The 458,762-nt window shown below is 61.7% G+C and carries 414 protein-coding genes and 1 pseudogene (2 of these 415 cut by a window edge); 215 read left to right on the top strand and 200 right to left on the bottom strand.

Annotated features, from left to right (window positions below; genetic code table 11):
* Positions 1–116, bottom strand: the 5' end (the start) of a protein-coding gene (locus R8871_RS11135; protein ID WP_175050485.1) for a GNAT family N-acetyltransferase. Its footprint begins 391 nt before the window's first position; 116 of the gene's 507 nt are visible here — the first part of the coding sequence; it begins with the start codon at positions 114–116; the stop codon falls past the left edge of the window.
* 292 nt (positions 117–408) lie between these two features.
* Between R8871_RS11135 and R8871_RS11130 the strand changes: the two genes are divergently transcribed.
* Positions 409–1,023: a nucleotidyltransferase domain-containing protein gene (locus tag R8871_RS11130; protein ID WP_175050484.1), complete on the top strand. Its 615-nt coding sequence runs from the start codon at positions 409–411 to the stop codon at positions 1,021–1,023.
* 88 nt (positions 1,024–1,111) lie between these two features.
* On the opposite strand, the gene glmS is transcribed toward R8871_RS11130, so the two are convergent.
* Positions 1,112–2,941: a glutamine--fructose-6-phosphate transaminase (isomerizing) gene (gene glmS, locus R8871_RS11125; RefSeq protein WP_175050483.1), complete on the bottom strand. Its 1,830-nt coding sequence runs from the start codon at positions 2,939–2,941 to the stop codon at positions 1,112–1,114.
* Between the two features lie 157 nt (positions 2,942–3,098).
* Here glmS and R8871_RS11120 point away from each other — a divergent pair, with 157 nt between their 5' ends.
* A complete protein-coding gene (locus R8871_RS11120; protein ID WP_175050482.1) occupies positions 3,099–3,590 on the top strand; it encodes an Lrp/AsnC family transcriptional regulator in 492 nt (163 codons plus the stop codon).
* Positions 3,591–3,672: 82 nt separating this feature from the next.
* On the opposite strand, the gene R8871_RS11115 is transcribed toward R8871_RS11120, so the two are convergent.
* Positions 3,673–4,131, bottom strand: coding sequence for a hypothetical protein (locus R8871_RS11115; RefSeq protein WP_175050481.1), 459 nt, complete (start codon positions 4,129–4,131; stop codon positions 3,673–3,675).
* A 264-nt stretch (positions 4,132–4,395) separates the two neighbouring features.
* Positions 4,396–5,964, bottom strand: coding sequence for a tetratricopeptide repeat protein (locus R8871_RS11110; protein WP_175050480.1), 1,569 nt, complete (start codon positions 5,962–5,964; stop codon positions 4,396–4,398).
* 236 nt (positions 5,965–6,200) lie between these two features.
* On the opposite strand from R8871_RS11110, the gene R8871_RS11105 reads away from it, so the two are divergent.
* Entirely contained in the window at positions 6,201–6,482 is a 282-nt protein-coding gene (locus R8871_RS11105; protein ID WP_175050479.1) for a hypothetical protein, read from the top strand.
* Positions 6,483–6,557: 75 nt separating this feature from the next.
* On the opposite strand, the gene R8871_RS11100 is transcribed toward R8871_RS11105, so the two are convergent.
* Positions 6,558–6,722 (bottom strand): carboxymuconolactone decarboxylase family protein, encoded by a 165-nt coding sequence (locus tag R8871_RS11100; protein WP_175050478.1) that lies wholly within the window; start codon positions 6,720–6,722, stop codon positions 6,558–6,560.
* Between the two features lie 210 nt (positions 6,723–6,932).
* Here R8871_RS11100 and R8871_RS11095 point away from each other — a divergent pair, with 210 nt between their 5' ends.
* Positions 6,933–7,829 (top strand): LysR family transcriptional regulator, encoded by an 897-nt coding sequence (locus R8871_RS11095; protein ID WP_175050477.1) that lies wholly within the window; start codon positions 6,933–6,935, stop codon positions 7,827–7,829.
* A gap of 185 nt (positions 7,830–8,014) precedes the next feature.
* Positions 8,015–9,028 carry an aldo/keto reductase gene (locus R8871_RS11090; protein ID WP_175050719.1) on the top strand — a complete coding sequence of 338 codons (1,014 nt, stop codon included), beginning with the start codon at positions 8,015–8,017 and terminating at the stop codon, positions 9,026–9,028.
* A 59-nt stretch (positions 9,029–9,087) separates the two neighbouring features.
* Here the strand turns inward: R8871_RS11090 and R8871_RS11085 are convergent, their stop codons facing one another.
* Positions 9,088–10,395 (bottom strand): MFS transporter, encoded by a 1,308-nt coding sequence (locus R8871_RS11085; RefSeq protein ID WP_217468896.1) that lies wholly within the window; start codon positions 10,393–10,395, stop codon positions 9,088–9,090.
* Positions 10,396–10,689: 294 nt separating this feature from the next.
* On the opposite strand from R8871_RS11085, the gene R8871_RS11080 reads away from it, so the two are divergent.
* Complete coding sequence (locus tag R8871_RS11080) at positions 10,690–12,867, top strand: carbohydrate-binding protein (RefSeq protein ID WP_246287525.1); 2,178 nt, start codon at positions 10,690–10,692, stop codon at positions 12,865–12,867.
* Positions 12,868–12,971: 104 nt separating this feature from the next.
* Here R8871_RS11080 and gcvA read toward each other — a convergent pair whose 3' ends face one another.
* A complete protein-coding gene (gene gcvA, locus R8871_RS11075) occupies positions 12,972–13,880 on the bottom strand; it encodes a transcriptional regulator GcvA (RefSeq protein ID WP_175050476.1) in 909 nt (302 codons plus the stop codon).
* A 99-nt stretch (positions 13,881–13,979) separates the two neighbouring features.
* Here gcvA and R8871_RS11070 point away from each other — a divergent pair, with 99 nt between their 5' ends.
* Both R8871_RS11070 and R8871_RS11065 read left to right on the top strand, forming a co-directional pair.
* A complete protein-coding gene (locus R8871_RS11070) occupies positions 13,980–14,822 on the top strand; it encodes an EamA family transporter (protein WP_175050475.1) in 843 nt (280 codons plus the stop codon).
* Positions 14,823–15,023: 201 nt separating this feature from the next.
* On the top strand, positions 15,024–15,785 hold the full coding sequence (locus R8871_RS11065) for an SDR family oxidoreductase (protein ID WP_175050474.1): 762 nt from the start codon (positions 15,024–15,026) through the stop codon (positions 15,783–15,785).
* A 76-nt stretch (positions 15,786–15,861) separates the two neighbouring features.
* Here R8871_RS11065 and R8871_RS11060 read toward each other — a convergent pair whose 3' ends face one another.
* Entirely contained in the window at positions 15,862–16,173 is a 312-nt protein-coding gene (locus R8871_RS11060) for a hypothetical protein (RefSeq protein WP_175050473.1), read from the bottom strand.
* Positions 16,174–16,588: 415 nt separating this feature from the next.
* On the opposite strand from R8871_RS11060, the gene R8871_RS11055 reads away from it, so the two are divergent.
* Complete coding sequence (locus R8871_RS11055; RefSeq protein ID WP_175050472.1) at positions 16,589–17,701, top strand: hybrid sensor histidine kinase/response regulator; 1,113 nt, start codon at positions 16,589–16,591, stop codon at positions 17,699–17,701.
* Between the two features lie 35 nt (positions 17,702–17,736).
* Here the strand turns inward: R8871_RS11055 and R8871_RS11050 are convergent, their stop codons facing one another.
* Positions 17,737–20,286, bottom strand: coding sequence for an ATP-binding response regulator (locus tag R8871_RS11050; RefSeq protein WP_175050716.1), 2,550 nt, complete (start codon positions 20,284–20,286; stop codon positions 17,737–17,739).
* A gap of 17 nt (positions 20,287–20,303) precedes the next feature.
* Positions 20,304–21,530: a hypothetical protein gene (locus R8871_RS11045; protein WP_175050471.1), complete on the bottom strand. Its 1,227-nt coding sequence runs from the start codon at positions 21,528–21,530 to the stop codon at positions 20,304–20,306.
* 388 nt (positions 21,531–21,918) lie between these two features.
* Between R8871_RS11045 and R8871_RS11040 the strand changes: the two genes are divergently transcribed.
* Together R8871_RS11040 and R8871_RS11035 are read left to right on the top strand one after the other, a co-directional pair.
* On the top strand, positions 21,919–22,860 hold the full coding sequence (locus tag R8871_RS11040; RefSeq protein ID WP_175050470.1) for a substrate-binding domain-containing protein: 942 nt from the start codon (positions 21,919–21,921) through the stop codon (positions 22,858–22,860).
* 85 nt (positions 22,861–22,945) lie between these two features.
* Entirely contained in the window at positions 22,946–24,175 is a 1,230-nt protein-coding gene (locus R8871_RS11035; RefSeq protein WP_175050469.1) for a glycosyltransferase, read from the top strand.
* A gap of 48 nt (positions 24,176–24,223) precedes the next feature.
* On the opposite strand, the gene R8871_RS11030 is transcribed toward R8871_RS11035, so the two are convergent.
* A complete protein-coding gene (locus tag R8871_RS11030) occupies positions 24,224–24,625 on the bottom strand; it encodes a hypothetical protein (protein ID WP_175050468.1) in 402 nt (133 codons plus the stop codon).
* 427 nt (positions 24,626–25,052) lie between these two features.
* On the opposite strand from R8871_RS11030, the gene R8871_RS11025 reads away from it, so the two are divergent.
* Positions 25,053–25,835 carry an alpha/beta hydrolase gene (locus R8871_RS11025; RefSeq protein WP_175050467.1) on the top strand — a complete coding sequence of 261 codons (783 nt, stop codon included), beginning with the start codon at positions 25,053–25,055 and terminating at the stop codon, positions 25,833–25,835.
* A 145-nt stretch (positions 25,836–25,980) separates the two neighbouring features.
* Complete coding sequence (locus R8871_RS11020) at positions 25,981–26,646, top strand: c-type cytochrome (RefSeq protein WP_175050466.1); 666 nt, start codon at positions 25,981–25,983, stop codon at positions 26,644–26,646.
* 583 nt (positions 26,647–27,229) lie between these two features.
* On the opposite strand, the gene R8871_RS11015 is transcribed toward R8871_RS11020, so the two are convergent.
* Positions 27,230–27,688: an NUDIX domain-containing protein gene (locus R8871_RS11015; protein WP_175050465.1), complete on the bottom strand. Its 459-nt coding sequence runs from the start codon at positions 27,686–27,688 to the stop codon at positions 27,230–27,232.
* 312 nt (positions 27,689–28,000) lie between these two features.
* Between R8871_RS11015 and R8871_RS11010 the strand changes: the two genes are divergently transcribed.
* Positions 28,001–28,459, top strand: a complete 459-nt coding sequence (locus R8871_RS11010) for a cupin domain-containing protein (protein WP_175050464.1) — start codon at positions 28,001–28,003, stop codon at positions 28,457–28,459.
* A gap of 57 nt (positions 28,460–28,516) precedes the next feature.
* Here R8871_RS11010 and R8871_RS11005 read toward each other — a convergent pair whose 3' ends face one another.
* Positions 28,517–29,350, bottom strand: a complete 834-nt coding sequence (locus tag R8871_RS11005; RefSeq protein WP_175050463.1) for an oxidoreductase — start codon at positions 29,348–29,350, stop codon at positions 28,517–28,519.
* A 94-nt stretch (positions 29,351–29,444) separates the two neighbouring features.
* Here R8871_RS11005 and R8871_RS11000 point away from each other — a divergent pair, with 94 nt between their 5' ends.
* Positions 29,445–30,416 carry an AraC family transcriptional regulator gene (locus tag R8871_RS11000; protein ID WP_175050462.1) on the top strand — a complete coding sequence of 324 codons (972 nt, stop codon included), beginning with the start codon at positions 29,445–29,447 and terminating at the stop codon, positions 30,414–30,416.
* A gap of 111 nt (positions 30,417–30,527) precedes the next feature.
* Here the strand turns inward: R8871_RS11000 and R8871_RS10995 are convergent, their stop codons facing one another.
* Complete coding sequence (locus R8871_RS10995) at positions 30,528–31,469, bottom strand: aromatic alcohol reductase (protein WP_175050461.1); 942 nt, start codon at positions 31,467–31,469, stop codon at positions 30,528–30,530.
* A gap of 296 nt (positions 31,470–31,765) precedes the next feature.
* Between R8871_RS10995 and R8871_RS10990 the strand changes: the two genes are divergently transcribed.
* Positions 31,766–32,668 carry a LysR family transcriptional regulator gene (locus R8871_RS10990; RefSeq protein ID WP_175050460.1) on the top strand — a complete coding sequence of 301 codons (903 nt, stop codon included), beginning with the start codon at positions 31,766–31,768 and terminating at the stop codon, positions 32,666–32,668.
* Positions 32,669–32,694: 26 nt separating this feature from the next.
* Here the strand turns inward: R8871_RS10990 and R8871_RS10985 are convergent, their stop codons facing one another.
* The 3 genes from R8871_RS10985 to R8871_RS10975 form a co-directional block, all read right to left on the bottom strand.
* Complete coding sequence (locus tag R8871_RS10985) at positions 32,695–33,099, bottom strand: ASCH domain-containing protein (protein ID WP_246287524.1); 405 nt, start codon at positions 33,097–33,099, stop codon at positions 32,695–32,697.
* A 115-nt stretch (positions 33,100–33,214) separates the two neighbouring features.
* A complete protein-coding gene (locus R8871_RS10980; protein ID WP_246287523.1) occupies positions 33,215–33,763 on the bottom strand; it encodes a GNAT family N-acetyltransferase in 549 nt (182 codons plus the stop codon).
* 106 nt (positions 33,764–33,869) lie between these two features.
* Positions 33,870–34,139 carry a hypothetical protein gene (locus R8871_RS10975; protein ID WP_175050459.1) on the bottom strand — a complete coding sequence of 90 codons (270 nt, stop codon included), beginning with the start codon at positions 34,137–34,139 and terminating at the stop codon, positions 33,870–33,872.
* A gap of 312 nt (positions 34,140–34,451) precedes the next feature.
* On the opposite strand from R8871_RS10975, the gene R8871_RS10970 reads away from it, so the two are divergent.
* The gene (locus R8871_RS10970) at positions 34,452–34,748 is read left to right on the top strand and encodes a hypothetical protein (RefSeq protein ID WP_175050458.1); all 297 of its coding nucleotides are present in this window, start codon (positions 34,452–34,454) and stop codon (positions 34,746–34,748) included.
* A 126-nt stretch (positions 34,749–34,874) separates the two neighbouring features.
* Positions 34,875–35,372, top strand: coding sequence for a hypothetical protein (locus R8871_RS10965; protein ID WP_175050457.1), 498 nt, complete (start codon positions 34,875–34,877; stop codon positions 35,370–35,372).
* Here the strand turns inward: R8871_RS10965 and R8871_RS10960 are convergent.
* The gene (locus R8871_RS10960) at positions 35,369–35,650 is read right to left on the bottom strand and encodes a hypothetical protein (protein WP_246287522.1); all 282 of its coding nucleotides are present in this window, start codon (positions 35,648–35,650) and stop codon (positions 35,369–35,371) included. The genes R8871_RS10965 and R8871_RS10960 overlap by 4 nt on opposite strands.
* 303 nt (positions 35,651–35,953) lie before the next feature.
* Between R8871_RS10960 and R8871_RS10955 the strand changes: the two genes are divergently transcribed.
* Positions 35,954–36,523: a cysteine hydrolase family protein gene (locus R8871_RS10955; RefSeq protein ID WP_175050456.1), complete on the top strand. Its 570-nt coding sequence runs from the start codon at positions 35,954–35,956 to the stop codon at positions 36,521–36,523.
* Positions 36,524–36,595: 72 nt separating this feature from the next.
* Here R8871_RS10955 and R8871_RS10950 read toward each other — a convergent pair whose 3' ends face one another.
* Positions 36,596–37,519 carry a LysR family transcriptional regulator gene (locus tag R8871_RS10950; RefSeq protein WP_175050455.1) on the bottom strand — a complete coding sequence of 308 codons (924 nt, stop codon included), beginning with the start codon at positions 37,517–37,519 and terminating at the stop codon, positions 36,596–36,598.
* 105 nt (positions 37,520–37,624) lie between these two features.
* Here R8871_RS10950 and R8871_RS10945 point away from each other — a divergent pair, with 105 nt between their 5' ends.
* Positions 37,625–38,290 (top strand): RraA family protein, encoded by a 666-nt coding sequence (locus R8871_RS10945; RefSeq protein WP_175050454.1) that lies wholly within the window; start codon positions 37,625–37,627, stop codon positions 38,288–38,290.
* Between the two features lie 132 nt (positions 38,291–38,422).
* Complete coding sequence (locus tag R8871_RS10940) at positions 38,423–39,241, top strand: alpha/beta fold hydrolase (RefSeq protein ID WP_175050712.1); 819 nt, start codon at positions 38,423–38,425, stop codon at positions 39,239–39,241.
* A gap of 12 nt (positions 39,242–39,253) precedes the next feature.
* Here R8871_RS10940 and R8871_RS10935 read toward each other — a convergent pair whose 3' ends face one another.
* Positions 39,254–39,907 carry a GntR family transcriptional regulator gene (locus R8871_RS10935; RefSeq protein WP_175050453.1) on the bottom strand — a complete coding sequence of 218 codons (654 nt, stop codon included), beginning with the start codon at positions 39,905–39,907 and terminating at the stop codon, positions 39,254–39,256.
* 32 nt (positions 39,908–39,939) lie between these two features.
* Here R8871_RS10935 and R8871_RS10930 point away from each other — a divergent pair, with 32 nt between their 5' ends.
* Positions 39,940–41,097, top strand: coding sequence for a pyridoxal phosphate-dependent aminotransferase (locus tag R8871_RS10930; protein ID WP_175050452.1), 1,158 nt, complete (start codon positions 39,940–39,942; stop codon positions 41,095–41,097).
* 686 nt (positions 41,098–41,783) lie between these two features.
* Entirely contained in the window at positions 41,784–43,823 is a 2,040-nt protein-coding gene (locus tag R8871_RS10925) for an arabinofuranosidase catalytic domain-containing protein (RefSeq protein WP_175050451.1), read from the top strand.
* A 164-nt stretch (positions 43,824–43,987) separates the two neighbouring features.
* On the opposite strand, the gene R8871_RS10920 is transcribed toward R8871_RS10925, so the two are convergent.
* The 5 genes from R8871_RS10920 to R8871_RS10900 form a co-directional block, all read right to left on the bottom strand.
* On the bottom strand, positions 43,988–44,545 hold the full coding sequence (locus tag R8871_RS10920) for a sugar O-acetyltransferase (RefSeq protein ID WP_175050450.1): 558 nt from the start codon (positions 44,543–44,545) through the stop codon (positions 43,988–43,990).
* A gap of 110 nt (positions 44,546–44,655) precedes the next feature.
* Positions 44,656–44,976: a pyrimidine/purine nucleoside phosphorylase gene (gene ppnP / locus R8871_RS10915; RefSeq protein WP_115778047.1), complete on the bottom strand. Its 321-nt coding sequence runs from the start codon at positions 44,974–44,976 to the stop codon at positions 44,656–44,658.
* A gap of 191 nt (positions 44,977–45,167) precedes the next feature.
* A complete protein-coding gene (locus tag R8871_RS10910; RefSeq protein ID WP_175050449.1) occupies positions 45,168–45,872 on the bottom strand; it encodes a hypothetical protein in 705 nt (234 codons plus the stop codon).
* Positions 45,873–46,185: 313 nt separating this feature from the next.
* Complete coding sequence (locus R8871_RS38700) at positions 46,186–47,643, bottom strand: hypothetical protein (protein ID WP_175050448.1); 1,458 nt, start codon at positions 47,641–47,643, stop codon at positions 46,186–46,188.
* Positions 47,644–48,191: 548 nt separating this feature from the next.
* Positions 48,192–49,046, bottom strand: coding sequence for a helix-turn-helix transcriptional regulator (locus tag R8871_RS10900; RefSeq protein WP_175050447.1), 855 nt, complete (start codon positions 49,044–49,046; stop codon positions 48,192–48,194).
* A gap of 223 nt (positions 49,047–49,269) precedes the next feature.
* Between R8871_RS10900 and R8871_RS10895 the strand changes: the two genes are divergently transcribed.
* The 7 genes from R8871_RS10895 to R8871_RS10865 all read left to right on the top strand — a co-directional run bounded on the left by R8871_RS10895 (position 49,270) and on the right by R8871_RS10865 (position 57,698).
* Positions 49,270–50,025 (top strand): SDR family NAD(P)-dependent oxidoreductase, encoded by a 756-nt coding sequence (locus R8871_RS10895; protein WP_175050446.1) that lies wholly within the window; start codon positions 49,270–49,272, stop codon positions 50,023–50,025.
* 198 nt (positions 50,026–50,223) lie between these two features.
* The gene (locus R8871_RS10890) at positions 50,224–51,387 is read left to right on the top strand and encodes an HPP family protein (RefSeq protein ID WP_175050445.1); all 1,164 of its coding nucleotides are present in this window, start codon (positions 50,224–50,226) and stop codon (positions 51,385–51,387) included.
* A gap of 98 nt (positions 51,388–51,485) precedes the next feature.
* Positions 51,486–51,899, top strand: a complete 414-nt coding sequence (locus R8871_RS10885) for a MarR family winged helix-turn-helix transcriptional regulator (protein ID WP_175050444.1) — start codon at positions 51,486–51,488, stop codon at positions 51,897–51,899.
* Positions 51,900–51,905: 6 nt separating this feature from the next.
* Positions 51,906–53,696 (top strand): chloride channel protein, encoded by a 1,791-nt coding sequence (locus R8871_RS10880; protein ID WP_175050443.1) that lies wholly within the window; start codon positions 51,906–51,908, stop codon positions 53,694–53,696.
* A gap of 387 nt (positions 53,697–54,083) precedes the next feature.
* Entirely contained in the window at positions 54,084–54,956 is an 873-nt protein-coding gene (locus tag R8871_RS10875; RefSeq protein WP_175050442.1) for a M24 family metallopeptidase, read from the top strand.
* Between the two features lie 11 nt (positions 54,957–54,967).
* Positions 54,968–56,767, top strand: coding sequence for an SDR family oxidoreductase (locus R8871_RS10870; protein ID WP_175050441.1), 1,800 nt, complete (start codon positions 54,968–54,970; stop codon positions 56,765–56,767).
* Positions 56,768–56,795: 28 nt separating this feature from the next.
* On the top strand, positions 56,796–57,698 hold the full coding sequence (locus R8871_RS10865) for a metal-dependent hydrolase (protein ID WP_175050440.1): 903 nt from the start codon (positions 56,796–56,798) through the stop codon (positions 57,696–57,698).
* 25 nt (positions 57,699–57,723) lie between these two features.
* Here R8871_RS10865 and R8871_RS10860 read toward each other — a convergent pair whose 3' ends face one another.
* Entirely contained in the window at positions 57,724–58,617 is an 894-nt protein-coding gene (locus tag R8871_RS10860) for an AraC family transcriptional regulator (protein ID WP_175050439.1), read from the bottom strand.
* A 158-nt stretch (positions 58,618–58,775) separates the two neighbouring features.
* Between R8871_RS10860 and R8871_RS10855 the strand changes: the two genes are divergently transcribed.
* The 3 genes from R8871_RS10855 to R8871_RS10845 are packed head-to-tail and all read left to right on the top strand — an operon-like array spanning position 58,776 to position 60,961.
* Entirely contained in the window at positions 58,776–59,555 is a 780-nt protein-coding gene (locus tag R8871_RS10855) for an SDR family NAD(P)-dependent oxidoreductase (RefSeq protein WP_175050438.1), read from the top strand.
* A 49-nt stretch (positions 59,556–59,604) separates the two neighbouring features.
* Positions 59,605–60,045, top strand: coding sequence for a GNAT family N-acetyltransferase (locus tag R8871_RS10850; RefSeq protein WP_175050437.1), 441 nt, complete (start codon positions 59,605–59,607; stop codon positions 60,043–60,045).
* A gap of 55 nt (positions 60,046–60,100) precedes the next feature.
* Positions 60,101–60,961 (top strand): class I SAM-dependent methyltransferase, encoded by an 861-nt coding sequence (locus R8871_RS10845; RefSeq protein ID WP_175050436.1) that lies wholly within the window; start codon positions 60,101–60,103, stop codon positions 60,959–60,961.
* A gap of 17 nt (positions 60,962–60,978) precedes the next feature.
* Here the strand turns inward: R8871_RS10845 and R8871_RS10840 are convergent, their stop codons facing one another.
* From R8871_RS10840 to R8871_RS10825, 4 genes are all read right to left on the bottom strand, one after another.
* The gene (locus tag R8871_RS10840; protein WP_175050435.1) at positions 60,979–62,325 is read right to left on the bottom strand and encodes a glutamine synthetase family protein; all 1,347 of its coding nucleotides are present in this window, start codon (positions 62,323–62,325) and stop codon (positions 60,979–60,981) included.
* Positions 62,326–62,546: 221 nt separating this feature from the next.
* On the bottom strand, positions 62,547–63,104 hold the full coding sequence (locus tag R8871_RS10835; protein ID WP_175050434.1) for a helix-turn-helix domain-containing protein: 558 nt from the start codon (positions 63,102–63,104) through the stop codon (positions 62,547–62,549).
* Between the two features lie 15 nt (positions 63,105–63,119).
* Positions 63,120–64,409 (bottom strand): NAD(P)/FAD-dependent oxidoreductase, encoded by a 1,290-nt coding sequence (locus R8871_RS10830; RefSeq protein WP_175050433.1) that lies wholly within the window; start codon positions 64,407–64,409, stop codon positions 63,120–63,122.
* A 160-nt stretch (positions 64,410–64,569) separates the two neighbouring features.
* Entirely contained in the window at positions 64,570–65,481 is a 912-nt protein-coding gene (locus R8871_RS10825; protein ID WP_175050432.1) for a sterol desaturase family protein, read from the bottom strand.
* A 132-nt stretch (positions 65,482–65,613) separates the two neighbouring features.
* Between R8871_RS10825 and R8871_RS10820 the strand changes: the two genes are divergently transcribed.
* From R8871_RS10820 to R8871_RS10780, 9 genes are all read left to right on the top strand, one after another.
* Positions 65,614–66,123: a DUF1993 domain-containing protein gene (locus tag R8871_RS10820; protein ID WP_175050431.1), complete on the top strand. Its 510-nt coding sequence runs from the start codon at positions 65,614–65,616 to the stop codon at positions 66,121–66,123.
* 263 nt (positions 66,124–66,386) lie between these two features.
* A complete protein-coding gene (gene ampC, locus R8871_RS10815; RefSeq protein WP_175050430.1) occupies positions 66,387–67,556 on the top strand; it encodes a class C beta-lactamase in 1,170 nt (389 codons plus the stop codon).
* A 48-nt stretch (positions 67,557–67,604) separates the two neighbouring features.
* Complete coding sequence (locus R8871_RS10810; protein ID WP_175050429.1) at positions 67,605–68,087, top strand: cupin domain-containing protein; 483 nt, start codon at positions 67,605–67,607, stop codon at positions 68,085–68,087.
* 142 nt (positions 68,088–68,229) lie between these two features.
* The gene (locus tag R8871_RS10805; RefSeq protein ID WP_175050428.1) at positions 68,230–68,871 is read left to right on the top strand and encodes a DsbA family oxidoreductase; all 642 of its coding nucleotides are present in this window, start codon (positions 68,230–68,232) and stop codon (positions 68,869–68,871) included.
* Positions 68,872–69,067: 196 nt separating this feature from the next.
* On the top strand, positions 69,068–70,033 hold the full coding sequence (locus R8871_RS10800; RefSeq protein ID WP_175050711.1) for a LysR family transcriptional regulator: 966 nt from the start codon (positions 69,068–69,070) through the stop codon (positions 70,031–70,033).
* A gap of 266 nt (positions 70,034–70,299) precedes the next feature.
* Positions 70,300–71,811, top strand: a complete 1,512-nt coding sequence (locus tag R8871_RS10795) for a sugar ABC transporter ATP-binding protein (RefSeq protein ID WP_175050427.1) — start codon at positions 70,300–70,302, stop codon at positions 71,809–71,811.
* 24 nt (positions 71,812–71,835) lie between these two features.
* On the top strand, positions 71,836–72,861 hold the full coding sequence (locus R8871_RS10790; protein ID WP_175050426.1) for an ABC transporter permease: 1,026 nt from the start codon (positions 71,836–71,838) through the stop codon (positions 72,859–72,861).
* A gap of 123 nt (positions 72,862–72,984) precedes the next feature.
* Positions 72,985–73,926: an ABC transporter substrate-binding protein gene (locus tag R8871_RS10785; protein WP_175050425.1), complete on the top strand. Its 942-nt coding sequence runs from the start codon at positions 72,985–72,987 to the stop codon at positions 73,924–73,926.
* A 171-nt stretch (positions 73,927–74,097) separates the two neighbouring features.
* Positions 74,098–75,396, top strand: coding sequence for an L-fuconate dehydratase (locus R8871_RS10780; protein ID WP_175050424.1), 1,299 nt, complete (start codon positions 74,098–74,100; stop codon positions 75,394–75,396).
* A 42-nt stretch (positions 75,397–75,438) separates the two neighbouring features.
* On the opposite strand, the gene R8871_RS10775 is transcribed toward R8871_RS10780, so the two are convergent.
* Positions 75,439–76,353, bottom strand: a complete 915-nt coding sequence (locus R8871_RS10775) for a LysR family transcriptional regulator (RefSeq protein ID WP_175050423.1) — start codon at positions 76,351–76,353, stop codon at positions 75,439–75,441.
* Between the two features lie 160 nt (positions 76,354–76,513).
* Here R8871_RS10775 and R8871_RS10770 point away from each other — a divergent pair, with 160 nt between their 5' ends.
* The 3 genes from R8871_RS10770 to R8871_RS10760 all read left to right on the top strand — a co-directional run bounded on the left by R8871_RS10770 (position 76,514) and on the right by R8871_RS10760 (position 78,894).
* Positions 76,514–76,867, top strand: a complete 354-nt coding sequence (locus R8871_RS10770; protein WP_175050422.1) for a DUF4148 domain-containing protein — start codon at positions 76,514–76,516, stop codon at positions 76,865–76,867.
* 42 nt (positions 76,868–76,909) lie between these two features.
* Positions 76,910–77,776, top strand: coding sequence for an NmrA family NAD(P)-binding protein (locus R8871_RS10765; RefSeq protein ID WP_175050421.1), 867 nt, complete (start codon positions 76,910–76,912; stop codon positions 77,774–77,776).
* Positions 77,777–77,871: 95 nt separating this feature from the next.
* Positions 77,872–78,894, top strand: a complete 1,023-nt coding sequence (locus R8871_RS10760) for an aldo/keto reductase (RefSeq protein WP_175050420.1) — start codon at positions 77,872–77,874, stop codon at positions 78,892–78,894.
* A 24-nt stretch (positions 78,895–78,918) separates the two neighbouring features.
* On the opposite strand, the gene R8871_RS10755 is transcribed toward R8871_RS10760, so the two are convergent.
* Positions 78,919–79,878, bottom strand: coding sequence for an AraC family transcriptional regulator (locus R8871_RS10755; protein WP_175050419.1), 960 nt, complete (start codon positions 79,876–79,878; stop codon positions 78,919–78,921).
* A 268-nt stretch (positions 79,879–80,146) separates the two neighbouring features.
* Here R8871_RS10755 and R8871_RS10750 point away from each other — a divergent pair, with 268 nt between their 5' ends.
* The 10 genes from R8871_RS10750 (at position 80,147) to R8871_RS10705 (ending at position 91,165) form a co-directional block, all read left to right on the top strand.
* Entirely contained in the window at positions 80,147–80,686 is a 540-nt protein-coding gene (locus tag R8871_RS10750) for a carboxymuconolactone decarboxylase family protein (protein WP_175050710.1), read from the top strand.
* 78 nt (positions 80,687–80,764) lie between these two features.
* Entirely contained in the window at positions 80,765–82,165 is a 1,401-nt protein-coding gene (locus R8871_RS10745; RefSeq protein ID WP_175050418.1) for an FAD-dependent oxidoreductase, read from the top strand.
* A gap of 219 nt (positions 82,166–82,384) precedes the next feature.
* Positions 82,385–83,281: a nitrilase family protein gene (locus R8871_RS10740; RefSeq protein ID WP_175050417.1), complete on the top strand. Its 897-nt coding sequence runs from the start codon at positions 82,385–82,387 to the stop codon at positions 83,279–83,281.
* Between the two features lie 65 nt (positions 83,282–83,346).
* The gene (locus R8871_RS10735) at positions 83,347–84,513 is read left to right on the top strand and encodes a substrate-binding protein (RefSeq protein WP_175050416.1); all 1,167 of its coding nucleotides are present in this window, start codon (positions 83,347–83,349) and stop codon (positions 84,511–84,513) included.
* 97 nt (positions 84,514–84,610) lie between these two features.
* Positions 84,611–85,444 carry a branched-chain amino acid ABC transporter permease gene (locus R8871_RS10730; RefSeq protein ID WP_175050415.1) on the top strand — a complete coding sequence of 278 codons (834 nt, stop codon included), beginning with the start codon at positions 84,611–84,613 and terminating at the stop codon, positions 85,442–85,444.
* Entirely contained in the window at positions 85,437–87,299 is a 1,863-nt protein-coding gene (locus R8871_RS10725) for an ABC transporter permease subunit (RefSeq protein ID WP_175050414.1), read from the top strand. Before R8871_RS10730 ends, R8871_RS10725 begins: the two co-directional genes overlap by 8 nt.
* Positions 87,296–88,003, top strand: a complete 708-nt coding sequence (locus R8871_RS10720) for a branched-chain amino acid ABC transporter ATP-binding protein (protein WP_175050413.1) — start codon at positions 87,296–87,298, stop codon at positions 88,001–88,003. Before R8871_RS10725 ends, R8871_RS10720 begins: the two co-directional genes overlap by 4 nt.
* A gap of 35 nt (positions 88,004–88,038) precedes the next feature.
* Positions 88,039–89,340 (top strand): amidase, encoded by a 1,302-nt coding sequence (locus R8871_RS10715; protein WP_175050412.1) that lies wholly within the window; start codon positions 88,039–88,041, stop codon positions 89,338–89,340.
* 32 nt (positions 89,341–89,372) lie between these two features.
* Positions 89,373–90,548, top strand: coding sequence for a transporter substrate-binding domain-containing protein (locus tag R8871_RS10710; protein ID WP_175050411.1), 1,176 nt, complete (start codon positions 89,373–89,375; stop codon positions 90,546–90,548).
* Positions 90,545–91,165 (top strand): ANTAR domain-containing response regulator, encoded by a 621-nt coding sequence (locus R8871_RS10705; RefSeq protein ID WP_175050410.1) that lies wholly within the window; start codon positions 90,545–90,547, stop codon positions 91,163–91,165. The genes R8871_RS10710 and R8871_RS10705 overlap by 4 nt, the downstream gene beginning before the upstream one ends.
* Positions 91,166–91,254: 89 nt before the next feature.
* Here the strand turns inward: R8871_RS10705 and R8871_RS10700 are convergent, their stop codons facing one another.
* From R8871_RS10700 to R8871_RS10685, 4 genes are all read right to left on the bottom strand, one after another.
* On the bottom strand, positions 91,255–91,701 hold the full coding sequence (locus R8871_RS10700; protein ID WP_175050409.1) for an SRPBCC family protein: 447 nt from the start codon (positions 91,699–91,701) through the stop codon (positions 91,255–91,257).
* Positions 91,702–91,827: 126 nt separating this feature from the next.
* The gene (locus tag R8871_RS10695) at positions 91,828–93,231 is read right to left on the bottom strand and encodes a GGDEF domain-containing protein (protein WP_175050408.1); all 1,404 of its coding nucleotides are present in this window, start codon (positions 93,229–93,231) and stop codon (positions 91,828–91,830) included.
* A 270-nt stretch (positions 93,232–93,501) separates the two neighbouring features.
* Positions 93,502–94,146 carry a helix-turn-helix transcriptional regulator gene (locus tag R8871_RS10690; protein ID WP_054038287.1) on the bottom strand — a complete coding sequence of 215 codons (645 nt, stop codon included), beginning with the start codon at positions 94,144–94,146 and terminating at the stop codon, positions 93,502–93,504.
* A 144-nt stretch (positions 94,147–94,290) separates the two neighbouring features.
* Positions 94,291–95,262 carry an ornithine cyclodeaminase family protein gene (locus R8871_RS10685; protein WP_175050407.1) on the bottom strand — a complete coding sequence of 324 codons (972 nt, stop codon included), beginning with the start codon at positions 95,260–95,262 and terminating at the stop codon, positions 94,291–94,293.
* A gap of 240 nt (positions 95,263–95,502) precedes the next feature.
* Between R8871_RS10685 and R8871_RS10680 the strand changes: the two genes are divergently transcribed.
* From R8871_RS10680 to R8871_RS10670, 3 genes are all read left to right on the top strand, one after another.
* Positions 95,503–96,291, top strand: a complete 789-nt coding sequence (locus tag R8871_RS10680) for an ABC transporter substrate-binding protein (protein ID WP_175050406.1) — start codon at positions 95,503–95,505, stop codon at positions 96,289–96,291.
* A gap of 64 nt (positions 96,292–96,355) precedes the next feature.
* The gene (locus R8871_RS10675; protein ID WP_175050405.1) at positions 96,356–97,597 is read left to right on the top strand and encodes an NAD(P)/FAD-dependent oxidoreductase; all 1,242 of its coding nucleotides are present in this window, start codon (positions 96,356–96,358) and stop codon (positions 97,595–97,597) included.
* A gap of 93 nt (positions 97,598–97,690) precedes the next feature.
* Positions 97,691–98,818, top strand: coding sequence for an aminotransferase (locus tag R8871_RS10670; RefSeq protein ID WP_175050404.1), 1,128 nt, complete (start codon positions 97,691–97,693; stop codon positions 98,816–98,818).
* A gap of 52 nt (positions 98,819–98,870) precedes the next feature.
* Here R8871_RS10670 and R8871_RS10665 read toward each other — a convergent pair whose 3' ends face one another.
* Positions 98,871–99,788, bottom strand: a complete 918-nt coding sequence (locus tag R8871_RS10665) for a LysR family transcriptional regulator (protein WP_175050403.1) — start codon at positions 99,786–99,788, stop codon at positions 98,871–98,873.
* 78 nt (positions 99,789–99,866) lie between these two features.
* Here R8871_RS10665 and R8871_RS10660 point away from each other — a divergent pair, with 78 nt between their 5' ends.
* The 6 genes from R8871_RS10660 to R8871_RS10635 are packed head-to-tail and all read left to right on the top strand — an operon-like array spanning position 99,867 to position 104,860.
* Positions 99,867–100,598, top strand: a complete 732-nt coding sequence (locus tag R8871_RS10660) for an RraA family protein (RefSeq protein WP_246287521.1) — start codon at positions 99,867–99,869, stop codon at positions 100,596–100,598.
* 1 nt (position 100,599) lies between these two features.
* On the top strand, positions 100,600–101,814 hold the full coding sequence (locus R8871_RS10655; RefSeq protein ID WP_175050402.1) for an aminotransferase class I/II-fold pyridoxal phosphate-dependent enzyme: 1,215 nt from the start codon (positions 100,600–100,602) through the stop codon (positions 101,812–101,814).
* A 24-nt stretch (positions 101,815–101,838) separates the two neighbouring features.
* Positions 101,839–102,654, top strand: coding sequence for an ABC transporter substrate-binding protein (locus R8871_RS10650; RefSeq protein ID WP_175050401.1), 816 nt, complete (start codon positions 101,839–101,841; stop codon positions 102,652–102,654).
* Positions 102,655–102,693: 39 nt separating this feature from the next.
* The gene (locus tag R8871_RS10645) at positions 102,694–103,398 is read left to right on the top strand and encodes an amino acid ABC transporter permease (protein WP_175050400.1); all 705 of its coding nucleotides are present in this window, start codon (positions 102,694–102,696) and stop codon (positions 103,396–103,398) included.
* The gene (locus R8871_RS10640; RefSeq protein WP_175050399.1) at positions 103,395–104,135 is read left to right on the top strand and encodes an amino acid ABC transporter permease; all 741 of its coding nucleotides are present in this window, start codon (positions 103,395–103,397) and stop codon (positions 104,133–104,135) included. Before R8871_RS10645 ends, R8871_RS10640 begins: the two co-directional genes overlap by 4 nt.
* On the top strand, positions 104,132–104,860 hold the full coding sequence (locus R8871_RS10635; RefSeq protein WP_175050398.1) for an amino acid ABC transporter ATP-binding protein: 729 nt from the start codon (positions 104,132–104,134) through the stop codon (positions 104,858–104,860). Before R8871_RS10640 ends, R8871_RS10635 begins: the two co-directional genes overlap by 4 nt.
* A gap of 27 nt (positions 104,861–104,887) precedes the next feature.
* Here the strand turns inward: R8871_RS10635 and R8871_RS10630 are convergent, their stop codons facing one another.
* The 5 genes from R8871_RS10630 to R8871_RS10610 form a co-directional block, all read right to left on the bottom strand.
* Positions 104,888–105,847 carry an alpha/beta fold hydrolase gene (locus R8871_RS10630; protein ID WP_246287520.1) on the bottom strand — a complete coding sequence of 320 codons (960 nt, stop codon included), beginning with the start codon at positions 105,845–105,847 and terminating at the stop codon, positions 104,888–104,890.
* A 45-nt stretch (positions 105,848–105,892) separates the two neighbouring features.
* Positions 105,893–107,194, bottom strand: coding sequence for a UDP-N-acetylglucosamine 1-carboxyvinyltransferase (locus R8871_RS10625; protein WP_175050397.1), 1,302 nt, complete (start codon positions 107,192–107,194; stop codon positions 105,893–105,895).
* A 163-nt stretch (positions 107,195–107,357) separates the two neighbouring features.
* Positions 107,358–108,359, bottom strand: coding sequence for an NADP-dependent oxidoreductase (locus R8871_RS10620; RefSeq protein WP_175050396.1), 1,002 nt, complete (start codon positions 108,357–108,359; stop codon positions 107,358–107,360).
* 94 nt (positions 108,360–108,453) lie between these two features.
* Positions 108,454–109,263 (bottom strand): oxidoreductase, encoded by an 810-nt coding sequence (locus R8871_RS10615; RefSeq protein WP_175050395.1) that lies wholly within the window; start codon positions 109,261–109,263, stop codon positions 108,454–108,456.
* A 116-nt stretch (positions 109,264–109,379) separates the two neighbouring features.
* The gene (locus R8871_RS10610) at positions 109,380–109,988 is read right to left on the bottom strand and encodes a TetR/AcrR family transcriptional regulator (RefSeq protein WP_175050394.1); all 609 of its coding nucleotides are present in this window, start codon (positions 109,986–109,988) and stop codon (positions 109,380–109,382) included.
* A gap of 436 nt (positions 109,989–110,424) precedes the next feature.
* Between R8871_RS10610 and R8871_RS10605 the strand changes: the two genes are divergently transcribed.
* Together R8871_RS10605 and R8871_RS10600 are read left to right on the top strand one after the other, a co-directional pair.
* The gene (locus R8871_RS10605; protein ID WP_175050393.1) at positions 110,425–111,981 is read left to right on the top strand and encodes a methyl-accepting chemotaxis protein; all 1,557 of its coding nucleotides are present in this window, start codon (positions 110,425–110,427) and stop codon (positions 111,979–111,981) included.
* A 143-nt stretch (positions 111,982–112,124) separates the two neighbouring features.
* Complete coding sequence (locus R8871_RS10600) at positions 112,125–113,222, top strand: lactonase family protein (RefSeq protein ID WP_175050392.1); 1,098 nt, start codon at positions 112,125–112,127, stop codon at positions 113,220–113,222.
* Between the two features lie 728 nt (positions 113,223–113,950).
* Here R8871_RS10600 and R8871_RS10595 read toward each other — a convergent pair.
* On the bottom strand, positions 113,951–115,252 hold the full coding sequence (locus tag R8871_RS10595) for an aspartate aminotransferase family protein (RefSeq protein ID WP_175050391.1): 1,302 nt from the start codon (positions 115,250–115,252) through the stop codon (positions 113,951–113,953).
* A gap of 78 nt (positions 115,253–115,330) precedes the next feature.
* Here R8871_RS10595 and R8871_RS10590 point away from each other — a divergent pair, with 78 nt between their 5' ends.
* Together R8871_RS10590 and R8871_RS10585 are read left to right on the top strand one after the other, a co-directional pair.
* Positions 115,331–116,215 (top strand): LysR family transcriptional regulator, encoded by an 885-nt coding sequence (locus tag R8871_RS10590; RefSeq protein ID WP_175050707.1) that lies wholly within the window; start codon positions 115,331–115,333, stop codon positions 116,213–116,215.
* Between the two features lie 124 nt (positions 116,216–116,339).
* Positions 116,340–116,813 (top strand): VOC family protein, encoded by a 474-nt coding sequence (locus R8871_RS10585; protein WP_175050390.1) that lies wholly within the window; start codon positions 116,340–116,342, stop codon positions 116,811–116,813.
* A gap of 103 nt (positions 116,814–116,916) precedes the next feature.
* On the opposite strand, the gene R8871_RS10580 is transcribed toward R8871_RS10585, so the two are convergent.
* The 4 genes from R8871_RS10580 to R8871_RS10565 all read right to left on the bottom strand — a co-directional run bounded on the left by R8871_RS10580 (position 116,917) and on the right by R8871_RS10565 (position 121,152).
* Positions 116,917–117,324, bottom strand: a complete 408-nt coding sequence (locus R8871_RS10580) for a PPC domain-containing DNA-binding protein (protein WP_175050389.1) — start codon at positions 117,322–117,324, stop codon at positions 116,917–116,919.
* Positions 117,325–117,420: 96 nt separating this feature from the next.
* Positions 117,421–118,539, bottom strand: coding sequence for a hypothetical protein (locus R8871_RS10575; RefSeq protein ID WP_175050388.1), 1,119 nt, complete (start codon positions 118,537–118,539; stop codon positions 117,421–117,423).
* Positions 118,536–120,773, bottom strand: a complete 2,238-nt coding sequence (locus R8871_RS10570) for an FAD-binding protein (RefSeq protein WP_175050387.1) — start codon at positions 120,771–120,773, stop codon at positions 118,536–118,538. Before R8871_RS10570 ends, R8871_RS10575 begins: the two co-directional genes overlap by 4 nt.
* A gap of 7 nt (positions 120,774–120,780) precedes the next feature.
* A complete protein-coding gene (locus tag R8871_RS10565; RefSeq protein WP_175050386.1) occupies positions 120,781–121,152 on the bottom strand; it encodes a DUF805 domain-containing protein in 372 nt (123 codons plus the stop codon).
* A gap of 208 nt (positions 121,153–121,360) precedes the next feature.
* Here R8871_RS10565 and R8871_RS10560 point away from each other — a divergent pair, with 208 nt between their 5' ends.
* Complete coding sequence (locus R8871_RS10560; protein ID WP_175050385.1) at positions 121,361–122,362, top strand: alpha/beta fold hydrolase; 1,002 nt, start codon at positions 121,361–121,363, stop codon at positions 122,360–122,362.
* Positions 122,363–122,449: 87 nt separating this feature from the next.
* Entirely contained in the window at positions 122,450–122,938 is a 489-nt protein-coding gene (locus R8871_RS10555) for an SRPBCC family protein (protein ID WP_175050384.1), read from the top strand.
* A 22-nt stretch (positions 122,939–122,960) separates the two neighbouring features.
* Here the strand turns inward: R8871_RS10555 and R8871_RS10550 are convergent, their stop codons facing one another.
* Together R8871_RS10550 and R8871_RS10545 are read right to left on the bottom strand one after the other, a co-directional pair.
* The gene (locus R8871_RS10550; RefSeq protein ID WP_175050383.1) at positions 122,961–123,632 is read right to left on the bottom strand and encodes an isochorismatase family cysteine hydrolase; all 672 of its coding nucleotides are present in this window, start codon (positions 123,630–123,632) and stop codon (positions 122,961–122,963) included.
* Positions 123,633–123,757: 125 nt separating this feature from the next.
* Positions 123,758–125,089, bottom strand: coding sequence for an aminotransferase-like domain-containing protein (locus R8871_RS10545; protein ID WP_175050382.1), 1,332 nt, complete (start codon positions 125,087–125,089; stop codon positions 123,758–123,760).
* Positions 125,090–125,179: 90 nt separating this feature from the next.
* On the opposite strand from R8871_RS10545, the gene R8871_RS10540 reads away from it, so the two are divergent.
* Entirely contained in the window at positions 125,180–125,776 is a 597-nt protein-coding gene (locus R8871_RS10540; RefSeq protein ID WP_175050381.1) for a DJ-1/PfpI family protein, read from the top strand.
* A gap of 62 nt (positions 125,777–125,838) precedes the next feature.
* Here the strand turns inward: R8871_RS10540 and R8871_RS10535 are convergent, their stop codons facing one another.
* Positions 125,839–126,564 (bottom strand): hypothetical protein, encoded by a 726-nt coding sequence (locus R8871_RS10535; RefSeq protein ID WP_175050380.1) that lies wholly within the window; start codon positions 126,562–126,564, stop codon positions 125,839–125,841.
* 314 nt (positions 126,565–126,878) lie between these two features.
* Positions 126,879–127,208, bottom strand: coding sequence for a DUF4148 domain-containing protein (locus tag R8871_RS10530; RefSeq protein WP_175050379.1), 330 nt, complete (start codon positions 127,206–127,208; stop codon positions 126,879–126,881).
* A 589-nt stretch (positions 127,209–127,797) separates the two neighbouring features.
* Between R8871_RS10530 and pstS the strand changes: the two genes are divergently transcribed.
* Positions 127,798–128,835 carry a phosphate ABC transporter substrate-binding protein PstS gene (gene pstS / locus R8871_RS10525; protein ID WP_246287518.1) on the top strand — a complete coding sequence of 346 codons (1,038 nt, stop codon included), beginning with the start codon at positions 127,798–127,800 and terminating at the stop codon, positions 128,833–128,835.
* Between the two features lie 56 nt (positions 128,836–128,891).
* Here the strand turns inward: pstS and R8871_RS10520 are convergent, their stop codons facing one another.
* From R8871_RS10520 to R8871_RS10500, 5 genes are all read right to left on the bottom strand, one after another.
* Positions 128,892–130,094 (bottom strand): porin, encoded by a 1,203-nt coding sequence (locus R8871_RS10520; RefSeq protein WP_175050377.1) that lies wholly within the window; start codon positions 130,092–130,094, stop codon positions 128,892–128,894.
* 875 nt (positions 130,095–130,969) lie between these two features.
* Complete coding sequence (locus R8871_RS10515) at positions 130,970–131,737, bottom strand: FecR family protein (protein WP_175050376.1); 768 nt, start codon at positions 131,735–131,737, stop codon at positions 130,970–130,972.
* A gap of 10 nt (positions 131,738–131,747) precedes the next feature.
* Positions 131,748–135,221, bottom strand: coding sequence for a beta strand repeat-containing protein (locus R8871_RS10510; protein ID WP_175050375.1), 3,474 nt, complete (start codon positions 135,219–135,221; stop codon positions 131,748–131,750).
* 1 nt (position 135,222) lies between these two features.
* Positions 135,223–136,854 (bottom strand): ShlB/FhaC/HecB family hemolysin secretion/activation protein, encoded by a 1,632-nt coding sequence (locus tag R8871_RS10505; protein WP_246287517.1) that lies wholly within the window; start codon positions 136,852–136,854, stop codon positions 135,223–135,225.
* 285 nt (positions 136,855–137,139) lie between these two features.
* Positions 137,140–138,171 (bottom strand): NAD(P)H-quinone oxidoreductase, encoded by a 1,032-nt coding sequence (locus R8871_RS10500; RefSeq protein WP_175050374.1) that lies wholly within the window; start codon positions 138,169–138,171, stop codon positions 137,140–137,142.
* Positions 138,172–138,322: 151 nt separating this feature from the next.
* Between R8871_RS10500 and R8871_RS10495 the strand changes: the two genes are divergently transcribed.
* Complete coding sequence (locus R8871_RS10495) at positions 138,323–139,210, top strand: LysR family transcriptional regulator (RefSeq protein WP_175050373.1); 888 nt, start codon at positions 138,323–138,325, stop codon at positions 139,208–139,210.
* Positions 139,211–139,224: 14 nt separating this feature from the next.
* On the opposite strand, the gene R8871_RS10490 is transcribed toward R8871_RS10495, so the two are convergent.
* The 7 genes from R8871_RS10490 to R8871_RS10460 all read right to left on the bottom strand — a co-directional run bounded on the left by R8871_RS10490 (position 139,225) and on the right by R8871_RS10460 (position 145,666).
* Positions 139,225–139,686, bottom strand: coding sequence for a MarR family winged helix-turn-helix transcriptional regulator (locus tag R8871_RS10490; RefSeq protein WP_175050372.1), 462 nt, complete (start codon positions 139,684–139,686; stop codon positions 139,225–139,227).
* Between the two features lie 248 nt (positions 139,687–139,934).
* A complete protein-coding gene (locus R8871_RS10485) occupies positions 139,935–140,207 on the bottom strand; it encodes a hypothetical protein (protein WP_175050371.1) in 273 nt (90 codons plus the stop codon).
* 70 nt (positions 140,208–140,277) lie between these two features.
* Positions 140,278–140,724: an Ohr family peroxiredoxin gene (locus tag R8871_RS10480; RefSeq protein WP_175050370.1), complete on the bottom strand. Its 447-nt coding sequence runs from the start codon at positions 140,722–140,724 to the stop codon at positions 140,278–140,280.
* Positions 140,725–140,949: 225 nt separating this feature from the next.
* Entirely contained in the window at positions 140,950–142,713 is a 1,764-nt protein-coding gene (locus tag R8871_RS10475; protein WP_246287549.1) for a sensor histidine kinase, read from the bottom strand.
* A gap of 53 nt (positions 142,714–142,766) precedes the next feature.
* Positions 142,767–143,876, bottom strand: a complete 1,110-nt coding sequence (locus tag R8871_RS10470) for an ABC transporter substrate-binding protein (RefSeq protein WP_175050369.1) — start codon at positions 143,874–143,876, stop codon at positions 142,767–142,769.
* A gap of 281 nt (positions 143,877–144,157) precedes the next feature.
* The gene (locus R8871_RS10465; RefSeq protein ID WP_175050368.1) at positions 144,158–144,424 is read right to left on the bottom strand and encodes a hypothetical protein; all 267 of its coding nucleotides are present in this window, start codon (positions 144,422–144,424) and stop codon (positions 144,158–144,160) included.
* Between the two features lie 255 nt (positions 144,425–144,679).
* Complete coding sequence (locus R8871_RS10460; RefSeq protein ID WP_175050367.1) at positions 144,680–145,666, bottom strand: helix-turn-helix domain-containing protein; 987 nt, start codon at positions 145,664–145,666, stop codon at positions 144,680–144,682.
* Positions 145,667–145,760: 94 nt separating this feature from the next.
* On the opposite strand from R8871_RS10460, the gene R8871_RS10455 reads away from it, so the two are divergent.
* From R8871_RS10455 to R8871_RS10440, 4 genes are all read left to right on the top strand, one after another.
* Positions 145,761–147,005 carry a DUF1479 domain-containing protein gene (locus tag R8871_RS10455; RefSeq protein WP_175050366.1) on the top strand — a complete coding sequence of 415 codons (1,245 nt, stop codon included), beginning with the start codon at positions 145,761–145,763 and terminating at the stop codon, positions 147,003–147,005.
* Between the two features lie 102 nt (positions 147,006–147,107).
* Positions 147,108–148,355: an ABC transporter substrate-binding protein gene (locus tag R8871_RS10450; protein WP_175050365.1), complete on the top strand. Its 1,248-nt coding sequence runs from the start codon at positions 147,108–147,110 to the stop codon at positions 148,353–148,355.
* A 65-nt stretch (positions 148,356–148,420) separates the two neighbouring features.
* Positions 148,421–149,449 (top strand): aldo/keto reductase, encoded by a 1,029-nt coding sequence (locus R8871_RS10445; protein ID WP_175050364.1) that lies wholly within the window; start codon positions 148,421–148,423, stop codon positions 149,447–149,449.
* Positions 149,450–149,490: 41 nt separating this feature from the next.
* Entirely contained in the window at positions 149,491–149,922 is a 432-nt protein-coding gene (locus tag R8871_RS10440; protein WP_175050363.1) for an SRPBCC family protein, read from the top strand.
* 17 nt (positions 149,923–149,939) lie between these two features.
* On the opposite strand, the gene R8871_RS10435 is transcribed toward R8871_RS10440, so the two are convergent.
* Positions 149,940–150,098: an SDR family oxidoreductase gene (locus R8871_RS10435; protein ID WP_246287516.1), complete on the bottom strand. Its 159-nt coding sequence runs from the start codon at positions 150,096–150,098 to the stop codon at positions 149,940–149,942.
* A gap of 25 nt (positions 150,099–150,123) precedes the next feature.
* Between R8871_RS10435 and R8871_RS10430 the strand changes: the two genes are divergently transcribed.
* A complete protein-coding gene (locus R8871_RS10430; protein WP_246287515.1) occupies positions 150,124–150,777 on the top strand; it encodes a GNAT family N-acetyltransferase in 654 nt (217 codons plus the stop codon).
* A 376-nt stretch (positions 150,778–151,153) separates the two neighbouring features.
* Here R8871_RS10430 and R8871_RS10425 read toward each other — a convergent pair whose 3' ends face one another.
* Both R8871_RS10425 and R8871_RS10420 read right to left on the bottom strand, forming a co-directional pair.
* Entirely contained in the window at positions 151,154–151,438 is a 285-nt protein-coding gene (locus tag R8871_RS10425) for a cupin domain-containing protein (protein ID WP_175050362.1), read from the bottom strand.
* Between the two features lie 263 nt (positions 151,439–151,701).
* Positions 151,702–152,919 (bottom strand): FAD-dependent monooxygenase, encoded by a 1,218-nt coding sequence (locus R8871_RS10420; RefSeq protein ID WP_175050361.1) that lies wholly within the window; start codon positions 152,917–152,919, stop codon positions 151,702–151,704.
* Between the two features lie 172 nt (positions 152,920–153,091).
* Here R8871_RS10420 and R8871_RS10415 point away from each other — a divergent pair, with 172 nt between their 5' ends.
* Complete coding sequence (locus R8871_RS10415; RefSeq protein WP_175050360.1) at positions 153,092–154,036, top strand: LysR family transcriptional regulator; 945 nt, start codon at positions 153,092–153,094, stop codon at positions 154,034–154,036.
* Positions 154,037–154,066: 30 nt separating this feature from the next.
* Here the strand turns inward: R8871_RS10415 and R8871_RS10410 are convergent, their stop codons facing one another.
* Positions 154,067–154,684, bottom strand: coding sequence for a glutathione S-transferase family protein (locus R8871_RS10410; protein ID WP_246287514.1), 618 nt, complete (start codon positions 154,682–154,684; stop codon positions 154,067–154,069).
* Positions 154,685–154,723: 39 nt separating this feature from the next.
* Positions 154,724–155,491, bottom strand: a complete 768-nt coding sequence (locus R8871_RS10405) for an SDR family NAD(P)-dependent oxidoreductase (RefSeq protein ID WP_175050359.1) — start codon at positions 155,489–155,491, stop codon at positions 154,724–154,726.
* Positions 155,492–155,698: 207 nt separating this feature from the next.
* Between R8871_RS10405 and R8871_RS10400 the strand changes: the two genes are divergently transcribed.
* Positions 155,699–156,631 (top strand): LysR family transcriptional regulator, encoded by a 933-nt coding sequence (locus R8871_RS10400; RefSeq protein ID WP_175050358.1) that lies wholly within the window; start codon positions 155,699–155,701, stop codon positions 156,629–156,631.
* A 35-nt stretch (positions 156,632–156,666) separates the two neighbouring features.
* Here R8871_RS10400 and R8871_RS10395 read toward each other — a convergent pair whose 3' ends face one another.
* Complete coding sequence (locus R8871_RS10395) at positions 156,667–157,623, bottom strand: LysR family transcriptional regulator (RefSeq protein ID WP_175050357.1); 957 nt, start codon at positions 157,621–157,623, stop codon at positions 156,667–156,669.
* Between the two features lie 131 nt (positions 157,624–157,754).
* Between R8871_RS10395 and R8871_RS10390 the strand changes: the two genes are divergently transcribed.
* Positions 157,755–158,603: a class I SAM-dependent methyltransferase gene (locus R8871_RS10390; protein ID WP_175050356.1), complete on the top strand. Its 849-nt coding sequence runs from the start codon at positions 157,755–157,757 to the stop codon at positions 158,601–158,603.
* An 11-nt stretch (positions 158,604–158,614) separates the two neighbouring features.
* Positions 158,615–159,136: a hypothetical protein gene (locus tag R8871_RS10385; protein ID WP_175050355.1), complete on the top strand. Its 522-nt coding sequence runs from the start codon at positions 158,615–158,617 to the stop codon at positions 159,134–159,136.
* 46 nt (positions 159,137–159,182) lie between these two features.
* Here R8871_RS10385 and R8871_RS10380 read toward each other — a convergent pair whose 3' ends face one another.
* Entirely contained in the window at positions 159,183–159,956 is a 774-nt protein-coding gene (locus R8871_RS10380) for an SDR family oxidoreductase (protein ID WP_175050354.1), read from the bottom strand.
* Positions 159,957–160,095: 139 nt separating this feature from the next.
* Here R8871_RS10380 and R8871_RS10375 point away from each other — a divergent pair, with 139 nt between their 5' ends.
* Positions 160,096–161,016 (top strand): LysR family transcriptional regulator, encoded by a 921-nt coding sequence (locus tag R8871_RS10375; RefSeq protein ID WP_175050353.1) that lies wholly within the window; start codon positions 160,096–160,098, stop codon positions 161,014–161,016.
* 232 nt (positions 161,017–161,248) lie between these two features.
* Positions 161,249–161,812 (top strand): DinB family protein, encoded by a 564-nt coding sequence (locus R8871_RS10370; RefSeq protein ID WP_175050352.1) that lies wholly within the window; start codon positions 161,249–161,251, stop codon positions 161,810–161,812.
* An 18-nt stretch (positions 161,813–161,830) separates the two neighbouring features.
* Here R8871_RS10370 and R8871_RS10365 read toward each other — a convergent pair whose 3' ends face one another.
* On the bottom strand, positions 161,831–163,042 hold the full coding sequence (locus R8871_RS10365; protein WP_175050351.1) for an ROK family transcriptional regulator: 1,212 nt from the start codon (positions 163,040–163,042) through the stop codon (positions 161,831–161,833).
* 204 nt (positions 163,043–163,246) lie between these two features.
* On the opposite strand from R8871_RS10365, the gene R8871_RS10360 reads away from it, so the two are divergent.
* Both R8871_RS10360 and R8871_RS10355 read left to right on the top strand, forming a co-directional pair.
* Positions 163,247–164,719, top strand: a complete 1,473-nt coding sequence (locus R8871_RS10360; RefSeq protein WP_175050350.1) for an APC family permease — start codon at positions 163,247–163,249, stop codon at positions 164,717–164,719.
* On the top strand, positions 164,709–165,710 hold the full coding sequence (locus tag R8871_RS10355; RefSeq protein ID WP_175050349.1) for an ROK family protein: 1,002 nt from the start codon (positions 164,709–164,711) through the stop codon (positions 165,708–165,710). Before R8871_RS10360 ends, R8871_RS10355 begins: the two co-directional genes overlap by 11 nt.
* A gap of 51 nt (positions 165,711–165,761) precedes the next feature.
* On the opposite strand, the gene R8871_RS10350 is transcribed toward R8871_RS10355, so the two are convergent.
* A complete protein-coding gene (locus tag R8871_RS10350) occupies positions 165,762–166,916 on the bottom strand; it encodes an FAD-dependent oxidoreductase (protein ID WP_175050348.1) in 1,155 nt (384 codons plus the stop codon).
* Positions 166,917–167,062: 146 nt separating this feature from the next.
* Here R8871_RS10350 and R8871_RS10345 point away from each other — a divergent pair, with 146 nt between their 5' ends.
* Positions 167,063–167,431 (top strand): MarR family winged helix-turn-helix transcriptional regulator, encoded by a 369-nt coding sequence (locus R8871_RS10345; protein WP_246287513.1) that lies wholly within the window; start codon positions 167,063–167,065, stop codon positions 167,429–167,431.
* A 51-nt stretch (positions 167,432–167,482) separates the two neighbouring features.
* Here the strand turns inward: R8871_RS10345 and R8871_RS10340 are convergent, their stop codons facing one another.
* From R8871_RS10340 to R8871_RS10330, 3 genes are all read right to left on the bottom strand, one after another.
* Positions 167,483–168,757 (bottom strand): MFS transporter, encoded by a 1,275-nt coding sequence (locus R8871_RS10340; RefSeq protein ID WP_407673133.1) that lies wholly within the window; start codon positions 168,755–168,757, stop codon positions 167,483–167,485.
* A 196-nt stretch (positions 168,758–168,953) separates the two neighbouring features.
* Positions 168,954–169,880, bottom strand: coding sequence for a LysR family transcriptional regulator (locus tag R8871_RS10335; protein ID WP_175050346.1), 927 nt, complete (start codon positions 169,878–169,880; stop codon positions 168,954–168,956).
* A gap of 13 nt (positions 169,881–169,893) precedes the next feature.
* On the bottom strand, positions 169,894–170,868 hold the full coding sequence (locus tag R8871_RS10330) for a LysR family transcriptional regulator (RefSeq protein ID WP_175050345.1): 975 nt from the start codon (positions 170,866–170,868) through the stop codon (positions 169,894–169,896).
* Positions 170,869–171,048: 180 nt separating this feature from the next.
* Between R8871_RS10330 and R8871_RS10325 the strand changes: the two genes are divergently transcribed.
* Together R8871_RS10325 and R8871_RS10320 are read left to right on the top strand one after the other, a co-directional pair.
* Positions 171,049–171,252 carry a tautomerase family protein gene (locus R8871_RS10325; RefSeq protein WP_175050344.1) on the top strand — a complete coding sequence of 68 codons (204 nt, stop codon included), beginning with the start codon at positions 171,049–171,051 and terminating at the stop codon, positions 171,250–171,252.
* A 29-nt stretch (positions 171,253–171,281) separates the two neighbouring features.
* Positions 171,282–172,355: an NAD(P)H-dependent flavin oxidoreductase gene (locus R8871_RS10320; RefSeq protein WP_175050343.1), complete on the top strand. Its 1,074-nt coding sequence runs from the start codon at positions 171,282–171,284 to the stop codon at positions 172,353–172,355.
* A gap of 41 nt (positions 172,356–172,396) precedes the next feature.
* Here R8871_RS10320 and R8871_RS10315 read toward each other — a convergent pair whose 3' ends face one another.
* The 4 genes from R8871_RS10315 to R8871_RS10300 are packed head-to-tail and all read right to left on the bottom strand — an operon-like array spanning position 172,397 to position 177,410.
* Positions 172,397–173,986 (bottom strand): TolC family protein, encoded by a 1,590-nt coding sequence (locus R8871_RS10315; RefSeq protein ID WP_175050342.1) that lies wholly within the window; start codon positions 173,984–173,986, stop codon positions 172,397–172,399.
* Positions 173,973–176,063: an FUSC family protein gene (locus tag R8871_RS10310; protein WP_175050341.1), complete on the bottom strand. Its 2,091-nt coding sequence runs from the start codon at positions 176,061–176,063 to the stop codon at positions 173,973–173,975. Before R8871_RS10310 ends, R8871_RS10315 begins: the two co-directional genes overlap by 14 nt.
* A complete protein-coding gene (gene mdtN, locus R8871_RS10305; RefSeq protein WP_175050340.1) occupies positions 176,044–177,093 on the bottom strand; it encodes a multidrug transporter subunit MdtN in 1,050 nt (349 codons plus the stop codon). The genes R8871_RS10310 and mdtN overlap by 20 nt, the downstream gene beginning before the upstream one ends.
* Entirely contained in the window at positions 177,090–177,410 is a 321-nt protein-coding gene (locus tag R8871_RS10300; RefSeq protein WP_175050339.1) for a hypothetical protein, read from the bottom strand. Before R8871_RS10300 ends, mdtN begins: the two co-directional genes overlap by 4 nt.
* A gap of 378 nt (positions 177,411–177,788) precedes the next feature.
* Here R8871_RS10300 and R8871_RS10295 point away from each other — a divergent pair, with 378 nt between their 5' ends.
* Entirely contained in the window at positions 177,789–178,655 is an 867-nt protein-coding gene (locus tag R8871_RS10295; protein ID WP_322789512.1) for a hypothetical protein, read from the top strand.
* Between the two features lie 48 nt (positions 178,656–178,703).
* Here the strand turns inward: R8871_RS10295 and R8871_RS10290 are convergent, their stop codons facing one another.
* The 6 genes from R8871_RS10290 to R8871_RS10265 form a co-directional block, all read right to left on the bottom strand.
* Entirely contained in the window at positions 178,704–179,723 is a 1,020-nt protein-coding gene (locus tag R8871_RS10290; protein WP_175050337.1) for a DMT family transporter, read from the bottom strand.
* A gap of 32 nt (positions 179,724–179,755) precedes the next feature.
* Positions 179,756–180,385, bottom strand: coding sequence for a TetR/AcrR family transcriptional regulator (locus R8871_RS10285; protein WP_175050336.1), 630 nt, complete (start codon positions 180,383–180,385; stop codon positions 179,756–179,758).
* 160 nt (positions 180,386–180,545) lie between these two features.
* The gene (locus tag R8871_RS10280; protein ID WP_175050335.1) at positions 180,546–183,140 is read right to left on the bottom strand and encodes a fused MFS/spermidine synthase; all 2,595 of its coding nucleotides are present in this window, start codon (positions 183,138–183,140) and stop codon (positions 180,546–180,548) included.
* 155 nt (positions 183,141–183,295) lie between these two features.
* Positions 183,296–184,972 carry an arylsulfatase gene (locus R8871_RS10275; RefSeq protein ID WP_407673144.1) on the bottom strand — a complete coding sequence of 559 codons (1,677 nt, stop codon included), beginning with the start codon at positions 184,970–184,972 and terminating at the stop codon, positions 183,296–183,298.
* A 117-nt stretch (positions 184,973–185,089) separates the two neighbouring features.
* On the bottom strand, positions 185,090–186,181 hold the full coding sequence (locus R8871_RS10270) for an HAD family hydrolase (protein ID WP_175050333.1): 1,092 nt from the start codon (positions 186,179–186,181) through the stop codon (positions 185,090–185,092).
* An 86-nt stretch (positions 186,182–186,267) separates the two neighbouring features.
* The gene (locus R8871_RS10265; protein ID WP_407673143.1) at positions 186,268–187,389 is read right to left on the bottom strand and encodes a formylglycine-generating enzyme family protein; all 1,122 of its coding nucleotides are present in this window, start codon (positions 187,387–187,389) and stop codon (positions 186,268–186,270) included.
* A 413-nt stretch (positions 187,390–187,802) separates the two neighbouring features.
* Here R8871_RS10265 and R8871_RS10260 point away from each other — a divergent pair, with 413 nt between their 5' ends.
* Genes R8871_RS10260 through R8871_RS10235 form a run of 6 tightly spaced genes read left to right on the top strand, consistent with a single transcriptional unit; the run spans position 187,803 to position 194,277 of the window.
* Positions 187,803–188,762 carry an AAA family ATPase gene (locus tag R8871_RS10260; protein ID WP_175050332.1) on the top strand — a complete coding sequence of 320 codons (960 nt, stop codon included), beginning with the start codon at positions 187,803–187,805 and terminating at the stop codon, positions 188,760–188,762.
* A gap of 55 nt (positions 188,763–188,817) precedes the next feature.
* Positions 188,818–189,789, top strand: a complete 972-nt coding sequence (locus R8871_RS10255) for a DUF58 domain-containing protein (protein ID WP_175050331.1) — start codon at positions 188,818–188,820, stop codon at positions 189,787–189,789.
* Complete coding sequence (locus R8871_RS10250; protein WP_175050330.1) at positions 189,786–190,325, top strand: DUF4381 domain-containing protein; 540 nt, start codon at positions 189,786–189,788, stop codon at positions 190,323–190,325. The genes R8871_RS10255 and R8871_RS10250 overlap by 4 nt, the downstream gene beginning before the upstream one ends.
* Positions 190,312–191,349 (top strand): vWA domain-containing protein, encoded by a 1,038-nt coding sequence (locus R8871_RS10245; RefSeq protein WP_175050329.1) that lies wholly within the window; start codon positions 190,312–190,314, stop codon positions 191,347–191,349. The genes R8871_RS10250 and R8871_RS10245 overlap by 14 nt, the downstream gene beginning before the upstream one ends.
* Positions 191,339–192,931, top strand: coding sequence for a VWA domain-containing protein (locus R8871_RS10240; RefSeq protein WP_175050328.1), 1,593 nt, complete (start codon positions 191,339–191,341; stop codon positions 192,929–192,931). Before R8871_RS10245 ends, R8871_RS10240 begins: the two co-directional genes overlap by 11 nt.
* Entirely contained in the window at positions 192,928–194,277 is a 1,350-nt protein-coding gene (locus tag R8871_RS10235; protein WP_175050327.1) for a BatD family protein, read from the top strand. Before R8871_RS10240 ends, R8871_RS10235 begins: the two co-directional genes overlap by 4 nt.
* A 21-nt stretch (positions 194,278–194,298) precedes the next feature.
* Here the strand turns inward: R8871_RS10235 and R8871_RS10230 are convergent, their stop codons facing one another.
* A complete protein-coding gene (locus R8871_RS10230) occupies positions 194,299–194,907 on the bottom strand; it encodes a LysE family translocator (RefSeq protein ID WP_175050326.1) in 609 nt (202 codons plus the stop codon).
* 133 nt (positions 194,908–195,040) lie between these two features.
* On the opposite strand from R8871_RS10230, the gene R8871_RS10225 reads away from it, so the two are divergent.
* A complete protein-coding gene (locus R8871_RS10225) occupies positions 195,041–195,943 on the top strand; it encodes a transcriptional regulator GcvA (RefSeq protein ID WP_175050325.1) in 903 nt (300 codons plus the stop codon).
* 41 nt (positions 195,944–195,984) lie between these two features.
* Here the strand turns inward: R8871_RS10225 and R8871_RS10220 are convergent, their stop codons facing one another.
* Positions 195,985–196,194 (bottom strand): hypothetical protein, encoded by a 210-nt coding sequence (locus tag R8871_RS10220; RefSeq protein WP_175050324.1) that lies wholly within the window; start codon positions 196,192–196,194, stop codon positions 195,985–195,987.
* Between the two features lie 148 nt (positions 196,195–196,342).
* On the opposite strand from R8871_RS10220, the gene R8871_RS10215 reads away from it, so the two are divergent.
* Positions 196,343–198,172, top strand: coding sequence for an ABC transporter transmembrane domain-containing protein (locus R8871_RS10215; RefSeq protein WP_175050323.1), 1,830 nt, complete (start codon positions 196,343–196,345; stop codon positions 198,170–198,172).
* Between the two features lie 49 nt (positions 198,173–198,221).
* Here the strand turns inward: R8871_RS10215 and R8871_RS10210 are convergent, their stop codons facing one another.
* From R8871_RS10210 to R8871_RS10185, 6 genes are all read right to left on the bottom strand, one after another.
* Positions 198,222–199,307 carry a LacI family DNA-binding transcriptional regulator gene (locus R8871_RS10210; RefSeq protein WP_175050322.1) on the bottom strand — a complete coding sequence of 362 codons (1,086 nt, stop codon included), beginning with the start codon at positions 199,305–199,307 and terminating at the stop codon, positions 198,222–198,224.
* A 137-nt stretch (positions 199,308–199,444) separates the two neighbouring features.
* On the bottom strand, positions 199,445–200,404 hold the full coding sequence (locus R8871_RS10205) for a dihydrodipicolinate synthase family protein (RefSeq protein WP_175050321.1): 960 nt from the start codon (positions 200,402–200,404) through the stop codon (positions 199,445–199,447).
* A gap of 49 nt (positions 200,405–200,453) precedes the next feature.
* Positions 200,454–201,773: an MFS transporter gene (locus tag R8871_RS10200; protein ID WP_175050320.1), complete on the bottom strand. Its 1,320-nt coding sequence runs from the start codon at positions 201,771–201,773 to the stop codon at positions 200,454–200,456.
* A gap of 369 nt (positions 201,774–202,142) precedes the next feature.
* Positions 202,143–203,162 carry a MerR family transcriptional regulator gene (locus tag R8871_RS10195; RefSeq protein WP_175050319.1) on the bottom strand — a complete coding sequence of 340 codons (1,020 nt, stop codon included), beginning with the start codon at positions 203,160–203,162 and terminating at the stop codon, positions 202,143–202,145.
* Positions 203,163–203,264: 102 nt separating this feature from the next.
* Entirely contained in the window at positions 203,265–203,663 is a 399-nt protein-coding gene (gene copM, locus R8871_RS10190) for a CopM family metallochaperone (protein WP_175050318.1), read from the bottom strand.
* 98 nt (positions 203,664–203,761) lie between these two features.
* A complete protein-coding gene (locus tag R8871_RS10185; protein ID WP_175050317.1) occupies positions 203,762–203,959 on the bottom strand; it encodes a heavy-metal-associated domain-containing protein in 198 nt (65 codons plus the stop codon).
* A gap of 73 nt (positions 203,960–204,032) precedes the next feature.
* Between R8871_RS10185 and R8871_RS10180 the strand changes: the two genes are divergently transcribed.
* From R8871_RS10180 to R8871_RS10125, 12 genes are all read left to right on the top strand, one after another.
* Entirely contained in the window at positions 204,033–204,566 is a 534-nt protein-coding gene (locus R8871_RS10180; RefSeq protein ID WP_246287511.1) for a hypothetical protein, read from the top strand.
* 93 nt (positions 204,567–204,659) lie between these two features.
* The gene (locus tag R8871_RS10175) at positions 204,660–204,980 is read left to right on the top strand and encodes a hypothetical protein (protein ID WP_175050316.1); all 321 of its coding nucleotides are present in this window, start codon (positions 204,660–204,662) and stop codon (positions 204,978–204,980) included.
* Positions 204,977–206,410: a TolC family protein gene (locus R8871_RS10170; protein ID WP_175050315.1), complete on the top strand. Its 1,434-nt coding sequence runs from the start codon at positions 204,977–204,979 to the stop codon at positions 206,408–206,410. Before R8871_RS10175 ends, R8871_RS10170 begins: the two co-directional genes overlap by 4 nt.
* Before the next feature lies 1 nt (position 206,411).
* Positions 206,412–207,707, top strand: a complete 1,296-nt coding sequence (locus tag R8871_RS10165; protein WP_175050314.1) for a copper oxidase — start codon at positions 206,412–206,414, stop codon at positions 207,705–207,707.
* 180 nt (positions 207,708–207,887) lie between these two features.
* Positions 207,888–208,898, top strand: a complete 1,011-nt coding sequence (locus R8871_RS10160; protein ID WP_175050313.1) for an O-fucosyltransferase family protein — start codon at positions 207,888–207,890, stop codon at positions 208,896–208,898.
* Positions 208,899–209,234: 336 nt separating this feature from the next.
* A complete protein-coding gene (kdpF, locus tag R8871_RS10155; protein WP_028193906.1) occupies positions 209,235–209,330 on the top strand; it encodes a K(+)-transporting ATPase subunit F in 96 nt (31 codons plus the stop codon).
* Positions 209,327–211,135 (top strand): potassium-transporting ATPase subunit KdpA, encoded by a 1,809-nt coding sequence (gene kdpA, locus R8871_RS10150; protein ID WP_175050312.1) that lies wholly within the window; start codon positions 209,327–209,329, stop codon positions 211,133–211,135. The genes kdpF and kdpA overlap by 4 nt, the downstream gene beginning before the upstream one ends.
* Positions 211,136–211,220: 85 nt before the next feature.
* Positions 211,221–213,284: a potassium-transporting ATPase subunit KdpB gene (gene kdpB / locus R8871_RS10145; protein WP_175050698.1), complete on the top strand. Its 2,064-nt coding sequence runs from the start codon at positions 211,221–211,223 to the stop codon at positions 213,282–213,284.
* 18 nt (positions 213,285–213,302) lie between these two features.
* Positions 213,303–213,884 carry a potassium-transporting ATPase subunit KdpC gene (gene kdpC, locus R8871_RS10140; protein WP_175050311.1) on the top strand — a complete coding sequence of 194 codons (582 nt, stop codon included), beginning with the start codon at positions 213,303–213,305 and terminating at the stop codon, positions 213,882–213,884.
* An 8-nt stretch (positions 213,885–213,892) separates the two neighbouring features.
* Positions 213,893–214,591 (top strand): response regulator, encoded by a 699-nt coding sequence (locus R8871_RS10135; RefSeq protein ID WP_175050310.1) that lies wholly within the window; start codon positions 213,893–213,895, stop codon positions 214,589–214,591.
* Between the two features lie 228 nt (positions 214,592–214,819).
* Positions 214,820–215,131 (top strand): hypothetical protein, encoded by a 312-nt coding sequence (locus R8871_RS10130; protein ID WP_246287510.1) that lies wholly within the window; start codon positions 214,820–214,822, stop codon positions 215,129–215,131.
* A 129-nt stretch (positions 215,132–215,260) separates the two neighbouring features.
* Positions 215,261–215,677, top strand: a complete 417-nt coding sequence (locus R8871_RS10125; RefSeq protein WP_175050308.1) for a universal stress protein — start codon at positions 215,261–215,263, stop codon at positions 215,675–215,677.
* Position 215,678: 1 nt separating this feature from the next.
* Here the strand turns inward: R8871_RS10125 and R8871_RS10120 are convergent, their stop codons facing one another.
* Both R8871_RS10120 and R8871_RS10115 read right to left on the bottom strand, forming a co-directional pair.
* The gene (locus tag R8871_RS10120) at positions 215,679–217,652 is read right to left on the bottom strand and encodes an APC family permease (protein WP_175050307.1); all 1,974 of its coding nucleotides are present in this window, start codon (positions 217,650–217,652) and stop codon (positions 215,679–215,681) included.
* A 231-nt stretch (positions 217,653–217,883) separates the two neighbouring features.
* Positions 217,884–219,485 (bottom strand): hypothetical protein, encoded by a 1,602-nt coding sequence (locus R8871_RS10115; RefSeq protein WP_246287548.1) that lies wholly within the window; start codon positions 219,483–219,485, stop codon positions 217,884–217,886.
* A gap of 79 nt (positions 219,486–219,564) precedes the next feature.
* On the opposite strand from R8871_RS10115, the gene R8871_RS38925 reads away from it, so the two are divergent.
* The 5 genes from R8871_RS38925 (at position 219,565) to R8871_RS10090 (ending at position 226,056) form a co-directional block, all read left to right on the top strand.
* A complete protein-coding gene (locus tag R8871_RS38925) occupies positions 219,565–220,323 on the top strand; it encodes a hypothetical protein (RefSeq protein WP_175050042.1) in 759 nt (252 codons plus the stop codon).
* Positions 220,324–220,969: 646 nt separating this feature from the next.
* Positions 220,970–221,515 (top strand): fimbrial protein, encoded by a 546-nt coding sequence (locus tag R8871_RS10105; protein ID WP_169485047.1) that lies wholly within the window; start codon positions 220,970–220,972, stop codon positions 221,513–221,515.
* A gap of 106 nt (positions 221,516–221,621) precedes the next feature.
* Positions 221,622–222,380 carry a fimbrial biogenesis chaperone gene (locus tag R8871_RS10100; RefSeq protein ID WP_246287509.1) on the top strand — a complete coding sequence of 253 codons (759 nt, stop codon included), beginning with the start codon at positions 221,622–221,624 and terminating at the stop codon, positions 222,378–222,380.
* A gap of 2 nt (positions 222,381–222,382) precedes the next feature.
* Positions 222,383–225,019: a fimbria/pilus outer membrane usher protein gene (locus R8871_RS10095; RefSeq protein WP_175050305.1), complete on the top strand. Its 2,637-nt coding sequence runs from the start codon at positions 222,383–222,385 to the stop codon at positions 225,017–225,019.
* Positions 225,016–226,056, top strand: coding sequence for a fimbrial protein (locus R8871_RS10090; RefSeq protein WP_175050304.1), 1,041 nt, complete (start codon positions 225,016–225,018; stop codon positions 226,054–226,056). The genes R8871_RS10095 and R8871_RS10090 overlap by 4 nt, the downstream gene beginning before the upstream one ends.
* Before the next feature lie 48 nt (positions 226,057–226,104).
* Here R8871_RS10090 and R8871_RS10085 read toward each other — a convergent pair whose 3' ends face one another.
* Positions 226,105–226,728, bottom strand: coding sequence for an ATP-binding cassette domain-containing protein (locus R8871_RS10085; protein WP_175050303.1), 624 nt, complete (start codon positions 226,726–226,728; stop codon positions 226,105–226,107).
* A gap of 261 nt (positions 226,729–226,989) precedes the next feature.
* Here R8871_RS10085 and R8871_RS10080 point away from each other — a divergent pair, with 261 nt between their 5' ends.
* Positions 226,990–228,300, top strand: a complete 1,311-nt coding sequence (locus R8871_RS10080; RefSeq protein ID WP_175050302.1) for an MFS transporter — start codon at positions 226,990–226,992, stop codon at positions 228,298–228,300.
* Here R8871_RS10080 and R8871_RS10075 read toward each other — a convergent pair.
* Entirely contained in the window at positions 228,297–229,352 is a 1,056-nt protein-coding gene (locus R8871_RS10075; protein WP_175050301.1) for an AraC family transcriptional regulator, read from the bottom strand. The genes R8871_RS10080 and R8871_RS10075 overlap by 4 nt on opposite strands.
* A 291-nt stretch (positions 229,353–229,643) precedes the next feature.
* Here R8871_RS10075 and R8871_RS10070 point away from each other — a divergent pair, with 291 nt between their 5' ends.
* The 3 genes from R8871_RS10070 to R8871_RS10060 all read left to right on the top strand — a co-directional run bounded on the left by R8871_RS10070 (position 229,644) and on the right by R8871_RS10060 (position 233,492).
* Positions 229,644–229,928 carry a hypothetical protein gene (locus R8871_RS10070; protein ID WP_175050300.1) on the top strand — a complete coding sequence of 95 codons (285 nt, stop codon included), beginning with the start codon at positions 229,644–229,646 and terminating at the stop codon, positions 229,926–229,928.
* A gap of 572 nt (positions 229,929–230,500) precedes the next feature.
* Positions 230,501–232,405, top strand: coding sequence for an AAA family ATPase (locus R8871_RS10065; RefSeq protein ID WP_175050299.1), 1,905 nt, complete (start codon positions 230,501–230,503; stop codon positions 232,403–232,405).
* Positions 232,406–232,940: 535 nt separating this feature from the next.
* Positions 232,941–233,492 carry a hypothetical protein gene (locus R8871_RS10060; RefSeq protein ID WP_175050298.1) on the top strand — a complete coding sequence of 184 codons (552 nt, stop codon included), beginning with the start codon at positions 232,941–232,943 and terminating at the stop codon, positions 233,490–233,492.
* Between the two features lie 307 nt (positions 233,493–233,799).
* Here the strand turns inward: R8871_RS10060 and R8871_RS10055 are convergent, their stop codons facing one another.
* Positions 233,800–234,594 (bottom strand): sulfite exporter TauE/SafE family protein, encoded by a 795-nt coding sequence (locus R8871_RS10055; protein ID WP_175050297.1) that lies wholly within the window; start codon positions 234,592–234,594, stop codon positions 233,800–233,802.
* A gap of 191 nt (positions 234,595–234,785) precedes the next feature.
* Positions 234,786–235,970 (bottom strand): acyltransferase family protein, encoded by a 1,185-nt coding sequence (locus R8871_RS10050; RefSeq protein ID WP_175050296.1) that lies wholly within the window; start codon positions 235,968–235,970, stop codon positions 234,786–234,788.
* Here R8871_RS10050 and R8871_RS10045 point away from each other — a divergent pair.
* The 6 genes from R8871_RS10045 to R8871_RS10020 all read left to right on the top strand — a co-directional run bounded on the left by R8871_RS10045 (position 235,918) and on the right by R8871_RS10020 (position 241,917).
* On the top strand, positions 235,918–236,091 hold the full coding sequence (locus R8871_RS10045; RefSeq protein ID WP_175050041.1) for a hypothetical protein: 174 nt from the start codon (positions 235,918–235,920) through the stop codon (positions 236,089–236,091). The two genes, R8871_RS10050 and R8871_RS10045, sit on opposite strands and share 53 nt — an antisense overlap.
* 467 nt (positions 236,092–236,558) lie before the next feature.
* Positions 236,559–237,665 (top strand): OpgC domain-containing protein, encoded by a 1,107-nt coding sequence (locus R8871_RS10040; RefSeq protein WP_175050295.1) that lies wholly within the window; start codon positions 236,559–236,561, stop codon positions 237,663–237,665.
* Positions 237,662–239,344 (top strand): tannase/feruloyl esterase family alpha/beta hydrolase, encoded by a 1,683-nt coding sequence (locus tag R8871_RS10035; protein WP_175050294.1) that lies wholly within the window; start codon positions 237,662–237,664, stop codon positions 239,342–239,344. The genes R8871_RS10040 and R8871_RS10035 overlap by 4 nt, the downstream gene beginning before the upstream one ends.
* 191 nt (positions 239,345–239,535) lie before the next feature.
* Positions 239,536–240,462, top strand: a complete 927-nt coding sequence (locus R8871_RS10030; protein WP_175050293.1) for an ABC transporter ATP-binding protein — start codon at positions 239,536–239,538, stop codon at positions 240,460–240,462.
* Positions 240,459–241,220 (top strand): ABC transporter permease, encoded by a 762-nt coding sequence (locus R8871_RS10025; protein WP_093633049.1) that lies wholly within the window; start codon positions 240,459–240,461, stop codon positions 241,218–241,220. Before R8871_RS10030 ends, R8871_RS10025 begins: the two co-directional genes overlap by 4 nt.
* A 406-nt stretch (positions 241,221–241,626) precedes the next feature.
* Complete coding sequence (locus R8871_RS10020; RefSeq protein ID WP_143131643.1) at positions 241,627–241,917, top strand: hypothetical protein; 291 nt, start codon at positions 241,627–241,629, stop codon at positions 241,915–241,917.
* Between the two features lie 95 nt (positions 241,918–242,012).
* Here the strand turns inward: R8871_RS10020 and R8871_RS10015 are convergent, their stop codons facing one another.
* The 4 genes and pseudogenes from R8871_RS10015 to R8871_RS10000 all read right to left on the bottom strand — a co-directional run bounded on the left by R8871_RS10015 (position 242,013) and on the right by R8871_RS10000 (position 245,954).
* Positions 242,013–242,879 (bottom strand): SDR family NAD(P)-dependent oxidoreductase, encoded by an 867-nt coding sequence (locus R8871_RS10015; RefSeq protein WP_175050292.1) that lies wholly within the window; start codon positions 242,877–242,879, stop codon positions 242,013–242,015.
* A gap of 145 nt (positions 242,880–243,024) precedes the next feature.
* Positions 243,025–244,122: pseudogene (gene ribBA / locus R8871_RS10010) on the bottom strand (bifunctional 3,4-dihydroxy-2-butanone-4-phosphate synthase/GTP cyclohydrolase II); the annotation flags it as partial.
* Between the two features lie 63 nt (positions 244,123–244,185).
* The gene (locus tag R8871_RS10005) at positions 244,186–244,989 is read right to left on the bottom strand and encodes an enoyl-CoA hydratase/isomerase family protein (protein ID WP_175050290.1); all 804 of its coding nucleotides are present in this window, start codon (positions 244,987–244,989) and stop codon (positions 244,186–244,188) included.
* Between the two features lie 20 nt (positions 244,990–245,009).
* Positions 245,010–245,954 carry an alpha/beta hydrolase gene (locus R8871_RS10000; protein ID WP_175050289.1) on the bottom strand — a complete coding sequence of 315 codons (945 nt, stop codon included), beginning with the start codon at positions 245,952–245,954 and terminating at the stop codon, positions 245,010–245,012.
* A 287-nt stretch (positions 245,955–246,241) separates the two neighbouring features.
* On the opposite strand from R8871_RS10000, the gene R8871_RS09995 reads away from it, so the two are divergent.
* Positions 246,242–247,423, top strand: a complete 1,182-nt coding sequence (locus R8871_RS09995; RefSeq protein WP_175050288.1) for a helix-turn-helix transcriptional regulator — start codon at positions 246,242–246,244, stop codon at positions 247,421–247,423.
* A 108-nt stretch (positions 247,424–247,531) separates the two neighbouring features.
* Here R8871_RS09995 and R8871_RS09990 read toward each other — a convergent pair whose 3' ends face one another.
* Positions 247,532–247,882 carry a VOC family protein gene (locus R8871_RS09990; protein WP_175050287.1) on the bottom strand — a complete coding sequence of 117 codons (351 nt, stop codon included), beginning with the start codon at positions 247,880–247,882 and terminating at the stop codon, positions 247,532–247,534.
* Positions 247,883–248,188: 306 nt separating this feature from the next.
* On the opposite strand from R8871_RS09990, the gene R8871_RS09985 reads away from it, so the two are divergent.
* The 26 genes from R8871_RS09985 to R8871_RS09860 all read left to right on the top strand — a co-directional run bounded on the left by R8871_RS09985 (position 248,189) and on the right by R8871_RS09860 (position 278,100).
* A complete protein-coding gene (locus tag R8871_RS09985) occupies positions 248,189–249,343 on the top strand; it encodes an LLM class flavin-dependent oxidoreductase (RefSeq protein ID WP_169485085.1) in 1,155 nt (384 codons plus the stop codon).
* Between the two features lie 133 nt (positions 249,344–249,476).
* Positions 249,477–250,670 (top strand): acyl-CoA dehydrogenase family protein, encoded by a 1,194-nt coding sequence (locus R8871_RS09980; RefSeq protein ID WP_175050286.1) that lies wholly within the window; start codon positions 249,477–249,479, stop codon positions 250,668–250,670.
* 11 nt (positions 250,671–250,681) lie between these two features.
* The gene (locus R8871_RS09975) at positions 250,682–252,457 is read left to right on the top strand and encodes an FAD-dependent oxidoreductase (RefSeq protein ID WP_175050285.1); all 1,776 of its coding nucleotides are present in this window, start codon (positions 250,682–250,684) and stop codon (positions 252,455–252,457) included.
* Complete coding sequence (locus tag R8871_RS09970; protein ID WP_175050284.1) at positions 252,454–252,972, top strand: flavin reductase family protein; 519 nt, start codon at positions 252,454–252,456, stop codon at positions 252,970–252,972. Before R8871_RS09975 ends, R8871_RS09970 begins: the two co-directional genes overlap by 4 nt.
* A 16-nt stretch (positions 252,973–252,988) precedes the next feature.
* Positions 252,989–254,686: an FAD-binding protein gene (locus tag R8871_RS09965; protein ID WP_175050283.1), complete on the top strand. Its 1,698-nt coding sequence runs from the start codon at positions 252,989–252,991 to the stop codon at positions 254,684–254,686.
* A 21-nt stretch (positions 254,687–254,707) separates the two neighbouring features.
* Positions 254,708–255,472 (top strand): glucose 1-dehydrogenase, encoded by a 765-nt coding sequence (locus tag R8871_RS09960; protein ID WP_175050282.1) that lies wholly within the window; start codon positions 254,708–254,710, stop codon positions 255,470–255,472.
* 11 nt (positions 255,473–255,483) lie between these two features.
* Positions 255,484–256,608, top strand: a complete 1,125-nt coding sequence (locus R8871_RS09955; protein WP_175050281.1) for a ferredoxin--NADP reductase — start codon at positions 255,484–255,486, stop codon at positions 256,606–256,608.
* A 67-nt stretch (positions 256,609–256,675) separates the two neighbouring features.
* Positions 256,676–258,304, top strand: a complete 1,629-nt coding sequence (locus R8871_RS09950; RefSeq protein WP_175050280.1) for a FadD3 family acyl-CoA ligase — start codon at positions 256,676–256,678, stop codon at positions 258,302–258,304.
* Positions 258,305–258,380: 76 nt separating this feature from the next.
* The gene (locus R8871_RS09945) at positions 258,381–259,277 is read left to right on the top strand and encodes a VOC family protein (RefSeq protein ID WP_175050279.1); all 897 of its coding nucleotides are present in this window, start codon (positions 258,381–258,383) and stop codon (positions 259,275–259,277) included.
* 53 nt (positions 259,278–259,330) lie between these two features.
* Entirely contained in the window at positions 259,331–260,215 is an 885-nt protein-coding gene (locus R8871_RS09940) for a CoA transferase subunit A (RefSeq protein ID WP_175050278.1), read from the top strand.
* 10 nt (positions 260,216–260,225) lie between these two features.
* A complete protein-coding gene (locus R8871_RS09935) occupies positions 260,226–261,023 on the top strand; it encodes a CoA-transferase subunit beta (protein WP_175050277.1) in 798 nt (265 codons plus the stop codon).
* A gap of 8 nt (positions 261,024–261,031) precedes the next feature.
* On the top strand, positions 261,032–261,925 hold the full coding sequence (locus R8871_RS09930; RefSeq protein WP_175050276.1) for an enoyl-CoA hydratase: 894 nt from the start codon (positions 261,032–261,034) through the stop codon (positions 261,923–261,925).
* Positions 261,922–263,004, top strand: coding sequence for an NAD(P)H-dependent flavin oxidoreductase (locus R8871_RS09925; protein ID WP_175050275.1), 1,083 nt, complete (start codon positions 261,922–261,924; stop codon positions 263,002–263,004). The genes R8871_RS09930 and R8871_RS09925 overlap by 4 nt, the downstream gene beginning before the upstream one ends.
* Positions 263,005–263,094: 90 nt before the next feature.
* Positions 263,095–263,904: an enoyl-CoA hydratase family protein gene (locus tag R8871_RS09920; protein WP_175050274.1), complete on the top strand. Its 810-nt coding sequence runs from the start codon at positions 263,095–263,097 to the stop codon at positions 263,902–263,904.
* Positions 263,901–265,082, top strand: coding sequence for an acyl-CoA dehydrogenase family protein (locus tag R8871_RS09915; protein WP_175050273.1), 1,182 nt, complete (start codon positions 263,901–263,903; stop codon positions 265,080–265,082). Before R8871_RS09920 ends, R8871_RS09915 begins: the two co-directional genes overlap by 4 nt.
* Before the next feature lie 72 nt (positions 265,083–265,154).
* Complete coding sequence (locus R8871_RS09910; RefSeq protein WP_175050272.1) at positions 265,155–266,219, top strand: acyl-CoA dehydrogenase; 1,065 nt, start codon at positions 265,155–265,157, stop codon at positions 266,217–266,219.
* A complete protein-coding gene (locus tag R8871_RS09905; protein WP_175050271.1) occupies positions 266,216–267,367 on the top strand; it encodes an acetyl-CoA C-acetyltransferase in 1,152 nt (383 codons plus the stop codon). Before R8871_RS09910 ends, R8871_RS09905 begins: the two co-directional genes overlap by 4 nt.
* A 27-nt stretch (positions 267,368–267,394) precedes the next feature.
* Entirely contained in the window at positions 267,395–268,270 is an 876-nt protein-coding gene (locus R8871_RS09900) for an SDR family oxidoreductase (RefSeq protein ID WP_175050270.1), read from the top strand.
* Between the two features lie 4 nt (positions 268,271–268,274).
* On the top strand, positions 268,275–269,534 hold the full coding sequence (locus R8871_RS09895; protein ID WP_175050269.1) for an acyl-CoA dehydrogenase family protein: 1,260 nt from the start codon (positions 268,275–268,277) through the stop codon (positions 269,532–269,534).
* Positions 269,534–270,730 (top strand): acyl-CoA dehydrogenase family protein, encoded by a 1,197-nt coding sequence (locus tag R8871_RS09890; RefSeq protein WP_175050268.1) that lies wholly within the window; start codon positions 269,534–269,536, stop codon positions 270,728–270,730. The genes R8871_RS09895 and R8871_RS09890 overlap by 1 nt, the downstream gene beginning before the upstream one ends.
* Positions 270,727–271,530, top strand: coding sequence for an SDR family oxidoreductase (locus tag R8871_RS09885; RefSeq protein ID WP_175050267.1), 804 nt, complete (start codon positions 270,727–270,729; stop codon positions 271,528–271,530). Before R8871_RS09890 ends, R8871_RS09885 begins: the two co-directional genes overlap by 4 nt.
* A 20-nt stretch (positions 271,531–271,550) precedes the next feature.
* Positions 271,551–272,036, top strand: a complete 486-nt coding sequence (locus R8871_RS09880; RefSeq protein WP_175050696.1) for a MaoC family dehydratase — start codon at positions 271,551–271,553, stop codon at positions 272,034–272,036.
* A gap of 50 nt (positions 272,037–272,086) precedes the next feature.
* Entirely contained in the window at positions 272,087–273,292 is a 1,206-nt protein-coding gene (locus tag R8871_RS09875) for an acetyl-CoA C-acyltransferase (RefSeq protein ID WP_175050266.1), read from the top strand.
* A gap of 72 nt (positions 273,293–273,364) precedes the next feature.
* The gene (locus tag R8871_RS09870) at positions 273,365–274,375 is read left to right on the top strand and encodes a YCF48-related protein (RefSeq protein ID WP_175050265.1); all 1,011 of its coding nucleotides are present in this window, start codon (positions 273,365–273,367) and stop codon (positions 274,373–274,375) included.
* A 97-nt stretch (positions 274,376–274,472) separates the two neighbouring features.
* Positions 274,473–276,905 (top strand): efflux RND transporter permease subunit, encoded by a 2,433-nt coding sequence (locus R8871_RS09865; protein ID WP_175050264.1) that lies wholly within the window; start codon positions 274,473–274,475, stop codon positions 276,903–276,905.
* A gap of 118 nt (positions 276,906–277,023) precedes the next feature.
* Positions 277,024–278,100: a Rieske 2Fe-2S domain-containing protein gene (locus R8871_RS09860; RefSeq protein WP_175050263.1), complete on the top strand. Its 1,077-nt coding sequence runs from the start codon at positions 277,024–277,026 to the stop codon at positions 278,098–278,100.
* Positions 278,101–278,232: 132 nt separating this feature from the next.
* Here R8871_RS09860 and R8871_RS09855 read toward each other — a convergent pair whose 3' ends face one another.
* From R8871_RS09855 to R8871_RS09825, 7 genes are all read right to left on the bottom strand, one after another.
* Entirely contained in the window at positions 278,233–279,105 is an 873-nt protein-coding gene (locus tag R8871_RS09855) for a tyrosine-protein phosphatase (protein WP_246287508.1), read from the bottom strand.
* 964 nt (positions 279,106–280,069) lie between these two features.
* Complete coding sequence (gene dmpG, locus R8871_RS09850) at positions 280,070–281,101, bottom strand: 4-hydroxy-2-oxovalerate aldolase (protein ID WP_175050262.1); 1,032 nt, start codon at positions 281,099–281,101, stop codon at positions 280,070–280,072.
* A gap of 10 nt (positions 281,102–281,111) precedes the next feature.
* Positions 281,112–282,011 (bottom strand): acetaldehyde dehydrogenase (acetylating), encoded by a 900-nt coding sequence (locus R8871_RS09845; protein ID WP_093633015.1) that lies wholly within the window; start codon positions 282,009–282,011, stop codon positions 281,112–281,114.
* A 34-nt stretch (positions 282,012–282,045) separates the two neighbouring features.
* A complete protein-coding gene (gene dmpE, locus R8871_RS09840) occupies positions 282,046–282,828 on the bottom strand; it encodes a 2-oxopent-4-enoate hydratase (protein WP_175050261.1) in 783 nt (260 codons plus the stop codon).
* Positions 282,829–282,912: 84 nt separating this feature from the next.
* On the bottom strand, positions 282,913–284,304 hold the full coding sequence (locus R8871_RS09835; RefSeq protein ID WP_175050260.1) for a DUF1329 domain-containing protein: 1,392 nt from the start codon (positions 284,302–284,304) through the stop codon (positions 282,913–282,915).
* A 100-nt stretch (positions 284,305–284,404) separates the two neighbouring features.
* Positions 284,405–285,994, bottom strand: coding sequence for a DUF1302 domain-containing protein (locus R8871_RS09830; protein WP_175050259.1), 1,590 nt, complete (start codon positions 285,992–285,994; stop codon positions 284,405–284,407).
* Positions 285,995–286,123: 129 nt separating this feature from the next.
* Positions 286,124–286,936: an SDR family oxidoreductase gene (locus tag R8871_RS09825; RefSeq protein WP_175050258.1), complete on the bottom strand. Its 813-nt coding sequence runs from the start codon at positions 286,934–286,936 to the stop codon at positions 286,124–286,126.
* 174 nt (positions 286,937–287,110) lie between these two features.
* On the opposite strand from R8871_RS09825, the gene R8871_RS09820 reads away from it, so the two are divergent.
* From R8871_RS09820 to R8871_RS09805, 4 genes are all read left to right on the top strand, one after another.
* Positions 287,111–288,004, top strand: coding sequence for an alpha/beta fold hydrolase (locus tag R8871_RS09820; protein ID WP_175050257.1), 894 nt, complete (start codon positions 287,111–287,113; stop codon positions 288,002–288,004).
* 104 nt (positions 288,005–288,108) lie between these two features.
* The gene (locus R8871_RS09815) at positions 288,109–288,894 is read left to right on the top strand and encodes an SDR family NAD(P)-dependent oxidoreductase (protein ID WP_175050256.1); all 786 of its coding nucleotides are present in this window, start codon (positions 288,109–288,111) and stop codon (positions 288,892–288,894) included.
* 8 nt (positions 288,895–288,902) lie between these two features.
* Positions 288,903–289,295 carry a nuclear transport factor 2 family protein gene (locus R8871_RS09810; RefSeq protein ID WP_175050255.1) on the top strand — a complete coding sequence of 131 codons (393 nt, stop codon included), beginning with the start codon at positions 288,903–288,905 and terminating at the stop codon, positions 289,293–289,295.
* A gap of 17 nt (positions 289,296–289,312) precedes the next feature.
* Complete coding sequence (locus tag R8871_RS09805) at positions 289,313–289,834, top strand: acyltransferase (RefSeq protein ID WP_175050254.1); 522 nt, start codon at positions 289,313–289,315, stop codon at positions 289,832–289,834.
* A gap of 154 nt (positions 289,835–289,988) precedes the next feature.
* Here the strand turns inward: R8871_RS09805 and R8871_RS09800 are convergent, their stop codons facing one another.
* Positions 289,989–290,990, bottom strand: coding sequence for a helix-turn-helix transcriptional regulator (locus tag R8871_RS09800; RefSeq protein WP_175050253.1), 1,002 nt, complete (start codon positions 290,988–290,990; stop codon positions 289,989–289,991).
* A 184-nt stretch (positions 290,991–291,174) separates the two neighbouring features.
* Between R8871_RS09800 and R8871_RS09795 the strand changes: the two genes are divergently transcribed.
* Both R8871_RS09795 and R8871_RS09790 read left to right on the top strand, forming a co-directional pair.
* A complete protein-coding gene (locus R8871_RS09795; RefSeq protein ID WP_175050252.1) occupies positions 291,175–292,086 on the top strand; it encodes a helix-turn-helix domain-containing protein in 912 nt (303 codons plus the stop codon).
* A gap of 608 nt (positions 292,087–292,694) precedes the next feature.
* Complete coding sequence (locus R8871_RS09790) at positions 292,695–293,120, top strand: DUF3830 family protein (protein WP_054042606.1); 426 nt, start codon at positions 292,695–292,697, stop codon at positions 293,118–293,120.
* A 140-nt stretch (positions 293,121–293,260) separates the two neighbouring features.
* Here R8871_RS09790 and R8871_RS09785 read toward each other — a convergent pair whose 3' ends face one another.
* From R8871_RS09785 to shiA, 3 genes are all read right to left on the bottom strand, one after another.
* A complete protein-coding gene (locus tag R8871_RS09785) occupies positions 293,261–293,389 on the bottom strand; it encodes an MFS transporter small subunit (RefSeq protein WP_175050251.1) in 129 nt (42 codons plus the stop codon).
* 10 nt (positions 293,390–293,399) lie between these two features.
* Entirely contained in the window at positions 293,400–294,803 is a 1,404-nt protein-coding gene (locus tag R8871_RS09780; protein WP_175050250.1) for an L-lactate MFS transporter, read from the bottom strand.
* 453 nt (positions 294,804–295,256) lie between these two features.
* Positions 295,257–296,585, bottom strand: a complete 1,329-nt coding sequence (gene shiA / locus R8871_RS09775; RefSeq protein ID WP_175050249.1) for a shikimate transporter — start codon at positions 296,583–296,585, stop codon at positions 295,257–295,259.
* Positions 296,586–296,953: 368 nt separating this feature from the next.
* Between shiA and R8871_RS09770 the strand changes: the two genes are divergently transcribed.
* The 5 genes from R8871_RS09770 (at position 296,954) to R8871_RS09750 (ending at position 301,014) form a co-directional block, all read left to right on the top strand.
* On the top strand, positions 296,954–297,178 hold the full coding sequence (locus R8871_RS09770) for a hypothetical protein (protein WP_175050248.1): 225 nt from the start codon (positions 296,954–296,956) through the stop codon (positions 297,176–297,178).
* Positions 297,156–297,875 (top strand): GntR family transcriptional regulator, encoded by a 720-nt coding sequence (locus R8871_RS09765; protein ID WP_175050247.1) that lies wholly within the window; start codon positions 297,156–297,158, stop codon positions 297,873–297,875. The genes R8871_RS09770 and R8871_RS09765 overlap by 23 nt, the downstream gene beginning before the upstream one ends.
* A gap of 446 nt (positions 297,876–298,321) precedes the next feature.
* Positions 298,322–299,569, top strand: coding sequence for a formyl-CoA transferase (gene frc / locus R8871_RS09760; RefSeq protein ID WP_175050246.1), 1,248 nt, complete (start codon positions 298,322–298,324; stop codon positions 299,567–299,569).
* 18 nt (positions 299,570–299,587) lie between these two features.
* Positions 299,588–300,373 (top strand): fumarylacetoacetate hydrolase family protein, encoded by a 786-nt coding sequence (locus R8871_RS09755; RefSeq protein ID WP_175050245.1) that lies wholly within the window; start codon positions 299,588–299,590, stop codon positions 300,371–300,373.
* Entirely contained in the window at positions 300,370–301,014 is a 645-nt protein-coding gene (locus tag R8871_RS09750; protein ID WP_175050244.1) for an NAD(P)(+) transhydrogenase (Re/Si-specific) subunit beta, read from the top strand. Before R8871_RS09755 ends, R8871_RS09750 begins: the two co-directional genes overlap by 4 nt.
* 59 nt (positions 301,015–301,073) lie before the next feature.
* On the opposite strand, the gene R8871_RS09745 is transcribed toward R8871_RS09750, so the two are convergent.
* Both R8871_RS09745 and R8871_RS09740 read right to left on the bottom strand, forming a co-directional pair.
* Entirely contained in the window at positions 301,074–301,379 is a 306-nt protein-coding gene (locus tag R8871_RS09745) for an HAD family hydrolase (RefSeq protein WP_175050243.1), read from the bottom strand.
* Between the two features lie 108 nt (positions 301,380–301,487).
* Positions 301,488–302,435 carry a LysR family transcriptional regulator gene (locus R8871_RS09740; protein ID WP_175050694.1) on the bottom strand — a complete coding sequence of 316 codons (948 nt, stop codon included), beginning with the start codon at positions 302,433–302,435 and terminating at the stop codon, positions 301,488–301,490.
* Between the two features lie 373 nt (positions 302,436–302,808).
* Between R8871_RS09740 and oxlT the strand changes: the two genes are divergently transcribed.
* Genes oxlT through R8871_RS09725 form a run of 3 tightly spaced genes read left to right on the top strand, consistent with a single transcriptional unit; the run spans position 302,809 to position 306,601 of the window.
* Positions 302,809–304,149 (top strand): oxalate/formate MFS antiporter, encoded by a 1,341-nt coding sequence (oxlT, locus tag R8871_RS09735; RefSeq protein ID WP_175050242.1) that lies wholly within the window; start codon positions 302,809–302,811, stop codon positions 304,147–304,149.
* 30 nt (positions 304,150–304,179) lie between these two features.
* Positions 304,180–305,160 carry a LysR family transcriptional regulator gene (locus tag R8871_RS09730; protein WP_175050241.1) on the top strand — a complete coding sequence of 327 codons (981 nt, stop codon included), beginning with the start codon at positions 304,180–304,182 and terminating at the stop codon, positions 305,158–305,160.
* On the top strand, positions 305,150–306,601 hold the full coding sequence (locus tag R8871_RS09725) for an aldehyde dehydrogenase family protein (RefSeq protein WP_175050693.1): 1,452 nt from the start codon (positions 305,150–305,152) through the stop codon (positions 306,599–306,601). The genes R8871_RS09730 and R8871_RS09725 overlap by 11 nt, the downstream gene beginning before the upstream one ends.
* Before the next feature lie 94 nt (positions 306,602–306,695).
* On the opposite strand, the gene R8871_RS09720 is transcribed toward R8871_RS09725, so the two are convergent.
* The 4 genes from R8871_RS09720 to R8871_RS09705 all read right to left on the bottom strand — a co-directional run bounded on the left by R8871_RS09720 (position 306,696) and on the right by R8871_RS09705 (position 310,090).
* Positions 306,696–307,673 (bottom strand): 2-dehydropantoate 2-reductase, encoded by a 978-nt coding sequence (locus R8871_RS09720; protein WP_054042627.1) that lies wholly within the window; start codon positions 307,671–307,673, stop codon positions 306,696–306,698.
* A 266-nt stretch (positions 307,674–307,939) separates the two neighbouring features.
* Positions 307,940–308,560 carry a LysE family translocator gene (locus tag R8871_RS09715; RefSeq protein ID WP_175050240.1) on the bottom strand — a complete coding sequence of 207 codons (621 nt, stop codon included), beginning with the start codon at positions 308,558–308,560 and terminating at the stop codon, positions 307,940–307,942.
* A gap of 162 nt (positions 308,561–308,722) precedes the next feature.
* Positions 308,723–309,262 (bottom strand): hypothetical protein, encoded by a 540-nt coding sequence (locus tag R8871_RS09710; RefSeq protein ID WP_175050239.1) that lies wholly within the window; start codon positions 309,260–309,262, stop codon positions 308,723–308,725.
* 243 nt (positions 309,263–309,505) lie between these two features.
* Positions 309,506–310,090, bottom strand: a complete 585-nt coding sequence (locus R8871_RS09705) for an IMPACT family protein (RefSeq protein WP_175050238.1) — start codon at positions 310,088–310,090, stop codon at positions 309,506–309,508.
* Between the two features lie 164 nt (positions 310,091–310,254).
* Between R8871_RS09705 and R8871_RS09700 the strand changes: the two genes are divergently transcribed.
* Positions 310,255–310,881: a LysE family translocator gene (locus tag R8871_RS09700; protein ID WP_175050237.1), complete on the top strand. Its 627-nt coding sequence runs from the start codon at positions 310,255–310,257 to the stop codon at positions 310,879–310,881.
* Positions 310,882–310,952: 71 nt separating this feature from the next.
* Here the strand turns inward: R8871_RS09700 and R8871_RS09695 are convergent, their stop codons facing one another.
* The 3 genes from R8871_RS09695 to R8871_RS09685 all read right to left on the bottom strand — a co-directional run bounded on the left by R8871_RS09695 (position 310,953) and on the right by R8871_RS09685 (position 312,344).
* Complete coding sequence (locus R8871_RS09695; protein ID WP_175050236.1) at positions 310,953–311,321, bottom strand: hypothetical protein; 369 nt, start codon at positions 311,319–311,321, stop codon at positions 310,953–310,955.
* A 115-nt stretch (positions 311,322–311,436) separates the two neighbouring features.
* Positions 311,437–311,586: a hypothetical protein gene (locus R8871_RS09690; RefSeq protein ID WP_172737764.1), complete on the bottom strand. Its 150-nt coding sequence runs from the start codon at positions 311,584–311,586 to the stop codon at positions 311,437–311,439.
* Between the two features lie 71 nt (positions 311,587–311,657).
* Positions 311,658–312,344, bottom strand: coding sequence for a TetR/AcrR family transcriptional regulator (locus R8871_RS09685; protein ID WP_175050235.1), 687 nt, complete (start codon positions 312,342–312,344; stop codon positions 311,658–311,660).
* Positions 312,345–312,409: 65 nt separating this feature from the next.
* Here R8871_RS09685 and R8871_RS09680 point away from each other — a divergent pair, with 65 nt between their 5' ends.
* Positions 312,410–313,048 (top strand): glutathione binding-like protein, encoded by a 639-nt coding sequence (locus R8871_RS09680; protein ID WP_175050234.1) that lies wholly within the window; start codon positions 312,410–312,412, stop codon positions 313,046–313,048.
* A gap of 22 nt (positions 313,049–313,070) precedes the next feature.
* Here the strand turns inward: R8871_RS09680 and R8871_RS09675 are convergent, their stop codons facing one another.
* The gene (locus R8871_RS09675; protein ID WP_093632986.1) at positions 313,071–313,328 is read right to left on the bottom strand and encodes a DUF2866 domain-containing protein; all 258 of its coding nucleotides are present in this window, start codon (positions 313,326–313,328) and stop codon (positions 313,071–313,073) included.
* 311 nt (positions 313,329–313,639) lie between these two features.
* Here R8871_RS09675 and R8871_RS09670 point away from each other — a divergent pair, with 311 nt between their 5' ends.
* Positions 313,640–314,755, top strand: coding sequence for a GGDEF domain-containing protein (locus R8871_RS09670; RefSeq protein ID WP_175050233.1), 1,116 nt, complete (start codon positions 313,640–313,642; stop codon positions 314,753–314,755).
* A 53-nt stretch (positions 314,756–314,808) separates the two neighbouring features.
* On the opposite strand, the gene R8871_RS09665 is transcribed toward R8871_RS09670, so the two are convergent.
* The 3 genes from R8871_RS09665 to R8871_RS09655 form a co-directional block, all read right to left on the bottom strand.
* Complete coding sequence (locus R8871_RS09665) at positions 314,809–316,557, bottom strand: peptidoglycan D,D-transpeptidase FtsI family protein (RefSeq protein ID WP_175050232.1); 1,749 nt, start codon at positions 316,555–316,557, stop codon at positions 314,809–314,811.
* A 120-nt stretch (positions 316,558–316,677) separates the two neighbouring features.
* Positions 316,678–317,301 (bottom strand): trimeric intracellular cation channel family protein, encoded by a 624-nt coding sequence (locus R8871_RS09660; protein ID WP_175050231.1) that lies wholly within the window; start codon positions 317,299–317,301, stop codon positions 316,678–316,680.
* 351 nt (positions 317,302–317,652) lie between these two features.
* On the bottom strand, positions 317,653–319,197 hold the full coding sequence (locus R8871_RS09655) for a methyl-accepting chemotaxis protein (protein WP_175050230.1): 1,545 nt from the start codon (positions 319,195–319,197) through the stop codon (positions 317,653–317,655).
* 1,402 nt (positions 319,198–320,599) lie between these two features.
* On the opposite strand from R8871_RS09655, the gene aepX reads away from it, so the two are divergent.
* The 3 genes from aepX to R8871_RS09640 are packed head-to-tail and all read left to right on the top strand — an operon-like array spanning position 320,600 to position 324,561.
* Positions 320,600–322,318 carry a phosphoenolpyruvate mutase gene (gene aepX / locus R8871_RS09650; protein WP_175050229.1) on the top strand — a complete coding sequence of 573 codons (1,719 nt, stop codon included), beginning with the start codon at positions 320,600–320,602 and terminating at the stop codon, positions 322,316–322,318.
* A complete protein-coding gene (gene aepY, locus R8871_RS09645; protein WP_175050228.1) occupies positions 322,315–323,481 on the top strand; it encodes a phosphonopyruvate decarboxylase in 1,167 nt (388 codons plus the stop codon). The genes aepX and aepY overlap by 4 nt, the downstream gene beginning before the upstream one ends.
* A gap of 12 nt (positions 323,482–323,493) precedes the next feature.
* Positions 323,494–324,561: a 2-aminoethylphosphonate aminotransferase gene (locus tag R8871_RS09640; RefSeq protein WP_175050227.1), complete on the top strand. Its 1,068-nt coding sequence runs from the start codon at positions 323,494–323,496 to the stop codon at positions 324,559–324,561.
* A gap of 62 nt (positions 324,562–324,623) precedes the next feature.
* Here R8871_RS09640 and R8871_RS09635 read toward each other — a convergent pair whose 3' ends face one another.
* The 4 genes from R8871_RS09635 to R8871_RS09620 form a co-directional block, all read right to left on the bottom strand.
* Complete coding sequence (locus tag R8871_RS09635) at positions 324,624–324,848, bottom strand: hypothetical protein (RefSeq protein WP_054038882.1); 225 nt, start codon at positions 324,846–324,848, stop codon at positions 324,624–324,626.
* 47 nt (positions 324,849–324,895) lie between these two features.
* Positions 324,896–325,600, bottom strand: coding sequence for a PIG-L family deacetylase (locus tag R8871_RS09630; protein ID WP_175050226.1), 705 nt, complete (start codon positions 325,598–325,600; stop codon positions 324,896–324,898).
* A gap of 185 nt (positions 325,601–325,785) precedes the next feature.
* Positions 325,786–327,309, bottom strand: coding sequence for a UdgX family uracil-DNA binding protein (locus R8871_RS09625; RefSeq protein WP_175050225.1), 1,524 nt, complete (start codon positions 327,307–327,309; stop codon positions 325,786–325,788).
* 174 nt (positions 327,310–327,483) lie between these two features.
* Complete coding sequence (locus tag R8871_RS09620; RefSeq protein WP_175050224.1) at positions 327,484–328,188, bottom strand: SDR family NAD(P)-dependent oxidoreductase; 705 nt, start codon at positions 328,186–328,188, stop codon at positions 327,484–327,486.
* A 172-nt stretch (positions 328,189–328,360) separates the two neighbouring features.
* Here R8871_RS09620 and R8871_RS09615 point away from each other — a divergent pair, with 172 nt between their 5' ends.
* Positions 328,361–329,278 (top strand): LysR family transcriptional regulator, encoded by a 918-nt coding sequence (locus R8871_RS09615; protein ID WP_175050223.1) that lies wholly within the window; start codon positions 328,361–328,363, stop codon positions 329,276–329,278.
* Here R8871_RS09615 and R8871_RS09610 read toward each other — a convergent pair.
* From R8871_RS09610 to R8871_RS09575, 8 genes are all read right to left on the bottom strand, one after another.
* Positions 329,275–329,862, bottom strand: coding sequence for a nucleotidyltransferase family protein (locus R8871_RS09610; protein ID WP_175050222.1), 588 nt, complete (start codon positions 329,860–329,862; stop codon positions 329,275–329,277). The two genes, R8871_RS09615 and R8871_RS09610, sit on opposite strands and share 4 nt — an antisense overlap.
* A gap of 77 nt (positions 329,863–329,939) precedes the next feature.
* Complete coding sequence (locus R8871_RS09605; RefSeq protein WP_175050221.1) at positions 329,940–332,162, bottom strand: xanthine dehydrogenase family protein molybdopterin-binding subunit; 2,223 nt, start codon at positions 332,160–332,162, stop codon at positions 329,940–329,942.
* Complete coding sequence (locus R8871_RS09600; protein WP_175050220.1) at positions 332,159–333,160, bottom strand: FAD binding domain-containing protein; 1,002 nt, start codon at positions 333,158–333,160, stop codon at positions 332,159–332,161. Before R8871_RS09600 ends, R8871_RS09605 begins: the two co-directional genes overlap by 4 nt.
* 13 nt (positions 333,161–333,173) lie before the next feature.
* The gene (locus tag R8871_RS09595; RefSeq protein WP_175050219.1) at positions 333,174–333,923 is read right to left on the bottom strand and encodes a (2Fe-2S)-binding protein; all 750 of its coding nucleotides are present in this window, start codon (positions 333,921–333,923) and stop codon (positions 333,174–333,176) included.
* A gap of 363 nt (positions 333,924–334,286) precedes the next feature.
* Positions 334,287–334,970, bottom strand: a complete 684-nt coding sequence (locus R8871_RS09590) for a Fe2+-dependent dioxygenase (RefSeq protein WP_175050218.1) — start codon at positions 334,968–334,970, stop codon at positions 334,287–334,289.
* A complete protein-coding gene (locus R8871_RS09585) occupies positions 334,967–335,728 on the bottom strand; it encodes a tetratricopeptide repeat protein (RefSeq protein WP_175050217.1) in 762 nt (253 codons plus the stop codon). Before R8871_RS09585 ends, R8871_RS09590 begins: the two co-directional genes overlap by 4 nt.
* A 7-nt stretch (positions 335,729–335,735) precedes the next feature.
* Complete coding sequence (locus R8871_RS09580; protein WP_175050216.1) at positions 335,736–337,985, bottom strand: TonB-dependent receptor; 2,250 nt, start codon at positions 337,983–337,985, stop codon at positions 335,736–335,738.
* Positions 337,986–338,321: 336 nt separating this feature from the next.
* The gene (locus R8871_RS09575; RefSeq protein ID WP_175050215.1) at positions 338,322–339,233 is read right to left on the bottom strand and encodes a LysR family transcriptional regulator; all 912 of its coding nucleotides are present in this window, start codon (positions 339,231–339,233) and stop codon (positions 338,322–338,324) included.
* 90 nt (positions 339,234–339,323) lie between these two features.
* On the opposite strand from R8871_RS09575, the gene R8871_RS09570 reads away from it, so the two are divergent.
* Positions 339,324–340,412: a zinc-binding dehydrogenase gene (locus tag R8871_RS09570; protein WP_175050214.1), complete on the top strand. Its 1,089-nt coding sequence runs from the start codon at positions 339,324–339,326 to the stop codon at positions 340,410–340,412.
* A gap of 146 nt (positions 340,413–340,558) precedes the next feature.
* Here the strand turns inward: R8871_RS09570 and R8871_RS09565 are convergent, their stop codons facing one another.
* From R8871_RS09565 to R8871_RS09520, 10 genes are all read right to left on the bottom strand, one after another.
* Positions 340,559–340,852 carry a hypothetical protein gene (locus R8871_RS09565; RefSeq protein ID WP_175050213.1) on the bottom strand — a complete coding sequence of 98 codons (294 nt, stop codon included), beginning with the start codon at positions 340,850–340,852 and terminating at the stop codon, positions 340,559–340,561.
* Positions 340,853–340,911: 59 nt separating this feature from the next.
* Positions 340,912–341,529: a hypothetical protein gene (locus R8871_RS09560; RefSeq protein ID WP_175050212.1), complete on the bottom strand. Its 618-nt coding sequence runs from the start codon at positions 341,527–341,529 to the stop codon at positions 340,912–340,914.
* 87 nt (positions 341,530–341,616) lie between these two features.
* Complete coding sequence (locus R8871_RS09555; protein WP_175050211.1) at positions 341,617–342,234, bottom strand: hypothetical protein; 618 nt, start codon at positions 342,232–342,234, stop codon at positions 341,617–341,619.
* Between the two features lie 142 nt (positions 342,235–342,376).
* A complete protein-coding gene (locus tag R8871_RS09550; protein ID WP_175050210.1) occupies positions 342,377–343,009 on the bottom strand; it encodes a hypothetical protein in 633 nt (210 codons plus the stop codon).
* Positions 343,006–343,548, bottom strand: coding sequence for a hypothetical protein (locus R8871_RS09545; protein ID WP_175050209.1), 543 nt, complete (start codon positions 343,546–343,548; stop codon positions 343,006–343,008). Before R8871_RS09545 ends, R8871_RS09550 begins: the two co-directional genes overlap by 4 nt.
* A 68-nt stretch (positions 343,549–343,616) precedes the next feature.
* Positions 343,617–344,735 carry an extracellular catalytic domain type 2 short-chain-length polyhydroxyalkanoate depolymerase gene (locus R8871_RS09540; RefSeq protein ID WP_175050208.1) on the bottom strand — a complete coding sequence of 373 codons (1,119 nt, stop codon included), beginning with the start codon at positions 344,733–344,735 and terminating at the stop codon, positions 343,617–343,619.
* Positions 344,736–344,919: 184 nt separating this feature from the next.
* Positions 344,920–345,426, bottom strand: a complete 507-nt coding sequence (locus R8871_RS09535; protein WP_175050207.1) for a hypothetical protein — start codon at positions 345,424–345,426, stop codon at positions 344,920–344,922.
* A gap of 31 nt (positions 345,427–345,457) precedes the next feature.
* Positions 345,458–345,904, bottom strand: coding sequence for a lysozyme (locus tag R8871_RS09530; RefSeq protein ID WP_175050206.1), 447 nt, complete (start codon positions 345,902–345,904; stop codon positions 345,458–345,460).
* A complete protein-coding gene (locus tag R8871_RS09525) occupies positions 345,897–346,712 on the bottom strand; it encodes a DUF2589 domain-containing protein (RefSeq protein ID WP_246287507.1) in 816 nt (271 codons plus the stop codon). Before R8871_RS09525 ends, R8871_RS09530 begins: the two co-directional genes overlap by 8 nt.
* Positions 346,713–346,743: 31 nt before the next feature.
* Positions 346,744–347,436: a DUF2589 domain-containing protein gene (locus R8871_RS09520; RefSeq protein ID WP_322789511.1), complete on the bottom strand. Its 693-nt coding sequence runs from the start codon at positions 347,434–347,436 to the stop codon at positions 346,744–346,746.
* 274 nt (positions 347,437–347,710) lie between these two features.
* On the opposite strand from R8871_RS09520, the gene R8871_RS09515 reads away from it, so the two are divergent.
* The gene (locus R8871_RS09515) at positions 347,711–348,388 is read left to right on the top strand and encodes a helix-turn-helix transcriptional regulator (RefSeq protein ID WP_175050205.1); all 678 of its coding nucleotides are present in this window, start codon (positions 347,711–347,713) and stop codon (positions 348,386–348,388) included.
* Between the two features lie 64 nt (positions 348,389–348,452).
* On the opposite strand, the gene R8871_RS09510 is transcribed toward R8871_RS09515, so the two are convergent.
* From R8871_RS09510 to R8871_RS09495, 4 genes are all read right to left on the bottom strand, one after another.
* On the bottom strand, positions 348,453–349,256 hold the full coding sequence (locus R8871_RS09510) for a bestrophin-like domain (protein ID WP_175050204.1): 804 nt from the start codon (positions 349,254–349,256) through the stop codon (positions 348,453–348,455).
* Between the two features lie 4 nt (positions 349,257–349,260).
* Positions 349,261–350,319 carry a hypothetical protein gene (locus tag R8871_RS09505; protein WP_246287505.1) on the bottom strand — a complete coding sequence of 353 codons (1,059 nt, stop codon included), beginning with the start codon at positions 350,317–350,319 and terminating at the stop codon, positions 349,261–349,263.
* 392 nt (positions 350,320–350,711) lie between these two features.
* Positions 350,712–352,175 carry an amino acid permease gene (locus R8871_RS09500; RefSeq protein ID WP_175050203.1) on the bottom strand — a complete coding sequence of 488 codons (1,464 nt, stop codon included), beginning with the start codon at positions 352,173–352,175 and terminating at the stop codon, positions 350,712–350,714.
* 240 nt (positions 352,176–352,415) lie between these two features.
* Positions 352,416–353,708 carry an aspartate carbamoyltransferase gene (locus R8871_RS09495; protein WP_175050202.1) on the bottom strand — a complete coding sequence of 431 codons (1,293 nt, stop codon included), beginning with the start codon at positions 353,706–353,708 and terminating at the stop codon, positions 352,416–352,418.
* 408 nt (positions 353,709–354,116) lie between these two features.
* Here R8871_RS09495 and dapA point away from each other — a divergent pair, with 408 nt between their 5' ends.
* Positions 354,117–355,052 (top strand): 4-hydroxy-tetrahydrodipicolinate synthase, encoded by a 936-nt coding sequence (gene dapA, locus R8871_RS09490; RefSeq protein WP_175050201.1) that lies wholly within the window; start codon positions 354,117–354,119, stop codon positions 355,050–355,052.
* A gap of 83 nt (positions 355,053–355,135) precedes the next feature.
* On the opposite strand, the gene R8871_RS09485 is transcribed toward dapA, so the two are convergent.
* The 3 genes from R8871_RS09485 to R8871_RS09475 form a co-directional block, all read right to left on the bottom strand.
* Positions 355,136–355,942 (bottom strand): hypothetical protein, encoded by an 807-nt coding sequence (locus R8871_RS09485; RefSeq protein WP_175050200.1) that lies wholly within the window; start codon positions 355,940–355,942, stop codon positions 355,136–355,138.
* A gap of 122 nt (positions 355,943–356,064) precedes the next feature.
* Complete coding sequence (locus R8871_RS09480; protein WP_175050199.1) at positions 356,065–358,134, bottom strand: putative bifunctional diguanylate cyclase/phosphodiesterase; 2,070 nt, start codon at positions 358,132–358,134, stop codon at positions 356,065–356,067.
* A 100-nt stretch (positions 358,135–358,234) separates the two neighbouring features.
* Positions 358,235–358,666: a rhodanese-like domain-containing protein gene (locus R8871_RS09475; RefSeq protein WP_175050198.1), complete on the bottom strand. Its 432-nt coding sequence runs from the start codon at positions 358,664–358,666 to the stop codon at positions 358,235–358,237.
* Positions 358,667–358,788: 122 nt separating this feature from the next.
* On the opposite strand from R8871_RS09475, the gene ftrA reads away from it, so the two are divergent.
* The 10 genes from ftrA to R8871_RS09425 all read left to right on the top strand — a co-directional run bounded on the left by ftrA (position 358,789) and on the right by R8871_RS09425 (position 370,551).
* A complete protein-coding gene (ftrA, locus tag R8871_RS09470; RefSeq protein WP_175050197.1) occupies positions 358,789–359,766 on the top strand; it encodes a transcriptional regulator FtrA in 978 nt (325 codons plus the stop codon).
* Between the two features lie 383 nt (positions 359,767–360,149).
* Positions 360,150–361,100, top strand: a complete 951-nt coding sequence (locus R8871_RS09465) for a hypothetical protein (RefSeq protein ID WP_175050196.1) — start codon at positions 360,150–360,152, stop codon at positions 361,098–361,100.
* Positions 361,101–361,253: 153 nt separating this feature from the next.
* Positions 361,254–362,021: a bestrophin-like domain gene (locus tag R8871_RS09460; protein ID WP_175050195.1), complete on the top strand. Its 768-nt coding sequence runs from the start codon at positions 361,254–361,256 to the stop codon at positions 362,019–362,021.
* 42 nt (positions 362,022–362,063) lie between these two features.
* Positions 362,064–363,284: a DUF2252 domain-containing protein gene (locus R8871_RS09455; RefSeq protein WP_175050194.1), complete on the top strand. Its 1,221-nt coding sequence runs from the start codon at positions 362,064–362,066 to the stop codon at positions 363,282–363,284.
* A gap of 303 nt (positions 363,285–363,587) precedes the next feature.
* On the top strand, positions 363,588–365,003 hold the full coding sequence (locus R8871_RS09450) for a GH1 family beta-glucosidase (protein ID WP_175050193.1): 1,416 nt from the start codon (positions 363,588–363,590) through the stop codon (positions 365,001–365,003).
* 117 nt (positions 365,004–365,120) lie between these two features.
* Positions 365,121–366,362 carry an ABC transporter substrate-binding protein gene (locus tag R8871_RS09445; RefSeq protein WP_175050192.1) on the top strand — a complete coding sequence of 414 codons (1,242 nt, stop codon included), beginning with the start codon at positions 365,121–365,123 and terminating at the stop codon, positions 366,360–366,362.
* Positions 366,363–366,371: 9 nt separating this feature from the next.
* The gene (locus tag R8871_RS09440; protein ID WP_175050191.1) at positions 366,372–367,313 is read left to right on the top strand and encodes a carbohydrate ABC transporter permease; all 942 of its coding nucleotides are present in this window, start codon (positions 366,372–366,374) and stop codon (positions 367,311–367,313) included.
* On the top strand, positions 367,313–368,224 hold the full coding sequence (locus R8871_RS09435) for a carbohydrate ABC transporter permease (RefSeq protein ID WP_175050190.1): 912 nt from the start codon (positions 367,313–367,315) through the stop codon (positions 368,222–368,224). Before R8871_RS09440 ends, R8871_RS09435 begins: the two co-directional genes overlap by 1 nt.
* Before the next feature lie 11 nt (positions 368,225–368,235).
* Positions 368,236–369,447 carry an ABC transporter ATP-binding protein gene (locus tag R8871_RS09430; RefSeq protein ID WP_175050189.1) on the top strand — a complete coding sequence of 404 codons (1,212 nt, stop codon included), beginning with the start codon at positions 368,236–368,238 and terminating at the stop codon, positions 369,445–369,447.
* A 48-nt stretch (positions 369,448–369,495) separates the two neighbouring features.
* A complete protein-coding gene (locus tag R8871_RS09425) occupies positions 369,496–370,551 on the top strand; it encodes a LacI family DNA-binding transcriptional regulator (RefSeq protein ID WP_175050188.1) in 1,056 nt (351 codons plus the stop codon).
* A gap of 77 nt (positions 370,552–370,628) precedes the next feature.
* Here R8871_RS09425 and R8871_RS09420 read toward each other — a convergent pair whose 3' ends face one another.
* Positions 370,629–371,486 carry a PA4780 family RIO1-like protein kinase gene (locus tag R8871_RS09420; protein WP_175050187.1) on the bottom strand — a complete coding sequence of 286 codons (858 nt, stop codon included), beginning with the start codon at positions 371,484–371,486 and terminating at the stop codon, positions 370,629–370,631.
* A 166-nt stretch (positions 371,487–371,652) separates the two neighbouring features.
* Here R8871_RS09420 and R8871_RS09415 point away from each other — a divergent pair, with 166 nt between their 5' ends.
* A complete protein-coding gene (locus R8871_RS09415) occupies positions 371,653–371,835 on the top strand; it encodes a hypothetical protein (RefSeq protein WP_246287504.1) in 183 nt (60 codons plus the stop codon).
* Positions 371,836–371,845: 10 nt separating this feature from the next.
* On the opposite strand, the gene R8871_RS09410 is transcribed toward R8871_RS09415, so the two are convergent.
* A complete protein-coding gene (locus tag R8871_RS09410) occupies positions 371,846–372,211 on the bottom strand; it encodes an antibiotic biosynthesis monooxygenase family protein (protein ID WP_175050186.1) in 366 nt (121 codons plus the stop codon).
* A 476-nt stretch (positions 372,212–372,687) separates the two neighbouring features.
* Here R8871_RS09410 and R8871_RS09405 point away from each other — a divergent pair, with 476 nt between their 5' ends.
* A complete protein-coding gene (locus tag R8871_RS09405; protein WP_175050185.1) occupies positions 372,688–374,400 on the top strand; it encodes a SulP family inorganic anion transporter in 1,713 nt (570 codons plus the stop codon).
* Between the two features lie 49 nt (positions 374,401–374,449).
* On the opposite strand, the gene R8871_RS09400 is transcribed toward R8871_RS09405, so the two are convergent.
* The 3 genes from R8871_RS09400 to R8871_RS09390 form a co-directional block, all read right to left on the bottom strand.
* Entirely contained in the window at positions 374,450–374,809 is a 360-nt protein-coding gene (locus R8871_RS09400) for a hypothetical protein (RefSeq protein WP_175050184.1), read from the bottom strand.
* A gap of 69 nt (positions 374,810–374,878) precedes the next feature.
* A complete protein-coding gene (locus tag R8871_RS09395) occupies positions 374,879–375,517 on the bottom strand; it encodes a LysE family translocator (RefSeq protein ID WP_175050183.1) in 639 nt (212 codons plus the stop codon).
* A gap of 212 nt (positions 375,518–375,729) precedes the next feature.
* Positions 375,730–376,605, bottom strand: coding sequence for a LysR family transcriptional regulator (locus tag R8871_RS09390; protein WP_175050690.1), 876 nt, complete (start codon positions 376,603–376,605; stop codon positions 375,730–375,732).
* 155 nt (positions 376,606–376,760) lie between these two features.
* Here R8871_RS09390 and R8871_RS09385 point away from each other — a divergent pair, with 155 nt between their 5' ends.
* On the top strand, positions 376,761–377,195 hold the full coding sequence (locus tag R8871_RS09385) for a VOC family protein (protein WP_175050182.1): 435 nt from the start codon (positions 376,761–376,763) through the stop codon (positions 377,193–377,195).
* 98 nt (positions 377,196–377,293) lie between these two features.
* Here R8871_RS09385 and R8871_RS09380 read toward each other — a convergent pair whose 3' ends face one another.
* The 3 genes from R8871_RS09380 to R8871_RS09370 all read right to left on the bottom strand — a co-directional run bounded on the left by R8871_RS09380 (position 377,294) and on the right by R8871_RS09370 (position 380,691).
* Positions 377,294–378,601 (bottom strand): MFS transporter, encoded by a 1,308-nt coding sequence (locus R8871_RS09380; protein WP_246287503.1) that lies wholly within the window; start codon positions 378,599–378,601, stop codon positions 377,294–377,296.
* A gap of 94 nt (positions 378,602–378,695) precedes the next feature.
* Positions 378,696–379,649: a dihydrodipicolinate synthase family protein gene (locus R8871_RS09375; protein WP_175050688.1), complete on the bottom strand. Its 954-nt coding sequence runs from the start codon at positions 379,647–379,649 to the stop codon at positions 378,696–378,698.
* Between the two features lie 148 nt (positions 379,650–379,797).
* Positions 379,798–380,691, bottom strand: a complete 894-nt coding sequence (locus R8871_RS09370; RefSeq protein WP_175050181.1) for a LysR family transcriptional regulator — start codon at positions 380,689–380,691, stop codon at positions 379,798–379,800.
* Positions 380,692–380,818: 127 nt separating this feature from the next.
* On the opposite strand from R8871_RS09370, the gene R8871_RS09365 reads away from it, so the two are divergent.
* From R8871_RS09365 to R8871_RS09340, 6 genes are all read left to right on the top strand, one after another.
* Entirely contained in the window at positions 380,819–381,958 is a 1,140-nt protein-coding gene (locus tag R8871_RS09365) for a mandelate racemase/muconate lactonizing enzyme family protein (protein WP_175050180.1), read from the top strand.
* 319 nt (positions 381,959–382,277) lie between these two features.
* A complete protein-coding gene (locus tag R8871_RS09360; protein WP_175050179.1) occupies positions 382,278–385,502 on the top strand; it encodes an efflux RND transporter permease subunit in 3,225 nt (1,074 codons plus the stop codon).
* A gap of 41 nt (positions 385,503–385,543) precedes the next feature.
* Positions 385,544–386,767 carry an efflux RND transporter periplasmic adaptor subunit gene (locus tag R8871_RS09355; protein WP_175050178.1) on the top strand — a complete coding sequence of 408 codons (1,224 nt, stop codon included), beginning with the start codon at positions 385,544–385,546 and terminating at the stop codon, positions 386,765–386,767.
* A gap of 29 nt (positions 386,768–386,796) precedes the next feature.
* Positions 386,797–388,284 (top strand): efflux transporter outer membrane subunit, encoded by a 1,488-nt coding sequence (locus R8871_RS09350; protein WP_175050687.1) that lies wholly within the window; start codon positions 386,797–386,799, stop codon positions 388,282–388,284.
* Positions 388,285–388,363: 79 nt separating this feature from the next.
* Entirely contained in the window at positions 388,364–389,050 is a 687-nt protein-coding gene (locus R8871_RS09345; RefSeq protein ID WP_091802526.1) for a heavy metal response regulator transcription factor, read from the top strand.
* Positions 389,047–390,471 carry a heavy metal sensor histidine kinase gene (locus R8871_RS09340; protein WP_175050177.1) on the top strand — a complete coding sequence of 475 codons (1,425 nt, stop codon included), beginning with the start codon at positions 389,047–389,049 and terminating at the stop codon, positions 390,469–390,471. Before R8871_RS09345 ends, R8871_RS09340 begins: the two co-directional genes overlap by 4 nt.
* Here the strand turns inward: R8871_RS09340 and dinB are convergent.
* The 4 genes from dinB to R8871_RS09320 form a co-directional block, all read right to left on the bottom strand.
* Entirely contained in the window at positions 390,468–391,634 is a 1,167-nt protein-coding gene (gene dinB, locus R8871_RS09335; protein WP_175050176.1) for a DNA polymerase IV, read from the bottom strand. The genes R8871_RS09340 and dinB overlap by 4 nt on opposite strands.
* Before the next feature lie 183 nt (positions 391,635–391,817).
* The gene (locus R8871_RS09330) at positions 391,818–392,963 is read right to left on the bottom strand and encodes a substrate-binding domain-containing protein (RefSeq protein WP_175050175.1); all 1,146 of its coding nucleotides are present in this window, start codon (positions 392,961–392,963) and stop codon (positions 391,818–391,820) included.
* A gap of 129 nt (positions 392,964–393,092) precedes the next feature.
* Positions 393,093–394,094 carry an ABC transporter permease gene (locus R8871_RS09325; protein ID WP_175050174.1) on the bottom strand — a complete coding sequence of 334 codons (1,002 nt, stop codon included), beginning with the start codon at positions 394,092–394,094 and terminating at the stop codon, positions 393,093–393,095.
* On the bottom strand, positions 394,091–395,698 hold the full coding sequence (locus R8871_RS09320) for a sugar ABC transporter ATP-binding protein (protein ID WP_175050173.1): 1,608 nt from the start codon (positions 395,696–395,698) through the stop codon (positions 394,091–394,093). The genes R8871_RS09325 and R8871_RS09320 overlap by 4 nt, the downstream gene beginning before the upstream one ends.
* 250 nt (positions 395,699–395,948) lie before the next feature.
* Here R8871_RS09320 and deoC point away from each other — a divergent pair, with 250 nt between their 5' ends.
* The 7 genes from deoC (at position 395,949) to R8871_RS09285 (ending at position 405,469) form a co-directional block, all read left to right on the top strand.
* Positions 395,949–396,959 carry a deoxyribose-phosphate aldolase gene (gene deoC, locus R8871_RS09315; protein WP_175050172.1) on the top strand — a complete coding sequence of 337 codons (1,011 nt, stop codon included), beginning with the start codon at positions 395,949–395,951 and terminating at the stop codon, positions 396,957–396,959.
* A 16-nt stretch (positions 396,960–396,975) separates the two neighbouring features.
* Positions 396,976–399,369, top strand: a complete 2,394-nt coding sequence (locus tag R8871_RS09310; RefSeq protein ID WP_175050171.1) for an aldehyde dehydrogenase family protein — start codon at positions 396,976–396,978, stop codon at positions 399,367–399,369.
* Between the two features lie 162 nt (positions 399,370–399,531).
* Entirely contained in the window at positions 399,532–400,497 is a 966-nt protein-coding gene (rbsK, locus tag R8871_RS09305) for a ribokinase (protein ID WP_175050170.1), read from the top strand.
* Positions 400,498–400,531: 34 nt separating this feature from the next.
* On the top strand, positions 400,532–401,599 hold the full coding sequence (locus R8871_RS09300) for an ABC transporter permease (protein ID WP_175050169.1): 1,068 nt from the start codon (positions 400,532–400,534) through the stop codon (positions 401,597–401,599).
* 137 nt (positions 401,600–401,736) lie between these two features.
* Entirely contained in the window at positions 401,737–402,741 is a 1,005-nt protein-coding gene (locus R8871_RS09295; protein WP_093632922.1) for an autoinducer 2 ABC transporter substrate-binding protein, read from the top strand.
* A gap of 93 nt (positions 402,742–402,834) precedes the next feature.
* Complete coding sequence (locus R8871_RS09290) at positions 402,835–404,391, top strand: sugar ABC transporter ATP-binding protein (protein ID WP_175050686.1); 1,557 nt, start codon at positions 402,835–402,837, stop codon at positions 404,389–404,391.
* Positions 404,392–404,407: 16 nt separating this feature from the next.
* The gene (locus tag R8871_RS09285) at positions 404,408–405,469 is read left to right on the top strand and encodes an ABC transporter permease (protein ID WP_175050168.1); all 1,062 of its coding nucleotides are present in this window, start codon (positions 404,408–404,410) and stop codon (positions 405,467–405,469) included.
* Positions 405,470–405,497: 28 nt separating this feature from the next.
* Here R8871_RS09285 and R8871_RS09280 read toward each other — a convergent pair whose 3' ends face one another.
* The 5 genes from R8871_RS09280 to R8871_RS09260 all read right to left on the bottom strand — a co-directional run bounded on the left by R8871_RS09280 (position 405,498) and on the right by R8871_RS09260 (position 409,303).
* On the bottom strand, positions 405,498–406,223 hold the full coding sequence (locus R8871_RS09280) for a DeoR/GlpR family DNA-binding transcription regulator (protein WP_093632919.1): 726 nt from the start codon (positions 406,221–406,223) through the stop codon (positions 405,498–405,500).
* Positions 406,224–406,442: 219 nt separating this feature from the next.
* The gene (locus R8871_RS09275) at positions 406,443–407,054 is read right to left on the bottom strand and encodes a hypothetical protein (RefSeq protein WP_246287547.1); all 612 of its coding nucleotides are present in this window, start codon (positions 407,052–407,054) and stop codon (positions 406,443–406,445) included.
* Positions 407,055–407,452: 398 nt separating this feature from the next.
* Positions 407,453–408,031: a YceI family protein gene (locus R8871_RS09270; protein ID WP_175050166.1), complete on the bottom strand. Its 579-nt coding sequence runs from the start codon at positions 408,029–408,031 to the stop codon at positions 407,453–407,455.
* 48 nt (positions 408,032–408,079) lie between these two features.
* A complete protein-coding gene (locus R8871_RS09265; RefSeq protein ID WP_175050165.1) occupies positions 408,080–408,643 on the bottom strand; it encodes a YceI family protein in 564 nt (187 codons plus the stop codon).
* A gap of 105 nt (positions 408,644–408,748) precedes the next feature.
* Complete coding sequence (locus tag R8871_RS09260) at positions 408,749–409,303, bottom strand: cytochrome b (RefSeq protein WP_175050164.1); 555 nt, start codon at positions 409,301–409,303, stop codon at positions 408,749–408,751.
* Between the two features lie 225 nt (positions 409,304–409,528).
* Here R8871_RS09260 and R8871_RS09255 point away from each other — a divergent pair, with 225 nt between their 5' ends.
* Both R8871_RS09255 and R8871_RS09250 read left to right on the top strand, forming a co-directional pair.
* The gene (locus R8871_RS09255; RefSeq protein ID WP_175050163.1) at positions 409,529–410,545 is read left to right on the top strand and encodes a sensor domain-containing diguanylate cyclase; all 1,017 of its coding nucleotides are present in this window, start codon (positions 409,529–409,531) and stop codon (positions 410,543–410,545) included.
* A 126-nt stretch (positions 410,546–410,671) separates the two neighbouring features.
* Positions 410,672–411,922 (top strand): arsenic transporter, encoded by a 1,251-nt coding sequence (locus R8871_RS09250; protein ID WP_175050162.1) that lies wholly within the window; start codon positions 410,672–410,674, stop codon positions 411,920–411,922.
* 41 nt (positions 411,923–411,963) lie between these two features.
* On the opposite strand, the gene R8871_RS09245 is transcribed toward R8871_RS09250, so the two are convergent.
* From R8871_RS09245 to R8871_RS09235, 3 genes are all read right to left on the bottom strand, one after another.
* Positions 411,964–412,209: a hypothetical protein gene (locus R8871_RS09245; RefSeq protein WP_175050161.1), complete on the bottom strand. Its 246-nt coding sequence runs from the start codon at positions 412,207–412,209 to the stop codon at positions 411,964–411,966.
* Between the two features lie 548 nt (positions 412,210–412,757).
* Positions 412,758–413,096 (bottom strand): hypothetical protein, encoded by a 339-nt coding sequence (locus tag R8871_RS09240; protein ID WP_175050160.1) that lies wholly within the window; start codon positions 413,094–413,096, stop codon positions 412,758–412,760.
* Complete coding sequence (locus tag R8871_RS09235; protein WP_175050159.1) at positions 413,093–413,518, bottom strand: hypothetical protein; 426 nt, start codon at positions 413,516–413,518, stop codon at positions 413,093–413,095. The genes R8871_RS09240 and R8871_RS09235 overlap by 4 nt, the downstream gene beginning before the upstream one ends.
* A 25-nt stretch (positions 413,519–413,543) precedes the next feature.
* Between R8871_RS09235 and R8871_RS09230 the strand changes: the two genes are divergently transcribed.
* From R8871_RS09230 to R8871_RS09205, 6 genes are all read left to right on the top strand, one after another.
* Positions 413,544–413,837 (top strand): EF-hand domain-containing protein, encoded by a 294-nt coding sequence (locus R8871_RS09230; protein WP_097393818.1) that lies wholly within the window; start codon positions 413,544–413,546, stop codon positions 413,835–413,837.
* A gap of 74 nt (positions 413,838–413,911) precedes the next feature.
* Positions 413,912–415,456, top strand: coding sequence for an efflux transporter outer membrane subunit (locus R8871_RS09225; protein ID WP_246287502.1), 1,545 nt, complete (start codon positions 413,912–413,914; stop codon positions 415,454–415,456).
* Positions 415,457–415,460: 4 nt separating this feature from the next.
* Positions 415,461–416,627, top strand: a complete 1,167-nt coding sequence (locus tag R8871_RS09220; RefSeq protein WP_175050157.1) for an efflux RND transporter periplasmic adaptor subunit — start codon at positions 415,461–415,463, stop codon at positions 416,625–416,627.
* Positions 416,624–419,755 carry an efflux RND transporter permease subunit gene (locus R8871_RS09215; protein ID WP_175050156.1) on the top strand — a complete coding sequence of 1,044 codons (3,132 nt, stop codon included), beginning with the start codon at positions 416,624–416,626 and terminating at the stop codon, positions 419,753–419,755. Before R8871_RS09220 ends, R8871_RS09215 begins: the two co-directional genes overlap by 4 nt.
* Positions 419,756–419,771: 16 nt before the next feature.
* A complete protein-coding gene (locus tag R8871_RS09210; protein ID WP_093632907.1) occupies positions 419,772–420,485 on the top strand; it encodes a response regulator in 714 nt (237 codons plus the stop codon).
* Positions 420,482–421,873, top strand: a complete 1,392-nt coding sequence (locus R8871_RS09205; RefSeq protein WP_175050155.1) for an ATP-binding protein — start codon at positions 420,482–420,484, stop codon at positions 421,871–421,873. Before R8871_RS09210 ends, R8871_RS09205 begins: the two co-directional genes overlap by 4 nt.
* Here the strand turns inward: R8871_RS09205 and R8871_RS09200 are convergent.
* Positions 421,818–422,084, bottom strand: a complete 267-nt coding sequence (locus R8871_RS09200; RefSeq protein WP_093633237.1) for a hypothetical protein — start codon at positions 422,082–422,084, stop codon at positions 421,818–421,820. The two genes, R8871_RS09205 and R8871_RS09200, sit on opposite strands and share 56 nt — an antisense overlap.
* Positions 422,085–422,305: 221 nt before the next feature.
* Positions 422,306–423,331, bottom strand: coding sequence for an SGNH/GDSL hydrolase family protein (locus tag R8871_RS09195; protein ID WP_175050685.1), 1,026 nt, complete (start codon positions 423,329–423,331; stop codon positions 422,306–422,308).
* 240 nt (positions 423,332–423,571) lie between these two features.
* On the opposite strand from R8871_RS09195, the gene R8871_RS09190 reads away from it, so the two are divergent.
* The gene (locus R8871_RS09190) at positions 423,572–424,243 is read left to right on the top strand and encodes a glutathione S-transferase family protein (RefSeq protein WP_175050154.1); all 672 of its coding nucleotides are present in this window, start codon (positions 423,572–423,574) and stop codon (positions 424,241–424,243) included.
* Between the two features lie 80 nt (positions 424,244–424,323).
* On the opposite strand, the gene R8871_RS09185 is transcribed toward R8871_RS09190, so the two are convergent.
* Both R8871_RS09185 and R8871_RS09180 read right to left on the bottom strand, forming a co-directional pair.
* Complete coding sequence (locus R8871_RS09185; protein WP_175050153.1) at positions 424,324–425,244, bottom strand: DUF72 domain-containing protein; 921 nt, start codon at positions 425,242–425,244, stop codon at positions 424,324–424,326.
* A gap of 36 nt (positions 425,245–425,280) precedes the next feature.
* Positions 425,281–427,935 carry a response regulator gene (locus tag R8871_RS09180; RefSeq protein ID WP_175050152.1) on the bottom strand — a complete coding sequence of 885 codons (2,655 nt, stop codon included), beginning with the start codon at positions 427,933–427,935 and terminating at the stop codon, positions 425,281–425,283.
* A gap of 456 nt (positions 427,936–428,391) precedes the next feature.
* Here R8871_RS09180 and R8871_RS09175 point away from each other — a divergent pair, with 456 nt between their 5' ends.
* The gene (locus tag R8871_RS09175) at positions 428,392–429,624 is read left to right on the top strand and encodes a DUF2252 domain-containing protein (protein WP_175050151.1); all 1,233 of its coding nucleotides are present in this window, start codon (positions 428,392–428,394) and stop codon (positions 429,622–429,624) included.
* Positions 429,625–430,293: 669 nt separating this feature from the next.
* On the opposite strand, the gene R8871_RS09170 is transcribed toward R8871_RS09175, so the two are convergent.
* The 7 genes from R8871_RS09170 to bcsD form a co-directional block, all read right to left on the bottom strand.
* Positions 430,294–435,057 (bottom strand): cellulose synthase subunit BcsC-related outer membrane protein, encoded by a 4,764-nt coding sequence (locus R8871_RS09170; RefSeq protein ID WP_175050150.1) that lies wholly within the window; start codon positions 435,055–435,057, stop codon positions 430,294–430,296.
* Positions 435,048–436,268, bottom strand: a complete 1,221-nt coding sequence (gene bcsZ / locus R8871_RS09165; RefSeq protein WP_175050149.1) for a cellulose synthase complex periplasmic endoglucanase BcsZ — start codon at positions 436,266–436,268, stop codon at positions 435,048–435,050. The genes R8871_RS09170 and bcsZ overlap by 10 nt, the downstream gene beginning before the upstream one ends.
* A gap of 10 nt (positions 436,269–436,278) precedes the next feature.
* Entirely contained in the window at positions 436,279–438,840 is a 2,562-nt protein-coding gene (bcsB, locus tag R8871_RS09160; protein WP_175050148.1) for a cellulose biosynthesis cyclic di-GMP-binding regulatory protein BcsB, read from the bottom strand.
* Positions 438,841–438,843: 3 nt separating this feature from the next.
* A complete protein-coding gene (gene bcsA, locus R8871_RS09155; RefSeq protein ID WP_175050147.1) occupies positions 438,844–441,048 on the bottom strand; it encodes a UDP-forming cellulose synthase catalytic subunit in 2,205 nt (734 codons plus the stop codon).
* Entirely contained in the window at positions 441,045–441,833 is a 789-nt protein-coding gene (gene bcsQ / locus R8871_RS09150) for a cellulose biosynthesis protein BcsQ (protein ID WP_175050146.1), read from the bottom strand. The genes bcsA and bcsQ overlap by 4 nt, the downstream gene beginning before the upstream one ends.
* Positions 441,830–442,849 (bottom strand): cellulose biosynthesis protein BcsP, encoded by a 1,020-nt coding sequence (gene bcsP / locus R8871_RS09145; RefSeq protein WP_175050145.1) that lies wholly within the window; start codon positions 442,847–442,849, stop codon positions 441,830–441,832. The genes bcsQ and bcsP overlap by 4 nt, the downstream gene beginning before the upstream one ends.
* A gap of 137 nt (positions 442,850–442,986) precedes the next feature.
* A complete protein-coding gene (bcsD, locus tag R8871_RS09140; protein WP_175050144.1) occupies positions 442,987–443,442 on the bottom strand; it encodes a cellulose biosynthesis protein BcsD in 456 nt (151 codons plus the stop codon).
* A 592-nt stretch (positions 443,443–444,034) separates the two neighbouring features.
* Between bcsD and R8871_RS09135 the strand changes: the two genes are divergently transcribed.
* Entirely contained in the window at positions 444,035–445,180 is a 1,146-nt protein-coding gene (locus R8871_RS09135; protein ID WP_175050143.1) for a GGDEF domain-containing protein, read from the top strand.
* A 110-nt stretch (positions 445,181–445,290) separates the two neighbouring features.
* Positions 445,291–447,624 (top strand): bifunctional diguanylate cyclase/phosphodiesterase, encoded by a 2,334-nt coding sequence (locus R8871_RS09130; RefSeq protein ID WP_175050142.1) that lies wholly within the window; start codon positions 445,291–445,293, stop codon positions 447,622–447,624.
* A 333-nt stretch (positions 447,625–447,957) separates the two neighbouring features.
* On the opposite strand, the gene hpaI is transcribed toward R8871_RS09130, so the two are convergent.
* The 7 genes from hpaI to R8871_RS09095 form a co-directional block, all read right to left on the bottom strand.
* Positions 447,958–448,761 carry a 4-hydroxy-2-oxoheptanedioate aldolase gene (gene hpaI / locus R8871_RS09125; RefSeq protein ID WP_175050141.1) on the bottom strand — a complete coding sequence of 268 codons (804 nt, stop codon included), beginning with the start codon at positions 448,759–448,761 and terminating at the stop codon, positions 447,958–447,960.
* A gap of 20 nt (positions 448,762–448,781) precedes the next feature.
* Positions 448,782–449,585 carry a 2-oxo-hept-4-ene-1,7-dioate hydratase gene (hpaH, locus tag R8871_RS09120; protein ID WP_175050140.1) on the bottom strand — a complete coding sequence of 268 codons (804 nt, stop codon included), beginning with the start codon at positions 449,583–449,585 and terminating at the stop codon, positions 448,782–448,784.
* Between the two features lie 87 nt (positions 449,586–449,672).
* On the bottom strand, positions 449,673–450,071 hold the full coding sequence (locus tag R8871_RS09115) for a 5-carboxymethyl-2-hydroxymuconate Delta-isomerase (RefSeq protein ID WP_175050139.1): 399 nt from the start codon (positions 450,069–450,071) through the stop codon (positions 449,673–449,675).
* Positions 450,072–450,092: 21 nt separating this feature from the next.
* Positions 450,093–450,956, bottom strand: coding sequence for a 3,4-dihydroxyphenylacetate 2,3-dioxygenase (gene hpaD / locus R8871_RS09110; protein WP_175050138.1), 864 nt, complete (start codon positions 450,954–450,956; stop codon positions 450,093–450,095).
* Positions 450,957–451,017: 61 nt separating this feature from the next.
* Positions 451,018–452,475, bottom strand: coding sequence for a 5-carboxymethyl-2-hydroxymuconate semialdehyde dehydrogenase (gene hpaE / locus R8871_RS09105; protein ID WP_175050137.1), 1,458 nt, complete (start codon positions 452,473–452,475; stop codon positions 451,018–451,020).
* 96 nt (positions 452,476–452,571) lie between these two features.
* Positions 452,572–453,330 (bottom strand): fumarylacetoacetate hydrolase family protein, encoded by a 759-nt coding sequence (locus tag R8871_RS09100; RefSeq protein WP_175050136.1) that lies wholly within the window; start codon positions 453,328–453,330, stop codon positions 452,572–452,574.
* Complete coding sequence (locus R8871_RS09095; RefSeq protein ID WP_175050135.1) at positions 453,327–454,100, bottom strand: fumarylacetoacetate hydrolase family protein; 774 nt, start codon at positions 454,098–454,100, stop codon at positions 453,327–453,329. Before R8871_RS09095 ends, R8871_RS09100 begins: the two co-directional genes overlap by 4 nt.
* 177 nt (positions 454,101–454,277) lie before the next feature.
* On the opposite strand from R8871_RS09095, the gene hpaR reads away from it, so the two are divergent.
* Positions 454,278–454,685 (top strand): homoprotocatechuate degradation operon regulator HpaR, encoded by a 408-nt coding sequence (hpaR, locus tag R8871_RS09090; RefSeq protein WP_175050134.1) that lies wholly within the window; start codon positions 454,278–454,280, stop codon positions 454,683–454,685.
* Positions 454,686–454,694: 9 nt separating this feature from the next.
* On the opposite strand, the gene R8871_RS09085 is transcribed toward hpaR, so the two are convergent.
* From R8871_RS09085 to R8871_RS09065, 5 genes are all read right to left on the bottom strand, one after another.
* On the bottom strand, positions 454,695–455,135 hold the full coding sequence (locus R8871_RS09085; RefSeq protein WP_175050133.1) for a DUF4279 domain-containing protein: 441 nt from the start codon (positions 455,133–455,135) through the stop codon (positions 454,695–454,697).
* On the bottom strand, positions 455,125–455,925 hold the full coding sequence (locus R8871_RS09080; RefSeq protein ID WP_175050132.1) for a hypothetical protein: 801 nt from the start codon (positions 455,923–455,925) through the stop codon (positions 455,125–455,127). Before R8871_RS09080 ends, R8871_RS09085 begins: the two co-directional genes overlap by 11 nt.
* 127 nt (positions 455,926–456,052) lie before the next feature.
* Positions 456,053–457,189 (bottom strand): DSD1 family PLP-dependent enzyme, encoded by a 1,137-nt coding sequence (locus tag R8871_RS09075; protein WP_175050131.1) that lies wholly within the window; start codon positions 457,187–457,189, stop codon positions 456,053–456,055.
* 4 nt (positions 457,190–457,193) lie between these two features.
* The gene (locus tag R8871_RS09070; protein WP_175050130.1) at positions 457,194–457,871 is read right to left on the bottom strand and encodes an HAD family hydrolase; all 678 of its coding nucleotides are present in this window, start codon (positions 457,869–457,871) and stop codon (positions 457,194–457,196) included.
* A 130-nt stretch (positions 457,872–458,001) separates the two neighbouring features.
* Positions 458,002–458,762, bottom strand: the 3' portion of a protein-coding gene (locus tag R8871_RS09065) for a LysR family transcriptional regulator (RefSeq protein ID WP_175050129.1). It continues 145 nt past the right edge of the window; 761 of the gene's 906 nt are visible here — the last part of the coding sequence; its start codon lies beyond the right edge, outside the window; the stop codon is at positions 458,002–458,004.

Genomic DNA, 458,762 nt, shown 5'->3' with positions numbered 1-458,762 from the left:
TCCTTGCCCCACGCATAATCGCCGTGAGCCACCTTCTTCGCATGCGCATCGTTCCTGATCTGTGTAAGAACCGGCACGTCCTCTGCCGTTGCCCGGCGGATGCTTTTCGAAGTCATCGCTTGCGTCTCCGTTGAGCCGTCTTGATGGCGGAAGAACGAAGATTAGCAACGTGCCCTTACGTTATGCCAACCAATCCTTGGATTGTGGGCATTCCGAGGATGGGTATTTGAAAGGCTTGCCTCTGGTCGGTCGCTGCCTCATGCAAACGGCATGCAACGCCCGAGTCTGGCAACGTAGCGATAGGCAGCACGTGCCTCTAACCGGCCCTGGCGGTTCGCCGAAAGCGGCCGTTCGAACGAATTGTTGTCCTATCCTGTAGGCATCCCACAATCCATCCGTGACCGCCCAATGCGCTTCGAAGACTTTCTCAAAAGGTGGAGCGATGACCCTTCCACAACATTCCAGATCACGCTTCTCATGCGAATCGCGGCCGCGGTCCGAGATTCCCCAGATTGCATCGGCGCGGTGGTCGTCGGTTCATTTGCAAAAGGGACCGCAGATCGCCTCTCTGATATCGACCTCGTTGCCTTTTGCTCTGGAGGGGCTGCGCGTTCACTGTTCCAAACGATACAGCAGCAGATCGCCCCAGCGAACGTATTCATCACGTTTGATGGCGCGCATGATCCGGACAGTCCATTCCAAAAACTTATCTTCAACGACTTAACTTCTATCGAGTTTCACGTCATCTCGCCCGATACCGAGCTCATCCTTGAGCAGCCCTTTGTCGAGATAGTCAATCGGGATCGCTGTCTTGAGTCGAGGACGTCGTCGAGGCCCGCGTCGACTGAGCAAGACCCGATTGTCTTTCGCTATGGTGACCGGTTCCTGGCATGGGAACTCTTCAGTTGCTTGAAGTGGCTATGGCGCGGGGACTTTCAAAAAGCAAAGCGCTATCTGGTCAAGCTAGGAAGAGCTATTGAGGCGTCGGAAGAACGCGATGGAACAGCCCATCACCCTGGTTGATCCGAAACAATCTTCTTTGGGCCTCCCAAAAGGGCGCCCAAAGCTATTACCGACTAAACCGAGACCGCGCTCAACGCTGCCGTGTCGATTACTCAACAGTCACGGACTTCGCGAGATTTCGCGGCTTATCGATATCCGTGCCGCGCGCGAGCGCCGTGTGAAAGGCGAGCAGTTGCATTGGGATCGTATGCAGAATGGGTGAGAGCAAGCCATAGTATTCGGTAAGCCGGATCACCTCGATATCCGGACTCGGCGAAAGCCCGCAATCGATATCGGCGAAAACGAAAAGCTTGCCGCTGCGCGCATTCACTTCATGCATGTTCGATTTCAGCTTTTCGAGCAGGCGATCGTTCGGCGCGACGGCGACCACAGGCATCTGGTCGCTGATCAGCGCCAGCGGCCCATGCTTCAATTCGCCCGCCGCGTATCCTTCAGCGTGAATGTATGAGATCTCTTTCATCTTCAACGCGCCTTCGAGTGCGATCGGATAATGCATGCCGCGCCCGAGAAAGAGGATGTTTTCCTTGCGAGTGAGAATCTCAGACCACGCCATGATGTGCGGTTCGAGCGCGAGCACTTTGCTCATCGCGTCAGGCAGATGACGCAGCGCACGCAGATGGGTTCTTTGGTCGTCCTCGGACAGACGGCCGCGCACTTGCGCCAACGTCAGCGCCAGCATGAAGAGCGCGACGAGTTGCGTCGTGAATGCCTTGGTCGATGCAACGCCAATCTCGATGCCTGCGCGCGTGATGAAATTCAATGCACATTCGCGGACCAGCGCACTGGTCGGCACATTACAGATTGCGAGCGTCTTCAGCATGCCACGCTGTTTGGCGACGTGAATGGCGCCGAGTACATCCGCTGTTTCGCCGCTTTGCGATACCGCCACCACTAGCATGTTCGGATTGACGACGCTTTCGCGGTATCGGTACTCACTTGCAATCTCGACGTTGACGGGCAATTGCGCGAGGCTCTCGATCCAGTATTTGGCCGTCAGCGCCGCATGAAAACTGCCGCCGCACGCGAGCAATACGACCGCGTCGACCGAATTCAGCACGCGCCAGGCGTTGTCGCCGAAGAGTTCCGGCATGATTGACGACACGTCCTGCAAGGTGTCCGCGACCGCGCGTGGCTGCTCGAAAATCTCCTTCTGCATGTAGTAGCGGTACAGGCCGAGGTCGGCTGCGCCGCTGTGCGCGGCGACTGTGTGAACGGAACGTTCGATGCGTCGCCCGGCCGCGTCCACGATCCAGTGGCGATGAAGCTGGATGTCCACGACGTCGCCGTTTTCGAGGTACGCGATCTTGTCCGTCACCCCCGACAGCGCAATCGCGTCAGACGCGAGGAAGTTCTCGCCTTCACCGATGCCGATCACGAGCGGCATGCCGTCGCGCGCACCCACCAGCCGATGCGGCTCGTCACGGCAAATCACCGCAATGGCGTAGCTGCCGCGCAGCCGTGCGACTGTTTCACGTACCGCGTCGAACAGATCGCCGTCGTACAGATAGTCGATCAGATGCGCGATGACTTCGCTATCGGTCTGGCTCGAAAATACATAACCGTGATCCTGAAGCGTCGCGCGCAACTCCTCATAGTTCTCGATGATCCCGTTGTGCGAGAGCGCGATTCGCGGTGACTCGGCATTGGGCGAGAAGTGCGGATGTGCGTTGGTCGTGACGGACTTGCCATGCGTTGCCCACCGCGTGTGTGCAATGCCGGTGTAGCCGGACAAGCCGCGGTCGGATATCTCCTGCTGCAGGGTGGCGACACGATCTACGCTGCGTGCGCGCACGAGCTTACGGTCCTGATAGAGCGCCACGCCGCACGAGTCGTAGCCGCGATATTCGAGTCGCTTCAGACCGTTGACTAGATCAGGCAGGATGTTCCGTTGGGCGACAGCCCCGACAATTCCACACATCACTTTTCTCCGCAAAGGGTTCGTTGGGAACCGATGCAGTGATGGTAAGGGTGGTCATATGAAAGTAAATTTCATAATTCAACGATAAATAGAATTTTGAATCGATCATGAAGTATGGTGAAATTTAATTTCACTCATTATTCGCTGCGAGGTCCGCGTGCCCGGCATCACACTCGATGAGCTTGATCTGCGCATTCTTGGAATTTTGCAAACAGATTGCGCGCTGTCGAATATCGAACTCGCAGAGCGCGCGCATACGTCTGCGCCGACGTGTCTGCGTCGCGTGAACCGGCTTCGGGACAGCGGAGTGATCAAGCGTGAGATTGCGATCCTCGATCACTCGAAGCTCGGCCCGACGCTGACCGCGATCATCGAGGTGAGTCTCGACCGGCAAACGGCGGAAGACCATCAGCGTTTCGAGTCGTATATCTGTGCGGAACCGGCCGTCACGCAGTGTTATCGCGTGTCGCCAGGGCCGGACTTCATCGTGGTCGCAGATGTCACGGACATGGCCGCTTACGATGAACTCGCGCGCCGTCTGTTCACGAGTTCATCGAACATCCGCAACGTCCGTACTTTTTTCTCGACGCATTGCGCCAAGTTCGAGGCGAATGCGCCCGTACGCACGCGCGGAGTCGGTTCAGAGTGAAGTCGCGTTAGACGCGACGTCCTCTGTCAACTATCTGAGAGCCGTGATCGAAGGGCGGATTCTGGCCGGACAGCGTCCGGTCTCAGTGCACCGGTTCGATCTTGAAGTCATCGACCGCTACACCGAGGTTGATGCCTTCACCACTGCCGCTCAACGCCATCGACGTAGTGCCTTTGGTCAGCACCTGCGCAGTACCGCTCTTCCCCGCGCCGGCCGAAGCGCCTGCCTGCGCGTAACTGCCGAACACATCCTTGATGCTGTAGACATGGGTGATTTCGCCGCGGCCACTGACGTGGAACTTGCCGGCGGTCAGACCGCCGCCGTGCACGCTGATTTTGACAGCGGCCTTTTGCCCATTGCTGCAGCTTACTTTGCCGCGTCCTTCGGCATGCTGATAAATCGCCGACCATCCGGACATGCTGTAGGTCAGATGGCATTTCACCGACGCGTCGGCTGCCTGAGCCGAGGTGGCGGTCAAGGCCGTCAGGGCAACCGCACACAGCAACGTGGTGGCTGTCGATACAAGGGTGTGCTTGCTCATAGAAGTCTCCTGGCACCTGAACATAGGTTCTCCAGTGTAACCGTCATTTGCAGTGGGTCGGTTGATCGCCGCTAAAATGTCCATACGGCTGTGCGGGAGAACGCCGGTTCATGGCCAAGCCGGTCCCGTGCCGAATTTCCGTGAACGACCCGCAATCGTCGCTCAAAGCGGGCGAGCGGCGCGACGGAGCAGGTGCGCCCGAATTTGCGGTTAGAACCTGCAGCGAACAGTGGATGGGCTGCCCGCTGTCGGGCGGGTCGCCGTTCAGGCGTCCCGCAATGCGTCGATCTCCGCGCGAAGCGCGGCAACGACGCCAGTCCAATCGTCTCGCGTCGTTTGTCGAAACAACCGCGCCTTTGCGTACCACGGACTATCGCTTCGGTCGAGTTGCCATCTCCAGTCCGGCATGAACGGCAAAGCAATCCATACGGGCTTTCCAAGCGCCCCAGCCAGATGCGCCACCGCTGTGTCGACGCTGACGACGAGGTCGAGGCGGGCGATCAGCGCAGCAGTCTCAGCGAATGTGGTGAGCCGCCCGGAAACATCGCGCAGCACCCCGCGCTGTTCAAGTTGCGCGAGGCACGCGCGGTCACTGTCGCGTACATCCGGTTGCAATGCGAAGAAATCCACGTCGGCATCGAACACCGGCTTCAGTTGCTCAAGCGAAATGGACCGATTGTGATCATTCAGATGCGTACGGCTTCCCGACCACACGATCCCGATGCTCGGCCGTCTAGCGGAGCCTGTAAAAAGATCGTCCCATTGAGGGGCAAGCGCATCGTCTGCCTGCACATATGGACCGGATAGCGCGATATCAGGTGCACGAACCTTGAGCGCAAACGGCAGACTCAGGGTTGGAATGTGATAGTCGAAATGCGGCACTTGCGCTGTCTCACCGATGACTTCGGCCGCACCCCGATAATTTTGGAGGAGCGGCAACAGGGCATCCTGAACACGCAACACCACGTGAGCGCCAGCTGCACTGAGCCGATCCACAAAGCGCACGAATTGCAGCGTGTCGCCGAACCCCTGCTCATGATGAACGAGCACTGTCCTGCCATCTATCGGTTGGGTGCCAGTCCAGAGGGTGTTCTGCGGAAAACCGTGGCTGCAGGTGCCATCGCGCCAACGCCATTCGTATTCGCGCCAGCCGTGTTCGAATTCGCCGAGCAGCAAATTCGTCTGAGCTCGATTGGTGCGTGCGCCCGCGTCGTTCGGATCGATCGAAAGCGCCTTCTTGAATTGAAGCAACGCCTCATCAAAGCGCCGAAGATCTCGTAACGCGACCCCGAGATTGACGTATGCGCGTACGAAACGCGGCTTGAGCGTGATCGCCTGCCGGTAGGCATCCAGTTCGTCTTCATAGCGCGCCATCGAACCGAGCAGCGTTCCACGGTTGTAATGCGCTTCGGCCGATAGTGGCTGGATCTTGCACAGATGCACCAACGCCTCGAGTGCCCGCTGCAATTCGCCAAGCTGTATCAGCGACATAGCGACACCGTACAACGAGGCGGGATGGTTCGGAAACTGGGTCAGGCAGCGCTCGAACAGCGCTATCGCAGCATCGTGACGCTGCGCCAACTGACACACCTGCGCGGCGAAGTTCAGTTGATCCAAAGACATTGACACGTGCGCCGATGCCTGCACCAGGTACTCCGCTGCGCGTGCATGATCGCCCTGGTTGGCGGTGACATAGCCGAGACCTGCAAGAGCTTCGCCGTGGTCAGGGACGCTCGCCAGAATGCCGCGCAGCAGATCTGCGGCATCGTCGAGCCGACCGGCCTGGAGGTTCTCCTGCGCGGCGGCGAGAGCGTGTTCAATATCGTGATTCATGGCGCTGAAGGCTGGAGCGAAGTGCGATCTGTCGCGGGATCTGGAACCACTCATTGTACGGGATCGTGTATAGCGAGTTTCCAGAGCGAGCAGACCAATTGCTGTCGACAGTGGGGGAGCGGTGAAGGAAGGGGAAAGAGCTGAGCGTTGAGGTTTTCGCCGCGACTGCGAACTTACGCTTCGTTACCGCGGTAGGAATAAAGTGTCCTGCGCTGTGTTTCGAGTATGTGCAGGCCATGAAAGTCATGGAGCGTAAGGCAGCGAAATCGATGGAAACACCTGTCCGCAGCAGTAATCGCTATCCTCTGGGTCATCTCCACCGGAAGACTCAAAGTGCGTTCGATTCCCTTCTTTATCATTTTGGCCGTGTTGTGGTTTGTGCTCATCAAAGTCCCGCCGCACGACGAGTAACTCCGCCAAGCGCTTTGACAGATTTTCTGGTCCAGCAAAAAATCAAGCATCATTTCCTGCACGGCATCGATCATCTGGACGCCGTTCGGCGTCTTGCAGCCTGCTGATTGCGCCGTCTTCAGAAACGGCACCATCCAGTTTTTCAGGCATCGGATTTCCCGCTCGCGGCGCCGGGGAGCGAATTAACCGAGGCGCTGCTCAAGCACGTCCTTAACGACTGGAAGCGCCGTAAAAACGCTAGGCCAGCCCGCATAGAACGCCAGTTGCGTCATGACTTCTGACGCCTCTGCCCTGGACAGTCCGGTACCGAGCGCAAACGACATCATCGCGACAGCGAATATCCTCATCGGCAGTGTCCTCGATAGCGCCTGATCGCATTGAAATGAGTCGATCTACATTGTGTTGTTCAACGACGCCTAAGCGCACGCTGCTCCGACATCCGATTGCAACTAGAGCGGCAGAATGAGCAGGCGGTGCGCTCTACCTGAAATCTAACGCGCCCACTCATGCTCGACTAGGCGCTAGAATCGGCAAACATCTATGAAATGAGTTCATCAATGCGTCGCGAAAGCTACAACGACCTGCTTGCACTGATCGCCGTCGCGCGCGAGCGCAGCTTCACGCGCGCCGCCGCGCAACTCGGCGTATCGCAATCAGCCTTGAGCCATACCATCCGCGCGCTGGAAACCCGGCTCGGAATGCGACTCCTGACCCGAACCACGCGCAGCGTCGCGCCAACGGAGGCTGGCGAACGCCTCATTCGGACCATCACGCCCCGCTTTGAGGAGATCGATTCCGAACTGGCGGCCGTGACGGAGTTTCGGGACAAACCTGCGGGCACAATCCGCATCACCGCGACCGATTACGCGACCGAGACGGTTCTGTGGCCCAGGTTATCGCCGGTTCTGCATCAATATCCCGACCTCAAGGTGGAGATCATCACCGACTACGGCCTCTCAGATATCGTGGCAGACCGGTACGACATCGGCGTTCGCCACGGCGATCAGGTAGCGAGAGACATGATCGCGGTCCGTCTCGCGCCCGAAATGCGCATGGCAATTGTCGGGACGCCGGAGTACCTGAAGACGCGTGCGTTGCCAAGGAAGCCCCAGGATCTGACCGCGCACAACTGCATCAATCTTCGTTTGCCGACGTTGGGTGGCTTTTATCCATGGGAGTTAAAGAAGGGCAGTCGCGAGGTGCAAGTTCGCGTCGACGGGCAACTCGCTTTCAACGGGACCTACCCGATGCTGGCTGCCGCGTTGTCGGGATACGGCCTGGCTTACATTCCGGCTGACCTTGCCCAGCCTCATGTCAAAGCGGGCAGCCTCGTGAAGGTATTGGAAGAATGGTGCCCCGCCTTTCCGGGGCTGCACGCCTGCTATGCGACGCGACGTGAGTTCTCGCGGGCGATGACCGTGGTGATCGATGCAATCCGTTATCGCAAGGAATAGTCCCGGAACTGGAGTGAGATTCATGAATTCAGTTCATGAGGGTTTGCCGTTTTACTGGCTTTATCACTAGATACCTTCAACTTATCATCCTCCATACAGACGGCGATCAAAGCGCCTGCTGATGCGCCTTTTCCGGCGTGCATGTTCTGGTAACCGCAGGCGCAGCCTGCATGGAGATGATGAGAGTGGACTATCGATATCTGGGGCGCAGCGCCCTCAAGGTTTCGCCCCTGTGCCTGGGTGCAATGATGTTCGGCGGCGAAACGGACGAAGCTACCTCGCGCCGGATTATCGACAAGGTTTTCGATCAGGGCGTCAATTTCCTCGACACTGCCGATGTGTACCACGCTGGCCGATCTGAAGAAATCGTCGGACGGGCAATTGCGGATCGACGGGATGACTGGGTCGTGGCAACCAAGTTCGGCTATCCGGCTTCAGTTTCCGCTCGCCCAAACGAACAGGGCCAGTCGCGCAAATGGATCTACCAGACCGTCGACGCCAGCCTGAAGCGCCTTGGCACCGACTACATCGATATTCTCTACTTCCACCGGTCGCTTGTTGACGCGCCGCTCGAGGAAGGGCTTCGTGCCATCGGCGACCTCATTCGCCAGGGTAAGGTGCGTTACTTCGGCCTGTCCAACTTCCGCGCCTGGCGTATTGCGGAAATCGTGCGCCTTGCCGATCAGTTGGGCATCGATCGCCCCGTTGCGATCGAACCGGTCTACAACATGGTCGACCGTACCGCCGAGGTCGAGCTGATGCCCGCGGCTGGACACTACGGCATTGGCGTCGTGCCCTACAGCCCGCTCGCCAGAGGTGTATTGACCGGCAAATATGCACCCAACGGTGCGCCTCCTGCCGACTCCCGTGTTGCGCGCGGCGACAAGCGCATCCAGCAGACCGAGTGGCGTCCGGAATCTCTCGCCATCGCAGAGAAGGTCGCGGCATACGCCGCTGAGCGCGGTACCACCTCGATAGCGTTCGCCATTGCGTGGGTGCTCAGGAACAAGCTTGTGAGTTCCGCTATCGCCGGGCCGCGCACGGAAGCGCATTGGGACAGCTACATGGACGCGTTGACACTGCAACTGGGGCCGGACGACGAAACGTTTGTCGACAGTCTGGTGCCTGCGGGGCACGCATCGACGGCTGGCTATACGGACCCGAACTATCCGGTCGAAGGCCGTCGCGTGACCGGTTGATCCGCCGCCGAATGACTGCCTTAACGGAATGATGAAGCGCTCGAAAGGTCTGCTCGAGATCAATGCAACCGGAACCTTTCAGTGCGTGCCATCAATGCCAGTCCAATAACGGCCAGACCCGCGAACAGCGCAGGCAACAGGAAGACATTAGGAAGGCCCAGGAAGGCCACTCCGAAACCGCCCGCAATGCCTCCTAACGCCGAAGCGAGCGCCGTTGAACTCATGAAGATTGCCGACGCCGTCGCTACCGCGTTGGGAAGCAGGCGTTGAGCGACGATGATGCCCAGAACCATAAATATGCCCCACACGCCGCCCATGAGGATCTGTCCGGCGAACATGCCCGCCGCGGACGACCAGAGCGCAAAACAAAGATTGGCAAACACTCCCATGGCGGCCGCGATACACATCAACCACACGTTGCCAAGCTTGCGCCCCAGACCGATGCTGAAGGGCATGATGAGCAACTCGATGAATGGCTGTATCCCAATGACTGCACCCCGTACGGCCGGACTCAGCTTTAAATGTTCTTCCATGTAGATCAGCAGGAATCCGTATTTCACGGGTTCCCCTGCGTAGACCAGGACGAAGAGTCCCGTGAACGTCAGCAGTGGAAGCATGGCACGTAGGCTCGAGTGACGCGCGGGCTCACTCGCCGACTCCGGCTTGATCTTGACAGTTGGGTTCAGCGTTCCGAGCGGCGCGATCTGTAAAAGCATGCAGATGGCGGTCATCCAAAGCATTGGGCGCAAGCCATAGGCAGCCGCCACCCACGCTCCCAGCACAGGCCCGACGATCCATCCGCCGGTCAGCGCCATACGGATGATGGCAACGACACTTTCATTTGCATCGCCGGGCTTGTGGCTGAGTTCATCGTGCACCGCCGCAAAAATTTGCGAGGCGGTAGCACCGGAAACGGCCAGCAAAGCAATGGCGATGACGAAGGGCATCCAGACCGAAGTGGAGAGGGCGAGCCCGGCCCAGCCCACAAAGCCCGCCACAGCGCACATGCGAAAAAGACCGAGGCGGTTCCCGGTGTAATCAGAGTAGCGGCCTACGAAGTACCCCGCGACAGGCGCTGCAAGGCTGGTCAAGTAATAGAATCCCGCCAACGGCAGCGAGGCGCCGAGTTCCTTTGCGAGGAACAGAACGATCTGAGGCGCAGCCGCCGACGCGCCGAGACCCGACAGAAACATCGCAATCGTTGCGCCGAGAAAAAGCCGCGAGCCTGCAACTTGTCGCAATGCAGATTGACTATCGGTTCGCTCAGACATCGTGACAGATTGACTACCGCGTTGGTCAGCCATTGTGAAACGCCCCTGGTTATGTTCCTGAATCTGTTCGGCAGCGACGATCCGTGCGGCGCGCATGCTGGAGATTATCGCGACCGCTTCTCGATTGCTATGGTCAGGTCGAACTCGTTACTTTTTCTGCACTGCAGAAACAACGCGGTTTAGGCTTGAAATTACAAACGCTTGAGCAGTCCGCATTCTCATTTATAACGCTCATCCGATTTTATCTTTTACGCATAAATTTCTGTATCCCTAAACATTCCCACGTGCTGGGATGACAAAAAAATTTTTGGAGTTCTCGAGCAGACCTGAATATAGTCACTCCCAAAACAGCCCTGCCGCAAGAGTCAAGCGTTCAACCAGGAGACAGACATGAACCTGCTCGTGTACAGACGTTGTGTCATTTCGCTGTTAACCGCATTAACCGTGAGTGTGTCGATGGGTTTGTCGGGTTGTGGCGGCGATGCGTCGGACGGTGGTGGCGCCGCCGTCTCGCTGAAGAGTCAACAGGCCGCAGCGGTCTCTGCCGCGCAAAGCGAATCCGCGGCGCAGCAAAGTCGCCGCCTCTCGCGTCAAATCGCCGTGGTGCCGCCGCCAATGGGATGGTCGTCATGGAACAGCCTTGCGGAGAACGTGAATTACAACACGATCAAGGCCGAAGCCGATGGCCTTTCCGCACTGAATGCGCAGATAAAATCCGGCGCGCAGTACGAGTATGTGAACACCGATGAAGGCTGGTGGACTTCAGGGACGCGGGACGCCAACGGCAACTTCGTCGTCGACAACACTCAATGGCCGGGCGGCATGCAGGCCATCGCGCAGTATATCCACAGCAAGGGACTGAAAGCGGGCATCTACATCGACGCCGGTCCGCAGGGTTGTGGCACGCGAACCAACGGCACGCATTTCGTCGGTAGCGATTTCGCGCATTACGATCACGACTTCCTGCAATTCGCGCAGTGGGGCTTCGATTTCGTGAAGGTCGACTTCTGCGGGGGCAGCGCAGCCGGCTATGATCCGCAGCAAGCCTATACGGCCATCGCCGATGCGATCGACAAGGCGTACGTGCAGACCGGTCACCGCGTGACGCTCAGCATCTGCGATTGGGGAACCATCGCCAGTAACAGCACCTACCCCGACTTCAACGAGGGACCGTGGGCGTGGGCCGCCGGGGTTGGCAGGATGTGGAGAACGACAGGCGACATCTATGGGCCGAACAGCGGCGCGCCGAATTTCGGCAGCGTGACCGGCAACTTTCTTGGCAACTACCACCCTGAGGGCCAGCACACCGGCTTCTACAACGACCCCGACATGATGGTGGTCGGCATGGGCATGACGGCGGTTCACGATCAGGCGCACATGAGCCTGTGGGCGATCGCCGGCGCACCGCTGATTCTCGGTAACGACCTGTCGAAGCCGTTGACTGCGGATGCCACGCAGTTGATGACCAACACCGGCGTCATCGCGGTCGACCAGGATCCGCTTGGCACACAAGGTGTAAAGGTCGCACAGTCCGGTGCACAGCAGGTGTGGGCGAAGCTTCTCGCCGGCCAGGGACAGCGTGCTGTCGTGCTCTTCAACAACGGCACGACGGACGCGCCGATGACGGTCACGTGGCAGCAACTCGGCCTGGTGCCGAACGCGCGTGCGAGCGTAGGTGATCTGTGGGCCGGCAAGCAACTCGGCTCGTTTGTCACCTCGTATACGGCCCCCACGGTGCCGGCGGGCGGCGCCGTGATGCTCCTGGTAAGCGGACAGGACGTCGCCGCGGCGACCTACCAGCCGACCTCGCTTGGCGGTGGTGCATCGTATACGCACTGCTCGGACTGCGACGGCGGCAGGATTGTTCGGGGGCTTGGCACTGTAACCTTTGGCAACATCGCATCGACCGGCACCGGCGGCTACGTTGCGATTGCCTATGCGAACCGCTCTCGCGAAACGCTGACCGCGCAACTTTCGACAAATGGCGGCCAGGCGACCACCGTGGCATTTCCGCCGACCGGTGGTGGAGGGCGCATTGGCACGGTCACGGTCTACGTGCCGCTGCAAGCCGGCGGGGCGAACTCGCTGACGTTATCGAGCGCGGACAGCACCGCGCCTGCTCCCGAGATCGGCACAGTCACTGTCGTCGCCGGTCCGGTGACGCTACCGCCGTTCAAGGCCGCCTATGAGGCAGAAGCGTCGACCAGCGTACTCGCCGGTGGCGCGCGTATTTCGACATGCAGCGGTTGTTCGGGCGGCTCGGACGTCGGCTACATTGGCAACGGCGGGACGTTGACGATCAACGATATTAGTGTCCCCGCGGATGGCACCTACACCGTGTTGGTGGGTTATGCGAACGGCGACTCGGCGCCTCGCTCCGCGGACATCAGCTTTAACGGAGCAACGCCTGTCACTGTGTCGTTTCCGCCGAGCGGTGGGTGGAGCACCGTCTCGACTCTCGCTGTAACGGGCACATTCAAGTCAGGCAACGCGAACGCGCTGATCTTCTCGAACCCTTCGGGTTGGGCACCAGACATCGATGGAGTTGGCGCGCCGACAGCGCAGTAGCTTCAGTTGAAGGACCTGCGCCGCCGTTTCTGGCGGCGGCGCAGACGACGTTAAACCCCGTTCGCACGTGCTCCTCGCTCCGATAGCGCTCAGTGGGCCCACTTCTACGGGGCCGTCTCCGTGCGAGAACGCATCCCCTCGTGCTCGAGCCATGAGCGGAACAGCACGATCACGTCATCTGCGGACCTCCCATCCGGCACGTAAGTGCAATAGCTCCGCGAGGGTAGGCGAGGGCTGGCGAACGGCGCGACAAGCCGGCCAGCAGCAAGGTCGTTTGATACCAGCGCAGTCGGTCCCATCGCAATGCCTATGCCGTCGATGGCAGCCTGCAACGTCAGATAGAAGTGATCGAAGGTGAGGGTAGCGGCCGGCCGGAGTGCGGAAATCTGTGCTTTCGCCAGCCAGTCCGGCCAGAGTCGCGGCAGGCTCGATGTGTGCAGCAAGGTATGCTGGCGCAGATCGTCCGGCGTTCGAAGCGGCAGTCGCTGCAAGAGTGCCGGGCTACAGACCGGGAGTCGCTCCTCGGACAGGAAAAGCCGCATGGTGTAGCCATAAAACGTGTCCGGACCACCCCGGATGACGACGTCGTAGGTCTCCTTCAGACTCTCCACTGACTCGTTCGAAGTCTCCACCTTGACGTCCACGTCGGGATGCCCGGCGCGAAATTTCGCCAGTCTCGGCACCAGCCAGCGCAACGTGAAGGTCGCAGGCGCGTTCACGGACAGTGTTCGCGAGACCGTTTCGAGCAAACCATACCGGGCGGTTGCCTGCGAGAGCTGCTCGAACAAAGGACCGACTTCCGCCAGGTAGGCCACAGCCGCCGGAGTCAGCACCACGCGCCGATTGTGTCGTTCGAATAACGATGCGCCGAGCCACTCCTCGAGCAGCCGCACGTGCTGGCTCACCGCACCGTGAGTGACGTGCAATTCCGCAGCGGCTTCCTTGAAGCTGCCGAGCCGGCCTGCGGCCTCGAAGGCACGCAATGCGTTGAGAGGAGGCAACGTCCGCTTCATTTGGGATAGTTTATCTAACGCGAATGACCAATTTATCTGGTTTGATGGCTGGCCACAAGATAGATATTCTTCGTAATACCTTCTCTTTCCCGAACTCGAATGCTCAGTTATACCGGCGGCTTTGTTCTCCTCGCCGCTCTGCTTCACGCGAGCTGGAACGCGATGCTGCACGGCAACGGCGACCGGTTCCTGTCCATGACATGGATGAGCATCGCCATTGCGGCGGTCTCTACGGTCGTGATTCTGTTCACACCGTTGCCATCCGACGCGGCCTGGCCGTACATCGTCGCATCGGGGCTCGTGCATATCGTCTACAACGTGACGCTCGTGCGGTCGTACCGCCGCAACGATCTGGCGCAGGCGTATCCGATTGCGCGCGGCTCGTCGCCGCTGCTTGTCACGCTCGGCGCGGCGCTCTTCGCGCATGAGGCGATTGGCCCGTTGCACGTGCTCGGGATCGTGATGATATCGGGCGGTATCGTCGCAATTGCGCTGGAGGGGCGGCACGTGTCGCGTAAGGGTTTGCTGGCCGCGCTGACGACCGGTGTGACGATCGCCGTCTATACCGTGATCGACGGCATCGGCGTGCGCTTATCCGGTGGCCAGGCGCTCGCCTACACCGCATGGATGTTCCTGTTCTATTGGCTGATGCCTGTGCTATTCGTCGTGACACGTGGGCTCGCGGCGCTGTGGACGCCGGTAACGGCGGCGCCAATGGCAATAGGCTCATCGCTCGCCGGCGGCCTCGTTTCGATCGCGGCGTACAGCATCGTGATATGGGCGCTGCAGTCGGGCGCGATGGGAACGGTATCGGCTTTGCGCGAGACCAGCGTGGTGTTTGCGGTGCTGATCGGGCGTGGGTTTCTGCGGGAAACGGTCAGTGGAAAACGCTGGCTCGCGTGCGTGATCGTCGCGGGTGGGGCGGTTTGCTTGGGGCTTTGACATTGCACGGGGGAAGACAGGCAGACTCAACGCGCCTCACGGGACGCCTTGAGAACCGCGTTGTGCCGAATGCCGGTCACAATCTTCCGCAGGAGGCACTTGAAGTGTTCGCCGCTGCGGTTCTTGATATCAACGCCCGGGCCGATTGATGCCGAACGTTTGCACGCTTGGTACCGGCACCATCACGTGGAGGATCACTAAATGAATGTTGTTCAGCAGGCGCCGCTAATCCTGATAACGGGTGGAGGTCGTGGCGTAGGCGCGGCGACTGCACGGCTTGCCGCCGCACAAGGTTACGATGTAGCCATCAGCTTCGTCTCCAACGAGTCTGCCGCGCTTGCGGTGGCGGCTGATGTGGAAGCTCTCGGGCGCCGGGCTTTAGCTATGCACGCAGATAGCGCAGACCCAGAGCAGGTCGCTCAGCTATTCGCCGCGATCGACCGTAAGTTCGGCCGGATCGATGTGCTGGTGAACAACGCCGCGATCATTGCGCAGCAGTCCCGCCTGGAAGATCTCGAATTCGAGCGGATGCAGCGTATCTTCGCGGTCAACTCGATAGGCCCTATCCTCTGTGCGCAGCAGGCGGCAAAGCGGATGTCGTATCGTCACAGCGGGCGGGGCGGCGCCGTGATCAACATCTCATCGGCATCGGCCAGGCTCGGCAGTCCAAACGAATATGTGGACTACGCTGCGTCGAAGGGTGCGCTTGAGACATTCACTATCGGCTTCGCCAAGGAAGTCGCGCGGGATGGGATACGCGTCAACTGCATTCGCCCTGGGCACATCTACACGGAGATGCATGCTAGCGGCGGAGAGCCGGGACGGGTGGATCGCGTCAAAGATTCGATCCCCATGGGAAGAGGCGGTCAACCGGAAGAAGTTGCGCGGGCGATCCTATGGCTGGCAAGCGCCGAGGCTTCCTTTATCACCGGCACGTTCCTCGATGTTACTGGCGGCAAGTGAGCAACGGGGAGCAGCGAAGGGCGTTTTCCGAGCCGCTTGCGATGCTCCCCGTATGAGGCGTCCTCTTTAACGACTGTTATTGCCCGGCGGCCGGCGACACTACGCTCGGGGTTGCCAGCGTGTTGTGACTCCCGGGAAGATTGGTGAGGGACGTCGAGCTATTGCTCGTGCTATTTTGCACGCCCGGGTTCGGCGACCCGGCGCTCGTGCCGCTGTCCGAATTGGTGGCGCCAGGCGTGCCGTAGCCGCTCGTTGCATTGGCCGGCGACACGGCGGCCGGTGACACTACGCTTGGGGTCGCCAGCGTGTTGTTGCTCTGTGCATAAGCGCCGCCTGACAGCGTGAGTGCGGCGCCGGCCGCGATTAATGTGCTGGTTGCCTTGTTCATGACTCGTGTCTCCTTGATTGGATTGGAATTTCGATGCGAATGGGATCGAACTGATAGCAGCTAATACCAATTTTAGGAAAGCGGTCGCTAATAATTAAGCGCATTGTCCGCAAGGATGAATTTCGATTTTTGGGGTTACCCCTAATGGGTCCTGGTCCCCAATTTGAGTTTGAATCGGAAAATTCCACCACCGTCGACCCGATCGGCGATATTTGCCGATCGGGCCAGTTCAGTTCTGTCATATGCCTTACGTGTCATGCTCAATTCGAAAAATCGCTTACGATAGTCACCGGCCGCTACTGCGGTAGCTGACCACCGCGCCAAGCTAGCCACTGGCTTTACCCTTTCAGGGTGGATCTACGCTTTTATTCCCCGCGAACTACGCCATGTTCAAATTCGACTTGCTGGGAACGCGATGAGTGACACTATGCAGCCGCCTTTTTCCGTTCTCTTCGTCGACGACGACGAGATGTCACGCAATCACTTCGCACGCGCGATCCATAAAGAATATTGTGTGCACGTCGCTCAAGGTGTAGATGAGGCGATGGCTATGCTGAGTGAATACGGGGCGGAGATCGCCGTACTGGTGACCGATTTCCGCATGCCGGGGCGACACGGAGATGATCTGCTGCGCCAGGTCGCGCAGGAGTATCCGCAAATCGTGCGGATACTTGTGACCGCCTATGCAGATAAAGACATGCTGTTGCAGACGGTCAATACCGGTGACGTATTCCGTATCCTCGAAAAACCGCTTCGGGTCGAAACGGTGCGCGAGGTGCTGCAACTGGCAACCGCGCGCTACACCGAGCGGGAAACGCGCCAACAGCGTCTTTTGGCGATGGATGAGACGCTTGCTTTCCTTGCTCACGAACTGAATACGCCATTAGCAACGATCTCGCTTTTTGCGCGCACCGTCGAGAGCGACGTTGCTGAGCAATACGATCCAGAGCGTCAACTGGCGATCGGGCAGGCGGCAACGTCCATGCTTAATAATGCGCAGTATTGCCTGACGCTGATCTCGTCCTTCTGGGCGGCGGTGCACAAAAACGGAGGCCAGCAGTCCGCATCGGGCACTGGAACCCAGGAGGTCCGGGCGACGCGATTGATCGCGACCTTGCTCGATACCTATCCGTTTGCCGGGTCGCAGCGTGACTGGGTACAGGTCGACGTGCAAGGGGATTTTATCGTGCACGCCATGCCCAATTGCGTGGCGCTCGTCATCTCTTCGCTGTTATCCAACGCGTTGCGTGCGCTCGACGGTACACCCGCGCCTTCGTTGCGCCTCGAAGTAGTGGACACTCCGGAACCTGAGATCCGTATTCGCGACAACGGTCCGGGGATTGCACCGGAGATAAAAGCGCGTCTGTTGCTGGACCCCGTCACGACTTACGCAGGATCCGGCGGGCATGGCATGGGCATGATTTTTTGCAACCGCATCATGAAATCCTTTGGTGGGTGCCTCCGGATCGAATCCACGCTGGGTGCGGGCACTACCGTGACGATGGGGTTTCCCTGTTTGAGAAGTTGAATGCTCATCACTGACATCGGGTAGCCGCCTGACGGCTACCCGTCGCTCAAGACATCCCGATGATCGCGGCGCGCTTTGGCCGAGTCGAAATACATTTCCAGCGCGGTAGCTGAACGGTCACCCAACACGCAAATCCGTGCAAGCCAGTCGGCCTCCGAAGGCCATTCGCCCTCTACCATTCGCGGGTAAATCTGCCTCGCGAATTGGTGCAGCGCCTTTGCTCCGATATTGCCGCTGACGCCAAGCAGAAGGTGTAAGGCTCCATGCGCCGATTGAACGTCACGAGCCGTCACACAGGTAGTAAGTTGCGCCGTAAGCACGCGAATCTGTTCAATGCCCATGAGGAACGACTGATCCAGCAAATCAAGCGCCATAAGCTCTTCGAGGTGTTTCTTGTCGAGCAGATCGCCTTCCATGACTGTCGCGGGCTTGCCGGTTACGCTTGCCAATGCTTGAGATAAATCTGCCTTCGCCGGCGCATGCAAGGTTCGTTGCTGGGCAAATTGCCGTGCAAGAGAGGCATACAGGGAGCCGACCTGCACGGGCTTTATCATGACCTCGTTCATCCCTGCAGCGAGACAGGCCTGTACGGCTTCCATATCGGATTGGCTGGTCAAGGCAATGATCGGTACCTGGGCATACGCATCGGTACGGGCCCGTATCAAGGCGGTGGTTTCAACGCCGCCCATTCCCGGCATGTTCAGGTCCATTACGATGGCATCGATAGTGTCGTCTTCCTGCAGCCTCGCCAGCACAGCCAGGCCATGTTCGGCCTCGACGACGTTCGCGCCGCATCGCTCCAGGTAACTTTTGGCAACCAGCCCGCTGTAGGTGTCGTCGTCCGCCACCAGGATCGTTTTGCCGGCGAACCCATCGAAACTCTGTTTCGAATGATGCTGCTTGCCGTTTTCGAAGATCGTCTGCAAGGTGCCAACCAGTTCCACCACGCCGCACGATTTGCTGATGAGCCCGTCCATGCCCGCTTGCCGTGCGAGGACGCGCGCCACATTGCTTGGCTCTGCCGTATAAGCGACTATCAGGACATTCCAGTTAGGTTCCTGACGGCCGGCGCGGATTTTCTCGGTGGTGGTATAGCCGTCCAGAACTGGCATGTTGATGTCCATCAGTACCAGGTCCCACGGCGTTGCCTGTCGAAGCATGCTCAGCGCGGTCTCGCCGTCTGCGGTTTCGCTCACGTCCGCACCTACCTTCGACAACGCACGACGGGTTCTCGCCCGCTGACCGGCATCGTCGTCTACGACAAGAATGTTTTTCCCCCTAAAAAACGGCGTGGCGTGGTCTAGAATCTTCTGCTCATGGCTCGCGACTTCGCTTTCAGAGACCACAGGAAATTGCAGCGTGAACTGTGTAAATTTCCCGACTTCCGACCGGCAGCCGATGGTGCCGCCGAAGGCGTGCATCGCGCGCTGGCAGTAGGCGAGCCCGAGCCCGGTACCCGCCGAATTGCCCGCAGTGCGGAAAGGCTCGAACAGATGCGGCAGGATTTCAGGCGCAATACCGGGGCCTGTGTCATGCACGATCACCGTTTGCCGCTCGACCGTGAGTGTGAGCGTCGCCTGAGGATGCGCGGCAATGTGATGGAGCGCATTCTTGATCAGATTGAACAGTGTGAACAGATAAACGGTCTCGTCGACCTTGAAGGTGAAATCCTCCAGCACCACGAGTCTGACTTTGCTGCGCTCCTTCTGATCGCTGAAACCGTATTCGTCCAGCGCCTTGCGTGTGGTACTCGCCGCGCTCAGATAGGTCAGGTAGTCGGAGCGGATAGGTTTTGCGCTGACTTCGTCCAGTGTCATCGCGATGATGCGCAGGCCTCGCTCAATCGACAGTTGTCCGTGGGCGAGATGACGATAGAGCAACGCTGCCCCATCCTGCGACAACGCTGGCGACGCAGGGGATCCGGTCCTCGCAGGCAGCGCATCTTCCACGCGATCCAGAACGTGCTTCAGCTGGCTGAGGGGATTACGCATTTCATGGGCGATCGAGCCCGCGAGGGCCTGCAATGCCCGGTTTCTTTCGACAAAGATGCGTCCTTTGCTGATCGCATAACTGAAAGCCATGCTACACAAGACAACGACGGGCAGTACGGCAAGGTCCGACTGGTTGGCCGCACTTAGAACGATCGGAGCCGGTGAGCTGACCACCGCAGCCAGCGAGCCGGAAAGAATGCCTATGCCGATGCAGGCCATCAGCAAAAGCGGGTTGTCGATACACAGCGCCATGATGAAAAGCATCATGACCTCAGTCATCATCCACATGGTGGAGAATGAATTTCTGATCGCGAGGAATGTACAAACAAATGGCAATACGTAGATCAGGCAGCAATGCCAGTAGATCAGCAGGTAGTTGTTAAAGCGCCGGGGCCAACGCGCCTGAAAGATCAAGGGAATGCAGATGACAGCCGCACTTAACCGGAGGAAGAGGTTGTCGTACGGCTGCGGCAGGACATAGGTCCAGACGACGTAGTAAATGGGGTGGCACAGGAGGCCAAGTATGCCTCCCCATCGAATTGCAAGCCGGCTTCGTTCCAGCAAGTCCCGCATGCTCTCGCGCGGCATCACCATCTGGCCTCCAATGACGTTCACGACCCTATCAGCTCATGTTTGCCACGACGCTGGGTACTCTGGACGATCGTCGAACCGTCTTTGCCGTGAAAAGGTCCGACCGAAAACCCGTACTTCTTCAGAAGACCGTGAGTATATGAAACGGACCACACAGGAGGGCTGCCGATGATGAAATCGGAAGCGATGCCTTCCTGCCAGGCTGCGTAGCCCTCGGCGAAACAGGTATAGCAATCGCGGGTGGTCGGCAGTCTGAACGGAAACACGGTGTTCAGTCCGGCAGGGCCACGTGCGAAACACTCAATATATAGCGTGTGGGCTCGCGACGCGAGTTCAGCCTCGACGCTCGCCGCCCGGGGATGAGAATCGTCGATCCAGAACTGCGCCCGTTTGAGGTCGGAAGACGTGAGGTAGGGAACGCTGGTACTGCTGACGAGGATTGCGCCATCGAACTGCGGCAGCGGCGTGTCCGGACTGAATGTGTGCACCGAAATCCGGGTTCGTCCCAGCAGATCGGTTGCTAGCAGTTCTTTGGCTTGCTCCTTGAGCAGGTTCACCTTGTCCGGTAAATCGATCAGAACAAGCTCTTTCGGTGCATCTTTGTAAAGCAGGTATTTAGCCACCGTGACGCCGAGCCTCCCAGCGGCGCCGAATAGAGCGAGCTTCGTCTTGCCGAATTCGAGATCAAGTTCATTGCAGCAGTGGACGGCCCAGTCTTTCAGCATCGCTGCCGTCGCGGCATGACCCGTAGTGATGTGGGGCGGCTTCGTATGCCGGGGGAGTGCGCCGTAGTTGCAGGCATAAGGCGTGGAAGCGCCCATTGCCACCATGCTCAATCCCGCCTGCCTTGCCAGTTCCAGAGCCGGAAAAAATTGCGTCTCCCGAAATCGCTTGATACCGCGCGGGCTCCCAAGCCATAACTCGAGGGGCACCGGACACGCAATATTGGCCCCTATGACCTGAGATCCCGAATAGATAGGCGATGCGATAAACGGCTTTGCGTTCCAAAGCTCTTCTTCGAATGAGATATTTCTGCGTTTTACATTGTGAAATGAAAATGAAAGCGTATCCCAGTCCGTCGCGTGAAACAGAAACCCAATGCCACCTTGGCTCACCGACAGGTTGTCCCGGATCTCTTCTGGGCGAATGGTGTGTTTGAGCGTCAAAGGCGCACTATTGGGGTGCAGACTCGAGTTGGCGTGCTGATCGAAATCGATCGTAATTTTCTGTTGAAGAGACGTTCTCATTTGGGTTCCCTTAGGTTGAACGCACGCTGGAAAGTCAGCGCAGCATCGTCAGTCAGGATTGACTGCCGACATTCAACTCTAGAGAAATCCGGCGCGGTGTGTCCGTCTGTTCGGTCGCATCGCAAAAGTTGCACGATTAACCAGAAACAGCGAATGGAGGCTGCTACGAGGCCAGCGTCGGTTGTATTCAAGGCAACGAGCTCGCACGGCGGTGTCTACGCAGATATCCAAAATGCATTGACACAGCCGTCTGGTGCAATTAATTTCCCAATGCCTGGGACAAGTCGGCCGGGTAATTCCACGATGGCACAGGCCAGATCAGTTGCGTCCCTTTGGGGTCGCGCTGCGCACGCAGCAAAACCCATATTCGGTAGTACGGCAACACTCAATGCGTAGAACGCTTTCACTTCTTCTATTGATTACTGTATTGGCGGGGGCGGCGCAGGCGGCGCCTGCCACCCAGATCGGTGTGGTGCTCGCTGGCTCGGCTCTGGATTTCTGGGTGACGATGAGCAAGGGCATGCACCGTGCCGCTGACGATCTCCATGTCGAACTGGTAATGCGCAGTCCTTTCGACGGCATGTCACTCGGCCCGCAACCCAATATCCAGTTGAGAATGATCGACTACCTGGTGAAGAGCGGCGTAGCGGGTATCGTGTTGGCGCCCGAGTCATTGCAAGGTGTCGCGACGCCGGTTTCGATGGCAGTTCCTACGGTACTCGTCGACCGCAGCAGCACGGATTACAACGCGATTTCCACGGTAAGCACCGACAATTTCGCGGCAGGCAGAACGGCGGCTCTGAGTCTGGTACCCGTTTTGCACAAGGGCGCCAGAATTGCAGTGCTGAGACTCGCGCCGAATATCAGTTCGACGACCGCGCGCGAAGAGGGGTTTTTAGCCGTCGCACGTGAAATGGAGTGGCGTGTGGTCATCGCCCCCTATGTCGGGTATCAGTTTCGCGAAACTGAAGCACAGGTGCGCAAGGCCCTATCAGGTGACGTAGGACGTCTCGACGCCGTCTTCGCTCCGAACGAGACGGCGGCGTATGGGGCCTTGCACGTCGTCGAAGAGATGCCGGTCAGTATTCGTCCTCGTCTGGTCGTGTTCGATTGGCGCCCGGAATTTATATATGCGCTTGAACACGGCGTGATATACGCTGACGTTGTACAGGATTCCTACCGTATGGGTTATCAGGCAATCGAAACGCTGGTCGCTGCTTTGCGAGGCCATCCACCGGGTCCAAAGATATTTGTCGACGTGGTGACGGTGACACGCGCAAACATGAATGACCCGGCGATACGTGCCGTGATAGACAATTACAAGCGATAGCGGCGCGGGAAGACAAAAAAGGCTGATGCCTCGCCTTAGTGCCTTTGTCTCCTAAGGCATCCCCCAAACCCAGGAAAAAGATCTCATGAAGTTCATCGTCGCCACGTATGGCACTGAGGGCGATGCGCGCCCTTTCGCTGCGCTCTGTCGTGGCTTGATGGATGCCGGACACGAGGCGCGTCTGCTCGCCGATGCGGCTACGCTCGGCAGCGCCCATGCGCTCGGCGTGCCGGCCGCGGCGTTAGCCGGCGATATTCGCGGCACGCTCAGCCCGGACCACGCCCTGGCGGGTGCAGTCGCCAAAGGCGGTGGTTTCAACGACACCGCACGCGCGCTTGCCAAGATCGCCAACGAGAATGCCGAATCCTGGATGCGGACCATCATCGAGGAAGGGGAAGGCTGCGATGCGATCCTGGTAGCGGGGTTGGCCGCGTTTGCCGGCCTTTCCGCGGCCGAGTATCTGGGCGCCAAGGGCATCGGCGCTGGCATGATCCCGATTACGCCGACCGCTGCATTCCCGTCGCCGTTTCTACCGCCCAGGTGGGTGCCGCGCCCGCTCAATCGGGCGAGCCACAGTTTCGTGAACGCCATGCTGTGGAAAGCTTTCCGCGACAAGACCAATGCGGCCCGTGCGATCTTCGAACTGCCGCCGCGCAAGACGGTATGGACGGATCACCCGATGCTTTACGGGATCTCGCCCAACCTGTTGCCCACACCTGCCGACTGGCCGGCCAACGCACGCCTCTGTGGACAGTGGCTGACGTCAAGCCCCGCCTGGACGCCGCCGCCGGCGCTGGCGAACTTCCTCGCTGCAGGAGACGCCCCAATTTATATCGGTTTCGGGAGCATGACCGGCTTCGACAACGCGCGGCTGCTGGATGCCCTGATTGATGCGATGGCCGGCCGACGCGCACTGTTCTATCCGGGCTGGAGCGGCATCGATCCGAAGGTCCTTCCGGACAACTTCCTCGTCATCGACGATACGCCGCACGACTGGCTGTTCCCGCGAACAGCCGCGGTTATCCATCACGGCGGCTCCGGTACGTCGCACTCTGCTGCGCGCGCGGGCGTGCCCTCCATCGTGACGCCGTTCGCCGGCGACCAGTTCTTCTGGGCCGCACAGTTGCGTTTGGCCGGTGTTGCGCAGGCCGCCGTGGATGGGCGAGCGCCTAAGGCCAAGGCATTCGCCAGCGCCCTCGACTTCGCCGCCGACGCCCTGGTGCGAAACCGCGCCCGAGTGCTGGGCGAGACAATGCGCACGGAAAACGGCGTGGTAGATGCAGTGACAACCCTTGAGCGCATCGTGTTGAGTTGACGGAACTACTTCGTCGGCGCTAGTACTTCCAGAAAGTCAACGGATAGGTCATCCGAAAACCCGAGCCCATGCGGCCCGAAGGCGTCGCGCGCGGTCTTCGAAGAGATAGGACGCAGCCAGCGTCAATAGACCTGAGATAACACCCGTCACGATGTGCTCGACGTAGGGGATGCGGTAGTGACCTGTGTGCGAGTAGGCATCGCCTAACATCGTCAGGAGTCCGACGATCAACGCATTGCCGTATCGATGCGAGTAGAGTTTCGCCGCGGGCGTGAAGGTCAAAAATACGGCAAGGAGTCCAGTGAGTAGACCCGTATGGAATGCAATCGTCCAGTGAGGCAGGCTCATGATATTGCCCCAGCTCCCCGGCATGCAGGTCATGCACGCGCTGGTCGGCTGCCAGAAACGCTGGATGAACAGCCTGATGCGGCGCTTCCACTCGGTTGACATGATGTATTTCCGATCAATGCCGCTGTCACGGCCGACGTCGCCATAGGTACGGTTGGACCAATTGTCAGGCCTTTCGACCAGCTTGCCATCCTCGTCATCGATACGTTAACTCTGCGCACCGTCGAGGCCGCGCAATAACGTAGGCATGCCGGGATACTACACCGCGATTGGACGGCCGCCGCATCAGCCGCTCGTGCTTTTTAAATGCCATGACTGCTTGCAGATGTCGACCCATAAAAAAAATTTGCAGCGAATGGAATGTTTGCTCCGGGACTGTGTTTGCACCTTCATACACCAGAATCCAGCGACCGCTTGCAGTCGTAAGCATCGACCGGATGATTGGCTGGGTATGGTCCGTCTTTCGACTCGTCATTGCGGCTGAGCGAAATTCGTGAATCTCATCCTTCACATGTCTCGGAGAAGTCTCATGAAGTTGAATTCGTTTGTCCTCGCCGGTTTCGCCTGCGCCACGCTGCTGAGCGCAACGACGTCATTCGCACAGGACAGCGCCGCCGTTCCGTCCGCGCCGATCAAGAATGTCGTGCTGGTTCACGGGTTGTTTGCAGACGGTTCAAGCTGGGGGAAGGTGATTCCGCTGCTGCAGGCTAAGGGCCTGCACGTGACGGCGGTGCAAAATCCGACGACCTCGCTCGACGCGGACGTGGATGCGGTCAAGCGCGCACTTGCGCAACAGGATGGCCCGACGCTGCTAGTCGCGCACTCGTACGGCGGGATGGTGATCAGTCAGGCTGGCGATGACCCGAAGGTCGCCGGTCTCGTGTACATTGCCGCGCGTGCGCCGGATGCCGGCGAGGACTATCCGGCACTGACGAAGAAATTTCCAGCCGCACCCGCATCGGCGGGGCTTCAGTGGTCGGCTGACGGCTACGGCAAGCTCTCCGAGCAGGCGTTTGTGAAAGACTTCGCCGGTGACCTGCCGACGGCTGAAGCAGAAACGTACTACGCGGTTCAGCAGCCGATTGGCAAGGCGATCACGATGGCGAAGACGACCGTCGCTGCGTGGCACGACAAGCCGACCTGGTATGCGGTGTCGACTGAAGATCGGACCATCAACCCCGATCTGGAGCGCTTCATGGCAAACCGGATGCACGCGCATACGATCGAGCTTAAGTCGAGCCACGTGTCGCTGCTGTCGCATCCGACTGAAGTGGCAAATCTGATCCTCGAAGCGACCGGCGAGCAGAAGTAAGGCGACACTTGCAGACAGGCCGGTCATCGCCCTGGATAACAGATCCGTAATCCGCTTGACGCTCGCCGGTCAGAATCATCCCGGCAGAATCGTCCCATCGCGTCGTTCACGGGACGCTTGTTCAACGGATAGCGGGAAAATTACGATGATCGGTCCACGTTCTGTCAACATGTTGCGCGCCGGCTTGCGTCCGCTTTCGGTTGCGGCGCTCGTCGGTTTCGCAAGTACCTGTCATGCACAATCCGCAGCGAATGTGCAGGACACTGCTGATGGGGCGGAATCTCCGTTCATCGCGACCTGTGTCGCGTGCCACGGCGCATTGGGCGCCGGCACTGTAACCGGTGGGCCGCGGCTCGCTGGCAAAGATCCGGATTATCTCGCACACGCATTGTCAATGTTCAAGGCGGGTACGCGCAGAAGCGCTGTCATGCAGACAGTTGCACTCACTCTTTCCGATAGCGAGATACGCGAGCTCGCAACTTTTTTCTCGAAGCAAGACCCGCCGCTTGCCGAAGGTGCGCCACCGCAACAAAGCCTGGTGTTGGCCGGAAAGCAGCTCGCCGAGACGGGTACGGGATCCGACATTCCCGCCTGTTTCAGCTGCCACGCGGCCGGCGGCAAAGGCAACGGCGCGCGCTTTCCGAGCATTGCAGGCGAACCGGCGGCATTTGTCGTTGCCCGGCTACACGAATTTCAGGCGCGCGCGAAGGGGAAAACGCCGGCGCCGGGAACGATGACAGCCGTCGCGGCCACGCTGAACGACGCACAGATCGAAGCGGTTGCGGCTTATCTTTCGGTGACCGGACCTTGACGACCGGCAACGCCTGATCTGCGCGTCAACACTGTGTTGATTGGCGTTCCAACTCCACGTCTAACAGTGTTTGCGACGCTTTCCCCTACCGCAACCCATTCGCTTTGTGGCGAGTACATATGCAATTTGCCGTGTGGCGTAACGTCGCCGTGGTATCAGGCTTGGTCGTGATGCTTGCCGGCTGCACAGTGAGTAGCGACGGCTCAAATTTGAGTGCAGCGCAGAATCCGCAGCTACCTGAATCCTATCCCTGCCAAAGCTTGCACGTTAAGCCGATGACCTGTCCACCCGGATAGCAAGGCGCCGACTGCGTTGGCTACCTCGTCGGTGGTGACGCGTGCGGATGGGGGCAGGGGAGGCCGTTTCGGCCTGTCGCCGATCCTGACTGCAACGGCTTCCATTCCCGCCTGAGAAGCCCGTACACGCAGGAATCCGATACTTCGCCACCCACGATGCAGGCGCAATAGCAGGCGAGGGGTATGCAGTGTCGGGCTTGGCAAAGACATGAGCGTAAGAGTGTGTTGGTCAAACACGGTGTGCGCAGAGTTTTCGAGCCGAGACGTCCCGAAAGGAGCAGTGCCAACTAACTGCAGAAATCTTTGCGGAGATACGCAGTGACCGCCCCTGTCAGCGCGATGCTTTGCAATTCCTCTGGCGATGCCAGATGCGTGGCGACAATCTCACGATTATCAAGCCGCAACTCGGGTATGCAATCGAGGTGCAGTTCAAAGAAATGCACGCGGTCTCGTCGCCCGTCCCAGGTGCCATAGACACTGCCTGCGGGGAGTAGTGTGTATGACGGCAGACCGATCTCCTCTTCCATCTCGCGCTGCGCCGCGGCATCAGGCGTTTCACCGGGATGGACACTGCCGCCGGGAAAATTCCACTCGGCCCGGTACGATGACTTCACAAGCAGCAACGCCTGCCCGACGTAAATTGCGACTAGCGCGCCCTCATGGCGAGGTCGCCGAATATGCCACCAGGCGCGAGCGAGCGGGAATCCGAGGCGAAGCGCCATGCGCCAGACAGAGTCGATAAGCATAGCCGGTCGCGCCCGTTACCGGAGGCAGTAGAAGTCTATGAATGTGGCATTGTCGCCAACTTCTGCCCGACGGTCCAGCGACTGCAAGGTCGCTGCCGCAGATCACCCCGTCACACGAGGGGAATGTAGATGTCAGTTTGCCGCTGGTCCTGCGGCGTTTCCGAAAAGACGCTCAGGTAATGAGTTCTTGCTCAATCTTCGGACTACGGGGATTCGCAACGATGCCTGCCTGTCACGGGTGATAGACTTTTCTACGCACCTCGGTGCGTAGCTAACCGAACAACGACATCACAATCAATTCGGAGCCATCGCATGATCAATGAACGACATACGGTCACCCGTGCCAGCCCCTTGTCCGCAGACGGATTGTGGATACCCGAAGGTCCGGGTAAGTGGTCGCGGCCGCTGCGCTTCCTGAAAGATGGTCGCGGCTGGGTGGAACTGATGCGTCTGGATCCAGGTACCAAGCTTGGCCTGCACCGTCATACCGGCGAAGTGCACGCTTTCAACCTTGAAGGGCAGCGTCGCCTCTGTACCGGCGAAATTGTCGAACCCGGCGACTACGTGCATGAGTCTACCGGCAACGTCGACTGGTGGGAGGCGGTCGGTGACAAAGCACTGGTCGTGATGGTGGTGGTGATGGGCACTGTCGAGTATCTCGGCCACAATGGCGAGGTCAAACTCCGCATCACAGCCGCCGATCGCCTGGACGACTATCAGCGCTACTGCAGCGAGGCGGGCATCGAGCCTCAGGATCTGCTCGAGCGCTGAGCGCGGCGCCTCAGCGTGCAGTTGCAGGCGCTCACGTCCTCCCAGCGCCTGCTGTCTTCAGCCATCAGTTGAGACCGTGACCGACTCCCAGTCACGGATCTCATTTCCCAGCGCGGACAACTTGTCCCTCACGAGTCCGAGTGCATCGCTACCGAGCAGAAGATGCGCGGGAGGGTGGTCCGCGGCGATTGCTGCGAGCATCGCGTGTGCCGCCTTTTGGGGATCTCCCAATTGCTTACCGCTCTTCTCCTCACGCGCTTTCCGGATGGGTTCGAAGATCGGGTCGTAATCCGCAATCGAACGGGGCGTTCGCATCATCGAGCGACCCGCCCAGTCGGTGCGGAACGAGCCTGGCGCGACGGCTGTTACGGCGATGCCGAAAGACTTGACCTCTTTGCCAAGCGCCTCGGAGATGCCCTCCAGCGCGAATTTGCTCCCGCAGTAGTAGGTGATTCCGGGCATGGTGATATGGCCGCCCATCGACGTGATATTCAGAATGTGGCCACGTCTGCGCTCGCGCATGAAGGGCAGCACGGCTTTCATCATGGCGACAGCGCCAAACACATTCACATCGAACTGTCGGCGCATCTCGGACAAAGGCGATTCTTCCATGACGCCTTCGTGCCCGTAGCCGGCGTTGTTGACCAGAACATCCACGGGTCCGACGGCCGCCTCAATTTCCGCCACGATGCCGTCGATGGCATCGAAATCGGTCACGTCAAGCACCCGTCCAAAAGCAGCGTTCGCGGACAGCGACTCGAAATCACCCTTTGCCTGCGCGCTTCTCACCGTACCGACGACTTTGTGTCCCGCCGCTAACGCCTCTTCTGCGAGTGCACGGCCGAAGCCGCTGCTGACGCCCGTGATGAGCAGAATTTTGCTGGATGCCATTGAAGCTTCTCCCAAATGGTGTCTGGAGAATGCATACTAGTCTGAGTGGCGAGGCTGGCTAAGCCATATTCCGCTATTTTTCTTGCCTAAAGCTATGAGTACGAAGCGGACTTCCACGCACAATCCGGATCTTTCCTCTGGAACTCAGAAACGCATGATTGCATTGCTCCGCGCGTTGGCGCCGGAGGAGGGCTACAACCTCACGGCGCTGCCGAGCGTCCGGATCTTGCGTTCAAACCGGCCTCTGTCACGCACGCCGGTTCTCTACGACCCCGGCATCGTGATCGTTTGTCAGGGCCGCAAGCGAGGTCATTTCGGCGACCAGCTCTATCTGTACGACGAGCGTCACTACCTGGCCGTGTCCGTGCCGGTTCCGTTCAGCATGGAAACCGAAGCAACTCCAGAGCGCCCGCTGCTCGCGCTGTACCTTCACCTCGATTTCACATTGGCCGCTGAACTGGCCGTGCAGATCGATCGTGAAGGCGCAACGGAATACGTGCAGGCGCCTCAAAGCATGATGTCGACGCCGATGGATGACGCGATGCAGGCGTCAGTGTTGCGCTTCCTCGAGGCGATGCATCGGCCGCTCGAAGCCACTGTATTGGGTCCCGGCCTGCTGCGCGAAATTTATTTCCGTGTGCTCACCGGAAAGCAGGGAAGCTCGATGCGCGAGGCGTTGGCGATGAAAGGGCAGTTCGGCCGGATAGGCAGATCGCTACGCCTCATCCATGCCGGCTACGCGCAGCCGCTGGACGTGACGCAGTTGGCAGCGGAAGCGGGAATGAGCCTGCCGAGTTTCCACAGCCATTTCAAGGCAGTCACACACGTTTCGCCGATGCAGTACGTGAAGTCAACGCGTTTGCATCAGGCTCGTCTGTTGATGGTCCGTGAGGATTTGACTGCGGAGGCCGCGAGCCATGCAGTGGGTTACACGAGTGCGTCCCAGTTCAGCAGAGAGTTCAAGCGGCTGTTTGGCTTGACGCCAGCGGCGGAGACGAAGCGTATGCGCGAGAGCTTCGCTATTCCGGCAGCGTTCGACGATGCGATGTATGTTTCGTCGCACTGAGGCACTGAACATACGTCGCTGACCTCTAGGTACTTGGGCAACTGGACTCGGTGCTCGTCAACATCGAAGGTATCACCAGCCTGCTCCGTGTGTTCGCGTAAGGTCAGCGCGTCAAGCGGTCTGAGCAGCCCTGCTTGTCACGGAGTTGTTTCGCATCCACTCCTCGAGCCCGCAGACCGCAATGCCCTTTTGCGCGTTGAACGTGCTTTGCTGATCCCACGCTACACCACGCCCTTCAGCAAAGACGACGCGGTACTTCCGGAGCGCATCATGAGGTTCCTGGGCGAGTTCCCGCTTCAGTTCATCCACGCTCCAGACCGTGCGAAGAACATGTGTGCCCATCAATCTGTCGACCGTGTCCGCCAGTTGCTGATAGGTCAAGGTGTCGCCCGCGACATGCACCACCTGGTTGGCAATTCTCGGCGTTGAGAACACGATCTCCGTCGTCAAGGCGCCGATGTCTTCGGCCGTCGTCACCGTCACCGCGTTGTCCCAGCTGCCTAACGCATTCACCGTGTTCCGGGCCAGATCCACAACGCCGAAAGATGGTTCGAACAAGAAGCTCGTAAACATGCCCGTCGAGACGATTACCCATTCGGTCCGCTCTTGAGAGCGGAGAAGATCGCGCACATCGAGTTGTTCGTCGAATAGGTCCTGCGCGCTTCCTCTTCCGATCACCTCATAGTCGACGCCGAATTGCCACGGAAAATACCGTTTGACCCCTGCATTCAGTGCCGCTCGTGCAATCTTGAGTTGTACACCAGGGCCGCCGACAAACCCCGTGCAGGAAATGACGGTGTCGAATCGTCGGAAAATGGCCGCAAGCGCAGCCCCCGATTGGTTCGCCAGGTCTCCTTGAACGAGTTCTACGCCCTGCGAGCGCAACTCTGCCACGTCATTCTGTTTGGCTGGGTCCGTGGAATTGATAGTTGACGGACGCAGCAGCACCGCCACAGATAGAGCCGCGGGAGCGGTACGACGGACAAGGTTGCGCAGCATGGCCATGCCGAGTTCACCTGCGCCGAGAACGAGAATGCGGTTGTCATGCAACATATGCGTTACCTCTTTAGAGAAGCAGAACTTGATAGAAGCGAGGTTCGCGGCCGGACTGCGAGCACATGAATTGCGTTGACCATGGAGCCGGGCCGTCGAATGCTTTGCAGTGTAGGGGCGGGGAGGCGCAGCATTGTTCGGCGTGCCGGAATACAGAAAGCATCCGGAACGAATCAGCCGGCTTTAGCCGGCTGAACAGACCTCATTCAGCTGGAACGGCGGGTGAACAACGTAAGATAGTTATTTCTCGAGCTTCCGGCAGTGGACTGCAGGCGACCGGACCACGGCGACCATCTATGGACAAACTTCAGGCAATGACGACGTTCGTACGCGTCGTCGAGGCACAAAGCTTCAGCAAGGCGGCGGAAACGCTGTCGATGCCTCGATCGTCGGTCACAACAGTGATCAAGAATCTGGAGACCCATCTCGGCACCCCGTTGCTCAGGCGAAGTACGCGAACGCTCAGTCTGACCGATGCAGGCGCACGTTACTTCGCATCGTGTCAGGCCATTCTGTCCGACATCGCCGAGGCGGAGATAGGACTCTCGCTCGACGCAACGACCCCGCGCGGACGCGTGCGGGCCGACATGCCAGGCTTGATCGGACGTGCGATTGTCTTGCCGAGGCTGCGCGAATTCGAGAAGCGCTTTCCGGATATCGAACTGGTGCTTGGTCTTAGCGATCGGCCCGCCGACCTGATCTACGATGGCATCGATTGTGTTATCCGCACCGGGGAATTGACGGACTCGACGCTGGTAGCGCGCCGGCTTGGACAGTTAAGCTGGTTGACATGTGCGTCGCCGGGTTATCTGAAGGAGCATGGTGAGCCCGATTCCGTGAGCGCACTCGGCGCTCATCCCGTAGTCAACTACATATCGAATGCGACCGGCCGCCCGCTTGACTGGCGCTTCAACGTTGACGGTGAAAATCTCACGATCTCATTGCAAAGCCGTTTTGCCGTCAACGAAACGGAAGCCTATTTGCAATGCGGCCTCGAAGGTCTGGGACTTATCCAGATATCAAGATTCGCGGCATTTCCCTACCTTCAAACCGGCCGCCTGAAGGAGGTTCTTGCTGACGCGCGATGCTCGCCGGTGCCGATTTCCATCGTCTATCCGCTCGGCCGGAACGCCACTGCCGCGATCAAGGCGTTTGTCGACTGGATCGTCGAGATATCGGCGTCTGCTGCATTCCAATGAGGCGATATGGTTGACGACCTGTAGCGTCAGCGGGCGAAGTCGCGCGCGATGACCTCGACCAATTCAAAATGCAGCGTTACCAACTCGAAGTGGTCATGCAGATCGAGGTGCGGCATGCAACGAATATGGCACTCCCGGAATTCCTCTGCGCTGGAAAATGTTTCGCCTCGCCAGACCTCTTCCGGGATGTTCCCGAACTCGATCGTATGCACTTCGGTTGCCCTGATGATGCAGCGAAGCCGCTGCTTCAAATCGTAAACCTCAATGATGTCCCCCGGTGCATAGCCACCGTCGCCGTATTCGCCGTAGGATTTGTAATAGTCCGCGACCGTGTCTGCGGTGACGGTTTTGCGACCATCCATGACAGCGCGCGGAAGACTATCGTCGTTTTCGTCAGCGCCCCAAAAGGTCAGTCTCTTCCTTCTGTTCATTCTGCATTCCTTGCGAGTTGCTGAACGGTTGGGTGCGCTTCCCAAAAACCGCCGCTCGGGTGCAGTAATGCGCGCGTCTTGCTAAGGTCAAGCATACGGTGCTAATACCCACAGGTTACTCGGGGAGGGACGTCGCTTTGGCAGTGGCGCGTTGAACCGCTGGCTTCGTGGCCAGTTCACGTATCGTAATGAAGAACTCGAAGGCTTTGTCGTTCTCACGCTTCACTTGAAATCCAAGCTTGCGATGGAAAGCGATAGATAATCGGTTGGTCTTGTAGACATGACTTCTTAGCTCACCGATTCCTTGTTCGCTCGCCAACGTCGCCATCTTTGCGAGCAGCTCAGTTATAACGGCATACGTTCGATACAAAGGATGCGTGCCAAATGCGCCAACGAACCAGCAAGCTCCTGAATGCGGTCGAAGCATTGCATAGGCAACGAGTTTGCCTTCCCGTCGCACTGAGCATACCTGACTGACTTCCAGGGATTTTCGCAACTGTGCTCGGTGCTCTTCAACATTGAAGGTATCGCCAGCCTGCTCTGTGTGTTCGCGTAAGGTCAGCGCGTCAAGCGCGAGGAGTTCGTCGATAGACGGCAACATGACAGGGACCAGGGCGATGTAGAGACAATTCGCAAGAGTACTTCGAATAAAAATTGTCGCCAATTCATTTTGCCTTTCTGGTCGGCGGTTCCTGGTCAAACGCTTACAGGTTCTGGTCGACCCTAAACGGTCCCTCAGCTTTCTCGACAGGAGACGTTCGACGGCAGAGTTATGTGAGTCGTATGTCGGCGCCTGCGTAGCCGGAGCCACGGCATTCCTGTTCCAATACGTCGTTTGCGCATCCTAGCCAGTCCGGAAATACGGCTGCGTCCATCGGCACTCCCTTCCCATTTGGGAGGTCCCACAGCGCAAGGTTGCCGAGAAGCGCACCTAATGCATCCGGTTTATCAAGCCGCAACCACTCTCGTTGAAGAAACTCGAACATGATCAAGTAGGCTTGACGCAAGGTGACTGTGGACTCCATTGAAGAAACATCCATTACATTTCCTCGACTCTGATAAAAAACACGAGTCTATCTCGACAGAGCGGTTGTGGCCGAACGGAGACGGATGGAAATCGTCTCAGTCGACCCGGAAGGAGCCTTTGCGCACCTTGAGAGTGGATGTTCGCTGGACGCTCTCATGACCTCGGTCGGTTTAGAATCGGACTTCATGTAGCTAGGCGGATTCAATGGTCTGGTTCGCCGCTTTCATCGGCATTTCTACAGTCGGGATAAAGGAATGCATGTTAGCTGCCGATATCTGAACCAACGGCGATACGGACCAACCTACAACAACAAAAGGAAAGGCCGATGACAACAGGTCTAAGAAAAATGGGTTTCAGCCTTTACGCATTGCAGGCCGTAGGAGCCCTCGGCGTCCTGATCTCGCTTGCTAACCATAGAACAGCGGGGATATTGATTTTTGGCCTGCTGACCGGCCTTAGTGGCATGTTCATTAATCGCATCGTGCGTCAGAATCCTGGCGTGCTTCAACGGTCTAGAATTGCCACCACGATTCATGTGATGTTTTTGTGGTGCGTTGCAGGATGCATAGCTTTTCTTTTGATCGGGGCACCCTTGCACCAACTCCTGAATCTACGTCATTGATCGCGCTGAGCTATCAACAACCCGTTTTCCAATGATATTCGCGACCGACCGCAGCTGGCCGAACCTTTAGGTCGCTTCACTACTAGCGTGAGACGACATGTTGAACAGCAGAAAAAGCTGGTTGGAATGTTGATCCTTATGTACGTGGCTTCGCTTCCCTTCGATGGGTTTTGCTATCACGGCAACAATTGCGAAGCCGGTTGGGGAATTCTTCTATTCGGTTTTCTAGGTTTGGTTGTCGGCGGACAGATAAGTTGGCTGGCGAATCTGTTGATCATCCCAGCGTGGCTGTTGTTGCTTTTGCACAGCAAGGCAAGCGATGGCGTCGCTTTTATGTTCGGCCTTGGAGCTATCGTTGTCGGCAACTCATTCCTTTTTCAGGGCGTGAGCACGTCCGAAGCGGGAGGGCCCTTGCAGCAGATTACGTCCCTTGGCGCTGGGTATTGGGTTTGGATGGGCAGCATTACGCTGTCAGTGGTAATGGCTGCTCACGGTGTTCTCACGGGTTCCTCATTCCACGGATGTCGAGAGTCGCTTGTCAGCGATTCAGATTTCGATGTCGAACGGCCGAAGTTAGCCGCACTGGCACATCCTTCGATCCGTGTTTTCAACCCCAGACATTAGCGATAGTTAACAAAGTTGATGATGTCATTGAGGAACCACGGAAGAATCAATTGCGTATCAGGATCGGTGACACCAACGCTGAGCCTCGGTCGCTTTGACGCGGAGCCACCAGGCGTCGCACCGTTGGTAGAGTGCAGAATGTAGGTATCCGCGTCGGACGGACCTTGCCCGGCGGTCTGATTATTCGCGGGCGACCATGTTGAGGCGCAGCCGGTAGTGAGCGCGACATAGGCCAGACAAAATAATGTCTTCCAGAAGCGCTTTGAAAGAAGGCTCATGTTGTATGGAAATGCATGAAGGTCTGACGGGCGGTCGCCGAAGATTCAAGTGAATTTCTTATTCGTTAGCTCGGCGACAATTATGCCAGTCGCGGCCGTCGAGTGACGTATTGGCCTCACTCGAGCTACGTGCCAGCGCGGGGCGCACCGCTTGATTGCCGTCAATTGTTAAGCGTCCATCGAACGTCCCATGCTCGCCGTACCAAGCCGATCAGACAACGCGAGTCCAGGCTCGCGGCAGACTTGCGGTAAAGTCCTGAATCGAATCGCTTCGCCATAACATTCGCTCACGCAGAACCAAAAATGACTGCCTTGCTACGTCCGGCCGGTGCGCTCCTTTTGCTGGTGGATCTTCAGAAAGCAATAGATCACCCAAGCTGGGGGCGCAGAAACAACCCGCTTGCGGAAATTCAAATTGCACGTTTGCTTGACCACTGGCGCAGTCACGGCTGGCCGGTATGGCACATTCGGCACGACTCTACCGAACCTGGCTCGCACTATCGACCGGGCCAAAGCGGCCATGACTTCAAACCTGAGGCCGCTCCTGTCGCCGGCGAGCCTGTGATCCCGAAACGGACCAACAACGCCTTCATTGGTACGGATCTGGAAGCGCAACTCCGCGCGCAAGGTCATGACACGCTAGTGGTCGTCGGCGTCATCACCAATAATTCTGTCGAAGCGACGGTTCGCATGGCCGGCAACCTGGGCTTCACAACCTATCTCCTATCCGACTGCTGTTTCACGTTTGATCGTAGGGACTGGAACGGAAACATGAGAAGCGCGGAAGACGTGCACGCGATGTCGCTTGCCAATCTCGACCCGGAATACTGTACCGTCACGACTGCTGAGACATTGCTGGACACGGACAAGTAAGCCGTGTCATTTCAGACGGTGCGCCAGAGATCCATGCAGCTTCATGCCACGCCTGCCGTACGATCAAATGGCTCAGCGCAACACCTTACGCATCTTCGGCCCACCTCCAGTACTACCTAACACGGCAACCACAGCATCTATAAGCGGATTATCCCGACCAGTACTCCAGGCAACAGCGGTAGTCACCACACTTACGTTTTCCTTCAGTGGGCGAAACACAACATTCTCAGGAGCCAGCTTCTTCAGCGAAGCCGGCACGAGGGCAATGCCTTGCCCGCAGCCCACGAAAGCAACCTGCGAAGCCACCGAACGGACCTCATGCAGTATTCGCGGAGAGAACCCGTTGGACCGGCAAGACGCCACCAGACTATCGAAGTACACCGGGCTTACCTGCCGCGAGAACATGACGAAATCCTGATCTGCGAGCGACGCCAGCCTGATGCGTGAGGTTCCAGCCAACGCATTGTCGCGATGCATCGCCACCGCCAGTCGATCCTGGGCTAGTGGCAATGACTGAATGGTCCCGCCAAGCTCGCCCTCCAGTCTGGCGAAAGCCAGGTCAATGTCACCGGCCTCGAGCGCTGGAACTGCCTCGACGCTGTCGATTTCTTTGACCGATATCGTGAGTTGCGGGTACTCGGACTTTAGCCGCTCGACCAGCGGCGGCAGAACATCCAGCATTGCCGACGAAATCGCCCCAATTGTCAGCACGCCACTTCGTCCGGCGACCGCCTCGCGCACCGAGAGCTCAAGTCGCTCAAGCTGCTCCGCGAACTTACGCACCGCAGGCAGGATCGCAGCGCCAATCGGCGTAAGTTGCGTTCCACGCCGGGAGCGCTCGAACAGCTTCACCTTCAACGCCTGTTCGAGTGCCTGGATTTGCTCGGTCAGCGGCGGCTGCGACATATCCAGGCGCCGTGCCGCACGCCCGAAGTGCTGTTCCTCGGCAACGGCAAGGAAAAGCCATAAATGACGGATAAGCCGGAAGTTGATCATGATTGACTGATAGGTTTACCGTATCGAAAGCTTCCGGGATTCGGAATTTACATATCGAACTGTAGGCGTGAAAGTAGGGCATCGCAACCATCTCGCGACGCTCCCATGACCTCGATCTCACTGCTCGATCGCTTTGCCGCGCTCGACACCAACACGGTATCGGACGCACTGGACTTCTTTGATATTCCCGGCGCTACGTTTGGCCTGCGCCCCCTTTGGGATTGTCCGAATATCGTCGGACGCGCCAGCACCATTCAACTCGGACCGAAGGTGGACGCGGGACCAACCGTCCACCTGATTTCTCCGGTCATCGCCAAGATCCAGTCAGGTGACCGGATTCTGGTTATCGCCGGCGGCATCGATGGGATTTCGTGTTGGGGCGACATTCTCGCCAATGCTGCCCAATTCAGGCGCATTCGCGGTTCGGTAATCGATGGCATGAGCCGCGATATCGACGGCAGCGAATCGATCGGATATCCGGTCTTTGGGCGTGGCGTCACCATGATCAGCGCCCGCAATCGGGTCGCTCAGGTTTCCTCGGGCGAGCCCGTGCGCGTCGCCGGAGTACTCGTCCATGAAGACGATTACGTCATCGCGGATCGTTGCGGCACGGTATTCGTGCCGGCTGCGCGCATCGAAGAAGTCGTCGAACTGGGTGAACGCATCGCGCGGCGCCAGGACGGCATGGTGCAGGCGGTGCGTGCCGGGCGATCGGTCGCTGATGTCATGCACGACAAGGAATTCGACGCCATCAAGGAAGGGTGCAGGTAGTGAATCGCGAAGATCAGGAACGCCCGAACGTTCACCTCACCAAGGTCCGCGTATGTGCTCGATGACGACGCACTGATCGAGGCGTGCCGTGCGATCACAAGCTTTTGCCAATCACACTTAGTCAGGAAAACCATGCCGTCGCCGGATGAGCTTGCAAGAGAGACGCTGACGCTGAGCGTACAAGGTGTTGACCTCCAGATCGCCGCAATGCGCAGAGCGGGCGAATTGGCGCCGATCTTGTACCTGCACGGCTTCGGTTCGACCAAAGAGGATTTCGCCGATATCGTTCGCCATCCTGCGTTCGCTGGACGTGCGGTCGTGGCATACGACGCACCCGGCTGCGGCGCAACACTCTGCGGCGATCTTTCGAAGATTTCGATCCCATTCCTGGTAGCGACTGCGAAGGCCGTGCTTGAGCACTTCGGCATCCACAGGTTCCATCTCGTCGGGCACTCAATGGGCGGCCTCACCGCGCTCTTGCTGGCCCATGAAGAACCTCAGCGCGTGCTGAGCTTCGTCGATATCGAAGGTAACGTGGCACCCGAGGACTGTTTCCTGAGTCGGCAGGTGATCGATTATCCGGCGGAGAACGCGCAAGCATTCTTCGACGATTTCATTGAACGGGCCTGGCATTCGCCGTTTTATTCTTGTCCGCTCTATGCAGCGAGCTTGCGTCACAGGGTGCGCGCCGAGGTGGTGCCAGCCATCTTCAGATCCATGGTCGAACTGTCCGACCATGGTGACCTGATGACGAAATTCCTTTCGCTGCCGTTCCCGCGGATGTTCATGTATGGCGAGCAGAACGGGTCTCTGTCGTATCTGCCCTATCTGCGAGCTCACGGAATAGAGTTGGCGGAAATATCCCATAGCGGGCACTTCCCGATGTACTCGAATCCGGTCGACATGTGGGAGCGCCTGAGGCGGTTCCTGGCGGCAGCTTCGGCCGGTTGATTACCGGCTTCGTCATTGCCGCGCTTCGCGCAGCGCATCCTGCATCACGACACCCGCCGCCTCGATTTGCGCTTTCGTCAGGCGCTTGGCGGTGCGCCGATCTCGCGCGAGCACTGCATCGAGGATCGCATGATGCTCCGCGAGCGAGATGCCCTGGTAGCGCTCCAACTGCCAGACAAGCCGCAGATAGCGGTCAGTCTTGCGCCAGATTGCTTCCAGCGTCTCCAGCAGATGCCGCTTGTCGCTCGGACGATAGATTGCTCGATGAAATGCCCAGTTGTCGATCGACCAGTGCTCGACCTCGTGCGCATTCTCGTCGTGCACGAGGATTGCGCGGACTGCTGTCTCGTCGCTCGCGCCGAACGCATCGATAGCGGAGTCGAGCGCGAGCAGTTCGAGCGCGATCCGCATTTCCGTCAACTCGGCTGCTTCGTGCCGCGTCATCGCGGAAACGAATGCGCCCCGGTTCGGCACGATCGTAACGAACCCGCTCGCCTGCAACTGCACGAACGCCTCCCGCACCGGAATGTGGCTGGTGCCGAATTCCTTCGCAATCAGATCCTGGCGCAACTGCGTCCCCGGCACCAAGATGCCGTTCGCAATGCGTTCGCGCAGGAGATCGGCGAGCGAAGTCGAGGAGGGCTTGCTATCTGAAGATTTTTTCACTTTAATATATTAAAACGATAGCGGAGGCCCGTGTGACAGTATCTCGGTTAAGAAATATTCCTGGCATTGGAGTCGACCGGATCGGCGACGCCGCGGATTCTCTGCGCGACGCGGACATTCTAAGGCTTGAAAATCTCGATACCGACCTGCGGCCTCCGGCGCAGGCGCTGGCCCGCACGCACGAGGCCGTCGACGACGACGCGGCAAACAGCTACCTGCCTTTCACAGGCCAGCGTGCGTTGCGTGAAGCGGCTGCCGAGCGGGTCGGCCGCGCCGCAGGCGTCGCATACGACGCCGCGAGTGAATGCATCGTGTCGGCCGGCGGTCTGGCGGGGATTTTCAACGTGCTGCTGTCGATTCTTGAGCCGGGCGACGAGGTCGTGCTGACGGATCCGACCTACGCCGGGCTGATCAACCGGGTGCATCTGGCCGCAGGCGTGCCGAAGTTCGCGCGGCTGCAGCCAGGTGCCGACGGCTGGCGGCTCGATCTCGACAGTCTTGCCGCCGCGATCGGGCCGCGAACGAAAGCGCTGCTGATCATGTCGCCTTCGATGCCGGGCGGCTACGTCGCATCGCGGGACGAATGGCTTGCGATTGCGGAACATTGCACACGCCATGGCATCTGGCTGGTCTATGACGCGGCGATGGAGCGCATCCTGTTCGACGGGCGCGAGGTCATTCATCCAGCCGGTTTACCGGGCATGCGCGAACGCACGATCACCATCGGCGCGGTGTCGAAGGAGTATCGGATGATCGGATGGCGTGTCGGCTGGATCGTTGGACCCGCATCGATCATGAACGACGTACGTCTGGTGAGTTTGTCGAACGTGGTGTGTCAGGTTGGAATCGCGATGCCTGGCGCCACTGCTGCACTCACAGCCACCGACGACGGCGTGGCTGCTGCTGTCGCGGAATGGGAGCGCCGTCGCGACTTCTTGATGGGCGAGCTTGCTGACCTGCCGGTTATTTGTCCGCATGGTGGCTGGTCGATGCTCATCGATACCCGTGAGCTGGGTCTGGAGCCCCCCGAGGCGTCGAAGCTGCTGCTCGAACGCGGCAAGATCGCGGCCACGCCGATGACGAACTGGGGACCCGGCGCGGACCGCTATCTGCGTTTCGTTTTCTCCAACGAATCCGTTTCGCGCTTGCATGATATTCGCGAGCGCATGCGCCGATCATGGCAGGTATGACTCCCGAGAAGTGGCTACATAAACGGCGCTGACCGCAAAAACGAACTCTTTCCGTGTGTCGTACGGCCAGGTCGGCCTCCACATGTCCGCCAGGCCTGCTTCACTTGCCACGCGTACTCAATCGTCTTGAGGAACGAACGCTCGACTAGCAGCTCGCCGATTTATTACAAATTGTATTAGCGATAATATTGGCGAAATTCAATCAGTCGCACACCACTTTCCCCACTATATGGACGTCACTGTTCGATCCCTCAATCTACGCATACGGGATTGTACTGAGGCGATAAATCGATATTATTGACTAATATTATTACTTAACGCGGCGACCCTACCGTCTCGCGTCGTCAGATGCTGTCCCGCTGGGCAGCCGATCGATACAGCGATAGTGGAGACGAGCATGGCGAGCCGCTGTTTACCGCAATGGATGGTGGCGATGCTGATCGCCGACCGCGTGTACTAGCCACCCGCGCACGCCGTCCTCTTCGTGGTCTACCAGACAATCAACTTCTTTCCCACGCACCGTAAGGCTGGGACGGCGCGTTGCATCGCTCGGCAGCACATTTCCTGACTGCCGACAATAAGTGGCAGTTCTGAACCCGCCTGATCCGTGATGATTTTTTATAGATCATTTTGCATAACTAAGTTGAATGAGTCCAATCAGAACCTTGGTTTCATAGGAGGAGGTCATGATGTCCAGAGGAACCGGATTATTTGCTGTCCTGTTAGCGATGACTGTCGGGCTTGCCGCATGTAACGGAGATAGTAGCGGCACGTCCGCATCTCAAGCGGCAGGGGTGTCGAACTCAAGTACGTCGCCGACGGCTGACACAGCCCAGTCAAATGACAGTACAGCAACGGAACAAGCGACCGCGAGCCCGTTACCTTGTGACGCCGCAGCAACCGCCAACACACCATGTTCCGCGGCTCATAGCGTGACACGCTTGCTGACGAAGAATTACAGGGGGCCGTTATTTCAGATTCAACGTGCGTCCGATAGTGCAACGCAGGACATCTACCCCTATACGTCGGGTAGCTTGCCGAACGGCGCCGACCGCACGCTGATCGGCTCGGCCAACGTCAAGAGCGCAAATGCGTTCTGCAACAATACAAGTTGTTCCGTCAAGTACATCTACGATCAGATTGACCTGGTTGCGCCTCTCAAGGGAGGAGCATTCGGCAACGTGCCGGCCACTCTCACGCTCAACGCGGACGGAACAGAGTCACTGATCCTGCCGAATAGCGGTTCAGGGAATCAAAAGACGACGACTGTTCCGGTCCTCAACGGCTTTGCGACAATCACGCTTCCAGGAACCAGTGGAGCACTGACCGTTCAGTTGCTCCAGCCCCCTACGGCGCTGACCACCCAGTCGCCGACCCTTCAATTGTCGATCGGAAACGATTTGCCGGCGCTTCCCGGTACGCCGGCCAAATTAGGCTTCGTGCCGTTGCAAGGCGTCCAGATTCCAGCTCTCGGTACTTTGGCGGGACAAGCGTATCGCAACAGGTTCGGCACCGTGAACCAGTCGATTGGTGATAGCGATATCGCCGAATATATGGTGGCAGGAGCGCACTATAGCCAGTCGTCCACGTGCTGCGGGACCTATGGAAACATGGAAAGCAGTGCTAACCCGGGCACCTATGCGCATGGAGAAGTAGAAGGCGAAATGTTCGCGTTGGCGTTTTCAAATGGTAACGCAGCCGTGTTTGGTTATTGTGACGGTGACTCGAACCAGGCACCCAACGTAAAAGACCCTGTGTGCAACGCACTCGATATTAACTGGCCGGGCGTCGACGCGGAGGCAGGCGTTTATCTCTATGGTCCGCAGCAGCCTCCAAAGGAAAAGTTCGTCACTGTGCTCTCCAAGTACTCACCGGTGACCGCGTCGAATATCTTCGTGGTCAAAGGCGGCTCTGCCTCGCAAAGCGTACTTACAGCACTCTATGACCAGGCGCCGCCAGAAGCCTTGAACTTTGGTAACGACGCGGGGCATGCATTTAATGGGCAATGGCAGGGTGGTCTTTCGCTTGGCGAAGGCGGCGACGGTAGCGCTGCTCCCATTCAGTTCTTCGAAGGAGCGGTGATCACCAAGGCGACATCGGATACGACCGACAACGCGATCCAGGCGAGCATTGCAAGGTTTTACGGACCGCCTGCAGACAAGGCCGTGGCGGCCTGCTATGCAAACAATCTGATTAACTCGCCGCTGAATCTCGCTACACCGGATGCATGGTCGCAACAAAATGGAGGCACCGCTGTGCCTGCAACCGATGTCTCCGGAATCAACAAAGGGGCTGCAATGGTTACCAGCACGAACGGCTCGTCAGTTTCGAATGTCCGCGAAATCATCAGGGTTCAGGGTGGCCAATCGTATAGCTTCACTGACTATGTTCTCTCCACTACCAACGCAACGGTTTTCCCTGGCGGATCAATCCAGACCGATGACCCGAACGGCACCGAATTCGGCTGGGTCCTCAATACGAATACGGGCGCTGTAGTGCGAGGAACATGGGGCGCCGGACAGGCAACCTCGCTGAGCGCAGTGAAATCGGGTAACTGGTGGAAAGTGACGATGACCCTTACCGCTCCCGCGGGATCGAACAATGCATCAGTCTTTATCGATCCGCCTACGTCTAACGCTGCTGGAGCTCGTTCGCAGCAAGCGCCGTACTTGAGCGCAACACACTATTGCCCAAGCCTCGCAATCTTGGCTAACGCGGGAACCTAGGCGTGAACCGTGTGGTGGTTTCCGCAGACAGTCGCTCTTAAGGGAAGGGTGTCACGGAAAACACAAAGCGAAAGTCAGCAAGTGCTCACCAGAAATCGGTGCGCAACCGGTTCGGATGGTGCCGGAACATCATCCGAACCGGAATCGTTCTTGCGGACGCTCGCTTAGTCCGCGATTGAACGAATGACCCTCGCCGGATTTCCGCCGACAAGCGTATTCGGGGGTACGTCCCGGGTGACCACCGACCCTGCCGCGACAACCGAGTTCTCGCCCACTGTCACGCCACCGATGATCGTCGCGCCAGCGGCGATCCAGACGTTTCTCTCAATCACGATGGGTTTTGCAATGACGAAGGCACGCCGCTGAGCGGGGTCAATGGGGTGGCCAGACGTGATGATGCTCACGTTCGGCCCGATCATCACATCGTCGGCAATGTCGAGCCCGCCAAGGTCGTAGAAAGTGCAATTCTGATTGACGAAGACGTTGCGCCCGACGCTGATATCGACCCCGCCGGTTGTGTAGAACGGCGGTATCAACAGAAAGCTGTCGTCCACCTTCTTGCCGATCAGATCGCTGAACAAGGCCCGGATTTCGTCCGCATCGTTGAACGTCAGCCGGTTGAGCGTGGCTGTGATCGCCATCGCGCGCTTGACGTTTTCGGACATGGCCGCTGATTCAGGCGTTCTCCGGGGAATTATCCTGGTGCGATCGTCGTTCGACATTTGTTGTTCTCCTCCGGTTGCGATCGAGCGTTCGGCGCATGAGCGCGGAGTGCGCGGGCGTTGAAGGATGGGCGAGGGTGCCGGGGGAATGACCCGGCACCCGTCCGTCTTTACAGATAGCTGCAGATGTAGTCGAGCGTTTCGATCACATCGATATCGAAGCGGCTCTTGCCGGGCACCGAGAACGACTCGCCCGCGCCATACGTCTTCCACTCGTCGCTGCCTTCGAGGCGGATGCGGCATTGTCCGGCCTGCACTTCCATGAGTTCCGGCGCGTCGGTGCCGAAGTTGAGCGCGCCGGGCAAGATCACGCCGAGCGTTTTGCGCGTGCCGTCGGCGAAGAGAACGGTGTGCGAAACACACTTGCCGTCGAAGTAGACGTTGGCGCGTTTGATAACGGAAACCTGATCGAATTGCGTTGTGGCCGTCATGGCGGTCTTCCTTTGGGTCATCGTGAATGGATGCATTCGCGCCGCGTAGCGGCGGCGGGCGGTGCGCGATCTGCGCGGGTCGCCGGCGCGGGCCTTCGTCGGACGCAAGCCCGCAATCATACAGGTGGCCGGTGGCGCGAGCCGCTAACCCATGTGCCTGTCAGGGCAACGCCGCGGTGTGATCCTGATGACTAGTCGGCCCGGGACCAACGACCCGAGTCCGGACACACAATCACCTGTTCGCCGTTCAGTTGGACTTGCTCTGTGTCCAGTTGCGACGACGTCGAAGGGGCAACGTCGAAGGTCAACTTCAGTGCGTGCGCCACATGGGCATTTTCGATGGGAAGCTCCCAGGTCAGGAATATCTGGATCCAATCCTGGTCCGGCGTGAAGTCGGCCGCATCAAAACCACTGCTGTTGCGCTGGATGACGCCATGAGGCTGGCCAGTATCGAATATCACAACCGTTCCCCGTGTCAGCGGAATGCGGCGGCCCAAAGCGGGAAAATGCAGGTCCAGGCCTCGGTCCTCGCTCATGAAGAGATTGCAGAAGGCCGCGTCGCCATATTGCGCGCCGTCATGGTGATACCGCGCGCCGCGGCAGGCCATGAGGGCTACGTCACTGGCGGCAAGCACCTCAGGCAGTCCAAGCGTACTCGTCCAATCGGCTACAGCCTGCACGCAGCGCGTGTAATCCGGCCAGCGCGCCCGCGCTCGCGGCAAAGGCATTGGCTCGACGTCCCCGGCTTCCAGGACCAGATGCGACGATATCTCTCGTTCCCAATCCGCAAGCAGACGTGCAGGGGGCATAGGGACGTCGACTGTGCCTGATAGCACGATGTCGCTCACGCTTCGGCTGCGGATGGCGTCGTCACTCCAGTAATAGGAGGTCAGCATGTCGCGCATTCGATTCAGTTGAGGGGGGATTCATGCGGGCATTGTAGCGATTCCACGGGATCGCTTCGGCGCGTGCCGGTTACGTGCCACGGCGTTCGCGAAGAATTGCGGGGTCGACTGTGCCCGACTTCGTGGAGATCGTCTGGCGTAGCCAGCCGTCGGCGGACGCGGCGTGTGACGTATCGGGCGGATTGGTATGCGTGTGCCGGGCCTGACGTTGTGAGGCTGTGATGACTGTCAGGTCCGGCCGTTCTCTCTGTTGTACCCACGAGGCCGCGCTGGAGGTGCCCCCCGGGGCACCTCGCATTGCGGATTAATGCTTGGGTGTGGACGGCGTGCTGCCGCCGAGTCCACCTGTGAGTCCGCCGAGCAGGTTCGTCAACGGGGCGAGCGGAGACGAGCCGCCGCTTGCGCCGCCGAGTACACCGGTCAATGTGCCGACCAGGTTGGTCAGTGGTGCAACCGGATTGGACGCGGTGTTCGTCGACGATCCGTGCGAGGTGCCGCCGCCCAGGCCTCCGGTTAGTCCGCCGAGCAAGGTGGTAACCGGTGCGAGAGGGTTGCTGCCTTGCGAGGTGCCGCCGCCTAGACCTCCCGTCAGTCCGCCGAGCAGGGTGGTCACTGGCGCGAGGGGGCTGCTGCTGCCTTGCGAGCCGCCGTTCACCGAGGCCACCGACAGTCCGCCGAGCAACGCGGTCACAGGTGCCAGCAGGCCACCGGTGCTATGTCCGCTCGATCCGCCGGTGACGCCGTGTGAACCACCGGTTGTGCCGTTGGCCACGCCGTTGCCATTGCCGCTACCGCTGTTGTTGCCCACGGTGATCGGCACGATAGGCACGCTGATCGCGCCGACGCTGACGACCAGGTTCACGATCGGATCAAGCAGGCCGCCGGTGGTCTGGCTGCCGCTGCTGGAGCCAACGCCGGTGTTGGAGCCGCCGGAGCCGCTGGTGCCGCCGTGACCACCGTTGCCGGAACCGCCGCCGTATCCGCCACCCGAGCCGCCGTGGCCACCGTCTCCAGAGCCGCCGCCGTTGCCACCGCCTGAGCCACCCGAGCCGCCTGAGCCGCCTGAGCCACCTGAACCGCCCGAGCCGCCGGAACCACCTGAGCCGCCGCCGTACCCGCCGCCGCCGTGGCCACCGTCTCCAGAGCCGCCACCGTTCCCACCACCCGAACCACCCGAACCGCCGGAGCCGCCCGAACCTCCCGAACCTCCAGAGCCACCCGAACCTCCGGAACCTCCGGAACCTCCGGAACCTCCGGAACCGCCGCCGTACCCACCGCCGCCATGGCCACCGTCTCCAGAGCCACCGCCGTTCCCACCACCCGAACCGCCGGAGCCGCCGGAACCACCAGAACCTCCGGACCCGCCCGAACCTCCAGAGCCACCCGAACCTCCGGAACCGCCGCCGTACCCACCGCCGCCGTGGCCACCGTCTCCAGAGCCACCGCCGTTCCCACCACCGGAGCCACCCGAACCACCCGAGCCGCCGCCATAACCGCCGTCTCCGAAGCCGCCGCCCCATGCCGAGCCGCCGGCCCAAACCGAGCCACTACCCGCACCACTGCCGGCCCATGCACCGGATGTGGTACCGCCTCCTGTCCACGCGAATCCCGATCCTGGTTGCCCGGTTGTCGTCCATCCGCTGCCTTGCGTAAACGAGGGCGGCGGTGTGGTCGTGACGTCTCCGGCCTGACAAGAAGTGGCTAGCGACCACCATAGGAGTGCGCTCGCCGATGCAACAAGAGTGTGTTTGAAGGGAGCCATGATTAGTCCTTTCGCGATGAAATCGCGTCCTGATTGGAAGGTGTAATCAGTGCCCCCGGAAAACCGCTGATCGGTCTTGCAGAAACGTTTGCTTTTCTAGCCCGAGATCGCGTTTGTGCGCGTCGCCTTCGTTTAATTCTGGAGTCGGCGCGGTAGCGCCATGCTCGGATGTGGCTTGCTCGGGCAATCGGTCGCTGCAAGTTTCGAGCCAATGCGCCGGTTACGGAGCGCGGCACGTTCCGCGCGCGGGCAGTGCTGAAATTGAGCGGCGTACAGCGATGAGGGTCTTTGCTGCAAGGGGGGATTGGGTGAGATGGAGAACGCAGTGACGGCATCGCGTGGCGCGTGTTACGTCCCGGGTGTTACGTGTTCCCGTCACGTCGAACGTAACCTCGCCGTTACACGTCGTGCTGCGCAATTAGTTCAGACAAAAGGCGGTGTTGTCATTATATGGAGTCCGATCTATTGAGGCGCGTGTTGGAAACGCGCGTTTAGATCCGTGCCGGCCCAATGGCTTCCAACGCTCGCGCTTCGAGGGCGCATCGGGCTCACTTTACTGCGAGTGCCTGCGCGTCCTCGATCAGGGATCTGATCCGCTCCTGATCGACCGGTGTCGCCGGGTTGTAGACGATCATCTGAAGATCTGGCCGCCCGTCGACTGCGAAGGATGAGTATTCCAGCGAGATCGGCCCCAGCACGGGGTGGCGCAGGCGCTTGACCCCCTCGCCGTGGGTCTGCACTTCATTGTCCCGCCACATGGCGGCGAACTCGGGACTTGAGCGGCAAAGTTCGTCGACGAGCGGCGCCACCTCGGCGTCGGCGCCTGCGCGTGCGGCGTCGATCCGGAAGGCACCCACTACGAAGCGGGCCACGCTTGTCCAATCGAACTGCGCGGCACGGACGCGGGGATCGCAGAAGATCATGCGCAGGACGTTGCGTTGTTCGGGTGGCAGGGAGCCGTAGTCGGTGAGCACGGTTGCGGCGGCGCGGTTCCACGCAACCACATCCCACGTCGCAGTCCTGACGATTGCCGGACTGTAGGGCAGGGCATCGAGCAGGCGCTGCAGTCGCGGCGTGATCGCGTCACCGCCGCGATAACGGACTTCGGGCGGATGGCCGAGTCCGAGCAGGAACACGTGTTCGCGCTCGACTTCGGTCAGCATCAGCGCCTTCGCAATGCGGTCCAGCACGTCTGCTGATGGATTGCCGCCGCGCCCCTGCTCGAGCCATGTGTACCAGGCCGCGCTGATATTGGCCCGCTGCGCCACCTCTTCGCGGCGTAGTCCGGCCGTGCGCCGCCGGCCGCCGGAAATACCGAAGGACGCGGGATCGAGCTTGGTCCGCCGGTTCTTCAGATAGTTGCCGAGCCGGTTGCTGCTTTCGTCGTCGTTCACTTGGGCCATGCTTAACCTGTCAAGACGTATACCCGGATAGTGCCACCAACTTAACAGGATGATTTTGCCTCTTACATCGTTCCCAATCAATCGGATTCGGGAAGTTTCAGGCCAGCATCGCGCACGGGAAGGGCGTGCCGGCGTACGTGGGTAACGGCCTAGACTGCCTCAGAGAATCGGGGCAACACCGGCTGATACCATGACGCCCACCCTGTTCACGCGAGAGAACGACATGAGACTGAAAGACCGCGTTGCCCTGATTACGGGGGCGCAGCGAGGCATTGGATATGCAATTGCGGCAAGGTTCGTGGCCGAAGGAGCGAAGGTAGTGCTCGCCGACGTAACGGATGCGACCGCCGAGGCAGACGCGCTCTGCGCCTCGGGCGGCGAAGCCTGCTACGTTCGTGCGGATGTGTCGCTGGAATCCGACGTGAGCGAAATGGTCCGCCTCGCTGAAGCGCGATTTGGACACGTGGACATTCTGGTCAACAACGCGGGCATCGAATTCGCGAAAACCGTTCTCGACACGAGCGTTGCGGAATGGGACCAGTTGATGGCCGTTAACCTGAAAGGCGTTTTCCTGTGTTCGAAAGCCATCATCCCGGCGATGCAAAAACGCGGTCGTGGCGTGATCATTAACATTGCATCCGAACTGGGGCTCGTGGGCGAAGCCAATGTGGCCGCTTACTGTGCCTCGAAGGGCGGGGTGGTGATGTTGACAAAGGCGATGGCGATCGACCACGGCCGTCAAGGCATTCGGGTGAACTGCCTTTGTCCCGGGCCCGTCACGACGCAATTGCTGGAGGACGTATTTTCCAGCAGCCCCGATCCGGCCGGTCTGCGGCGCTCATTCGAAGCCGCGACGGTGCTGGGGCGAATTGGTTCTCCTGACGAAGTGGCCGGCGCCGCCGTCTTTCTGGCGAGCGACGACTCGGCCTATATGTCAGGCGCAAATCTGGTCATCGACGGGGGATGGACCGCGCGGTAAATCCGGATCGAGTAGATCGGAGCGGGGCGCGGCATTCGCGTGACCAGGCCGCTGCTATCGGCGCATGGCGGCCCAGAACGGATTTTTATATCACAACAAGATATAATGCTGGCGAGACGCACTTTCATTTCGTGGGGATTTGCACCTTAAGGTGCGGTCCGGTCCCACGTGAAACCCTCCAACTTTCCCATCTAAACCTTGTCCCGCTACGCCCTCATCCGCTGGCTTTCCAGCTTCGCTCCCCATCCCATTGCCGTCCGGTGGCCGGAACGGCTGAGATCGTGTCTCGGCGCATTGCTTGGGATTGCGTTCACCGGCGGGACAATGCACGTCCTTCTCGGGCCGGCAGCGAACATTCCATTCCTCGTGGCGCCAATGGGCGCTTCGGCTGTGCTGCTGTTCGCGGTTCCCGCCAGTCCGCTTGCGCAACCGTGGTCCATCATCGGCGGCAATATCGTCTCCGCGACGGTCGGCGTTGCCTGTGCAAGCTGGATCTCCGATCCGGTGGGCGCTGCCGCATTGGCCGTTTCGCTGGCGATCTGTGCGATGTTCGCGCTGCGGTGTGTTCACCCTCCGTCGGGCGCGGTGGCTTTGACAGCGGTCCTTGGTGGTCCGGCCGTGCATGCGCTGGGCTACCGCTTTGTGGCCGAACCTGTTGCGATCCAGTCCGTCATGCTGCTGTGCGCGGCTATCGTCTACCACGCTGCTACCGGACATCGATACCCGCACGTCGCGCAGAGTGCGAGCAAAGGCGCGGCCGCATCGTCTGCGGCGGCGAACGAAGGTTTCACGCGTGCGGACCTCGAGGCGGTGCTGAACCGGCGCGGGGAATTGCTCGATATCGATACGGACGATCTGGAATCCCTGCTGCGCGACGTTCAGTTGCAGGCCTACGCTCGCACGTTCAATGAACTGACGTGCGCTGACATCATGTCGCGTTCGCTGGTAGCCGTGTCGGCAAACACGAGGGCGTCGGCCGCATGGAGTCTGCTGAAACAGCGCCATATCAAAGCGCTCCCGGTTACTGACGAGAGACAGCACGTGATCGGTATCGTGACCCGCGCCGACCTTGTCGACAAACGGGCGTTCAGCAAAGGGGCCGGTTTGTCGTCCCCCATGCAACGCTGGTTCCGGCGCAGCATCACGCCGGCGCCGCTTGTCGGTGCACTGATGAACGTCGACGTTCGCACGGTCGATGCGACCACTCCGATTGTCGAACTGGTGCCGGTGTTCGCGAACTACGGGCACCACCACATCCCGGTTCTGGACTCGAATCAGCGGCTTGCCGGGATGATCACGCAGGCCGACCTCATCGCGGGACTGTATCGTCAGGCTTACGCGAAGCAGCGAAGCGTGGCATAGACGCGGCATAGCGCTATCAAAGCCACCTAGGCTCAATACGAACATAAATATCACGACGTGATATTATTTCGCTTTACCTATTTCTGCACGGTACTCCGATGAAAACACTCACGCGCGGCTTGACCAAGGCGAACTTCGAGCAACTGTCCGAGTTTCGCTACCAGATGCGGCGCTTCGAGCGTTTTTCTGAGCAGGCCGCCCAGGGCGAAGGCATTACGCCATTGCAGTATCTGCTGCTTCTGCATATCAAGGGCTATCCGGAGCGCGACTGGGCAACCGTCGGCGAGCTTGCGGAACGGCTTCAGGCGCAGCATCACGGTGTGGTCGCGCTCGTGTCCCGCTGTGAGGCGCTAGACCTGGTCCGCAGAAAGATCAGTGAGACGGACCGCCGCCAGGTCGAGGTTCATTTGCTGAAAGCGGGCGAGCAGGTGCTGGCCCGTCTCGCCGAAATGCACCGTGCCGAACTGAAGTCGCTCAAAGGCACGTTCAATGTCCCCCAGATCGATGTTTGAGTCACCATGAGTCTCGATACCCATAAACGTGATTTTTCCACCAACGCGCGGCTTCCCGGCATTTCCGCGCTCGCTGCGGGAATCGGCGCGCTCAGCACGCTTGCCGCATTTGTGCTGCTGAGCCTGATCCATCTGTTCACCAATCTGTTTTTCTTTCAGCAATTTTCGTTTGCAGACCGCTCACCGGCCCTGAATACGTTGGGGATCTGGGTGGTGATCATCCCGGTGATCGGCGGCCTTATCGTCGGTTTCATGGCCCGCTACGGTTCGGAAAAGATTCGTGGACATGGCATTCCCGAAGCGATCGAAGCCATTCTGTTCGGCAAGAGCCGCATGTCGCCGAAAGTGGCGATTCTCAAACCGCTGTCTTCCGGCATTGTGATCGGCAGTGGCGGGCCGTTCGGCGCGGAAGGCCCGATCATCATGACGGGCGGCGCGCTCGGGTCGCTTATCGCGCAGTGCGTGAAGGTCACGTCCGCGGAACGCAAGACGTTGCTGGTTGCCGGCGCAGCGGCGGGCATGACAGCGGTTTTCGGCACGCCGGTGGCGGCCGTGCTGCTGGCGGTCGAATTGCTGCTGTTCGAATGGCGTCCGCGCAGTTTTCTGCCGGTTGCCCTTGCGTGCGCGGTTGCGGGCTTTGCACGCGCGGCATTCTTCGGCACGGGGCCGCTGTTTCCGCTTGAGACTGCGCCTCCCGGCGCGCTGTCGCTGGTGTCCTGCGTCATTGCAGGCCTGCTGTCCGGCGCGCTCGCGTCGGGCTTGTCGGCCGCGTTGTACAAGACCGAAGACCTGTTCGGCAAGCTGCCCATCCATTGGATGTGGTGGCCCGCGCTCGGCGGCCTCGTCGTCGGCATCGGCGGCTTTCTTGAGCCTCGCGCGCTGGGTGTCGGCTACGACGTGATTGGCGACCTGTTGCACCAGCACATTGCCATCCAGATCGCACTGGCGATTCTGATCGTGAAAGCGATCATCTGGGTCGTGGCGTTGGGCTCGGGCACTTCAGGCGGCGTGCTGGCACCGTTGCTCATGCTGGGCGCAGGGCTCGGCGTCGTGCTCGGTCACGTATTGCCGGGCGGCGAACCTGCCCTGTGGCCGCTCGTCTGCATGGCGGCTACGCTTGGCGCTACCTTGGGCGCGCCGTTGACCGCAATCGTGTTCGCCTTCGGCCTCACGCACGACAGCAACGCATTGCTGCCGCTGCTCGCCGCGACGCTGGTCGCACACGGGTTTGCAACGGTCGTCATGAAGCGCTCCATCATGACCGAGAAAATTGCCCGGCGTGGCTATCACATCTACCGGGAATACGGCGTCGATCCGCTCGAGCGCCACCATGTCGACGAGGTGATGTCGCGTACGGTCGAGACAATCGATGGCGATATATCCGTGGGCGAAGCGCTAGCAACGTTCTTCGGCGCGACGCAGACGCATCGGGCTTATCCGGTCGTGCGTGAGGGCGTGCTGGCAGGCGTCGTCGATCGCGCGCTACTGGAAAAAATTCGCGATGACGAGACAATCGATGCGTTCGAGTCGCGCCTCGCTGACGTGTTGCGCCACCGTTCCCCCGCATTTGCATTGCCGAGCGAAACCTGTCGGCTCGTCGCAACGCGGCTTGCAGTGCACGGTCTCGAACGCTTGCCCGTAGTCACGGACTCCGAAACATTGCAACTGGTCGGCATTGTGTCGCGCAGCGATCTGGTCAAGCCGTCTCTTGCCCACTTCGACGAAGAGCATAAGAAAGAGCGCTTCCGGCGCTTGCCAATCCATACCGGCAAGCGGAATTTCCCGCCGGTTCCTTAAGTCATCAGCTAGTCAGCGGCCAGTCAGTAGCCGCTCAACAGCCGGAACATATACGCGGTTTGCCGAAGAACTAGCAACGCTCCGGCACGTAAGTCACCGCATCCCCGCGCCATACGGCTGATGCCGGAGTCGGTGCCTGAGTTCAGGCATCGGCTAACCGGACGGCTTCCACGCCCCCGCATCCCCAGCCCGCCAGCCCCAACCCCAGCCCCAGCCCCAGCCCCAGCCCCAGCCCCAGCCCCAGCCCCAGCCCCCAGGGAAAACAACCAGTGGACGAGCGCCCCGGGTGGTGTACGATCCAATCGTTACATCAAACAATGTAACAATAAAAACTGTCATAATGACGGGCGTCCGCATCCCCGTCGACAGCACATTCGGGAGGCATGTATGGGTGACAAGTCCATTCCACAGGTCGACGTGGAAGAACTGGCGCAGTTCCGCGAAGTCCAGCAACTGGCCTATCGCTGTGTCGAGAGCGTCGGCGAAATGCTCCAACCGGGCATGACGGAGAAGGACGCCGCCCGGCTGTTGACCGAATGGCTACAGGACCACGGCGTGCACGACTGGCTGCACAAACCCTTCGCGTGGTTTGGCGACCGTACCGCCTTTGAAGGTTTTTCCGGGCTGTCGCACATGGCCGGTTTTAACCTCGCATTCTTTCCGAGTTCGCGCCGGCTGGAAGAAAACATGCCGGTCATTCTCGACGTGGCGCCGGTGCTGAACGGAGTAATCGCCGATGTCGGCTACGCCACCTGCGTCGGCACGAATCCCACGCTCGAACAGCTGAAAGACGATCTGGCCGAGCACCGCGAGTTGATCGTCACCATGGTGAAGCAACGGCACACGCTTGCCGACGTGGCGCGCGCGGTCGACCTGTTGTGCAGAAAACAGGGCGTCGAGCCGCGCCACAAGGCCTATCCGTTCAAGGTGCTCGCGCATCGTGTCGCGAAACTGAACCAGTCGGCCAAGCCGCGTTTCGTTGCGCGTTTCGGCCTGAACGCCACGCGCAACCTGGTCCTCGACCAGGTTAGCGCGGGCAGGAAGGAGGGCTGGTCGCCGTTATGGTCGATCGATCGCCGCTCCGATCATGCGCCGACGCCCGGCCTCTGGGCCGTCGAGCCGCATCTCGGCTTTCAGGGTGTGGGCGCCAAATTTGAAGAGTTGCTGGTCATCACCGATGACGACGCCTACTGGCTCGACGACGACCTCCCGCACGTGCGCCGCTGGGCGCAGCGCGGGCGGGTGTTGGTCGCGGCATGACGGAGGCGTGCATGCAACTTCTAACCGAACCGGTATCGCCCACGCTGTACGAAGCGCCAGCCGCCACACGCCGCACCGAATTCACGGTGAGCTCGGGCGACGTGACGCTTGCCGCCAGGGCATGGGGCGACCCCGCCCGGCCTACGGTGGTGTTAGTGCATGGCTACCCCGACAACAGCGAAGTCTGGGACGCCGTGGCCGGATTGCTGGCCCACGATTTCCACGTGATTGCTTACGATGTTCGCGGCGCGGGGCAATCCACTGCGCCTAAAGGGACGGCTGCTTACCGTCTGGGGAAACTCACCGACGACTTCATCGCAGTCATCGATGCCGTTAGCCCCAATCGCGCCGTCCATCTGGTGGCGCACGACTGGGGTTCGATCCAGGGCTGGGAGTTCGTCACCGAAGAGCGTTTGCGCGGGCGCATTGCGTCGTACACGTCGTGTTCGGGTCCTTGCCTCGACCATGTCGCTTACTGGATCCGTGCGCGTTTGCTGCGTCCCACGCCGCGTTCGATCGGCAAGCTATTGGGTCAACTGGTGCGCTCCTGGTATGTGCTGCTTTTCCATTTGCCGGTGCTGCCAGGCGTGACCTGGCGCGTATGGCTCGGCCGCGCGTGGCCACGCGTATTGCGTCGTGTGGAAAAGACGCAGATCGCGCCGCGCCCGACGCAAACGCAGGACGGCGTGCGTGGCGTATCGCTGTATCGCGCCAACTTCATCCGCTGCCTGTTCACGCCGCGCAAGCGCTACGCACACGCGCCGGTCCAGGTGATCGTGCCGACGCAGGACAAATACGTCAGCCCGGCCTTGTCCGAGGATCTTTCGCGATGGGTGCCGCAGTACTGGCGCCGTGAGCTGACCGCGCGGCACTGGCTGCCGGTCACGCACCCTGAACAGATGGCGCGGATGGTGCGTGAGCTCGTTGATCACACTGAAGGCGGCGCCGAACCGGACACGTTGCAACGCGCCCGTATGGATGCCGCACGTAGACCGCTCAGCGGCAAGCTCGCGGTCGTGACTGGCGCAGGCAGCGGTATCGGGCGATGCATTGCACTGGAATTCGCGAAGCAGGGCGCCGCAGTGGTCGCGGTCGATATCGACACGGCAAGCGCGGAACGCACGGCTACCCTGGCCAGGTTGTCAGGCTGCCAGGCATATGCGCGCAAGGCCGACGTCGGCAGCGCCGAACAGATGGAAGGGCTAGCGGACTGGGTTGGAACGGATCTCGGCGGAGCCGACATCGTGGTCAACAACGCCGGCATTGGCATGGCAGGCGGCGTGCTCGACACCTCGACACAAGACTGGGAACGCATTCTTCACGTCAACCTGTGGGGCGTGATTCACGGTTCACGCCTGTTCGCCCGGCAGATGGTAAAGCGCGGCAATGGCGGTCACATCATCAACACGGCGTCGGCCGCTGCCTTCGCTCCTTCGCGCGATCTGCCGGCCTATGCGACCACCAAGGCTGCCGTATTGATGCTTAGCGAGTGCATGCGCGGAGAACTCGCCGCTCACGGTATCGGCGTCAGCGCAATCTGCCCGGGGTTTGCCGAGACTGGAATCATGGCCTCAACCCAGTACGTCGGCGCCAGCGCTCAGGAGCAGGACCGTATGCGCCAGAAAGCCACCAGGCTTTACCAGATGCGCGGCCTGCAACCCGAGACGGTCGCGAAAGCCGCACTGCGCGCGGTATTGCGCAACAAGCCTGTGGTGGCCATCGGCATTGAGGCGCATTCAATGCGTTTCATCTCGCGCTACATGCCCGGACTAAGCCGCGTGATCGCTCGCATCGGCATGGTGCCGCGCTGATCTCACTCACTGGATGCCGGAGACCGTCATGACCCAAGAGCACACTCAATACAAGATCAGGGCACGCCATGTGAAATTCGACTGGAGTCGAACGCCGATCCAGTGGATTCCCGGTGACCCGTCGAGCACGCACATCATCAATGTGCTGAACCTGCTGTTCCCCGCCGGAGAATTGTGGTTCTGCCGCGTCTACAACAAGGCGTTGCCGCTGATCACCGATCCGGCGCTGCGCGACGACGCAGAGGGGTTTCTCAGGCAGGAAGCGGTGCATTCGCGCTCGCACGGCGGTGTGCTCACGCACTACTACAAGGCTCACGGCATCGACACGCAGCCTTTCACAAAGAAACTCGACTGGTTGTTTGGCAAGCTACTCGGCGAGCAACCGCTTGGATTGAAGATCGGCAAAACGCGCTTCTGGCTGCGTCAACAGTTGGGTGTTATCGCCGCGCTGGAACACTTTTTTGGTTATCTCGGCAATTGGGTGCTCAATGCCAACGGACTCGATGCCGCTCATGCCGACCCAACCATGCTCGACCTGCTGCGCTGGCACGGTGCGGAAGAAGTGGAGCATCGCACCGTAGCCTTCGACATCTTCCGGCATATGGGCGGCACTTACTTCGAACGCTGCTTCCATATGCTGTCGACGGTGATTCTTCTGCTGTACTTTCTCACGCACGGCGCGCGCTTCATGCACCGGCGCGATCCCGACGCCGGTACGTACCGCGGTTTTATCCTCGCCTGGCGCGCCGGGGCGCGGCGCGGTTGCCTGCCGTCGTTCTGGAAAATGATCGCCGCAGCGCTACGCTATTTCAATCCACGCTATACACCGCATCACGAAGGCTCGACCGAGCAGGCGCTTGCCTATCTCGCCACGTCGCCCGCTGCGCAGGCCGCGGCGCATGGCGGCAACTGGGTGCGCGATGCGAATTGATACGGCGGCATGAAGCACCAGGGCACTAGGGCGTTGCCGTTTTCAAAGCCTCTATGTCACGCCGAGGTGGCGCTCCAAACATGCGCGAATATTCGCGGCTGAATTGCGATGCGCTTTCGTAGCCCACCTGATAGGCCGCCGCTTCGGCATTGGCAATGCCTGCCACCATCAGGTTGCGTGCTTCAAGCAGGCGAAGCTGCTTCTGGTATTGCAACGGCGTCATCGATGTCAGCGCCTTGAACTGCCTGTGGAATGCCGACGGACTCATTTGTGCCACGGCGGCCAGATCCTCGATGCGTACGGTCTCGGTGAATTGGCCTCTTAACGCATGGATGGCAGTCACGACTTTATGCACATGGCTGGTGGCCAGCACGACGCGGGCGACCTCGTTGCCGTGACGCCCCGTGAGCAACCAGTAGCAGATTTCCCGCTTGATCATCGGCGCGAGAATGGGAATCGCGTGAGGCGTGTCGAGGAGGCGCACCATGCGCAGCATGCAGTCAGCGAGCGGGCCGTCGATCTCTGTCACAAATACGCCGTGCCCGAGCTCGTCTTCCGGCGCAGGCGGCGTATCGAGGCATGCCATGACATCGCGCATGATGGCAAGGTCGAACTCCATCGCAATAGCGAGGTATGGCTCTGTTGGACTGGCTTTCACAATCCTGCTGAACGCCGGCATCTCGACGTTGACGATCAGGGCTTGTCCTGCCCTGTAGTCGTACCGCCTGTCACCGAATGTAGTCCACTTGGCGCCTTGAACGACGACACAGAGGGCCGGCTTCATGATCAGATGAGAGGGATGTTTTTCATGATCCGAGCGGATGATGATCAAGCCCTCGATGGCGGTCATGAACGGGCCCTCACTCCCGGCTTGATTGTCGGTGTAGCGTTTGACACCTTCGACCAAGGCATTTGACATATGAAACTCCTTCGCACCAGCATTTGCTCATGTTACTGCCTCGCGTGCCGAGCTGCAGAGCTCGGGCAGGATTAGGCAAGAAGAAGGACAGTTAGGGCATTCAGCCTCGCTACGGGCCGGAATAAGCTGCGTCTACACCTCTAACGTGGAGCGCAAAAATGACAGCGGGACAATCGGCAGACGCCATTTCGAAGATCGCCATCGTGACAGGCGGGAGTCGCGGCTTGGGGCGCAATACGGTCGTGAGCCTCGCGAAGCGCGGCGTCAGTTCAATATTCACCTATCGCGCCAATCAGGCAGAAGCCGACAAGGTTGTCGGCCTGGTGGCAGAGGAGGGGCAAAGAGCCATTGCACTGCCACTCGATACCGGAAAAGTGAGCACATTCGACTCGTTCGTGGAGCAGGTTCGGGCGTCGCTTGCGCAGTTGGGCGCCGAGCGTTTCGACTATCTCGTCAACAACGCCGGCACGTCGAATCACACGCCGTTTGAAAAGACCACCGAGGAAGAGCTGGACAGTCTTTACCATGTCCATTTCAAGGGCGTGTTTTTCCTGACGCAAAAGCTGCTGCCGTTGATCAAGGACGGTGGCCGGATCGTAAATATCTCCTCGGGGCTGACCCGTTTCACCTTTCCAGGCAGTGGGTCCTATGCATCCATGAAAGGCGCGGTCGAGGTTCTGACGCGTTATCTCGCGAAGGAACTCGGTCCGCGTCGAATCGCTGTCAATACTGTCGCGCCAGGCGCCGTCGCCACGGACTTCAGCGGCGGCATGGTGCGCGACAATCCCGAGATCAACAAGCTCGTGGCGGACGGGACGGCACTCGGCCGTGCGGGCTTGCCCGACGACATCGGTCCGATGATCGCGTCGCTGCTGTCCGAGGACAATCGCTGGGTCAATGGCCAGCGCATCGAAGTCTCGGGCGGCATGTCTCTCTAGTCTAGCTGTGCCAGAATCGGCATTCTCCCAACGAGGACAGAATGCCGCTATGACCGACAATCACAACAACAGTCTGGATATCCGGAGGCTTTCCCCAACAGAATGGGCACAGGCCTTTCCGGTGATCACGCAATTGCGGGCGCTTGATCAGGACGAATTTCTCAGGAGAGCCAGATTGCAATCGCATTCTGGCTATGAGCTTGTCGGCGCGTTTCAGAACGGCAAGCTTGTTGGCGTGATGGGGATGAGGCCGGTCCACACGTTGGCGCGCGGGGCGCACTTGCACATCGACGATCTCGTCGTCGATGAGGCGACACGAGGCAGCGGTGCGGGTCGCGCCTTGACGGACTATGCGGAAGCTGATGCGCGTGCTCGCGCTATGACTGCGGTGTTTCTGGACGCCCGGCCGGATGCCGTTTCCTTCTATGAGCGACAGAATTACGTGGTCCATCCTGCACCGTCGATGAAGAAAGCTCTCTTGCCCTCGTAAGCATGAAACGGGTTACAGTCAGCAATATTCTTCGCCCACAGGAGGATCGAAAGTCATGACCGACAAGCAAGATGCAGCGCCAGACAGTACAGCAGCGCGAGTCGCTTTGTGGCGCGCGCTTCATGTCCAGTCCGACCCGCCGCCGCATGTGCTGGAAGACGAAATCGGCCTTAAGCTGCTGGCCCCGGATGCGGACTGGCACAGCCGCGGGGACATGGATCCTCAATTCACGCGACCGTTTCGCGCTTCGATCGTGGCGCGTGCCCGCTTCATTGAAGACCTGGTCGTGGAGCAGGCCGGGCGCGGGCTCGATCAGTACGTCATCCTCGGTGCCGGCCTTGACAGCTTCGCCCAGCGGCGCCCGGAGATCGCATCCCATCTCAAGGTGTTCGAGGTCGACCAGCCTGGGCCCCAGGCATGGAAGCGTCAGCGTCTGATCGAACTCGGCTTCGGCGTTCCGGACTGGCTGCGTTTCGTGCCGGTCGATTTCGAAGCGGGAGGAAGCTGGCGAGACGGGCTCGTGACCGCGGGCTTCGATGACAGCAAGCCGGCGATCGTGGTCTCCACAGGCGTCAGCATGTATCTCACCAAGGATGCGAACGCGGCCACGCTACGCGAAGTCGCGTCCCTCGCCCCGGGATCGGCGCTCGCCATGACGTTCCTGCTCCCACTTGAGATGGCGGACCCTGAGGTGCGGCCCGGGCTCGAGATGGCGGAGAAGGGCGCACGAGCAAGCGGCACGCCGTTCATCAGCTTCTTCACGCCGCCGGAGATTCTGGCGCTGGCTCACGAAGCGGGCTTCGGAGAAGCACGGCATGTCTCGGCGGCCGATCTTACCGAGCGCTACTTCATGGGCAGGACCGATGGCCTGCGGCCGCCGAAGAATGCTGAGGAGCTGCTGGTAGCCAATACCTGACTGCTCGCACAACGGGTTCAGAGGAACCAGCGGTATTCCCGCGCATTCACCTCGTTCATGAAGTCCAGATGGTCCTGGCGTTTGTTCTCGCAGTAGACCATCACGAATTCTTCGCCCATGCCTTTGCCGACGACCGGATGGTCCTGCATCGCGGCGACGGCCGTGAGCATGTCTTGCGGAAAGTCGACACCGCTTTGGCGGTCTTCGTTGAGCGGGGCGATGGGTTCGCGGCCCGCATCCAACCCGTGTTCCATGCCGGTGAGAATGGCGGCCAGCACCAGGTAAGGGTTCGCATCGGCGCCCGCCAGACGGTGTTCGATGCGCAGGTTGCGGTCATCCGATTCCGGAATGCGAATGCAGGCGTCGCGGTCTTCGAAACCCCAGCTCGCGCGGCTGGCTGCATTCGTCTTCCAGCCATAGCGGCGAAACGCGTTGTGGTTGGCGGCGAAGACAGGCATGCAATGCGGCAGCAAGGCGAGGCATCCGGCCACTGCATGGCGCAGCGGCCGCTGGCCGTCAGCGGCCAGCAGGTTGTTGCCCGCTTCGTCGTAGAGACTCACATGCACGTGCATGCCACTGCCCGGCGCGTGCAGGTATGGCTTGCTCATGAAGCTCGCGCGGTAGCCGTGTTTCATCGCCACGCCGCGCGTACTGCGGCAGAACAGGGCAGACCAGTCGGCGGCGCGCAGACTGTCGCCGCTGTGGCCAAAGTTGATCTCGAACTGGCCGGGTCCGAGCTCGGCGGTGATCACGGTAGCGTCCACGCCCTGCTCGCGTGTGGCGTCGACCATCTCGTTGAGCACACTGGAGAAGCGCGACAATCGCTCGATGTGCATGTTGGACTGGTCGTCCGGATCGTCGCAGAACGGGTCGCGCGGGAATTGCGGAATCCCGTCCGCCAGTCTGGCGTCGAACAGATAAAACTCCAGTTCGAAGGCGACAACCGGGCGGATGCCGCGCCGCTCGAAGCGTTTCAGCACGCGCGCCAATACCTCGCGCGGCTCGAACTCGATGGGCGCCTCGGTGCCGTCCGAGCTGATCAGCATCTGTCCCAATGGCTGGTTTTCCCATCGCACGGGCTTGAGGGTGCCTTCGATCAGGCGGCGCTGCGCATCCGGATCGCCGTCGTTGAAGCAATAGTCGCCGATCGGGAACACGCCACCCTGCGCACCGAGCAAAATGCAGTTCTGCGGCAGTTTGAGGAGGCTGCCGGCGGCGACTTTCTCGAGCATGTCCACGGGGTAGCGCTTCCCATAGAAGTGCCCGGGGATATCCAGGCAAATGAGGTCGACGTAACGCACCTCGGGATACGCCGCGCGGAAAGCGCGTACTTCGCTGAGCAGGTCGGCGCTGGGGGAAGTCATGTTGTTGTCCTTCTCACGCAAATTGACGCGATGATTGAGCTTCAGTTAAAAGCTGTGGTGGAAAACGTGGGCAAGTCGACGACATAACAGAACTGAGCAGAACTGAGCGGAACTGAGCGGAACTGAGCGGAACTGAGCGCGGTAGTCACAACGCTCTCCGTTAGTCATCCGAATTGACATTCAGCGCAGCATTCATTGCTGCGTCATGTAGTACCTCAATGCTAGGTGAACACCCAAAGTACCCGCGTGGGTTCATCGGAGAGATTGGCGTAGCGGAACCGCGCGTGCGCCGGCACCTGGAAGCCGTCGTTAGGGCCGAGCGTCGCCGGGTGCTCTTCGTCGTCCAGCCAGATGGTCAACTCGCCTTCGAGAACGAAGCCACCTTGCTCGTCGCTGTCATTCAATGGTTTGTCGCCGCTGCTGGCGCCCGGCGCCAGGTGGCTCTCCAGCATCGAAAACCCCGCTGACATGTTCGGCGACACGAGCACGTCGGTCACACCTTCCGCGTAATACAGCGTGCGGCGTTCGTCCGGTCGGGTCACCCAAGGCAGTGCACGCGGCTTGCTCAGGCTATAAAAATAGGTGGTGGGTACGCCCAGAGCCTCGCCGATGGCGGTCAGATCGCCCACGGTCGGACGCGAGAGGCCGCGCTCGATCTGGGAAAGGAAACCGACCGAGCGGCCGATTTTTTCCGCCAGCGCGCCCAACGTCACCTTCTTATGCTTGCGCAGGTCCCGAATCAGTATCGCGAGACCTTCAATTTCTTCCTGCTTGTTCATCTTCTGCCCCTTCGCTCAGACTCTGTCGCGCAGACGATACCAGGTCTTGCCAATGACCTCCAGCGGCGCGGCCAGTAGTGCACCGCCGGGAAAAGGCGGATTGTCGATGGCCTGATAGAGGTCGAGCAGTTCGTCGTCGCCGAGGATGGCGTCGGCGACCGCCCGGCCGGCGGCGAGCGTGGGCAGCACGCCATGCCCCGAATAGCCTTGCAACCAGTAGCGCTCACCTTGTCGACCGATATCCGGCGTGCGTTTCATGCTGATGTCGATATGCCCGCCCCACGCAAACTCCAGTTCCACTCCGCGCAGTTGCGGGAAAGCGCGCTCCAGGTAAGGCCGGGTCGCCGCCGCAATATCCTTTGGAATACCGCCCGCGTACGTGCAGCCGCCGCCGAATAGCAGGCGGTTTTCAGGACTTAAGCGGAAGTAGTCGGGAACGAACTGGTTGTCGATCACGCAACTGTTGCGTGGCAGTAGCGAACGGGCCACTTCCGGCTCCAGCGGCGACGTGGCCACCTGATAGGTGCCAACGGGCAGCATGCGCCTGGAGAGTTTGCGGTCGAGACGGTCGATATAAGCGTTGCAGGCGAGTACCAGCACATCCGCACGCACCTCGCCTTTATCGGTGCGCGCGACGTAACCGTCCTGCGTCTCGCGGTAGTCCAACACCTGACTTTGCTCGAAGATGCGTCCACCGGCCTGTTCGATCGCCGCCGCGAGGCCTTGGGCCAGTTTCAGCGGATTCAGATGGCCTGCCTCGGGATCGTAGAGCGCTGCCTGATAGCGTTCGCTTGCAATCCATTGAGGCATTTCCACGCGAGGGATGAAGCGCATCTTGTCGTAGCCCCACTTTTCCTCCGCTTCCCGTTGGGCCTGCTCGAGGAGCGCGGTGCGGCGCGGCAGCACCGCTGCCCACAGACTTCCCGCACGGTAGTCCACATCGAAGCCATGCCGTGCCGGCAGCTCACGTATCTCCGCGGCGGCCCAGCGCATGCTGTCCCACAGTTGACGGGCACGCTCCAGACCTAACGCTGCCTCCAGCGGAGGCATGTCGCAGGACCAGCCGAGCAGGGCCTGGCCGCCGTTGCGCCCGGACGCTGCCCAGGCCACCCGGCTGGCTTCGAGCACCGTGACACGCTTGCCCGCGAGGGCCAGACGCAGGGCGGTGTGCAAGCCACTGAAACCCGCGCCGACGATCAGCACTTCCGTGTCGAGGCGCTCTTCCAGTGCCGGCCGCAGGGGGATCGGGGCAGGATAGGTGCGGGCGTAGTAGCTCGCGACGTGCTCGGCAGACTGGTCGAACATGTTGGCTCTCGTGAAAAATATCGCGGTAAATTTCATGAAAAAATACCATTCATTTTTCACGAGCGCAAGCGCGCGTCAAAATGCCGACGTTCTTTTCATCGATCAAGGGGAGGAGAGACGCGCATCGGGCATCAGGCCGAGTTCGGCCAACGCGAGACAGCTATTGCTGTTCCGCCCCGAAGGTATGCGGATCCGCACGGCGTCTTAGATCTTCGGTTGTTTCCCCGGCGTTATCAGGCCGCCAACCCGGTGGCCTGGCGATATAGCCCCATGCCTCGCCGATGGAGCGCGCGGCCAGCAGGTCGCGCCATAGCGCGCGCCAGTGGTCGAACTCGATGGTCAGCAGGTTGTAGGTCGTCATGGGCCGGACCAGACCGTAGCGACACGGTATGTCGCGCCGTTCGGCGATGTAGGTCCCAAACAGCCGATCGAACACGATCAGCACGCCGCCGTAGTTTCCATCGAGGTATTCGATGTTGGACGCGTGATGCACGCGATGGGCTGATGGCGTGTTCAGAATCCATTCCAGCGGTCCGAGGCGCGGAATCCAGGTTGCGTGCAGCCAGAACTGGTAGAGCAGGTTGAGCGAAAGCAGCACCATCACAACCTGGGGTGGCATGCCGACCAGCGGTGCGATCATGAAGAACAGCAACGAACCCGTAAGACGGCCGGTCCAGCCGAAACGGTAGGCGGCGGACAGGTTGAGTTGATTCGGTGAATGGTGAATCGCGTGGGTGCACCAGAACCAGCGCGTGCGGTGGGCCGCCCGGTGGTACCAGTAGTAGCAGAACTCCTGACCGATGAAACACGCCAGCCAGGCGCTCCAATGGTTCATCGGTAGTGTCCAGAGCCTGTGCCGCCAGAACCAGTTCATGGCGTCGCTCCAGAACGCGAGCGGCAGCAGCCAGCGCAACGGATACTCACGAACCAGATAGTCGACCACCGAGACACCGGCCGCCCGCCAGTCGTAGCCGCGCCAGCCGTGGCGCACAGAAAGCACTAGCGCCTCGACCAGTGAAGATGCGAGGACGAGGACGATAGCGAATTTGAGTATCGTAAGCAACGCAGCCATGACCGGACCATCCCTGTCGTGATGCCAGCTTGCGTGATTCTACGCGGCTTGGTGGTAACCTTCCCCCGCCTGTTCAACCGGCCGGCGCGGCATCTTCCGCGCCGGCATCCAACATCGACCGAAAGAGTAATCATGACCAGTTCCATCTACAGCGCATCCGTCCCCGTCTTCAAGCAAATGCTGACTGCATTGTCCGAGGTGCTGAAGAAAGCCGAAGCGCATGCCACCGAAAAGAACATCGAACCGAACGCGCTGCTGCAGGCGCGCCTGTTCCCGGACATGTTTCCCCTGGTGCGCCAGGTGCAGATCGCCGCGGATTTCACCAAAGGCGTCAGTTCGCGCCTGGCCGGCGTAGAAGTGCCGTCGTGGCCCGACACTGAAGTGACGTTTGCCGACCTGCAAGCACTGATCGCCAAAGCGTTGGCTCACCTCGGCACGCTCGATGCCGCCCAGTTCGAGGGCAGCGAGAACAAGGAAATCGTCCTGCGCCCGGGTACGCCGAAAGAGAAGAAGCTGGTTGGCAGCACCTATTTGCAGAACTACGGCCTGCCCCAGTTTTTCTTCCACGTCACGACGGCCTACGCGATTCTGCGCCACAACGGCGTTGAAATCGGCAAGCGCGATTACATGGGATCGTACTGATCTTTGGAGCAGGGGCAGGGCGGTCGTTTCATGTGCACTTGCTGTCCGGCCCGCATGCCCTTGTCCTTTGGCCAGGTTCCATGCGTAGACGGTGAATGACGGGTAAGCCGTGGAGGGATGTCGCTTGCCGCGCGAAAGATTTTCTTTCGCTGCGGACAAGATATCGTCGATAGTCGATGAGTCTGTGGGCACGCATACTCCTTCCCCGGCAGACCTGTTTCAACACCCGTCACCCACCTACGCAAACCCGATCGATCAGGGACATGAATCTGAGAACCGTAAGCCTCATCGCAGCAACCTTCTTTGCGTGTGCTTTCACCGCCGTTGGCCACGCGGCCGACGATCAGCAAAACAGAATCAGACATACGGTGGACGCCGCCATACAACCGGTCATGGCAAACGATGGCATCCCCGGCATGGCGGTTGGCATCATCGACGGTGACCGGCATTACGTATTCAACTATGGTCTGGCGTCGACGAAAACCAGAACGCCGGTTACCCCCGACACCCTGTTCGAACTGGGTTCTGTCAGCAAGACGTTGACGGCGACGCTTGCCTCCTATGCGCAGGTAAGCGGTTATCTGTCCCTGTCGGATGAGACGAGCAAGTACCTCCCGTCTTTGCGCAATAGCGAGTTCGGCAAGGTCAGCCTTCTCAATCTGGGCACGCACACACCCGGCGGGCTCCCATTGCAGGTGCCGGACAGCATTCGCAACAACGATCAGTTGATGCAGTATTTCAGGCAGTGGCAGCCCGCCTATGCGCCTGGAACGTATCGGACGTATGCCAATCCCGGCATCGGCGCGCTCGGCCTGATTACGGCGAAGAGCATGGGGCAGGATTTCAGCGCGCTGATGGAAAATCGTCTGCTGCCCGCGCTCGATATGAAGCGCAGCTACATCAACGTTCCCGCGGGGAAGTTGAGCGACTACGCTCAGGGCTACACAAAAGACGGTGCGCCGATCAGAGTGGCGCCTGGTGTGCTGTCCGCTGAAGCCTACGGTATCAAGACCACGGCTGCCGACATGGTTCGCTTCGTGCAAGCGAACATGAATCTGATCCAGCTGGACCCAAAGCTCCAGCGCGCGATTACGGACACGCATACCGGATACTTCAAGGCCGGAGGAATGACCCAGGACCTGATATGGGAACAATATCCGTATCCTGCCAGATTGCAGACGCTTCTCGATGGAAACTCGTCGGCGATGATTTTCAACGCAACGCCGGTCACTGAAATCGTGCCGCCGCGGCCGCCTCGTGAAGACGTCTGGATCAACAAAACCGGCTCGACCAACGGCTTCGGCGCGTACGTTGCATTCATTCCGCAGAAACGGCTGGGGATCGTCATCCTTGCGAACAAGAACTTCCCCATTGATGAACGGGTGAGCGCCGCATACCGGATTCTCACGTCGCTGGCCAACGACGAACAATGAGTGTGCAAGGCGCTATCATCGCCCGTAGTCCCCAAAGGAGAACACCCGATGAGCCGACCCGATTTCATCAAGCACTGGACTGAGCTGGAAGAACCGGATGCGCATTCCTATCGCGGCGACACCGAAAAAATGGCGCTCGACGCGCCGCTTTCCGCCGCGCTCGGCATCACGCGCATTGGCATTCATCACGTGAGGCTTTTACCCGGCCGGCGCACGTCATACCCGCACGCCGAAAGTACCGAGCAGGAGTTTGTGTACGTGCTCGAAGGCAAGCCCGATGTCTGGATCGACGGTGTGCTTCATCCGATTGCTGAAGGCGATTCCGTCGCGTTTCCGTCAGGCACGGGCATCTGCCACACCTTCATCAACAATACGAAAGACGAAGTCAGGTTAATGGTAATCGGTGAGCGTCCGCGCGACGACAACCGCATTCGCTATCCGCTGAACGAAGCGCACGAACGAACCCGCGCGGATCGCTGGGTGGACTGGCCCGCGAGGCCGCTCGGGGACCACAACGGAATGCCGGACTGAGCGTTACGCCGCGGATGAGCGCTGCGGCGACCATCCGGAGCGCGGTCCTGCAGAAATCAGCGATTCAGGCTAGGCTACCCTGTGGGCCGTTTTGTGTCGCAGCGAAGCGGCCGCGCCTCAGGTTATTTCAGTCAGGAAAGCAATGAAACAACAGCTAACAATCGATTTTGTCTCCGATATCGCATGCCCGTGGTGTGCCATCGGCCTGTCGTCACTCGAGCTTGCACTGTCGCGCTTGAGCGATACGGTCGACGCTCAAGTCACCGTGCATCCCTTCGAGCTGAATCCGGAGATGGGGCCGGACGGCGAGGCCATTGTCGATTATCTCGGCAAGAAATACGGACGCACCCCGGAGCAGATTGCGGAGACCCAGGCCATGATCCGCGAGCGCGGGGCGAGCGTTGGCTTCGACTTCGGCCCGCGTACGCACGTCTATAACACCTTCGATGCGCACCGCCTGCTGCATTGGGCCGGTATCGAAGGCAAGCAGTTGCCGCTCAAACTGGCGCTGTTGCGGGCCTATCATGCCGAGGGCAAGGACCCGAGCAATCACGAAGTCCTGGTTGAAGCGGCCCAGTCCGTGGGGCTCGACGCAGCACAAGCGGCGGAGGTACTGCGCAGCGGAATCTATGCAGACGACGTTCGTGCGGAAGAACGGGAATACCAGGCGAAGGGCATCCAGTCCGTGCCGGCGATCATCTTCAACGGTCGCTATCTGGTGAGCGGCGGACAACCCGTGGAAACCTTCGAGCAAGTCATCCAGCAGATTCTCGCCGAAGCGTAGGACGGCAAATCGGCGAATCGGTAAATCGCGCCGGCGACCCGTTGCGTGCAACGGGTCGTAACCGGGTTCATTGCCGCACGCCGAATCCCGCCACACTTGTCACTCACACCGTTCGATGCAAGGCATTAGTGTGCTCTACAAGGACGAGGCTGGTGATGTGTTCCATAGCGCCTCGACATCCATAGGAGAGACGCTCGTGATGGATCGCATCATGGCGATGCAGACCTTCGTACGCATCGTCGACGCCAACAGCTTTACCCGCGCCGCGCAGTCGCTCGGGATTCCGCGTGCAAGCGCGACAACACTCGTGCAGAACCTCGAAGCCATGCTCGGCATCCAGTTGCTCGTGCGCACCACGCGCCGGCTCAGTCTGACTGCCGAGGGGGCCGCGTATTACGAGCGTTGCGTGCAGATTCTCGCCGACATCGACGACATCGAGGCGAGCCTGAGGCATCCCGATGACCGGCCGCGCGGGCGGTTACGCGTCGAGATGCCGGCGGTCGTCGCGAACGCGATCGTGTTTCCGGCTCTCGACGATTTTCACGCGCGCTACGAGCACATCCTGCTCACCTTCGGTGTCAGCAATCGCCAGGTCGAACGGGTCGGCGAAGCGATCGATTGCTGCGTTCTGACTGGAAAGTTGCCGGACGCGAGCCTCGCCGCTCGCCGACTGGGCGCACTCGAGCGCGTGACCTGTGCGAGCCCGCTTTATCTCGCCCGGTGCGGCACGCCGCAACGGTTCGATGAGCTAAGCGGTCATGCCGCGGTGAACCACATGTGCGCGCAAACAGGGCGTGCGGCGGATTTCGATTTTCAGGTCGAAGGCGACACGGTCAGCGTGCCGCTTGGGGGCTTCGTGCAGGTGAGCGACGAGCATGCATATCTCGAATGCGGGCTGCGCGGACTTGGACTGATCCAGCCGCCGCGGGCGCTCGCCCAGCCTTATCTCGACTCCGGGCGGCTGCGTGAAGTGCTGCCGCATCACCGGCCCGCGGCGCTGCCGGTATCGGTCGCGTATCTGCGTCATCGCCGCGCTCCGCCTCGCGTGCTCGCCTTCGTCAACTGGCTCGCGGAACTGTTCGAAACGGCGCGGCATGTAAGCCATGAACAGCCGTCTGTAGAGCGGAGCCTGCGTGGCGTGGCGACCGCCGAACCGGCCTGAAACGAGCGGCAAACCAAATAGTGGGAAGTGGCCGCGAGATACTTATGCGCACGACACTAGGGAATGCCTACGCTTGAGCCGCTGCCATTCAGCGTCGTAAAATCGTGGCACATCAGTTTGGGTGGCCCAGCAATGTGTCTGGCTTCTCGTTACGATTTCAGTCGCGATACCCGGCAACGCCCGGCGCAGCGGCTTCCCGCGCTTGCTCGACCCGCTCCCCGAATTGAGGCCGGCGGCGGTCGCGGAATTGCCGTCCAATCCGCGTCATGACCCCACTCATTTCCGTTAAAAAGCTCAACAAGCGCTTTCCCGGCGTGCGGGCGCTTCACGAAGTCCAGTTCGAACTCATGGCGGGTGAAGTCCACGCGCTAATGGGCGAGAACGGCGCCGGCAAGTCGACGCTGATGAAAATCCTCGCTGGCGTCTACACCCGGGATACGGGCGACATCCTCTATGACGGTCAGCCGGTCGAGTTCTCGAGCCCGCGCGAGGCGCAGGCTCTCGGCATCGGCATCATTCATCAGGAACTCCAGCTGATGAATCACCTGAGCGTCGCCCAGAATATGTTCATCGGCCGCGAGCCGCGTGGGCGCCTCGGTCTGTTCCTCGACGAAGACAAGCTCAATGCGCAGGCGCGTGAGATTCTTGCCCGCATGCATGTGAATATCGACCCGCGCGCGGTGGTCAGCACGCTCACCGTCGCGAAGCAGCAGATGGTCGAAATCGCCAAGGCCTTGTCCTTCGACTCGCGCGTGCTGATCATGGACGAGCCGACTTCGGCGCTCAACGACGCCGAGATCGCCGAGCTATTTCGCATCATTCGCGAGTTGAAGAGCCGGGGTGTGGGCATCGTTTATATTTCCCACAAGATGGACGAACTGAAGCAGATTGCCGACCGCGTCACCGTGTTGCGTGACGGGGAATATGTGGCCACCGTCACCGCGAAAGACACCAGCGTCGACGCGATCATCGGCATGATGGTCGGGCGCACCTTGACCGACGTCGCGCCTTCTGTGAACGTGACAGGTACAGGCGAGGTCGCGCTCGAAGTCAACAATCTGAACGCCGGCCCGCTTGTCAGAGACGTCAGCTTCACATTACGTAAAGGCGAGATATTGGGCTTTGCCGGCTTGATGGGCGCCGGGCGCACCGAGGTCGCCCGCGCGGTGTTCGGCGCCGACCCGATCGAATCGGGTGAAATCATTGTGAAAGGCGTGAAAGCGACGATCAGGAATCCGAGCGATGCGGTGGCGCGTGGCATCGGCTATCTCTCGGAAGACAGGAAGCGCTTCGGTCTTGCGACCGGCATGAACGTCGAGTCGAACATTGTCATGTCCAACTTGCGCAAATTCCTGTCGCTCAACTTTTTCTTGCGCCGCACCGAGATCCGCCGGACAGCCACCCATTTCATCAATCTGCTCGCCATTCGTACGCCCTCCGCGACGCAGGAAGTGCGGCTTCTCTCAGGCGGCAACCAGCAGAAAATCGTCGTTGCGAAATGGCTCGAGCGGGACTGCGACGTGCTTTTTTTCGACGAACCGACGCGCGGCATCGACGTCGGCGCCAAGAGCGAAATTTACAAACTCCTGCGCTCGCTCGCGGGAGAAGGCAAGGCGATCGTAATGATCTCGTCGGAACTGCCGGAAATCTTGCGCATGAGCGACCGCATCGTCGTGATGTGCGAGGGCCGCATTACCGGCGAACTTTCAGCCACGGAGGCGACGCAGGAGCGCATCATGCAACTGGCGACGCAACGCGAAACCTTAAAAGCGGCGTGAGCCCCAAGAGGAGAGATCCAGTTTATGACACAGCCATCGGATACTTCGACGCTCGCTAGCGAGGGACGGTTGTCCGGCCTTAGAGCCCGCGTCTTCACGCCGACTGCTCTGCAAAAGCTGCTCGCCTTCGGGAGCCTGATCCTGTTGCTGGTCTTTTTCAGCTTCGCGTCCCCTGCGTTCATGCAGATGGACAACATGCTGGGGATTCTGCAGGCGACGGCCGTCAACGGCGTGCTGGCGATTGCCTGCACGTTCGTCATCATCACCGGCGGCATCGATTTGTCCGTCGGCACTTTGATGACCTTCACGGCGGTCATCTGTGGCGTGTTTCTGACCTATTGGCATTTGCCGATGTGGACCGGCGTCCTGGCTGCGATCGGGACGGGCGCGATCTGCGGGACCATTTCGGGCACGCTCACGGCGAAGATGAAAATACCGCCGTTCATCGCCACCCTGGGCATGATGCTGCTGCTGAAAGGCCTTTCGCTCGTCGTCTCGGCCGACAAGCCGATCTATTTCACCGACACTGAAAACTTCTACATGATTTCCCAGGATTCACTGATCGGCTCTTTCCTGCCGAGCCTGCCGGTTCCGAATGCGGTCCTGATCCTGTTTTTCCTTGCGGTGGTGAGTTCGGTCACGCTCAATCGCACGGCGCTCGGCCGCTACACCTTTGCGCTCGGCAGCAACGAAGAAGCGGTGCGCCTTTCCGGCGTGAATGTCGACCGGTGGAAGATCGCGATTTACGGTCTCGCCGGGGCCATTTGCGGCATCGCCGGGCTGCTGATTGCCTCGCGCCTGAATTCGGCCCAGCCGGCGCTAGGCCAAGGTTACGAACTCGAAGCGATCGCCGCCGTGGTCATCGGCGGGACCTCGCTTAGCGGCGGCGCGGGCACGATTCTGGGCACGATCATCGGCGCGTTCATCATGAGCGTGCTGACCAACGGCCTGCGCATCATGTCCGTTGCACAGGAATGGCAGATCGTGGTGACCGGCCTCATCATCATTCTCGCGGTTTATGCCGATATTTTGCGGCGCAAGAAAAGCTGACGAAGGTGGACGCTACGCGAATCAGAATCAAGAAGCAGGATCAAAAAACCGGATCAAGAAAAGGGAGCGCCCAAGGCTCCCCGCACGGCTGAAGGTTGATGGCCAACTTAGGAGGAGAACCCCATGTTGAAAAGAAGACTAGTCGGTGTCGTGGTCGGCGTTGGCGCGCTCATTGGCGGGGCGAGTGTGACGTACGCGCAGGATACCTACATCCCGCTCATCTCGAAGGGCTTCCAGCACCAGTTCTGGCAGGCGGTCAAAGCCGGCGCGGAACAGTCGGCCAAGGAGCACAACGTCAGGATCACCTTCGAGGGTCCGGAAACCGAGGCCATGGTCGACAAGCAGATCGACATGCTCTCGGCGGCACTCGCCAAGAAGCCCCAGGCGCTCGGCATCGCCGCGCTCGATAGCAAGGCGGCCATTCCGCTGCTGAAGCGGGCGCAGGCCGCCAAAATACCCGTGATCGCCTTCGACTCGGGCGTCGACAGCGACATTCCGTTGACCACGTGCGCGACCGACAATGTTGCCGCGGCCGCCCTCGCCGCCGACAAGATGGCCGAGGCGATCGGCAATGCCGGGGAGGTCGGTCTGGTGGTGCATGACCAGACCAGCCGCACCGGCATCGATCGTCGCGATGGTTTCCTGAATGAGATGAAAGCGAAGCACCCGAACATCAAGATTGTCTCAGTCCAGTATGGCGGCGGCGACCACCTGAAGTCGGCGGAAATCGCCAAGACGATGCTCCAGGCCAACCCCAATCTCAAGGGCATTTTTGGGGCGAATGAAGGCTCGGCGGAAGGTGCTGCGATCGGCGTCAAGGAGTCGGGCAAGAAGGTCGTCCTGATTGGCTACGACTCGGGCAAGGAGCAGAAGGACGACATCAATTCGGGCTTGATGGCCGGCGCCATTACGCAGAACCCGGTCGGCATCGGCAAATGCGTCGTCGACTCTGCAGTGAAGGCGTTGAAGGGCGAGAAACTGCCGAAGAAGGTCGACACGGGCTTCTACTGGTACGACAAGAGCAATATGAGCGATCCGAAGATCGCTGCTGTGCTCTACGATTGACCGGCGCTGCCTGAGGCGAAGAGAGAGGAGGGGGCGCGGCGCTCCCTTTTCTTTTCCCGCCTTGCCTCGCGTCCGCGTGGAACGAAGGTGGCTGCAAAGAGGCGAGGCGTGCACGCACGGCCTCTTTGCTTAGAAGCAGAACACGATAGCTGTCGCAGAGGAGGGGTTCAGATGCCCACGATCACCAGGCTGTCCGTCCGGGACATTCGGTTCCCGACCTCGCGTTCACTCGACGGCTCCGATGCGATGAACGCCGCACCGGATTACTCCGCCACCTATGTGACGCTCGAAACCGATTCGCCGACCGGGCTCACAGGCCATGGCCTCACCTTCACCATCGGCCGCGGCAACGAGATCTGCGTGAGCGCGGTGAAGGCGCTTGCCCCGCTGGTGGTCGGCACAAAGCTCGAGGATATCGCCGCGAACATGGGCGCCTTCTGGCGCACGCTGACGTCGGACAGCCAGTTGCGCTGGATCGGTCCGGACAAGGGCGCGATTCATCTGGCGACGGCGGCTGTCGTGAACGCGGCCTGGGACCTGTGGGCCAAAGCGGAAGGCAAGCCGGTGTGGAAGCTTCTCGTCGACATGAGCCCCGAAGAGCTCGTGCGGTGTCTCGACTTCCGCTATGTGACCGATGCGATCACGCCGCAGGAAGCCATCGCCATGCTGCACCGTCATGCAAAGACAAGAGGCGAGCGCGAAAAGGACATGCTGGCGCATGGCTATCCGGCCTACACGACGTCGGCCGGCTGGCTCGGCTACGACGACGACAAGATTCGCCGGCTCGCACGTGAAGGCGTCGCGCAGGGCTGGACGCACTTCAAGCAGAAGGTGGGTGGAAATATCGAAGAAGATATGCGCCGGGCCCGCATTCTGCGCGAAGAAATCGGCGAAAACCTGAAGCTGATGATGGACGCGAATCAGGTGTGGGACGTCGACGAAGCGGTCGCGAACATGCGGCGCCTGGCGGAATTCGACCCCTGGTGGATCGAGGAACCCACGAGTCCCGACGACATTCTCGGCCACGCGGCTATCCGCCAGCGGATTCGGCCCATTGGTGTCGCGACCGGTGAGCACTGTCATAACCGCGTGATGTTCAAGCAGTTGCTGCAGGCGCAGGCCATCGATTTCTGTCAGGTCGATAGCTGCCGCCTGGGCGGTCTGAACGAGGTGATCATCGTCCTGTTGATGGCGGCGAAATTCGGTGTGCCCGTGTGTCCGCATGCGGGCGGGGTCGGTCTGTGCGAGTACGTCCAGCACATTTCACTGTTCGACTATATCTGCGTGTCGGCGTCGCTGGATAACCGGGTGCTCGAATACGTGGATCATCTGCATGAGCATTTTGTCGATCCCGTCGTAATTCGAAACGGCCGTTATATGCCGCCGCAACGCGCCGGCTACAGCATCGAAATGCTTGCGGCCTCGCTCGATGAATATGACTTTCCTGAGGGGCCGGCCTGGCGGGCCTGAAACGGCACACCCGGGGCTCTCTGCTGCCGCTGGCGCCGCTGGCTAACCCGTACTCGTCAAAGCGACGATGAAGTCGAGAAACACCCTTGTCTTGGCCGGCGTATGGTGCCGCGATGGATGGTAAGCGTAGATTGGAAAGCGCTCATCCGGCCAGTCCGGGAACAGGTTGACGAGCCGCCCCTCCCGAATCAGCGGTTCCGCTCCGATCAGAAGCATCTGCGCGATGCCGGAGCCGGCCAGACACGCGTTGAGGAGAGCGCTCGGATCGTTCACCGTAAGCCGTCCATTCGTTTCGACAATCAGCTTTTTGCGCTTGCGATGAAACTCCCACGGATATGGCTTTCCGGTTTCCGGGTTCCGGAATTCGAGGCACCGGTGCGCCCCGCGACCCAGATCTTGAGGCTCCGCCGGCCGTCCCCGGCGAGCGAGGTACGAGGGTGCTGCGACGGTGACAACAGCGGTGTCCAGAAGCTTTCGCGCAATCAGACTGGATGAGCGGGGTTCGCCAAATCGCAAGGCCAGATCGAAGCCGTCCACGATGAGGTCGCCAAGCTGATCTCTCGCAATGAACTCGAGTTCAAGTTCAGGATGCGCCTCCATGAATTCGTCGAGCTTCGGGCCCAGAAGGACTCGCAAAAAAGCCGGATCAAGATTGATTCGCAGCTTTCCGCGTACCGTCGCGGTGCCGCCTGATGCGGCGGCCGCCGCTTCTTCCATTCCCCTTAAGTGCGGCATGACCTGCTCGTAGAACCGTTTGCCCTCTTCCGTGAGGGAAACGGCGCGGGTCGTCCGATTGAAGAGCCGTATTTTCAGCCGCTTTTCGAGCCGGGCGATTGCCCGGCTAACTCCGGGTGGTGACATACCCATCACTTCGGATGCGGCTGCGAACGTCCCCGCATCGACCACAGCCGCAAATACGCTGATACCGCTAGAGAGATTTTCGCTGGACGATCTCATTGGCGCCCTCCGCACAGTGCTTCAAAAACCGCACTATGGCTCATTAGTGACTGCCTGTCACTTCACAAGTGTCATTCGTGTCATTTAGTTTCTCATCGCGTTTACCCACAATGCATCCCAACGGTCCGTTTCGACCGCAACGATCCAAAGGAGCATTGCCATGAATACCCGTTATTTCGCCGCCGCTGTCGCCACCGCTATTGCCGCCGCCATCGCCTTCCCTGTCGCTGGCTACGCTCAGGAATCCAGCTCGACCGTCACGCGTGCGCAGGTGCGCGCGGAACTCATCCAACTGGAAGGCGTGGGCTACCAGCCCGGCCGCGCCAACGATCCGCATTACCCCACCGACATTCAGGCAGCCGAAGCCGCGGTGGCTGCGCAGAAGGGCGCCGAGTCGAACGTCGCCAGCGGCATGGGCGGTGTGCGCAGCGGTTCGTCCGATTCGGGCAATCGCGTGACTGCCGGAGCGGCCCTCGCGAATGCGCCGTTCAACTCGCTTTATGCGCATCGTTGATTGGCGCGTGGGACCCCTCTATTTACGCAAGGAGAAGCTGCAATGTATGCAATCACAGGGATAACAGGAAAGGTCGGCGGCGCGGTGGCGCGCACGTTGCTCGCAGCCGGTCAGCCGGTACGCGCGGTGGTACGCGATGCCGCTCGGGCACGTTCGTGGGCCGAGCGCGGGTGTGAAGTGGTGACCGCCGACATGGACGACGAGACAGCGCTTACCGCCGCTTTCGCGGGCGCGCAAGGCGTCTTCATCCTGCCGCCTTCCGATTTCGATCCATCGCCGGGCTTTCCAGAAGCACGTGCTGTCATTGACGCTGTGCGTGGGGCGCTTCAGTCCGCAGCGCCTGGCAAGGTGGTCTGCCTGTCGACGATCGGCGCGCAAGCCACCGAAATCAATCTGCTCACGCAACGTACGCTGATGGAGCAGGCGCTTCAGGATTTGCCGATGCCGGTGACATTCCTGCGTCCTGGCTGGTTCATGGAGAACGCGGCGTGGGACGTGGCGCCTGCCCGCGACACAGGGGTGATCCCCAGCTTTCTGAAGCCGCTCCACAAGGCGGTGCCAATGGTCGCGACCGCGGACGTGGGGCGAGTCGCCGCGCAACTGCTGCAACAAACCTGGAGCGGCGTGCGTGTCGTCGAACTGGAGGGGCCGCAACGTGTGAGCCCGAACGATCTGGCCGCGGCATTTGCCCAGGTGCTTGGTCGTTCGGTTTGTGCGGAGGTGGTGCTGCGCGAAACCTGGGGCGAGCTGTTCCGCTCCCAGGGTACGACGGACCCGCTGCCGCGCATGCGCATGCTCGACGGTTTCAATGAAGGCTTCATCGCGTTCGAAAGCGATGAAGCGGACATCGTCAAGGGTGAGGTGGAACTGGAAACCGTTCTGCGAGGCCTCGTCTCGCAGGCGGCCTAACGACGCGGACATACCCGGCGACGCGTGCAGGACGCCGCGTCGCCGGGTGCTTTCCGCTCATCGTTCAGCAAGAGATTCAAATCAAGGGATTCGCTATGGAATACAGCACACTCGGCAGGTCAGGCCTGCGCATTTCCCGTCTTTGTCTTGGCGCCATGACCTTTGGTGCCGGTACCGGAATCTGGGGCGAAATTGCCGGCCTCGACCGCGCCCAGGCCGCTCGGCTCGTCACGCTGGCCGTCGAGCGCGGCATCAATCTGATCGATACAGCTGACGCCTATTCGCAAGGGCACTCTGAAACGGTCGTCGGTCAGGTATTGGCTGACCTCGGACTCGACGAATCGCGCATGCTGGTCGCGACCAAGGTTCGGCTGCGCACAGGAGCCGGCCATAACGACGTCGGACTCGGCCGCTCGCACATCATGCGGTCGGTGGAAACGAGTCTTCGGCGTATCGGCCGGGACCATATCGACCTCTTTCAGTTGCACGACCGTGACGCACTCGTGCCGCTCGACGAAACGCTTCGCGCGCTGGATGATCTTGTTACGCAGGGAAAGGTGAGGCACATCGGCGTGTGCAATTTCAGCGCGGGCGATCTGGAGCGTGCGCAGGGAGTTACCAACTGTACGCACGGGGCCCGCATCGTCAGCAATCAGGTTCACTATGCGCTGACGAGCCGCGACGTCGAGTATGAGATCGCGCCCGTGGCAAAGGCGAATGATGTTGCGCTTCTGGTGTGGAGTCCGCTCGCGGGCGGCTACCTGAGCGGTAAGTACACGCAGGGAAGCAGCGGCGAAACCGGGCGTCGAACCACGCTCAATTTTCCGCCGATCGATCCCGCGAAGGCGGATCCTGTCGTGCATGTATTGCGCGATATCGCTTCGGAATTGAACGCGTCGCCGGCTCAGGTGGCGTTGGCGTGGATTCTGGCGCGCCGCGAAGTCTGTTCCGTCATCGTAGGCGCGCGCACGACCGACCAGCTAAGCGCTAACCTCGACGCTGAGCACATTGCGTTGAACGCAGCGCAGACCGAACGTCTGAATCAGGTTTCGCAGCCGCATCTGCCTTATCCGTACTGGATGCAGCAGTTCCACGACAAGGATCGAGTGGTGGCCTGATTGTTTGAGCGGCGACTCTGCGCGTCACGCCTCGAGATTTCCACCGGACGAGCGCCAACGCGCCGGTGAAACGCCGATATGACGCTTGAAAACGCGTTGAAACGCGGCATTCGATTGATAGCCCACCGCCTCGCCGATTTCAGCGATCGGCGAGGCGGTATGCAACAGCATTCGGCCCGCGATGGTCATTCGAACCTCGGTCAGCACGTCGGAGGCCGAGCGACCGATGGCTTCCTGAAACTGACGGATGAATGTCGCCCGGGACATATTGCAGAGCGCCGATAACTGATCCAGCGTCCAGGGCTCACCTGGCGTCTCGAACATTGCGGATATCGCAGGTTGCAAACGAGGCCGCCTCGAGAGCGCGAGCAAACCATGCGGCGGCTGGGTGCCTTCAGTGGCGAAACGCAACGTCAGTGCGAACAACGCCGCCGACAGGTGATTGACGAACATCTCGCTGCCAGGGCCGGGATCGTTGGCCTCCTCATGCATCAGTTCGATCAGTTGCCGCAGGCGGGCGCGGACAATCGACCGAGCTGAACCTTCGACGTCGCCGCCTGGTTCGGGCAATGCGCTATGCACGACGAGGCGGCCCGGCAGGTGGTCGCGCAACAGCCTGTCTGGAACTGCGCCGAGCAGAAACCGTCCGCATAGGAAGTCAGCTTTTTCGCCTTTCCCATCGTTCTCAAAGACGATCAGCGACGCCTTTCGACTTTTTGTTTCGGGCCCCGCAATCTTCCCGCTGCCGTCGTGAATAAGATGTGCGTTGCCCGCTGGAAACAGAATGATGTCGCCAGCTGTCAGCCGTTCGGGCGGCCCGTTAACGTCCTCGAGAACGGCATGACCGGACAGCAGCACGTGGTACGGAATTTCTCGTACGCCGGAGACAGCCTGATCGATTTTCCACGGCGCGCCGAAAAGACAGCGCAGCTCCAGCCGCCCCGTTACAGGTATCAGTGAAAGCAGTCGACTTAGCAGATCCATGTGAAGCGGGTGAGCATGTTTTCGCGTTGTTCGGGAATCGGTATCAAGCCATGCAACGTGGCGCATCGACGCAAACAATGACGCCGGATTCTGCCTGGTTCATGCGCGGCCTGCGGTGGTGGTATCGGCAAGCGCTGCCCGCCCGACCCGCCGCGCTAAGCAAATGATGTGATACTTTTGAGCATAATAATGACAATATTTAGTATCGTAAAGATCATTCCCGGCACCTAAAGTGGAGGCTCCTAACCACCACTGAAGGAGTTGCATGATGAGCCGCATCACTGTCCCCGCCATTGCTACCGCCACGGGCGCCACCGCTGACGTCTACGCCCAGGTCAAGAAAATTGCCGGTGGCACCGTGCCTAACCTCTTCGCCGCTGCCGGTCACGTGGCTCCGGCGACGCTCGCCGCCGCGCTGAATGCGGAAGGCGTGCTGGCAGCCGGAAGCCTGAGCAAACAGGATCTGGAAACCATCAAGCTGCTGGTCAGCGAACTGAGCGGCTGTGACTACTGCGTCGCTGCGCACTTCATGCTGGGCAAGATGACAGGTCTTTCGACCGAAGCCCTCAAGCAGATTCGCGCGGGGCAGCCGACCGGCGACGCAAGGCGCGATGCGCTTGCGCACTTCGTGCTGAATTTACAGAAGACGAGCGGCACGATCAGCGAGAGCGAATTCGCCGCCATTCGCGCGGCCGGCTATACCGAAACGCAACTCGCAGAGATTTCGTTGGCCGTTGCCATGACGATCTTCACCAATACGTTTAACCGTATCAACGACACCGACGTCGATTTCCCGGCGATCAAGTAACGCAAACATCGCGGAGCGTGCCGCCACACGATAGCGACGCGCTCACCCCGCTCACCCATTAGCTGATTGGAGCATGTTATGTCTCATGTTGAACATTTCGATACGGTGATCCTTGGCAGCGGCCAGGGCGGCAAACTTCTGGCATGGCACCTCGGACGATCAGGCCAGCGCGTGGCCGTCGTGGAGCGGCAGTGGGTAGGGGGCTCGTGCCCGGCCGTCGCCTGCCTCCCCAGCAAGAATGAAATCTGGAGTGCACGTGTTGCGCATGTGACGCGACACGCTGCGGACTTCGGTGCGGTCACGGGGCCGGTCACCGCCGATATGGCAAAGGTTCGCGAGCGCAAGCGCGATATGGTCGAGCGCGAGGTGACGGCGCACCTTAACGCCTATGCCGCGAGCGGCGCCGAGCTGATCATGGGCAGCGGCAGGTTTGTCGGACCCAGGACGATCGAAGTCGAGCTCAACGACGGCGGCAAGCGCGTGCTTAGCGGTGACCAGGTTGTGGTCAATGTCGGAACACATGCCGCCATTCCCGATGTCCCGGGACTGCGCGCCGCTGAGCCGTTGACTCACATTGGTTCTCTGGAACTGGATTACGTACCGGCACATCTGGTGGTATTGGGTGGTGGGTACGTCGGCATCGAAATGGCGCAGGCCTATCGCCGCTTCGGCAGCCGCGTGACCATTGTCGAACACGGCGAACGACTGATGAGGCGTGAAGACAATGATGTCGCCGAAGAGATGCTTGGCATTCTGCGCGGAGAGGACATCGAAGTTATCCTGAACGCCGGGATAGTGAAGGTGGAAGGCCGGTCTGGATCGAGTGTGCGGGTTGTTGTGCGCACAGATTCTGGCGAAAAGGTGATCGAAGGCAGCGACCTGCTTGTCGCGACGGGGCGCGTTCCGAATACGGCCGGTATCGGTCTGGAAACTGCGGGTATTGAGTTGAATGAGCGGGGCTATATACGCGTGAACGAGCGGCTGCAAACGGTCACGCCTGGCGTCTGGGCGATAGGCGAAGCAGCGGGCAGTCCGCAGTTCACCCACGTGTCGGTCGACGACTTCAGGATCGTGCGGGACAACATGGCCGGCGGAAATCGCAGGACGACTGAGCGGTTGATTCCGTACACAATGTTCACCGAACCGCCGTTAGCTCATGTCGGGCTGAGCGAGCGCGAAGCGCAGCATAAGGGCATCGCGGTTCGTGTCGCGAAGCTGCCCATGGCCAATGTGCTGCGAACCCTTGCAACCGACGAGACACAGGGATTCATGAAGGTACTCGTCGGTGCAAATGACGATCGAATCCTGGGTTTCACGATGATTGGCGCGGAAGCGGGCGAAGTGATGGCCGCGATGCAGACCGCGATATTGGGAGGGCTGTCGTATCAACAGCTTCGCGATGCGGTGATTTCACACCTGACTTATGCCGAAGGGCTTGGGCCGTTGTTGTCAAATGTGCCGGCTCGGGCCGAGGGATGAGGTTTTGAACTGACTATAGGCACGCCTCCAAAGGAATTACCCTGGACGCAGTCAAACCGCTTGACATCCTGAATTTGGCTTCTTAAATTCGCTTCGACTGAGCCGTCATTGTTTCTGGCGGCTCCACGGCAACGATGCCGTGCTACATATGAAAGGCTATGCAGCCCCCGAACTTGCGTCCAACGCTGGTTCGGGGGCTTTTTGCTTTTGGGAGAAGAAATGATGACGTTGCAGTACAACCCCGCGGAACGCGGTGTCGCAGACCTGGTGGTCGCATGCGTTCAGATGGAACCTCATGTCGGCAGTAAGCACGACAACGTGGCGCAATGCATCCGCCACATCGAAGCGGCGGCGCATCGCGGCGCTTCGCTGGTGGTGTTGCCGGAGCTGGCCAATAGTGGCTACGTGTTCAACGATCGCGACGAGGCGTTCGCGCTGGCCGAACCGCTGCCGGAAGGGGAAACCGCGCAATTGCTTGCTGAAACGACGCAGCGCCTTGGCATTCATGTCGTGATGGGTATCGCCGAACGGGCGGGCAAGCAACTCTACAACTCAGCGATCCTGACCGGCCCGGCAGGTCACATCGGCGTCTATCGCAAGCTGCATCTCTGGAATAACGAACATCGCTTCTTCGAACCGGGCGATCGTGGCGTTCCGGTGTTCGACACGCCGCTGGGACGAATCGCCATCGCAATCTGCTACGACGGCTGGTTTCCCGAAACATACCGGCTAGCCGCGACGCAAGGTGCTGACATCGTTTGCGTGCCGACCAACTGGGTGCCGATGCCGGCGCAGCCCGAAGATCGCCCCGCCATGGCCACGACGCTCACCATGGCGGCCGCGCATAGCAACGGCGTGGTGATCGCATGTGCAAACCGCATCGGCATGGAGCGTGGTCAACCGTTCGTCGGGCAGAGCCTGATTGTGGGCGGCAACGGATGGCCGGTCGCGGGCCCGGCCAGTGTCGATCGCGAAGAAATCCTGTACGCCGCAATCGATCTGACGCGCACCCGTTCGGAACGCACGCTGAACGCCTTCAATCACGTGCTGAGCGATCGGCGCGCGGACGTGTACGACCCGATGCTGGGCACCGGCTGGCCGACCTCACGCACATGAGGCATCCAATGGCACGCCCGTATGAAACACAAGAATTTCATTCGACCACTGTGAGGAAAAAATCCATGACTCCGTTCAATAGACAAATCCTTGGGGCCGCCGCGGCGCTCGTCGCGGCCTGCACCTGCATGAGTGCGCTTGCAGCCGATCCGATCAGGATCGGCGTCGCGGTGGGGCTGTCCGGCGCCAATAGCGTGGTCGCGCCGGCCGTCGTGCAATCGTCGCAACTTGCTGTCGATGAAATCAACGCGGCAGGTGGGATCATGGGCCGCCAGGTGCAGCTCGACATTACCGACGACGCATCCGGTGCAGTCGGCGCGCAGAAAGCGTACGACACACTCGTGTTCCAGAAGAACGTCGACGCGATCATTTCCATGGAAACGAGCGCTGCGCGTAACGCGGCATTGCCGATCGTAGCGCGCGGCAGGAAGCCGTTCGTGTACACGTCGTTTTATGAGGGCCGTTCGTGCAGCCCGTGGATGTACGTCAACGGCTGGGTGCCCGAGCAGCAGGTCGCGCCGGTGGTCGATTACTTCGCGAAGAGCAAGGGCGCCAAGACCTTCTATCTGGTCGGCAACGACTACGTTTTTGGCCGCGGTATGCTTGGATTCACCAGAAAGTACATCGAGGAGCACGGCGGCAAGGTAGTCGGCGAAGAGTACCTGCCGATCGACGGTACCGACTGGACGCCGATTCTTTCCAAGATCCGCGCGGCTCATCCTGATGCGTTGATCAGCGCGACGGCCGGCGGCGCGCCAAACGTGTCGCTTGCCAAACAGTTGAAGGGTTCCGGCATGACGCTGCCTTATGGCAACCTGGCGATCGACGAAGGCACGGCGAAGAGCATGGGTGACGTCGCCACGGGCATGTATATGTCGGGCTCCTACCTGACGGGCATCGATACGCAGGGCAACAAGAAGTTTCTCGCGGCCATGGACAAGAAATTCGGCAAGGATCTGAAGACGCCGAACGAGTTGTCCGAGCCGCAGTACGAAGCCTTCTTCCTGTACAAGGCCGCGGTCGAAAAAGCGGGTTCAACCGACGCCGACAAGGTGATCAAGGCGCTGGGCCAGGTGTCGTTCGACGGACCGCGCGGACCGGTGGCCATGAACAGGAGTCGCCACACGCCTCTCGCCATGCGCCTGGGCCAGATACAGGCAGACGGTTCGATCAGGATCTTGCAGACGTTCCCGAACGTGGATCCGGGTGCGCAGTGCCCGAATATCAAGTAGACGCAACTGGAAATACAGCATCCGCCTGATGCGCATTCGCAGGCGACCCACAGGCGACCCACAGGCGACCCACAGGCGGATGCGACTGGAGAAGACAATGGTTCTGGCACTCGATATTTTCACAACCGCGGCGGTGCTGTTCATCGTGACCGCAGGGTTAATGGTGATTTTCGGCGTGATGAAAATCGTCAATTTCGCCCACGGTGCGCTACTGACAATAGGCGCATACGCGAGCTTCGTCGTGACGCAACTCAAGCTGAGTCCATGGCTCGGACTGCCGCTCGCGGTCGTGGTGGGCACCGTCGTGGGCATGCTCGTCGAGCAGGTGATCGTGCGCCCGCTCTACAAGCGTCCACTCGACGCGATCCTTGCCACCTGGGGGCTCGGAATCGTGATTGGACAGCTCATTGTGATGACCTTCGGCCGCGAGGCGCAGTTCGTGGAGACGCCGCTCAAAGGAGCCGTCACCATCGGTGGGACCGATTACTCGGCCTATCGTTTGCTGCTGATCCCGATTGCACTCGGTCTGTGCGTCCTCATGAGCGCGCTGCTCACGGGAACGCGCTTCGGCATCAAGACGCGCGCGGTGATCATGAATGAGGACCTGGCGCGAGGGCTCGGCATTCATTCCGGCCGCATCCGTTTCATCACCTTCAGTCTGGGCGCCGCGCTCGGTTCGCTCGCCGGCACGCTCATCACGCCGCTGTCGAGCGTCGACCCCGACATGGGACTGCCGTGGCTGGTGAGCGCGTTCATGCTGGTCATGGTGTCAGGACACTCGATGCTCAGTCTGCTGGTGACGTGCCTCGTATTCGGCGCTTGCCAGGTGCTGGTCAGCACGTTCGTGAGTCCGGTGCTGGGCGGATTGACTATCGCGGTGCTGGCGGCGCTCACGCTGCGCATTCGTCCGAAGGGGTTCTCTCATGGCTAAAGTCGACGCTTCGCCACATCGAGCTGGTGATCAAGCTATGCAAGGCGATGAGCGGGCAAGCACCGAGAGAACGATTCACGGACGCGGACTGCTCGTGGCCGGTGGCCTGGCTGTCGTGCTGCTGGCAGCGGGTCCGCTCGTGTTCGGCTCGTATCTGCTCAACGTCCTCATTCAGGCCTTTTTCTTCTCAATCGTAGCCGTGACCGTGGATATCCTGTGGGGGTACACCGGATATCTCACGTTCGGGCAGTCGGCGTTCTTCGGTCTGGGCGCCTATGCCGCGGGTCTTGTCTTTACGCACGGCGGTTTTTCCGCGGGTTACGTGGTGCTCGCCGTGGTAGTGGCTATCGCGGTGACCGCGGCCGTGGCCGCATTGCTCGGCTGGCTGTCGTTCTATCGCGGCGCGTCGCCGTTTTTCGCGACGGTGATGTCGCTCGTATTGCCGATCGTTCTCAGTCAGTTGCTGCTCTCCGGCGGCGCGTGGACCGGCTCGAGTTCGGGACTCACCGGCTATGAGACCTTCGATCTTTCGCTGCAGGCCTGGTACTGGCTCGCCGGCGTGGCTCTATTGGCTGTTGCATCGATCGCGTGGCTATTCGTGCGTAGCGACGGCGGCCGGGTGCTGGCTGCGATTCGCGACAACGAATCACGTTGCGCGTACCTCGGCATCAATACCTCGCTCGTCAAGATCGTCTTGCTGGTTGCAACCGCGGCCATTGCCGGCCTCGCCGGATTCGGCTACGGATCGTTCAGCGGCGTGGTCGCGCCAGAGCTGGCTGGGTTTGTCCTCGGCACCCAACTGATCATCTGGGTTGCGCTCGGCGGTCGGGGAACGTTGTGGGGGCCGGTGATCGGCGCGCTTCTGATCAATGTCGGGACCGCCTATCTCAGCGGCAGCATGCCATTCGCGTGGCAACTGATTCTGGGCGCCGCGTTCGTGGCCGTGATCGTGCTGTTGCCTCAAGGTTTGGTGCCGCTGTTGCTCAAGCCACTACGCCATCTGGCGGGTCACGGCGCCGAACCGGAGCTGGTGGAGCGAAACGTCGGCGCAGCTCGTGAACGGGAGCTGTCAGTGCCGGCGTTGCAGATGAACGGCGTCGCCAAACATTACGGCAGTCTGAAAGTGCTGCAAGGCATCGATCTGAATGCCGATGGTGGTGAACTGGTTGGCCTCATCGGACCGAACGGCGCGGGCAAAACGACGCTTATGCGCTGCATGAGCGACGGCGCCGAACGTTCTGCCGGCACGGTCGCGCTATGTGGCAACGATGTCCGTAAATTGCCGCCGGATCGCTGCGTGCATTTCGGCTTGGGACGCAAGTTCCAGAACGCAAATATCTTCGAGACGCTTACCGTTGCGGAGTGCCTGAGAATCGCCGGCACCATCATCGAGCGGCCATCGCTCCTGCGGCGCTCCACGACGCTTGCGCTGCCGCCCTATGCGCTGGAGGTACTGCGTACCACGCATCTCGATCAGAGGCTGGGCGTCGTGGCGAAGGATCTTTCGCATGGCCAACAGCAGGCGTTGGAACTGGCGATGGTGCTCGCACTGGAGCCGCGTATCGTACTGCTCGACGAGCCCACGGCAGGCTTGACCAAAACGGAGCGCACGCAAATTGGCGACGTGCTCGCCGCGTTGGCTCACCAGTATCGGCTTTGTTGTCTGCTGGTGGAGCACGACCTCGACTTCGTGGCCGGAATTGCTACACGTATCGTGGTCCTGCATCAGGGGCGCATCGTGATGCAAGGCAACTTCGACGAAGTCGTCAACTCTGAGCTGGTCAGAACGATTTATGCCGGGACTGCGCAAAGCGCCGCGGCAGGCGAAAACGTCGGACAACGGGAGGCGTCATGAGCCAGATTGCGCTGGAGTTGCAGGACGTGACGAGCGGATACAAGGCTTCGGTCGTGCTGCGCAAGCTGTCGATCACCGTTGCCGACGGCGAGGCCGTCGCGCTGCTCGGCAAGAACGGCATGGGCAAGACGACGGTGCTCAAGACAATCATGGGCTATCTGCCGAAAAAGGCGGGCGCCATCCGTGCACGCGGGCAAGACATCACGCGCATGGCGCCTCACCAGATTGCACGAGAAGGTATTGCTTACGCTCCGCAGGAACATGCCTTGTTTCAGGACCTCACCATTCGCGACAATCTGCGTCTTGGACTCGAGAAGGCGTCGGCGTTCGACGAACGCTTTGCCGCGATCGAGCCCGTGTTCCCGGTGTTCGCAAGTCGCCTGAAGCAGTTGGCCGGCACGCTTTCCGGCGGCGAACAGAAGATGCTGCTGGTGGCGCGCGCGCTCATGATGCGCCCATCGCTCATTTTGCTCGACGAGATTACGGAGGGGTTGCAACCGTCCGTGATCGACCGGCTTGCCGACGCGCTGCTATGGGAGCGCAGCCAGCACGGCACGACGCTGCTGCTGGTAGAGCAGAATGTTCCGTTCGCGCTGAAGGTTGCCGATCGCTACGCGGTACTCAAACAAGGTGAGATCCTCGAGCATGGCAACGCGAAAGATGAAGCAGCGGTAGGATCGATCTTCGAACACCTGCGCGTGTAAGCAACATTCAGGACGACCATGACGAAAGGCGGCATATGACGAACGCAAACTCCTTCTATCGACCCCGCTCAGGACTGGACCTGCTCGAGAAAACCGCCGACGACCCGCGCGAGCGCGAACGCGCCGTTCTCGAGTCGTTCGCGCGCATCGAGGAAGTCGAGCCCGAGGTGAGGGCGATGACGGCCGTCGCGCAACGGGAAGCGGCATTGACCTCGGCCGCTGGTGCAACGGGTCCGTTGGCCGGCATACCGATCGCGGTGAAAGATATCTTCGACACGAGCGACCTGGTCACCGGCTACGGCTCGCCAATTTACGCAGGTTATCAGCCGAAATCCGATGCCGCGATTGTCACGTTACTGCGGCGTAACGGCGGCATTGTCATCGGCAAGACCGTCACCAGCGAATTCGCCTATATGACGCCGCCAGTGACGCGCAATCCGTGCGATCTGACGCGTACCCCGGGTGGATCTTCGTCCGGGTCGGCCGCCGCAGTGGCAGCCGGCATCGTGCCTTTCGCGATCGGCACGCAGACCGGCGGCTCAACCATCCGGCCCGCTTCGTTCTGCGGCATCGCTGGCTACAAGCCCACACTCGGCATGCTGCCGACCGTCGGCATGAAGTGCTTCTCGTGGTCGTTCGATACGGTCGGCCTGTTCGGCGCCGGTGTGCGTGACGTGGCGTTCTTCGCTCAGGCCCTGTCGGGCAGGTCACTTGCACTGGGCGGCGTGACGGCCGGCCCGGTGTTCGGCGTGCCGGACAGCTACCCATGGACCGCGCCGTCGGCGAATGCAAGCGACGCGCTCGACACGGCGGTGCGCGCCATCGAGCAGGCGGGAGGGCGCGTGCGGCGTGTGCGTTTCGCGCCGTGGATGGCCGAGCTGGTTGCCGCGCACGATACGATCCAGAGCTATGAGGCGTATCAGTCGTTGGGCTTCGAGTACGATCATCATCGTGTGGATCTATCGCCGATGCTCGCTGGTTTTCTTGATCGTGCAGCGAGAGTCGATACGGCAACTTATATCAAGGCATGTGTGCTCGCGGAACAGGCGAAGGCGAGGCTTGCCGAACTATTCGACGGCATCACCGGCTTGCTGACGCCGAGCGCGCCTGACGAAGCGCCCGAAGGCCACGCGTCCACGGGCGACCCCGCGTTCAATCGCAATTGGACCCTGCTCGGTTGCCCGTGCGTGAACGTGCCGGGATTGAGGGGCGCACGCGGCGCTCCGATCGGCGTGCAGGTGATCTGCCGCCCTTGGGACGATGCCCGATGCCTCGACACCGCCGCATTTGCCGAGCAGGCGATCGCGGCAGCAGTGAGACGTTTTCCCGCGACCTGAGCAACGAGGAAGCGATGCAAGGAGGAGACGAAATGGAGGCGAGCTCGCGACAGTCGGCCAATCCGGCGCCCGCGGACGATGGTTGGCGCATCGGCGTGTTGTACTCGCGCACGGGCGTGACTTCGGCGACCGGATCGGAGCATTTTTTCGGCACCGTGCTCGCGATTGAGGAAGTCAACGCGGCCGGCGGCGTGGGCGGACGCCTGCTCGACCCGGTTGTTTACGATCCGAAGAGCGATCCGGACGAATATCGCCGGCTCGCCACGCGGATGCTGCAGGAAGACGACGTGACCGTGATTTTCGGCTGTTCGACTTCGTCGAGCCGAAAGGCGGTTTTGCCGGTGATCGAGCGCACCAACGCATTGCTCTGGTACTGCTCGATCTACGAAGGATTCGAGTATTCGCCGAACGTGATCTACACCGGCGGGGTACCGAACCAGAACAGCATGCAACTGGCTGCTTATCTGCTGCGCAATCACGGCCGCCGTTTTTTTCTGGTTGGCGCCGACTACATCTATCCGCGAGAATCGAATCGGATCATGCGCGACATGGTCGAGCAGCATGGCGGCGAAATCGTGGAGGAACTCTATCTGCCGAGCGATGCGGATCCAGCGGCGCTGGAAGAGGTGGTACGTCAGATCAAGGACATCGAGCCTGACGTCGTGTTCTCCACGCTGATCGGGCGAGGCGCGCGCGACTTTTATCGGTTGTATCGCGAGCACGGTATCGACCCGGCACAGATTCCGATCGCAAGCTTGACAATGACGGAGGGCGAAACGCGGATGATCGGCTCCGAACTGTGTGGCAGCCACATCGTCTCGGCGAGTTACGTCAACACGCTGAACCTTGCGAGTAACCAGCGCTTTCTGAAATCATGGCATGCACGATTCGGAGATCAACCGGCCAGCATGTGGTCGGAGATGGCGTATAACCAGGTGCATCTGTTTGCGCTGGCGCTGGCCCGTTGCGGAAGTCTCGATACGGCCAGGCTGGTGGAGGCGGTACACGAAGTCGAATTCGATTCGCCGGAGGGAGTGCTGAAAATCGATCCGGAGAACAATCACGCGATCCTGACGCCACGCATTGCCGTGTGCAGGCCGGACGGTTCGTTCGATATCGTCTGGGAGGGGCGAGGTCCGGTCAAACCCGATCCCTATCTGACGACGTACGGATTCGCGGAATTCTGGCTCGACGGAGAATCGGCATGAGCACGGGGGCCCGTCGTCTGTTCGACGATCTACGCACGCTGCGCGTCCTCGTGATTCATCCGCCGGGTGAGGACCGTATTGTTCTGGAAGAGCAGTTGCGCCGGATCGGCTGTCCGGTGCGCGTGCTCTGGCCGTTTCCGTCGCAATTGCCCGCCGATGTCGATGCGATTTTCTTTCTCGTCGGCCCCGAAACCCGCAGCGCGGGCAACTGGTGCGCAGCCGATACCGAAGCCACGTTGATCGCGTTATCCGACTACGAAAATCCAACGGCGCTGAAAATGCTGGTGGATACACAGGCGCATGGCGTCATCACCAAGCCCTACCGGTCTACCGGCATTCTGAGCACGCTGGTGCTCGCGCGCGCGTCCTCAGGCTATCAGCAGCGCTTGCATAGCAAGGTCGCCAAGCTTGAGGAGGCGATCAAGGCGCGACGCCACATCGAGAAGGCCATCCGCATCCTTATGGAGGCGCACCAGCTCAGCGAGAGTAACGCATACGAGCACATTCGCTCGAGAGCGACGAGTCTCCGGGTCACGGTGAGCGAGATCGCCACGTTGGTGATCGATGCCCATGAGGCGATGGAAAAGCTCGGCCTTGGCAAGGTACCAAAGCCTTGAGCCTTACCACTCGCTAGACGTCCGGCGGTAAGCACGAAGAGGACGCACTGACCGGTAGCGCGTACGCCGTTGCGCCGATGCCGGTTTCGTCAGTCAGGGATGACCGGTTCGACCAACTTTGCCAACTGGACCAGCGACTCCTGCCAGCCGAGGTAGCACATCTCCACTGGAATGACCTCGGGCACACCCTCCTGCACGATCGTGAGCTCGGTTCCGCAGGACACCGCCCGCAAGGAAATCGTGACGTCCATCTGGCCGGGCAGGTTGGGGTCGTCGAATCGGTCCGTGTAGCGGATCTTCTCGAACGGCACCAGTTCGACGTACTCGCCGCCGAACGAGTGGCCATTGCCGGTGCCGAAGTTACGGAAGGACATTTTGTGAGTGCCACCCACGCGTGCATCCATGTGGTGGACCTGACAGGTGAACCCGTAGGGAGGAAGCCATTTCGCGATCGCATCGGGTTCGAGGAAGGCTCGATAGATACGTTCGGGCTTAGCGTTCAGGACGCGATGGAGACGGATTGTTCCGGTAGTCATGGTGTGCGGGCCTTTCACTGGAGAAGTTGAACATACTCCTACGACGATCCGGCGACACCGGTATCGACATAGGCTGAGACCAGGAAAAACCCGTAGGTGGCAAAGAGCGTCACCTGTTAAACGCCTCTATCCCGCCACCACACGGTTACGGCCATCGTGCTTGGCCCGGTACAGGCGTTCATCGGCAACGCGTAAAAGGGTGTCGATCGTGTCGCCGTCTCGGCCGAACTCGGAGACGCCAACGCTGACAGTAACGGCGACGGCTCGCCCGGTTCCGGTATAGAACTCCTCGGTAGCCACAGCGCCCCGAACGCGCTCCGCGATCGAACGTGCCACCTCCAGCGCAGCTCTAGGCAGCAGCACCATGAACTCTTCGCCACCCACTCGCGCCACGCCGTCATAGGGCCGAATGGCATCGAGGCATTTCTGCACGAATCGCTGCAACACCTCGTCACCTACCTGATGGCCGTAGTTGTCGTTGATCAGTTTGAAGTGGTCGAGATCCAGCGCCAGCAGCGAGAACGGCGCACCATCGCGCCTCGCTCGTGCGATTTCCGCCTCCACTTGCTGGATAAATTCGCGCCGGTTCGCGGCACCGGTCAGCGGATCGGTCGCGGCGAGGTGCTCGAGCTTGTGATTGGTGCGTTGGAGTTCCTGCAGCGCGCTTTCCGTGCGTGCCATTGCTTCGGCGAGGCGAGCCATCAGTTCTTCCTGGCTGTAGATCGTCGAAAACGAACGCGTTGTACGAAACGCTTGCACGACGCCATAGCTCAGCAGGAAAAAGCCGGCGGCGAAGATCGCGTGTGCCAGCCACCACATATGATTCCACGGCTTGCCGAGAATGAACGCGAGCGACGCCAGCGCGAAGAAGGTGATTGAGATGCCATAGATCACCATCAGTGGCGAGCGAATGCGACGCAGCATCAGCACCGTGACGTTCAGCGTCGAGAAGACAAGCGCTCCGCCTTCCATGGTTAGCCGCACGGCGAGGTCGCCCGCAATGGGCGAGTTCGCAATGATTCCGACAACCACGTCGATCACGACGAACACAGCGATCCACATGAGCCACGGGCGCGGATTCGAGCGCTGCTTGAGCGGTTCCGGTGCGCGGTGGTACGAGAGAAGTCCAATCAGCAGAAGCACCGACATCACCAGACGCGATGCGGGTCCATACAGCAGGAATAGCCAGATATTGTGATGCGCCATGCCGGTGAACGCGCCGTGCAGCGCATAGACCAGCACGAAGCCCAGGAAACCCAAAGTCAACCACCGCAACAGCGGTTCACCCGACGACAGAAAACAACGCCAGGTCACATAGGTGACAAACAGCCCCTCGAGCGTTGCAGCAGCGATCGCGATTTCATGGAACCCGTGGTTTTCGAACTTCAGGCTTGGGTCTTGAAAGAAAGCCAGATAGGCAATCAGGTAGGCGGGAAGGAGCGCAAAACCAATGACCAGCAAACTCGAGTAGATCTTGGTCACGATCCCGATGAGGCGAGGCGGCTCTTCGATTGAAATTGTCGTGCTCATGTGCCCGTCTCCGACAATATTGCGGTGGTTTTTCGCATCGCCGAGCGATTGACGCGTGGATCAGCCGACTCGGACACGGCAGCATGCGGTTATGCCTGGCCAAACATATCGCGCACCGGACTACCTTCAGGCAATTGAAAGTATAGCGGACTGTAATTTGCCTCGGTGGTATATCGGTCGTGCAACTCGCTCCTGATATATCGTGCGGTTGCCTTCTGAAAATATCAGAGGCCGTAGTCGGCGGTCGCCAGCCGTTGAATCCGGTTCAGCCTAGGCTGCGGCTCCGCGTAAATCCCTTATATGCTGATAGACGGTCGCACGGCCCATGCCCAGAACGTTGGCAACATAATTAGCCGCGCTCTTTCCTTTGAAGGCGCCTTCCTCCCACAATGCCTCGACAAGTTCGCGACGGTGTTCCCGGGTCAGGGAGTTGAGTGCCAGCTGGCGTTCCTGAAGCCATGCGTGGAGAAACGTGTTGATGCGTTCCTGCCAGTCGTCCTTGAACAGCTCCTCAGGCTGCTTCACCAGACCCGCGCCCGACACCACGCGGTCGATGACATGTTTCATGTCCTCAAAGACGGCGATGTTGTAATTCACGCACATCACGCCGACAGCCGCGCCTGCGTCGTCAAAGAGCACCGTGCTGACACAGCGCATTCGTCTGCCGTCCCAATTGATCTTTTCGTACGGACCGATCGTGCCTGACTGCGCTGAATGATCAATCTCTTCCAGCGCCGATTCATCGCCCAGCTCACGCTTTGACAGGTTGTTTGCAATGTACGCGATCGTCTGGCTATGCAGGTCATGAATAACGATTTCGACGTACGGAAAGAAGAGCAGCGCAATACCGTCGGCGACACGGCCGTAGCGATCCAGCAAAAGCCGGCGCGCGGGTGTGGTCTTAGTCTTTCGCATAGGGAAGCATGAGATTTTTCGGTTTAGCCGGGTCTGCCGGCGTGTGCGTTAATGTGCAACGCATATTCGTGCGATGCACTATTTTGCCACGGGCAATATTCGCCCCTGTTTGCGGCAACCCACGCACTGCCGCATCGATCCTGTTCAATCGATCGGTTGCCCGGTTGCGTGCCTGAACAACGCGTAGGCGATCGCTACATCTTCCAGTCCGAGTCCGATTGAGCGGAAGAAGACGTGTCGCCGCCCGGAGGGTTTCCTTGCGCTGCCGGATACGAGTTCGGGCAAATCGCCCAGAACGCTTTCCGGCGACCAGTCATGCAGTTGCGCCGCCAATTTCATTTCACCCGCGCTGGCCGGCGTGGTTCGCCGGTAGTCGCAATAGACGTCCATGTCCTGAATCCACGCCGGTGGAATTTCATGCGCATTGGCGATATTCGTGCTGATCGACGTGATGAGTGCCGGCTTGGTCAGCAGGTTGTCCGACAGTACAGGCGTGCCTGAGGATGTGCACAACGCGACCACGTCGGCATCGCGCACACACTCATCGAGCTGGGTGCAAATCCGCACGCGTTCATGAAGGGCGCCGACCTCCGCGCGCTTTGCCTCGTTTCTCGCAAGCTCGGGTGAAAACACATTGATCGAGTCCCACGCTCGTAGTGGCGCGAGCTGGCGCAAATGCGCCTGCCCCACGGCGCCCGCGCCGACGATGGCGAGCCGGCGCGCGTCGGGCGACGCAAGGTGTTCCACCGCAAGTGCCGTTGCGCCGGCGGTGCGCTCGATGGTGAGCAGACCCGCATCGCACCACATCAAAGGCTGCCCCGTTTCCATCGACATCAACGCGGTCCATGCCGTAATGACCGGTTTCGCATCGGTCACGATGTACGGCGACATCTTTGCTCCGAATACCTTGGCGTCCGCCATGACCCCGAGGTACGTAATGAAATCGCCAACCCCTTGTGGAAACGGAGTGAAGGTCTGGGGCGGCTGCACCGCGGAATCGTTCGCGAGCGAGAGAAACATGCGGGTCAACGCGCCGCGCACGTCGAGGTGGGGCAGTGCTTTACGTACTGCGTCCTGCTGGACGATCAACGGGAATACTGTGTCTGTGCTGCTCATGGGCCTGCTCTCCACATCGTTGCCGGCTAGCGGCGTCAGCCCGATTCTAAAGTCAAAAAGTCCAGTCTGGACTTTTATTTTGAAAATCGCTTGCAATTGTTAGTGTCCAGAATAGACTGTTGTTCCAGAACGAGTGTGAGAACCGGCCTTTCTGGCACCTCACGCGTCTTCTCGAGGTCGCGCTGCCCGTTACCGCCCCGTACCCTAATTTTGTGAACCCCAATTTCATAGGGAACCATCATGCGTCTGAAGCTTTCACTCTCACTTTTCGTCGCTGCTGCTTTAATCGGTTCGGTTGGCACTGTCAGCGCCGAGACTCAAAGCACCTTGCGCTTCGGCATCGAGGCTGCGTATCCGCCGTTCGAAAGCAAGTCGCCGACGGGGCAATTGCAGGGCTTCGACGTCGACGTCGGCAACGCGGTCTGCGCGAAGATGGGCGTGAAATGCGAGTGGGTGGAGAATTCGTTCGACGGATTGATTCCCGCATTGCAGGCGCGCAAATTCGACGTCATCAATTCCGCAATGAACATTACGGACAAGCGCAAACAGTCCATCGATTTCACACCGCCGATCTACGTGGTGCCGATCGTGATGGTGGCGAAGCGCGGTTCGCCCTTGTTGCCCGATGCGAAGAGCCTGCAGGGCAAACGCGTCGGTGTGCTGCAGGGATCGTCGCAGGAAGATTTTCTTAAGCGCCACTGGGCGAATGCCGGCGTATCGATCGTGTCGTACCAGGATCAGGATCAGGTGTACGCCGATCTCGTTGCCGGCCGTCTGGATGCCGCCGTCCAGGAAGCGCAGACTGTTGAGGATGGTTTCCTGAACAAGCCGTCAGGCCACGACTATGCGATTGTCGGCCAGCCGCTCAGCGATCCGGCAACGCTCGGCGAAGGCACGGGCTTCGGCATGCGCAAGGGTGACAAGGCCCTGGCCGGAAAGATCGACGCCGCGCTCGCCGCGCTAAAGAAAGACGGCACGCTCAGCAACCTGTCGCAGAAGTATTTCAAGCGCGACATCATCGCGAAGTAACCGGTTCATGACCCGGTGCGAGCCGAATCGCATCGGGATCCGAAATGAACATTCGAGCGAGTTTATGGATTTCGATGTGATCGTGCTGGGAGCCGGGATCGTCGGCGTGTCGTCTGCGCTGCATCTGCAGGACCGCGGCCGCCGCGTGGGGCTCGTCGATCGACGCGGCCCCGGCGAAGAGACCAGTTTCGGCAATGCCGGGCTGATCGAAAGCTCGTCGGTGGTTCCCTACGGTTTTCCGCGCGATCTCGGTACGTTGCTGCGCTATATGCGTAACCAGTCGACCGATCTTTACTGGGACTACAAGGCGCTGCCGTCTTTTGCGACGTGGCTCGCGCGATTCTGGTGGGAGTCGTCTCCCGAGCGGCTTGAAGCGGCCGCGCGCGACATGTTGCCGTTGATCCGGCGAAGCGTCGCCGAGCACGACGTGCTGATCGAGCGTGCCGGCCTCCAAAGCCTCGCACACGACGGCGGCTGGATCGAGGCATTTCGCACGCGCTCGGAATATGAGCGGCAGGGATCGGCTGCCGAAGTCACGGCGAGGACATACGGACTGCGCGTGGCGCCGTGCGACGCCGATGCATTGGTGGCCCGCGAACCCGGTATCGCACCGGGTTTTTGCGGTGCATTGCATTGGCAGGACCCGAAGAGCATCTCCAGTCCGGGTGCGTTGACAAAGGGCTATGCGCGACTGTTCGAGGAGGGCGGCGGCGTGCTGCTCACCGGCGAGGCGGCCACGGTGCGTCAGGAAGCCGATGCATGGACTGTGCAGACATCGCAAGGCACGATCAGTGCCAAAGAGGTCGTCGTCGCGCTCGGGCCTTGGTCCGACAAAGTCTTTGAGCCGCTCGGATATCGGATACCGCTGCGGGCAAAGCGCGGCTATCACATGCACTATGAGGCCACGAAATCGATGCTCTCGATACCGCTGGTCGACACGGAAAAAGGGTATGTGGTTGCGCCCATGCAAGGCCGCCTGCGGCTGACTACCGGCGTGGAAATCGCCCGATGCGATGCACCACCGACGGGCGTTCAGCTGGATCGCGCGGAAGCCGTTGCCCGGCCGATATTCGGTCTGGGGCGCCGTCTCGACGACGCGCCATGGCTCGGGTTGCGGCCGTGTACGCCGGACATGCGGCCTGTCATCGGGCGCGCGCCTCGCCATCAAGGGCTGTGGTTCTCGTTCGGGCATAACCACCATGGATTGACGCTCGGTCCGGTGACGGGCCGCTTGCTCGCGGAAATGATGACGGGCGGCGAGCCTTTCACCGACCCCCATCCGTTCCGTCCCGAGCGATTCCGATAGATGGCCGTGGCGGACTCGCTTCATCGATAAATCACTGCGTAATGAACCATTGCATAACGAACCGTTGCGTAACGAATTGCGAAGGAGAGTGAAATGAAGATCAAGGACTTCGGCGTCGAGCGCTGGATGGATCTCTACGAGACCCAATGCACTTACAACCTGGCCGAAACCTGTGTCGAGTCGCTGACCGTGGACGAGTTGCTCACGCTCGCCGGCAAGCAGAACAGCATTCTCGACGAGCTACGGCCGCTCAAACTCACGTACGGCGCTATCGAGGGATCGATGCGGCTCCGTGAAGCGATATCGTCGATGTACGCGCGCCAGTCGCCCGCCAACGTGATCGTCACGCACGGCGCGATCGGGGGTAATGCGTTGGTGTATCAGACCCTGGTCGAACCCGGCGACACGGTGATTTCGGTGCTGCCCACATATCAGCAGCACTATTCGATTCCCGAGAGCTATGGTGCGGACGTGCGGATTCTGAAGCTGCGCGAGGAAAACGGTTTCCTTCCGGATCTTGCCGAACTTCGCAGTCTCGTCAACGACAAAACCCGACTCATCGCAATCAACAATCCGAACAACCCGACCGGCTCGCTGATGGATGAAGCGTTTCTGACCGAGATCGGAGACATCGCGCGTTCGTGTGGCGCGTATGTGCTTTGTGACGAGGTCTATCGCGGCACAGATCAGCATGGCACGGGTTATACGGCTTCGATTGCGGACGTGTATGAGCGTGGCATCAGTACGGGCAGCATGTCCAAGACGTACTCGCTTGCCGGCTTGCGGCTTGGTTGGATCGCCGGGCCGAAGGACCTGATTCACGCGGTTGCGATTCATCGCGACTACAACACGATCAGCGTCGGCATGATCGACGATCACTTCGCTTCAATCGCACTCGAGAACCGTGCGGCGATTCTCGCGCGCAACCACGACATCGTGCGGACCAATCTGGCGATTCTGGACGCATGGGTTGCGAAGGAACCGGCCATTTCGTATATCAAGCCGAAGTCGGGAACGACCGCACTCCTGAAGTTCGATCTGCCGATTTCGTCCTTGCAATTTTGCACGGAGCTCATCGAGCAAACCGGTGTGATGTTCACGCCGGGCAGTGCGCTCGATATGGAGGGTTACGTACGCATCGGGTATGCGAACAACCGGAACGTACTTGAGACGGGGCTGGCGAAGGTTTCGGAATTCCTCGCCAGGTTAGGATCCAGGTAAATCCACGTAGTCAACCACCCCGATGTGGCGCCCGGTCCCGGGCGCCGCTCGATTAGCCATTTGCATTCGCATCCAGCCGCTTCTGGAACTTGCATGAAATTTTGATTAGCCGGGCGATTTCGCGTGCGACTGCGTCACTGCGGTCTTCTCGAAGAACGGCGTAGTAGTCGATCGACGGCGTTGCAGGGCGCGTCCTGATAATTTTCAATTGCCCGTCGGCAATCTCTTTCTGAAAATAGTCGACCGGTAGCGCGCTAATGCCGAGTCCGGCCGCGGTCAGTTGCCCCAACACGGGCAGGCTATTGGTACGAATCGCCTGCTTTGTCGAAACGCCGTTCGCGCGTAACCAGTCTTCATAAATTCTCATCACCGATGAGGTTGGCGATTGCATCAGCAATGTGTGGTTCACGAGTTCGCTTGCTTTCCAGACCCGATTGGACGGAACAAGCAGGGGGCTCGCCATCCACATGTTTCTGATTGTCCCAACCTGGGTCGCGTTGTAGCGCTTATGCCAGTTACCGTCCCCCGGGACCACGACCAGATCCAGTACGTTGTCGTCCAGCCGGTCCAGCAATGTTCGCCCCGAATCGACATCGGGTTCAAGTGTCAGGCGAGGGAAGCGGCTTCTGGCAAGTGAAATGAACTGGGGCAACCACGTCAGCGCGGAGAGCTCGGTGACGCCGAGCTGAAACCGTCCCGCAAACTCGTCCTCGCTTTCAGCCTCAGCAGCGATCTGCGACATCACGTCGAGCGCTTGCGCTGCAAGCCCAAGCAGTGCGCGACCCTTGCTCGTCGGCGCAGGGCGCTTCTGATTACGCTCGAATAGCGTCACCGATAACGCGCTTTCCAGTTCAGCGACGCGCTTGGATACGGCGGATTGTGTCGTGTGCAAATGCGCCGATGCCGCACTGAAGCTGCCGAGCTTCGACGTCCAGTAGAAGGCTTCGAGTTGTTTGAACGTCGGGTTCATGATCGATTATCCAGGAAAAATATTCGTACTCAGAGACGAAAATTTATCGCTTTTTAGCATTTTTGTCATGTCCTAGACTTGCCTGCAAGCGTCGAACATCTTCATGCGGAAACGGATGTCATTTTTTGGAGGCAGGCAATGGATAGGCCAGGATACCGAATTCTGGAGCGCACGGAAGGGCTGAGCGCGGTGCGCAGGAAGCAGTTCGAGAACGTGCCGCTTGCAGCGCTGAGCGACTGTATGGGCCGCTCGTTTGGTACGACAAATCTGCGACCGCTCCACGGCACGCGCGCGCTGCTTGGCAATGCCGTCACCGTAAAAACCCGGCCGGGAGACAATCTCCTGATTCACAAAGCGTTCGACTGTGTGCGGCCCGGCGATGTGCTTGTCATCGACGGCGGTGGTGCGCTCCAGAACGCGTTGGTTGGCGAATTGATGATGCTGATGGCGATCGAGTGTGGAATGGCAGGCTTTGTCGTGGACGGCGCGATTCGTGATGTATCGGCCTTTCGTGAAGCGGATTTCCCCTGCTATGCACGGGGCGTTACGCATCGAGGTCCCTACAAGGACGGTCCCGGAGAGATCAATACGGCGATTTCGATCGACGGTATGGCAGTGTTTCCCGGTGACCTGATCGTTGGCGATGCTGATGGGCTGCTTGCAATCCGCCCTGACGACGCCGAACAGGTGTTGGCGGCCGCAACCAGTCATCTGAAGAAGGAGGCCGATTTCAGAATCGCGATCCGCTCGCATTCTCAGGACCGGGACTGGATCGCGACAGCGCTTCAACGGCTGGAGGGGAATCGCTAACATGGCTGTCAACACCGTTCCCCTTTCCGCGCGGCTTGCCAGAATCAAACCGTCTCCCAGTTCGGCGGCGCGGGCGCGAGTCACCGAACTGGTTCGGCAAGGTCGCACCATTCTTGATCTGACGATCGGCGAACCGGATCTCGACACGCCCGAATTCGTCAAGGACGCTGCGATCGCGGCAATGGCGCGGGGCGAAACCAAATATACCGGTTCGTACGGCACGCTCGAACTTCGGCAAGCGGTCGCCGAAAAATTTCGACGCGAGAACGGTCTCGTTTTCGACGCGTCGCAGATTTTCATCGGTGCTGGCGCCAAACAGGTGTTGCATAACGCCTTTGCGGCGACGTTGAACACCGGCGACGAGGTCATTATTCCAGCGCCTTACTGGGTTTCGTATCCCGACATGGTGTTGCTAAGCGGAGGCACGCCCGTTGTCTTGTCGACGCGCGTGGAGGCCGGCTACAAAATGCAGGCGGCTCAACTCGAACGCGCCATCACGCCCCGCACACGCTGGGTGGTACTGAATTCGCCGAACAATCCGACGGGTGCGTCCTACACAAGAGGCGAGCTGCGCGAGCTTGCCGACGTGATCCTCGCGCACGACCACGTCTGGTTGCTGACGGACGACATTTACGAACATTTTCATTACTCTGACGGCAAAGCGCTAACGCTCCTCGAGGTGGCGCCCGAACTCGCCGAACGGACGCTCGTCGTGAACGGCGTATCGAAAGCGTATGCGATGACAGGTTGGAGAGTCGGCTACGGCGCTGGACCGAAAGCGTTGATCGAGCAACTCGCGACGTTGCAGTCGCAAACCACTTCGTGTGTTTCGTCGATTAGCCAGGCTGCCGCCGCTGCCGCATTGACGGGGCCGCAGGCGTTTGTAGCCGACTGCGTGGCGACTTTCAAACAACGACGCGACCGGGCGATGGCCATCCTGAACACCGTCGATCTGCTGGAATGCGTGTCTCCTGCCGGCGCGTTTTATATCTTTCCTTCATGTGAACGCGTAATTGGCAGGGCAACGCCATCGGGCAGGCGCATCGGGAACGACGTCGATTTTTCTTCCTATCTGCTCGAGCATGCGGGCGTGGCGGTTCTCGATGGCTCAGCCTATGGGGTGTCGCCGTCGATCCGGCTATCGTTTGCGACCCGTATCGATATCGTCGAGGAAGCGTGCTTGCGCATCAAGGAAGCATGCGAGTCACTTGTCTGAACCACTCAACGGAGCACTACACCCATGTCCAGAATCCTCGGCCTGTTTCTGGCCAGCGTCTGTTTATCGTCAGCCGTCTCTGCTCATGCGGATGAACTCAGCGACGTCAGGCAGCGCGGCACGCTCATTTGCGCAACGCTTGGCACGGCGCCCCCTTTCAGCTTCCAGGATGCAAAAAGCCGTGAGACGGTGGGGTACGACGTCGACATGTGCCACGCGCTTGCCGACGCATTGAAGGTCAAACTGGAATTGAAGCTGGTGTCGGTCGACGCTCGCATTCCCGAGTTGCTGCAGGGACGGGTCGACGTTGTGGCCGCGAACCTCGGCTATACGAAGCAACGTGCTCAGCAGATCGATTTCAGCTACGGCTATTTTGCCGGGCCATCGAAGTTGCTGGTCAGAAAGGATTCTGGACTGACCACGCTGGATCAGCTGGCCGGCAAGCGAATTGCGATCGTCAAAGGGTCGTCTGCCGAACAGGCCATCAAGCGCCTGATTCCATCCGCAAACATCGTCAGCTATCCCGATCCGACGAGTGGTTTCCTCGCCGTGTTGCAAGGTAAGACCGATGCACTGTGTGCTTCGGAACTTGCCGTGCTCAAGATGCAGCGGCAGGGAGCGGCTTCGACGCCGCTATCGATCATCGATAAACCTGTGTTCGTCGAGTCATGGGGCATCGGCTTGCGCAAGGGCGAGCCGGCGTTTGAGAAAGCGGTGAACGACGCGCTCGCGGGCATGGAAACGTCCGGCCGCGCTAACGCAATCTTCCAGACCTGGCTGGGTGCCAATAGCGAATACAAGGTCCAGCGGAACTTCCGTTTCGAACCGATACGCGATTGATTGCGGGCAGAGAACCCGGTCGGACAGGGGAGGAGACATATGAATTATCGCTTCGACTTCGGCGTGGTGCTGCACGGCGAATATCTGCAATGGCTGCTTGGTGGGATCGGCGTTACGCTCGAGCTGTTCGTCATGGCGTGGGCGCTGAGTTTTATCCTCGGCGTAGTTCTCGCGGTGGTGCGCCTCGGTCAGTCACGAGCCGCAGCGTGGCTGATCGGCGCCTACGTCGAATATCACCGCAACGTTCCGTTGCTGGTCCAGTTGCTGTTCTGGTATTTCGCGGCGCCCAGCCTGTTCCCGGCGTTCGTGCGTAACTATCTGACAACGCATGGAAGCGAATTTCCGCTTGCGCTCGTCGCGCTGGTGCTGTGTGCAGCCGCTTACGTGTCGGAAGACCTGCGCAGCGGATTTCGAGCCATTCCGCGAGGACAGATCGAGGCCAGCCGGGCATTGGGGCTGACCTACCTTCAGGCTGCGCGGCTCGTCATCGTGCCGCAGGCGTTACGGATATCCTTGCCTTCGCTTGTCAATCAGGCGCTCCTGCTCTTCAAGAACACCAGTCTTGCGATGGCAGTCGGCGTCGCGGAACTGACCTACCAGGCAAAAGAGGTCGATAGCAATTCGTTCAGAACGTTCGAAGCATTCGCTGTCGCGACCGCGGTCTATCTGCTGTTCTCGTTCGCCATCATGTTCGCGGGATCAGTGATTTCGACGCGCTTCACGTCATGGGAGGTGCGGCGATGATCGACATTCTGATCGACCACTGGCAGACGTTTCTGGTGGGCCCGTATCCGCAGGGTCCCTTGGGTGGCGTGGCACTGACCATCGTGGTGGCGCTGGTCTGCATCGCGGCCTCCTTGCCCCTGGCACTCGTACTCGCACTTTGCCGCACGAGCCGCTACCGGGTGTTGCGCTGGCCGGCATTCGCCATTATCCAGGTGGTGCGTGGACTGCCTTTGCTGATGTTTATTTTCTGGGCGTATTTTCTGCTGCCCGCTTTGACACATTTGACCGTGTCGGCGCTCGTCACGCTGATCTGTGCGTTGGTGATCTATCAGTCGGCTTACCTTGCTGAAGTCATCCGGTCCGGCATTGAAGCGATACCACGCGGGCAGAGCGAAGCGGCGCGATCGCTGGGGCTCGGTTATTTCGGAACGATGCGCCATATCATCGTGCCGCAGGCGCTCTACAACGTATTGCCGAGCATGCTCAGCGAGTTCATCTCGACGATCAAGGAGACATCGCTCGGTTACGTGATTGGCGTGCAGGAACTGACGTTCGCCGCGACCCAGGTGAACAGCCTGCTTCTCGTCAAGCCCGTACAAGTCTATGTGCTGCTGGCAGCCATTTATTTCGTCGTGTGTTTTTTCCTGACGCGAACCGCGCGCTGGCTGGAACATCGTGTGATCAACCGCCGCACAGGGATATCTGTGCCAAAAACGCGACGCGGTTTTGTGAAAGTAGCGAGAGTGCAAAAATGATCGAGCTTAGCGATGTCCACAAGTGGTTTGGAACCCATCATGTGCTGACGGGTGTAACTGAGAAGGTCGCTCGAGGTGAAGTCGTCGTGATCTGCGGTCCGTCCGGTTCTGGAAAGTCGACTCTCATTCGAACCGTCAACGGCCTGGATACGATCGACAAGGGTGCGATCACATTGAACGGCAAATCGGTTCATCAGCGCGGCACGAATCTGAATGCGTTACGCACCCAGGTGGGATTCGTGTTTCAGCAATTCAATCTCTTTCCACATATGAGTGCGCTCGACAATCTCGTCCTTGCGCCGCTGCATCTGTCGAAGATGAGGCGCAAGGAGGCCGAAGCGAAAGGGGTCGAACTGCTGAACAAGGTCGGCCTGGGCCACAAGCTTCATGCTTATCCGGCTACCTTGTCGGGCGGTCAGCAGCAACGGGTAGCCATTGCTCGTGCTTTGATGATGGACCCGGCTGTCATGCTCTTCGATGAGCCGACGAGCGCGCTCGATCCGGAAATGGTCGGCGAGGTGCTGCAAGTCATGAAGACGCTGGCGAAAGGCGGCATGACGATGCTTTGCGTCACCCATGAAATGAACTTCGCGCGAGAGGTGGCCGACCGCGTCGTGTTTATGGATGAGGGGCAGATACTCGAACGGGCCGCCCCTGAAGTATTCTTCAGACAGCCTGTGCACCCAAGAGCCAGCCGGTTCCTGCAAGACATCGTGGCGCATTGATCTTTGTCTGGCGAGGCAGCACGCTGCCTACAGTCCCTTCAGGAACGCAACCAGCAACTCACTGACCTCTGCCGAACGCTCGCGCTGAATCCAGTGACCCGCACCATCGAGAATATGGCATCCGCGCAGTCCGGGCAGTACGCGCGCCAGATTCGCGATTCGGGCTTGCGCGCCCGGAAACTTCAGGACGTCGTCTTCCGCGCCGGCCACAAATAGCGATGGCTGCCGGATCACGCAGCCTCTCCACGCGCTCATGAGTTCCGACGAGCGCCGAATGCTGCGGTACCAGTTCAGGCCGCCTCTGAAGCCTGTGCGCGCGAATTCGCCCGCCACGTAAGCGATTTCTTCGCTGCTCAGCCAGTCTGGCAGCGTCTCGGGGTCCACTGTGTTGTCGAGAAAACCTGTGCCGGGAGCGAGTATGCCTGCCACCACGTGGTCGGGCCCATCGCCCGACATGCTGAAGGTGACGCGCCGAATGGTGGCTTCGGGATCAGCTTCGAACTCGCGCTCAGCAACGCCGGGTGTCTGGAAATACTGCATATAGAACGTTTGCACACCTTGCCGCGCGAGCGCACTGAGCAGGTCCTCCCGCGCAGGCGGATGGAACGGCACGCTCATGCCGGCGACGGCACGGAACAGATCGGGCCGCAGCATCGCCGCGTTCCAGGCCACCGGCGCGCCCCAGTCGTGGCCGACGATCACCGCCTCGCTCTCGCCGAGAACATTGACGAGTTCGACCATGTCGCCGACGAGATGCAGCATCGTGTACGACTCCGCTTCCGGCGGCGCATCGGTGCCGCCATAGCCACGCATGTCGGGCGCGACGGCGCGGAACCCGGCGGCCGACAGCGCCGCCAGCTGGTGCCGCCAGGCGTACCAGGACTCCGGAAATCCATGACATAGCAGCACCAGCGGGCCGCTGCCCTGGCTGGCCACACGCATGCGCAGTGCACCTACCTGCAGTGTCTCGAGGCGATGTTCGTGCAAGGTTTGCTCCGTGATGCTCAGGTTGTCGTGAATCGCCTTAAACGATCACTCGCTGCTGGTCCATTCCACGCGCGCGCCCACCGAGCGCAGGTTTTCGACAAAGTTGGGGTGCGCACGGCGAATCGGTAGCGCGTTGGTGATTTCCGAGCGCCCCTCGATACTTGCTGCGACCATGAGCAGTGCGATTGCCACGCGGATGATGTACGGACTCTCAACCTTCGCGGGACTTAACTGAAGTCCGCCGAAAGTGATCAAACGATGAGGGTCCGACAGGAACACGTGCGCGCCGAACTTGGAGAGTTCAACGGACCAGCCCATGGCGCCGTCATAGACCTTGTTCCAGAACATCGCGCTGCCTTCCGCCTTCACGCCAAGGGCGATGAAAATGGGGAGCAGATCGACGGGCAGATACGGCCAGGGCGCCGCTTCCACCTTGGTGAGAATATTCTGGGTGAAAGGGCGGCGCACCCGCAATGGGCCTTCCCGAACGGCGTGCGACCAGCCATCGCGATGCTCCACCTGCACGCCGAACTTCGCGAAAGTTCGGTCGATCAGCGGGAACTGATCGGGCGCGCTGTTTTTGACCTTGATGTCGCCGCCGGTGATTGCGCCAAGCGCGAGAAAGGTCGCGATTTCGTGGAAATCCTCGCTGAACCGGAACTCGCCGCCGCCGAGTTTATGGCCGCCTTCCACGCTCAGACGCGAGGTGCCGATGCCGTCGATCGGGACACCCAGCATGGCCAGAAAACGGCAAAACTCCTGCACATGCGGTTCCGATGCTGCATTGACCAAGGTCGACGTACCATTGGCCGACGCCGCGCACAGCACGAAATTCTCAGTGGTAGTGACTGACGCGTAGTCCAGCCAATGATGATTTGCCGCCATTTGAGTGCTCGCGCGCACGATCAGCGAGTCGGTGGTGCGCTCGATGCTCGCGCCGAAGCGCTCGAACACCTCGACGTGCGGATCGATCTCGCGTACGCCCAGCGTGCAGCCCTTCACGTCGTTTTCCAGACGTGCAACGCCGAAACGCGCCAGCAGCGGCGGCACCAGCATGATCGAAGAGCGCATCTCCTCGGGCAGCCTGTGCGCGACCGGATCGAAGGACGTAGCGTGGTGATGCAAATCGAGAATGCCGGTGGCAAAGTCCATCGACACGTTGCTGCCGAGCGTGCGGAAGATCTCGAGGATCTTCTTGACGTCGGTAATCTCGGGTACGCCGATGAGCCGCAGTGGCTGGTCGGTCAGCAGCGTGGCGCAAAGAATGGGCAGGACAGCGTTCTTGTTGGCGGATGGCACGATCTCGCCGCGTAACGGGAGGCCGCCATGTACGATCAGGTTCGACATGTTCGGGAGAGAGGCTGGTGGATTAAGAAGCGAGGCCACTATCATGCCATTGGATGGCGTGCGGAGTATGTTTCGGGATTCCGGCGCCGTTTTTTTCTTGTCGCTGCTTAAAGCAAACTATCCAGCATCTCCCGGCGAATGGCTCGCGACCGGTCCGGGCCGTCTATTGGATCTTGACGACAACCTTACCCTTTACACGCCCGGTTTCGACGTAAGCCAAGGCTTCATTGGTTGCCGCAAACGGGAAGATTCGATCGATCACCGGCCGTATGGACCCTGCATCGATCAGCGCAGCGATCCGGCTCAGTTGGTCTCCGCTGGCGCGCATGAACACAAATGAATAGCTGACTTCATGACGTTTTGCAGTTTTCCGGATGCGATAGCTCAAAAGCCGCATCACCGTTTTCAGGAACCATGAAGCGCCCATCTCTTTGGCAAAGTCGGGATCAGGCGGCCCCGCGATCCCGATGAGTTTGCCACCCGGTTTGAGCACGCGCAGTGACTTCTTGAACGTATCGCCACCCTGCGTGTCGAGCACGAGATCGTATCCTTTGAGGATGTCGGCAAAGTCGTCTTTTTTGTAATCGATGACGATATCTGCACCGAGTTGCTTTACCAGTTCGGCATTGCGCGCGCTCGTTGTCGTCGCGACGGTCGCGCCCACATGTTTCGCCAGTTGAATGGCGAATGTGCCGACGCCGCCCGAGCCGGCATGGATCAGCACTTTCTGCCCTTTCTTGAGTTGTCCTTTTTCGATTAGTGCCTGCCACGCGGTCAAGCCGACTAGCGGAATCGAGGCGGCTTCTTCCATAGCGAGTGATTTGGGTTTCAACGCCACGCCGTCTTCTTTGACGGCAATAAATTCTGCGAAAGTGCCAATGCGATCTTTGTGCGGTCGGGCATAGACCTCATCTCCTGGCTTGAATTGCCGAACGCGCGATCCAACACGGACGACTACCCCGGCCAGGTCGTTACCCAGGATCAGCGGCAAACGATAGGGCAGAATGAGCTTGAACTCGCCGTCCCTGATTTTGGCATCGAGCGGATTCACGCCCGCGGCGTGGATCTGGATTAATACGTCGTCCTCACGCGGCTCCGGGACCGGCATTTCGCCGGCTCGCAAGTCTTGCTTGCGCTCGTATCGATCGACAACAAAAGCTTTCATCGTGTTTCCTTGTACGTTTCTCGTTGAGTCAGGGTGCTTCGCGGGCAGTAGCGGGGATGGAACGCTGTAGATCGATCGCAACGCAGTCATGCCGTCAAGTTTGAAGCCGCAGGTCCTTGCGGATACCGGCATCCACAAGCCCGGCGGGCGCAAACCTGCGCAGCAATCGCAGACGGGCGGCGAGTCCACCGGCTGTATAGCGAAGTTTCGGGCGAGCCGCGATGGCGGCCTGCAGTACGGTCTCGGCCACGACCTCCGGACCGTCAGCGCTCTCGACAACCTCTTTCACTCGCCTCGCGATGGCGGTGCGTATCTCGAGGTAGTCGTCGAGGGGAACGTCCGGCTCCATGAAGTTCGCGTCGAAAGGCGTCTTGATGTAGGCGGGCTCAATGACGGAGACCCGGATGCCCATCGTGCGCAACTCATGATCGAGCGATTCCGAATAGCCCGCGACCGCGTGCTTGGTGGCGGAATACAGCGCCATATAGGGCATGGGCAAGAAACCCAGCACCGAGCCGATGTTGATGATGCGGCCGCTGCCTTCTTGCCGCATATGGGGCAACACGGCACGCGTCATGCGGACGATCCCGAAGAAGTTCGTATCGAAGATCGCACGGGCCTGGCCAATCGAACTCTCTTCCGCAGCAGCAGGCGCCACGCCGAAACCAGCGTTGTTCACCAGCAGGTCGATGCGGCCGTGCAGGCGTAGTACTTCCTTGACGACGGCTTCGACGGATTCATCGCTAGTCACGTCCAGTGGCAGCATCCCGAACGTCCGCTGGCCAGCCTGTGCGCTGCGCCGGCTGGTGCCGTAGACCTTGTACCCAGCCTTCGCGAGCCGTTCGGCCGTGGCTTCGCCAATTCCTGACGAGGCGCCCGTCACGAGCGCTATCCCAGTTTCCATGATGTTCTTCCGATAGTGATGGGTGTCTTTGATGGTTTGCTTGCGTGTTCATTTTTCTAGAATATGATGTTCATCATATTCTAGATCCAACAAAAACCGGCCCCGAGCCGGTGGATTTATACGTCAGTGGGCGCGAGTTTTTTCAATGCGGCTTCAAGAAAACCTTCCGACAGCTTCGGGTCGTCAACGGCGCGCGCCAGCACCATGGCGCCAACCATGGTGGCCGCCGTGACAAGCGCCTGCTCATGCGCGCCCGGTTGACCCCAATCGGGCAACTGGCGCGCAATGACATCAATCATCTCCTTGATGCGGCGGGTGGCTGCGCGCCGCACGACCGCCGCCTGGCGCGGCATCTCGGAACCGAGGGCGGAGACCGGGCAGCCATTCTCTACGTCTTCGCAATGCTCCTTTGACAGATAGGCGCGCACCATCGACGGCAACGCATCCTCTGGCGGGACGGAGGCGGCGATATGTTCCGACAGGGCGACGGCTTCAGCGCCGGCGCGGTCAGCCGCTTCGGCAAGCAGCACCTCGCGAGATGGGAAGTGGGCATAGAAGCCACCATGAGTAAGGCCGGCCTCCTTCATGATGTCGGCCACGCCTGTCCCGTCGTACCCGCTGCGCCGGATCGCACGCGCGGCGACTTCGACGATGCGCTCGTGCGTGATTTCTTTGCGGCTGGCAGTCTTGCGATTGATTGATGGCGTTTTCATGATGACCATCATATAACATTTCGACATCGTTTGCTGTGCGAGACCATGTCGATGACGGTCAAGGTTCGTCAGACTGCGCTGGGCAGTGCAGTTAGCCTCGGAGGAGGGCTGGCAGTAAAGGTAATGAGTGCGTGGGCGCGTTGCTTCGTCTGCGATATCGGTAGTTGTGAGAAGCCTCATAGATATACGACGTCTTATAAATAAGGTCTCACCCACTATCGAGCTGAAAGAATTTGAAATTTAACGATTTGGCTAATTTTTGGTAAATACGTATCGAATGATTTCGACAAAGGGTCAATTCGTCTTGTATGATGACGTATCTCGGAATGGATCTCCACGACGCCACGCGGCGCAGCGGTCTGTAAGGCAATCTTGCGAGATCGACGGCTCAGGTTCTGCGTTGTTTATGTCGTAAACAAACGAACAATGGTTAACTGGATCGGTAGGCATGCGTAATCTCACAATAAGACACAGTCTCCTTGCCGTTCTCGTGCTTTTCGCGAGCATGATCCTGATCGGCGGCATCGTGGGGGTGCTGGCACTTGGCCGTTCTAACGACAACGCTCGGCGTCTGCACGATATCGCGAGCCAGGAAGTGCTGGTCAACGATGCCTATAAAGACTCCACACGCACCCGCGCCGCGCTGACGCGTGCGTATTCCGCATTGAAAGAGCGCAATGACGAAGCGACCCGCGACTCGGCGCTCAAAAGTGCCGCCACGACGCTGGAGCGCGCGGACCGCGAAACCAGGATGTTTCGTGATGCCGATAAATTTGCGGGCCAGGACGACGAGCTGAAGCAAAAGCTTTTCGATTCTTCCAATACGTTGGCCACGATTCTGCATACTGCTTTCGACGCCTTGCAGCGGGGCGATACGAATGCATACGTATCGATCAACGACAAAGACATCACGCTGGCCGGCGTCGCTTATTCGGCCAATGTCGAGAAGTTCCAGAAGCTCGCTGAAGCACTCGCCCAGGATTCCGCTGCGCAAGGCGATCGCGAATACACGTGGGTTGTCACGATGGTCGCGGCGGGGGTGGCACTGGCCCTTGCATTGATCGTCGCCGCCCATTTCGCATTGCGCAAGATCGTGGTCCGTCCGCTGCAGATTGCATCAGAGTTGCTCAACCGTATTGCAGGAAGCGACCTGACCGTATCCATTCCGGAAGGCGGAAGGAGCGAGTTGGGGCAGCTGTTCACGGCGATGTCGCAGATGCAGACGGGCCTGGCCAAGACTGTTTCAAATGTGCGCGTGAACTGTGAAGCCATTCACGGTGGTGCGCGTGAGATCGCTGCCGGCAACCTCGATTTGTCGAGTAGAACCGAGCAGCAGTCTGCGTCGCTTGAAGAAACGGCGGCCAGCATGGAAGAGCTGACCTCGACCGTTAAACAGAACGCCGACCATGCCCGCCAGGCAAGCAAGCTTGCCGCCAACGCGGCGGACGTCGCACAGCGAGGCGGCAACGTCGTGCAACAGGCGGTGCAGACAATGACGGCAATCACGGCCAGTTCGAACAAGATTGCCGAGATCACGGGGATGATCAACAGCATCGCTTTTCAAACCAATATCCTGGCCTTGAATGCAGCGGTCGAATCCGCGCGAGCAGGGGAGCAGGGCCGCGGCTTTGCCGTTGTCGCCGGTGAGGTGCGCACGCTCGCGCAGCGCAGCGCTGCCGCAGCACAGGAGATCAAAACGCTCATCGCCGCATCGGTCAACGATATCCGTGACGGCAATGAACTCGTTGTTCAGGCCGGGCAGACCATGGGTGAGATTGTGGGCGCGGTGCAAGGCGTCGCCACCATCATGGCTGAGATTACCTCGGCGACAGTTGAGCAGAGCTCCGGCATCGAGCAGGTCGGGCAGGCCGTCAGCCAGATGGATCGGGTGACGCAGCAAAACGCCGCGCTAGTCGAGGAGGCCGCCGCCGCCGCGAGCGCACTTGAGCAGCAGGCGCAAGCGATGACGGATGCTGTTTCCGCGTTCCGCCTCAATCGGGCTTGACCCGCATCCCTATCCAGTAAAAGCATCGGTCGCGCACGTGCCGGGGCGGCAATGCGCTGCGACCGGCCGTCGAGATTCTTTCGAAAAAACCGGGGCGGCCGATGCTGGATGTTCATATTCAACCATTTCAACGGAGTGTCACGATGAGCGTTAGGGCCACCCTGGTCGCAGCAGTTCTGTTTGCGGGTGCTTTGGGATCGGGCGTATCGCAGGCTGCTACGTATGCCTACGTATCCAATGCGGACAGCCAGGACATCTCTGTCTTCAGCCTCGACAAATCGAGCGGCTCACTCGCCGCAATCGAGACCGTACCTGTTGGGGGCACGGTCATGCCGATGGCGCTTTCGCCCGACCATCTCCGGCTTTATGCCGCGTTGCGTTCCAAGCCGTATAGCGTGGTGAGCTTCGCGGTCAATCCGCTCGACGGCCGGCTGATTGAACTTGGCAGGGCGCCGCTTGCGGAGAGCATGGCCTATGTATCGACGGATGCGACCGGCCGTTACCTCTTTTCCGCGTCGTATGGCGGCAATCTTCTGGCGGTGAACCGGATTGCCGAAAATGGCGTGGCGGGCGATGTTCAGCAAACCGTCAAAACCGGCCCAATGGCTCACGCCATTCGCAATGCGCCCGACAATCGTTATGTCTTCGCATCGGTGCTCGGCTCGGACGCGTGGTTGCGTCTGAAATTCGATGCTTCGAACGGTCAGTTGACCGAAGATGCCGCGCCCGCGCATTCGTTGCCTGCGAAGTCGGGGCCGCGTCACTTTGTATTCTCGCCGGATCATCGCTTTGTCTATCTGATCGATGAACTCGATGGCAAATTGCATGTGCTCGCTTTCGATAGCACGCGTGACAAAGTCAAACCCGTTCAGACTGTTTCCATCCTGCCGCCCAATTTCTCCGGCGACAAGCCGTGGGGCGCGGATGTGCACGTCACGCCAGACGGGCGTTTCCTGTACGCCTCAGAACGCACGTCCAACACGTTGGCTGTCTATCGGGTGAGCGCGAAATCGGGTGAACTGACACGCATCGGCACGTACCAGACAGAAAAGCAGCCACGCGGATTCAATATCGATCCGTCGGGCAAGTATCTGCTTGCAGTCGGTCAGCTGTCGTCAAACATGAGCGCTTACCGCATCGACCGTGACTCCGGCGCGCTGACTTTGATCGGTCAGTACCCCGTAGGTAAGGGCGCGAACTGGATCGAGATCGTTGAGTTCGAGGGATCAAACGGCAACTGAGAGCCGGGTCGCGCGTGAGTAGATCAGGTTAAGCGCTTTGCGGATGACGTTCCGCGCGACAGCGCAGCACTGTCGCGCGGAACGTCAACACGTTAGTCAATCCCGCGATCGCTTGCCGAAGAGCGCAGATGTGGCTCTCCCGCTAGCCTGCGCCCTGCGGGTCGCCAGCCGCCACAAGCGGCCCACAGTCGCAAGAATGCCGGGGAAGGGTGGCCCTGTCGTGGTCGGTGGGGCATCCTCTGAAATCATCGAAATGGCCGGCCGGCCGAAGTGGCCTTCCTGCATCGGAAGATTCAAGTACTCGTATGGGTACAACATCCGGGCGAAGCGAATGCGTGCATCGCATCCGCTATCGTGCCATTCGACAGGAGCTTCCCAACGCATTGTCGACATAGGGCGACGGGTTGGGTAGATCGCAGTACTTGCCACGCGGTCTTTGCTGCAATCGTCGGTTGCACGCAAGCCCGATGGGGCCAACTTTGGGCTTCTTTCGTCCATGGTCATCTCCGCTGGTGATGCCGATCACGGAGACGCCACAAACAAAAAAGGCCTCATCCGTACTTTCGGCGAGGCCTTTGAGCTGCGTTCCTGCTTATCTAACGCGCGTTGGCCTCCGATGGCATGCCCGAACGGACTGCCATGTGGCTTTGAAACGCGAAGGAGAAGAGGTTTAGCGTCAGCATGGCGTCAAGTTTCTTTGCAATTGGAGCGCGTGTCAACACCAGTGACTACAGCGAGCGCTCAATCGCCTTCCCAAGCAGATCCAGACCCAGGTCGATCTCACTCTCGAGCACAGTCAACGGAGGCGCAATCCGGAAGACACCGCCCATACCTGGCAACTGCACGATATTCATGCTGAGCCCCAGGTTCATGCACTCACGTGTGATCTTCGCGCCGAGCCCATCGGCCGGTTCCTTCGTACGGCGGTCCTTGACGATCTCCATCCCCAGAAGCAGCCCGCGTCCACGAATATCGCCGATACACTCGAAGCGTTCCATCAGATCGAGCAGGCCGCGCTTGAGTCGCTCGCCCATCAGGTTCGCACGCGCAACCAGCCCCTCGCGCTCGACCACATCCAGCACCCGCAAACCGACGGCGGCCGGAAGCGGATCTGACACGTGGGTCGTATAGAACAGGTAACCCAACTCGTGAGCCCGCTCCTCGATCTGTGCCGAGGTGACAACGGCCGCGAGCGGCAGACCTGCGCCCAGCGTCTTCGACAAAGTGAGAATGTCGGGCGTGACGCCGTCGCGCTGGCAGGCGAACATCGTGCCCGTACGCCCGACGCCCGTTTGCGCTTCATCGAGGATCAGCAGCATGCCGCGCTCCTCGCATTTGCGCTTCAGTGCGGCCATATAGCCGACCGGCAGTTCGATGATGCCGCCGGAGCTGAGGATCGGTTCCGCGATGAAGGCGGCGAGATTGCCACTGGACTGACGATCGATGAGATCGAAGGCGTAGTCCAGCTCCGCCAGATAATCGTATTCCCCGTTGCGCTCGAAACGCGGCCGATACGGGAATGGGGCGGGGATCGCGTAGGAGCCGACGGCTGCCGGACCGACACCCTTGCGACCGGCGCTATAAGTTGCGGACGCCGCGTTCCCCGTCATGCCGTGCCAGGACTGCGCGAATCCGACGATTTCATACTTGCCGGTGACGAGCTTCGCCATGCGGATGGCGGCCTCGTTCGACTCTGCACCCGTGCTGAGTAACAGCGCCCGGTCGAGCCCGTCCGGCGTGATCTCGGCCAACCGGGTCGCCAGATCGACGACCGGCCGCGACAGCATCCCGCTGAAAAGATGGTCGAGCTTGCCGGCGTATTCGTTGATGACCGACACGATTTCCGGATGGCTGTGCCCAAGCACCGCGCTCATCTGCCCCGAAGTGAAATCCAGAATCGCGCGGCCATCTGCGTCATAGACGAAACTGCCCTGGGCGCGCTCGATGATCATCGGCTCGAAGGTGCCGCCGTAGCGGATGAGGTGCTGCCTGGCGTTGCGCCAGAAATTTGCATCGTTGTTCAGGGACACCTTGTTTCTCCTGGGCGGGTGGCGAGAATAACTTGCAGTCTAGATGGCTCTCTGCTTTCATAGAATCGAATAGTTCTTATCGAAGATAGAAGCGGGGCTTATACCTTGAGTCTTTCCCTGGAAATTGATCTGCTGCGTTCGTTCACCGTCATTGCCGAAGTCCGGGCGCTCAGTCGCGCGGCCAACCGGATCGGCCGAACCCAGTCTGCGCTGAGTCAGCAGATGAAGCGCCTCGAAGAAATCGTCGATCAGCCGCTGTTCCAGCGCACGGGTCGAGGGGTGGTGCTGACCAATCCCGGCGAACGCCTGTTGATCCACGCCCAACGCATCCTGCGCCTGCACGACGAGGCGATGGCCGATCTGTCCGGCAAAGGGCTGTCGGGGACGATCCGCTTCGGCTGCCCGGACGACTACGCCGCCGTTTTCCTGCCGCATTTGCTGCGCCAGTTCTCGAGCCAGCACCCACACGCCCTGGTGGAAGTCATGTGCGCCCCGACCCCACGATTACTCGAACAACTGGAGATGCATGCGCTGGACCTTGCGATGATCTCGCTGCCGGACGACGCGGCGAATGACGACATCATTCGTCGCGAACCGCTGGTCTGGGTGGGTTATCCGGGACTGGATTCCGCGCACTTCGACCCCTTGCCGCTGGCGGTTTCCGATCCTGACACGCTCGACCACGTGGCAGCCTGCGAAGCGCTGCAACGCGCGGGCAGGGCTTACCGCATCGCCTATGCAAGCAGCAGTCTTGCCGGTCTGACGGCCCTGGTCCGCTCGGGGCAGGCCGTTGCCGTTATCACACAAACGGCCGTTCCCGCGGATCTCTGCATACTCACTGGGGATGCGGCGCTTCCGTCCCTGCCCACCGTTGGCATTACGCTGAAATTCGAGCGGGAGCGCCCCCCCCATCTGATCGCGGTATTCGCAGAGCACATCAGGCTGACGCTGCCGTTGCTCTGATCGCAGCGGGTAAAAAGTGAAATTCTTCTTCGCGACGTGTCGATTTTGATAGCCTTCCTTCGTCGTCTCAATGGCAGCATGCGGCTTACCTCCGCATTCAGCCACCACTGACAGGAGATTTGCCATGACGATTCAAAAGATCACGCCATTTCTTTGGTATTCGGATCAGGCGGAGGAGGCCGCAGCTTTCTATGCGAGTATCTTTCCGGACTCGCGCGTCAAACGGGTTACACCGGTACCGGCCGCCGGGTCCACGAAGATGGTCGAGTTTGTTCTTTTTGGGCAGCCCTTCATTGCCATGACCTCTGGTGGGGGCGACCCGTTCAACCACGCGATATCCCTTATGGTCGACTGTGCCGATCAGGCAGAAGTTGACCGCTACTGGAATGCTTTTCTTGACGGCGGCGGTTCGCCTGAAGCGTGCGGGTGGTTGAAAGACCGCTTCGGTGTCTCGTGGCAGATCGTTCCAACCGATCTCATCAGGATGATGGCTGACCCCGATCCGGCAAAGGCGGGGCGTGTCGCTCAGGCCATGATGAAAATGGTGAAGTTCGACGTCGCCACGCTGAAAGCCGCTTACGCGGGGACGGCGGATTAACAAAAGGTCCCTTGCATTGTGTGCGCCATGGAGCGTCGGTCAGGCTTGCCCGCTTCAAGCCGACGCTCATCGCATCAACGCTGTTTGCACGTATAAGTCGAACCTACTGCGTGGGTGGTTCGCTTCGAATGACCAGTTCCATGAACCCTGAACCTGAGTCGTGCTCCCGGGAGAAGCGATGTTCGGGAAGAAGCGCCAGCAATATCTCCGCTGTCGTGCGGACCATGCAACCGCGTGCCACATGACCACCGAACACCTGGCCGCGCGGGTCTGCAACCGACATGTGCAGATGCGCTCCATCAGGGGATAGGGAACCGGCGAGCGTCAGGATTTCCAGATCGTGGCGCAGTTCAGTCGGATCATCATTCCCGGCAAATCGCAATTGGGCAACGCTGAGGCTCCCAATGCCCTGGATCACGAAGGCTGCCTGCAACCCGACTTGACGCAGCACATCTTCGAGGGCGACGCGCAGATCGTCGCCGGGAGAGAGGCGTAGAGGATGGGCTTGCATCGTGAGGCTCCAGGTCGGGGGCTTGGCGATAGCTTAAGGCGGATCGAGCGCGGCCGGGAGAATGCGGCTAGCAGACGTTGCACACCCTCTGCCAATTCAATAGTCGTACACGTGCTCCGTCACCAGACCGTTTTTTCCGGCTGCCGCCAGAAAATCGGACAGGTCGCGAACCGGCATCAGCAACGCGACGCGTCGTGTATGGGCCGGCATTGCTAGCGGTTGTTCAAACAATATGCGGCCGCTGCCGGCGGGTAACGGGGAGTCGTCTTTCGCCCACACCGTGACCAGAATGACCGACGTGTTGCCGGCGATGTCGGTGAGATGAATGCCCTGTTGCGCAAGCGCTGTTGCCGCGAGCCTGAAGTCGAAATAGCGCGGCAACGCCAGTAACGCCCGACCGTCTGGCAGACGGGCAAGCACGCTGACGTGAGCCGGCGCCGACCACCCCTCGGGCAGGCGGTCGACGACCACATCGGTCGTCATGAGTGCCGGTGTGTAGGTGGCCCGCGTCGCCTTCTCGATCAGTTTTCCATACACAGCCTTGATCGCGTATTCGGTGGTCAGCGCGTAGCGGCGTTCCCATTTGCGGACGAGACCGGGTCCCCACATCGGGACATCGCGCCAGAGATGGCGAAGGCGGGCGCCGAAGTCGAACAGGTACCAGGGCTCCTGGCGGATGAAGTCCACGTACTCCTGAGCCGCCTGGGCGGCGTAGCGGTCCTCGTCGGTCAGCTTTTTCCCGCCGAGCAGCCAACTCGCGCGACCCACGGTATTTTCGTAGAGGGAGCGCAGCGCATACTCCACGGTCGTACTCGACGCGATCACCCAGATCATCACGTGGTAACCGGGATTGAGCGGATAGTTGTCGTGCATCTGCTCACGCGTGACGGTCGCGTAACTCGACCAGAGCTGGCCGATCTGATCCAGAAACGGAAAATCGTGCGACGGTTCGTGTTGCACGATTCGTGCGTACTCCGCCGGGCTGTGCACGAGATACCACTCCGGAAAAGTCAGCAGCGTCTGCTCAGTGCCGCGGCGATCCGCCACCGGCACAGGGCTTTGATATGAGGCTCCTGGTGTCTCAGGCGCCGCAGAGGACGTTGCAGCATGCGCAACCGGCATCGCAAATGTGAGCGCGAATGTGAGCGCGACGCCGATGGCGATCGTGGCGGTAATGGCAATCGTAAGAAGCGCTTTGCGCAACGGCCGCATCATGCCGCCTCTCCATGGCGCACGAACGCCATCAGGACGTTGTCCGACGGATCGCCTTGCTGGGTCAGGCGCATGCCGGTATGGCGAAAACCTGCCGCTTCGACGCGCGCGATCCAGTCGTCGACGCTAGCGAAATGACGCAACTCCGACCGGTTGGTTTCCCACGTTTCGCCGAGGCCCGCGTTGAAAACCGTATGGGCAAGTGAAACGAATGCATCCATTGTCGGTGTCGTGACGTCGTGATCGCGGACCACAAAATAGCCGCCGGGGCGGACGATTCGCGCGATCGAATCAAGAAACGGCGCGAGCTTCGCCGGCGCCATATGATGCAAGCCGACAAAGCAACTCACCAGGTCCGCACTGGCGGCAGGCAGCGCGATGGGCGCGTAGTCGTTCAACGGCTGGAACTCGCCTATCGAGCCGATCTGTCCACGCTCGACAATATCGACCGGGCTCATTCCCGGCCGCACGTCATGAACCAGCGTCACCTTGCCTTTGAGCCGCAGATACTTCTTCATGGCCCGAACATAGCGTCCTGTTGTGCCAATCTCGACATAATCCTGCAACGGTGAATCGCCCAGCAGCATGGCGGCTTGCCGGCCCATTTCAGCCTTCTGCATCGACAGGGACGGCAGCGCATGCGTGAGCATCGCGAGGCGCGGCGTGATCGGTTTGAGGCCCGCCTGGATCGCGCGATAGATACGTTCGTCGCCCGTGTGTTCGGCTGTTGAAGTTTTGATCAGCGTATGCAGACGGTCTTCGGGCAACACGTTGAAAATGTTCTGCAGGAATGCATAGAAACGATCGGCTTCGCGCTCGTTACGATAGATCGTGGCGAACAGGGTGCCGTTGCTGTTGCTGTCCTCTTGTGACGCCGTCACTTCAGGCGTCACTTCGAGCTCGCTTCGCTCGGGCGCATAGTAGCGATCCCACAGCGCGCCACGCAGGCGGTATTGCGGATCGAGCTCCCGCTTGAGTGCAAACATCTCGCGCGCTCGCGGATAGGCGCGATGGAACTGCTCGCGCGTTGCGTGCAGCTGGTAGGGCAAATAGTAAGTGCCGCCCACGGCGAGCACGGCGTCGATCAGTTCGCGCGTCCATACCGCAACGCGCTCTTTGGCATTCTCGCGAGTGCGCTGCTTGTAGTAGAGCACGAAGGCAAACGTCTCGCCGCGTGCCCACGCCATGACGGTGCGGTTGTCGGCGAGCGCATGGCGGATCGAGATGTTGACCGCGTTCACCCGATGCCGCGAGAGAATCATCGATAACGCCTCGGCAAATCGTGTGACGGCGTCTACGGGCACGAAGTACTCCTGCAGCACGTACGTGCGCTGGCGCCGCCCGACTGGTTCGAGTTCCGCGACGTCGTAACCGGCTTCGTAATTGCGCCAGTGCACCTTCTTGCCAAAATGCAGCAGCGGGTCGTACAGATACTCGCGACGAAACTTGCCGAGCGGCGTCTCAGTGATTGCCCAGAGAAAGTATTTCGCAGCAAGAAAGCCGCGACTGAGCGGCTGCAATCGCGTCGACGTGGCCGGCTCGTCGGTGACCGTCCAGCTGATCGCCCGGCCGCGCGTGTAGCGCGGCGGATAGAGGTCGAAATTGTGGAAGATCACGTCTTGATGGCTGCGCACGGTTGTATCGAACCATGCCTTGTAGTCGGCAGTGCGCATCTTGCGGTCGCTGCGCTTGACCCGCGTATTGGGCACAAGGTCGAGCTCCGCTTCCGTGATGATGCCTACGCCGCCATATCCGCCGATCGCCGCGTTGAACAACATGGTGTTCCCGGTGGGGCTGGCGTTGACTACTTCGCCGTTGGCGAGCACGAGCGTAATCGCCCGTACCGAGAGCACAACCGGCCCCAATCCCATGTAGCGTCCGTGGGCGTTCACCGACAACGCGCCGCCCACCGTGAAGTTCGCGTAGGTCTGCATGATCTTGACCGACAGACCGTGCGGGTCGATGAACCGTTGAATATCGCACCAACGGATACCGGCCTGCACGCGAATCACCGACGTGTGCGGTTCGAACCGCAGCACACGGTTCATCTTGCGCATATCCAGATGCAGGGTGCCCGGACTCGCGGTGTGTCCGCCCATGCTGAAGTGGCCGCCGCCTACCGACACCGGCAGATTGGTCTGGGTGAGGGCCTCGACGACTTCCTGCGTGGAGGTGGGCGTGGCGATTGAAAATACGGGAATCCGGTTCAGCTGAGTGACGTCGTTGACCGTTGCCATGTCTCTATCACTCCCCGATGTTGACTTTGAGGTAATCCGCGCGGGTTGCCGGATCGGGGCCAAAGCGGTTCTCGTGATCGACGCCGCGGCGCAGCACGTGGATCAACACCCAGATTGGCCCGAACACTGGAATGACGGCGGTCAGCAACGACCATCCGCACCGTCCGGTGTCATGCAGGCGCTGGGTGGAGAGCGCAACCGCGCTCCAGAGAAAGACGATCGCGAACACGGCCGCACCGATCTCGCCAAACCAGGACCCGGCAAGACTGCCGAAGGCGGCGCATACGAATGCGGCAATGATGATCCGGGTCAGCCATTCGCTGCGGGTAATACGGCCGCGGCTCAAAAAGAAAGCGGGGGTGAGGGTGGTTAATAGCATTTTTATTTTTGCCTATTCCCGGAAGTCAATTGGTGATTCCTGAAGCCGTCAAAACGTTTCAATCTTCGGTGCGCAAGTTTAAGCGGACTTGATATTATCGGTCGATCTCAATCTTGAGAAATTTGGCTGAGCATAACTGTACATAATCATCGGCCAGAATAAGTGTGCCGCCGAACCCATCAAGCATAAAAAGAATACATAAAACGCCATGAAACTTTATAAAGTCGCGCTCGCACTGGTCGTAGTGCCGATCATCGCGCTGGTCGCCGTATTAGGCGGCGCGGATCTGATCGCCCATAGCCGCGAGCGGGATATCGCGCGGAGCGCGGCGCCGGCCGGATCGCGCTTCGTGCGTGCGGCGGACGTGGACATGCTGATACAGGAGCGCGGCCCCGCCAGCGGACAGCAGATCGTTTTCATTTCAGGCGTGGGCGCCTGGAGTTCGACATGGCTGCCGACCATGGATTATCTCGCTCAAGCCGGCTATCACTGCATCGCGGTGGATCTGCCGCCGTTTGGGTACACCAGCCGGCCTGTGGACAATACGTACGACACAGGCCACCAGGCCCTGCGCATTCTCGGGATGCTCGACACGCTGAAGCTTTCGCGGGTGATTCTCGTTGGCCATTCGTTCGGCGGGCGAGCCACGGTCGAAGCATTGATGGCCGAACCCAGCCGATTCAAAGCGGCGGTACTGGTGGACGTTGCGCTCTCAATCGATCCGCCGCCGGCCGAACGCGGCTTGCTCGGCAGCCTGATTGAGGTGCCGGCCGTGGCGCGGCCCGTGATCGCTGCGACAGCGACCAATCCATGGCTCACCGGATGGTTTCTGCGGAAATTCACCTCGCGTCATGATGCGTTGACGGCTGACCGGATTGCCGTCTATCAGCGACCGCTTTCCGTGGTTGGAACAACGCAGGCGTATGGCTATTGGCTGGATGCATTCGTCAATGATCCAGGGCTCAGTAGGAGCAGTCGCTCGTCGGACTATGCGTCGCTGAGCATGCCAGTCGAGATGATCTGGGGGAGGACCGATGGCGTAACGCCCCTTAGCGACGGATTGCGCCTGGCGCGACTGTTGCCCGACGCACGCATGAACGTGTTACCGGGAATTGGGCATATACCTCATGTGGAGGACAATGCGGCGTTCAATCATGCGATTGAGGGCTTCCTGGTCCACCTGCAGGGCGTGCAGGCCAAAACTGAATGATCGGGCGTCGGCTCTCGTGCACTGACGGGTTGCCTCCGGCTGTCCCGTGGTTAAAATCCCCACAAGAATTCCAGCAACGGAGGCAGCTTGCGGACCGCCGAATACCGCTTTTCCACCATTTGGCGCATCGATGCGCCAGTGCAGGAAGTTTGGGCGGCAATCCAGGATTCGGCGCGCTGGCCCGAGTGGTGGGATAACGTTGAGCGCGTGGACCAGCTGGAGGCGGGTTCCGATCAGGGCGTGGGCGTCGTGCAACGCTATACGTGGAAAGGCTGGTTGCCCTATCGCCTCGTGTTCGATATGCGGGTGACGCGCGTCGACCCGTTGGTCGCGCTGGAGGGGGAGGCCAGTGGCGACGTCGAAGGCGCCGGCCGGTGGAGTTTTTCAACCGACGGACGCAACCTTACCGTGGTGCGCTATGACTGGTGCGTGCGTACGACCCGCGCATGGATGAATGCATTGGCGCCGCTATTGCGACCGGTTTTCCAGTGGAATCACGATGCAGTGATGCGCGAAGGCGGCGCGGCGCTGGCGCGTCGGCTGGACGCGCGGCTGCTTGGCATCGAGCACGGATGAGGCCAGCGCGGGCACCGAACGTCTAGGCAAGCAGCCGCAAGGCATCCGCAAGCGATAGCACCGTGGTGCGCGAATCGAATGCGGTGGAGAACAGATGTTCGTGTACCACCTGGTCCGGGTCGTAACAGCAATCTTTGACCGTGTACAGGCGGAAGTCCACGTCGCTCGCATACGCGACCGACGACAGCACGACCCCGGTCGATGCAATGCCGACCATGATCAGCGAATCGACACCTTGTGCGAAAAGTCGTGCCTGCAGATCGGTGCCGAAGAACACACTGGCGCGATGCGCGATGATGACCGGTTCACTGGCCTGGTGGGCTAACTCAGGCGAGGGCCGGTCGTCGATGAAGAGGCCGAGTTGCTTGATTCCTTGCCCATTCTTGTTCAATGGGCTGACTTCCGGATAACCCGGACTGAAGCGAAGATTGGCGAAATAGACGCTGACGCCTTTGGCCCGCGCTGCATCGCATAGCTTGCGCGTATTGGCGAGCAAGGCCGGCGCGACCGATGGAAAGAGTCCGAGAATGTCGGTCTGATAATGCATGACGACAAGCGCGGTTTGCGCCGGCACGATTGCCGGAATCTGCGAACTGGTCAGCTCTACTGACGCACTGCTGATTCCGTCATCTATGCTGCCGCGGGGATTCGAGCTGGTTGCCATTGCGCTATCCAATGCATTTTCCGGATTCATGATTGACGCCGCCTATTAGCCGTTCTCAATGCTAGTGCCTCCATTTACAGTCTCCTTTATATCGTTCATTAGGCTCATTGACCAGTGACTCCTGTCTGCGCGGATTGCGCCGCCGCATCCGTGGATCAGTAGGTCTGGTCGGCCACAACGCGAGCCACCGTCTCCAGTGACTGCTTTAACGTGGACAGACTGACGGAGCCGAGCGCCAGCCGGATGGCATGAGGCACATGCGCTGATGTCGCGAACGGGTGGGCTGTCGACACGGAAATATGTTCGCGCATCAACGCCATCGCGATCGCGTCGGCCCGAACCTCCTGGGGCAGAGGAAGCCAGGTGAAGTACGAAGCGGGATGGCTGATCCGCTTCAGCCCGCGCAGGACTTCAGCAGCAACGCTCTGGCGCAGCGTGGCATCCCTGCGTTTGTCGGCTTCAAGCCTGGCCACGGTGCCGTCCTCGATCCAGCCGCAGGCGATAGCCGTCATGGTCGCCGGGGTGTTCCAGGTGGTTGCCCGGATGGCCCGCTCGAGCCTCGGAACCCATTCGCGCGGGGCACCGACGAAGCCGACGCGCAGCCCGGTCGCGACACTCTTCGACAAGCTCGACACATAGACCGTTGTCTCCGGAGCAAGTGCTGCCAAAGGCGGTGGGGCGCCTTCCGCCAGGAACGCGTAGGCCGCGTCCTCGATGAGCATCAGTCCATGATGCCTCGCGATGGCGACCAGCTCCCGGCGTCGCTTCGCGCTCATCACCCAGCCGAGCGGGTTATGGAGCGTCGGCATCGCGTACACGGCGCGTACTCGCCGTCGCTTGCATAGGGCAGCCAACGCATCCAGATCCGGGCCGTTCCCAGCCGCAGGAATGGGGGCGAGCTCCAGCCGGTTGACCTCGGCGGCGAGCTTGAATCCCGGGTACGTCAAGGCATCTACGGCCACCACGTCGCCGGGCTCGAGCAGGGCCATGGCGATTGTTGTCAGCCCGTGCTGCGCGCCGCTCACGAGCAAGACGGTTTCAGCCGATACCGTCAGTCCCCGGCTGGCCAGGTGGCGCGCCACGGTCGCCCGTTCGTGCTCGCGCCCGCCGTGCGGCTGGTATCGAAGCAGCGCTTCCAGGTCGCCTGCGGCGGCGAGCTGGCGCAGCGCCGCGCGCAGAAGGTCCCCCTGATCCGGCAACGAGGGATTGTTGAAACTCAGATCCACCGTGTCAGCGCTCCAGGCTTGCAGATCGACGCCTTGACCACGAGGGAGCGCTTCCTTGACGAACGTGCCGCGACCCGTTTCTCCGCTCACCAGGCCCATCGCCTGCAGCTCGGCGTAGACGCGCGTGGCCGTGACCAGCGCCAGTCCTTCGCGAGCCGCGAGATCGCGGTGCGTTGGCAGCCGCGTGCCGGGACGCAGCCGTCCCGCACGGATATCGGCTGCGAGACGGTCGACCAGTTGCTTGTAACGGGGCTGAGGCATGCCTGAGCGTATCCATGACAATTATTTGAATGTATTGATTATCGGTTCTACGATGGCGCAATACAACGTCTCCACGCGTACGAGGCCCCCATGCACATCGCTATCCTGACCTTTGAAGGTTTCAACGAACTCGACTCGCTGATCGCGCTCGGTATTCTCAACCGGGTCAAGCGGCCGGGCTGGCGCGTTTCGATCGCCAGTCCGACGGACAAGGTGCGTTCGATGAACGGCGTGGTGATCGAGGCGCAAGCGTCGCTGAAGGATGCGTGCGACGCGGACGCTGTGCTGGTGGGGAGTGGGCGGCTGACCCGGGACGTGGTCGCTGATGCCGCGTTGATGTCGCAAATGAAGTTCGACCCGACGCGCCAGTTGCTGGGCGCGCAATGCTCGGGAACGCTGATACTTGCCAGGCTGGGCCTGCTGGACGACGTTCCGGCCTGCACGGACCTGACCACCAGACCTTGGGTCGAGGAGGCGGGCGTGGCTGTGCTCAATCAGCCGTTCGTGGCGAAGGGAAACGTCGCGACTGCGGGCGGCTGCCTGGCGTCGCAGTATCTGGCCGCCTGGTTCATCGCGCGTCTGGAAGGTGTCGAGGCTGCACGTAGCGCGATTCACTATGTGGCGCCAGTGGGGGAGAAGGAGGTCTATGTGACGCGCGCGATGGAGAACATTTCGCCGTTCCTCTAAGGCGTTTGTCCTTCCTGATGGCGTCATCAGGAAGGACAAAGACCGCCCGTACTTTCGTTACCTTAAGCCGTAGTCGACACCAGGCTCCCAACCGTTTGCATGTGCGAATGTCCCTTGAGGTTATCCGCGAGCGTCTGCACAAACGACTGCAACGAGGTCCCCGAGTTGCTGTCGCCGAGTGAGCTCAACAAGGACTGAAAATCCGTCTGCAGGGTCGACGCCTGCGAAGAAGACGAAGAAGAATTGCTGCTTGCATCCGAGGTGTCGGATGTTGCACTCGAACTCGTTGTACTGCCGGACCCGAGTTCCTGGGCGAGCGCATTCAGCGCGCCTCCAATATCTCCATAGGAAGAACTCGCGATCGAGTTCGTCGAGCTGCTCGAGCTAGCTGACGTGGAGCTATTGCCGTTGCCCGCTTGCTGAAGCGATCCTAGTGCCTGGAACAACGCACCGAGAAAGGCCTGCAGCGCGCCGGAAATGGTGTTCGTCGACGACGAATCGCTCGTGGAGGAGGTGGAAGACGCTGCGGTGGTGGACGAGCTCGAAGAAGCCGTCGTGCTCGACGTACCCGACGTAGCCGTGGTCGACGACGTGCTGCCAATCCCAAGCGCCGACAATGCCGTCTCGAGTGCCGACAATAGCGGATTCGAGTCCGTTGAACTGGTCGACGAAGACGAGGAGGACGACGCCGACGCCGCTTCGTGGTGGCCGCCTCTCGAGTGGCGAGCGGAGCCGATCGAAAGCAGGTCCGTACTGGTTGGTGAACCACTTACACTTTGTATGCTCATGATGCTAGATCTCCTTACGAGTTGAACATTTAGGGTAAGTGATGAGAACATTTCCAAATGCCTGGTAAGGGGTGGATTTACCCGCCATCTCGGCCGCCGGTAAGGTGCGGAAAGTTTTCGTTTGGAAATTGTCGTCTTTTCAACGTGCTACTTCGTTGACGTCAATTCGAAAATATGCAGGCAGCGTTCGCGGTGACGATTTCGTTGGGCTATCTGGCTCTCGCGCAATCGGAGGCTTCGCGCCGAGGCGGGCATTCGTGCGCATCGGAAGTAATCCGTAACAAATGCCCGAAACATCAGCGACCGTCTACACCTTACGGCGTGGGCTTTGCCTGCCCGCTCTGGCCTGCGTTCATCATCACGTCCCGTTCCGCCCGGTGTTTGGCGGCAACCTTCTCCTGCGCAGCCTGTATATCGGCGGGGTATGAACCATCGTCCCCCTGGGATGGGTTGTAACCCGCTGCTTCCAGTTCTTCGAGTTCATGCATAACTTCCGCACGTGTGACTTGATGGGGGGCGGGCTGCGGCATGGTTTGCGCAAAGACGCTCGCTGAACTTGCCATCAGCACGGCTCCTGCCATCACGAAGCTGAGTAATGGTGACAATGGTGAACCAATACGCCGATTTAACGAATCCGATTTCATGTTGGTACTCCTTGTGCCTTGCAGGCGAAAGAATGACGGACGTTCACTGAGCGGTGTTGTCCGCGGCAGATGCGTTCCGCTGCGCCAGATGCTCGCGCTTCGTGCGTGCTCACCTTGCAAGACCGCACGCGTGTACCAGTTATTCCCTCATTCGCCTGAAAGCAGTAGAGAGCAGCAGAACGCATCTCGTTGCCGCAGCCGGGTTCATCGCCATCTCGCCGGGTCGGGAATGACCCATTAGTGAGCACTGCGACTGACTCGTGTGCGGTGGGTGAAGCCAATCGACGACGGTCAGTGACCAGCAAGAACCGGCCGTTCAACCGCGCTTTTGGGGAGGCACATCCGGAGGTCGGTTGCGTTCAGCTAGCGGATATCGCCCGATCATTCTGTTCGTTGGACCACGTATCAACACGAAGCAATACTTTCATCTGTCCTGCAACTGGGACTATGCTCATTAGTTTCTGAGCCCCCGATGTGCAAGCGGGACAACGCAAGAATGTCCATAGGCGCAATCTCCTCCCGGGACATTTCCCGTCGCGTGGCTAGCCCCGCTCAGGGATGTCGGATAACAATTCAAAGTGAGATAGTCGTGAGACCTTTTCTACTGTTGATTGGCGCTCTGGCCGGCGGGTTTTGCGTCGTCGCGGCTCAAGCCACTGACATTACTGGCGCCGGCAGCACCTTTGCGGCTCCCCTTTACGCCAGGTGGGCTACCGATTACCAGAAGTCCGGCGGAGGCGAGGTGCACTATCGCAGCGTCGGCTCATCAGATGGCCTCAAGCAGATCCTTGCAAAGGAAGTCGACTTCGCGGGGTCGGACGCGCCGCTTACCGACGGTGAGTTGATGAAGGACGGGTTGCTGCAGTTCCCGACTGCCATCGGGGGTGTGGTGCCCGTCGTCAACCTTCCCGGCATCAAGGCGGGTGAGTTGACACTGTCAGGTCCGTTGCTCGGCGACATATTCCTCGGCAAGATCCAATACTGGGACGACCCGGCGATTGTTCAGTTGAATCCGAAGATCAAAATGCCCGACACGCCCATTGCCGTAGTCCGTCGCCAGGATGGTTCCGGCACAACCCTCATCTGGACGCACTATCTTGCGCAGATGAGTCCCGAGTGGAAGCAGAAGGTCGGTGAGGGTGCCAGCGTGCACTGGCCGCGTGGATTAGGGGGGAAAGGTAATGAAGGCGTGGCCACTTACGTCGGATATCTTCCGGGCGCCATAGGCTATGTCGCGTGGGACTTCACGAAGCAGAACCACATGACGTACGTGGCCATTAAAAATGCGTCGAGCGCCGTTGTCGAGCCCAGCGTACGGACCTTCAAAGCGGCGGCCGCAGGCGTTGACTGGACCCGATCGCTCGGCCAGTTCCTGACCAATCAGCCGGGCAATGATGCGTGGCCCATTATTGGTGCCACCTATGTGTTGTTGCATGTGACGCAGGATCAGCCAGATCACGGCGAGGAAACGCGGAAGTTCTTCGACTGGGCGCTTAGGAGTGGGGGGAGGGCGGCGGAAGATCTGGACTACATTTCGCTGCCGGACTCGGTCGCGACGGCAATCCGCTCGCGATGGCGCACAGGAGTGGGCGCTGTTCCGTCACCCAGGCCTCTCGCCGGGCAATGATTCGACAGCACGCGTGAGACGGGCTGCCGGCCGCTCGAAAGCGGCCGGTTTCCTGATTAGAACCGATGCGTCATGCCGAAGATGCCGGCGAGTTGGTGGTTGTTGCCCGAGTAAGCGCTGCCGTTAAGATCGGCAACGGCTCGCTTGCCCGTCGAATCAATACCCGAAGCAGTCTCGTAGAAGCCAATTGCGTAGAGCGAAGTACGCTTTGACAGCGAGTAGGTCGCGCCCAGGTTGAACTGGCTATATTTCGCGCTGCCCAGGTTGTCCGCACCACTGTTGTGCGTATAGATATACGCGCCACCGAGTTGCAGCGCCGGGGTTACCTGATACTTCAGGTTGATTTCGCCGGAGTTGAAAGTCGCCGTGCCGCCCGTGTACTTCGGGCCGGAAATCTGACCGACCGCATTGACGGAACCCAGGTTCTGGAATTGCGTGTTCGAGTACAACAGGCCGATGATTGCCGGACCCAGTGTGTACGAGCCGCCCGCCACGATGATCTGTTGCGAAGCTGCTGACGCGTAGCCGCCGTAAATCTTGTTATTCATATTGTCGTTCGCGCCTGTGGCGGAAGACGACGGCGTCGACGAATTTCCCTGATTGCCGAACGTCGCGTAGTACGGATTCTTGACGAACGTATAACCGGCACCAAGGTTAAGCGGACCGTTCGTATACGAGACTGCCGCGTCCACGACCGAGTTCTGCGAGAAATTGCCTGCCTGGCCGCCCAGACTGTACAGCACGCCTACCTGCAAGCCTCTGTAGTTCGGGCTCATGTACTTGATCGAATTCTGGACACGATTCGAGGTATCCACGTTATCGACGTCGCTCGCGCGTGTGCCGTAGCCGAGTCCGGAAGCGGCCCAATCGGCGCCAGACGCGAACGAGGAGGTCAAATCATTGCTTGCCGAGTATTGGCGACCGGCCGTTACCGTACCCCAGGTCTTGCTGCTCAATCCGACGAAAGCCTTACGGCCGAACAGGAGGCCACCCTGGCTAAGCGTACCCGTGCCTGAGGTGAAGCCGCTTTCAAGGGTGAAGATCGCCGACAGACCGCCGCCCAGATCTTCCGTGCCCTTCATGCCCCAGCGCGACGATGTCGCTTGCGAGAACGCGTACTGGTGCAAACCTTTGACGTTGTTGTTGATCAGGAAACCCGTGTCGACGATGCCGTACAGGGTCACGCTGCTTTGTGCGTACGCCGCGCTACCGAGCGCGCTAAGCGTGAGGAAAGCCACCGAGGTCTTTATCAGTTTCATCTGTTTTTCACTTTGTTGATGTAAGGATCTATCGCTCACATGGTGAGCGTGATCCCATTGATTTCGGTTGCCCGGTGCAAGTATCGTAAGTAATGCTATTTAATGTGCTTGCACCGGCTAACCCACTACGAGCAGGAACTAACTAATGTTGTTCTTGCTGTTCCCCTGCGCCTCAAGGCGCCGACGTTTTCCGCCGGATATGCTGTCCCTGCCAAATTCAAAGTTCGGCAAAAATAGCTTATGCAGAATGGTTTGGGGAAGGAAATTTTTGCCGTGTCTCACGTCCACAACAGGACGCAACGGGGATCAATATTTCGTCATGCCATTGCGCAATAGCGTCACAAAAGGTCGGTACGAGCACGCGTCCGCAGCTGTCAAAAAAACGACACGAGGTTTGCGATTTCGGCAGGCGGGGGTTGCAAATAGTGATGACGCACACTGAGTTGCACCTAAACGGTGCTTTGGCGTGCCGGCCTCAAACTGAACGCTATGGATGCAGTTGGATTCGGGTTGTGTGCCGAAACGGCCCGTATCGAGCTTCCGTTTTTCTAGCGCGATGATTTCCGATGACGATCAGATATAAATCGTTATCCGAAATAAATGCTATTAATTGGCTCGGTATATGCTGCAGGGTATCAACTAAAACGGAAGCTTCTATCTTTGTTACTGCTTCTCCGGCATGGGCAATGAGTGACGACTCGTAATTAGCCACTGAGTCCCATCCCAGTGATATTCGCTGTCGAACATCTGACGGCTCAGCCCGGTTGCGACGGCCGGGCGTGCGCTGACAGTTCCGCGAAAATTGCTGAGTTCATTGAGCCTGTTGGCCCCGCCCGGGTCCGCGCAACGACCCGGAGCCAGGATGCTGACGACACTTACTGCACCACGCAATCCACGGTACCGCTCGTTGCACGGGAACTCTGATTCGCCGGCGCATTCTTGCTGATCGACAGCGGCATCGTGACCGGCACGCCCTGCGTCGGCGGTACCACTACCGGCGGAGTGTTCAGGTTGGCCACATAGCCGAACTGACCGGTCTGGTATATCTGTTGGCCGGCCGGATTGCTGAGCACTATGGCGCCTTGCGACACGTCGACATACAGACCGTTCTGCGGCTTGTTCCCGTTTGGCGTCGGTACGCTGCCGCAATCGTTCTGGCAGAACACGGCGCCGAAGTTGGTGCCACGTACAGCGATAGCGCCCATCGGCGTCTCGAAGCTGACGGCGTCATGGTTACGCTTTCCGATCAGGCCGGTTACCGAACGCAGGCCGCCATTGACGAGGCGGATAGCGACATTGTCCTTCTCCGGATGATCAACGTCGTACACGTAGCTTTTGACGACGACCTGTGAAGACGGGCGCACGACCATCTCGCCGTCATCGACAAACTTCACGCGGGTGTACGTGTTCGCCTCGGTGACCAACGTGTCACCTTGCAATATCGATGACTTGACCGCCAGCGCCGCAACGCTGCCGTCGGCATGTTTCACCGTCAGCACGCCGGACAAGTGCGTCACCGTGCCGACAGCCTGCGCGTAGGCGCAGGTGCCGCAGGCCGACATGACGAGTAGAAACAGGAACTGCCGTGTGAGCCGGAACATCGCACGGCCGCGCCGATGGGTTGTGTTGATGACTCGTTTCATGGTCGGGATATCAGCTGCAATATAGTTTTGCCGTGGCGGATTTGGCGCCGCTTTTGTCGGTGCTTTGGCTCGAATTGGTCGACGTGTCGGTGCCGCCGAACGTGCCCGCCTCACCGCCAACTGTCATGGGTTCCGCGGACGTTGAACTGCTCGTGCTGGTTGACGGTGTGGCAATCGTGACGGTCGTGGTGACGGCCGGTGCCGTCGTCACAGCCTGAACAACGGCATTCGATACTGATGTCGCCGATTGCGCGACCGCAGCCGCCGCCGTTTGCGAAGAATCAGGCGTAGCCGGAGTCGTGGAGGTCGTAGATGTCACGGGCGTCACAGGTGGCACGACCGGCGTCACAACCGGCGGCACCACCGGCACTGGCACAACGGTACCGCCGGCGTCGGAAATGCTGACGCCGGCCGCATACATTACGGCACCATTGGCGGCCGTGAGTGTGACCACTCCGGGTGCCGATGTTGCGACGTTCGCATTGACCGATATGCTGTTGCCGGCGAACGCGTTGATGTTCCCCCCAGCGGACGCAAGCGCGCCGTTGAGCGTGAGATTGTCGGTCGGAGCACCGGTGTTGGCGACCGACAGGTTGATGCCGCCCGTCGCATTGACACCGCCCGCGCCGATGATCATCGCGCCGGTGTTGGCGACGCTGACGTTGCCACCGGCGTTGTTGATGCGGCTGACATTCACCGCGCTGGTATCGGTAGTGTCGAGTTGATTGACGATCGCGATATCGCCGGTGGTCGCGTTGCTGGCGGAAACGCCGGCGATCTGATTGCCGGCCATCGTCAGGGTCGTGCCATTGGCTGACGCCGTCTTCAGCTGTTGCGTGACGTGCAGTGGCGAGAACTGCTGGGATATCGCCCCGTTTGCCGCGCTCAGCGTCAGGTTGCGCGCGGTGATATCGCCCACCGTCAGGTCACCTGTGCTCTGTGTCACGGACATATCGCCGCTGGTCGAGATCGAGCCGCCGTTTTGCGAAAAGCTGTCGCTGACATTGAGCTGGGAACCGCTGCCGCTGCCGACCATGCTTCCCCCGTCGGTCAATGACAGCGCAGCCAGGTTGGCGGTGCCGGTATAACCCAGCACGCCGCCGCCGAGAGCGACGCTGCCACTGCCGCTGATGTTGGTCACGTTAAGCGTGCCGCCCGACATGTACAGGCTGGAGCCAGTGTTGAACGTGATGCTGTTGACCGTATCGACACCGTCGTAATAACCATGCGCCAGGCGTCCGCCCGCAGCCACGATGACGTTGTCGATGGCCGTCGGGAAGTAGTGGGTAGACCAGAAAGACGGGTTGCCCCACAGACTCTCGGCGGTGCCCGTATAAGTGATGTTCTCCGATCCCGCCATGACTAGCAACACGTCAGGCCCCGAGCTGTTGTAGACCGCCTTGACCATCTGCAGGGCGCCGCCGTTATTGATTACGTTGCCGAGGACATGACGGAATAAACCGAGAGGGGTACTGCTGACAGGGCCTGAAAGTGCGGCAAAGGTCGTCCCTAACGTCGGGACATAAGCGCCCAGCAGATTTGTTTGTAGCGTCCCACCCAGCGAGAGGGACGGCGCGGAATAGGTCAGCGTGTCGTAGCTGCTGGCGGAGGCGATGTCGATCAGCAGCGTGCCGGTGGAACCCTGGCTATAGCCGCCGTTGATCGACAGCGAACCTATCACGCCATCGCCGCCAGGAGAGATCGTGCCGTTGTTGAGCAGGACGCCCGTGCCGGACGACCCTACCGAAATCGTGCCGGTACCGGAGAGATAGCCTCCGGTGTCGTTGGTGAACGTGCCGAAACTCAACGCGCTGTTGCTCAACGTGAGGTTACCGGTATTGGTGAGTCCTTCGCCGCCAAGTGAACTGCCTGATGTCATCGACAGGTTGCCCTGGTTGCTGACATTGCTAACCGATCCCGTCACGTTGGCAAACGTGGCCGTTCCGGTGTTGACGAACGAAGCGGCGTGCACGGTGGCATTGGTCAGCGACAACGTACCGCTGCTGGTCAGACTGCCGTTGCCGGACCCGCCCAGCCCGTCACTGACGGTCAGCGCCCCGCCGTTGAGGCCGAGCGTGGCGTTGCTCACGGTCACCGCGTGGGTGCCGCTTTCAATGCCGTTGACGTTGGTGTTGAGATTCAGCGCGAGCGTGCTCGCGGTGCTGGTGATATCGGCGTTGATGTTGATGTTGCCGTCGGCGTTCAGGGTCAGGGATGCCGCTGAGCCGCCGGTTTTGTTGATGGCGGCGCTGACGGTGATGTCGCCGCCGGTGGTTCCGCCGTCGGCGCCGGTGGCGAGGGCGACATTGGTGCCGCTGTTGAGCGCGCTCGACACCGTGCTGGCGCTGATGGTGGAGCCCGAACCCGTCGAGGTGATCACGTTCTCCGAGTTCGACGCATTACTGGTGCTCCCCGTCACCACTTCGAGGGAATACGGATCGATGTACCACTCGCCGCCCGCGCCGACGGTCGGCAGCTTCACCACATCGAGCGACTGCTTGCCCGATGTCTCGACATAGCCGCCTCGTCCTGCATGGCCGGTCGCCGAGATATCGCCGTCGAGATACGCAAGCTTGTCCGAGTACAACGCGATATTGCCGCCCTGGGCCGCACCGTCGGCCGTAATGCTGGAGCTTGCCGTCGTGGTCAGATTTTGCGAGGCACGCAGGAAGATGCGGCCGCCCTGATTCACCACGCTGCTGGCGTTGATGGCGCCGCTGTTGTTGATGAGACCGGCCGCCACGCCGATGCTGCCCGCTTCCGCTGCGATGTTGCCGAGGTTGGTCACGTTGCCGGCGGTGCCGGTCACGTTGACCGTCACACCCGGTGTGCCGGTGTCGACAAGCTGCACGGTCTGCCCGGCTGCCAGCAGCACTTCGCCGTTCGGGTTCGTGATGACGCCGCTGTTCTTCACGTCGGCGCCGATCAGGTAGACACTGCCGCCGCTGGCCGTCTTGATGACGCCCTGATTCTCGACACGGCCCGCCACGTCGCCGGTATTGAAAGTCAGCCGTCCCGCCAGAAAATTGCTGTCGCTGATGTTGAGCGTGCTGGCAATGAACCGCGACACGTCGACCACGCCGGACGGCCCGACCAGAATGCCGTTCTGATTGATCAGCGCGACCGCGCCGTTGGACTTGAGCAGGCCGTAGATCTGGGAAGGATCCGAACCGGTCACGCGCGCGAGGAATGACGATGCTGCCCCGGGCTGATTGATGTTGACTACCGCATTGGCGCCGATGCTGAACGTACCGAAGCTCGCAATCGCCGAACCGCTGCTCTGGTTAATGTTGAGCGCATTGCCATTTTGCGTGATCGTGGCGGCGCCGTACGTCACCTTGCCGCCAGTCGGCAGGGCGTTTGCCGCGGGCGCTGCCGCCATGGATGGCATATTCCACGTCAGGAGCATGGCCGCGACGGCCATCGCCGACATGCGCAATGGCGAGAAGGCCATCCGCACATTCGATTGATTTCGATTTGTCATATCAAAAGCCCAGGCTTGCGCTGACGTCGGCGTGGAAGTCGCCGCGCTTCTCGGTGAGTGAATTGCCGGCCGCGTCGACTCGCGCAACGTCGAACCGGACATTGACGTTACGGCCGAAGACGTAGCGCGCGCCGACACCCACGCTCGATACGTTCAGGTTCGCCGGAATGCCGCTGCTGCCGACATGGCTGTTGTTGCCATAGCCCCAGTCAAAGAAGGCCAGAAGGCGCAGGTTGCCCTTGCTGACGAGCGGGGGCGTGTAGATCTCGGCGTTGGCGAACACGCCGCTGTCGGCAGTTACCGCGCGCTCGGTGAAACCGCGCACAGCGTAAATGCCAACCAGGCCGAACTGCTCCGACGACACCAAGGGGTTCCTCGTGGCTTGCATCGAACTTGCAACACGCCACTGCCAGTCGTTGGCAAAGCTCCTGATGATCGACGCGTCGCCGCGCAGGATCATGAAACCGTCGACGGTATCGCGGCTGCCGGGCGTCAGGTACGAATACCGATCGGTGCGTCCGTCCGTGTTGGTGTATTGCGAGCCGGTCGCCACGTTGCGCGAGAGGCCGATGTCGTAATCGATGCTTTGTCCGACGCCAAGCGTCTGGCTGCTATACGTCAGGCTGAAAGGCATCGTGGTGTACGGCACGCAGGACGCGACGGGCGGGGTCGGTCCCGCCGTGCTCAACTGCACGCCGTTGACGTTGCAGGTTGAATCGATTTTCTTGTAGTCGAAACCGAATATCAGCTTGCTGGTGGTCTCGCCGCGGCGGGCGAAGAAGTGATTCCAGCGGAAGCCGTAGATGTCGCCCTTGCCGGTTAATCCGAGCAGACCGCCCAGTGTCGGCGATGAGCTTGGCGTGTTGATGCTCGACTTGCCGTAGAAGAAATCAAGGTTGTCGCCGAGGCTGTACAGCGGAATCCGATAGCCGACAGAGTAGACGTTGACTCTTACGCCGCTCGGGCTGTCCGGGGATGTCGTGTACGCCAGCGTGCCGACCTGATCGAGACCGAACAGGTTGGCGTCCTGAATGGCGACACCGGTGCGCCAGCGGCCGGTGGAGGCCGCGCCGGTGTTGTCGATCGTTGCGAAGATGTGCAGCGGATTGTCGTCCACCACTTTGACTTCCGCGTCGACCGTGCCGGGTTCGCTGCCGTTCTCAAGCGTTACGCCGACCTGCTTGGCCGGGTTGTCGTTGCTCAGTTGCACCGACTCGGAGATTGCGCGCAGGTTCGGCGACTGGCCGCTCTGCAGTTGCGGCAGACCGGCAAGGATGTTCTTTTCGCTGAAGTGCTGGTTGCCGGTGACAGTGATCTTGCCAATCCGGTTTTCGGTCACCTGGAGCCTGACGACGCCGCTGGTCAGTTCCTGCTCGGGCACATTGACCTGCACCGCGGTGTAACCCGCCTTGCGGTAGGCATTTTCGAGCGCTTCGAGCGCGTGCTGAATGTCGCCGTAGACGCGGTGCGGCCCGCTCATCGGCTGCAGCAGGCGTTGCACTTCGTCGGCAGGCAAGAGGCTGTTCCCCTCCACCTCGAAACGCGTGATGGTGAAACCGTCGTCGGCAAACGCACTTGCGGCCGCAGCTATTAATGCCATCCCCGAGAGGCATTGCATCAGACGTCGCTTCATTACTTTTTATGTCCGTCTTTTCTCCGGACGATAGCCGGATGCCAGTCGTTTCATGGCAACCATCGTCTCGAGTTGTTATAGGGGTCTCCCTTTGCCGGCGCGTACGCTACGTGCCAACCTTGCTACGCGTTGCAACTGCAATTTCGTAACGCCCATTCAACCTTGTTAACGGCGATGTGAAGCGTTACTTGATGGCGATTGGTCCAAAAAACTGCGTCTGGCTCAGACGATGGCGCCAGTGATGGATATGGCGAGAGGCTTGCCGCCGTGGCGGCAAGCCAGCCTTCAGCCAATAAGATCGGCACCTGTAGTCAGGACGATTTTTCCAAAGTGGGTGCCGGAGTCGATCAGCTCGTGAGCACCGCGAGCGTCGGCCAGCGCGAAGGTCTTGTAGACAACCGGTTTGATCTTGCCGCTCTCGAAGTGCGGCCAGACATGTTGCTCGAGTTCATTGACGATAGCCGCCTTGTCCGCGGAGGTGCGTGAGCGCAATGTCGAGCCCATATGCGTCAGACGCTTCGTCAGCATCGGCACGAGATTCAGATCCTTCGCCGGCCCCTTGATCACGCCCACCTGGAGGATCCGTCCGTCCATGGCTGCGGCCTCATAGTTTCTCGCCACGTAGTCGCCGGCAATGATGTCGAGGATCACGTCGACGCCTTTTTCCTCGGTAAACCGCCTGGTTTCGGCGACGAAATCGTCCTCGCGGTATTCGATCGCGAGGTCTGCGCCGAGCGCCAGGCTGGCCTCCCGATGTGCCTGCGAGCCCACGGTCGTGATGATTTTCGCTGCACCGAATGCCTTCGCCAGCATGGTCGCCGTGGTGCCGATACCGGAGGCGCCGCCATGGATCAACACCGATTCGCCGGCAACCAGCTTGCCGCGCTGGAACAGGTTCAGCCATACCGTCATGAACGTTTCGGGCATGGCGCCCGCTTCCACCAAGGTCAGGCCTTTGGGGATATGCATCGTGTTGCAGGCGTGCGCGACGGCATATTCCGCGTAGCCACCGCCGGGAATCAATGCGCACACCAGGTCACCGATCTGGAATTGGGACACGTCGGCGCCGACGGCAACTACTTGACCTGCCACTTCCAGCCCGGGAATGTCCGAAGCGCCGGGGGGCGGATCATACAGCCCTTTGCGCTGGAAAACGTCCGGGCCGTTCACAGCAGCCGCGTGGATGCGAATCAGAACCTGATCGGCGTGAGGCACCGGCACCGGGCGCGTAGCCGGCACCAGGACTTCAGGACCGCCGGGCTGTTTGATTTCAATCGCCGTCATGGTCGACGGTACGCGATAAGTTGAAGCAGACATGGATACCACTCCTTCGTTTGATGAGGCTCGTTTGATCCGGTCGGATCACTTGGCGAGGAACTCTTGCACTCAGTATAGGCATCGACATTGATGAATAAACGCAGCATTATTCATGTGGTGAGATGCAAATTTGCATCAGGAGGGTGGCACGATGAACTGGGACGATGCGCGAGTGTTTCTCGCGGTGGAGCGCGAAAAAACGCTTCGTGGAGCGGCGCGGACGCTCAATCTCGATCAGGCGACAGTCGGCAGGCGGATTGCGGCGCTGGAGCACGCCCTGCGGGCAACGCTTTTTCTGCGCACCTCGGAGGGTTATGCGTTGACTGCGGCAGGGGAGGCCGCGCTGAAATCGGCGGAGAAAATGGAACAGTCCGCGCACGAACTCGTCAGACGAACTCAGGGCACGGATACACGGCTTGCGGGAGACGTAAGAGTCACCAGTACAGACTCGATCGCGCTCGATTTTCTGCTGCCCGCTATCGAACGCCTGCACGCTGCGCATCCCGAAGTGCGCGTCCTGCTGGACACGTCGACGCGCATGCTGAATCTGGCCAGGCGTGAAGCGGATATCGCGGTCCGGTCAGTCAGGCCGGACAATCCCGATCTTGTCGCGCGGCGCCTGGCGCGCTGGCCCATGGCGCTCTTTGCATCGAATGCTTATCTCGAGCGGCACGGCAAGCCCGTTCCTGGCTCCGCATTCGAGGGCCACGATCTTGTCGTCTATCAGGGAAGCTGGACCGCTAGTCGATCACTCACGCTCTCGGGCGAGCCGGTACACGCGGGGCGCATCGTATCGACTTTCAATTCCAGCCTCATGCTGCGTACCGCGGTGAAGGCCGGTATTGGCATCGGTGAGCTGCCGATCCATCTGGCTGAGCGCGACGGCCTCGTGCAGTTATGGCCGGAACCTACGCGTGGGGCAGTGTATGAAACCTGGCTCGTCACGCATCAGGACCTTCGGCATACCGCGCGCATCGCAGCCATGATTGAGGGCATTGTTTCGGCGTTCGAGGAGCTCACGGTCCACACAACAAACTAGTCACGCGTGAGCGCTCATTCGCCGTCTTCGACTGACTTGATAAGATTGTTCCGCAACGTCACGATTGCCTTCTGCATCTTCGCGAACTCGTCGGGCGCGAGGCCCGTTGCCTCGACGAGGTCCATTTTCAGGGCTTTTTCGCGCAAGCGTCGTCCACTTTTCGTCAGACTGACACGCACCTGACGCTCGTCTTCGGGATCGCGCAATCTTTCCAGATAACCCATCACCTCAAGCTTCTTCAGGATCGGCGTAAGCGTGTTGGATTCGAGAAACAGCTTCTCGCCCAGTCCGCCGACGGTCTGATGGTCCGTCTCCCACAGCGCAATGATCGTGATGTATTGCGTGTAAGTGAGCCCGAGTTCCTCGAGTATCGGCTTGTACGCCTTGCCGAACGCCAGGTTCGCGGAGTAGATCGCAAAGCACAGATAGTCGGAGAGCATTCGATTCGCGGGTGCCGGTTGATCGGTGGATTTCATCTGTATCCTCTTTGACTGGAGCCTGATGTTTCACAAGACGTACGAAACGGACATGTATCGCATGCGATTATATCGCAATGTAGTGAAAGTCAGGCCGCTGCCGTGTCGCGTGCAACCGGTTGTCAATTTCAGCGGGCCCGGCTCTTTCGCACCGTAGTGGTCTTGCGGCGCAGCCCTCCTTGCCGCTGTGGCCGCCGCGCAGGAGCAACAACGATGCGCGACAGCACAGCAGCGAGAAGACACGCGATCTAGCGATGCGCGTACAGGCTATCGCGTGGCATCGCCGCGACACGGCTGCCCGCCTGGGAGAGTCCTGCGACTACGCCGCCATAGGCCTCTTGCGAGCCCGTGACGTCGTCGTGTTCGGCAGCGACGGTGCGCGCGCTCTGACCGCTTTGTGACGCCGGTGCGCCAACCGAGGGCTTGTAGAACGGAGCCGGTCCATAGCCGCTGGCGAACGCGGGTGCGGTGGCGAATGCCGAAACGGCGACGAGCAGTGCAACGATGAGCTTGGTCTTCATGATGGAAATTCCCTAAAAATATGTTCAGTGAAAGGCACGTGCGTGAGCGAGATGCACGTGCCCTGGTGGATTACGCCGTGACGACATTCAGGCCGACCTCGATGTTGCCGTGCACAGCCTTCGAGTAGGGGCAGATCTGATGGGCCAGGTGCGCGACCGCCTCGACGACTTCCTTGTCCAGACCCGGCGCGCGAATGGTGAACTCGGCGCCGAGGAACCACGCGGCGCCGGTTTGCCCAATGTTTACCTGGATGTCGACGGAGTAGTCGGACGGCAGCGTGACCTTCTTCAGCGAGGCCGCAATCTGGAGTGCGCTGGTGTAACAGGACGACCACGCGCCCGCGAACAACTGCTCGGCTCTCGGGTGCGGCTCGGTGGCGATGAACTCGATGTCTTCAACGCCAGGCGCTGTCAGCCTGAGGTCGAGGACGCCGAACTCACCGCGCTGGAGATTGGGGTCGCGATTGACAGTGGCGTGGCTGTTGCCTGAGGCAATGACTTGGTCGATCTTGGTCATGATGGGTTCCTTTGCGAATAACGGTGTCAAGGGGTGTCAAGATGCTTTAAATCGTATGCGATGTAATCGCATGCGTCGCATGATGAGGGAGAAGTTTTGGGATGTCAATCGCAAAAGATTAAATCGCATGCGATTTATTTGGGGGTTGAATGAAGATCCTGCGATCGCAGCCGGGGAGGGCCCGGCTATCCGTGGCATTTCACCCCACAGGCTTGCTGGCCCGGATTACGTGACAATCACGGCGTCATCGCGAACGAAAAGCCGCACGACAGAACCGGAATCGGGCGTGCTCTCGATGAGCAGCTTCGCATCGATCAGCCTGGCGCGCTCGGCCATGCCCTGAAGTCCGTACGAGTAGCCGGCCCGTGCGGTAACCATGTCGAAGCCCCGGCCGTCATCGCCGATCGTCAATTCGACACCCGCTTCGGTGTTGGCCAGGGTCACGTCGACGCGCGACGCGTCGGCATGACGGGCCACGTTAGTCAGCGACTCCTGCACGATACGGAATAGCGCTGTCGCGCGGAAATCCGAGAAGGTCGGTTCCGACCCTGTAACATTGACGTGACAAGGAATGTGCGTATGGCGGGTGAAATCCTCCGCGAGCCATTCCAGCGCGGAGGCGAGGCCGAAATTCAGGGCGACCGGCCGAAGGTGGCTGGCCACATTGCGCACGATCTGGATGGTTTGCTCAACCAGATCGCGCATCTGCTCGGCTTTTTGCATGGCGGCGGAAGTTGGTGTCAGCTGCATCCTCAACAACGACAGGTCCATTTTCAACGCGGTCAGCAACTGGCCGAGTTCGTCGTGAACCTCCATTGCGATGTGCTTCCTTTCCTCCTCGCGAATGGCTTCCAGATGCGCGGACAATTGCTGCAGTTCTTCGCGCGACGCCAGCAGTTCCAGCTCGGTTCGTTTCCGTACCACCACTTCCAGTTCGAGCTGGTCGCGATGGCGCCGCAGGCTTTCCACGGCATGCTTGCGAGCCGTCATGTCGGTCAGGAGGCCTTCAAGTCCCCTCAGGCTGCCGTCGTCATCTGTCGCGCCACGTGCATTCAGCTGAACCCAGATCGGCGTGCCGTCGAGACGCTGTAACTGCAGTTCGAGTCCCACGATCTCACCCTGCTTGCGCAGAATTTCGAACAGGGTTGCAATCTGCTCCGGCGAGAACGGCTGTTTGTGGGCGGCGTTCGCTGCGGCCTCGATAAGGTCGTGCACGTCACGATAGCCGAGCAGTTGTGCCATTGCCGGATTGGCTTCATCCAGTTGCCCGTTCCGATCGAGCAGGAAGATACCCTCGAGGGCATTCTCAACGATGCTGCGGTATTTCCGTTCACTGGCGCGCAGACTCACCGTCGATTCCTGAAGGCGGTCGGCCATGACATTGACGCGCAACGCGAGCCGGCCCAACTCATCGCCCGATTCAACCGTGCAGCGCGCACGAAGGTCGCCGCTCGCGATGCGGTCGACCATTTCCTCAAGACGGTTGATCGGGCTGCGCACCATGCGCTTGAGCAACAGGAAGGTCGCGGCGTAGAGCACGGCCACGACGGCCGCGATCATGGCGAGGATGGCCCGGCGGGCGTCGCTGATCGCCTGTTCCGCCACCGCCTTCGTGAGGACGACACGAACCTCGCCGATCTTTTCCCTCGGCGCATCGCCCGGTGGGGTGTATTCGATTGCCCTGACACGCACCACGCTGTCGGCAGGTTTCGGCTGAACGGCTTTCCCGGCGGTGGACACGATACCGTAGCCCACTGCCGTGACGGTGAATTGGGCCACTTCGGGATTTGGCGCGAGCGCGGCAAGCTGGCCGTTGATCGCGGCAAGATCAATGTTCCACAGCGGTTGCGCGAGCGATTGGCTGAACAGGTCAGCAATCCGGGTGGCGCGCTCCTCCAGCGCAGTGAGTCGGCGTTGCCGTTCGTGTGCGACCAGCGCGTACGCCGACGTGCCGGCCACGATCGCGACAAGTATGACGAGCGCCAGCATCAGCTTGGTGTGCAAACTGGGCGAGCGGAGCGTGAGCCGTGGGGACAGACGCATCATGAAACCCTGGACGCAGTGTCCAGAAGATAGTGGAGATTGAAGTCGTAGGGGCCCGGACGCGGGGATCGGGTTTTCGAGTACTGGCCAAAGTCGAGTACCGCTCCGCTCCGGAAAACAAGGTCGGCGTAACTGGCGGCGTTCTCGCGATGGATCACGGTCAGAAAGTCGAGCTTCTGGCGCAGACCTCCGTTCGCGGCAAAGTCGTTGCCCTGATTGTGATCGTGCAACAGAACCATCGCCCAGGCGCCGAGGAAGTAGTCGCCTGCCATCATGGCGGCCAGCCCGCCGTCAGCCACCCTGGCCAGTGCCTCCTGCAACGCGCCCATACCCCCCACCAGAACGCGCGCATTGCGCGCTTTGACGGCGTTCAGTGCGCCGAGCGCCATCGCGTCGTTGGCGGCCCAGATCACATTGGCATCCGGATACCGGGCAAGAAGCACGCGTGCCTTTTGATCGCTGTCGGCATAGCTCCAGTCGCTGAAGACCAGTTGGCAGGTGTGCGTGTTCGAAGCGTGAAACAGGAAGTCTGCAACACCGGCAGCACGCTCCAGCGAGACCGGCGTGCTCGGGTCTCCCGTGATGCCGATCACCTGCGCCCCGTGCTGGCCCAGTTGTTGATACAGAAATTGCATCAGCCGGTACCCGGCGCGCTCGGCGTTTGCCGTCACCGTGCCGATCCAGTTAGGGATCAGTTCCCGTTCATTGCCTACTGCGTGACGCTGCTCAGGCGTCAGGTCGTTGTGGATGAGCAGCACCTTCGCCGGTGAGCGCGCCAGTGTCTTGAGCATCTGCTGTGCGGCCATCTTTTCGTTGACGATGATGACGTAGTCCGGCGCGTCGGTGCGTCGCGCAACTTCTTCTGCCTGGCGTTGCATCAGCAGATGGTCACGTTCCGCGTACAGCACCTCAAGTTGCATATCGAAGGTCTGCGCCGCCATCGCCATGAATCGGGAGACCAGTTGCCAATGCTGTCCCGTACCGCGTTGCACAGCCTCGCCCGGATTCAGGAACACCACACGCGGGGCGCGCTTCGCGGCAAAAACGCGGCCGGACACGCCGGTCAGGCCGGCATACGCGCAGGTGAGCAACGCTTGCCTACGATTCATAAGACGATTCACTTGATTGCCGCCGGGACGCGCGGTTGCGCGCCGTGCAAGGATCGCGGTTAGGCGATGGACACGGCAACGCACATTCTACGTGCCAGGCCGGCGTTGGCAATATTCGTCCTGGATAGACTGGCTTTCGTGATATTGCTTCGAACGGCAGAATTGCGGCTTGAATCGGCTGCTCCCGTTTCGGACAGCAACCTGCGGCGACCCTTTGTTCGTGCAAAAAAAAACGGGCCGTGAGGCCCGTAATAGCAGTTTAGTTGTTTGCGATGCAGTTATTAGCACTCGCCCTTTTTAGCGTGTCCCGGAGGGCAGTGGTCATGGTCACCATGGTGGTGGTGGTGATGTTCCTCCCATTCCTGGCGTTCCCAGTAGCGATGACCGTCGTAATATCGGTCCCCATGCCAGCCAATGACAACCGGCGCCTGGGCGACGACTACGGGGGCAGGCGTACCGATATTGACGTCTACGTTGACAGCATTGGCCACGCCGGATAGGCCGATTCCCAGGCTCGCGACCAAGGTTGCCAGTAGAGGATATTTCATGCCGTACTCCCAAATAGAATTCTATAAATGCACCTGGCTTGTCGCCGCAGTGACAATGCACGGCAGGTAATTCGCCGATCCCTCCCTAAACGGGAAATGCTGCGATGTCGTTGACGGGGTTTTCCCAGACAGTGGGTGATTTGATAAAACTTAACACTAGGTTCGGTGCAAGGTAGCGTTTGCGATGTTGCTCGCCGAACGTCACCGAACGTCATCGAAGGGCGCAAACGGGGCGCAGATTGCTATCTGCCGGGATCAGGCGCGGTACTGGCCAGCCATCTCTTCGTCGTTTCGCCCACCGGTTGATTTCCGTTTCCTTTGCAGCGACGGAGACCGTTCGGTCAAGCGAGCCTCCACATCCTTATCCGGAGAACCCGCAGCCGCGAACTGCCGTCGATATTCAGCCGGCGTCGCCTGCTTTGCGGCCCTGAACTGCCGATTGAAATTGGCGACGTTCGCGAAGCCCGAACGAGCAGCGATGACGGCAACCGGCAGGGACGTGTCAACCAGCATCCGGCACGCGTGGCCAATACGAACCCGGGTGATATACCGGCCGACGCTCTCACCGATATGCTGAACAAAGTAACGCGTGAGCGTGCGTTCCGACAGGCTGGCGGCCGCGCAGAGCTCCGACAGTCGCAACGGCTCGGCAAAGCGCGCGTCAATCATCGAAAGGACCCGGTTGATCCGTTCGGGCTCGTGGCCGGATGGACCGGTGGACGCTTCGTTGAAAGCGCTCGGCGAGGCGAGTGGCTGGCCTGGCGCGTCGGCGAGCGTGCACATAATGTCGAGAGCGGCACCAAGGCGCTCGCGCGCGACGCTCGATAGCAATTGTTCCAGGCGCTCACGCATCCATTTGCCGGCGGGTGGCTCGAAGGCCAGACCACACGCGGCCCTGCGTAACAGCTTGCGCAGCGGTTCATATTCGGGGCAACAGTCCGCCATACGCCGCGCCCAATCGCCGTCGAACCAGATGACGATGGCGACTTGTGGCGAGGATGGATCGATCGAACGATTCGACGCCCAGGTGTGCGGAAGGTCCGGCGGCACGAGGACCAGATCCTCAGCCTCGTATTCGTTGACAGAGTCGCCGATGTAGCGCTTGCCATGACTGTTCATCGTCAGCGTTAACTCGTATTCCGGATGGTGATGCCACTCGAACGGAATACGCGGGAGCCGCCGATGGTAAACCCGCACCGAACAGTCCCCACCGAAGTCGACATGCTCATAGGCTGGTTTCATGGCCGAATACGCAAAAAGATTGCCTGAATAGTATCACCAAGGCCTGCATGCGCGTCATATCCTCGGGGCGTATCACATCCCTACGGAGACAGTCATGGCGTTGAAAATCGACGATTTGCCGAGCGCAATCCGGCAAGCGAAAAAGGAGTTGCGCGCGGCGTTGCCGAACTACCGGCAGGTCTTTGCCGAAGTCGAAGAAGCGATCAGCACCGAGGCGAAGCGGATTGCTACGCAGCGGGATCGTGGAGAAGACGTCATCCCCGAGATTCAGTTTTCCGACATCGCCGAACAACGCGTCACCGCGGACCAGATCGCGCTCGTCAAAGCGCGCGGCGCATGCGTGATCCGCAATGTATTTCCCCGTGCGCTGGTGCAGAGTTGGGACGAGGATATTGCCAGCTATGTCGAGCGCAATAACCTCGACAAGCACCTGGAAAACCGCGCCGAAGATAAATACTTTGGCCAGCTGGCGTCCAGCAAACCGCAAATCTATGGGGTGTACTGGTCGAAGCCACAAGTGCTGGCCCGTCAGTCAGCATCACTAACCGAGGCACGTGTATTCCTGAACCGGCTGTGGCGCAATGAAAGCGGCGGCCAGGTGCACTTCGATCCGGAGCGCGTGCCTGTTTATGCGGATCGTCTGCGTCGCCGGCCGCCGGGTTCAGCGTCGCTTGGATTGTCGGCGCATTGCGACGGCGGGTCGGTCGAGCGCTGGATCGAAAGCAATTTCCGGAAGGTGTATCGCCACGTGTTTGCCGGCAACTGGCGCGACTACGACGCGTTCGATGCGGCTTTCCGGCCTGACGTGCAGGAGATCGCGTCACCGGCCGTATGTTCGATGTTCCGCACGTTCCAGGGCTGGACTGCCTTGACGCCGCAAGGCCCGGGCGACGGCACGCTGCAACTCGTGCCCATCGCCAATTCGATGGTGTACATCCTGCTGCGCGCGCTTCAGGACGATGTCGCAGAAGACGACCTGTGCGGCGCCATGCCTGGACGGGCGCTGTCGATCAAGCCGGAATTTCATGCGCCATTGTTTGAGGCGTTGTCGTCGATTCCCAAAATGGAAGCCGGCGACACCGTGTTCTGGCACAGCGATGTGATCCATGCGGTCGAAGACGAGCACAAGGGCGCGGGTTACAGCAACGTGATGTACATCGCTTCGGCGCCCGCGTGCGCAAAAAACGACGCTTATCTAAAACGCCAGTTGCCGAGCTTCCTCAAGGGTGAAAGCCCGCCCGATTTTCCTGCTGACCATTTCGAAGTTGATTTCAGCGGACGCGCCACGGCTGACGACCTGACATCGCTCGGCAAGGCGCAACTTGGGTTTGACCTTTAGATCGGCAAAGACCTTTAACACGCATGAAAGCGGGCACGCACAGCGTTCGACTGAGCTTCGAACGCACAGCCCGACCAAATAACGAAAACTTCGGAGACTGCAATGAAACGATCACTCACGTCGCTTGCGGCGGGCATTACGCTGCTCATGGCTGGAACGCATGCTGGTTTGGCCGCCGAACAGCTTTCGGTATTGCACTGGTGGACCTCCGGCGGCGAATCGAAAGCGATCCGGGTGCTGAAGGACGATATGACCAAACAGGGCTATGAGTGGAAAGATTTCGCCATAGCGGGAGGAGCGGGTGCGGCGGCCATGACGGCGCTGAAGACGCAGGTTATATCGGGCAACGCGCCATCGGCCGCGCAGATCAAGGGGCCGCTGATTCAGGACTGGGCCGATCAGGACATGTTGGTCAATGTCGATCAGTCCGCTACCGATTGGAAAGCGCATTCGCCTTCGCAGATAGATAGCTCCATGAAGGCGGGCGGTCACTATGTGGCTGCACCCTTCTCGGTACACCGAATCAATTGGTTGTGGATCAACAAGGTCGACCTTGAAAAAGTTGGAGGCGCGGCGCCCACTACGTGGCCGGAATTCTTTGCGCTCGCCGAAAAATTTCGTGCAGCGGGCATCACGCCTGTCGCGCATGGTGGCCAGCCCTGGCAAGACATGACCATATGGGAGACGGTCGTGCTTTCCCAAGGTGCGGATTTCTACCGGAAAGTCCTCGTTGATCTTGACCAGAAAACGCTGACTTCGCCGCAGATGGTGCAGGTGTTCGAGATCGTCCAGAAGATTCGAGGTTACTTCGATAAGGGCTACCACGGCCGTGACTGGAATCTCGCGACGGCAATGGTCATTTCCGGCTCGGGCGGCATGCAGTTCATGGGCGACTGGGCGAAGGGCGAATTCGCCAATGCGAACAAGAAACCCGACGCCGACTATATTTGCGCGGCCGCACCTGGTACGTCGAACGCCTACACGTACACCGTGGATTCGTTCGCGTTCTTTCAGCAGAACGGTAAGAAGCAGGCGTCGCCCGGGCAGCTTGCGCTTGCAAAGACAATCATGTCCGTCGATTTCCAGCAGCAGTTCAGTCTCTACAAGGGTTCAATTCCCGTTCGGCTGGACGTTTCCATGGACAAGTTCGATAGCTGCGCCAGGAAATCATTCGCAGACGAGCAGGCCACGATTAAATCCGGTGCGTTCCTGCCTTCGTTGGCCTTCGGCAACCTTCAGTCGCCGGTTACCGCCGGCGCGATTACCGACGTCGTAACGAATTTCATGAACTCGAACGAGGACCCGAAAGAGGGCGTGCGCAAGCTTGCCGCTGCCGCGAAGATCAAGTAGACGGGCGTGGTGTGCCAGCCGGTCTGGAAAGAATGACTTCACTCCCATCGACAAAGGAGATAAATATGGATCCGGTAGCAAAGCGTAAATGGCCGCGTTCAGGGCTCGAGACAAGCGTGATGGGTTTCGGCGCCGCGCCCATCGGCAACATCTTCAGGCCGATCAGTGAAGAGGATTCGGCTGCCTTGATCAAGGCAGCGTGGGACGCGGGCGTGCGCTACTTCGACACCGCGCCGATGTACGGGCACGGGTTGAGCGAAGCACGCTGTGGCCAGGGGCTGCGCTGGTATCCGCGTGACCAGTTTGTGCTGTCCACCAAGGTTGGGCGCCTCCTGAAGCCGCGCAAACGCGCCGAGATCAACTTTGAGCCGTGGGTCGACGGGTTGCCTTTTGAACCCGTTTTCGATTACAGCTATGACGGCACAATGCGTTCGATCGAAGACAGTCTGCAGCGTCTGGCGTTGGAACACATCGATATTGCGCTGATTCACGACATCGACGTGTTTACGCACGGCGAGCGTCAGCCTGAGATGTTCGAGGCGGCGATGGCGGGTGCGTCGAAAGCCCTACTGAAACTTCGTGACGAAGGGGTCGTGAAAGCGGTGGGACTCGGTGTCAACGAATGGCAGGTCGCACACGAAGCCATTCGCCGGCAGGATTTCGATTGCCTGTTGCTGGCTGGCCGCTACACCTTGCTCGAGCAGGACGCGCTGGACGGTTTCCTGCCGCTGTGCGAAGAGCAGCAGGTGTCGGTCATTCTCGGTGGCGGCTACAACAGCGGCATTCTCGCGACGGGTGCGGTGCCCGGCGCGAAGTACAACTATTCGCTCGCGCCGGAGCCAATTTTTGAGCGCGTGCGCAAGATCGAGCAGGTATGCCAGGAATACTCGGTGCCGCTCAAAGCGGCGGCGCTGCAATTCGTGCTCGCCCATCCCGCGATCCCGACCAACATACCCGGCGTGCGCACGGTTGCACAGCTGGAAGATAACCTGCAAACCTTCCGGGCTGAAATTCCACCGGCTTTCTGGGCCGAATTGAAGCGCCGGGAGCTGATCCGGCAGGATGCGCCGACGTCTTCTGTTGATATCCTTTAGCAAGCTCGCATACTATCTGTGCTCTTGCTAGAGGATCTCACATGACCGACAGTACGCACGCCACCGCCTCCTATAGCCAGGAAACCACCGCATCGGCAGGAGTGATCTGGGAACTCTTCGAGGCCGTTTCCAGTTGGAAGAATTGGAATACGGGCGTCCACGCCTGTTCCATTGATGGTCCTTTCGCTGTGGGCTCATGGCTAACCATGACGCTTCCTGATCAGGAGATCATCAAGTCGCAACTCGTCGAAGTCGATGCGCGGCACCTGTTCACAGACGAAACGATGCTTGGCGACATTGTGGTTCGCGTGGTGCATGAAATCGAACCTCTACCTGATCGGGGCAATCGCATCACCTACAAGATCAACGTAGTCGGAGAAAACGCGCACGACATTTGCGCTGGCGTTTCTTCCGATTTCCCTGAAGTCTTGTCGGCGCTGGTCGCACAGGCGGAAAGTCGGACAACGAAATAGAACAGGTCGCCAGACGGTTATAGCGCCATACCGCCGTCGATGGTGAGGCTGGAACCGGTCATGTAGCCTGACTCCTTGCGAACGAGGTAGGCGACCAGACCGGCAATCTCATCCGGATCGCCAGCGCGCTTAAGCGGAATGAGCGGCTTGATCGCCTCGATTTGATCGGCCGTCATGTCCGTTACAGTTGGCCCGGGTTGAATGTTGTTGACTGTGATGCGGTCGAGATTGTTCGCGCCTAATCAGCCAAAAACGTGGGGGTATAAGCAAAAGCGAATCGGCGATGTGAGGGTCCGGCTGTCGATGCGTTGCGGCTTCCTGGTCAAAGCCGGTGCTTTGCCTCATGAAAGAGCTAACATATTCACGAGCGCGCTTTCAGTCGAATACTTGCGAAACATGACAATGCATCCCGATCCTCGCCCTGCCGTTCTTACCGACCTCCAGGCTATCGAGGAAATCGTTCGACAGGCCTACTCGCCTTATATCTCCCGTATCGGGCGGCCGCCGGGACCGATGCTTGATGACTATGAAGTCCTGACCGGCGAGGGCAGGGTCTATGTTGTCGAGCTGGAAGGCGCCATACGGGGCATTGTTGTGCTCATCCCGGAGCAGGACGCGATGCTGCTGGACAACGTAGCCGTAGCACCTTCCGCCAAGGGAACGGGACTAGGCCGCAGCCTGCTGGAATTCGCTGAACGTTCAGCCAGAGCGGCCGGCTATCGCGTCATCAGGCTCTACACGCACGAGAGCATGACGGAAAATATCGCGCTTTACTCTCGTATCGGCTATACGGAGACGCATCGGGCCGAGGAGAAAGGTTTAAAGCGGGTATTCATGGTTAAGCAGCTGGCCTGATCATTGGCGAAGTGTGTGGAATCAACCAGGGAAAAAGGACGAATGATGCTCAAATTCCTCAAGCGCCTGTTCAGCAACAACAAGCAGAATCGGAGGGGACCATCGCAGACTCCCTACTTACCGACGGTGGATCTTTCGTCGCCGCCTAACACGCACGTATCCGATCATTGCCGCACAGACTCGTCGGCGCACGGTGGCCACCACTCGTCATCTCATTCGTTCGACTGCCCGTCCGACGGCGGGGGGCACAGCGGTTAGAGCGGTGAGGTCGGGGATAAATGGTTTAAAGCGGGCGCTCGTGGTTAAGCGCCTGCCCTGACATCATGGCGACAGTCATCCTGTTTCACTCAGTCCGTGCCTTTCATCAGGCGCTGCCTCAGCGAATCTCCACCTCGATAAATACCACCTCGTGGTCGGTCGCGTTGATGACGTTGTGTTCCACTCCCTTCAATCCCGCGTAACTCTGCCCGGCGCGCAGTTGCGATTCCCGGTTGCCTTGTGCTGTCTCGAGGAGAAGTTGACCGTCCGTTTGCGGTACCACGACATAGTCATGTCCATGAACATGCCAGCCAGTTTCGGCACCGGGCGCAAATCGCCACTCGGTGACGATCACGCGTTCATTCAATACCTGCTGCGTTGGAACTGCCTGCGGACGACCCATGAGAGTTTTCTCAGCGAAGTGGACGACGAAGTTCGTCGGATAGCCGTCACGCCGCATCGATAGACGCACTATCGCCCGTTAATGGCGACTCCACCGTGCGTCAACGTGCTGCGGGGCTCAATACATCGATAGACCATTCTGAAGCTGAAGCTTTTCGTTTGACATGTACAGTGCCTCTGCGCTTACCAACACAGTTGCATTCGCCTATGCGCTACAGGAGGGGCGGCTCCTCCGGGCGCTATCAACCGTAAAGCAGGGCTTGCTCAAAGCCAGGTGCCGCCCTGCCGTTCGCTCGGCTCTTCCGTGAGCGCATCGAAATCGTGAATCCAGCCCAGGTGATTCAGCATGCTGTCGCGCGCGCCGAGGCGGGCGTTGCGGGCCTGCGCGGCTGGCCCGTCGGGCAAATGCAGCACGTCCGCCGTGGTGATCGACGCGTACTGCACCTTGCGTGTGCGGCCCCGGCGCAGGCGCTCGTAGGCTTCCTGCGCCTCGCGCCAATTGCCAGGACCCGCTGCCGCCAATTGAGCGGCCAGCACCACGGCATCTTCAATCGACTGATTGGCGCCCTGGCCGTGATGCGGCACAAGCGCATGCGCGGCATCGCCGATCAGCGTCACGCGGCCTTTGCTCCAGCGGCCGAGCGGGGGACGGTGGAACAATCCCCAGCGCTGACTGATGGGCACAGCCGTAATCATCTGCACGACGGCCGGATGCCAGTCCTTGAACAGGCGTAGTTGTTCGCCCTCGCTGGCGGGCATGACCCAGTCGCGTAACGGCCACGGAGATGGATGACGCTCGACCAGCAGGAAATTCTGGTCACCTTTGTCGCCGATGGGATAGTGCAGCAGATGGCCGCCGGGTCCAACCCAGAACTGGATGGTCTCGGGATCGGGCAAGAGGTCCATGCGTTCCGCCGGCACCACGCCGCGAAAGCCCGAGCAACCCGAGTACAGGGCGTCGTCATAGCCAAGCATCCAGCGCCGCGTGATCGAGCGCGCCCCGTCGGCGCCGATCACGAGGTCGGCGTCGATGCGCTGACCGTTATCAAACGCCAGACTCACGCGATCCGCGTGCTGTACGAGATCGACCAGCCGATGGCTGAGCTTGATGCGCTCAAGTCCGACGGCTCTGGACAGCACCGCCTGCAGATCGGCGCGATGAATACCCCAATACGAGCCGCCGAACAGCTCGCGAGAGCTGGGCGTGCCGCGATGATGGCCGATGACCGCACCGCTGCGTCCGTCGCGATAGACGAGACCCGGCACCTCCGCGCACAGCTTCTCGAAGTCCGGACGCAGTCCCATGCGCTCGTAGAAGCGCGTCGCGTTAGCCGAGAGCGCGACGGCCGCGCCCACTTCGCGCAGCTCGTCGGTTTGCTCGTAGAGTTGCGCATCGATTCCGTGCTCGCGCAGCGCGAGCGCCAGCGTAAGACCGCCGACGCCGGCGCCGACGATCGCAATTTTTAGATCCGTCTGCTTCATGACTGTGTCTCCGATATCCAGATTTATGAGTGCGGCCGCCATGACATTTCCGGACGCCATGGCAAATGCGCGTGCCGTGTCAGTATTTTCAGCACTAGACCTTCATTCCTCAATAAGATGAAATGAATCTGCTTCATCACTGGATTGAATGAGACCCGGATATGCGTGAGTTATGGAACTGAGCGAAATCGACCTCAATCTGCTGTTGCTCTTCCAGCGGCTGATGCAGGAACGGCGCGTGGCGACCGTCGCCGAGCAGATGAACATGAGCCAGCCCGGCGTCAGCAACGCGCTCGCCAAGCTGCGTCGCCGGCTTGGCGACCCCTTGTTCGTGCGCGGGCCGGGCGGCGTGGTGCCCACGCCATTCGCGCTGCGTCTGGCGGAACCGGTCTCACAGGCGCTCGCCACACTGCACGGCGCGCTCAATCCAGTGACGGGTTTCGATCCGCTGCGCGCGATGCGCACCATGACGATCGGCATGACCGATATCGGCGAAGTGGTGTTTTTGCCCGCGCTGCTCGAACGGCTGTCGCGCGTCGCGCCGGGCGTCGCACTCAATACCGTGCGCGATACAAGTGTCAATCTGAGCAATGAGATGGCCGACGGCCGCGTCGATCTGGCGATCGGCTTGCTGCCGCAGCTCAAAGGTGGTTTCTATCAGCGCCGCCTGTTCGATCAGCGCTATGTGTGCCTCTTCAGGCGCGGCCATCCGCTCGAGGACGCGCCGCTCACGCTCGCTGCGTGGCGCGAGGCTGAGCATCTTGTCGTCGTGGCGGCCGGCACTGGCCACGGGCAGGTGGACGAATGGCTGAAACGGCGCGGCGTACGGCGCCAGGTGCGGCTGACGGTGCCGCACTTCATGAGCGTGGGCTACATCCTGCAACGCACCGATCTGATCGCTACGGTGCCGGAGCGCCTGGCCCTTCAACTGGCAACCCCTTTTTCGCTCAGCCTGCGCGCGTTGCCCATGACGCTGCCCGCCGCGCCGATCCATCTGCTCTGGCACACACGAGTCCAGCACGACGAGGGCAATCGCTGGCTGCGCGAGGTCGTGATCGATCTGTTTGCGGACACGACAACGCCTGTCCGAAAAGCAGGAGGGCAGCAAAGGAAATAACACGCGCGGCTGGGGCCGCGCGAGCAGTCCCTATCCCTTGAAAGGCAGCGTGCTGGAGAACGCGTCTATTTCCATCGCGCGCGCGGCCAATCGGGCAAGCTTGGGAAATGCAGCCGGATGCACGACGTCCGGCATAAAAGCCAATGATGCGGATTGCCAGGTAATCACGACCATCACATCGGCTTGAGACAGTGCGTCGCCCACCAGCCAGCCATTACCGGCCCTCGACTCGAGCATCTGAAATCCCGCCAGTGCCTGCTCGCGCAGCGATGCGACGATCGTGGCGATCTGATGCTCGGGCGGACGGATCGACTCGTCATACATGTCGCTGAGCTTTCCGTAGATTGCGGATGCGATGCCGATGAACTGCAAAGCGTCGCGTCGATTCAAGCCTGAGGGCGCGAGCAAGGCGCGTTCTGCTCCAACTTCTTCATGCAGATAGTCGATGATGGCTGCGCTGTCGTAGAGAATCGTGCCGTCGTCGAGTGCGAGCGCCGGTACCTTCACCATCGGGCTGTACGGACGGATAAGATCCTGCTGCTCATAGGCGTGATAGGGCAGATGCTCGAACGGTATGCCGAGCAGCTTTAGCGTGATGCCGACCCGGCGGGTATAGCCGGAAAACCATGGACCGATAAGTTTCATCATTGACTCTTTGAAATTGACAGTGTTGAGGTTCGCGATCGGTTAGAACGCTTCTTTGAAGGGGCGCAGATCGAGCTCGTGCGTCCACGCAGAACGGTGCTGCCGGTGAAGCGACCAGAATGCATCGGCGATAGCGTCGATATCGAGCAGTCCGTCGAGGCCCTTCCGTTCCACATGCTCAGTGAAGCGCGTATGCACCCGTTCTCCGTCGATGCCACCGTCGATCACGACATGGGCGACGTGCAGGCCGAGCGGGCCGAATTCGCGCGCCATGCTTTGAGCAAGCATGCGCAAGCCGGCCTTGCTCGACGCGAAGTGGGCAAAGTTTGGCAAGCCTCGCAGCGCGCCCGTCGCCCCGCTGAAAAGAATCGATCCCCGGCCGAGGGGCACAAAGCGCCGTGCGGCTTCGCGACCCACGAGAAAGCCGCCAAAACAGTTGAGCCGCCAGAACGATTCGAAGACGTCCGCTTCCATCGTTCGCAGATCCAGAGGCTGGTTGTTGCCCGCGTTGTAGGCAATGAGGTCGGCACTTCCGCCATGTTCGTCTGCCTGCATCGCGACGTCGAACAGGCGGATCACGTCCGCTTCGTTCGTCACGTCCATGACGACCGTGCTCGCCGAGCCACCTGCCTCGACAATGCTCTCGCGTACCCGTTCGATCTTCGCTTCGGTGCGCCCCGCGATGACGACATGACGACCCTCTGCAGCGAATCGGCGCGACAGGCCCGCACCGAGACCTTGCTCCGGTCCGACTCCGATAACCACCGCTTTCGGGCGGTCCGACGCATGCGTTTCTTTAACGATAGACATGGATATTTCCCTGTTCAGAATGAACTTCGGCGCGGCTGCGAAAGGAGGGTGATTGACCTGGTCCTTTCGAGGCGCCATTGAAGTTCGTGTGGCGATGGGTGAACGATACCGAGAACGCGCAGGTGGATAAATCGCTGCTACGATTCCACATTGTTTCTGCAGTGAAACAATCAGGCAGACTCGGACGGGACAGCGAGGAGTCAGACCGTGGACAAGTTTCACGCCATGCAGGCGTTCATTCGGGTGGTCGAGAGCGGCACCTTCACCAAGGCCGCGCAGGTGCTCGACTTACCGAAGACGGCCGTCAGCCGTCTGATCGCGTCGCTCGAAGTCGAACTGGGCACAAAGCTGCTTAACCGCACGACACGCAAGGTCTCGACGACAGCGGATGGCGCCGCGTACTACGAACGCGCGCTACAGTTGATGAGCGATCTCGCGGAGCTCGAGGGCACGATGTCGCGCGCGAAGACCAACCCGCGAGGACGCTTGCGCGTCGATCTGCCGGTGCCGCTAGGTCTGTCGGTGATACTTCCCGCGTTACCGGCGTTCGTCGAGCGGTATCCGGACATCGAAATCGAGTTCGGGATCAGCGATCGTCCGGTCGACCTCATTGCAGAGAACGTCGACTGCGTCGTGCGGGCGGGGGAAATCTTCGATCAATCGCTTGTTGCGCGGCAGATCGGCGCCGTCAGGCAAATCCTGTGTGCGACACCCGCGTACTGGGACAAGCACGGACGGCCTTCGCATCCTTCGGACCTCGAGCATGGTCACGTCGTTATCCGAACCATCGCCTCGCGAACCAATCGCCCCTTTCCGATCGTGGTGACGAAAGATCGTGAACGCGTGGAAATACACAATCGGCACGGGCTGACGGCCAACGACATCATGGCGTGTCTGACCATTGCGCTGGCGGGTCTCGGCGTCGTCCATGCATTGACGTTCTCCGCCACCACACACCTTGAAAGCGGCGCACTTGAAGCAGTTCTGAGCGACTGGGTGTCGGATCCCGTTCCCGTTTTTGTTGCCTATCAGCCCAATCGGCACCTGAGCGCGAAGGCTCGCGTGTTCATCGATTGGCTTACCGAACTGTTTGCGAACAACGAATCGACGGCCAAGGGCAAGCGCGTCGCAAAGACGTAATGGATGTCACGCGTTGAAGAGATGCGTCGCCGTCGCTACGTCGACTCTGGAAGGCCTGGAGCTGATATCACTTTGCTTTGGTCTGCCGCGCGGCTCTTCACATGATCAATGAAGGCGCGCAGCTTCGGCGTCATCTGCCGGCGGCCTGGATAGTAGAGAAACACGCCCGGTATCACCGGCGCGAACGGCCCCAGCACGTGCACCAGTTTTCCCGCTCGTAACCCTTCAGCCGCCATCGGTTCAGGTAGCTGGGCAAGACCCATACCTTCGACTGCCGCGCCCAGCATGGTGGAAAAATCGTTGGCGATGAAGGGGCCGGAGACGGCGATCTCGATCGCGTGGCCCTTGTCGTTGAAGGACCATAGCGCGATTGCGCCGCTGGATCGCCGCCACCGCAAGCATGCGTGTTGGCGCAGATCGTCCGTGTGCATGGGGCGGCTGCGCGCTGCGAAATACGCAGGGCTGCCCACGACGACGAGATGAAACGGTGGCGTCAAGGGTATGGCGACCATGTCGGCGTCGACGAACTGACCGAGCCGGATGCCGGCGTCGAACCCTTCCGCGGCAAGATCGATCAGCTCCTTGCTGGTGGCGATCTCCACTTCGACCTCGGGATAGGCCTGGCAGAAGGATGCAATGAGTGGTTCCAGCAGGATCGGCACCACCGCGCGCGGCACCGAAAGACGCAACAACCCGGTGGGCCGTTGACCAAGTCCGCGCGCAACCTCACTTGCGGCGACAAGCTCGTCGAAAGCGGGCTTTGCGTGCGAAAGAAACCGTTCGCCAGCGTCGGTCAGACCGACGCTGCGCGTGGTGCGGATGAAGAGCGCTGCGCCAATGCGCGCCTCAAGTACACGCACCGTCTGGCTGACGGCGGACGGTGTCACTCCGAGTTCCGCGGCTGCCCGGCGAAAACTGCGATGCTGGGCAACGCTCAGGAACACTTCCACGCCGTCGAGCGCGCCTTGTCTGACTGTGAAGTTCTGCTTCATAGCCCGTCAACATTGTGATGAATAGTCGCTCGCGAGAGGCCATGGTACACCTACGCCTGCAGATGAGGGCTCATGCGGATGTCGACTCGCAAGCCCTCAACAATTCGCTTAGACCGTGGAGGAACTCCGCAATGACTGATGCACTTGATGGCGTGCGAGATCACTATCGCGCGACCGGCCTGACCGAGCGGCTCAAGGTGGCGCTCACCGCCTTTGGGCCGGAAGATCAGCAGCTCACACCGCAGCAACTGGGCGCCCTCGACCAGTTTCACACACGTGGGCTTGCTGCCACCACCGAGCTTGCCAGATTGGCCGGGATTACCGCCGGCATGTCGGTGCTGGACGTCGGTTCGGGCATTGGCGGGCCGGCCCGTTTTCTGGCTGCAACCTATGGCTGCCGGGTGACGGGCATCGACCTCAGCGAACCGTTCGTGGATGCCGCGCGCTATCTCACCGGGCGCACAGGGCAGAGCGAACTGGTTTCGTTCCATACCGCAAGCGCGCTGGAACTTCCCTTTGAAGGCAGCGGTTTCGACGCCGTATTGCTGCAGCACGTGGCGATGAACATCGCCGAGCGCGCCCGTCTTTATCGTGAGATCGAACGCGTGCTGAAGCCAGGCGGAAGGTTTGCGACGTTCGACGTCGTCGCAAACGGCAGCGAACCGTACTACCCCGTTCCCTGGGCGCGAACGCCGGCAACAAGCTTTCTCCTCACAGCCGACGCAACGCGCGAAGCGATCGAGCAAGCAGGCTTCCGCACGCTGGCATGGCAAGACGACACCGAGGCCGCCAGGGCCTGGATCACCCAATCGCGTGCGTCAGGCCCGCCGCCTTCGCCAAACCTCGGCGTGGTGATGGGGCCGGACTTCGCAGAGCTTTTCGCCAACCTGGCGCGAAATCTCCTTGAAGGCCGCCTCGGCATTCTCACCGCAGTGTTCGAGACCGCATCCACGTCCTTCAACGCGCCCGACAACACCTGACTGGAGGCAACATGTCACCGGAACTTATCTTCCAAACGCAGCTTGTTCTGGGCTATGTCGCCTGGCTGCTTTGCTTTCGCGTATACATCTGGCCCAGGCTCAAGTCGATGGATTCGTTCGACGCGCAACGCGCCATCGCCACCTTGCACAGCTTCCGTTTCTTCGGGCTGGTTTTCATTCTGCCGGGCGTCGTCAGTCCCGATCTGCCTGCCGGCTTCGCCGCGTTCGCCGCATACGGCGACTTCGCAACGGGCGTTCTGGCGATGCTGGCGCTACTCGCAGCAGGAAGACGACCGATCTTCTGGTTGTTCGTCGTGGCCTTCAATCTTGTGGGAACGACCGACCTCATCGTCGACTACGTCCACGCTATCCAGGCCGATCTTCCTGCGCGTGCGGGAGAATTTGGCACTACGTACGCGATTCCGATCATCTACGTGCCTCTGCTGATGATCACGCACGTAGCCGCCTTCTATCTGCTGCTGCGCGCCCGGCCTAAGGCGGCGCTGAGCTATTGGTCGTTCCGTAAGTCATGAATTTGGTCGCTTACCTGGCCGCTTGCATGGCCGCTTATTTAGTCGCTCATTTGGTCGTATAGCCGCCGTTGATCAGAATGGTTTGCCCCGTAATCCACCACCCATCGCTGACCAGATGTCGGATGAAGGGCACCACATCCCCTGGATCGGTCAAGCCAGTGGTGGAGAACGGCGAAAGTGCGGCGGCGGTCTTGTGATAAGCCACCGCGTCCGCGCCTTCGGCCGGATAGAAGAACGGTGTGTCCATGGGGCCGGGGCCGATGGCTGTCACCGAGATGCCGCGTGCGCCAAATTCCTTGGCCGCCGCACGCGTGAAATGCTCGACCGGTGCCTTGGTGCCCGCATAAGCAGCGTAAAACGGCGTGAATGCACCAAGCAGCGATGTGACGAGCGTAACGATCTTGCCGTTGTCATTGACGTGCTTGCCGGCTTCCTTGAGGAAGAAGAACGCGGACTTTGAATTGACCGCCGTCATTTCATCGTACTCAGCCTCGGTGATGTCCACGAACGGCTTCTTCAACACCTTGCCTACCGTATTGATTGCGATATCGGGGCGGCCGACGGCGGCGACAACATCCGAGAACAGCTTCTCGATCGCGCCGGCTGAGGTCAGATCGGCCTGGAAAGCGACCGCCCTGGCGCCTGCCGCCTCGATCGCGGCAAGCGTCTCATCTGCCGCGGCCTTCGAGCTCGCGCTGTTGTAGTGGATCGCCACTGCCTTGGCGCCCTGTGCGGCGAGATCCCGCGCAATCAGTCCACCGAGATTTTTCGCGCCGCCCGCAATCACGACGGTTTTACCTTTGATGCTGTGGTTTGCCATGGTCCATCCCCAGTACCGAAGCCGCCGGATGCAGCCTCTCATCCTGCTGGATGATATATTCCAGGAAAATCATTTAAACCTGCTGTTTCTGACATCACTGGTCAGAAAAGTCGAACAGTGGAAAACTGGAAAAGGGACCGTGGACCGTATTGATCTGTTTCGGGTGTTCGCGCGCGTTGTCGAATGTGCGAATTTCACGCGCGCGGCGGACACGCTCGGCTTGCCTCGCTCGTCGGTGTCCGCGGCGATTCAGGAACTGGAAGGGCGGATCGGTGCCCGGCTGCTGCATCGGACAACGCGTAAGGTGGCGCCGACTCAGGACGGCGCCGCGCTCTATGAGCGCTGCCTGCGGCTGATCGCCGATGTCGAGGAGACCGAGAATCTGTTCCGTCACACATCGGTAGGACCGAGCGGCGTGCTGCGCGTCGACGTGCCGGGCCGCATCGGCCGTCTGATCATCGCACCCGCGCTGCCGGAATTCCTGGTTGTGTTTCCGAAAATCGATATCGAGCTCGGCCTGACCGATCGCGCGATCGACCTTGTCGAAGAGCGCGTCGATTGCGCGCTTCGTGTAGGCAAGCTGCACGATTCCGGCGCGATCGCGCGGCCTATCGGCAATCTGCCGTTGATCAATGTTGCGAGCCCGCTCTATTTGTCCCAGCGCGGCATGCCTCGCACGCCCGGCGATCTGGCGAGCCACCAGGTGGTCCACTATGCGTCGCCGTCGAGCGGCCGTATTGCGCCCTGGGAGTGGGTCGACGGCGAAACCGTGAGGACGTCGACAACGCAAGGCCGCGTGAGCGTCAACAGCGCCGAGGCGTATATCGCGTGCTGTCTTGCGGGACTCGGTTTGATCCAGATTCCTGCGTACGACGTGCAGCAGCATCTGCGCGCCGGCGAACTGATCGAGGTGATGCCCGAGTATCGGGCTGCGCCGATGCCGATGACCTTGCTCTATCCGCACCGGCAGCATTTATCGCGCAGAGTTCAGGTGTTCGCCGACTGGCTCGAGACATTGTTGAAAGGGCAACTCGTTGTCGATTCGCACGGAAGAAAATGAAGCGGCCGGCGCCTCGATAAACTTTTCAGCGACGCCTTGATAAAAGCCCTCAAGAAACGCAAATGTGAGTTTCCGCCGCAACTATTGCGTCTTCTGTGACACAGGAACGTGCCCGGCGTGACGTCCTCCTTATCGCGGCTTCAGCGTCGGAAATGCGAGTAGACACATAGGGTCCCCCCGGAAATAATGAAAAACCGGAATCGCACACTATTCGGATCAGGAGATTGACCCCATGAGTGCAACTGAACTACTGCTCAAGATGTTCCGCTATCAGGCGTGGGCCAATGTCGAATTACTGGACGCAATGAATGGATTGAGCGCTGAGCATCACACGGCCGAACGCCATCTTGCTACCCGGCTTATGAATCATTGTCTGGTAGTGAACAGGATCTTCGCAGCGCATCTCATTGGCGAACGTCATCACTTCGCGTCGGACAATACACCTGACACGCCAACGCTTACGGAACTGCGCGCCGGTCTCACTGCTGTGGATCACTGGTACCTTGATTATGTAGGGGCGGCCACACCGGCCATGCTGTCCGAATCGGTTCCCTTCGCGTTCACCGATGGCGACAACGGATATATGACGCGCGAAGAGATGCTGACCCACGTCGTGACCCATGGCGGTTATCACCGTGGCGAGGTAGGGCGGATTCTGGTTCAGGTTTCCAACGGATCAGAGCAGGGCATTAAATTGCCTTGGGACACCTACGCCGTGCATCTGCACACAACTGAGCCCTCACGCCGGCTTCGTGGCCAGGCGCTCTTGCCAGAGGCAGTTCACACCGGGCAATAACCGGCGAATACCGCCGTGCTACGAAGTCGCATACCCAAGGCGCTCAAAAGCCCTCAGGCGTCCCCGTTCGACGCCTAAAACAATTGCCCCGAGCAACACAGCATCCGTTCCTGTCGCCGAGACCGCGAACTCGGGCACGGGAATAGGCAGCCAGTCAGCAAGATGAGCCCGGATCGTCGGTAGAAGCAGGGCACCGCTTCGCCCAATGCCGCCGCCGAGCACCACCAGCTTCGGATCGAGGATCGGAATAATCGATGCAAGTCCCCAAGAAAGCTGTCGCGCTTCTTCCGCGACGCAGTCGAGTGCGCGCTGATCGCCTGCGTGGGCCGCCACGAACACGGCTTCCGCATTGGCCACGTCAAGGCCACGCCGCTGTGCGTGCGCAACGATTCCCTTCGCCGCGGCGGACACCTCGAACATGGGCCGATAGATTCCATCGGACTTCGAACCCACCACTGGGGCCGCGGGCAGCACCGCAATCTCACCGGCAAAACCATGAGCGCCGCGATGCAGCCTTCCATCGGCGATGATCCCCAGGCCGATACCCGTGCCAACCGACATAAACACAAAGTTGTCGACGCCACGCCCAAGGCCATGCTGCTGTTCGCCTAGCGTGGCCAGATTAATATCGTTTTCAACCATCAGTTCGGCATCGAGCGCGTCCCGTAGTGACGGGATCAACCCCGCACGCTCCAGATCCGGCAGGTTCGGCGCGAGACGGAGCCGGTCGCTTTCCGTATCCAGCACGCCTGGGGAGCCGAATACGGTTGCCAGAACCTCGCTGCGTGAGATGTGCTGTTCTTCGCGCATTGTGTCGACGAGATCGACGATTCGCGCCACCAGCCGTTCCACGCGGGCAGGGGTGCGCTTTTCGAGTCGCGCCACCACCGTTCCGGTCAGATCGGCAACCGCGCCGCGTATCCATTCGGCGCCGACGTCGATTGCGACCACGAAGCCCGCTCGCGCTCGCGGCGCGTAAAGACGCGGGGAGCGTCCTGCGCTGCCTCCGCGCACACCTGTCTGTTCGACGATGCCCAGGCGCTCGAGATTGCCGAGCGCGGCCGAGACCGTCACCTTGGACAGTCCGGTGCTCTCCGCAAGTTGCGGACTCGACGCAGGCGCCAGCGACAACAGATGCTGGTAGATGGCCCATTCGTTGCCCTGGCGGACGAACGCGGGACCACGGGTGACGGTGACTGTCGGCCGGCTGTTCTTTCTGTGCGCGTGCATGGGGCGTCTGGTTTCAGGATGGCCGATCCTATCAACGACTGTCCGGCTGGGCAAGCAACCGGCCGCCAATTCGGACCGAAAACGGGCCGAAAACTTTTTTGACCGGATTGCATTAGTAAAGAAAGTTTCCTATCATTCGCAAAAAAATGGATAAACCCCGAAGCATCCGGCTATCAACGCGGCGAGCGCCGCAAGGAGACACACATGAGCGATTCCGCCTGGCAGGAGCCGTCCTCTAACGCGCTGGCTGGCGCGGCCGAGCGGCCGGCGACCGAGGCACCGCATTTCCACCGTTCGGTCGGCCTGTTTTCGGCAACCGCGGTGAACATGATTCAGATCTGCGGGGTGGGTCCGTTCCTGACCATCCCGGCAATCGTGGCCGTGATGAATGGGCCGCTTGCCGTCATCGGCTGGATCTTTGGCGCGGTGCTGGCCATGGCGGACGGCCTCGTCTGGGCGGAACTCGGTGCGGCGATGCCCGGTGCAGGCGGCACATACCTCTACGTGCGCGAAGCCTTCCAGTACCGCACCGGCAAGCTGATGCCCTTTCTGTTCGTCTGGACTGCGATGCTGTCCATTCCGCTCATCATGAGCACGGGCATCATCGGTTTCGTTCAGTACCTGGGCTTTTTTCTACCGAATCTTTCGGGGTGGCAGACGCACGCGATCGGCGTCGGCGTGACCGCACTCGTCGTTCTCGCGCTTTATCGGCGCATCGAATCGATCCGTGCGTTGAGTACGGTGCTGTGGATCATCATGATGCTGGCGGTCGGGCTGACCATTGCCGCCGCTTATTCGAACTTCCACCTGAGCCTCGCCACGACGCTGCCGCCAGAAGCGAGCGATATCAGCAAGTTCTTCACGGGCCTCGGTGCGGGGCTGATCATCGCCATCTACGACTACGCCGGCTACAACACCACGGCATACATGGGTGACGAACTGAAGAATCCGGGACGCGTCATGCCTCGCTCGATCATCGTGTCGATCATCGCCATGATGTTTCTTTACCTCGCGTTGAATATCGGCGTGATCGGCACAGTGCCCTGGCAGGAGGTGGCCAAGTCGACCTCGGTCGCGTCGCTCGTCGTGTCGCGCAACTGGGGGCATACAGCGGCGGCGTTCGTCACCGTCCTGATTCTGATCGCGGCGTTTGCGTCGGTCTTTGCCGGACTGCTCGGCGGATCACGCGTGCCTTTTTATGCGGCCCGCGACGGTGTGTTTCTGGCCGCATTCGGCAAGCTGCATCCGAAGCACAATTTCCCCCACGTTGCGCTGCTTGTGATGGGTGTGGTCACGGCGGCCGGCACGTTTTTCGATCTGACTGCCGTGATCAATATGCTGGTGGCCGTCGCGGTGCTGCTGCAGTCGGTGGCGCAGATCGCGGCATTGACCGTGTTGCGTCGCCGTCAGCCGGAATTGCATCGCCCGTATCGCCAGTGGCTCTATCCGGTGCCGAGTCTCGTCGCGCTGGTTGGCTGGCTCTATGTTTTCTACGCGACCGACCGTCAGTCGCAATTGATGTCGACGGGTTGGCTCGTCCTTGGGCTGATCGCGTTCCTGATCTGGGCGCGTGTCGCGCGGCAATGGCCGTTTGGCCCCAAGCCTATCCGTGAGGTGTTTCTCGAACGCCAGATGGATAGCACTGCAACAGCAAATATCGAAGCGCATGCACGTTAAAGACACAGATGAAATCCAGCGCGCCGGTGCTGGTACGAATGGGTTCCTGCTGGCCATCGACATCGGCGGCACCAAGATCGCCATGGCGACCACGACGCCAGCGGGGCAGCGCCTTCACGAAGCCGAAATTCCGACTTTGGCGGAGCAGGGGGCTGAGATCGTCATGCGGCGCATGTTCGACGCGGCGAGGGCTTTGATGGCGAAGACGCTTGCCGGCATGGAGCGGCGGTTGCTGGCGGTGGCCGCGGTCACACCCGGCATCATCGAACCCGATGGCATCCGGCTAGCGCCGAACAATCCCGGTTGGGACCGGCTCGCGCTCTACGATGTGTTGCGCGCAGGCTTCGACGCCGAGTGCGTCGCCGTCGAAACCGACGTCAAAGCCGCGGCGCTGGCAGAAGCGCGCTGTGGCGCATTGGCCGGCGTCGATTGCGGCTTGTATCTGAACCTGGGAACCGGCCTGGCGGCGGCCGCGGTGATCGATGGAAGGGTGCTGCGTGGTGCGAACGGCGCCGCCGGTGAGATCGGCTATCAATTGCGGGGTGTTCCGGACGAAGCCCTGTTCGCGGATGGCGGCGCGTCGCTGGAAAACTTCGTGTCGGGTCGCGCGATCGGCGACCGCGTGAGCGCGTTGCTGGGACGAACCGTCAGTACGCACGAAGCTTTCGCGTTGCGTGATTCAGTGCCTCAGGTGGCGGTGCTGATCAAGGACGCGTTCGAAGGTCTCGCCAGGCACGTCGCGAATCTGACGCTGATGCTGGATCCGTCGAGGATCGTGATCGGCGGAGGCATGGCGCGTATTCCAGGCATTACTGATGGAATTCGTTCGCTGTTGGCGCGAGCCGTGCCCTATCCGCCGGAAGTGGCAATTGCAGCGTTCGGTCATGGTGCCGCATTACAGGGCGCGATTGTGGCGGCGAGCGACGCGTGGGCATTGCGCCGGTCGCCACCTGGACATTCGCCGTTGCGGGAAGTCGTGCCCGCTCTGTAGCCGTCAATACGCCGGAGCGGTGGCCAACGTCGCCCCAGCCCGGCGTCTTCTTCAACCCGCGGATTCGAGATGTGCCGCTGAATGCGATCGATACATCTCCAGCGTCAGCGCTTCGCCGTCGTGCGACAGTTGCGTAGCCGCAGCGTCCGCCGCGCCTTGAGCAGATTCGACCGTCCGCGCAAACATCTGCGTTTCGAACTCGATCACCGCCTCTGCCCAGTTTTCGCGTTCGATAAGCAGCCGAGCCAGTTCAGCGGCGTCCAGCATCGCATTGTTTACGCCGTCGCCGCCGAACGGCGACATGACGTGCGCGGCATCGCCGAGCAACGTCAACCCGGCACGGTTGGTCCAGCAATGACCGACCGGGAGTGCATAAATCGGTCGCACCGCGAAATGTTCGTTGCTGGCAGCGAATAGCCTGACGATATCTTCAGCAAAACCATCGAACTCCCGGTTGAGGGCTTCACGCATTGTGTCGGGCCTACTCAAGTCGAAGTGCTTGCCAATCCAGTCGGTTGGGACGCGGAAGATGGCGTAGCCGCGGATATGCGCATGACCGTTGCGTTGAGCAATGATTGCCTTGCCGTCGGCTTCAACGGACATTTTGCCGCGACCGACCAACGTCGACAGGGCAGGGTGGAGGCGGTCGACGTCGTCTATCCCGAACTCGATAAAGGTTAGACCGCTATATTGCGGCTTGTAAGGAGAAAGGATCGGTCTGATCCGTGACCATGTGCCATCCGCGCCCACAACCAGATCGAAGGGGCCTTCCACACCGTGGTCGAAGCTCAGATGCCAGGTGCCGTCACCCTGATCGAGCACTTCTCGCACCGTACAGCCCCAGCGCACGCTATCGTCCGGCAACGCCGAGATCAGGGTGGCACGGAGTGCCGTACGGTCGACTTCCGGGCGATCACCGCCTTCGCCGCTCTCCTCGAACAGCACCTTGCCGGTCTTGTTTAACAGGCGAGTGCCCTGGTCTTCGTAACGCGCAATCGCTTCAAATTCCGGCAACAGTCCTGCCCGTTCGAGCGCCAGAAGCCCTGATTCCTCGTGAAGATCGAGCGTGCCGCCTTGCGGACGCTCATGCGGATCGGCGTCACGCTCGAAAACCGTGCTTTGAAAACCGGCGACATGGAGAATGCGGGCGAGCGTCAGACCGGCGGGGCCACCGCCGACTATCGCGATACGAGGAATTTTGGTCACTGGGTACGATCTGACATATATAATAGGTACCTATATATAAACATAGGCTCCTATCTAAAGTCAACATGACCGGGAAAAGCTTGAACAATCCGCTAAAACTCATCGGCCGCGCCAATCGCGCATTTGCGCGGGTCGTCGAGGGACCGTTGCGCGAGCTCGGCTTTGCGATGAGCCAGGTGCCGGTGCTGGTGACGCTGAAGAAAGCAGGCGCGCTGTCTCAGGCCGAATTGGCCCGTCTCGTTGAGGTCGAGCAGTCCAGCATGGCGCAGTTGCTCAACCGCATGGAACGCGATGGGTTGGTCGAGCGTGTTGCCGATCCGGCTGACCGGCGCAGCCGCTTGATTTCTTTGACGGACACCGCCGCCCGGCAACTACCTTCGGGAAAATCCGTCATGGAAGCGGTGAGTCGTCAGGCGCTGGCCGGCTTCAGCGCCGAAGAGAAGCAGCAACTGGCTTCGTTGTTGCTGCGGGTGAATGAAAACCTGGACGCTGCGTTGCCCAGGGCTGATGGCTAGACATCAGCGGTTACATGGCTCGCTCGTTGAGGTGGTGCGAGTCAGTTGCCGTCACGCGTGCATCGGCCGATTCCGCACGGCTTGACCGAGCACAGCACAGGCAATCAACAGCGAACCCGTGACAAAGAACACAGCGTGCAGACCGAGATGGACGCCGATCACGCCACCGATCAGCGGCCCGACAACCTGGCCGGCGAATTGCGCCGACTGCAGATACCCGAGCATCGTTCCCGACTGACTTTCAGTGGCCGTGTGCCGGACCAGTTTCGCGATCGACGGCAGCAGACCGGCCAGCGTCATGCCCATCAACCCGCGCAGGGCCGCCAGTTGCCACCAGTGCGTGACGAATGCTTGCGGCACCATCACGAGCCCGGTCAATACGAGGCAACCGATGATCACGTTCCAGCTGCCGATCCGATCCGCCAGCGCGCCAAGCCGCGCCGCGGTCAGCATGCTGCCGAACGCCGAACATGCCATCACGATGCCGGCGGTGCGGGCCAGATGGTCGGTCGGCACATTGAGGTGCGAGATATAGACGGTGATGATCGGCTCGATCGACATGTTGGCGAGCAGCACCATCATCGCGGTGAGCAGCAGCGTGATCATCACCGTGCGGTTGGCCAGCTTCGGCGCCGTGGCGTGGGTCGAGGCGCGCGCTTTGGTGTCGGAGTCCGGGTGAAAATCTTCGCGCACGAACAGGATCGTCAGCAGTGCGGCCACGGCGATCATCGCGCCGCCGGCAAAGAACGTGCTGCGAATGCTGATCAACGAGGGCAGCACGCCACCCACCAGCGGACCCACGAGACTGCCGGCCAGCGACCCGGTCGACAGGATGCCGAGTGCCCACCCCGCACGTTCACGCGGCGCCTGGGTGCCGATCATCACAATCGACGCCGACGCATAGCCACCGATCAAACCGGCCAGCAGCCGCAATATCACCAGTTCGGTCACGTTGTGCGCCATGCCGATCAGGGACATCACAATCGCCATGCCGACCGCGGCCCTCACGAGCATCGGCTTGCGTCCGTAACGATCGGCAAGACGTCCCCAGAGCGGCGCCGTGACGGCCGTACCGAGAAAGGTCGCGCCGAACGCCACGCCTGACCACTGCACGATCGCGGCCTGCGAAGTCACGCCGAGTTGCTGCACGTAAAGCGGCAGAAACGGCAGCAGCATGCTCAAACTGACGAGGGTGGTAAACGAGCCGAACACGCAAATGAACAGGTTGCGACGCCAGTAGAGTGTGTTTCGCGCCGCGTAGCTGGTGGCGTTGTTCGTCAACCCCATCCCGACCTGACCGGCCGCGGCGTTAGCTGGCTGATTCATAACGCCCCCCGTGATCCGGCGCGCAATCGCGCACCGGCGATGAGCACCACGTTCTGTCCCGAGTCCATTGTCTGCTCCATGCGTTTGGCGTTGCAGCCAGGTTTGGCCGCAGCTGTTACCCATGGCGAACAGTTTACGAACAAACGCGCGGCGAGAGAATCGCCGCCGCGCGGCAGTTATTCTTCCGCGCGGCGGTTTAATCGGCGTCGGTGATCGCTTTGAGCGCGCTGAAATGGGCGCGTAGACGGGGTAGCGCGAAGTCGACGAAAGCCCGGACTTTCGGCACCGCTAGACGGCCTTGCGGCGTAAGCAGATGAACGGGGAGCGGCGCCTGCTCGTAGCCGGTCAGGACGATCTTCAACGAAGCGTCGCGGACCTGTTCGGCCACGTGATACGAAAATAGCCGCGTGACGCCGTGCCCGTCGACGGCGGAGGCCACCGCGCCCTGCACGCTGTTGACGATCAACCGTGGCGTGAAGTGCACCGTTTGCGGCGCAGCGGAATTGTTCGACGACGGAAAGCTCCACGAATCGACGCCGAAATGCGTCATCGAAATAATCCGGTGCTGGGCGAGATCGCCAGGTTCCTTGAGGCGCGGATGGTTGGCGAGATAGCGCGGCGCGGCAACCACCACGCGGCGTACTTCGCCGACCGGCATCGCGATCAGCGTCGAATCGGCCAGGTGGGCAATGCGCAGCGCGACGTCGATTCCTTCGTCGATCAGATTGGCGGGGCGGTCGAGCAGGTAGAGGCGCGCGGTGACTTCCGGATACTGGTCCACAAACTCGTCGAGCAGCGGACGCAGGAAGTCCTGACCGGCGGCCACGGGCGCGGTCAGCGTCAGCGTGCCGCGCGGCGCCGCGCGTTCGCCGGCAATCATCAGATCGGCTTCTTCGAGGTCGGTCAGGATTCGCCGGCACGAGGCGGCGTAACGCTCGCCGGCTTCGCTCAGCTTGATCGTGCGCGTGGTGCGATGCAGTAGCGCCATGCCGACATGCGCCTCGAGAAACGCAATGGCCCGGCTCACGGCGGCGGGCGAGCGGCCGAGGCGCCGGCCTGCTGCGGCAAGGCTGCCCTCGTCGAGGGCGCAAACGAATACCTTCATCGCGTCGATTCGATCCATCGCCGGTCAGCCTTCAGGGAAGGGACGAAGTGGCGTCGTCGCGCCGCGCGGAACCGAGCGTCTCGACAAGAAAATCGACGAAGCTCCGCACCCGCAATGACACATGGCGCTTGTGGGGATAGAGCAGCACGAACGGCCGCGAGGCGCCGCCGAACGCCGGCAACATTTCCACCAGACCGCCAGTTGCGAGGTCCCGCTCAACCACGAAACGATACGTCTGGAACAGTCCCGCGCCGCTGCGCGCCAGGGTTACGCCGCCGAGCACGTCGCCCGCGCTCGAATAACCGCCCTCGGTGAAATACTCCTGCACCTGCTCGCCGCTTTTGAAGAGCCACGGAATCTTGCGGCCACTGCTCGGCAGGTCGAACTGGATGCAATCGTGGTGCGTGAGATCGTCGATCGATCTGGGCATTCCGGCGCGTGACAGATACGCGGGACTGGCCACCACGACCAGTTCCGCGTCTTCGAGCTTGCGGGCAATCAGATTCGATTCGCCCGGTGCGCTGCCGCGAATCGCCAGATCGAAGCCTTCCTCAGCGAAGTCGATGTTGCGATTGCTGATGTGCACGTCGACCCGGACCTGTGGATGTTGTTCGCGGAAGGCCGGCAGGATGGGCAGTACGCGATAGTGCGCGTAGGGCGTCGGCATGCTGATGCGCAACACGCCGGCGGCGGCAGATTGTTGGCCGGTCGCTTCGCGCTCGGCGTCGAGGAGTTGTCCGAGCGCTTCGCGGCAACGCTCGTAGTACGTCCTGCCCGCATCGGTCAGCCGGATACGGCGCGTGGTTCTGACGAAGAGCCGCACCTCCAGGCGCTCCTCGAGCCGCGACACCGAGCGGCTCACCGCCGCAGGCGTGACGCCGGCTGCGGTGGCGGCGTCCGTAAAGCTCTCCAGTTCCGCCGCGAGACAGAACAATTCGATGCTGCCGAGCATCAAGTCGTCGAATTGACGCTTACTGGTTCGTTCGACAATCCGCGGGCTATTCATTACCTGGCGTATCAAATGAATTTAACATGAGCGTATTTATCGACGCGAGTGGCATAAGTATAGTGAGTTACGTGGGAGCCGGACAGAGCGCGGAACGCTCAGGCGCTTGTGGATGGTGGAACGGCGGCCGGCCGCCGGTAGTACCCCCGTCGAACCCGGGGCAACTGAAAGGAGGGCATCATGCCGTACATCAAGATTGAGGTGACGCGCGAAGGCGTCACGCGCGAGCAGAAAGCCGAGTTGATCAAGGGCGCCACCGATCTCATGGTGCGCGTGTTGCACAAGGACCCTGCAGCCACCTTTGTCGTGATCGAGGAAGTCGATACGGACAATTGGGGCTGGGGCGGCGAATCGATCACAAACATACGCGCACGGCAACGCTGAGCGCATCGAGATTTCAAGGGGCTGAGGACATGAAGGACTCTCCGAATCTGCTCGCCCGGTTGGGCGTTGCCTTGCCGATCATTCAGGCACCGATGGCGGGCGTGGGCACGCCGGCGCTAGTGGCGGCGGTATCGAATGCGGGCGCGCTGGGCTCGCTCGGTGTCGGTGCGATGAACGCGCAGAGCGCGCGTGCGGCGATCCACGAAATTCGTGCGCTGAGCAGCAAGCCGTTTAACGTCAATGTGTTTACCCACGCGGCAGCCGTTGCCGATCCCGTTCGGGAGGCGCGTTGGCTCGAGTATCTGGCGCCGCACTTCGCACGTTTCGGTGCGAAACCGCCGGCGGCGCTGCGCGAGATCTACACGAGTTTTGTCGAAGACGACGCGATGTTCGAGATGTTGCTCGACGAGCGTCCGGCAATGGTCAGCTTTCACTTCGGCTTGCCGTCGGCCGCGAAAATCGCGGCGTTGCGCGAAGCCGGGATCATGCTGGTGGCGAGTGCCACTAACCTCGATGAAGCCGCTCAGATCCAGGCGGCCGGGCTGGACGGCATCGTCGCGCAGGGTGCCGAGGCCGGCGGCCATCGGGGTAATTTCGACCCCTCGGCACCGGACGAATTGCTCGGAACGATGGCGCTCGTGCGGTTGATTGTGCGCGAGATTTCGCTCCCGGTGATTGCGGCCGGCGGCATCATGGACGGCGCGGGCATTGCGGCTGCGTTGGCGTTGGGCGCCCAGGCGGCGCAACTCGGCACTGCCTTCGTGGCGTCGCCCGAATCGGCTGCGGATGCTGCGTATCGCGCCGCACTGCTGAGTCCCGAGAGCCGCACGACGTTCATTAGCGCGATTTCCGGCAGGGCGGCGCGCGGCATCGAGAACCGGTTCAGTGAGTTGGGCGATGACCCGGCGCGCCCCGCGTTGCCTGACTATCCGATTGTTTATGACGCCGGCAAGGCTTTGAATGCGGCCGCGAAAGCGCAGGGAAGCGCTGAGTATGCGGCGCAATGGGCCGGACAGGCCGTGCGGCTTTCGCGGGCGATGCCGGCGGCGGAACTGGTTGAGACGCTAGTTCGCGAGACGCGTGAAGCGCAAATGAATGGGTGACGCCGCGGGTTCAATCCGTACACACATCCACAACAATGCGCTCACCAACTGTCCCGCATCGGAATCGAGTCAATCGAGCCAGTCGCCAGCGCAAGCGCCGCCGCTGCGGATAACGAACTGCTGTAACTATCGGCGTCCGCGTTCTTCGCTGCCAGCAACTGATTCTGCGCAAGCAATGCGTCGGTGACCGAGCCGACGCCGTGCCGGTACGCGTCGAACGCGGCGTCATACGTCGTTTGCGCGGCGGCCAGCAACTCTTTGGACGCGGCCTGTGCGGCAAGACTCGTCTGCAGCGTATTCTGCGCAGCCACGATCTGCCGAACCGCTTCTTCGCGGCTTCGAGTAAGACGGGTCGAGGCGCTGTCGGCATCGTTGCGCGCTTGCGCGAGCACGGCCGATCTCAAGCCGCCGTCGTACAGCGGAATCGTCACGCCCACGATCACGCTGCCGCCGTAACGACCGCCGCTCAGATTCACTGTCGGCAGTTGCTGGCCGATGGCCGGCACCGCCGAAATCGACGAACTGCCGGTGTTGTACGCGCCGTTCGCCGAGAGAAATACCTTCGGCATGAAGTCCGACTCGGCCGCCTTCACTTTCGCCAGATTGACCCGCTCGGCGGCATAGGCGCTCAATACATCCGGGCGTCGAGCGATGGCGGACGACACGATCCGGTCGATCGAGTCGTTCGTGATCGCGGGCAGCGTGTGCGCCGGCATCTCGGCGATCCTGGGCTTCGACAACGGAGAAATCCCCATCGCGGCGATCAGCGAGAGATAGCTGTTGCTCTCGCCACCTTGCGCCTGGACCAGCGCGAGCCTTGCCTGAGCGCGATTCTGATTGGCCTGCGCGACTTCGATGACGGTGCCGACGCCATGTTTGTAGCGCGACTGTGCGGCAGCGAGGATCGCGTCGGCGTTGTCGAGACCTTGTTGTGTCGTGACGATGCGGGCGCGCGCGGCCTGATATGCGTAGAACGCGACGCTGACGTCGAAGATCACCTGTTGGTGAACGGCGGTGAAGGCGATGTTCGCCATCACCGAGGCCTGCGACGCGGCCTCGACGCGCGCGGCGCGTCCGCCGAAATCGAACAGCAGCCATTGCAGCGCGACCACCGAAGTCATGCCGTGTCCCGTTACGCTCGATGAGGAATCGCCGAGCACGGACGTATCCGAATTATGAAAACCGGCGTATTGCCCCATCGCCGCGACCGACAGCTGCGGAAGATACGCGCTCTTCGCGATGCCGGCCGCGAGTGCTACGTTGCGGGCGTCGTTCCAGGCGATGCGCGTGAGCGGATTCGCTGACTCTGCCAGGTCGATCAGTTCGGGTAGGTCGTATGCGTGTGCCTGCTCGAGTGCGGGTGGAGGTGGCACGGCGGCGAGGGCGGGATTGGCGGGTAACTGGTAGCTGTGCGCGGCGGTAGTCGAGGGCGCCGGGTTAGCCGATGCAGTGGAAGCAACCGAAGCCGACGCAGAAGCCGGCCCAGGCACGATGGCGCCCGTCGCGTCCGTCTGCGGTTGCCACGGACGGTCGGGACTCTCCGGCGCCATGTCCAGCGATGACGTGGCGCATCCGGTCAAACCCGCTGCGGCCAGGATCGCCAGTGCAAATGAAGGGTTAAGCCGGCGCATGGGTCGCGAGTCCCTTCGCTGCATCGTCCGACGCAGCGTGTTCGAGTTGAGTGAGGCGTGCATCGCCGAGGCGTAGCAAAACGGTGCGAGTGTCGTCGTGGGCTGCGGCTTCCGGTAAAGCCGCATTCCGGGCGACGGGTAACGGCGTGACCTTGGCGCCGGTTTCAGCCGACGGCATCGGAAGCTCGTCCATGGCCCGCTTGATCCAGCCTTCAATCGCGGCATCGCCCGGTCGGCGTTCGGCGAGCAGGAACATCGGCCCTTCCAGCGCGTCGAGCTTCGCCAGCGCGCTGCGGCGCTCAGCGATCCACTGCGCTTCGGGGCGAACCCACGACGGCTCGTAATGCATCAGCGCGATGTCCTGTTCCAGCGCGCCGCACTTAGCCATAGCGCTCGCGGCCTGCGCCCGGCGCGTGACGGCATCCGGCAGCGCCGTCAGTCGTTCCCATTGCTGCCGCAGCGCGGCGAGCCCTATGTCGATGCGCGCGGCCACACTGACCGGCCACACGCGCGTGAAAACCAGATAGACGACCACGTTGCCGATCAGAATCCCGATCGTGCGATCCCGCGCAAGCGTCAGATCGTAGCCAGGCGCCGCGCCCTGCAACACGCACATGAAGAACACCAGGGCGATCTGGAAGCCGGCATACGCCATCCGTGGCGAACCGAAAGCGATCCACGCCGAGAGCCATGCACCGACCAGCACGAGTGTCATCAACCCGGCGACGGACGTCAGCACGGGCGTGACGAACACGATCGCCGCGATGCCCAGAAGCGCGCCGACGAGACATCCTGCGATCCGCAGCGTCATCTTCTCGACGGTCTCGGCGGTCGTGCCGAGCGACACCATGTAGACGGTGATGAAGCAGGTGTGGATGCCGGGCCAATTGATCTGCGAATAGAGCAGATAGCAGAACATCGCCGCCACGGTGGTTTTCAGCGCGTAGCGGACGTGTTCGGGATTGGTGAAGGCGTCCGGCAGGAAGAACCCGCCGCCCTTCGCGGCGGGTGGCGGCGTGGGTTCGGCTTTGACTTGAGCCTGAGGGTGCGCTTCGGTTCGCGCGGCGGCTTCGACTTTGCCCGCGCCTGCGACATCAGCTTGCGCCTCCACTACGGCGAAGCGCGTGATCGCATCGTGCAGATCCTCGACGACAAGCCGCGCGAGCGGCGTCAGTTCGTTCACGCTGGGCAGCTTGAGTTCGATATCGACTGGATAGCCCCCTGCTTCAAGTATCCGCGCCATGTTCTCCAGCGTCTCAGCAATAGGCGCGGCGAACGATGCCGGCAGCCGTCCCGACGCTTCGCGCGCCGCAAGATCGGCCGCGACCAGAATCCTCAGCGTCGACGACACGGCCTGCCGCAGCGGCCCGACATCGTCACGCACCGACGACCCGTCGACGACCGAGAGCTTGAGCCACGTGCCGATTTCCGCGTCGCCCTCGCGCAGGCATGCGCTGAGTTCGTCGGCACTCGCCTCGGGTTCGACCAGGCTCTGCGCCGCGAGTCGCAGACGCTTCGCGAGCGCGCGGCCGGCCAGCTTTCGCGGCGACGGCGCGATCAACAGGCTGACGCCGATCGAGATGCCGACCGGAATCGCGACCATCAACCAGACGTAGAGCAGGGCGCGCGTCGCCACTTCGCCGAACGGTACGCTGCCGAGTTCGTCGAGCGCAAAGCCGACGATCATCGCGAGGATTGCGCCCACCGGCCGCAGTTTGCTCGCCGAGGTCACGAACAGCAGGCCGAACGATAGCCCCGTGATGCACGCAACCCGCCACATGGGATCGTCGAGCGCGAACATGGCCACCACCGTGACCAATCCGATCATTACTGTGACCAGCACCAGCAGCGCTGAGCTAAGCATCACGCTCAGCACCCGGTCGGGCCGGTTCAGAAAGAACACGACATAGGCGGAGATCGCGGCTTCCGGCGTGCCGTACGCGCTCGTCACGAACGCCGTCAGCGCGCAGATCAGCGCGATGCGGCTCGCCATCGCCGCGCGCCCGGGATAGGGCGCAAGCAGCTTCAGGATGTCCGCGGGGCCCGGTCGGGCAAGATCACCGGCAGGCTGCGCCATGCCGGACCTCGACTATCGCGCTCGCACCGATCCGCACCAGCCGGGCGGCCGGCTCGTCGAGCCGCACACGCACGGGGAAACGCTGGGCGACCCGCACCCAGTTGACGGACTGTTGCACGATCGGCAAGGTGCGCGGCAGATTGATACGGTCGGAATCGGTCACGCCCGCGCCGATGCCGACCACCTTGCCGTGAATCGCCTGGCTGCGGTCGATCATCGAATAGACGGTCGCACAATCGCCTGGCTCGATCCGCGCGAGCGCGCCTTCCCGGAAGTTGGCGACGGCGAACCATTCGTCCGCGTGGACGAGCGTGAAGATCGACTGATGCGGCGCGATCGTCTCGCCCGCCAGCACCGATAGCCCCGTGACGAAGCCATTCTGCGGCGCGCGCACGACGGTGTCCTCGAGACCGCGCTGCGCAAGCGCGAGGGCGGCCTCGCGCGCATGCACCGAGGCGATGGCGCCCGCTTCGTCGCCGATCGTCTGCGCGGTGGCCAGCTTCTGCTCCTGCGCCTGCTTGAGCGACAACGCCGCGTCATGTTGGGCGACCTGCGCCTGATCCAGTTGCTGAACCGGGACATAGCCCTTCGCCACGAGCGGCGTGAGCCGCTCCACGGTGCGCGTTGCCAGTTCGTAGTTGTGAGCCGCTTTGCCGGTCTGATCGCCGGCGATCACCGCCGTGGCGCGCTCGCCGACAATCGACCTGCGTCGCGTGTCGAGCGACGCGCGGGCCAGTTCGAGGTCGGCCTGGGCTTGCGCGACCGCAAGCCGGTAAGGCACAGGATCGATCTCGAAGAGCACGTCGCCCTTTGCGACCCGCTGGTTCTCTTCCACCGGTAGTCTGATGATACGGCCGCCGACCGGCGACGCGACGTGCACGACGTCGGCATCGATCGTCGCGTCGTCCGTCGACGGAAACCGGGTGGTCCGGTCATAACCGTACCAGGCCGCCGCGAGGCCGAGTACGACGATTACGCCCGCGATCACACGGCCCTTGATGGAGGCTTGGCGCTTGCCGGCGATTTTCATAAGAGCTGTCCTGTTCCCGAAAGCCAGCAGAGCACGCCGACCGTCAAACCGATCGCGAGGCAAACGGAAAGCTGAAGCGGAACGACCTGCGCCCACCCCGTGGACACGAAGATCCGATGAGCGACGAGCGCGCCGACGAGTCCGACCACCGCGCTCAACAGCCAGAGCGGGAAGTAGGCGCCGAAGATCTCATACGACGGCGCGCCGCGCAGCGTGCACCCTTGCAAGGACAGGCTCAGCACAGCGACGGCCGGAAGATGCCGCGTGCGGAGCACGATCAGGTCGCGGGCGCTTCTTTTATTTGGCTTGAAGGGCATTGCGGCGTCACGAGGTGAGTGAACCCATGTTGGAAGCAACGAAGTCACCGGCACTTTACCAGCGCCGCAGTTTCGTTTCGATGTTTTCTGCTATCGCACATGTCCATCTATTCCAGCTCGTCGATATCGATACGGGCATCTGGATTTGAAGAAGAGTATGCCATGCGATGCGCATATTCGGCATCGTATCTGTTTCTCTTATTCGCCAAAAATGCCGTCTGTCAAGCCCAGCAAAGGAAGGACGATTCTTCAGTAAACGTTAAAGACTTTTCTTTAACTGCCGTTTACAGGCTTGCGCGATTTTGCGCAGGGTATATCGAGATCCAATCAATCACTTTGCGGTATTGAGAGTCCGCAGCCAGAACTAATAAAATGAAAATGAAAACAAAATCAACGCTAGTTGTTTCAATGTTGGGTTCACTTGCACTCGCTGCGTGTGGCGGGGGCGGAGGCGGCGGCAGCAGCACGCCGACCGCGCAGTCGGCCAGCACACCGGCAGCCGCAAGCGCACCCGCGCCTGCTTCGGCACCGGCCTTGACGGGTGAGGCGCTGCCGAGCCTGACGGCTCCGCAGGCCGGCTCGACGGCTGCCACAGGCAACGGTTCCGAAGGCATCTGGACGCAAACCGGCACGACCAACATGACGGCCTTCGTGGACCCGGCCAGCAACCTCTCTTACATCAACGGCCTGTTCACTGTCGTCACGTCGACGTTCTTCGGGACGATCGTCCCCGCTGCGCCGAACTGGACCTTGACCACCGGCTTCGAGACTACTTTGGGCGGCATTCGCTACACGGCAACATCGGGAAGCGGGACCTTCACCGCGAACCAGGTCTTGAATGGCAGCTACGTGGCCAACGGCAACACGGTGAACCTGACGCTGAAGTACGACCCGGCGAATGCGCTCGCGGTCACCCAGTCGAGCGTCACAGGTACGTGGGTGCAAAATTCGACGGCGCTGACGGTCGACGATGCGGGCGGCCTCACCGGTTCGATTCTCGGCTGCGGTGTCACGGGCACACTGGCGTTGACCACGCCGGGCTCGAGCAAGAATCTTTACACGATGACCTTGAGCGGCACGACGAGCACCTGCACGTTGCGTTCCGGCGTGACCTATTCCGGTAATGCAGCAATCACGTTCCTGCCTGTTTCCGGCAGCACGACGTTGTACAAGCGGACGGTCGTCTATCTGATCAAGGCAGCCGATAACTCGGTGATCGGCTACGGTCAACTGACGAAGCAGTAAGGCGGTTGAGGGCCGCGGCGCGCGCTGGCGCGTCGCGGCCCTCGCGCACTAGCCTTGCAATGCAGGTTTGCGGGCCTGGCGCCGCAAATAGATGTTGTTGAAGATCAGCGCCGCGCCAGTCATGCACGCGCCTGCGATTTGCCAATGTCCCGGAACCACGCCGGTCAACGAAGACACCACGAAGGTCGTGACGGGCAACACGTCCATGAACAGAACGCCGTTGAGCGGGGTGAGAATCTTGTTACCCATGTTCCAGAACAGGATCGCGATGAAACCGGCGATCGGACCCATATAGAGAAGGTGCGGGACGATTGCGTGCAATGCCGTTGCCGACGGCACGGGTACAACGTGAAGCGCGAACAGCACTACGTTGAGGCCGATGATCGTGGTGAGTCCCAGCCAGGTGGTCATCGTCGTGTATTTGAGTGCGGACCAGCGCTTGAAGTGGGACGCACTAAAGGTATATATCACCCAGCACAGCGCGCCGAGGACGATCAGGGCGTTCGCGGAATAGTGTTGCGGTTCGCGCAGAACGGCAGTGACATCCCCTTTTGTCACCACAAGCGAGACGCCGGCGAATGACATCAGAATAAACAGAAACGAATAGAACGGCGGGCGGTGTTTGCGCACGATCGAGTTCACGAGCAGGCCCATCATGGGCTGCGTTGCCATCATGATCGATGCAGTCAGTGCGCCCTCGCGCCCCGCCAGTTGTTGCCCGAGAAAGACGAACGATCCGAATCCGCAAAAGCCGACCGACCCGAGCAGCCACGCGAGGGCGAACGATTCACCATTCGCCTTCAGCGCTCCCTTTCCTTCCTTTATCAGCAACAGGGCAAGAAACGCCGCGCCGGCAATCAGGTACCTGAGCGACGTAAACGTGAACGGATCGACATACACAAGGGCGCTCGTCATCACTGGAAACATGACGCCCATCAAGACCGTTGCCATCACGCAAAACGCAACGCCCTTCCAGTAGCCACTGCGGATCGACTGCGCAACCAGACCGGCAGACGGATTGCCCCGATCAGACACTGGCGTGACAGGAAATTCGATGGGTTTATTCATGAACGATCATTCCAGAAATAGGAAAATTTTTTTTAGACCAGCGCTCGCATCGTCATGTCGACGATCGACACCAGTTCGTTCCTGCTCACATTCACTTTCCCCAGCACGCGCAAGCCCTGAACCATGCAGAGCAGAAAGTTGCCGACAGATTGCTCGTCGAGCTCGGCGTTGAATTCCCCCGCTTGTTGGCCGCGAACCACCGCGGCTACCAGATGGGAGGCAATACGTCTCAAGGTGGTCTCGATGTGAGGGCGTAAAGCCTCGTCAGCCGGCAACATTTCGATGGCTGCGTTTGTGATGAGGCATCCGTGGCGCCCCGACAGCTTGCTGGCGACCTGCGTGTAATGAAGCAACGCCTCACGAAGTGCTTCGCGCGGCGGCAGATCGACGGCGAGCCGCTCTTTCAGGCGAGCAATGGCGCCTTCTGCGTAACGGTCGAAGGCGGCGACCAGAAGCCCGTGTTTATCGCCGAAAGTACTGTAGAGGCTGGCACGGAAAAGGCCCGTTGACTGGCATAAGGATTCAATCGACGTTGCATGGTAGCCCTGCTCCCAGAAGACTTTGCCGGCAATGCCGGTTACTTCGTCAAGATCGAATTCACGCGGCCGCCCGCGCTCGGACGGCGGGGCGGAAGGGCTGGCGGCAGGAGGGTATCGTCTCATGGTGAAACCATATTAAGACTGACCGTTCTTAAATTCAAGTGTATTCGACAATGTCGTTAAGAGGGGCTTCTCAGGGTGGGACTGTCTTGACTGCGACTCTAACGACTGGAACAGCGCCGCTGTATGCGCGACTGGCCCGGGTGCGGTCTGCAACGCCTGACTATCTATCGCCTCCAATGAGCCATCGGTAGTAAGCATTGTCCGGGTCCGCGTGGACAGCGTTGCTGATGTCCTGCGCCCACGCATCCCGATCGCCTTTATAGGCATCCAGCCCTGCTGAATAGAAGCTCTGCAATGCACCGCGCGACTGCTCCATTGCTGCGCGGAACGTATCGTCGGCGCCCTGCAGCGGCGGTGCGGTGTGAAGCGCAAGCAGGTGCGCCAGCGTCGTCGGAAATGCATCCTGGCGAACCCACGTGGCGTACTCGATGCGCGGTTGGTCGTCCGTGACCGGCTGGGCGTCCGCGGCGTAGTACTCGAGGCCGGCGCGGTCGGTGATCCAGGTGGCGAGCAGCGCCGCCGACGATGCTATGCCAACTTCGCGCAGCGCCGCAGCGACCTGCGGTTGCGCAAAGCGCGCCTCGATCCGCGGCACGTCCAGTTCGAGCGGCTGCATTGAACCCACCAGCATCATCTCGTGCAATTCGGTGGTCCACAGCGCGGCGTGCGGAAACACCTGGATGAAGCTCTGGATCAGCGAGCGCGTGTCCTCTTCATTCTGCGTCGGCAACGGCAGCCATTGCGCGACGATGCCGCCTTGCTGCAGGCGCGAAGCCGCCAGGCGATAGAAATCCGAAGAGTACAGATTGACCACACCCTCGGCCGACGGCGGCGGCGGTTCGAGTGTGATCAGGTCATAGCGTTCGGCATTGCGCAGCAGTTCGCGCCGCCCGTCGCGCATCCGGATGTCCATGCGGGCATCGGTGCTCATGCCGAAGTTGCCCTTGAATTGCGGCGCTGCGCGCACGACTGCCGGCAACAATTCGGCGACCGCGCGGTGTTCAAGCCCAGACCAGGTCAGCAACGCGCCACCGGTAATGCCGGTGCCGAGCCCGATCACCAGCGCCGTACGCGGCGTCTCGCGATGGATGATCAAAGGCAACAACGCTTGCAGGCGCATATATCGCAGCGACGCCATCGTGTCGCCGGAGTTGGAGACGCCCTGGATATAGAGCCGCCGGAATTGCCGCTGGCCAGCGTTCTGTTCGACGACCGCCACCGTGCCGCCCGCACTCTCTTCGTAGAAGGCCAGATTGCCGCCGCGTGATTCGGCGAGCAGTGTGGCGAGGCGGTCCGACGGTGTCGCGATCACGGTGACGAGCGTCAGCACGGCGAGGACGGGCACACTCCAGCGCGCGAACGGTCGCACGTCCGAGCCGCGCAGCACGGCGACCAGACTCACTGCGCCCGCGAGAACAGCAAGCGCCGCGAGTGTGTGAATGAGGCCCAACTGCGGCACGAGCACGAAACCGGTCAACAGGGTGCCGGCGATCCCACCGGCGGTATTGAGCGCCACCACGGCGCCGACGTCGCGCCCCGTGTGCGGGTTGTCCACGTTCAGGCGCAAGGCGAATGGGAACGCCGCGCCCAACAGCAGGGTAGGAACGAAGACGACGCACACGGCCGCCACCGCGAAGCCCACGCACATGGCCGTCAACAGACTGCCCGTGGCGCCGAGTGCGGCTTCTCGCGCGAGACTTTGCCAGTGCAGCAGCCCGTTGCCAAGTACGGCGATCTCGAGCAACGCAACCAGTCCGGCCGACACGATCAGCACGGCAAACACGCCCCACGGATCGCGCGCCCGATCGACGTAGCGCGACGCTAGCGCGCTACCGAGCGTGAGGCCCAGCAGATAGGTGGCCAGCACCACGGCGAAGGCGAAACTACGGGTGCTGATAAATTGCACGATCACCTGCGACCACACCACCTCGTAACCGAGCGCGACGCCGCCGGCCAGCGCGTAAAGCACGAGCGCAAGGCGGCCTTTTGAGCCCGGAGCGACGGCCGACGAGGACAACCCGACAACCGCCACCAAAGCGTGTTGTGCACGTCCCACCAGCGCGGCAACAAGCGCTGCAACAGCATTCAGCGCAGCAGCGGCAAACGCACAACCCTGCACGCCGAGCGATGGAATCAGGACAAAACTCGCGGCCAGCGTGCCGGCAATCGCACCGGCCGTATTGGCCGCATAGAGACGGGCGCCGGAGCGGCCCATCTGGGCGGCGTTGGGGAACAGCGCGCGCATCAGCACCGGCAGCGTGCCGCCCATTAGAACGGCAGGCAAGCCGACCAGCACAAAGGGCAACGCCCAGGCAAGCGGTCCGATCCGATCCTGCAGCGAAGCGAAGGGCGCCGCGGCACGCGGCAGCATCCACGTGCTGCCTAGTGCCAGCACCAGCACACCGGCTTCGAGCAGCGCATACAGACGCAAGGGCCGCGCGAGCCGGTCCGCGAGTCTGCCGAAGACCCAGCCGCCCACTGCAAGACCCGCAAAAAAAGCACTGACACCAGTCGTGACGGCTTGCACCTCCACGCCGACCACCAGCGCGAGCTGCTTGATCCACAGGACCTGGTAAATCAGCGATGCCGCGCCGGAGATAAACAGAAGCAACACCGGCCACGCGATCGGCAAGCTCGGGTTGGCGGTTTCTTTCTGGGGCGCGTGCAAGGGTGCATCGTCGCGACGCTGTGCGCGTTCATGTGCGCGGCGCTCACGGCGTGAGCTTTTGGCACGATTGGCCAGCGTTTGGGTCATGGAATGAGTCGCGTTGGAATGGTGTGAACCGAACCGAACCGAACCGAACTGAATTGAAGCGAATAGGCGTGCTCCGGATCGGCTCGACGCGGTTTGAGCTAAACCGGAAAATTGTGCCCACCGGATAAAGCCGGCGGGCACAACCGCACTACGTCTTACTCGAGGCCACGCTTCTTGAAAGAGTCGTCGATCTTCCTGTCGACCTGCCTGCGCACGCCGTCCACGCTGAAGCTCGCGGGCCGCTGGCTCGGCGGATAGGCGACGAAGGTCTCCAGGAACGCCGACGCTTTCAGTGTCGCGATGCCGGTCAGATAAGCATTCTTCGTCACCCAGTCGTTGTACTGATCCGAGGTGATGTCAGCCCGTTCATAGGGATCCATGCGCAGGTTGAATATCTTCGGCAGACGCAGGCAGATGAGCGGGTCCTGCCAGATATTCAGGTTGCCCTTCGCGCGCTGTTCGCAGAAGACCGCTTTCCAGGCATTGCCGTCCTGGTCCCAGCGCATGGCGACCAATTGTCCATCGTCGTCGAAATAATAGAACTCCGTACGAGGGTCCTTGGTCGTCTGTCCGGTCAGGAACGGCAACTGGTTGTATCCGTCGAGGTGATTCTTGAAGCTCGCGCCGCCCGCCTTGGGCGACCATCCCTTCATGAGCCGGTCCTTGACGCCACCGTCGCCTGCTGCGGCGAGCAGCGTTGGGAACCAGTCGAGGCCCGAGAACATCTCGTTGGACGTTTCGCCTGGCTTGATATGGCCCGGCCATCGCACCATCGCCGGGACCCGGAACGCGCCTTCCCAGTTGGAGTCCTTCTCGCTGCGGAACGGGGTGGTTGCCGCGTCCGGCCACGAGAACTGATTCGGTCCATTGTCGGTCGTGTAGACGACGATGGTGTTTTTGGAAATATTCAGGTCGTCCAGCAGCTTGAGCAGTTTGCCGACGTCCTGATCGTGCTCCCACATGCCGTCGGCGTATTCGTTGCCGGGCATGCCGCTCTTGCCTCTGAACTCGGGCCGCACGTGCGTGAAGACGTGCATGCGCGTGTAGTTCATCCAGACGAAGAAGGGCGTGCCGTTCTTGACCTGCTTGCGGATGAACTCTTCCGCATGAGCGCCGGTTTCGTCGTCGATGGTCTCCATGCGTTTAACCGTGAGCGGACCGGTGTCCTGAACCTTGCCGTCCGATGTGCTGTGAATCACACCGCGCGGCGAAAAGTTCTTCACGTAGGGGTCGTTCTTGTCTTTTGGCCAGTACGGACGCTCGGGTTCTTCCTCGGCGTTCAGGTGATACAGGTTGCCGTAGAACTCGTCGAAACCGTGATTGGTCGGCAGGTACTCGTTCTTGTCGCCAAGGTGGTTCTTGCCGAACTGACCGGTGGCGTAGCCGAGCGGCTTGAGCGCCTGGGCGATCGTCATGTCGGTCTTTTGCAGGCCGACCGGTGCGCCTGGCGCGCCGACCTTGGACAGGCCCGTACGCAGCGGCGACTGTCCGGTGATGAAAGATGAACGCCCAGCCGTGCAACTGTTCTCGGCGTAGTAGTCCGTGAAGATCATGCCCTCGTTAGCAATCCGATCGATGTTCGGCGTCTTGTAACCGACCACACCGCGCGAGTAGGCGCTGATATTCGTCTGCCCGACGTCATCGCCGAAAATCACGAGGATGTTCGGTTTGGACGAGTTCTTGGCGGCAGGTTGTGGCGCGCTGGTCGGCGCCGGTTTGGCCGGCGCCTGAGTCTGTGCAGGCGCGTTGATGGATGGAAGAATCAATGCACTGAACGCGGCGAGGGCGATCACTGTCGCCCCGGCCGCGTAGCGCCCCTTTCGCTGGAACATTCTCATCGTATTGCTCCAATGGAGTTGCCTTGCGGTTCACCCGCCACGCGTTCCCTGCGCGCGGGTTGCCTCGTAGCGGCCGCGACCTGCACGCGGCTCGCGCTCTCACGCGTGCATCTACTGCTTTGGTGCGGGATAGATGGTTTGCCAGTCGTCCTTCATGCTGACCACGGTCCAGCCGTCGGCGATCGCTTCGTCCCAGGCCTTGTCGAGCTTGCCGATCTTCGAGGCGCGGTCGTATGCGAATTCGCGTACGGCATCGTCGTGATGCACCAGCAAGGCGAGATGCGGACCGCTGCCGGATGCGGTGTACTGCAGCATCTGCAGATCGCCGTCCGAATTGCCGAACGCGAGAATGGGTTTGCGGCCGATGTTTCGATAGATGCCGACAGGTTTGCCTGGACCGTCGTCGACGAAATCTAGTTTCGGCTGGCGCACCAGCACAGGCTGGCCGTCACGCATCTGGTATTGCACCACCTGGCTCGAGCCGATCACCTGCTCGGGCGGAATGCCGTACGCCTTTTCGGCCCACGGTCGCATGAATTCGATCGTGCCGCCCGACACGATGAAGGTCTTGAAGCCGTTGTTGCGCAGATAGGCGAGCAGCTCCAGTTGAGGCTGATAGACGAGTTCGGTGTAAGGGCGATTGAATTTCGGATGCCGGGCGCTGGCCAGCCAGTCGCGGATGGTCCTGTCGTAGTCGTCCACGGTCATGCCGCTATTGGCGACGGCGACAAGTTGCAGCAGCTGTTTCTCGTGACTCGCTAACGCGCCATAGTCTTTGGCGACCAACGCTTTGAAGGCAGGATTGTTCTTCCACTCCGGATGCTTCGGTGCCGCTGCTTTCACCTGGTCGAGCATGAAGGCGAACTGGAAGTACAGCGGCTGCTCGCTCCATAGCGTGCCGTCGTTATCGAACACGGCAATGCGCTGGGCGGGCGGTACGTAGTTCGGTGAACCTTCGCGGGTGACATCGGCGACGAATTTCTGGATCGTCTGTTTTGCTGGTCCGTCGCGCCATGAGGGCAGTGCGGCCGCAGAGTCGACTGCCGTCGGCGTTGCTGCGGTCGTGCCGCCGGGCGTCGTGCAACCGGCGGTGCATAGCGCGACACCGAGCGCGAACAGGGCGACGCAGAACGCCGATCTGAACGAAGGGCGGATCGAGCCCACGGTACGTTCCGACCACTTCGATTGACCAATCGACTGCATCCGCCCTCCATTCCGATTGCACACTTCCATGACCCGCGAGCGACAGCGCGCGGGAGAAACGGGTACAGCTCGAAAAGTTGCGCGCTCTAGCTTCCGTCTACGCTTGCAGCGCGGGCCGACGCTTGACGTGCCAGTGGTTGCTTCCAGGTGTCTTCGTCCATGACGAGGCGAAAGCCGAGATGCGACATGCTGTTGTAGGGATCGGTGCCGCGCCGCGCGCTGGGACGGTAACTCAGGCAGTAGGCTTCATTGCAGAGGAACGAACCGCCGCGCGTCACCCGCTTGGGTGCGTCGATGGGAACGCCCTGATCGGCCGGATCCCAGGAGTCGCGCGGGCCGATAGGGTTGTCGATCGTGCTGGTGCTCACCGCTTCACGCCGGAACTGGTCGGCGCGATACCAGTCGGCCACCCACTGCCAGGCGTTGCCGGTCATGTCCGAGAGTCCGTAGCCGTTCGCCGGAAAGGTGCCGACCGGACTCGTGCCGAGTGCGCCACCCGCCTTCGGGCTGACCACAGGGAACGCCTGCGGCTCCTGGCCTTGCCAGACGTTGGCCATCTGCTTGCCATCCGGCGCGAATTGATTGCCCCAGGCGTAAGTGGCCTGTTCGAGCCCGCCACGCGCGGCGAACTCCCATTCGGCCTCGGTGGGCAAGCGTTTTCCGGCCCATTTCGCATAGGCCTGCGCGTCTTCGTAGGAAACCTGAACAACCGGGTGATCGTCTTTACCAATGACGTTGCTGTCCGGCCCGGTGGGGTGGCGCCAGTTCGCGCCGGGCACGTAGCGCCACCACTGCGAATAGTCTTCCAGCGGCACGGGGTGATTGGTGCCGACGAACACCATCGCGCCGGCCACCATCGCGCTATCAGGCGGACGTGGCGTGTCAGGCGGCAACTGTACCTTCAGCGTGTCCCAGTCGGGTTTCTTCTCGGCGGTGGTGACGTAGCCGGTGGCTTCGACGAACTTGCGGAATTCCGCGTTGGTGACGTGATGACGGTCCATCCAGAAACCATGCACCCGCACCTTGTGGGCGGGACGCTCGTTGGGCTGCGCCTGCTTCGAGTCGCTGCCCATCAGGAATGGTCCGCCGGGAACCCATGCCATGCCGAGCGGGCCGTGCGTTCCGTCGCCGTAGACAACTTGAGGATGAGCTTGAGTGCGCGAAGCGAAGGCCCAACTCACTGCCGCACCGACACATGCAGGAAGCATGACGAGAAGTACGCCCCACAAGAGCAGCTTGCGATAGCGTGCGGTGGGTGCTGAGATTGCGGAAGGCGTGCCTGTAGAGCGGGCAGCCGTTACCGTGCCACGTTTTGCTGAACTCATCATTCCTTCTCTCACGCAGGTGAACCTGCTGGCCCTTTAGCAAACCTGGTCAGCTCTCTTTTGCACTTATGCGAAGCTTAGCGATACGGAATAACGATTTACGCCGGTAACGAATACGCCGGATACAACTTTGCGAAACGTAAGACGGAGGCTAGCAACTTTTCAAACACATTTCACGCATTTTTTTGCGTAGGTGCGAAACTTTGACGGAATTACGCTTGTGCATTAACGTGTCTGGCGGCGAGCGTCGGCATGCAAGTTGTTCCACTATCCAATGATTGGGGAAATCGAGAGCTATGCGCGAAACGATCCTGCGCTTCGAATCGAGTGTCAACGAAGCGATAGTGGGCCAGCAAGCGGTTGTCCGGCAGGTATTGATTGCGCTACTCGCAGACGGTCACGTCCTGCTCGAAAGTCTGCCCGGCCTCGCAAAAACTCGCACCGTCAAAGCCATTGCCACGCGTCTTGCGGCGACCATGAGCCGCATTCAGTTCACACCCGATCTGTTGCCGTCCGACATCACCGGCGCCGAAACGCTGCTGCAAAGCGGCACGGAACGCATGCTCAGTTTTCAGCCCGGGCCTATCTTCGGCAATCTGATTCTTGCGGATGAAATTAACCGCGCGCCTGCGAAGGTTCAATCCGCATTATTGGAAGCCATGGAAGAGCGGCAGATTTCCGTTTCAGGTAAAACGCATCAAATGCCGGACCTGTTTCTTGTCATGGCAACACAAAATCCGATTGAGCAGGAAGGCACCTATCCATTGCCTGAAGCGCAAATGGACCGGTTTCTTCTTAAAGTCCTAATTAGTTATCCGTCGCCACAAAGCGAAGTCGACATGTTGCGATTGCTGCGGCGCGAGAACAACGCGGCGGACAAGCCGCCGAGTGTTCTCGGCCAGGATGTCATTTTCGCGGTGCGTGAAGAAATCAGCAGAATCGCGGTGGCGCCGGCGATGGACGACTACATTGTTTCGCTCGTCAATGCGACTCGGCATGGTGAGGCGCTCGACGCCGACCTCGGCAAATGGATCGAAATCGGCGCAAGCCCGCGCGGTTCGATCGGCCTCGACCGGGCGAGCCGCGTGCAGGCCTGGCTGCAGGACCGCAAGTTCGTCACGCCCGACGACGTGCGCGCGGTCGTTCATCCGGTGCTGCGGCATCGGCTGATCCTCTCTTATGACGCCAATGCCGAGAGCATCAGCGCCGACGCCGTGATCGACAGGCTGATCGAAAAGGTTGCGGTGCCGGCCTGACACCTGGCGCAATATAAGTATCGTCGCATCGACGCGGGGGATCGCCGTGGTCTTGATGTCCGAATCTGCAAGCGCTGCGAGTTCAGCAGATGGCCGCGTCTACATCGACGCAGCGCATCTGGCGAAGCTCGAGTTTCATGCCCGCGGGCTGAGCTTTGTCGCGCCCGCGCCGGTATCGAGCGTGCTGTCAGGCAGTCACGCGTCGCGATTGCGCGGGCGTGGGCTCAATTTCGAAGAAATCCGTGCCTACCTGCCGGGCGACGACATCCGTCATATCGACTGGAAGGTCTCGCTGCGTCTCGGCAAGCCTCAGGTTCGCGCTTATACGGAAGAGCGGGACCGGCCGCTGCTTGTCGTAGTCGATCAACGCATGAGCATGTTTTTTGGGTCGCGCCGCGCGTTCAAGTCGGTGGTGGCCGCCGAAGTGGCAGCACTTGCTGTATGGATGGGCTTCACCGCCGGCGACCGGGTCGGCGGCGTGCTGTTCAACGACAGCCAGGTGGTGCGGGTCAAGCCGCTGCGCAGCCGTAGCCGGATCAAGATGCTGTTCGGCGCGCTCGCTACGATGAACCGCGCACTGCACGCCGGGAGCGAAGCGCGCACTCATTACGGACAACTGGACACTGCGCTTGAAGGCGTACTCAAGCTGGCCGGTCACGACTACCTCATTTGCATCGTCAGCGATTTTGCGGGGGCGAGCGAGCGCACGCGCAAGCTGCTGCGGCAACTGGCCGCGCACAACGACGTCGTCGCGGCGATGATCTTCGATCCCTTGTGGCAGAGCATGCCGGAACATCGTGCGCTGGTGGTCAGCGAAGGCCGTTTGCAGGTCGAATTGCGAATCGAGCAGGAGCGGGTGAGAGCGCCGTTGTCGACCCTGTTCAGCGGGCGCACCGCGGAAGTAGCCGAACTGTTGCGCTCGAGCGGTGTGCCGTTGATGGCGCTATCGACCGCGGAGCCGACGGTCGACCAGGTGCGGCGTCTGTTCGGCGAGCGTGCGCGGCCCGCTACCGGGAGCGGCATATGAGTGCGCCGGCCGCTTCGGCGCTGGTCGCGCCCGACACGTCCGGGCAACTTCAGCCCTTGCAGGAACTACCGCTGCCCCAGACGGTGTCGTACGTGCCGCAAACCATCGGCTGGGTATTCATCGGGCTTTTACTGCTGGCGCTGCTGGCGGTGGCGGGCTGGCTGGTCTGGCGGCGGCGAGAGAAGCAGCGCTACCGGCGTGTGGCATTGGCTGAACTGGCGAGCATTGAAGCGAGCCTCGCCGCGACACAAATGGATTCCGCACAACGTGCGAGCGCACTGGCTGCGATCCCGCGTCTCATCAAGCGGACTTCGCTGGCGGTTGCGCCACGCGAGCAGGTTGCCGCGCTCACCGGCGACGCATGGCTTGCGTTCCTGCAACGTACGCGCGGTCGCTTCGACGCGAGAAGCGAGGCGCTATTGGCGCTCGCGAGTTACGCGCCACCCGACCAGGTTGCCGCTATTTCCAGCGACGAAGCCGCGATGCTCATCAGCCACACCCGCGACTGGATCGAACGCCATCATGTGGAAATTTGATTTCCCGTGGATGTTCGCGCTGCTGCCTCTGCCGCTCTTCGTGTGGTGGCTGGTGCCGGCCTATCGCACGACGGCCTCCGCGGTGCGTGTGCCGTTCTTTCACGAAATGGCACACGCGGCAGGAGAAAAACCGGCGCCGGGCGGCGTGCGGTTGCGGCGCAACTGGTTGCAGCGTCTCCTGATGCCGCTCCTCTGGGTCCTACTCGTGATCGCCGCGGCCAAGCCGGTCTATGTCGAAGCGCCCATCGTGCGCGAAGAACCAGCTCGCGATCTGATGCTCGCGATCGATCTTTCCGGTTCGATGGCCACGCGCGACTTCGTCAATGCCGCCGGTGAGCGCATGGATCGTTTCAGCGCGGTGAAACGGGTGGTGAGCGACTTCATCGCCAAACGAAAGGGCGACCGCATAGGCCTCGTCGTTTTCGGTGACGCCGCCTATCCGCAGGCGCCGCTCACGCTCGATCACGAGGCCGTGCAGGTGCTGCTCGATCAGATGCAGATCGGTATGGCAGGGCCGCGCACAGCTATCGGCGATGCGATCGGACTCACCGTCAAACTGATGACGAACTCGCAGGCCCAGGAGAAAGTGCTGATCCTGCTGACCGACGGCAACGACACCAGCAGCGCGATACCACCCGAGCGCGCGGCGGAGATCGCGCGGAGCCACAAGCTGGTAGTGCACACCATCGGTATCGGCGATCCGGATACGACCGGCGAAGACAAGGTCGATCTCGATGCGCTCGCGCGCATTTCGAGCATCACGGGCGGCCGGTCGTTTCGCGCGCTCGGCCGGCAGCAGGACCTTGCCGATGTTTATGCCACGCTGGACAAACTCACGCCCGAGAAAGTAAAGCGCGAAATCTATCGTCCGCAGCGCGACTTTTACTGGGTGCCGGCCGCTGCGGCGGTTGCGATTTTCGCGCTCTACCATGTGCTTGCGTTGCTGATCGCGGTGCTGCGTGCGCCACGTCGCGAGGCGCTGCCTGCGCGGGCGAAAACCGTGGAGGCGGGTCATGGAAATTGATCTGACCGCCTTCCATTTTCTGCGGCCGTTGTGGTTGCTGCTGCTGATTCCCGCCGTGCTCCTGCCGCTTTGCTGGTTTCGCCGCAACAACGTGCGCGCGCGCTGGCGCAATGTCATCGATCCTGCGCTGCTGGAACATCTGATTGTCGGCGATACGAAGCGCCGCGTGATTCAGCCGGTGCACACGCTGGGGCTGCTGCTCGGCATCGGCGCGCTTGCTGCCGCGGGGCCGACCTGGCAGCAGGAGCGCCCGCCGTTCAATCAGGATAAGGCGCCGCTCGTCGTCGTACTGGAGCTCGCGCATTCGATGGACGCTACCGACGTGGCGCCCACTCGGCTCGAGCGCGCCAAACAGAAGGTGCTCGATATTGCACGAGCGCGTAAGGGGGCGCGTACCGGACTGGTCGTGTTCGCGTCGAGCGGCCATCTCGTCGTGCCGCCCACCGAGGACCCCGCCATGCTCGAACTGTATGTGCCGGCGCTCTCTTCCTCGCTGATGCCGCGCGACGGCAAGAACGCCACCGCCGGTCTCGACGCCGCCGAGCGTTTGCTCGCGAACGAGCCCGCCGCGGGCACGATCGTCTTTATGAGCGACGGCTTCGATACGAATCAGGCGGACGCGTTCGTGCAAAAGGCCAAGGCGATCCGTCATCAACTGCTGTGGCTCGCGGTCGGCACGGAGAACGGTGGGCCGATCCGCGGTGCTGACGGCATGATCGCGATGGACCCGGAAGGGCATCCGCTGATGGGTACCTTCGACGCCGGCGCGATTCGCAAGGTGGCGGACGAAGCGGGCATTCCGTTAGCCAGCATGCGTGTGGACGACGATGACGTGGCGTGGGTCCAGCATCGCGCGCAGGCCTACCTCGCGCAAGCGGAGGAATCGAAGATCGTGCCGCGTTGGAAAGAGTCGGGTTACTGGCTCGTCATTCCCGTGCTGTTGCTTGCGCTATGGGGCTTCCGGCGCGGTTGGAGCGTCAAGTGGCTGCCTGTGGTGCTGATCTCACTCGCTTTCAGCGCCGTGCCGCGCCATGCTCAAGCGGCCGAATGGCGCTGGGTCGATCTGTTCGCCACGCACGATCAGCAGGGCCGTTGGGATTTCGAGCGCGGCGATTACAAAGCGGCCGCGCAACGCTTCGATGATCCGATGTGGAAGGGGCGCGCCCAATATCTCGCGGGCGACTATGCCGGCGCGCTCGAAAGCTTTTCGCGTCTGAAGACGGCGCAAGCGTATTTCTACATGGGCAATACGCTTGCGCATCTGGATGACTTCGCTGCCGCCATCAAGGCATATGACAACGCGCTCAAGGTTCAGCCCGCACTGCGCGAGGCAGCGGCCAATCGGGCCTTCCTGCAGCGCTTGCTCGCAAAAGACCAGCAGGATGAAATGGATCCGGAGGAGGATCCACCCGACCAGGTGCAGGCCGACAAGAAGAAAGGGCGGGGCACGTCGACCATTATCGAAGGCGCACCGCGTCCGAGCGAAGAGGTCTGGATGCGCAATCTGAATACCTCGCCCGCGGTTTTTCTGCAGCAGCGGTTTCTGCAGGAAACCGAAGTAAAGGGAGCGAACGCGCCATGACAGCGGTTTTCCTGCGGCTTCTACTGGTTATCGCGTGGCTCGGCGCGGCTTGCGCTTCAGCGCCGGCCTTTGCCGACGCCGCGCCGCGGACTATGGTTCGCGCGCATCTCGAACCTGCCGGCCCGGTGGTTGCGGGCAGCGAGATCAAGCTCGTCGTCGATCTGTTGACGACCACGTGGTTTACGGAAGCGCCGAACTGGCCGCTCTTCACCGTGCCCGATGCGATCGTCAGCCTGCCTGACGAGCAGGCGGACAATCTCTCGGAAGACATCGACGGTGTGCGCTGGTTCGGTGTGAGCCGCGCTTACCGTATCGCGCCGCAAGCGGGTAAGACATTCGACATCGCGCCGTTTGCCATTACCGTATATCCGGGCGGCACGACTACGCCCGTGCAGGTCATGACGCCCGCACTCAAACTCGTCGCGACGCTGCCGCCTGGCGCGGAAGGCATGAGCACCTTTTTTCCAACCACGCGGCTCATGGCCACGCAAACCATCGAGCCGTCGAAGGAACACATCAGAGTGGGCGACTCCGTGACGCGCACGATTACGCAAAGTGCCGCCGGCACGGAGTCGATGTTGATTCCGCCGGTGAATCTGAGTGACGTCGACGGATTGAAGCGCTACGCCAAACCGCCCGCGACCCGCAACATCGTGCAGGACCGGGTGGGGCTCGTGGCGGGCGAGCGAACCGACAGCGTGACCTACACAGCCGATCACAACGGCCGCTTCACACTGCCGCCGGTGACCATCGAATGGTGGAACACGAAGACGCAAAAGAAAGAGACGATCGCGTTGCCGGGTATGACGTTTTCGGCTTCTACCGCGCGGGAAAAGCCCCTGTTCGAGATTCCGGTCGAAGCGATGAGCAACGGCTTCCCGCACAGAATCATCGTGATTCACAGCAGGCAGGTGATTGTCGCCTGTGCCGTTCTGCTGGCGATCATGCTGGCATTCTGGGCGCGCGAGCGTGTGACCACGTTCTTGAGGCGAGCGTGGCAACGTGCAATCGATGCACGCAAGCGATACCTCGAAGGCGAGGCCGTTGCGTGGCGCAGGCTGAGTGATGTTGCGCGTCAGGGTGATTGGCGGCGGATTATTCCGGCGTTGTATCGCTGGATGGACCGAACGCACGAATTCGGACATCCGGCGCGGCTGGAAAGCGCAGTTCGCGCGGACGATACGGGCGTTACGGACCTGATCGATGCTATCGGCGCGCACTATGCCGGCGGCGTTGCGCCCGAGCTTCACTGGAAGGACGCCGAAACAGCACTACAACGGGCCGAGAAAAAGACAAGGTTGCAGCACCAGGAAACGCAGCCTCTTCCACCGCTCAATAAATTCTAGTTAACAAGCCACCGGTCGATTTCAGGCGAAGGCGACGTAAGCTGCCACGAGGATCATGCAGATACCGAACACGCGTCCCTGAATTCGCAACGCACGTGCGGATCGAAACCGGCGAAGAATCAACTGGCCGCCATAGATCCATGGAAAGTGGCAGACCATGCACACGACGAGAAACGCCGCCGCGAACTGAAAGACTTGTGCCGGTAGCGGTTTTGCCGAGTCGAGAAACTGCGAAAACATCACCAGAATCATCGAGTGAATCTTGGGGTTGAGGATCACGGATAGAAATCCGTCTCCGGTACGCAGGCGGGCATGATCCTGCCCGCTGCTGTTTGCGGATATAGCCGACGAACGAAAAAATCCCCAGGCAAGATAGAGCAGATAGACGGTGCCGCCCCACTTGAACACCATCTGGATTTCAGGGTGGCCGTGCAGTACTTTGCCGAGACCCATTCCATAGGCGAGGCACAACACCAGATTGGCGATCTCGAAGCCGGCCCAGAATGGAATCGAGCCGGCCACGCCGTAGCGGCCGCCGGCGGTCGCGAGGACCGTGTTGCCCGGACCGGGGCTGACGACCATCGGTACGGTGTAGCCAAGAAACAGGATCCAGATGTTCCATGCAATCATCGATTAGCCTCATGTCGGCAAGGAGCCGGAACATTACGTTTGCCCGTGGAGTGTGTGATTAGAAGCGACTTCCTCCTGCGTCACAAACGGGTTATCTTCATGCTCTCGATAAACCACGGTAATCGACCAGTCCATGCGACGCCTGCCTCCGCTAGGTGCGCTGCGTGCCTTTGAGGCCGCGGCGCAGCATCTGAGCTTTACCCGCGCTGCTGCCGAATTGTGTGTGACGCAGGCGGCCATCAGTCATCAGATTCGCCAGCTTGAAGACTGGTTGGGCTTTCGTCTGTTCGAGCGTCGCGGGCACGCACTGAAGCTCACAGCAAAGGGCGAAGCCTATCTCCCGGAACTGGCCGGTGCGCTCGATCGCATTGCGGCGGCAACGCTGCGTCTGATGGAACCCGATGCGCGACCGTTGTGCATCACGGTTCTGCCTTCGTTCGCTTCGCGATGGCTGGTGCCGCGTCTTGAAACGTTTCGCGCCTTGCATCCGGACATCGACGTGCGCCTCGATAGTTCTGCCGATGTCTGGACGTTCACAACGGAGCGCTTCGATGTTGGCATTCGCTCAGGGCTCGGGAAATGGACCGGTGTGAAAGCTGACCTGATCGCTCGTGAAACACTGAGTCCGGTCTGTAGTCCGAGGCTCGCCGATGGGCAGCCTGCCATTCGTGTCCCGGCTGACTTGCGCCATGTCCGCCTGTTGCACGACACACCGCGAGAAGCGTGGCGGCACTGGTGCAACGAGGCCGGGATAAGCGGACTCGACATGGATACGGGGCCATCGTTTAACGACGCCAGCCACGCATTGCAGGCTGCGGTGGATGGGCAGGGGGTTGCGTTGGGCCGGCTCATGCTCGCCGCGGACGATCTGCGCAGTGGCCGATTGGTACAGCCTTTCGACGTGGTGCTGCCCAACGACTACAGCTATTGGCTTGTCTATCCGCCCGCCGCGCTGGACCGCCCCAACGTCGTGGCTTTCAGGACCTGGTTGCTGTCTGAGGCGAAGCAGAGCGTGGGGCCGGTTTCCATCGTCTAGGGCATCGCCGCGCATCGGGTTTGCGCGGTCATTCTCGCCGCCTAGCGACGCCCGCTGCGGCCCCACACGTAACGCACCCAACGTTGCCACCTGCTGCGTTGCGGAGCGATAGCGTTGCGCGACGCCAGCTCTTCGCGGTCGCGCTCGAGGCTCTTTTGCACCTGATCGTGGATCTGGCGCAGCGTCAAACCACCTGGGCCTTTCAGTTTGTCGGGATCGGAGTCGGAGTCAGAGTCAGAGTCGTTTTTCATGGGAATAGCCTGGTCCGGATGAGTCGGCTTGATCTTGATACAGATGCACAGTCGCGGCAAGCGCGCAGAGGAGGCTTATACGTGAGCCGCCTTCGAATCCGCAGGACTGGCACAATCGGGGTGACCTTCGATTCATCAGGGAAACTTCATGTCAGACGCTGTTCCGTCTTCGCCGCCTGCATCAGCTTCACGACGTATTGGCCCTCTGTTTGCCCTGTTGCCCTTCCTGCGCCCCTATGCAGGCCGCTGGGCGCTCGCGTTCCTCGCGCTGGTGACCTCGGCCGGCGCCACGCTGGTGTTGCCGGTGGCTTTCAAATACCTGATCGATCGTGGCTTCGCGGGGGGCGATCGGGCGCACATCGATCGCTATTTCTTTGCGTTGTTTCTCGTTTCGCTGGTACTGGCCGCCGCCACGGCGCTACGCTTCTACCTCGTGTCGTGGCTGGGCGAGCGGGTCACGGCCGACTTGCGGCGGGCGGTCTACGACCACGTGCTGGGCATGAGCCCGCAGTTCTTCGAGACCACGCAAACCGGCGAAGTGCTGTCACGACTCACCGCCGACACCACCCTGATCCAGGCGGTGGTGGGCACCAGCCTGTCGCTGGGCTTGCGCAACTTCTTCCTGTTGACCGGTGGCGTCGCGATGCTGGCGGTGACGAGCCCGGTGCTCTCTGGGTACATCATCGCGACGCTGGTTGTGGTGGTTGCGCCTATCGTGATCTTCGGGCGGCGCGTGCGGCGTCTTTCGCGCGCGAGCCAGGACAAGATCGCGAACACGAGCGCGTTGGCGGGTGAAGTGCTCAATGCCATGCCGACTGTGCAGTCGTATACGCAGGAACCCTTCGAGGTGCGGCGCTTTGCCGGCGCGGTGGAAGCAGCCTTTGATACGGCGCTCACGCGCATTCGCGCGCGTGCCTGGTTGACCGCCGTGGTGATCGTGCTGGTGTTCAGCGCCATCGTGTTCGTGCTGTGGCTCGGCGCGCAGGCGGTGCTGGCCGGGCGGATGACGGCGGGCCAGTTGTCGCAGTTCATTCTCTACGCGGTGTTCACGGCCGGCGCAGTGGGCGCAGTTGCTGAAGTGTGGGGCGATCTGCAGCGCGCGGCCGGCGCCACCGAACGGTTGCTGCAACTGCTGGCGGCGCGCTCGCCGGTGGTGCAGGCCGAGACCACGGTCGCGCTGCCTGCGCGAGGCGAGGGCATCCGATTCGACAACGTCAGTTTCTCGTATCCGTCGCGCCCCGGCATTGCAGCGCTTTCCGCGCTCTCGCTCGATGTCCGTCCGGGCGAACATGTCGCCCTGGTCGGACCGTCCGGTGCGGGCAAGACCACGCTGTTCCAGCTGCTGCTGCGTTTTTACGATCCGCAGTCCGGCAGCATTCTGATCAACGGCGTCCCGACGCGCGATGTGCCGCTCGTCGAGTTGCGCAAGGAAATCGGCGTGGTGCTGCAGGAGTCGGTGATCTTTTCTGGCAGCGTACTCGACAACATTCGCTACGGCGCACCGGATGCCACACTCGCGCAAGTGCAACGTGCGGCCGAGATGGCCGCTGCGGCCGGTTTTATCGACGAACTGCCGCAAGGCTACGACACCTTTCTCGGCGAGCGTGGCGTGCGGCTGTCTGGCGGGCAGCGCCAGCGCATTGCGATCGCTCGCGCGATTCTGAAGAATCCGCCCATTCTGCTGCTGGACGAAGCGACCAGCGCGCTCGATGCCGCCAGCGAACGGCTCGTGCAGAAGGCGTTGGACAATGCCGCGCAGAACCGCACCACACTGGTTATCGCGCACCGTCTTGCGACCGTGCAACAGGCCGATCGCATTGTCGTGCTGGAACAAGGCCGCATCGTCGCACAGGGCCGTCACGCAGAGCTTCTTCTGAGTTCGCCGCTCTATGCGCAGCTCGCCGCTCTGCAGTTCGGCGAGCAGTCGGGGCATGCGGTGCAGCGAGGCGCGGTGAGCGATCCGATTGATTCGGTGTGACAAACCGGCCCTACGTAACGCCGTTCATGCCGAGAAAAGCGCCGCGCAGCTATCGCGCGCTCGGCCCGGTCGATTGCCTGAGCTGGAATAGAGCGTGCACTTCGTGTCCGTGCTGCGGGCGCTTGCCGTCGAGCACGTCGAGCAGATACTGCGCGGTAAGACGCCCGATCTCGTACGTGTCGACTCGCATCGTCGTCAGCGCGGGGCGGAGCTCTTTCGCGATCTCAAGATCGTCGAAGCCGGTCACGGATAGTTCGCCGGGAATCGCGATACCCAGTTCCTCCGCCTCACGCAGGACGCCAAGCGCGATGTGATCGTTGCCGCAGATGATCGCGCTCGGGCGCTCGCATGGCGCTTGCCAGATCGAGCGCAGGCAGCGTCGCCCGAATTCGATCGATGATTTGCCTTCGAGCATGTGCTCAGGCCGCACCGCGAGGCCGTGGCGTTCGAGTGTCGAGCGGATACCCGCCACGCGCGCCTGCACGCGATCGTTGTCGCGGGTCGGCTGGATGCAGACCGCGAACGAGCGATGCCCGAGGCCGATCAGATGTTCGGTGATCTCGGTGTAGGCCGCGTGATTGTCGAAGCCGACGCAGATATGTGGGCTGTCCTTGCGGTATGCATACGTGACCGCATAGGGCACGCGATAACTCCGCAACGCCTCGAATAGTTCGGGGGGATGAGCCTCGCCCACCACGGCCATCGCCTCGACACCGCGTGCGAGCATGGCGCGCACCTGCACGAGCGCCTGCGCTGGATCGTAGTTCGAGCAACCGAGCACGAGTGTGATGCCGCGTGCCGCGAACGCAGCCTGCATGGCGCTCACCTGCGAAGCGAACACCTGGTCATCCAGCGTTGGAATGATGATGCCGGCAATGTGACTGCGCGTGGACGCAAGCGCGCGGCCCGCTGCGTTGGGAAACCAGTTGAGCGTGCGCGCGGCGTGTTCGACACGCTCGCGCACGTTCGCCGAGACCTTGTCCGGCTCGTTGTAGACCCGCGATACGGTCGCTGTCGATACACCGGCGAGCTTGGCGACATCGGACAGCACGGTACGGCCCGTGTTGCGGCGGGCACGGTTCGTCGGAGTTCGGACGGTGGCCGGGGACTCGGGGGAGTCGGCGGAATCAGGCATTGGATCAGAAAGCGAAGAGTGAATCGGAGAGCGCCCGACATCTTACCGCTGCCTGCACGCGCGAAGCGCGGGCGCACATGACGGTGGTTGCTCGCGTTCCGGTCACTGGGTGTCTCTGACGGCTGATATCCGCGAACCTAGCCGCGTTGACCGAGCGCGGCAATGCGCGAGCGGAAATGCTCGGTGCCGGCGACGATCTTGTCGAGCACCGCGTCGAGCGCCCAGAAACGTTCGCGCACGTCATAGTCGATCGCACGGCAGCGGATCGAATCGAACGTGCCGATGCGCTGGTGATAGATCTTCGCAAGCGCGGGGTAACCGAGCGCTTCGGATACGGCAGCGAGCACGAGAAACGTCGCGAGTTCCTCCGCGAGAGCCGGGTCCTGTGCCGCGTCATTGCGCAGCCAGTTGTACAGATCCGGGTGGAAGTTCGTGAATACGCCGTTGAAGCCTGCGGAGCCAGCCTTCATGGCGTCCCACGCAATGGCCGCGTTGGCGTTCAGGATTTTCAGCGGCGAGCCCTGGGCGAGCGCGACGCGCCGCTTGACGGTCGCGAGATCGCAACTCACGTCCTTCAGCATGATGAAGCGGCCGGTATCGATGCAGAGCTTCAATTCATCGTCGGATAGCAGCCGGCGGTAGGGCGCCGGGCATTCGTACAAACCGAGCGGCATGTCCGACGGAAGTCGCGTGAGGAGCCGCTTGAGATTCGCCGCGAAGGCCTCCGTTCCCTGACGATTCGGATCGAGCCGGTTCGTCACGAGCACGATGCCTTGCGCGCCCGTGGCCGCGGCGACGTTCAGCTCCTCGGCCTGCGCATCGGCGTCGTCGCTGATGTGGCCGGAGACCACGACGGGAATGCGGCCGGCAACCTTCTCGACCACGAAGCGTCCCAGCGCGCCGCGCTCGGCGAGCGTCAGAAACTGCATTTCACTCGACTGGGCGACGGCGAACAGCGCGTCGGACCCGTGTGCGATGTACCACTCGATCAGACGTTCGAGTCCGGCGTAGTCGATGGCGCCGGAATCGTCGAACGGCGTCAGCATCACGGGGACGATGCCTTCGACTGACGTCTTGGCGGGCTTGGCGGTGGTCATGGTGTTGATCTCCGGGGAAGGATTCGATGAGTTGACGCAACGGCCGCCTTCAGGCGGGCGCTCGCAGGGTTTCAGTGGAGACGGGCCGGTCGTCGATCGGTTTGCGTACCAGCAGGAGGTAGCTCATGGCGCCGGCAAACGCGATGCCGGCGGCCGTGAGCAATGCAGGGACGAACGACCAGGTCTGCGCGATGTAGCCGGTCAGGATAGGGGCGAGAGCGCCGCCGAGAAAGCCGCCGAAGTTCTGGATCGCGCCGAGCGAGCCGACGCGGTTCGGCGGCGCGGCAGCGGTGGCCAGCGCCCATGAGCTGGCGGAGGCGGCATTCGCCAGAAAGATCACTACCGAAATGCACACGATCGCGATTGTGTTGCTCTCGACGAGCGCCGCCGGAATGGTGAACGCGACCATGCCGAGCATCGCGATCACCACCGCATTGCGGCGGCTGGTGACCGGATTCGTGCTGCCGCTCGTGATGAGATCGGAGAACCAGCCGGCCGTGAGCGAACCCAGAAAGCCGCAGAAGAACGGTATCGACGCAGCAATGCCCGTATGCATCAGGCTCATGTGCCGCTCCATCGTCAGATAGCCAGGCAGCCACGTGAGGTACACCCAGTTCAGGTAGACCGAGCCGAAGAAGCCGATCAGCATGCCCCACGTGGTTCCGTGAGAAAACAGCGAACGCCAGTCGGCGAACGTGACCGCGGGGGCCGGCTTGCGGTCCGCTTCGTCGCCTTCGAGATAGCGCCGCTCTGCTTCGCTCATCGTGGCTTTGACGGGATCGCGATATACGGCGAGCCACACGACAGCGACGACCAGACCCAGCACGCCCGTCACGATGAAGGCCCAGCGCCAGTGGAACTGAACCACGATGATCGACAGGCAAAGCGGCGCGAGCGCCGTGCCGAGCGGGGACGCCGAATTGAAGATACCGGTCGGCTTGCCACGCGCGCGCAACGGAAACCAGTTGCTGACAACGCGCGCTGCCGACGGAAACTGCGGCGCCTCGCCAATGCCAAGCACGATTCGCGCAAGGACGAACCAGCCGAAAGTCGAGACGAATCCGCCGGCGGCCTGCGCAATTGACCAGACGATCAGGCCGATGCCGAGCAGCTTGCGCGGTCCGATCCGGTCGACGAGACCGCCCACCGGCAGCTGGAACAACGCGTAGCTCCAGGAAAACGCGGACAGCAGCAGGCCCATCTGGCCGAGCGAGAGCCCCATGTCGTGACGGATCAGCGGATTGGCAACTGCGAGCGTTCCACGGTCCAGATAGTTGACGATGCCGCTCACCATCAGCAGCGTGAGCGCCACGATCTGGGCGCGGCGGATTTTCGGTGGGGCCTGCTCGAGGTTCGGGGTGGCGCTCATGCTGGTTGTCTCCGGTTCATGTGTTTGTCTGTTGCGGGGGCGCGCTGATGCGGTGTCAGGTCGCCGGGAGATCGGGGTTCTCCAATTGCAGTTCATCGCGCTATGTTAGCGCTTACATGCTGGCATGCTGATCGTGTCCCAGGCAGTCATTTCCGCCAGTTAAAGCCGTACATTTAAAATGATAGCGCTTACATTTTGAGCCACATTCCGGCGAAGTGGCAAGTGTCAGAGTGGGTTTGGCGGGTAAACACCAGTCATTTGCGGTCGGATCCCGGTGTTCGGCGCGACGCGGGCGCCACCACGAAGCTGCCGTTGGTGACTTCGTGGTGGCCGCTGACGGCGCGTCACCAACCGCGCCGCATTGCTGCGCTACTGCAGTTGCGCGATCTCCAGCGCGTCGCGCAGGTAAGCGAGCATCGCCCGGTCGATGCCTGTGCCCGCCAGCAGCGCGGGCTCGTTCTCGTAGGCGGACTGGAGTTTCCGGTGGGTTTCCGGATCCGTGCCGACATATGCGTTGAACAGATTCATCCAGCGCTGCGCGAGCTTTTGAACCGACGGGTCGTCGACGGTTTGGTGGTTGTCCATGGCGCGGCGGATTTCCGCGACGAGTCCCGGCCATTCAGACACGTAGCGCTCGTCGCCGTCATGCATGCGCTGCAGTTCCTGCGGCGACAGATATTTCGCGTAGAGCGCCAGCTTCGAGTGCCGGACGGCGCGTGTCATGTAGGCGAGCATGTCCGTCGTGATGCCGCTTTTCACCTGCAGCGCCGGCTCATTGCGATGCATCGTGTCGAGCTTCGAGAGCAGACGCGGATCGCCCCCGGTGTAATCGGCCACCATCGACATCCAGCGGTTCGCCAATGCCTGGGCCTCCTTGCATTCGACGGAAACGCCGCGATCCATCAGCGCGTGCACTGCCTGAATCAATGCCGGCCAGTTGGCCGCCCCCGCGAGCTTGTTCGAACGAAGCTGGTCCTGTTCATCCTGCGTAAGATATTTATCCTGCATGGTCATCATCTCCAACGTGGTTAGCCAGTCGGCAAGATCGGGCTCTTCTCCCGTCATCAACTGGCCACGCAAACGATGAAGCCTGTCGCGCAGGTCCGTTGCACGATCGATCTGTCGAGTCAGCGCTGCGATCTGCTGCTCGATGACCGTCGAGAGGGAGGCGTCCGGTCTTGCCAGCAAGGCCCCGATGTCGGCCAGCGACAGATCCAGCTGCCGCATCGCCTGGATCTGATGCAGCCTGGCGATGTCGTCGCGGTTGTAGAGCCGGTAGCCCGCATCGGAGCGGGCAGAAGGCGTGAGCAACCCGATCGCGTCGTAGTGATGAAGCGTGCGCACCGTCATGCCGGATCGCCTGGCTAGTTCACCTACTTTCAGCAGCATCGAAATCGCTCCTTTCTTCATGCCTGCATGGAGACTAGAACCTGACGTTGCGTGAGGGTCAAGCGCGGTTTTAAAGCGTTGAAACGATGATGTTGCCTGTTGTCACTTCACGCCGTGCTTCGCTTGCCAGCGTTGCATGAACGCGATCTCATCGTGTTGCGCCTTGATGATGTTTCGGGCGAGGCGCTTCAAGTCGGGATCTTTGCCGTACTTGAGTTCCACCTGCGCCATTTCGACCGCGCCTTGATGATGCGGAATCATGTGGGCGACGAAGTCCTTGTCGGCATCGCCCGTGTAGGCAGGTGCATCCATGGCCTGCATCATTTTCTCGTCGGCGTCCTTGAACGCCTGCGTCGATGCGCTCGACCCGGCCTCCGCTGAGCTGGACATGTCCATTCCGGGCATCGACGCCGCCTGCTGGGCGTAGACGGGCGCCGCGGCGACAGCGAACGCAACGCCGCTGAAAAGGCAGAGGGCACGGAATGCGCGAAGGTTTTTCATATGGGTTGTTCCGTTGGGAGAAAGTGATATCAGGCAACCATGATGCCTGCGAACAGGGTGCTCAGCTTAATCGATAGACATGGGTTGATGCGATCCGTCTAGCGCTTGAGCGAAGGATGAAACCCCGCCGCTTCGATTACCTCGATGACGCGTTCCGGCGGCAAGGTCGATGCGACCTTCACGATTTTAACGGCGACATCGACGTCGAGCTTTGCCTCCGGGTCGAGGCCAGTCACTGCGCGAGTAATGGCGTTGGCGCATCCGCCGCATGACATGTCTGGGATCTGGAATTCCATTTCTTGCCTCCAATGAGAAATCAGAACTGGAGCTTGGACCTTCCCACGGCGGGAAGGTCAAGCATATACGTCCATGTTATTTATTCTGCCGCCAGCCGTAGCGCTATCGACGCAAAAAGCCGCCATAGACAGCGGCGATTACAGCCTTACGTTCTTCTTAAACAGCGTGCTAGACTCCGTACCCATGTCTTACTGGCGCAAACTCTTCCTCGTCGTGCTGCTCGCGCTGAGCCTTCCGGTTCAGTCGTTCGCGGCCGTCACCATGAAATGCGAGTTCTCGCATGGTGGTGGAGAAGGGACGTCCATGCTCCATGAGAATGCTGGCGAGGCAACTCATCAACATGATCATGCTGCGATGATGGCCGATAGCGCCAATGACATCGCCGGTGCACATTCGCAGAACCACAGTCACGCTGGCGGCGCGCATCATGCGCATGCCTGCTCGACCTGTGCGTCGTGCTGTTTCGGCGGCGGCTTGCCGGCCGCTCCGGTTGCGGCGATATCCGCCGACGCAGTCCATTTCGCTGTGCCGCTTGCTCCCTCTGTTCGTGTCGCGTCATTTCTGACTGACGGCATCGAACGACCTCCTCGACTCTCTCTCGTCTAGTTCCTTCGCGGCGTGATGCTGCGATGTTCAATTTCGCCTTGATGGCCGCACGTTGCACGTCGGCCGTCCGGGTGGCATACGACGAGAAAATCAATGCGAACGTTTATTGCAGCGCTGCTCGGCGCGACGGCAGTATTGCCGGCGCTCGTGCACGCCATATCACCACCTCCCGATCCGGCGGATGCCGCGGCATCGGTTCCGGCGGTCAATGTGCCGTCCGCCTTCGCGGACTATCGGCCATACCGGGAACAGAAGGCGCCCACATGGCAAGCGCTTAATCGCGCGGTAGCGAGCCCATCGGGCAAGCCTCAGATGGACCACGGTCAAATGCATTCGGGCGATGCCGATGAGGGTGCCGATGCCAACGCCAACCACATTGGCCACGGTGCCCATCAAGAGGGGCCGGCAGAATGAAGCGGCCTCTCTTTCCCACTGGCCGAATCATTGCCGCCACTACCGCATTGGCGTTACTCGCCGGCTGCACGACCTTTTCGAAGGACGGCGGCTTCGACACTGTGTCCACCACAGCATCGCAGCGGCTCGGCAAAGACGCGGTACTAGTCAAGACGGACGAAGATCGAAACGCAGTCGCCAAACGCACACAGGAACTGCTATCCCGACCATTTGGCATGGACGACGCGATCCAGATCGCGCTGTTGAATAACCGCGGATTGCAGGCCTCGTATAGCGAACTCGGCATCGCCGAGGCAGACCTCGTGCAGGCGGGACGGCTGCCGAATCCCGGTTTCACATTCAGCCGCACGCACGGCGGCAACGACCTGAGCATCAGCCGCACGTTCACGCTCGGCGTGTTGAACCTGCTGACGATGCCGTTGGCGACACGCATCGAGAGTCGCCGTTTCGAGCAGACCCGGTTGCTCGCAGCGGACGCCATGCTCAAGGTTGCCGCCGATGCTCGACGTGCCTATATCGGTGCCGTCGCCGCGAAGCAGTCCGCCGCCTACGCGGAGCAGGTGAAGGACTCGGCAGAGGCCGGCGCCGAACTCGCATTGCGCATGCAGCAAGCCGGCAACTTCAGCAAGCTCGACTATGCACGTGAGCAGGCCTTCTACGCGGAAGCTGTGGCGCAAGTGGCGAAGGCTCGACAGCAGTCGGTCGCCGCTCGAGAAAAGCTCACTCGCACAATGGGCCTATGGGGTTCGCAAGCGCAGTACGACCTTCCCGAGCGTCTACCTGACCTGCCTGCAACGAGGCCCGAATTGCAGGATCTCGAACACTTCGCGATGCAGAACCGCCTGGACATCCAGGCAGCAAAACTGCAAACGCAGAGCGTTGCAAGCTCACTGGGCCTGAGCCGGGCAACGCGATTCATCAATGCGCTGGATGTCGGCTATCAGAACGACTTCACGACCTCCGACGGCCGCGAACAGGGCTACGAGATCAGCGTCGAGATTCCAGTCTTCGACTGGGGCACCTCGAAAGTGGCGCGCGCCGAAGCGATCTATCTGCAGTCGGCGAACCGCGTCGCCGAGACCGCGATCAACGCGCGCTCGGAGGTTCGAGAATCGTATTCGGCTTATGTGACCGACTACGACGTTGCTAAGCACTATCGCGACGAGGTCGTGCCGATCCGTAAAACGATTTCAGACGAACTGCTGCTTCGCTATAACGGCATGCTCGCGAGCGTGTTCGAACTGCTTGCCGATTCGCGTGACCAGATCGGCGCGGTGAACAGCTATATCGACGCGCTCAAGGACTACTGGCTCGCGGAGACCGACCTGCAACAGGCACTCGGCGGCCGACTGCCGCCGAGTGCCATGGCCGCAGCGCCATTCGCATCCATGACGCCGCAAGCGTCATCCACAGATTCTGAAGGTCAATGACATGGTCTCTCGTCGAAATTTTCTGGGTGGCTCTGGGGCCGCGTTGTTGGGCGCAGCACTCGTCAGCAAGGCCGGCGCCGCGTCATTGCCTGAGGCACCTACGATGGCCAAGGCCGCGATGCAGACACCGATCGCGCCACCAAATGGCCGGCCGTACTCGCCCGTTGCCACGTTGAACGGCTGGTCGCTGCCGTGGCGTATGAAGAACGGCTGGAAGGAGTTTCATCTGATTGCCGAGCCGGTAGTGCGCGAACTGGCGCCGGGCATGAGCGCGAACCTGTGGGGCTATAACGGCCAGGCGCCAGGACCGACCATCGAGGCCGTTGAAGGTGACAAGGTGCGCATCTTCGTGACCAACAAGCTGCCGGAGCACACCACGGTTCACTGGCACGGCATGCTTCTGCCGTGCGGCATGGATGGCGTCGGCGGTCTCACGCAGCCGCACATTCCGCCGGGCAAGACCTTTGTCTACGAGTTTCAGCTGGAGAAACACGGCACCTTCATGTATCACCCGCATGCCGACGAGATGGTGCAGATGGCAATGGGCATGATGGGCACATTCATTGTTCATCCGAAAGACCCGGGCATCATGCAGGTGGATCGTGATTTCGTATTCATCATGTCCGCATACGACATCGACCCGGGCAGTTTCACGCCGCGCGTCAACGAGATGACCGACTTCAACATGTGGACGTGGAATGCGCGCGTCTTTCCGGGCATCGATTCCTTGCCAGTACGCGCCGGCGATCGTGTGCGCATCCGCGTCGGCAATCTGACGATGACCAATCATCCGATCCATCTGCACGGCTATCACTTCGAAGTAGTGGGCACGGATGGTGGATGGATTCCGCCTTCCGCCCGCTGGCCCGAGGTGACGGCAGACGTTGCCGTCGGCCAGATGCGCGCGATCGAGTTCACGGCGAACCGTCCGGGCGACTGGGCGTTTCATTGCCACAAGTCCCATCACACGATGAACGCGATGGGCCATCAGGTACCGAACCTGATCGGCGTGCCGCAGAAAGACCTGGCGCAACGCATCAACAAGCTGGTGCCCGACTACATGGCGATGGGCAGCACGGGTGGCTCGATGGGCGGGATGGAAATGCCGCTGCCCGACAACACGCTGCCGATGATGACGGGCACGGGGCCGTTCGGCGCGCTGGAGATGGGCGGCATGTTCACCGTTGTGAAAGTGCGGGAAGGATTGGGGCGCAACGACTATCGCGATCCGGGGTGGTTCAGGCATCCCAAGGGGACCGTGGCCTATGAGTACACCGGCGAGATGCCGGAGGACTGAGCCCGCAGCACCGCGCGCTATCCAGGGAAAACCTTACCGATCCTTTGTACGCTAGCTCACCAAGATGGGCCAAACTTTACGTGGTCATGCTTTTGAAATGTTATGCTCAACCGTCCCTTCCTTCGCAGCAAACAGGTCCGTGCCATTTTTAAAAAATACCTAATTAATTAGGAGTAAGGCATGTTGAGAAAGGTAGTCGATCGGGCGAAACAGATCCGACGTAGCGAGGGATTCAAGCATAGCGTGGCCATGCCGCGCCGGATTTCCCTTCATGCGACACAGCGTTTGAACAGGGGCATTTTTTCCATCGAGATTCAGGAGAACTCCGGGTTCTTCTCCGTGATGCAGATGGTCCTGTTTATTCTGATGTATTGCGACGAGAAATGTCTCACCCCGTGCATTAGCGCACGCGGTGGGCTGTATGGTGATGCCGAAGGGAAGCTGGACTGGTTCTCGGCCTTCTTCGAGTCCGCGCACACCACCTCCGGAGCCGCGATCACTCATAAGATCAGAACGTCGACAGTGCGTGACCTGGTTCAACTGGGCTTTCGTCAGCGTTATGAAGCGCGGCTTCGACTCCGGAGTGCAAGCGAGCTCTTCTTCGCGCACTATCGTCCGGCCGCGCATATCTGCGAGGAAGTCGACGCGATCTGCCAGACGCTCGGGCTCGGCACGTCGACCCTTGGCGCGCATTTCAGAGGGACCGACAAGGCGCAGGAAGCCGTCCCGGTTTCATGGGGAAGCTTTTGCCGGCAGGTGGAGGCTACGCTCGCGGGAAACCCGCACTTGACCAATATTTTTGTCTCGAGCGACGAACAGGCGTTTATCGATTATTTTGTCGCCTGGCCATTCAGCAAGCCGGTCAGAGTCGCACCCGCAAAACATCTCGCCTGCGGCAGCACGCCTGTTCACTTCAGCGGCTATCCGGGAATCGAAATCGGCCGCGAGGCGCTGGTGTCCTGCCTGCTTCTGGCCAATTGCGGGTTCCTCGTGAAGACGCCGTCCTATCTGTCCGCATGGTCGAAGATATTCAATCCCTCCCTTCCGGTGAAACTCGTCTCGCCGCCGCGTCCGGACGCGTTCTGGTTTCCCGATAGCCAGCTCTGGATCGAACAGGCTGCGCGCGAAGCAGCTCAAGCCGCTCAGGTGGCGCAAGCGGTTCAAGCGAGTAAGGCGGCCAAGGCGGCTTGAGCCCTTTGAGTCGCTTGGGCCGTTTAGGCTGCTCAAGCGCCAGCCGTTTTTCAAACAGCAGTACGAAAGTCTGCAAGCCCGAAAGTCTCCCAGCAAGACCATACCGCCGCGTTAGCCCGGCGGTCTCCCGCACCACGTCCATCGTTTTTACGAAACCGCGCGAACTATTAACGCTGCGTTTACGCGGATTTTCCTAAATTTCACGGTGCAGGAGTCCCCTGTGGGAGACCGGACCATGGATCTGCTTTACCTCATCGCCATCATTGCATTCAGCGGCCTCGTCGCGGGCTTCGTCATTGGCTGCGACAAGCTTCGCCGTGCGCCCGGAGGCCGTCCATGACTACCTGGATGACCTGGCTCGCAGCGGCCTCGACGCTGATTCTGTTCGCTTACCTCGTGTATGCGTTGCTACGCGCGGAGGCTCTCGAATGAACTTCAACAACCTGTTTCAGCCCGGCCTGTTCATCGTCGTGCTGATCGCGCTCGCCATTCCGCTCGGCCGTTACATGACCGGCGTGGTGGACGGTTCTTCGGTCGTCGTGCGCCGGATAGCGCGTCCGATCGAAACCGCGCTCTACAAGCTCGCCGGGGTTGACCCCAGCGCCGAAATGTCATGGAAGCACTATGCGCTGGCCGTACTGGCGTTCAACGCGCTCGGCGTGTTCGCGGTGTACGGATTTCTGCGTTTGCAGCAATGGCTGCCCGCGAACCCGCAAGGCTTCGGCCCGATGACGCCTGACGCCGCCTTCAACACGGCAATCAGCTTCGTGACCAACACCAACTGGCAGGACTACACGCCGGAAACGACCGTCAGCTATCTGACGCAGATGGCCGCGCTCACGGTGCAGAACTTCCTTTCGGCCGCCACCGGCATCGCTGTCGTGATCGCGCTGATTCGCGGTTTCGCACGCCACACGGCCGCGACGATCGGCAATTTCTGGGTCGATCTCACGCGTATCACGCTGTATATCCTCGCGCCGCTCGCGACGGTCATCGCGCTCGTCCTGATCAGTCAAGGGGTGCTTCAGAACTTCAAGTCATACGAAGACGTGCCGACGCTGCAGGTGACGACGTATCAGACGCCGAAGACCGATGCCCAGGGCAATCCCGTCAAGGACGCCAAGGGCAACCCGGTGATGGTGGACAACAAGGCCGACAAGCAGACCATCTCCATGGGGCCGGTCGCCTCGCAGGAAGCAATCAAGATGCTCGGCACCAACGGCGGCGGTTTCTTCAACGCCAATTCCGCGCATCCGTATGAGAACCCGACACCGTTCGCCAACTTCGTTCAGATGATAGCGATGCTCGTTATCCCTGCTGCGTTGTGCCTGGTGTTTGGCCGGATGGTGGGCGACAAACGCCAGGGCTATGCGGTGCTCGCCGCGATGACGATCGCGTTCGCGGTTGCCTGTTGGGGAGAGATTTCGTCTGAGCAGAGCGGCAACCCGCTGTATGCGTCGCTGCATGTCGATCAAACGGCGTCGAGCGCGCAAACGGGCGGCAACATGGAAGGCAAGGAAACCCGCTTCGGCATCGCGCAGTCCGGCATCTTTACCGTGGCGACCACCGCCGCGTCTTGTGGCGCGGTTCTCAACACGCACGATTCGTTGACCCCGATGGGCGGCTTCGTTCCGCTCCTGCTGATCGAACTCGGCGAGGTGATCTTCGGCGGCGTGGGCTCGGGTCTATACGGCATGCTCGTGTTCGCCTTGCTCGCGGTGTTCGTGGCCGGCCTGATGATCGGGCGAACGCCGGAATACATCGGCAAGAAGATCGAGTCGTACGAGATGAAGATGGTGTCGATCGCCGTGCTGCTCACGCCGCTGCTCGTGCTGGTCGGTGCGTCGATCGGCGTGTTGACGGCAGCCGGCGTGGCGGGTGTCTCCAATCCAGGGCCGCACGGATTCTCCGAGATTCTCTATGCCTACAGCTCGGCCGCTAACAATAACGGCAGCGCTTTCGCGGGCCTCTCGGTCAATACGCCGTTCTACAACAGCACGCTCGCCATCGCCATGTGGTTCGGCCGCTTCGGGTCGATCGTGCCGGTGCTGGCGATCGCCGGATCGCTGGCCGCAAAGAAACGCATCTCCGCGACCGCCGGCACACTGCCGACGCACGGCCCATTGTTCGTCGTGCTGCTGCTCGGCACGGTGGTGCTGGTCGGCGCGCTGACGTACGTGCCTGCGCTGGCGCTCGGCCCCGTCGTCGAACATCTGATCATGGTCGCGGGACATTGACTGAGAGGACAGCATGACTAACGGACTCCAACCGCCGGTTCATCAGCCGGGCAACATCGGTCAGGCGCGCAACGCCGCGCGCTCGATGTTCGACCCGTCGATTGCCCGGCCGGCGCTCGTCGATTCGTTCAGGAAGCTCGCACCACGCCATCAGCTGCGCAACCCGGTGATGTTCTGCGTATACATCGGCAGCATTCTGACCACTATTCTGTGGGGCGCCGCGCTTGCCGGCCAGGCCGAGGCGCCCGCGGGTTTCATTCTGGCGATCGCGCTCTGGCTGTGGTTTACCGTGCTGTTCGCCAACTTTGCGGAGGCGCTCGCTGAAGGGCGCTCGAAAGCGCAAGCGGCTTCGCTGCGTGGCGCGAAGCGCGACGTGATGGCGAAGAAGCTGCAGGAGGCGCACCCCAAGTCGCCGATTCGTATCACGACGGCCACCGATCTGCGCAAGGGCGACGTCGTGCTGGTGGAAACCGGCGACGTGATTCCGGCGGATGGCGAAGTAATTGAAGGCGTCGCGTCGGTCGACGAATCGGCGATCACGGGCGAATCCGCGCCGGTGATCCGCGAGTCGGGCGGCGATTTTTCGTCGGTGACGGGCGGCACGCGTGTGCTGTCGGACTGGATCGTCGTGCGGGTCAGTGTGAATCCGGGCGAGGCTTTCCTCGACCGGATGATCGCGATGGTGGAAGGGGCGAAGCGTCAGAAGACGCCGAATGAGATCGCCCTGACGATCCTGCTGGTCGCGCTGACGCTCGTACTGCTGTTCGCAACCGCGACGCTGCTGCCGTTCTCGATGTTCTCCGTCGAAGCCGCGAAAGCGGGACATGTCGTCACGATTACCGCGCTGGTCGCGCTGCTGGTGTGCCTGATTCCGACCACCATCGGCGGTCTGCTTTCGGCGATCGGCGTAGCGGGCATGAGCCGGATGATGCAGGCGAACGTGATCGCCACCTCGGGCCGTGCTGTTGAAGCCGCAGGCGACGTTGACGTATTGCTGCTCGACAAGACCGGCACGATCACGCTCGGCAATCGTCAGGCTTCGGCTTTCACGCCGGCGCCGGGCGTCACGGAGGAACAGCTCGCCGACGCGGCGCAGTTGTCTTCACTCGCGGATGAAACACCGGAAGGGCGCAGCATCGTCGTGCTGGCGAAGCAGCGCTTCAATATCCGCGAGCGCGACATGCACGCGTTGCAGGCGACCTTTCTTGCTTTTAGCGCACAGTCGCGCATGAGCGGTGTCGATCTGCCCGACCGCGAGATTCGCAAGGGCGCATCCGATGCGATCAAACACTATGTCGAGGCGCACGGTGGTCGTTTCCCCGCCGAGTTGACGGCAGCGGTGACGGACATCGCGCGGCGCGGCAGCACGCCGCTGGTCGTCGCGCAGCAGGTGCGCGGCGAGAGCGGGGCGCGCTGTATGGGTGTGATCGAGTTGAAGGACATCGTCAAGGGCGGCATCAAGGAACGCTTCGCAGAGCTGCGCAAGATGGGCATCAAGACCATCATGGTGACGGGCGATAACCGCCTGACGGCAGCAGCGATCGCTGCAGAAGCCGGTGTGGACGATTTCCTCGCCGAGGTGACGCCTGAGGCCAAGCTCGCCACGATCCGTTCGCACCAGGCCGAAGGCCGTCTGGTGGCGATGACCGGCGACGGCACCAACGACGCCCCGGCGCTCGCACAGGCCGACGTCGCGGTGGCGATGAACACCGGTACGCAGGCCGCGAAAGAAGCCGGCAACATGGTCGACCTCGATTCGAATCCGACCAAGCTGATCGAGATTGTCGAAATCGGCAAGCAGATGCTGATGACGCGCGGCTCGCTCACCACGTTTTCGATTGCGAACGACGTCGCCAAATACTTCGCGATCATCCCGGCGGCGTTCGCGACGACGTATCCGCAATTGCGTGTGCTCGACGTGATGCATCTGAGTTCGCCGTCGTCGGCCATTCTCTCGGCGGTGATTTTCAATGCGCTGATTATCGTTGCGCTGATTCCGCTGGCACTCAAGGGCGTGAAGTACCGGCCGCTCGGCGCGGCCTCGCTGCTGCGCCGCAATCTGCTGATCTACGGGCTGGGCGGCATTTTGCTGCCGTTCCCGTTCATCAAGCTGATCGACATGGTGCTGAACGTGTTCGGCTGGGTCTGACCCAATAGAGTGAACATCATGAAAACGCTGATTCGCCCGGTACTTGTTCTGTTCATCCTGATGACGGTGATTACCGGGGTGATCTATCCGATCGTTGTAACCGCAATCGGTCATGCTGCCTTTGCGGCTCAGGCGAACGGCAGCATGCTCGAGAAGGATGGCAAAGTGGCCGGCTCCGCGCTGATCGGCCAGCAGTTCGACGCGCCGTACTATTTCTGGGGACGCCTGTCGGCCACCTCACCGCAGCCCTACAACGCACAGAATTCGGGTGGTTCGAACCTTGGCCCGACCAATCCCGCGCTCGCTGACGAAATCAAGGGCCGTCTCGATGCGTTGAAGGCGGCAGGTAACGACATGTCGCAACCGGTGCCGGTGGATCTCGTGACGTCGTCGGGCAGCGGCCTCGACCCGGAGATCAGTCCGGCCGCTGCCGCCTATCAGGTGGCGCGCGTGGCGCAGGCTCGCGGCCTGCCTGTCGATCAGGTGACCAATCTTGTCACGCGTAATACGTCAGGGCGGCAGTTCGGCATTTTCGGCGAGGCACGCGTGAACGTGCTGAAGCTCAACCTGGCTTTGGACGATCTCAAGCCGATGCATTGAGCCCACGGATGAGCGATCCCACCGTAACAGTCGTTGTGATCGACGCGGACAAAGCTATCCGCCGCTTCATTCATACAAACCTCGAAGCGGCCGGCATGAGCGTGTTCGACGCGCAGACCGGTGCGCAAGGCCTCGCGCAGGCAGCGACGCGGCTGGCGGATCTCGTCATTATCGATCTGAGTTTGCCGGACATGGACGGCATCGAGGTGATCCGCGAGTTACGCGGCTGGTCCGCGATGCCGGTGATCGTTCTGTCGGCGCGAAGCCGCGAAGAAGACAAGGTTGCCGCGCTGGATGCCGGCGCCGACGATTACCTCACCAAGCCATTCGGTCTACCCGAACTTGGCGCGCGGATCAGAGCGCATTTACGCAGGCAGGTCGGCGGCGACAGGGTCGGTGTGCCCCAGATTCAGTTCGGCCTCGTCACAATCGATCTCGGCGAACGCAGGGTTGTGCGCGGCAGCCGGATCGTCCATCTAAGCCCTACCGAATATCGCCTGCTCTCCGCGCTGGTGCGCCATCCTGGGCGCGTATTGACGCACGAGCAACTGCTCGGCGAGGTATGGGGTCCTTTGCAGACCGACAACCACCACTATCTGCGCATCTACATGGGGCATCTGCGCCACAAGCTCGAGCGCGATCCGGCACATCCTGAACACATCGTCACCGAGGCCGGTGTGGGTTACCGGCTGGTCGGCGTGCGGTGATTTTCACAGGATTTTTATATCGCCGGCGGCAATCGATTCCCGGCCTTTACGGCCTGCTCCGTATAGTTCGAGTCTGGCGTTTCGCCGCAAGGACAATCTGGGTTTTGCTGGAGGGTGTATGGCGTTCAAACAAACAAAGGGCAACGTGACCGTGGAGGCCTGCGTGTTTTCCGCACCGGGTTTTGACCTGCCATGACGCCCTCAAGACCAGCGATGATATTCAGGGGGATGTGCAAGGTCGTCGCCATCGCCTTCGTCACCAATCAGGTTCTCACGACTATTTTTACGTACGTTGCGCAGCAACTCGACGCCTCACTGCCTCATGAAACGATCTGGCTGTTCAGCTGCGTGACATGCGGGCTGCTTACACTGTGGCTGCAATCCGATGCGCGGCGCGCGTTCGGCTTCGCGCGCGAGAAAGGTTTCGTGAAGACGGCCGGCGACAGGAAGCAGGAATTGCAAATCGCCGAGGATTGTCCGAAGCGGTGGCTGGTGATTTTGCATATCGAGTTGAATCCGGCTGCGATACAGGCATCGTGAGGATGCTTTTTTGTCGCCGTGTAATTTGCGTGCCTGCCTGTGCGTGCTGCAAAAACAGCAGTTTTTTTACACGACGTTAATGCCGCTTTCGCTAAGCTCAAAGTACAAAGTACCCGCCAGGAGTTCTCGATGATACGAATGCTGATCCCTGTTCTCGACCACGGCGGCGCGATAGAAGCCGCGCGCTATGCGGCGTTCATGTTTCTTGAGCGCGGCGTAACCGAAGTCGAATTGCTGGAAGTACTCGAGCCTGTTGATCAGGGGCGCGCTGCAGCCTTCCATACGCGAAGCTCACTGGTGCGGATGGAAAAACATGCGATGCTCAAAGCGCTGATCGATGCCCGCACGATTCTCGAAGAAGCGGGCGTGCCATATCACTGGAAGCGGGTATTCGGCCATCGCACGAAAGCGATTGCCGACTACGCGGCAACGACCCAGCCCGACGTCATGGTGATCGACGCGAGCCACATGGGCTTCTTTAGAAGACTGGCCATGTTCGCGTCGCTGTCAAGGCGCACGGTTACGCCGGTAACGATGGTTCACTGAGTCATCCCACGTTCATCGGCAGCAGCACCATCTGTTTGCCGTGCTGGTGCAGACGTGTCTGGATTTCCAGCGGTGTGTGATTGTGAAGCCACCGCGTCAGGATATTCACCCGTTTGAAAATCAGTTTGCTGGCGAAGCATACGCTGTTCGGGAATTCCTCCATGGCGGTCCCCGTCAGTTGGACGAATTCTTCCACAGGATCGGTGCCGAAAGCGATCCTATATTCAGCGGCCATTCCGTGCCGGCGGCACTGCGCCACATAGTATTCGAGCGCTGCCGAAATCGTTTTCCGCAACTGCTCAAGGTGCTCCGCGCCTTCGTAGCTTTGCGCGTCTACTTCACCCACCGCGAGAAATATCACATTCCTGAAGTGGTCGGGGAACAACCGGTTCACCCATAGCAACGCATGCATGCTGGCGCCGCGGTGTTTGCCGACAAGCAGAATAGCGGTCGGCAGGGAGGGATCCGGTTTGAGCGCCGCCGCCGCTTCGCTGACCTCGGGTGGAGCGCCGGTAAAGAGGGCATCTTCCTTCGCAATCAGGGCGCGGGTTTCGCTGTAGTGCCGTTTGATGGCGAAGCACAGGGCCACCACGGCGCCGGTCACCAGTACCGTCAGCCAGCCGCCCGCTGTGAACTTTTCGATCAGCGTGATCACCAGCACGGTGCTGGTGACTGATAGCCCCAATGCGGATAGCGCGAAGTGCGTGAGCCAGTTTTCGCCTTCATGGCGATGGCCCCACCAGTAAATGCACAGGCCCAGCAACGAGAGGCTGAAAGTCAGGAACACGTTGATGCTGTACAGCACCACCAGAATCGAGACGTCGCCGTGTGTCCAGATGAGCATCGCGAGGCTCGCGAGCCCCATCACCACGATGCCGTTCTGCCTGACCAGCCGCGCTGAGAGATCACGGAAGTGGCGCGGCACCCACGAATCCGACGCCATGTTCGACAACACAGCCGGCCCGTCCAGGAAGCCGGTTTGTGCGCCGACCAGCAGCAGGCCTGCTTCGAAGGCTAGCACCGCCGCAAGCAGCGCATGCCGCGCGAACGCCGAGCCTAGCCCGAGATGATCGATGACGCTGCCGAATACCACCGCGTTGAGCGTTTGACCTTCCACCGCCTGGGCGTGCCACAACATGTACAGCAGAATGATGCCGCCGGCCGTGAATGCGAGCGACGTAGACATGTAGAACATCGTCGTCCTGCCGTTCGGCACGCGCGGTTCGGCCAGCATGTTGACGTTGTTCGACACGGCTTCGAGACCCGTATACGTGCCGCCGCCTAACGAGAATGCTCGCATGAGCAAGGCCAGCACCACGAGGGGGCCGACAGCGTGCGACATGCCGCGCGCCTCGCTGATCGCGCCCGGCACGACGGCGGCGAGATGATCGCCGTGCACCGCGATGCCGTACACGATTAGGCCGAGATGCAGTACCACGAAACCGAGAAAGATCGGCAGCAGCACCATGATCGATTCGCGCATGCCGCGAAAGTTGAGGCCCGTCATCAAGACGATGAGGATGAGTTCGGTGGCGAGCTTGAACGCCTGCGCACTCACCGGCAGCAAGCTGAAGAAGGCATCGACGCCGCTTGCGAGCGAGGTTGCGACGGTCAGAACGTAGTCGACCAGCAGCGCGGCGCCTGACACCAGCCCCGGATGCGGGCCCAGCAATGCCGTCGCAACGCGATAACCGCCGCCACCGGTGGGAAACAGCTGGATGACCTGGTTGTATCCGAGCGCGATGATGAAGACCGTCGCTGCGGTAGCCAGTGCGAGAAACAAGGCAAGCGACGTGTGCTGGCCGAGCGCGAGGAAGGCTTCCTCCGGCCCGTAGCATGACGACGACAAGCCGTCGGCACCGAGACCGACCCAGGCCAGCAGCGGCGTGACGGCGATCGCGTGACGGGTTCGGGGATCGAGCGGATCCAGCGGCTTGCCGACGATCAGGCGCCAGAAGTTAGCGAAGACGGCCATGTCCCCTCCAGGCCCGGTCAGGCGTGCCGGTATGACTGCTGTTGTCTATGGTTCGACGCCCGAATGGTTCGGGCGTAAGGAGAATGACAAGTAGCGAGCGCTGCCGCGATCATCGGCAATCGACAACGAGAATGTAGGGCAGTTTCGCGTGGTGCGCCAGTGAACTATACCCGGGGGCGGATGTAGTCAGGATATCGAAAGGAACATGGGTGTGACTTTATCCCGGCGTAATTATTGTCCTGTATAGCCTACGGGTGCCGTGTACTTGCCCTGGATCGCATTGGCGTTCGCCAGCACCACATAAATCGGCGACTCGGTCAGCGTGAGATTCGCGACGCCGTTCGTGTAGCTCACCGAGCTTACATTGCCCATCATGTCGATGACGCTTACGTTGCCGCTCGTGCCGGTCGAGTTCACGGTCAACGCATAGGTGGTGCTATAGGTCGAACTGTAGGTGCCCGATGACGTCGGCCAGTTCGAATTGTTGTGCGTCCACAGCGCCGCGATTACCGCTCCCGAGTTCAGTTGCTGGAATGCGTAGCCATACACCATCGAGGGAAGCCCGTTGAGATGCCCGAGCGTTTGCGTGCCGTCCAGTACGCGTGTCAGTGCGGCAAACGCGAGCGCTTCTGGTTTGGGACTCAGATTCGTCGCGCCGTATTGCCCCTGCGAATCAGCGAGATCGAAGAACGTGCCGATGCCTACGTCGGCAGGATAGTCCGGGCCGTAGAAGAAGTAGGTGACCTGCGCACCTTCGCCGAGAATGATCAGATGCGCGCGCAATGCGACCGCGGCTTGCCCATACAGCTGGTTGGCCGGCGGGTAACTCGGCCCATAAGCGGCGCCGGAGTCGTAGGTGATGCCGAGCTCGGTCATCCACAAGCGCATGTTCGGCTTGACCATCTGCATCTGCGAACGCAGCGACCTCATCTGCTGATCGAGCGCGTTCGCGACATTCGAGGGATTCGGGTCGGTATCGTATTGTTCCGGCGGATGCCCCGCGAACGTGCCTGCGTTGTAGTAGCCGTGCGTCGTCACACCGTCGATGTAATTGCCAAGCCCTAGCGATGCGTAGGTGGCGAGATATCCCTGCGTACATTGCGTCGAGCAGTTGGCGGGGAAGACGTTGGTCGTGCCCATCACAACCGCGTTCGGATCAGTCGAATGCAAGCCTTTATAGACGGCTGCATACATTGCGACGAAATTGGCGGTCGAATCGACCCATTGGGGCTCCCACGTCACCTGGTAATAGTTGTATTGCTGATTGGGGAAGTACTGCTGACGGATCGCAGCGCTGTCGGTGCCCACGCGCGCCATGTAGTTCTGGTAGTAGGTTTCGTTTGATGGTGCGTTGGTGTCGTCCTGAAACGCGCCGGTCGGACTCGCCCACGCGGGAATGCCATCCAGCCTGATGAGCCGCATGATCTTGCCGTTCGTGTAGAACGAATCGAGATCCGAGAGGGAAGGCGTCCACGTATTCGCCGCATTGGGTTCCATAGCGGACAGCTCACGGTCGTCGATTGTTTGGGATATGCCGAGTGCTGCGAGCATCGAGCCATTGTCGTTGAAGCCCTGCATACCGAAGCGGTGCTGCTCCTGATGCGCGTAGCTGACTGCCGGTATCGTGCTGGACAGATTCGGCAAAATGCCGAACGTGGCGATGCCGGTTGGCCGCGTGCCGAGCTGCGGCAGCGTGCCGCCCGAGTGCGACAGCGTCGCCGTAATCGCGAAGTAACCCGCCGCGCTGCTCTGGCACGACAGCGTGCTGGTCCGCGTCCCGCTCGCAACGGCAAACGAACCGCTGCCCTTGATGTTGCCCAGCTGATCCTGCATCGACCAGACGACGGTGTCCGCTGATGTCGCAGCAGTGACGAACGACACCTGGAAGCTGCTGCCTTGATTGAAGAGGCGTGTGCCGTCGCTGCTTGGCGTGTCGGTGACGATCAGACCATTGGCGGTACCTCCGGCTGCTGATGTCGGAGCTGCGCAGGCGATGGCGGATGCTGGTGTTGGTGTTGGTGTTGGTGTTGGTGTTGGTGTTGGTGTTGGTGTTGGTGTTGGAGTCGGCGTAGGCGTGGGCGTGGGCGTGGGCGTCGGCGTCGGCGTTGGTGTAGGCGTGGGCGTGGGCGTCGGCGTTGGAGTCGGCGTAGGCGTAGGCGTAGGCGTAGGCGTAGGCGTAGGCGTAGGCGTAGGTGTTGGTGTCGGAGTCGGAGTCGGAGTCGGAGTCGGCGTTGGCGTTGGCGTTGGCGTAGGTGTAGGTGTAGGTGTAGGCGTCGGCGCCGGTGAAGGCGTCTTCGGAATCCAGCAGAACTTCGAAACTCCGTACGCCGGGTCGGTACCAAAAGCCGTATTGCTGCAAGTCACGCCATTGGTGAAAACTTTGCTCACGTTGTTGGCAGTCGTGCTCGCGCCATACAGCACGGTCATCTTGCCGCTGAACGAACAGCGCGCGTTTTCAACAGCGCATTGCGTCCACGCACCAGAGGGACTCGGAGTCGGCGCAGGGGTGGGTGTTGGAGTCGGGGTAGGAGTCGGCGTGGGCGTGGGCGTGGGCGCCGAAGTGCTTTTATACCAGCAACTCTTCCCATACCCGAACGCAGGATCCGTACTCGACACCGCTCCCGTCGAGCACTGCACGCCACCCGTAAACGGGCCATTGATATCGTATTGAAGCGTAGGCGACGTGGTGCCGTAGACGACGTTCGCCGTGCCGGTGAACGAACAGAATTGACCCTCGGCCGCACAGTACGTGTACGTGGTTCCGCTGATCGTCAACGAACTCTGCGCATGGGCAGCGCCAACCAACATCCCGCCGACCGGCGCAAGCATCAACAGCGCACGTTTCATTTCGGACTCCGCGAATAGATGTCGTCGGAGATGCCCGCGCGTCAATTGAATGCGTCGAGGCAGTCCGAGGCGTGATCACTGCTGGGGAGCGAAGACAAGGGCTTAAGTTAAGGCGATTTGACACTCCGGTAACGGACAACAGAAAGCTCTTTCCAGCAAAATCGACTTACACCCGCGTTTTAAACGTAGATTTTTCTCGATTAAGCGCTATTCGTATGAATAAAGCCGGTAGGGTAGGCGCGTTTTTCGAAAGCAAAAACAGCCACGCAAGTAGCTCTTACTTCCAGAAAACGTTCGTTTTGACACTGCTTCAAACTTCCCCCGTCCCGCTTGACACTGCTTGACTGTCCCGTTTTGGCATCGTCCCGATAATTGGCCCCGGCGCGGTCGGTTTGAGCGCAACGCCATCGCTGAACCCGCCACACACACGGTCTTTCAATACGACGCATTACTTATCAATGGGGATAACCATGAAATTCACGCGCTCAGGCGTTCTCGCTACGGCCATCGCTGCAGCAGCCGCCATGCCGGCCGTTTCGCAGGCAGCCGACGGCACCATCACATTCACCGGCCAGATCACCAGCCAGACCTGCACGATCAGCGGTAACGGCGGCGGCAAGAACTTCACCGTCACGCTGCCGACCGTCTCGACCTCGGCGCTCGCCACTGCCGGCACGACCGCGGGCCGCACGCCGTTCAACATCGCACTGTCGAACTGCACGCCGAATTCGGGCAACGTGTCGACGTATTTCGAACCGGGTGCCACGGTCGATACGACCACGGGTCAACTGATCAACGCCACCGGCACGGCGACCAATGTCGAAATTGGTCTGCTCAACGGCGACAGCAGTGTGATCACGCTGGGTGCGGCGCAGGCCTCGCAGAACTCGAAGGCTGTTGCGCTGGCAAGCGGTGCGGCCACGCTCAAGTACTTTGCGCAATACGTGGCAACCAATGGCGCGTCGACGGCAGGTACCGTCAATACGACCGTCATGTACTCGATCGTCTATCAGTAACACACGACGCTACGGGGCGGTGGCTGGCGCCCGAGAGAGGCGCCGGCTGTCGAGGAGATCAGAGCGAACCACGAGTTCGCCACGCAATCAGGATAACGAAATGGTAATGCGAAAAAAATTATCAAAGGCGATGACGGTTTTCGCATTGTCATGGTTGGTGAGCATCGCGCATGCGGGTGTCGTAATCAGCGGCACGCGCGTGATCTATCAGGCAAAAGAGCGTGAAGTAACCGTCAAGCTCAGCAACGAAGGTGACGCACCTGCGCTGGTTCAGGTGTGGCTCGATACGGGTAATCCGAACGCGATGCCGGACGAATCCAAGGTGCCGTTCACCTTGTCGCCGCCGCTTTTCCGGCTCGATCCGAAGAAAGGACAAAGCCTGCGTCTGATCTACACGCAGGAACCGTTGCCGCAAGACAAGGAATCCCTGTTCTGGCTCAACGTGCTTGAAGTGCCGCCGCGCGCGGCCGCGAGCACCACAGCGGACGATCCGAATTCGCTGCAGCTCGCGTTCCGTTCGCGCATCAAGCTGTTTTTCCGTCCGGCGGGGCTGGCGGGCAATGCGGACGAAGCGGCCGCGAAAGTCAGCTGGAAATTCGTGCGCAAGGACAATGGCGCTTACGCACTCGAGGCGACCAATCCGACGCCCTATCACGTGACGTTCAGCAAGATCGTCGCGAGTGAAAGCACGACGAGTTGGACCAGCGACAAGGGCGGCATGGTCGACCCGGGCGCGAGCGCGGACTTCGACATTGGCAACGTTGCGCCGCTCGCCGACGTGCCGGCGCAAGTCGACTACACATTCATTAACGACTACGGCGCCGGTGTCACCGGTAAAACGCTGCGCGACGGGGCCCGCAAGTAATCATGCGCACCCGGGAATATTCTTCGCGGCCGCGAGCCGGAAGCTGGTTCGCGCTCAGGCGCAGCCATGCCGTGATGCTCGGCGCGCTGGCCGCCTGGGGGGCGACGCCCGCGTTCGCCGACTCCACGATGCTTGCGGACGTGCAGTTCAACAGCGAGTTTCTGATGAAGCCGAAAGGCCAAAGCGTCGACGTGTCGCGTTTCGAGCGCGGCAATCCGGTGCAGCCCGGCGAGTACACCATCGATCTCTACGTGAACGGAAACTGGGTCGGCCACGACACGCTGCGTTTCGTGGCGCGGGAAGGCGCGGGGAACGCTGTGCCGTGTTTCAGCAAGGCGCTGATCGAGCGCCTCGGTCTGGACTTTTCGGCGCTGTCGGACAAGGGCCGCGGCGAACTCGCGAAAGCCCAGGCGGGCGAGTGCGCGAACCTCGCAGATCTCGTTGACGGTGCGTCGCAATCCTTCGATCTGTCCGATTTGCGGCTCGATCTGAGCATCCCGCAGGCGGCGCTGTTGCGCAATCCGCAAGGCTATGTGAGCCCCGAGTTCTGGGACGAAGGCGTGAGCTCGGCCACCTTGGGCTACAACCTGAATTCGTTTCGCGTGACGGGTTCGGGCTCCGCGGGGTCGTCAAATACGCAGACCTATCTCGGCCTGAATAGCGGCGTCAATGTAGGCAGTTGGCACTTCCGCCAGAATTCCGCGCTGACGTGGCAGTCGAACGGACCGCGCACCTATCAGAACATCGCGACCTACGTGCAGCACGATCTGCCGTCGATCCGCAGCCAGTTGACGCTCGGCGATGCCTTTACCGACGGCGCCGTGTTCGACAGCATCGGTATTCGCGGCGTCGAACTCGCGAGCGACGACCGCATGTTGCCGGACTCGCTGCGCGGTTATGCACCGCTGATTCGCGGTGTGGCGATGACCAATGCGCGCGTGAGCGTCACGCAGAACGGCAACAAGCTCTACGAGACGACGGTCGCACCGGGCGCATTCGAGATCAACGATCTGTACGCCACCGGCTACGGCGGAAACCTGCTCGTCACGGTCACGGAAGCCGACGGCAGTCAGCATAGTTTCTCCGTGCCCTATGCGTCGGTCGCGCAGTTGCTGCGTCCGGGCATCACGCGTTTCAATGTCGCCGCGGGCCAGCTTCGCGATGCGCAGGTCAATCAGCACGACAACCTGCTTCAGGGGACGGTGCAGCACGGTTTCAATAACGTCATCACCGGCTACGCGGGGACGATCGTTGCGGACGGCTACCTCGCCGGGCTGCTCGGCGCGGCGGTCAACACGCCGTTGGGTGCGGTCGCGTTGGATGTAACCGAGGCGCGCGCCAACATTCGCGGCGTGACCAACACCACTGGCCAGAGCGTGCGAATCAGCTACAGCAAGCTGGTGCCGGCCACCAACACGAACTTCACCGTCGCCGCTTATCGCTATTCGTCGAGTGGCTTCTGGGCATTGCGTGACGCCATGCTCGCGCGCAGCGCGGTTGCCGCGGGGCAGGACCCGACCTCGGTGGATCGCCAGCGCAACCAGGTTCAACTGACGATGAATCAGAGCTTCGGCAACGGCTGGGGCAATGCCTATGTGGTCGGCTCGACGCTCGACTACTGGAATCGCAGCGGTACCACCACGCAATTCCAGGTCGGTTACAACAACGTGCTGCGCGCGCTCGGCACCAACTTCAGCTACAACGTGTCGCTGTCGAGGCAGCGCGACGGCCTGACCGGGCAGATGAACAACCAGATCTTCGCGAGCGTCTCGATTCCGCTCGGTACGGGTCAGCACGCACCGACCCTGTCGACGAGCTTCACGCACAACAGTCAGAGCGGCTCGTCCGAGCAGGCGATGCTGAACGGCTCGGCCGGTGTGGACAACGAATTCACCTATGGCGTGACAGCGAACCATGCGCCGGGCTCGAGCGCAGGCGGCGTGAACGGCCAGTACCGCAGTCCGTACGCGACGCTGGCGGCGAGCGCAAGCGGCGGCTCCGGCTACTCGCAAGTGTCGGCCGGCGTGACCGGCGCGATCGTCGCGCATCCGGGCGGCGTGACCTTCGCGAACGATCTGGGCGACACGATCGGTGTGGTCGAGGCAAAAGACGCGAAGGGCGCACGCATCACCAATTCGTCCGGCGTGCGCATCGACAACTTCGGCTATGCGGTGATTCCGTATCTGACGCCGTATAGCCTGAACACGGTCGAAATCGATCCGAAGGGAATCCCGCTCGACGTCGAATTCAAGTCGACCAGCCAGCAGGTGGCGCCGCGTGCCAACTCGGTGGTGATGATCCACTTCGGCACGGTGACGGGCAGGGCGGCGGTGATCTCGGCTCGCTTGCCGAACGGCGCACCGCTGCCATTCGGCGCGACGGTGTACGACGCGAAGGGGCAGGGTGTCGGCGCGATCGGCCAGAACAGCCGGATCTTCGTGCGCGGCGTGGCCGATGAGGGCGCGCTTACGGTGAAGTGGGGCGATGCCGCCGATGAACAGTGTGCCTTCGGCTATCACTTGCCGCCGAAGGGCGAAGACCGCGGTGCGTATGCGCATATCGATGCTGTGTGCGGCGCGGCGGGCGGCGTGGCGAATCAGGCAGCGGCGGGCTCGTCCGCTGGAGGAAATGCGCAATGAAGATGTCTCTCTCGTACGGTGCCTTGCGTCGATGCTTCGGCGTCCTGATGCTAGTCGCTGCGGGTTGTGCTGGCCTGATCGCCAGCATGCCCGCTCACGCAGCGTTGCAATGCACGATTAGCGGCTCGGCGGCGATCAGCTTCGGTACGCTCACCGTACCGCGCGACACGCCGGTCGGCACGGCAATCGGGCCGGTGCAGTCGTCGACCGTTTCTGTCAACTGCCCGTCGAATCCGGGTACGGTGCCGCCGTACAACAACGGTTGGTATATCCAGTACTACCCGCAACTGACGAGCAGTCCGGTGGCGGGCGTGTGGAACACCGGCATTGCGGGCATCGGCATCAAGGTCGTGGACGTGACCTACGGCAATACGACTTTGTCGTCACTGGCAGTCGGCAAGTGGGGCGATTTCGGCGCACCGATTACGAACACGACGGCGTTCCAGGGCAGCTTCACGTTCACCTATCAACTGGTCAAGACGGCCGCACAGGTCACGACGGGTGGCGCGGTGAACATCCCGCAGCTATTCACGCTGGTCAGCCACAATATTCCGTTGAATGTAACGTCACCGGCTCTCGTGACGATCTCGGTCAACAACACATCGATCGTAGCGACCACGTGTACCGTGACGACGCCGTCAGTCAGCGTCACGCTGCCTACCGTCAATGCCAGCGCATTGAGCCCCGTCGGCACGACAGTCGGCAACACGAACCTCAGCATCGGACTATCGTGTCAGGCCGGCGCGAATGTTTATGTGACGCTGACCGACGCGACCACGCCCGGCAATACGACCAGCAATCTGACGCTGGCGAGCGGGTCGACCGCGACGGGTGTCGCGTTACGCGTGCTCAATAGCGGTGGAACGGCAGTCAGCTACGGGCCGGATTCGGCGGTGGCGGGCAATCCGAACCAATGGCTGGTCGGTGCATCGGCGAGCACGACCCGCATTCCGTTGACCGCGCAGTACATCTCCACCGGCACGGTAGGGCCGGGTACGGTGAAGGGGCTCGCCACCTTCACGATGAGCTATCAGTGAGGCTTGAAGGTAGGGTGCGTCGACTCGCCAACAACGTGCGGCGTGTTTCTAGCCGCGCCTACCCAGGTCTGCAAAACCGACGGTTCTCGCTTCGCATGCGTGCGTAAAAGCGGTGTCATAACTCGAGAAAAAAACCGTGCGGGTTTCGGCCAGCGTTTTAAACAGATCGACCAACACCCCGCGCGCCGATGCGTCGAGTCCGCCGACCGGTTCGTCTGCGATCACAACTTTAGTCTCGCCGAGTACGGCCCCGGTCAGGAAGAATTTCTTGCGCGTGCCAAACGACATCTGCTCGAAGCGCTTGTCGAGATGCGGTTCGAGTCCGAAGCGCTGGGCCAGGTTGAGCGTGTAGCTGTCGACCGCTGCCTTTCTCTCCAACGCCACACGCGCCAGATACTCACGACCGGTCTGCTCTGGATACGTCATGCAGTCTTCGGGCACGTACGTGAGCACGGATGTCGCCTCGCGCGGCGCGGTGCGCAGCGAATGGCCGCCGAGCCACACCTCGCCGGCGTCGGGCTCGATCGTGCCGGCGAGGATGCCCAGCAACGTCGACTTGCCGCTGCCGGATTCATCGTTGAGCGCCACGCATCCTGCAGCCGTGTCGTAATGCAGCCCCTGAAAGATGATGCGTTCGCTATAGCGTTTGCTGAGGTTCTCGAATCGAAGCATGACGTGCGGAGTGGTCAGCCGAAGAATGTGCCGGACGGCGGCAGCGAGGATTCTTCGGGAAGTTAGCGGTTTGCAAGTGTAGCAGCGTGGTCAGATGCATTCCTCCGCATCAAACAATGACACCACCCGCTGGTGAGGTAAGCGAGGCGGCATCCGCGTGTGCAGTGTAAAGTTGCGTCTTTTTGCGCCGTTAAAAAAGGCTTTACCGCCATTCTGTCCATCTCCTGAATACCTCGACGGTTCCCCCGTCGACCGCAATCCATGCAAACTGCTGCCCGCAAAGCGGCCCAACCGTCCCGCGCCGAACTCAGGCGTATCGTCACGGCAATTGTTATCGGCAACGGCTTCGTGGCGTACGACTTCACCGTCTACAGCTTTTCCGCCGTCATCATCGGTAATCTGTTCTTTCCGTCGAGCAATCCCGCGTCGTCGCTATTGCTCTCGCTCGCCACCTTCGGCGCGGGATTTGTGATGCGCCCGCTCGGCGCGATCATGATCGGCTACATTGCCGACAGCCGTGGCCGCAAAGCCGGCCTGACGGTATCGCTCACGCTGATGACCCTTGGCACGTGGCTGATCGCGTGCCTGCCGGGCTATGCGTCGATCGGCCCGGCCGCGACGGTGTTGATGGTGCTCGCGCGCCTGATGCAGGGGCTCGCCGCCGGCGGCGAGATCGGGCCGGCGTCGGCTTCGCTGATGGAGTCGGTCGCCTACCGGCACCGCTGTTTCATGGTGAGCTGGCGCGGCGCGAGCCAGGGCGCGGCCGCTTTTGCCGCCGCGCTGGTCGGGGCGTGCACGACGGCGCTGCTGTCGCCTGCCGCCATGCATGACTGGGGATGGCGCATTCCGTTCGTGCTGGGCGGGCTGATCGGACCGGTCGGCTGGTACCTGCGTCGCCGCATGCCGGTGGCCGCGCCGCTGCCGCGTACGCGGCTCAGTCTGAGGCACATGTTCACGGAGTACCCGCGTCCCTTCGTCTGCGGCCTCCTGATGATGGCGGCGCCTTCGGTAGGCATCTACCTCACCGTTTTCTATATGCCGGCCTACCTGGTTCGTACGCTGCATCGGCCAGCGGCAATCAGTCTCCTGACCGCCTGCCTGTCGGGCCTCGTGATCCTGGTGGTAACGCCGCTCGTGGCGCGCGCGGCCGACCGTTTCGTGAGCCGCAAGACGTTGCAGTACGCAGCACTCGTGGCGTCGCTGGCGGCCGCGTGGCCGGCATTCTGGGCGCTGACCCACGGCGTCGGCGACGTTGCCGCGCTCGTCATCATCACGGGGTACGTCGCGCTTGCGGTCAATAATGCCGGCCCGAGTTCCGTGCTGATGATGGAAGCGTTTTCGGTGCATCGGCGCGCGGCGGGAGTTGCGATGATTTACAGCTTCGGCGTCGTCCTGTTCGGTGGATTTTCGCCGTTCCTCGTGACGTGGCTGATCAACCGCACGGGCGATCCGATGGTTCCAGCGTGGTATCTGATGGCCGCGACCCTGCTTACGCTTGCGGCATTAAAGGCCTTTCCCGAGGCAGAGGCGCCGGATGCCAGCCTTGCCGGTGCCTCGCAGCCGCCGGCCTAAATGCTCCCCCAGCGCTCCCTCGCGCCGCGGTGCTGCAGGTCCACGGCGCGCGCCCGCATGTCTTGCGGGCTCATATCGAAGGCCCGGCGAAACGCGCGTGTGAAATCGGACGCGCTCTGAAAGCCGAGTCCATACGCGATTTCCGTCACCTGAAGATGCGGGAAACGAACCAGTTCGTCCGCCGCTTCCCGCAAGCGGCGATTGCGGATGTAGGCGCCGAGTCCGCCGTCGTGCTCGAACCAGCGATAGATGGTGGCGCGTTTCAGCTGTAACGCCTGAACCACGCTGGTGGGTGTGAGGTCGCCCTGGTGAAGATTGGCATCGACGTAGCGGCGCACCTGTCCCATCAGAGCGGCCTGCATTGCCGCCCGGCTCGCGCCGGTCAGTCGCGCCTCCTTGCGGAAAGCGGCTATCAGCAGTTGGGCGCCGGCATGTAAGGCCTCCGCCGCACTGACTGGGTCGAGCCTGGGGATTTCCCGGGCGACTGCCGTCAGGTGGTCCAGCACGAGACGGGTCAACGGCGCACCCTGCTGGACGACCCGGCCGTGAATCGCTGTGGCGTCGCGCAGTTCCTCGTCCACGATAGAAGCGGGTACGAACAGGCTCAGTAGCCGGCATTCGGGCCGCTCGGCCCGAAATGGCTGATTCAGATCGAACGCGACGATACCCTGCACCGATCCTGGCGCGCTGCGTTTCTTGCGCATGCCCGTTACGTGGCCGACCTCGCCTTCCACGAACAGTTGAAAGGCGTAATCGCGCCGCGAGTCTGTGGACACCCGTGCGACCGATCGTTCCAGCAGCACCGCGTCCGTGCTGCAGTCCGTAAACACCATACCGCCGACCGCATAAAGATCGATCTCACCGCGAAATCCCCGGGCGACCTGCTTCTTCGACGGTGGCACGTCGACCACATGCCCCACGCGCTGGCGCCAGGCCAGAAATTGTTCGTCGGCTGTGAGCGCGTGCGTGCTGAAGCTGCTCGTTGAAATGGCGGAGCGCGATTCGGCCGCTGCGGCGGCAGCCAGGTGAGGCGGTAAGGTGCGCTGGTTCATGGATCGGTTGCTGCAAACAAGGCGTGTGATTCTGGCGAGTGGCGGTGGTAACCAGATATTTAACACACCGTCGTCGAATATTGAGACGGATGGTAAAGCCTAACAAAAAACCTGCGGTATCGTCGGATGATTAGATGCAGATCGGTTTCATCGACGGGCCACCAATGCGTTTATAACAGGCTCCGCGCTGGAAAACGCAACTGCGCGCAGAAAGCGCGCCGATTGGTATTTTCGGCGCAATGGGTGCGAGGCCCAGGCTTTGCCGGCGGCCAATTTACGGGGAATCGAAAGATGAGCGGCACGAACAGGCAACCGATCGCCCAGCGCGGCGGGCTGCGTCCGGCCAGTCTGGTGGATAGCCAGTTGGAGCATCTTGAGAACATGGTCCAGTACGTGACGCGTGGTGACGCGGTTAGCGTGCTGGTTCCGCTAGATCACGAGTACTGGGAAAAGCGCATTCGCGAGCTGGAAGAAACTCACGAGTTGCTTGCCAGCCAGCGCAAACGTGTCATCAAGCTTCTCGACCGGCTCGGGAGTGAAGCGCAGATGAAGCTGAGGCGGCGAACCGCTGCCTGAGTTCGGGTTTGCTAAAGGGAAAGGTTGCGAGGATCGGGGTAGTTGCAGGAGAGAAGATCGGTGCCACAAGGTACCGGCGATAAAAAAGAAGGACCTGAGAGTGCAGTAATGATACGGACGGGCCCACAGAGGTTCGCCGGTCAGTTGTGAAACCGCTGGGCGCCTTGCCCATCGGACGTTTGGGGGTGTTGCAACACACACTTCCAGACTTGGCTGAGCAACCGGCTGGGGATCGCCACGAAAGTGTCGTCCTCGCCGGGGCTCGCTCGGCTCCTCCCTGCGTCAAACCCAACACCTGTTCGTATAGCCGCCAGCGCGTTTGGAGGCGTGCCTCTAATATTGCGTGCTTACCGCAATATTGACCGTTTTTAATAGGGCACGGTTACTTTCAGGTATGCAGAATACACAGTGAATATAGCGCTGATAAACTGTGCGCCGGAACAATAGGTCATCGCTTTCAACGCGCCGATCGCTCCCCTAAATCCGACGATATAAATCGCCGGACTACCCACCGCTATCACCTGTATTTAGCCAGTACCAGGGCTCCTTTGGCCCGTTTTTGGAAGTGACTCATGAAGCCGGGAAAGAACTCGCTTGGGAACAGACGCGCACGCAAGATCGCCATTGGGGTCAGTGCGGTATTAATCGCGGTATTGCTCGCACTGGGCAGCTGGTTTTATCAGCAGCGCGAAGCGCAGACAATTCCGGCGCTTACCGGCATCGCGAATCAGATGCGTCACGATCCCTCGGCGTGGACACATGACGAGAAAGACGCGTCGCAAATGCTGCGTGATATTCACGACGCCAACGTAGCCGCGATCGGCGTGAGCCCCAACGCGATTCTCGTGTCGAAGCGCGACGGTGCGAAATACTTCGTCACCGACCATAACTCGACGTTTTCGCACGCACTGCTGCTTGGTGAACCCAAAGCTGATCAGGCCGCGTCCTATCAACTTGTCTGGCTGCCCGACGCCGACATTCGCACCGGTGCATCGCGCTGGGTGCCAGTATTTAATCAGGTGCGCGACGCGATCAGCTTGCTGCTGCCGCTGTTGCTGATCGGCGGCATGGTGTGGTTCATGCGCCGCGAAATGAGAGGCGGCGCTTCGCTTCTCAGCAAGGCGCCTACCCTGAGTTTCGACGACGTGATCGGCGCGGGTGAAGCGAAGGCGGCGCTCGCGGACATCCGCGGCTATCTGTCCGATCCGAAGCAGTTCACGTCGATGGGCGTGCGCGCACCGTGCGGCATTCTGATGGTCGGCGGCCCTGGCGTCGGCAAGACGCGGCTTGCCCAGGCGCTCGCCGGCGAATGCGGCGCGAACTTCATTTCGATCACCGGCAGCTACTTCAGTGCGAAGTACTACGGTGTCGGCATACAGAAGGTCAAACATCTGTTCGAACTCGCGCGCAAGAATGCCCCCACGGTCATCTTCATCGACGAAGCCGACGGCCTGGCCAAGCGCACGGATACCGGCGGCGGTCCTGTCGAAGCCGAGAGCAATCGCATCATCAACCAGTTGCTGGCCGAAATGGATGGCTTCGCTTCGAATGAAGGCGTCATCATCGTCGCGGCCACGAACCATCCCGACAATCTGGACGAGGCATTGCGCCGGCCAGGCCGTTTCGATCGAACGGTACAGGTTCGTTTGCCCGACCGCGAAGACCGCGCGAAAATTTTCCGCTTCTATGCGGAGAAGCTGAAGTCGAAGGCCGCCGATATCGACTACGACCAACTCGCTCGCCTGACCACCGGCCTGTCTCCGGCCACGGTCGCGATGGTTGTGAATCAGGCGGGACTGGTTGCGCGCAAAGCCGGCGAGACGGAAATCGCCGCGAAGCATTTCATGGAAGCGATCAAGATTGCGCGCATCGGCGACGTGAGCGGCGCCGAGCGGGCATTGAGCGAAGACGAACGCACACGTATCGCGGTGCACGAAGCGGGGCACGGTCTCGTTGCCGCGCTGCTCGGAACCGGTGTGCTGGAAGAAGTCACGATCTTGCCGCGTGGCGGCGCGTTGGGTGTCGCGCTCATCACCAAGGCGCAAGACAAGCACCTGTACCGCGAAACCGAGATCCGCAACGAGATTCAGGTCCTGCTCGGCGGCCGCAATGCCGAAATTCTCACGTTCTCCGAAGCGTCGAGCGGCGCTGCGTCGGATCTTCAGGAAGCGTCGCGCATCAGTCTCGACATGGTGTCGAAGTTCGGCTTCAACCGCGATGGCGATCTGTTCAGCCTCGCGGCGCTGCCGTCGCAGTACGCGGGACTGCAGATGAAGAGCGCCATCGAGCACGCCAACGTGCTGCTCAAGGAATTGAACGAGCTGTGCTATGGGCTGCTGCATGCCTACGAGCCCGTGCTGCGTGCCATTGCCGACGAACTGCTCGAGCGGGAGACGGTGCCGGGAGAAGCGGTTTACCGGCTGATCAAGGAGCACAAGAGCGCACTGAAGATCGTTCACGAGCCTGCTGCCGCTTGATCCGTTCGGCGCAGAGTCGATGAGTTGACGCCGATACGTGCGGCTGTGTACCTCTGGGTCCGCACGTATTGCGTGAGCCGGGAGCAACCACGCCGTCGTTATAATCCGCCGCGCTTTTGTCCGATTTTTCCGGATGCGCGGCCTATACTGAATTTCGCGGTGCAATCTTAATGCGCCGCCGACTCACGAAGTCAGCCAATGCGCGGATTTCCGTGCGATTCCTCCGCACGCATCCGCCGGCACCGGGCGATCAATCACTTGCCCGGTGAAGCAATTCACCCATCATTATCTTCCGCTCTCGGCTCCCCGGCACCGCACGCTTGCGCTGCTCGAATCGCCGACGATACCGCGCTGTATTTCCGCTGGACGTAATCCTGCAGATGGATTTCGTCCTTTTATCGCAGGCTCCGCGAATAGCGTCGGCCGTGTAGGGGTGTGCCTGTTCAACCGGTTTGAATGGCTCGCTCAATTCAGTTAGGTAGCCGAAGTACATGAATTGAATTGAACGTCTGATTTGCTTACGAAGGAGATGAACATGAATAGCAAACGTATAAGCGTGCTGTCGGCCACCGCCATGGCGCTTCTGGCGCTCAGTGGTGCGGCAACGGCTGCCGGGAAGTGCTCGCTCGGGACGCTGAACGGCGCGTATGGGTTCAGCGCACAAGGCCACCTGATTGGATTGCTGGATTCGTCGGGCGGAGTCCATCCGTTTGTCACGCAACAACTGCTTAACGATGTTGCCCTCGTGACCTTCGACGGGGCCGGCAACTTTACGCGGATCGATACCGGTACCGTCGGCGGCGCGCCAAAGGGTGGCCAGACCAATTTTGTCGGCAATCAAACCGGCGTCTACACGATCAAATCCGACTGCACCGGTACGATGACCATCCAGTATGACAGCGGGGTGGTACTTCTACTGGAAATGGTGGTGACCGATGATGCCAGGGTGATCAAAGCGATCATCATCACCGAGACGCTGCCGAGCGCCGGGGCTACCGTCGACGGCACGCTTTGCCAGGCGCCTTGCGCCGAGGCGGTCGAGGTCAGTCTGGAGGGGCAGAAAGTCGTGTCATTCGGGTCACGCTAGCTGACTGACTGACGGGCGGCGACCACGTTTCTGGCGCCGCCACGAGAGCCGGAACGTCACTTTGCGGGTGGTGGCGTGTCGCCCTTTTGCGGCAGAGGCTGATCGAGACCCGGTTCGACGGGGGTAGGGATGGCGTCGCCAATAGGCTTGGAGACCTCGGTTGGCGGGCTGCCGGGGTCTTCATCCGGCCTGTTTTCGTGCTCGTTCGGGGGATTGGGCATGTTTGCCACGATGGCTCTCCGGTGGATTGCTATGAACAATGATGAGCAATCCGCGTTCCACGGGCTGGCATGTGCAGCCCGAACCCCTATAAAACCCCGGATTTCCAGACCATTTGCGCCGCGGCCGCCAGAACGAACACCAGAACCAGAACGCGAAACGCTCCCGGCGGCAATCTGTCTCTAAGCGGCCGTACCAACAGTATTCCCGCGATCACCGGCACGCTCGCGCAGACCGAAATGACCAGGTCGCTCCAGCTGGCATGCGCACCGCCGCTAAACGTGGCAACCAGCGTGATAATCGACACCACCAGAATTATCGCGATCTGCTTCGTAAAGACTTTTCCCGTGGCGCCCGTGGCGATCAGATACATCGCCAGCAAAGGCCCCGGCACCGAAGCGATGCTCTCCATCACCGCTGCACCGAATCCCAATACGAAGCCCGCCGGCTTCGCCCATTTCGGTGACAGCGTGAGCCGCGGTGAAAGCAGCAGGAGCAGCGCGGCAACGATCAGCAATATGCCCGCAGCAGCCTGCGCGCGATGGGGCGCAAGCGAAATCAGTACGCTCACGCCGACGATGTTGCCGATCACCGTACCGATCAAGGGCGCGGCAATGCGCCGGACCGTCGGCAGCATGTCGCCGCCTTCCAGTGCCTGTGGAATATTGCCGAGAATGATCGGCATCGACAGCAGTAGAACGGCCTCCTTGATCGGCATGAACTGGCTGAGAATCGGCATCGCCACCAGCGGCACGCCGATACTCACCACGCCCTTGACCATCCCGCCCAGCAATAGCGCGGCAACAATGCCGAGCAGCGCGTAAAGGCTGAGCGTCTGCAGGCTCGCGCCAAGCACGCCGTTGGCGAAACTGAAATGAAACATCGTTGAAGTCCGCGAGCCCACCGCGCGGATCAGATGGACCGGAGTTCGCGCGGGCAGTGGCTTGTTTTTATCGTTCGGTCTGTTCAGTGCCTGCGTGTCGCGCAAGGGTCGAAGCAGCCGGCCAGGTGAGGCCGCATGATACCGCGCCCTTACTCATGTCGCATGAAAGCAGAACGTAATGGATGAGTCTTTCAGGCGGCATCTGAAGCGGTGCTTTTATCTCTCAGCGCATGCCCTTTGCGAGGGGCAAAAGTGGCCGGCGTTTGCGTAGCCATTGGTGTCGTGGTGTCCAATGGCGCACGCCGCGTTTTCAAGCGAAGAATCGGTGCTTCAATCAGGCGCCAGGACAACACGGCCATGGTCAGCGAAATCAGGAACGACGCGATAATCCCGGCGACATGTGCCCACAGCGGCACGGTACCGCCGAAGAACGCCGTGGCGTGGTGGTTGCGGGTCAGGTCCGGAATCAGATTGTGATAGAGGTAGAAGCCGTAGCTAATGCGCCCGAAGTTCATCAGCCAGCCGGTTTCAAGCAGGCCAATCACGGCCGCGTTGCGGCAGCACGCAATCGAGCACACCAGTGCCGCGATGCACAGGCCGTACAAGGCGCTGACCGTCGTGAAGGCAAGCGAACTGTCCAACTGACTCCAAATGGGCTCGGTCGCACAAAAGCCCACAAGGCACACGCTCAATACGAACAGCGTCAAACCATGCCCGAGCACGACCCGCAAGCGGCTCTCTTTCCCGGCGATCATCAAGCCGCCAATTCCGCCCAGGGCCAGCAGCCAGAAGTTGGTCAGCGGATGCGTATAGATCGTGATGTCTTGCCACTGCGCCGCACGCATCGCCAGCAACGAAACCAGTCCAAGCGCGACGATCGCGAGGCACACCGCGCGATGCCGCCGCACCGCAACCAGCAGCAATAACGGCGCAAACACGAGATAAAACTGCTCTTCGATCGCGAGGCTCCAGAGATGCGAGTAACGCCCCGGCCAGTAATGCAGCACCGAGCCGATCCAGAAGTTCGACAGATAGGCGAAATGAAACGGCATGCCACTCGCGAGTTCCGGGCTCGCCAAGCCGAGCGCCATCAGCACGCACATCACCACCAGCATCAGGTAGTAGATCGGAAAAATGCGCAATGTGCGGCGAAACAGAAAGCGTTTCAGTTCTACACCGAACCGGCTGGCGTTTGTTTCGATGCGCGCGCGTTGCGCCGACAGAATGCCGATGATCAGAAAGCCGCTCAGCGCGAAGAAGATCCACACGCCAAGATGGCCAATTTCGCCGATGTCGCCGAATAAGCGGTGCTGAAAAAAGACCATGAGAACTGCAATCGCGCGCAATCCGTCGAAGCCTGCAATCCTGTCGTTCATGTGGTTATCTTCCAGTGCGAAGGCGGCGCGCAAGGCGCTGCCGTTCAGGGCGAGAGTGGAAGGACCGGAGCGTACCGGTGACGGCAAAGTCAACGACGGCAAAGGGAAAACGTCGCAATGACGCTCAGCACGCCAGGAGATCGAGGATCAGCCCGGCAGCGTGTCCGGTCCACATGAGTGGCCGCCGTCGAGGGGTGGTATCGCGCGATAAGCGGGAGATCCGACGGGCCTGTATGAAACCATCCTACGATGAAAAAAAGCGAAAAAAATCGCGCAGCGCAATCGGCGATTTTTTTCAGTGACCTTTACCGATCGTGCTGGTGATGGATGGTCTGAAAGCCGCAAAACTTGCTGCAAGACTTTCCACTAATCATGGCGTGACGACTCAGTATTACTGCATGCCGACATCTGATTTTCAGATTGCTGGCACTCCGAATGCATTTAGAGGGCGGTTGTCAGCGCGTGTCGAGTTGGCGCACGGTCTCGCTGGGAACGTTTTATTCTCATGGAGTTCCTACATGGAACTCCCATGTGTATGACCGTTTTTCACGGCGCGTTGCACGCACGCGCCATCTTGCGAGAGCCAGAATGGACACCCGCCGCGGACGCTCGATCGAAGTGGATTTCTTCCGCGGCATTGTGTTGATCGTCATCGTGCTGGATCACATCCCCGGCAGCACGCTGTCGCATCTGATGTTGCACACGTATGCTCTGTGCGACTCCGCGGAAGTGTTCGTGTTCCTCGGCGGCTATGCGTCAGCGGCCGCGTTTACAGCGGTACTCGCGGGCCGCGGCGAGAGTGCGGCGAAGATGCGTTTCGTGAGGCGCTGCTGGGAGATCTATCGCGCCTATCTATTGACGGCCATATTGACGCTGCTGTCCGGCGCCGTCCTCGCGCTATTGCATCTGAACCAGCCGATGGTCGACCTGACCGGCTGGCAGCCGTTCGCGGTTCAGCCGCTGCACGAAGCATTCGATATTGCCGTGCTGCGGCGCCAGCCGTATTTGTCGAGTGTGCTGCCCATGTATGTGATCTTTGCGCTATTCGTGCCATTCGTGGTGCCGTTGGCGCGCCGGTCGTCGCTTGCGGCGCTGGGCCTGAGCGTGACGATCTGGGCGCTTGCCCGGCCGCTGGCCTCGCTATTCAGCATTGACGACGTGGCCGACTGGGCTTTTAATCCGTTTGCATGGCAATTGATGTTCGTGCTCGGCATTCTGTGCCGGGTGCAACCCGTCAGCGAGCGCTTTCACGCCACCCGCACGGCGCACTGGTTCACGCGTGCCGCGGTGGTCGCGGTGCTGGCGTTCGCCATTGTTAAACTCTTTGTGCTGACGCAGCCTCTGCCCGGCGTGAATAAACAGAACCTTTCCGTGGAACGCGTGATCAACTTTCTCGTCATCGCCTGGCTCGCCGCACAGTTCGTGCGCACCGGCAGCATCGCGTGGCTCGCACAGCGCCTGCCTGCCGTGGTGACGGTCGGCCGTACCGGGCTCGTATGTTTTGTCGCCGGCACGCTGGTGTCGTTGATCGTCGATACGGCAACGCCCCATACGTTCCACGGTTTTCGCGGCACGCTGATCGGACTCGGCGGCGATCTGGTCGCCATCGGCGCGGTGCTGATGATCGCGCGCGGCTGGAACGACTGGAAAGGGCCGCGCTCGCGCGCGGCTGTCAACGGCGCGGGCTACGGATGAGGGCGCGGGTGCGCCATGTCCGTCATGGGCTTTCTAAGGGGCGTTCACGCACGGCCGTCACGGTGGCCGGCGCGGTGCTATGGCTAACGAACGCCTCACAGGCATGCGCCGCGCCCAAGGACGCGCCGCTCGCCATGCGTTGCGCGGAATTCGCGGGCGCGGTGTTGCCCCCAGAACTGATCGCGTTGCCGACGGCCGGCGTGCAGATCGAAAGTGCGGCGATGGTGGCGGCCACGGCGCCCGGCAATCAGCAAGGCGGCGAATATTGCCGTATCACCGGGCGCATCAAGGCGCTCAAGGCCAGTACGCCCGATATCCGCTTCGATCTGAATCTGCCGCGCCGCTGGAACGGCCGCGCGCTGCAGATCGGAGGCGGGGGCTACAACGGCGTGGTGGTGAGCGGAACGGGCGTGATGCCGTTCTCTCCGGATCGCGCGCCGCTCGCGCAAGGCTATGCGACCTTCGGCGACGACTCGGGGCATGTGGGCGATTCGTCGCTCGCGGTGTTCGGCCTCGTAGACGAAGCGGTCACGAATTTCGGCTACGCGCATCTGAAGAAAACGCACGACACCGCGCTCGCATTAATTGCACGCGCTTACGGCCGGCCGCCGCAACGGATGTATTTCGCCGGCGGCTCGACAGGCGGTCGCGAAGGCTACACCGTGATGCAGCGCTATCCCGACGACTACGACGGCGTGATCGCCAATTCGCCCGCGCTCAATTTCTCCGGCGTGCGTTTGATGGGCGTGAAGCTCGGTCAGGCGGAATACGCTACGCCCGGCGGTTTCATTCCGCCGCAATTGCTCGATCATGTGTATCAACGCACGCTCGCGGTTTGCGACCGGCTCGATGGCGCGGCCGACGGCGTGATCAGCGACGTCGAGGGGTGCAAGGAACACGAAGCGGAAATCATCGCCTCGCTGCGCTGCGCCGGACGAGCCCCCTCGCATGACGAGTGCCTCACCGACCCGCAGCTCTCCACCTTGCTGCTGATGCGTGACGGCCTGTCGTTGCCGTACAAGCTGGCGTGGAATGTTAGCGGCTATCGGGGCTACAACGTCTTTCAAGGCACGCATCTGACCGGCATGCTCGGCCTGGGGCATCAAGCCGCGCGCTTGCCGGTGCCGACTTTCTTCGCCAACGGCTACCTGTTCGCGCAGGGCGACGGCTACGTCCGCTACTTCGTGGCTCACGACGCGGAGTTCGACTCGCTCAGGTTCGACCCGCTTCATCCCGGCAAATATCGCGGACAGCTCATCGCGCTCTCGCAGACGATCGGCGCGATGAACCCCGACCTCGCCCGCTACATCGCGAAGGGCGGCAAGCTCATCACACTGCAAGGCCTCGCCGACGAAGTCATCAGCCCGAACCAGACGATCGCCTACTACGAAGCGCTGATCGATCGATTCGGCATCGACCAGGTCGATGCGTTCATGCGGCTCTACATGGTGCCGGGTTTCCAGCATGGCAGCGGCGTGTTCATCCCCTCGGTGGATCTGCTGGGCGCGCTCGACAACTGGGTGACGCGTGGCGTATCGCCCGAAACGCTGACCGCTACGGATATCGCGGCCGCGACCAACGGACGCTCGCGTCCGCTGTGCCGTTACCCGCTGTTTCCCCGCTATAGCGGCAAGGGCAATGTGAATCTCGCCAGCAGTTTCGCGTGCGCCGAACCGTGAAAGGCCCCGGCCTGTCTGGCAAGAACCCCGGCCGGCCCTGAAAGGCTGACACGCTCGCCGGCGGTAGCCGCTCCTCCGAATTCTCGCGGTTGCGCTGCACGCTTTCCCACTTTCAATTACATTGCGGGTGCGGCGGCGTATTCGTCCCGCCCCCTTTTAATCCAATACCGGTGTCTGCCATCGTCGAATCCATGCAGCCTATCGTCTCGGTCACGAATTTGTCGAAAACCTATGCCACGGGTTTTCATGCACTCAAAAACATCAATCTGGCGATCAATCGCGGAGAAATCTTCGCCTTGCTTGGGCCCAACGGGGCGGGCAAAACCACCCTTATCAGCATCATTTGCGGCATTGTCAACGCGAGCGTCGGCAGCGTGATGGTGGACGGCCGCGACATCGCGACGGACTATCGCGGCGCACGCTCGCTGATCGGCCTCGTGCCGCAGGAGCTCACCACCGACTCGTTCGAAACCGTCTGGGCGACCGTCTCGTTCAGCCGCGGGCTGTTCGGCAAGCCGAAAAACCCCGCTTACATCGAGAAGGTCTTGCGCGATCTGTCGCTGTGGGAAAAGCGCGATAACAAGATCATTACGCTGTCGGGCGGCATGAAGCGCCGCGTGCTGATTGCGAAGGCGCTCTCGCACGAACCGCGCGTGCTGTTTCTCGATGAACCCACGGCCGGTGTCGACGTCGAGTTGCGCCGCGATATGTGGAAGCTGGTGCGCTCGCTCACTGCAAGCGGTGTGACGATCATTCTCACCACGCACTATATCGACGAAGCCGAGGAAATGGCCGACCGCATCGGCGTGATCAATGCGGGCGAGATCATGCTGGTGGAAGAGAAGACGGAGTTGATGCGCAAACTCGGCAAGAAGCAGTTGACGCTGCAACTGGAGAGTTCGCTCGAGGCGGTGCCGGCGGCGCTGGCCGGATATGGGCTGGATGTCGCCAAGGGTGGCAACGAGTTGATCTATACGTATGAGGGCGACGGCGGGCGTACGGACATCATCGCGCTGCTCAAAGCGCTCGACGATGCCGGCATCCGCTTCAAGGATCTGCATACGACACAAAGCTCGCTCGAGGACATCTTCGTCAGTCTGCTCCGAGGTAACCAATGAATATCTACGCAATCCGCGCGATCTACAAGTTCGAGATGGCGCGTACCTGGCGCACGCTGATGCAGAGCATCATCGCGCCGGTGATTTCGACTTCGCTGTACTTCGTCGTGTTCGGCGCGGCCATCGGTTCGCGCATCAAGGAAGTGGATGGCATCAGTTATGGCGCGTTCATCGTGCCGGGTCTGATCATGCTTTCGCTGCTGTCGCAAAGCATCTCGAATGCGTCGTTCGGGATTTACTTTCCGCGCTTTACCGGCACGATCTACGAGTTGCTGTCGGCGCCGGTGTCGTACCTCGAGATCGTGGTGAGCTATGTGGGCGCGGCGGCCACCAAATCGATTCTGCTCGGCTTGATCATTCTGGCTACTGCCGGCCTGTTCGTGCCGCTGCAGGTGCAGCATCCGTTCTGGATGATCCTGTTTCTGGTGCTCACCGCGGTCACGTTCAGTCTGCTCGGTTTTATTATCGGCATCTGGGCGGATAGCTTCGAGAAGCTGCAACTCGTGCCGCTACTGATCATCACGCCGCTTACGTTCCTCGGCGGCAGTTTCTATGCGGTCAATATGCTGCCGCCGTTCTGGAAGGTCGTGACGTTGTTCAATCCGATCGTTTATCTGGTCAGCGGTTTTCGTTGGAGCTTCTATGGCCTCGCCGACGTGGACGTTGGCGTCAGCCTTGGAATGACCGCGTTGTTTCTGGCGGTGTTTCTCGTGATCGTTGCCTGGATCTTCAAGACCGGGTACCGGTTGAAGAGCTAACTAGCCCACCACTCAAACGCACGCGGCAATCGAAGAAGTCATTGAGACGTGGTTGGTAGGTAAGCTGCAAACGGCCTGACGTGCAGGTTTAGTGCTTTTGTTGAATGGACGTGACGGGGTTCGTCGTCACGTCCACTGCTTTCCCCCCAGGCAAGTTCCTTCCGCAATTCCGCCGCGATTCCCCGGCAATTCCCCGCCAGCAGCCCCTCAGGCTATCCCCTTAGTCCATCCGGACGATGCCCTCGCAAGCCCAATCGCCGTCAATGACGGTATGAACCGGGCGCGGTGCGGCATGCTTTTCCGCCGACCGTATCCCCCGGCACACAGCCACGTGGCAGCCGTTGGAGCCGCGTACAGGGATGGGGACGAGTGGGATGAGGGCGGGTGCGATGGAGGAGGGATGCAAATGAAATCCAGAGTTCAGCGGGACGGACTGATTGCCGGTTTGCTGGTGGCGATCGGCGTGGTCGGCGTATCCGTGCGGCAGCTCTATGCCTGCGCCTGGAACGACGAGTTTCCCGGCATGGTGTGTACGGCCGGGTCATCGCTTTCGTTGTTCTTGGGGATCACCGGGTTGGCTGCGCTCGCTGGAAGAATCTGGGCACGCCGCTCGGGCGCGGACGAACAGTGCTTCACGTTCCTCGGCGCGGTGGGCGGCGCAGCGCTGGTGTATGCGATGGTGGTGACAGGTTTCTAGTCGCTGGTGATGCTGGAAAAGATACGAAGCCGCACAGCCCGGCCCAGCACATCATTCGGAGCCGCTGCGCCGTGCTACACGTGCCGCGCAGCGTATCAGGCCACGATTGCCGGATGCGCCTGCACCGGTCCGCCCAACGCCTCACGATGCGAAGGCGGCTGGCGTCCGTCGAGCTCAGTGACACCGTATTCGTGCGCAAGCTCCGCGCCGACCAGTACCCAACCGGACTTCTGCTGACGTTGCGGATCGCGGTACAGCGCATCGATCAGGCGCCCCGTGAATTGCGGCGTCTCCGCGAGTTCGCTGAAGCCCGCATACTGCTCGGGATGCTCGGCGATCACGCGCGCGGTGCGCTCGGTTTGCAGCATGCCCATCCAGATGGAAACCGCCGCCACGCCATGCGGTTTCAGATCGACGGCCATGTCCTTGGCGAACTTGTCGACACCCACTTTCTGTGCGCCGTACGCCGCGCCGTGCATATAGCAGCTTGCGCCGAACGAGGACGTGAACGCGATCAGCCCATCGCCTTGCGCGGCCATCAACTTCGCGGCATGCCAGCTCGCGACATACCCGGAGCGCAGGCCGACATCGAGAATATTCACGAGATCCAGCGGCTTTTCCCAGAACGGTGCCGGGCGGATCAGTTCGTCATGCAACGCGGTGGCGTTGTTAACGAGGATGTCGAGGCGCCCGCTGTTGTGACGGATGTAGTCGAATACTTCCGCCACCTGCTGGTCATCGGCGTGATCGCAGGTAAGGGCGATGCCTTTGCCGCCGAGCCTGTCGATTTCGATTGCTGTCGCGTGCACCGTGCCGGGCAACGGCGCATCGCCTTCGTGCTGCGTGCGTCCGGTCACGTAGACCGTTGCGCCCGTTGCGGCGAGCGCGAGTGCGATACCTTTGCCGGCGCCGCGTGAAGCGCCGGTGACGAGGGCTACATAGGGCTTTTGACGTTGAGTCATCGAGGATTCACCATGAGGAGGTTTCGAGTTCGTATGACGCGGACTGAGCGTTTAACTGCACCGTTACGGCGGACCGAACCGGCGCGGACATCGGCGCGGACATCGGCGGCGCGCTGGCCATCGGCGCGGCAAGTGCGCGTTCGAAAGCGTGCGGGTTATCCGGGTCCGCTTCGCCAAGCGGAATGAACGCCATGATCTCGAGTTCATGACCCGACAGCGCCGGCAGCCTGAATGGGCTCGACAACACATTCAACCGACGCACGCCGATCTCGCGCAAGATCTGCGAGCCGATGCCTGAGAGTCTGCCGTCCTTGCGCGCCGGCGTGCCGTTGCTGCTATTCATCGCATCGGCTCGCATGTCGCAATCGAGCAGCACCGCCACGCCGCATCCGGCCGCATCGATTTTTTGCAGCGCTGCATGCAGCGGCCACGAATGCGCGGACGGTTCTGCGTCGAGCAGATCGAGCAGCGAAAAGCATTCGTGCACGCGTGTGAGCACTGGCACATTGGGCAGAGGCGTGCCGCGCACCAACGCGAGATGCGTGGATTGCCGCACGGTATCGCGATACTGAATGGCGCGAAACGGTCCCCACGGCGTGTGCAACGGTCTTTCTCCGACACGTTCCACGAGCGTCTCGTGAGTGCTGCGATAGTGGATCAGATCGGCGATCGTGCCGATCTTCAGGCCGTGCAGTTCCGCGAATTCGATCAGTTGCGGCAGGCGCGACATGGTACCGTCGTCGTTCATGATTTCGCAGATCACCGCGGCAGGCGTTAAACCTGCCAGCGCGGTGAGGTCGCAACCGGCCTCGGTATGTCCGGCACGCACCAGCACACCGCCTGGCCGCGCCGCAATGGGAAACACGTGGCCCGGTTGCACCAGATCTTCGGCGCGCACCTCTGCGTGAACCGCGGTGCGGATCGTATGCGCGCGGTCGGCGGCAGAGATGCCGGTGGTGACGCCTTCTGCCGCCTCGATGCTGACCGTGAAGGCGGTGCCGTATTGCGTGCCGTTCTGTTCCGCCATCGGCGGAAGTTTCAGGCGCGCGCAGTGTTCGGCTGTCAGCGTCAGACAGACGAGGCCGCGGCCAAAGCGCGCCATGAAGTTGATCGCTTCGGGCGTGACATGGTCGGCGGCAATGAGCAGATCGCCTTCGTTCTCGCGATCTTCCTCGTCGACCAGAATGATCATGCGGCCGGCTTTCAGCTCGGCGACGATTTCGTCGGTGGTGGCGAGTTTCATGGGTTTATCCCTGTGCTGCTGCTGTGACTGGCGCTACGTATGGAAGAAAGCGAAAAGAGACGCTCAACCTGCGCCAGCGCCGAACACAGGCGCGCGCTTGTCGAAGAAGGCGTCAATGCCCTCGCGGAAATCGTCGCCTGCCGCGCAGTGCAGAAAGCTGCGCTGCTCCGCGTACAGATGCTCGGCGAAGCTGCGCTCGGGCGCATGCTGGATCAGATTCTTGGTTTGCGCGAACGCATCCGGCGAGAGCGCGCCCATCCGTTTTAGCAGCGCGCGAGTCTGCGCCGTGAGGTCATCGTCCGGTACGACCCAGTTGACGAAACCCGCTCGCAACGCTTCGTCGGCGGTATGCCGTTCGTCGAGATACATCCATTGCGCAGCCTGCTTCGTGCCGAGCGCGCGCGGCAACGTATAGGTCGCACCGCCATCAGGTGAGGTGCCGATACGGCCATACGCCGAGGTGAACGTCGCGCTCTTCGCTGCAATAGCCAGGTCGCAGGCCGCGACGAGGCTTAAGCCGAAGCCCGCCACGGCGCCGTTGACGCTGGCAATCACCGGCTTGCGCGAACCCGTGACGGTCTCGGCCACGGTTTGTGCGAGCCGCACGAGTTTGCCGATCGAGCGGTCGCGTACCACGGGTTTGGTGTCGAGTGCGGCGCGCATGGTCTGCAAATCGCCGCCCGCCATGAACGCGTTGCCGGCGCCGGTCAGCACGATCGCGCGGATTTCGTCGTGGTGAGCGAGGCGTGCGAGCTTGGCGTTCAGTTCGATTGCCATCGCTTCGTTGAGAGCGTTCAGTGCCTCGGGGCGGTCGAACGTGAGCGTCGCGATGCCGTCTTCGGCCGCGAGGCGGATCAATGCAGTCATATCTTTTCTGGTAAGCGGAGTCAGGTGTTCTGGACGTGCAGCGCATCGCGTAAGCGTTGCGCCGCCATCGTGAGTGCATGGTCGGCCGCATCGAGTGCGCCGAGAAAACTGGCGAAGCCGTGCATGTGCCCCGGCCAGCGCAGATGGGTGGTGAGCACGCCGGCTTGCGCGAGACGTGCCGCGTAATGCTCGGCCTCGTCGCGCAGCGGGTCGTATTCCGCGCTGATGATGGTGGCGCTGGCTACGCCCGTGAGATCGGTGGCGGCGAGCGGACTGGCGAGTGGATCGGCGCGATCGGCGCCCGCGGCGAAATACTGGTCCTTGAACCAGCGCATCATGTCCGCCGTCAGCAGATAGCCGTCGCCCATCGATTCGTATGAGGGATATTCGGTTGCGCAATCCACCACCGGGTAGAACAACAGTTGATGCGCGATATTCACGTGGCTATGACGCAACTGCTGCGCGGCTACCGCGGCGAGATTGCCGCCCGCGCTGTCGCCGGCAACGGCAAGCGCGCCGGGCCGCACGCGCAGATCGGCTGAGTTGGATGCGGCCCAGCGCACGGCGTCGCATGCATCGAGCGCGGCGGCCGGAAAACGCGCTTCCGGCGCGAGCCGGTAATCGACCGATAGCACGACCGTTCGCGCGCGTTGCGCCAGACAGCGGCACAGGTTGGCATGGGTGTCGAGCCCGCAGGAAACGAAGCCGCCGCCGTGGAAGAAAACGGTGAGGGGAAGCAGGCCATCGTCGCCTTCTATCACCGGCCGGTAAAGGCGCGCGCCGATCGGACCGCTCGCGGTCGGGATCATCAGATCTTCTTCCGAGGCGACCGGGTCGCCCGGCGCAAAACCGCCGCCCGCGGCAAGCATGGCGCGGTAAGCGGGCGCGCTGAGTTGCGCGAAATCGAGCGGGGGCATGCCGGCGAGAGCGGCGAGCACGGCTTGCGCCTGAGGTTCGAGCGCCATCGGGTCTCCTGAGAAAACTGTCATGAAAGCGGCTATACCGCGTATAAGCGATGCGGCCGTATATGACGCGAATCGGGCCGCAATTCAGGGCATCCAGCACGCACGCCGCAACGCTGAACGCATTGAAACGCGGCGGCTTTGAGGGGGCATCGTCCGATTGGACGAGAGTTCGTTCGCACGCTCAGCGAAACTTTTGTCAGCTAAGTACTTCCCCCGATGCCAGCAAACAGAACGGCCCTTAAGCTTGGCGTCGCGATGCAAAGTCGCATGGAGGACGGAGAGTGTTGATGGAGACAAAATGGGCCCCTGAAGAGGGCCAGGCCATGAGTGAACTGGCCGAGGTGAGCGTCGCGCAGTTCAGCGAGCTGACCGCGCGCATTTATCAAGGGGCGCTGGAAAGCACGCCGTGGGCTAGCGCGCTCGAGTTGATCCGCACTTCGCTCGGTGCGAGCTATGCCACCCTGATTCTGCGTTCGCCCTCGAGCGACCGGCGCGGTCTGATGGTGCACGCCTCCGAAATGGGGTCGGGCGTGCCGGGCGAAGCGTCGTACAACAACTACTACTATTCGCTCGACCCGTTCGTCGGTTTGCCGGCGGATCGTGTGGTCACGGTGGACGAAGTATTCGGCGACACGGGCTGGCTCACCAGTGAGCTCTACAAGCAGTTTCTGAAGCCGGCCGACATTCGCTACATCATGGGCGCTGATCTGCGCACGGAGTCAGGCGTCGAATGCCGGTTCCGCGTGTGCCGCAGTCACGCATCGAAGCATTTTTCCGCGCGCGACAAGGCGTTTTGCGCGCTGTTGCTGCCACATTTGCGGCGCGCGGTCGAACTGCACTCGCGGCTCGATATCGTGGAGTCGGAGCGCACACTGTATGCGAGCGCAATCGACCGGATGCTGGTGGGCACGGTGACGCTCGACGAGAGCGGCGCGATCATGCGCACCAATAGCGTGGCCGATGAGATTCTCGCGCAGGGCAATGGTTTGCGGATCGTGCACGGCAACGTCGAGGCGACGGACGCGCAGGAGAACCGCAATCTGCAACGTCTGGTGCGCCATGCGTTGATGGGGCACTTCGGGACGGCAGCGCCGATTGTCGAAGCCATGCCGATCACGCGCGGTTGCGACAAACCGAAACTCGGCGTGCTGGTGCGTACGATTCCGCTGTCGGACTGGTCCGAGGACAACAAGCGCCGCCCGGCAACCGTGCTGTTTCTGCGCGATCCCGATCGCAAATCGCAGGGCTCGCAGGAGATCGTGCGCAAGCTGTTCGACCTCACGCCTGCGGAGACCTCGCTCGCGTTGCTGTTGACCAATGGCTTGACACTGGAAGAAGCGGCCGACGAACTGGGCATCAGCAAGAACACCGCGCGTGCTCATCTTCGGGCAATCTTCTCGAAGACGGGTGTGACGCGTCAGGCAACGCTCGTGCGAATTCTGCTGGGCAGTGTGGTGCCGCTCGGCTGACCCTGCTTCAACTCAATTGAACGAAGGCACCGTGTGTGCCGTGTGTGCCGCGCCTGCATCCAGCGCGGCGCACACGGCACACATGGCACACGCGGCGCCTTCGACGTCTTAACCCGTGCGCTTTTGCGACAGCACCAGCAACGCGCCATTCTTGTCCTCCAGCACCGCGCGCAATTCGTGCGGCCCTTGCTGCACCGGCACGCGTACTGACGCACCTGCCGCCACCACGCGCGCCATTGCTGCATACAGGTCGTCGTTTTCGTCGACGCGAAACACCAGCGCCGCGCGTTCGACGATCCGTTCTTCACCCGCCACCAGCGCGATGCCCAGCGCGCCACCGTCGAGCGCGCAATAGCGTTCGCCGTCACGAAACTTCACCGTCAAACCCAGCCCGTCGACAAAGAGCGGCAGCGCCGCATCGATCGTGTCGACCGGGTACAGCATCATCGAAGCCTTCATTGCATTGCACTCCCATCAGTTGAGCCGCGTTGTATGGCGGCTCGATCGTAGCGCCGCGGACGAGCACCGCACGAGGTCCGATCGGACTAGCCGGAGAACGAAAAATCGGCGAAACAGATGGCAAAAAGCGCCTTCGTTCAACGCTTCTCCATCAAAGCGCACACCGTTAATCCAAATAGACGATGCCGGCCCGCACGCGCGAACTGAAACTTCATTCCGTGGACCGTCACGATCATCGTAGGAATCGGTGGGTCGGGAGCGGACCGCCCGTTTCAGCACAGTCCAAAATTCATGGAGACGCACGCAATGAAGTTTTCTCTGATTTACGAAGCCCAGACCACGGACGCTTCGCGGGAAGGCGATCACCGGGTATTCAAGGAGACCGTCGAGCAGGCGTTGCTTGCCGAACAGATGGGTTTCGACACCGTCTGGTGCGTCGAACACACGTCGCTGACGAACTACGCGCATATGAGCGCCCCGGAAACCTTCCTCGCGTATCTGGCCGGCCGCACGACCCGCATCGGCCTCGGCCATGGCGTGATCTGCCTGCCGCCCGCGATGAATCATCCGATCAAGGTAGCCGAACGTGTGGCCATGCTCGACATTCTGTCGGGTGGCCGCGTGCATTTCGGCGTCGGCAAAGGCGGCAGCCAGCAGGAAGCGGGCGCGTTCGGCTACGACCTCGCCGAGCTGCAACCGATGATCGACGAATCGATGTACCTGGTGCCGAAGATGTTCGTGCAGGACGAAATCGAGCACGACGGAAAATACATCAAGATTCCTAAACGGCCGATTCACCCGAAGCCGTTCCAGGACCCGCATCCGCCGATGTATATGGCGTGCACCAACAACGACGGCCTGCTGCGCGCCGGACAACGCGGTCTGGGCGCACTGGTGCTCGGTTTCGGCGGTCCCGATGAAGTGGCCAAGAAAAATGCCTTGTATCGCGAGGCATGGGCCACGCGCAAAGCGGAAGACCAGGTTGGCTTCCGTCCCACGCAGCATCTGGCGGCCCTGTGTCCGACCGTGGTGCTGAACGACGGCCAGCAGGCCCGCAAGATCGGCATCCGCGGTCAGCGCTACTTCATGGAGTCGCTGGCCTACTGGTACACCGGCGGCGAGCGCCCGAACCCGGATAGCTGGGGCGATGACCTCGTGAAGGGCAATACCGGCGAAATGGTGATCCGTTCGCGCTTCGCGTCGGAAGAGGTGGTGGTCGACTTCAGCGATCCGGCGCTTTCGATGATGAACCCGAATCACGCCTACGGCACCGTCGACGATTGCATTGGCTACGTGGGCCGGTTGATGGAAGCGGGTGTAGATGAAGTGCTGTTCCTTTGCCAGATGGGCACCGTGTCCCAGGAAGCGCAGCTCGAGACGATCCGCAACATCGGCGAGCACGTGATTCCGTATTTCAACCGTTTGAAGGCCGAGAAGCAGAAGGCGCAGGTCGCTGCTTAAGGCCGTTGCATTAGAGCGCGCGAGGCGGGCGTCGCTAGTCTCTTCAGACGATGCGACGCCGCGGCCGCGGCTCGAAGATGAACCCAACAAAACAGGCGCGACATCCATCTCGCGCGCCATCATGGAGACAGCCGTGCATCGCGACAACGATTCGAAAGCCCTTGCAGCCGAACTGATTGCCCGCGCCGAAGCGCTCGCGCCGGTACTTGCCGGGCGTGCCGCGCAGGCCGAGGCGAATGGCCGGATTCCCGCGGAAACCGTGGCAGATTTTCAGGCTGCCGGTTTCTTCAAGGTGCTGCAGCCGAAGCGTCACGGCGGCTATGAACTCGATCCGCAGACCTTCTTCGAGATTCAGATGGCCGTGGCGCGCGGCTGTATGTCGACCGCTTGGGTGTACGGCGTGGTCGGCGTGCACAACTGGCAACTGGCGCTGTTCGACGAACGCGCACAGCAGGACGTGTGGGGCAAGGATCAAAGCACGCTGATCGCGTCGACCTATATGCCGGTGGGCCGCGTGACGCCCGTTGAAGGCGGCTTCCGTCTGTCCGGGCACTGGAAGTTTTCCAGCGGCAGCGAACTGTGCGAATGGGTCTTTCTCGGCGCGCTGGTGCCGCCGGCGAAAGAAGGCGAACCGCCGGAATACCGCACCTTCCTGCTGCCGAAAAGCGATTACACGATCGAACAGGATTGGGACGTGCTGGGCTTGCGCGCCACCGGCAGCCACGACATCGTGGTGAACGATGCGTTCGTGCCGGACTATCGCACGCACAAGGCGATCGACGGCATGATGGGCACGAGCCCCGGTCTCGCGGTGAACGATGCGCCGCTGTTCCATCTGCCGTTTGCGCAGATCTTCGTACGTGCGGTGTGTACCGCGTGCATCGGCGCATTGCAAGGTGCGCTCGACGACTTCACGTCCTACGCGGCAACGCGTGTGAGCGCCAACAGCGGCGCGAAGACCACCGACGACACCGGCGCGCAAACCGCCTGCGCCAACGCCGCTGTCGCGCTCGATGAAATGAAGCTGCTGCTCCAACGCAACTTCGCCGAACTGCTCGCGGCCGCCAACGGCGGACCGGCGGTATCGATCGAACGGCGCGTGCACTTCCGCTATCAATCCGCGCAAGTGGCCGAACGCTGTGCGCAGGCTGCCAACGCGCTGCTGCGCTACGCCGGCGGCAACGGCATCTACAACCGCAATCCGCTGGTGCGACGCTTTCTCGATCTGCATGCGGCGCGCGCGCACTACGCAAACAACCTCGACCGCTTCGGCCAGAATCTCGGCGCCGTGATGCTCGGACGTCCGAATACCGATTTCTTCGTCTGATGGATGCCGCCATGAGCGAACAGCAAACGCAGACCTACGTGTTCGACGTGGTGGTGGTCGGCTCCGGCGCGGGCGGTATGCTGGCTGCCTGCCGCGCGGCTGACCGTGGCCTGTCCGTCGTCGTGCTTGAAAAGAGTGATCTTTACGGCGGGACCTCGGCGGTATCGGGCGGCGGCATCTGGATTCCGTGCAACCACCATATCGCCGAACTGGGCGCCACGGACACGCGCGAGGCTGCACGAACCTATATCGATGCCTGCACGAAAGGCGTGACCGCAACCGACCGGATCGACGCCTATCTCGACACTGCGCCGGAAATGTTGCGCTATGTCGAAGCGAATACGCCGGTGCGTTATGAAGCATTGCCGAAGTACGCAGACTACTTTCAGGACCTGCCGGGCTCGATGCCGGGTTACCGCGCGCTCGATCCCTTGCCGGTGGACGGTGGGTCGCTTGGTGAAGAATTCGTGCGACTACGCGAGCCTTCGCCCGGAACGTTGATCGGCGGGCGAGTGGCGGTGACCTCGAAAGAGGCGCACATGCTCCTGTCGAAAGCACCGGGGTATATCGGGCTCGCGCTGAAGCAGTTCGGCCGCTACTGGTTCGACCTGCGCGCGCGCAGCCGCTCGCGGCGCGATCGGCGCCTGACGCTCGGCAATGCATTGGCAGGCGGCCTGCGCCGCGCCTTGCTCGACCGCGACGTTCCACTGTGGCTCAACGCGCCAATGAGCGAGTTGCTCGAAGCAGACGGCCGCGTAACGGGCGTCGTGGTCGAACGCGGCGGAGAGGGCGTGCGGGTGCTCGCAAAGCGCGGCGTGATTCTCGCGGCCGGCGGTTTCGAACGCAATCAGGCGATGCGAGAGCGCTATCTGCCGCGTCCCACGCAGGCGCGGTGGAGCGCGACGCCGCCGAACAACACAGGTGACGCGATTGCCGTCGGTCTGAAATTGGGCGCGCAGATTGCATTGATGGAACACGTGTGGGGCGCGCCGACGGTCCATGTGGATCATGAGGAAAAGCAGCGCGCACTGTTCGTCGAACGCAATCTGCCGGGCTGTGTGGTCGTCAACGGACTCGGCAAGCGCTTCGTCAACGAGGCCGCGCCGTATTCGGAGTTTGTGCCGGCGATGTATCGCGACCATGCGCAAACCGGTGCGTGCGTGCCGGCGTGGATGGTGTTCGACGCGCAGTTTCGCCACAAATATCCGTGCGGACCGATCATGCCCGGCGCGATGATGCCCGATAGCCGCATCCCCGCGGCGTTCCGCTCGTTGCTCTACAAGGCCGATTCGCTCGCTGCGTTGGCCGCGCAAATCGGCGTCGACGCACAAGGTTTGCGCGACACCGTGGCGAAGATGAATCGCTACGCCGCGACCGGTATCGACGAAGAATTCGCGAAGGGCGGCAACGCCTTCGACACCTACTACGGCGACCCGAGCGTCAAGCCTAATCCGTGTCTCGCGCCGATCGAGACCGGACCGTTTTACGCGGTACGTATCGACGCAGGCGACATCGGCACCAAAGGCGGTTTGCTGACCGATGCCCGCGCTCGCGTGCTGCGCGTCGACGGCACGCCGATTGCCGGGCTCTATGCGATCGGCAACACCAGCGCGTCGATGATGGGGGCGAGCTATCCCGGCGCGGGTTCGACGCTCGGTCCCGCCATGACCTTTGGCTACATCGCCGCGAATCATCTTGCCGACAGCGAAGATGAGCGCGACGGCGTCAGCAGTATTTCAGAATCAGCACGCGCTGCCAGCAGCGAACTTCGCGGAGTCACGCCATGACTGAACCCACTTCTCACCCGTTGCGCGCCGACATGCTGCTGGCGATGCGCCGCCTCGCGCGCTCGGTCGCGGTCATCAGTTGCAACGACGGCGAACGGCGTTACTCGATGTCGGCCACCGCGGTCGATTCGCTCTCGACCGAACCGCCGTCGCTGCTGATCTGCATTAACCGCACATCGTCGATTTTTCCGCCGCTCGACAAGGGCGCGGCGTTTTGCGTGAACGTGCTCTCGGCACAGCACCAGCACATTGCGATCGATTGCAGCGGACGCCTCAAAGGTGAAGAACGTTTCACCACCGGCAACTGGCAGACCTCAGATCGTGGCGTGCCGTATCTGCACGATGCGCAGGCGAGCCTCGTCTGCTCGCAGGACGGTCGCTTCGATTACGGCACGCATGCGATCTTCATCGGCCGTGTCGAGCAGGTGTTAATTAGCGGCGAGGTCGATCCGCTGGTGTACGTGGACGGCATCTATACGACTGCCGCGGCGCCCATGCGCTGCGCAGCGGTTTAAGCGGGCGCGCGGCGTCATGCAGAGCCCTTCGTCCGTACCGCAGGAATCGGCCACGCCGGTCGAAACACCGCTCGTCGTCGACGATCCCGCCTGCGTGCGTTGGGACGATGTGTGCGACGTGCTGGTCGCGGGCTATGGCGCAGCGGGCGCGTGTGCTGCACTGGAAGCGGCGACGGCTGGCGCGAAAGTGCGGATCGTCGAGCGGTTCGAGGGCGGCGGCGCGAGCGCAAAAAGCGGCGGCGTGGTCTACGCAGGCGGCGGCACGCGCTATCAGGCCGAAGCGGGCTACAGCGACACGCCCGAGGCGATGTTCGCGTACCTGCAGCAGGAAGTGGGCGACGCGGTGTCCGCGGCTACGCTCAAACGCTTTTGCGCGGGCAGTGTCGACATGTTGCGTTGGCTCGAACGCCTCGGCGTGCGCTTTGCCGCGTCGGTGCCGCCGCGTAAGACTTCGTATCCCCAGAATCGCTTCTACCTGTACTACTCGGGCAACGAAGCGGTAGGGGATGCCGTGCGCGAACATGCGCCGGCACCGCGAGGACATCGCGTGGTCGGCGACGGCATGTCGGGACGCGTGCTGTACGACACGCTGCGGTGTGCGGTGGATGCGCAGCCGTTCATCGACACGATGTGCCACGCAAGCGTGCGCCGCTTGATCACCGACCGCAGCGGGCGCGTGATCGGCGCGCAGGTCTGGCAGGTAGCGCCGGGCCGTGCCCAGCGCGCCCATCGGCAGCTGGCACGTTGGGCGGAGCGCTTGCATAACGGCATGCCGGCATGGGCCGACCGGCTGCGCGCCGTGCTCCATCGCGTCGAGCAGCGCGACGGCCGCCTCATCACGATCAAGGCCGACGCGGTGGTGTTGAGCACCGGCGGCTTCATCTTCAACCGGTCGATGGTGGCGCATTACGCGCCGCGTTATCTGCCGAACTGGCGTCTTGGCACCACCGGTTGCGACGGCTCCGGCATCCGGCTCGGCCTGTCTGCCGGTGGCGTGGCGCAGCGGCTCGAACGCGTGTCCGCGTGGCGCTTCATCAATCCGCCGTATGCATGGGCGCAAGGCTGCGTCGTGGATCACAACGGCGAGCGCTTCTGCAATGAGGAAGTCTACGGCGCCGCGCTCGGTCACGCGATGTGCGAAACCCGTGATGGGCACGCGTGGCTGATTCTCGATGCGCGGCTCGTGAAGCTCGCACTCAAGGAATGTTTGCGCGGCAAGCTGTGGGCGTTTCAAAGCGTGCCCGCGATGCTGCTGATGCTGGCAGGCCGCAAACGCGCCCGCTCGCTGGCCGATCTGGCCGCACGCATCGGCAGCGATCCGGCGGTGCTCGAGCGAACCATCAATGCCTACAACCTGGGCGCGCTGAACGGCATCGACCGTGCGTTCGGCAAATCCGCCGCGATGCTGCAGCCGCTCATATACGGGCCTTACTACGCGATCGATATTTCATCGGACAGCCGCGTTTTCCCCTGTCCATCGATCACGTTGGGCGGTTTGCGGGTCGACGAGACAACGAATGCCGTGCTCTCCGGGCAGGGCACGCCGATCGAAGGCCTGTTCGCCGCCGGCCGGGCCGCGTGCGGACTGGCATCGAATCATTACGTGAGCGGACTCTCGCTCGCGGACTGTATCTGGTCCGGCCGCCAGGCAGGCCGGGCCGCAGCGGGCGTGGTTCTCGCGAACACCGCCCATTCCCTGACTGAAACTGACTGACACTGAAAAGAGAGAACGAAGATGGGAGACAGACTCAAAGGCAAGATTGCCGTCGTGACGGGCGCCGCGAGCGGCGTCGGCAAACAGGATGCATTGCTGTTCGCCCGTGAAGGCGCGCGTGTCGTGCTCACCGACGTCAACGAAGAAGCCGGCCGCGAAGTGGCCGCGCAGATCGGCGATGCCGCACTGTTCGTGCGTCATGACATTACGTCGGAAACAGGCTGGAACGATGTGTTCGGCGCGGCGCAAACGACTTTCGGCACGCCGGACGTGCTGGTCAACAATGCCGCGGTGCTGTTGCTCGGCAGCATTGAAGACACCACGCTCGAACAATGGCAGCGCGTGCTGCGTATCAATGCCGAAGGCTATTTTCTCGGTTGCCGCGCGGCCGTCAAGGCAATGAAGGAGAAGGGCGGCTCGATCGTCAATATGTCGTCGGTGGCGGCGTTGGGCGGGCTCGGCATGTTCTGCGCTTACTCGGCCAGCAAAGGCGCGGTGACGGCCATGACGCGTGCGATCGCCTCGCACTGCAAGCAGCGGGGCTACAAGGTCCGCTGCAACACGATTCACCCCGACGGCATTCTCACGCCGATGACCGCGCCATTCTTCGGCGCCGCCGAGGAGACCCGCGACGCGCTCACGCAGTCGATCGATCCGCACGCTCGCATGTGTTTGCCGGAAGACATCGCGAATCTGGTGCTGTTCCTCGCATCGGATGAATCGCGTTTTATCAACGGCAGCGAGTATCGGATCGACAACGCGCAGCTGATCATGGGCATTGCCTGAGTTCCTACGTTATGGCCGATTCGCGTTTTCACCGGCTCAAAGTGGCGGACGTGATCGCGGAGAGCGCCGACGCGCGCTCTTTCGTGTTCGATCTGCCGCAGGCGCTGCACGATGCATTCAGCTATCGCCCGGGGCAGTTTCTCACGCTCAAGGTGCCGTGCGCGGATGCCACCGTGCAGCGCTGTTATTCGCTTTCGAGTGCGCCGGGCATCGACCGCGCGCCGAAGATCACCGTCAAGCGGGTGCGCGATGGGCGCGTGTCGAACTGGATGTGCGACAGCATTCAGCCCGGCGACGAACTCGACGTGATGGCGCCTGCGGGCGTGTTCACCCCGCGTTCGCTCGACGGCGATCTGCTGCTGTTCGCGGGCGGCAGTGGCATCACGCCGGTGCTGTCGATTCTCAAGTCCGCGCTGGTGAACGGGCGTGGCATGCTGACCCTCATCTACGCGAATCGGGACGCACAGTCAGTGATTTTCAGTGAAGAGCTGCGGCAACTCGGGCAGCGGCACGCGGGACGATTGCGGGTGATTCACTGGCTCGATAGCGTGCAGGGCATTCCGCAGCAACGTCATCTGGAAGAACTGGCGCGGCCCTGGAGCATGCAGGAATGCTTCATCTGCGGGCCGGCGCTGTTCATGGAGAATGCGTTAGCAGCAATGCTTGCGCTGGGGTTGCCGCGAGCGAAGGTGCATGTGGAGCGGTTTGCCTCGCTGCCGGATTTGCCGGCTACGCCTGGCGTGTCCGTATCTGGTGTGTCGGCAGTTCCTGGAGACGGTGGCGTGCCCGCGGCACCGGGCGCGCACACCGCGTCCGAAATGCCGCCAGCATCTGAATCGGCTTCGACCGCTCCCATCGTCAATGCAGCAATCGAAACCGTACTCGACGGCAACACCTTCACGTTCATCTGCGAAACCGGCGAAACCCTGCTCGACGCGATGCTGCGCGCCGACGTGCCAGCCCCTAACTCGTGCCGCAGCGGTTTGTGCGGCGCCTGCATGTGCCGGGTCGAATCCGGCAGCGTGAACCTGAATGCCAACCACGTGCTCGATGCGGCCGATCTGACCGACGGCTGGACGCTTGCCTGTAGTGCGACACCCGCCAGCGCGACGCTGCGCGTGGTCTTTCCTGACTAGGTTCGCGGTCCGCACGCGCGGCTCTCGCGTGTTGCGCCTGCCGCGAACCCCATCCATCGAATTCACCATGACGCTCAACCACATCCTGACGACGCCCGCGCTGATCGCGCGCGGCGCCGCGCGCTTCGGCACGCGCACCGCGATCGAAACAGCCCAGGGTAACCTGAGCTATGCGCAACTGGACGCGGCGCGGATCGAAGCGGCGCGCGCGCTGATGAGTTGCGGCATCCAGCCGGGCGAGCGCGTCGCGATCTGGGCGCCGAATGTCGCTGAATGGATCGTGGCGGCGCTCGCGATTCACAGCGCGGGCGCGGCGCTGGTGCCGATCAACACGCGCATGAAGGGCCTGGAGGCTGCCGCGATTCTCGAGGACAGTGGCGCGCGGTTGCTGTTCTGCTGTGGCACCTTCCTTGGGGATTCGTATCCGGCCATGCTGGCTGCGCACCGTCCTGCCGGGCTCGAACGGGTCGTGGTGTTTGACGGCGCGGCAGCGGAATCGAGCGACGGCCGCGATGAGACGTGGGACGCGTTTCTGATGCGCGCCGCAGGCACCTCGATGGAAGCGTTTCGCACCCGCGAGGCGACAGTGCGCCCCGACACGCTGATGGACATCATGTTCACGTCCGGCACGACGGGACGGCCGAAAGGCGTGATGACGACGCATGGCCAGAACCTGCATGCAGTCCACGATTGGGCGCAGATCGCGACGCTGCGCGAGAGCGACCGCTATCTGATCGTCAATCCGTTCTTTCATGCGTTCGGCTACAAGGCCGGTTGGTTGGCAGCGTTCGCGAGCGGCGCGACCGTGTTGCCACATCTGGTGTTCAACCCGGAGCGCGTGCTCGAGCGCATCGTGCGTGATCGCGTGTCCGTCTTGCCGGGGCCGCCGACGCTGTATCACGCGTTGCTCGACATGCCGGATCTGGCCGCACGCGATCTGTCGTCGTTGAGAGTCGCGGTGACTGGCGCTGCCGCGATTGCGCCGAGTCTGATCGAAAGGATGCGCGCGCAACTAGGTTTCGAAACTGTGCTGACGGGTTACGGCCTTACTGAATCGTGCGGTTTCGCCGCGCTGTGCCGCAGCGGCGACGACGCTGAGACCATTGCGTACACCTCGGGGCGTGCGATGCCGGGCGTGGAGATTCGTATTGCCGACAGCAGCGGCGATGCGCTTCCATCCGGCCAAACTGGAGAAATCCTGATTCGCGGCTACAACGTGATGCAGGGCTATTTCGGCCAGCAGGACGCCAGTTCGGAAGCGGTTGACGATGAAGGCTGGCTGCACACCGGCGACCTCGGCACGCTCGACGAACGCGGCTATCTGCGCATCACCGACCGTATCAAGGACATGTTCATCGTCGGCGGTTTCAATTGCTATCCGGCGGAGATCGAGCGGCTGTTCAGCGCGCATCCAGCGGTGGCGCAAGTGGCGCTGGTCGGCGTGCCCGACGCGCGGCTCGGCGAAGTGGGGCACGCGTATGTCGTGCTGCGTTCGGGCGAGCACGCGAGCGCGGAAGAACTGACCGACTGGGCCCGCAAGAACATGGCGAACTACAAGGTGCCGCGGCATCTCACGCTGGTCGATCAGCTGCCCGTCAGCGCAGCCGGCAAGGTACTCAAATACCGCCTGCGCGAGGCAGTCAGAAGCGACGAAAAAATCCACGAAAACACTGCTGAAAACACCGCTGCAAGCTAGTCCCAACAGACGATGTTAGCCGCCCCCGGGACCGCCAGAATAAGCCTGACAACAACAGCTTCTGGAGGAGTCGGAGATGATCGATGTACGGGCTTTGGGCTACATCGTCGTGCAGTCGGCGAATATCGACACGTGGCGCGGCTGCGCGGAAAACGTGCTGGGCATGCAGGCGCTGGACGCAACGGACGGCGCGTTGTACGTGAAGATGGACGAGCGCGATTTCCGCTACCTGATCGTGCCCGGCGAGGCCGACCGCTACTTCGCTTCGGGTTGGGAACTGGCCGACGCGGCTGCATTCGACCATGCCATCCGCGCTCTCGAGGCGGCCGGCGTGGGACCGATCCGCGCCAGCGCGCAGGAAACCGCGCTGCGCCGCGTGCAGGCGATGGTGTGGTGCACGGATCCCTCCGGCAACCGGCACGAGTTTTTCTGGGGCGTACGCGCGGATTTCCGGCGCTTCGTATCGCAGCTGGGCGTGGCCGGCTTCGTCACCGGCGCGATGGGCCTCGGGCACGCCGTGCTGCCCGCGCCGAAATTCGACGCGACCGATGCGTTCCTGCGCGACGTGCTCGGCTTCGAACTCTCCGACATCTTCCGCGTGCGTTTCACCGACGACCCCGCCGAGCCCGAAAAACGCATCCATTTCCTGCATTGCAAAAACGCGCGTCATCACAGCCTCGCGATCATGGACCTGCCGGTGCCGTCCGGCTGCATCCACGTGATGGCCGAGGTGGATTCGATGGACGAAGTGGGCCGCGCGCTCGACCGGGTCGCGACGCAAGGCGTGAAGCTCTCCGCGACGCTCGGCCGTCATTGCAACGACCACATGATCTCGTTCTACATGAAAACGCCGGGCGGCTTCGATCTGGAGTACGGCTATGGCGGTTTGACGGTCGACTGGGCGCAGCACAACGTCTACGAGGCGACGCGCGTGAGCCTGTGGGGTCATGACTTCAGCGTTGGATTCCGCTAGGCCATGGTCGGGAAACCCGCAGCAAGCACGCAAAAAATCAGCAGGAATACCGCATGAAATCACTCGATAAAACTCTCAGCGCGCGCGATGTCGTGGCGCAGCTCGCCGACGGCATGACGATCGGCATCGGCGGCTGGGGCCCGCGCCGCAAGCCGATGGCGCTCGTCCGCGAGATCGTCCGCTCGAATCTGAAGGACCTCACCGTGATTGCGTATGGCGGTCCGGACGTTGGACTGCTGTGCGCGGCGGGCAAAGTGCGCAAGCTGGTGTTCGGCTTCGTGTCGCTCGATGTGATCCCGCTCGAACCGCATTTTCGCCGGGCACGTGAACAGGGCGCACTCGACGTGTGGGAGCTCGACGAAGGTCTGCTGCAACTCGGTCTGCGTGCTGCTGCGGCACGTTTGCCGTTTCTGCCGACGCGCGTCGGCCTCGGCACCGATCTGCTGAAACACGCTCCGCATCTGCGTACCGTGCAATCGCCGTATGGCGGCGAGACGCTGCTGGCGATGCCGGCGCTTGAACTCGATGCCGCGCTGCTGCACGTGAACGCCGCGGACCGGATGGGCAACACACGCATCGACGGTCCGGATCCTTTCTTCGACGCATGGTTTGCGCGCGCGGCGAAGAAGTGCTTCGTCAGCAGCGAGACGCTGGTCGAAACGCTCGCGAGCGACGACCTCGACCTCGCTCGCCGCAATACCTTCGAACGATCGCTCGTAAGCGGCGTGGTTCACGCACCTTGCGGCGCACATCCCACTTCGTGCGCGCCGGCTTACGGCTGGGATTTGCCACATCTGAAAACGTATTGCGCGAGTGCGGAAGATCCGCAACAAACAGCGGCTTACCTGAGTGACGTAGTAGGCGCCGACGAACCGGGCTATCTGCAACGCGCAGGCGGCCGGTCCCATGTAGCGGCCCTGCCGTTGCCGATTCTGTAATGGAGCGCACATGAGCGACTCTCTCGATTATTCCCTCGCCGAATTGATGATCGCCGCGGCGGCACGCGTCTGGCGTGATGACGGCGAAGTGCTGGCGACTGGCATTGGCACGGGGCCGCGCCTCGCCGCGGGTCTTGCGCGCCTCGCATACAACGCAGGCCTGATGCTTACCGATGGCGAGGCCTATCTGGTCGAAAGCCCGGTGCCGCTCGGACCGCGTGTAGCGGGCTATCGCGTGCAGGCGTCCGGTTTGATGACCTATGAGCGCGTGTTCGATTGTGTGTGGCACGGCAAGCGTCATGCGCTGGTGATGCCCACGCAGATCGACCGCTTCGGCCAGGCCAACATCTCCTGGCTCGGCGACGACTACGCCCGCCCGAAAACGCAATTGCTCGGCGCGCGCGGTTTCCCGGGCAACAGCATCAATCACGCGAACTCGTTCTTCGTCCCCGGTCACGGTAAGCGCACGTTTGTTGCCGGTGAAGTCGACATGGTGTGCAGCGTGGGTTACAACCCCGCGCGCGAAATCCCCGGCATGCGTGCGTTCACCGATCTGCGCAGCGTGATTACCGATCTGTGCGTGATGGACTTTGGCGGCGTGAATCACGCGGTGCAGGTGCGTTCGCTGCATCCTGGCGTGAGCTTCGACGAAGTACAGGACGCGACGGGTTTCGAACTCAAAGAGCATCCCGACATGCACGTGACGCCGCCGCCTGGCGCGGAAGATCTGCGTATCGTGCGTGCTCTCGATCCGCACAACCTGCGTGCGAGCGTTGTGCGCAACAACCCCGCGCCGCGCCGCGTGTGAGGGACATCATGCAAGCCACCCACGAAAGCGTCGTCGAATACAGCGTGAGCGATGGTATCGCCACGATCACGATGAATCGCCCCGAGTATCACAACGCGCAGAACTCGAAGATGACCTATGCGCTCGACGCCGCGTTCAAACGCGCATCGAACGACGATGCGGTGAAAGTCATCGTTCTTGCAGGCGCGGGCAAGCATTTTTCGGCGGGCCACGACATCGGCACGCCGGGCCGGGACATCGATCAGTCGTTCGAGCGCGCGTCGCTCTGGTACGACCACGTCGGCAAGGAAGGGGGCGAGTTCCTGTACGCCCGCGAGCAGGAGGTTTATCTCGGCATGTGCCGCCGCTGGCGCGATTTGCCCAAGCCGACCATCGCGATGGTGCAGGGCGCATGTGTGGCGGGCGGCCTGATGCTGGCGTGGGTGTGCGATCTGATTGTTGCATCGGAGGACGCGTTCTTTTCCGATCCGGTGGTACGCATGGGCATTCCCGGCGTCGAGTATTTTGCGCATGCGTATGAACTGAATCCGCGCATCGCCAAGGAGTTTCTGTTTCTTGGCGAGCGGATGGATGCGGCGCGCGCGTATCAGATGGGCATGGTCAATCGCGTGGTGCCACGCGAACGCTTGCAGGACGCCACGACGGAAATCGCCGCGAAGATCGCGCGTATGCCGCGACTCGGATTGACGCTGACCAAGCAAGCTGTGAATCACGTTGAAGAACTGCAAGGAAAACGCGCGGCGATGGATGCGGCGTTCGCGTGGCACCACTTCGCGCATGCACACAACGAACTGGTGAGCGGCGACAAGCTGGGTGGTTACGACGCGCGCAGGATGGCCGAGTCGCAACGGCCTGGCCCCGCGGCGGTCGGCGATGCAAAGGCCAAAGGAGAGGTCGCATGAGCGCCACCCTGCATACGCCGTTGTGCGATCTGCTCGGCTGCCGCTATCCGATCGTGCAGACGGCCATGGGTTGGGTCGCAGACGCGAAGCTCGTCGCCGCGACCTGCAATGCGGGTGGCTTCGGGTTTCTGGCCGGAGCGACGCTCGAAGCCGAACGCGTGGAAGCGGAAATCCTGCGCGTGAAGGAACTGACCGACAAACCGTTCGGCATCAACTTCCACATGTTCCAGCCAAACGCGGCACAGGTGGTCGATCTGGCGATCAAGCACCGGCTGCGCGCGGTCAGCTACGGCCGCGGACCGGACGCGAAGACGATCCGCCGCTTCAAGGACGCCGGTGTGATGTGCATTCCCACCGTGGGCGCGCCGAAGCACGCGGCCAAGGCGGTCGAACTGGGCGCCGATGCGGTCACCGTGCAAGGCGCCGAGGGCGGTGGGCATACCGGCTCGATGCCAACTACGCTGCTGCTGCCAAAAGTGCTGGATGCAGTCAACGTGCCAGTGATCGCAGCGGGCGGTTTCTTCGACGGGCGCGGCCTTGCTGCCGCGCTCGGTTACGGCGCGGCAGGTATTGCAATGGGCACGCGCTTTCTGATGGCCGAAGAGTCGCCGGTGCCGCGCTCGACGCTCGCGCGCTATGTGGCGGTCAACGATCCTTCGCAAATTCGCGTGTCCGCAGCGCTGGACGGCTTGCCGCAGCGAATGATCGACAACCCCTATCTGCTACGCCTTGAAGCATTCGGCCCGTTGCGCCGCACGCTATTCGCATTGCGCACGGCTGAAGCGTGGCGCCGCCAGAGCGGCATGAGTCTGGGCCAGATGGCCACGCTCGGCTTCAAGGCACTGCGCGATCACAGCTACACCGCGAGCCAGACGTTGATGGCGGCGAACGCGCCGTTTCTGATCCAGCGCGCGATCGTTGACGGCGAACCGGACGAGGGCGTATTGCCGAGCGGTCAGGTTGCCGCGGTGATCGGCGCGATCGAGCCATGCGGGACCTTGATCGCACGCATCGTCGACGAAGCCGTGGCGCGGCTCGATGCGCTGGCGGCGATGCGCAGCGCGCCGGTTCACGCATGACGCAAGGCATGACTCAAGCCATAACTCAGGCCACGACGCCACGCACGACCTCATAAAGCAAACCCACAAACATTCACCAGGGACGGAGACATGACAGAACCCATCAATAGCGTCCGCTCGCTGCCGTTCAGCATCGAACGTGAAGGCGGCATCGGCGAACTGGTGATCGACCAGCCGCCGGTCAATGCGCTCGACGCACGCGGCTGGCAAGCGCTTGCCGACGCAATCGACGCGCTCGGCCGCGACGACTGCGTGCACGTGATCGTGTTGCGCGGGGCAGGGCGCGGTTTTTGTGCGGGCGTCGATATCAAGGAACTGGCGGCGCATCCCGAACGGATCGTCGCGGTCAACGCCGGCAATTACGCGACCTTTCGCGCGGTGCACCGCAATCCGAAGCCGGTGATTGTCGCGGTGCATGGTTTCGTACTTGGCGGCGGCATTGGCATTTGCGGTGCGGCGGATGTGATCGTCGCATCCGACTGCGCGCGCTTCGGTGTGCCCGAGATCGACCGGGGCGCGATGGGCGGCGGCGCGCATCTGCAGCGCATGTTCGGCGTGCAGAAAGTGCGGGCGATGTATTTCACGGGAGACATGGTCGACGCCGCTGAAGCTTACCGGCTCGGCGCGGTCGAGCGCGTGGTGCCGCGCGAACAGCTGCGTGAAGCGGCGTTCGAGATCGCCCGCAAGATCGCCACGAAGAGCCCCGCGATGCTCCAACTCGCAAAAGAAGCGCTGAACGGCATCGAAGACGGCGATCTCGAAGACAAATACCGCTGGGAGCAGGGCTTCACCTTGCAGGCGTATATGACGAACGACTCGGCCGAAGCACGCTCGGCCTTCGTCGAAAAGCGCGATGCGCAGTTCAGCGAGGCCGAACGCAAAACCGGAGCGCGCGCATGAAGCTCGATTACACGCCGGCACAACGCGCGTTTCGCGCCGAGATTCGCAGCTGGCTCGCGGTCCACGTGCCGCGCGAGCCGCTGCCGAGCTTCGACACCGAAGCGGGTTTTGCCGCGCATCGGGAATGGGAGCGCACGCTGCATTCGGGCCGCTGGAGCATGGTGACGTGGCCGCGCGAATTGGGCGGACGCGGTTGCGATCTGATCGAGTGGCTGATCTTCGAAGAAGAATACTGGCGCGCGGATGCACCGATGCGCGTGAATCAGAACGGCATCTTCCTGCTCGGCCCGACCTTGATGGACTTCGGCACGGAAGAGCAAAAGGCCCGCTTTCTGCCGGCTATGGCAGCCGGCGAACACGTCTGGGCGCAGGGGTGGTCGGAGCCTAACGCGGGTTCCGACATGGCAGCGATCCGCGCGAGCGCTATTCGCACGGACGAAGGCAGGGGCGGCGAATACATCCTGAACGGGCAGAAGATCTGGTCGACTCGTGCGGTGTGGGCCGACTGGCTGTTCGGCCTGTTTCGCAGCGACCCGCAATCTACGCGTCACCACGGTCTGACATTTCTGATGGTGCCGCTCTCGACGCCTGGCGTTACGGTGCGGCCGATTCGCCAATTGAACGGCCACACCGGTTTCGCCGAAATTTTCTTTGACGACGTGCGGGTGCCGGTCGAAAACCGTCTCGCCGGCGAAGGCATGGGCTGGCAGGTCGCCATGGCAACGGCAGGATTCGAACGCGGCCTGATGCTGCGCTCGCCGGCACGCTTTCAACGCACCGCCGAAGCACTGCGCGCGCTCTATCTGGCCCATCGCACGCAAGCCGACCGCGATCCGACCTTGCGCGATCGGGTGATCAGCGCGTGGATGGATGCGCAGGCTTACGCGCTTTCCACCTACGCAACCGCGAGCCGTTTGCAGAAGGGCGGTCATATCGGTGCGGAGTCGAGCACGAACAAGGTGTTCTGGTCCGAACTCGATCTGCGTATGCACCAGACAGCGCTCGACATTCTCGGCGCGCACGCGGAGGTTGTGCCGCAAACGCAGGAGCAACACGCGGCGCTCGGCGCCTGGCTCGACGGTTTTCTGTTCGCGCAGGCCGGGCCGATCTATGCGGGCACCAACGAGATCCAGCGCAACATCGTCGCGGAACGGATGCTAGGCATGCCGCGCTCGTGATGCCGGTGCTGCGGGCGGTATGCAACCCGCTGCAGCTCGCATACAGACGCTTAAAGGATTGAGCGAGGAACTATGGATTTCGTATTCAACGAAGATCAGGAAGCGTTGGCGAGCAGCGTCAAGCGCTTTCTGATGACGGAGATGACGCCGGAGCTGATCCGCGAGTTGTGGAGCACGCCCACGGGCCGCTCGGAACGCATGTGGGACATGTTCGCCTCGCAAGGGCTGACAGCCGTGTCGGTGCCGGAACGTCATGACGGGATGGGGCTCGGTGAAGTGGAGTGGGCGCTGCTCGCGCAGACCTATGGCTACTTCGCGGGACCCGAGCCGTTGCTCGATACGGCACTCGTGGCCGTCGGCATGCTGGAAGGTTTGCCGACCAGTGCGCAACGCGACGCATTGTTGCGCGATATCGCGGCGGGTGCGGCGCGTGTGGCGATTGCGCATCCGGTGAATCCGTATGTCAGCGATGCGCACGTCGCGAAGGTTTTGTTATGTGAGCGGGATGGTGAATTGCACTGGCTCACGCCCGACGCTTGCCGGTTAAACGGGGTGGAGAGTGTCGATCCGTCACGTCGCTTATTCGAACTCGACTGGCGGGCCAGCGCGAGCACACGGGTAGCAACGGCCGCCGAGGCGCAGCCGTTGCTCGCGCGCGCGCTCGATCAAGGCGCGTTTGCGGTCGCCGCGCAGTTGCTCGGTCTCACGCAGCGCGTGCTCGATGTCGCAATCGACTACAGCGCGCAGCGCAAGCAGTTCGGCAAACCGATCGGCTCGTATCAGGCGCTCAAGCATCTGCTCGCCGATGTCGCGATCCGCTACGAGTTCGCGCGGCCCGTGGTGTATCGGGCCGCCTGCGCGATCGCGGACAACGACCCGAACCGGGCGCTGTACGTCTCACACGCGAAGCTCGCCGCCACCGCTGCGGCGCAGCTCGCCGCGCGCCACGCGATGCAGGTGCACGGCGCGATCGGCTACACGTGGGAGCTCGACTTGCAGATCTTCATGAAACGCATCTGGGCGCTTTCGGGCAGTTGGGGCGACATAACGTTTCACAAGGCCCGCGTGGCGGATGCGCTGATCGAGTCATGTGCTCCGATCGGACCGGCCCGTACTTTCGAACTGGAATCGCAATGAAACAGGCTTATATCGTCGACGCGTTGCGCACGCCGACCGGCCGCCGCAAAGGCGGACTCGCGCAGGTGCACGCCGCGGATCTTGGCGGCTTCGTACTGAAGGAACTGGTTGGCCGCAACGGCATTCCCGCTGATGAATACGACGACGTAGTGTTCGGCTGCGTCGATACGATCGGTCCGCTGGCGGGCAATATCGCACGCACCTGCTGGCTCGCCGCGGGCTTGCCGCTGACGGTGCCAGGCGTGACGGTGGACCGGCAATGCGGTTCGTCGCAACAGGCCGTGCATTTTGCTGCGCAAGCCGTGATGAGCGGCACGCAGGATGTGGTGGTTGCGGGCGGCGTGCAGACCATGACGCAGATTCCGATTTCGTCCGCGATGACCGCAGCTGAGCCGCTCGGGTTCACCGATCCGTTCTCGGGCAGCATCGGCTGGCGTGCGCGTTTCGGCGATGCGCCGGTCTCGCAGTTCCATGCGGCGCAGCGGATCGCGGATCACTGGAACCTGTCGCGCGAAGCGATGGAGCAGTACGCGCTCGAGAGTCACCGTCGCGCGTTGGCGGCAATCGAAGGCGGGTACTTTTCGCGCGAAATCGTGCCGTTTGCCGGCGTTGTCCATGACGAGACACCGCGCAAGGACACCACGCTCGCGAAGATGGCTTCGCTCGAACCGTTGATGCCCGGCGGCGCGTTGACGGCCGCCGTCTCGAGCCAGACCTGCGATGCGGCAGCGGCGCTGCTGATCGTCTCCGAGGATGCCCTCAAGCGTTACGGCCTCAAGCCGCGCGCCCGTATTCATCACTTGAGCGTGCTCGGCGACGATCCGCTGTGGATGCTCACTGCGCCGATTCCTGCGACACGTCACGCGTTGAAGAAGGCCGGCCTCACGCTGGACGACATCGACGTGGTGGAGCTGAACGAAGCGTTTGCCTCGGTGGCGCTGGCGTGGCTCGCTGAAACGCGCTATCCGCACGAGAAGACTAATCCGAACGGCGGCGCGATCGCGCTCGGTCATCCGCTCGGCGCAACCGGCGCGCGGCTGATGACGAGCCTGCTGCACGAACTCGAACGCACGCAAGGCCGCTACGGTTTGCAAACGATGTGCGAGGGCGGTGGTCTCGCCAACGTCACGATCATCGAGCGTCTGTAAGTGCATCACTGTCTACGAGGATCAAACATGGGAATCTGCAACGAACGCACCGTGATCATCACCGGCGCGGGTGGAGGGTTAGGCCGTGAATATGCGCTGGCGTTTGCCGCCGAAGGTGCGGCGGTGGTGGTCAACGATATTCGCCAGGAAGCCGCGCAAGCCGTGTGCGACGAGATTGCGCGTACCGGCGGCCGGGCATTGGCCAATGCCGACGACATTACGCGCATCGACACGGCGCAACGCATCATCGATGCCACGCACGAAGCCTTCGGCGAGATTCATGTATTGGTGAACAACGCGGGCATCTGCCGCGACCGGATGTTCACCAGCATGACCGAAGCCGATTGGGACGACGTGATGCGGGTGCATCTGCGTGGGCATTTCTGCCTTTCGCAGCTGTTGGCAAAGGAGTGGCGAGATGCGTCGAAGGCGGGGCGTGAGGTGGACGCGCGCATCGTCAATACGAGTTCGGGAGCGGGTTTGCAAGGCTCGATCGGGCAGGCGAACTATGGCGCGGCCAAGGCGGCCATCGCGGCTTTGACGCTGATGCAGGCCGCGGAGTTGCAGCGCTACGGCGTACGGGTGAACGCGCTGGCGCCGGCGGCGCGCACGTCGATGACCGAAGGCGTATTTGCCGAGATGATGAAAAAGCCTGCCAATGGCTTCGATTACTTCGATCCGGCGAACGTCGCGCCGCTGGTCGTCTGGCTCGGCAGTGCTGAATCGCGCGACGTGACCGGGCAGGTGTTCGAAGCGGCCGGCGGCATGATCGCCGTGGCCGAAGGCTGGCGCACGGGGCCGCGTATCGACATCGGCGCACGCTGGCAAGTCACGGCACTGGGTGGCGCGGTCGCGGCGCTGGTTGCAGAACGTGAGCCGGCGCAGCAAGTCTACGGAAGCTGACGCGATGAATCTCGCTCTTTCCGAAGAACAAACCATGATTCGCGATTCGGCAGCCGAGGTGCTGGCTGAGCGAAGTGCCTCGGCGGCGGTGCGGCAGGCGATTGAACATACCGCGGGTCGCGATGAGGGACTGTGGCGCATGCTCGCAGGGGAGCTCGGCTGGTGTGCGCTGACCGTGCCGGAAGCGGCGGGCGGTGCGGGGCTGGGCGCGATGGAGCTGGTGTTGCTGATGGAAGAGATGGGGCGGCGCCTTGCGTGCGTGCCCTACTTCGGCACGGTGTGTCTCGCGGCGACGGCGCTGGCGCAGTGTGAATCCGAGGCGACGCGTGCGTGGCTTTCGCGGATCGCAAGTGGTGAGGTGAGCGCGACGCTGGCGTTGCATGCTGAAGCTGGTTTTGATGCGCGTACGGTTTCGGTTTGCGCGGAAGAGACGGCTCACGGCTACCGTCTGTCGGGGACGCTGGCGCAGGTTGTCGATGGTGCGAGCGCCGATCTGTTGCTGGTGCCCGCCTTGATCGCGAACGAAGCGCAATCCATCGGGCTGTTCGAATTGAACTGCGCCGATCTTGCCGGTCTTGCCGGTCTCACTCGCACGCCACTTGTCACGCTGGATGCGACGCGTCCCTTGGCACGCGTCGAACTGAATGCCGTCGACGTGCCGCGCGAGGCGCTGCTGGTTTGTGGCCGTGAGGCGCAACGCGCGCTGTCTGACACTGCATGGTTTGCAGCATTGGCGCTGGCGGCGGAACAGCTCGGCGGCGCGCAGCAATGTCTCGATCTCACGCTTGCCTATACGGCGGAGCGTGTGCAATTCGGCCGCACGATTGCATCGTTTCAGGCAGTCAAACACCGTTGCGCGCAGATGATGGTCGAGATCGAGGCGACCCGCTCGGCTGTGCTCGGCGCGGCGCAGGCGTGGGACCAGATGCGCAATCAAATGCGCAATCAGCCAGGCGCTTCGTTACCACCGGACGTGCTAGCCGATATCGCCACAGCAAAAGCCACCGCCAACGACGCTTTTCGCTTTTGCGCTCAGGAAGCGATCCAACTGCACGGCGGCGTCGGTTTCACGTGGGAATACGACCCGCAACTGTATTTCAAACGCGCACAGGCGTGCAGCGCGCTATTTGGCACGACCGCGCAGATGCTGTGGTTTATCGCGGAGCAGGTGATTGACCGTAGCGAGACTTCGGGTGCAGCACTGCCAGTGCTGCCGCTACATGCCGACAACCACGCACAAGCCGTTCTCGCAGGAGTTCTCTGATGAACAGCCAAACGCAACAACAACGCTTGCGCGTAGAAGTCGCCGACTGGATGAGCACACATCTGAGCGGCGAATTCAACTGTCTGCAATACCGCGGCGGTCCCGGCGACGAAGAGGCCTATCCGGCATTACGCAAGAAATGGGAACGCGAACTGGCAAGCGGCGGCTGGACGGGTCTCGGCTGGCCGAAAGAACAAGGCGGCCGTGCAATGTCCGTCGCCGACCAGGTGATCTTCCACGAAGAGTACGCTCGCGCCGGCGGTCCGGGACGCATGGGTCATATCGGTGAGGGTCTGCTCGGACCGACACTGATTGCATGCGGCACCGAAGACCAACGCAAACGCTTCCTGCCCGGCATCCTGAACGGCACGCAGTTCTGGTGCCAAGGGTATTCGGAACCGGGCGCAGGTTCAGATCTCGCGAACGTCCGTACTCGCGCAATCCGCGACGAAAACGGCAACTGGCGCGTGCATGGCCAGAAAGTCTGGACCTCGCTCGCACACGATTCTGACTGGATCTTCGTGATTGCGCGTACCGATCCGGAATCGCGCGGCAATCGCGGATTGTCATTCCTGTTGATGCCGCTCGATCAATCCGGTATCGAGATTCGCCCGATCAAACAATTGAACGGCGGCGCTGAATTCAACGAAGTGTTCTTCGACGGCGCGCTCGCCGCTGCTGAAGATCTGGTCGGCTCCCCCGGCGATGGCTGGCGCATTGCCATGACGCTGCTCGGCTTCGAGCGCGGCATGTCCACGCTGGGTCAGCAGATGCAGTTCATCCGCGAACTCGAATGGGTGGTCGACGCAGCGCGTGAAGCGGGCGTCGCCAATGATCCGCTGATTCGCCAACGGATTGCGCGGGCCTGGAGCGGTTTGCGCGTGATGCGCTACAACGCGCTGCGCATGCTGGCCGGCGCCGATGCCGATGAAAGCGGCGTCGCATTGAGCCGTGAAGCGCTGATCTACAAATACTACTGGTCGAACTGGCATCGCGAGCTGGGCCAACTGGCGATGGATGTGCTTGGCCCCGACGCGAACCTGATCGACAGCGCCGACGCAAAACGCACCCGCCTGCAAGGTGTATTCCTCTTCTCGCGCGCCGATACGATCTACGCCGGCACCAACGAAATCCAACTGAACATCATGGCCGAGCGCGGGCTCGGCATGCCGAGAGAACCCCGAGGAACGCTATGAACGAGTCTCAAACGGTGCGGACCGCGCCTGCCTACGTACCGGGCCATCAACTGCTGGCCGGCAAATCTGTGCTGATTACGGCGGCCGCCGGTGTAGGCATCGGCTTTGCCGCCGCCAAACGCTGCGCGGAAGAAGGCTGCCGCGCGCTCTTCATCTCCGACATCCACGAGCGGCGCCTCGCGCAAGCAGTCGAAACATTGCGTGCGGAAACGGGCTTGCAAAAGATTTACGGGCGCCTGTGCAACGTCTCGGTGGAAGAGGATGTCCGCGCATTGGTGGCGGACGCCGAAGAGAAGATGCAAGGCGTCGACGTGCTGATCAACAACGCCGGGCTTGGCGGCGCGCGTCGCATCGTCGAAATGGACGATGCCGAATGGTCGCGCGTGATCGACATTAGCCTCACCGGCACCTTCCGCATGACGCGGGCGATGTTGCCGCATATGCAGCAGCGTGGCCGTGGCGTGATCGTGAATAACGCGTCGGTGCTTGGCTGGCGGGCGCAGGCGGAACAGGCGCATTACGCGGCGGCGAAGGCCGGTGTAATGGCGCTGACACGCTGCGCCGCGCTCGAAGCTGCGCCGTACGGTGTGCGCATCAACGCGGTGGCGCCGAGTATTGCGCTGCACGATTTTCTGAAGAAGTCGGCCTCGGCCGATCTGCTCGATCAACTGGCGTCGCGTGAAGCATTCGGACGCGCGGCCGAAGTGTGGGAGGTGGCGAACGTGATGGTGTTTCTGGGAAGCGATTACGCGTCATATATGACCGGCGAAGTGCTGTCGGTCAGCAGTCAGCACGCGTGATGGACGGCGTTATGGCTGAAATGCGGGCTGAAGTGTGTAGCAACCCGCAGCCGGTTCGCGTGTTTGCCCATCCGGACGAACTGGTCGCGGCGGTCGGCGAGCGGCTCGGCGAAAGCGCGTGGATGCAGATCGAGCAGGCGCGCATCGCGCTGTTCGCGGACGCCACGCTCGATCATCAATGGGTCCACGTCGACGCCGAACGCGCGCAACAAGGTCCGTTCGGCGGTTGCATCGCTCACGGCTTCCTGACCCTCTCGCTCGTCAATTTCTTTCTGCCGCAGATCGTACGGATCGACGGCGCGCGGCTCGGCGTCAATTACGGTTGCGACAAGATCCGCTTCCCCGCACCGGTGCGAGCCGGTGCACGCATTCGAGGCGTCGGTCAGTTGCTGCGCGCTGAAGCGATCGAGGGCGGCGTGCAAGCGTGGATTCGGGTGACCGTGGAAATCGAAGGCGAGACCAAACCCGGTTGTGTGGCCGACACCATCAGCCGCTATTACCTGTAGCAACCCGAAGAAGCCCGAAGAAACCTGTAGAACCCGTAGAGGAATAGTTCATGAACGAAGCGGTCATCGTCTCGGTTGCACGCACACCGATCGGCAAAGCGTATCGCGGCGTGTTCAACGACACCGACGCGCCCGCACTCGGCGGCCACGTGGTGCGGGCTGCAGTCGAGCGCGCACAACTCGATCCCACCGATATCGACGACGTGCTGATGGGCTGCGCTGCGCAGCAAGGTACCCAGGGCTACAACATCGGCCGGCTCTCGGCGGCTGCGGCGGGCTTGCCTGCTTCGGTGCCGGGCATGGCGATGGACCGGATGTGCTCGTCGGGCCTGATGACGATCGCGACGGCCGCGCAGAACATTCTGTGCGGCGACGCGCGGATCGTGGTGGCGGGCGGCGTCGAGTCGATCACGCTCACGCAGAACAAGCACAAGAATGCGTATCGCACGCGCTCGGACGCCGTGCTCGCACATCAGCCGGCTGCCTACATGGCGATGATCGAAACGGCGGAAATCGTCTCGCGCCGTTACGGAATCTCGCGTGCGGCGCAGGACGAATACGCACTGACGAGCCAGCAACGCACGGCCGAGGCGCAGGAGGCGGGGCGCTTCGACGAAGAGATCGTGCCGTTCGATGCGCAACGCGCGCTGTTCGACAAGGAGGGCAAGCTGGTCGGCCAAGAAAGCGTGCGGGCCACGCGCGACGAATGCAATCGCGCGGATACCAGCGCGGTCAGTCTGGCTGCGCTGAAGCCAGTCTGGAGCGGCGGTGAGGCGGTCGCACAGGGCGAGTTCATTACTGCCGGCAATGCGTCGCAACTGTCTGACGGTGCAGCGGCGGTCGTCGTGATGAGCGCTGCCGAGGCGAAGCAGCGCGATTTGAAGCCGCTCGGTATCTATCGCGGCATGGCCGTAGCCGGTTGTGACGCCGACGAAATGGGCATAGGTCCGGCGCTCGCGGTGCCGAAACTGCTGGCGCGTCATCGGCTGACGGTGGGCGACATCGGCCTGTGGGAGATGAACGAGGCGTTCGCGTGCCAGGTCATTTACTGCCGCGATCAGCTGCATATTCCGGCCGATCGTCTGAATGTAAACGGCGGCGCGATCTCGGTCGGCCATCCGTTCGGCATGTCCGGTACCCGCATGACGATGCACGGATTGCTCGAAGCGAGGCGGCGCGGTGTGCGCTATGTCGTCGTGACGATGTGCGTCGGCGGCGGAATGGGCGCCGCGGCACTCTTCGAAACAGCGGCGTAGACCGCGGTCGGAGCTTTGCATGGGATCGGAGTAGGCGTCAAAGCGCCAACGCCGATCGACAGGAGACAAAAAATGAAATCGACACTACCTGGCCTGCTGCTCTCAGCGGCCGTACTGGGCGCAGCGCTGTTTGCGTTTTCGCCCCGGCCGGTGCCGGCCTTTGCGGCGACCACCATTCAGGCCGATCGCCTGCAGATCAACGGGCTGGCCAAAGCCGGCACGCGGCTCGTCGCGGTGGGCGAGCGCGGCGTGATTCTCCTGAGCGACGATGCGGGCGCATCCTGGCGACGAGCCGCGATGGCGTCCGACGAAGCATCGGCGCTCACACAGGTGTTCTTCATTTCGCCGCGTACCGGTATCGCGGTGGGACACGACGGCTGGATCGTGCGCACCGTCGATGGCGGCGCGCACTGGAGCGAAGTGCGCTTCGATCGCAAGCATTCGGACCCGCTGCTCTCCGTGTGGGGCAATGCAGGTGGACTGGTGTTCGCGAGCGGCAGCTTCGGCCAATTGTTGGTCTCGCACGACGCGGGCGCCACCTGGTCCCAGCAAAAAACACCCGCCGACGATCGCCACCTGAATGCGATTGCCGGCGATGCAAGCGGCCGTCTGATGATCGCAGGCGAAACCGGTACGCTGCTGCGCTCGAGCGATAACGGCACGACCTGGGAGAAGCGCCCCGTGCCTTATCAAGGCTCGCTATTCGGCGTCCTGAAGCTGGCAGACGGCGACTGGCTCGCCTACGGTATGCGCGGCAATGTGCTGCGCAGCACCGATCAGGGCGACACGTGGACCCACATCGATAGCCGCATCGGCACCTCGTACTTCGGCGCGGCACAACTCGCCGACGGTGAACTCGTGCTGGTCGGCCAGGGTGGCGCGATCGTCACCTCGCGCGATAACGGACAGAACTTCGCGGTCCGCAAGGTGGGGGGCGTGCAGAGCCTCGCAACCGTGGTCGACGCCGGGCATGGCGAGCTTGCGTTGGGTGGAGAAGCGGGCATCGCCTTGCTGCCGGTATCGCCCGCAGTCCGAACGCTGCCCGCGTCTGCGCCTGCTGCGCCCAGCGCCTCACCTTCCTGAACGCGCGGCTTCGTTCGCCGACACTCCATAGCGCGCTCGCCGGCCACCGGTTCGCCACGCCCGCCGCGCTCCCCGTTGCCTTGCAGTGAGACGCATCATGAACGCATCGTTCCGTCCTTCTTCGTCCCGCCTTTCGCGTTTTGTCGAGCGTTGCGCCGACGCCATCATGCGGCACCGGCGCATCCTGTTGACGCTGTGTCTCGCGTTGACGGTCGCGCTGGGTTGCTCCGCGACGCGCTTGCGGCTCGACCCCGGGTTCAACAAGATGATCCCGATGCAGCACCCGTACATGCAGGTGTTCAACCGTTATGCGAGCGCCTTTCCGGGCGCGAATACGATTCTCGTGAGTCTGCGCTGGAAGGGTCACGGCGACATCTACAACCAGACGTTTATGGACGACCTGCGTCACGCGACCGATGACGTGTTCTTCATTCCCGGCGTAAATCGCTCACGCGTGTTCTCGCTGTTCACGCCGAACGTGCGTTATACGGAGGTCACCGAAGCGGGCTTTCGTGGCGACGTGGTCGTGCCCGGCCAGTTCAGCAGCGCGAATCCCGACGACCTTGCCAAGGTCCGCCGCAATGTCGCGCGTTCCGGACAGATCGGCAGGCTGGTCGGCAACGACCTGCATTCCGCGCTTATCCGTGCGGAGTTGCGCGAGACCGATCCTGTCACCGGCAAGCATCTGGATTACGGCGCGGTCGCGCGTCAACTCGAACAGATCCGTGCGCGCTATTCGAATCAGGATGTCGAGGTCGACATCATCGGCTTTGCGAAACTGGTGGGGGACGTGGAGGCGGGGATCAGCGGCGTGATCGGTTTCTTCGCGCTAGCGTTTCTGATTACCGCTGCGCTGCTGTTTGCTTATACGCGTTCGGCAAAGACCACGGTGCTCGCGCTGTTCGTCGCGTTGCTGCCGGTGGTGTGGTTGCTCGGCGCGTTGCCGATACTCGGTCTCGGCATCGATCCGATGTCGATCCTCGTTCCGTTTCTGATTTTTTCGATCGGTGTCTCGCATGCGGTGCAGATGACCAATGCGTGGAAGCAGGCGCTTGTTGCCGGCATGTCCTCGACCGATGCGGCACGCGACGCGTTTTGCAAGCTGTTCGTGCCGGGCACCGTGGCGTTGTTGACGAACGCGCTCGGCTTCATGGTGATCATGCGCATCCAGATCGAAATTGTGCGTGAGCTGGGTGTCACGGCGTGCCTCGGCGTGCTGCTGATGATCGTCACCAACAAGGTGTTTCTGCCGATCCTGTTGTCGTACACACGGCTCGAGGCCGGCACGCTGGCGCGTGCACAAAGCCGTGCGGCGCAAGGCGGCAGCCGCCTGTGGACGCGCTTCGCGATGTTTGCACGGCCCGCACCGGCGCTCGGCGTGTTCGTAATCGCGCTGCTGTTGCTGGCGTTCGGCGCGAAAGAGTCGCGCAATCTGCAGATCGGCGACATCGGCGCCGGCGCGCCCGAGTTGCGCAGCACGTCGCGCTACAACCTCGACAACGCGCGCATCACGAGCCAGTACAACATCGGTGTGGATGCGCTCGCCGTGATCGTCGAGACGACCGGCTTCGACGATGCCTGTCTGCATTACCCGGTGATGAGTGCGATCGAGCGCTTCGAGATGGAGATGCGCGGGGTGGCGGGTGTGCAGTCGGTGGTGAGCGTGCCTTCGCTCGCGAAGATTTCGATTGCTGCCTTCAACGAAGGCAATCCGCGCTGGGGCGCGCTGCCGCGTTCGAGCGATGGCCTCACGCAGGGCGCAAGCGCATTCGATCCTGACAACGGCATGAACACCGAGAATTGCCAGGCGATTCAGGTGTTGATCTACACCACCGATCACGAGGGCAAGACGATCGCGCACATCGTCGATGAAATCAAACGGCTGGCCGCGGAAGATCACACGCCGAATATTGCGTTCCGGCTTGCGGGCGGCAACGTCGGCGTGATGGCGGCCACTAACGAAGCGGTCGGCGAGGCCGAGGTTGCGATGCTGTTGTCGATATTTGGTGCGATTGCGTTGCTGTGCTTCGTGACGTTCCGTTCGTGGCGCGCGGTGTTGTGCATCGTAGTGCCGCTGACCGTGGTGTCGATTTTGTGCAATGCGGTGATGGCATGGCTCGGCATCGGCCTGAAGGTTGCCACGTTGCCGGTGATTACGCTGGGCGTGGGGGTGGGGGTCGACTACGGCATCTACCTGTACGAACGGTTGCAGCATGAGGTACGCGGAGGCGCCACGTTGCCCGAAGCGTTCGCGGCGGCGATGCGTCAACGCGGCACTGCAGCCTTGTTTACCGCGGTGACGATGTTCATCGGCGTGGGGACGTGGGCGTTTTCCGCGCTCAAGTTCCAGGTGGATATGGGCGTGCTGCTTGCCTTCATGTTCCTGGTCAATCTGTTCGGCGCGGTGTTCCTGTTGCCGGCGCTGGCGGCATGGCTTGGGGTGGAACGTGCGGAGCGGCGTGCGGGGGCTCGTAGTGCTACGCCGAACGTGGAACGGCTAGCTGAACTCCCTAGTCCGTCGGGACGATGAAAGCGAGGTGCGCCACGTCTATCGTCAGGCGTGAGCGCGGAGGTCGGCGCGCTTCGAAACAACACTGATGACGGCGGCTATTCAGACGCGCCGTCTATTCCATTGGAGGAGATAACAGATGTCCGCACGTCCCTACAGAATTGAAGCGCAGCCGCTGGTGCAGCGATATGCACGCGGCTGGCATTGTCTTGGCCTTGCCAGCGAATACAAGGATGGCAAGCCGCACACGCTGAACATTTTCGGCCAGCGCCTCGCTGCCTTCATGGATTCGCAGGGGCGCGTGAACGTCGTGGACGGTTTTTGCCCGCATATGGGCGGCGATCTGAGCACCGGCCGCGTGGATGGCGACACGCTGGTGTGTCCGTTTCACGGCTGGCAATGGGACGGCGACGGCAATTGCCAGTCGATTCCGTATTGCAAGCGGATCCCGCCGAAAGCGAAGATCGGCACATGGCAGACGTGTGAGCAGAATCAGTTGCTGTTTATCTGGCACGATCCCGAAGGCAATCCGCCGTCTGAAGAAGTGACGATTCCCCGCATTGATGCGTGTTTCTCGGGCGAATGGTCGGACTGGGTTGTCGACCTGATGACGATCGGCACCAACTGCCGCGAACTGGTCGACAACATCTCCGACATGGCGCACTTTGCAACCGTGCACGGCGCGCCGGTCGATTACTTCGCGAATCTGTTTGAAGGCCACAAGGCCACGCAACTGCTGGTTGGCCGCAGCGAACGCCTGGGTGACGACGAGCTGATTGCGCTGTCCACTTACTTCGGCCCTGCGTATCACATCACCGAGATGACAGGGCAGAGCGGCGGCCATCCGATTCACTCGATTCTGCTGAACTGCCATGTGCCGATCGACATGAACAGTTTCGAACTGCGCTACGGCGTGATGGTGAAGAAGGTGCCGGGTTTGTCGGACGAACAGAACATGGAGATTGCGCGCGCGTATTCGAAGCAGGCGCAAGCCGCGTTCTATGAAGACGTCGCGATCTGGGATTCCAAGACGCGAATCGACAATCCGCTGTTGTGCGAGGGCGATGGACCGTTGTATCAGATGCGCGACTGGTACTCGCAGTTTTACCTCGATGCGGCGGATGTGAGGCCGTCGAGTACGGCGAGGAAGGTGGTGGAGATCAAGGTGCGCGATGGCGGGGCGCCGCCGCCGCTACGGCACGTGTTCGAGGGATAAGATGATTGAGAAGGCGGTGCATGCACCGCCTTCAGGTTGCTGACTCCCCCACGTTTTTCGGAGCGTGGGGTTTTGTTTTTCAGCCCAGGCGGTTCGCGGCGTGAAGCGCGAGTATTGTGAGTCAATCAAGACCTATTGCGCTTGCGGGTTCGCCGCTGCAGTTTGCGTTGCCGGTTCCAGATAGTTCTGCTGGATCTTCTCCACGTTCACGTGCAGCACATCCACGAGATAGTGTTGCATTCCGCCGTATTGCTGATCGATCACTTCCATTGCTGCACCGATGTAATCCGGGTCGACCGCGAGCAGCGGCGCCAGGACGTCGGGCGCGACGCCGATCTTCTGCAACTGCGCGGTTGCTTGGGCGTTGCCCGCGGCGTTATAGCGATTCGACTCCAGGTAGTCGGCAATCACCGTTGCTCGATCGACACCCAGCGCTGACAGCAGCAGGACTGTCGCGAAGCCTGTGCGATCTTTGCCTGCGGTGCAGTGATAGAGCATGGTTTTATTGTCTTCGGCGAGCTTGAGGAAGCGGGCGAATTGCGCTTGATAGGTGCCTGGGAATTGCTGGTAGAGCGACACCATGAACTGATGCGTTTGCGCGGGCGTCGAGCGCTTGAGCATGGGGATGACGGTTTCCGGCGCGAGGTTGCCGGCGAGGACCGGGTCGGCTTGCCAGGGGAATTGGGAGGCGAAGGTTTGTTCAGCGGGTTTCTTTTCGCTTTCAGCGCGGAAGTCGAGGATAACGTCGAGGTGCATCGCCTTGAGTTTGGCGATGTCGGCTGGTGTGGCGAAGGCTGGGTTGCCGCTCCGGAAGAGGCGGCCGGGCTGGATTTGCCGGCCGTCTTTTGATGTTATGCCCGCCAGGTCGCGGGTGTTCTGGATTTTTTCCATCTGGATGTGCGGGGTTGGTTTGCCTGCGGTAGGGGCGGGCTGTGCGGCTATGGGGATCGCTATTGCTGTTAGCAGGGCACCGAGTGCTGCTAGTCTATATGGGGTGGGGTTCATGATTTTGGTTTGAGGGGAAAGGTTTTTTGCCTGCTCGGCGGTTGATTGTCAGTGTTCCTGGGGTGTTGGGTTTTCCTTGTTCTGGCTTTTGTGCCTTTCCTTGCTTTGTTAGTGGTCTATTAGCGTTCCCCCTGTGCGGGGGGGCACCTACTTTTCTTTGCCGGCTGCAAAGAAAAGTAGGCAAAAGAAAGCAGCTCAAACCGCTAATGCTAAGCGGGCACCGCAGTTTGCTGCGGGTAGTGGTGCGACTGGAATCTGGGTTCGTGCCCGTGCATACGCCAGTGACAAAGGCGTCATACTTCCGGCGGCGCTGCGCGCGCCGAAGAGCTGTTCATAAAACCGATCGCTGTGTTCTGGCGCTCACGTCTCGCCATCGAATTGTGGCTCTCTATTGGACTCTCATTACCGTCATCAGTGCGAGTGCGAGTGGAATGGCAATTGCAATTGCAATTGCCGCCACGGCTGTGGCTGTGATTGCAACCGGGACTGAGGGGGCAGCACATCAACAAATCATTTGAGGTGAGGGGTTCCCGCGGAAGTGCAGGGAGCGTCGCCGAGGCGAAGCCGACGGCCCCCACAAACCTCAACCGAAGCCCGTGGTTTCCCATGCAGACCTGTCCGCGACGCACGCAGTGCGGAGTGGGAGCTGATGAGTCCTTTGTCACTAGCGCGGAGTGTGCGAGAACACGGATTCCAGATGCACCACTACCCGTAAAAAACCACGGTGCCCACTTAGCATTAGCGGTTTGAGCCGCTTTCTTTTGCCTACTTTTCTTTGCGGCAAGCAAAGAAAAGTAGGTGCCCCCCCGCACAGGGGGAACGCTAATAGACCACTAACAAAGCAAGGAAAGGCACCAAAGCCAGAGCAAGGAAAGGCACCAAAGCCAGAGCAAGGAAAGGCACAAAAGCCAGAACAAGGAAAACCCCAGTAACACTAAAAATCAACCGCCGAACAGGCAAAACCCTAAACTTCTAACCCACGCCCTCTGGCAAGAGTAATAGCCGTATCTTCAATCATATCCTCCTGCCCGCCAACAAGCCGCTGCCTCCCCATTTCAACAAGAATATCCCTCGCCGGAACCCGATACTTCACTTCAGCCCGCTTGGCAAACAGCAAAAACGACGAATAAACCCCCGCATACCCAAGCGTCAACGCATCGCGATCAATCCGGATCGGCGCATCCATAATCGGCACGACCAGATCCTCGGCAACGTCCGAAATCCTGAACACATCCACGCCAGTCTGAATCCCCATCCGCTCGCACACCGCGACAAACACTTCCATCGGCGTGTTGCCGGCGCCAGCCCCAAGACCCGCAGCCGCGGCATCGATACGGTTAGCCCCCGCAGCGATAGCCGCAATCGAATTCGCGACCCCCATGGCCAGGTTGTGATGGCCGTGAAATCCGAGTTCGGTTTCCGGCTTCAGCGCCGCACGCACAAGACCAATCCGCGCAGTCACGTCATCCGGCAACATGTAGCCGGCCGAATCCGTGATGTAGATGCAGTTGGCACCGTACGATTCCATCAGGCAAGCCTGCTTGACCAGCTGCTCGGGTGACGACATATGCGCCATCATCAGAAAGCCGACGGTATCCATCTCGAGCTTGCGGGCAAGGCCAATGTGCTGCTCGGACACATCGGCTTCCGTGCAATGCGTCGCGATTCGAATCGTATGCACACCAAGCTCGTGCGCGAGCCGCAAGTGGTCGACCGTGCCGATGCCTGGCAGCAATAGCGCCGATACCTTGGCCTGCTTCACTTCCGCGATCACAGCGCTCAGATACGCTTCGTCCGTGTGCGCCGGAAAACCATAGTTGACCGATGCGCCGCCCAGGCCGTCGCCATGGGTCACTTCTATCAAGGGCACGCCGGCAGCGTCGAGACCGCGCGCGATCGAACACATCTGCTCGAGTGAAATCTGGTGACGCTTGGGATGCATGCCGTCACGCAACGTCATGTCGTGCACAGTAATGTGGGTTCCTGCTAAAGACATAGTCGGCTCCTCACGCGGTGGCAGGCGATGCGGCAAGCATCTGTTGGGCAAACAGTTCGGCGGTGCGCGCGGCAGCGGCGGTCATGATGTCGAGATTGCCGGCGTATTTCGGCAAATAGTCGCCGAGGCCTTCCACTTCCATGAACACGGATACGCGGCGGCCATCGAACACGGGGCCGTTTTTTAACGTATAGCCGGGCACGTACTGGCGAACTTCGTCAATCATGGCGTGCACGGAAGCCGTAATCGCCTCGACGTCCGGATCGGTTTCGGTCAGGCAATGGATGGTGTCGCGCATGATCAGCGGCGGCTCCGCCGGATTGATCACGATGATCGCCTTGCCCGCCGCTGCGCCACCGACTTTTTCGATCGCCTGCGCCGTTGTGCGTGTGAACTCGTCGATGTTCTTGCGCGTGCCGGGGCCGACTGAGCGCGACGACACGGTCGCGACGATCTCGCCATACACCACACGCTGCACGCGCGATACGGCATACACCATCGGAATGGTGGCCTGGCCTCCGCACGTGACCATGTTGACGTTCATGGCCTGCTGGTCGATCTGGGCGGCGAGGTTGACCGGTGGTACGCAGAAGGGGCCGATCGCGGCAGGCGTCAGGTCGATCACGCGCACACCGCGCGCGGTCAGCTTGTCGGAATGCTCGCGGTGCACGTATGCGGAGGTAGCGTCGAAGGCGATGCGGATATCGTCGGCGGCCAGATGGGGCAGCAGGCCGTCTATGCCGTCAGCGGTCGTCTTCAGTCCCATTTCGCGGGCGCGCGCGAGGCCGTCCGAGTCCGGGTCGACGCCGACCATCCACACGGGCTCGAGCACCGCGCTGCGGCGCAGTTTGTACAGCAGATCAGTGCCGATATTGCCGGGCCCGATCAACGCGCATTTGATCTTGCTCATTGAATGCATCCTCAAGGAAAAGACGGTCAATCGATCAGATGAAGCGCACGGAACAACTGCCGATGCCTTCGATCTGCATGTGCAGCTGGTCGCCGGAAACGACGGGAATCAGGGCCGCCAGCGAACCCGACAGCACGACTTCGCCGGCGAGCAGCGGTACGCCGAGTTCGCCGAGCGTGTTCGCGAGCCACGCGATGGCATCGGCCGGATGACCTAGTGCGGCCGCGCCGATTCCTTCGGCCGCGCGCTCGCCGTTCTTGTCGAGCGTCATGCGGCAGGCGGCGAGATCGAGCGAGTGGGGCGCAACACGTTCTTCGCCCAGTACGTAGACGCCGCATGACGCGTTGTCGGCCACCGTGTCGCCGATGCGGATCGCCCAATCGCGAATGCGCGAATCGACAATCTCGAAGCACGCACCGACCGCTTCGGTTGCCGCGAGCACCGCGTCTCGCGTGATGCCCGGGCCGCGCAAATCGTCTTTCAGATAGAACGCAATTTCGCCTTCGGCGCGTGGCGCGATCAGATTCGCGATGGGGATGTCTTCGCCGGCCACGTAATGCATGCCGGAAAGCAGCACGCCGAAATCCGGCTGGCGCACGTCGAGCATGTCCTGCACGGCCTGGCTCGTCACGCCGATCTTCTTGCCGACGACGGTTTCACCCGCTTCGATGCGGCGTGCGACGAAGTGCTGCTGCACGCGGTAAGCGTCGGCGAGCGATAAACCGGCGGCGCGCGCCGAGAACGGTGCAATTGGTGTGCGTTCGCACCATGCGTGGTAAAGCTCGTCGCCGAGTGTGGCGTGAAGTGTCGAAGTCATGGCGACCGCAATAAGAAAGGGAAAAGCGCCGGGGCGGGGGCTGAACCCGTCCCCCGCCGCGGCTTCAATGGAGGCGCAACGAAATCAATTGCCCGCGCCGCGAATCGCATCAGGTGAGAAGTACGCCTCGGTCAGTTGCGAGCCGCGCGTGAGCACCGGCATCGGTTCCTGATTCGCCAGACGGTCCGCGTAATAGGCGCCTGAAATCAGGTCGTGATAGAACACGGCAGTCGAGTAGAACGCTTTGGCGTCGAACGCATAGAGCGTCGGAGCGAGGTTGGTGCGCCACAAGGTGCCGCGAGCGTCGTAGTTGTCGGCGGCGACTGCGTTCCATGTGTCCTCGTCGAGATACAGCACCCGTTTCGCGTATTGATGGCGATAGCCAGACTTGAGCGTGGCTTGCAACACCCACACGCGATGCAGTTCGAAGCGCATGTATTGCGTGTTCTCGTGGCCCTTGGTCAGCAGATCGGTGTATTTGATCGACGGATCCATCAGCTTGTAGTTGTCGTACGGCACATACACTTCGCGCTTGCCGACGATCTTCCAGTCGTAACGCTCGCCCGAGCCGTTAAAGAGGCGGTCGTCGTCGACGGTGCGGAAACCGCCTGGCCCTTCGGGCTGATCGAAGCCGAACTCCGGCGCCTGGCGTACGCGCCGTGTGCCCGGGTTATATGACCACGTGCGGCGGGTGTCGGAGCCTTCCTGATCCCACATCTCATAGCCGGTGATGATCGTGCCGCGATCGGAGAGCGGCAGCATGGTGGTCTGACGGAAGAAACTCTTCGCGTTCAGCGCGTTCTTCGGCTCGAAATGGTCAGCGCTGCGCGGCCCGTAGATCGCGTACTGCACCTTGCCCCATGCAATATTGCCATCCGGGTAGACCACGGCCTGGTCGTAGGTCGCGGTTTCGCCTTCGACCGCGGATGCGAAGCGCAGATTCCACATCGCCTCGACGCCGTTCTTCGGCACGGGGAATGGCGTGACCGGCGGGAAATCCTTCAGGCCGTTCTGGTCTTTCGTCATCGTGGTGGTGGGCGAGTACAGACGGATATCCTTGTACACGGCGTCGCCATAGCTGAAATCGCGGTGGCTCGGATAGACCGGAATCTTGAAGGTATCCGGATACTTCTTGAGCAGCGCTTTCTCGCCGTCGGTGAGACGCGCTTCGTATTGCTGCATGTTTTGCGCGGTAATCACGAAGAGCGGCTTCTCGCTCGCATACGGATCGGGGAAGCGTTGGCCCGGTTTGTAGTCGACGCCCGGCGGCGTGCCGAACCATTTGCCGCTCCACGCGGGGATCGTGCCGTCGGCATTGCCCGCGCGCTCGGCGCCCATGGGCGTGAGCGGGCCTTCGAGTTTGGCGAGATCTTCCGGGCTGGTTTTGGCAAACGATGGGGCGCTGGGTGCGGCGGCGAACGCGGCGGCTGCCGCGATCACGCAGACTCGCAATGCGGGATTGAAAATTCGACTCATGACCAAATCCTCTTGCAGTAAAAAGACGGCTGATTCAAAGGGTGATGCATGCTGTGAGGCGTCCGAAACACCAGACGCCCAGTCAACAGGGAACGCAATATCAGAACGAGTAAGTCGCCGTGGCGAGCACGTAGTCGCGATCGGCGAGCGGACGATTGGTCGGGTCCGGCCGGCCGAGGAATTTCGCGTAGACCAGTCCGAGTTTCAGATTGCTCAGGCGCGTGAAGTTCACGCCTACCGTAACGCGGTGATCGCCTACGCCGGTCATCGAACCGAGTGCGCCGGCAAGTGCCGACTTGCCGGTGAAATCGTCGGCATAGGTAAGCGGCACGTCGACGTCCCAACCGTTGAAGACGTTCTTGTAGCTGAGCGTCCACGCCACTTCGAAGGCGGCGGAATTGCGCGTGTTGGCGAGCGTCGACGAACCGAGCAGCGGCGTGATGTTGCCGGCGTGTACATACGAGACTTCACCGACCAGCGTTTGCGACGCGGCGAGGAACGTCGGTCCGATCGAATAGATCGCGGACAGGTTCGACTGCCACACGTCACCGCGTGTCGATTGCGCACCGGCAGGGGTGTTCACGAGCACAGCCGCGCCCTGGCGATACGACGTTTCGCCGGCCACGTTCACGCCGTTCAGGTCGGTGGAGAAACTCAGGCCGGTGAGTTTGATGTTGTCGAAGTACTTCTGCTGGTACTGCAACGTCGGAAAGTAGGTGGTCACGACACTCGGATTCATGTCGTTGTAGTGCAGGTAGTACGCACCGATTTCGGTGTCGCCGAACACGCGCCAACGCGCGCCGAGACCCCATTGCCCGCTGTTGCCGGGACGAATGTCGTTGCCGCGCGGAATGTGAATGCCACCCGGTCCGATGATGTATTCGGCGCCGGGGCCGACCACGTCCGAATAGCTCATATAGCTGCCCGGCGCGCTCAGCTGATTTGGCTGGAAGGAAAACTGGTAGTAGCCGAGCAGGCTGAAGTTCGGCGCGATCTGCCACTGCGTCGAAATCTGCGGCACCGGCAACAGGATGTCTTTCACTTCAGCACCGGCGACGAACGATTTGGTGGCATCCGCGGGGCCTTGCGCGCCGGCAATGTTCGGGAAGAACACGCTCTCGCCCCAGGCCACCACCTGATCGCCGACCTTCACGTTCAGGCTTGTTCCAGCGAGCTTGAACGTGTTGTAGACGTAAGCCGCGAGCAATTGGGTGCGCCCGCCGGCCCAGTAATTCGCCTGTTCGGTGAAGTTGTTGTAGGTGCCGCCGTGATTCACGGTGAAGGGTGCGTTGTTGTAGTTCGAATGCTGGTACGCCTGATCGTAGAACGTGTCGGCGCGCACGAAGACACCCCAGTCGTCGTGCTTGAGGTTCACTTCACCGAGCAGGCTCACCTGATTCTCGATCAGCTTGTTCTTCGCGAAGTTGCGGTCGCCGTCGTCGCCGTTGATGTTCTCGGGCGTCAGCAAATTGCCGCTCGGCGCGCGTGTGCGCATGCCCAGGCCGTAGCCGAGCGTGAAGGTGTAATCGAGCGTGGTGTCCGCGCCGAGATTGATGGTGTCGCCCGCATAAGCCGGGGTGGTGAACGTTGTCAGCGTCGCCGCCGACGCTGCTGCCAGCACGGCGAGTCTGCATGCCGCGCACACTGCGCGCATCGCCGGTGCGCGCTCTTGTGTTCCGTTGATCTGCATCCTGTCTCCTCTGTGGTCACATCTGAAATTTGTTGTGATCAGAGGTTAGGGGGCACGTGCGGCGCGAGAATCGTCAAAACGGACTAGTCGCTTGCCCCAGGGATGCGAGGCGTGCGCGTGCGAATGCGCTCAGGGTGTCGTAGCGAACGCCTTGTGCAGATCGGTGGCGGCGAGAAAGGCGGGCACTTCGCCGCCGCCTTCGAGAATCAGGTTGCTGCCTGACGCATAGGCGGCGTGCGGTGATGCGAGGAAGAGGCACGCGGACGCAATATCGCCGGGTTTTGCGAGCCGGCCTGCGGGAATTGTCGCGGCGATGTTGTCGAGCGCGGCCGCGGCGTCTTCCGGTGACGACCCCGTGTGGCCACGGGTGGCGGCTTCGGTTTCGACGAGACTCGGGCTCACCGCGCACACGCGAACCTTGGGGGCCCATTCCACCGCGAGCGAGCGCACCGCATTCAGCAGGCCCGCCTTCGCCGCGCCATAGGCCGCTGTTCCCGGGGACGCCCGCAAACCGCTCACGCTGCCGATGAATAGCAGGACGCCGCCTTCCGGTTGCTGTTGCATCAACGCATTTGCACGTTGCGCGATCTGAAGCGGCGCCACCAGGTTCAGGCGGATGACGCCTTCGGTGAAGCGCGGTGAGGCCTGCGCGGCGAGCGCGAACGGTGCACCGCCTGCATTGCTGACGAGCACGTCGAGCCGGCCGGCTTCGCGTTCGATCTGCGCGAGCAGCGCGTCGATTGTGTCGATGTCGCGCACGTCCGCGGCGATGAAACGCGGGGCGTTCTCAGGAAAACCCGCAACCGTGCTTGCGGGCGGCGTGCGTCCGCATACGTACACGGTAGCGCCCGCGTCGCTGAAAGCCTGCGCGATGGCCGCGCCGATCCCTTTGGTGCCGCCCGTCACCAGCACCACCTTGCCGCTGAAATCAAACCCGCTCATTGCCGTTGTCTCCCGCTGTTCATGTGGGGCCGATGGTAGGAGAAATGCGGCGTGGCCTCGTAGTCTGAAAAGACGATGCCTGGCTGCGGATTCGACGGGATGATGCTTTCGCTGGCGACCTTCATACAATCTGCCGCGCCGAAGAGCGCGGCGCGACAAAGGAGACAAGCGCGCATGAATGCAACACCCACCGAGTCCCAACACGCAGACACGCACGGTCAATCACGTAGCGCGCCACCCGTCCTGCAGGCGCCCAAGGGGATTTTCACGGAGGTCCCCGGCGGCCTGACACTGCATCATTTCGAAGCCGGCAGCGGCGCGCCCGTTGTGTTCATCCACGGCAGCGGCCCAGGCGCCAGCGGCTTCAGTAACTTCAAGCACAACTACCCGCAGTTCGCAGCAGCCGGTCATCGCGCGATCGTGGTCGATTTGCCGGGCTATGGCGCGTCGTCGAAACCTGCGGACGTGCACTACACACTCGATTTCTTCGTGAGCGCATTGCGCGCGCAGCTCACGGCGAACGGCATTGGCCGGGCGACTTTGCTCGGCAATTCGCTCGGCGGCGCGATCGCGCTGCAATACGCGCTCGACTATCCGGAAGACGTCGACAGCCTGATCATGATGGCGCCGGGCGGTGTAGAGGAACGCGAGACCTACTTCAAAATGGAGGGCATCCAGAAGATGGTGTCGCTCTTCACGAACCGCCAGATGAATCGGTTGACGATGCGGCAATTGCTTGAACTGCTGGTGTTCGATCGCAGCCTTGTCACCGACGCGCTGGTCGAAGAACGTCTCGCCGTGTGTGAACACCAGCCGCCGGAAGTGCTGTCGACGATGCGCGTGCCCAACCTGACTGACCGGCTCGGCGAACTCAAATGCCCCGTACTGGGTTTCTGGGGCACCGATGACCGCTTCAATCCGGCCAGCGGCGCGATGCGGTTTCTCGAGCACTGCGCCGACGCGCGCTTTGTCCTGATGAATCGTTGCGGGCATTGGGTGATGGTCGAGCATCGGCGATATTTCAATCGCGAATGTCTGGAATTTCTCGCGGAACGGCGCGCCGCTTGAGGCATGCTTCGAATGCGGCGTGACGGGTCCGGCTGACGTGGCCGACACGGAGGCCGCAAGGCTACGCGCCACAGAAACCCTAACTACAACATGACGGAGACGGTATGACATTTCCCCATCAACTGTTCGACATGAGCGGCAAAGTGACCGCCATCACCGGCGGCGCGCGCGGCATCGGTGCGCAGACAGCACGCACTCTGGCGGCAGCCGGCTCGGCGATCGCGGTGCTCGACGTACTGACGGAACCCGGCGAGCAACTGGTCGCGGAGATCAATGAGTCGGGCGGCCGCGCCGCGTTCTGGAAGATGGACGTCACGCAGGAAGACAACGTGCAGCGCGTGTTCGGCGAAATCGCCACGCGCTTTGGACGGCTCGACGCCCTGGTGAACAACGCTGGGATCGAAGGCGCGAATCTGCCCACGCACGAAATGACGCTGCAGCAATGGCAGAAAGTCATCGACGTCAATGTGACGGGCGTGTTCCTCTGCACCAAGTACGCGATTCCGCACATGCTGACGGCGGGCGGCGGCTCGATCGTGAATCTGTCGTCGATGTATGGGCTGGTCGGCGGCCCGGACGTGCCGGCGTATCACGCGTCGAAGGGCGCGGTGCGGCTGATGGCGAAGACCGAAGCGATGCTGTACGCCACGCAGAACATCCGCGCGAATTCCGTGCACCCCGGTTTTATCCGCACGCCGCTCCTGGAAGAAGCGTTCGCAAAGCTCGGCGACCCGGAGCAGATTTTCGAGCATATGAAAACGCTGGTGCCGCTTGCGAAGATCGGCGATCCGCAAGATATCGCGGCGGGCATCCTGTATCTGGTGTCGCCGGCCGGCCGCTACGTGACCGGCACGGAACTGGTGATCGACGGCGGCTACACCGCGCGCTAGGAGGACGGATGAACACCAGTGAAAACATGAAGGCGCGCCTCGTCGACTACATCGAGGCGTTCAATGCCGCCGATGCTGCACGCGTCGTTGCGCTATTCGCCGACAACGCGAGCGTCGAAGATCCGGTCGGCACGCCCCTGAAAGAGGGCAGGAGCGAGATCGAAACGTTCTATACGTATGCGACTTCGGTGGGCGCGCGGCTCGAGCTGATGGCGCCGCCGCGCGGCTCGCACGGCAATAGCGCGTCGATCAGCTTTCGCGTGCATATCACGGGGCAAGACGGCCGGCCCGCGCATATCGACGTGACCGACGTGATGGACTTCGACGCCGACGGCAAGATTCTGCGCATGCGTGCGTACTGGGGCGCCGACGACTATCACGTGCTCGCTGACGCGAGCTGAACCGGAACGGCGGCGCGATGGCGCTCTACGAGTTCAACGGTAAGCGGCCGCGTGTCGATCCGTCAGCGTATGTTCATCCGAGCGCCGTGCTGATCGGCGACGTGACGGTGGCCGCCTGCTGTTACATCGGGCCGCATGCGAGCCTGCGGGGGGATTTCGGCGCGGTGATCGTGGAGCGTGGCAGCAACGTGCAGGACAGTTGTGTGCTGCACACCGGCGTGGCGAATGCTTGCCGGCTTGGCGTCGACAGTCATGTCGGGCACAGCGCGATCATTCACGGCGCGACATTGGAGCCGAACACGATGGTGGGCATGCATGCGGTTGTCATGGACGGCGTCGTGCTCGGCGAGGCGAGCATCGTGGCCGCTTGCGCGTTCGTCAAGAAGGACTGGCGGGTGCCGGCGGGCGTGTTGGTGGCCGGCGTGCCAGGGCGGGTGGTGCGCACCCTCAGCGAGGACGAGATCATGGCGAAATCGTCCGGAACCCGGCTTTACCAGCAGCTTGCGGCAGATTGCCTGCGCACCTTGCGCAGTGTTTGAGGTTCGACGCCGCGCCTTGCGCGATGTCGCGTGCTGTCGCGCGATGTCATTGAGGCCGGCGCGTAACAGGCGTACCGATGCGGCCAGCGCTAACAAGCGAGCTGCCGCGGCCAACCAGCAGATGCGCTGGCCGCGGCTCGCTTTCATCCATCTACTACGTCACATACCCCTGCGCCACATTGATCAGCTGCACGCGATTGCGCACGTTGAACAACTGCCGCAAGCGCCGCAAGTGGTAGTCGACGTTATGCGGCGACAGCCCGAGGAAATAGGCAATTTCCTTGTCGCGCTGCCCCTGCACAACCGCCTTCAGCACTGCATGCTGCAGTTCGCTCAGCGAGACGCGCTGCTGCTGCTCGGGTGCAATCCCGATCACGCTTTTCGCGTGCATCCAGATGAACTCATGGATCGTGTGCGCGAACATCAGCGTTTCGGCCACGATCGATTCCGTCATCCAGCGCGGGTTGCCGATCTCCGAGTTGAAGCACAGGCTCGCGCTCAGCTCCGGCTCGGGTAGCGGCATCTGCGTGAGAATCCCGCTTTTGCGGCCGGTGGCCTCCAGCATGTCGATCAACCCGCCGAGCCGCTCGCTGCGCATCTGCGCGCGCGGCAGGTCGGCGCGCATGTCGGCGGTGTTCCAGAGGAACGGCATGCCGGTCGGCGACGCGAGCGCGACGCGCGGATCGAGCTCGAAATAACGCTCGCGAAAATAGCGCGTGAGCCACGTCTGCGACTCGTAGCTGGTCAGCACGAACATCGACTTGTGATGCGCGGTGGTGCGCGTGGCCGAATAGCTGAACGAGTCGAAGCCGAGTTGTTTGATGCGCCGCCGCACGAATTCGATGCGGTCCTGCGCACTGCCAAAACGCACCAGCGGACTGATGACTGGCGCTGCACGTCGTGAGGCGGGCGAGGGCGTGCCGATCTCCTCTTCTGTGAAAAGAGTCAGGAAACCGCCGGCCGATATGCCTGACGCCATGCGGGTTGAAGTTCTGGATGCTTCAGCCGCGTGGGCTGAATTCTCGAGTTGCCGCGTGCCGGCCGGGTAAGCCGGTTGTGCGGTAACCGCTGAGTTGTATGCCGCCGACACGTGGCTGGCCTCGCCTTGCGGCGAGCCCGTCAGCCAATGCGGCAACGTATCGCATTCGTGTTCCATGAAACGGTAGCTCCGGCGTTCGAAACGCGTGAAAGACGACAACCTGGATGATTAACTATTTCCAAATATTACGGTAGCCGGTTCCTTGCTATCATTTTTGAGATCTTGCGCTGACCTCTAACCGACGACGCGGGTGCGGCAGGGTTTGCTCATGTGCATATAGGACCTCCCTGAAAGAGACGTGATGGCAAAAATTCCAAAGCTGACAACGACGCTTGCCTACGACCGCTATATGGCGGGCCAGAAACTGGTGTCGAGCGTGGATCGCCCGTGGCGGCACCTGGTGCTGCGCTCGTATCTCGAACCTGACGAGCAGGAACTGCTGGAGGCGCCCGGCCTGCAGGACGTCACGCTGATGACGCTCGGCAGCGGCGCCGAACACCTCGAGCGCAACCTGGACGGACGCTGGGAGAGCGCCGACCTGCGTATGGGCGACGTCTGGTTCGTGCCGCCCGTGCCGATCTCGTGGCGCTGGCGTTCGATCAGCGATGAACCGCTGTCGACCGTTCATTTGCACCTGGAGCGCAGCCTGATCGACAGCGTCGCCGACCAGATGGAACTGGGTGGTTCACGCGAACTGTCGCTGGGCGACGCAATGCAGTTCCACGATCCACTGATCGCCGAGATGCTTGGCGCATTGCATCGCGCCGCGGGCGATCCCGCCGACTCGCGGCTGTATGTCGACGCGCTGACCCACGCGCTCGCCGCTCATCTGTTGCAACATTACTCGCGTGGCCGTCACGCCAAGGCCGGCCTGCCGCCGCATCCCGAGCGTCTGGTGCCACGCCGCATTCGCCGTGTAACCGATTACATTCGCGACAATCTTGCCGCCGATCTGGCCATCAGCGAACTGGCCGCGCAGGCCGGGTTAAGCAGCTTCCACTTTGCGCGTGTGTTCCGCCGCGAGACCGGTGAAACACCCCATCAGTTCGTCACGCGCCTGCGTCTCGAGGAAGCCGCGAAGCTGCTGCGCGCCACCGATCAGCCGGTGCTGCAAATCGCGCTTGCGGTTGGTTTCGAGAATGCCAGTCACTTCTCCGTGCAGTTCAAGCGTGGCTACGGCGTCACGCCGCTTGCCTACCGGCTGCGCGGCTGAGCGTCAGGTTGCGCGGCTGGATCGTGCGGGTGGCTCGCCAATATGCGATGCCCGAGCTGCATGCCGACGTTTGACGGCACGCGGGATTCGTCGGTCGCGACACGCTATGCTGCTGTGCAGAGCGGGGGCGCCCAATCGCTGCGTGGCAGCGTGTATCGAGGGCGGTCGCGGTGGGTTGTCGAGGGCAAGGTTTGATGAAGCGCCGAAAACGGCAATCACGCACTTTTCGCAGTTTGCTGCGCATTGCGCGGCTTGCAAACTACGAAGTTTCGTGGCGCGATTGAGGATGAACCTGGCATGGATGCGCCTCGCTGCTGTTCCGGCCAATTTTGAAGCCGTCGGGTGCCATGCGCGGTGACGGATAAAACCGCCTGCAACCGTTGCACTTGCTAGGTTGCGTTATTACACAGTGAGGCGCAATGAACGCGTGGCGGCCTGTGCGATGCGAGGCTGTCTCCCTGCCACTGGACTAACTGGCCTGACCAGTTATATAGCAACTGTATCTGTCGAAGCCTTGCACCGGCCGACAGAATGTTGTGCCGACGGCTTGGCCCCAGCCGGCGTCTGACCGACCCTTCCACTCACCCTTTCACACCGGATACCTAGCGATGACCCGACTCCGAATCACCTCCTGCGGCCACGTCTTTACCGCCGAAACGCATCCCGACGCGCCGCAAACGGTGGCCGCCTTTCTGAAGCTTCTGCCGTACCGTCAGAAGATCATTCATGTGCGCTGGAGCGGCGAAGGCTGCTGGGTTCCGCTCGGCGACTTCAAGCTTGAAAACGACGGTGTGGCGGTCGGCTTCGAAAATCATACAAGCCATCCTTCGGTGGGCGACATCCTGTTCTATCCGGGCGGCTACAGCGAAACGGAGATCATTCTTGCGTACGGCTCGTGCTGCTTCGCAAGCAAGCTCGGCCAGCTCGCGGGCAATCATTTCCTGACCATCGTCGAAGGCAAGGAAAAGCTGCGCGAACTCGGCACCAAGGTGCTGTGGGAAGGCGCGCAAGAAGTATTGTTCGAGAAGATCTGAAGCTCTGAAGCGGCGGTGCGATGTATCCGCAGTAGCCGCAGGCGGTGGGTGGGGGAAGGCGCGCAACGCGTGCCGCGCGTTGTGAAGCTTTGCTCGCACCCCGCACGTTAGATCGCGCGAGGTGCGGTGCAACACTTAACTTACTTGAACAGCTTCATCGCCTGCGTGAGCGTATTGAACACGCCCCACGCCAGCGGCAGCGTCACATACAGCCAGAAGACGGCGAGCTTGACCTTGTTGGTCGGATGAACGGCTTGAACGGTCGACATGCGAGTCTCCTTAGGCGCCTTTGGCGAGTTGTGCGTCGGTCATGTGGTGTTTGGCGTCGACGCGCTTGACCAGCCGGTTGCAGACGAAACCGATCACCAGCAGCACCACCATGATGTGGATCGTCATCGTGTAGGCGTCCGCCTTGGCCACGCCGTGCGCCACCTGATAGGCACGGATGTAATTCACCAGCACCGGACCGGCGACACCCGCCGCGGCCCACGCAGTCAGCAGACGGCCGTGAATGCCGCCGACGAACGCTGTGCCGAACATGTCCGCGAGATACGCGGGCACCGTCGCGAAACCACCGCCGTACATCGACAGGATCACGCAGTACGCGAGCACGAACAGGGCGATCTGGCCGGAAGCCGCAAAGCCGGGTACGAGGTAGTACAGCACGGCGCCGAGCGCGAAGAAGATGAAGTACGTGTTCTTGCGGCCAATCCAGTCTGAAGCCGACGCCCACACGAAACGGCCGCCCATGTTGAACAGTGAGAGCAGGCCGACGAAACCGGCCGCCGCGGCAGCCGTCACGGTGTCCTTGAAGCTCTCCTGAATCATCACCGACGCCTGGCCGAGAATGCCGATGCCGGCCGTCACGTTCAGGAACAGCACCAGCCAGATCAGGTAGAACTGCGGCGTCTTCAACGCCTGATCGATGTGCACGTGGTTACGCGAAATCATCTTCTTCTGGGTGGTCTCGGGCGGCGTCCAGCCGGCCGGCTTCCAGTCCGCCGGCGGCACGCGAATCGCGAGCGCGCCGATCGACATCGAGATGAAGTACGCAATGCCGAGCACGACGAAGGTCTCGGCCACGCCGATGCTGGTCGCGCTGCGGAAGTGATTCATCAGCGCCACCGACAACGGCGCGGCAATCATCGCGCCGCCGCCGAAGCCCATGATCGCCATGCCGGTCGCCATGCCGCGACGGTCCGGGAACCAGCGGATCAACGTCGATACCGGCGAGACGTAACCGAGCCCGAGGCCGATCCCGCCGATCACGCCGTAGCCGAGATAGAGCAGCGCGATCTGATGCAGATGCACGCCGAGCGCGGAGACGAGGAAGCCGCCGCCGAAACAGCACGCCGCGGTAAACATCGTGCGGCGCGGGCCGACATGTTCGAGCCACTTGCCGGCAAACGCCGCCGACAAACCCAGGAACACGATCGCCAGCGAAAAGATCCAGCCAAGCGAGGTCAGCGACCAGTCGTCAGCGGCGGATTGCGTAATGCCGATGACTTTGGTGAGCGGACCGTTGAACACGGAGAAGGCGTACGCCTGACCGATACAAAGGTGAACGGCGAGCGCCGCGGGTGGAACCATCCAGCGCGAAAACCCCGGTTTCGCGATGGTGGCCTGTTTGGAAAAGAATGGGGCTGAGCCTGAATTCCCGCTCGGCTCGGTGATGCTGCTCATGGTCGGTCTCCGGTGTGACGAATGCTTTGTTATCGGCGTTTCTTACGGAATGCTTTAGTGTCGCGGCGTAAAAATTGCAGATTCGTGTGGCCTTGATATATGTATTTTTATTTCATATGAAGATCGTCAAATTCGGACAAAACTCGTTTCGTCGAACGATAGGGCGCGAATCTGGCGTTTGCAATATGAGATTTAAATGCATAAGGCATTAGCCTGGTGAAATACGACTGTAATTTTTTGAAATGCGGCAATGCGGCACGAACGCGGGGAAGGGACTACCGGATGCAAGGCAGTCAGTGTCTGGAATCGGCAAAAAGCGGAGTGTTGGGGGGGAGCGAGGGGGAAGCGGGTGGTACACCTCCACCCGCGAGAGATCTAACGTTCGTTCAAAAGCCAACGGGCCGGCGTGGCACCTTTGCCACGCCGGCCCGTCGCAATCCTCATCGGCGAAAATCAGGCGACTGTGCGCCCTGTCTTCATCTTCGCCGCCACGAGTACCGAGATCAGGCAGCCGATCGCCAGATACGCCGCCACCGGATGCCAGGAGCCGTCGGCAAAGCTGACCAGCGCCACCGCGATAAACGGCGTGAAGCCGCCGCCCACCACGCTCGCCACCTGATAACCGACACCCGCGCCGCTATAGCGGTACTCGGTGCCGAACAGTTCGGTGAACATCGGCTGCTGCACGCTCACGACCATGTCGTGGGCGACGTTGGCAAGCATGACCGCGAAGATCACGATCCACACCGTCGAGCGGGCTTCGAGGGCGAGGAAGAATGGCACCGCGCTGAACATGCCGACCAGCGCGCCGATGATATACACGCGCCGGCGGCCGAAGCGGTCCGCAAGCCACGCGAAGCACGGAATCGTCACGCAGCTCACCGCGCCGACCAGCAGACCGATCGAGAGGAAGAACTCGCGCGGCATGTGCAGATTCGCCGTTGAGTAGTTCAGTGCGAAGGCGGTCACGATATACATCGTGAACAGCTCGGCAAGGCGCAGTGCGATGATCAGCAGAAAGGCCTTGGGGTGCTTCAGCAAGGCCTCGACGATCGGCAGCCGCACGCTGCGTTCACCCCGTTCGCCGACCTTCTCGACGAACTCCTTCGATTCTTCCATGCTCGAGCGGATCCACAGCGCGATCAGCACCAGCACCACACTGAACAGGAAGGGCAGGCGCCAGCCCCAGCTCAGGAACGACGCGTTGTCCATCGAGCGGCTGATGATCGCGACCAGCCCGGTCGAGAGCACCAGACCCACGCCATAGCCGACCTGCACGCCGCTGCTGTAGAACGCCTTCTTCTTCTCCGGCGCGCTTTCGACCGCCATCAAGGCAGCGCCGCCCCATTCGCCGCCGACCGCGAAGCCCTGGATCGCGCGCAATGTGACGAGCAGCACCGGCGCCCACCAGCCGATGGTGGAGAAAGCCGGCAGCAGGCCGATTGCCGCGGTGGAGAGGCCCATCATCATCACCGTGAGGACCAGCATGCGCTTGCGTCCAAGCCGGTCGCCGTAGTGACCGAACACGAAGCCGCCGAGCGGCCGGAACAGAAAGCCGACGCCAAAGGTTGCGAATGCGGCGAGCGTGCCCATTGCCGGGCTGACTTTCGGGAAGAACTCGGCGTTGAAGACGAGCGCGGCGACGATGCCGTACAGCAGAAAGTCATACCAGTCGACTACGGCGCCGACAAAGCTGCCGAGCGCCGCCTTGCGTGCCTGGCTGCGTGCCGCGCGGTTGTCGGTGATGACCGTTTTCGGCGCTCTCGGGATAGTGGTACTCATAGGACGGTGTCTCCTTCGAATTCTCGGATGCTGTCTGGGAGCGCGCGGCAGATGCAGGGCAGGGGCTGCTACGACCCATCACAGGATTCCTCGAAGGTTAATGATGCATAGCGGTTCCCACAATCCGCATTCGGGTGGATTTGCGCGATCATCGAACGCGACTGCGCGCATAGCGCGCGTTTTGCGCGTTTACACCGAGCTTCAGATGTTGGGACAAGCAGAGGAACCGCCCGCGGGTTGCCCGTGCTACCTTGGCAATGCAATCCTATAAACAACATCGACTGATATACTACATACGGAATATTGATTTTTGCGGCGTTGCAGCATATGATTGAGTCATCTTTTCACTCAATCATTCGGAGTTACAAATGGAATTTGTTCCTCTCGCGCTGCTCGCCGTTGGTTTCGTAGGTTTGGGCTCTGCCGCCACTGTTCTGCTGACCCGCTGGATCCCGCAGCCGGTTGCGCAACTTGCAGCGCAACATGGCCGGTTCGTCGGCCTGGGCGAACAGGATGGCAGAATGGCCGCAGTGGCGCCGTATCGTGCGCATGTTCAACAAGAGGCGATGAATGTCGTCAGAACTTCAAACTGAAGCAGTGGCTACACCCCTGACGTTGTCGCTGCAGCCGATCGGCGCGAGCGTGAGCTTGCGCGATCAGGCGTACGCCATGCTGCGCCAGGCCATTGCCGACGCGGATATCTACCGGACTCACGAAGAAATCCGCCTCGACGAGCGCGTGCTGAGCGAATCGCTCGGCGTGAGCCGCACGCCGGTGCGCGAGGCGATGACGTTGCTCGAACAGGAAGGTTTTCTGCGCATGGTGCCGCGGCGCGGCATCTATATCGTGCGCAAGAGCAAGCGTGAAATCGTCGAAATGATCCAGATGTGGGCCGCGCTCGAAAGCATGGCGGCGCGTCTTGCCACGCTGCACGCCACGGACGAGGAAATCGCCCGCCTGCGCCACATGTTCGACAATTTCCGCGACGCCACGCCGGCCGAGCACATCGCCGAGTATTCCGACGCCAACATCGCGTTTCATCAGGCGATCGTCGAGCTGTCGAAGTCGCAGATCATTCTCGACACGATCAAGAACATCTTCATCCACGTGCGGGCGATTCGCCGCATGACCATTTCGCAAAGCGACCGCGCGTCGCGTTCGATCGTCGACCACCTGCGCATTATCGAGGCGCTGGAGCAGCGCGATACCGAGCTGGCTGAGCGTCTTGCACGCCAGCATTCGCTCGATCTGGCGACGTTCGTCGAAGCGAATTGCGATTTTCTGGATTGATGGCGGCTTAAGCGCCTGATTGGCGCAACGAATGACAAAGAAAGGCCCGCGGTGATGACGTCACCGCGGGCCTTTTGCTTTTCCGATCCATTTCCGTCCTCTCTAGTCGACGCCACGCAGCGGGTGGGGTTAAGCCCGGCTTGACGACGACTGAAATGTGGTATGTGATATATCAAAGGCGATCGAGACAAGCGACACCTCAGTGTTTTCCCTCGAATCGAACAGGCCGGCGCAGCTTAATCTTAGTAAAACGTAGGCCTGACAGGCATTCAGGGCAGAAATCCCGAAGCAGCCGCATTTTGAGATCGCGCTTGATTGAATGTGATATATCACATACCGTATGTACCGGGACTAAGCAGACATCCGCGCGAGCGGACGTTATCGAAGCGGGCGCGTCGGTCGATAACCGTTGCACACAACTGACTGATCAGGACAGGAGACTTGATATGAGCAAAGCACTCGACGGCGTGCGCATTCTCGATTTCACGCATGTGCAATCGGGCCCGACCTGCACGCAGTTGCTCGCGTGGTTCGGCGCGGACGTGATCAAGGTGGAGCGGGCCGGCGCCGGCGACATCACGCGCGAGCAACTACGGGACATTCCCGACGTGGACAGCTTGTACTTCACGATGCTCAATCACAACAAGCGCTCGGTCACGATCGATACCAAGAACCCGGAAGGCAAGCTGGTGCTCGAGGCGCTGATCCAGAAATGCGACGTGCTGGTGGAGAATTTCGCGCCGGGCGCATTGGACCGGATGGGCTTCACATGGGAGCGGATTCAGGAGTTGAACCCGCGCATGATCGTGGCCTCCGTGAAGGGTTTCGGCCCCGGCCCTTACGAGGACTGCAAGGTCTACGAGAACGTTGCGCAATGCGCGGGCGGCGCGGCCTCGACCACCGGTTTCGACGATGGTCCGCCGGTGGTGAGCGGCGCGCAGATCGGCGACAGCGGCACGGGTTTGCACCTGGCGCTCGGCATTGTCACGGCGCTGTATCAGCGCACGCAAACCGGGCGCGGCCAGAAGGTACTCGCCGCGATGCAGGACGGCGTGCTCAACCTGTGCCGCGTGAAGCTGCGCGACCAGCAACGGCTCGAACGCACCGGCACGATGAAGGAGTATCCGCAATATCCGAACGGGACGTTCGGTGAAGCGGTGCCGCGAGCGGGGAATGCTTCGGGCGGCGGTCAGCCCGGCTGGATTCTGAAGTGCAAGGGCTGGGAGACGGATCCGAATGCGTATATCTACTTCATCACGCAGGCGCCGGTGTGGGCGAAGATCTGCAACGTGATCGGCAAGGAAGAATGGGCCACGGATCCGAACTACGCGACGCCTGCCGCGCGCTTGCCGCATCTGAAGGATATCTTTGCCGAGATCGAGCGCTGGACCATGACCAAGACCAAGTTCGAGGCCATGCAGATCCTTAACAAATACGACATTCCTTGCGGGCCGATTCTCTCGATGAAGGAAATCGCCGAAGAGCCGTCGCTGCGTAAAACCGGCACGATTGTCGAAGTGGATCACCCGACTCGCGGCAAGTATCTGACGGTTGGTAATCCTATCAAACTGTCGGACAGCCCGACTGAAGTCAAGCGCTCGCCGCTGCTGGGTGAGCATACCGACGAGGTGATGACTGAACTCGGCTACTCGCCCGAGCAGATCAGCGCATTGCGGACCGCCGGCGCGATTTGAGAGCTCAAGGAGCGATGTATGGATACGTGGATGCGTTTCATGTCGAGCGACGGTGGTGTCGTGTTCGGCCGGGTGGAAGGCGGTTATCTGCACGAGTACGAAAGTCTCGATCAACCCGTGCCGACCGGGGCGGTGTTGTCGACACGCGCGCTCACGCCGCTCGCGCCTTGTGCGCCCGGCAAGATCGTCGCGTTGTGGAATAACTTTCACGCGCTCGCGGCGAAGCTCGACAAACCCGTGCCGGCGCATCCGCTATTTCTGCTGAAGCCGGCGGGATCGGTGATCGGTTCGGGTGAACCGATCCGTCGGCCGCTTAGTTACGCGGGCAAGATCGTCTACGAAGGCGAACTCGGTATCGTGATTGGGCGGCGCTGTCGCGACGCGAGTGTCGAAGAGGCCGCGGAATCGATTTTCGGCTACACGCTGGTCAACGACGTGACCGCTGCCGATCTGCTGAACGAGAACCCGCACTTTCCGCAATGGTGCCGCGCGAAGGGCTTCGATACGTTCTGCTGTATTGGACCCTCGATCGTCTCCGGTTTTGACTGGCATTCGGCACGTCTCGTGACGATGCTCGACGGGGTGGAGCGGCAGAACTATCCGCTTGCCGATATGGTGTTTTCACCTGCGGAGCAGGTGAGTCTGATTTCACAAGACTTAACGCTCGAACCGGGGGATGTGATTGCGTGCGGCACGTCGGTCGGCGTCGGCTCGATCAAGGACGGCGCGACCGTGACGATCTCAATCGAGGGGATCGGCACGTTGAGCAATACCTTGAGCGCTGTGTGTGAGATAGCGCTATGACGCGACGGCCGCGGCTCGTTGCGTTGCTCGGCAGTGGCACGGGGCTCGCCGTCATGGTGAGCGGGTTTGCGTGCTACCTGTCGGCGGCGGTGCAGGCGAATGTCGAGCGTATCGAGCTCTATGCCGCGGTCTTTATTGGCGCGCTGGTTTTCGCCACCTCTGCCATTGCATTCTGCAAACTGCGTGGCATGCTGGACCTGAGTAGAGTCGCGCGTCCGGGGCATGGCATTGTCAACGTCTCGGCGCTTTTGCTGTGCGGCTGGCTCGGTTATGGCTTCGTCACGGAGCAGGCGCAGCCGTTCGGACTCGCCGCGCTGCTTGCGATGAGCGTGCTGGCCGTTGCGCTAGGCACGCATCTGATGACCAGCCGTGCGTACTCGAACGATCGCGATTCACACTGCCATGCGTTTGCGGGACGTTGTGATGGATTTGCGCTGGAGCAGCGCGGGTTGCTGGCGCGCATCGAATGGCATGGCGGCGAGGAGCAGGCGTGGGCGCTGCGCGAGATAACGCCCGGCATGGTGCGCGCGGCCGCATACCGGCACCGGTGCGGCTGGCATAACACTGGAACGGTGGGCGTACAAAAGCGCAGGCTTGTCCGCCAACGCGTCACCCACCGTGCAATGTGCCGCCAAAGATGAATACACCAATGCGCCGGGCGGCGAGCAGGGCGAGCGGCGGAATCGTTCCGCCGAAGCGCTTATTCGCCGGCCGACGCGAATTCGCTGTAGTACCTGGCTTTCTTGCTCAGGATCATCTGGGCGAGAAACTCGGCGTCGTACGCGCTGTGAAGATGTGCGTGAAACCGCTCGATGTACGCGGTGATGCGCGCCGCTTCGCTGTTGAATTCCTTCAGCACATCGAGTGTGGCCTGGTCCCAGCGGAACCGCAGGCCGAGGTCGCTGAACGCCGCGTTGAACGCGCTCAGATGGGCGTCGTCGGGATTGTTCGCGGTGGCGCGTGCAGTACGTGTGCTGGCGTGAGACTCAACCGCAGCGTGGTTCATGATCGGCCTCCTGGGCTGACAGGTGAGAGAACTAAAGAGAGAACTCACTTGCAGCATAGGGATACTGATCAATCCGCAATAGTTAAAGTTTCATTGGCTTTCCATAGCCTACTGCTTATAGACGCTCAATTCCTTCACGCGGGTGATCTTCTCGATAAGCCCCGCGCCTTCCTCCATCAGGAAGCGCTTGAAGGCGACCGCAACTGGTGGCAGGCGCTTGTTCTTCCGATGCACGACGTACCAGTTGAGCATGACGGGAAAACTTTCGACGTCGAGCACGACCAGATGGCCGAGCTGCAACTCGAGGCTGATCGTATGCGCGGACAGGAACGCGATGCCCATGCCGGCGATCACCGCCTGCTTGATCGTTTCGGTGCTCTTGATCTCCATCGCGATCTTCAGATTGGCAAGGCGGCCGGCGAAGCCTTCTTCCATCGAATTCCAGGTATCCGAGCCGCGTTCGCGCACGATGAAAGCCTCGCCCGCCAACTGGCTCATCTTGATGTTGCGTTTGTGCGCGAGCGGATGCGTGGGCGCCGCCACGATCACGTAAGGGTGCGGCGCGAACGGTTCGTTGGTCGCGTCGGTTTCGTGCGGCGGCCGCACCATCACGGCGAGATCGGTCTGGTTGGTCGCGAGTTGATGCAAGAGTTCCGCGCGATTGTGGACGGCAAGATTGAGTACGACGCCCGCGTAACGCCGCGTGAATTCTGCGAGCAGGCGCGGGAAAAAGTAGTCGCCGGCGCTGATCACAGCGACGTTCAGCTTGCCGCCGGAGACGCCCTTGAGCTGACTCATCGCCTCGTCGACTTCGTGGAACTGCTGAATGATCGCGCGGCTGTAGTGAAGCATCTCGGTGCCGGCCGGCGTCAGATAGATTTTTTTGCCGAGCTGCTCGAACAGAGGCAGCCCTGCGTGCTCCTCGAGTTGCCGCACCTGAGTGGAGACGGCGGGCTGCGTCAGATGCAATTCTTCCGCGGCGCGCGAGAAGCTGAGGTGGCGCGCTACCGTTTCAAAGACCTTCAATTGCCGCAGAGTGGCATTGCGCATCGTCATGGCCGATGTATAAGCAAACATGAATCGACATAATAACAAACTTTAATTATTAGTTATTCAGCAATGACCCTAGCATGAGGCTGTATAAGAAGCGCAATTGCCGGCGCTGCATTCGGGTTAACGCTTGGATTCGAGGCATGGCAGGGGAGGCGGAGAAACACCGATACAGCGCTAATACTTAATTGATCGGAATAAAGAAATCGTCTGAAAAACGGTGATTCAGGCAGGAACAGGCCTTAAAGAATTCGAATTAAAGACGCAAATATTAAATATTCCCGAATGGCAACGCTGTTCGGAGCATAAGTACAAGGTGAGACGCATACAGTGCGGCGTGACGGCCGGCCGCACTCAATAAATAGCGGAGACAAGGTTCATGGACGATATCAATCGGCAGACCACGACTCGCGTATTCTGGGCGAACCGCTGGTGGCAACTCGTCATCGGCATGATGTGCATGGCATTGGTAGCCAATCTGCAATACGCATGGACGTTGTTCGTCACGCCGATGAATTCGCGGCATCACTGGGGTGAAGCGTCCATTCAGCTCGCGTTCGCTATTTTCATTCTCACAGAAACGTGGCTCGTGCCGGTGGAAGGCTGGCTGGTCGATAAATTCGGACCGCGCCCGGTAGTCGCGGGCGGCGCGGTATGCGCCGGCCTCGCGTGGGTGATCAATTCGTATGCGACGACCTTGCCGATGCTGTATGTGTCAGCGGTCATTGCCGGGATCGGCGCAGGCGGCGTGTACGGTACCTGTGTCGGCAACGCGTTGAAGTGGTTTCCGGATCGCCGTGGTCTTGCGGCCGGTTTGACGGCTGCAGGTTTTGGCGCGGGCGCGGCCGTCACGGTCATTCCGATCGCCAACATGATCACGCGCTCGGGCTACGAGCACACCTTCTTTTTCTTCGGAATCCTGCAGGGCGTCAGCATACTTTTGCTCGCGCTGCTGTTGAAAAAACCGAACTTGCGCCAGCAAGCTGCACCGAAGAAGAAGTTCGCGGTCACCAAGGTCGATTACACACCGGGGCAGATGATCAAGACACCGGTGTTCTGGGTGATCTACGTTTCGTTTGTCGCGGTGGCGGCGGGCGGCCTGATGGCGACCGCGCAAATCGGTCCGATCGCCAAAGACTGGGGGCTTGCACGCATTCCGATGACGATCTTCGGCATGACGCTGCCGCTGCTCACGGCCACGCTTTCCATCGACAATATCTGCAACGGCTTTACCCGTCCGCTGTGCGGTTTTATCTCCGACAAACTCGGTCGTGAGAACACGATGTTCGTGATCTTCATCGGCGAGGGTCTCGCATTGCTCGGCCTCATGCAGTACGGCACCAACCCGTATGCGTTCATGACGTTCGCCGCGTTGATCTTCCTGTTCTGGGGCGAAATTTTCTCGATCTTCCCGGCGATTTGCGCCGATACCTTCGGCAGCAAATATGCGGCGGCCAATGCGGGCACGCTGTACACCGCGAAGGGCACGGCCTCGCTGCTGGTGCCGATTGCTTCGGTGCTGTCGGCCACGGGCGGCTGGAGTCTCGTCTTTATCGTGTCCGCCGTCGTCACGATCGCCGCGGGCGTTTCGGCGAAGTTTATTCTTGCGCCCATGCGCTCGCGCTGGATCGAAGCGCACAACGAACCCCAGGGCGTGCTGGCCGTTGCCGGCAGCAAGGCTTCGCGGCTTAGCCACTGGCCTGAGCAGACAGGGGAATAGGGTGACCTACCCACACCCGGCAGTAACGTTATGAATGTTTCGTTGCAGCAACTCAAGGTGTTTGTCGCCGTCGCGCGTGAACGGAGCTTTACGCGCGCGGCGCGCGAGTTCGATCTGACGCAGTCGGCGGTGAGCCGCTGCGTGCGTGAACTTGAAGACGCTGTTGAATTGAAGCTGTTCGACCGTACCACGCGGCAGGTAGAACTGACTCATGCGGGCGCGAGTCTCGAGCGCAGAATCGGCCGCCTGCTCGACGAAATCGAATTGACGCTGCGCGAGGAGCGTGCCGCTTACGACGGACACACTGGCGTAGTCGTGCTGGCGAGCAATCCCGTGTTGTCGTCAAGCTGGGTGGCGCAGGGGCTGGCGCGTTGCGCGACAGCGTTTCCCGAGCTGATCGTGTCCGTCAGGGATCAATCGCAAAGCGGCGTGCTCGCGAGCGTCGAGCAGGGGGAAGTGGACTTCGGCGTGGTCTCGGTGGCGGAGCCTTTGGCGAACGATCAGTTGCACGCGCAAGTGGTGTTCACCACGCCGCTGCATGTGGTGATGCCGCCCGCGCATCCGCTGGCGCGGCAAGCCAGCGTCGCATGGCGCGCGTTGCAGGAGTGGGCGCTCGTCACGTTGAATGCCGACGCCGGCGTGCGCGCCGCGCTCGATCTTGCCTTCAATTCGCACGGTCTGAAGCGACGGCCCGTGCAGGAACTCGGCCACGTTGCGGCAGTGTCGCGCATGGTCGAATTGGGCCTTGGCGTTGGCGTCTTACCCGTCGATGGACATTGGCCCGCGCCCGGCGCGTCACTAGTGAGCCGGCCGCTCGTTCCCGAGTTGAATCTGATGACGCTGCTCGTGCATCGTCGCAATCGTTCCCTCAGACCCAACGCCGCAGCGGCCTGGGCGCAGTTTGCAGCGCTCGCCGGGGTGGCTTCGCCTGCCGCCGGCGCGGAGCCGGCCGATCCGCTGCCGGTCAGCTCACGCAACATCCCAAGCAAGGAGCTTCATGATGGAAACTGAAACCGACCTCAGGCGCCATGATTTGCTGATCGACGGCAAGCGTTTGCCGCCCGGCACAGGCGAATATTCCATCGACATCAATCCGGCGACCGAAGAGCCGATCGCGCTGGTTGCACAAGGCAGCGCGGCCGATGTCGATACCGCAGTGCACGCGGCGCGTGCCGCATTGAAAGTGTGGAACGCGATACGAGCAGCCGAGCGTGGCCGCATACTGATGCGTCTAGCCGGTCTGATGCGCGCGAATCTGGACGAACTCGCGGCGCTCGAAAGCCTCGACGCCGGCAAACCCATCTCGGCGGTAATGCGCCAGGATATTCCGGCGGCGATCGATACGCTCGAATACTACGCAGGCTGGTGCGACAAGATCAATGGGCAGGTGGTGCCGGTACGTCCCGATGCCTTGACGTACACGCTGCGCGAGCCGGTCGGCGTGGTCGCCGCGATCGTGCCGTGGAATTTCCCGCTGATGATCGGCATGTGGAAAATCGCGCCCGCGCTGGCATGCGGTTGCACGTTGATCGTGAAGCCCGCGGAAATTACGCCGCTGACCGCGTTGCGCCTCGGCGAACTCGCGCTCGAGGCGGGTGTGCCGCCGGGAGTACTGAATATCGTCACCGGAAAAGGGCGAGTGGTTGGCGATGCGCTGGTGGCGCACCCCGGAGTCGACAAGGTGACCTTCACGGGCTCGCCTTCCGTGGGGCGCGGCATTCTGCAGGGCGCGGCCGGCAACTTCAAGCGCGTCACGCTCGAACTCGGCGGCAAGTCGGCAAACCTGATTTTCCCGGATGCGAATCTCGACAATGCGGTGCGAGCCGCGGCGTCGGGGATTTTCTTCAACACTGGCCAGGTATGTTCGGCCGGCTCGCGCATTCTGGCTCATCGCGACGTCTATGACGAAGTGGTCGAGCGTCTCGCGGCGCGTGCGAAGGCGATCAAGGTCGGCGATCCGGCTGCGCGCGAAACGTCGATGGGTCCGCTTATCTCCGCCGCGCAGATGAAAACCGTGCTCGGCTATGTCGAGACAGGGCGCTCCGAAGGGGCATCGCTCGTGACTGGCGGCGTACGGGTGGGCGAGCGCGGCTTTTTCGTCGAGCCGACGGTGTTTGCCAACGTCGAGCATGAAATGCGGATTTCGCAGGAGGAGATCTTCGGGCCGGTGGCGAGCGTGATTCGCTTCAACGATGAGGCCGATGCGATCCGTATCGCTAACGGCACTTTGTATAGCCTCGCAGCCGGCGTATGGAGCGCGGATATCGGCCGCGTGCATCGGGTGGCGCGTGACCTGAAGGCGGGCACCGTATGGATCAATACCTACGGTTATACCGATGTGCGCTTGCCTTGGGGCGGCTCCGGCGATTCGGGCTTTGGCCGCGAGCACGGCGACGTGGCGATTGAGAACTTCACCGAGCCCAAGGCGGTGTGGCTTGCGATCGATCAATAGCGAAGTAAAAAAGGATCGAACGCGTGGCGTTCGATCCTTTTCTGAACTGAAGCTTGTGAGAGAGATTAGCTGCAGCGTGCGTTGACGCGCAATCTCAATCGCCCTGCAATGCCATCCGTTCGCGCAGCTTGATGAGGGCGAGCACGACATCGATAGTCGGCGTGGGCTCGGCAACGAGACGGCCCATTTCCTGCACGACCGTCAACAGCGGATCGATCTCCATCGGACGGCGATTCTCCAGATCGACCAGCGTCGAGGTCTTATGCGCGCCGACCGCACCCGCACCGTCGATGCGTTTTTCCACATCTACGCGGAAATGCACGCCGAATTGATCCGCAATGCGCTTGGCTTCCAGCATCATCGTGCGCGATACCGCGCGTGTGCCGGGATCGCTGGTGAGAATGTCGAGCGTGGCGTGGGTCAATGCGCTGATCGGATTGAAGCACAGGTTGCCCCACAGCTTGAGCCAGATTTCGTCGCGGATGTTGTCGCGAATCGGCGCATCGAAACCCGCTGCCTGCATGATCTCGTGCAATTGCTGAATACGCGGCGTGCGTTCGCCGCTCGGCTCGCCGATCGGGAATTTCTTGCCGTACACATGCTTGATGACGCCCGGCTCGACGATTTCCGCAGCAGGATACAGCACACAGCCGATCGCGCGTTCCGGTCCGAGTTTGGTCCATTGGCTGCCGTCCGGGTCGATGCTGGCGAGGCGCGTACCGGCGAATTTTCCGCCGTGCTGATAGAAGTACCAATAGGGAATGCCGTTGACGCCGGTGACGATGGCCGTGTGTTTGCCGAGGAGCGGCTGCATCGCGTCGACTACGCCGGGCAGCGAGTGCGCCTTCAGCGTGATGATCACGAAGTCTTGTACGCCGAGTTCGCGCGGGTCGGACGTGCAGCGTACCGGTGCGCTGATCGTCTCGCCGTCCATGATCAGGCGTGCGCCGTGTTCTCGCATTGCAGCAAGGTGCGCCCCGCGCGCGACGAAGCTCACATCCGCGCCGGCACGCGCCAGTTGTACGCCCATCAAACCGCCAATCGCTCCTGCTCCGAAGATACAGATCTTCATGATGCCGCCCCTATGACTATGAGAAGTCGCTTGTCCGATGCCGCGCAGGGTCCTGCCGCGGCGGCGGGTCATTCTTCGAGCATAAAGGCGCAGGTCAATTACTGACAGTTAAAGTTTATGCAGCCGTCCATTACCTATTGTTTATGATTGCACGAACAGGCTGACTGCGATTCGGATTTCAACGGTGCGAGAAGGCGTCGTGCAGCTGCAGCGCTGCTGGAGAGATAATTCGGAAAGCTGAATATTAAGTTTCGAGTTCAGGCGTTTTACGTCCGCCGAACCAGCAGAAAGCTTACGCCGATTGCCGCCAGAAACGCTCCGCAGCAGCGATTGAACCACCGGCGAACCTTGGCGCGAACCAGCCACTTGCCAAGGTGCATGCCAGCCCACGAATACAGCGCAATCGCCACCCATTCGAGGACCAGAAAGCTCGCCCCGAGCACCGCGAACTGCGGCAGCATCGGTTTGGCGATATCGACGAACTGCGGCAAAAATGCGGTGAAAACCAGAATCGCCTTCGGATTGCCCGCAGCCACGAGACACTCCTGCCGCGCAATTCGCCAGAGCGATGCATCGTCCTGCTGGATCGTATCGATGGCCGGCGCGTCGCTGCGCCACAACTGAATGGCAAGCCAGATCAGATACGCGGCGCCGGCCAGTTTGATCGCGAGAAAGAACCATTCGGATGCGTGCAGCACGACGGCGAGGCCGGTCGCGGCCAGCACCAGCATCAGCGCGAACGCGACCAGCCGGCCGGTGCCGCCGACGAAAGCCGTGATGAAGCCGTGACGCGCGGCAACGTTAATGGAGAGAAGATTGTTCGGGCCGGGCGCGAGGTTGATCGCGAAGCAGGCGGGCAGGAAGAACAGCCAGGCGGTGATAGACATGACGGCTCGCACAGAGAAGGGCGCAGGGTTGCAGAATCGGGCACGCGAGACGGCAGGCGCCAGCGGCGCTTCGATTCTGCACGATTCTGCCGGATTTTGCGGTCCCCTCGATATTCCCCGATTGTAGCGAATCGGCGCATGGCGCCGGTCCGGTCTGTCCGTTTAATTCACCGAATTAACAAAACCTGGGTCGCTGATCAGCGCCTCGACACTCAGTTTGACCGTGTCTTCGATTGCGATGGTATTGCTCGTGAATTTGGGCGACTTCTGCCGGACCGTCTTGGTGGTTGAGAACACAACCTTCTGGGTCGTGGCATCGGTCACGATGTAGCGCATTTTCAGCGTCCAGAATGCCGGCGAGCGTGCGTCGTCCACCGTGAACTTCTCGATGCTGCCGCTTAGCACCTTCCTGCCTTCAGTGAGATGAAAACCCGCGATCTGCAAGTTGCTGACAATGCTGTTGCGCACGGTCTCATTGATATCGCTTTTTAGCACGATGCCAGTCATCGCCGTGTTTTCGATCCGGTTCGGCGAAACCTGGCCGTTGCGAGCCGGCATGTAGGCGAAATCGCCGGCGGGCGCGACGCTCAGCCAACCGGTTGGATGCGCGGTTGCGCGCGGTGGGCAATTCAGGCCGAACCACGACCACGAGCATGCGGACAGCATCAACGGCAGCGCGACGACGCCGCAACCCTTGAGCACGGTGGATCTCAGGCCCGGACGCATGGGATCGAGCGATGGCCGCAGAGACTGACTCCGTTGCGGCGACTCGGGCGCTGTGCTGGAAAAAGCGTCGGTCGAGGTCAGAGGAATTGCCTTTTAAGTTGAGTCATTCCGGTACAGAGCAGCATGGTAACAGCGAGCCGATCCCGTGCATCTTCTAAAGTGGATCGGGGTCCGGAATTCTCGAACTATTGAAGTAGCCTCGCTCCGAGGCCAATGCGATCAAAAGAACCCGGCTTTCCCCTGAGTCATATCCACCAGGGCTAGCCGGGCCTCGTCTATCGCGTTGACGGGCAGGCGGACCGTCATCTTCACCAGCATCCCGTAGGCACTGTCCACAAGGCCATAACCTTCAGCCTCGATCCATCTGCGCACCTTCGCTTCATCGGCGTAGCTCACTTCGACGATCAGCGTAACCTGGGCAATCCTCTCCACCCGCGGCGCGTCCAGTAGAACCGAAGCAATCGCGTCGGTATACGCTCGCACCAACCCGCCGGCGCCCAGCTTCACGCCGCCGTAATACCGCACGACGGCGGCCAGCACGCCGTCTAGGTCGTGATGCCGCAGCACTTCGAGAATCGGCCGGCCCGCGGTGCCGGACGGCTCGCCGTCGTCGGACATGCCTGACTGGCCACCTGCCAGCAGCGCCCAGCACACATGCGTCGCGCCTGGATGCTCGTCGCGCAGGCGCCGCAACTCGGCCATCGCGGCGTCGCGGTCGGCGACCGGTATCGCGTGCGCGATGAAACGGCTTTTGCGAATCTCGAGTTCCGCGGAGAGCGGCGCGGGCAAGGTGTAGGTGGGCAAGGCAAAGACTTCAGTGGATAAAAAATGCGGGCCGCACGTGGAGCGTAGGCGGCCCTGTGCCCGCAATGGTAACGGATCGTCGGCGGGGAATCGCCGAACGATCTACAATCGTCCGCTGAACGCGCGCCTCTGCGTAGAACCGGGCGCGCCACACAGGAGACGACATGCTTGACCTTTCTACGCTAGGAACCTTCGTTGCCGTTGTACTCGGGCTCTTTCTGATTCCCGGTCCGGCCGTGCTGCTGGTTTTGACCCGCACGGTGCATGGTGGGCGCAAGGCCGGCATACTCACCGGCCTCGGCGTCGCCGCTGGCGATTTCATCCACACGCTTGGCGCTGCGATTGGCCTGTCGGCCTTGCTGATGACGTCGGCGCTCGCCTTCAATGCGGTGAAAATCGTCGGCGCCGCCTATCTCGTCTATCTGGGCGTTCGCGCCTTGCGCGAAAAGCAGGCGAGCGCGCATTTGCCGACGGTTGCGCCGGTATCCGCCTCCAAGGCCTTCTTTCAGGCAATTCCTGCCGAAGTGCTGAACCCCAAGACCGCGCTGTTTTTCCTCGCGTTTCTGCCGCAGTTCGTTCGGCCTGAGCACGGTTCTTCGTTCCTGCAGTTCACGACGCTGGGCCTGATCTTCGTTGGCATGAGCGCGCTTTATACAACGCTGATCGTGCTGACGATTCGTCCGCTGGGCAAACTCGTCAAGCGCCTGACATGGCTTAGCCGCTGGCAAAACAAGATTATCGGCGTGCTGTTCATTTCGCTCGGCCTGCGCGTCGCGACGCAAACACGCTGACCCTGCGGCATTGACGCGGGCGCGCACCGCTTTTTCGTTCGGGTGCGCGGAAACACGCTGCCGCACTCGAACTAGATATTCCGGCGCTGCCTCCTCAGGCGGCCTTCGCGTGCGTATTCCATCTGGCCCTCGGTGCGCACGGCGAGCTTCTCCTGTTCGGCGCGGCTCTTCTGCCGCGTATCGTCGATATCGCCCACACGCAGTACTTCCTGCGCGATCCGTATGCGTAGCGTCATTAATGGTTCGCCGCGTTCGACCAGCGTGCGGTCGGCGGCGCGCGCCTGCTGGACGCCGCTGTCGATCAGATTGCGCAACTCCAGCAGCGTGAGCCGTTGCCGTTGAATCTCGAGAATGAGGCGCTGGATGGCCTGCTCGTCGCGCGTACGCCACCAGGCGCGCAGTTCAGCGAGCGTTGGAGATTCGAAGGGAGGAAGGCGCATTGTTCAGACGAAAAGTACTGTATATATGTACAGTATATCCCGTCTTTTTATGGAACCGCGGGGTGCGCGTTGACCTGCTGGACCGCCCTATAGCACGGGGCGTTACAACGCTCGCTCAGGTGAGCGCGAGCATGATGGTGGTGGAGATCACGATGATGAAAAGGCAGGCGGCGGTCAGTACGTCGTAGGGATAGTTCATGTCGAAACCATGACGTGTCGGGTGAATCGACCCATCATAGGCATAAACATTCCCCGTGACTGTCAAGCATTGCAAAGGCGCGGCGACCCTCGGCCGCCCGTGATCTGAACGGAAATCGAATAACGCCAGCGAACTCCTTACGTCTGGCGCCCACGTCCTTTTGCTGTGGTTTTGCCCGTTGCCGGCACAGGTGACGCGCCCGCATTGCCGCATATCAACGCCACCCCTGCAACCGCCGTTGCCCGCAGCGACGCGCGCGAATCGCCCGCGCGAGCGCGCAACGCGAGGCTGTGCAAAATCGCCGATGCGACCTTGGCGAGAAGAGGCGGTTGTGCATCGGCGGCCAGTTCTCCTGCGGCCTGCGCCAGCTTCAAGCGTTTCTCGAAGGCCTTGTCGTAGGTGCGCAGTCCCTCGGCTAGCGCTGCGCGGACTTCGGCGTCATCCACCGCTTCGACCGCGGCGGTGCCGATCATGAAGCAGCCGAGCGGATCGCCGTCGGCGGGCAGGTACCACGCGAGCGCGCCGTCATAAACGCGCAGCAGGGCCTGCGGCAATGGCAGATCCTCGCTGAGTGCATGAACCATCGCGAGCCGGCCGGCCTCGATATAACGTTCGAGCGTGGTCAGATACAACGCGTGTTTGTCGCCGAATGCACCGTACAGACTCGGGCGATTCATACCGGTCGCGGTGCTCAGTTGATCCAGCGAGGTGCCCGCATAGCCGCTGCGCCAGAACACGTCTCTAGCATCGGCGAGCGCCTGGTCGGAATCATAGGCACGCGGACGGCCACGCGGGCGAACTTCTTTTTTTGTACTGGTCGGCATAAAAATATGGCGGAAGTGATTTATATGCAATATAGTACAAAAACACCAACGACAGGGGATTCCCCATGGATCTGTACTTCTCGCCGCTCGCTTGTTCACTGGCCACCCGAATCGCGTTGTACGAGGCGGGGGCGCAGGCTGGGTTCATTCAGGTCGACACGAAGTCGAAACAGTTGTCGGACGGCTCGGATTTCTATCCGATCAGTCCGCTCGGGCAGGTGCCGGTGCTGCGCACGGATGAAGGCTGGCTGTTGACCGAAAACACGGCGATCCTGCCGTATGTGGCCGATCATTTTCCGGCCGCCCGGCTCGCGCCTGCTGCGGGCACGGCACAGCGCGCGCGCTTGCAGCAATGGCTGGGTTTTATCAGTTCGGAGTTGCACAAGGCGGTGTTCGTGCCGCTGCTCGATGCGCGCGCGCCCGAAGACGTGAAGCGCTATGCGCGCGACAAGGCCGCGTTGCGGCTAGGCGTTCTGCAGGATCATCTGGCGCAAAGCGAGTATCTGCTCGACGCGTTCAGCGTGGGCGACGCGTATCTGGTCACGGTGCTGAACTGGGCGTCGCATGGCGGCATTGATCTGTCGCAATGGCCGGCGGTGGCGGCTTACTACAAGCGCTTGATGCAGCGGCCGAGTGTGGCAAAGGCCGCAAAAGAAGAATTCGCCCTGTTTGAGGAAGAAATGGCGAAGCGCGCGAAAAGCTGAGGGCAGGTTGCCGGCTAGTGAATTAATCGTCGCCGTGCTGGCAGAAGCGGCGCCCCGGAATGTGCGACACGACCGCCTGTGCGATTTCGAGTGGCGTACTTTCCGCGGGCACCACGCGGCGGCTCGATTCGGGGGTGTGCTTCATGGTCCATTCGACGAGTCTGTACGAGCGTCCCCATGGGGGCTGCAAGGGGTCCGAGACCTTGCACGAGTGGATCTGGCGCACCCATTCGTTGCCGGGCATCGCGCGTAGATGCTCGAATACCGTGTCTTCCACCATCGTTTGACTCCTTCTTCGCAGGCATGCTGTCCATCTATCGGCGCGTCGGCGACATCCCTTGAGAAAAAAAGCGCCGCCGGTGTTCTGGCGGCTCAACAGGGGATGTTGGGTGCCATAGTTACAGGTAAGAATTAAGCCAAACTTAAGATCACGCTCAAAATTCCCGGGCGTGATCCCTCTGCGTGATCACCCTGTTAAACCGCTGTTTTTGCGAGCGTGGTGATCGAACCCTCAAGACCTCGCAGAAATGGCCGTTATTACAGCGGTTGGGGCCGCCGACCCCGCTTCGCCTCCGGGCCCGCATCAATAACGTGACGAATCTCGCTCAAACGCCGCTCTCCGACCGCCTGCGCTCGCTCGTCGATACTGTGCAGCACAACGAGCGCACGCTGCGCCGCTTCCAGAACGTCGAGTTGAGGTTGATCGGCGCGCAGGATTTCGCGTCGTTTCTCGACACGCTGTTCAGCCATCTGCCGAAGGAGTTCTCGCTGGCGAGCGTGACGCTGTGGCTCGACGACCGCGCGCCGATGCTGCTCGAACTGCTCGATCCGGGCGCTCTGGATGCGCTCGACCAGCCCAATCTGAAAACGTCGCGCGAAGGCGGGCTCGCCGCTCAAGGCTTGTGCGACGAGGGACGGCCATGGCTGGGCAAGCCTGGCCAACTGGATGAAGCGGCGCGCCGCGCATTCTTCGGCGACGCCGACACGCCGGCGAGCGCAATCATGCTGCCGCTTGCCGCCGGCGACACCGTCAGCGGCTATCTTTGCCTGTGCAGCGACGACCTGGCGCGTTTCGCTGAAGGCATGGCTACGGATATCCTGGAGCGCTTTGCGAGCATCGTCACGGCGAGTCTCGACAATGTCGCGCATCGCGAGCGGCTCAAGCAACTCGGTATGACCGATTCGCTGACTGGTCTCGCCAATCGCCGCTACTTCGATGAACGGCTGCGCGAGGAAATCATGCGCGCCGTTCGGTATGGCGTGCCCGTTGCGTGTCTTTTCATCGATATCGACAGCTTCAAGCGGATCAACGACACCTACGGCCATCAGACCGGCGACCGCGCGCTGGCGGCCGTGGCGGCCTGCGTGCGGCAGCAGGTGCGCCTGGGCGACACCGTGGCGCGCTATGGCGGCGAAGAGTTCACCGCGCTGCTGCAAGGCGATCGGGCCGATGCGTTGACGGTCGCCGAGCGCGTGCGGCTGGCTGTCGAAAAGCTGGATTTGCAGGACGACCATGGCGAGCGCATCGCGTTGACCGTGTCGATCGGTGTGGCGGCGCGCACGCTTGCCGGTGCGCCTGCCGACGCGGCCGTGCACGGCCACGCGATGATGGAAGAAGCCGATCGGGCGATGTACCAGGCCAAACGCAACGGCCGCAACCGCATCGAAGCGTTGGCGAAAGTAGGCAGCGATAACGCGCCGCGTTAACCGTCGCTGCTGGTGGAACGGCGCGGCGCGATTCACGACGTAGCGAGTCCGCCTCACGCGTCCGGCGGTACCCCCAGCAATTGCAACGCTCCACCCGTTACCGCGCCGAACACCGGCCCGGCCACCGTCCCGCCATAGAACGCCTTGCCGGCCGGGTCGTCGATCATCACGGCGACGATCAGCCGTGGGTCGCTCATCGGCGCCATGCCGACAAACAGCGCGCGGTAACGGTTTTTCGCGTAAGTCGCGCCGACCTGTTTGCGCGCCGTGCCCGTTTTGCCTCCGACCCGGTAACCTTCCACTACGGCTGCGCGCCCTGTGCCGCCAACGCCGGTGGCCATTTCGAGCATCGAGCGGATCGCGCGCGCGGTGGCGGGCGTTGTGACTGCATGGCCCTTATCCGTGGTCTGCGCCACGCTATTCGCACTCGCGGTTCCGTCCGCGTTTTTGTCGGTCCGCAACAGACTCACGGGATGCAGGGTGCCGTCGCCGGCATAAGCCGTATAGACCTGCGCGATCTGCAGTAGCGAAGTGGACAGGCCGTAGCCGTACGCCATGGTTGCCTGTTCGATCGGACGCCAGCGTTTGTACGGACGCACCTTGCCTGACGCGACGCCCGGAAAGGTCAACTCGGGCCTCAACCCAAGCCCGTACTCCTGATATTTGTTCCAGATTTTTTCAGCTGGCAGATTCAGTGCGAGCTTGGCGAGCGCGATATTGCTCGACTTCTGCACGGCTTCGGCGACAGTCATCGCGCCGTGATTCGACGTGTCGTGAATCACCGCCGGGCCGATCTTGTACCAGCCCGGCGCGGTATCGATGATGCTCTGCGGCCGCACCTTGCCCTCATCGATCGACAGCGCGACGACGACCGGCTTGATCGTCGAACCCGGCTCGAAGGTGTCGACGACCGCGCGATTGCGCAGTTGCCGCCCGGTGAGCCGCGCGCGGTCGTTCGGATCGAAGCTCGGATAGTTGGCGAGCGCGAGGATCTCGCCGTTGCGCGCATCGAGCACGACCACGCTGCCGGCCTCGGCGTGATGTTTGGCGATGGCGTCCTTCAGTTGCGCGTAAGCGAGTTGCTGGATGCGCCGGTCGATCGTCAGGTGGATGGTGTCGCCGTTCTGCGCGGGCACGAGCGGCCGGGTCTCGGACACCACGCGGCCCAGGCGGTCGCGAATCACTTCGCGCTGGCCCGGCACGCCGAGCAGTTGCTCGTTGGCGGCGAGCTCGACGCCTTCCTGGCCGTTGTCCTCGATATCCGTGAAGCCGACCACGTGCGCCGCCGATTCGCCTTCGGGATAAAAGCGCTTCGAATCCGCGATCTGCGTGATGCCGGCGAGACCCAGTTTGTTGAGATGATCGGCGGTGTCGGCGTTCACCTGGCGCTTGAGCAGCACGAAGGTTTTATCGCCATTCAGACGCCGGCGCAGTTCCGCCAGCGGCAGGTCGAGCAGCTTGGAAAGCGGCGCGAACGAGGCTTCGTCGAGCAGCTTGGGCGAGGCCCAGATCTCGTAGGTCGCGAGACTGACGGCGAGCATCGAGCCATTGCGGTCGACGATGCGCCCACGCGTCGCGTCGAGTTCGAGCGTGCGCTGATAGCGTTTTTGCCCCTGATCGACGTAGAAGTCCTGATTGACCACCTGCACCCAGAACGCGCGCGCCGCCAGCGACGCGAACGCGCCGAACACCAGCAGGACGACAAGTTTCGAACGCCACATCGGCAGGCGCGCGGCCAGCAACTGGTTCTTCGCGACGGGCGCGTACGGATCGTGCGACTGCGATTTTTTCTTCTGGATCATGAGTGCGGGTAACGAACAGCAGTGCAAGGGCGAGAAACCGGCGAGGCCGATGTCCTGTTGCGCGTGACTGTCGAGTGTGCTCCTCGAGCGAAAGCCACACGCGCGTGGCGTGCAGCGGGATTAGCCTGCGCCGCCCGAATCGGCGGCGGTGAATACCTTGAGTTGCCAGCGAAACCGCACCGCCAGCATGCGCACTGCGAAACCGACGGCCAGTACCACGATCGAGGCCGGCGCCGGCGCCACGTCGCAGGCCTGTAGTGCGACATACAACGCCCCGGCGCCGAGCGCGATGCTGGCGTACAACTCCTGACGCAGCACGAGCGGCATCTGGTTGCACAGCAGGTCGCGCAGCATGCCGCCGCACACGCCGGTGATCGCACCGGCCAGCACAACGATCGCCGGGCTCACGTCCAGCGTCGCGGCGACGTCGCAACCGATAACCGTGAACGCGATCAGGCCGATTGCGTCGACCGTGACGAACAGCCGTTGCCAGTTGCGCAGCCATCTGGCGCCCGCCGCGGCAACCGACGCTGCCCCGATTGTAATCAGAACGTAATCTGGATGCGAGATCCATGCAAGGGGATAGTGGCCGAGCAGCACGTCGCGCACTGTGCCGCCGCCGAGCGCGGTGACCGTGCCGACGAGGCACAGGCCGAAGCGGTCCATGCCGCGGCGCATGCCCATCAATGCGCCGGACATGGCTTCGGCGATGATCGCCACGAGGTAGAGGAGGTGGAGCAACATGACAGCGAGCCTTGGGTGGCGGCGCTCGCGAGAGGGGGCTCGCATGGGAGCTTGCCGCGAGGCACGCGTTGGAAAGCGGCCATTATCGGAAGCGGCGGGTCCTGATGAAAATGCCTTAAGCCGAATTCGGCGATGCCAAATTCGGCTTAACCTGGTTGCGGAATCGGGCGCGGTAAGCGTTCGCTGAATACAAAAAGCCGCGTGGACTTGAAAAATCCGCGCGGCTGGCTCGTTCGATTAATGCGTCGACTCCGACGCGGCGTGTTAAAGAGGCGCTCTCTGCCTGTAGAGCGCCTTCTTTTTTCTGCCTCTCTTCTGCCTATATCCCGCAGCCTGAAATAGCCGGCAGCCTCAGGCTGGCAGAGCGAAACTCGAGATTGCCTCGCGCAACACGCCGACCTGATCCTTCAGTGAATGGGCCGCGGCGGCGGCTTCTTCGACCAGCGCGGCGTTTTGCTGCGTGACCTGATCCATTTCGCCGACTGCGCGATTGACCTGTTCGATGCCCGCGCTCTGTTCGCGCGACGCGTTGCTGATTTCCTCGAGGATTTCGTTCACGCGGCGCACCGACTGCACGATCTCGCCCATGGTCGAACCGGCGTTGGCGACCAGCGACGCGCCGGCTTCGACGGTATGGGTGGACGTTTCGATCAACGCCTTGATTTCCTTCGCGGCCGTGGCCGAGCGCTGCGCGAGGCTGCGCACTTCCGCGGCGACCACCGCGAAGCCGCGGCCCTGTTCGCCCGCGCGCGCCGCTTCGACCGCTGCGTTGAGCGCGAGGATGTTGGTCTGGAACGCGATGCCGTCGATCACGCCGATGATGTCGCCGATCTGCCGCGAGCTGGTGGTGATTTCGCCCATGGTGCGGACCACGTCGTCGACGACGCGGCTGCCGCGCGTGGCCACATCCGCTGCCTGACCGGCGAGTTGCGCCGCTTGCAGCGCGCTGTCCGCGTTCTGCTTCACGTTGACCGTCATCTGATCCATGCTCGACGCCGTTTCGACCAGCGCCGCGGCCTGTTCCTCGGTGCGTTGCGACAGATCCGTGTTGCCGGCGGCGATTTCGGTTGCGCCGATATTGATGTTTTCAGTGCCGAGACGCACGCGCGAAACCGTATCGACGAGACCTGCCTGCATGGTGTGGAGCGCGTGCAGCAGACTGCCGCCGGTGTCGTTTGCTTGCAGCGGCACGCGCGTGGCGAGGTTGCCGCTTGCCATCAGTTGAGTCGCTTCGACCGCGACTTCGAGATCGCCGCCGAGCGTGCGGCGGATGCTGCGCAACACCAGCAGCATGACGGTCGTGGCGATTGCGCCGAGCGTCAGGGTGATGACGAGCCAACGCAGCAGGTTGGCGTAGAAGGCGCGCTGCACGTCGTCCATGTACATGCCGGTGACGAGATACCAGTCCCACGGTTCGAAGTGACGCGAGAAGCTGGTTTTCGCCACGGGCTTATCGCTGCCGGGTTTGGCCCAGAGATAGTCGACATAGCCGCCGCCCTCGTGATTGCCTGCGGTGACGATATCCGTGAACAGATGATTGCCAGCCGGATCGGTGAATTGCGCCATGTTCTTGCCGACCAGTTCCTGCTTGATCGGGTGCATCAGCATGACCGATTGCGAGTTGTTGACGGAGATATAGCCATCTTTGCCGTAGCGCATGGCCGCGAGCGTTTCGAGCGCCTGCTTTTTAGCTTCGTCTTCGGTGATCGCGTGCTGTTGGGCGAGGGTGTAGTAGCGGTTGACGATGTGATTGGCCTGGTCGATCAGCGCGACGAGTTGATCGCGGCGATCCGAGATCATCGAGGCGCGGTTTTGCCATGCGCCGAAGCCGCCAATCAGGATCAGGCCGGTCCAGAGGACCGCGATCATTGAGGCTAGTTTTTTGTTCAGAGTCATAGCAATGGGCTTTTTGCTTTCGCTTTTGCTTTCGCTGTCGCGAGATGGTCGGTCAGGGTAGGCACTTCGCTTTTCGCGGGTTGCTTTTTCGCTTGCAGCGAGTGGCTTGTTGCTGACTGTGTTTACGGCTTGTTGTTGTTTGCTCCGCAGGGGAGGGGAAACCCGTTGTTTTTATTTGTCTGACTATATAGGTTTGGTTTTTTGGGTTTTTTTTGCCTGCGCGGCGCTGGATTGTCCGTGTTCTTGGGGCTTTGGCCTTTCCTTGTTTTGTTAGTGGTCTATTAGCGTTCCCCCTGTGCGGGGGGGCACCTACTTTTCTTTGCATGCCGCAAAGAAAAGTAGGCAAAAGAAAGCGGCTCAAACCGCTAATGCTAAGTGGGGCCCGTGGTCTGCTGTGGGTAGTGGTGCGACTGGAATCTGGGTTCGTGCACCTGCATGTGCTTGTGACAAGGGCGTCATTCTTCCGGCGGCGCTGCGCGCGCCGAAGCGTACTTCTTAAAACCACTCAGTACGTTTTTGCTCACGCGTGCCTACACGTATGTGCTTTTTCGTCTGCGTTCTCGCGTTCAGACTTTCGCGTTTTGCTCAGCGCCGAGACTAGTCATTGCATGGCCGCTGCGAGTGTGAGCGGTACTAATTAAAATTTCATTTGAAGTGGGTTTCGCCCATAAGTGAGGAGGCGCGTCGCCGAGGCGAAGCCGACGGCCCCCACAAACCCCAACCGAAACCTGAGGTTTCCCCTGCAAACCCGTCCGCGACGCACGCAGTGCGAAGTGGGAGCTGATGAGTCCTTTGTCACTAACGCGGAATGTGGGAGGGCACGGATTCCAGATGCACCACTACCCGCAGCAAACTACGGTGCCCGCTTAGCATTAGCGGTTTGAGCTGCTTTCTTTTGCCTACTTTTCTTTGCAGCCGGCAAAGAAAAGTAGGTGCCCCCCGCACAGGGGGAACGCTAATAGACCACTAACAAAACAAGGAAAGGCACCAAAGCCAGAACAAGGAAAGGCCAAAGCCCTAAGCAAACTGAAAAAACGCCAGCCCGCGCAAAGGGCAAACACCAATCCCTAATACCCCAATCAATACAAAACCAGAATAAACAAAATAAAAACACAAAAACACCAAAAACAAAATCAAATAAGAAAAGCAAAAAATCGACCCCAAACCCCAAGCCCCGCAGGGCCCACTCACATTCCTCCACATAACGCCAAAAAAATCCAAATCAAATCGCCACTGCATGAAATGCAAAAAACAGCACATTTCCCCACTTAACAGCAACATCAAAAGAACCCCAATACCACTTCAACACCAGATAAAAACGATTTCAGCTATAGTCGCCATTTTCCAGTACCAGCCGGGCAAAAAAATAGCATCAATAAGCCCGCCACAAGGAGTAAAGAAAATGAACGCCCGCGAACCTGCTTTCGTCTCCGCTTCCCGCAGTGCGCGTCTGCGCCAGATGCTCGTCAGCAACGAACTCGAATTCATGATGGAGGCCCACAACGGTCTCTCCGCCCGTATCGTCCGCGAAGCCGGCTTCAAGGCGATCTGGGGTTCGGGTCTCGCGATCTCCGCCCAATTCGGCGTGCGCGACAACAATGAAGCCAGCTGGACGCAAGTCGTCGACAACCTCGAATTCATGGCCGACGCCAGTGATCTGCCCATCCTCCTCGATGGCGACACCGGCTACGGCAACTTCAACAACGTGCGACGCCTCGTGCGCAAACTCGAACAACGCGGCATCGCCGGCGTCTGCATCGAAGACAAACAATTCCCGAAAACGAATAGCTTCATCAACGGCGAAGCGCAGCCGCTCGCCGATATGGACGAGTTCTGCGGCAAGATCAAAGCCGGCAAAGACTCGCAGTCGGATGAAAATTTCTCGATCGTCGCGCGCGTCGAAGCACTGATCGCCGGCTGGGGAATGGACGAAGCACTGCGTCGCGCGGAAGCCTATCGGCAAGCCGGCGCCGACGCGATCCTGATTCACAGCAAGCTCTCGCGTCCCGATGAAATCCTCGAGTTCGCGCGCGAGTGGGCCGGCCGCGGGCCGCTCGTCATCGTGCCGACCAAGTACTACAGCACGCCCACCGAAGTGTTCCGCGAAGCCGGCATCAGCACGGTTATCTGGGCAAATCATCTGATCCGCGCGGCAACCTCGGCCATGCAGGCCGTCGCCAAGGAAATTCATTCGAGCGAAACGCTCGTCAATGTCGAAGACAGTATCGCCGCCGTCAACGAAATTTTCCGTCTGCAAGACGCGGACGAATACTCGGAAGCGGAAGACCGCTATCTGTCGAGCGGACGCTCGGCGGGCTCCGCTATCGTGCTCGCGGCCAGCCGCGGCAAGGGCCTCGAAGCGGTCACCGAAGATCGTCCGAAAGTCATGCTGCCAATCGCGGGCAAACCGCTGTTGCGCTGGCTCATCGATGCCTTCAAGAAACAGAGCGTCAACGACATCACCGTGGTCGGCGGTTATCGCGCCGATGCGATCGATACGGCCGGCATCAAGCTGGTCGTCAACGAACGTCACGCGCAAACCGGCGAACTGGCATCGCTCGCCTGCGCGGTCGACAAGCTTGCGGGTGACACGGTCATTTCCTATGGCGATCTGCTGTTCCGCAGCTACATCCTGCGCGACCTGGTCGAGAGCGAAGCCGCGTTCAGCGTGGTGGTCGATTCGTCGCTGACCGATGCGGAAAACGCCAGCGTGCGCGATTTCGCATGGTGCTCGGCAGCCGACGATCGCGGCCTGTTCGGCAACAAGGTCACGCTGCGTCATGTGTCGAGCGGGCAGGAGGCCTCGTCGGCCATCGCTTCGCAAACGCCGCATGGCCGCTGGGTCGGCCTGCTGAATGTACGCGGCGAAGGGCGTGAGCGTTTGCAAGCGGTACTCGGCAAACTGCAGGCACGCCCGGATTTCGATTCGCTCGATATGCCCGCGCTGCTGAACGCGCTGATCGAAGCCGGTGAATCGATCGAAGTGCAATACGTGCATGGCCACTGGCGCGGTGTGAACGATCTGGACGACTTCCGTCGTGCCGGCGATTTCGCGCATGCACAAGCGCCGTTCGCAGCGGCCGGCGGCAACACGAACGAAGCCAGCGGAGCCGTGCAATGATCGAGGCGGCACAGTTCGTCGAGGCGGCGCGTGAACGCGGCTTCGACTGGTATGCAGGCGTACCGTGCTCGTATCTGACGCCGTTCATCAACTACGTGTTGCAGGACGAATCGCTGCATTACGTCTCGGCTGCCAATGAAGGCGACGCGGTTGCGTTGATCGCGGGTGTCACGCTCGGCGCGCAGAACGGCCGGCGCGGCATCACGATGATGCAGAACTCCGGCCTCGGCAATGCCGTGAGTCCGTTGACCTCGCTCACGTGGACCTTCCGTCTGCCGCAGTTGCTGATCGTGACGTGGCGCGGGCAACCCGGCGTCGCGGACGAGCCGCAGCACGCGCTGATGGGCCCAGTCACGCCCGCGATGCTCGATACCATGGAGATTCCGTGGGAGACTTTCCCGACCGAAGCCGACGCGATCGGTCCGGCGCTGGATCGCGCGATTGCTCATATGGATGAAACCGGCCGTCCGTACGCGCTTGTGATGCAAAAGGGCAGCGTGGCGCCGTACGAGTTGAAAGAAGGCGCTGCGGGTGCCCGCCGTGTGCCGGTCGCGCCGCGTTCGCAATTCAAGAATGTCGCGGCGAATGAACTGGCTTCGCGTCACGATGCGCTGCAGAAAGTCATCGCACACACGCCGCTCGAATCGACGGTGGTGCTCGCGTCGACCGGATTCTGCGGCCGCGAACTCTATGCCATCGACGACCGTCCCAACCAGTTGTACATGGTCGGCTCGATGGGTTGCGTGACGCCGTTCGCGTTGGGTCTCGCGCTTGCGCGTCCGGATCTGCACGTGGTCGCGCTCGACGGCGACGGCGCCGCGCTGATGCGCATGGGCGCATTCGCGACGCTCGGCGCGTACGGTCCGTCGAATCTCACGCACGTGTTGCTCGATAACGGCGCGCACGACTCAACCGGTGGCCAGGCGACGGTGTCGTCGCAAGTCTCGTTTGCGGGCGTGGCCGCGGCGTGCGGTTACGCGTCGGCAGTTGAAAGCGATGACGTCAACGTGATCGACGAACTGTTCGAAACAGCGCCGTCGCCCCATGGTCCGCGCTTCGCGCGACTGGCGATTCGCCGCGGCACGCCCGATGGCCTGCCGCGTCCCACTATCACCCCGCCCGATGTGAAGACGCGCCTGATGCGCCACATCGGCGCCGCTTAAGGAGTGCGCTCAATGCTGCTGCTCAATCCCGGCCCGGTGACGCTCACCGAACGCGTCCGCAACAGCCTGTTGCAAACGGATCTGTGCCACCGCGAAAGCGAGTTTTTCGACTTGCAGGAAGAGGCGCGCACGCGCCTGGTCGATCTGTACGGCCTCGACGCAGATGAATGGCAAGCGGTGCTGATGACCGGTTCCGGCACGGCCGCTGTTGAAAGCATGACCGCCGCGCTGGTGCCGCAAAACGGCAAGCTGCTCGTCGTGGAAAACGGCGTGTACGGTGAGCGTATTTCGCAGATCGCCACGCAATACGGCATCGCGCACGAGTCGCTGAAACACGACTGGATGCAGGCGCCGGATCTCGCGAAGATCGCCGAACGCCTCGATGCGGACAAAGCGTTCACGCACGTTGCCGTGATTCATCACGAAACGACCACCGGCCGTCTGAACGATCTGCAAGCGCTCGGCGCGCTCTGCCGCGAACGCGGTCTGCGTCTGCTGGTTGACGGTGTCAGCAGCTTCGGCGCGGAAGCGATCGATTTCGCCGACGCCAGTCTCGACGCCGTCGCTGCGACCGCGAACAAGTGTCTGCATGGCGTGCCGGGCGCGTCGTTCGTGCTGGTGCGGCGCGCGGCGCTCGCGCAGGCGGCGAGCCGCACGTATTACCTGGACCTCGGGCGCCTCGCGCGTTTGCAGGATCAGCGCAATACGCCGTTCACGCCGTCGGTCCATGCGTATTACGCACTGGTCGAAGCGCTGCGCGAACTCGCCGACGAAGGCGGCTGGCAGGCGCGCCACGCGCGTTACGCAGCGCTCGCCGAGCAGGCTCGCGCGGGTCTCGCGGAGCGGGGCATCGGCAGTGTGTTGCCGCCGGAGCAGTCGTCGGTGGTGCTGCGCGCGTATCGCTTGCCGGATGGCGTGGCGTATCCGCAGTTGCACGACGCGCTGAAAGCGCGCGGCTTCGTCATCTATGCGGGTCAAGGCGGCTTGTCGGCCGAACTGTTCCGCATCTCGACGATGGGCAACATCCACGCCGCCGACATCGACCGTCTGTTGCAGGGTTTTAGCGAACTGACGCGCTAAAGCGCACGATCAGTCGCGCGTGCCGTCATGATCCGGCAGCGGGTAACACGCGCGCCGTGCCGTCACACCGGGTCTTTGTCCGGCGGTCCATCGGGTCGCTGCGGCTCCTCGGTGTGATGACCCGGCGACGGCGGCACGAGCGGATCGGCTTCCGGGTCCCGGTTCGGATCGGCGTTCGGGTCGGGAATCGGGCTGGTATGCATGTCGTAGCTCATTGCATCACCTTTGAGTTGAGAGGCGAACGGAAAGCGGGCGGTACGGCCGCTGTCGGTCGAGTTCACCCACACGCCAGCCGTTTCCTTCTAGCGTAGGCGATCCAGCACGCCGCGCACTCCTACTTTTTCCTGCGGCGCCCCACGCTCAATTGCCAGTAGCGTTCGGTGTCGAAAACGTCGTCGTAATTGCCCGCGCCGAAGGCGCGCAGCTGGCTTACGTAAGCGTTCACCGCTTCGCGTTTGAGCTGCGTGCGGCGCGCGAGATCGATCGTGTGGCCGACGCTCGGATAGGCCGGCGTCGCGACGACGCCGCGTTGCGCGAGGTCGGCGAGCCGCGCCTGCACGACGCCGGGCGTGCGGCGGTGAATCGCGTCCTCATAGGCAAACCACGTGAGATGCGACAGGCGCGGCAGGATTTCGCAGCAGGCTTCGAATACCAGCACATGATCGTCATGATGCAGGCCGAGCGGCATGAGCAGCGTGTTCGCGGTTGTGCGGTAGATGGTTTCTTCAAGCACGGCCGCCAGTTTGCTGATCGACGGCGAATCCATGTATTGGCTGCCGCGAAACGGCATGCGTAGCGGAATCGCGTCGAGCACTTCCAGGGCGAGGTTGTCTTCGAGCGTGCGGGCGTGAGTGGCCTGATGGGCGCTCGTGAAACCCGATTTTTCATCCCATTCGGTGTGCATCTCCTGTTCGGGCGGCGCGGCAAACACCGTGCAGACCGCGGCGTCAGGATGGGCGGCGAGTAGCGCGCCGCAACTGAAGACGGCGTCGTCGAAATGGGGCGAGACGATAAAAAGGCGTGGGCTGGTTTCGCTCATGGGACGTGGGTAGTTTCGAAACGCGCGGGGCCGCATTCGAAGCTTCGATATTGCGCGCGACAAACTTGCTGGATTGGCGGCGTCACATCAGCTTAGGCGGAATTGTCGCGACTTGTGTAACCGGTGCGGTCGACGCAAGCGGCATGCCTGAGCGGGCCGGTTCTGCTGTAGGTTCCCGCAGAGGCTCACCGTTGGGCATCTGACCTATCCCGAACATGCTCACCTTCAGGTGGCGCGCTGTCTCCCGCCAGCGCCGCCGCGCGGCTGAACGCCGCCGCAATGGTCGCTACGACGTTGTCGCGCAACGTGGCGTCGGCCATTCCTAGTGCATACGACGGGTGCCAGGTCGGCACGATCAGACGGCCGTTGTGAGCGATGGTTTGCCCGAGGTATTCGGACAGATTGACGTGCGGGCCGGTCAGCGTTTGCAACGCGGTCGCGCCCAGTGTGACGACCACGCGTGGCGCGACCTGCGCCAGTTCTTTTTCCAGCCAGTACTGGCAAGCCTCGATTTCGCGCCACACGGGCGTGCGATGAACGCGCTGCTGGTCGAGCGTTTCCCATTTGTAATGCTTGACGGCATACGTCAGATATAGCGTCTGGCGTTCCAGTCCGGCGCGCGCCAGCACGGTGTCCAGCAGTTGGCCGGCCGGCCCGGTGAAAGGCTCGCCGTGCTGGTTCCCGTGCTCGCCCGGCTGCTCGCCGATCACCATGATCGCGGCAGGCGCGGGCCCGGCGCCCGCAACCGGCTGTTTCGCATTGCGCCATAACGCGCAGCGCCGGCAGGTGGCGAGCGGGCCGGTGGGCTCCCGCAAAGGGGGCGTCACGGCCGAATACTCGATCGGCGGCATGGGCGGAACGGTGACCGCCGCGCTTTGCGCGCCGAGACGACTGCGTTCGCGCGCGAGGTGTGCGGGCAGCGGCGGACCCGCGGGCGGCCTTCTCCAGTAGCGCAGCGGCACAGGCGAGGGCTGGGCATTGAAGGCCTTGCAGTAGTACGCGAGCCAGAGCGCTTCCGTGGGCGTGCTGGTGATGGCTTCGCCGGTCATGGCGTTGGCCTCCAATACCGGCGCGGCTTGCTCGCACTCCGCCGTTACCGGCCGGTCGGTGCGCAGCAGCATGCCGTTCCAGAACACCGCGCCGTGCGGCGTGGCCAGCATCCACGTGGAATTTCCCGTTTGCCTGGCGAACCGCTCGGCGGCACGCTCCAGCAAGTCGTGATGCGGCTCGTACCAGCCGACGAATTCGGGCGGCTCCATCGACGGATCACGCCGTCTGAACAGGGTGAGTGTCAGCAGATCTTCGGTTTCACGCTCGATAGTCCGGATGCGTTGATCCAGCAGCGCGCCGTCGGGGTCGTCGAGATCGAGGACGTTGCGCTCGCCGCGCGTCCAGCGCCATAGGACGCGGTACAGCAGCGCCCAGCGGTCCGGCGCACGGAAGCACGCTGCCGTTTTCAGCCAGGAGAGCAGTTCGCGCGGAATCGCGGGCGTGGCGAGGACGGGGGCGGAGGCAGGGGCAGGGGCGATTCCTGTCTCGGAGGCGCCCGCCGTGGCGAATGCGGATTCAGTAGCCCGTAGACTCGGCGCCCCGGCTTCACCTTCAGACTCGACCCACTCGATCTGCGAGGGCTCGACACCTTGCTGCAGCAACACCCGCGCGGCGCGCCGCCATATGGCGAAAGACGGTTCGATCGAAATGCGTTTCATGCTGACGCGCCGTGGATGCGCGCATCGGGATGCGTGTACCTATGCGGCCAAAATACTGTATGGATATACAGTATGCGCTAAAACGCCGGTCTGGATCAAGTCAGCCGGATCAGACCGGCGCAACAACGGGCGCACGTCAATTGCAACGGGAGCAGAGGCACGTCCGCAGACCCATCACCAGGGAACGACCCTCCCGAGGTAATCAAGGTAATGCAGGCCGGCGCGTCCTTCATAAGCCTCGATCGTGTTGACCAGGTTCGGAATGCTCTCCCCGATGGTCAAGCGCGCCGTAGGACCGCCCATGTCTGTCTGGACCCATCCAGGCGCCATCAGCAGGAGGTTGCGCGGAGACTCGGCGTTGCGCGCCGCGAAGGTCCGCATGAACATATTCAGTGCGGCCTTGCTCCCCCGATAGACTTCGAAATTCGCGTTGGTGGCATTCGTGAGACTGCCTTGTCCCGACGACATGACGCCGATCGTTCCAGTCGGCGGGACAAGGTCCTGAAACGCGTTAATGACTCTGATCGGACTCAGCGAGTTCGTTACCATCACCCGCACAAACTCCTCGGTCGAGACGTCCGCGAGCGTTTTACCATCGTCGTTGACGACGCCTGCGTTCACGAAGAGCACATCGATACGCCGATCTGCAAGGCGGCCTCGCAGTGCTGCGACCTGCTCGGGGATCGTGATATCGACAGTTTCTACTTCGAGCGCGCCAGCGGCGGCTTGCGCGACCTGCCGAAGCTTGCCGGTCGAATCAGTTCGCCCGGTGGCGATGACCTGATAGCCGCGCTTCAAATACTCCTCGACCATTGCAAATCCAAGGCCGCGCGAGGCGCCGATCAGGAGGACAGTTTTCTGCGAATGTGTGTTTTGCATGGCATTCCCGGTAAATGAAGCCGCTCCCGAACCTGAATCTGACGAGAGCGATCCTCTTGGATAAATCGTTCAATCCAATATAGCGATGCGCTGGAAAGGGCGGAAGCCGCGCTGAATGCAACTAATATCTGCATCAGACGCCTTATTCCACCTCCGCTGATTACGATAAAAAATGCCCGAACCGGACCTGAATCTTCTTTTCGCGCTCGATGCGTTGCTCGCCGAGAAAAACGTGACGCGCGCGGCCCGGGCGTTGCATTTGAGTGCGTCGGCAATGAGCCGCACGCTGACCCGCCTGCGTGCCGCGACCGGCGATCCACTCCTGGTCCGGGCCGGGCGCCAGATGGTGCTGACGCCATATGCCGAGGGGATTCGCGAGCGCACACAAAACATCGTTCAGGAGGCGCGTTCCTTACTGCGTCCGTCGCCTGCGGCGCTGGATTTTTCAACCTTGCGCAGAACCCTGACGATTCGTGTGAATGAAGCTTTCGTGGAAGCGTTCGGTGCGCCATTGATTGCCGAAGTGACGGCATTGGCGCCGTTCGTGCGTTTGCACTTTTCGTCCAAGCCGGAAAAGAACGCGGAATATCTGCGCAATGGGTCCGCCGATCTCGAGATTGGTGTCCTGGAGGAAATGGGGCCTGAAATTCGCGTCCAGGCCTTGTTTCGAGACCGCTACGTTGGGGTTGTCAGAAAGGGGCATCCCCTGGACCTGAAACAGGACGTGACGATCGAGCAATACGCAGCGTATGGCCACGTCGTCGCTCCATACGGCCGCCAGACAATCGACACGCTTGACGCTGCGATTGCGCAGTCGGGTTTGGAGCGAACGACCGTAGCGGTTGTACCGAGTTTTCCGGCCGCGTTGGCCGTGGCGCGAGCGTCCGATCTGGTAGCGCTCCTGCCGGCATCTTTTGTGAATACTCAGCCCGGTGTCGCCGTCAGCGTCTACGCGTTTGAACTTCCTGTGGCGACTGAGGGTTTTACGGTGTCCCAGATGTGGCATCCCCGTTTGGAGAATGACCCGGTTCATCGTTGGCTTCGGCAGCTCGTTCTTGGCATGTGCCGTCGGCAGATGTCGTCGAGCTAAACGTTGCGCAGATCTTCCGGCGTATCGACGTCGCGCAGAATCCCGGGATCGTCGACATCCAGCCGCATGACCCGCTGCGAGGTTAGCAGCGTACGTGCGCCGGTGTCGCCGTCGAGTGCAATCAGGGCGTCCCGATGCTCGATGCCGAAGCCGACCGGATGGCCGCGCTGGCCCTGATAAAACGGCGCGACGATCGAAGCGCCGCTGTCGAGCGCGCGCGCCACTTCTTCGATCGTCGGGGTGGCGATGCGTGGCATATCGGCAAGCGCGACGATCCAGCCCTCGGCGTCGTCGCTGGCTTCGATGGCGGCGGCGAGACTCGCACCCATGCCACGATTGGCGCTCTCGGCGAACACCACATCGCAACCGGCGTCGTTCAGGAGGCGCGCCAGGGCGTCCGAGCCCGGCCGCACCACCGCCAGCACATGCGAGACAACCCTTAGCAGCCGGTGCGCCGCTTCGTGCGCGACGGGTGTGCCGTCGGGCATCTGCGCGAGGAGCTTGTTGTGCAGGCCGTCCGGATCGAAGCGGGAGCCGAAGCCGGCGGCGAGCAACACGCCAGTAGCGAGCGAGGCGTAGGCCATGGACGGGCACCGATAGAAGGGACGTGCCCGATTGTGCGATGCAACGCATCGGCAGGCAAGCGGCAATGCATGGGCCGTTATGCGCGCGTCGTCCTCATCACCTTGTCGAGTGTCACCGGCAGATCGCGCACGCGCACGCCGGTTGCGTGATACACGGCATTCGCGATGGCCGCCGGTACGCCGGTGATGCCGATCTCGCCGATGCCGCGCACGCCGAGCGAGTTGACGTACGGATCTGGCCGATCGATGAACGCGATGTCGAGCGAACCGATGTCGGCGTTCACCGGCACGTGGTACTCGGCGAGATTCGCGTTGGTGAAGCGGCCATAGCGCGTGTCGAGCGACGTATCTTCCTGAAGCGCCGCTCCCACGCCCCACACGATGCCGCCCAGCATCTGGCTGCGCGCGGTCTTCTGATTCAGCACGCGGCCCACGTCATAAACGCCGACCACGCGCGCCACGCGAATCGTGCCGAGGTCCGCATCGACATGGACTTCGGCAAACACGGCGCCAAACGAGTGAAGCGAATACTTCTGCCTTTCCTCGCCGGGTTTGACCGTCGCGGTGGCCTCGATCGGCTTGCCGCCTGAGCGCGCGATGATCGCTGCCGCCGGATCGCGCTTCGACGGTTGTGAGCGGCTCACGACCCAGCCGTTTTCCACCGTGATGTCGTCGGGCGCGATGCCGTGAACCGGCGAGGCTTCGTCGGCGAGCGCCAACGCGATCAGCTGGCTGCGCGCCTGGCTTGCAGCCTCGCGCACCGCGGGCGAAACGCTCGCCGCCGATTGCGAGCCGCCCGACCCCGGCGCTCTCGGCAGCGACGAATCGCCGAGCGCGAAGTGGATGTTTTCCGGCGCGAAGCCGAGGGCGTCGGCGGCCACCTGGGTCATCACCGTATAGGTGCCGGTGCCGAGGTCCTGCGTGCCGGAGGCGACCATGGCGCTGCCGTCCGGCAGAATCCGCGCGATCGCCGCGGCTTCGCTGCGATTGGCCGGATACGTGGCGGTGGCCATGCCCATGCCGATCAGCGTGTTGCCGTTGCGCATCGAGCGTGGCGCGGCGGTGCGCCGCGACCAGCCAGATTTCTCCGCGCCGATCTGATAGCACTCGCGTAAGGACTTGCTCGACCACGGTTTGTTTTCCTGCGGATCGGCCTCCGCGTAATTCTTCAGACGCAGCGCGAGCGGGTCCATCTTCAACGCTACGGCGAGTTCGTCCATCGCCGATTCGAGCGCGAACGAGCCGGTTGTCTCGCCTGGCGCGCGCATGAAGGTCGGCGTGCCGAGATTCATCGGCACGATCCGGTGAGTCGTGATCTGATTGGGCACCGTGTACAACATGCGCGTGACCATGCAGCAGGTCTCGGTCCAGTCTTCGAACATCGACGTGTTCGACGTACTGTCGTGGCGCATCGCCGTCAGCGTGCCGTCGTGCCGCGCGGCAAGCGTGAAGTGCTGCTCGGTACGCGGCCGCGCGCCGACAGAGCCGAACATCTGCGGCCGCTCGAGCACAAGACGCACCGGTCGCCCGGTCTGCTTCGCCGCCATCGCACACAACGACACGTGCGACCACGATGAACCCTTGCAGCCGAAGCCACCGCCGATAAACGGCGAAATCACGCGTACGTCGCCGGGCGGCATGCCGAATGTCTTCGCAACCGCCTGCGCCGCATTGCTCACGCCCTGCGTCGAGTCGTAGAGCGTGAGTTGCGGGCCGTCCCAGTGCGCCATCGTGGCGTGCGGCTCCATCGGGTTGTGATGTTCGATCGGCGTGGTGTAGACGGCATCGACGTGGACGGGGCCGCTGCGCATACCGTCCTCGAAGTCGCCGCGTTGCGTGTCCGTGGTGCGGCCTTGCGGTTTGTCGGGCGCATGTCCGTTCGGCTTCGCTTGCGTGAAATCGAGCACCGCGGCGCTGCTCTGATAAGTGATGCGCAACTGACGCGCGGCGTCGGTAGCATGTTCGAGCGTATCGGCAACCACCACCGCGACCGGCTCGTTGTTGTAGTGAACCTGGTTGTCCTGCAGCAACGACAGGCGCCTACCTGCCGGCGGCGTCAACGCGGGCTTGCCGCCATTCGGCAGGCGCGGCGCGTTCTGATACGTCATCACCAGCAGCACGCCTGGCAATGCCTGCGAGCGGCTCGCGTCGATCGACGCAATCGTGCCGCTTGCAACCGTGCTGGTGACCAGCACCGCATGCGCAAGGCGCGCCTCAGGAAACTCGGCGGCGTAGCGCGCTTCGCCGGTGACTTTCAGCATACCGTCGATACGGTCGAGCGGTTGACCGATCAGATTCATGCGACACCTCCGCTGCGGCCGGCGGCCAGATTCACTGCGCGCACGATCGCGCGTTGCGCGAGCTGCACCTTGAACGCATTTTCATGCTGCGGCCTCGCATCGCGTAGCGCGGCGGCTGCGGCCTCATGCAACCTCGCCTGCGTGAGCGGCTGGCCGTTGAGCATCTGCTCGGCTGCGCTCGCACGCCACGGTTTGTGCGCGACGCCGCCCAATGCGATGCGTGCGGTTTGCACGTGCTCGCCGTCCATCTGCAATGCGGCGGCCACCGAGACCAGCGCAAATGCGTAACTCGCCCGGTCACGCACCTTCAGATAGTGGGCGTTCGCGCTGAACAGCGGCGGCGGCAAATCGACGGCCGTAATCAACTCGCCCGCCTGCAAAGTCGTATCGATATCGGGCCGGTCACCGGGAAGCCGATGAAAATCAGCGAATGGAATCGTCCGCTCGCCCGCGGCTCCGCTTACGTGCACGACGGCGTCGAGCGCGGCGAGCGCCACGCTCATATCTGACGGGTTCACGGCGATGCATTGCGAACTCGCGCCGAGAATCGCCTGCGTGCGATGGTGGCCTTCGAGCGACGCGCAACCGCTGCCTGGCATGCGCTTATTGCACTGCGTGAAGGCGGTGTCGTAAAAGTAAGCGCAGCGCGTGCGCTGCATCAGATTGCCGCCGACGGTCGCCATATTGCGCAACTGCGCTGAAGCACCCGCCAGAAAAGCTTGCGACAGCAACGGGTATTGTTCGCGCACCAGCGCATGATTGGCAGCATCGCTGTTGCGCACCAGCGCGCCGATGCGGATGCCGCCATTGGGCAGCGTGGTGACCGTATCGAGTCCGCTGATGTGCGTGATATCGATGAGCCGCAGTGGCCGCGCCACGCCGCCCTTCATCAGGTCGAGCAGATTGGTGCCGCCGCCGATGAATACCGTACCCGGTTGCTGCGCCGCGCGCACGGCGCCGGCGACATCGCCGGCGCGTTCGTAAGAGATCGCATCCATGCTGGTCGCTCCGTCAGGCGTTGTGGCGGTTGTCGCTGCTGCCACTGCCGCTCGCAACGTTCTGCTCACCGCCTTCATGCACGGCGCGCACCGCCGCGACGATATTGACGTACGCACCGCAGCGACAGATATTGCCGCTCATGCGTTCGCGGATTTCGTCGTCGGAAAGTTGTGGAGGCCGGCTGCGGACATCGGCGGTCACGGTGCTGGCCGTGCCGTTACGGAATTCGTTCAGCAGGGCAGTCGCGGAACACAACTGCCCGGGCGTACAGTAGCCGCACTGGAACGCATCGTGTTCGATGAAGGCTCGCTGCAACGGACTCAGCACGCCGTTGCTGGCGAGTCCTTCCACCGTCGTGATGTTCTCGCCTTCATGCATCACGGCGAGCGTCAGGCAGGAATTGATGCGACGGCCGTCGGCGATCACCGTGCATGCGCCACATTGCCCACGGTCGCAGCCTTTCTTCGTGCCCATCAGACCCGCGTACTCGCGCAGCGCATCGAGCAAGGTCACGCGCGGTTCGAGTTGCAGCGTGTAAGCGCGGCCGTTGATGGTCAGCGTGACCGGACGGCCCGGCACCGGCGAGCGAACTTCCGCGGGCGGCGCGGCCGGGATGGGGGTTTGTGTTTGCGCGCGCAGATGCGGCGCCGCGCCGACTGTGGCCGCCGCGGCCGCCGACTGCAGAAAGCGGCGGCGCGACGGTCGGGGTGGCGTGGTGGCGAGCGCGTCGCCCGAATCCTGATGTTCGTTCTTCGTGGACATGACGGTCTGCTGGCTCCATTGAAAGGTCAATGCAGGCTGGCGACATGCAAGTAGCCGACGCGCGGATACCCGCACGTTGGCATCCGAAGCGTCGTGGCCTAACTCGTCGTTATCAGCGTAATCAGCAATTTCGGTGCCGTTGCGAATGCAACAGGTTGCGCACGCGGCGCAACGGGGTTCGCTGCCACCCGGCTATCGGGTCACAGCGAAGGATCGAATCCTGGAGAGCGCAACCAGAAACGTAGCGACGCGCGTCAACCACGGACGTTGCGCTTAACGAATGGGAAAGTAAATACGCGGACGTGCCTTCTTTCTACGTGCAAAAAGAAAGACTGTTTTGTGTGAGACGATGAGTCCGCCAGATCAGGCGTCGGCCCAGCGGCGCAGCAGATTGTGATAGATGCCGGTGAGACTTACCACGGTTGCGTCGTTCGAACCTTTTTCGGCAGCCAGACGTTGCACGTCGTTGTCGAGTTGGAACAGCATGGCGCGTTCGCCGTCGTCGCGCACCATGCTTTGGATCCAGAAGAAGGAAGCGACCCGCACGCCACGCGTCACCGCGCTCACGTGATGCAGGCTCGAAGCAGGGTAGAGCACCATGTCGCCGGCAGGCAGCTTCGCGCGATGCACGCCGTAGGTGTCTTCGACGCAGAGTTCCCCGCCGTCGTAGGACTCCGGTTCGGCCAGAAAGAGCGTGGCCGACAAATCGCTGCGGATGCGGAAGTCGGTGCCGCGCAACTGGCGGATCGCGTTGTCCACGTGCGTGCCGAAACCATCGCCTCCCGCATAGCGGTTAAAGAGCGGCGGAAAGACTTTCAGCGGCAACGCGGCGGAGAAGAAGCGCGGATTGCGGCCGAGCGCGTCCTGAATCGCATCGCCAACCGCGCGCGCTGCGGGAGAGCCTTCGGGCAACTGCTGGTTGCGCTTGGCCTGCGCCGATTGTTCGCCGGAAGTCGCATTGCCGTCGATCCATGGCGCCGCGTCGAGGATTTCGCGGCATTGCGCGACCTGCTGTTTGCTGAGTACGCCTTGCAGATGCAGCATCATGCGCGCACCTCTTCATGGATCTCTTCGTTGATCTGGTCAGCCAGTGCACGAAATGCGGCGACTGGCGATGCGGCCAGCCATGCTTGCATTTTCTCGACGAACGCCGCCGTTGCCGTTACTGGCACGCGCCGCAGCCACACCAGCGCGGCATCGATCTCGCCGCGTTCCGCCAGTAGCCGCGCATAGTTGAACTGGCCGCGAAAATCGCCGCCCACCGCTGCACGCCGGTAACAGTCGAGCGCGATGCTTGCGTCCGCATCGACTTCCCAGCCGTCCTCGTAAAAGCTGCCGATAAAGTTGATGGACTTAACGTGACCCATTTCGGCGGCGCGCCGGAACCACTGCAGCGCCTGCGCACGATCGCACGCCACACCATTGCCGAGCGCCAATGCGGAGGCATAGTTGTACATGCCCCAATCGAGTCCGGCCTGCGCCGCGAGGCGGTACCAGTAGAGCGCCACCGGCGCGCACGCGGTGGTTCCCCAGCCGTGTTCATAGCAACGGCCCAGCATGTTCATCGCCATCGGATGATCCTGCCGTGCCGCGTGCTTGAACCAGGTCAACGCCTCCTCAGCGTTGCGGTCTACACCGTGACCGTCGAGCAGATACTGCCCGTACACCGCCTGCGCTTCGACGATGCCGTTATGCGCGGCCGCCGCCACCCACGCGGCCGCAGTGGCCGGTGGTCCGGCGAGAATCGCGGCGAGCTCGTCATGCGACACGCTCGCCAGCGCCTTCAGCGTTACCTGTTCCGTCATGCCGTGCTTAGTAGTGCGCGTTGAGCGTCAGGAAGGCGGAACGGCCGGCTGCAATCGACGCATAGTGCGCCGGATACGCCTGGTCGTAATACGTCCGGTTGAAGATGTTCTGCACGTTCAGTTGCAGATCGACCTTCTTGTTGATCCGGTACGTCGCCATGCCATCGAAGCGCCAGTACGACGGCACCGCACGCAGGTTCGCCGTATCGCCGTACACCTGCGACATGTAAAACGCGCCGCCGCCGATCGTGAACTTCGGCAGCACGTCGTAGTTGGTCCACAGGCTGATGCTGTTCTTCGGCGTATTCGGGAACTGGTGGCCGTTATCCGAGGTGGTCTTGCCGTTGTCGCGCAACTGGCTCTTCATATACGTGTAGCCGCCGAACACCTGCCACTTGTTCGTCAACTGACCGGCCACGCCGAATTCGAAGCCTTGCACGCGCTTGTTGCCGACCATCGCGTATTCGTTGTTCGGCAGCGTGACGCGGGCATTGGTCGTGTCGATCTGGAACAGCGCGCCCGTCAGCGAGAGGTGGTTGTCGAGCACATTCCACTTGGTGCCGAGTTCGATGCTGCGGTTCTTTTCCGGTGCGAGCTGATCCGCGTTCGCACCGACACCGCCACGGCCCGGCGTCAGCGATTGCGTTTCGCCGCCCTGGCCGAGCAGGGCGCCGGCCGGCGTCGACGAGGTCGCGATCGACGCATACACGCTGCCGTTCGAAGCCGGTTTGAAGACGAGACCGAACTGGTAGTTGAACAGCGTGTCGTCACGCGAGGTGCGCTTGCCGCCGTTGGCTACCGTGTTGCGGAAATCGGTCGAGTAATCGTCGACGCGCAAACCGACATTGGCCTGCCAGCGTTTGGTGAGTTCGATCGTATCGAACGCATACAGCGATTTGGTGGTGGTGCGCTGCTCGCTCGGGTCGTTCGTCTGCTTGACCGAGCCGGCCCACGGGTCGTTCGGATTCGGCGACCACAGGCTCGCGCAGTTATAGCCCGACGCCGAGCCGATGCCCTTGGTCTTGCAGATCGCACCGGTGGCCGTTGCAACGGTGTACGAATCATTCACGCTGGTCTCGCGCGACAGTTCGAGGCCGGTCGTGAAGCTGTGTTTCAGGAAGCCTGTCCTGAACTCGCCGAACAGTTCGGTCTGGTTCGCGAGGCTGTAGACGTCGCTGGCACGCGTATTCGCGCGGCGCCACACCATGCCGTTCACAACGTTGCCCTGGCTATCGTCCGGCTGCGTCCAGATGTAGTCCTGCGTGGACTTCGTATAACGCGTGGTGTTGCGGACCGTCAGATTGCTGTTGATGTCGTGCTCGATGCGCACGGTGCCGACGTCCGAAGTCGTCTTGCGGAAATCGCGGTCGATCAGGCCGTAAAAGTTATGCCGGTCTACATTGGCCGGATAGATCGTGTCGACGTTGGCCGGCTTGTTGGTGGTTGTGTAGAAGTACGGAATACCGCTGTCGGGCAGGTCGTCGGTGGAGAGGTGGTAGTAGCTTGCCGTGACGCGAGTGGGCGTGCCGAGACCATAGGTGAACGACGGTGCGATGCCCCAGCGTTCGTTGTTGACTGCGTCGCGGCCGGCCACGTCGTTGTTGTGGCTCATCACGTTCAGGCGGAAGGCCGCGTGATCGGCCATTTGCCAGTTGCCGTCGGCGGTGAAGCGGCGGTAGCGGTCGGTGCCGAGGCCCGCGCTGCCGTCGGCGGAATTGCCCAGATGCGGAGTCTTGGTGATCAGGTTGATGCTGCCGCCCGCGCCGCCGCGGCCGCCGTAGGCGCCGTCCGAACCTTTGGTCACTTCCACGCTTTCGATGTTGAACACTTCGCGCGTGGTCGCGCCGATGTCGCGCATGCCGTCGACGAAGGTGCTGCCCTGGGCGTCGTAGCCGCGAATGAACGGCCGGTCGCCGAGCGGATTGCCGCCTTCGCCGGCGCCGAACGTGATGCCCGGCACCGTGCGCAGCGCTTCGGTCAGCGTCGAGGCGCCCGTGCTTTTGATCAACTCCTGCGGAATCACGGTCACCGACTTCGGCGTGTCGACCAGCGGCGCAGTGAATTTGACCGACGCCGAGTGGTCGGTCTTGAAGCCGTCGTCCGCCTGGCCTTGCACGGCGATCGGCGCGAGCTGGCTCTCCTTGTCAGGCGGCGCCGTGCCGGCGGTGCCCTGCGCGAGCGCGGGACCTGCTGCCAACATGCTGCACAGCGTCGTGCTGATTTTGCCGAGCTTCGGTTCGTCGGACCGCAACTTCATTTTTATCCCCGTCATGAGTGCTGGTGCCCGGGCGAGCAACGCATTTTCTTACCCGAACATTCCATGTTTATTACAAATTGTTTGCGGCGTGCATTCTATGCAATCTGCTTGTAATTGAGAAGCGTTCTCATCAGAAAATCTTCGGGCGGGGAATTGAGTGCGTGGGTCAATTCATGAAATTGGCGGCTTGATCGACGAAGATGGCTAGGGAAGGAGTGAGTTTGGCGGCTCCGGCAGGCGTGGAGATGCCTGCACTTTTGTCGCTGCGAGCGCCGTCTATAGCGCATGGCGCGCCTCTGTCTTCTAGTCCAAGGCGGATCCTGTCCGCCCGATTTCCTACTGTTCGGCCAACTCGGCCAGCATTTCCCGCAGCCACACGAGCGCCGGATCGGCCTGATTGCGCGGATGCCAGCCCGCGTACAGCGTGAAGCCGCGCGCCTCGAACGGCAGCGCAAAGGTGTCGAGACGATCGGCGTAGCGCGTCGCGAAGCGCGATGGCAGCGTCGAAACGTAGTCGGTTTTAGACAGCAACTCCGGCACCAGCGCGAAGTGCTGGAGCGACAGCGCGACGCGCCGTTCGCGGCCGAGTTCGTCGAGATGCTCGTCCATGAAGCCGTGAAAACTGCCGCCGCTGGTCGAGACCAGCACGTGATCGAGCGCGCAGTAGGTGTCGAGATCCAGTGGGGCGTCGCCGCGCGGATGCCCCTTGCGCTGCACGAACACGAAATGCTCGTCGTAGAGCTTGCGGACCTTCATCGACGGCGGAATCATCCGGTCGGAACCGAGCAGCAGGTCGATCTCGCCGCTTTCGAGCCGCGACGCGGCGGTGGGCTGATCGCCGATCAGGAACGCCACGCGCACGCCTGGGCCCGCCGACGCCGGCAAGCGCTCCATCAGACGCATGCCGAGCACGGCGGTGGCGTTGTCGTGCGCGGCGATCACAAAGCGCCGCGTGTCGGTATGGGGATCGAAGACGGACTGGTGGCGTACCACCGCTTCGAGATTCTTCAACGCGGCATGAAGCGGCTCCATCAGCTCCAGCGCCCGGGCCGTGCGCGTCATGCCGCGACCGGTTTCGGCGGGCAGCAGCAGCGGATCGCCGAAGATCTGCCGCAAACGCGAAAGCTGCGTGGAGACGGCCGGTTGCGTCAGATGCAGCCGCTCGGCCGCACGCGTGACGTTCGACTCGGCGAGCAGCGCGTCGAGCGAAACCAGCAGATTCAGGTCGATGCCGCGGAGATCAATCATGTTGATAGGTCGCATATGAGTAATTGATTTCTAGAATACGTACCGCGCTTCTACAGTTCAAGCACCGAAACGAACTGAAGGAAGCTCAACATGAAAGCCTGGATGCTCGACGAACCCGGCAAGCCGCTGGCCTTGCGCGACGTGAGCCAGCCGCAACCGCGCCGTAACGCTGTGCTGGTGCGGATGGAGGCGGTGCCGTTGCTCAGTTACACGCGTGACTATGTCGAAGGGAAGTTGCCCTATGCGTATCCGCCAACACCGTTTTCGCCCGGCACCAATGGGGTTGGCCGGATCGTCGCAGTCGGCGAAGGTGTGGTGGCATTTCGCGCCGGTCAACGCGTTGCCGTGAATCCGTACTGGATTGCCGACGAAGCGGTGCGCGAACCGGCGCAAGCCCTGGTGGGGCTCACCGCTATCAGCGCGGACAGCGGGGCGCTGATGGTTGAGTTTCCGCACGGCACATTGCGCGAACTGGCCGAATTCCCGGCCTCGACGCTGATCGCGCTGGACGGTCTGGACGAGGTCAACGCCGCCCGTCTCGCGGTGCTCGGCAAATTCTCGGTGCCGTTCGGTGGCTTGCGACGCGGCCGTCTGTCAGCGGGTGAAACGGTAGTGGTCAACGGCGCAAGCGGTTACTTCGGCTCGGCGGCCGTGCTGGCGGCGCTCGCGCTCGGCGCGAGCAAGGTCGTCGCGCTCGGCCGGCGGCTGGAACCGCTGCAGGCCTTGGTCGAGCAAGGCCGCGGGCGTGTGGCGCCCCTCGTGTTGACTGGCGATGCCGCGCAAGACATCGCAGCGATTCGCGCAGCAAGCGGTGGCGGCGCGGACCTCGGGTTCGACATGGTCGGCCAGGCCACTGACGCGAACGCAACGCTGGCCGCATTGCGCAGTCTGCGCCGCGGCGGGCGGCTTGTGCTGATGGGCAGCATGCAGGTGGACTTGCCGATTGCGTACAGCGAGATGTTGCTGAACAACTGGGAATTGATCGGCCACTTCATGTACACGCGCGCTGACTATCTCGCACTGGTTTCGCTCGTGACGTCCGGGCAGATTCCGCTCGATGCGGTCGAGTTGAAGTCCTATCCGTTTGCCGAGCTGGAAGCGGCGATCGATGCTGCCGGCCGCATGTCGGGTCTGCAATGCACGGTCGTGGAAGGCAGGTCCTCACAAGCGTGGGGTTGAGCGCTTCGCGGCTTAGCTGCGGCGGCATAAAAAAGCGGCCTTGCTGATTCACAGCAAGGCCGCTTTGCATCGGCAAATCGCAATCAATCCACGGGCAATCCACAGTCAAGCGACGTTCAATCGATGCCGCGAATCACCGCGTTGTTCTAGCCCTCGCTGAGCGGTCCGGCGACGACGACGCCGTAGTAATGACCGGCCGACGATTTGAAAATCCAGTGGGCGGTGCCCGACACTTCGTTTGCCTCCTCATCGTCGCCTATGTTGGAAAGACGTACAACGAGGTGGCCGCCGAGTAGAGAGAGGTCCGGGTTATCGCTGTCGTTCAGAAGACCTTTACGGACCCAGAAGCCGATGCCTTTCTGCTTCTTATCGTGGTACTTGCTGACTAACGAGTCCTTCGCCTTGGTCGGTTTTTCAGTGTCGGTTTGGTGTAGCGGCATGATGCATCTCCTTTGAGGATTGCGGCTGCGAATAGTGAAATTGCTGTCGATTCGTCCGGTCAACCCATTACGACGTTCGCCAGTCTGAACTGATACGGCACCGCTGTGGTTCCGCCGCCACCGCCCGTCATCACGATGTCGCAGCGTGCAATGCCAAGCAGCGACAACTCGGTGTTGATGTCGGAGATCACGGCGGAATTCATCACCTTGCCTTGCTCGATCTGCGAGGCGGTACCGATCCAGAGCGTCGGCTTGAACTCGAACACGGCTTTCTGCCCCGGCACGATGCCGGTCTTCTTCGCGAGCAGACGGTTGTCCTTGAACACGCCGGCGCTGATAGCGCCCGTGCGCAGATCGTTGCGCAACTGGATCTCGCGCGAGCTCGACGACGCACCGGCGATAGCGAGCACGTTGCCGGATGCCGCGCGGCTTACGCTGAACATCTGACCGTTCTGCGCGACTTTTTGCGGCATATAGTTACCGTCCGAGTCGCTGGCGGTAACGGTGGTGAGCAGCGGAAAGACAAACGGGTGATTGTCGCCGCGCCCGCAGTTGCTGATGACCTTCCACGCGACCGCGAGCTCGTCGAAATCCGTCGAAACGTTTTTCTGAAAGATCACGATCTGACTGTTGTTGACGTCGTTGGAGAGGTTGATGAAATTGAGTTTGATGTCCATGGCGAACCTTTTCGTGGTGGAGTGAAGCGGCGCCGAATGGCGAATCCTCCGACGCCGAACGCGTGTCCGTTGAGTCCGTTAAGTCCGTTACGCCATCACGACGTGTTCGAGGCGGAAGGTGAACGGCAACGAGCGCGGGCCGGGACCGCCGCCGGTCAACACGATGTCGGCGCTGGCGATGCCGAGCAACGAAAGCTCTGTGTTGATGTCGGAGATGACGGCCGAATTCAGCAGCGCGCCCTGTTCGATCTGCGACGCGACACCGATCCACAGCGTCGGCTTGAACTGGAACACGGCCTTTTGCCCCGGCGCGATCGATGTTTTGGTCGCGAGCGGGCTGCCGTCCTTGTAAATGGTCGCGTTCGTGGCGCCGTTCGGCAGATCGTTACGGACCTGGACTTCCGAGCTGTTGCCCGGGTCCGTGCCGAGCGTGAGCACGTCGCCCGACGTCGAGCGGACGATCTGGAAGACCTGTCCGTTGGTCGCGGTTTGCTGCGGCATGTAGTTGCCGTAGCTGTCGCTCGCGCTGACGCTCATCGTCATGGGAAACTTGAACGGATGATTGTCGCCCTGGCCGCAGTTGCGGATGACTTTCCACGCGATCGCCAGTTCGTCGAAATCCGTCGCGACGTTTTTCTGGAAGATCACGATGTTCGAATTGTTAGCGTCGTTCGAACGGTTGATGAAGTTCAGTTGAATATCCACTTGCCTGCTCCTTGAGGTTGAAATACGGCAATCGGTTTGCCGCGCACCTTGCCACCGGCCTGCCGGTTGGACGGGCCGTCAAACGAAAGAAGAGGTGAGACGCCGCATGCGGGCGCCGCGCCGGTTCGAAGCGCTAAAGGCGCTAGAGAGGCACGATGTTTTCGAACGCGAAAGCGAAGGGTTGCGCATCGCTGCCGCTGCCACCGCCTGTCATCACGATGTCGCCCGCGGCAATGCCGGCCAGGGGCAGCATCGTGTTGTCGCTCGACAGCACCGCTGAACTGAGCGCGCGTCCTTCCTCGATCTGCGAGGCCACGCCGATCCACAGCGCCGGCGTGAAGCGGAACACGGCCTTCTGCGCCGGCGCCACCGCCTGCTTGGCGGCGATCAGCTTGCCGGCGTTGAAGGCGTTGACGTTGACCGCGCCGCGCGGCATCCGGTTGACGACCTGGATTTCCGGACCGCCGTCCGCGCCGCTCGCCGGTGCCGGTTCGCCGGTGAGCCGGGCGCGGCCGGTCGGATGAACCCCGATGACGAACCGTCCGCCGTGCTGCGCACTCATGCGCGGCGAGAAGTTGCCGTGCTCGTCGCCGAGCGCGATCTCGATGTCGGTCGAATAGACGAACGGATGAATGCAATCCCGGCCGCAGAAGCGGATCACCTTCCATGCGATCGCGAGCTCGTCGAAATCGGGAATCACGTTGCGCTGGAACAGCACGATTTCGCTGTTGCCGCAGTCATTCGAGTGGTTGACGAAGCGAAGATTGACGTTCATTTCGCCGGCTCCGTGTCGTCGTCCGAGAGATGCTTCTCGACCCACTGCGTGATGGCGGGAGACACGCTGCCGGCAACCGACGACGTATGCAGCGTGAGCGCCCGGCTCTGCGCCTGCATGTCGTTCGCGAACCGGCCGAAGGCCATCGCGGCATCCGTGGCGTTGCGGCTGCGGGACAGGTCGTCGAGATACTGGGCAGCCGCATCGGTGAGCGCGCCGGTGTGCTGGACGTGACCTTGGGCGATGCGCGTCGCGAGGTCGGCATTGATCGCGGCCAGCTCCTTGATCGCGGCGGCGGCGCCCGGCAGCGCGAAACGGTCGCGCTGCTCGCGCCAGCCGGCGTCGAATGCCGATTGCGTGGCGCTTGTGTACTGCTGGGTGCTCTGCAGGGCGGTGCGGACGAAGGCGCGCCACGCGCGGACGTCCGTCGTGGCACCCGGCAGTCCCGCCGGATTGGCCGACTGTGCGACGAGCTTGCCGAATAACTGGAAGACAGCGAGATTGGCGTTTTCCCACTGCGTGATGAGGGTCGAGAGCATGACGGATCCTTGATCGGTTCGGTTCGGTTTCGGGTTCGATTAGCGACGAGCGATGACAATCACCGCATTCACTGACGTGCGCCGCCCAGGCGCTCGATCATCTTCATCACGGCGGCCATTTGCGGCGCCTCGCGGGTATTGAAGTTGGGATGGTCCGGGTCCGGACTCGTGTAGCCCCAGAAGTCCCAGCATCCGAGCGGATTGACGGCCGATTTCGCGGCCTGCGGGTAGAGCACGATCAGGCGGTTGGTGTCGGCGATCTCGTTGTAGCCGGCGCCACGCACGAATCGTTGGCCGACGGCATCCGCGTTCTGCACACAACCGTGAAACGCGACATGGACGGCGCACGCCGCATGCAGGCAATCGGCCGGCACATACACGTAGGCCACGTCGGCGAGCGACGCCCCTCGGTCAGGATCGAACTCGCGCTGATCGAAGCTCAGCAACTGGCCGCCTGGCTGCGTCGCGGGTGCATTCAACGGCGCATTGGGTCTCGCGTAGATCCAGCGCAGTATCTCGTGCGATTGCTCGAAGCCGCAGTTGTTGATGTACGGGCTTTGATTCGCGTCGCAGGGTGAGTCTTCCGGGCGGTTCGTGATCAGTGCATGGCCGGCGTCGGGATGGCGTTGGTACTCGATGCTGGTTCGCGGCACTTGAGCCAGCCCATAGAACCGCTCGGCCTGATCGACCACGCGGGTTGCGACGACGCTATCCTTCGCGCCGCTGAAGAGGTAGATGCGCTGCTCGCGAAGATTGGCCGGATCGTCGATCTGGCCGGCCTTCGCCGCGCGTTGCGCGGCACGCCATGCGCCTTCCGCAGATGGCGCGGCGCCTGCAGGCTGCATGCACAGCGTGACCGCCGCGACGGCCGGTGCGATAAAGGCCGACTCTCCCGCGCAATCGAACGCGCCGCCGGCCACGATGCCCGCGCCGATCAGACGGCTCGACCAGGCAACGTCGAACTGGGCCGCCATGAACGCGCCGGAGGACAGTCCGGAGACGGACGTATGTTTCAGATCGGCGCCGAGCGTGGGCAGCGGCGCGAGGTCCGCGGCGTGTGCGCACGAGACGGTCGCGGCGATCAGCACCACTGCACTGAACCGCGCGCGCAGAACATCGTGCCAGGATCTGCGTGGTTGCCTATCAAGTTCGGATAACGAATTGTTATGGGTAGCTGCCGGATTCATGCCATTGCTCCTGTTGAGGGTGTGCTCGATGAGTGTTCGGATCTACGTTTCAGGCATGCGTTGCTTGTGTTTCACTACCCTTGCAGAGTAGATGCGCGGCGCGTTCGCATGAATAGGGCGGAAGGCTGGTACGGCGACATAGGACGGATGGCCTGTGCCGTACTCGCCGCGCATTGTCAGGTTGTCAGCGCGCGCCGCCGGGCATGCACGGCACCAGCGGTATCGAGACGCTGCGGTCAACCGTGGTGATGGCAACAGGCCGGTTCGACGCCGTGTAGCGCAACCGGTGGATGCCGCGCGGCCCAAAACCACTGTCGATGTCGGCCAACAGGTCGCCGCCGTCAGGAATGCCGGCGAGACTGCGGCCGCTCATCATCGCGGGCCGGCGCTGCGGGTCGTCCCAGTTGGCGCTGTCCACGGATGCGTAGAAGCTGGGCAGCACGCCGAGCCGGTAAAGACTGTCGAGCGTTCGCGCAAGCCGCTCGCCGCAGCGCTCGCATAGCGCCGGCTGGTGCGCGATCTGCAAGGCCTGACTGATGCGCACAACTTCAGCCTCGCAGGTGAGCGCCGGCGTCGGCTGTTGGGCGTGCGAATCAGCGACGGAATATACGGCGATGGCGGCGGCTGCGATTGCGCAGACAACACGCCTGTTAAGCCCGCGACCCGGCCGGTCGTGATGGTTTGAAATCATCGGGAAGCCTCCTGTCAGGACACTAAGGACACTAGGAAAGAAACAGCTTGCGTTCGGCCTGGCGGCGGCGCGTCAGCCCCGCGAGCGGTTTGCCGCCCGCTTTGTTCCAGACGAGGAACTGGTCGGCGGCATGACTGCTTGCGCCCGCGTTCAGATAGCGCAGCAGCGTTGAAGAACGCAGCCGTCCCGCGCCGAGGTTGAAAACGAACGACATCAACGCATCGAATTGCTGCTGCGTGATCGCCACGCGTACCAGCTTGCGCAGCCCGAGTTCGGCGCTGCGCAAGTCGCGCCTCAGAAGCGCCAGCGCCTCGGACTCCGAGAGCGGGCGGTTGAAGCTTTCGTGCGGCAGAATCAGATGCCCGTAGCCGATCGTCGGTTTGCCGACGGCGTCGAGATAGCGGGCCAGGCGCAGCCCTTCGTACTGTTTGATCAGGTCGATACCTTGCGTGCCGGTGCACGTGGGTTGTTCAGGCATGGCTTTTCTCCTCGTCGTCGTGCCGTGCGCGCGGCACGAGCCGGTGGGTGTATTCGTCGATCACGCGCATGATCGCTTCGGGCGGGTCGAGCGCCGCAAACTGCATTTCGATGTCGATGTGCTGGCTGTCGCGCTGAGCCTGCTCGCCCTGGGCGTTCGGGCGTGCCGACGGCGGCGCGAGCGTCACGAAGAAACGGCCGCGTTGATCGCCGCCCGCCAACCCGCCTGCCGGCAGCGTTTCGGTAAAGTCGGCGCGCACCGTCAGATGCACGACCATCCTGTCGAGCGCCAGTCCGCGCGGCGTCGCCAGCGCGACCAGCGGCACCGGCATCGTGTGCTCCGCGTCGAGCGCGACCTCGACCGCGCGTGGCGTGAGCAGGCCGTCCTCGTTCTGGTCGAAGAACTGGTCGAGCACGGTGGTGTACTGAAGCGAGAGCAACTGGTTCGCGGCGGCTGCCGCGTGTTGCATGCCACGCGTAATGTCGTCGAGCGCGAGACCGCGTGGCGGTGGGGGTGGATCGCTCGCGCTCGACGGCGGCGCACCGCCGGACGGCGGAGCGCCGGGCGGCACGTTCCCGCCGGTGCCGTTCGCCATGTCGGCGTCGCCTGCCGCCGCTGAGGCGGGCGGGGCGGCTTGCGCGGCCACCGGCGGCTCGCGTGGGTCACGCGTGTCGTGCGCGGCGGCCGGTCTGCTATCGCTAGCGTCCTGCGTGGCCGTGCGCTGTGAGACGTCGTCGTGCGATACGCCTTCTGCCTGCCTGCCGTGTGAACCCGGCACGCCGCGGCGCCGCTTGAAGAAGTTGAACATGGTGTCCGTCCGCCGTCAGTGGCCGCTGTGCTTACTGATGGACAGGCTGCTGGCCGCTCGCCTGGGTGCCGGGTTGCGTGCTCGTTTGCGTGCCCGGTTGCGTCGTCTCGCCGACCAGCTTGCCGTCCGTCGGTGTGGCCGGCAGCGGCTTGACGTCTTTCGACTTGTCTTCGGTCACGACCGGTTTGGTGGCGGCGTCCGTCAGGAAGTCGATGACACGCATCAGCGCTTCGGGCGGCGGCTGCCGCTTGATCTGCGTGTGGATCGAATATTTCGCTCGCGTATCGGTGCTGCGCGTTTGCTCCGACTTGTGCGAGACACGTCCCGAGATGCTCACGCTGACCGGACCCCAGCCAAACTTCGCCTGGAATTCGCCGCTCGCATCGGTGGACTCCGACGACTTCTCCGACTGCGTGATTTCCATTTCGAAGTCGATCGTGCCTTCTTCGATGGCGATGATCGGATGAACGATCGCGGCCAGCAGCGGAATGCGCATGGTCTTCTGCACCACGCCTTTCGATACGCCGCTCTCGTCGACGAGTGTTTCGTCGTAGTCGAACTGCACGGCGACTGCCTTGCCGTTCTGAATGCATACCTGCATCAGAAAATCGGCATAACTTTTCGCCGCCTGGGTTTGCGCTGAAATCATTGCTTTCAATGGACCGGCAATCATTTGGTCCATTGGTAAGGCATTAATGACAGAGCCGATGAAATTGGCATCCATACAGACCTCCATGGTGAATTTGTGACAGTGCGAATACACTGTCTATATTCAAATTACATAATTCGTAGAAATCTGTGGAGAGGCCATCCGTCATGCATGACGGCAGGGGCGGGCGACATATTAATTCTGAAAGAAATGGAGTGCCTTTTGTATTAGAACGTTTTTCACGGATCGTCGGAACTAGTGCGCCATTTTCAAAAGAGCGGTAAAAGCGAGCCGAAGAGACGCAAATAACGTGAACCCGAGCGTCTCGCTACCGAGGGGATACGCTTAAATGAACGTTCTGATGATCGATAGTCCGCCGCTATTCGTGGCAGGGGTAGCCGATGTCTTATGGAGACGGGACAGCAGTTGCCAGGTGTGGTCGGCTCAGCGCCCCGAAGACATCTACCGCATCCGGGAAGGCCTGCCGCCAGGAACGGTCGGCGCGGTCACCCTTGAATGGGACGAGCGTGCCGCACGAATGGGCTGGCCGAAGGTGCTGCAGGACGCCCTGGGGACGGTGCCGTGGCTATTCGTAGTGCGCACGGTGTGTCGTCAGGCAATCGCCGATGCACTGATGGCAGGCGCCTCGGGCATCGTCGAGCGTCATGCGAGCGCGGACGAATTCGCCGATGCGCTCTGCCGCGTCGCCTCGGGCGCGATCTATGTTCCGCCCACTTATGGGCTTGGCGCCGAGCTGGGGCCGGCCCAGGCGCAGTCCGGCGATCGGGCATTCGAACGCCTGACGCCGCGGCAGCGCGAGGTGTTGCGTCTGCTGGCCGAGGGGAAGTCGAACAAGCAGATCTGCCGGGTGCTCAACGTCGCGGAGGGGACCATCAAGAATCACCTGTACGCACTTTTTCGGCAGATCGGCGTCAGCAATCGCACGGAGGCGGCGCTGTGGCTTGCGCGTCACGTGACGCCTGAAAATGTGCACGGTCAGACGCTCTTATGCGTCACGCATGGGTAAATGCCACGCTTACATTCGGCCCGGGGCAGGGGCCGCATGTAAGACCGGAAGACCGGAAGACCGGCTAGGCCGGCGCAACCTGATGTCCGGCGTCTTCACCGGCAAGGGTGTCGATGGCGTGCTGCATGGGCGCCGGACTTACGCTGACTTCGCCGGCGAACGGCCGGTCGACGGCCAGCACGAAAAAGAACGCGAGCCCGAGCGTCGTTGCCCAGATGGTCACGAGCCCAAGATGAAAGCGGGTCACGGGCAACACGTACAGCAGCACCAGCGAGAGCGCGCTCGCGATCAGCATGACACCCCACAACGTTACCGGCATGGCGACATCGAGCGCCTGCAGCCGATGCTCCCGAAGCTTGGTCATTTCATTCACGCGGGCGAGCACTTCGGTCAGCAGCGCCCGCTCGCGATCGTCCGACGGCACGATCCGGTTTGTCGTCGCGAACATCCGGTCGAACGCGGCCTGGGTCCCGGCATCCGCGCGGGCGTACTGCTGCATTTGCGGCCATTCGTCGTGAACGACATGCTCGATATAGACGATCAGCTCGCTCCTGGCGGTGAGTGCATCCGGCTTGCCGAACGACGCGAGATCGTGAGCGAGTTCGGTCGCACACGCGGCCTCGGACGAGACCGTGCCGGCCGCGGCGTCGTAGGTGCCCCAGACCGTGATGGCGGCGAAGGCGACCAGCAGTGAATTGATGGTGGTCACCGCGGACATCATCGCCACGGTCATGCCGCGCTGTTCGGCATCGAGTTGAACCGGGAAGCAGCGGCGAAACAGCAGATAGCCGCCCAGGGCGGCGGCGAGCGTCGCGCCGACGATCAGCGCACCCATCAGGGCGGCCGGCATGTTGTAGAGGAAGAGCATCGTGTCACTCCGGGTCGTTTGGAACGGGGGCAGCAGACAGCCGGACCGGCTCGCCTGCGAGCATCGCGCGAGTGAGATCCGCGAGGCGTTGGCGTACGGTGTCGCCGGCATCTGGACGATCGAGCGACTGCTGAAGTTCGAGCAGGCTCGCGGCGATCTCGCTCTGCCATTGCGTGCGTTCGCTCACGGCCTGGGCGCGGCGCGTTTGCTGTGCGGCGTCCGCGTCGGACGAGCGATCGCCGCGCACGAGTGTGTCGAGCGTGTCGACGAGTCTCTGCAGCAAGCGGTGTACGGCGGTTGCCGAGAAGCCGCCGAGCATCGAGAGGGCGGGCTTGCCGAAGCTGTGCATGCTGCCCTGATCGAAGAGGCGCGACGGCAGCATCTCGACGAGGATCAACCCGGCAATGAGCCCGAGAATCAGGCGCGCGCCGTAGGATGCGTCGTACTTCGGGTCGTACGTCGAGGCGGCGACGTAACGATGTGCCTGAAACAGCGTCGCGAACGATGCGCCGAGCCCCGCGCAAAAGAGCAGGAACAGCGCATTCCATAGCAACTGCGTGCCGTGTGAATCGAGGAAACCACGCTCGACGTTGTCGGCTGAGACGTCGGGAGAAAGCCCGGTTGCGATCACGGCGATCAGAAACGCAATCGCCGCGACCGTCAACAGCCTGATTAGCGGCACCGGGCCGAGCCACGCGAACGGGCGGCCGAGACGGTGGTGCGCATCGAGCAGCGTGACGGCTTGCGGTGTGGCCGGCGCGATGAGCGCGGCCAGTTTTCGGTGGATCGATGCAAGCGAATGCTGCGAGGTGGCGGCGTAACGAGGCGCGTCGCCGGCAGTGACCGGAGGCGGGTTGTCAGGCGCCGTGCCGTCGATCAGTGCGCTCAGCAGCGAGATGGTTTCCGGCGCGACCGGCAAGCCGTGATGCAACGCGTAGCGCGCCATCGCCTCGCATTCGTCGCGCAATTGCGCCAGCAGTGCACCGGGCGATGCGCCGTCAGGAAGGGCATTGCCTCGTGTGGCACGCAGCCGGAACCGGTTGGAAAAATGGTCGATGCCCATGTCAGCCCTCCGGTTCGTTGCGGTGGCCGATTGCTGAACGTGCGGCGCGGCACGCTCGGGTCAGGAAGCGTCGCAAAGTCATGATGAGTGTCCTGCTGTGGAAGAGTGCCGGCGTGCGTGGGGAACGATGTGGTCTCCCGATCAGGGCGGTTTGCCCGGACGCGATAGACGGCGATGCCACTTTGCTTGTCTCGCGCGCTGCGGACAATCCAGCAGAAGTCATGCATGAGGGGGTGACGAAGCGCCCGTGACGGGTGTTCGAGCGACGGCGGAAAAAAAAGCGGCCTTGCTGGTTTTCAGCAAGGCCGCTTTATATCGGCAAATCGTGATCAGTCAATTTGTCGATGAGAGTCGTCCAATCGATGCCGTGAAATACCGAACCGTCTGCGATATCAGTCGGGTGCCCGCTCCGGATGGCGAAGGCGCGAATGATTGCGACCGTAGCTCCCGTAGATGATGAGCCCGATCACGAGCCAGACGAAGAGCCGTACCCACGTGACGAGCGGCAGCCCGGCCATCAGCAGCAGGCAAAACAGAATCCCGAGGATCGGGATCACCGGCACGCCCGGCGCGCGGAACGGCCTGGAGGCGCCCGCGTCGCTGCGGCGCAGATAGATCACGGCGCCGCAGACGAGAATGAACGCGAACAGGGTGCCGATGCTAACCATTTCGCCCAATACATCGATCGGTGTGAACGCCGCCACGATCGCGACGATGGCGCCGATCATCGTCTGGCTCAGATGAGGCGTTTGCAGACGCGGATGGACGCGTGCGAACAGGTGCGGCAGCAGGCCGTCCTGTGACATCGTGAAGAAAATGCGGCTCTGGCCATACAGCAGCACGAGTATCACGGTCGTCAAGCCGGTTAGCGCACCGATCTTGATGAGCACCGAAAACCAGGTGACGCCGATCACGTCGACACCTTTCGCAATCGGATCCGGGACGTTGAGCTCCGCGTACGGAACCAGCCCGGTCAGCACGCCGGCGACCGCAATATAAAGCACCGTGCAGATGACCAGCGAGCCCAGAATGCCGATCGGCATGTCGATCTGCGGCTTGCGTGCCTCCTGGGCCGCGGTGGACACCGCATCGAAGCCAATGAAAGCGAAGAAGACGACGGCCGATCCGCGCAGAATGCCGCTCGCGCCGAAATTGCCGAATTGGCCCGTATTCTGCGGAATGAACGGATGCCAGTTGGCCGGATGCACGAAGAAGGCGCCGATGACGATGAAGGCCAGTACCACCGTCAATTTGATCGCCACCATGATGTTATTGAGTCGCGCCGACTCCTTGGTGCCGAGCACAAGCATGATGGTGAGCAAGGCGATAATGAAAATCGCCGGCAAATTGACGACGCCGGCCACCGTACTGCCGTCTGCGAGCGTCACCGTGGTGCCGGGCGCGGCCGCCATGGTGGGTGGAATGTTGATCCCGACATTGTGCAACAGGCTCACGATGTAGCCCGACCAGCCGACCGCAACGGTCGCTGCGCCCATCGCATACTCGAGGATCAGATCCCAGCCGATGATCCACGCGAACAATTCGCCGAGCGTGGCATAGGTGTAGGTATAGCTGCTGCCGCAGACCGGCAGCATGGCCGCCAGTTCGGAATAGCAGAGTCCGACAAAGGCGCAGGCAATCCCGCCGAGGACAAACGAAAGAATGATGCTCGGCCCCGCATAGTGCGCCGCGGCCGTGCCGGTCAGGACAAAGATGCCGGCGCCGATGATCGCGCCGATACCCATCGCCGTAATGCTGAGCGCACCCAGCGACTTCGACAGATGATGCTCACCGCCTTCCGCGCTTGCGACAATATCCGCGACGGATTTGCGCGCCATATAACTTGTGTCTGCCATGATGAGCCGTCCAGTTCGTATGTTGGTGAATCCGGAATCGAATCGATTCGTGACGCACTGCAATAAGCGACTGCTTTTAAGGCGACTGGCAATGTTGATATTGCGGTTGAGGAGGAAACTGACGAGTTCAGTCTAGTCCGGATTTAATCGGGTGGGTACTGGAGATCGGTGCTGCAGATGCAAAAACGGCCTTGCGGGTAAGCCGCAAGGCCGTCTTTCAACTCATTTCTGGAATCCTGATCAATCGATGCCGTGAAACACCGCATCGTCCGGACCGAGATACACCGGTGGGCGCCACGCGGCGTCGCGCATCGAATGCTGGACCAGTTTTTCTACGCCCAGCAGCACGGCGAAAATCGCCATCCGCACTGGAATGCCGTTATCGGTTTGCCGGAAAATCGCAAGACGCGAATCGTGATTCAGGTCGACGCTCAGATCGTTCGCACCCGGCCGGCTATCGCGTGGCAGCGGGTGCATGATCAGCGTGTCGGCGCCGCAGACGCTGTCCATCAGCGCCTGATTGATCTGGAAATCCGGTGTGTAGCCTTCGAACGATTCGTCGGTGAAGCGCTCTTTCTGGATGCGCGTGGCGTACACCACGTCGGCGCCGCGCAGCCCGGCGGGCAGATCGTGGGTTTGCTCGATCACGTGATCGTTGCGCGAAATCTGCTCGATGATATAGCTCGGCATTTCGAGCATGGGCGGCGAGATGAGCGTGAACTTGATGCCGCGATACAGCGCCAGCAGCTTGACCAGCGAATGCACCGTGCGGCCATATTTCAGGTCGCCGACGAGCGCAATATGCGCACCGTCGACGATCTTGCCGAGCCGCGAGAACTCGCGCTGGATCGTGTACAGATCGAGCAGCGCCTGGCTCGGATGCTCGCCCGGACCGTCGCCGCCGTTGATCACCGGCACGTTGGTGGCGCGCGCGAATTCGGCCACCGAGCCTTGCTCCGGATGGCGGATCACCAGCGCATCCACATAGCCGCTCATCACGCGGCTGGTGTCGTAGATCGATTCGCCCTTGGCCATCGACGAAAACGTGAAGCCGGTGGTGTCGCACACCGAACCGCCCAGCCGGCAGAATGCCGCGCCGAAGCTCACGCGGGTCCGCGTGCTCGCTTCGAAAAACAGGTTGCCGAGGACCGCGCCTTCGAGCACGCGGGAGATTTTCCGGCGCCGCGCGATCGGCTGCATGATGTCGGCGACGCGAAACAGCGCCTCGACCGAGTCGCGCGAAAACTGATCGACCGACAGCAACTGCGGCTTGCCCTCGAACAGCATCTGGCTCGCCAGCGACTGTGAGTCTACGCTTTGCGTATAGTTTTCACCCGGTTCACCATGCACCACGATTTCCGACACGAAACGCTCCACGATCTCCGGCATGGCCCGCGATTCCTGCGAATCGTCCGGCAGGAGCCATGTGTCGAGCGCGCGGCGCGACACGCCGATACGGCTCGCGAACGTTTCGCGGGTCATGTTCATGCGACGCATCGCGTCGCGCAGGAAAGCTTGTTGTGGGACGCTCATGCGGGCACCTGTCGGGAAAGGGCTGCGTACCGGCTATGTACGCGGTGCGTATATTAGTTTCCCTGTCGCAGAAGTCAAGCAATTTTGCGAGTTTGGCCAATCCGTGGGCCGGCCCGCTTTGCCAACTCGGGCCGGACGCGGTTACACTGCGTTTCATGCATCCCGGCCAAACGCTCCGACTCCGTCCGTCAACCATCGCCCGTCTCGCTTTTGCGAGCGTCGTGGTCGCACGCGCGGGTTTCCCGAGCGTTAGCGCCAAAGCCAAAAAACAGCCGCTCATCTGACCGGAGCTGCTGTTCCGTCAGATGTTGCGACGGAACAGCCGGTCAACGCCCTCTGCGGCATTCCCTGTTTTTCCTCCCTCGCACCGCTGATCGGAATCGATACGGTCGTCATCGAGGTAAAGACATGTCTATTTTTTCGGGTATCTGGGTTCCGCTCATCACGCCGTTCGCCGATGGCGAGGTGGATCATGCCGCGCTGCGCGCGCTAGTGCGCCGCTATGCCGACGCGGGCATCGCCGGGCTGGTTGCCCTCGGCACGACTGGCGAGCCGGCCGCGCTCGACGAAGCCGAGCAGGACGCCGTGCTCGCGACGATTCTCGACGAAGCGCAAGCGCACGCTGCCGCCCGCGGCGTGGACGCGCCAGCACCAGCACCAGCACCAGCGCTGCCCGTGCTGGTCGGCGTGTCGGGCAATCACACGGCGAGCATGAAGGAGCGCATCGAACAACTGAACGCACTGCCGATCGCCGGTGTGCTGATGGCTGCGCCGTACTACATCCGGCCTTCGCAAGCGGGCATCGTCGGGCATTTCATGACGCTTGCCGATGCGAGCGACAAGCCGGTGGTGCTGTACGACATTCCCTATCGAACCGGCGTGCGGCTCGAACTCGACACGCTGCTGACGCTCGCCGCGCATCCGCGGATTCAGGCGGTGAAGGATTGCGCCGGTTCGCTCGACACCACGCTCGCGCTGATTCGCGATGGACGCCTGCAGGTGCTCACCGGCGAGGACATCAATATCTTCAACACCTTGTGTCTGGGTGGGAGCGGGGCGATCGCGGCTTCGGCGCATCTGCGGCCGGAACGGTTCGTCGCGCTGTATCGTGCGCTGTCAGCCGGCCGGCTTGACGAAGGACGGCGTATTTTTCACGAACTCGCGCCGTTGATCCAGGCGCTCTTCGCCGAACCGAATCCGGCGCCGGTGAAGGCTCTCCTCGCCGCACAAGGTCTGATACGCGACGAGTTGCGCATGCCGATGACGCGTGCGGGCGATGCGCTGGTCGCGCGGCTCAGAGCACTGGAAGGGCTTGATCGGATCGAGTCGCACGCGGCGGCATAGGGGGCCTGCGTGCGGATTCGCTTGCGGCTATCTGTACTTGAGATGATGGCTCGTGATGCCAGGCTAAGCGGCCGCGCGCCGCGTCAAACCGGCCCCGGCAGCGTCTGGCGTTGCGTGGACGTGTCGTGGCCGAGCACGTCGCCGCGCGGCGTTCGCGATTCGTGCAATCCACGCATTTCCCGTGACTCGGCGAGACGCTCCAGCGCACCGCGGTCGAGCGTGGCGAGCATGTCGCGTTCGACGATCAGATGATGCAGGGCCAGCACGATCAGGCCGATGGTCAGCAGCAGATCGCCTGCAAACACGACGGCATACAGTGCCGAGGTGGTGCGAGGATTGCCGTACAGCAGCGTCATGTTGGAGCGGTCGAGCAACACCAGGACGAGCGGCACGATGGCATTGAGCGTCGCAATACCGCTGCCCACCGCCACCAGCATACGTGCAGCCCCAAGTTGCGGGCGGCGGCGTCGGTACACCTCATACAGTGTCGCCGCGCGGCACGGCGCGAAAAACAGCGCCAGCAAAGTGGCGCGGACCGCCAGCGGCGCATTCCATGCCAGCACGCCTGCATACAGCACGCAGAACACGGCAGTGACGACGAGACCGGCGCGCCACGGCGCCGATGCGCCGAACAGATCACGCGTGCCCGTCCAGATCAGAATGCGGCTTTGCAAAGCCAGCGTCGCGGTAGCCAGCAACAGCAAATCGCTGGGCCAGATCTTGTGCAACGCGAAGCATGCCGTGGCAGTGGCAAGCAGATAAAAGCCGACGGCCCAGAAACGGAAGGCGCTCACCTGCGCGAACATGCGCGAAAGCGCTGTCGTGATGAGGGCGCTGCACAGAAACGTGATCAGCCACACCGTCTGGAACGTCGCTACGTCAATTTTCATGAAGTCTCCTGCAACCAATCTGTTTGTTCCTGCTTATAGGTAAAACGAGGCGACGCAGCGGGCGCGCCATGAGAGGCGAACCGGGGCGCAAAGGTACGCGTCTTTCAAACAGATAGGAATGTTCATGCGGCCACCATTCTTGCCCGCAGCAGATCGCCGAAGGCATCGGCGGTGAGCGGCTTGCCTAGCAGGAAGCCTTGCATTTCGTCGCACATCATCGTCTTGAGCATGCCGAGCTGCGATTCGGTTTCGACGCCTTCGGCCACCACGTCCATTTCCAGCGAGTGGGCGAGCGCAATGATCGCGGAAACGATCGCGCTGCCTTCCGGGCCGTGCTCGTCGAGCCCATTAGTGAAGAAGCGGTCGATCTTCAACTGCTTGACGCGAAAGCGTTGCAGATAGGCGAGGCTCGAATAGCCGGTGCCGAAATCGTCGATGGCGATTTCAAAGCCGCTTGCCTGGAACGCGCGGATCATCTCGATGGTTTTCTGCGCGTCCTGCATGGCGACGGTTTCGGTGATTTCGAACATGATCTGCGCGCATTGCACGCCTTCGTCTTGCACGATCTCGAGCATCGTCGCGACGAGGTCCGGTTGCGACAACTGACGCGGCGACAGGTTGATGGCCACTTTCATCGACGGCAGGCCCTGGTCGACCCAGCGGCGAATCTGCCGGCACGTCTCGCGCAGCACCCAGTAGCCGATCTGCACGATCTGGCCCGAGCGCTCGGCAATCGGAATGAACTCGAGCGGTGCCAGTGCGCCGAGTTGCGGATGATTCAGGCGGATCAGCGCTTCGGCACCCGCCAGCGAGTCGCCGCTGCCGTGAAACTTCGGCTGGAAGTGCAGCGAGAAATGGCCGGCGGTGAGCGCTTCGTGCAGCGCGCTTTGAATTTGCAGCGTGCGCGTCGCGGCTTCGTTCATGCTCTGTTCAAAGAAGCGATAGGTGCTGCGGCCAGCGCGCTTGGCTTCGTACATGGCCGCGTCGGCATGCTTGAGCAACGTGTCGACGGTGTCGCCGTCGTAGGGAAAGAGTGCGATGCCAATGCTCGGCATCACCTGCAGCGGCTGCGAATCGGTCCATACACCCTGGCGCATCCGCTCGAGCACGCCTTCGGCCATCGTGCCGGCGTCTTCGCGCGATTCAAGGTTCTCGGAGAGCACGACGAACTCGTCGCCGCCGAGACGCGCGACGGTGTCGCTCTCTCGCACACACAGCAGGAGACGCTGGGCGAACGCGGACAGCACTTCGTCGCCGGCCGAGTGGCCAAGTGAATCGTTGATGGTCTTGAAGCCGTCGAGATCCATGAACAGGATGGCGAACAGCGAACGCTGCCGGCGCGCGCTATGGATGGCGCGGTCAATGCGTTCGGTGAGCGTGCTGCGGTTGGGCAGGCCCGTCAGCGTGTCCAGCGTGGCGAGTCGCACGATCTGACCGTTGAGCTTCGAGACTGCGCCGACCAGAAAGCTGGTGCGCGCATCGAAGCGCGACAGTATCAGCGTGACGATCAGAATCGCAAACGTGAACAGGATGACCGAAGTCGCGAGCCAGGCGGCGTTCACACCCTTGGCCGCGCCGCACACGGCGCCGGGCGGAAACTCGGCGGCCGCCATGCCGGCGTAGTGCATGCCGCTGATCGCGACGCCCATCACCAGCGCCGCGATGAAACGTTTGCGCAAAACGTGGGCTTCGTCATCGTTACTGAGCGCGCGCGCCATCCACAGCGCGGCGGTCGAGGCGCCGATCGCGATCGCCAGCGAGCCGGCGAACCAGGCCGGTTGATAGTGGATGCCCGGCTCCATTTGCATCGCCGCCATGCCGGTGTAGTGCATGCCGGCAATGCCGAAGCCCATCAGTACGCCGCCGGCCACGAGCCGAAGCAGCGTGAGCCGCGCGTGGGTCGTCACGACCAGCGCCAGATACGACACGCCGATCGCGATTCCGAGCGAATAAGCCGTGGTTGCGAAATCGTAGCCGAGCGGAATCGGCAGCGAGAAGGCGAGCATGGCGACGAAGTGCATCGACCAGATGCCGACCCCGAGCGCGGCGGCGCCGCCGAGACGCCACGCGTGCCGCAAACCGTTCGATGCCAACAGGAAGATACGGCCGGTCAAATCGAGCGCCGTGTACGACGCCAGCGTCGCGACGACGAACGAGATTCCAACCAGCCAAAAATTGTATGAGCTCTGCATGTTAAGTCCAACCGCGAGAGGGAAGCGGCTGAACTTGTTATCGACAGTTGGTGGCGTTTATTTAATTGATTTTCAATATGTTACTCATGGGGTTTGAGCATCACACAGCTGGCGTGGTGTGTACCAGGGTTAATCCTTCGTCGAGCCAGCCCGTAATGCCGCCGATCATCAGTTTGACCGGGCGTCCCAACTGCGCGAGACGCAGTGCGCCGCGTGCAGCGCCGTTGCAGTGCGGGCCCGCGCAGTAGGTGACGAACAGCGTGTCCTGCGGGTACCCGGCGAGCTTCGACGCCACGATCTTTCCGTGCGGCAGGTTCAGTGCGCCCGGCACGTGACCCTGTTCGAACAGCGCCGGGCTGCGCACGTCGAGCAGCACGAAGCCGGGCGTGCCGCTCGCGAGTGCCGCGGAGACGTCCGAGCAGTCGGTTTCGAATTGCAGCGATGCCTGGAAGTGGGCAAGGGCGGCGGCGCTATCGGCGGCAGGGATGGCGGTGACGGCGTTATGGGCGATGAGAGCGTTGAGCGTCGACATGGCGAGGTTCCGGTTGGGCAGTGAGCGTGGTTGTTGGCGAAGCGATTCTGGAGCCTTCATTGTCGCGACACACCATGCACCGGGTAAGTGGCGTAATCGTCAATCTCCGGTAACATCACGCCATGCGCAATCATCTTGTCGTCGCGCTGGCTTACGACCGGCTCTGTACCTTCGAATTCGGCTGTGTGACCGAACTGTTCGCGCTCGAACGTCCTGAGCTCGGCGTGGACTGGTATCGCTTCGCGGTATGCGCGAGCGAACCCGGTCCGATTCGCGCAGCCGGCGGCATCACCGTCGCCGCGCCGTATACCCTCAGGCTGCTGGATCGCGCTGACACCATCGTGATCCCAGGCTGGCGCGATACCGACGAATTGCCGCCCGAGCCGCTCCTGAAAAAGATCCGCGCTGCCTACGAACGCGGCGCGCGCCTTTGCTCGATCTGCTCCGGCGTGTTCGTGCTGGCCGCCGCGGGTGTGCTCGACGGCAAGACGGTCACGACACACTGGCGCTACGCCGACAAATTGCAGCAGCGCTATCCGCACTTGCGTGTGCAACCGGATGCGTTGTATGTCGACGAAGGACAGATCATCACCTCGGCGGGCTCGGCGGCAGGGCTCGACATGCTGCTGCATCTGGTGCGGCGCGATCACGGCAGCGCGATAGCCAACCGGGTCGCGCAGCGTCTGGTGGTGCCGCCGCATCGCGAGGGCGGTCAGGCGCAGTTCGTGCCCCGGCCGATGCCGCAAGATGAAGGCGGCCGTCTCGCGAAGCTGATGGACTGGGTGCGCCGCCATCCCGCGTTGCCGCACACCTTGCGCTCGCTGGCCGAGCGGGCGGCGATGAGCCCGCGTACGTTGCAGCGGCAGTTCCATGACGCTACGGGCATGGCGCCCTACGAATGGCTGGTGCGCGAACGCGTGGCGATCGCGCGAGAACTGCTTGAGGCGCCGACCCCGTTGCCGATCGCGCGCGTGGCTGAGTTGGCGGGCTTCGGTTCCGAAGAATCGCTACGGCGGCATTTCCGGCGTATCGCGTTGACGAGCCCAGGCGCGTATCGTAAGAAGTTCGGCGTGCAGGCCGAGGTGCAGGCACTTGGATAGAGGTTCGTCACTTTTCGTTCTGCTGCTTTCGTTCTGCTGTTCCTCCGTACGGGAACAGTTTCAAACGAGCGCTTGCCAATGCGCAAAATCAGGTATGACTCGGGTATAACAAGCACGCTTGATGCGCGCCGCATGACCGGTCGAACGCCTTTCGTGCAAGCCGCCGTGCATGCTCAAAAGTCACGGAGTGCCGCGTGCCGGGCGTTGCGAGCGAATCGTGCGAAAGGCCGCCCGTTTCGCCGCCTTGCAAGGGTTCGCGCAATCGCCCGTTTTCTGTCAGCATCACGGCCAGCATCCGTGGCAACCCACGTCAAACGTGCGGCGCATACGGCTATTTGAAGTGCGTGTTCGAAACACGTCGTCGCCACCGTCCTCTCCTGCTCATGAACGTCAAAACCGCCGCTGCTGCCGTTGTCGTCTCTGCTGCCATTGCAGCGCTCATGCCTGCGCTCGTCGCTGCGCAAACGGAAGCGGCCGATTCGCGCGCCGAACTCTATCGCCGCAACCTGCTGGCCGGCAAGGACGTGCCGTGCCGCACGAATGCGTCATGCGCGGCGTTGGGCGTGGCCGCGCTCGAAGCAGGGCGCCTCAAGGACGCGCAAACGCTGGTTGCAATGGAAGCCGCGCTCGCCGAAGCCACCGCCATGCAGGCAGGCGAAGAGAACTCGCCGAAAGCGACCAGTTCGGCGCGGGCTCGCGTGGCGATGGCGCTGGTCCATCAGGGTGACGTGCAAGTGAGGCTGGGCGCGCTGCCGGATGCGCGTGCGTACTACCGCACCGCGGTGAGCCGCGGCGGCGACTATCCCAACGACGCGTTGCTCGGCCGCGCGGTAGCGGCCGCGCGCCAACGGCTCGAAGCGATTGCGGACAAGGCAGTGGTGGCCGGTCTGCCGCCGAACGGCGCGCGCTTTGCCAGCTATATGTTTTTCGGCGCGTGGAACAGTATCGAGGTGAAGCCTGTGAAGGGGCGGCACGGCGTCTACCGGATCGATGGCGACTTCGTCTATCCGACTGTCGGCCCGGACGGTCAACCGAGCGCGAATATGGGCAGCCTCTCGGCCTACGTGCGGTTCTACGACGGCGTGGCGCGCGTGCCGGTGAGCGATGACGGAGGCAGTGCGCCGCTCGACGCCACCGCGAGGATCACCAACCTCACGCCTTATGACAAACATGAGGACAAACACGCAGACAAGCATGCGGACAAATGCCTGATCGAGTTCAAACTCTCCGCACCGGAAACGCTCGATGTAGCGACGCACGGCTCGCCGGCGGAATGCGGTTTCGGCTTCAACGTCAGCGCGGACGGACGTTACTATCTGATGACAGGCTCCTGACGACCGGCATGCAGCAGGTTGGCGAGCCTGTCCAGCTTCTGCCCGCATGCTTCCCCATCCGCGCCGCGTCTTTTATGATGCAGTGGCCGTGCGCGTTTCACCGCTGTTCAAAGCGTTCCCGCCAACAAAACTCTGATAAGAAAAACGCTCGTCATGCAAAACCTCCTCGACTATCCGGCACTTGTCTTCATCATGTGCTTTGTTGTGATGTGGCTGTCGGCGCGCATCGGCGCGTCGCTGCTGCGGCGCTTCAGAAAGATCGACGAGGATGCACGCGACGACTTCAGCGTGATTCAGGCCGCCACACTGACACTGCTCGCGCTGATCATCGGTTTTACTTTTTCGATGGCGGTAGGCCGCTACGATCAGCGCAAGAACTACGAGGAAGAAGAGGCGAATGCGATCGGCACCGAATACGTCCGCGCCGATCTGTTGCCCGCCGCCGATGCGGCGGCCGTGCGCAGCCTGCTGAAGACCTATCTCGACGAACGCGTGCTGTTCTACGTGACGCGCGATGCCGATGAGCTCGCCAAAGTCAACGCCGAGACGTCGCGCCTGCAGGGCGCCATGTGGATCGCAGTGAAGAACGCCGCGGTCGCGCAGCCCACGCCAGTGGCCGCGCTCGCTGTCGCCGGAATGAACGACGTGCTCAACACGCAGGGTTACACGCAAGCCGCGTGGTGGAATCGCATTCCTGTCGCGGCGTGGGTGCTGATGGTGCTGATCGCCGTGTGCGCCAATGTGCTGGTCGGCTACGGCGCACGTGGTTTGAAAGCGGGAGCAGGCTTGTTGCTGATCGTTCCGCTGATCGTGTCGCTGTCGTTCATGCTGGTCGCCGATATCGATAGCCCGCGAGGCGGCGTGATTCGCGTGAAGCCACTCAATCTCCATGCGCTCGCGGATTCGATCCGCGCGCAATGAACCGCTACTGAACCCGCATCGAGTTGTATGAAGGAGAAAAACATGTCCGATATCGCGCAGACTATCGCCAGCTTCAATACCGGTCGCGATCCTGAACGGCTCGCGATGAAATACAAACTCATGCGTAGCTCGCCGTTCGTGTTTCTGCGCGGCACCTGTCATCTGTTTTATGCGCGCCTGCCGCGCGACAAGGTGCTCGACGAAGCGCCGCCGGTGTGGATCTGCGGCGATATGCATGTGGAAAATTTCGGCAGCTACAAGGGCGACAACCGCCTCGTATATTTCGACAACAACGATTTTGACGAAGCCTGCCTCGCGCCGAGTCTTTACGAACTGGTGCGGCTCCTCACGAGCGTGCTGGTCGGCGCGAGCGATCTCAAGCTGAGCCGTGCGCAGGCACTTGCGCTGTGCCACACCGCGGTCGACTCCTATAGCGCCGCGCTTGCCTTCGGCAAAGCGCGCTGGATCGAAGCGGAGACGTCGACCGGCATGGTGCGCGATCTGTTCGACGCGCTGGCGAGCCGCACGCGCGCCGCGTATCTGGACCGGCGGACCACGCTCAAGGGTAAGACGCGCGTGCTCAAGGTGGACGGCAAGAAAGCGCTGCCGGTGAGCGACAAGGCGCGCGCCGAAGTCACCGCGTTCATGCATCAGTTCGCTGCCGGTCAACCCAATCCGGACTTCTATCGCATCGTCGACGTGACGCGGCGGATTGCCGGCACCGGTAGCCTGGGCGTGGACCGCTACGCGATTCTCGTCGAAGGCAAAGGCTCACCGGACGGCAACTATCTGCTCGACCTGAAGGAGGCGCTGCCTTCTTCGGTAACGCCTCATGTACGCACACCGCAGCCGAAGTGGCAGAGCGAGGCGCAGCGTGTGGTTGAAGTTCAGCGGCGCAATCAGGCGGTTTCGCAGGCATTCCTGCATGCAGTCGATTTCAATCAGCGCTCCTATGTGCTGCGCAGCTTGCAGCCTTCGGAAGACCGTGTGGCATTGAGCGACTGGGACGGCAAGCTGCCGCGGCTCGAAGAGGTGGTGAACAGCATGGCTCAATTGAGCGCGTGGGCGCAACTGCGCAGTGGCGGCCGGCAGAAGTCGTCGATCGCGGACGAGCTGATTGCGTTCGGCAATCGCAAGGATTGGCAATTGCCGTTGATCGAACTCGCGACGCAGTGCGAGGCGCAGGTGGGGGCTGACTGGAAGGCGTATTGCGAGGCCTATGATGGGGGTGCGTTTAATTTGCCGGCGCCGGCCAAGCCTTGAGGTTAGCCACACTGGAAGTTCAGCGCGCATCGCGCGAACTTGCAGAATAGCCCGCGCGTTGGCGTACCCTGTCGCACTACGCTCGCGCATTCTCACGCCGTCCCCGGCCTCTTCCAATGCGCGGCGCATCGCAGCGCCGCGCATGCCAGCAAGTTCTCCAGACAAACCCTGATTGCTGCGTTCAATCCGCCACTGCTATCGTTCGCTGGTCTTTGTGGAAGCGCTTCCACTCTAGCTGCCAGGCAGCATCCACATCGAGTTTCGCCGTACCCGGTTCAATGACCTCAGCGCAGGAGAGAATCCGTGGCAAACGACGCATCCGCTGTATTCGACACCCTATCCCCAGCAGTTTCCGGGGGCTCGCTCGCCGATCCCTTCACCCCGCCCGCGGACTCCTCGCTGTGGCGCAAGAACTTCCTGCTTGGCGCCGCCACCGCTTCGTATCAGATCGAAGGCGCGGTGAATGAAGACGGCCGCCTGCCGTCGATCTGGGACACCTTCTCGGCGATACCCGGCAAGGTGCTGGCCGGCGACACCGGCGCCGTTGCCTGCGATCACTACCATCGCTGGGAAGCGGACGTCGATATGCTGGCTTCGCTTGGCCTCGAAGGCTATCGGCTCTCGATTGCGTGGCCGCGCGTAATGGACGCGGCAGGCGTGCCCAATCGCAAAGGGCTCGACTTCTACAAGCGCCTCCTGAACCGCCTGAAAGAGAAGGGCATCACGACCTTCGTGACGCTGTATCACTGGGACCTTCCGCAGCATCTGGAAGATCGCGGCGGGTGGCTCAATCGCGACACTGCTTACCGTTTCGCCGACTACGCCGACCTGATGAGCCGCGAACTGGCCGGCACGGTCGACGCATGGGCGACGCTCAACGAGCCGTGGTGCTCAGCGTATCTCGGCTATGGCAACGGCCACCACGCGCCGGGCCTCGCCAACGACCGCTTCGCGACGCAGGCGATGCATCATCTATTGCTCGCACACGGCCTCGCGGTGCCGGTGTTGCGCGCCAACGATCCGGCTTCGCAGAAAGGTATCGTCGCCAATATTGGCCGCGGCACGGCCAATAGCGAAAGCGCGGCGGATCAACGCGCGGCGCACCTGTTCGAAGTCCAGCACAATGCGTGGATTCTCGATCCCTTGCTCAAGGGCTCGTATCCACAAGACCTGTTCGAGTTGTGGCCGGGCACCGAGCCGCTGGTGCTCGATGGCGACATGGAAACCATTTCCGCGCCGCTCGATTTCCTCGGCATCAACTATTACTTCCGCACCAACGTCGCGAGCGACGGCGCGCATGGATTCCGCGATGTGCCGCTCGAAGGCGTCGAGCGCACGCAGATGGGCTGGGAGGTGTATCCCGATGGCTTGCGCGATCTGCTGACCGCTTTCAGGAAGACGTATCACAACCTGCCGCCGATCTACATTACCGAAAACGGCATGGCCTCGGACGATCAGGTAACCGACGGTCATGTGGAGGATACGCAGCGCATCTCGTTCCTCAAGCGCCATCTCGCGGCGGTGGATCAGGCGATCAAGGCCGGCGTTGATATTCGCGGCTACTTTCTGTGGTCGCTGATGGATAACTTTGAGTGGGCGTTCGGGTATGAGCGTCGCTTTGGTGTCGTACATGTCGACTACAGTACGCAGAAGCGCACGATCAAACGCAGTGCGCAGTGGGTGGCGAAATTCCTGAAGGAGCGGAAAGCAAGGGCTTAATGGCAGGTGAAGCTGGTTTGCATGTCGACTTGAAACATAGGCGCAAAGCCTTGCGCACTATCGTGCATGGGACCGGAGTAAGCGCTAAAGCGCTAACTCCGGTTGACAGGAGACGGAATGAACAGCAAAAAAATGATCTTGAAAGGCATGGTTGCGGCACTGGCTTTGTACGGCATCGTCGCGCACGCGGCTGAACCGCTGAAAGCCAACGTCATTCACTGGTGGACCTCCGGCGGAGAATCCGCCGCGATCCGCCAGTTTGCCGATGCGTACAACAAGGCCGGTGGCCAGTGGGTCGACAACGCGGTAGCCGGCGCCGATCAGGCGCGCTCCACCGCGATCAACCGGATCGTCGGCGGCGATCCACCCACCGCCGCGCAGTTCAATACCTCCAAACAGTTTCACGACCTGATCGATCAGGGCCTGCTGAACAACGTCGACGACGTCGCCGCGAAAGAAAACTGGAACGGCGTGTTCCCGCAATCGATCATCGACAGCATTCGGGTGAAAGGTCACTACTATGCCGCGCCGGTCGATATTCACATGCCGGCCTGGTTCTTTTACTCGAAGCCGGTGTTCCAGAAGGCCGGCATTGCCGCCGAGCCGAAGAGCTATGACGAATTCCTCGCCGATCTCGGCAAGCTGAAAGCGGCGGGCGTGATCCCGCTCGCGCTCGGTGGTCAGCCGTGGCAGGAAAAGATCACGTTCGATGCGGTATTCGCCGACGTCGGCGGCCCGGATCTCTATCTGAAGGTGTACCGCGATCGCGACATGAACGCGGTCAAGTCGGACGCGTTCAAAAAGGTGCTCGCGCAGTTCAAGCGCCTGCATGATTTCGTCGATGCGGGCTCGCCTGGGCGCAACTGGAACGATGCCACCGCGCTGGTGATTTCCGGCAAGGCGGGTGTGCAGATCATGGGCGACTGGGCCAAGGGCGAATTCTCGGCGGCCAACCAGGTTGCCGGCAAGGACTTCGGCTGCTTCCCGGGTTTCGGTCCGCACTCGCCGTATCTGGTTGCGGGCGACGTATTCGTATTCCCGAAAACCGACAATGCCAACGCGATCAAGGCGCAAAATCTGCTCGCCACGGTGATGACCTCGCCGGCCGCGCAAGTCGCATTCAGCGCGAAAAAAGGCTCGATTCCGATTCGTCCCGATGTGGATGCGAGCAGTCTCGACATCTGTGCGAAAGAGGGCATGGCGATCATGAAGGACAAGTCGCGTCAGTTGCCGAATCCGGAGATGCTGCTTTCGCCTGATACGCAGGGCGCGTTGATCGACGTCATCACGAACTTCTGGAACAAGAACCAGTCGGTCGACGATGCGCAGAAGGCGTTTGCCAGTGCGTTGAAGAGCTAGGCGCTCATCATGCACGCGCTCAAGCTGCCGGCAGCCGACTCCAGGCATCGCAAAGGGCCGCTGAAAAAGCCGCTAAAGAAGCGTTTACCGATAGCGGCATGGCTGGCCTTGCTGCCGATGGTCCTGACTGTCGTGTTCGCATATCTCGGCACGATGGTCTGGACCGCTCGCGTGTCTCTCAGCAATTCGCGCACGTTTCCTTCCGGCGACTTCGCGGGTCTCGCGCAGTACGCGCGGCTCTTCAATAACGACCGCTGGTTGCTGTCGCTGCAAAACATCGTGATCTACGGTGCGTGCTTCATTGTCGCGTGCATGGTCATCGGTTTGCTGCTGGCGATCTTCATCGACCAGCGCGTAGTGGCCGAAGGCGCGTTGCGCACGGTGTTTCTCTATCCGTATGCGATGTCGTTCGTCGCAACGGGTCTGGTCTGGCAATGGATTCTGAATCCTGAGCTGGGTGCGCAGGCCGTGCTGCATAGGCTCGGTTTCGTGCATGCGCGCTTCGACTGGATCGTCGATCAGGACTGGGTGATCTACACCATCGTCATCGCGACGGTGTGGCAGGCGTCCGGCCTTGTGATGGCGCTGCTGCTGGCCGGCTTGCGCGGTATTGACGACGAACTGTGGAAAGCCGCGCGTATCGACGGGATTCCGCGTTGGCGCGTGTATGCGAGCATCGTCGTGCCGATGCTCGGGCCTTCCATGTCCACCGCCTTCGTGCTGCTCTTCGTGATGGTCGTGAAGCTTTACGACGCCGTGGTGGCCATGACGCAAGGCGGTCCCGGCACGGCGAGCGAAGTGCCGGCGAAGTTCATCATGGACTACCTGTTCGGCCGGGCCAATATCGGCCTCGCGTCGGCCGCGTCGATCGTGTTGCTGGCCACGGTGCTGGCGATTCTCGCGCCGTTCTTCTATGCCCGCAGCCGCGCTGCATTGCGCAAGGAGGTGTGATGAACACGCTCAGTCCGCCACTGAAGGGCGGCACACCGAGCCGTAGCCGCCGGCGTCGCCATGCGTTTACGCCCGCACGTCTCGGCGTCTACGCGTTTCTACTCACCGCCGCGTTGTTCTTCCTGCTGCCGTTGTATGTGATGCTCGTCACATCGGTGAAGCCGATGAGCGAGATTCGCCTCGGCAATCTGCTCGCTTTCCCCGCCCATTTCACACTCGATGCATGGAGCGCCGCGTGGCAATCCGCCTGTACGGGGCTCGATTGCAACGGCATCCAGGTCGGCTTCTGGAATTCCGTGCGGATCGTCGTGCCCAGCACGGTGTTGTCGATCATGATCGGCGCGGTGAACGGCTATGCGCTGTCGTTCTGGCGGCCGCGTGGGGCAGGGCTGCTGTTCGGCGTGCTGCTGATGGGCGCCTTCATTCCCGTGCAGGTGATGGTCTATCCGCTCGTGCGCGTGCTCGCGAGCGTGCATCTGTTCAGCTCGCTGCCGGGCATCGTGGTGATCCACACCATCTTCGGCATGCCGGTGATGACGCTGCTGTTTCGCAACTATTACACGTCGATTCCGCAGGAGCTGTTCAAGGCGGCGCGTATCGACGGCGGCGGTTTCTGGCGCATCTTTTTGCAACTGATGCTGCCGATGTCCACGCCGATCATCGTCGTCGCGGTCATCATGCAGGTGACGGGCATCTGGAATGACTTCATTCTCGGTCTCGTGTTCGCCGGCACAAAAAACCTGCCGATGACGGTGCAATTGAACAACATCATCAATACGACGACCGGTGAGAGGCTCTATAACGTCAATATGGCGGCGACCATTCTGACCTCCATGGTGCCGCTTGCGGTCTACTTCATTTCGGGCCGCTGGTTTGTGCGCGGCATTGCGTCTGGCGCCGTCAAGGGATAGGGCAATAAAGCATGGCAAACCTGGCTAATCTGGTAAATGCGGCCGATGTGGCGAGTCCGGCGGATGCGGCAGATGCGGCGAATGCCGGCCACGTGGCGGACACCGCGGGTCTGTCGACTCCGGCCAATGTATCGGTGCGCAATCTGAAGATCCAGCTGGGCGCGAATACGGTGATCGAGAATCTCGATCTCGATGTGCGAGCGGGTGAGTTCGTCGTGCTGCTCGGGCCATCGGGCTGCGGCAAATCCACCTTGCTGCACAGCATCGCGGGCTTGATCGATGTGACCGACGGCAGCATCGAAATTGCGGGCGTCGACATGACCTGGTCCGACCCGAAAGATCGCCGTATCGCCCTGGTGTTTCAGTCGTACGCGTTGTATCCGACCTTGAATGTCGAGCGTAATCTGTCGTTTGCTTTGCGTATCAACGGCACGCCGAAGGCGGAGATTGAACGGCGTGTCACGCGTGCGTCCGAGATGCTGCAACTCGGCCCGCTGCTCAAGCGCAAGCCCGCGCAACTCTCCGGCGGCCAGCGGCAGCGCGTGGCGATCGGCCGTGCAATCGTGCGCGAGGCCGATGTGTTCCTGTTCGACGAGCCGTTATCGAATCTCGACGCCAAATTGCGCACCGAACTGCGTCGCGAACTCAAGCAATTGCACCAGCGTCTGGGCGCGACAATGATCTATGTGACTCACGATCAGGTCGAAGCGATGACGCTCGCGACTCGCATGGCCGTGATGCGTGGCGGCGTGATCCAGCAGTTCGGCACGCCCGCCGAAGTTTATGCGCGGCCGAACAATCTGTTTGTCGCGACGTTTCTGGGCTCGCCCGCCATGAATGTGCTTAAGGGCACGCTCGAGACGCGCGACGGCGCGCTACACTTTTGTACAGCGGATCTGCAGCTCGATGTGTCGCACTATCCTTTCAAAAACCTGCCAACGGATCGTCTGTCATGCGTACTCGGCGTACGCGCCGAAGACGTGCACGTGGGGGAAGGATCAAGTGGTCCAGGCGGTTCAAACACAAAAATGAGCGAGCGCGCGAACATTTCACTGATCGAGCCGATGGGCAACCACCGTGTCATCTGGCTCGACTATCATGGAGTGCAAATCGCGTCGATCGACCAGACGAAGACGCCGGTGGCAATAGGGGATGCCGCGGCGTTCTCGTTCGATGGCGCACATATTTCGCTGTTCGCGGAAGAAGGCGGCGCGCGTTTGTAGTGACGGGACGCAGCGCCGTTGAATACAACAGGCTTGACGGAGAACCGCGTGGCAACACTCAAGGATGTCGCGGCACTGGCCGGCGTCGGCATGTCGACTGCCTCACGGGCCATTTCCGGTAAGGGACCCATTTCAGCCGATGCCGCCGCGCGTGTGAAGGCCGCGATCGAAGCGCTGAATTTCCGGCCGTCGTCCATCGGCCGCGCCATGGCGACGCAATCGCTCGGCATGATCGGCATTTTCGTGCCGACTTTCTTCGGCTCCTACTACGGCACGATTCTCAAGCAGACCGACACCGAACTGCGCGCCGTGCGCCGTCACGTGGTGGTGGCGACGGGTTGCGGGGAAGTGTCGCCGCGCGAACAGGCCATCGAGGCGGTGCGTTTTCTGATCGGCCGCGATTGCGATGGCGTGGTGGTGATCAGCCACGATCTGCACGACGAAGATCTGGACATGCTGCATCGCATGCATCCGAAGATGGTGTTCCTGAATCGCGCGTTCGATCAGTTGCCGGAAGCGTCGTTTTGCGCGGATCACCGGCGCGGCGGCGAACTGGCGGCGCGCACGCTGCTCGATTATGGGCACCGGGACATTGCGGTGATTTCCGGGCCGTTCAGCGCCTCGGACAATCACACCCGGCTCGAAGGCTTCTTTGCCGAATTGTCGCGCGAGGGCATTGCGCGCGAAGACGTTACGCTGATCGAATCGGACTTCTCGCCGGAAGGCGGGTACGTTGCCGCGCAGAAGCTGCTCGAATCGAAGCGGCGCTTCACGGGCCTCTTCTGCGCGAACGACACGATGGCAGTGAGCGCGCTGGCGCGTTTTCACCAGGCGGGCATTTCCGTACCGGACGAAGTCTCGGTGATCGGCTACGACGATGATTATTCGGCTGCGTACGCCGCGCCTGGACTCACCTCGGTGCATATCCCAACCGCGGAGTTGACGCAGAACGCCGTGCGCTGGCTGGTCAATCAGTGCTACCGGACCTCGTGGGAGATCATCCGCGAGTTTCCGGTGAGCGTGACGATGCGGGAATCGGTGGGGCCGGCGCCGGGGGCTTCGTCGACCAGGATCAAGGCGGCGAGCTGCCGCATCGCTTCTTAGTCGCTTTGTAGCCGCTTTGTAGCCGCTTCGCGAAGCGGCGCGCAGGGGCCCGCCGCTTTGCCCCGCTTGCGTCCCGCTTACGTCCCGCTGCGCAGCGACTGCTCGTAGCGCAGGCGCGCTTCTTCGTCGAGGCGCGTGTCTTCGAGTTCCTGCAGCACGGCTTCAAGATCGATCGGCGTGGTGTCGAGTTCGACACGGCCGGTCAATTTGGCATCCACGTGCAAGGCGCCCGCTTCGTACAGCGACCAGATTTCCTTGCCGTAGCTCGTATCGAGCAACGCGGGCGCGAAACGGCCGAAATACGTGGCGAGATTGTTCACATCGCGCTCCAGCATGGCGGGCGCTTCCAGATTGCCAGCGGCATTCACCGCTTGCGGCAGGTCAATGATCACCGGGCCGTCTGCCGCGAGCAGAATGTTGTATTCGGACAGGTCGCCGTGAATCATCCCGGCGCACAGCATGCGCACCACCTGGTTGAGCAGCAGCGCATGCAGTTCGAGCGCGCGCCCTTCGGTCATCTCGACATCGTTCAAACGCGGCGCGACGTTGCCGTCCGCATCGGTCACCAATTCCATCAGCAACACGCCGTCGGTGCAAATGAAGGGTTGCGGCACGCGCACGCCGGCGTTGGCGAGCTGGAACAGCGCGTCGACTTCCGCGTTCTGCCACGCCTGCTCCTGCACTTCGCGGCCATAGCGGCTGCCTTTTTCCATGGCGCGCTGCTGACGGCTGTTCTTGACCTTACGACCCTGCTGATAGGACGCGGCCTGGCGGAAACTGCGCTGTTTGGCGTCCTTATAGACCTTCGCGCAGCGCGTGGACTCGCCGCTGCGGACCACGTAGACAGTGGCTTCCTTGCCGCTCATCAGCTGCGAGATGACTTCGTCGATCAGGCCCTCTTCGACGAGCGGGAGCAGACGTTTAGGTGTTTTCATGCGGCCACCGGAGCGCGGTGGGGGGCGGATCGACCGTATGCGGCCGATTGCGAGGGGAGGTGGTGCGGGATTCGGATCATGCCGGATTATAAAGGGTATGCGGCAGGTCGCCTGTATCGGCTAAGGAACAGAGGCGTCCACGGTGTCGCGGTCTGTCCGATACTAGGTGCGGGCGACCTCGCTCGGCATCATCTACGCGCGAGGCGTGACGATTTTCGGCGGCTTCGCGCAGTTGATCGTCAGCGTGTTGTGGCGCTTGTCCGGTAGTTTTTACGCACCGGCGTGGTCCGTGTTGGCGTGCGGACTGGTGAGTTTCGCCGGTGTCGTGCTGCTCAAGGAGGCGAAATAGGGCTGCACTTTCACGGTGCGGGCGGCGCGGCCTGGGCAGTCGGTCCGCCTTGCACCTGATGGGTAGCAGCCGGGTGCAAAAACCCTGCGTCGCCGTAAGTGCGCAGCACCTCTGAGATGATCACCTGATAACCGTCGAGCCAGTTCGCCTGCGCCGCTTTCGCTTCCAGATGTGCGGGGTGTTGCATCAACGCCTGCAATGCCTCGAGCGACGCCCAGTAGTACACATTCGACGTCAGTCCTGTCGACGCGTTTTCCCACGACTCTTCGCCGAGATAACCGGGAATGGCCTTGGCGGCGGTGGCAATCGTCTCGTCGAGCCGGTAGAAGCGTTCGTCTAATTGTCTCGTCGCGAAGATGAAAGTTGACGTGTACATGGCGTAACCGGTTTGTAGGTGGGCGAACGTTTGCGCATCATAGCGCACGGTATCGCGCGTCTGTTTTTTTGCATTATTTGCCGCGTTTTCAGGGGTATTTTCACGCGTCGCCTGCCGCACGGCAGTAACGGCGTTGTAATAGTCCGCAACAGTGTATTGCGTTTTCCCTCATTCATTTCGCACGGCAATCGCTTAAACTTGGCAGTAACAATTTGTTACGGGGTGCGAGATGTTGGCCGTGTTCATCATCGCCTGTCCGATCTGCATCGCCGCGCTGTTCGGTTTCGCGCGGCACGTGGATCCGCTGACAGGACAGTTCAGGCGTTAGACCCAAAATCGGGGCAGTTTCGGCAGGGGTGTTCAAGCCATGGCTGGTTTTAACCACTTTCTTTAGCCGATCAAAGCCTCAGCCCTTGCCTTGACGTGCCGAGTCACGGCACGATGCGCGATAACCTAAGTTTGGGGCACTATCGCGTATGCGGGATTTTCTGGCAAACATCACTACACGCCTCGGCGTTTTGAAAGGCGTGCTTCCTTTGAGCCGTGCCGCGGCAGCGCGCGATGCGCTGGCCGGCGTGCAGCTTGCGTCGATGGATATTCCGCAAGTGCTCGGCTATGCGCGCATTGCCGGCATGCCGGCCGTTACGGGTCTTTACACGGTCTTTCTGCCGCTTATCGCGTTTGCGTTCTTCGGCGCCTCGCGGCACCTCGTCGTGGCTGCCGACTCTGCCACCGCCACCATTTTCGCGAGCCGCCTCTCGACCATGGCGCCGGCTTCGAGTGCGGAATATGCGGCGCTTGCCGGAATGGTCGCCTTGCTCACTGCCGCGCTTCTGCTCATCGCGCGGATTTTCAAGCTCGGTTTTCTCGCTGACTTTCTCTCGCGCACGGTGCTGGTCGGCTTCCTCGCCGGCGTCGGCGTGCAGGTCGGCATCGCCATGCTGGGCGACATGTTCGGTATTCCTGGGCATGCCGCGAACAGCGTCGGGCAACTCGCACTCGTGGTGCGCGAGTCGGCGCACATCAATCTGCCGACGCTCGCTATTTCTGCGCTGGTCGTGGTCTCCATTCTGGTTTTCAAGCGCTTTTTGCCGCGCCTGCCGGTGCCGTTGATCGCGGTAGTGGCGGGTATTGCCGCAAGCGATATCTACGGTTTCGCGGCTCACGGCATTTCAGTGTTGGGGCCGGTGGCGGGAGGACTGCCACCGCTGCGCATGCCGTCGGTCACGTGGCAGCAATTACTCGATCTGCTGCCGGTCGCAGCCTCGTGCTTCGTGATGATCGTCGCGCAAAGCGCTGCCGCAAGCCGCGTATTTGCCGAGCGGTATCACGAGACTGTCGATACCAATGCCGACTTGCTGGGGATTGCGGCCGCCAACGCAGCGGCGGCGTTTTCCGGCGCCTTCGTGGTGAACGGTAGTCCGACGCAAACCGCCATGGCCGATCGCGCCGGCACGCGCAGCCAGTTCGCGCAGGTCGCGTTCGCGGTGGTCGTGGTCGTGGTGCTGCTATTTTTCAGCCGTTATTTGCAGTACCTGCCGCACTGCGTTCTGGCCAGCATCGTGTTTACGATCGCCATTGGCCTGATCAATCTGCAGACGCTGTTTTCGATCCGCCGCGAAAGTCCCGGTGAATTCACGCTTGCCGTGTTTACCGCTGCGGCGGTGGTGCTGATCGGCGTGGAGCACGGCATTCTGGTGGCGGTGGCGTTATCGCTGCTGCGGCACGTGCGGCATAGTTACCGGCCGCACACCATGGTTCTCGCTCCGGGCGAAGGCGGCATCTGGGTGCCGGTGCCGGCCGCGCCCGGACTCCAGACCGCGCCGGGGCTGATCGTCTATCGCTTTGGCGCCGACCTGTTCTACGCGAACGATCACTTTTTCGTCGACGATGCCCGCCGCCTGATCGATCACGCGCCGAGCCCGGTGCACTGGTTCGTGATCGATTCCGGCGCGATCACCGACCTCGACTATTCGGCGGCGCGTTCGATCGGCGAGTTGTGCGAGGCGCTCAAGCGCAGTGGCGTCGAAGTGATTTTTGCGCGCGTGAATCAGTATCTGCGCTCGGATATGGACCGGCATGGCATCACGCCGACTGTCGGCGCAAATTGCATCTTCAGCACCTTGCATGACGCGCTGCGTCTTGCAGGCGTGGAGCAGCCGGGTACGGAGCTCAAAGCCGCGTCGTAAGCGTCATCTCGGTGTGTTTGGTCTGTTCGACCAGGCGCTGTGGATTGCCTCAGATCTGCGGCTCTTCATCGGCAAAGAAGTAGCCGATAAAAAAGCACGCGCCCGCAAGCAGGGCGCCAAGCACGGCCACCGTATAGGCGAGCGCCGTACCGTGCCAAAGACTGTCGAACCACTGATGAATCTGCGCCATCACCACGGCAGCGTTGCCGCCGATGCGCTGCAACTCGATCTGATAGCGCGGGTCTGCGATGCTGTACATGGAAACCGCGCTGTCTGGCGCCGGCGCCATGGCATAGAGGATCGCCCCGGCGATCAGACCCGCGAGCAGCACGACGACGCCCGCCAGATAGAGCCGTTTTTGCATTGGCGAATGCTTCGCCGCCGGATTCAGATCGTTGCCACCGCTCATCGTGTTCGCTTGCCCGCTCGAGTCGTCAAGGTGACAGTATCGCAGAGCGGGCACACCCCGAAGGTGCGGCTAGCTTTTCGAAGTCAGCAGCTTGATTCCGGCAATGCCGAACATGATTGCGAGCGACCCGTCCAGCCAGCGACGGATCGCGACGTAGATGCGCCGCGCTGACGCGGTTGAAAACAGCAATGCGTAGCTGCTGAACACGGATACGCCGATCACCATGCAGCCGAGCACCACCGGCGCGGTGTGCGACGCGCCGCCTGCCGGCGACATAGCCAGCGAAACGATTGAGAGCCACACCAGAATCGCTTTCGGATTGGTGAGATGCAGCAGCAGGCCGCGCAGATAGAGCCGTTTGAGCGGTTCGCCTTCGCGTGCGGTATGTGTTGGCAACTTTTCCGCGCTGAATGCCGAGCGCGCAGATTTAAAGCCAAGCCACAAGAGATAGAGTCCGCCGGCGATCTTGACCGCCACCAGGCATTCCGAGTAAGTGGCGAGTACCGCCGACAAACCCAGCGACGCCAGCAACGCCCAGAAGAACGAACCGGACACCACGCCGAGCGCGAAGGTGAGCGCGGATTTTCTGCCGGCGCTCATCGCCAGCGACATGATCGCGAGATTGCTCGGTCCCGGACTCGCCGTGCCGACGAAGTAGGCGCTATAGGCGATCAGGACATCGGCAGTGAGGAAGGAGCTGGCGGTCATGGGCGTGTGAACCTCGGCGGGGGCGAACTGCGCCGCTCATTGCGGCACGGGGGAATCGCACGGATCGATGCGCGAACAACGATTCTGCTCGCTTGCGCCCGAATCTCACAGATACAGTTGATCTCGCCTGCGGCTGCACAATCGGGCGTTGGCGGGGTAACCCGGGGCAACGCCGGGCAACTCTGGCCGGGCAATCAGCAGGTTCAGCCAGCTCAGGACCCCGCCGCCGTTCCGATGCAATCCGCCAGCGCCCCCGCCACCGCTTGCCGGCTATGCCGTGGACGCTGCACGAGCCCGATTTCACGGTGAAACGTGGCGTCGCCGAGTTCGAGCGCGGTGACATTGGCGGGCCACTTGCCGAGTCCAGCCGTATTCGGAATCAGCGCCACACCGATACCGCGCGCGACCAGTTGCGCGATACCCTGCAACTCGTCGAGCTCAATCACGTCGTGCACGTTCAGCCGCGCGCGCCGCAGAAACCGGTCCACCAGCCTGCCGCCGAACGAGCCGCGGTCGTAGCGGATGAACGGTTCGCTCCTGAGCAGTTCGCGCCAGGACGGCGTGCCACGCGCGAGCGCCTTGGGCACCAGCAGCACGAACGGTTCGGTGACGAGCGTGCGCCATTCGAGTTCAGACGGCAGCGCGAACGGCGGTTTGATGATGACGGCGAGGTCGAGTTCGCCTGAGTCCACCTGGCCGAGCAGCCCCAGCGACACGCCGGGCACGACACGAATCCGCCATCCCGGGCGATCGTCACGAAAGCGGGCTAGCGCGTCGGCGAGAAACGACACCTGCGCGGACGCGATTGCGCCGACCCGCAGCATCCCGCTTTCGGCGGCACCCGCGCCACGTTCCGAGAGTCGTGCATAGAGCGTCATCATTTCTTCGGCGAGCGCGAGCGTTTCGCGGCCGGCGTCGTTGAGCGTGGCCGAGCGGCCCGTGCGGTCGAACAGCGCGAAACCGAGTTCCTCTTCGAGCCGCTGCATCTGCGCGCTCACGGCGGATTGCGTCAGGCCGATGCGCGCGCCGGCGCCGGAAAACGTGCCGTACTGGCTGACGGCGATAAAGGTTCTGAGTTCGCTGAGCATCGTCGATTGATCGATTTTGGTGTTGGTCAGATCAAATATATATCGTTTTTCACCATTTTTAGTCATGGTTAAAATTTGCCTCACGCGTGCGCTTTTCCGGGCCGCTTCATTGACCGATACACGAACCCCCTTTACCTTCTGCGAGTTTTCCCACCATGAGCGTTGCCGACACCGTTTTGCCGCCGTTCCATCTGGCGTTTCCTGTGCATAGCCTCGCCGCGGCCCGCGAGTTCTATGGCGAACTGCTTGGCTGTCCGGAAGGGCGCAGTTCCCCGGATTGGGTCGACTTCAACTTCTATGGCCATCAGATCGTCGCGCACCTTGCACCCGAGGAAATCGGCCATCGTCAGACCAGCAAGGTCGACGGCGATGCGGTGCCGGTGCGCCACTTCGGCGCGGTGCTTTCGATGGCGCAATGGCAGGCCGCGGCAGACAAGCTGCAACAGGCCGGCATCGACTTCATCATCGAACCGCATGTGCGCTTCAAGGGCGAGGTCGGCGAACAGGCGACGATGTTCTTCCTCGATCCGTCGGGCAACGCGCTGGAGTTCAAGGCGTTTGCCGATATGTCGTCGTTGTTTGCGAAGTAACAGTTGATGCAAGGGGCCGCGTTGCACACCGGCCCCTGAAAATAAAAAGGCCGGTCAACCCTCGTGGTTGACCGGCCTTTTTTGCGCGATGCCAACGCTCAGCGATTCACCAGCCGCGCCGGAATGAACACCAGAATGAGCACGGCGGATAAAGTCAGCGTGCAGGCCGTCAGCACGAGCCCAGACGCTAACGTATGCGTGTATCCCTTGAGCCAGCCGATCACGGTCGGACTGATGAAACCCGCCAGGTTGCCGGTGCAGTTGATCAGCGCGATCCCCGCCGCCGCGCCGCTACCGCCGAGAAACGCGGTGGGCAGCGCCCAGAACATCGGCAACGCGGTAACCACACCGGAAACGGCCAGTGTGAGCCCGATCATCGACAGCAGCGAACTGTCGCCGTTGACCGCGCACAGGCTGAAGCCGCTCGCCGCCACCAGCGCGGGCACGACAATATGCCAGCGCCGCTCGCGCGTACGGTCCGCGTGACGGCCCACTGCGATCATCGAAATCAGCGCCACCGAGTACGGAATCATCGTCAGCAAGCCGATCATCAACGGATCGTCGATTCCTGTGCCGCGAATGATCGTGGGCTGCCAGAAGCCGATCGCGTACGAGCCCATCACCACGCCGAACAGAACGAGGCACAACAGCCAGACGCGTGCCGAGCCGAATACCGCGCGCACCGAACCATGCGTGCGCACCACGGCGTCGGCGTCGATTTCGTCCTGAATCAGGCGCTTTTCTTCACTGCTGAGCCACTTCGCGTCGGCCACACGATCGTCGAGACAACGATAGATGACGAAGCCGAGCACGATCGACGGCAGCGCTTCGACGATGAACAGCCACTGCCATCCTTCGAGACCCCATGTGCCGTTGAACGCATGCATCAGATAGCCGGACAGAGGGCCGCCGAGCAGACCGGATACTGGAATGCCGGCCATCAGCAGCGCGGTCATCTTGCCGCGCCGGTGCGAGGGAAACCAGTACGTGAGGTACAGGATCATGCCGGGAAAGAAACCCGCTTCGGCGACGCCGAGCAGAAAGCGCACCACGTAGAACATCAAGGGCGTCTGCACCCAGGCGGTGACCATCGAGAGCAACGCCCACGTAATCATGATGCGGGCAATCCAGCGCCGCGCGCCGAAGCGATGCAGCAGCAGGTTGCTTGGCACCTCGAACAGGAAGTAGCCGATGAAAAAGAAACCGGCGCCGAGGCCGTAAGCGGCTTCGCTGAAATGCAGGCTGCTGAGCATCTGCAGTTTCGCAAAGCCGACGTTGACGCGATCCAGATAAGCGACCACGTAGCCGACGAACAGCAGCGGCATGAAGCGCCACGCGACGCGCCGGAACAACTGATCGGCCGGGTTCGCATCGACCGCGGCAGGGTAGGACGTTTCGGTGAACAAGGCTTGTCTCCTGGCCCGCCGTGCTGATTGTTTTGAAGGCTCGGGCGGGCGAACGATGTGAGGGTGTAGGGGCAGGTGAGCCGCGTTTCCATGGCTAGGCGGCGCTGGTCTCCTGAAGGTCGGCGGCAAGTGTTGACGCGTCTTCGATTTCGAAGCCGATTTGCGTGAGCGCCTGTTGCAGTTCGTGTTGCTGCGCGTCGTCGAGTTCGATCAGCGGCGGGCGCATCGTGGTCCAGTGCGGATCGCCCGATTGCCACGCGATCGCGGCTTTCATCGCGGCGATGATCGGGTAGCGCTGGAAGATCGCGCGGGTGTCGTTCAGACGCTGTTGCTGTGCGGCGGCGTCCGCTTCGCGCCAGTGATCAGCGAGACGCACGATCGCGGCCGCGTTGACGTTGCCGGTCGCCGTGATGCAACCGGCGCCGCCATTCTGCAGGGTCGGCAGCAACAGCGTTTCCGTGCCGGCGAAGACGTCGAAGCGGTCGCTCTGGAATTCCTTCAGCAGTGCGGCGGTGTGAGTCCAGTCGCCGGAACTGTCCTTGATGCCGGCGATCACACCGGGATAGCGCATGAGCAGACGCTCGATCAAGTCGAAACTGATACCGACCTGAGCGACTGGCGGGATGTGATACAGATAGACGCGCAGGCGTGCATCGGCCACCGCTTCGATGACCTCGGCAAAGCCGCGAAACAGGCCTTCGTCGCTCACGCCTTTGTAGAAAAACGGCGGCAGCATCAGCACACCGGCGCAACCGCTGTTCACTGCATGACGCGTGAGTTCGATCGCATCGGGCAGCGCGCATGCGCCCGTGCCGGGCATCATCCGCTCGGGCGGCAAACCGGCGTCGAGCAGAGTGTCGAGCAGCGCGCGCTTTTCGCTCACGGTCAGCGAGTTCGCTTCCGAGTTGGTGCCGAATACGGCCAGTCCCACGCCCTGACGCAACAGCCAGCGGCAATGATTGACGAAACGGGCAGGTGAGGGCGAGCGGTCGGCGTTGAACGGCGTAAGTACCGGCGACAGGACGCCGCGCAAGCCCGGCATGAGCATGCTCATGGGAATGTCTCCTTCGATGTTCGTGTAGGTCGCGTCGCTGAATGCCATGCCCGGCAAGCGGGGGCGAAGCATTCAGGCGCCGACGCAGTATTGCGTGAGCGTGAACAGCGAAGAAGCGCGAGCCGCTTGCTTCAAACGTTAATTATTTTTGTGTCTCGCCGGGCGCGGCGTTCAGTTCCTGCGCGGCTTTGAGGAATGCGTGGACGAGCCGCATGCGTGCCGACGAGCGCCCCCACAACAGGCCGACCACGCGCTTTGGAAACGCATGCGGCAAGGGCCATTTCGCGAGCGACAGCCCGGAGAAGCGCGTCATCAACCAGTCCGGCACCAGCGAGACGCCGAGCCCGCGATCCACCATCACCGCGATGGCGTCGAGCCCGTCGAGCTCGCAGCGCTGATGCGGCTGGATACCGTGCTGCCGCAAATACCCGTCGGCCAGTTGCCCGCCGACCACGTTGCGGTCATAACGTACGAACGGCTCGCGCTGCAGCACGGCGTGCGGATCGTCGACCTGCATCGACGCGGGCGTGAGCAGCACCAGCGGTTCCTCACGAAACGTGTGCCAGTCGCAACTTTTCGGCAAATCGAAGAGCGGCTGCACCAGCATCGCAGCATCGAGATCGCCGCTCACCACTTTGCGGTAGAGGTCGACCGAGTTGCCCGGTTCCAGATAGATGTCGATCTGCGGATGCCGCGCGAGCAGACCGGCCAGCACGTCGGGAATCAGGCTCGTCATCATGGTGGGCGTGCCGCCCAGACGCAGTTGACCGGCGAGTACCGATTCGTCGTTCAGGTCGGATTTCAGGTCGCGGATATCGTGCAGCACCGCGCGGGCGCGCTCCAGAATGCGCTCGCCGGCCTCGGTCGTGCCGACTGTGCGGCCCGACCGGCGCACCAGCTTCGCACCGAGTTCCTGTTCGAGCATCTTCACGCGCTGCGCGACGGCGGCGGGCGTCAGATCGAGCCTGCGCGCGGCTTCGGCGATCGACCCGAGTTCGACCACATAGACAAAGCTCTGCAGGTAGCGCGAGTCCATCGAATAGAATTTTTATCTTTTGAAGAAGCCAGAGGATACTGTTTTTGACGCCTCACGGCTATCACACTTCGATCTCACCGAACGCGCATCGGACGCGGACGGCCAGCAAACATGGAGGAGTGTGGAAATGCCAAGGATTGAATCGGTGTCGGTTTGCGCGGCGGGTGTGCCGCTCGATCGCGTGACGTCATTTGCAACGCGCACGGTCTCGACGCGTCACTATGGTCTGGTGAAAGTGCGCTCGACCGACGGTGTGGAAGGGATCGGCTTCTGTTATGTCGGCAGCGCGGGGGGCGAACTGCTGCGCGTGGCCGTCGAACAATTGCTGGCGCCGGTGTTGGTCGGTCAGGACTCATATGCGGTCGAGGGCCTCTGGCAGGCGATGTATCAGGAGGCCTTGCTACAAGGCCGTGCCGGCACCGTGATGCGCGCAATCAGTATTCTCGACACGGCGCTGTGGGACCTGAATGCGCGCAGCCATAACGTGCCGTTGCACAAGTACCTTGGCGCAGTCGAGCTCGAAACCGTGCCCGCCTATGCGAGCGGCGGCTATTACCTCGAAGGCAAGTCCGCCGGCATGCTCGGCGAAGAAATGGCGAGCTACGTCGAGATGGGTTTCAAGGCCGTGAAGATGAAAGGCGGCCGCCTCTCACCACGCGAAGAAGAAGCGCGCGTGCGCGCCGCGCGCGAAGCGATCGGCCCGGATGTCGAACTGATGATCGACATCAACAACGGCTGGACCGACACGACCCAGGCTTTGCAGCATCTGCGGCGGATCGAGCAATACGATCCGTACTTCGTGGAAGAGCCTTTTTCCCCTGACGATATCGACAACCACGCGCGCCTCGCCAGACTGACGCGCGTGCCGGTGGCGACCGGCGAAATCGGTTATGGCCGCTGGTATCACAAGGAACTGCTCGACAAGGGCGGCGCGGCGATCCTGCAAACCGATGCGGTAGTGTGCGGCGGTATCAGCGAATGGCGGCGGATCGCGGCGACTGCCGCGAGCTACGGCGTGGTGATGTGCCCGCACTGGTTCCATGACGTGCATGCACCGTTGGTTGCGGCCACACCTAATGCGCGTTACGTGGAGTACTTCTGGGACGATCAGGTGCTCAATTTCCGCCGCCTGATCGATCGTCAGCTTGGCCACAGGAACGGGCGCATCGTATTGCATCAGACACCCGGCCTCGGCTTCGACTTCGACGAGCGTGAGGTAGCGAAGTACGGCAAGTGGACGGTCTGCTCAATCGCTAATCGAACGTAAAGTGTTTGCATAAGGCAATCCGTACGCAAGATCCGTACGTAAGATAAGGTAATAGCATTGCGCGATAAAATATAAAGGCATGTCTCGCATGAGGCCGGCGAGTCATGCCTTTAATTGCCCCCTTAAAATCGTCTATCTCCACCTCATCAAACGTTTGCGCAGCATGATGTTGCGGGCGTTTGAACCACCGTCCATCCTTACATTAGCCTTCCTGACAATCCGGCCATTTTGGCGCCATGCAGGCGTTGGTACTACCGATCTAGCATAGGTACGGATTCACCCATCCCATTCCTTACCTGCATTTTCCCGGGCGCGTTTCATGTGGATCGTCAACGTTGCGCTTAAGCGGCCATACACGTTCATCGTGATGGCCATTCTGATCTTGCTGGCGACGCCATTTGTGCTGTTGACCACGCCGGTCGACGTGCTGCCGGAGATCAATATTCCGGTGGTCAGTATCATCTGGAATTACACGGGGTTGTCGGCCGAAGACATGGCCAACCGCATCACGTCCGTCAACGAGCGCAGCCTGACCACCACGGTCAACGACATCGAGCACATTGAATCGCAGTCGCTTGCGGGCATCACGATTCTCAAGGTCTTCCTGCAGCCGAACGCGAACATCCAGACCGCGATCGCGCAAACCGTGGCCGTCGAACAGGCGCAGCTCAAGCAGATGCCGCCAGGCGCGACGCCGCCGCTGGTGATCAGCTATTCGGCTTCCAGCATTCCGGTGATCCAGCTTGGTTTGTCGAGCCCGAAGCTCTCCGAGCAGGCGCTCAACGACACGGCGCTGAACTTCCTGCGCCCGCAACTGGTGACGATTCCGGGCGCGGCCGTACCGTACCCGTACGGCGGTAAATCGCGGTTAATCTCTGTCGACCTCGATACGCGCGCGTTGCTCGCAAAAGGCCTGACGCCTTCGGATGTGGTGAGCGCGTTCAACGCGCAAAACCTGATTCTGCCGACCGGTACGGCCAAGATCGGGCCGAAGGAATACACGATCAATATGAACGGCTCGCCCGCCACGGTGGAAGGGCTCAACGACATTCCGGTGCGCACGCTCAACGGCGCGACGACGTACCTGCGTGAAGTCGCTCACGTGCGCGACGGCTTCTCGCCGCAGACCAACATCGTGCGACAGGACGGACACCGCGGCGTGCTGATGTCGGTGCTGAAGAACGGTAGTGCCTCGACGCTTTCGATCGTCAATACGCTGCAAGGCATTCTGCCGGCCGCGCGCGCCGCGTTGCCGCCGGACCTGAACATCACGGCCCTGTTCGATCAGTCCGTGTTCGTGAAAGCGGCGGTGCAGGGCGTGGTGCGTGAAGCCCTGGTTGCCGCTGCGTTGACCGCCGCGATGATCCTGCTGTTCCTCGGCAATTGGCGCAGCACCTGCATCATCGCGATTTCGATTCCGCTGTCGATTCTGTCTTCGCTGATCGCCCTGCATGCGCTCGGGCAAACCATCAACATCATGACGCTGGGGGGCCTTGCGCTCGCGGTCGGGATTCTGGTCGACGATGCAACGGTGACGATCGAGAACATCGAACGGCACCTGCATATGGGCACGAATCTGCACGATGCGATTCTCGACGGCGCCGGCGAAATCGCGATACCGGCACTCGTCTCGACGCTGTGTATCTGTATCGTGTTCGTGCCGATGTTCTTCCTGACCGGCGTCGCACGTTATCTGTTCGTGCCGCTTGCCGAAGCGGTGGTGTTCGCGATGCTCGCCTCGTACGTTCTGTCGCGTACGCTGGTGCCGACGTTGGCCATGTTGCTGATGGGCCATGCGCACAAGCCCAAGGCCGATGCCAGGCCGAGTGTGTTCCGGCGTATCTACCTGCGTTTCGATCACGGCTTCGAGCGCATGCGGTCTACCTACATCGTGATTCTCAGCAGCGTGCTGGTGCGGCGCGGCATGTTCGGCACCCTGTTCCTCGGGTTCTGCGTGGTGTCGATGGGTCTGGTTTTCGTGCTCGGTGAAGACTTCTTTCCGAGCGTCGACGCCGGCGACATCCGTCTCCACATGCGTGCGCCGACCGGCACGCGCATCGAGGAAACCGCACGTCTCGCGGACGAAGTCGAGAAAGTGATCCGCGAGGTCGTGCCGGCCGACGAACTCGGTACGATCCTCGATAACCTCGGTTTGCCGTATAGCGGTATCAATCTTTCGTATAGCAACGCGGGCACGATCGGCACGCTCGACGGCGAAATTCAGGTGGCCCTGAACGAAGGCCACCACCCGACGCAAATCTATATGGACAAACTGCGCGCGATCCTGCCGCAGCGTTTTCCGGGCGTCGAGTTCTTCTTTCAACCGGCCGACATCGTCACGCAGATTCTCAACTTCGGCTTGCCCGCCGCCGTGGACGTGCAAATTTCCGGCGCGGATCAGCAGGGCAACTTCGATGTCGCGCGCAAGCTGCTCAAGCAGGTGCGGATGATTCCCGGCACCGTCGACACCCACATCCAGCAGAAACTGGACGAACCGGCGATCAATCTTCAGATGGATCGTACGCGCCTGCAGCAACTCAATCTGAGTGCGAGCAACGTGGCGCAAAATGTGCTGATTTCCCTGTCGGGCAGTTCGCAGACTTCGCCGGGTTTCTGGTTCAACAACAAGAACGGTGTCGAATACAGTGTCGCGGTGCAAACACCGCAATATCAGATTTCGTCGATCGATGAGTTGTTGCGCACGCCAGTCTCCGCCTCGGCCAACGGTCCGACGCAACTGCTGGGCAACCTCGTGCGGGTTTCGCCGCAGAACCAGTTCGCGGAAGTCACACACTACAACATCAGGCCGGTGATCGACCTGTACGTGAGCGTCGAAAAGCGCGATCTGGGCAGCGTGGCCACTCAGGTCGACAAGCTGGTGAACAACGTGCGGGCCTCGTTGCCGCGCGGTAGCCAGATCACCTTGCGCGGGCAGGTGCAGACCATGCGCAGTTCTTTCTTCGGTCTCGGGATCGGCGTGGCGATGGCCATCGTGCTGGTGTACCTGCTGATCGTGGTGAATTTCCAGTCGTGGGTCGATCCGCTGATCATCGTCAGCGCATTGCCCGCGGCACTGGCGGGCATCGTATGGATGCTGTTCCTGACGGGCACGCATTTGAGCGTGCCGGCCTTGACGGGTGCGATCATGACGATGGGCGTCGCCACTGCCAACAGTATTTTGATGGTGTCGTTCGCACGCCAGCGGCTCTCCTCCGGCGCGCCGCCGCTCACCGCCGCGCTCGAAGCGGGCGCAAGCCGGATCAGGCCGGTGCTGATGACGGCGTTCGCGATGATCATCGGCATGATTCCGATGGCGCTGGGTCTCGGCGAGGGCGCCGAGCAGAATGCGCCGCTGGGCCGCGCGGTGATCGGTGGCTTGCTGTTCGCCACCGTGTCCACGCTGTTTTTCGTGCCACTCGTGTTCGCGGGCATTCATACCCGCCTCGCGCGGCGCCATCGCGACGATGACGACACGGATACCACGGGCGGCCACGGCAACGACGGCCCCGCGCCTGACCACGGCGGCGCAGGCAAGCCCGCGTAACGTTCAATGTAAATGACGGCTGACTGAGATGGCTGACTGAGATGACCGAAAAAACCCATGCATCGCTGGCGATTCCCGCGCGAGAGACCGAAGGCGGTCACGCCTTGCCGCCGCGCAATCGCGAATGGAAGCGCGCCAAAATCGCCATCTGGATCGTGCTGGCGCTGCTCGCCGTGGGTGCGTTGCGCACGGTGATCGCGAATGTTCTGCAAAGCCGCTCGGTCGCCGAGACGACGAAGCAGAACGCCACGCAGTATGTGAACGTGGTGAGCCCGGCGCAAACCGAGGGTGGCGGCAACACGTTGTTGCCGGGCACGTTGCGCGGCTTTGTGGAATCGCCGATCTTCGCGCGCTCCACCGGTTATCTGCTGCACTGGTACGCCGATATCGGCACGCGCGTGAAGCAGGGGCAACTGCTCGCCGATCTGGATACGCCTGAGATCGATCAGGAGCTTGCCCAGGCGTTGGCGCAGCGCGCGCAAACCAGTTCGAGTCTCGGCCTCGCCAAAAGCTCGATGGAACGCTGGCAGCAACTGCGTCAACGCGATGCGGTTTCGCAGCAGGAGCTCGACGAACGGACCAGCACCTACACGCAGGACCTGGCCAACCTCGCCGCCGCCGATGCCAACGTGAAGCGCCTGCAGCAACTCGAATCGTTCAAGCGCATCGTCGCGCCGTTTTCGGGCGTCGTCACGCAGCGCAATGTCGATGTCGGCGATCTGATCGACGCGGGCAGCGGCACGAGCCGCGCGCTGTTCGCGCTCGCGCAATCGGATCCGTTGCGGGTCTACGTGCAACTGCCGCAGGCGTACGCACAAAATGTGTCGGTCGGGCAGAAGGTGGTGGTGACGCAGGCCGAATTGCCGGGGCAGCAGTTCCACGGCACGATCACGCATATCTCAGGCGCGATCGACGTGCCGACCCGTTCGTTGCAAGTCGAAGTGACCTTACCGAATCCTGACGACAAGCTGCGGCCCGGTGCGTATGTGCAGGTGGCTGTGCCGGCGGCGGCGCATGCGAAACTGACGGTGCCGGGCAATGCCTTGCTGTTCCGCGCCGAAGGCCCGCGGGTCGCGGTGGTCGATGGGAACGGCAATGTGGCCTTGCACAAGGTCGTGATCGCGCAGGATCTCGGGCAGTCGCTTGAAATCGAAAGCGGGATCGAGGCGAACGACAAGGTCATCATCAACCCGAGCGATTCGATCGCGGACGGCGACCACGTGCTGATCACGCAGCCGCAGAAAAGTGGCAAGGGGGCGTCGTGATCGCGAAGCAGGCGAGCGCTTATCGGGCACTGACATCGCGAGCGACACTAACGGCGCTGGCGGCCACCGCGAGCGCAGCGTTGCTGGCGGCGTGCACAGTCGGCCCGGATTATCAGCGGCCGCAAGCCGAGGTGCCGCCGAGCTGGCAAACGGATTCGTACTGGCGCGTCGCCGCGCCTTCGCATGCGCCTATTTCGCTGGACTGGTGGAGCGCCTTCGGCGATCAGACGCTCGGTACGCTGGAAACGCAGGCACTTGCGCAGAATCAGACACTGGCCGCGGCAAGCGCACATTACGCGCAGGCCAAGGCGACGCTGGCGAACACCCGTGCGCAGCAGATTCCGGAAGTTGATCTGGGGGCGTCCGGGTCGCGCTTCAGAATTTCGCATGATCGCCCGCTGACCAATTACGGCACGCCGACCACGTCGACAGTACAGAACAATCTGCAACTCGGCCCGACGATCAACTACGACACCGATCTATTCGGGCGGATACGTCGTGAAGTGGAAGGCGCTGCGGCTTCCGCGCAGCAATCGGCCGACGACCTCGCCAACGCACGGCTCGTCCTCACCACCGATCTTGCCACCGACTATTTCTCGCTGCGTGAACTCGACGCCGAGATCGACGTGTTGAATCAATCGGTGAAACTGCAGCAAAAGGCGCTCGATTACGTCACGACCGAGCACGACCTCGGCTCGGTGTCCGGGCTCGACGTGTTGCAACAGAAGTCGCTGCTCGATTCGACGCGGGTGCAGGCGCAACTCCTGCTGAATCAGCGCGCACAGTTTGAACATGCGATTGCCGCGCTGGTCGGCGTGCCCGCGCCGCAATTCGCGATCGAGCCCAAAGTGCTCGACACGCAGGTGCCGGCGATTCCGCTCGGGTTGCCGAGCGATGTCTTGCAACGCCGTCCGGATATCGCCTCGGCGGAGCGTGCGATGGCCGCGGCGAACGCGCAGATCGGCGTCGCCAAGGCGGCGTTCTTTCCGAGCCTGACGCTGACGCCGAGCATCGGCTGGGAAAGCACGCAGTTCGCGAGCCTGTTTAGTGCGCCGACGCTGATGTGGACGCTCGGCGCGGCCGTGGGCCAGGTGCTGTTCGACGGCGGCCGCCGCGCAGCGAACGTGCAATTTGCGAGCGAAGGCTACAAGGCCACCGAGGCGAACTACCGGCAGACCGTGCTCAACGCATTCCAGCAGGTGCAGGACGGCATCACGGGTCTCTCAGTTCTGGATGGCGCGTCGAAGCAGTCGCGTGAGGCCGTGACCGATGCGCAGCATCTTCTGGCGCTCGCCAACGATCGTTATTCGGGCGGCCTCGTGGCTTACCTCGACGTCATCACCGCGCAGCAGTCGTTGCTCACCAGCGAGCGTCAGGACGTGCAGATCCACGGCCAGCAGATGACCCTCTCGGTTTCATTGGTGAAGGCGCTGGGCGGCGGCTGGAATGCCGCGGACGTAGCGAGCGCGCAGCCGCCAGGCAACGCAACGAAGGAGGCGATGGCTCCCGCGAAGTGAGCCGACCGACAATGACACGGCCAGACAGGAAAGAGGAAAAACGAGGCGTTTCGTATAATGCAGATACAAGGGGACGCGCATGAAATTGCTGATCGTTGAAGACGAGCATAAGGTGGTGGACTACCTGCGCTCCGGTTTGACAGAGCAGGGCTGGGTTGTCGACGTCGCGCTCGACGGCGAGGAAGGCATGCATCTGGCCACCGAATTCGATTACGACGTGATCGTCCTCGATGTCATGCTGCCCAAACGCGACGGCTTCAGCGTGCTGAAGGCGCTGCGCATGCGCAAGTCGACGCCGGTCATCATGCTGACCGCCCGCGATCACGTGAACGACCGCGTGCGGGGCTTGCGCGAAGGCGCCGACGACTACCTCACCAAACCCTTTTCCTTCCTCGAACTGGTCGAGCGGCTGCATGCGCTGGCGCGCCGCACGCGTTCGCAGGAGTCGACGCTGATTTCCGTCGGCGATCTGTTCGTCGATCTGATCGGACGTCGCGCTACCCGCGACGGCGTACGCCTCGATCTGACCGCCAAGGAATTCCAGTTGCTGAGCGTACTGGCGCGCCGGCAAGGCGACATCCTTTCGAAGACCGCCATCACCGAACTCGTGTGGGACGTCAACTTCGACAGCCATACGAACGTGGTCGAGACCGCGATCAAACGATTGCGCGCCAAGCTCGACGGCCCGTTTTCCTCGAAACTGCTGCACACCGTGCGCGGGATGGGCTACGTGCTCGAAGTGCGTGAAGAGGCAGAGCAATCATGAACCGTTCAATCGCGCGCCGCCTTGCGTTGATGTTCGCGCTCGTGGCGCTACTGGTATTCACGCTGGTCGGCACCGGGCTGTTTCTGGTACTGCGCACGCAGCTCGAACACCATTTGCGCGAATCGCTCGACGATCGTACCGAGATCGCGCGCATCATCGTCTATCACGCGGTGACGCCGGAGAAGTGGCGCATGGCCCGCGAAAAGCTGACGGACATGATGCCGCATGACGGCAGCACCGTGTATGCGGTGTCGAGTACCGATCCGTATTTTCACTATGGCAAGCCCATCGAGGGGCCGGTGGTGTCGAACTGGCAGGGTGGCTATACGAGGGTATCGCCGGTTGGCGGCGGCGCGGACATGCTGACCATCTCGGTGACGATACCGGCTTACGGGGCCCGCCCGCCTGTGCAATTGCAGGTCGCCGCCAGTTGTTCGCCGAATACCCGCACAATGCGCGTGTTCGGGGCGGCGCTCGCCGCGCTGTCCGCGCTGGGCAGTCTCGCCGTGCTGCTGCTGAGTTACTCGGTGACGAGAATCGGGCTTGCTCCCTTGACGCGTCTGACGCGAGAAGCATCCGCGGTGAGCCCGAATAACCGCTCACAGCGTCTGAATACGGCCTCGCTGCCGCTCGAATTGAGCGATCTGGCCAACTCGTTCAACGGCGCGCTCGAACGTCTGGACGGCGCATACGGCCGCCTCGAATCGTTCAACGCAGATGTTGCCCATGAATTGCGTACGCCGGTGACGATTCTGATCGGCCAGACCGAAGTGGCGTTGACACGCAACCGTTCGGTCGACGATTTACGTCATACGCTGCAATCGAATCTTGAAGAGTTCGAACGCATGCGCGCGATTATCAACGACATGCTGTTCCTCGCTCGCGCCGATCAGGGCGAGCGCGCGACGGGCCTCGTCGAGGTGTCGCTGGCCGCGGAAGTTGCGCACACGCTGGAATTTCTGGAGATTCCGCTGGAAGAAGCACGCGTGCATGCGCAGTTGCGCGGCGATGCGGTGGCGCGGGTGAACCGCTCGCTGTTCGGCCGCGCCTGCACGAATCTGCTGATGAACGCGATTCAACACTGTGCGCCCGGCGCGGCGATCACGGTGACGATCCTGGAAGTCGCGGATCAGTTGCGCGTAGCGGTGGCCAACCCGGGCGAGCCGATCGAGCCGGCCGTGCTCGAACATCTGTTCGACCGGTTCTATCGTGCGGAAGTGTCTCGCACCAATAGCCGCGAAAACCACGGCCTGGGTCTTGCGATCGTGAAGGCGATTGCCGAGATGCATCGCGGCACGGTGTCGGTGGAAAGTGCGAACGGTGTCAACACGTTTGCGTTTTCGATTGCGTCGTCGAGTGTGGAAGCCAGTTTGCCGGCGGCGCGTACGAATGCCGGTGTCCCCGCGGAAGCTGCAGGTTAATCTTCGCTGTTAAAAGGCAAGTCGGCCTGAACCGGTACGCGCCGCTTCGCCGGTTGTGCGTTGGCCGGCGTCAATGCGCTTACGCGCACACCCAGCAGCCGCAGCTTGCGGTTCAATTCCACTCTTCTCAGACATTCGGTTGCGGCGCGCCGGATCTCGGTGGCGTCGGCGGTCGGCTCCTCGAGCGTCAGGTCTCGCGTGACCGTGTGGAAGTCGTCGTAGCGCAGCTTGATGCCCACGGTGCGGCCCACATAGCCCTTTCTCACCAGATCTTCCGCGACCCGCACGCACAGGCTGGTAAACGAACTGGAGAGCGCCGGGCGATCGTGACGTGGATGCAGATCGCGTTCGAAGGTCGTCTCGCGGCTCATCGACTTGGGTTCCGATTCGACCACGACCGGCCGCTCGTCGTAGCCTTGCGCGACCTGCATGAGCCACGCCGAGTAGCTGCGCCCGAAGTTGTCCTGCAACAGGCCCGCGTCCGCCGCTGCCAGATCGCCGACCGTGGCGAGGCCGAGCGAGGTGAGTTTTTCCGCGGCCTTCGGCCCGATTCCATTGACTTTGCGCACCGGCAACGGCCAGACGCGCAACGGCACATCCGCAGGCGTGAGGATCGTGAGGCCGTCGGGTTTATCGAGTTCGGAGCCGATCTTCGCGAGCAGCTTGTTCGGCGCCACGCAAATGGAGCAGGTGAGGCCGGTCGCCTGATTGACGGCCTGCTTGATGCGCGCGGCGATCTCGCGCGGCTCGCCCGGCAATTCGGTGAGGTCGATATAGATTTCGTCGATGCCGCGGTCTTCGATCCGATCCGTGAAGGTGGCGACCGCCGCCTTGAACAGCCGCGAGTAGTGACGATACGATTCGAAATCGGTGGGCAGCAGAATCGCCTCCGGCGCGAGCACGGCGGCTTTCATCATGCCCATCGCGGAGAACACGCCGAGCGCGCGGGCTTCGTAGGTCGAGGTGGTCACCACGCCGCGGCCGGCGTAGTCGCGCAGCTTCGCAAAGCGAAGGCTGCCGTCTTCCAGTGTTTGCGGCACGGCGTTGCGGCCGCCGCCGATCACCACCGCCTTGCCGCGCAGTTCCGGATAGCGCAACAGTTCAACGGACGCGTAGAACGCGTCCATGTCCAGGTGCGCGATGTGGCGGCTTGCAGAACTCATGGCTGGCGGAAACGGATGACGGTGCGGGCAGCGAGCATAGCAGTCGAACCATGTGCCGTGCGGCCCGATCGTATGGCTTGCTGCGTCGGGCGTCAGGACGTGCTAGCCATGATGCGCTGCACGCCGGACGCCAAACCGTAATAGTACCTTGCTCCGCCGGGGCAAGGTGCCGCGCCTCTAGCATCAGCCGCAAGCCGGCTTCGCTTTCTTGCATGCGTCCGCAAGCTGGGGCGGCGGGTCTTTCTTGAACACCGTCTTATACGACTCGAGCACATTCGACTGAACCACCGGCAGCGACTGCACGCCGATCCACGCCGGCGGCGTCTGGCCGATCAGCGCCTTCATCATCGCCATCGCCTCGGCCACGCCCTGATCGTACGGGCGTTGCGAGCCGGTTGCCTTGAGCGGTCCGCCCTTGGCGATCTCGATCGCGGACTGAAGGCCCAGATCGACCGTCGTGACAGGAATATTCACGCCTTGCGCGCGCATTGAAGTCAGCGTGTCGAGCGCCGGTTGATCCCAGACGGCGAACAGCCCCTTCACATCCGGATTCCCGGTGAGGAAATCGCCCGCGATCTGGCCCACCTTCGACGGGTCCGTAAACGCGACCTGTTTGACCTTGATGTCCGGACGATTCTTCTTGATCCAGTCGTTGACAGCCTTGGTGCGTTCCGTTGTGCTGAAGTAGTCCACGCCGAAATTCACCAGCCCGATCGTGGCGCCCTGCGGGACGCACGAGGCTAGCACTTTCGCGGCGATCTGGCCGTTGCCTTCGCTGTCGGCGGAAATCATCGCCGCGTATTGCTCAGGATGCTTCAGGCCGGTCGGCACATTGTCCATGAACACGAGTTTGATCCCGGCTTCTGACACTTTCTTGTACGTGGCGGCCGTGGCCGTTCCGTCGACCGGAATGGAGATGATGCCGTCCGGGTGGCGCTGGATTGTGTTCTCGATGTCCGCGATCTGCTTGTCGACCTGGTATTCCGCCGAAGCCGTGCCGATCACTTCCACGCCATATTTTTTGAGCGTGTCCGTAATGCCTTGCACCTGCAATTGCGACCAGTCGAGATTCATGGTCTGCATCGAAATGCCGACCTTGAACTTGCCGGCTTTGATTTTGGCGATGTCGGCGTCGCTTAGCTTCACTGCATCCACCGAGGCCGCTTTTTCGCCGTTCGGCCCTTGCCCGACAATCGTCTTCGGTCCGATCGAACCGGCCGGCAGGCTGGTCACGCATTGCGCGTAGACACCCGGCGACGCCAGCGCCAGGACGGCGGCGGCCGCCATGAGAGTGGGTAGAACACTTCTTGAGCCACGACGATGTTTCATGATTCTTCTCCGTTGGTCTTCATGTTTGTGTTACGTCTCCTGCATTCACGAACAACGCGGGCACGTGACATCTCGCGTGATCGACGTGCTTTCCTCATTTCCCTGGTTACTTCCTGAATCACTTCCTGCTCATTTCCTGGTAAAGGCCACAGCCGCGACGATAATCGCGCCCTTGATCACCAGTTGCAGCGACGAACTGACGCCAAGCAGCACCAGCCCGTTATTGAGCGTGCCGATGATGAGGCTGCCGAGCAGCGTGCCGAGTACGAAACCACGGCCACCAAACAGGCTGCAACCACCGAGCGTTACGGAAGCAATCACATCGAGTTCGAGCCCTTGCACGACGTCGGGCCGCGCCGCATGCGAACGTGCGGCGAGCACGAGCGCCGCAAGCCCGGCTAGTGCGCCGGTGAGAATGAAGGCGAGAGTGGTCACGCGCCGCGTGTTGATGCCGGAGTAGAGCGCCGCTGTCGGATTGCCGCCGGCCGCATAGATCTGCCGGCCGAACACGCTGAAATGCAGCAGCAGGATGCCGGCGATTACGGTCAGCGCTGTCCAGATGATCGGTACCGGCACACCGGCAATATCGCCCTCGCCGAAGATCGAGATGAACGAGTCGTTGGTGATGATCTCGGGCCGGGTTGTCGTCACCATGAGCGCGAGTCCGCGTGCCGCGCTCAAGGTGCCGAGCGTGACGAGAAACGACGGAATGTTCAGCCGTGTGGTCACCACCCCGTTGATCGCGCCGACGATTGCGCCGGTGCCAATGCCGGCAATCGCGCCGATGATCCAGCTGTCGCCGACATGCGACATGGCGAGCGCCGCGGACATGCCCGAGAGCGCCAAGGTCGACCCCACCGACAGATCGATCTGCCGCGCAATGATCACGAAGGTCATGCCGATCGCGACGATCGAGACCAATGCGGTTTGCCGGCCGATATTCAGGAAGTTGTCGATGGAGAGAAACCACGGCGACGCGAAGCTGAACACCACCAGCAGAATCGCGAACGCGCCGTAGAGCGCATAGGGCCGGTCGCCTTGCAGGAGGAGTTGCGCGAGGCGCCGCATACGGCTCTTCTGCGGTGGCGATGCCTGCCGTTTAGCCGTCAGCGGCGAGACAGAGTCGTTCATATTGCGTGCTCGATGGAGGAACGGGACAGTTGAATCAGGTGATGAAGCGCTTCGGCATTGGCAAGCTCGGCGCGCTCGACGGTCTTGACGATAGAGCCGTCCGCAACGATCGAAATCCGGCCGCACAGGCGCAACAGTTCATCGAGGTCCGAGGAAACGACGAGCACGGCGGTGCCGGCTCGCGCGGCGTCATGGACCACGCCGTAGATCTCCTCGCGTGCGCCGACGTCGACGCCGACAGTGGGTTCGTCGAGTAAAAGAAGCGTGGGGCGCGGATGATTCCACTTCGCAAAGACCACTTTCTGCTGGTTGCCGCCGGATAAAAACTTGACCGCAGTCGATGAGCCCGGCGCCTTGACGGCCAGCTCTTTCATCGAGCGCTTCGCCTGGTTGACGGCCGCCTGGCTGCGCAGCCATCCCCAGCGAGAAAATTGCGGCAACCGCGGCAAGGTCAGGTTGCGTTCGATCGAATGATCGAGCACAAGCCCTTCAAGATGACGATCCTCCGGCACCAACGCTACGCCGAGCTGGATGGATTCGGCGGGCGTGATACGCGAGCGCGATTGACCGTCGATCTCGATGGCGCCCGCCTCGATTTTTCGAATGCCGAAGATGGTTTGCAGAATCTCCGTGCGCCCGCTGCCGATCAATCCCGCAAGCCCGTGAATCTCGCCAGGACGAACCGTGAGGTCGACGTCGTGAAGCCTGTCATTGCTCACGTTCGACAACTTGAGAACGGGTGCCACGGCGGCATTGGACGCGGCCGATGTTTGCGCTCCAACAGCGGAGTCATCGCCGGTAGCGCCGACAGCCGTCCTCTCCCGTGCCTGCAACGCGGCATGGCCGGGACCGACGATCGCCGCGACCAGCTGCTTCATATCGGTTTGGGCCGTCGAGAACGTGCCCGCATTGGCGCCATCGCGAAACACGGTGACGCGCTGTGAAATACGAAACACCTCGTTTAACCGATGCGTCACGTAGATCACGCCCACGCCGCGATTCGTGACCGCGCGAATCGCGTCGAACAGAATCTGCTCTTCGCCGCCCGTCAGCGCCGAGGTCGGTTCGTCGAGAATCAGAACTCGCACGTCGCCCATCAGCGCCTTGCAGATTTCAGTCATTTGCCGGTACGCGAACGGCAACGCGCCAACCGCGGTGCGCGGATCGAGCGGGATGCCGTGCGAGCGGAGAAATTCGCTGACCGTTGCCATGAGCTGGCGATTCTTCACAAAGCCGAGACGTGTGCGAGGCTCGCGCCCCAGCATCAGATTGGCGCCGACCGACAGCGATTCGACGAGGCTCAGGTCCTGGTAGACCACGGCCACACCTGCCTCACGCGATCGCGCCGGCGACTCGAACGCCACTGTCTGGCCATCGATCTCGATGACGCCGTCGTCATAGGTGTGAACGCCGCTGAGGATCTTGATCAGCGTGGATTTGCCCGCGCCGTTTTCGCCGAGCAACGCGTGCACTTCGCCGGGCAACACATCAAGGCTGACGCCGCGTAGCGCCTGTACGCCGCCAAATCGCTTGGTGACGCCCGCAACACGGATCAATGGAACCTGAGGCGATGACGCGGCCGTGACCGCAACCGGCTCACTCATCTGGCATGTCTCCTTCGTCAATACGACGACATTCTTTTCTTTGTATGGTGCTGTCGGCCAAAACCGTGTTGTGATCTTCGCATCATGAATATGGTGCGTCAATAACATTGGTGGCGCTTACAGGGCTTAGGTGCCTGCTTATGTGATGATTGAAGCGGAAAGCTTGTTATGATTCTATCAATCGTTGTAGCATAAGTGGGAACAAATTGTCGGCGGCTGTTGTGCGCCGCATCAAATTTTCGGATGTCTTATGCCTGAAGCCCCTGTGCTTTCTTCTTCGGTCGTCGCGCTGCGCGGCGGCCCGCTCATTCACCCGGTGCGCAACCCGGGCATGCCGTTCGACGCGTCCTGGCTGGACGGCTTGCGCGTCAACCAGTCGGCGGTCGAACGGCGCACGGCGACGCTTGCCACGCGCCGTACCGTCAAGAAAGATGCGCAGGCGGCCTGGCTGCTGAAAGCCGTCACCTGCATCGACCTCACCACGCTCAACGGCGACGACACCGAAGGCCGTGTGCGCCGCCTGTGCGCGAAAGCGCGCCAACCGGTGCGGGCCGATCTGCTCGAAGCGCTCGGCATTGCGCCGCAAGGCATCACGACGGGTGCGGTCTGCGTCTATCACCGTTTCGTCGCGGCGGCGGTGGATGCGCTGCAAGGCAGCGGCATTCCGGTCGCGGCGGTGTCGACCGGGTTTCCCGCCGGGCTGATCCCGCATCCGCTGAAGCTGAAAGAGATCGAGGCTTCGGTCGCGGATGGCGCGCAGGAAATCGACATCGTCGTCACGCGTGAATATGTGCTGACCGGCAACTGGCAGGCGCTCTACGACGAAGTGCGCGACTTCCGCGCAGCCTGCGGCCCCGCGCATCTGAAGGCGATTCTGGCGACTGGCGACATCCGCACGATCTCCAATGTGGCGCGCGCCTCGATGGTCTGCATGATGGCTGGCGCGGACTTCATCAAGACGTCGACCGGCAAGGAAGGCGTCAATGCCACGCTGGACGTCTCGCTGGTGATGGTGCGCATGATCCGCGAATACCAGGAGCGCACCGGTGTGCCGATCGGCTTCAAACCGGCAGGCGGCGTGTCGAGCGCGAAGTCGGTGCTGTCCTATCAGATCCTCATGAAGGAAGAGCTCGGCCGCCCGTGGCTCGAACCGGAGCTGTTCCGTATCGGCGCATCGAGCCTGCTGGCCGATATCGAACGCCAGCTCGAACATCACGTGAGCGGTCGTTACTCCGCTTTCAACCGTCACCCCGTAGCCTGAACAGAAGACCGATCCCATGAGCGTAGCCGAGTATTTTTCATCGATGGAGTACGGTCCCGCACCCGAGGACGATCAGCCCGCGCGCGCCTGGCTCGCGCAGCATGAGGCGAGCTTCGGGCATTTCATCGGCGGGGCGTGGCATGCGCCGGCCGCCGGTGAGCACTTCGTTTCGCACGCACCTGCCACGGGCGGCCGGCTTGCCGGGATCGCCCAGGGCGATGCGGCCGACGTCGACGCGGCGGTAGCGGCCGCGCGCGCCGCGCAGCCGGGCTGGCTCGCGCTCGGCGGCGCCGGACGGGCGCGGCATCTGTATGCGCTCGCGCGCATGGTGCAGCGTCATAGCCGTCTTTTTGCCGTGCTCGAAGCGCTCGACAACGGCAAGCCGATCCGTGAGACACGCGATATCGACGTGCCGCTGGTCGCGCGGCACTTCCTGCATCACGCGGGTTGGGCGCAATTGCAGGAGAGCGAATTCGCCGACTACGCGCCGCTTGGGGTCGTCGGGCAGATCGTGCCGTGGAATTTTCCGCTGCTGATGCTCGCGTGGAAGATCGCACCGGCGATTGCGACGGGTAACTGCGTCGTGTTGAAGCCGGCTGAATACACGCCGCTTACCGCGTTACTGTTCGCCGAACTTGCCCATCGGGCCGGCTTGCCGGCAGGCGTGCTGAACGTCGTGACGGGTGACGGCCGCACCGGCGCGGCGCTCGTCGAACATCCGAAAGTGGACAAGATCGCGTTCACCGGCTCGACCGAAGTGGGACGCCTGATTCGCGCAGCCACGGCGGGCTCGGGCAAATCGCTGACGCTCGAACTCGGTGGCAAGTCGCCCTTCATCGTGTTCGACGATGCCGATCTCGATGGCGCCGTCGAAGGTGTGGTCGACGCGATCTGGTTCAACCAGGGGCAGGTCTGCTGTGCGGGTTCGCGCCTGCTCGTGCAGGAAGGCATCGAAGCGCGCTTCATTGCGAAGCTGAAGCGCCGCATGGAAACGCTGCGCGTCGGTACGTCGCTCGATAAAAGTATCGACATCGGTGCGATCGTCGATCCGGTGCAGCTCGAACGCATCGAGTCGCTGGTGGAAACCGGGCGGCGCGAAGGCTGTGCGGTGTGGCAGTCGCCCGATACGACGATGCCCGCCGGCGGCTGCTTCTATCCACCCACGCTCGTCACCGGTGTGGCGCCGGCTTCGACTCTCGCGCAGGAAGAAATCTTCGGACCGGTGCTGGTCACGATGAGCTTTCGCACGCCGGATGAGGCGATTGCGCTCGCCAACAATTCACGCTACGGACTCGCCGCGAGCGTGTGGAGCGAAACCATTGGCCGCGCGCTCGATATCGCGCCACGGCTTGCCTGCGGCGTCGTGTGGATCAACGCGACCAATCTGTTCGATGCGGCGGTCGGCTTCGGCGGTTACCGCGAGTCGGGCTATGGTCGCGAAGGCGGCCGTGAGGGCATCTACGAATATCTGAAACCGCGTGCGTGGCTCAATCTTGCTGTCCGTCAGCCTGTGCGCGCGGAACCGACGGCAGGCGCAGGCGAGCGCGATCCGTTATCGAACGTCACGCTGATCGATCGCACCGCGAAGCTCTTTATCGGCGGCAAGCAGGTGCGTCCGGACAGCGGCTATTCGTTGCCGGTTCACGCGCCGGATGGGAGGCTGGTCGGTGAAGTGGGCGAGGGCAACCGCAAGGACATTCGCAACGCGGTCGAAGCGGCGCGCGCAGCGCAGAAGTGGTCGCAGGCGAGTACGCATAATCGTGCCCAGGTGCTGTTCTATCTCGCGGAGAACCTGGCCATTCGCGCGGACGAGTTCGCGCGGCAACTCGTGACAAGAAACGGTGCGACGCAAGCGGCGGCGCATGCGGAGGTCGAGGCGGCGGTAGCGCGTCTCTTCACTTACGCGGCGTGGGCCGACAAGTTTGACGGCGCCGTGCATACGCCGCCGCTGCGCGGCGTCGCGTTGGCGATGCATGAGCCGCTCGGCGTGATTGGCATTGCCTGTCCGGACGAAGCGCCGTTGCTCGGTTTCATCTCGCTGGCGGCGCCCGCGCTGGCCATGGGCAATCGTGTGGTGGTGTTGCCGAGCGCGGCGTGTCCGCTCACGGTGACGGACTTTTATCAGGTAGTCGAAACGTCGGATGTGCCCGCTGGTGTGCTGAACATCGTCACGGGTGAACGTGGTGCGTTGTTGCCGGCGCTCGCCAAACACGACGACGTCGATGCCGTCTGGTGTTTCGGCAACGCGGCGGATTCGACGCTGGTCGAGCGCGAGTCGATCGGCAATCTGAAGCGTACGTTCGTCGATCACGGCCGCCAGTTCGACTGGTTCGACCGTTCGAGCGAAGGCCGGCCGTTCCTGCGTCAGGCCGTGCAGGTGAAGAACATCTGGATACCGTACGGAGACTGATTGAAAGCCGGCGCTCGCGCCTGAATACCCCGCACGCCAACCAGAAAATGGAGGAGACAACGTGCTGAAGCATCTGGATCTGCAATTGAACACCGCGGTGCGGCGCGCAATACATGCCCCGCACGCATGCCTCACGATCAACGCGCCTCATGGGGAACGCGAATGAGCACGTCTTTGCAACGAAACGGGCGTGTTGTCATTCTCGGCATCTACGTTACCGACCTGACGTTTCGCGCCGGACGTATGCCGCTGATCGGCGAGACGATCGCCGGCACGGCGTTCGCAATGGGACCGGGCGGCAAGGGCTCGAATCAGGCGGTGGCGGCGGCGCGCGCCGGCGCCGAAGTAGTGTTCTGCACGCGCATCGGCAACGACGCGTTCGGCGAGATTGCGCGCGCCACATGGGCCGCTGAAGGCATCACCGCACGCGCCTCGGTGGTCGAGGGCGTGTCCACGGGCGCCGCGCATATCTTCGTCGACGACAACACCGGCATGAACGCCATCATCGTCGCCTCCGGCGCGGCCGGCACGATGGAGGCAGCCGACGTCGATGCGATCGAAGCCGATATCGCCGCCGCGCGCGTATTCGTTACGCAACTCGAACAGCCGCTTGCTGCTGCGCGTCGCGGGCTCGAAGTGGCGCGCCGGCACGGCGTCATCACCGTGTTCAATCCGGCGCCCGCCTTGCCGCTCGACGACGACATCTTTCCGTTGTGCGACTACATCACCCCGAACGAAACCGAGGCCACCGCGCTGACCGGCGTGCCGATCGCGAATGCCGACGACGCGCGCCGTGCCGCCGACGTACTGCTCGCCAAAGGTGTCGGCGCGGTGATCGTCACGCTGGGCGAGGGCGGCGCGCTGCTGCACTCGGCAAGCCAATCGATACTCGTGCCGGCCTATCACTGCGGCCGCGTAGTGGAGACCGCCGGCGCCGGTGACGGCTTCACAGGCGGTTTTGCGGCGGCGCTTGCACGCGGCGACGACGCCGTCTCGGCGCTGCGTTTCGGCTGCGCGCTGGCGGGCATTTCCGTCACCCGTCCGGGCACGGCGCCTTCCATGCCGATGCTCGACGAAGTGAACCGCGTGTTGAACCAGCCGGCCGAGGCCGCCTCGCCGCTGTCCTGACCGTTCGCGAAGACTGAAGGAGATCGTGCTCACCATGAAGTCCTCGTTTACCGATGGAAAAATGTTCGGCGACCGGCAACTGAATTTTCTGCTGATCGTCAACGTAGTCGTCGTGCTGGTCGCGACGTGGCTTTCGCATGGGCAATTCGTCGACATCGACAATCTCCAGTCGATGGGTGGACAGTTGCCCGAACTCGGCTTGCTGGCGCTCGGCATCATGTTGTCGATGGTGTCGGGCAATGGCGGGATCGATCTGTCGGGTGTCGGGCTCGCGAATCTGTCCGGGATGGTTGCGGCGCTCGTCGTGCCGCACTTCGTCAACGGCGACGATTCGCCCGCGCTCTACACATCGCTCTTCTGCGTGATCGTGGTGACGATGGGGCTGCTCGGCGGCCTCCTGAACGGTGTGGTGATCGCGCGCCTCAGGCTCACGCCAATTCTCTGCACGCTCGGCACGCAGTTGCTGTTCACGGGTTTTGCGGTGGTGCTCAGCAACGGCGCCTCGGTGCATGTCGACTATGTCGACCCGTTGTCGAATATCGGCAACGGTACCGTGTTTCAGGTGCCGATCGCGTTCTGTATCTTTATCGCGGCCGTGATCGTGCTCGGCTGGTTGCTCAGACGCAGCCCGTTCGGCCTGCGTCTCTATCTGATGGGCACCAACCCCAAAGCGGCGTTCTATGCGGGCATTCCGCGCGCGCGGATGCTGATCACCACTTATGCGATGTGCGGTGTGCTGGCGTCGCTCGCGGGGCTGATCAGCGCGACCCATACGTCCAGCGCGAAATGGGACTACGGTAATTCCTATCTGCTGATCGCCATCCTGATCGCGGTGATGGGCGGCGTGAATCCCGCCGGTGGCCATGGCCGGATCATCTGCGTGTTCTTTGCCGCAACCGTGCTGCAGTTTCTCTCGAGTCTGTTCAATCTGCTGGGCGTGTCGCAGTTTTTCGGCGATTGCGCGTGGGGATTCTTGTTGTTGCTGTCACTCGCGTTTGCAGGCGGCGAGCGAGTGCGGGCGATTTTCGGTTTTGGCGGGGGCGGTGGTGGTGGGAGTGCTAGTGCTAGTGCTCCGGGTTCCGGCGCAGTTCCGAAACGTTAGCGCGCCAAACAGCCTTGAAAGGCGCAACCCAGGTTTCAGATTCAGGTTTCAGTACGCGGCGGACAACGAGCCCTGACTGTCCGTGATGGTGAAGTAGGGCGACATCGAACTACATCGAAGGATAAAGGAGACATCGCATGAAATTGACTCGACTGGGTGCCGCGCTCGCAGCAGGCGCTCTTACCGTAGGCGTGATCGCCGCTGCGCAGGCTGCAACCAACGAGACGATCGTCACGGTCGTCAAGGTGACCGGTATCAACTGGTTCAACCGGATGGACGACGGCGTCAAGCAATTCGCGAAGGACAACCCGGGCGTGAACGCGTATCAGACCGGCCCGGGCCGCGCGGATGCGGCACAGCAACTGAAGATCATCGAAGACCTGATCGCGAAGAAGGTCACGGCGATTGCCGTGGTGCCCTACGATCCGCCGACGCTGGAACCGGCGCTGAAGAAGGCGATGGATCGCGGCATCAAGGTGGTGACCCATGAGGCCGACAACGCGAAGAACACGATGGTCGACATCGAAGCATTCGACAACACCGCCTACGGCGCCGGCCTGAACGAACGTCTCGCCTCGTGCATGCACGACGACGGCAAGTGGGTCGCGCTGGTCGGTTCGCTCGGCAGCCGCTCGCAGGTGCAATGGGCCGACGGCGGGATTGGCAACGCCAAGGCCAAATATCCGAAGATGGATCTGGTCGAACCGAAACTCGAAACCAACAACGACGGCGAGCGCGCCTATGAAGTCGCGAAGGAAGTGCTGCGCAAGCATCCGGACCTGAAGGGCTTCCAGGGCTCGTCCTCGCTCGACGTGATCGGCATCGGCCGCGCAGTGGAAGAAGCCGGCATGCAGGGCAAGATCTGCGTCTACGGCACGGGCCTGCCGACAGAAGCTGGCAAGTTCCTCGAGAGCGGCGCGATCAACGGCATCGCTTTCTGGGATCCGAAGCTCGCCGGCATCGCGATGAATAAGGTCGCGCAGATGCTGATCGACGGCAAGACGGTCGAGAACGGCGCCGATCTCGGCATTCCGGGCTACACCAAAGTCACCGTTGCGAAGGGACCAGGCAAAGGGATTATCGTGCGCGGTCAGGGCTGGGTGAATGTCGACAAGTCGAACTACAAGCAGTATCCGTTCTGATTGTTTTTTGCTTCATGTGTCACGGCGTCCCCCTCGGGGGACTTCCTTCAAGGCGTGCCCATGTGGGCACGCCTTAACTTGCGACTCGCCATCATGAATCAGGACGTATTGTCTTCGCAGCCGCAGTCCGACACCTCGCAGCCGTTTCTGGAGGTGGTCGGCGTGCACAAGCGCTTCACCGGCGTACACGCATTGCGCGGGGTGAGCCTGTCGTTCGCGCGCGGCCAGATCTATCACCTGCTCGGCGAGAACGGCTGCGGCAAGAGCACGCTGATCAAGATCATCTCCGGCGCGCAGCCGCCCGACGAAGGCGAACTCGTGATCGAAGGCGTCCGGCACGCACGGCTGTCCGCTCTCGAATCGCTGGCCGCAGGCATCGAAACCGTCTATCAGGATCTCTCGCTGCTGCCCAACATGAACGTGGCGGAAAACGTCGCGCTTACCGCCGAGCTGGCCACGCACGAAGGCCGGCTTGCGCGTACGTTCGACCGGCGCGCACTCGCGCGCACGGCGGCGCGTGCGCTGGAATCGGTCGGCCTGCCAGGCGACGCCGAGTTTCAGGCCACTTTGATCGAGCAATTGCCGCTCGCCACGCGTCAGCTCGTTGCCATTGCTCGCGCGATTGCCAGCGAGGCAAAGTTCGTCATCATGGATGAGCCCACCACGTCGCTCACGCAGAAAGAAGTCGACAATCTGATTGCCGTGCTCGCGAACCTGCGCGCGCAGGGCGTGACGGTGCTGTTCGTGAGTCACAAGCTCGATGAGTGTTACGCGATCGGCGGCGAAGTCATCGTGCTGCGCGACGGCCAGAAGATGGCGCAAGGACCGATTGCGCAATTCACCAAAGCGCAGATCAGCGAACTGATGACGGGGCGGCATCTGACAAACGAGCGCTATCGGGAAGGAACATTGGGCCAGGATGTCGTGCTTGACGTGCGCGACTTCACGCGTACGGGGCAGTTCAGCGACGTGTCGTTCAAGCTGCATAGAGGGGAGATACTCGGCGTCACCGGCTTGCTGGACTCGGGGCGCAACGAACTCGCACGCGCACTCGCGGGCGTTGCGGCGGCGCAATCGGGGCAGGTGCTGCTCGACGGCAAGGCAATTGCATTGCGCACGCCCTCGGACGCGAAACATCATCGCATTGGCTACGTGCCAGAAGACCGCCTGAACGAAGGGCTGTTTCTCGACAAATCGATTCGCGACAACGTGATTACGGCGATGATCTCCAGCCTGCGCGACCGCTTTGGCCAGATCGATCGCACGCGCGCACAGGCGCTCGCGGAACAGACGGTGAACGATCTGCAGATCGCGACGCCGGGTGTCGACAAGCCCGTGCAGTCGCTCTCGGGCGGCAATCAGCAACGCGTGCTGATCGGTCGCTGGCTCGCTATCGATCCGCGCGTGCTGATTCTGCATGGACCGACGGTCGGCGTCGACGTGGGTTCGAAAGACATCATCTATCGCATCATGCAGCGGCTGTCGAAACGCGGTATCGGCATCATTCTGATCAGCGACGATCTGCCCGAGTTGCTGCAGAACTGCGATCGCATTCTGATGATGAAGAAGGGGCGTGTGGCCAGCGAGTATCAGGCCGATGCGTTGAGCGAAGCCGACCTGTATCACGCGCTGCTGTCGGAAGCCGCATAAAAGGACGCCGATACCCATGAACTCGCGGATTCCTTCGAGCATGAACCAGACCATGAACACCCCGACCGTTGTCGAAGTCGCACCCGAGGTCAAGCCGCCCACTTTGCGGGCCAGGCTTTCGCGCAACCCCGAATGGTTCACGGTCGCGTTGATCGCGGCAACGTGCCTGATTGTCGGCGCGATCAATCCGCGCTTCTTTCAGCTCGCGACGCTATTCGATCTGCTGCACTCGGCAACCACGATGTCGCTTTTCGCGCTGGGCACGCTCGTTGTGCTGGCGTCCGGCGGCATCGACGTTTCGTTCACGGCAATCGCCGCGCTGACGATGTACGGCATCACCAAGGCGGTATTTGCCTGGTGGCCGGATGCGCCGTTCGCGCTGATCCTGATCACCGGCGCGCTGGGCGGCGTGCTGCTCGGTCTCATCAACGGCCTCCTGGTGCATCGCTTGAAAGCGCCTTCGCTGATCGTCACGATCGGCACGCAGTATCTGTACCGCGGCCTGCTGCTGACGTTTATCGGCACGACGTTCTTCATGAACATTCCGCACAGCATGGATCACTTCGGCCGGATTCCGATGTTTTTCTATCACACCAACGAAGGCCTGCGCGCGGTGCTGCCTGTTTCGGTGCTGGCGCTGGTGGTAGCCGCCGGTGTCACGTGGTGGCTGTTGAACCGGACCATGATGGGGCGCGGCGTTTATGCAATGGGCGGCAGCCTCGCGATTGCCGAGCGGCTAGGCTATAACCTGCGGGCGATCCATCTGTTTGTGTTCGGCTATACAGGCATGCTCGCCGGCATAGCGGGCATTCTGCATGTATCGAACAACCGGCTCGCGAATCCGTTCGATCTGGTGGGCTCGGAACTCGATGTGATCGCCGCGGTGATTCTGGGCGGCGCGCGCATTACAGGAGGCACGGGTACGGTGGCCGGCACCTTGCTTGGTGTGGTGCTGGTCACGCTGATCAATAGCGTGCTGATTCTGGTTGGCGTGCCGAGCACCTGGCAGAAGGTGATCATCGGCGCGTTTATTCTGATCGCCGGGACGCTGTTCGCATTGCAGCGCAAAAACGGATAACCGAAGGCCGGTTACACCGCCAGCGCATTCATTTGCGCTTACGGTGCTCCTGGCCTTTCTCGGTGATGATGGAATCGAAGTCGTCGATCTGCGAGAAGCGCACCGCCTTGACGACGCCGAACTTGCTCTGGTCCACGACCAGATGCCGTTCGACGGCACTTGCCATGGCCGCTTGCTTGAGCGCGACTTCGTGAAAGTTCCAGCACGTCACGCCGCGCGCGTTATCCACACCGCCTGCGGAAATGAACGCCTTGTTGATGCCCATGCGGCGCAGCATCTCCAGACTCTCTTCACCCGCGAACGAATCTGACGAGGGCACGTAGACGCCGCCCAGCAGAATCATCCGCACATTCGGCTTACGCCGCAAAATCTCCGCCACATTCAGCGAATAGCAGACCACGGTGACGTGACGTTCGAGCGGAATCAGGCGCGCAAGCGTGGTGAGCGTCGTGCCGCAATCGATGAAGATCGTTTCGTGGTCGACGACGAGTTTCGCCGCAAGCGCGGAGGCTTCCGCCTTGGCCTGCGCGAAATGATCCTTCTCTTCTTCGAGTGAATAGCCGGCGTTGTTGGGTACGTCGGTTGCGCTGACGATGTAGCCGCCGAGATACGTGAATCGTTCCGGACTGCCTGCGATATCGCGCCGGACAGTCATCTCCGATACGTCCAGCAGGCTGGCGGCGTCGCGCAGGCGCATCACGTTCTGCTTGGCCAACGCATCGGCGAGGGCGCGGAGGCGGTCGGGTTTCAGCATGGAGGTCCTGTCGCGCAGTGTGAGGCGCAGTGTAGAGACGCGTTATGTTTTGTTCGCGTTGATGGGAGAATTATAACAAGAGGTCGCCTGCGCGGCGAGCCTGTTTGCGCTTCGAATGCGAGGGGTATCTCGCATCGGCAATGAGAAAAAGCCTTTAGCCCGGAGGACTAAAGGCTTCTTAAAGGTGAATCAGGAAGATGAATCAGGAAAGGCGCCCGGTCAGAACCGGTAGCTCACGCCGATCTGCACCACCGGATACACCTTGTAGCGCTCGACCTTGTTGCTGATGTTCTGTTCTTCCTGGTCGATGTTCGCCTGGCTGGTGAGTTGCGCGTAGATCGCCGGCACGTTGTACGTCGTGCGCGGGCGGCCGTAGGCCACGCCGAGATCGAAGGTCAGGCCGAAACCCTTCGAGACGGGTTTGTGACCGTAACCGATGCCGAGATACGGCATCACGCGCGGGAGTGTGATGGTGGTCGACGGCGCGGGGCCCACGGCCGGCACGAATTCGTCGCCGATCTTGTAGTTGCCTTGCGCGTTCGGCACCGCCTTGCCTGTCAGTTCGTCGTCGTTGATCAGGGCGCCGGCCGTCACGCGAAAACCGCTGGACGAAAACGGAAACAGGTCGAGATATAAGCCGCCTTGCAGCAACTTGAGATGGCCGTCGTAATCGTTACCACTGACGTTGAACGAATGCGAGAAGCCGAGTCCTTCGAATTCCGCATGCACGCCGGCCCACGAGGTCAACGGCAGCGCCGCACCGACGCCTGCGCCGAGCGTACCGCCATGCACATAAACTTCCTGTGCCTGTACCGATCCTGCGACCACCATCGCCACTGCCGCGACCAGAGCCGCATTTTTCACCTGTTTCACCGCACCGTCTCCAGTAAAGAGTCATTCCCGTGCTGGCGACTTTAAGGTTTAACCTTGTGGTTCAAATCGATGAAAAGCGGGCAGTTATGGCGACTCTTCGCGCTCAAGTTTTCGCGCGCGGAGAAACCGGAAGATATGACGTGTAACGCTTGCCAAACAGGTGATTAAACTCGGTCTATTGATCAGACGAGTCCTGTTTTAAAGGGCTATTTGGTGGGATGAGGAGAATTGTTCAGATGATTCGACGCTCAGCATGACGGCGATGTTGTGACGTCGTGATGTCGTTGTGTCGTAATTTCGAATCGGCAGGCGGGGAATTGCTCCGCCGCCTGCCGCAAGCTACAGGGGAGTAGCGATTACTGCTTGATGCCTTCAGCTTGAATATGCAGCGTGGTCTGCATCTTGAAGCCATAGGTCTTGCCGAAGTCGACGCCGAAATCGTCGCGATTGAACGTTGCGGTCGATTCAGTGCCGCACACTTCGCGCTTGAGCATCGGGTTCATGATGCACTTGAACGATTCGATCTTCAGGTTGACCGGCTTGGTCACGCCATGCAGGGTCAGCGTGCCGATCACTTCCACCGGCTTGTCGCCGTCGAAGCGGATCTGCGTGCCCTTGTAGGTCGCCGTCGGGTACTTGGCTGCGTCGAAGAACTTGTCCGTGACCAGTTCCGCGTCGAGCTTGTCGTTACCGATGTCCACCGAGCTCATGTCGATCGTCACGTCGACCGTGCCGGTTTTCGCCGCGCGATCCAGCACCACGGTGCCGCTGCTCTTCTTGAACTTGCCGCGCCAGACCGACAGGCCGCCGAAGTGGTCAGTCTCGAAGCTCGGGTAGGTGTGCTGCGGGTCGAGTTGATACGTGTCGGCGGCCATTGCGTTGAACGACATGGCTGCGGCCAGCGCGCCTGCGGCGAGCAAAAGTTGTTTCTTCAAGTGATTCTCCAGGTTTCAGAAAGTGCTGTGACGCTTAGGTGTGTTCCGTTACTTCTTCGAAGCAACGATGTGAAATTTGATGACGACTTCGTCGGCGACCACCGACGTGTCTTTCCATTCGCCCGTCCCGACATCGAACTGCGAACGCTTGATCGGCAGTGAGCCGTCGAAGGTCTGCGTGTTGCCCTGGCTCGCGATGGTGACCGGCACCACCACAGTCTGCGATTTGCCCTTGATGGTGAGCTTGCCGGTGATCTTGTACTGATTGCCGCCGGCCGGCGCGATCGCGCTCGAGACGAACGTCGCGGCCGGATAGGTCGCGCTATCGAACCATTCCTTGCCCTGGGCCTGCTTGTTGTAGTCGTCCGCACCGAGGTCGTAGCTGCCGGTGTCGATCGACACGTTGGCGTTGCCGGCGGTCGGCTTGGCCGGATCGAAATTCAGCTGCGCCGAGAATTTTTTGAATTTGCCGTCTACCGGCACATTCATCTGCTTCGTCGTGGCGACGACGCTGCTTTTGCTGACGTCAACATCGGCATGCGCCAGGCCCACGCCGAAGAGTGAGAGGGCGGCAACGCCGGCCAGAATGGAGTGATAAAAGTTTGATTTCATAGTGGTACGCATCCTATCGAACCCACGCGCGCTGATTGCGCACCGTCGGGAATTAGATTGCCAACTGGCTGTCGCCAATCGTCTGTTACGCGTGAGTCGTGTGAGTCATCTGAGGAACGGGATCATCCGCGCGAGTAATCCGTCGCGGTCGACAAATTGATGCTTGAGCGCCGCGAGTACGTGCATCGCGACGAGCGCCAGCAACGTGTAATTGAGCAGCACATGAACCGTGCGCAGGATTGCCTTGAGCGCCTGGTCCGGACCGATGAGGGTGGGCAGCGGCACGATGCCGAGGTACACCACCTGAATGCCCGCCGCCGAGCTATAGAAGTAGCCGGACACCGGAATGGCCAGCATCAGCACGTAGAGCAGGCCGTGCACAAGGTGGGCCGCAGCCTTCTGCCATGTGGGCGTAGCGCTATCCAGCGACGGCGCGCGGTGGGTGGCGCGCCACAGCACGCGCGCCACGGCCAGCACGAAGACCGTTACGCCAATCCATTTGTGCCACGAGAAATACTTCAGCTTGGTGGGCGTAAAGCCGGGGATATCGGTCATGACCCAGCCGATGCAGAACCCGCAGACAATCAGCAATGCGATTAGCCAGTGCAGGGCGACGGCGGTGCCGCTGTAATGCTTGACGTCTGAAGGACGGGAATTCATGGGTACATGCTCACAATTCGAAATGCGTGTCGCGTGCGGTATGCCGCGTGTGAATGCGGATAGTAGGGATGCCAATGAAAGTTGAATAGACCAGGAGAAGAGAACAGATTGTTCTAGCGGTGACGCTAATGGGGGTGCAATAAAGCCGGGCGGCGGCCTGATTTGACGAAATGGAGGCCGCATTGTGTTAATTTGCCGGCTCAACCGCTACAAAAGGTTCGACCCATGAATAGCACTGACAAGAAGAGCGCCGTACTTGGCGCGGAATTCCTGCGGCACGACACGGCGGCGGCCGAAAGCGGTGTCGAAGATTATCTGGAGCATGACGCCGCCGTCTACCGGACCTTGCTCGAATCGACGAGGGCGATTCCCTGGAAAATCGATTGGGCGACCATGGAGTTCGCCTATATCGGCCCGCAAATCGAAACCTTGCTGGGCTGGGCGCCGTCGAGCTGGAAGACCGTGCAGGACTGGGCTGCCCGCATGCATCCGGATGACCGCGACAAGGTCGTGGAATTCTGCGTCGCGCAGTCGAAGGCCGGCACCGATCACGAAGCGGACTACCGGGCGTTGACGAGCGGTGGCGAATACGTGTGGCTGCGCGACGTCGTGCATGTGGTGCGCGACGCACGCGGCGAGGTGGAGTCGCTGGTCGGCTTCATGTTCGACATCAGCGAGCGCAAGAAGACCGAGGAGAAGGTGGCGGCGTTGCAGCGGGAACTCGAAGCGCTGTCGTTCAAGGACGGTTTGACGGGCGTGGGCAATCGCCGCGAGTTCGACGCCGTCCTGCAGCGGGAATGGAGCGCGGCCCAGCGGCATGGCGCGCCGCTCTCGCTGATCATGGCCGATATCGATTTCTTCAAGTCGTACAACGATTACTACGGACACGTGCAAGGGGATGCGTGCCTGAAGCAGATCGCCACGGTGTTGAGCGAGGCGGTGCGGCCGGGGGACTTTGTCGGCCGGTTCGGCGGGGAAGAGTTCGTGCTGATCTTGCCCAATACCGGGGCCGAAGCCGCACGGCAGGTGGTCGAACGTTGCCGTGACCGGATCTCTGCCGCGGAGATCGCACATGAAAGATCGCCATTCAGGCAGACCGTCACCGCCAGTTTCGGCGCGGGAACCGTGATTCCTTCAGCATCGGATGACGCCGTCGCCTTTGTGAACCTGGTGGATACGCAGCTGTACCACGCCAAGGATAACGGGCGGGATTGCATTTCCGCGGTGAACCGGGCGGCGTAGCGAGACAGGGAAGGCGGTTCGGCGTGGCACACAACTTGCGCTCCGACCGCCTGCAGCGTCCCGCTCATCGGTTATGCTGCGCTCCCATTCCGCGCTCGCGCACAATCAGAATCCAGGATCTACTTGGTGAATTCCGTCTTCCTGTCTTGGGGTATCGCCATCGCCGCCACGGCTGGCGTCATCACCCGCCCGTTCAAATGGCCCGAGGCCGTGTGGGCCGTCGCCGGCGCGCTTTTACTCGTATCGCTGGGCCTGCTTCCCGTCGATCTGGCCGTCGAAGCCGTCGGTAAAGGCACGGACGTCTACCTCTTCCTGTTCGGCATGATGCTGCTGTCGGAAGTCGGGCGCCGCGAAGGTCTGTTCGACTGGGTTGCCGTTTTCGCGGTCAACCACGCCAAAGGATCGCCGAGAAAGCTGTTTCTGCTGGTCTATCTGGTCGGCGTGGTTATCACCGCCTTCCTTTCCAATGACGCCACCGCGGTTGTCCTCACGCCGGCGGTATTCGCCGCCGCGAGGAAAGCGAAGACGCCTCCGCTGCCCTTGCTCTTCATCTGCGCGTTCATTGCGAATGCCGCGAGCTTCGTGCTGCCGATCTCGAATCCGGCCAACATCGTGCTGTACGGCAATCACACGCCCGCACTCGGCGCCTGGCTGATGCGCTTCACGCTGCCTTCGCTGCTGTCGATTGTCGCGACCTATGTGCTGTTGCGCTGGACCCAGCGCGACGCGCTCGCCGGCACCTGCGAAGCCGGTCTCGAGCCGCTTGAGTTGTCGTCGAGCGGGCGCGTGGCGCTTGCGGGTATCGCGGTGACGGCCGTCGTGCTGTTGACGGTGTCCGCCTTCGATGTCCCGCTCGGCCTGCCCACCGCGCTACTCGGCGCGCTGACCGCCGCGGTCGTGCTGATCCAGGAGCGCAAATCGCCGCTGCCGATGATCCGGGAAATATCGTGGAGCGTGCTGCCGCTGGTCGCCGCGTTGTTCGTGCTGGTCGAGATGCTCGATCACACTGGTGTCATCAGGACATTCGTCCACCTGCTGCAAGATGCGACGCAACACAATGAAGCCACGACGGCCGGCTGGGCGGGCAGCGTCATTGCGATCGGCAGCAATCTGATGAATAACCTGCCGGCGGGCCTGATCGCCAGTTCGACGGTGATGCAGGCGCATAGTCCCGAGCGCGTCATCGACGCGCTGCTGATCGGCGTCGATCTGGGGCCGAACCTGTCGATCACCGGCTCGCTCGCAACGATCCTCTGGCTCAACGCAATTCGCCGCGAAGGCGAAGACGTGAGCTTTATGAAGTTTTTCAAGGTGGGCGTGGTGGTGATGCTGCCCGCCCTCGCGCTGGCGCTCGCTGCGCGGATCCTGATCGGCTAGGGGTAGGTTAAGGGCAGGTTAAGGAGGTTAGGGGCAACGCGTCACGGCCGGGTGCCCGTCGCTCGCATGGGCGGCTCCGGCACCAGCTTTTGCGCGGACTTCTCGAGCGAGCGCAGGGCGGCTTCGAGCCGTGCGAGGCGGGCGCGCTGGGTAGGCATCAGCAATGTTTTGGGAAACCGGCTCAGCCGATTGCTCCAATACGATAGGGGAATGCGATCGTTGGTGGAAATCTTCCCAAAGACGAATTCGAGGTGGGCGATTTCTTTGTCTATGTCGTGATAGCTCATCGAACTAACGTTCCAGAAGAGGTGGACGGGCAACCAGGCGCGTGCGAGTCGGACGTCGCCAGCCGGACGGATAGGTCCAACGAATAGGCGCGCTTGACGGTGGTAGAGAGTGCAGCAAGCGCCGTACCGCGCCTCCACAATGCCGAGCTAACATCGAGCTTTCAAACGCCGGGCATTTGTCAGATGGTTCGGCGCCGCCCAGTCAGGGTGGCTTCTTGAGAAGACTGATCTTTCTCCTGTTTTAATCCACGCAATTCGTCACGGGACCGCAAAAAAAGCGAGTTCGGCTCGCGTCTCTGCCTGTAAGAATCGCGTCGCGACACACAAGCTACCGATCGCCAGGAATCCAGCGCGCCGCACAAGCGGAACGACCGCTTCTCGCGCGGCACGCCGGCCATTCGTCAGGACAACGGGAATTCACCAGGCATTCTTGCGTGCAGCATGTCCTATGCTGGTTCAACGGCTATTTTTGTAATCAGAATGTCGGCTCCGTTCGTGCTGATGCTGATAGAGCGCCGATGGTCTGTCGGGACTCGCATTCAGCACAGTTAACGCGGCACCACCATTACGGGTTGCGCGTAACTGACGGCAGGGGCGGGCACGATCGCATAGTTGGTCGGCGGGGGCACTACGACTGTCGTGTACAGGGTGACGGGTTTCGGCGGCAGCGGCACGGGCGTGCCGGCCGCTACGGCAACGGGAATTGGAGCCGGCGGCGGCGCCACCACGTAGACCGGTTTGACCGGCGCGTAGTAATAGACGGGGCGCGGCGGCGGCGCGTAGACCACGGCAGCCGGCATATAGACGACAACCCGGGCAAACGCCGTCGACGAACAGGCGAGACCGATGGCGGTGAAGGTAGAGGCGCAGACGAGACGAATACTCACTTGATACTCCTGAGACGTTGAGCGGTGCGGAGCGTCTTCCGGTGAAGAAGCCGTGCGACTGGTTCGGATTGCTTGAGAACCTTTCTGAACCGTTGAGATGCCGCTTTAGGCACTTTAGGCACTTGAGGCACTTGATGCACTTGCGGCACTGGTAGCGCCGGCAGACGAAAGATACGCAAACCGCCCTGAAAACGGCAGCGCGAACTTATTTCATTCAATGTCGCGCGGAAGCAGGCCTGAGATAAGCATGCAGGTGTATGAAGCGCATGCTGTGTTGCGACGACAGTGAGAACGTGTGCGATGCCGGCGCCACAAAAAGCCATGACATAAGTCGACATGATTCTCAAATTGCCATCCGGCGGCGCTTCCTCAAGAATTCGGCCTGTCATCGAACGGATCGCGGCGGTTTGCAGGCGACGCACGATGGCTCAATCCAAGGAGTCAGTCATGAAAAAGTTTCTCGCCGTTGTGCTGCTGTGCTGCGCATCCACCGTCACGTTCGCCCAAACGGCCGCACCGCAGGGCGGCAACCCGCAGCGCATGGAGCGCATGGCGCAGCAGTTGCAAACACGTTTTGCGAATGCCAACACCACGCACGACGGCAAGCTCACCCGGGAACAGGCCGCAGCCGGCATGCCGATGGTCGCCAAGCATTTCGATGAAATCGATACGCAGAAGGCGGGCTACATCACGTTGCCGCAGATCGCGGCATTCATGCAGGAACGCGGGGCAGCGCACTGAGCCGCGCGGGCATCGGCGGGATCGTAGGATATTTGACGCCTCAATGCGTGATGAAACCAGCCACGTCCTGCCGCTTGTCTATCGCCTGCGCGCTGATCGTATCGATGAGCGTGGCGCTGACGGGTTGCGTGACGGTCGGCCCCGACTTCAAACAGCCGGAAGTGACGCTCGAAAACCAGTGGCTCGAAAGCCTGGCCGGCGAGGCGCAGACTGCGCCTGGTGCTCAGGCAGCCTGGTGGACCGCATTCAACGATCCGGTGCTGAGCGCGCTGGAACAGCGTGCGTACGAACGCAATCTGTCGCTGCAGGTGGCGGGTTTGCATATCTTCAAGGCGCGCGCGCAACTCGCGATCAGCGCCGAGAATCTGCTGCCGCAATCGGGCAGCGTGTCGACTGGCGCGGACCATATCAACACCAGCGGCGTCGGTCCGATACCGCCTACGCATCTGTGGGCCGAGCATCTGCGTGTGAACGTGGGCTGGGAAATCGATTTCTGGGGCAAGTATCGCCGGCAGATCGAATCGGATCGCGCGCAACTGCGCGTGTCCGAAGCCGCGTATGACAACGCGCTCGTGTCGCTGTTCGGCGATGTCGCCAATGCGTACATCGATCTGCGCGCGCTCGAACAACGTATCACGGTGGCGCAGCAAAACCTGAAAGCGGTGCAGCAGAGTCTCACGCTCACCCAGGCGCGCTACAAACGCGGCGCGTCGAGCCAACTCGACGTCGAACAGGCCGCCACACTGGTGGCCGAAACCGAGGCGCAGATTCCGCCGCTTATCAAGGCGCGCGCGCAGGACCGTGACACGCTCGCCGTGCTGCTCGCCGATCCCCCCGACGCAGTCGATGCGCAACTCAAAGGCAACAACGCGATTCCCGTGCCGCCGACGCAGATCGATGTCGGGATTCCCGCCGATCTGCTGCGCCGGCGTCCTGACGTGCGCCAGGCCGCGCTCAACGCAGCGGCGCAATCGGCGCTGATCGGCGCGGCCAAGGCGAAGCTGTATCCGTCGCTATCGTTGACGGGACTGTTCGGGCTTTCGTCGGGCGAACAGCATGGCATCGGACTATCGCAGTGGGGCAGTAAGACGATCGGACTCTTCTCCGCGGGCATCACGCTGCCGATCCTGGATCGAGGCCAGTTGCAGAACGCCGTGCGGATTCAGGACGCGGCCTTCCAGGAGGCTGTGCTCGATTATCAGAACACGGTGCTGCAAGCGCAGAAAGAAGTGGAGGATGCGATTGCGGCCCTGCGGACTTCGCTCGATGCGCTGGCGGCGTCGTCGCGTGCGTCCGATGCGTCGCAGCGTGCCTTGAAGCTTGCGAATGTCCAGTATCGCGCGGGATCGGTCACGTACGACACGGTGATCGATGCGTCGCGTTCCATGTTGCGCGACGGCGATTCGCTCGCGCAGAACCAGGGAATCGCCGCGCTTGCGGCAGTGTCCTTGTATCGCGCGTTGGGCGGCGGCTGGGAAGTGGCAGAGGGGCAGCAGGTGGTGAGCGAACAGATCGCTGAACAGATGGCGCAGCGCACAGACTGGGGCCGTTTGCTGAACCCGCCGGCGAATTCCGCGCTGGCGCGCGCCGGTGGAGGCCAGCTCGAGAATGGGAAATAAGAATATGAAAAACGGGAGCGGGGCACAGCGTAGCGTGGCAAACACGCATCTGGGAACGAGGCTTTGTATCGTGCTGGCAGCGGCAATGATGCTGGCTGCGTGCCACGACGGCAGCGCGCCTGCCGCACAATCGGCACAGGCGGCGCAATCGGCACAATCGGCACAATCGGCACCGGCCGTGTCCCTGCCGCAAGTCAGCGTGACACGGCCGGTGCCGCGTGAGGTGCGCGAACAACTCGATCTGAGCGGCACCGTCGCGCCCTCGGCGACCGTCACGCTAACTGCGCGCGTGCAGGGTGTGCTGAAGGAGATCGGCTTTGCCGATGGCGCTTACGTCAAGCAAGGGCAGGTGCTGTTTCGCATCGAGCCGGATACGTATCGCGCGCAACTGACCTACGACCAGGCCGCGCTCGACAATGCCGACCAGGAACTGGTCCGGCAAAAGCAACTCACCTCCGATAACGCTACCTCCGAATCGACCCTGCAGAAAGCTCAGACCACACGCGACCAGGCACTCGCCAAACGCGACATGTCGCGTATCAATCTCGCTTACACAGAAATACGTGCGCCGTTTGCGGGCCGCATCGGCGCACGTGCATTCGATGTCGGCAATCTGGTGGGTGCGTCCGACTCCACCAAGCTCGCTACGTTGGATCGCATCCAGCCGGTGTACGTGAATTTCACACTCAACGAACGCGACGCCAACCGCATCGGGCTCTTCACGCAGCCACCCCGCACGGTGCGCGTCAATGTGCTTGGCGCGGCCGCGGGCCCGGGGCAAGGTGAGGACGCCGCGCTCGAATTTGTCGACACACGCGTCGATTCGAGCAGCGGGGCGGTCAAGCTGCGCGCCGATATTGCAAATCGGGACGCGCATCTGATTCCCGGCATGTCGGTCGAAGTGCACATTCCGGCGGGCGCGCCGCAAAACGTGCTGCTGGTGCCGGACACGGCATTGCTGCGCGATCAGGCGGGCGCGTCGGTGCTGCTCGTGAACAGCGCGGGCGTGATCGAAAAACGCGCGGTGGTTACCGGCGGCTTGTACGGGTCGCAGCGGGCGGTCACCTCGGGTCTCACAGCGAACGACCAGGTCGTGACCGGCGGTGCGCTGGCTGTCGCGCCCGGCGCCAAGGTGCAGGTGGTCGCCGCTGCGGCGCAGGGTCAGTCATGATCCGCTTCTTTGTCGAGCGGCCGGTTCTTGCCAATGTGATCGCGTTGATCGTGATGCTGCTCGGCGCTGTTGCGCTGATCAACTTGCCGATTGCGCAATATCCGCCGATCACGCCGCCGACCGTGCAGGTTGTCGCGCGCTTTCCGGGTGCGAGCGCGGCGACTGTGATCGACCGCGTGGCGCTGCCGATCGAAACCCAGGTCAATGGCGTGGAAAACGCGCTGTACATGCAATCGACCAGCACGAACGATGGCACCTACACGCTCACGGTCACTTTCGCCGTCGGCACGGATGTCGATAAAGCGCAGGTGCTGGTGCAAAACCGCGTGTCGGCCGCCACCGCGCAATTGCCGCAAGCGGTGCAGCAGCAGGGCGTGACCGTGCGCAAACGCTCCACGGCGATCCTGCAGTTGTATACGCTGCAGTCGCCTGATCCGAAATACGATTCGCTGTTTCTGAGCAACTACGCGGTGATTTATCTGCGCGACACGCTCGCGCGTTTGCCGGGTGTCGGTGACGTCACCGTGTTCGGCACGGGGCAGTACAGCATGCGCGTGTGGCTCGATCCGCAGAAGCTGAGCGAGCGCGGTTTGACCGCCGCCGACGTGATGCAGGCGATCCAGAGCCAAAGCAAGGACGTCAGCGCCGGTCAGCTCGGTTCGGAGCCGAACGCGGGCGGCCAGGCGTTTCAGCTCACGGTGACGATGCAGGGCGCGCTGTCCGATCCGCATGAGTTCGACGACATCATCGTCAAAGCCGATCCGAACGACGGTGGTCACTTCGTGCGCATTCGCGATGTGGGGCACACCGAACTCGGTTCGTCGAGCTATGGGCAGTTCTTCAATCTCGACGGCAAACCGGCTGCGGGCATTGCCATTTATCAACTGCCGGAAGCCAACGCGCTGGAGGTCGGCAATGCGGTGAAAGCAACCATGGCGCGGTTGGCCAAAGATATGCCGAAAGGCGTCAGCTATCAATTGCCGTTCGATACGACGACCTTCGTGCGGCAATCCGTGATCGACGTGTACAAGACGCTGTTCGAGGCCGCGCTGCTGGTGCTCGCGGTGATCCTGCTGTTTCTGCAGAACTGGCGTGCGATGCTCGTGCCCGCCACGACGATTCCGGTGACGATCATCGGCACGTTCGGCGCGATCTATATGCTCGGCTTCTCGATCAACCTGCTGACGCTGTTCGCGATCGTGCTGGCAATCGGCATCGTGGTGGACGACGCGATCGTGGTGGTGGAGGGGATTACGCAGCATATCGAGCAGGGCAAGACGCCGAAGCAGGCGGCTATCGACGCGATGCACGAGTTGCTCGGGCCGATCATCGGCATCACGCTGGTGCTGGTTTCAGTGTTCCTGCCGTCAGCGTTTCTTGGCGGCGTCACGGGCCAGATGTACCGGCAGTTCGCGCTGGTTGTCGTCGCAACGACCATCATCAGCGCGATCAACGCGGTGACGCTCAAGCCGGTGCAAAGCGTGCGCTGGCTACGGCACGCGCGGCCCGGCAAGCCGAACATTGTGTATCGCGTGTTCGACAAGGGGTACGCCCGTGTCGAAAAGGGCTACGTGCGCGTGGTGTCGTGGTTCGTGCAGCGCTGCGGCCTCGCGCTCGGCATCGCGCTGGTGCTCGGCGCGGCGTCTGCGTTTCTGCTGACGCGTGTGCCCACCAGCTTCATTCCGCTCGAAGATCAGGGCTATATCCTGATCGCCGCGCAACTGGCCGACGCCGCTTCGCTCGGCCGCACTCGTGAGGCGAGCACGCAGATAGAAAAGCGCATCGGCGCGATTCCTGGCGTGAGCCATGTGGTGTCGATCGGCGGTATTTCACCGCTCGATAACAACGCCTCGCTGCCGAATTCCGCGCTGATCTACGTCACGCTCGACGACTGGAGCAAGCGCGGCAAAGGCGAGGACCTGCGCTCGCTGTATTTGCGCATGAATAGCGAACTCGCGAAACTGCCTGACGTGCGCTCCGTGGTGATTGTGCCGCCGCCGATCCAGGGCCTCGGCAATAGCGGCGGCGTGCAGATGCAGGTGATGCTCACGGACGGCTCGCAGAACTATCAGCGTTTGCAGGACGCTACCGACGCGCTGATTGCCAGCGTCTCGAAGCGGCCCGAACTGCAGCGCGTGTTCAGCCCGTTTCGCGCGTCGGTGCCAACCGTCGAACTCACGCTCGATCGCGCCAAGGCCGAGTCGCTGCAGGTGCCGGTCGGCAACGTGTTCGACCTGCTGCAGGATTATGTCGGCTCGAGCTATGTGAACCAGTTCACGACGTTCAACCATACGTTCCCCGTGTTCGTGCAGGCCGACGGCGCGTTTCGCCGCGAAACCGACGACATCCGCCGTTTGCAGATTCGCAGCAACAGCGGCCATATGGTGGAGCTGGGCACCTTCATCGATGCACATACGAGCGTCGGCCCGGCCGTGGCAACGCTGTATAACCTCGCGCCGGCCGCGGCTATCAACGGCAATCCGGCGAACGGCTATAGCACCGGTCAGGCGATCGCCGCGTTCGAGCAGGAAGCCGCGCGCGTGCTGCCGGCGGGTATCGGTTATGAATGGACCGCGATGTCGTATCAGGAGAAACTGGTCGGCAATTCGGCCTATTGGGTGTTTGCCGTGGGCGTGTTACTGGTGTTCTGCGTGCTGGCCGCGCAATACGAAAGCTGGTTGCTGCCGGTGGCAGTCGTGCTCGCCGTGCCGCTGGCTTTGCTCGGTACAGCGGGTACGCTTGCCATGCTTGGCGCTGCGAATAACCTGTACACGCAGATCGGCCTCGTGCTGCTGATCGCGCTGTCGGCGAAGAACGCGATTCTGATCGTCGAGTTCGCACGGCATCTGCGCGCGCAGGGCGTGGGCGTTGCCGAGGCCGCAGTGGAAGCGGCGCGCTTGCGATTCCGGCCGATCATGATGACCTCGTTCGCGTTTATTCTCGGCGTGGTGCCGCTCGTGATCGCCACCGGCGCGAGTGCGAGCGCGCGCCGTTCGCTCGGGATTGCGGTATTTTCGGGGATGCTCGCTTCAACGTGCATTGCCGTGCTGTTCATTCCGTCGTTCTACGTGCTGCTGCAGCGCCAGGCCGAACGGCACGCGGCGCGGCATGCACCGCCCGACGCCTAAACCGAGGAGCTTTCGTATGGAACGCCCCGCCAAAATCATCGTGCTCGACGACGAAGCCGAGCTGCGCAACATGCTGCAGCGTTTTCTGCGCGGCCACGGTTTCGACGTCCGGATCGCGGAGGACGGCAAACGGCTCGACCGCTATCTGGAACGTGAGCCGTTCGATCTGCTGGTGCTCGATCTGATGATCGGCGAAGAGGACGGCCTCGCCATCTGCGCCCGGTTGCGCGAGCAAGGGCAGACGCTGCCGATCCTGATGCTGACCGCGAAGGGCGATCCGCTCGACAGGGTGCTCGGCCTCGAAACCGGCGCCGACGACTACCTCGCCAAACCCTTCCTGCCGCGTGAACTGGTGGCGCGCATCAATGCGCTGCTGCGCCGCCAGAAGATCGCCTCGGGCGATGTCACTGTGACCTCGCAGAGCGTGCGTTTCGGCGATTTCAGTCTCGATGTCGGCAAGCAGCAGCTGTCGCGTACCGGTGAGTTGCTGGAGATTCATTCGGCGCAGATGCTGCTGCTGGTCGCGCTGGCCTCGTCGCCGAACCGGCCTGTGAGCCGCGACAATCTGCTGGCGCGCGCCCGTGGGCGCGATCACGATGCGCTCGATCGCAGCATCGATGTGCAGGTCCTGCGGCTCAGGCAGATTATCGAGGACGACCCCTCGAAACCGCGCTTCATCAAGACCGTATGGGGCGTCGGCTACATGCTGGTCGCGGACGTCGACTCATGACGCGCACGTGGCTGCAGAGGGCGCTGCCTAAAACGCTGCTGGCGCGCAATATCCTCCTGCTGATCGTGCTGGTGATGCTAAGCCAGCTCTGCGCGCTTGCGGTGTTGCTGCACTATGTGCAGCGGCCCCGCGTCGAACGGGCGGCCGCGGTGTTCGCCACATACGTGACAACGCTCGATAACCTGCTTCAAGCCACACCTCCTCGCGCACGCGCCGAATTGACGGCACGTCTCGACGCTCGCACGCAACTTCCCGCCGATGCCACCGTTGAACCGCCACCCAGTCTGATGCGTGCTTACCGCACGTATCAGCGCAATGTGTTTCTCGACAGCTTGCGCGAGCATCTGCCCGCTGATATGCCCGCCCTCTGGCAGTCCGAAGGCGGTCAACGCCTGTGGATTCGCATGCATGCGCCGGCCGATGCGCCGCATACGCCGTACTGGATCGCTCTGCCGATTCCCGAGGACGCGCGGGGCAATGGACTCGACGCCGCGATTCTGTTGTCGCTCGGTTTGGGCGCACTGGCGGCGTTGACCGGCTACGTGATCCAGCGCCACCTCAACCAGCCGCTCCAGGCGTTGACGCAGGCGGCGCGCCGCGTGAGTGCCGGCGAAAAACCCGAGCCGTTATCGACCGACGGTCCAATCGAGATCGCCACGGTGAGCAGCGCGTTCAATCAGATGACGCATGCGTTGCAGCAGGCCGAGGCGACGCGCGCGCTGATGCTGGCGGGCATCTCGCACGACATCCGCACGCCGCTCACCAAGCTGCGGCTCTCGATGGCCATGGCGATGCCGGACGGCAGCGACAGCAACTTCGTGGTCGCCGCCGAGGGATATCTGGACCAGATCGAGACGATCTTGCAGCAGTTCATGGATTACGCCGGCAGCGGCGAGCGTGAGGCGCCCGAGCCCGGCGATCTCAATGCGTTGGTCGAACGGCTCGCCGGCGATTTCGCCGGGCTGGGCCATGAGTTCGAATTGTCGCTCGCGGTTCTGCCCGCGATTGCCTACCGGCCGATCAGCATGATGCGGCTCCTGATGAACCTGATGCAGAACGCAATCGTCTATGGCGGCAGCGGGCTCGCCGTACGCAGTTGGGCCACAGGTGAAGCCGTGTATGTCGCGGTCGGCGATCGCGGTAAAGGTCTTTCAGCGGAGGAGTTGGAGCAACTCAAAGCGCCGTTTCAGCGTGGCCGCAATGCTCGCGCGCATAGCGGCGGCACCGGGCTGGGCCTGGCGATTGTCGAGCGGATTGCCCGGCTGCACGGCGGCAGCCTGCAGTTTCATGCGCGCGAGGGCGGCGGGTTGGAAGTGTGGGTGGTGTTGCCGCTCATTCCCGGTCCAGCCACGCATCCAGTCCCACCCGGAAGGCCACGCCCGCAATGACCGGCACGGTCAGCATGAGGATGATGCCGAAATTGGGAATCTCGTCGCCGTAGGTGATCGGACCGTAGAGCACGACGGTCGCGACGATCGCGAAGACGATGACGCCGATTGCAACCATCATAAGATTGCGCGCCACCATGGACAGATCCTTGCGCTTAGCCTTGCCCGGCGTGGTGCTGGTAGTGGGGACTTCGTCGTGTTGGGCGGGCATGATGGTTCTCGTGGCTGGAAATGCAATGACAATCGCTGCGACAAACGTGATGCCGGATCGAACGCCGACCGGCGTGCGATTGGCATCATACCAGGGGTCGTTCGTGCCGCACACATACACAAACATCCCTAACACTAACGTATCACACGCCGGACGAAGCGCAAGTCGCCGGAATTCATTGAGAAAGCGTGATGTCAGCGAGTCGTCATCGTTTTGAAGGCTCAGTGGCCGAGACCGCTGCTGGCGATCTGCTGCTCGACGAATTGGGCGAACAGCGCATGCAGATGCGTCGTCGGATGAAGGTCGTCGGCGAACATGTACGTCTGATCGGCGTTGGCCGTCACATAGGTCGCGGGCGAGCACAGCAATGCCGTGTCATCCGGCGTTTTCTTGGGGTCGCAGGCCTGGCCGGTGTTTGCCACGGCGAAACCATTAGCCTGAAAGTTCGTGATCATCTGGTCGATCCATGTATAGGAATCGATCTGGATGACCTTGCCTTGCAGGCCATCGGCCTGCAAGGCAGCGTTCAGATCCTGGTTGAAGAGTTGCGATAGCTGGGTCAGATTGGCCCCGCCATCGGATGCGGCGAGGCCTTTGGGCGACAGACCGACGTTCGGTACATTGACCAGCACCACATGCGTGGCGCCGTTCTGAACAATCTGGCCGACAAGCTGCGCGAGGGTGGTTGCCGCGGTTTGCACCGTCGGCGCCGCGGCCGGCAGCAAACCGGCGCGAAGCACGTCGTTCGCGCCGGCCCACACCAGAACCAGTTGACCGGAATTGAAACTCCCGTGGGTGGACAGGTAGCTCGAAACCTGTTGATTGACCGGCATTTCGACATTGCCGATCACGTCCGTAAGAAAGTCGTTCTGGTTTGCCGGCGTCGCAACTGTGGAGCCACCCTCGGCATAGCCGAGACCGCTTTGCGCGCTCAGCTTATGCGTGACGTCAATCGTAAATGCTGCACCTAGCGAGCCGCCGTAATATTGCGCGACGTTCTGGGTCCATACCTGGCCCGGATTGGTCGTGAAACGGCCGCCACCCACCGCGCTCGCGAGCGGCGCATACGTTCCGACGTCCGACAGGCTGTCGCCGAATGAGACAACTTGCAGTTTCACGCCGCCCGGCGGCGTGGCCGCGCCACTGCCGCTGCTCGAGCCTCCGCCTCCACCCCCGCCGCATGCTGTCAATAGCGACATCATCGTGGCAAGAATTACAGCACGTACCGTGTCTTTGCTTCCCTGCATAGCGCCTCCCCACAGATCGAACGGGCGGTTGCCCCATGTGGCGGACGGTTCGCCAGCCTGCATGTCATTCTCTCGACAGTACTTCCCGGGTAGCAAAAAGGATGCCGTTCGCGGCAAGCGACGTATCGGGACGACGCGTTCCCGGGATGTCGATTTAGCCCTGTCCCGAACGTCGAGTAAGTGAGCGCTGGAGTTGCATAACCGGCACTCGACGAGACATCCAGCAAAGGAGAAATCACCGTGCCTCTTCCACCGACCCCCGTTATTACCGCCTTTGAACGCTCACCCGATCGCGGCAGGGGACTGGCGCGTGACATGCGTGTTCGCTGGGCGCTTGAAGAAGTCGGCCAGGCTTACGAGGTTCGTCTTGTTTCGTTCGATGCAATGAAAGAACCCGCGCATCGGGCGCTTCATCCTTTTGGGCAGATCCCGACCTATGAAGAAGGCGCGCTTGTCCTGTTCGAGTCGGGGGCGATCGTGTTCCAAATCGCAGAGCGCCACGCAGGCCTGCTACCTGACGATGCGAATGCCCGGGCACGCGCGATCACATGGATGTTTGCCGCGCTCAACACGGTTGAGCCGCCGATCCTCGATCTCCAAACCGCCAGATTTCTGGAGGGGGACAAGACCTGGTACGACGAGCGCCTGCCTCTCGTCAAGGATCGCATCCGTGACCGGCTGGGCGAGCTCTCCGATCGCCTTGGCAACGCCGACTGGCTCGACGGCCCGTTCAGTGCGGGCGATCTGATCATGGTGTCGGTGCTGCTCAGGTTGAAGGCATCGGGTCTGCTGGACGAATACCCGAACCTCGCCGCCTATGTCGCCCGCGGCGAAGCGCGGCCCGCCTACAAACGGGCTTTCGCCGCTCAACTGGCGGTTTTCGTCGCTGGTCAGCCACCGGCCGGCTCATGAAGGCCGGCTCTGGGCGCAACGCCGTCATTGGGCTTCGCCACGCCCGGCGCGGATACGTGCCAGCCGGCTATCGAAACGGATCATAGCGGGCTCGCGCTCGCCCCCAGGATGCTCATTAGCGTCCGCGCGTTACGCTGCCCCTGGTCCTCGAAGCAGTTATTGAAGATGACGTGGGTACGGCCGGCGCGTGTCGCGATTGCGCGGATCGAGGGGGCCAGTCCGGTCAACTCGTCGTCGCTGTAGTCGTAATCGAAGCGATCGGCTGCGCTCGCCGCGCCCGTTGCGCTCCATGCCTGCGTATTGCGGCCATGCAGACGCACCATGGCGAGCTGAGGATGGGTTGCTTCCCATATGGTGTGTACGCGGTTCGTCACATCCGGCGGCGCATCGACGATTACGTGGACGAGGCTGCGCTCGCGCAGAAAGTCGAGCGTCCATGGTGCGTGCTGATCGTCGAACCAGGATTGATTGCGAAACTCGGCGGCCATCATGTAGTCCGCCATGCGCGCCCGGCATTCTTCCACGAGCGCGAGGCCATCCGGCGCCCGCGTGATCCACGGCGCGAACTGGAACAGCACCGCGCCGAGACGGCCGCTTGCACGCAGCGGTTCCAGCGCTTCCAGATAGCGCCGCCACAATTCATCGAGGATCTCGGCTGGTATGTCGCGGTAGTAGACGTTTTTCTTGCGTGGACCCGTGATGCCTTCGGGCAGCGCCATCGCAATGTCTTTCGGCAGGACGTCGGGCGAAGTCTGATGCCCGGTAAAAAGCCGGAACGCCTTGAAGTTGAACGTGAAGCCTTCCGGCGTGCGTTCGGTCCACAACTGCGCGTTGCTTGCCGATGGCATCGCATAGTAGGCCGAATCGACTTCGACCAACGGAAACTGCGATGCGTAAAAGCGCAGCCGGGCTTCAGCGCTGCTGCTGCCGGGCGGGTAAAACCGCTTGCAGGCGATCAGCGTTTTGTCGGTCCAGCCGGCGGTGCCGCAGCGGATGTCCATCGGAGTCAACGTGGTTGTTGCCGCGCATAGGCGAGCCTAGGAAGCCGCCTCCGTGTGATCGAGCCACTCCGCGAGTTCGCGCCGCAGCTGCGAGATATCGAGCGGCTTGCCGAGCATCCGTGCGCCGGGAATGGTGTCGCCGATATCGGCGTTCTCTCCATAACCCGACACCAGCAAAACGCGGATGTCCGGCTGCCGGCTCAGCACCACGCGTGCCAGGTTGTCGCCGGACATGCCGGGCAAGGTCAGGTCGGTGAGCAGGACATCGAAACGTTGCGCGGGCACGAGCGGCAGCGCTTCCTCGGCGCTCCCGAGCGCGGTGCAGTCGAGCCCCAGTGCGCCGAGCAGATCGCAGAGGGCGTCGCGCGAATCGGTGTCGTCTTCGACCAGCAGCACGCGGGCCGGCGTACCGGGTTGATGCGACGATGGACTTGCCGGGTGATCCGCCGGCGGATTCGCCGGGGCATGCGCGTGCAGGCTTTCGCGTGGGTTGGCCGCTTCGGCTGCACTGGCCGGATCGTAGACCGTACGCGGCACGCAGGGAGAAATCTGCCCCTCGCTCACGCTCGCGACGCCGGCGCCGCGCAGCACGCTGCGCACCTTGCGCGCTAGATCGTCGCGCCGGTAAGGCTTGGACAGCAACGTGATGCCGGTATCGAGCTTGCCGTGATGGACGATCTCGTCGCGCGTATAGCCCGAGGTAAAGAGCGTCGGCACCATGGGTGAGCGCGCCGCCGCACGCTGCGCCAGCTCCACGCTTTTCACCTGGCCGGGCATCACGACATCGGTAAACAGCAGATCGATCGGCACGTCGCTGTCGATGAATTCGAGCGCCGCGTCGCCACTCGAAGCAGTCAGGACTTTATAGCCGAGCTGCGCGAGCATTTCGACGGCGGTCAGGCGCACATCCGCGTCGTCTTCGACCACCAGAATCGTTTCGCCGCCGCCCACCGGCGCCGAGGTTTGATCGACGGCTTCGACTGTTTCCGGCTCGCAGCAGCGCGGAAAAAAGAGCGAGACGGTGGTGCCGCGGCCCACTTCGCTGTCGATTACCGTATGGCCGCCGCTTTGCCTGACGAAGCCGAACACCATGCTTAAGCCGAGGCCCGTGCCGTGGCCGTCGGGCTTGGTCGTGAAAAACGGTTCGAACACGTGCTCCAGGATTTCGGGTTTCATGCCGGTGCCCGTGTCGTTGACCGAGAACACCACGTACTCGCCCGGTGAGAGTTCCGGCTTGCCGCGGCAAAACGCCGGGTCCAGCACACGGTTCGTCGCGCGAACGGTGAGCGTGCCGTCGGCTTGCATCGCGTCGCGCGCATTGATCGCAAGATTGAGCAGGGCGTTTTCGAGTTGATTGCGATCGGCCTGCACATTCCACAGGTCGTCGCTTAACACCGTTTCGATCTTGACGGTCTCGCCAAGCGAGCGGTGCAGCATCTCGCTCATGCCGGCAAGCAGGCGGCGTGGATTCAGCACAGTAGGCGAGAGCGGCTGGCGGCGCGCGAAGGCGAGCAGATGCGCGGCCAGTTTCGCGCCGCGTTTGACGGCATCCGTCGCAGCGGAAAAACGCCGCAGCGTGGCCGGACTCTCGCCGGCGTCGGCCGCGAGCATCTGCAGATTGCCGTTGATCACCTGCAGCACATTGTTGAAGTCGTGCGCGACGCCGCCTGTGAGGCTGCCGATCGCTTCCATCTTCTGCGCCTGGCGCAACTGTTCTTCGGCGATTGCCCGTGCCGCGACTTCATCGGCAACGCGTTGTTCGAGCGTTTCGGTCAACTGGCGCAGCGATTGTTCGGCGATCTTGCGCTCGTGGATGTCGATCAGCACACCGGGGAAGCGCGTCGGCTCGCCCTGTTCGTCGAACTCGCACTGGCCGTTTGCCTGCACCCACATGTAGTCGCCATCGGGGCGGCGAATCCGGTATTCGGCGCGAAACGGCGTGCCGGTGCTCATCGCTTCGGCCGTCAGGCGGTCGTTGAGCGGCTGGTCGTCAGGATGGATCACCTGCGTCGTGGCGTTGCGTTCAAGCCCTTTCGCGGCCTCTTCCAACGGAAACGAAAAGGTGCGCGCGAAACGTTCGTCACCGGTGACGATGCCGGTGCGCGCGTCGAGCACCCATGTGCCGAGCACCGCGCCGGTATTGAGCGCGAGTTGCAGCCGTTCGTTGGTTTCGCGCAGTTCGGCCTCGGCATGTTGCCGCCAGCGTTCGGTGAGTACGCGCGTGGTGGTTTCGACGACCATCGCGAGGACGCCCGCGGGTGCGCCGCTGTCGTCAGCAACCGGGCTGTAGTAGAGGTCCATCCAGACGTCTTCGGGCTTGCCGTCGCGCAGCAGGACCAGTTCCTTGTCGCGATACGACAGGGTGCCGCCGGCAAGACATGTCGCCATCACATGACGGTTGAAATCGGCGACCTCAGGCCAGCCTTGTTCGACCGGACAGCCGAGCAGATACGGATGCCGTCCGCCCGCGAAAATCGCGTAGGCGTCGTTGTAGATCATGTAGCCGGGTGTCCCCCATAGAAGCACGAGGGGTACGGGCGAGGCGAGCATCATCTGGACGGTGGCGGTCAGACTGCGCTGCCAGTTTTCTATCGCGCCGAGGTCGGTGGCCGCCCAGTCGAATTCGCTGATGCGTCGCGCCATTTCCCCGTTCCAGCCGGGGCAGCCATGATCTTGTGCCGGGAATGGCATTGCTGCGCTCCACAGAGGTCACGTCAATGAATGTGTCCCCACTCTGCCGGCGCTGATGGCGCGCGTGAATGTTCAGCAGGAGGCGGGATGAATCTTCTGCCGTGCACCGCGGGCGCGAAGCGGCCATGCGGCAGCAATAATTGTAGGCTACAACGCTCGCCTGATGACATAACGGAAGGGCCCCTGCGGGTTTAGCCGAACAATCGGCGCGAACTGCCTCGCAACTTTTACCTGCGTTGCTCGAGTCGGCGCCTGTGATGCGGAAAGAAGCGCACGTGTCGCCGTTTTTTGACTACATGTCGACCGCTTTAGTGCGCCATGAACGGTGCGCCATGGGCGTCACGAAAGCGTCAGGCGTGTTTCGTGCTCCCCGCTCTTGTTCGCTTGTGCCAACGGGCGCATGGTGGGGGATGAGCGCCATGCCGGATTCGAACTTCAATAAACACGGACCACACGATGGCAAGGAAAAACATCACACGAAACAAGCTGCCTAAGCCGGACGTACGGCAAGCGCTATTGACCACGCGCCGCAACGCCAGAATGGCGCGTTCGGCGCATGCCTATGTGCGCGGCAACACGAGCAAGTTCTACGAATGGCTCGACGGGATGGAGAGCCACACCTTGCCTGAAGGTCCGGCGATCTGGATCTGCGGCGATTGCCACAGCGGCAATCTCGGGCCGGTCGCCGATGCACAAGGGCGCGTCGAGATCCTGATTCGCGACCTCGACCAGACGGTGATTGGCAATCCTGCACACGACCTGATCCGCCTCGGGCTGTCACTGGCGACGGCCGCGCGCGGTTCGAACCTGCCTGGCCTGACCACCGTGCACATGATGGAAGCGTTGGCGGACGGCTACGAGCGGGCCTTCGACGAAGCGGCCGGCGAGGCCGATATCCATGCCGAGAAGCCGGAGGCGGTGAGGGTGGTGATGAAGGAAGCGGTGCGCCGATCGTGGCGTCATCTGGCGGAAGAACGGATTGAGGATCTGGAGCCGACCATCCCACTTGGCCCGCGCTTCTGGCCGCTGGCGAAGAGCGAGCGGCGCGAGATCGAGGCGCTGTTCGAGAAGGGCTCGCTGGCGCGGCTCGCGACAGTGTTGCGCGGCGGCGGTGACGACGCTGATGTCGACGTGCTCGACGCGGCTTACTGGGTGAAGGGATGCAGTTCGCTGGGGCGGTTGCGGTATGCGGTATTGCTGGACATCGACGGCGCTGCGGTGGATGGCGACGACCTGTGCCTGATCGACATCAAGGAAGCTGCGCAGGCGGCCGCGCCGCGTTACCCCAAGGTGCGCATGCCGCGGGATAACGCCGAGCGGGTGGTGGAGGGAGCGCGGCATTTGTCGCCCTCGCTGGGCGAGCGGATGCGGGCGGCGCGGTTATTGGATCGCGCTGTTGTTATACGGGAGCTGCTGCCGCAGGATATGAAGTTGACGATTGAGCAGTTGACGCAGGATGAGGCGATGAAAGCTGCGCGCTTTCTTGCGTTGGTGGTGGGGAAGGCGCATGCGCGGCAAATGGATAGTGGCGAACGTGCGGGTTGGCTCGCGGAGTTGCGGAGGAATCGGTCGAAGACGCTTGATGCGCCGGGGTGGCTCTGGAAGAGTATTTTAGAGTTGGTTAGTAGCCATGCTGTGGGGTATTTGGAGCATTGTCGGAGGTATGCCACTGAGGGGGGCAATAGGTGACTTTGTTTTGCCTGCGCGGCGCTTATTGGCCGTGTTCTTGGGGCTTTGGCCTTTCCTTGCATTGTTAGTGGTCTATTAGCGTTCCCCCTGTGCGGGGGGGCACCTACTTTTCTTTGCTTGCCGCAAAGAAAAGTAGGCAAAAGAAAGCGGCTTAAACCGCTACTGCTAAGTGGGCACCGTGGTCTGCTGCGGGTAGTGGTGCGACTGGAATCCGCGCCCTCGCGCATTCGGCGTTAGTGACAAAGGACTCATCAGCTCCCACTGCGCACTGCGTGCGTCGCGGATGGGTCTGCAGGGGAAACCACGGGCTTCGGTTGAGGGCCGTGGGCGTTAAACGTAGCAGGTGGTTTTAAGAAGTACCCTTCGGCGCGCGCAGCGCCGCCGGAAGTATGACGCCCTTGTCACGGGCGCATGCAGGTGCACGAACACAGATTCCAGTCGCACCACTACCGGTTGCGGGCTACGGGCCCCGCTTAGCATTAGCGGTTTGAGCTGCTTTCTTTTGCCTACTTTTCTTTGCAGCCGGCAAAGAAAAGTAGGTGCCCCCCCGCACAGGGGGAACGCTAATAGACCACTACCAAAGCAAGGAAAGGCACCAAAGCCAGAACAAGGAAACGCACCAACACCAAAAGACCACCAAAAAATGCCGCCACCAAAGGCAAACAACCCTTAGTTAGACAAAGACAAATAAGGCGAACTCACCGGCGTAGGCGGAAACGGCTGCAACCCAGTCTGCTTACTAAAGCTATACCTCAAATAAACAGCCGCGAGCCACTCGCGATATTCATAAGCATTACCGAGCGAAGCGGTAGCCCCAAACGCCAACTGCGGAGCCAGTTGATACTCCCCCACCGCGCTAAGCGAATAAGAAACCCCAGTCTTACTCTGCCCAGGATACTGCGCACCACTATCCAGATTCGACCCGAGGGTCTTGGCTTCCGCCGCCGCATTGGTCTGGAGCGAGCCGTCGAGCGGAAAGTAATCCGACGCATCCTGCCGGTAATGCTGCACGCCGATCGACCCCTTCACGTCGTAAGTAAACTGACCATTGCGCCCAGTCCACTCCACCGGCAAATTCAGAATCATGTACTGCTGCGGACTGAAGTACCCGCCCTGACCATAAGTGAAGTACGAGAGATTCTTGTTATAAGTCATCAGCGTCGTGTTCACGCCGACAGTGAGCGTCTGATCGGCATCCTTGTAAACGCGCGTGTAGATGCCGCCACCGCCTTTGACCGCGTTATTGCTCGCGACGTGATAGCCATGGTAGTTCTGGTACGCGGCGTTCACATACAGGCCATTGGTGCCGTCGTCCCATGCAAGGCTCGCCAGGCCGCCGAAAGAGGTGACGCCGCCCCACTCGAGGCTGGAGCCCGAATCGCGCGCGCCGGCATAGGACAGCAAGCTGTCCGTCACCGCGCGGCGCGCGACAGCCAGCGAGTACGACACCTTGTCGGTGATGCCACCGTTGTATTGCAAGCCCCCCACGATGTTCTTCTCGGGGAAGCCGAGCGGTGTCACGCCAACGTCGCCACTGATGCTGCGGCCCTCGTAGCCGATTGACAAGCCCACGCCGCTGGCGGTCTGGCTGCCATAAGTGTTGGTGCCCGCCACCGCCGCCGCAGCGGACGTGCTATTGGACAAGCCCGAGCCGAATCGCGCGAGCGTCGATAGACTGCCCGCGGCAGTGCCTGCATCCAGCGTTACCGGCGTCGCCGTCACAACGATGTGGCCGTTGCCGGCCTTGATGCGCCCCTGAATCGGCGCTTCGATATCAGTCAGCGTCGACAGGCCGTCCTCGCCCGTGCGGTTGCGGAATACGATCCCGCCTGACACGGTGCTGGACTGCTCGCGATTGACCTGCGCCAGTTCTTCGGCCACGCCGAGCGTCTGCGTGTTGGCGACGTTCGGTTGCGGGTAGGTGCCGCCGTTACCGTTCGAGCCGGGCTGTTGCGGATAGTACTGCTGCGCGTAACCGGTCGGCGGTTGCGGAATATATGGCTGCTGTTGCTGTGCGTAGTACCCCGAGCCCTGATTCGGATACGGCTGATAAGGCTGCTGACCGTAGGCCTGTTGCGGTGGCACCGGTTGGTAAGGCTGCTGCGCGTAACCCTGCTGCGCGTATCCCTGTTGTTGCTGCGGATAAGGCTGCTGGCCGTAATAGGGCTGTTGCTGCTGCGGATAAGCTTGTTGCTGCCCATACGGCGCTTGCGCATAGGCTTGCGCGTTGCGGTTGCTCTTCGACGCAGTTTGCTTTTTGCTGGTCGAGCGTTTCGTACTCGTGGCCGGATTCGCGTAACGCGGCTGTTGCATCGAACCGGCATTGGCCTGCGCTTCGCGTGCCGCAGGCGACATCGGCCACGGCGTGGTCGCATAGCCGTCCGGCTGCTGCGGATAGGGTGCCTGCTGCTGATATTGCGCCTGTTGAGGATAGCCGGATTGCTGCGGATACGCCGGGTTGTACTGCTGTTGCGGCGCCTGCTGCATCTGCGCCTGGCCTTGCCCAGGGTACGGCTGCAACGGCGCGCCGGACTGGCTCGAGCCGTTGGTCTCCTGGCCGTAGCCATCCGCGTTGGTGCCGGGACGTGGCGCGTTATAGGGAACGGCGGTGGGCGCGGCGTTCGGCGCATACGGCTGTGCAGGCGCCGTATAGGGCGCAACGTACGGCGCGGGCTGCGAGGGCGGCGGATAGTTCGGCACGGTCTGGGACGGCAAGGAGGACTGCGAGTACGGGAGCGATGCACGCGCGGCATTGGAGCCGCCGCCTGCAAGCGCGGCGTTGTCGGCGTCGGTCGGCGAGATCGTTGCGGTTTTACCTTCGAAGGGATTGGTGCCCGGCAGCGGCGTCGCGCCGATCCGGCGCATCGCGACTTCCCAGCCACGCGGCACGTTGCTCGGCGCATTGGCGCGCGGCCCGTTGGCCATCAGCGGTGTATTGGCGGCGATCAGCGAGCGTTGCAGATAAGTCGACGCGAGCGACAGCTTGCCTTCGGCGCGATACATGCGGCCGACCGTCGCCAGCACGCCGGGGTCGCTCGGCGCGGCGGCAAGCGCCTGCTTGGCGAGCGATTCGGCATAGCTGAACTGTTTCGCACCAGATGCCGCGGAGATCGTCGCTTGAAGCAGGTTCAGGTCGTCGGGCTTGCGCTGCAACGCGACACGATAGCTGGCGAGCGCGTTGCGGTCGTCGCCAGCGCTCGAATAGAGGCGGCCGAGGGCGGCTTGCAGATCGGGATTGTCGGGCATCGCCGCGAGCCACGGCGCGATTACGTCGTAGGCGCTGGCGAGATCGCCGCGCTGACGCACCGCGTCGCATTGCTTGATGACGATCCCCAGATTCAGGTTGCCAAAATCCGTGCGCTGCTGCGGCGTCAACTGCATCGAAGCGAGGCGCCGCATCACCATGCCGAGTTCGGCTTCCTGCTGCGTGGCGGACAGAATGCCCGCGTATTGCAGCAGCAAATCGGTGTTGCCAGGCGCCGCGTTCATCGCGCTGCGCACGAGGCCCAATGCGCGATTCGGATCGCCCGCCTGTTGATACGCGGCAGCGATCACGCCGATCAGTTCGGGATTGTTGCCGGCAACCGGTTCGGCGGCGCGCAATGTTGCCAGCGCCTGTTGCGACTGACCGTTGCGCGCCATCCGCGTCGCGAGGTCGGCCTGCTGATGCACCCACAGGCGATGCTGCAAGGTCGTCATCGCATCGGTGCGTTGGGCGGCCGGAATCCGTTCGAGTTGTGCGAGACCGGCCGTCCAGTCCTGCGTTTCCGCGGAGAGCAAGGCGCTCGCGTAGAGCGCGTCGGTCATGTCGGGATGCGCCGCGAGCAGTCCGTCCATCATGCTGCGGGCATTCGCAACCGCGCCCTGGCGCACGTAAATACGCGCGAGGTCGAGGCGCAGCCAGGGATCGTCAGGATCGTTCAGCAGGGCGTCTTCGAACAGGCTGCGTGCGCTGCCGAGATCGCCGCGCGCTTCGGCCGCGCGTGCCTGCGCGGCCTGCGCTTCGCCACGCAGACGGTTGATGCCGCCGGCCTTCGATTGTTGTTCGCTGTTCAGTTGATTGGCGAATTGCAGCGCTTCGTCGCCACGGCCTTGCGCGGCGAGCGAACCGACGAGGCCGCGAATCGCATCGGGATTGTCGGCCTGGCGGCGCAGCGCCATCCGGTAGGCCTGTTCCGCGCCGACCGGGTCGCCGTTCGTGAGCAGCATTTCGCCGAGCAGCACCTGCGCGGTGACATCGGACGGATTCAGCGCGATCGCGCGTTCAAACAGCGACTTCGCCTTCGCGAACTCACCGTTGCTGCGCGCGCCGATGGCGTCGCTGGTATAGGTCCAGTAGGTCGCGCTATCGAGCGCGGTTTTCCAGCGCGCCGGATTGCCGGTGCGCGACGCGCGTTCCAGATAGTTGCGGGCTTCGGCGAATTTTTCCTGCTTCAACGCGGCGATACCCATGCCGCCGAGCGCGTCGGTGTCGTTCGGACTATTCGCCAGTACTGACGAAAACTTCGCGCGTGCCGTGCCGAGGTCGCCGCGATCGAGCGCGGCGAAACCGTCGGCGATGGTGCGGCCGCGAGCGTCGACGGCGGCATTTTCCTGGGCGCGATCGCGGGCTACCTTGTCCTGCTGAACCATCGACTCGAAGCGCGCCTTGACCGCCGCGTCATCGGTTGCACCTTGCAGATACGCTTCGTACAGCGCGGCGTCGGAGGGCCGTGCGTCGAGCCACAGCAACGCCTGCCGCCAGCTCTTTTTCGCCGAAGCGCCCACGGTGCTGTCGCCGGCCAGCTTCTGCAGCCGCGCGATACCGTCGCGGCGCGTCGTATCGCGATACGTCAGATGCTGTGCGTAGGCGAGGGCGTAGCGCGGGTCGTCGGGGTTGTCGCGTGCGAGTTGTTCGAGGCCGCGGCGCGCCTGGTCCCAGCCTTGCGGCGTGGCGGAGAGCGCCTGGTAGTACTCGAGTTGCAGCGCAGGCGTGGCCGGCTTGCCGTTCAGCGCGCGCTGATACTCCTCTACCGCGCTCGCGCTTTGACCGCTTTGCGCGAGCCGCCGCGCGTCATTGACAGTCTGGTCACGCAGGCTCGATTCGCCGAGGCGGCGGCCCAGTTCGTCGAGGTTCGGATAGTTGGGCGCGACCGCTTTCAGACGCGCCAGATATTGCTGCGCGCCGGCGCCGTCCTTGCGGTCGGCGAGCACCATGCCCATGCCGTAAAGCGCATCGGGTTGCTTCGGATCGATGCGCAAGACTTTCTGCCACGCCTGCTCGGCGAGGTCGCCGCGATGATGCGATTGCCAGTACTTGCCCTGATCGATCAGCACGTTCAAGGGGTCTTTCGACGCCTGCGCCAATGCGTCAGGCGAAGCCATCGCCACGCAGCAGACGGCCGTGACGCTCAGCGCGAACCGCAATGAAAACGCGAGGGCGCTCAATCGCATGCATTTCTCCAACTCGGCACGAGACGGCCGGCTTCGTCGAAACGATAGCGGCCGTCGATGAATCCGGTGCCGAACAAGCCCAGCACACGATCGTAATAAACAGGTTCGCGGCCCGGCACATTGGTGTCGAGCACGGCGAGATGGGTGCGCGCGAGACCGAGGCCACGCTCGTCGTCGAGCGCCTTGAAGTACGGCGCGAGGGCGCCCCAGTAGCTCAACGGTCCTTCGCCGCTCGCCGTACCGGTAGTCGACGATACCTTCTCGGGCGGAATGCCGCTTTGCGCAACCTTCGCACGCATGCCGCCGAGCGCCGCGAGCCAGGGTTTGGCGAGCGGATCGGCGGGCGAGGTGAGCCCGGCCCACAGATAGACACGGATCGCGTCATAGCTGCCGGTGTCGCCTTCTTTCGGATCGACCACGAACTGGCCGTTCTGCCACGCCGCCCAGTCGGGCGCGAAGCCTTGCGGCGCGGTGGTCTTGATCAGCTTGTAGGCGCTGTCGGCGAGCCTGGTCCATGGACCGTTCGGCATGTCTTTGGCGAGCGCGCGCAGCACCGGCAAGGGCAGGTAGCTCGGATTCAGGCGCGTCACACCACCATTTTTGAAGCCTTGCGGACCGGGCAGCAGCATCGGGCCGACGCCCGGCAGCGTGGTCATTTCCTGGCGTGCAATTTGTGCGGCGAGCGCCTCGCCGAGTTGCGTATAACTCGCCTCATGCCACAGACGGCCGGCTTGCAGCAGATCGTAAGCGATCCACAGGTCGGAGTCGGAGGCGGAATTCGGATCGAGCACGCCGAACGAGCCATCCGGTTTCTTGCCCCAGAGCCACGACGGCAGCCGCACGTTTTGCGGATCGAACTGATTGCCCGCGAGGTTGGTGCGCGTCCAGTTCAGGAGCCGGTCAAAGGTTGCGCGGTCGTTCGCGACCAGCGCGAAGAACAGGCCGTATGACTGGCCTTCGGAAGTGGTCTTGAGCTGCGGCGAGGAGTAGTCGATTACGCGGCCATCGGCCTGCACGAAATGTTCGACGAAAATGCGGTACGCCGGCCAGTCCGTATTGCACGGACCCGTTTGGCCGGGCGCCGAAGTGGTCTGGGCCACCTTCGTGAGGCTTGTAAAACCCGTGGCAAAACACGTGGCCGCCGCAAGGACAAGGCCAAAGCCGAGCCCGAGCGTCAGCGCCACGCGTGTCTTGTTGTTTCGAACCCGCATATCAGTCCTATCAGTCCTTTAGGCGGCGCGCGGCGATCGAGCGCAGCGTCCGGTAGAACAGGCCGGCGATGATCAGCGCGGCGAGCACGCCGCCCAGCATCAGCAACAGCGGATGCGACGACAGCGCCCAGCGCAGATACTCCTGCGGCGACAAATGGCCGACATAGTACGCTTCGCCGTTCGACGTGATGGTGACGGTGCGGCCGTGGACCACGGCCATCGCGCCTTGAATTTCCTGCAGCACGTCGGCGTCGAGCAGGGCGGCGGACAGATCGGCGTCCGACTGGCCGGCCGCGCTCACCAGCGCGACGGCGCTGCGGTTCTTCTGCAGCGGCGATTCGAAACCGGTCAGCAGCGCGTCGCCGTTCGAACTCACGAGCGTCAGATCGGCGCGTGCCGGCGAGCGTTCGACACCGCGCTCGCCATGCCACCAGTCCTCGAGTTTGAAGACGATGTCCGAGAGCGCGAAGGTGCGCGAATCGCCGTCGCTGGAGAAGGGCATCGACTTGGCCCAGCGTTGCAGCAGCGGTTGCTTGCCCGGCGCGCCGAAAATCAGCAGGTCCTTGTTGGCGTACTTGTCGACATCGTCAGCCGTGCCGACGGTGACGCCATTCACCGGATAACCCGTCGATGCGCCCATGCGGCCCATGGTCAGCAGAAACAGGCTGTAGTCGCTCGAATCGGCCTCGTTCGGCAGGACCACCGCGGTCTCGGAGAGATCGGCCATCCGCGTGAACGGGAAGCCGCTGTTGGCGAAGGCCGCGAGATCGGGCAGCGCCATGTAATGCGGGAACGACGAGAGGTCGATGGTCGAGTTCGGATCGATGGCGCCGACCACGTTTTCCAGCAGACGGCCGTGGCATTCGCCGGTGTTCGGAATGTCGTAGAAGAAATGCAGGCGCACCTGCGCGCGCGGCGTCAGCAGCAGCGGTGGAATGTGCACGGTGCGACGCGCTTCGGCGGTCTTGTCCGGCAACACGCGCTCGAAGTAATGGCCCAACTCGAACACCGACGCCGACTCGGCCGGAATCGGCAGCGCCTGCACGAAGCCGTCATTGACGCTGACGTTCAGCGACGAACGGTCCCGCAGCGGACGCACCGTATAGCGGTAGCGCAGATCGATCGGCGCGCCTTTGGTGTGCCACATGAACAGATCGGGCGGCACGCGCAGATTGACGCGCACGGCGTCGGCGTCATAGCCGGACACCGTCAGGTCGCGCGGGTCGGCGAGTTCGCCGAAACGCACCGGACGGTTGGTCGGCAGCCAGTTTGGCGCGTCGTACGGCGCGCGCTGCATGAGTTCGTTCAATTGCGTGATCGTCGCGCTCGGGCCGGTGAGCGTGTTCTGGCCGATGCCGAGCGCTTTGGCAGCGGTTTTCAGTTCGGCCTCGGTGCGGCCGAGCACGAGCAGCAGCTTGCCGCGCGCCGGCGCTTCGCGATCCACCACCGCGATAGTCGGGCCGGAAATCGCCGGAATCGTTACGCCGGCCGGGCGCTGGTCGTCTGTCGCGAACACCACCGCGTTACCCGACAGCGGCGCGTTATCCAGTTGCGCCGGAAACACCGCGCCGCGATAGCCGGCGAGCGCGCCGAACCACGATGCGACGATGCCGCCCGCTTCGAGCGTCGCGGCGCCGGGCTTTTGCGGGAACACGAACGGCAGCTCGAGACGGCGCACGTCGCGGCGGTCGAAGAACGGCTGCGGCAGGGCGGCGAGATCCGGCTTGCTGGCAAGCGACGCGTAGGTCAGATCGAGCGAACTCGCGTTGCTGACGGTGGCCCATAACGACGAATTCGCCGGGTCCTCGCAACTCGTCGTGTAGTGGCCGATCAACTGCACGTTCAGATGGTTGAATTCGGTGATGAAGCGCGGATCGATCGAGACGTCGCGCGCCACCAGCATGCCGGCCTGTTCGTGCGGCACCGGCAGGGTCGCGGCGACTTCGCCGTTCACCAGCACTTTCAGCTGGGAAATATTCGCGAGCAGCGCGGGCGAGTAGCTGTAGACCAGATGCAGGATCGCGCCGGTCACCACTTCGTCGCCGCGCACGGAGAATGCGACGCCGTTCTGGCCGTCGGTGCCGCGCAGTTGCAGCGGGTCGCGCGCGCCGAGGTCGGCGAATGTGAGCGTTTGACGGCGGCCGCCCGGCACCAGTGTGCCCGGTTCGGCGGTGGTCGGCGTTTTGATCCCCAAGGCTTTCACCGACGAAGCAGCGAGCGCCGGCGTGGGCGTGGCCAGTTGCGCCTGCGCGAGCGCGTTCGGATCGTAGAGGACGGCCGCACTCGGCGCGGGCACACTGCCCACACCGGTGGCGACGCGCGCAGCCGGCGCGCCAGAGGCGCCGGCCGCCGGCGACGCTTGCGAGGCGCTCGCGCCGCTCATGGCCGCTGCAGCCACCTCAGCCGCCGAAGCCAGCGGCGCCGCCAACGCGGTTTGCAACGCGAGCCAGCAGGCAAGCCCGCGCATCAGTCGTTTTGAGTGGGGCCGTCCAGACAGACGCGCCTCCACTTCCATTCCAGTGCGCTCGTGATTCGAGCGTTCGACGTGTCCCTTCGCCATCCTGTTGCCCATAGATCAGTCTTTGGTTTTTAGCTTCTTGACGTCCACCGGACGGCTTTTCATCGAGCTTCGAAGGTCGGCATAGAGATGCTCGAAGAGCCCCACGATGCCGCGTGCGCCGACCGTCAGCACGTGCGTCAGACCGCGCAGCGGCGTGTCCTGTTGACGCCCTTCGGCCCAGCCGGTCCAGGCGTCGGCGCGCGCGAACGTGGTCTTGACGAACTCGTATTCCTGTTCGCGTGTCATCGCCGAGAAGCGCAGGCCCACGCGGCCCGGCTCCGTGAAACCGACGGTGGCCGGGAAGGCGTATTCCTCGTCACCGCGAAACAGCGATACGGTCACGCTTTCGTGCATCGGCACTTCTATCTTGGCGGGCAGCGCCACGCCGACGCCGCCTTCCGAGTAGTCGATGGTCTCGCAGGCGAGCGTGCGGCCGGTCGAGAACTTCAGCATTACCGGCATGGTCATCGCCACGCGGTGCACCGCGCGAATTTGCCGGCGTTCGCTGGCCGCGGCCACGCTCGCGCCGAGAATCAGCATGTTGTAGGTGGTCCAGCCGAGGTTCAGGATGGTCGTTTGCACCACGCTGCGAATGTGCCAGTTCAGATAGATATGCACGATGCCGACCACGAAGCCGATCAGGTTCAGCAACAGCAGGAACAGGTACGGCCGCGAGATCGCCCAGTCGAAGTAGTTCTTCTCGATCTGACCGCCCTTGGCCGTCACGTTGAACTTGCCGAGCTTCGGGTTGATCAGCGCGAGCAGCGTCGGCGCGGTAATGTACGACGCCAGCACCGATTCGTAAACTTCGGCCCAGAACGAATGGCGGAACGAGCGCTGCATCCGCGAGTTGGTGATGCTCGCATGCATCATGTGCGGCAGTGCGTAGATCGCGATCGTGCTGGCGGCGGCCTCGATCACGTGCGCGCCGAAGAACAGATACGACAGCGGCGCCGTGAGGAACACCAGACGCGGGATGCCGTAGAAGAAGTGCATCATCGCGTTCAGATAGCAGAGCCGCTGGCCGATTTTCAGACCCTTGCCGGTCAGCGGATTGTCGATCCGGAAAATCTGCGTCATGCCGCGCGCCCAGCGAATCCGCTGGCCGATGTGGCCGGAGAGACTTTCTGTGGCGAGCCCCGCCGCCTGCGGGATCGCCAGATACGCGGTGGTGTAGCCGAGACGGTGCAGCTTCAACGCGGTGTGCGCGTCTTCAGTCACCGTTTCGACCGCGATGCCGCCGATCTCTTCGACCATGGTCCGGCGCAGCAACGCGCATGAGCCGCAGAAGAAGGTCGCATTCCACAGATCGTTGCCGTCCTGCACGAGGCCGTAAAACAGTTCGCCTTCGTTCGGCACTTTGCGGAAGGTGCCGAGATTGCGTTCGAACGGATCGGCGGAGAAGAAGTGGTGCGGCGTTTGCAGCATCGACAGCAGCTTGTCGCGCAGGAACCAGCCGAGGCCGATCTGCAGGAACGAGCGGGTCGGAATGTGATCGCAGTCGAAGATCGCGAGGTACTCGCCCTGGGTGATCTTCAGGGCTTCATTGATGTTGCCGGCCTTCGCGTGGCGGTTGTGCGTGCGGATCGTCCAGTTGACGCCGACTTCCTCGCAGAACGCCTTGAACTCGGGACGGCGGCCGTCGTCGAGTACGTGGATCGCGATCTTGTCGGCCGGATAGTCGAGCGCGAGCGCGGCGTAGATGGTCGGCTTCACCACCGCGAGCGGCTCGTTGTAGGTCGGGATGAAGACGTCGACGGTCGGCCACAGGTTACGCGAGGCGGGCAGCGGCATCGGCGTACGCTTGAGCGGCCAGGCAGTCTGGAAGTACCCGAGCATCAGCACGATGGTCGAATAGACTTCGGCCGACACCAGCAGCAGGCCCCACGCGGCGTCGAGCGGATGTTCCCAGTAAGTCGTCGAGGTGAGCCGCCAGTACATATAGCGGCCCGACGTGACCACCGAGAGCATGATCATCACCATCGTCGCGTAACGGCCTTGCAGGCGGCGGAACAGCAGCGCCGTGACGAAGCAGCAGGTCGCGAAGGTCAGTTGCTCGTAGAACGCGAGCGGCACCGTGAAGACGAAGTACAGCATCATCAGCGCGAACAGCGTGACCAGACCCGTCACGATCCGGCTGTTCCAGAAGCGCGCGTCGACGATGCGTTCGAGCCGCGACGGTTCGCCGGCCTCGATGTCCTGCGACTGGGGCGTGCTCATGCGACGTTCCTCGGCGAGACGGCGATCGCATCGACCGCCGCCATCAGCCAGTTGCCGCACGAGCGAAAATCGGCGGCCGCCTGGCTGAGTGGATCGTAGTGAATCAGCGTGGTGTCGCAGGCGAGCGCTTCGCTCACCCCTTCATCAAGATGGATCACGCCCGGGAAGAGCTTGTCGCCGAGCATCTGGCGCAAGACCTTGAGGACGTCTTTGGTCAACTGGCGCGACTGGTCGATCTGGTTGACCACGTAACCTTCGCCGCCGAACTCGGGGCGCGGCGCCGCGTAGGTTTCAATCAGCCGTTCCATTAACGGAATGGCCGCGTACGAAGCCGCGTCGGCGAGCACCACGTTCAGCGTGAAAGTGGCGGCGCACAACGCAGCGCGTGCATACACGGACGAACCCGGCGGGGTATCGATGATGACGACGTCGGACGCGTCGAGCCGCAGCGTTTGCAGCGCGTGCGCGAGCCACCTCGGGTCCTGGTCGATATACGCTTCGAAGCGGCGGCGATCGTCTTCGAGCACGGCGCCATAGGGCAGCACGGTCACACCGTCCACGCCGTCGAACATGACCGATTGCCACGGATCGCCCGTCAATGTCGTGCGCGACAAACCGTCGATGCTGTCGAGCGGCACGCCGAAATGCAGACGCAACGCATTCTGCGGATCGAGGTCGAGGGCAATCACGCGGCGGCCGCTGGCGGCCAGCACGGAAGCGAGATTGGCGGCGAGGGTGGTTTTACCGACCCCGCCTTTGGCGGACACGACCGCAATGACTTTCATGAGCGACGAGGGCCGTTGACCAGCCACGAGTTGGAGGTGGCGGGCGCGGCGACGCTGGGAGCGCGGGCCGCCGCGGGGGCCGTTTGTGTGGGTGTGCCGCGCAGACGGTCGAAGACCGATTGCAGCGGTGCGGATTCGCCGGTGGGCGCGGCGGGTTGAGGCGGCATCGGTTCGAATGCCGGGGCGAACAATCTGCCGAGGATCGACGCGGGCACCTTCGGCGCTGAGGGCGCAGCCGTGTAGGTGGGTGCGGGCGCCGGTGCCCATGCCGGCGTGTGCGCCTGGCTGGGTGCTTGCGTCCCTGCGGGGACCGGAGCCGGCGCTTGCGCCCATGTCGGTGTGGATGCGGAGACCGGTGCCGGTGCAGTGGCGCGCGGTGTGAGCGCAGGGATCTCGGCGCGTGGCGTCACAGCGGCTGACGGCATGCTCGTGGTGGGTTGCGCTACCGGCATGGCCGGCGTGCGGAACTGGGCCAGCGGCGGAATAACGGCGGACTGCATGACAGGGGGAACCGGTGCAGCGGCAACCGGCGTCACCTGTGCTGGAGCGACGGCAGCCGCAGCCTGTGCGGCCACTGGCGTCACCGCATCGATCGGCGCCGCAACGGGTGCGCTTTGTGCGGCTGGCGCCGCGGCGTCACCCTTCGTTTCAAACTCGCCGAAGCGTGAAGCGCCGCGCGGCGCGCCAGCCTGGGCGGCGACGGCGACCGGCGGAATGTCCCGTCGATGCGAGCGGGTAAACAACGGCGCCTTCGCGCGCGTGACCGAGGCGGCGTCTTTGGGCGTCGTGTCGTGACGATCGACTTCCGGCGCCTCTTCTTGCGCCGGTGCCTCTCTAGCGACTTCACGTCGTTGCCCGATCGCGGGAATCGCCGGCTGTGTCAGATCCAGCGTCACCAGCAGCGGCCAACGCGTGCGCGCCGAACGCGCTTCGTTTTCGCGGCCGATTTCCTGGTACGCGCTGGCGTCGCCGCCAAAATGGTCGAATAGTTTTTCGATGTCGCTAGATGAACTCATAGTGCCGCCGACTTTTTAATGACTTGCGTTGCCCCGATCGGTCCGCTTGCCTGGTTCGCCTGTCTGGTCTGCTTACCCGGTCTGCTTACCTGGCCTGGTTACCTGGCCTGCTTATGTGGCCTGCTTACCCGGACCGCTCAAACAGGATGCCGCCCTAGCCGAAACTCGATCGAGGTGTCCGTGCCGTAAGCGCTCGTTTGCGCCACCGACAGGCCCTGCGCGCCCAACGCGCTCAACCACGTCTGATAGACGCCTTCGAGGAACGCCGGGGTCCACGCGAGCGCCGCGTTGCCGAATGCCTGCAGCGGCGCGCAGTAATGAACGATGCGCAGCGCGTCTGCTTCGTCGGACAATTCGACGTAGCCCCAATCCATGTCATGCCAGTAGAGATTCAACGCCTGAGCGAGCTCAGCCGTCGACCCGCACGCGGGCAATTGATGCGCCGCCGCAAACCGGCAACCCACCCGATACATCAGTTGGCGCAGTTCGTCGCGACCGATCTGCGCTTCGAACTCTGTCGCGAGTGCAGTCAGCATGCCGCGCCATTGTGGCGAGATTTGGCGTTCCAGCAGGTAATCGAGAATTTGGACCATGTTTTCCGGGAAATAGCCGCTGCCTCAAACCGCGTACAAAACGGGCGCCAACGGCCGAATAACTGAAAGTGTTACGGGAAGGCGCGCGTTGCACGCGTCTTAGGTTACTTTTACCGAGTTTGTCTGCTCTATCCGCCACACTTCGGAGGAGTCTACTTAAGACATTAACTTTTAGCCACTTTACATTCGTCTGCTTTATACGCGCAAACGATTGCTGCAGATGCATGTCCGTCACGTAATTTTTGCTGCCGGAATTGCCTTGCTTGCTTCTCCACTGTGGATGTCCGCCGCCAGGGTGTTTTCGATAATCTTATTAACGGTAGATTGCGCCGATCTTTTAGTTTTCTGGTTTCGTGTTAAATGCAACGGTTTGAGTCGGGTAGGGAAGAATGAGCGAGGCGTTGGCTGTCGCCGCGAGCGTTTGTTGAATCTTTCAGGTTCGCTGCGCCCCTAACTTTTGCCTGTACCAGTAAGCTTACGGACTGGCGCCGCCTGGCCGTGCGAGCACCAGCGCAAACAGCGCAGAAAACAAACACGCAAAGCCACACGCAGGGGCGTGCGCTATGGCGATGCCGTTGGACTCAAAACAACAATGCTCAATCCACTCACTATTCTGGCTGTCACGATTTTGTCGGGCGCCATGGGGATCGCTGTGCTCGGCTCGCTATGGCGGGCGGCGATACACGGCGTCGGCTACTGGATCTCGGCCAATGCCGTCGCGATCGTGGCGCTCCTTGCCTTTGCGTCGCAAGGACACGCGTCGCGCTGGCTGACTTTCGTGGCGGCCAATGAGTTGCTGGCCATTTCGCTGCTGTTGGTGGTGGAAGGTTGCTACCGTTTTCTGGGGCGTCGCAGGCGACCCTGGGTGGCCTATGCCGGCGCGTTTCTGGTGTTGATCGGCATTACCTACTGGACCTTCGTCAAACCGGACTTCAACGCGCGGGTGACGGTGGCTTCGGCGTTTCACGCGGGCCTCTATGCGATGCTCACTGTGACGATGCTGCGCGATCGTCCCGCGAGCCGGCCACGCTACACCTACTACTTTCTTGCGGTAGCGGCGGCGCTGTTATGCGTAGGGCATCTCTCGCGCGGCGTCATGTACGGCTTCGGCATGCTGTTGCAGTCCAGCTTGATGCAGGTGACGCCGAGCAATGTCGCTTTTCTCGCACTTGGAATCCTCGCACCACCTTGTCTTTCGATCGGCGTGGTGATGCTGGCGCACGATCGCCTCGCCGAACGGCTCGAGCGGCTGGCCAATGTCGACGATCTGACGGGCGCGTTGTCGCGCCGGGCGTTTCTGGCGATTGGGGACGCGCTGTTGAAGGCGTCGTTACGTACTGCCTCGCCGGTGGCGATGGCGATCATCGACATCGATTCGTTCAAGGCGGTCAACGACGGCTACGGCCACGCCGCCGGCGACCAGGTGCTGAGCCACTTCGCGGCCTTTATCACCCGCAATTTGCGGGTCGGCGACGTGTTCGGGCGGCTGGGCGGCGAGGAGTTTGGCGTGTTGTGCCCGGCAACGACCACGGCCGAAGCGGTGCGCCTGATGGATCGTCTGCGGGTCCGGCTTGCGGCGGCCGCGCCGGTCGAGTTGCCGCGTGAACTGAAGTACACCTTCTGCGTCGGCGTGGACCAGCACCGGCGTAATGAATCGCTCGCCCAGTTGATGGCGCGTGCCGACGGCGCGCTGTATGCCGCCAAGGCCTCGGGACGCGATCGCGTGATGGCGGCGTAGCCCTGCCCGAGCGGGGTGCAATTCTATTTGCGAGCAGGGCATAAATATTTGTCAGACGGTTGCCGTTATACATCGGTGGAGTAACCGGAGCCAGCCTGATATCTATCAATATGCTTTCCACCTCAACGAAGCAACTGTCCGATTCCGGTTTGCGCGATCGCTTTCATCGACGATCGCTGGAACACCAGCGTCCACTTTCGACGGTGACGATGGCGTTTACGGTTGTCGCGTTCCTGTGTTTCGTGGGGGCGCGCAACATGGTCGACGGTCCGGCGACGCCGCTTGGCTACCGGCTCGCCTGTGCGCTGGTGCTCGCCCTGCTGGTGATGGCGATTCCACGCACCGGTTCGACCTGGACCTTCGGCGCGATCGGTGTCGCTTACTCTCTCGTGCTGGTGGTGGGTCTCGCGCTGAACGTCTCCGGCGTCGAGCAACCGTTGTTGTGGGTTCTGCCGGCCATGGTGGTGATCCCGGTTTGCGCTGCGCCGCTGTGGCTCACGCCGTTGCATTTCTTCGTCGGCAGCGCGCTCTTCTATGGAGCGGCGTTTGCCTTGTTGCTCGGCGGCCAGCGCGCGCATGACGTCGACATCGTCGTGTGGATGTGGATCCTGGCGATCGGCCTGCCGACTTCCATTGTGTTTCACTTCGGCTTCTACCGGTTCCGGCGTAATCACTTTCTGCTTGAGAGCCAACTGGCGCAGCTGGCCGCGACTGATCCGCTAACCGGCCTGCAGAACCGCCGCGCATTCGTGAAGCAGGGCGAGCGCCGCCTCGAAATCATGACGCCCGAGGAGCGAGTCAGCGCGATCTTTCTCGACATCGACAGTTTCAAATCACTGAACGACCGCTTTGGTCACGCGATCGGTGACCACGCGCTGTATCAGGTCGCCCAGGTGTTGATGGAAGAGACCTCCGCGGACGACAGCGTGAGCCGGATCGGCGGCGAGGAGTTCGCCGTCCTGCTGCGCGACGGTCTGGCCGGCGCTCTGGCGCTGGCCGAGCGCCTGCGCGGCGCGATCGCCGCGATCGAGCGGCCGGACGGCTATCTGACGGCGAGCTTCGGGGTGGCCGAACATCGCAGCGGCGAAAGCATCATGGTGCTGCTCGATCGCGCCGACGAAGCCTTGCTGCGCGCCAAGCATTCCGGCAGAAACCGCGTGTGCGCCGAGCGCGCGTTGCCGATCGAGCCGCTGCACATGCTCGCCGGCGATGCGTTCGCGGAGGACGGGGCGCTGGTGCGGCAACATCGGTGGGAGGACTATTTCCTGACCTCGCATTTCCAGCCGCTCTACAGTTTGTCGCATCAGAAGCAGGTGGGATTCGAGGCCTTGCTGCGAGGCGAGGAGAACGACGGCACGCTGGTGCCGCCCGTGGTCCTGTTTGCGCCGAAACCCTCAAGCGACGAAGGCGCACTCGATCGCGCGAGTCATGCCGTGCATCTGGCCAATGCGCGCAAGTCGTTGCCCGGCGATGCGTGGCTGTTCCTCAACATTTTGCCCGCCACGTTTGTCGCGGAGGGTTATGCGGACCAACTCGCCATGATCGTGCGGGCGGTGGGGCTCGAACCTGAGCGGGTGATCCTTGAGATTCTCGAGTCGCACGGCGGCAGCGTCGACGATATGTCGCGGGCGGCGGCGTTGTATCGCGAGCATGGCTTTCTGATCGCCGTCGACGATTTCGGTGCGGGGCAGTCGAACCTCGACCGGTTGCTTCGGATTCGCCCGGATATTGTGAAGCTCGATGGCGAGCTGATTCGCGCGACGGGTCACGGCACCGAGCAGCCGATCTTGCCGAAGCTCGTTTCCCTGTTGCACCTGGCGGGGATGCTGGTTGTTGTTGAAGGCGTGGAGACCACGGAGGAGTTGATTCTTGCTGTGGAGTCGAACGTGGATTTTGCGCAGGGCTTTTTGCTCGGGCGGCCGGCGGCTGAGATTGCGCCGCCTGACTCGGTGCATCGGCGGATCGATGATGCTTTTGATGTGATTGCCCAGGGGAGGGCGCATCAGTATGCGTTGTTTGAGTCGGAGGTTGAGCCTTACCGGACTGCTTTGAGGCGGGCTGCCGATGCTTTGATTGCTGGTGGGTCGATGGGGGAGGCGTTTGCCTTTCTGGCTACGTTTGAGCGGTGTATCAGTTGTTTTATTCTGGATGATTCGGGGCGGCAGGTTGGGCTTGAGGTGCGGGGGCCTGCGTGGAGTGCTGATGGGGCTTCGTTGCAGCCGGTGGCTAATCCGCGGGATGCACGGTGGGATCATCGGCCCTATTTTCGTAATGCGGTTTTGTTGCCTGGTGTGGCTGTGGCTAGTAATCCTTATCTTTCTTTGGCTAGTGGGCGGCCTTGTGTTGCGGTTACTTTGGCTGTGCAGGTTGCTGCTGAAAGGTCTGTTATTGGGGTGGAGTTGGATTGGTCGGTGGTGGGGTTGCCTTGGCCGGCGGGTGAGTGAGGTTTTTTTTTGGGTTTTTTGCCTGCGCGGCGCTTGTTTGGCCGTGTTCCTGGGGCTTTGGCCTTTCCTTGGTTTGTTTGTGGTCTATTAGCGTTGCCCCTGTGCGGGGCGGCACCTACTTTTCTTTGCTTGCCGCAAAGAAAAGTAGGCAAAAGAAAGCGGCTCAAACCGCTAATGCTAAGTGGGGGCCGTGGTCTGCTGCGCGTAGTGGTGCGACTGGAATCTGGGGGCGTGCACCTGCATGCGCTTGTGACAAGGGTGTCATTCTTCCGGCGGCGCTGCGCGCGCCGAAGAGTACTTCACAAAACCGGTTGCTGCGGTTTTGTTTTTTTGTTAGTACCCGCCTTTCGTTGGTGGGGCTGTTGGGGGCGTCTTTTTGTACGCTGTTGCGAGATCTGCTGCTGCGTTGCTTAATAAGCCCGTGTCTGTTCCTACCGCTACAAATGTTGCGCCTGCCGCCAGGTATTCGGCAGCTATTCCCGGGTCCGGGGCTAGTACGCCGGCGGCTTTGCCTGCTTCTCTTACCTTTCTGATGCCATCGCGAATGGCTTCGCGTACGCTTGCGTCGCCTGGTTTGCCCAGTAAGCCCATTGATGCGCTTAGGTCGGCCGGGCCGAAGAAGACGCCGTCAACGCCTTGCACGTTTGCGATTGCCGGCAGGTTTTCCATTCCCTGCACGGTTTCTACCTGGACCAGTACGCACAACTCCTGCGATGCCGTGCTCAGGTAGTCGGGTATCCGGTTCCAACGCGACGCCCGTGCCAACGCACTCCCCACGCCGCGGATGCCATGCGGTGGGTAGCGTGTTGCGGCGACGGCTTCCGCAGCTTGCTCCGCTGTGTCGATCATCGGGAGCAGCAGGGTTTGGGTGCCTATGTCGAGCAATTGCTTGATTAATGCGCTGTCGCTTCGTACGGGACGGACCACCGGATGCGATGCGTAGGCCGCCACCGCCTGTAATTGCGCCAGCGTGCTGCGGACGTCGTTCGGTGCGTGCTCGTTGTCGATCAACAACCAATCGAAGCCGGCCGTGGCCAGTAACTCGGTCACGTAGGCGTCGGCTAGCGCTGCCCATAAGCCGAATTGCGGTTTGCCCTCTGCTAGCGCACGCTTGAATGTGTTTTGCGGTAGAGACATGTCGATCAACTCAAATGAGCTCAAATGAAGTTCAAACCAATGCCGCCCAGCGGGCCGTAGTCGACGTGGAAGGTGTCGCCCGCTCGCGCCGGGATCGGGCTCGTGAAGGAGCCGCTCAGAATTACGTCGTTCGCGTTGAGGACTTCGTCGTATGGAGCGATCTTGTTGGCGAGCCAGGCGACGCCAGTGGCCGGATGATTTAGCACGGCGGCTGCAAGTCCGCTTTCTTCCACCGCGCCATTTTTATAAAGCAACGCGCCGACCCAGCGGAGGTCGACGTCCAGCGGACGTACCGGTCGGCCGCCCAGTACGATGCCGGCGTTCGCCGCGAAGTCGGAGATGGTGTCGTAGACCTTGCGCGGTGCCTTCGTCTCGCGGTCGAATTGTTCGATGCGGGCGTCGATGATCTCGACTGCCGGGGTTACGTAGGCCGTGGCGTCCAGAACGTCGAAGAGCGTGACGCCGGGGCCCTTCAGGGGTTTGCTCAATATGAAGGCCAGTTCGACTTCCACGCGCGGCGCTATGAAGCGGTCAGCGTGGATGTCCTGGCCGTTTTCGATGAACATGCTGTCGAGCAATGGCGCGTAGTCGGGTTCGTCGATCTGTGAGGAACGCTGCATCGCGCGTGAGGTCAGGCCGATTTTGCGGCCCTTGATCACGTGGCCCTCAGCCAGTTTCAGTTTCACCCACTCGCGTTGGATCGCGTAGCCGTCCTGTACTGTCATCTCGGGATACTTGGCGGAGAAGTGGCGCAGTTGGGTGCGCGTCTTCTCGGCGTTGTCGAGTTGCGCCGCAAGGTCGCGGATTGTCTGTTCGTCTAGCATGATGGTTCTCTTTGAGCGGCTGCCAGACCCATTTACCGGGTCGGAATGTTAGGCCGGAGCCTCGAGCCTGGATTTCAGGTCCATGCATCAGGCCTTAAGCCGCGCGTGCAAATTGTTGTGTTTCCACGTGCCGGCTTCGCTGAATTCATTGATTTCCAGCGACAACGCCAGGCCGTGCTTTTCAAACCCCGCGGCGAAGTGCTGTGTGATCGCTTCAAACAGCGCGTCGCCGGTCGCCTTCTTTACGGCGTCCGAGCGGCCTGCGGCGATCTTCAGGTTTGCGTGCAGGAAGGCGGCGTCGGGCCGGCCGTCGGCGATGCAGTACTGGTCGCAACGCAAGGCGCGCACGCGGATGCCGCCGAGCGGAAAGACGCGTTGGTCGTTGTCGCGCTGCGCGGCAAGGCAGGCCGCGAGCGAGGTGCAAAGCTGTCCGATGCCTGCTTCATCAGCAAGATTGGCGCTGTATTCGAGTGTCAGATGTGGCACGGTAAGCTCCTTTCTCAGGACTTAAGCGGGTAGGGGCGTCACGGGGAAAATCGCATTGATCTGGCCGGTGCCCGAACTGCCGAAATACGGGGTGACGACTTCAACCTTGCCGTCGTAACGATCCCAGCCGAGCGCGCCGAGCAGCATCGCGGTGTCGTGCATGCCGCCTTCGCCCCAGCACTTCTCGTTATAGAGCGGCAGCATCTCGCAGAAGGTCTTCCAGTCGCCGGCTTCCCACAACTCGACCACGCGGCGGTCCATCTGTTCGAGAAACGGGCTCCACACCTTGTGCATGAACTGCTCGGCAGTGCCGTTGCTGGCGAAGTGGTGGCTCAACGATCCGCTCGCCAGAATCGCCACGGTGCCCTCGTAACGTTCTTCAATGGCCTTGCGTACCGCGAGGCCGAAGCGGGCGCTGGTTTCGAGGTCGTGCCACATGCACCAGCCGGCTACCGATACGGTCTTGAAGCGCTGGTCGCTATTCATATAGCGCATCGGCACCAGCGTGCCGTACTCGAGTTCGAGCGTGGTCTCGCTGTGCGCGCGGCTCTTCACGCCCATTTCGTTGGCGACTTCCGCGATCAGATCGCCGAGCCCGACATTGCCGGGATACGCGTACGGCATGTTCCTGATGAAGTGCGGCAGTTCGTTGCTCGTATAGACGCCTTCGAACTTCGGCGCGCAATTGATGTGGTATTCGCTGTTCACCAGCCAATGCACGTCGAAGACGACGATCGTATCCACACCCAATTCGCGGCAACGCCGGCCGATTTCATGGTGGCCGTCGATTGCGGGCTGACGGCAGCCCTTATGCGGACCGTCGAGTTCGGATAGATATAGCGACGGGACGTGAGTCACTTTTGCTGCCAACGCGAGTTTGCCCATCGCGGTCTCCTGTTCTGTGTGGTGCGAGGCGTGATGCCCTCGCGCGCAAATGACCGGCGTTTCAGACGCCCCAGCGCGGAATGTGATGGGAGCCGAGCGACACGCATACGTTTTTCGGTTCGAGGAACACTTCGTAGCTCCATGTACCGCCTTCGCGACCTACGCCCGATGCCTTGGTGCCGCCGAACGGCTGGCGCAGATCGCGCACGTTCTGGCTGTTCACGAAGCACATGCCGGCTTGTACGGCTGCAGCCACGCGAAGCGCGCGGCCGGTGCTCTCCGTCCAGATGTAGCTCGACAGGCCGTAGGAGATGTCGTTGGCGAGTTTGATTGCGTCGGCTTCGTCGTCGAACGGAATCAGGCAGGCAACCGGGCCGAAGATCTCTTCCTGCGCGATTCGCATGCGGTTGTCTACGTCGACAAATACTGTCGGCTGCACGAAGTTGCCTTTGCGCATGGCTTCGGGCAAGTCGGGCGCGTCGAGGCCGCCACACGCGAGCGTGGCGCCTTCCTTCGGACCCAGTTCGATATAGCTGCGCACTTTGGCCAGATGCCCCTGACTGATCATCGGGCCGACGATTGTGCTGTCGGCCAGCGGATCGCCCACCGTCAAACGTTTCGCGCGTTCGATGAAACGCTCGGCAAAGCGCGCGTAAATCGAGCGTTGCACCAGAATGCGCGAACCCGCCGTGCAGCGTTCGCCATTGTTCGAGAAGATCATGAACACGGCGGCATCGAGCGCGCGTTCGAAATCGGCGTCGTCGAAAATCACGAAGGGCGACTTGCCGCCCAGTTCCATTGAGAACTTCTTCAGACCCGCGGTTTGCACGATGCGGTTGCCGGTTGCCGTCGATCCGGTGAACGACACCGCATGCACATCCGGATGCGCCACCAGCGGCTCACCGGTGTCCTTGCCGAAGCCGTGCACGACGTTCAGCACGCCGGCGGGAATGCCGGCTTCGAGCGCGAGATTGCCGAGCATCGAGGCGGTGAGCGGCGATAGTTCGCTCATCTTCAACACGGCAGTGTTGCCGAACGCGAGACAGGGTGCCACTTTCCATGTTGCCGTCATGAACGGGACGTTCCACGGCGAGATCAGTGCGCAGACGCCGACCGGATGGAACAGCGTGTAGTTCAGATGCGTATCGGTGGGATACGTATGACCGTCGACGCGCGTGCACATCTCAGCGAAATAACTGAAGTTGTCGGCGGCGCGCGGCACGAGTTGCTTGCGGGTCTGCGAGATCGTCTGGCCGGTGTCCTTCGTCTCGGTCTCCGAGATCTCCGGCACGTTCTTCGCGATCAGCTCGCCGAGCTTGCGGATAAGTTTTGCGCGTTCCGCTGCGGGTTTGCCGGCCCATGCCGGAAATGCTTCTTTGGCGGCGCGTACGGCAGCGTCGATTTCTTCCGCACCGCCGCGGGCTACTTCGGCGAGCACCTCTTGCGTCGCCGGATTGACCGTCTCGAAGTAGTCTTTCGCAGCGCTCGATTTACCGTTGATCAGATGGTCGATTCGCATTGTGTTGTCCTTTCTCTTTAGCTGTCGATCGGGGTTCGCGTGTCGACCAGAGTTGGCGCTTTAGCGCTTACTCCGATCCCATGCAAAACCTGTCGATCAGGCGCGGCCGAAGTCCGCGTCGGATGCAATCGTATTGACGAGACGGCCAAGGCCGTCGATTTCGCAGACCACTTCGTCGCCCGCGTTGACGTTGACGATGCCTTCCGGCGTGCCGGTCAGGATCACGTCACCGGGTGCGAGTGTCATGAAGCTGCTCAGGTATTCGATCAACGCCGGGATATCGGTGACGAGATCGCGCGTGTTGCCGTGTTGCTGCCGCGTGCCGTTCACAAAGGTGCGCAATTCGAGTTGCGTGACGTCTTCGATATCGGCGGCATCGACGAACCAGGGGCCGAGCACCGTGCCGCCGTCGCGATTCTTCACGCGCAGGTTAGGGCGGTAGTAGTTTTCCAGGTAGTCGCGGATCGCGTAGTCGTTGGCGATCATGTAGCCGGCTACATGCTGCGTGGCGTTTTCGCGCTTGACGCTCTGCGCGGTTTGGCCGATCACGACAGCCAGCTCGCACTCGTAGTGCATGAAGGTGACGTCGGCGGGCCGGCGCGTGAAGCCAAGGTGACCGATGACCGCGCCCGGGCCTTTGAGAAAGACCAACGGCTCTTCCTGCTTGTTGAACTGCAATTCCTTCGCGTGCTCAGCGTAGTTCAAGCCAAGCGCGAAGATCGTGCCGACCTCGATCGGCGCGAGCCAGACCACTTCATCCTCACGACGCACGCGACCGTCGGCGAGGCGCACGCCGTTGGCGTCCGGATAGGCTTCGTGAATCGCCCCTGCATACGCAACACGGCCGCGCATCATTGCTGTTCTCCATCTTGTTCTGCTGCGCCGACAAACGACACCTCGAGTGACGGCAATCCGCCAATCGATAGCGTGGCCGTGTCGCCGATATGGGCGACCGGCGAACCGTGAGGCACGCCGAGCGTAATGACATCGCCCGCACTCAGTGTCATGAAATCGGTTACGTCCGCAAGCAATTGCGCCACGTTGCGTACCGACGACGCAGTGCTTGCAGTGAAGACCTCGCGTTCTGGAAGCGAAACTGTGATCGCCAGATTGTCCGGCGCAGCGATATGACGCGCTGCAACCACCGCTGGTCCGATCACGCAAAAACCGTCACGCGCCCTGAACCGTACCGAAGGCCGGTACACGCTCGCGTGCGGCACGCTCAGATCGGCGACCAGTGTGTAGCCGGCGACGTAGTCGAGCGCCTGGTCCGCGCTAACGCGTGTTGCAGTGCGGCCGATCACGATACCCAGCGAAGCGCCGACCTCCACACCCAATGCATCATCAGGCACGACAACGCGGGCGCGATGACCGGCGAACGTATTACGCGGCTTCAGATAGAGAATCGGCGCTTTGGGCGGGGTTTTATAGGGCGCAGCATGCACCGTTTCGCCCAACGCGGCCAGAGCGGCGCGGTCGTTCAGCAAGGTTCCATAAACAGCGCCGGAAACCGGTGCGCGGCAGGCAATGCCACGTGCGAGCAGCGCGGCAACGGTGTGCGCATCCACGTCGCGAGGCAGCGCGTCGCCTTCCGGATGCAGCAGGTGATCGGCAAGTGCAAACATAAATTAGCTGTCTCTCGGCAAAAACACTAACATGTTAGTAGTATTGCGCTTGATATCATCCACGGTCAATAGCCTGTTGGCCGATCGCGGGTTTTCCCTTAAGCCTCGACAGCTGCATTTAACTTATTCGCCATGTCCGCATCCGCTTCTACCCGAGTTTTGCACCGCAACCTGCCGATGTTGTTGCTGCGCGCCAGAGAAAAAATGATGGAGCGTTTCCGGCCATTGATTACCGCACACGGACTGACCGAGCAGCAATGGCGCGTGATTCGCGCGCTCAATGAGCACGGGCCGATGGAGCCGCGTCACATCTCCGATATCTGCACGATTTCGAGCCCGAGCATGGCGGGTGTGCTCGCGCGTATGGAGAGTATGGAACTGGTGACCAAGGAGCGTTTCGCGGAAGACCAGCGGCGGGTGCTGGTGTCGCTAACCGATACGAGTGTGGACCTGGTGCGCGTGATCTCGAAGGATCTCGAGGCGCACTATCGCGAGCTGGAGCGCAAGGTGGGGCCGGAAATCGTCGAGCGCGTGTATCGCGCGGTCGACGATCTGCTTGCGGGGCTTGAAGAAGAGGGCGAGTGATTCAGCAGACTACCGATATTCGTCAATCTCGATGGCACCCCCGAGGGATTCCATCATCTGCCGAATGTCGGTAGGCACATCGGGCACGCGCTTGCCCGAAGGGTTAAACCAGAAACATGAGAACCGCACTTTCGCACCGGCTTGTTGCAGGAGTTCCCGCAGACCATCGCGCGGCAAACCAAGACGATGTGCAAGGAATCGTAAATGTGGGGTCAGCAAGTCACTTTGTACCGCAAGCTCACTGCTTACGCCCCATAGACCGGTTTTCCCAGGAGCCTTGCTGGTTTTGCCTGAGGGCAGGATAAACGACAGACCTTTTGCGATTGTTGCATCGGGGGAGACCAGGAAGTATTCAGTCCAGAATTCCGGCACTACCGTATCCCCGGTTATCAGGAAAGACGCGTAGGCTCCCGCGTCTGCGTGCGGCTCTGAAGATGGGTCATCGTGCATAGTCGTGAATGCTGTCCTCAAATATCCGTCCATTGAATTCCACATCGCCATTGTCGTGAAAGATGCTGTTGTCAGCCGGTCCAAGGCCGTTGGCGTCTTTGAACCTGTGTAACATCATTCCAAACGTCTTGTAGTCGTATCCAAGCATTCTGGCAGCGAATCTTGGGTTGTTTGTGCTGGCCGCGAGTTCTTCGATGTCGGTGCTCAGGGCATCTTCGACATATTCGAACGACGTTGCATCGCCGAGCGGCGTAGCAGTTTCCGTGAATGTGGCTGCGTCGCCAGCGAGTGAGGAGGCGGCACGGTTCGCATATCGGGCCGTAACGGTATTAATCTCGTCCACCATGTCGTTATAGCGGTCGATGTAGGCAGTCGCTGCGTCGTACGACATGCCCAGTCCCGTCATTAGCTCCTCGCGGAAACTCGGAAACGCTTTTGGTTTAGGCGTTTGATCGATCCAGGCGCCCCCGGTGCACGATTGCTCGGCGATAAGGACGACACTCTCACCGCGAATCATGGACTGCAAGGTCTCTATGACCTCAAGGTCAGAGCCGCTCTTTGCCAACTGCTCATGCCAATGGAAGTTCGTCCCGAGGAACGAACGGACGCGCTGCACAAGTGCGGCATCACGAGTCCATATATCGGCGTATGCCTGTTGGGAGAAGTTCTTGCCTTCTTCAACTGCCTGCTTTTGCCTGGTACTCAGAAAGATGCGTCCGCTCCCATAAGCATCTTTGCTGTACATCATCCACCGCTGCAACAAATCTGTTTTCAGTTCAGTACCGCTCATTGCCAGGTCCTGTCGCGTGTGACGGCATAAACCTATCAGATTGCTGAGCGCTTATGTTTTTGGGATGCGAGGGCAATGCGGCATGGTTAGTCACCATGCCGGGGATGTACCTGATTTCGCGTGACTCTCACCACCCCTGAAACCGCCTCCACTCGATGCTCCTACCATCCGCCGACACCGCGTGATACTCGGGGAACTGCGCTCCGGTCGCGCACGCATGATTGGGCAGGATTCGCAGCTTCATTCCGATGGGAAAGCGCTGCGCGATGTCGTCCACAGGCGCGCCGTCTTCTGACGACGACAGAATTCCGTGCTCCTGATTGGCGCCGCTCACGACAAAACCGCCGAGCGGTGTCCCGTTCAATAAACATGGCTGGCCGTAGCCGAAATCGTGCGACTGCTTCGACGTGCCGCGATCACGGCTCATCGCCATCCAGCCCGCATCGAGAATCGCCCAGCCCTTATCCGCCTGATGCCCGATCACCGTCGCGAGCACACTGAGCGCGATATCTTCAAGCGAGCACACACCGACGTTGTGCATGACCAGGTCGAAGAAAACGTAGACACCTGCCCGCACTTCGGTCACGCCGTCCAGTTGCTCGGCGGCCAGCGCCGTAGGTGTGGACCCGACGCTCACCGCTGGGCACGGAATGCCTGCGTCGCGCAGCCGTTGCGCCGCGCGCACGCAACCGGCGCGTTCCTGCTCCGCCAGCGCGGCGAGCGCCTCCGGCGTATGAAGCTCGTAGCTGGACCCCGCGTGAGTCATCACGCCGCCTACCTTGACGCCGTTCTCATGCAGAATCCGGCCGACTTCGAGCAGCGTGTCCTGTTCAGGCGTAATCCCGGAGCGGTGGCCGTCCGTGTCCACCTCGATCCACACTTCAAAGGATTCGCCGTGCTGGTCCGCAAATGCGGCGATGGCAGCGGCAGCGGTCGGATTATCGACCACCAGTTTCAGATCGCAACCCTGGCGGCGCAGCGCCAGCGCTCGCGGCAGCTTTGAAGGCGCGATGCTGACCGCGTAAAGAATATCGCTGACGCCGGCCGCGAAGAAGGCCTCCGCCTCCTTGATGGTCGAGACCGTGATGCCGCGCGCACCGGCGGCGATCTGCGCACGGACCACGTCGATGCATTTGGTGGTCTTGACGTGCGGACGGAATGCGACGCCCAGTGCGTTCATATGTCCCTGCATTCTCGCGATGTTCTTCTGCATACGAGGGATGTCGATCAGCGCGGCAGGGGTGTCGATGTGCTCGAGTTTCATGGTTTCACCGGGGAGTGGAGTGGCTTTCGGTCTGGCCGAACTGGCTGAGCCATGGGACCAGCGAGTCGAGCGTGGGCGCCTCGATTTCGGGTGGCTGTGCTCCCGCCACCAGCGGCAGGCCCACGCGGTTGTGCCAGTATGTTCTCAACCCGACCGCGGCCGTGCCGAACATGTCGTAGCTGGAACCGGCCACGAACGCGGCCTCATGGGCGTCTACCCCCAGTTTGCTGAGCGCGAGCCGGTAAGGCAACGGGTCCGGCTTGTACATGCCGGCTTCTTCGGCGGTGACGATAGCGTCCCAGTGGATCGGGAAAATCTCGGCAGCCTGCGTGCCGAGGCGGGCGGAGCAGTTGGTGACGATCGCCAGTTTGCAATGCGGGCGGAGCGCCTGCAAGGCGTCGAGCGTGCCGCTCCAGGGGGCAAGTTTCAGCCAGTCGGCTTCGAGCGCGAGCGCGGCGGATTCAGGCAGTCCAACTTCTGCTGCCGCCTCGCGCACCAATTGTTCGTATGCAATGTAGCGGCCGCAGCCGTAGGTCAGACGTAAATAGGCGGCGCGCCACGCACGGCCCAGCTGTTCGGACCCCGCAGCGTGATTCCATGACGTCCACGAATCGAGCAGGGCGGTCAGGAGGTCGAAGAGGACGGCCTTGGGGTAGGCGGTCGGAGTCGATATGGAAGTCATGATTTAACCGGCGAGGAACGGTGAGCCGATTATAAAGTTTCACTGCTCGCGCGGAGTTCAGCCAAGGTAACTCTAAGATTCAGTTTGATTGAACTCACCACCCGCGACGTGATTCGTCACGTTTCGCGCGTTATCTTCTCCACGGCGGCAACGGCCTGAATCTGCCCTGTAGGTACTGCATGAAATGCCGCGTGCGAGCGGGCATTCCCGTTCGCTGATGCGTGAGCGCGATTACGTCGGCGTCTGGTGCCTTCCAGCCTTGCAGTAACCGCACGAGCCTTCCCTTCGCGATGTCCTCGGCTACGTCCCATTCGGAGCGCAGTATCACGCCGCGGCCTTCGCAGGCCCACTGGCGGATCACGTCGCCGTCGTTGCAACTCAAATGCGGAGAAACGCGCACGCTGCGGCGCGTGCGGCCCTTGCTGAACTGCCAGAGCGAGACGTCCTCGTTGTTTTCGCGCAGCACGATGCACGGCAGCTTGCTCAACGCTTCCGGTGACTCCGGTTGACCAACACGTTTGAGCAGTGCAGGCGCGGCGCACACGAAGCGCGCATTCGGTGCAATCGTGTAACCGACCAGATTCGATACCGGCAAATCGCCGATATGCACCACGATGTCGAAGCGGTCTATCGTTTCGGTCAAGGGCTGGTCGGACAATGTGAGCGCCACGTCGATGTCCGGATTTTGCTGCTGGAAATCGGCGATGGCGGGTGCCAGGTGGCGTCGGCCGAATCCCAGCGGCGCGTTGATTTTCAGCGTGCCGACCAGTCCGCCCCGGCGCGTCTGCAGGTCTTCGAACAATGAGTCGAACTGCTGGACCAGTTCGGCGCCGCGTTCGCACAGGAGCATGCCTTCTTCCGTGAACTGCAAACGGCGCGCCGTGCGGTTCA

The sequence above is a fragment of the Paraburkholderia sediminicola genome (assembly GCF_902859805.1).
In the GTDB taxonomy this organism is placed as follows: Bacteria; Pseudomonadota; Gammaproteobacteria; order Burkholderiales; family Burkholderiaceae; genus Paraburkholderia; species Paraburkholderia sediminicola.
Note: the sequence above shows the minus strand (reverse complement) of the source record. Positions and strands in the feature narration are given on the sequence as shown.

What these genes read in the sequence shown, in the direction of transcription:
- R8871_RS10575 (WP_175050388.1), bottom strand. Translation starts at nt 118,539, where the DNA reads ATGATGCGGCCGTTGCGCAAAGCGCTTCTTACGATTGCCATTACCGCC.
- R8871_RS09195 (WP_175050685.1), bottom strand. Translation starts at nt 423,331, where the DNA reads ATGCAGGGAAGCAAAGACACGGTACGTGCTGTAATTCTTGCCACGATG.
- R8871_RS10600 (WP_175050392.1), top strand. Translation starts at nt 112,125, where the DNA reads ATGAGCGTTAGGGCCACCCTGGTCGCAGCAGTTCTGTTTGCGGGTGCT.
- R8871_RS09935 (WP_175050277.1), top strand. Translation starts at nt 260,226, where the DNA reads ATGAGCGACTCTCTCGATTATTCCCTCGCCGAATTGATGATCGCCGCG.
- R8871_RS09720 (WP_054042627.1), bottom strand. Translation starts at nt 307,673, where the DNA reads ATGAAGATCTGTATCTTCGGAGCAGGAGCGATTGGCGGTTTGATGGGC.
- R8871_RS09500 (WP_175050203.1), bottom strand. Translation starts at nt 352,175, where the DNA reads ATGGCAGACACAAGTTATATGGCGCGCAAATCCGTCGCGGATATTGTC.
- R8871_RS09295 (WP_093632922.1), top strand. Translation starts at nt 401,737, where the DNA reads ATGAAATTGACTCGACTGGGTGCCGCGCTCGCAGCAGGCGCTCTTACC.
- R8871_RS09575 (WP_175050215.1), bottom strand. Translation starts at nt 339,233, where the DNA reads ATGATTGATCTCCGCGGCATCGACCTGAATCTGCTGGTTTCGCTCGAC.
- R8871_RS09230 (WP_097393818.1), top strand. Translation starts at nt 413,544, where the DNA reads ATGAAAAAGTTTCTCGCCGTTGTGCTGCTGTGCTGCGCATCCACCGTC.
- R8871_RS10840 (WP_175050435.1), bottom strand. Translation starts at nt 62,325, where the DNA reads ATGACTTCCCCCAGCGCCGACCTGCTCAGCGAAGTACGCGCTTTCCGC.
- R8871_RS09905 (WP_175050271.1), top strand. Translation starts at nt 266,216, where the DNA reads ATGAAACAGGCTTATATCGTCGACGCGTTGCGCACGCCGACCGGCCGC.
- R8871_RS11060 (WP_175050473.1), bottom strand. Translation starts at nt 16,173, where the DNA reads ATGAACAAGGCAACCAGCACATTAATCGCGGCCGGCGCCGCACTCACG.
- R8871_RS10515 (WP_175050376.1), bottom strand. Translation starts at nt 131,737, where the DNA reads ATGAAACGAGTCATCAACACAACCCATCGGCGCGGCCGTGCGATGTTC.
- R8871_RS10100 (WP_246287509.1), top strand. Translation starts at nt 221,622, where the DNA reads ATGCGAAAAAAATTATCAAAGGCGATGACGGTTTTCGCATTGTCATGG.
- R8871_RS09290 (WP_175050686.1), top strand. Translation starts at nt 402,835, where the DNA reads ATGAATCAGGACGTATTGTCTTCGCAGCCGCAGTCCGACACCTCGCAG.
- hpaH (WP_175050140.1), bottom strand. Translation starts at nt 449,585, where the DNA reads ATGCTAGACGAACAGACAATCCGCGACCTTGCGGCGCAACTCGACAAC.
- R8871_RS11005 (WP_175050463.1), bottom strand. Translation starts at nt 29,350, where the DNA reads ATGGCATCCAGCAAAATTCTGCTCATCACGGGCGTCAGCAGCGGCTTC.
- R8871_RS10780 (WP_175050424.1), top strand. Translation starts at nt 74,098, where the DNA reads ATGCCCACGATCACCAGGCTGTCCGTCCGGGACATTCGGTTCCCGACC.
- R8871_RS10635 (WP_175050398.1), top strand. Translation starts at nt 104,132, where the DNA reads ATGATCGAGCTTAGCGATGTCCACAAGTGGTTTGGAACCCATCATGTG.
- R8871_RS09460 (WP_175050195.1), top strand. Translation starts at nt 361,254, where the DNA reads ATGCAAAACCTCCTCGACTATCCGGCACTTGTCTTCATCATGTGCTTT.
- R8871_RS09510 (WP_175050204.1), bottom strand. Translation starts at nt 349,256, where the DNA reads ATGCTCTTCCTCTACAACATGCCGGCCGCCCTGATGGGTGCGCTGATC.
- R8871_RS11115 (WP_175050481.1), bottom strand. Translation starts at nt 4,131, where the DNA reads ATGAGCAAGCACACCCTTGTATCGACAGCCACCACGTTGCTGTGTGCG.
- R8871_RS09135 (WP_175050143.1), top strand. Translation starts at nt 444,035, where the DNA reads ATGCTCAATCCACTCACTATTCTGGCTGTCACGATTTTGTCGGGCGCC.
- R8871_RS10750 (WP_175050710.1), top strand. Translation starts at nt 80,147, where the DNA reads ATGAGCCGCATCACTGTCCCCGCCATTGCTACCGCCACGGGCGCCACC.
- R8871_RS11050 (WP_175050716.1), bottom strand. Translation starts at nt 20,286, where the DNA reads ATGGTGATGCCGCGCGAGAGCATGCGGGACTTGCTGGAACGAAGCCGG.
- R8871_RS10505 (WP_246287517.1), bottom strand. Translation starts at nt 136,854, where the DNA reads ATGAAGCGACGTCTGATGCAATGCCTCTCGGGGATGGCATTAATAGCT.
- R8871_RS09675 (WP_093632986.1), bottom strand. Translation starts at nt 313,328, where the DNA reads ATGGTGGAAGACACGGTATTCGAGCATCTACGCGCGATGCCCGGCAAC.
- R8871_RS09860 (WP_175050263.1), top strand. Translation starts at nt 277,024, where the DNA reads ATGTCCGCACGTCCCTACAGAATTGAAGCGCAGCCGCTGGTGCAGCGA.
- R8871_RS10115 (WP_246287548.1), bottom strand. Translation starts at nt 219,485, where the DNA reads ATGCAGGATCAGCTGGGCAACATCAAGGGCAGCGGTTCGTTTGCCGTT.
- R8871_RS09465 (WP_175050196.1), top strand. Translation starts at nt 360,150, where the DNA reads ATGAACGTCAAAACCGCCGCTGCTGCCGTTGTCGTCTCTGCTGCCATT.
- R8871_RS09605 (WP_175050221.1), bottom strand. Translation starts at nt 332,162, where the DNA reads ATGAATCTGATCGGTCAACCGCTCGACCGTATCGACGGTATGCTGAAA.
- R8871_RS09285 (WP_175050168.1), top strand. Translation starts at nt 404,408, where the DNA reads ATGAACTCGCGGATTCCTTCGAGCATGAACCAGACCATGAACACCCCG.
- R8871_RS10105 (WP_169485047.1), top strand. Translation starts at nt 220,970, where the DNA reads ATGAAATTCACGCGCTCAGGCGTTCTCGCTACGGCCATCGCTGCAGCA.
- R8871_RS09435 (WP_175050190.1), top strand. Translation starts at nt 367,313, where the DNA reads ATGAACACGCTCAGTCCGCCACTGAAGGGCGGCACACCGAGCCGTAGC.
- R8871_RS10910 (WP_175050449.1), bottom strand. Translation starts at nt 45,872, where the DNA reads ATGCTGACCTCCTATTACTGGAGTGACGACGCCATCCGCAGCCGAAGC.
- R8871_RS09960 (WP_175050282.1), top strand. Translation starts at nt 254,708, where the DNA reads ATGGGAGACAGACTCAAAGGCAAGATTGCCGTCGTGACGGGCGCCGCG.
- R8871_RS09810 (WP_175050255.1), top strand. Translation starts at nt 288,903, where the DNA reads ATGAACACCAGTGAAAACATGAAGGCGCGCCTCGTCGACTACATCGAG.
- R8871_RS10180 (WP_246287511.1), top strand. Translation starts at nt 204,033, where the DNA reads ATGTTATTTATTCTGCCGCCAGCCGTAGCGCTATCGACGCAAAAAGCC.
- R8871_RS10510 (WP_175050375.1), bottom strand. Translation starts at nt 135,221, where the DNA reads ATGACAAATCGAAATCAATCGAATGTGCGGATGGCCTTCTCGCCATTG.
- R8871_RS10790 (WP_175050426.1), top strand. Translation starts at nt 71,836, where the DNA reads ATGACACAGCCATCGGATACTTCGACGCTCGCTAGCGAGGGACGGTTG.
- bcsP (WP_175050145.1), bottom strand. Translation starts at nt 442,849, where the DNA reads ATGAGTTCATCTAGCGACATCGAAAAACTATTCGACCATTTTGGCGGC.
- R8871_RS09540 (WP_175050208.1), bottom strand. Translation starts at nt 344,735, where the DNA reads ATGAATCCGGCAGCTACCCATAACAATTCGTTATCCGAACTTGATAGG.
- R8871_RS09330 (WP_175050175.1), bottom strand. Translation starts at nt 392,963, where the DNA reads ATGAAACATCGTCGTGGCTCAAGAAGTGTTCTACCCACTCTCATGGCG.
- R8871_RS10055 (WP_175050297.1), bottom strand. Translation starts at nt 234,594, where the DNA reads ATGTTTCATTTCAGTTTCGCCAACGGCGTGCTTGGCGCGAGCCTGCAG.
- R8871_RS10210 (WP_175050322.1), bottom strand. Translation starts at nt 199,307, where the DNA reads ATGCCTGATTCCGCCGACTCCCCCGAGTCCCCGGCCACCGTCCGAACT.
- R8871_RS10275 (WP_407673144.1), bottom strand. Translation starts at nt 184,972, where the DNA reads ATGTTCCAGCGAAAGGGGCGCTACGCGGCCGGGGCGACAGTGATCGCC.
- R8871_RS09695 (WP_175050236.1), bottom strand. Translation starts at nt 311,321, where the DNA reads ATGCGCCTTCCTCCCTTCGAATCTCCAACGCTCGCTGAACTGCGCGCC.
- R8871_RS10420 (WP_175050361.1), bottom strand. Translation starts at nt 152,919, where the DNA reads ATGAAGCAGACGGATCTAAAAATTGCGATCGTCGGCGCCGGCGTCGGC.
- R8871_RS10455 (WP_175050366.1), top strand. Translation starts at nt 145,761, where the DNA reads ATGGCGTTGAAAATCGACGATTTGCCGAGCGCAATCCGGCAAGCGAAA.
- R8871_RS09855 (WP_246287508.1), bottom strand. Translation starts at nt 279,105, where the DNA reads ATGAACCCCACCCCATATAGACTAGCAGCACTCGGTGCCCTGCTAACA.
- R8871_RS09800 (WP_175050253.1), bottom strand. Translation starts at nt 290,990, where the DNA reads ATGGAACACGAATGCGATACGTTGCCGCATTGGCTGACGGGCTCGCCG.
- R8871_RS09715 (WP_175050240.1), bottom strand. Translation starts at nt 308,560, where the DNA reads ATGTCTATCACCGCCTGGCTGTTCTTCCTGCCCGCCTGCTTCGCGATC.
- R8871_RS10320 (WP_175050343.1), top strand. Translation starts at nt 171,282, where the DNA reads ATGAAGGACTCTCCGAATCTGCTCGCCCGGTTGGGCGTTGCCTTGCCG.
- R8871_RS09620 (WP_175050224.1), bottom strand. Translation starts at nt 328,188, where the DNA reads ATGCAAAACACACATTCGCAGAAAACTGTCCTCCTGATCGGCGCCTCG.
- R8871_RS09265 (WP_175050165.1), bottom strand. Translation starts at nt 408,643, where the DNA reads ATGAAATCAAACTTTTATCACTCCATTCTGGCCGGCGTTGCCGCCCTC.
- R8871_RS10850 (WP_175050437.1), top strand. Translation starts at nt 59,605, where the DNA reads ATGACCGACAATCACAACAACAGTCTGGATATCCGGAGGCTTTCCCCA.
- R8871_RS09560 (WP_175050212.1), bottom strand. Translation starts at nt 341,529, where the DNA reads ATGGACATCAAACTCAATTTCATCAACCTCTCCAACGACGTCAACAAC.
- R8871_RS09770 (WP_175050248.1), top strand. Translation starts at nt 296,954, where the DNA reads ATGGAATTTGTTCCTCTCGCGCTGCTCGCCGTTGGTTTCGTAGGTTTG.
- R8871_RS10845 (WP_175050436.1), top strand. Translation starts at nt 60,101, where the DNA reads ATGACCGACAAGCAAGATGCAGCGCCAGACAGTACAGCAGCGCGAGTC.
- R8871_RS10370 (WP_175050352.1), top strand. Translation starts at nt 161,249, where the DNA reads ATGAGTGCAACTGAACTACTGCTCAAGATGTTCCGCTATCAGGCGTGG.
- R8871_RS10725 (WP_175050414.1), top strand. Translation starts at nt 85,437, where the DNA reads ATGGCTAAAGTCGACGCTTCGCCACATCGAGCTGGTGATCAAGCTATG.
- R8871_RS09375 (WP_175050688.1), bottom strand. Translation starts at nt 379,649, where the DNA reads ATGCTCATGCCGGGCTTGCGCGGCGTCCTGTCGCCGGTACTTACGCCG.
- R8871_RS10620 (WP_175050396.1), bottom strand. Translation starts at nt 108,359, where the DNA reads ATGAAAGCTTTTGTTGTCGATCGATACGAGCGCAAGCAAGACTTGCGA.
- rbsK (WP_175050170.1), top strand. Translation starts at nt 399,532, where the DNA reads ATGAGCACGTCTTTGCAACGAAACGGGCGTGTTGTCATTCTCGGCATC.
- R8871_RS09505 (WP_246287505.1), bottom strand. Translation starts at nt 350,319, where the DNA reads ATGGGCATCGACCATTTTTCCAACCGGTTCCGGCTGCGTGCCACACGA.
- R8871_RS10405 (WP_175050359.1), bottom strand. Translation starts at nt 155,491, where the DNA reads ATGTCTATCGTTAAAGAAACGCATGCGTCGGACCGCCCGAAAGCGGTG.
- R8871_RS10540 (WP_175050381.1), top strand. Translation starts at nt 125,180, where the DNA reads ATGCACATCGCTATCCTGACCTTTGAAGGTTTCAACGAACTCGACTCG.
- R8871_RS09520 (WP_322789511.1), bottom strand. Translation starts at nt 347,436, where the DNA reads ATGGATGCCAATTTCATCGGCTCTGTCATTAATGCCTTACCAATGGAC.
- R8871_RS09205 (WP_175050155.1), top strand. Translation starts at nt 420,482, where the DNA reads ATGACGCGCACGTGGCTGCAGAGGGCGCTGCCTAAAACGCTGCTGGCG.
- R8871_RS10655 (WP_175050402.1), top strand. Translation starts at nt 100,600, where the DNA reads ATGGCTGTCAACACCGTTCCCCTTTCCGCGCGGCTTGCCAGAATCAAA.
- R8871_RS09525 (WP_246287507.1), bottom strand. Translation starts at nt 346,712, where the DNA reads ATGTTCAACTTCTTCAAGCGGCGCCGCGGCGTGCCGGGTTCACACGGC.
- R8871_RS09915 (WP_175050273.1), top strand. Translation starts at nt 263,901, where the DNA reads ATGAAGCTCGATTACACGCCGGCACAACGCGCGTTTCGCGCCGAGATT.
- R8871_RS09805 (WP_175050254.1), top strand. Translation starts at nt 289,313, where the DNA reads ATGGCGCTCTACGAGTTCAACGGTAAGCGGCCGCGTGTCGATCCGTCA.
- R8871_RS11000 (WP_175050462.1), top strand. Translation starts at nt 29,445, where the DNA reads ATGAGTACGAAGCGGACTTCCACGCACAATCCGGATCTTTCCTCTGGA.
- R8871_RS10380 (WP_175050354.1), bottom strand. Translation starts at nt 159,956, where the DNA reads ATGGCAAACCACAGCATCAAAGGTAAAACCGTCGTGATTGCGGGCGGC.
- R8871_RS11105 (WP_175050479.1), top strand. Translation starts at nt 6,201, where the DNA reads ATGAAAGTCATGGAGCGTAAGGCAGCGAAATCGATGGAAACACCTGTC.
- R8871_RS11085 (WP_217468896.1), bottom strand. Translation starts at nt 10,395, where the DNA reads ATGCGCGCCGCACGGATCGTCGCTGCCGAACAGATTCAGGAACATAAC.
- R8871_RS09815 (WP_175050256.1), top strand. Translation starts at nt 288,109, where the DNA reads ATGACATTTCCCCATCAACTGTTCGACATGAGCGGCAAAGTGACCGCC.
- R8871_RS09745 (WP_175050243.1), bottom strand. Translation starts at nt 301,379, where the DNA reads ATGAACCACGCTGCGGTTGAGTCTCACGCCAGCACACGTACTGCACGC.
- R8871_RS11100 (WP_175050478.1), bottom strand. Translation starts at nt 6,722, where the DNA reads ATGAGGATATTCGCTGTCGCGATGATGTCGTTTGCGCTCGGTACCGGA.
- R8871_RS10860 (WP_175050439.1), bottom strand. Translation starts at nt 58,617, where the DNA reads ATGTCAAATGCCTTGGTCGAAGGTGTCAAACGCTACACCGACAATCAA.
- R8871_RS10615 (WP_175050395.1), bottom strand. Translation starts at nt 109,263, where the DNA reads ATGGAAACTGGGATAGCGCTCGTGACGGGCGCCTCGTCAGGAATTGGC.
- R8871_RS10520 (WP_175050377.1), bottom strand. Translation starts at nt 130,094, where the DNA reads ATGAAACTGATAAAGACCTCGGTGGCTTTCCTCACGCTTAGCGCGCTC.
- R8871_RS10300 (WP_175050339.1), bottom strand. Translation starts at nt 177,410, where the DNA reads ATGCCCTTCAAGCCAAATAAAAGAAGCGCCCGCGACCTGATCGTGCTC.
- R8871_RS09885 (WP_175050267.1), top strand. Translation starts at nt 270,727, where the DNA reads ATGAACGAGTCTCAAACGGTGCGGACCGCGCCTGCCTACGTACCGGGC.
- R8871_RS09310 (WP_175050171.1), top strand. Translation starts at nt 396,976, where the DNA reads ATGAGCGTAGCCGAGTATTTTTCATCGATGGAGTACGGTCCCGCACCC.
- R8871_RS10970 (WP_175050458.1), top strand. Translation starts at nt 34,452, where the DNA reads ATGACAACAGGTCTAAGAAAAATGGGTTTCAGCCTTTACGCATTGCAG.
- R8871_RS09220 (WP_175050157.1), top strand. Translation starts at nt 415,461, where the DNA reads ATGAAAAACGGGAGCGGGGCACAGCGTAGCGTGGCAAACACGCATCTG.
- R8871_RS09660 (WP_175050231.1), bottom strand. Translation starts at nt 317,301, where the DNA reads ATGTTGCTCCACCTCCTCTACCTCGTGGCGATCATCGCCGAAGCCATG.
- R8871_RS10940 (WP_175050712.1), top strand. Translation starts at nt 38,423, where the DNA reads ATGCCGTCGCCGGATGAGCTTGCAAGAGAGACGCTGACGCTGAGCGTA.
- R8871_RS09680 (WP_175050234.1), top strand. Translation starts at nt 312,410, where the DNA reads ATGGATCTGTACTTCTCGCCGCTCGCTTGTTCACTGGCCACCCGAATC.
- R8871_RS10755 (WP_175050419.1), bottom strand. Translation starts at nt 79,878, where the DNA reads ATGGATCTGCTAAGTCGACTGCTTTCACTGATACCTGTAACGGGGCGG.
- R8871_RS10120 (WP_175050307.1), bottom strand. Translation starts at nt 217,652, where the DNA reads ATGGCCGTCTTCGCTAACTTCTGGCGCCTGATCGTCGGCAAGCCGCTG.
- R8871_RS10040 (WP_175050295.1), top strand. Translation starts at nt 236,559, where the DNA reads ATGGACACCCGCCGCGGACGCTCGATCGAAGTGGATTTCTTCCGCGGC.
- R8871_RS09995 (WP_175050288.1), top strand. Translation starts at nt 246,242, where the DNA reads ATGGAGACAAAATGGGCCCCTGAAGAGGGCCAGGCCATGAGTGAACTG.
- frc (WP_175050246.1), top strand. Translation starts at nt 298,322, where the DNA reads ATGAGCAAAGCACTCGACGGCGTGCGCATTCTCGATTTCACGCATGTG.
- R8871_RS10485 (WP_175050371.1), bottom strand. Translation starts at nt 140,207, where the DNA reads ATGAAGACCAAGCTCATCGTTGCACTGCTCGTCGCCGTTTCGGCATTC.
- R8871_RS10475 (WP_246287549.1), bottom strand. Translation starts at nt 142,713, where the DNA reads ATGCTGGCGCTCGTCATACTTGTCGCGATCGTGGCCGGCACGTCGGCG.
- R8871_RS09255 (WP_175050163.1), top strand. Translation starts at nt 409,529, where the DNA reads ATGAATAGCACTGACAAGAAGAGCGCCGTACTTGGCGCGGAATTCCTG.
- dmpE (WP_175050261.1), bottom strand. Translation starts at nt 282,828, where the DNA reads ATGACTTCGACACTTCACGCCACACTCGGCGACGAGCTTTACCACGCA.
- R8871_RS10335 (WP_175050346.1), bottom strand. Translation starts at nt 169,880, where the DNA reads ATGGATCGAATCGACGCGATGAAGGTATTCGTTTGCGCCCTCGACGAG.
- R8871_RS10135 (WP_175050310.1), top strand. Translation starts at nt 213,893, where the DNA reads ATGAGCGATCCCACCGTAACAGTCGTTGTGATCGACGCGGACAAAGCT.
- R8871_RS10075 (WP_175050301.1), bottom strand. Translation starts at nt 229,352, where the DNA reads ATGAACCAGCGCACCTTACCGCCTCACCTGGCTGCCGCCGCAGCGGCC.
- R8871_RS10390 (WP_175050356.1), top strand. Translation starts at nt 157,755, where the DNA reads ATGACTGATGCACTTGATGGCGTGCGAGATCACTATCGCGCGACCGGC.
- R8871_RS10585 (WP_175050390.1), top strand. Translation starts at nt 116,340, where the DNA reads ATGACGATTCAAAAGATCACGCCATTTCTTTGGTATTCGGATCAGGCG.
- R8871_RS11025 (WP_175050467.1), top strand. Translation starts at nt 25,053, where the DNA reads ATGAAGTTGAATTCGTTTGTCCTCGCCGGTTTCGCCTGCGCCACGCTG.
- R8871_RS10855 (WP_175050438.1), top strand. Translation starts at nt 58,776, where the DNA reads ATGACAGCGGGACAATCGGCAGACGCCATTTCGAAGATCGCCATCGTG.
- R8871_RS10195 (WP_175050319.1), bottom strand. Translation starts at nt 203,162, where the DNA reads ATGCTGCTGAAAGTAGGTGAACTAGCCAGGCGATCCGGCATGACGGTG.
- R8871_RS11015 (WP_175050465.1), bottom strand. Translation starts at nt 27,688, where the DNA reads ATGCTTATCGACTCTGTCTGGCGCATGGCGCTTCGCCTCGGATTCCCG.
- R8871_RS10715 (WP_175050412.1), top strand. Translation starts at nt 88,039, where the DNA reads ATGACGAACGCAAACTCCTTCTATCGACCCCGCTCAGGACTGGACCTG.
- R8871_RS10205 (WP_175050321.1), bottom strand. Translation starts at nt 200,404, where the DNA reads ATGACCACCGCCAAGCCCGCCAAGACGTCAGTCGAAGGCATCGTCCCC.
- R8871_RS09640 (WP_175050227.1), top strand. Translation starts at nt 323,494, where the DNA reads ATGCTGCTGCTCAATCCCGGCCCGGTGACGCTCACCGAACGCGTCCGC.
- R8871_RS10825 (WP_175050432.1), bottom strand. Translation starts at nt 65,481, where the DNA reads ATGGCTGCGTTGCTTACGATACTCAAATTCGCTATCGTCCTCGTCCTC.
- R8871_RS10355 (WP_175050349.1), top strand. Translation starts at nt 164,709, where the DNA reads ATGCACGTTAAAGACACAGATGAAATCCAGCGCGCCGGTGCTGGTACG.
- R8871_RS10395 (WP_175050357.1), bottom strand. Translation starts at nt 157,623, where the DNA reads ATGAAGCAGAACTTCACAGTCAGACAAGGCGCGCTCGACGGCGTGGAA.
- R8871_RS09590 (WP_175050218.1), bottom strand. Translation starts at nt 334,970, where the DNA reads ATGATGCTGCATCTGCAAGGCGTACTCAGCAAACAGCAGGTCGCGCAA.
- R8871_RS10415 (WP_175050360.1), top strand. Translation starts at nt 153,092, where the DNA reads ATGGAACTGAGCGAAATCGACCTCAATCTGCTGTTGCTCTTCCAGCGG.
- R8871_RS09395 (WP_175050183.1), bottom strand. Translation starts at nt 375,517, where the DNA reads ATGACCGCCAGCTCCTTCCTCACTGCCGATGTCCTGATCGCCTATAGC.
- R8871_RS10265 (WP_407673143.1), bottom strand. Translation starts at nt 187,389, where the DNA reads ATGCTTCCTGCATGTGTCGGTGCGGCAGTGAGTTGGGCCTTCGCTTCG.
- R8871_RS10450 (WP_175050365.1), top strand. Translation starts at nt 147,108, where the DNA reads ATGAAACGATCACTCACGTCGCTTGCGGCGGGCATTACGCTGCTCATG.
- R8871_RS09970 (WP_175050284.1), top strand. Translation starts at nt 252,454, where the DNA reads ATGACTGAACCCACTTCTCACCCGTTGCGCGCCGACATGCTGCTGGCG.
- R8871_RS09355 (WP_175050178.1), top strand. Translation starts at nt 385,544, where the DNA reads ATGACCGAAAAAACCCATGCATCGCTGGCGATTCCCGCGCGAGAGACC.
- R8871_RS11045 (WP_175050471.1), bottom strand. Translation starts at nt 21,530, where the DNA reads ATGAGAACGTCTCTTCAACAGAAAATTACGATCGATTTCGATCAGCAC.
- R8871_RS10810 (WP_175050429.1), top strand. Translation starts at nt 67,605, where the DNA reads ATGAGCCGACCCGATTTCATCAAGCACTGGACTGAGCTGGAAGAACCG.
- R8871_RS10795 (WP_175050427.1), top strand. Translation starts at nt 70,300, where the DNA reads ATGACCCCACTCATTTCCGTTAAAAAGCTCAACAAGCGCTTTCCCGGC.
- R8871_RS10030 (WP_175050293.1), top strand. Translation starts at nt 239,536, where the DNA reads ATGCAGCCTATCGTCTCGGTCACGAATTTGTCGAAAACCTATGCCACG.
- R8871_RS09600 (WP_175050220.1), bottom strand. Translation starts at nt 333,160, where the DNA reads ATGGATGCGATCTCTTACGAACGCGCCGGCGATGTCGCCGGCGCCGTG.
- R8871_RS10470 (WP_175050369.1), bottom strand. Translation starts at nt 143,876, where the DNA reads ATGAATCGTAGGCAAGCGTTGCTCACCTGCGCGTATGCCGGCCTGACC.
- R8871_RS10975 (WP_175050459.1), bottom strand. Translation starts at nt 34,139, where the DNA reads ATGGATGTTTCTTCAATGGAGTCCACAGTCACCTTGCGTCAAGCCTAC.
- R8871_RS11130 (WP_175050484.1), top strand. Translation starts at nt 409, where the DNA reads ATGCGCTTCGAAGACTTTCTCAAAAGGTGGAGCGATGACCCTTCCACA.
- R8871_RS09430 (WP_175050189.1), top strand. Translation starts at nt 368,236, where the DNA reads ATGGCAAACCTGGCTAATCTGGTAAATGCGGCCGATGTGGCGAGTCCG.
- R8871_RS09400 (WP_175050184.1), bottom strand. Translation starts at nt 374,809, where the DNA reads ATGAGCGGTGGCAACGATCTGAATCCGGCGGCGAAGCATTCGCCAATG.
- R8871_RS09615 (WP_175050223.1), top strand. Translation starts at nt 328,361, where the DNA reads ATGCCCGAACCGGACCTGAATCTTCTTTTCGCGCTCGATGCGTTGCTC.
- R8871_RS10170 (WP_175050315.1), top strand. Translation starts at nt 204,977, where the DNA reads ATGAAGCGGCCTCTCTTTCCCACTGGCCGAATCATTGCCGCCACTACC.
- R8871_RS10410 (WP_246287514.1), bottom strand. Translation starts at nt 154,684, where the DNA reads ATGATGAAACTTATCGGTCCATGGTTTTCCGGCTATACCCGCCGGGTC.
- R8871_RS09545 (WP_175050209.1), bottom strand. Translation starts at nt 343,548, where the DNA reads ATGCTCTCGACCCTCATCACGCAGTGGGAAAACGCCAATCTCGCTGTC.
- R8871_RS09485 (WP_175050200.1), bottom strand. Translation starts at nt 355,942, where the DNA reads ATGAAAATTGACGTAGCGACGTTCCAGACGGTGTGGCTGATCACGTTT.
- R8871_RS09420 (WP_175050187.1), bottom strand. Translation starts at nt 371,486, where the DNA reads ATGAAAACACCTAAACGTCTGCTCCCGCTCGTCGAAGAGGGCCTGATC.
- R8871_RS10900 (WP_175050447.1), bottom strand. Translation starts at nt 49,046, where the DNA reads ATGGCCCAAGTGAACGACGACGAAAGCAGCAACCGGCTCGGCAACTAT.
- R8871_RS11030 (WP_175050468.1), bottom strand. Translation starts at nt 24,625, where the DNA reads ATGTCAACCGAGTGGAAGCGCCGCATCAGGCTGTTCATCCAGCGTTTC.
- gcvA (WP_175050476.1), bottom strand. Translation starts at nt 13,880, where the DNA reads ATGAAGCGGACGTTGCCTCCTCTCAACGCATTGCGTGCCTTCGAGGCC.
- R8871_RS09875 (WP_175050266.1), top strand. Translation starts at nt 272,087, where the DNA reads ATGAACGAAGCGGTCATCGTCTCGGTTGCACGCACACCGATCGGCAAA.
- R8871_RS09740 (WP_175050694.1), bottom strand. Translation starts at nt 302,435, where the DNA reads ATGACGATGCGCAATGCCACTCTGCGGCAATTGAAGGTCTTTGAAACG.
- copM (WP_175050318.1), bottom strand. Translation starts at nt 203,663, where the DNA reads ATGAAAAACCTTCGCGCATTCCGTGCCCTCTGCCTTTTCAGCGGCGTT.
- R8871_RS10775 (WP_175050423.1), bottom strand. Translation starts at nt 76,353, where the DNA reads ATGAGATCGTCCAGCGAAAATCTCTCTAGCGGTATCAGCGTATTTGCG.
- R8871_RS10745 (WP_175050418.1), top strand. Translation starts at nt 80,765, where the DNA reads ATGTCTCATGTTGAACATTTCGATACGGTGATCCTTGGCAGCGGCCAG.
- R8871_RS10480 (WP_175050370.1), bottom strand. Translation starts at nt 140,724, where the DNA reads ATGACCAAGATCGACCAAGTCATTGCCTCAGGCAACAGCCACGCCACT.
- R8871_RS10215 (WP_175050323.1), top strand. Translation starts at nt 196,343, where the DNA reads ATGTCAGACGCTGTTCCGTCTTCGCCGCCTGCATCAGCTTCACGACGT.
- R8871_RS09405 (WP_175050185.1), top strand. Translation starts at nt 372,688, where the DNA reads ATGCGGGATTTTCTGGCAAACATCACTACACGCCTCGGCGTTTTGAAA.
- deoC (WP_175050172.1), top strand. Translation starts at nt 395,949, where the DNA reads ATGCCTGAAGCCCCTGTGCTTTCTTCTTCGGTCGTCGCGCTGCGCGGC.
- R8871_RS10255 (WP_175050331.1), top strand. Translation starts at nt 188,818, where the DNA reads ATGTCCGAATCTGCAAGCGCTGCGAGTTCAGCAGATGGCCGCGTCTAC.
- R8871_RS10830 (WP_175050433.1), bottom strand. Translation starts at nt 64,409, where the DNA reads ATGTTCGACCAGTCTGCCGAGCACGTCGCGAGCTACTACGCCCGCACC.
- R8871_RS09385 (WP_175050182.1), top strand. Translation starts at nt 376,761, where the DNA reads ATGAGCGTTGCCGACACCGTTTTGCCGCCGTTCCATCTGGCGTTTCCT.
- R8871_RS10035 (WP_175050294.1), top strand. Translation starts at nt 237,662, where the DNA reads ATGAGGGCGCGGGTGCGCCATGTCCGTCATGGGCTTTCTAAGGGGCGT.
- R8871_RS09665 (WP_175050232.1), bottom strand. Translation starts at nt 316,557, where the DNA reads ATGATCCAGAAGAAAAAATCGCAGTCGCACGATCCGTACGCGCCCGTC.
- R8871_RS10605 (WP_175050393.1), top strand. Translation starts at nt 110,425, where the DNA reads ATGCGTAATCTCACAATAAGACACAGTCTCCTTGCCGTTCTCGTGCTT.
- R8871_RS10760 (WP_175050420.1), top strand. Translation starts at nt 77,872, where the DNA reads ATGGAATACAGCACACTCGGCAGGTCAGGCCTGCGCATTTCCCGTCTT.
- R8871_RS10650 (WP_175050401.1), top strand. Translation starts at nt 101,839, where the DNA reads ATGTCCAGAATCCTCGGCCTGTTTCTGGCCAGCGTCTGTTTATCGTCA.
- R8871_RS11020 (WP_175050466.1), top strand. Translation starts at nt 25,981, where the DNA reads ATGATCGGTCCACGTTCTGTCAACATGTTGCGCGCCGGCTTGCGTCCG.
- R8871_RS09365 (WP_175050180.1), top strand. Translation starts at nt 380,819, where the DNA reads ATGCCAAGGATTGAATCGGTGTCGGTTTGCGCGGCGGGTGTGCCGCTC.
- R8871_RS10570 (WP_175050387.1), bottom strand. Translation starts at nt 120,773, where the DNA reads ATGGCAACGGTCAACGACGTCACTCAGCTGAACCGGATTCCCGTATTT.
- R8871_RS10235 (WP_175050327.1), top strand. Translation starts at nt 192,928, where the DNA reads ATGACAGCGGTTTTCCTGCGGCTTCTACTGGTTATCGCGTGGCTCGGC.
- R8871_RS09180 (WP_175050152.1), bottom strand. Translation starts at nt 427,935, where the DNA reads ATGCCATTCCCGGCACAAGATCATGGCTGCCCCGGCTGGAACGGGGAA.
- R8871_RS11035 (WP_175050469.1), top strand. Translation starts at nt 22,946, where the DNA reads ATGAAGTTCATCGTCGCCACGTATGGCACTGAGGGCGATGCGCGCCCT.
- hpaD (WP_175050138.1), bottom strand. Translation starts at nt 450,956, where the DNA reads ATGGGCAAACTCGCGTTGGCAGCAAAAGTGACTCACGTCCCGTCGCTA.
- R8871_RS10090 (WP_175050304.1), top strand. Translation starts at nt 225,016, where the DNA reads ATGAAGATGTCTCTCTCGTACGGTGCCTTGCGTCGATGCTTCGGCGTC.
- R8871_RS09245 (WP_175050161.1), bottom strand. Translation starts at nt 412,209, where the DNA reads ATGAGCTATCACGACATAGACAAAGAAATCGCCCACCTCGAATTCGTC.
- R8871_RS10645 (WP_175050400.1), top strand. Translation starts at nt 102,694, where the DNA reads ATGAATTATCGCTTCGACTTCGGCGTGGTGCTGCACGGCGAATATCTG.
- R8871_RS09210 (WP_093632907.1), top strand. Translation starts at nt 419,772, where the DNA reads ATGGAACGCCCCGCCAAAATCATCGTGCTCGACGACGAAGCCGAGCTG.
- R8871_RS10995 (WP_175050461.1), bottom strand. Translation starts at nt 31,469, where the DNA reads ATGTTGCATGACAACCGCATTCTCGTTCTCGGCGCAGGTGAACTCGGC.
- R8871_RS10565 (WP_175050386.1), bottom strand. Translation starts at nt 121,152, where the DNA reads ATGCTATTAACCACCCTCACCCCCGCTTTCTTTTTGAGCCGCGGCCGT.
- R8871_RS09945 (WP_175050279.1), top strand. Translation starts at nt 258,381, where the DNA reads ATGATCGATGTACGGGCTTTGGGCTACATCGTCGTGCAGTCGGCGAAT.
- R8871_RS10005 (WP_175050290.1), bottom strand. Translation starts at nt 244,989, where the DNA reads ATGACTGCATTGATCCGCCTCGCGGCCGAAGACGGCATCGCGACGCTC.
- R8871_RS10680 (WP_175050406.1), top strand. Translation starts at nt 95,503, where the DNA reads ATGCGTCTGAAGCTTTCACTCTCACTTTTCGTCGCTGCTGCTTTAATC.
- R8871_RS09725 (WP_175050693.1), top strand. Translation starts at nt 305,150, where the DNA reads ATGGAAACTGAAACCGACCTCAGGCGCCATGATTTGCTGATCGACGGC.
- R8871_RS10015 (WP_175050292.1), bottom strand. Translation starts at nt 242,879, where the DNA reads ATGACTCAACGTCAAAAGCCCTATGTAGCCCTCGTCACCGGCGCTTCA.
- R8871_RS10695 (WP_175050408.1), bottom strand. Translation starts at nt 93,231, where the DNA reads ATGAGCACGACAATTTCAATCGAAGAGCCGCCTCGCCTCATCGGGATC.
- R8871_RS11070 (WP_175050475.1), top strand. Translation starts at nt 13,980, where the DNA reads ATGCTCAGTTATACCGGCGGCTTTGTTCTCCTCGCCGCTCTGCTTCAC.
- R8871_RS10955 (WP_175050456.1), top strand. Translation starts at nt 35,954, where the DNA reads ATGACTGCCTTGCTACGTCCGGCCGGTGCGCTCCTTTTGCTGGTGGAT.
- R8871_RS10990 (WP_175050460.1), top strand. Translation starts at nt 31,766, where the DNA reads ATGGACAAACTTCAGGCAATGACGACGTTCGTACGCGTCGTCGAGGCA.
- R8871_RS10730 (WP_175050415.1), top strand. Translation starts at nt 84,611, where the DNA reads ATGGTTCTGGCACTCGATATTTTCACAACCGCGGCGGTGCTGTTCATC.
- aepY (WP_175050228.1), top strand. Translation starts at nt 322,315, where the DNA reads ATGATCGAGGCGGCACAGTTCGTCGAGGCGGCGCGTGAACGCGGCTTC.
- R8871_RS11065 (WP_175050474.1), top strand. Translation starts at nt 15,024, where the DNA reads ATGAATGTTGTTCAGCAGGCGCCGCTAATCCTGATAACGGGTGGAGGT.
- R8871_RS10580 (WP_175050389.1), bottom strand. Translation starts at nt 117,324, where the DNA reads ATGCAAGCCCATCCTCTACGCCTCTCTCCCGGCGACGATCTGCGCGTC.
- ppnP (WP_115778047.1), bottom strand. Translation starts at nt 44,976, where the DNA reads ATGACGGCCACAACGCAATTCGATCAGGTTTCCGTTATCAAACGCGCC.
- R8871_RS09410 (WP_175050186.1), bottom strand. Translation starts at nt 372,211, where the DNA reads ATGTACACGTCAACTTTCATCTTCGCGACGAGACAATTAGACGAACGC.
- R8871_RS10085 (WP_175050303.1), bottom strand. Translation starts at nt 226,728, where the DNA reads ATGCTTCGATTCGAGAACCTCAGCAAACGCTATAGCGAACGCATCATC.
- hpaR (WP_175050134.1), top strand. Translation starts at nt 454,278, where the DNA reads ATGTTGTTGCTGCGCGCCAGAGAAAAAATGATGGAGCGTTTCCGGCCA.
- R8871_RS09095 (WP_175050135.1), bottom strand. Translation starts at nt 454,100, where the DNA reads ATGTTTGCACTTGCCGATCACCTGCTGCATCCGGAAGGCGACGCGCTG.
- R8871_RS10365 (WP_175050351.1), bottom strand. Translation starts at nt 163,042, where the DNA reads ATGCACGCGCACAGAAAGAACAGCCGGCCGACAGTCACCGTCACCCGT.
- R8871_RS09910 (WP_175050272.1), top strand. Translation starts at nt 265,155, where the DNA reads ATGGATTTCGTATTCAACGAAGATCAGGAAGCGTTGGCGAGCAGCGTC.
- R8871_RS10185 (WP_175050317.1), bottom strand. Translation starts at nt 203,959, where the DNA reads ATGGAATTCCAGATCCCAGACATGTCATGCGGCGGATGCGCCAACGCC.
- R8871_RS10950 (WP_175050455.1), bottom strand. Translation starts at nt 37,519, where the DNA reads ATGATCAACTTCCGGCTTATCCGTCATTTATGGCTTTTCCTTGCCGTT.
- R8871_RS09920 (WP_175050274.1), top strand. Translation starts at nt 263,095, where the DNA reads ATGACAGAACCCATCAATAGCGTCCGCTCGCTGCCGTTCAGCATCGAA.
- R8871_RS09535 (WP_175050207.1), bottom strand. Translation starts at nt 345,426, where the DNA reads ATGATTTCAAACCATCACGACCGGCCGGGTCGCGGGCTTAACAGGCGT.
- R8871_RS09900 (WP_175050270.1), top strand. Translation starts at nt 267,395, where the DNA reads ATGGGAATCTGCAACGAACGCACCGTGATCATCACCGGCGCGGGTGGA.
- R8871_RS10500 (WP_175050374.1), bottom strand. Translation starts at nt 138,171, where the DNA reads ATGTCTGCTTCAACTTATCGCGTACCGTCGACCATGACGGCGATTGAA.
- oxlT (WP_175050242.1), top strand. Translation starts at nt 302,809, where the DNA reads ATGGACGATATCAATCGGCAGACCACGACTCGCGTATTCTGGGCGAAC.
- R8871_RS09170 (WP_175050150.1), bottom strand. Translation starts at nt 435,057, where the DNA reads ATGCGATTGAGCGCCCTCGCGTTTTCATTGCGGTTCGCGCTGAGCGTC.
- R8871_RS10230 (WP_175050326.1), bottom strand. Translation starts at nt 194,907, where the DNA reads ATGATTGCATGGAACATCTGGATCCTGTTTCTTGGCTACACCGTACCG.
- R8871_RS09175 (WP_175050151.1), top strand. Translation starts at nt 428,392, where the DNA reads ATGGCAAGGAAAAACATCACACGAAACAAGCTGCCTAAGCCGGACGTA.
- R8871_RS10960 (WP_246287522.1), bottom strand. Translation starts at nt 35,650, where the DNA reads ATGAGCCTTCTTTCAAAGCGCTTCTGGAAGACATTATTTTGTCTGGCC.
- R8871_RS10880 (WP_175050443.1), top strand. Translation starts at nt 51,906, where the DNA reads ATGAGTCTCGATACCCATAAACGTGATTTTTCCACCAACGCGCGGCTT.
- kdpB (WP_175050698.1), top strand. Translation starts at nt 211,221, where the DNA reads ATGTTCGACCCGTCGATTGCCCGGCCGGCGCTCGTCGATTCGTTCAGG.
- R8871_RS09975 (WP_175050285.1), top strand. Translation starts at nt 250,682, where the DNA reads ATGAGCGAACAGCAAACGCAGACCTACGTGTTCGACGTGGTGGTGGTC.
- R8871_RS09320 (WP_175050173.1), bottom strand. Translation starts at nt 395,698, where the DNA reads ATGAGTGAGCCGGTTGCGGTCACGGCCGCGTCATCGCCTCAGGTTCCA.
- R8871_RS10245 (WP_175050329.1), top strand. Translation starts at nt 190,312, where the DNA reads ATGTGGAAATTTGATTTCCCGTGGATGTTCGCGCTGCTGCCTCTGCCG.
- R8871_RS09260 (WP_175050164.1), bottom strand. Translation starts at nt 409,303, where the DNA reads ATGAATTCCCGTCCTTCAGACGTCAAGCATTACAGCGGCACCGCCGTC.
- hpaI (WP_175050141.1), bottom strand. Translation starts at nt 448,761, where the DNA reads ATGTCTCTACCGCAAAACACATTCAAGCGTGCGCTAGCAGAGGGCAAA.
- dapA (WP_175050201.1), top strand. Translation starts at nt 354,117, where the DNA reads ATGTCTATTTTTTCGGGTATCTGGGTTCCGCTCATCACGCCGTTCGCC.
- R8871_RS10130 (WP_246287510.1), top strand. Translation starts at nt 214,820, where the DNA reads ATGTGCAAGGTCGTCGCCATCGCCTTCGTCACCAATCAGGTTCTCACG.
- R8871_RS09730 (WP_175050241.1), top strand. Translation starts at nt 304,180, where the DNA reads ATGAATGTTTCGTTGCAGCAACTCAAGGTGTTTGTCGCCGTCGCGCGT.
- R8871_RS09830 (WP_175050259.1), bottom strand. Translation starts at nt 285,994, where the DNA reads ATGCAGATCAACGGAACACAAGAGCGCGCACCGGCGATGCGCGCAGTG.
- R8871_RS10025 (WP_093633049.1), top strand. Translation starts at nt 240,459, where the DNA reads ATGAATATCTACGCAATCCGCGCGATCTACAAGTTCGAGATGGCGCGT.
- R8871_RS09610 (WP_175050222.1), bottom strand. Translation starts at nt 329,862, where the DNA reads ATGGCCTACGCCTCGCTCGCTACTGGCGTGTTGCTCGCCGCCGGCTTC.
- R8871_RS10060 (WP_175050298.1), top strand. Translation starts at nt 232,941, where the DNA reads ATGAATAGCAAACGTATAAGCGTGCTGTCGGCCACCGCCATGGCGCTT.
- R8871_RS10785 (WP_175050425.1), top strand. Translation starts at nt 72,985, where the DNA reads ATGTTGAAAAGAAGACTAGTCGGTGTCGTGGTCGGCGTTGGCGCGCTC.
- R8871_RS10240 (WP_175050328.1), top strand. Translation starts at nt 191,339, where the DNA reads ATGGAAATTGATCTGACCGCCTTCCATTTTCTGCGGCCGTTGTGGTTG.
- R8871_RS10895 (WP_175050446.1), top strand. Translation starts at nt 49,270, where the DNA reads ATGAGACTGAAAGACCGCGTTGCCCTGATTACGGGGGCGCAGCGAGGC.
- R8871_RS09185 (WP_175050153.1), bottom strand. Translation starts at nt 425,244, where the DNA reads ATGGACATCCGCTGCGGCACCGCCGGCTGGACCGACAAAACGCTGATC.
- R8871_RS10885 (WP_175050444.1), top strand. Translation starts at nt 51,486, where the DNA reads ATGAAAACACTCACGCGCGGCTTGACCAAGGCGAACTTCGAGCAACTG.
- kdpA (WP_175050312.1), top strand. Translation starts at nt 209,327, where the DNA reads ATGAACTTCAACAACCTGTTTCAGCCCGGCCTGTTCATCGTCGTGCTG.
- R8871_RS09075 (WP_175050131.1), bottom strand. Translation starts at nt 457,189, where the DNA reads ATGAAACTCGAGCACATCGACACCCCTGCCGCGCTGATCGACATCCCT.
- dmpG (WP_175050262.1), bottom strand. Translation starts at nt 281,101, where the DNA reads ATGTCTTTAGCAGGAACCCACATTACTGTGCACGACATGACGTTGCGT.
- R8871_RS09955 (WP_175050281.1), top strand. Translation starts at nt 255,484, where the DNA reads ATGGCCGATTCGCGTTTTCACCGGCTCAAAGTGGCGGACGTGATCGCG.
- R8871_RS10835 (WP_175050434.1), bottom strand. Translation starts at nt 63,104, where the DNA reads ATGAACAAGCAGGAAGAAATTGAAGGTCTCGCGATACTGATTCGGGAC.
- R8871_RS10260 (WP_175050332.1), top strand. Translation starts at nt 187,803, where the DNA reads ATGCGCGAAACGATCCTGCGCTTCGAATCGAGTGTCAACGAAGCGATA.
- R8871_RS09755 (WP_175050245.1), top strand. Translation starts at nt 299,588, where the DNA reads ATGGATACGTGGATGCGTTTCATGTCGAGCGACGGTGGTGTCGTGTTC.
- R8871_RS10740 (WP_175050417.1), top strand. Translation starts at nt 82,385, where the DNA reads ATGATGACGTTGCAGTACAACCCCGCGGAACGCGGTGTCGCAGACCTG.
- R8871_RS09280 (WP_093632919.1), bottom strand. Translation starts at nt 406,223, where the DNA reads ATGCTGAAACCCGACCGCCTCCGCGCCCTCGCCGATGCGTTGGCCAAG.
- R8871_RS10665 (WP_175050403.1), bottom strand. Translation starts at nt 99,788, where the DNA reads ATGAACCCGACGTTCAAACAACTCGAAGCCTTCTACTGGACGTCGAAG.
- R8871_RS09685 (WP_175050235.1), bottom strand. Translation starts at nt 312,344, where the DNA reads ATGCCGACCAGTACAAAAAAAGAAGTTCGCCCGCGTGGCCGTCCGCGT.
- R8871_RS09750 (WP_175050244.1), top strand. Translation starts at nt 300,370, where the DNA reads ATGACGCGACGGCCGCGGCTCGTTGCGTTGCTCGGCAGTGGCACGGGG.
- R8871_RS09845 (WP_093633015.1), bottom strand. Translation starts at nt 282,011, where the DNA reads ATGAGCAAGATCAAATGCGCGTTGATCGGGCCCGGCAATATCGGCACT.
- R8871_RS10735 (WP_175050416.1), top strand. Translation starts at nt 83,347, where the DNA reads ATGACTCCGTTCAATAGACAAATCCTTGGGGCCGCCGCGGCGCTCGTC.
- R8871_RS10870 (WP_175050441.1), top strand. Translation starts at nt 54,968, where the DNA reads ATGCAACTTCTAACCGAACCGGTATCGCCCACGCTGTACGAAGCGCCA.
- R8871_RS09565 (WP_175050213.1), bottom strand. Translation starts at nt 340,852, where the DNA reads ATGCCGCTACACCAAACCGACACTGAAAAACCGACCAAGGCGAAGGAC.
- R8871_RS10020 (WP_143131643.1), top strand. Translation starts at nt 241,627, where the DNA reads ATGAAATCCAGAGTTCAGCGGGACGGACTGATTGCCGGTTTGCTGGTG.
- R8871_RS09820 (WP_175050257.1), top strand. Translation starts at nt 287,111, where the DNA reads ATGAATGCAACACCCACCGAGTCCCAACACGCAGACACGCACGGTCAA.
- R8871_RS10200 (WP_175050320.1), bottom strand. Translation starts at nt 201,773, where the DNA reads ATGAGCGCCACCCCGAACCTCGAGCAGGCCCCACCGAAAATCCGCCGC.
- R8871_RS09655 (WP_175050230.1), bottom strand. Translation starts at nt 319,197, where the DNA reads ATGACTCTGAACAAAAAACTAGCCTCAATGATCGCGGTCCTCTGGACC.
- R8871_RS09625 (WP_175050225.1), bottom strand. Translation starts at nt 327,309, where the DNA reads ATGAAACGCATTTCGATCGAACCGTCTTTCGCCATATGGCGGCGCGCC.
- R8871_RS10865 (WP_175050440.1), top strand. Translation starts at nt 56,796, where the DNA reads ATGACCCAAGAGCACACTCAATACAAGATCAGGGCACGCCATGTGAAA.
- R8871_RS09580 (WP_175050216.1), bottom strand. Translation starts at nt 337,985, where the DNA reads ATGAAGTTGCGGTCCGACGAACCGAAGCTCGGCAAAATCAGCACGACG.
- R8871_RS10000 (WP_175050289.1), bottom strand. Translation starts at nt 245,954, where the DNA reads ATGGCGCTCGAACCTCAGGCGCAAGCCGTGCTCGCCGCTCTCGCCGGC.
- bcsQ (WP_175050146.1), bottom strand. Translation starts at nt 441,833, where the DNA reads ATGAAAGTCATTGCGGTCGTGTCCGCCAAAGGCGGGGTCGGTAAAACC.
- R8871_RS09965 (WP_175050283.1), top strand. Translation starts at nt 252,989, where the DNA reads ATGCAGAGCCCTTCGTCCGTACCGCAGGAATCGGCCACGCCGGTCGAA.
- R8871_RS09080 (WP_175050132.1), bottom strand. Translation starts at nt 455,925, where the DNA reads ATGAGCGGTACTGAACTGAAAACAGATTTGTTGCAGCGGTGGATGATG.
- R8871_RS09325 (WP_175050174.1), bottom strand. Translation starts at nt 394,094, where the DNA reads ATGAACGACTCTGTCTCGCCGCTGACGGCTAAACGGCAGGCATCGCCA.
- R8871_RS10430 (WP_246287515.1), top strand. Translation starts at nt 150,124, where the DNA reads ATGTTGTTGACTGTGATGCGGTCGAGATTGTTCGCGCCTAATCAGCCA.
- R8871_RS10945 (WP_175050454.1), top strand. Translation starts at nt 37,625, where the DNA reads ATGACCTCGATCTCACTGCTCGATCGCTTTGCCGCGCTCGACACCAAC.
- R8871_RS10270 (WP_175050333.1), bottom strand. Translation starts at nt 186,181, where the DNA reads ATGCAGTCGATTGGTCAATCGAAGTGGTCGGAACGTACCGTGGGCTCG.
- ampC (WP_175050430.1), top strand. Translation starts at nt 66,387, where the DNA reads ATGAATCTGAGAACCGTAAGCCTCATCGCAGCAACCTTCTTTGCGTGT.
- R8871_RS09870 (WP_175050265.1), top strand. Translation starts at nt 273,365, where the DNA reads ATGAAATCGACACTACCTGGCCTGCTGCTCTCAGCGGCCGTACTGGGC.
- R8871_RS09990 (WP_175050287.1), bottom strand. Translation starts at nt 247,882, where the DNA reads ATGAAGGCTTCGATGATGCTGTACCCGGTCGACACGATCGATGCGGCG.
- R8871_RS10225 (WP_175050325.1), top strand. Translation starts at nt 195,041, where the DNA reads ATGCGACGCCTGCCTCCGCTAGGTGCGCTGCGTGCCTTTGAGGCCGCG.
- R8871_RS10625 (WP_175050397.1), bottom strand. Translation starts at nt 107,194, where the DNA reads ATGTCGAACCTGATCGTACATGGCGGCCTCCCGTTACGCGGCGAGATC.
- R8871_RS10700 (WP_175050409.1), bottom strand. Translation starts at nt 91,701, where the DNA reads ATGACTACCGGAACAATCCGTCTCCATCGCGTCCTGAACGCTAAGCCC.
- R8871_RS09300 (WP_175050169.1), top strand. Translation starts at nt 400,532, where the DNA reads ATGAAGTCCTCGTTTACCGATGGAAAAATGTTCGGCGACCGGCAACTG.
- ftrA (WP_175050197.1), top strand. Translation starts at nt 358,789, where the DNA reads ATGCGCAATCATCTTGTCGTCGCGCTGGCTTACGACCGGCTCTGTACC.
- R8871_RS09700 (WP_175050237.1), top strand. Translation starts at nt 310,255, where the DNA reads ATGCTTGACCTTTCTACGCTAGGAACCTTCGTTGCCGTTGTACTCGGG.
- R8871_RS10360 (WP_175050350.1), top strand. Translation starts at nt 163,247, where the DNA reads ATGAGCGATTCCGCCTGGCAGGAGCCGTCCTCTAACGCGCTGGCTGGC.
- R8871_RS10550 (WP_175050383.1), bottom strand. Translation starts at nt 123,632, where the DNA reads ATGAATCCGGAAAATGCATTGGATAGCGCAATGGCAACCAGCTCGAAT.
- R8871_RS09340 (WP_175050177.1), top strand. Translation starts at nt 389,047, where the DNA reads ATGAACCGTTCAATCGCGCGCCGCCTTGCGTTGATGTTCGCGCTCGTG.
- R8871_RS10295 (WP_322789512.1), top strand. Translation starts at nt 177,789, where the DNA reads ATGAAAACAAAATCAACGCTAGTTGTTTCAATGTTGGGTTCACTTGCA.
- R8871_RS10095 (WP_175050305.1), top strand. Translation starts at nt 222,383, where the DNA reads ATGCGCACCCGGGAATATTCTTCGCGGCCGCGAGCCGGAAGCTGGTTC.
- R8871_RS09865 (WP_175050264.1), top strand. Translation starts at nt 274,473, where the DNA reads ATGAACGCATCGTTCCGTCCTTCTTCGTCCCGCCTTTCGCGTTTTGTC.
- R8871_RS09780 (WP_175050250.1), bottom strand. Translation starts at nt 294,803, where the DNA reads ATGAGCAGCATCACCGAGCCGAGCGGGAATTCAGGCTCAGCCCCATTC.
- R8871_RS10315 (WP_175050342.1), bottom strand. Translation starts at nt 173,986, where the DNA reads ATGCGCCGGCTTAACCCTTCATTTGCACTGGCGATCCTGGCCGCAGCG.
- R8871_RS09880 (WP_175050696.1), top strand. Translation starts at nt 271,551, where the DNA reads ATGCGGGCTGAAGTGTGTAGCAACCCGCAGCCGGTTCGCGTGTTTGCC.
- R8871_RS10560 (WP_175050385.1), top strand. Translation starts at nt 121,361, where the DNA reads ATGAAACTTTATAAAGTCGCGCTCGCACTGGTCGTAGTGCCGATCATC.
- R8871_RS10710 (WP_175050411.1), top strand. Translation starts at nt 89,373, where the DNA reads ATGGAGGCGAGCTCGCGACAGTCGGCCAATCCGGCGCCCGCGGACGAT.
- R8871_RS10770 (WP_175050422.1), top strand. Translation starts at nt 76,514, where the DNA reads ATGAATACCCGTTATTTCGCCGCCGCTGTCGCCACCGCTATTGCCGCC.
- R8871_RS09765 (WP_175050247.1), top strand. Translation starts at nt 297,156, where the DNA reads ATGTCGTCAGAACTTCAAACTGAAGCAGTGGCTACACCCCTGACGTTG.
- R8871_RS09100 (WP_175050136.1), bottom strand. Translation starts at nt 453,330, where the DNA reads ATGATGCGCGGCCGTGTTGCGTATGCAGGGGCGATTCACGAAGCCTAT.
- R8871_RS10670 (WP_175050404.1), top strand. Translation starts at nt 97,691, where the DNA reads ATGAAGATCAAGGACTTCGGCGTCGAGCGCTGGATGGATCTCTACGAG.
- R8871_RS10340 (WP_407673133.1), bottom strand. Translation starts at nt 168,757, where the DNA reads ATGAATCAGCCAGCTAACGCCGCGGCCGGTCAGGTCGGGATGGGGTTG.
- R8871_RS09390 (WP_175050690.1), bottom strand. Translation starts at nt 376,605, where the DNA reads ATGCTCAGCGAACTCAGAACCTTTATCGCCGTCAGCCAGTACGGCACG.
- R8871_RS09985 (WP_169485085.1), top strand. Translation starts at nt 248,189, where the DNA reads ATGAAGTTTTCTCTGATTTACGAAGCCCAGACCACGGACGCTTCGCGG.
- R8871_RS10445 (WP_175050364.1), top strand. Translation starts at nt 148,421, where the DNA reads ATGGATCCGGTAGCAAAGCGTAAATGGCCGCGTTCAGGGCTCGAGACA.
- R8871_RS09570 (WP_175050214.1), top strand. Translation starts at nt 339,324, where the DNA reads ATGAAAGCCTGGATGCTCGACGAACCCGGCAAGCCGCTGGCCTTGCGC.
- R8871_RS10425 (WP_175050362.1), bottom strand. Translation starts at nt 151,438, where the DNA reads ATGGGTCGTCCGCAGGCAGTTCCAACGCAGCAGGTATTGAATGAACGC.
- R8871_RS10280 (WP_175050335.1), bottom strand. Translation starts at nt 183,140, where the DNA reads ATGACCCAAACGCTGGCCAATCGTGCCAAAAGCTCACGCCGTGAGCGC.
- R8871_RS10385 (WP_175050355.1), top strand. Translation starts at nt 158,615, where the DNA reads ATGTCACCGGAACTTATCTTCCAAACGCAGCTTGTTCTGGGCTATGTC.
- R8871_RS09630 (WP_175050226.1), bottom strand. Translation starts at nt 325,600, where the DNA reads ATGAGCGAAACCAGCCCACGCCTTTTTATCGTCTCGCCCCATTTCGAC.
- R8871_RS09550 (WP_175050210.1), bottom strand. Translation starts at nt 343,009, where the DNA reads ATGAACGTCAATCTTCGCTTCGTCAACCACTCGAATGACTGCGGCAAC.
- hpaE (WP_175050137.1), bottom strand. Translation starts at nt 452,475, where the DNA reads ATGCGAATCGACCATCTGATCAACGGTAAATCGAGCGCTGCGAAAGAC.
- bcsB (WP_175050148.1), bottom strand. Translation starts at nt 438,840, where the DNA reads ATGGGCAACAGGATGGCGAAGGGACACGTCGAACGCTCGAATCACGAG.
- R8871_RS11055 (WP_175050472.1), top strand. Translation starts at nt 16,589, where the DNA reads ATGAGTGACACTATGCAGCCGCCTTTTTCCGTTCTCTTCGTCGACGAC.
- R8871_RS10325 (WP_175050344.1), top strand. Translation starts at nt 171,049, where the DNA reads ATGCCGTACATCAAGATTGAGGTGACGCGCGAAGGCGTCACGCGCGAG.
- dinB (WP_175050176.1), bottom strand. Translation starts at nt 391,634, where the DNA reads ATGAGTTCTGCAAGCCGCCACATCGCGCACCTGGACATGGACGCGTTC.
- R8871_RS10720 (WP_175050413.1), top strand. Translation starts at nt 87,296, where the DNA reads ATGAGCCAGATTGCGCTGGAGTTGCAGGACGTGACGAGCGGATACAAG.
- R8871_RS10045 (WP_175050041.1), top strand. Translation starts at nt 235,918, where the DNA reads ATGAGAACTGCAATCGCGCGCAATCCGTCGAAGCCTGCAATCCTGTCG.
- R8871_RS09515 (WP_175050205.1), top strand. Translation starts at nt 347,711, where the DNA reads ATGAACGTTCTGATGATCGATAGTCCGCCGCTATTCGTGGCAGGGGTA.
- R8871_RS09895 (WP_175050269.1), top strand. Translation starts at nt 268,275, where the DNA reads ATGAATCTCGCTCTTTCCGAAGAACAAACCATGATTCGCGATTCGGCA.
- R8871_RS10985 (WP_246287524.1), bottom strand. Translation starts at nt 33,099, where the DNA reads ATGAACAGAAGGAAGAGACTGACCTTTTGGGGCGCTGACGAAAACGAC.
- R8871_RS09070 (WP_175050130.1), bottom strand. Translation starts at nt 457,871, where the DNA reads ATGACTTCCATATCGACTCCGACCGCCTACCCCAAGGCCGTCCTCTTC.
- R8871_RS10160 (WP_175050313.1), top strand. Translation starts at nt 207,888, where the DNA reads ATGTTGAGAAAGGTAGTCGATCGGGCGAAACAGATCCGACGTAGCGAG.
- R8871_RS09440 (WP_175050191.1), top strand. Translation starts at nt 366,372, where the DNA reads ATGCACGCGCTCAAGCTGCCGGCAGCCGACTCCAGGCATCGCAAAGGG.
- R8871_RS10705 (WP_175050410.1), top strand. Translation starts at nt 90,545, where the DNA reads ATGAGCACGGGGGCCCGTCGTCTGTTCGACGATCTACGCACGCTGCGC.
- R8871_RS10285 (WP_175050336.1), bottom strand. Translation starts at nt 180,385, where the DNA reads ATGAGACGATACCCTCCTGCCGCCAGCCCTTCCGCCCCGCCGTCCGAG.
- R8871_RS09475 (WP_175050198.1), bottom strand. Translation starts at nt 358,666, where the DNA reads ATGTCGACGCTCAACGCTCTCATCGCCCATAACGCCGTCACCGCCATC.
- R8871_RS10125 (WP_175050308.1), top strand. Translation starts at nt 215,261, where the DNA reads ATGATACGAATGCTGATCCCTGTTCTCGACCACGGCGGCGCGATAGAA.
- R8871_RS09495 (WP_175050202.1), bottom strand. Translation starts at nt 353,708, where the DNA reads ATGAGCGTCCCACAACAAGCTTTCCTGCGCGACGCGATGCGTCGCATG.
- bcsD (WP_175050144.1), bottom strand. Translation starts at nt 443,442, where the DNA reads ATGGTCCAAATTCTCGATTACCTGCTGGAACGCCAAATCTCGCCACAA.
- R8871_RS09950 (WP_175050280.1), top strand. Translation starts at nt 256,676, where the DNA reads ATGACGCTCAACCACATCCTGACGACGCCCGCGCTGATCGCGCGCGGC.
- R8871_RS10875 (WP_175050442.1), top strand. Translation starts at nt 54,084, where the DNA reads ATGGGTGACAAGTCCATTCCACAGGTCGACGTGGAAGAACTGGCGCAG.
- R8871_RS09825 (WP_175050258.1), bottom strand. Translation starts at nt 286,936, where the DNA reads ATGAGCGGGTTTGATTTCAGCGGCAAGGTGGTGCTGGTGACGGGCGGC.
- R8871_RS09940 (WP_175050278.1), top strand. Translation starts at nt 259,331, where the DNA reads ATGAAATCACTCGATAAAACTCTCAGCGCGCGCGATGTCGTGGCGCAG.
- R8871_RS11110 (WP_175050480.1), bottom strand. Translation starts at nt 5,964, where the DNA reads ATGAATCACGATATTGAACACGCTCTCGCCGCCGCGCAGGAGAACCTC.
- R8871_RS10535 (WP_175050380.1), bottom strand. Translation starts at nt 126,564, where the DNA reads ATGAGCATACAAAGTGTAAGTGGTTCACCAACCAGTACGGACCTGCTT.
- R8871_RS11080 (WP_246287525.1), top strand. Translation starts at nt 10,690, where the DNA reads ATGAACCTGCTCGTGTACAGACGTTGTGTCATTTCGCTGTTAACCGCA.
- R8871_RS10465 (WP_175050368.1), bottom strand. Translation starts at nt 144,424, where the DNA reads ATGAAATATCCTCTACTGGCAACCTTGGTCGCGAGCCTGGGAATCGGC.
- R8871_RS09595 (WP_175050219.1), bottom strand. Translation starts at nt 333,923, where the DNA reads ATGTCCACGAAGAACGAACATCAGGATTCGGGCGACGCGCTCGCCACC.
- glmS (WP_175050483.1), bottom strand. Translation starts at nt 2,941, where the DNA reads ATGTGTGGAATTGTCGGGGCTGTCGCCCAACGGAACATCCTGCCTGAT.
- R8871_RS38700 (WP_175050448.1), bottom strand. Translation starts at nt 47,643, where the DNA reads ATGGCTCCCTTCAAACACACTCTTGTTGCATCGGCGAGCGCACTCCTA.
- R8871_RS10690 (WP_054038287.1), bottom strand. Translation starts at nt 94,146, where the DNA reads ATGCGAAAGACTAAGACCACACCCGCGCGCCGGCTTTTGCTGGATCGC.
- R8871_RS09835 (WP_175050260.1), bottom strand. Translation starts at nt 284,304, where the DNA reads ATGAGTCGAATTTTCAATCCCGCATTGCGAGTCTGCGTGATCGCGGCA.
- R8871_RS09360 (WP_175050179.1), top strand. Translation starts at nt 382,278, where the DNA reads ATGTGGATCGTCAACGTTGCGCTTAAGCGGCCATACACGTTCATCGTG.
- R8871_RS10220 (WP_175050324.1), bottom strand. Translation starts at nt 196,194, where the DNA reads ATGAAAAACGACTCTGACTCTGACTCCGACTCCGATCCCGACAAACTG.
- R8871_RS09445 (WP_175050192.1), top strand. Translation starts at nt 365,121, where the DNA reads ATGAACAGCAAAAAAATGATCTTGAAAGGCATGGTTGCGGCACTGGCT.
- R8871_RS10805 (WP_175050428.1), top strand. Translation starts at nt 68,230, where the DNA reads ATGAAACAACAGCTAACAATCGATTTTGTCTCCGATATCGCATGCCCG.
- R8871_RS10460 (WP_175050367.1), bottom strand. Translation starts at nt 145,666, where the DNA reads ATGAAACCAGCCTATGAGCATGTCGACTTCGGTGGGGACTGTTCGGTG.
- R8871_RS10310 (WP_175050341.1), bottom strand. Translation starts at nt 176,063, where the DNA reads ATGGCGCAGCCTGCCGGTGATCTTGCCCGACCGGGCCCCGCGGACATC.
- R8871_RS10685 (WP_175050407.1), bottom strand. Translation starts at nt 95,262, where the DNA reads ATGAGCAGCACAGACACAGTATTCCCGTTGATCGTCCAGCAGGACGCA.
- kdpF (WP_028193906.1), top strand. Translation starts at nt 209,235, where the DNA reads ATGACTACCTGGATGACCTGGCTCGCAGCGGCCTCGACGCTGATTCTG.
- R8871_RS09370 (WP_175050181.1), bottom strand. Translation starts at nt 380,691, where the DNA reads ATGGACTCGCGCTACCTGCAGAGCTTTGTCTATGTGGTCGAACTCGGG.
- R8871_RS09930 (WP_175050276.1), top strand. Translation starts at nt 261,032, where the DNA reads ATGCAAGCCACCCACGAAAGCGTCGTCGAATACAGCGTGAGCGATGGT.
- R8871_RS09130 (WP_175050142.1), top strand. Translation starts at nt 445,291, where the DNA reads ATGCTTTCCACCTCAACGAAGCAACTGTCCGATTCCGGTTTGCGCGAT.
- R8871_RS10920 (WP_175050450.1), bottom strand. Translation starts at nt 44,545, where the DNA reads ATGTCGAACGACGATCGCACCAGGATAATTCCCCGGAGAACGCCTGAA.
- shiA (WP_175050249.1), bottom strand. Translation starts at nt 296,585, where the DNA reads ATGAGTACCACTATCCCGAGAGCGCCGAAAACGGTCATCACCGACAAC.
- R8871_RS10065 (WP_175050299.1), top strand. Translation starts at nt 230,501, where the DNA reads ATGAAGCCGGGAAAGAACTCGCTTGGGAACAGACGCGCACGCAAGATC.
- R8871_RS10925 (WP_175050451.1), top strand. Translation starts at nt 41,784, where the DNA reads ATGATGTCCAGAGGAACCGGATTATTTGCTGTCCTGTTAGCGATGACT.
- R8871_RS10610 (WP_175050394.1), bottom strand. Translation starts at nt 109,988, where the DNA reads ATGATGGTCATCATGAAAACGCCATCAATCAATCGCAAGACTGCCAGC.
- kdpC (WP_175050311.1), top strand. Translation starts at nt 213,303, where the DNA reads ATGAAAACGCTGATTCGCCCGGTACTTGTTCTGTTCATCCTGATGACG.
- R8871_RS10330 (WP_175050345.1), bottom strand. Translation starts at nt 170,868, where the DNA reads ATGAATAGCCCGCGGATTGTCGAACGAACCAGTAAGCGTCAATTCGAC.
- R8871_RS09215 (WP_175050156.1), top strand. Translation starts at nt 416,624, where the DNA reads ATGATCCGCTTCTTTGTCGAGCGGCCGGTTCTTGCCAATGTGATCGCG.
- R8871_RS10250 (WP_175050330.1), top strand. Translation starts at nt 189,786, where the DNA reads ATGAGTGCGCCGGCCGCTTCGGCGCTGGTCGCGCCCGACACGTCCGGG.
- R8871_RS09345 (WP_091802526.1), top strand. Translation starts at nt 388,364, where the DNA reads ATGAAATTGCTGATCGTTGAAGACGAGCATAAGGTGGTGGACTACCTG.
- R8871_RS09275 (WP_246287547.1), bottom strand. Translation starts at nt 407,054, where the DNA reads ATGGTGGTCGCAGGATCGGTACAGGCACAGGAAGTTTATGTGCATGGC.
- aepX (WP_175050229.1), top strand. Translation starts at nt 320,600, where the DNA reads ATGAACGCCCGCGAACCTGCTTTCGTCTCCGCTTCCCGCAGTGCGCGT.
- R8871_RS10640 (WP_175050399.1), top strand. Translation starts at nt 103,395, where the DNA reads ATGATCGACATTCTGATCGACCACTGGCAGACGTTTCTGGTGGGCCCG.
- R8871_RS09795 (WP_175050252.1), top strand. Translation starts at nt 291,175, where the DNA reads ATGGCAAAAATTCCAAAGCTGACAACGACGCTTGCCTACGACCGCTAT.
- R8871_RS09530 (WP_175050206.1), bottom strand. Translation starts at nt 345,904, where the DNA reads ATGCCTGAACAACCCACGTGCACCGGCACGCAAGGTATCGACCTGATC.
- R8871_RS09890 (WP_175050268.1), top strand. Translation starts at nt 269,534, where the DNA reads ATGAACAGCCAAACGCAACAACAACGCTTGCGCGTAGAAGTCGCCGAC.
- R8871_RS09925 (WP_175050275.1), top strand. Translation starts at nt 261,922, where the DNA reads ATGAGCGCCACCCTGCATACGCCGTTGTGCGATCTGCTCGGCTGCCGC.
- R8871_RS10495 (WP_175050373.1), top strand. Translation starts at nt 138,323, where the DNA reads ATGAACTGGGACGATGCGCGAGTGTTTCTCGCGGTGGAGCGCGAAAAA.
- R8871_RS10050 (WP_175050296.1), bottom strand. Translation starts at nt 235,970, where the DNA reads ATGAACGACAGGATTGCAGGCTTCGACGGATTGCGCGCGATTGCAGTT.
- R8871_RS10175 (WP_175050316.1), top strand. Translation starts at nt 204,660, where the DNA reads ATGCGAACGTTTATTGCAGCGCTGCTCGGCGCGACGGCAGTATTGCCG.
- R8871_RS09785 (WP_175050251.1), bottom strand. Translation starts at nt 293,389, where the DNA reads ATGTCGACCGTTCAAGCCGTTCATCCGACCAACAAGGTCAAGCTCGCC.
- R8871_RS11010 (WP_175050464.1), top strand. Translation starts at nt 28,001, where the DNA reads ATGATCAATGAACGACATACGGTCACCCGTGCCAGCCCCTTGTCCGCA.
- R8871_RS10675 (WP_175050405.1), top strand. Translation starts at nt 96,356, where the DNA reads ATGGATTTCGATGTGATCGTGCTGGGAGCCGGGATCGTCGGCGTGTCG.
- bcsA (WP_175050147.1), bottom strand. Translation starts at nt 441,048, where the DNA reads ATGAGCACGCCCCAGTCGCAGGACATCGAGGCCGGCGAACCGTCGCGG.
- R8871_RS09455 (WP_175050194.1), top strand. Translation starts at nt 362,064, where the DNA reads ATGTCCGATATCGCGCAGACTATCGCCAGCTTCAATACCGGTCGCGAT.
- R8871_RS11040 (WP_175050470.1), top strand. Translation starts at nt 21,919, where the DNA reads ATGCGTAGAACGCTTTCACTTCTTCTATTGATTACTGTATTGGCGGGG.
- R8871_RS10070 (WP_175050300.1), top strand. Translation starts at nt 229,644, where the DNA reads ATGAGCGGCACGAACAGGCAACCGATCGCCCAGCGCGGCGGGCTGCGT.
- R8871_RS09790 (WP_054042606.1), top strand. Translation starts at nt 292,695, where the DNA reads ATGACCCGACTCCGAATCACCTCCTGCGGCCACGTCTTTACCGCCGAA.
- R8871_RS09585 (WP_175050217.1), bottom strand. Translation starts at nt 335,728, where the DNA reads ATGACGGAACAGGTAACGCTGAAGGCGCTGGCGAGCGTGTCGCATGAC.
- R8871_RS10290 (WP_175050337.1), bottom strand. Translation starts at nt 179,723, where the DNA reads ATGAATAAACCCATCGAATTTCCTGTCACGCCAGTGTCTGATCGGGGC.
- R8871_RS10545 (WP_175050382.1), bottom strand. Translation starts at nt 125,089, where the DNA reads ATGCCTCAGCCCCGTTACAAGCAACTGGTCGACCGTCTCGCAGCCGAT.
- R8871_RS10440 (WP_175050363.1), top strand. Translation starts at nt 149,491, where the DNA reads ATGACCGACAGTACGCACGCCACCGCCTCCTATAGCCAGGAAACCACC.
- mdtN (WP_175050340.1), bottom strand. Translation starts at nt 177,093, where the DNA reads ATGAAAATCGCCGGCAAGCGCCAAGCCTCCATCAAGGGCCGTGTGATC.
- R8871_RS11095 (WP_175050477.1), top strand. Translation starts at nt 6,933, where the DNA reads ATGCGTCGCGAAAGCTACAACGACCTGCTTGCACTGATCGCCGTCGCG.
- R8871_RS10165 (WP_175050314.1), top strand. Translation starts at nt 206,412, where the DNA reads ATGGTCTCTCGTCGAAATTTTCTGGGTGGCTCTGGGGCCGCGTTGTTG.
- R8871_RS10765 (WP_175050421.1), top strand. Translation starts at nt 76,910, where the DNA reads ATGTATGCAATCACAGGGATAACAGGAAAGGTCGGCGGCGCGGTGGCG.
- R8871_RS10530 (WP_175050379.1), bottom strand. Translation starts at nt 127,208, where the DNA reads ATGAAATCGGATTCGTTAAATCGGCGTATTGGTTCACCATTGTCACCA.
- R8871_RS09480 (WP_175050199.1), bottom strand. Translation starts at nt 358,134, where the DNA reads ATGCAGAGCTCATACAATTTTTGGCTGGTTGGAATCTCGTTCGTCGTC.
- R8871_RS10965 (WP_175050457.1), top strand. Translation starts at nt 34,875, where the DNA reads ATGTTGATCCTTATGTACGTGGCTTCGCTTCCCTTCGATGGGTTTTGC.
- R8871_RS10080 (WP_175050302.1), top strand. Translation starts at nt 226,990, where the DNA reads ATGCAAACTGCTGCCCGCAAAGCGGCCCAACCGTCCCGCGCCGAACTC.
- R8871_RS10490 (WP_175050372.1), bottom strand. Translation starts at nt 139,686, where the DNA reads ATGAAATCCACCGATCAACCGGCACCCGCGAATCGAATGCTCTCCGAC.
- R8871_RS10435 (WP_246287516.1), bottom strand. Translation starts at nt 150,098, where the DNA reads ATGACGGCCGATCAAATCGAGGCGATCAAGCCGCTCATTCCGCTTAAG.
- R8871_RS10820 (WP_175050431.1), top strand. Translation starts at nt 65,614, where the DNA reads ATGACCAGTTCCATCTACAGCGCATCCGTCCCCGTCTTCAAGCAAATG.
- R8871_RS09200 (WP_093633237.1), bottom strand. Translation starts at nt 422,084, where the DNA reads ATGCCCGCCCAACACGACGAAGTCCCCACTACCAGCACCACGCCGGGC.
- bcsZ (WP_175050149.1), bottom strand. Translation starts at nt 436,268, where the DNA reads ATGCGGGTTCGAAACAACAAGACACGCGTGGCGCTGACGCTCGGGCTC.
- R8871_RS09085 (WP_175050133.1), bottom strand. Translation starts at nt 455,135, where the DNA reads ATGCACGATGACCCATCTTCAGAGCCGCACGCAGACGCGGGAGCCTAC.